This window comes from Terriglobus sp. 2YAB30_2, from assembly GCF_052114765.1.
GTDB lineage: Bacteria > Acidobacteriota > Terriglobia > Terriglobales > Acidobacteriaceae > Terriglobus.
On the sequence record NZ_JBFRFJ010000008.1, the window covers coordinates 57,027 to 401,506 of the forward strand.

The 344,480-nt window shown below is 58.2% G+C and carries 234 protein-coding genes, 4 tRNA genes and 2 pseudogenes (1 of these 240 only partly in view); 139 read left to right on the forward strand and 101 right to left on the reverse strand.

Annotated elements, in window-relative coordinates; all coding sequences use genetic code 11:
* From AB4Y89_RS13305 to bla, 4 genes are all read left to right on the forward strand, one after another.
* Positions 1–871, forward strand: the 3' portion of a protein-coding gene (locus tag AB4Y89_RS13305; RefSeq protein ID WP_442301417.1) for a pyridoxal-phosphate-dependent aminotransferase family protein. 311 nt of this gene lie to the left of the window's left edge; the window shows 871 of its 1,182 coding nt (coding positions 312–1,182); its start codon lies off the left edge, out of view; it ends in the stop codon at positions 869–871.
* 88 nt (positions 872–959) lie between these two features.
* A complete protein-coding gene (locus AB4Y89_RS13310; RefSeq protein WP_442301418.1) occupies positions 960–1,289 on the forward strand; it encodes a hypothetical protein in 330 nt (109 codons plus the stop codon).
* Positions 1,286–2,428 carry a glutathionylspermidine synthase family protein gene (locus tag AB4Y89_RS13315; protein WP_442301419.1) on the forward strand — a complete coding sequence of 381 codons (1,143 nt, stop codon included), beginning with the start codon at positions 1,286–1,288 and terminating at the stop codon, positions 2,426–2,428. The genes AB4Y89_RS13310 and AB4Y89_RS13315 overlap by 4 nt, the downstream gene beginning before the upstream one ends.
* Positions 2,429–2,614: 186 nt before the next feature.
* A complete protein-coding gene (gene bla, locus AB4Y89_RS13320) occupies positions 2,615–3,463 on the forward strand; it encodes a subclass B3 metallo-beta-lactamase (RefSeq protein WP_442301420.1) in 849 nt (282 codons plus the stop codon).
* 144 nt (positions 3,464–3,607) lie between these two features.
* Here the strand turns inward: bla and galU are convergent, their stop codons facing one another.
* From galU to mfd, 4 genes are all read right to left on the reverse strand, one after another.
* Positions 3,608–4,486, reverse strand: a complete 879-nt coding sequence (galU, locus tag AB4Y89_RS13325; protein WP_442301421.1) for a UTP--glucose-1-phosphate uridylyltransferase GalU — start codon at positions 4,484–4,486, stop codon at positions 3,608–3,610.
* A gap of 76 nt (positions 4,487–4,562) precedes the next feature.
* Positions 4,563–5,168 (reverse strand): AAA family ATPase, encoded by a 606-nt coding sequence (locus tag AB4Y89_RS13330; protein WP_442301422.1) that lies wholly within the window; start codon positions 5,166–5,168, stop codon positions 4,563–4,565.
* 244 nt (positions 5,169–5,412) lie between these two features.
* Positions 5,413–7,167, reverse strand: coding sequence for a DUF885 domain-containing protein (locus AB4Y89_RS13335; RefSeq protein ID WP_442301423.1), 1,755 nt, complete (start codon positions 7,165–7,167; stop codon positions 5,413–5,415).
* 392 nt (positions 7,168–7,559) lie between these two features.
* Positions 7,560–11,180 (reverse strand): transcription-repair coupling factor, encoded by a 3,621-nt coding sequence (gene mfd, locus AB4Y89_RS13340; RefSeq protein ID WP_442301424.1) that lies wholly within the window; start codon positions 11,178–11,180, stop codon positions 7,560–7,562.
* Between the two features lie 162 nt (positions 11,181–11,342).
* Between mfd and AB4Y89_RS13345 the strand changes: the two genes are divergently transcribed.
* Genes AB4Y89_RS13345 through AB4Y89_RS13360 form a run of 4 tightly spaced genes read left to right on the forward strand, consistent with a single transcriptional unit; the run spans position 11,343 to position 15,157 of the window.
* Positions 11,343–11,798, forward strand: a complete 456-nt coding sequence (locus AB4Y89_RS13345) for a hypothetical protein (RefSeq protein ID WP_442301425.1) — start codon at positions 11,343–11,345, stop codon at positions 11,796–11,798.
* Between the two features lie 20 nt (positions 11,799–11,818).
* On the forward strand, positions 11,819–13,297 hold the full coding sequence (gatB, locus tag AB4Y89_RS13350) for an Asp-tRNA(Asn)/Glu-tRNA(Gln) amidotransferase subunit GatB (protein ID WP_442301426.1): 1,479 nt from the start codon (positions 11,819–11,821) through the stop codon (positions 13,295–13,297).
* 19 nt (positions 13,298–13,316) lie between these two features.
* Positions 13,317–14,786, forward strand: coding sequence for a hypothetical protein (locus tag AB4Y89_RS13355; RefSeq protein WP_442301427.1), 1,470 nt, complete (start codon positions 13,317–13,319; stop codon positions 14,784–14,786).
* 56 nt (positions 14,787–14,842) lie between these two features.
* Positions 14,843–15,157, forward strand: a complete 315-nt coding sequence (locus AB4Y89_RS13360) for a DUF6496 domain-containing protein (RefSeq protein ID WP_442301428.1) — start codon at positions 14,843–14,845, stop codon at positions 15,155–15,157.
* 44 nt (positions 15,158–15,201) lie between these two features.
* Here AB4Y89_RS13360 and AB4Y89_RS13365 read toward each other — a convergent pair whose 3' ends face one another.
* Positions 15,202–15,489 (reverse strand): FmdB family zinc ribbon protein, encoded by a 288-nt coding sequence (locus tag AB4Y89_RS13365; RefSeq protein ID WP_442301429.1) that lies wholly within the window; start codon positions 15,487–15,489, stop codon positions 15,202–15,204.
* A gap of 2 nt (positions 15,490–15,491) precedes the next feature.
* Positions 15,492–17,099: a phosphoglycerate dehydrogenase gene (serA, locus tag AB4Y89_RS13370; RefSeq protein WP_442301430.1), complete on the reverse strand. Its 1,608-nt coding sequence runs from the start codon at positions 17,097–17,099 to the stop codon at positions 15,492–15,494.
* 72 nt (positions 17,100–17,171) lie between these two features.
* Between serA and AB4Y89_RS13375 the strand changes: the two genes are divergently transcribed.
* The gene (locus tag AB4Y89_RS13375; RefSeq protein WP_442301431.1) at positions 17,172–19,181 is read left to right on the forward strand and encodes a spermidine synthase; all 2,010 of its coding nucleotides are present in this window, start codon (positions 17,172–17,174) and stop codon (positions 19,179–19,181) included.
* Positions 19,182–19,426: 245 nt separating this feature from the next.
* Here AB4Y89_RS13375 and purN read toward each other — a convergent pair whose 3' ends face one another.
* From purN to AB4Y89_RS13390, 3 genes are all read right to left on the reverse strand, one after another.
* A complete protein-coding gene (gene purN, locus AB4Y89_RS13380) occupies positions 19,427–20,029 on the reverse strand; it encodes a phosphoribosylglycinamide formyltransferase (protein WP_442301432.1) in 603 nt (200 codons plus the stop codon).
* 16 nt (positions 20,030–20,045) lie between these two features.
* Positions 20,046–21,101: a phosphoribosylformylglycinamidine cyclo-ligase gene (purM, locus tag AB4Y89_RS13385; protein WP_442301433.1), complete on the reverse strand. Its 1,056-nt coding sequence runs from the start codon at positions 21,099–21,101 to the stop codon at positions 20,046–20,048.
* A 144-nt stretch (positions 21,102–21,245) separates the two neighbouring features.
* Positions 21,246–21,698, reverse strand: coding sequence for a thiol-disulfide oxidoreductase DCC family protein (locus AB4Y89_RS13390; RefSeq protein WP_442301434.1), 453 nt, complete (start codon positions 21,696–21,698; stop codon positions 21,246–21,248).
* Positions 21,699–21,735: 37 nt separating this feature from the next.
* On the opposite strand from AB4Y89_RS13390, the gene hemL reads away from it, so the two are divergent.
* Positions 21,736–23,031: a glutamate-1-semialdehyde 2,1-aminomutase gene (gene hemL, locus AB4Y89_RS13395; protein ID WP_442301435.1), complete on the forward strand. Its 1,296-nt coding sequence runs from the start codon at positions 21,736–21,738 to the stop codon at positions 23,029–23,031.
* Between the two features lie 321 nt (positions 23,032–23,352).
* Here hemL and AB4Y89_RS13400 read toward each other — a convergent pair whose 3' ends face one another.
* Both AB4Y89_RS13400 and AB4Y89_RS13405 read right to left on the reverse strand, forming a co-directional pair.
* The gene (locus AB4Y89_RS13400) at positions 23,353–24,630 is read right to left on the reverse strand and encodes an MFS transporter (protein WP_442301436.1); all 1,278 of its coding nucleotides are present in this window, start codon (positions 24,628–24,630) and stop codon (positions 23,353–23,355) included.
* 171 nt (positions 24,631–24,801) lie between these two features.
* On the reverse strand, positions 24,802–25,515 hold the full coding sequence (locus AB4Y89_RS13405) for a polysaccharide deacetylase family protein (RefSeq protein WP_442301437.1): 714 nt from the start codon (positions 25,513–25,515) through the stop codon (positions 24,802–24,804).
* A gap of 186 nt (positions 25,516–25,701) precedes the next feature.
* On the opposite strand from AB4Y89_RS13405, the gene AB4Y89_RS13410 reads away from it, so the two are divergent.
* Entirely contained in the window at positions 25,702–26,349 is a 648-nt protein-coding gene (locus tag AB4Y89_RS13410; RefSeq protein ID WP_442301438.1) for a deoxynucleoside kinase, read from the forward strand.
* Between the two features lie 100 nt (positions 26,350–26,449).
* Entirely contained in the window at positions 26,450–26,995 is a 546-nt protein-coding gene (locus AB4Y89_RS13415) for a hypothetical protein (RefSeq protein ID WP_442301439.1), read from the forward strand.
* Positions 26,996–27,182: 187 nt separating this feature from the next.
* Here AB4Y89_RS13415 and bcp read toward each other — a convergent pair whose 3' ends face one another.
* Positions 27,183–27,650 (reverse strand): thioredoxin-dependent thiol peroxidase, encoded by a 468-nt coding sequence (gene bcp, locus AB4Y89_RS13420; RefSeq protein WP_442301440.1) that lies wholly within the window; start codon positions 27,648–27,650, stop codon positions 27,183–27,185.
* Positions 27,651–27,738: 88 nt separating this feature from the next.
* On the opposite strand from bcp, the gene AB4Y89_RS13425 reads away from it, so the two are divergent.
* A complete protein-coding gene (locus tag AB4Y89_RS13425) occupies positions 27,739–29,091 on the forward strand; it encodes a hypothetical protein (RefSeq protein WP_442301441.1) in 1,353 nt (450 codons plus the stop codon).
* Between the two features lie 361 nt (positions 29,092–29,452).
* On the opposite strand, the gene AB4Y89_RS13430 is transcribed toward AB4Y89_RS13425, so the two are convergent.
* The 3 genes from AB4Y89_RS13430 to AB4Y89_RS13440 all read right to left on the reverse strand — a co-directional run bounded on the left by AB4Y89_RS13430 (position 29,453) and on the right by AB4Y89_RS13440 (position 32,244).
* On the reverse strand, positions 29,453–30,643 hold the full coding sequence (locus tag AB4Y89_RS13430) for a S1C family serine protease (RefSeq protein ID WP_442301442.1): 1,191 nt from the start codon (positions 30,641–30,643) through the stop codon (positions 29,453–29,455).
* 66 nt (positions 30,644–30,709) lie between these two features.
* Complete coding sequence (coaE, locus tag AB4Y89_RS13435; RefSeq protein WP_442301443.1) at positions 30,710–31,327, reverse strand: dephospho-CoA kinase; 618 nt, start codon at positions 31,325–31,327, stop codon at positions 30,710–30,712.
* 2 nt (positions 31,328–31,329) lie between these two features.
* Entirely contained in the window at positions 31,330–32,244 is a 915-nt protein-coding gene (locus AB4Y89_RS13440) for a bifunctional 5,10-methylenetetrahydrofolate dehydrogenase/5,10-methenyltetrahydrofolate cyclohydrolase (protein ID WP_442301444.1), read from the reverse strand.
* Positions 32,245–32,415: 171 nt separating this feature from the next.
* On the opposite strand from AB4Y89_RS13440, the gene AB4Y89_RS13445 reads away from it, so the two are divergent.
* Entirely contained in the window at positions 32,416–32,664 is a 249-nt protein-coding gene (locus AB4Y89_RS13445) for a hypothetical protein (RefSeq protein WP_442301445.1), read from the forward strand.
* 72 nt (positions 32,665–32,736) lie between these two features.
* Here AB4Y89_RS13445 and AB4Y89_RS13450 read toward each other — a convergent pair whose 3' ends face one another.
* Positions 32,737–34,029, reverse strand: a complete 1,293-nt coding sequence (locus AB4Y89_RS13450) for an ABC transporter permease (RefSeq protein WP_442301446.1) — start codon at positions 34,027–34,029, stop codon at positions 32,737–32,739.
* 113 nt (positions 34,030–34,142) lie between these two features.
* Here AB4Y89_RS13450 and AB4Y89_RS13455 point away from each other — a divergent pair.
* The 3 genes from AB4Y89_RS13455 to AB4Y89_RS13465 all read left to right on the forward strand — a co-directional run bounded on the left by AB4Y89_RS13455 (position 34,143) and on the right by AB4Y89_RS13465 (position 35,990).
* Positions 34,143–34,232: transfer RNA gene (locus tag AB4Y89_RS13455), tRNA-Ser, on the forward strand.
* A 78-nt stretch (positions 34,233–34,310) separates the two neighbouring features.
* A complete protein-coding gene (locus tag AB4Y89_RS13460) occupies positions 34,311–35,402 on the forward strand; it encodes a 3-deoxy-7-phosphoheptulonate synthase (protein WP_442301447.1) in 1,092 nt (363 codons plus the stop codon).
* 156 nt (positions 35,403–35,558) lie between these two features.
* On the forward strand, positions 35,559–35,990 hold the full coding sequence (locus AB4Y89_RS13465; RefSeq protein WP_442301448.1) for a RidA family protein: 432 nt from the start codon (positions 35,559–35,561) through the stop codon (positions 35,988–35,990).
* Between the two features lie 274 nt (positions 35,991–36,264).
* On the opposite strand, the gene AB4Y89_RS13470 is transcribed toward AB4Y89_RS13465, so the two are convergent.
* From AB4Y89_RS13470 to AB4Y89_RS13485, 4 genes are all read right to left on the reverse strand, one after another.
* Entirely contained in the window at positions 36,265–37,797 is a 1,533-nt protein-coding gene (locus tag AB4Y89_RS13470) for a protein adenylyltransferase SelO (protein WP_442301449.1), read from the reverse strand.
* Positions 37,798–38,007: 210 nt separating this feature from the next.
* Positions 38,008–38,631, reverse strand: a complete 624-nt coding sequence (locus AB4Y89_RS13475) for a response regulator (protein WP_442301450.1) — start codon at positions 38,629–38,631, stop codon at positions 38,008–38,010.
* Positions 38,628–41,651 (reverse strand): two-component regulator propeller domain-containing protein, encoded by a 3,024-nt coding sequence (locus tag AB4Y89_RS13480; protein ID WP_442301451.1) that lies wholly within the window; start codon positions 41,649–41,651, stop codon positions 38,628–38,630. The genes AB4Y89_RS13475 and AB4Y89_RS13480 overlap by 4 nt, the downstream gene beginning before the upstream one ends.
* 54 nt (positions 41,652–41,705) lie before the next feature.
* Positions 41,706–43,067 carry an MFS transporter gene (locus AB4Y89_RS13485; protein WP_442301452.1) on the reverse strand — a complete coding sequence of 454 codons (1,362 nt, stop codon included), beginning with the start codon at positions 43,065–43,067 and terminating at the stop codon, positions 41,706–41,708.
* 94 nt (positions 43,068–43,161) lie between these two features.
* On the opposite strand from AB4Y89_RS13485, the gene AB4Y89_RS13490 reads away from it, so the two are divergent.
* The 6 genes from AB4Y89_RS13490 (at position 43,162) to AB4Y89_RS13515 (ending at position 52,373) form a co-directional block, all read left to right on the forward strand.
* Positions 43,162–44,502 (forward strand): amidohydrolase/deacetylase family metallohydrolase, encoded by a 1,341-nt coding sequence (locus AB4Y89_RS13490; protein WP_442301453.1) that lies wholly within the window; start codon positions 43,162–43,164, stop codon positions 44,500–44,502.
* Positions 44,503–44,706: 204 nt separating this feature from the next.
* Positions 44,707–47,985: a carboxypeptidase regulatory-like domain-containing protein gene (locus AB4Y89_RS13495; RefSeq protein ID WP_442301454.1), complete on the forward strand. Its 3,279-nt coding sequence runs from the start codon at positions 44,707–44,709 to the stop codon at positions 47,983–47,985.
* Between the two features lie 87 nt (positions 47,986–48,072).
* The gene (locus tag AB4Y89_RS13500) at positions 48,073–48,834 is read left to right on the forward strand and encodes an RraA family protein (protein ID WP_442301455.1); all 762 of its coding nucleotides are present in this window, start codon (positions 48,073–48,075) and stop codon (positions 48,832–48,834) included.
* Positions 48,835–48,948: 114 nt separating this feature from the next.
* Positions 48,949–50,220, forward strand: coding sequence for an aminotransferase class V-fold PLP-dependent enzyme (locus AB4Y89_RS13505; RefSeq protein ID WP_442301456.1), 1,272 nt, complete (start codon positions 48,949–48,951; stop codon positions 50,218–50,220).
* Positions 50,221–50,246: 26 nt separating this feature from the next.
* Positions 50,247–50,723, forward strand: a complete 477-nt coding sequence (locus AB4Y89_RS13510; protein ID WP_442301457.1) for a RidA family protein — start codon at positions 50,247–50,249, stop codon at positions 50,721–50,723.
* Between the two features lie 36 nt (positions 50,724–50,759).
* A complete protein-coding gene (locus AB4Y89_RS13515) occupies positions 50,760–52,373 on the forward strand; it encodes a PLP-dependent transferase (protein WP_442301458.1) in 1,614 nt (537 codons plus the stop codon).
* A 335-nt stretch (positions 52,374–52,708) separates the two neighbouring features.
* Here AB4Y89_RS13515 and AB4Y89_RS13520 read toward each other — a convergent pair whose 3' ends face one another.
* The 5 genes from AB4Y89_RS13520 to AB4Y89_RS13540 all read right to left on the reverse strand — a co-directional run bounded on the left by AB4Y89_RS13520 (position 52,709) and on the right by AB4Y89_RS13540 (position 59,269).
* Entirely contained in the window at positions 52,709–54,085 is a 1,377-nt protein-coding gene (locus AB4Y89_RS13520; RefSeq protein ID WP_442301459.1) for an alpha-L-fucosidase, read from the reverse strand.
* 3 nt (positions 54,086–54,088) lie between these two features.
* Complete coding sequence (locus tag AB4Y89_RS13525; RefSeq protein WP_442301460.1) at positions 54,089–54,688, reverse strand: beta-propeller fold lactonase family protein; 600 nt, start codon at positions 54,686–54,688, stop codon at positions 54,089–54,091.
* Entirely contained in the window at positions 54,685–56,241 is a 1,557-nt protein-coding gene (locus tag AB4Y89_RS13530) for an FAD-dependent oxidoreductase (protein WP_442301461.1), read from the reverse strand. Before AB4Y89_RS13530 ends, AB4Y89_RS13525 begins: the two co-directional genes overlap by 4 nt.
* 7 nt (positions 56,242–56,248) lie before the next feature.
* The gene (locus AB4Y89_RS13535; protein ID WP_442301462.1) at positions 56,249–57,412 is read right to left on the reverse strand and encodes a lactonase family protein; all 1,164 of its coding nucleotides are present in this window, start codon (positions 57,410–57,412) and stop codon (positions 56,249–56,251) included.
* A gap of 219 nt (positions 57,413–57,631) precedes the next feature.
* On the reverse strand, positions 57,632–59,269 hold the full coding sequence (locus AB4Y89_RS13540; protein WP_442301463.1) for a uroporphyrinogen-III synthase: 1,638 nt from the start codon (positions 59,267–59,269) through the stop codon (positions 57,632–57,634).
* Between the two features lie 724 nt (positions 59,270–59,993).
* Here AB4Y89_RS13540 and AB4Y89_RS13545 point away from each other — a divergent pair.
* The 10 genes from AB4Y89_RS13545 (at position 59,994) to manD (ending at position 78,100) form a co-directional block, all read left to right on the forward strand.
* On the forward strand, positions 59,994–61,787 hold the full coding sequence (locus AB4Y89_RS13545) for a NirA family protein (RefSeq protein WP_442301464.1): 1,794 nt from the start codon (positions 59,994–59,996) through the stop codon (positions 61,785–61,787).
* A complete protein-coding gene (locus AB4Y89_RS13550; protein ID WP_442301465.1) occupies positions 61,784–63,562 on the forward strand; it encodes a diflavin oxidoreductase in 1,779 nt (592 codons plus the stop codon). The genes AB4Y89_RS13545 and AB4Y89_RS13550 overlap by 4 nt, the downstream gene beginning before the upstream one ends.
* 32 nt (positions 63,563–63,594) lie before the next feature.
* A complete protein-coding gene (locus AB4Y89_RS13555) occupies positions 63,595–65,190 on the forward strand; it encodes a DmsC/YnfH family molybdoenzyme membrane anchor subunit (RefSeq protein WP_442301466.1) in 1,596 nt (531 codons plus the stop codon).
* Entirely contained in the window at positions 65,187–67,424 is a 2,238-nt protein-coding gene (locus tag AB4Y89_RS13560) for a molybdopterin oxidoreductase family protein (RefSeq protein ID WP_442301467.1), read from the forward strand. The genes AB4Y89_RS13555 and AB4Y89_RS13560 overlap by 4 nt, the downstream gene beginning before the upstream one ends.
* 138 nt (positions 67,425–67,562) lie before the next feature.
* Complete coding sequence (locus tag AB4Y89_RS13565) at positions 67,563–68,819, forward strand: nitrate/nitrite transporter (RefSeq protein ID WP_442301468.1); 1,257 nt, start codon at positions 67,563–67,565, stop codon at positions 68,817–68,819.
* 104 nt (positions 68,820–68,923) lie between these two features.
* Positions 68,924–70,396, forward strand: a complete 1,473-nt coding sequence (locus AB4Y89_RS13570) for an alginate export family protein (RefSeq protein ID WP_442301469.1) — start codon at positions 68,924–68,926, stop codon at positions 70,394–70,396.
* A gap of 258 nt (positions 70,397–70,654) precedes the next feature.
* The gene (locus AB4Y89_RS13575; protein ID WP_442301470.1) at positions 70,655–73,327 is read left to right on the forward strand and encodes a glycoside hydrolase family 3 C-terminal domain-containing protein; all 2,673 of its coding nucleotides are present in this window, start codon (positions 70,655–70,657) and stop codon (positions 73,325–73,327) included.
* Positions 73,328–73,351: 24 nt separating this feature from the next.
* On the forward strand, positions 73,352–75,955 hold the full coding sequence (locus AB4Y89_RS13580; RefSeq protein ID WP_442301471.1) for an alpha-glucuronidase family glycosyl hydrolase: 2,604 nt from the start codon (positions 73,352–73,354) through the stop codon (positions 75,953–75,955).
* A gap of 151 nt (positions 75,956–76,106) precedes the next feature.
* Entirely contained in the window at positions 76,107–76,865 is a 759-nt protein-coding gene (locus AB4Y89_RS13585; protein WP_442301472.1) for an SDR family NAD(P)-dependent oxidoreductase, read from the forward strand.
* Positions 76,866–76,891: 26 nt separating this feature from the next.
* Positions 76,892–78,100: a D-mannonate dehydratase ManD gene (gene manD, locus AB4Y89_RS13590; protein ID WP_442301473.1), complete on the forward strand. Its 1,209-nt coding sequence runs from the start codon at positions 76,892–76,894 to the stop codon at positions 78,098–78,100.
* Positions 78,101–78,338: 238 nt separating this feature from the next.
* Here manD and AB4Y89_RS13595 read toward each other — a convergent pair whose 3' ends face one another.
* Positions 78,339–80,747 (reverse strand): glycoside hydrolase family 31 protein, encoded by a 2,409-nt coding sequence (locus AB4Y89_RS13595; protein WP_442301474.1) that lies wholly within the window; start codon positions 80,745–80,747, stop codon positions 78,339–78,341.
* A gap of 121 nt (positions 80,748–80,868) precedes the next feature.
* Entirely contained in the window at positions 80,869–83,049 is a 2,181-nt protein-coding gene (locus tag AB4Y89_RS13600) for a winged helix-turn-helix domain-containing protein (protein ID WP_442301475.1), read from the reverse strand.
* 260 nt (positions 83,050–83,309) lie between these two features.
* Here AB4Y89_RS13600 and AB4Y89_RS13605 point away from each other — a divergent pair, with 260 nt between their 5' ends.
* From AB4Y89_RS13605 to AB4Y89_RS13620, 4 genes are all read left to right on the forward strand, one after another.
* Positions 83,310–86,717, forward strand: coding sequence for a carboxypeptidase regulatory-like domain-containing protein (locus AB4Y89_RS13605; RefSeq protein WP_442301476.1), 3,408 nt, complete (start codon positions 83,310–83,312; stop codon positions 86,715–86,717).
* A 73-nt stretch (positions 86,718–86,790) separates the two neighbouring features.
* A complete protein-coding gene (locus AB4Y89_RS13610) occupies positions 86,791–88,635 on the forward strand; it encodes an alpha-amylase family glycosyl hydrolase (protein WP_442301477.1) in 1,845 nt (614 codons plus the stop codon).
* Between the two features lie 199 nt (positions 88,636–88,834).
* A complete protein-coding gene (locus tag AB4Y89_RS13615) occupies positions 88,835–89,659 on the forward strand; it encodes a glycoside hydrolase family 16 protein (protein ID WP_442301478.1) in 825 nt (274 codons plus the stop codon).
* 154 nt (positions 89,660–89,813) lie between these two features.
* Positions 89,814–91,271 carry a GH1 family beta-glucosidase gene (locus AB4Y89_RS13620; protein ID WP_442301479.1) on the forward strand — a complete coding sequence of 486 codons (1,458 nt, stop codon included), beginning with the start codon at positions 89,814–89,816 and terminating at the stop codon, positions 91,269–91,271.
* Between the two features lie 147 nt (positions 91,272–91,418).
* On the opposite strand, the gene AB4Y89_RS13625 is transcribed toward AB4Y89_RS13620, so the two are convergent.
* Complete coding sequence (locus tag AB4Y89_RS13625) at positions 91,419–93,707, reverse strand: GH92 family glycosyl hydrolase (RefSeq protein WP_442301480.1); 2,289 nt, start codon at positions 93,705–93,707, stop codon at positions 91,419–91,421.
* Positions 93,708–93,802: 95 nt separating this feature from the next.
* Positions 93,803–95,122, reverse strand: a complete 1,320-nt coding sequence (locus AB4Y89_RS13630; protein WP_442301481.1) for an aminotransferase class V-fold PLP-dependent enzyme — start codon at positions 95,120–95,122, stop codon at positions 93,803–93,805.
* A 317-nt stretch (positions 95,123–95,439) separates the two neighbouring features.
* Between AB4Y89_RS13630 and AB4Y89_RS13635 the strand changes: the two genes are divergently transcribed.
* Positions 95,440–96,831, forward strand: a complete 1,392-nt coding sequence (locus AB4Y89_RS13635; RefSeq protein WP_442301482.1) for a Gfo/Idh/MocA family oxidoreductase — start codon at positions 95,440–95,442, stop codon at positions 96,829–96,831.
* 121 nt (positions 96,832–96,952) lie between these two features.
* Here AB4Y89_RS13635 and AB4Y89_RS13640 read toward each other — a convergent pair whose 3' ends face one another.
* Positions 96,953–98,137, reverse strand: a complete 1,185-nt coding sequence (locus AB4Y89_RS13640; protein WP_442301483.1) for an ROK family transcriptional regulator — start codon at positions 98,135–98,137, stop codon at positions 96,953–96,955.
* Positions 98,138–98,476: 339 nt separating this feature from the next.
* On the opposite strand from AB4Y89_RS13640, the gene AB4Y89_RS13645 reads away from it, so the two are divergent.
* From AB4Y89_RS13645 to AB4Y89_RS13665, 5 genes and pseudogenes are all read left to right on the forward strand, one after another.
* Entirely contained in the window at positions 98,477–101,782 is a 3,306-nt protein-coding gene (locus AB4Y89_RS13645) for a carboxypeptidase regulatory-like domain-containing protein (protein WP_442301484.1), read from the forward strand.
* A 54-nt stretch (positions 101,783–101,836) separates the two neighbouring features.
* A pseudogene (locus AB4Y89_RS13650) lies at positions 101,837–102,400 on the forward strand (GDSL-type esterase/lipase family protein); the annotation flags it as partial.
* A 59-nt stretch (positions 102,401–102,459) separates the two neighbouring features.
* A complete protein-coding gene (locus AB4Y89_RS13655; protein ID WP_442301485.1) occupies positions 102,460–103,743 on the forward strand; it encodes a helix-turn-helix domain-containing protein in 1,284 nt (427 codons plus the stop codon).
* 62 nt (positions 103,744–103,805) lie between these two features.
* Positions 103,806–105,419 (forward strand): FAD-dependent oxidoreductase, encoded by a 1,614-nt coding sequence (locus AB4Y89_RS13660; RefSeq protein WP_442301486.1) that lies wholly within the window; start codon positions 103,806–103,808, stop codon positions 105,417–105,419.
* Positions 105,420–105,605: 186 nt separating this feature from the next.
* Positions 105,606–109,163 carry a carboxypeptidase regulatory-like domain-containing protein gene (locus AB4Y89_RS13665; RefSeq protein WP_442301487.1) on the forward strand — a complete coding sequence of 1,186 codons (3,558 nt, stop codon included), beginning with the start codon at positions 105,606–105,608 and terminating at the stop codon, positions 109,161–109,163.
* 81 nt (positions 109,164–109,244) lie between these two features.
* On the opposite strand, the gene AB4Y89_RS13670 is transcribed toward AB4Y89_RS13665, so the two are convergent.
* The 6 genes from AB4Y89_RS13670 to AB4Y89_RS13695 all read right to left on the reverse strand — a co-directional run bounded on the left by AB4Y89_RS13670 (position 109,245) and on the right by AB4Y89_RS13695 (position 118,211).
* Complete coding sequence (locus AB4Y89_RS13670) at positions 109,245–111,365, reverse strand: VWA domain-containing protein (protein WP_442301488.1); 2,121 nt, start codon at positions 111,363–111,365, stop codon at positions 109,245–109,247.
* Positions 111,365–114,415, reverse strand: coding sequence for a carboxypeptidase regulatory-like domain-containing protein (locus AB4Y89_RS13675; RefSeq protein WP_442301489.1), 3,051 nt, complete (start codon positions 114,413–114,415; stop codon positions 111,365–111,367). Before AB4Y89_RS13675 ends, AB4Y89_RS13670 begins: the two co-directional genes overlap by 1 nt.
* A 32-nt stretch (positions 114,416–114,447) precedes the next feature.
* Positions 114,448–115,296, reverse strand: coding sequence for a TIGR03435 family protein (locus tag AB4Y89_RS13680; RefSeq protein WP_442301490.1), 849 nt, complete (start codon positions 115,294–115,296; stop codon positions 114,448–114,450).
* Positions 115,297–115,301: 5 nt separating this feature from the next.
* Positions 115,302–116,180 (reverse strand): TIGR03435 family protein, encoded by an 879-nt coding sequence (locus tag AB4Y89_RS13685; protein ID WP_442301491.1) that lies wholly within the window; start codon positions 116,178–116,180, stop codon positions 115,302–115,304.
* A gap of 27 nt (positions 116,181–116,207) precedes the next feature.
* A complete protein-coding gene (locus AB4Y89_RS13690; RefSeq protein ID WP_442301492.1) occupies positions 116,208–117,122 on the reverse strand; it encodes a TIGR03435 family protein in 915 nt (304 codons plus the stop codon).
* Between the two features lie 189 nt (positions 117,123–117,311).
* Positions 117,312–118,211, reverse strand: coding sequence for an Fpg/Nei family DNA glycosylase (locus tag AB4Y89_RS13695; protein WP_442301493.1), 900 nt, complete (start codon positions 118,209–118,211; stop codon positions 117,312–117,314).
* 87 nt (positions 118,212–118,298) lie between these two features.
* Here AB4Y89_RS13695 and AB4Y89_RS13700 point away from each other — a divergent pair, with 87 nt between their 5' ends.
* The 17 genes from AB4Y89_RS13700 (at position 118,299) to AB4Y89_RS13780 (ending at position 139,486) form a co-directional block, all read left to right on the forward strand.
* Positions 118,299–119,057 carry a TIGR00266 family protein gene (locus tag AB4Y89_RS13700; RefSeq protein WP_442301494.1) on the forward strand — a complete coding sequence of 253 codons (759 nt, stop codon included), beginning with the start codon at positions 118,299–118,301 and terminating at the stop codon, positions 119,055–119,057.
* A gap of 346 nt (positions 119,058–119,403) precedes the next feature.
* Positions 119,404–122,571: a hypothetical protein gene (locus AB4Y89_RS13705; RefSeq protein WP_442301495.1), complete on the forward strand. Its 3,168-nt coding sequence runs from the start codon at positions 119,404–119,406 to the stop codon at positions 122,569–122,571.
* Positions 122,572–122,677: 106 nt separating this feature from the next.
* Entirely contained in the window at positions 122,678–124,045 is a 1,368-nt protein-coding gene (locus AB4Y89_RS13710) for a polymorphic toxin type 44 domain-containing protein (RefSeq protein ID WP_442301496.1), read from the forward strand.
* An 826-nt stretch (positions 124,046–124,871) separates the two neighbouring features.
* Positions 124,872–127,691 carry a PIG-L family deacetylase gene (locus AB4Y89_RS13715; RefSeq protein ID WP_442301497.1) on the forward strand — a complete coding sequence of 940 codons (2,820 nt, stop codon included), beginning with the start codon at positions 124,872–124,874 and terminating at the stop codon, positions 127,689–127,691.
* A gap of 689 nt (positions 127,692–128,380) precedes the next feature.
* Positions 128,381–130,843: a right-handed parallel beta-helix repeat-containing protein gene (locus AB4Y89_RS13720; protein WP_442301498.1), complete on the forward strand. Its 2,463-nt coding sequence runs from the start codon at positions 128,381–128,383 to the stop codon at positions 130,841–130,843.
* 818 nt (positions 130,844–131,661) lie between these two features.
* Complete coding sequence (locus AB4Y89_RS13725) at positions 131,662–132,348, forward strand: hypothetical protein (RefSeq protein WP_442301499.1); 687 nt, start codon at positions 131,662–131,664, stop codon at positions 132,346–132,348.
* Positions 132,349–132,417: 69 nt separating this feature from the next.
* Positions 132,418–133,362: a 4-(cytidine 5'-diphospho)-2-C-methyl-D-erythritol kinase gene (gene ispE / locus AB4Y89_RS13730; RefSeq protein ID WP_442301500.1), complete on the forward strand. Its 945-nt coding sequence runs from the start codon at positions 132,418–132,420 to the stop codon at positions 133,360–133,362.
* Positions 133,363–133,373: 11 nt separating this feature from the next.
* Positions 133,374–133,447, forward strand: a tRNA-Gln gene (locus tag AB4Y89_RS13735).
* A 124-nt stretch (positions 133,448–133,571) separates the two neighbouring features.
* Positions 133,572–134,609 carry a ribose-phosphate diphosphokinase gene (locus tag AB4Y89_RS13740; protein WP_442301501.1) on the forward strand — a complete coding sequence of 346 codons (1,038 nt, stop codon included), beginning with the start codon at positions 133,572–133,574 and terminating at the stop codon, positions 134,607–134,609.
* A gap of 102 nt (positions 134,610–134,711) precedes the next feature.
* Positions 134,712–135,365, forward strand: a complete 654-nt coding sequence (locus tag AB4Y89_RS13745; protein WP_442301502.1) for a 50S ribosomal protein L25 — start codon at positions 134,712–134,714, stop codon at positions 135,363–135,365.
* Positions 135,366–135,431: 66 nt separating this feature from the next.
* Complete coding sequence (gene pth / locus AB4Y89_RS13750) at positions 135,432–136,022, forward strand: aminoacyl-tRNA hydrolase (protein ID WP_442301503.1); 591 nt, start codon at positions 135,432–135,434, stop codon at positions 136,020–136,022.
* 101 nt (positions 136,023–136,123) lie between these two features.
* Entirely contained in the window at positions 136,124–136,579 is a 456-nt protein-coding gene (gene rpsF / locus AB4Y89_RS13755) for a 30S ribosomal protein S6 (protein ID WP_442301504.1), read from the forward strand.
* A 126-nt stretch (positions 136,580–136,705) separates the two neighbouring features.
* Entirely contained in the window at positions 136,706–137,053 is a 348-nt protein-coding gene (gene rpsR / locus AB4Y89_RS13760) for a 30S ribosomal protein S18 (RefSeq protein WP_442301505.1), read from the forward strand.
* A gap of 24 nt (positions 137,054–137,077) precedes the next feature.
* Positions 137,078–137,584, forward strand: coding sequence for a 50S ribosomal protein L9 (gene rplI / locus AB4Y89_RS13765; protein ID WP_442301506.1), 507 nt, complete (start codon positions 137,078–137,080; stop codon positions 137,582–137,584).
* 284 nt (positions 137,585–137,868) lie between these two features.
* Complete coding sequence (locus AB4Y89_RS13770; RefSeq protein WP_442301507.1) at positions 137,869–138,399, forward strand: RNA polymerase sigma factor; 531 nt, start codon at positions 137,869–137,871, stop codon at positions 138,397–138,399.
* Positions 138,396–138,923: a hypothetical protein gene (locus AB4Y89_RS13775; RefSeq protein WP_442301508.1), complete on the forward strand. Its 528-nt coding sequence runs from the start codon at positions 138,396–138,398 to the stop codon at positions 138,921–138,923. The genes AB4Y89_RS13770 and AB4Y89_RS13775 overlap by 4 nt, the downstream gene beginning before the upstream one ends.
* Entirely contained in the window at positions 138,920–139,486 is a 567-nt protein-coding gene (locus AB4Y89_RS13780) for a hypothetical protein (RefSeq protein WP_442301509.1), read from the forward strand. Before AB4Y89_RS13775 ends, AB4Y89_RS13780 begins: the two co-directional genes overlap by 4 nt.
* Positions 139,487–139,592: 106 nt before the next feature.
* On the opposite strand, the gene AB4Y89_RS13785 is transcribed toward AB4Y89_RS13780, so the two are convergent.
* Positions 139,593–139,964, reverse strand: a complete 372-nt coding sequence (locus AB4Y89_RS13785; protein WP_442301510.1) for a hypothetical protein — start codon at positions 139,962–139,964, stop codon at positions 139,593–139,595.
* A 52-nt stretch (positions 139,965–140,016) separates the two neighbouring features.
* Positions 140,017–142,755 carry a valine--tRNA ligase gene (locus tag AB4Y89_RS13790; protein ID WP_442301511.1) on the reverse strand — a complete coding sequence of 913 codons (2,739 nt, stop codon included), beginning with the start codon at positions 142,753–142,755 and terminating at the stop codon, positions 140,017–140,019.
* Positions 142,756–142,877: 122 nt separating this feature from the next.
* On the opposite strand from AB4Y89_RS13790, the gene AB4Y89_RS13795 reads away from it, so the two are divergent.
* The gene (locus AB4Y89_RS13795) at positions 142,878–143,378 is read left to right on the forward strand and encodes a hypothetical protein (RefSeq protein WP_442301512.1); all 501 of its coding nucleotides are present in this window, start codon (positions 142,878–142,880) and stop codon (positions 143,376–143,378) included.
* On the opposite strand, the gene hslU is transcribed toward AB4Y89_RS13795, so the two are convergent.
* The 3 genes from hslU to hslV all read right to left on the reverse strand — a co-directional run bounded on the left by hslU (position 143,366) and on the right by hslV (position 146,104).
* A complete protein-coding gene (hslU, locus tag AB4Y89_RS13800; RefSeq protein WP_442301513.1) occupies positions 143,366–144,856 on the reverse strand; it encodes an ATP-dependent protease ATPase subunit HslU in 1,491 nt (496 codons plus the stop codon). The genes AB4Y89_RS13795 and hslU overlap by 13 nt on opposite strands.
* A 5-nt stretch (positions 144,857–144,861) precedes the next feature.
* Complete coding sequence (locus AB4Y89_RS13805; protein WP_442301514.1) at positions 144,862–145,332, reverse strand: DUF6036 family nucleotidyltransferase; 471 nt, start codon at positions 145,330–145,332, stop codon at positions 144,862–144,864.
* A 157-nt stretch (positions 145,333–145,489) separates the two neighbouring features.
* Positions 145,490–146,104, reverse strand: a complete 615-nt coding sequence (gene hslV, locus AB4Y89_RS13810) for an ATP-dependent protease subunit HslV (RefSeq protein WP_442301515.1) — start codon at positions 146,102–146,104, stop codon at positions 145,490–145,492.
* 137 nt (positions 146,105–146,241) lie between these two features.
* Here hslV and AB4Y89_RS13815 point away from each other — a divergent pair, with 137 nt between their 5' ends.
* Together AB4Y89_RS13815 and AB4Y89_RS13820 are read left to right on the forward strand one after the other, a co-directional pair.
* Positions 146,242–146,679, forward strand: coding sequence for a hypothetical protein (locus tag AB4Y89_RS13815; RefSeq protein WP_442301516.1), 438 nt, complete (start codon positions 146,242–146,244; stop codon positions 146,677–146,679).
* A 3-nt stretch (positions 146,680–146,682) separates the two neighbouring features.
* Positions 146,683–147,621: a cation diffusion facilitator family transporter gene (locus tag AB4Y89_RS13820; RefSeq protein ID WP_442301517.1), complete on the forward strand. Its 939-nt coding sequence runs from the start codon at positions 146,683–146,685 to the stop codon at positions 147,619–147,621.
* Between the two features lie 312 nt (positions 147,622–147,933).
* Here the strand turns inward: AB4Y89_RS13820 and AB4Y89_RS13825 are convergent, their stop codons facing one another.
* A complete protein-coding gene (locus AB4Y89_RS13825) occupies positions 147,934–148,545 on the reverse strand; it encodes an FmdE family protein (protein WP_442301518.1) in 612 nt (203 codons plus the stop codon).
* 235 nt (positions 148,546–148,780) lie between these two features.
* Here AB4Y89_RS13825 and AB4Y89_RS13830 point away from each other — a divergent pair, with 235 nt between their 5' ends.
* Positions 148,781–149,305, forward strand: a complete 525-nt coding sequence (locus AB4Y89_RS13830; RefSeq protein WP_442301519.1) for a bactofilin family protein — start codon at positions 148,781–148,783, stop codon at positions 149,303–149,305.
* An 82-nt stretch (positions 149,306–149,387) separates the two neighbouring features.
* Here the strand turns inward: AB4Y89_RS13830 and AB4Y89_RS13835 are convergent, their stop codons facing one another.
* The 4 genes from AB4Y89_RS13835 to pheT all read right to left on the reverse strand — a co-directional run bounded on the left by AB4Y89_RS13835 (position 149,388) and on the right by pheT (position 153,381).
* The gene (locus AB4Y89_RS13835; protein WP_442301520.1) at positions 149,388–150,431 is read right to left on the reverse strand and encodes a redoxin family protein; all 1,044 of its coding nucleotides are present in this window, start codon (positions 150,429–150,431) and stop codon (positions 149,388–149,390) included.
* A 126-nt stretch (positions 150,432–150,557) separates the two neighbouring features.
* Positions 150,558–150,881, reverse strand: a complete 324-nt coding sequence (locus AB4Y89_RS13840; RefSeq protein WP_442301521.1) for a cell division protein ZapA — start codon at positions 150,879–150,881, stop codon at positions 150,558–150,560.
* An 8-nt stretch (positions 150,882–150,889) separates the two neighbouring features.
* Positions 150,890–151,171, reverse strand: a complete 282-nt coding sequence (locus AB4Y89_RS13845; RefSeq protein ID WP_442301522.1) for a hypothetical protein — start codon at positions 151,169–151,171, stop codon at positions 150,890–150,892.
* Between the two features lie 137 nt (positions 151,172–151,308).
* On the reverse strand, positions 151,309–153,381 hold the full coding sequence (pheT, locus tag AB4Y89_RS13850; protein WP_442301523.1) for a phenylalanine--tRNA ligase subunit beta: 2,073 nt from the start codon (positions 153,379–153,381) through the stop codon (positions 151,309–151,311).
* Between the two features lie 603 nt (positions 153,382–153,984).
* Between pheT and AB4Y89_RS13855 the strand changes: the two genes are divergently transcribed.
* Positions 153,985–154,419, forward strand: a complete 435-nt coding sequence (locus AB4Y89_RS13855) for an OsmC family protein (RefSeq protein WP_442301524.1) — start codon at positions 153,985–153,987, stop codon at positions 154,417–154,419.
* Positions 154,420–154,592: 173 nt separating this feature from the next.
* Here the strand turns inward: AB4Y89_RS13855 and AB4Y89_RS13860 are convergent, their stop codons facing one another.
* The 3 genes from AB4Y89_RS13860 to AB4Y89_RS13870 all read right to left on the reverse strand — a co-directional run bounded on the left by AB4Y89_RS13860 (position 154,593) and on the right by AB4Y89_RS13870 (position 159,122).
* A complete protein-coding gene (locus tag AB4Y89_RS13860) occupies positions 154,593–154,913 on the reverse strand; it encodes a hypothetical protein (RefSeq protein ID WP_442301525.1) in 321 nt (106 codons plus the stop codon).
* 159 nt (positions 154,914–155,072) lie between these two features.
* On the reverse strand, positions 155,073–155,423 hold the full coding sequence (locus AB4Y89_RS13865) for a hypothetical protein (RefSeq protein ID WP_442301526.1): 351 nt from the start codon (positions 155,421–155,423) through the stop codon (positions 155,073–155,075).
* Between the two features lie 159 nt (positions 155,424–155,582).
* Positions 155,583–159,122 carry a carboxypeptidase regulatory-like domain-containing protein gene (locus tag AB4Y89_RS13870; RefSeq protein WP_442301527.1) on the reverse strand — a complete coding sequence of 1,180 codons (3,540 nt, stop codon included), beginning with the start codon at positions 159,120–159,122 and terminating at the stop codon, positions 155,583–155,585.
* 225 nt (positions 159,123–159,347) lie between these two features.
* Here AB4Y89_RS13870 and AB4Y89_RS13875 point away from each other — a divergent pair, with 225 nt between their 5' ends.
* Together AB4Y89_RS13875 and AB4Y89_RS13880 are read left to right on the forward strand one after the other, a co-directional pair.
* Positions 159,348–160,592, forward strand: coding sequence for a hypothetical protein (locus AB4Y89_RS13875; RefSeq protein WP_442301528.1), 1,245 nt, complete (start codon positions 159,348–159,350; stop codon positions 160,590–160,592).
* A 52-nt stretch (positions 160,593–160,644) separates the two neighbouring features.
* Positions 160,645–162,795 (forward strand): dipeptidyl-peptidase 5, encoded by a 2,151-nt coding sequence (locus tag AB4Y89_RS13880; protein ID WP_442301529.1) that lies wholly within the window; start codon positions 160,645–160,647, stop codon positions 162,793–162,795.
* Between the two features lie 188 nt (positions 162,796–162,983).
* On the opposite strand, the gene AB4Y89_RS13885 is transcribed toward AB4Y89_RS13880, so the two are convergent.
* From AB4Y89_RS13885 to AB4Y89_RS13920, 8 genes are all read right to left on the reverse strand, one after another.
* Complete coding sequence (locus AB4Y89_RS13885; RefSeq protein WP_442301530.1) at positions 162,984–167,324, reverse strand: beta strand repeat-containing protein; 4,341 nt, start codon at positions 167,322–167,324, stop codon at positions 162,984–162,986.
* Between the two features lie 147 nt (positions 167,325–167,471).
* Positions 167,472–168,611 carry an FG-GAP repeat domain-containing protein gene (locus AB4Y89_RS13890; protein WP_442301531.1) on the reverse strand — a complete coding sequence of 380 codons (1,140 nt, stop codon included), beginning with the start codon at positions 168,609–168,611 and terminating at the stop codon, positions 167,472–167,474.
* Between the two features lie 196 nt (positions 168,612–168,807).
* A complete protein-coding gene (locus tag AB4Y89_RS13895) occupies positions 168,808–174,003 on the reverse strand; it encodes a beta strand repeat-containing protein (protein ID WP_442301532.1) in 5,196 nt (1,731 codons plus the stop codon).
* A gap of 88 nt (positions 174,004–174,091) precedes the next feature.
* Positions 174,092–174,880 carry a signal peptidase I gene (gene lepB, locus AB4Y89_RS13900; protein ID WP_442301533.1) on the reverse strand — a complete coding sequence of 263 codons (789 nt, stop codon included), beginning with the start codon at positions 174,878–174,880 and terminating at the stop codon, positions 174,092–174,094.
* Entirely contained in the window at positions 174,873–175,634 is a 762-nt protein-coding gene (gene rnc, locus AB4Y89_RS13905; RefSeq protein ID WP_442301534.1) for a ribonuclease III, read from the reverse strand. The genes lepB and rnc overlap by 8 nt, the downstream gene beginning before the upstream one ends.
* A 27-nt stretch (positions 175,635–175,661) precedes the next feature.
* Positions 175,662–177,422, reverse strand: coding sequence for a tetratricopeptide repeat protein (locus tag AB4Y89_RS13910; protein ID WP_442301535.1), 1,761 nt, complete (start codon positions 177,420–177,422; stop codon positions 175,662–175,664).
* Positions 177,423–177,485: 63 nt separating this feature from the next.
* The gene (locus AB4Y89_RS13915; protein WP_442301536.1) at positions 177,486–178,166 is read right to left on the reverse strand and encodes an anti-sigma factor family protein; all 681 of its coding nucleotides are present in this window, start codon (positions 178,164–178,166) and stop codon (positions 177,486–177,488) included.
* Positions 178,163–178,864 (reverse strand): RNA polymerase sigma factor, encoded by a 702-nt coding sequence (locus AB4Y89_RS13920; protein WP_442301537.1) that lies wholly within the window; start codon positions 178,862–178,864, stop codon positions 178,163–178,165. The genes AB4Y89_RS13915 and AB4Y89_RS13920 overlap by 4 nt, the downstream gene beginning before the upstream one ends.
* A 263-nt stretch (positions 178,865–179,127) precedes the next feature.
* On the opposite strand from AB4Y89_RS13920, the gene AB4Y89_RS13925 reads away from it, so the two are divergent.
* Positions 179,128–179,430 carry a YXWGXW repeat-containing protein gene (locus tag AB4Y89_RS13925; RefSeq protein WP_442301538.1) on the forward strand — a complete coding sequence of 101 codons (303 nt, stop codon included), beginning with the start codon at positions 179,128–179,130 and terminating at the stop codon, positions 179,428–179,430.
* A 113-nt stretch (positions 179,431–179,543) separates the two neighbouring features.
* A tRNA-Ala gene (locus tag AB4Y89_RS13930) sits at positions 179,544–179,619 on the forward strand.
* A gap of 268 nt (positions 179,620–179,887) precedes the next feature.
* Here the strand turns inward: AB4Y89_RS13930 and AB4Y89_RS13935 are convergent.
* On the reverse strand, positions 179,888–180,664 hold the full coding sequence (locus AB4Y89_RS13935; protein WP_442301539.1) for a TetR/AcrR family transcriptional regulator: 777 nt from the start codon (positions 180,662–180,664) through the stop codon (positions 179,888–179,890).
* On the opposite strand from AB4Y89_RS13935, the gene AB4Y89_RS13940 reads away from it, so the two are divergent.
* The 3 genes from AB4Y89_RS13940 to AB4Y89_RS13950 are packed head-to-tail and all read left to right on the forward strand — an operon-like array spanning position 180,663 to position 186,489.
* Positions 180,663–181,865: an efflux RND transporter periplasmic adaptor subunit gene (locus AB4Y89_RS13940; protein WP_442301540.1), complete on the forward strand. Its 1,203-nt coding sequence runs from the start codon at positions 180,663–180,665 to the stop codon at positions 181,863–181,865. The two genes, AB4Y89_RS13935 and AB4Y89_RS13940, sit on opposite strands and share 2 nt — an antisense overlap.
* Before the next feature lie 12 nt (positions 181,866–181,877).
* Positions 181,878–185,057, forward strand: coding sequence for an efflux RND transporter permease subunit (locus AB4Y89_RS13945; RefSeq protein WP_442301541.1), 3,180 nt, complete (start codon positions 181,878–181,880; stop codon positions 185,055–185,057).
* Positions 185,050–186,489: an efflux transporter outer membrane subunit gene (locus AB4Y89_RS13950; RefSeq protein ID WP_442301542.1), complete on the forward strand. Its 1,440-nt coding sequence runs from the start codon at positions 185,050–185,052 to the stop codon at positions 186,487–186,489. Before AB4Y89_RS13945 ends, AB4Y89_RS13950 begins: the two co-directional genes overlap by 8 nt.
* A gap of 480 nt (positions 186,490–186,969) precedes the next feature.
* Here the strand turns inward: AB4Y89_RS13950 and AB4Y89_RS13955 are convergent, their stop codons facing one another.
* Entirely contained in the window at positions 186,970–188,208 is a 1,239-nt protein-coding gene (locus AB4Y89_RS13955; RefSeq protein ID WP_442301543.1) for a hypothetical protein, read from the reverse strand.
* Between the two features lie 368 nt (positions 188,209–188,576).
* Between AB4Y89_RS13955 and AB4Y89_RS13960 the strand changes: the two genes are divergently transcribed.
* The 6 genes and pseudogenes from AB4Y89_RS13960 (at position 188,577) to AB4Y89_RS13985 (ending at position 200,049) form a co-directional block, all read left to right on the forward strand.
* Positions 188,577–188,825, forward strand: a complete 249-nt coding sequence (locus AB4Y89_RS13960) for a hypothetical protein (RefSeq protein WP_442301544.1) — start codon at positions 188,577–188,579, stop codon at positions 188,823–188,825.
* Positions 188,826–188,915: 90 nt separating this feature from the next.
* Positions 188,916–191,795, forward strand: a complete 2,880-nt coding sequence (locus AB4Y89_RS13965; protein ID WP_442301545.1) for a CARDB domain-containing protein — start codon at positions 188,916–188,918, stop codon at positions 191,793–191,795.
* Positions 191,796–192,521: 726 nt separating this feature from the next.
* Positions 192,522–192,818, forward strand: a pseudogene (locus AB4Y89_RS13970) (carboxypeptidase-like regulatory domain-containing protein); the annotation flags it as partial.
* Between the two features lie 318 nt (positions 192,819–193,136).
* Positions 193,137–196,037: a TonB-dependent receptor domain-containing protein gene (locus AB4Y89_RS13975; RefSeq protein WP_442301650.1), complete on the forward strand. Its 2,901-nt coding sequence runs from the start codon at positions 193,137–193,139 to the stop codon at positions 196,035–196,037.
* Positions 196,038–196,347: 310 nt separating this feature from the next.
* Entirely contained in the window at positions 196,348–197,745 is a 1,398-nt protein-coding gene (locus tag AB4Y89_RS13980) for a helix-turn-helix domain-containing protein (protein WP_442301546.1), read from the forward strand.
* A gap of 138 nt (positions 197,746–197,883) precedes the next feature.
* Positions 197,884–200,049: an FAD-dependent oxidoreductase gene (locus AB4Y89_RS13985; RefSeq protein ID WP_442301547.1), complete on the forward strand. Its 2,166-nt coding sequence runs from the start codon at positions 197,884–197,886 to the stop codon at positions 200,047–200,049.
* Here AB4Y89_RS13985 and AB4Y89_RS13990 read toward each other — a convergent pair.
* The gene (locus AB4Y89_RS13990) at positions 199,988–200,221 is read right to left on the reverse strand and encodes a DUF3738 domain-containing protein (RefSeq protein ID WP_442301548.1); all 234 of its coding nucleotides are present in this window, start codon (positions 200,219–200,221) and stop codon (positions 199,988–199,990) included. The genes AB4Y89_RS13985 and AB4Y89_RS13990 overlap by 62 nt on opposite strands.
* A 19-nt stretch (positions 200,222–200,240) precedes the next feature.
* Entirely contained in the window at positions 200,241–204,059 is a 3,819-nt protein-coding gene (locus AB4Y89_RS13995) for a carboxypeptidase regulatory-like domain-containing protein (protein WP_442301549.1), read from the reverse strand.
* A 457-nt stretch (positions 204,060–204,516) separates the two neighbouring features.
* On the opposite strand from AB4Y89_RS13995, the gene AB4Y89_RS14000 reads away from it, so the two are divergent.
* Positions 204,517–205,914: a hypothetical protein gene (locus tag AB4Y89_RS14000; protein WP_442301550.1), complete on the forward strand. Its 1,398-nt coding sequence runs from the start codon at positions 204,517–204,519 to the stop codon at positions 205,912–205,914.
* 788 nt (positions 205,915–206,702) lie between these two features.
* The gene (locus AB4Y89_RS14005; RefSeq protein WP_442301551.1) at positions 206,703–210,812 is read left to right on the forward strand and encodes a chemotaxis protein CheB; all 4,110 of its coding nucleotides are present in this window, start codon (positions 206,703–206,705) and stop codon (positions 210,810–210,812) included.
* 94 nt (positions 210,813–210,906) lie between these two features.
* On the opposite strand, the gene AB4Y89_RS14010 is transcribed toward AB4Y89_RS14005, so the two are convergent.
* Positions 210,907–211,428: a DUF1003 domain-containing protein gene (locus AB4Y89_RS14010; RefSeq protein WP_442301552.1), complete on the reverse strand. Its 522-nt coding sequence runs from the start codon at positions 211,426–211,428 to the stop codon at positions 210,907–210,909.
* A 292-nt stretch (positions 211,429–211,720) separates the two neighbouring features.
* On the opposite strand from AB4Y89_RS14010, the gene AB4Y89_RS14015 reads away from it, so the two are divergent.
* The 3 genes from AB4Y89_RS14015 to AB4Y89_RS14025 are packed head-to-tail and all read left to right on the forward strand — an operon-like array spanning position 211,721 to position 215,853.
* Positions 211,721–212,485, forward strand: a complete 765-nt coding sequence (locus AB4Y89_RS14015) for an electron transfer flavoprotein subunit beta/FixA family protein (RefSeq protein ID WP_442301553.1) — start codon at positions 211,721–211,723, stop codon at positions 212,483–212,485.
* Positions 212,482–213,429 carry an electron transfer flavoprotein subunit alpha/FixB family protein gene (locus tag AB4Y89_RS14020; RefSeq protein WP_442301554.1) on the forward strand — a complete coding sequence of 316 codons (948 nt, stop codon included), beginning with the start codon at positions 212,482–212,484 and terminating at the stop codon, positions 213,427–213,429. The genes AB4Y89_RS14015 and AB4Y89_RS14020 overlap by 4 nt, the downstream gene beginning before the upstream one ends.
* A gap of 57 nt (positions 213,430–213,486) precedes the next feature.
* The gene (locus tag AB4Y89_RS14025; RefSeq protein WP_442301555.1) at positions 213,487–215,853 is read left to right on the forward strand and encodes a heterodisulfide reductase-related iron-sulfur binding cluster; all 2,367 of its coding nucleotides are present in this window, start codon (positions 213,487–213,489) and stop codon (positions 215,851–215,853) included.
* 11 nt (positions 215,854–215,864) lie between these two features.
* On the opposite strand, the gene AB4Y89_RS14030 is transcribed toward AB4Y89_RS14025, so the two are convergent.
* Genes AB4Y89_RS14030 through AB4Y89_RS14040 form a run of 3 tightly spaced genes read right to left on the reverse strand, consistent with a single transcriptional unit; the run spans position 215,865 to position 218,430 of the window.
* Complete coding sequence (locus AB4Y89_RS14030; RefSeq protein WP_442301556.1) at positions 215,865–217,043, reverse strand: acetyl-CoA C-acetyltransferase; 1,179 nt, start codon at positions 217,041–217,043, stop codon at positions 215,865–215,867.
* A 47-nt stretch (positions 217,044–217,090) separates the two neighbouring features.
* Positions 217,091–217,729: a CoA transferase subunit B gene (locus AB4Y89_RS14035; protein ID WP_442301557.1), complete on the reverse strand. Its 639-nt coding sequence runs from the start codon at positions 217,727–217,729 to the stop codon at positions 217,091–217,093.
* 2 nt (positions 217,730–217,731) lie between these two features.
* Positions 217,732–218,430: a CoA transferase subunit A gene (locus tag AB4Y89_RS14040; protein WP_442301558.1), complete on the reverse strand. Its 699-nt coding sequence runs from the start codon at positions 218,428–218,430 to the stop codon at positions 217,732–217,734.
* 465 nt (positions 218,431–218,895) lie between these two features.
* Here AB4Y89_RS14040 and AB4Y89_RS14045 point away from each other — a divergent pair, with 465 nt between their 5' ends.
* The 19 genes from AB4Y89_RS14045 to AB4Y89_RS14135 all read left to right on the forward strand — a co-directional run bounded on the left by AB4Y89_RS14045 (position 218,896) and on the right by AB4Y89_RS14135 (position 249,122).
* Positions 218,896–220,062, forward strand: coding sequence for an acyl-CoA dehydrogenase (locus AB4Y89_RS14045; protein ID WP_442301559.1), 1,167 nt, complete (start codon positions 218,896–218,898; stop codon positions 220,060–220,062).
* Positions 220,063–220,094: 32 nt separating this feature from the next.
* Entirely contained in the window at positions 220,095–221,804 is a 1,710-nt protein-coding gene (locus AB4Y89_RS14050; protein ID WP_442301560.1) for an acyl-CoA carboxylase subunit beta, read from the forward strand.
* A 13-nt stretch (positions 221,805–221,817) separates the two neighbouring features.
* Positions 221,818–222,708 carry a hydroxymethylglutaryl-CoA lyase gene (locus AB4Y89_RS14055; RefSeq protein ID WP_442301561.1) on the forward strand — a complete coding sequence of 297 codons (891 nt, stop codon included), beginning with the start codon at positions 221,818–221,820 and terminating at the stop codon, positions 222,706–222,708.
* On the forward strand, positions 222,705–223,478 hold the full coding sequence (locus tag AB4Y89_RS14060; RefSeq protein WP_442301562.1) for an enoyl-CoA hydratase/isomerase family protein: 774 nt from the start codon (positions 222,705–222,707) through the stop codon (positions 223,476–223,478). Before AB4Y89_RS14055 ends, AB4Y89_RS14060 begins: the two co-directional genes overlap by 4 nt.
* A gap of 255 nt (positions 223,479–223,733) precedes the next feature.
* Entirely contained in the window at positions 223,734–224,879 is a 1,146-nt protein-coding gene (gene hppD / locus AB4Y89_RS14065) for a 4-hydroxyphenylpyruvate dioxygenase (protein ID WP_442301563.1), read from the forward strand.
* A 13-nt stretch (positions 224,880–224,892) separates the two neighbouring features.
* The gene (locus AB4Y89_RS14070) at positions 224,893–225,645 is read left to right on the forward strand and encodes a phenylalanine 4-monooxygenase (RefSeq protein WP_442301564.1); all 753 of its coding nucleotides are present in this window, start codon (positions 224,893–224,895) and stop codon (positions 225,643–225,645) included.
* Positions 225,646–225,657: 12 nt separating this feature from the next.
* Positions 225,658–227,010, forward strand: a complete 1,353-nt coding sequence (gene hmgA / locus AB4Y89_RS14075) for a homogentisate 1,2-dioxygenase (protein ID WP_442301565.1) — start codon at positions 225,658–225,660, stop codon at positions 227,008–227,010.
* Positions 227,007–227,861, forward strand: a complete 855-nt coding sequence (locus AB4Y89_RS14080) for a hypothetical protein (RefSeq protein WP_442301566.1) — start codon at positions 227,007–227,009, stop codon at positions 227,859–227,861. Before hmgA ends, AB4Y89_RS14080 begins: the two co-directional genes overlap by 4 nt.
* A complete protein-coding gene (gene fahA / locus AB4Y89_RS14085) occupies positions 227,852–229,138 on the forward strand; it encodes a fumarylacetoacetase (RefSeq protein WP_442301567.1) in 1,287 nt (428 codons plus the stop codon). The genes AB4Y89_RS14080 and fahA overlap by 10 nt, the downstream gene beginning before the upstream one ends.
* 356 nt (positions 229,139–229,494) lie before the next feature.
* The gene (locus AB4Y89_RS14090) at positions 229,495–231,606 is read left to right on the forward strand and encodes a PAS domain S-box protein (protein ID WP_442301568.1); all 2,112 of its coding nucleotides are present in this window, start codon (positions 229,495–229,497) and stop codon (positions 231,604–231,606) included.
* The gene (locus tag AB4Y89_RS14095; protein ID WP_442301569.1) at positions 231,581–232,255 is read left to right on the forward strand and encodes a response regulator; all 675 of its coding nucleotides are present in this window, start codon (positions 231,581–231,583) and stop codon (positions 232,253–232,255) included. Before AB4Y89_RS14090 ends, AB4Y89_RS14095 begins: the two co-directional genes overlap by 26 nt.
* Positions 232,256–232,412: 157 nt before the next feature.
* Positions 232,413–233,465 (forward strand): sugar phosphate nucleotidyltransferase, encoded by a 1,053-nt coding sequence (locus tag AB4Y89_RS14100; RefSeq protein WP_442301570.1) that lies wholly within the window; start codon positions 232,413–232,415, stop codon positions 233,463–233,465.
* A gap of 441 nt (positions 233,466–233,906) precedes the next feature.
* The gene (locus tag AB4Y89_RS14105; RefSeq protein ID WP_442301651.1) at positions 233,907–234,320 is read left to right on the forward strand and encodes a winged helix-turn-helix domain-containing protein; all 414 of its coding nucleotides are present in this window, start codon (positions 233,907–233,909) and stop codon (positions 234,318–234,320) included.
* 489 nt (positions 234,321–234,809) lie between these two features.
* Complete coding sequence (locus AB4Y89_RS14110) at positions 234,810–236,726, forward strand: IPT/TIG domain-containing protein (protein WP_442301571.1); 1,917 nt, start codon at positions 234,810–234,812, stop codon at positions 236,724–236,726.
* A gap of 201 nt (positions 236,727–236,927) precedes the next feature.
* A complete protein-coding gene (locus tag AB4Y89_RS14115; protein ID WP_442301572.1) occupies positions 236,928–239,318 on the forward strand; it encodes a beta-L-arabinofuranosidase domain-containing protein in 2,391 nt (796 codons plus the stop codon).
* An 86-nt stretch (positions 239,319–239,404) separates the two neighbouring features.
* Positions 239,405–241,135 carry a DUF885 family protein gene (locus AB4Y89_RS14120; RefSeq protein WP_442301573.1) on the forward strand — a complete coding sequence of 577 codons (1,731 nt, stop codon included), beginning with the start codon at positions 239,405–239,407 and terminating at the stop codon, positions 241,133–241,135.
* 32 nt (positions 241,136–241,167) lie between these two features.
* The gene (locus AB4Y89_RS14125; protein WP_442301574.1) at positions 241,168–243,429 is read left to right on the forward strand and encodes a prolyl oligopeptidase family serine peptidase; all 2,262 of its coding nucleotides are present in this window, start codon (positions 241,168–241,170) and stop codon (positions 243,427–243,429) included.
* A 217-nt stretch (positions 243,430–243,646) separates the two neighbouring features.
* Positions 243,647–247,462 (forward strand): carboxypeptidase-like regulatory domain-containing protein, encoded by a 3,816-nt coding sequence (locus AB4Y89_RS14130; RefSeq protein WP_442301575.1) that lies wholly within the window; start codon positions 243,647–243,649, stop codon positions 247,460–247,462.
* Between the two features lie 148 nt (positions 247,463–247,610).
* Positions 247,611–249,122, forward strand: a complete 1,512-nt coding sequence (locus AB4Y89_RS14135) for an APC family permease (protein WP_442301576.1) — start codon at positions 247,611–247,613, stop codon at positions 249,120–249,122.
* Between the two features lie 221 nt (positions 249,123–249,343).
* On the opposite strand, the gene AB4Y89_RS14140 is transcribed toward AB4Y89_RS14135, so the two are convergent.
* From AB4Y89_RS14140 to AB4Y89_RS14165, 6 genes are all read right to left on the reverse strand, one after another.
* Positions 249,344–252,076, reverse strand: coding sequence for a DUF5695 domain-containing protein (locus tag AB4Y89_RS14140; RefSeq protein ID WP_442301577.1), 2,733 nt, complete (start codon positions 252,074–252,076; stop codon positions 249,344–249,346).
* 86 nt (positions 252,077–252,162) lie between these two features.
* The gene (locus AB4Y89_RS14145; RefSeq protein WP_442301578.1) at positions 252,163–253,092 is read right to left on the reverse strand and encodes a dihydrodipicolinate synthase family protein; all 930 of its coding nucleotides are present in this window, start codon (positions 253,090–253,092) and stop codon (positions 252,163–252,165) included.
* Between the two features lie 9 nt (positions 253,093–253,101).
* Positions 253,102–254,382: an NAD(P)/FAD-dependent oxidoreductase gene (locus tag AB4Y89_RS14150; protein ID WP_442301579.1), complete on the reverse strand. Its 1,281-nt coding sequence runs from the start codon at positions 254,380–254,382 to the stop codon at positions 253,102–253,104.
* The gene (locus tag AB4Y89_RS14155; RefSeq protein ID WP_442301580.1) at positions 254,379–254,627 is read right to left on the reverse strand and encodes a (2Fe-2S)-binding protein; all 249 of its coding nucleotides are present in this window, start codon (positions 254,625–254,627) and stop codon (positions 254,379–254,381) included. The genes AB4Y89_RS14150 and AB4Y89_RS14155 overlap by 4 nt, the downstream gene beginning before the upstream one ends.
* On the reverse strand, positions 254,620–255,738 hold the full coding sequence (locus AB4Y89_RS14160; protein WP_442301581.1) for an NAD(P)/FAD-dependent oxidoreductase: 1,119 nt from the start codon (positions 255,736–255,738) through the stop codon (positions 254,620–254,622). Before AB4Y89_RS14160 ends, AB4Y89_RS14155 begins: the two co-directional genes overlap by 8 nt.
* Positions 255,738–256,691, reverse strand: a complete 954-nt coding sequence (locus AB4Y89_RS14165; RefSeq protein WP_442301582.1) for a proline racemase family protein — start codon at positions 256,689–256,691, stop codon at positions 255,738–255,740. Before AB4Y89_RS14165 ends, AB4Y89_RS14160 begins: the two co-directional genes overlap by 1 nt.
* Positions 256,692–256,790: 99 nt before the next feature.
* On the opposite strand from AB4Y89_RS14165, the gene AB4Y89_RS14170 reads away from it, so the two are divergent.
* On the forward strand, positions 256,791–257,558 hold the full coding sequence (locus AB4Y89_RS14170) for a GntR family transcriptional regulator (protein ID WP_442301583.1): 768 nt from the start codon (positions 256,791–256,793) through the stop codon (positions 257,556–257,558).
* 117 nt (positions 257,559–257,675) lie between these two features.
* On the opposite strand, the gene AB4Y89_RS14175 is transcribed toward AB4Y89_RS14170, so the two are convergent.
* The gene (locus tag AB4Y89_RS14175) at positions 257,676–258,698 is read right to left on the reverse strand and encodes an Ldh family oxidoreductase (RefSeq protein ID WP_442301584.1); all 1,023 of its coding nucleotides are present in this window, start codon (positions 258,696–258,698) and stop codon (positions 257,676–257,678) included.
* 59 nt (positions 258,699–258,757) lie between these two features.
* Between AB4Y89_RS14175 and AB4Y89_RS14180 the strand changes: the two genes are divergently transcribed.
* Positions 258,758–260,332 carry a family 43 glycosylhydrolase gene (locus AB4Y89_RS14180; protein WP_442301585.1) on the forward strand — a complete coding sequence of 525 codons (1,575 nt, stop codon included), beginning with the start codon at positions 258,758–258,760 and terminating at the stop codon, positions 260,330–260,332.
* Positions 260,333–260,643: 311 nt separating this feature from the next.
* On the opposite strand, the gene AB4Y89_RS14185 is transcribed toward AB4Y89_RS14180, so the two are convergent.
* Positions 260,644–262,122 carry a sulfatase-like hydrolase/transferase gene (locus AB4Y89_RS14185; protein WP_442301586.1) on the reverse strand — a complete coding sequence of 493 codons (1,479 nt, stop codon included), beginning with the start codon at positions 262,120–262,122 and terminating at the stop codon, positions 260,644–260,646.
* Positions 262,123–262,285: 163 nt separating this feature from the next.
* Entirely contained in the window at positions 262,286–263,284 is a 999-nt protein-coding gene (locus AB4Y89_RS14190; protein ID WP_442301587.1) for a formylglycine-generating enzyme family protein, read from the reverse strand.
* 394 nt (positions 263,285–263,678) lie between these two features.
* On the opposite strand from AB4Y89_RS14190, the gene AB4Y89_RS14195 reads away from it, so the two are divergent.
* Entirely contained in the window at positions 263,679–264,536 is an 858-nt protein-coding gene (locus AB4Y89_RS14195) for a hypothetical protein (protein WP_442301588.1), read from the forward strand.
* Between the two features lie 203 nt (positions 264,537–264,739).
* Here the strand turns inward: AB4Y89_RS14195 and AB4Y89_RS14200 are convergent, their stop codons facing one another.
* From AB4Y89_RS14200 to AB4Y89_RS14235, 8 genes are all read right to left on the reverse strand, one after another.
* Positions 264,740–267,232, reverse strand: coding sequence for a glycoside hydrolase family 95 protein (locus AB4Y89_RS14200; RefSeq protein ID WP_442301589.1), 2,493 nt, complete (start codon positions 267,230–267,232; stop codon positions 264,740–264,742).
* A gap of 69 nt (positions 267,233–267,301) precedes the next feature.
* Positions 267,302–268,330, reverse strand: coding sequence for a LacI family DNA-binding transcriptional regulator (locus tag AB4Y89_RS14205; RefSeq protein ID WP_442301590.1), 1,029 nt, complete (start codon positions 268,328–268,330; stop codon positions 267,302–267,304).
* A gap of 60 nt (positions 268,331–268,390) precedes the next feature.
* A complete protein-coding gene (locus tag AB4Y89_RS14210; protein ID WP_442301591.1) occupies positions 268,391–270,766 on the reverse strand; it encodes a sulfatase-like hydrolase/transferase in 2,376 nt (791 codons plus the stop codon).
* Positions 270,767–270,810: 44 nt separating this feature from the next.
* Positions 270,811–271,011, reverse strand: a complete 201-nt coding sequence (locus tag AB4Y89_RS14215) for a hypothetical protein (protein ID WP_442301592.1) — start codon at positions 271,009–271,011, stop codon at positions 270,811–270,813.
* A gap of 62 nt (positions 271,012–271,073) precedes the next feature.
* The gene (locus AB4Y89_RS14220; protein ID WP_442301593.1) at positions 271,074–271,223 is read right to left on the reverse strand and encodes a hypothetical protein; all 150 of its coding nucleotides are present in this window, start codon (positions 271,221–271,223) and stop codon (positions 271,074–271,076) included.
* A 33-nt stretch (positions 271,224–271,256) separates the two neighbouring features.
* Positions 271,257–273,581 carry a beta-glucosidase BglX gene (gene bglX, locus AB4Y89_RS14225; RefSeq protein ID WP_442301594.1) on the reverse strand — a complete coding sequence of 775 codons (2,325 nt, stop codon included), beginning with the start codon at positions 273,579–273,581 and terminating at the stop codon, positions 271,257–271,259.
* Positions 273,582–273,814: 233 nt separating this feature from the next.
* Positions 273,815–274,441 (reverse strand): NAD(P)-dependent oxidoreductase, encoded by a 627-nt coding sequence (locus AB4Y89_RS14230; RefSeq protein ID WP_442301595.1) that lies wholly within the window; start codon positions 274,439–274,441, stop codon positions 273,815–273,817.
* Positions 274,442–274,532: 91 nt separating this feature from the next.
* Positions 274,533–275,459, reverse strand: coding sequence for an RNA polymerase sigma-70 factor (locus tag AB4Y89_RS14235; RefSeq protein ID WP_442301596.1), 927 nt, complete (start codon positions 275,457–275,459; stop codon positions 274,533–274,535).
* Positions 275,460–275,781: 322 nt separating this feature from the next.
* Between AB4Y89_RS14235 and AB4Y89_RS14240 the strand changes: the two genes are divergently transcribed.
* The 4 genes from AB4Y89_RS14240 (at position 275,782) to AB4Y89_RS14255 (ending at position 281,076) form a co-directional block, all read left to right on the forward strand.
* The gene (locus tag AB4Y89_RS14240; protein ID WP_442301597.1) at positions 275,782–276,150 is read left to right on the forward strand and encodes a hypothetical protein; all 369 of its coding nucleotides are present in this window, start codon (positions 275,782–275,784) and stop codon (positions 276,148–276,150) included.
* Between the two features lie 368 nt (positions 276,151–276,518).
* The gene (locus AB4Y89_RS14245; RefSeq protein ID WP_442301598.1) at positions 276,519–279,092 is read left to right on the forward strand and encodes an ATP-binding protein; all 2,574 of its coding nucleotides are present in this window, start codon (positions 276,519–276,521) and stop codon (positions 279,090–279,092) included.
* A 333-nt stretch (positions 279,093–279,425) separates the two neighbouring features.
* On the forward strand, positions 279,426–280,277 hold the full coding sequence (locus tag AB4Y89_RS14250; RefSeq protein ID WP_442301599.1) for a DoxX family membrane protein: 852 nt from the start codon (positions 279,426–279,428) through the stop codon (positions 280,275–280,277).
* Positions 280,252–281,076: an alpha/beta fold hydrolase gene (locus AB4Y89_RS14255; RefSeq protein WP_442301600.1), complete on the forward strand. Its 825-nt coding sequence runs from the start codon at positions 280,252–280,254 to the stop codon at positions 281,074–281,076. Before AB4Y89_RS14250 ends, AB4Y89_RS14255 begins: the two co-directional genes overlap by 26 nt.
* A 78-nt stretch (positions 281,077–281,154) precedes the next feature.
* On the opposite strand, the gene AB4Y89_RS14260 is transcribed toward AB4Y89_RS14255, so the two are convergent.
* Together AB4Y89_RS14260 and AB4Y89_RS14265 are read right to left on the reverse strand one after the other, a co-directional pair.
* The gene (locus AB4Y89_RS14260) at positions 281,155–284,097 is read right to left on the reverse strand and encodes a glycosyl hydrolase (RefSeq protein ID WP_442301601.1); all 2,943 of its coding nucleotides are present in this window, start codon (positions 284,095–284,097) and stop codon (positions 281,155–281,157) included.
* Positions 284,098–284,212: 115 nt separating this feature from the next.
* Positions 284,213–287,722 carry a carboxypeptidase regulatory-like domain-containing protein gene (locus tag AB4Y89_RS14265; protein ID WP_442301602.1) on the reverse strand — a complete coding sequence of 1,170 codons (3,510 nt, stop codon included), beginning with the start codon at positions 287,720–287,722 and terminating at the stop codon, positions 284,213–284,215.
* Between the two features lie 210 nt (positions 287,723–287,932).
* Between AB4Y89_RS14265 and AB4Y89_RS14270 the strand changes: the two genes are divergently transcribed.
* The 3 genes from AB4Y89_RS14270 to AB4Y89_RS14280 all read left to right on the forward strand — a co-directional run bounded on the left by AB4Y89_RS14270 (position 287,933) and on the right by AB4Y89_RS14280 (position 293,742).
* Positions 287,933–289,261 (forward strand): hypothetical protein, encoded by a 1,329-nt coding sequence (locus AB4Y89_RS14270; RefSeq protein WP_442301603.1) that lies wholly within the window; start codon positions 287,933–287,935, stop codon positions 289,259–289,261.
* Positions 289,262–289,497: 236 nt separating this feature from the next.
* Positions 289,498–289,872 carry a VOC family protein gene (locus AB4Y89_RS14275; RefSeq protein WP_442301604.1) on the forward strand — a complete coding sequence of 125 codons (375 nt, stop codon included), beginning with the start codon at positions 289,498–289,500 and terminating at the stop codon, positions 289,870–289,872.
* A 429-nt stretch (positions 289,873–290,301) separates the two neighbouring features.
* Positions 290,302–293,742, forward strand: coding sequence for a carboxypeptidase regulatory-like domain-containing protein (locus AB4Y89_RS14280; RefSeq protein ID WP_442301605.1), 3,441 nt, complete (start codon positions 290,302–290,304; stop codon positions 293,740–293,742).
* Positions 293,743–294,101: 359 nt separating this feature from the next.
* Here the strand turns inward: AB4Y89_RS14280 and coaBC are convergent, their stop codons facing one another.
* From coaBC to panB, 3 genes are read right to left on the reverse strand one after another with little or no spacing between them, the layout of a single operon-like run.
* Positions 294,102–295,346, reverse strand: a complete 1,245-nt coding sequence (coaBC, locus tag AB4Y89_RS14285) for a bifunctional phosphopantothenoylcysteine decarboxylase/phosphopantothenate--cysteine ligase CoaBC (protein WP_442301606.1) — start codon at positions 295,344–295,346, stop codon at positions 294,102–294,104.
* Positions 295,347–295,348: 2 nt separating this feature from the next.
* A complete protein-coding gene (panC, locus tag AB4Y89_RS14290) occupies positions 295,349–296,197 on the reverse strand; it encodes a pantoate--beta-alanine ligase (RefSeq protein WP_442301652.1) in 849 nt (282 codons plus the stop codon).
* Between the two features lie 23 nt (positions 296,198–296,220).
* A complete protein-coding gene (panB, locus tag AB4Y89_RS14295) occupies positions 296,221–297,129 on the reverse strand; it encodes a 3-methyl-2-oxobutanoate hydroxymethyltransferase (RefSeq protein ID WP_442301607.1) in 909 nt (302 codons plus the stop codon).
* A 121-nt stretch (positions 297,130–297,250) separates the two neighbouring features.
* Here panB and AB4Y89_RS14300 point away from each other — a divergent pair, with 121 nt between their 5' ends.
* Both AB4Y89_RS14300 and AB4Y89_RS14305 read left to right on the forward strand, forming a co-directional pair.
* The gene (locus tag AB4Y89_RS14300; protein WP_442301608.1) at positions 297,251–298,915 is read left to right on the forward strand and encodes a rhamnogalacturonidase; all 1,665 of its coding nucleotides are present in this window, start codon (positions 297,251–297,253) and stop codon (positions 298,913–298,915) included.
* A gap of 22 nt (positions 298,916–298,937) precedes the next feature.
* Positions 298,938–300,029, forward strand: coding sequence for an FUSC family protein (locus AB4Y89_RS14305; RefSeq protein WP_442301609.1), 1,092 nt, complete (start codon positions 298,938–298,940; stop codon positions 300,027–300,029).
* A gap of 237 nt (positions 300,030–300,266) precedes the next feature.
* On the opposite strand, the gene AB4Y89_RS14310 is transcribed toward AB4Y89_RS14305, so the two are convergent.
* Positions 300,267–300,860 (reverse strand): KdsC family phosphatase, encoded by a 594-nt coding sequence (locus AB4Y89_RS14310; protein ID WP_442301610.1) that lies wholly within the window; start codon positions 300,858–300,860, stop codon positions 300,267–300,269.
* 115 nt (positions 300,861–300,975) lie between these two features.
* Here AB4Y89_RS14310 and AB4Y89_RS14315 point away from each other — a divergent pair, with 115 nt between their 5' ends.
* Together AB4Y89_RS14315 and AB4Y89_RS14320 are read left to right on the forward strand one after the other, a co-directional pair.
* Positions 300,976–305,361 (forward strand): DEAD/DEAH box helicase, encoded by a 4,386-nt coding sequence (locus AB4Y89_RS14315; protein WP_442301611.1) that lies wholly within the window; start codon positions 300,976–300,978, stop codon positions 305,359–305,361.
* Between the two features lie 279 nt (positions 305,362–305,640).
* Positions 305,641–305,805, forward strand: coding sequence for a DUF5522 domain-containing protein (locus AB4Y89_RS14320; protein WP_442301612.1), 165 nt, complete (start codon positions 305,641–305,643; stop codon positions 305,803–305,805).
* A 3-nt stretch (positions 305,806–305,808) separates the two neighbouring features.
* Here the strand turns inward: AB4Y89_RS14320 and AB4Y89_RS14325 are convergent, their stop codons facing one another.
* Both AB4Y89_RS14325 and AB4Y89_RS14330 read right to left on the reverse strand, forming a co-directional pair.
* The gene (locus tag AB4Y89_RS14325) at positions 305,809–306,711 is read right to left on the reverse strand and encodes a tetratricopeptide repeat protein (protein WP_442301613.1); all 903 of its coding nucleotides are present in this window, start codon (positions 306,709–306,711) and stop codon (positions 305,809–305,811) included.
* A 167-nt stretch (positions 306,712–306,878) separates the two neighbouring features.
* Entirely contained in the window at positions 306,879–307,211 is a 333-nt protein-coding gene (locus tag AB4Y89_RS14330) for a MarR family transcriptional regulator (RefSeq protein ID WP_442301614.1), read from the reverse strand.
* Positions 307,212–307,383: 172 nt separating this feature from the next.
* Between AB4Y89_RS14330 and AB4Y89_RS14335 the strand changes: the two genes are divergently transcribed.
* Both AB4Y89_RS14335 and AB4Y89_RS14340 read left to right on the forward strand, forming a co-directional pair.
* Positions 307,384–308,121 carry a DUF899 domain-containing protein gene (locus AB4Y89_RS14335; RefSeq protein ID WP_442301615.1) on the forward strand — a complete coding sequence of 246 codons (738 nt, stop codon included), beginning with the start codon at positions 307,384–307,386 and terminating at the stop codon, positions 308,119–308,121.
* 5 nt (positions 308,122–308,126) lie between these two features.
* On the forward strand, positions 308,127–308,534 hold the full coding sequence (locus AB4Y89_RS14340) for a VOC family protein (protein WP_442301616.1): 408 nt from the start codon (positions 308,127–308,129) through the stop codon (positions 308,532–308,534).
* A gap of 284 nt (positions 308,535–308,818) precedes the next feature.
* Here the strand turns inward: AB4Y89_RS14340 and AB4Y89_RS14345 are convergent, their stop codons facing one another.
* The 3 genes from AB4Y89_RS14345 to AB4Y89_RS14355 form a co-directional block, all read right to left on the reverse strand.
* Positions 308,819–311,035: a VWA domain-containing protein gene (locus tag AB4Y89_RS14345; protein WP_442301617.1), complete on the reverse strand. Its 2,217-nt coding sequence runs from the start codon at positions 311,033–311,035 to the stop codon at positions 308,819–308,821.
* Between the two features lie 13 nt (positions 311,036–311,048).
* Positions 311,049–314,588: a TonB-dependent receptor gene (locus AB4Y89_RS14350; RefSeq protein ID WP_442301618.1), complete on the reverse strand. Its 3,540-nt coding sequence runs from the start codon at positions 314,586–314,588 to the stop codon at positions 311,049–311,051.
* 96 nt (positions 314,589–314,684) lie between these two features.
* A complete protein-coding gene (locus tag AB4Y89_RS14355) occupies positions 314,685–315,476 on the reverse strand; it encodes a hypothetical protein (protein ID WP_442301619.1) in 792 nt (263 codons plus the stop codon).
* Positions 315,477–315,572: 96 nt separating this feature from the next.
* Here AB4Y89_RS14355 and AB4Y89_RS14360 point away from each other — a divergent pair, with 96 nt between their 5' ends.
* The 3 genes from AB4Y89_RS14360 to egtD all read left to right on the forward strand — a co-directional run bounded on the left by AB4Y89_RS14360 (position 315,573) and on the right by egtD (position 318,689).
* A complete protein-coding gene (locus tag AB4Y89_RS14360; RefSeq protein WP_442301620.1) occupies positions 315,573–316,274 on the forward strand; it encodes a VIT1/CCC1 transporter family protein in 702 nt (233 codons plus the stop codon).
* A 139-nt stretch (positions 316,275–316,413) separates the two neighbouring features.
* On the forward strand, positions 316,414–317,700 hold the full coding sequence (egtB, locus tag AB4Y89_RS14365) for an ergothioneine biosynthesis protein EgtB (RefSeq protein WP_442301621.1): 1,287 nt from the start codon (positions 316,414–316,416) through the stop codon (positions 317,698–317,700).
* Entirely contained in the window at positions 317,697–318,689 is a 993-nt protein-coding gene (gene egtD, locus AB4Y89_RS14370) for an L-histidine N(alpha)-methyltransferase (RefSeq protein ID WP_442301622.1), read from the forward strand. Before egtB ends, egtD begins: the two co-directional genes overlap by 4 nt.
* 337 nt (positions 318,690–319,026) lie before the next feature.
* Here egtD and AB4Y89_RS14375 read toward each other — a convergent pair whose 3' ends face one another.
* Both AB4Y89_RS14375 and AB4Y89_RS14380 read right to left on the reverse strand, forming a co-directional pair.
* The gene (locus tag AB4Y89_RS14375) at positions 319,027–320,199 is read right to left on the reverse strand and encodes a glycoside hydrolase family 27 protein (protein WP_442301623.1); all 1,173 of its coding nucleotides are present in this window, start codon (positions 320,197–320,199) and stop codon (positions 319,027–319,029) included.
* A 281-nt stretch (positions 320,200–320,480) separates the two neighbouring features.
* Positions 320,481–320,557 (reverse strand) — tRNA-Pro (locus AB4Y89_RS14380).
* A gap of 189 nt (positions 320,558–320,746) precedes the next feature.
* Here AB4Y89_RS14380 and AB4Y89_RS14385 point away from each other — a divergent pair.
* Positions 320,747–321,331, forward strand: a complete 585-nt coding sequence (locus tag AB4Y89_RS14385) for a TetR family transcriptional regulator C-terminal domain-containing protein (RefSeq protein ID WP_442301624.1) — start codon at positions 320,747–320,749, stop codon at positions 321,329–321,331.
* A 573-nt stretch (positions 321,332–321,904) separates the two neighbouring features.
* The gene (locus tag AB4Y89_RS14390) at positions 321,905–322,696 is read left to right on the forward strand and encodes an SDR family NAD(P)-dependent oxidoreductase (protein WP_442301625.1); all 792 of its coding nucleotides are present in this window, start codon (positions 321,905–321,907) and stop codon (positions 322,694–322,696) included.
* Positions 322,697–322,702: 6 nt separating this feature from the next.
* Here the strand turns inward: AB4Y89_RS14390 and AB4Y89_RS14395 are convergent, their stop codons facing one another.
* From AB4Y89_RS14395 to AB4Y89_RS14415, 5 genes are read right to left on the reverse strand one after another with little or no spacing between them, the layout of a single operon-like run.
* Positions 322,703–323,509, reverse strand: coding sequence for a DUF3108 domain-containing protein (locus tag AB4Y89_RS14395; RefSeq protein ID WP_442301626.1), 807 nt, complete (start codon positions 323,507–323,509; stop codon positions 322,703–322,705).
* Positions 323,510–323,540: 31 nt separating this feature from the next.
* A complete protein-coding gene (locus AB4Y89_RS14400) occupies positions 323,541–324,104 on the reverse strand; it encodes a methyltransferase family protein (RefSeq protein WP_442301627.1) in 564 nt (187 codons plus the stop codon).
* Positions 324,101–325,180, reverse strand: coding sequence for a glycosyltransferase family 9 protein (locus tag AB4Y89_RS14405; RefSeq protein WP_442301628.1), 1,080 nt, complete (start codon positions 325,178–325,180; stop codon positions 324,101–324,103). Before AB4Y89_RS14405 ends, AB4Y89_RS14400 begins: the two co-directional genes overlap by 4 nt.
* A 22-nt stretch (positions 325,181–325,202) precedes the next feature.
* Entirely contained in the window at positions 325,203–326,153 is a 951-nt protein-coding gene (gene lpxK / locus AB4Y89_RS14410) for a tetraacyldisaccharide 4'-kinase (RefSeq protein WP_442301629.1), read from the reverse strand.
* Entirely contained in the window at positions 326,153–327,424 is a 1,272-nt protein-coding gene (locus AB4Y89_RS14415; protein WP_442301630.1) for a 3-deoxy-D-manno-octulosonic acid transferase, read from the reverse strand. The genes lpxK and AB4Y89_RS14415 overlap by 1 nt, the downstream gene beginning before the upstream one ends.
* A gap of 50 nt (positions 327,425–327,474) precedes the next feature.
* Here AB4Y89_RS14415 and AB4Y89_RS14420 point away from each other — a divergent pair, with 50 nt between their 5' ends.
* The 6 genes from AB4Y89_RS14420 (at position 327,475) to AB4Y89_RS14445 (ending at position 332,967) form a co-directional block, all read left to right on the forward strand.
* Complete coding sequence (locus AB4Y89_RS14420; RefSeq protein ID WP_442301631.1) at positions 327,475–328,140, forward strand: hypothetical protein; 666 nt, start codon at positions 327,475–327,477, stop codon at positions 328,138–328,140.
* A 148-nt stretch (positions 328,141–328,288) separates the two neighbouring features.
* A complete protein-coding gene (locus AB4Y89_RS14425) occupies positions 328,289–328,897 on the forward strand; it encodes a hypothetical protein (protein ID WP_442301632.1) in 609 nt (202 codons plus the stop codon).
* Positions 328,898–328,914: 17 nt separating this feature from the next.
* The gene (locus tag AB4Y89_RS14430; protein WP_442301633.1) at positions 328,915–329,397 is read left to right on the forward strand and encodes a GNAT family N-acetyltransferase; all 483 of its coding nucleotides are present in this window, start codon (positions 328,915–328,917) and stop codon (positions 329,395–329,397) included.
* A complete protein-coding gene (trmFO, locus tag AB4Y89_RS14435) occupies positions 329,394–330,734 on the forward strand; it encodes a methylenetetrahydrofolate--tRNA-(uracil(54)-C(5))-methyltransferase (FADH(2)-oxidizing) TrmFO (protein ID WP_442301634.1) in 1,341 nt (446 codons plus the stop codon). Before AB4Y89_RS14430 ends, trmFO begins: the two co-directional genes overlap by 4 nt.
* A gap of 47 nt (positions 330,735–330,781) precedes the next feature.
* Positions 330,782–331,855 (forward strand): DUF7544 domain-containing protein, encoded by a 1,074-nt coding sequence (locus tag AB4Y89_RS14440; RefSeq protein WP_442301635.1) that lies wholly within the window; start codon positions 330,782–330,784, stop codon positions 331,853–331,855.
* 20 nt (positions 331,856–331,875) lie between these two features.
* Positions 331,876–332,967 (forward strand): DUF7544 domain-containing protein, encoded by a 1,092-nt coding sequence (locus tag AB4Y89_RS14445; RefSeq protein ID WP_442301636.1) that lies wholly within the window; start codon positions 331,876–331,878, stop codon positions 332,965–332,967.
* 172 nt (positions 332,968–333,139) lie between these two features.
* Here the strand turns inward: AB4Y89_RS14445 and der are convergent, their stop codons facing one another.
* Positions 333,140–334,930: a ribosome biogenesis GTPase Der gene (gene der, locus AB4Y89_RS14450; RefSeq protein ID WP_442301637.1), complete on the reverse strand. Its 1,791-nt coding sequence runs from the start codon at positions 334,928–334,930 to the stop codon at positions 333,140–333,142.
* Positions 334,931–335,111: 181 nt separating this feature from the next.
* On the opposite strand from der, the gene AB4Y89_RS14455 reads away from it, so the two are divergent.
* From AB4Y89_RS14455 to moaC, 10 genes are all read left to right on the forward strand, one after another.
* A complete protein-coding gene (locus AB4Y89_RS14455; protein ID WP_442301638.1) occupies positions 335,112–337,118 on the forward strand; it encodes an ATP-dependent DNA helicase in 2,007 nt (668 codons plus the stop codon).
* Positions 337,119–337,374: 256 nt separating this feature from the next.
* Positions 337,375–338,268 carry a GDSL-type esterase/lipase family protein gene (locus AB4Y89_RS14460; protein WP_442301639.1) on the forward strand — a complete coding sequence of 298 codons (894 nt, stop codon included), beginning with the start codon at positions 337,375–337,377 and terminating at the stop codon, positions 338,266–338,268.
* A 280-nt stretch (positions 338,269–338,548) separates the two neighbouring features.
* Positions 338,549–338,794 carry a hypothetical protein gene (locus AB4Y89_RS14465; protein WP_147646802.1) on the forward strand — a complete coding sequence of 82 codons (246 nt, stop codon included), beginning with the start codon at positions 338,549–338,551 and terminating at the stop codon, positions 338,792–338,794.
* Between the two features lie 167 nt (positions 338,795–338,961).
* On the forward strand, positions 338,962–339,339 hold the full coding sequence (gene queD, locus AB4Y89_RS14470; RefSeq protein WP_442301640.1) for a 6-carboxytetrahydropterin synthase QueD: 378 nt from the start codon (positions 338,962–338,964) through the stop codon (positions 339,337–339,339).
* 4 nt (positions 339,340–339,343) lie between these two features.
* The gene (locus tag AB4Y89_RS14475; protein WP_442301641.1) at positions 339,344–340,027 is read left to right on the forward strand and encodes a 7-carboxy-7-deazaguanine synthase QueE; all 684 of its coding nucleotides are present in this window, start codon (positions 339,344–339,346) and stop codon (positions 340,025–340,027) included.
* A 97-nt stretch (positions 340,028–340,124) separates the two neighbouring features.
* Entirely contained in the window at positions 340,125–340,394 is a 270-nt protein-coding gene (locus tag AB4Y89_RS14480; RefSeq protein ID WP_442301642.1) for a putative signal transducing protein, read from the forward strand.
* Positions 340,378–341,073: a 7-cyano-7-deazaguanine synthase QueC gene (gene queC, locus AB4Y89_RS14485; RefSeq protein WP_442301643.1), complete on the forward strand. Its 696-nt coding sequence runs from the start codon at positions 340,378–340,380 to the stop codon at positions 341,071–341,073. Before AB4Y89_RS14480 ends, queC begins: the two co-directional genes overlap by 17 nt.
* Positions 341,074–341,179: 106 nt before the next feature.
* Positions 341,180–342,358, forward strand: coding sequence for a tetratricopeptide repeat protein (locus AB4Y89_RS14490; RefSeq protein ID WP_442301644.1), 1,179 nt, complete (start codon positions 341,180–341,182; stop codon positions 342,356–342,358).
* A 160-nt stretch (positions 342,359–342,518) separates the two neighbouring features.
* Positions 342,519–343,724 carry a molybdopterin molybdotransferase MoeA gene (locus tag AB4Y89_RS14495; protein ID WP_442301645.1) on the forward strand — a complete coding sequence of 402 codons (1,206 nt, stop codon included), beginning with the start codon at positions 342,519–342,521 and terminating at the stop codon, positions 343,722–343,724.
* Positions 343,725–343,780: 56 nt separating this feature from the next.
* A complete protein-coding gene (gene moaC, locus AB4Y89_RS14500) occupies positions 343,781–344,245 on the forward strand; it encodes a cyclic pyranopterin monophosphate synthase MoaC (protein ID WP_442301646.1) in 465 nt (154 codons plus the stop codon).
* Positions 344,246–344,480 lie beyond the last annotated feature (235 nt).

Here is a 344,480-nt window from a genome sequence, read left to right on the forward strand (position 1 = left end):
GGATGTTGTCAGCGCCCCCTACGGCCAGACCGTCTCGCTGGATGCGGTGAAGGCTGCGCTGAAGCCGGATACCACCGCAGTATTTGTGCAGGCGACCGAGAGCTCCACGGGCGTGCGCCACGACGTGAAGGGAATTGCCGAGCTGCTGAAGGCGGAGAAGTCTGAGGCTGTGCTGATCGTCGATGCGATCACCGGTCTTGGCACCACGCATCTCGATATGGATGCATGGGGTGTGGATGTTCTGATCGGAGGCTCGCAGAAGGCTGTGATGATGCCTCCAGGCCTGAGCTACCTGGCGGTGAGCCAGCGTGCGTGGGATCGGATGGAGACCTCCAAGAATCCGCGTTACTACTTCGACCTGCGCAAGGAACGCAAGAACGCGGCCAAGGGCGAGTCTGCCTACACGCCACCGGTTTCGCTGATTGCTGCTCTGGGTGCTTCGCTGGACTACATCGCGGGTCAGGCTGATGGCGACCTGAAGGCCGGGCGCACCAAGCTAGTGGACAATGCCGAGACCTGCGCCGCGATGACGCGCGCCGCGGCTGAGGCTCTGGGGCTGAAGCTCTTCGCTCCCAAGGGTTACGAGGCTGCTGCCGCCACCGCGATTCTGCCTCCCGAGGGTGTTGATTCGGGTGTGATCGTGAAGGGGCTGAAGTCGAAGTTCGCGGCTATTGTCACCGACGGTCAGGGCGAGATGAAGGGTTCGCTCTTCCGCATCGCGCACATCGGCTTCTTCGACTACCTGGACACCATCGCCATCATCGGCGCTCTGGAGCAGGTTGCCGTTGCCGCCAAGCTGCCGGTGCCTGGCCTTGAGTTCGGTAAGGGACTCATTGCCGCGCAGAAGGTCTTTGCCGAGCGTGTGAAGTAACTCTCTGTCAGAAGCTTCCGCCGTGGGTATGTCTCACGGCGGAAGCTGTACTCTTCCATAAGCCACTGAAACACTTCGGCTCAAACCCATGAAACGCTCCGCGCACGTTACTGCACCACTTCTCGCTGCTACCGCGCTTGCTCTGCTCACTGCCTGCAAACAGAAAGAGATGCAGCGGTGCGTCGATGAAAGCGGCGTGGTTGTGGACAACAGCCTCTGCGGTTTGCCGCAGCAGCCGGTCTCTAATCAGCCCGGATATATCCCTCACATCTATCGCTATTACTACGGCGGTTGGGGTAACTACGCCCTCGGCACGCGTGTCGGCGGCGGCAGCTATGTTCCGCTTGCGGGGCACAGTTATGGCACCGTCAGCCGTGGTGGTTTCGGCAGCTCCTTTGGCCACGGAGGTGGCGAATGAAGCGTTCCAGCGTCTCTCCTCGCAGTGACTGGCAGCGGATCGTCGAAGAGCAGGGCCTCACCTTTCACACGCTGGAGGATGGCTCGCCGTACTGGGATGAGTCGGCCTGCTATGAGTTTTCGTCCGCCGAGGTCGACATGCTGGAGGCTGCGGCCAATGAGATGCAGCAGATGTGTCTCGCCGCCGCCCAGCATGTCATCGACAACCAGCGCTACGACGAGCTGGAGATCGCGGGCGAGGCTGTGCCAATGATTGAGTGGGCGTGGGAGCAGGAACCACCCGCGATCTATGGCCGTTTCGATTTCAGCTATGACGGTGTGACACCGCCAAAGCTATTGGAGTACAACGCAGACACGCCCACGGCATTGCTGGAGGCCGCAGTCATCCAGTGGACATGGATGGAGCAGGTGCGTCCGGGAACAGACCAGTTCAACTCGATCCATGACCGTCTGATTGCCAAGTGGAAGGACGTTGCTCCGTATCTTTCGAAGCCGGTGTATTTCGCAAGTGTCAACGCTCCGGAGGATCTGCTGACGGCGACGTATCTGCGGGATACGGCGGAGCAGGCGGGCATTCCCACCGGACAGTTGCTGATGGAAGAGATCGGATGGGACAGCGGCCGGCGCATTTTTGTCGATCTGGAAAACCGTCGCATCGACTCCATCTTCAAGCTCTATCCATGGGAGACGATGGTGGAGGAGGAGTTCGGCGCTTCGGCGCTGGAGATCTACCAGGAAGTGAAGTGGATGGAGCCCATCTGGAAGATGCTGCTCTCGAACAAAGGCATCCTGGCGATCTTGTGGGAGCTGTATCCGGATCATCCCAATCTATTGCCGGCATACTTCGCGGATCTGAGCGTGCCGCCTGCACCGGGAACGGTGCGTAAACCGATGCATTCGCGTGAGGGCGCAAATATCACGCTGGTGCGTGCGGACGGAACGGTCTACGCCACCGAGGGCGACTATACGGAGCGGTTGTGCGTGGATCAGGCGCTGGCGCCGCCGGCGGTCTTCGATGGACAGTATCCGGTGCTGGGGCTGTGGATGATCGATCAGGAGTGCGGCGGTATGGGGATTCGCGAGTCTTCTGAGCCGGTTACGGGGAATTTCAGCCGCTTCGTTCCACATTTTTTCCGCTAAGCATTTCCGTGCGGGCGTAGCGTAGGGCTTCCACATCTATGGGCGTTTTCCTCAATGAAAACGCCGCTGTACGCTCCTTTCGGGATACCCCGTAACAGGGAAATGCTTTAAATCCACAGATGTTATCCACCGGAGCATCAGCAGGGTTAATACAACCTTTGCTTGCAGCGGGCGTAGGCTAGGCGCATGATCCGTCGCCTCGCCCTTTTTGGCGCCCTGTTTGTGTGCTCGTTGTGCGCGCATGCCGCTGTGTATCCGAACTTTCCTCCGCACAAGATTGCGGGGAATCTCTATTACGTTGGCGACAGTTTTGAGGCGGCGTTTCTTATCGTGACGCCGCAAGGCAACATTCTGTTGAATGTCGGCGATCAGGACGAGATCAAGCTCGTGAAAGAGAACGTCGCTGCACTGGGCTTCAAGTGGACAGACACCAAGCTGTTGCTCTCAAGCCAGGCGCACTTCGACCATGTGGGAGCTGCGGCGCAGGTGGTGAAGGAGACAGGAGCGAAGTTCCTGGTGATGGATGGCGATGTGGATCTGGCTGAGTCGGGCGGTAAGAAGGACTTTGCTTACTCTGCTCCGAAGTACCAGTTTCCGCCGGCACATGTGGACAAGGTGCTGCATGACGGCGAGTTGGTGCAGTTAGGCGGAGTGAAGTTGGTGGCCCACAAGACTCCGGGACATACGCGCGGTTGCACTACCTTCACGATGCAGGTCAGTGAGGGCGGTAAGAACTACAACGTGGTGATTGTCGGCGCGGGTGGCGCCAACTTTGGCGATGCCGGGTATGAGCTGGTGGGCAACAAGGTGTATCCGCAGATCGTGAGCGATCTGCGTAAGAGTTATGCCGTGTTGCATTCGCTGCCCTGCGACATCTTTCTGGGAGCGCATGGCCAGTACTATGGGCTGGAAGAAAAGTACCCGCGTTCGAAGACGGAAGGTGTGAAGGCGTGGGTCGACTCGGCGGGGTATAAGGCGTATGTGGATGGGAAAGAGAAGGAATTTGAGAAGCAGTTGCTAGTTGCTGGTTCCTAGTTGCTAGTTTTCTACTCCCTGAAGTTCTCTGGCAGAGAAGCAGATTTCTCCGCTCCGCTACGAAATGACAAAAAAGGAAGAAGGGCGCGGCCATAAGCCGCGCCCTTCGTTTTCAACCAGCAACTAGCAACCAGGAACCAGCAACTAGATGGGGAACGTCTTCAGCCACTCGCGGAACTTCGGTCCGAGATCATCGTGCTTGAGGGCGAACTCTACGGTGGCCTTCAGGAAACCGAGCTTGTCGCCGGCATCGTGGCGCTTGCCTTCGTAGGTGAAGCCGTAGACCTTTTCGTACTGCAGCAGGGCCTTGATGCCGTCGGTGAGCTGCAGCTCGCCGCCCGCACCGGGGGTGATGGTCTCAAGCATCTCGAAGATGCGCGGTGTCAGGATGTAGCGGCCGATGATGGCGTTCTGGCTCGGCTGGGTGCCGGGCTTAGGCTTTTCGACCATGTCCTTTACAGCGAGCAGCTTCGGGTTATTTGCGTCGGGGGTGCAGTCCAGGCAACCGTAGGCAGAGATGGCATCACCCTCCACGATTTCGGAGCCCAGGATGGAGGCCTGTGTTTCGTTGAAGGCATCCACCATCTGCTTCATGCAGGCGACGTTGGCATCGACGATATCGTCGGGCAGGATGACCGCGAAGGGCTCATCTCCGACCAGTGCCTTGGCTTGGAGGACAGCGTGACCGAGGCCGAGGGCTTCAGCCTGACGGGTGTAGGTAATCTTTGCCAGCTTCGAGACGGAGCGGGCGACTTCGAGCAGAGCAGTCTTGCCGCGAGCTTCGAGAGAGGCTTCCAGCTCGGCAGACTTATCGAAGTGGTCTTCCATGGTGGTTTTGCCACGGCCGGTGACGATGATGATCTCTTCGCAACCGGCGGCGACGGCTTCTTCAACGCCGTACTGGATCAGTGGCTTGTCGACGAGCGGCAGCATCTCTTTGGGAGTGGCTTTGGTTGCAGGAAGGAAACGGGTGCCCATACCTGCGGCTGGAAAAACTGCTTTACGGACTTTCATGAATGCCATGAGCGAAAAAGTGTCCTTATCGTTACTTGAGTACCGTCATCGTACCAAATCAATTAGGCGTAGACGTTTATATCAATTACGATGCGTCCGGGCTGCATTGCCGTTTGTCCGCAGCGCGAGGATTTTCCGAGGTTTTTGAGCTACGTTGCAGCGTTTCGATCACGAAATCTGCACGTTCGCGGATGCCGACCTTCGGCAGCAGAATGACCTCGTAACCCAGGATTGGGTAAGTCTTAAGCAATCTGTCATATTCGGCTACCGCTTCGTCAAAGCTGTGGCGGCGCTCCGCATCGGTTCCGTAGATCTCCGGCCAGGGAGGCGCAAGAAACACCTGTGGATGGTAACGATGTTTCGGGCCGAGTTCTTCCAGGACAGGTTCGCCAGTGACATGCCGCAGCGCTGAGGCTGCGTCGATTAGTCCACGATCGAAGAAGACCCAATCCTGCGATGGGGCCGCGTCGCAATCAGCGAGAGAGATGGCGATTGCGCGGCGGAGGAACGCTGCCACGTCCATCCATGGCAACGTCAACCCTCCTTGTTCTGTCTCTTCCCGGACAATCCGGCGGCCGGGCTCTTCGACAACGCTGTAGCCTCTGCGCGCGAGCTCTTCGAGGAGCGACGATTTTCCTCCTCCTGAGCAGCCTGAGAGGATTACGAACCGGTACATAGGCAATATCGACATGGAAACGGCATAGTCTCCTTGCCCCATTCTTCGCGATCCTATTGCGAAAGGGTGGATCCCCGGCGAACTTGTTCGCTGGGTTTGGCGTGGGGTATCGCGCTTCGCGCGACCGTCTTTTCTTTTACTCCAACCGATCGTTCAGAAAGATCTATTTAAGTGCTCGGGAGAGTGAAGGCCGGGCCCATGTCCCTAAGGGGACATGGGGCACCCGGTGCATGGGTTATATCGAGTGCGTCGATGCAGCTTAGAGCACTGGAGAGTTGTCGTGGAGCATGCTCTTGCGGATGATCTTGATGGGCACCGGCCCCTGGCGCATCAGGTCGTCGTGGAACTTCTCCAGGCTGAAGGCAGCTCCCTGCTTCTTCTTCACGTCGTCGCGCAGCTTCAGAATCTCCAGCTTGCCCAGCGTGTAGTACATGTAGAGCGCATCCGCGGTGCCGCGCTTGGTCTCCACCATGGCGGAGGCGCGTGACTGGTAGCCCTCCTTCACGAAGAAGTCCACGCCCTGGTCGAAGGTCATCTGGCCGGTGTGCATCTTCAGGCCGACGATAAAGCGGGCGTTGCGGAGAAGGGCATCCTGCAACTGGCCGAGCCGGATGAGCTTCGCTTCGCGGTCATCCTTCGCGCCGGCACCGGGCTGACCGTAGCCTTCGTCCAGCATCATCTGCTCCGTGTAGTGAGCCCAACCTTCGACGTTGCTGGCAGACATGGTCAGCTTGCGGACCTTAGACGGGAACTGTGACTGCCACAGGAACTGCACGTAGTGGCCGGGATAGGCCTCATGCACAGCGGTAGAGATGATGGTGCCGATGTTGAAGCTGGCCATGTGTTCGGCAACGTGCGCGGCGGTCCAGTCTTTTTCAGGCAGGGTGACGTTGAAGTAAGCCTTGGTCGAGTTCTTCTCGTAGGCGCCGGGCGAGTCCATGCTGGCGAAGGTGGTGGCGCGCATGAAAGGCGGAGTCTCTTCCAGGGTGGGCTGAACATCGCTGGGAATGGTGATGATCTTCTTCGCGCGGGTGAAGCTGATCAGCGAGTTGAAGGTGTCCTGAAAGGCGTTCAGCAGCTTGTCCGGAGCCGGGTGAATGTTACCCAGTTCGGCAAGTACTTGCTCGGGTGTTTTGGCGGGATCGAGCTCTTTGGCGATGCGTGCGAACTCAGCCTGATTGGCGCGCATATTGGCCATGTCGATCTCGACCAGCTTGTCCAGCGGCAGGTCGACCATTTCATCCAGAGCCAGCTTCTTGCGGAAGGTCGCTTCACCAAAGCGGAAGTCGCCGTTGGAGCGGGGCAGCAGGTCGCTCTTCAGCCAGTCGCCGTAGCTCTTCAGGGCGTCGATAACAGCCTTGTTGGATTTGGCGAAGTCGGCCTTGGTCTCCGCGTTGGTAGCTTTGCTGAAGGCCAAGGGGACGTCGTTTTCGAAGAACGAGACGATGCCGGGGATCTGCTCGATGGCGATCTCGGTGTAGATCTTCGGAGGATTCTTCAGGTTCTTGCGTGCTTCCAGAAAGACCTGGGGCATCAGCTTCTCGCGCTCTACGGCGGCGCGAAGACGTGTGTCCACGGGAGCGAAGTCGCGACTCATCAGGACGAAGATGCTGTTGGTGATGCCGGAGGAGTAGTTGTCCGGGTTCTTCTCCCACATGCGGATGGTCTCGAGCGAGAGCAGGTTGGACTCGATGTTGTTCAGCAGGACCTGGCGATCGTCGGCGACAGAGCCATCGAGGCCGTCGGGGGGCACTGCTTCAAACTTCTTCTGCCACTCGCGCATGGATTTGATCTGCGTCTGAACAGCGGCGGCGGAGTAGTCTTCGAGGCGGCCGTCGTACTGGTGGAAGCCGGCCTGGGTGCCGTAGGTCGGCGTGAAGTTGAAGACGTCATCGAAGTACTGGTCGACGTAGAAACGGAAGGTCTGCTGCGCTCCGTCGGAGGAGATCTTCTGCGCGGGTGCGGCGGCGGTAGTCATAGCGGCTCCGAGAGCGAGGATGGCGAGTTTCTTCATCGGTAGAAGTCGTCCTGAGGGAGTGGTTCCTTGCTGCATTGCAGTTTACTGCGGGGAGGCAGTTGCTGGTTGCTAGTTCCTGGTTGCTGGTTGGGATCGCGCTTTGCGCGATCGGTTTTTATCCTTGCTGCACAAGGAAAAGTAAGGGTAGAGAAGCAGATTTCTCCGCTCCCGTTGATCGACCACCCCAACCAGCAAGCTGGTCGGGGACCCCGGCGCTACGAAATGACACACAAAAAGACGGATCGAGCTAACGCTCGATACTCCCACATAAGCTTCGCGTATGTGGGGCACCCGCCGATATCCCACCCATCGTTTAGCGCAATGGATGGGGCACCCAGTGTATGGGTTACAGATTTGTTGACACTCCCAGCTGCGGGTTTTGGTCGCTGCTACGCCGGGCGGAGGACCAGTTGTTCCAGCAGGGAGCGGGTTTCGGCCAGTACGTCTTCCGCTTTGGCGGAACTGAGCGGCCAGCGCAGAACGCCCTGGGGAGAGAACTGGGCTCCGCGTTTGGCGTAGCGGGCTACCAGCTTCATCAGCTCGCCTGGGTCGATCATGCTCTTCGGATCGAAGCGGACGTGCAGCATCTCTACGTTTTCCTTCTTCCTGGCGATCTCGATCTGCGTGCGCTTGCGGTCGATCTGGGAGACGCAGAGACGTTCCGCCGTCAGGCGCAGCTCAGCGGCGGAGAGCAGGTTGAGCACGGAGTCGGGCAGGGTGCCGTAGCGGTCGATCAGCTCGGCGCGGACGTCTGCGAGTTCAGCATCGTTGGCGGCCCCGGCGATGCGTTTGTACATGCGCAGGCGCTGATTCTCTTCTTCGATATAGTCGCTGTCGATGCGTAGCGAGATGCCGAGGTTGAGCTGGACGGGCTGACGTTCCTGCTTCTCCTCGCCCTTCATCTTGGCGACGGCTTCTTCGAGCATGGAGGTGTACATCTCGAAGCCGATGGCTTCGATGTGGCCGCTCTGCTCGCCGCCAAGCATGTTACCTGCGCCGCGCAGCTCCAGGTCGAGTGCGGCGATCTTGAAGCCTGCGCCGAGGTCGGAGAACTCTTTCAATGCGGCCAGACGGCGGCGGGCTACTTCGGTGAGCTCGGTCTCCGGTGGAATCAGGAGATAGGAGTAAGCGCGACGGTTCGAACGGCCTACACGGCCGCGGAGCTGGTAGAGCTCGCTGAGACCGTGACGGTCGGCACGATTGATCAGGATGGTGTTCGCCAGTGGGATATCGAGGCCGTTCTCGATGATGCTGGTGGCTACGAGTACGTCGTACTCGTGATGCATGAAGGCAAGCATCACGCGCTCAAGCTCGGCTTCGCCCATCTGTCCGTGAGCGACGACCACGCGTGCCTGCGGCGTCAGCTCGCGGATCCGCGAGGCGATATCGTAGATAGTTTCGACGCGGTTATGGACGAAGTAGACCTGGCCGCTACGCTCGAGCTCCATCTCGATGGCCGTGCGCACGATCTTCTCGTCGAACTTGGCGACGATGGTCTGGATGGCCATGCGGTCTTTGGGCGGCGTCTCGATGACGCTCATATCGCGCAGACCGACGAGCGACATGTGCAATGTGCGGGGGATAGGCGTGGCCGACATGGAGAGCACGTCAAGATGCGCGCGGAACTGCTTCATGCGTTCCTTGTGGCGCACGCCAAAGCGCTGTTCTTCATCGACGATCAGCAGACCGAGGTCCTGGAACGCCAGGTCCTTGGAGAGCAGGCGATGGGTGCCGATCAGGATGTCGATCTTGCCGGCGGCGGCGTCTTCCGCGATCTTCTTTTGTTCCTTTGCGGTGCGGAAGCGCGAGATCATCTCGACGGTGACGGGGAACTTGGCGAAGCGCTTCTTGAAGCTCTCGTAGTGCTGGAAGCTGAGCACGGTGGTGGGTGTGAGCACGGCCACCTGCTTCGAGTCCTGCACGGCCTTGAAGGCGGCGCGCATGGCGACTTCGGTCTTGCCGTAGCCGACGTCGCCGCAGAGCAGGCGATCCATGGGCTGGGTTGTCTCCATGTCGCGCTTGATGTCGGCGATGGCGGAGAGCTGATCGTCGGTCTCGTTGTAGTCGAAGGCGTCTTCGAACTCGCGCATGAGGTTGCTGTCCGGCGAGAAGGCGAAGCCCTGCGCGGCTTTGCGCTGCGCATAGAGCTTCAGCAGCTCGTCGGTCATGTCCTGCATGGCCTTCTTGACGCGCGCTTTGGTCTTGGCCCACTGCTGGCTGCCCAGGCGGTTGAGCTCGGGAGCCGGACCGGTATCAGTAGAGCGGTACTTCTGGATCAGGTCGAGCCGCGTGAGGGGGACGTAGAGCTTGGCTCCCTCGGCGAACTCAAGGATCATGAGCTCGAGCGGAATGCCATCCTGATCGATGGTGCGCAGGCCCTGGTACTGGGCGATGCCGTGCTCCACGTGGACGACGTAGTCGCCCATGGCGAGGTCGCGGAAGTCGGAGACGAAGGCGGAGGTCTTGGACTTTTTGAAGGTGCGCCGCGGAGCAATGTCGGCTTCGTCCTGCAGGTCCTGCGCTCCGTAGACGACGAGTTGGCGGGCGGTGGCCTGGTCGAGGTCGAGGACGTGAACGCCGTTCAGGATGGCGGCGCGGACGATGACCGGTGTGTTCGCGCTGCCGGAGAGGTAGGTGGTCTCGTCGTAGATGGTTGCCGAGCCGCTGCTGGTCTGTGTGCGCGAGCCGATGCGGTACGGGACCTTGTACTCCTGCAGCAGGCCGGCGAGGCGCTCGACTTCGCCCTGGTTGGGAGCGGTGAGAACGATGCGCGAGTCCTGGTTCATCAGGGAGCGAAGCTGTTCTACGAGAGCAGGAATCGAGCCGTGGAAGCGGGTTGTGGGCCGGGTGGGTATCTCGATGCCGCTAAGGGCGTCGACCTGTGTGTCCAGCACATCGACGGCGCCGAGCTGGTCGAGCTCGATGCCGGGCATGCGGCGGACGCGGTCTTCCAGGTCCCAGGGTGAGAGATAGATATCTTCGGCGCGGACCAGCGAGCCGATGGCAGCGCGGTCGTGTGCCTGCTCCAGCTTGTTCCACCAGCGCTCACCCTGGTTTTTGACCATGGCGGGCTCTTCGACGAAGACGCGCGTGGTGGGGCCGAGCAGGGCGAGGAGATCGCTGTTGGCTCCGGCGACCGGCGCGTAGAACTCCCATCCGGGGAAGACGGTGGCTTCGCCGTAGGTGGTGCGGAGCTCGCGGGGCTGCTCGCTGCCCTCCAGGGCTGCTCCGGCCTCGCCTGCGCGGGTGAGGCGGTTATTGATGGCGGTCAGGAGCTTCTCAGTAACCGGAGTTTCGGTAAGCGGCAGCAGCAGGGCTTCTTCGAGTGGAGTGGAACTGCGCTGGGTTTCCGGATCGAACTTGCGGATCGTCTCGATCTCGTCGCCGAAGAAGTCGATGCGGACGGGGCGATCCTGCTCGGGCGAATAGAGGTCGATGATGCCGCCGCGGTGCGTGACCTGGCCGGGCATCTCGACAACGTCGACGCGGGTGTAGCCGACGGAGAGCAGGTGTTCAAGCAGCATCTCTGGGATATGCTCTTCGCCGCGGCGCAGATGCAGGGCGAGGCCGGCATAGTGCTCGCGGGAGAAGAGGCGCATGCAGGCCGACTCCATGGGCGCGATGACCAGCTTTGCGGTGCCGCTGGCGATCTTCCAGAGGGTGGCGGCGCGCTGCTCCTGGATCTCGGCGTGCGGCGAGAGGTTCTCGAAGGGGAGTACGTCGTGCGAGGGCAGGCGGAGGACGGTTTTGGGGTCGAGTGCTCCGGTGAGCTCACAGGTCTCGATCAGGGCGCCGTGCAGGGCTTCGGCGGCCTTGTTGTCGGGGACGATGACGAGGCAGGGGGTGTGGCTCGCGCGGACGAAGTAGGGCAGATACAGGGCGCGAGCGGTAAAGGTGAGCCCAGAGACACGACGACGCCCCACACCGGCACTCAGGTGGCGGCGCACACGTTCGTACGGCTCAGTATGTTCCAGTTCCGCAAACAGCTCGCGGACAAATGGAAGAATCATCTCTTTCCAGTGTAATTCGCTCAGTGGTGATGTGCAGACGTTTGAAAATGAGCGATTTAGATAGATTGGCCGGTCGGCTAAACTCGGTCTATGGATCAGAGCTCTCCGGAAGAACAGTGGCCTGCCCTTCAAAGCGATGACAAGGATTTCTTAGCGGAGCTCATGAAGATCCTGACTGCTCGCGTTTCCGGTGATCCCTACAGCACTGATGGAAGTTTTGCTCAAAGTCTGGAGGCGCTTCCTGTTGGACTTAGAGCCATGGCCGCAACACATTGGCTTGATGTGAGCCTGACGCTCGACAGCATTACATGGCACTTCGGCAATTTCGGTGAACCCGGACTAGTGGCCCAGACGGAAGAGGGGCTGCTTGAACTAGGCCTGCCGGAGCTAGGGGCCTGTTTTCACGAAGCGGCTGAATTGATGATGCCTCTACTGCACCAGCGAATTTCGGAAGAAGATCCGAATGGACTATTGAAGCGGAAAGGTCTGCGGAAGGTGGCGGATAAGATCAACAAACGGGCGTGGGGGCTCGACTCCTCTGAACATGACAGGTCGGTAATCTATAGCGCCTGGGTTCGGTACGCCCGGACACATCCCGAGCGCGTCTTTGGCTCCTAAGTTGATAAAATTTGGTTCTGATGCCCACAGCTAGCGCGCTTTCGCCCGAGGTTCTCGCCAAGTACCAGCCCGTGATCGGGCTTGAGGTCCACGTCCAGCTTCTTACCAAGACGAAGGCATTCTGCGGCTGCGTCAATCTCTACGGTGGCGAGCCCAATACCCACGTCTGCCCGGTCTGCCTTGGCCTGCCCGGAGCTCTGCCTGTGTTGAATGAGCAGGCGGTAGAGTTTGCTGTCCTGACGGGAGCGGCACTGAACTGCAAGATCAACCCGGTCAGCATCTTCGCGCGGAAGAACTACTTCTATCCGGACTCGCCCAAGGGCTACCAGATCTCGCAGTACGATAAGCCGACCTGCGAGCACGGCTATCTCGATATTCCAGACGGCAACGGTGGCCTGAAGCGTATCGGGATCACCCGCGCGCATATGGAAGAGGACGCGGGCAAGAGCATCCATGATGGTTTTCCGGACTCGGTGACGCGCAGCTACATCGATCTGAATCGCTGCGGCACGCCGTTGATCGAGATCGTTTCGGAGCCGGATCTCCGTTCGCCGCAGGAAGCATTTGATTACCTCACGAAACTGAAGGAGATTCTGCTGTACGCCGGCGTCTCCGACTGCAACATGGAAGAGGGTTCGCTGCGTTGCGACGCTAACGTCTCGATCATGCTGAAGGGCGCAGACAAGTTTGGCACCAAGGCTGAGGTGAAGAACGTCAACTCGTTCCGCTTCATCCGCTCGGCGCTGGAGTATGAGATCGAGCGCCAGGTTGAGATTCTGGAGTCGGGTGGCAAGGTGGCGCAGGAGACGCGTCTGTACAACTCCGCTGAGGGCGTGACCTACTCCATGCGTTCGAAGGAGCAGGCGCATGACTACCGCTACTTCCCAGAGCCGGATCTGCCACCACTGCTCATCAGTGAGGAGTGGAAGAACGAGATTCTGAAGGGCCTGCCGGAACTGCCTGAGGCCAAGCGTACGCGTTTGATTGCGGAGTACGGCATTACGGAGAAGGATGCGGAGACGCTGACCGCTTCGGCGTCGTTCGCGGATCAGTTCGAGGCTGCGGCCAAGGCATCGAAGAGTCCCAAGCGTGTTGCCGCGTTGATTACCAGCGAACTTACTGGCCGTTTGAATGCCGCCGGTCTGGAGCTGGAGCAGTCGCCGGTCAGCATGAAGGGCCTGGCGATGGCGGCCGACCTGGCAGAGAGCGGTGAGCTTTCGAGCAAGATGCTCAAGCAGTTGCTCGATACAAGCTTTGAGAAGGGTGAGGATTTCCCGGTCGTCTACGAGCGTGAGAAGCCGCAGCAGATCTCCGATACGTCGGTCATCGAGAAGATGATCGATGAGGTCATCGCCGCCAATCCGAAGCAGGTGGAGCAGTTCAAGGGCGGCAAGACGACTGTTTCGGCCTTCTTCGTCGGTCAGGTAATGCGTTTGTCCAAGGGACAGGCGAATCCTGCGTTGCTGAATGAGCTGGTGATTAAGAAGCTCAACCAGTAGACGCGCATCCAAAGCAGGTATGCGGCGTATCTGTTGCAGTGTGGCTTTCTTACGCGGTGCGGCGTTTGCGGTTGTCTCGTGTACGCTGATGGCGGCTCAGACCATGGCTGCTCCTACATTGCCGAACACGGTGCCGCTCTCGCAGATGATGCGGGAGCTCTCCGCTCAGCCTGGCTTCACGGAGAAGCTGCTGGCTGCGATCAACGGCGGAGAGAAGGCGGGCGCGGTGCTGACGCCGAAGCTCTTCGATCTGCTGCGCAGCCTGATCCTGGGAAAAGACTGGAGCGGTCTTGACCGCTTTCCCGGATGGACGATTGGCCGTGTTAACGGCACCGTCGATCTGGGAACCCGGATCTTCGGTGAGAAGCTGAAACCTGCAACGCGAGCCCTTGCGCAGTGGGTCACGCTGGGACCGTACACCCTTGAGGCGGCGGAGACGGAAAACCTCGACAAGCCTTCTGACCGTGGTGAGTTGAAGGCGGAGGTCACCGACCTTGGTGCGGAGGTCACGCGGGGCGATGGGCCTGATCCGAAGCTTGCTCCTCTGCATGCTGAGAGCCAACGTCTGGCCGAGGTGTTGAATCGCCTATCTCTGAACCGCCTCGATGATGCGCAGAGTTTCAGAGCAACCTTCGGTGGACGCACTGCAGATACGCCGGAAGAGTTGATCGATGCGCTGGCTGCGAGCGGGTACCGGATTACTGTTTCGGACGTTCGTTACTTCGCCAACTTCGGACACTTCCATTACAAAGGCCAGGATGTGACGATGCCCTTCTTCCTGGACTCACAGCTTCTGGTTCCTGCCGATCACTGGTGGCAGCGAAGGCGGCATCTCCTGGTGCCGGTTGCGCATGCGGAGTACGAGTTGATGGTAGAAGGGCCGCGTCTGCATGCGGATGTGACCTTCTACTTCGGTATCGATGGCCGCGCGGAGTTTCGCACCAACGATCTGTTGAATCAGCCGTGGGTGATGGGCCGGCACGCGCATGAGTATGAGGGTGCACAGGCGCGCGAGGTAATCCGTCTGCTGGGCGGCTTCACGGCCGCGTATGCACGGCTGCATCTGGCGAATCCTCAGCTTCCTTTTGGTGGGTATTACACGCTGGGTGTCTGCCAGGATGCTGTTTCCGCGATTGAGTTGAAGATGACAGGAAAGACGACTCTCTTCCCGAATACGGCGCAGACAGAGTTCTTCAACGATGCGAAGGATGCGGAGGTGAATGTGTTGATGGCTGCCATTCCGAAAGACCGCGACGGTGTGGCGCCTTCACCCGAACGTGTCTTTGGATCGTTGCCAACGGCAGACTTCAGCATCATCACTGTTCCTGGCTTGCGGGAAGATGTGCAGCGCAGTTATGCGGCGCATCAGCGCGGTGAGCTCACGAGATCGCCTGGTGTGTGGCAGTGGGTTCTTGAAGGCATTGCCTTCATCGCGTCGATCATCCTGTCGCTGTGGGGATACAGAAGGTATCAGAAGATGCTGGAATGATGGACAACTCTCTTTCAGGTTGCCTGACTCTTATAGCGCGGGAGGATAGTTTCATTATGGCAACCAAGAAGGCAACGAAGAAAGCAGCGAAGAAGAGTACGAAGAAGGCCGCCAAGAAGAGCACCACACGGAAGAGCACGGTGAAGAAGGCCGCCAGAAAGGCAACTAAGAAGGCTGCAAAGAAGTCGTCTACGCGGAAGTACTCTCCTTCGGCGGGTAAGAATGTCGAGACCGAGATGCGCGCAATGAAGGCCGGCAAGCTGAAGAGTGGCCGCAGCGGCAAAAAGGTCACGAGCCGGAAGCAAGCCATCGCGATCGGACTTTCAGAAGCCCGCAAGGCGGGTAAGAAAGTTCCGAAGAAGCGTTCCTGAGTTCTGTCTTGCAAGAGAAAGCCCGCCGGTAAGGCGGGCTTTTCTTATTTCTTATCGGAGGTTGTTGTGGCAGCAGGCGCCGGCGTGGAAGAGGTCGAGTCGCTGCTGGTGGTGGTGCTGGACTCAGACTTCGCCGCACCGCCACTCTTCTTGGAGGAAGAGTAGAGATCCGCGTACCATCCGCCGCCCTTGAACTGCACCGCGGGCGCTGTGATGGTCTTCTCCAGACGGCCACCGCATTGCTGGCACTCGGTCAGCGGCGGGTCAGAGAACTTCTGGATCTTCTCAACGTACCGGCGGCATTGCTGGCACTCGTATTCGTATAGCGGCATAGTTAGATTTTACCCAGCTCCACCAGGCGAACGCTGACGATAGCCTCCACCTTGCGCAGTGCGGCCAGTGCGTCATTGGCGGCTGCGGCGGAGGGTACATCGATCTGCACCACGGCCAGGGCCTGACCCTGCGGAACGCTCTGCGAGCGGACGTTGCGGCCCAGGGCGAAGTTCGCGATGTTGATACGGTGTTCGCCGAGGATGGTGCCGATGCGGCCGATCACGCCCGGGACGTCGTGATTGCGGATGACGACGAGCGTGCCGGTGAGCGGAGCCTCGATGTCGATGCCGTCAAAGCTCAGCAGGCGCGGCGAGCTGCCATGCAGCACCGTTGCAGAGCCGGAGGAGACGCCACTGGCTGAGTGCAGCGTCAGCTTCAGCACTGAGCCTGCGCCGCCGGAGGCGAACTCTTTCTTCTCTTCCTGCAGGCGGATGCCCCGTTCCTGCGCGACCGCGGCCGCGTTGATGCGGTTCACGTTGTCGCTATCGGCAAGAATGCCGCTGATGGAGGCGTTGCGAACCAGCTCGGTCTTGCCCTGTGCCAGACGGCCGGCGTAGTTGATCTGGATGTTCTCCAGGTTCCCGGGGGTGGCGTGCGAAAGGAAGGCTCCCAGGCGCTCGGCCATCTCCACATAGGGAGCGACCTGCTGGTACTCCTCATGCGTGAGCGAGGGGAAGTTGACGGCGTTCTGCACGACGCCAAGCTTCAGGTAATCGCGTACCTGCTGCGCAAGCTGAATACCGATGGCTTCCTGGGCTTCATCAGTCGATCCGCCGATGTGGGGCGAGAGGATGACGTTCTCCAGGCCGTGATATGGAGACTCCTTCAACGGCTCCTGCGAGAAGACGTCGAGGGCAGCGCCGCCGATCTTGCCGGCTTGAATGGCTTCAGCCAGAGCGGCATCATTGATCAGCTCGCCGCGGGCGCAGTTCACAATGCGAACGCCCTTCTTCATGGTCGCCAGCGAAGTGGCATTGATCAGGCCTTCGGTCTGCGGTGTCAGACCTACGTGCAGCGTCAGGTAGTCGGCCTTGCGGAAGACTTCGTCCAGAGGAGCGAGGCCGACGCCGTTCTCGCGTGCGATGACGGGAGCAACGAAGGGATCGTAGCCGATCAGCTCCATGCCGAAGGAGCGGGCGCGGCGCGCCACTTCCTGGCCGATGCGGCCCAGGCCGATGATGCCGAGGGTCTTGCCGCGTAGTTCCTGGCCCTGCAGGGTCTTCTTGTCCCACTTGCCGGCGTGCATGGTGGCGTTAGCGCGAGGGATGAAGCGCGCCATGGTGATCATCAGGCCGATGGTCAGCTCTGCCACGGCGATGGCGTTGGCTCCGGGCGTATTCATTACTACGATGCCGCGATGGGTGGCGGCATCGGCGTCGATGTTGTCAACGCCCACACCGGCACGGCCGATGATGCGCAGCTTCGGAGCGGACTCCAGCAGCTTGGCGTCTGCCTGAACGGCGCTGCGGACGATGAGAGCATCAGCGTCCGCGAGCTCAGCGGCAAGGCCATTCTTGATCTGGTCCGGCGTTACGATCTGCCAGTTGGGCTCTTCTTGAAAAACAGCAAGGGTAGCAGGCGAGACTTTTTCGGCGAGGACTATCTTCATGACAGCTCTATTTTACTTGGCCGGCCGCCCGGACCCCGGATGATAGGCTGGGACACGCCATTTGCGCGTCCCATGACCAAGCGTCCGCTCTTTGCCCTGACCATCTTTCTCGGCGCCTTTCTGCTGTTTCTTGTAGAACCTCTGGCTGCCCGTCAACTGCTTCCTTCCCTTGGCGGAAGCTCTGCCGTCTGGATCACCTGCCTGGTCGTCTTTCAGCTTCTTCTGCTGTTCGGCTACAGCTATGCCCACTTGCTGACGCGGCTACGGATCCAGCGTGGCGTGCATCTTGGCCTGTTGGCGGCGGCGGTGCTGCTGGCCTTTGTCTCGACGGCTCCGGAGTCGCCGACGGCATTTTCGCACCCCATTACGACCATCTTCCTGGCGCTCGGCAGCAGCATCGGTCTGCCGTTTCTGCTGCTTTCGGCCACCAGTCCGCTGCTGCAGGTATGGCTGGCGAAGAGCGAAGGGGAAGGCGTGCGGTACCGGCTGTTTGCGCTTTCGAACGTCGGCAGCCTGCTGGCGCTGCTGGCATATCCCGTCCTGATTGAGCCGCATATGTCGCTGCACACGCAGCGTATCTCCTGGGCTGCGGGATTCGTTGTCTATGCCGCGCTCTGCGCGATGCTGGTTCCGGCGAGCGGTAGTGGTGTGGTTACGGAGGAAGCGGCCCAGCCGGTAGCCCGTCCGGCTACCGGAAAGCTTGTGCTCTGGTTCCTGTTGCCGTTTGCTGCCTCCATGCAGCTTGCGGCGGTGACGGCGCACCTCTCACAGGACATTGCACCGATTCCGTTGCTATGGATTCTCCCGCTCTCGGCCTATCTGCTCAGTTTCATTGTTGCGTTTGAATTCGGGCAGTTCTACCAACGTGGTCTGGTGATTCGTTTCCTGGTCGTCTTTCTGGCGGCGTTGGCATACACACTTACGAAAGAGGGAGCTACCTTTCCCATCTGGCTCAGCATCAGCTTCTACTTGATTGAGCTCTTCCTGGCCTGCTACTTCTGCCATGCCGAGCTTTATCTGCATCGTCCGGAAGACCCACAGCAGTCGACGATGTTCTACCTGATGCTCTCGGCCGGCGGAGCCGCGGGAACCTTCTTTATCGGCATTGTGAGTCCGCTGGTCTTTGCGGCGAACTACGATCTGGCGATCTCCTTCTTTGTCACTGCGGCGGTCGCCGTCATTGCGTTGTGGCAGGGGGGCTGGGCGCAACGCCTTCTGTGGGCGACGGCGTCGGTGCTGCTGCTCTTCCTTATCGGGAAGGAGTACCAGGCGTTCCAGGCAGGAAGCATGGCCCAGGTCCGCAACTTCTACGGTCCGTTGCGCGTGACGCAGGGAGCATTTCCTCCGGCGAGTGTACTTCGCACGCTCTACAACGGAACGATTAAGCACGGCACGCAGATCTTCACTCCCGATCATGCGCGGGTTCCGGTCAGCTACTATTCGCCCGATTCCGGCATCGGCCTGGCAATGCGCTACTGCTGCGTCGGCCGGCCGAAGTCAGTGGGTGTGATTGGGCTGGGTTCAGGTTCTCTGGCGGTGTATGCGCAGCCGGGTGACCGCTATCGCTTCTACGAGATCAATCCTGCGGTCGAGCCGATTGCTCGTAATCTCTTTACCTATCTCCGCGATGCTCCAATTCAGATTCCTATCGTTGCCGGAGATGCGCGGATCTCATTGCAGCACGAGGCGCCGAACAACTTCGACATCCTGGTGATCGATGCGTTCTCCGGCGATGCGATTCCGCTGCATCTGATCACGACGCAGGCACTTGGGTTGTACCGGAAGCATATGGCTCCGGGCGGCATTATCGCGTTTCATGTTTCGAACCAGTATCTGCATCTCGCACCGGAAGTAGCCGCGCTGGCGAAGACGGCTGGTCTGGATGCGGTGCTGATCAGCACTCCGAATGATGAGAAGAAGGGGTATTACAGCGCGACATGGGTACTGCTGACGAATCGCAAGGATTTTCAGCAGGAGACGGATGTGGTGATTGCGCGGTCGAGTTTTCCGGAGATCAAGGCAACTGCGTGGACGGATGATTATTCGAGCATTTTGCCTTTGATGAATTGGGGGAAGCGGTAAAGAGTGCCATACCCTGGGTGCCCCATATCTGCGAAGCAGATGTGGGCATTCGCGCTATGCGCGAACCGTTTTGCTGATTACGGTTGAGAAATCCCACTGGACAAACGGATCGAGCGGAGCTCGATACTCCCACATCTGCTTCGCAGATATGGGGCACCCAGGGTATGGGGAATTGGGCACCTGTGGCATCCTTGCCCACCCTAGCGTTGCGAGGGTGGGGCACCCGATTGATAGAAGGGGCTTGCTTACTTGCGGATGTAGCGGCGGCCTTCTATGCGGTACTCGCCGGAGAGGACTCGCTGCAGGGCTTCCGCGTAGGCCTGGTGTTCCTGTTCCAGAATGCGGGCTGCCAGTGTGTCGTGCGTATCGTCGTCGAGGACCGGCACGGTGCGCTGCACGATGATGGTGCCGTGGTCCACTTGCTCGTCCACGAAGTGGACGGTGCAGCCTGCGACTTTGGCACCGTACTCCAGCGCTTGTCCCWGTGCGTCCAGGCGCGGGAAGGCGGGCAGCAGTGAGGGGTGGATATTCAGAATGCGGTTCGGGAAGGCCGCGATGAACTCCGGCGAGATGATGCGCATGTAGCCGGCCAGGCAGATGAGGTCAACCTTGGCCTCCTGCAGCGCCGCGATCATCTGGCGATCATGCTCCTGACGCGGAATGCCTTTCGAGGGAATCGCATAGGCTTCCAGGCCCAGTTGGCGGGCGGCATCGATTCCAGGCGCGTCTGCTTTGTTCGAGAGCACGAGCACGATCTCACAGCCGTGCAGGGAGCCATTGTTAATGGCTTCCGCGATCGCGAGAAAGTTCGATCCCCGTCCGGAGAGAAGAACACCGAGTCTGGTCATCGAGGACGTACGGCTCTTAAGCGTAGCTAACCTTGCGGTCGCCGCGAACGACGCGGCCGATCACATGGAAGCGCTCATTGGCGCGGTTCAGAATGGCCTTGGCCTTCTTTACCTTGTCAGCGGGAACGACGCAGATAAGACCGATACCCATGTTGAAGGTGCGGAACATCTCATCCTGCTCGACCTGGCCCAGCTCCTGCAGGTGCGTGAACAGCGGCGGCACCTGCCATGAGGTGAGATCGATATGTGCTCCCATTCCCTTGGGCAGCACACGTGGAAGGTTCTCGGTAATACCACCGCCGGTAATGTGCGCCATGCCGGAGACACAGTCGGCCGCGTGCAGCTTCCTGATGATGCCGAGGTAGCTGCGGTGCGTCTTCATCAGGGCAGCGCCGGTCTTTTCCTTGATGGCGCCGACGTACTGATCGGCGGTGTATCCCGCGACTTCAAACAGCAGCTTCCGGGCCAGCGAATAGCCGTTGGTGTGCAGGCCGGTCGATGGGAGACCGAAGAGTACGTCACCGACTTGAGTCTTCTCACCGGTGATGATGCGGTCTTTGCTGACGGCGCCGACGATAAAGCCGGCCAGATCATAGTCGCCCGGCTGATAGAACCCCGGCATCTGGGCGGTTTCGCCACCGATGAGAGCGCATCCATTAGCCTTGCAGGCGTCGGAGAGACCGGTGACGATCTTCTCAACGACATTGCCTTCCAGCTTGCCCATCGCCAGGTAGTCCAGGAAGAACAGCGGTGTTGCGCCCTGTACAGCGATATCGTTTACGCAGTGATTGACCAGATCGCCGCCTACGGTGTGATGGATGCCGAGCTCGAAGGCGACTTTCAGCTTGGTGCCTACGCCGTCGGCGGAGGAGACCAGCACCGGATCCGGAAACTTGCTCAGGTCCAGGCCAAACAGGCCGCCAAACGAACCGATCTCTGACAGGACGTTCTTGTTGAAGGTCCGGCGCGCTAACAGCTTGATCTTATCTTTGGAGCGGTCTGCTGCGGAGATATCCACACCGGCATCGGCGTAGGAGATGGGGCCTGAGGACTTCGCGGGAATTGGAGCCAAAGATGCGCCTTCCAAATGGAAAATAAAACAGCAGGAAGTCTAGAGTTTATCAGGATTGATGGGGAACGGTGGCCAGGGAACAGACGCATTTTGCTGGGTTGATGTGTCTCATTCTGAGACATCCACTTCAATTTTCAGCTGATTTTACGTGTCTAGTCCGATGAAACGCTCACGGAGGCCCGGCTCCGGAAGAGGGCAGATTTCGTATCGCCCTGCGAGATGGTAACGAATCCGGGCGACCAACCGGTAGACCGGGTCGCCTAGCCACGACGGAATCGCCATCAGAAGGCGTCCAAGGATTCTCCAGGGTCGCGTCAGCCGCAGCATGACCTGTGCGACCGCCTTGGTGCGCAGGAAGATCCGCTCTTGCGGAGTGAGGGCATGTTCCAGCACGACGACGGAGTTCAGGGTCGCGGCGGTAATTCCGTACCGCACCAGCAGCTCCGCTCCCAAGGGGGAGCCAAGCGGTAGAAACAGGAGGCGGCCTGTGAGGTCGCGCTGCGCGGCAAAACGCACAACTCCGTTACAGAGGGCGCATACGCCGTCGTAGAGCAGGATGTCCCTGCCCGCGAGCCGTTGCTGTTCCTGTGCGGTCATCGTCCGAGCCTCCTTCCGCCTTTCTATACTGAATTAGATGACTCGAGTGCTGGAAATGTCCCGTTCGCTGCAGCGTCGTGCCGAAGGTCTCTTTCCCGGCGGTGTGAACTCGCCGGTGCGCGCCTTCCGTTCCGTGGGCGGCGATGCTCCCTTCCTGGAACGCGCCCAGGGTGCCTATCTGTATGACGCCGATGGCAATCGTTACATCGACTATTTCGGCTCCTGGGGACCGATGATCCTGGGCCATGCCGTGCCCGAGGTCGTGGATGCCATTCGTTATGCCTCCGGCCGCAGCGCCAGCTTTGGCGCCTCGCATGCCGGTGAGGCCGAGTTGGGTGAACTCATCCGCACGGCAGTTCCATCGATGGAGCGGATGCGCTTTGTCAGCTCCGGGACAGAAGCGACGATGTCGGCCATTCGTGTCGCCCGCGGTTTTACAAGGCGCCGCTACGTCATCAAATTCGAGGGCTGCTATCACGGCCACGCCGACGGTCTGCTGGTGAAAGCGGGTTCCGGCGTCGCTACCTTTGGCATCCCTGGAAGCGCCGGCGTTCCCGATGAGGTTGCACACTTCACGCTGGCGTTGCCGTACAACGACATCGCTGCCGTTGAGGCGGCGTTTGCGAAGCATAAGGGCGACATCGCGGCCATCATTCTGGAGCCGGTTGTCGGCAATGCCGGCACGCTGATCCCTAAGGCTAGGTATCTGGAAGCATTGCGGGCGCTCACTGAGGAAGAGGGCGCTCTGCTGATCTTTGACGAGGTGATGACCGGCTTCCGCCTGGCGCTCGGCGGAGCGCAGCAGCGCTTCGGCATCAAGCCCGATCTCACCACCATGGGCAAGATCGTCGGTGGAGGTCTGCCGGTCGGTGTCTTCGGCGGACGTGAGGATGTGATGAACATGCTCGCTCCGCTCGGTCCTGTCTACCAGGCAGGAACGCTGAGCGGCAATCCGCTGGCGATGGCTGCGGGATCGGCTACCGTGGGCCGTCTGATCCGCGAGGCGGGAACGATCTATCCGCAGATCGACGAGACGACGCGTCAGGTTGCTGAAGGCGTGGCACGGGTTGCTGCGGATGCCGGTGTCCGGCTGACGACGAATCGTGTGGGAAGCATGTGGACCTGGTTCTTCACTCCGGATGCGGTGGAGAATTTTGAGGATGCAGCGAAGAGCGATACGGCTGCATTTGGCCGGTTCCATCGCGCCATGATGGAGGAAGGTGTGTGGTTGCCGCCTTCGCAGTTTGAGGCTGCTTTTATTGGTTTGGCGCATGGTAAGGATGAGGTGGAGAAGACGGTTGCGGCGGCGCGGAAGGCGTTTGCTGGGGTTTGATGTGACCTACTTGCCTGGGTGCGACGGCCTCGCAACGCTAGGGTGGGCGGGAAGTCACGAATCTTAAAACAAGCTACCGCTCAAGCGCTGAAGGCGCGTTCTATACCAGCCTGGGGCAACGCCCCAGGTTCGCGATTGAAGAATCTGGAAGGGCTGAAAGCCCGCTCTATAGATTTTCATCTCAATGCGTGGGCATTCGAACCCGCCCTAGCGTTGCGAGGGCGGGGCACCCTGGCTAGATGAGAATCGCGAAAGACGGTTCGCGCGGAGCGCGAATGCCCAGGTCCCTAGGGGACCTGGGGCACCCGGTGTATGGGCACTTTATGCGGTTGTGGCCGCGGGTGTCTTTGGTTCCATGAAGAGTTTGCCGACTGCCATCAGGATCAGCAGAAGTATGGCGCAGAGTGTGAAGACCTGGCGGGTGCCGGTGTGTTGTGCCAGTAAGCCTGAGAGGATCAGGCCCAGAATCTGCGCGGTGAAGATCATCGACATCAGCGTGGAGCCGACCCGGCCCATCAGGTGGTGCGGCGTCTCCTGTTGAATCATCGTCTGTGCCGGAATGATGATGCCCGCTACCGACAGGCCGATCACCAGGTTGCCGAGGATGCATGTGGCCAGATAAGGAATACCGGCAAGGATCACCAGACCTATGGCAATTCCACTCAGGCCGGCGTAGACCAGCACCGTGTTCTTCATCTTCTTGCCGAAGGTATTCAGCAGGTTCATACCCAGCAGAATTCCGGCGCCGATGGAGGCGGAGGCCGCTCCGAAGGAGCGCGGGGTGGTGGCATGCAGCACGTCGCGCACGTAAACGGCGATGAGCGGACCGAAGCATCCCAGCACGAACATGCCGGAGGCCAGTGCAAGGATCACGAACAGCAGCGCCTTATGATGCACGATGAACTGGATGCCCTGCTGCATGTCATGCAGTACGCGTGCGACGCCGGTCTTGGTGGTCTGGTGTTCCGCCGCCACCGGCGGACGCTTGATGGTGATGCTGGCGATAAAGCCGGCGGAGACCACGAAGCTGATCGCATCCACGATGTAGCAGGCCTTGGCTCCCAGAGCCGTTACCAATACGCCAGCGGCCGCCGGACCGATGATGCGCATGACGAACATAACCTGCTGCATCAGTGCATTGGCGGAGCGCAGGCCGTGTATCGGCACGGCTGTGCGGAGAGTGACGCCCTGTGCCGGATTGAAGAAGCTGGAGACGATGGAGATGGTGGCGAGAATCAGGTAGAACTGCATCGTCGCCCCGGCCCAGATCAGCAACAGACACAGAACCGCGCGTGAAAGGTCGCTGGCGATGAGCGTTCCCTTGAGTGACCAGCGGTCGACGAAGACACCGGCCACGATACCCAGAAGGGCAATCGGCAACTGATAGGCGATCTGCACGCCGGTTACCTGTTGCGCCGTGGCATGCAGGTTGAAGGTCAGCACACTGATGACGGCGAACAGCGCAAGAAAATCGCCGAAGTTCGAGACCACCTGGGCGTACCAGAGCCGGCGCATAGTGTTGATCTTCAATACCTCACGCATCGACATCGGTTCCGGGTGAACGTGCGGAGGCGCCTGTGCCTGGGTCTGCGTGCTCATATGGGTCTTTCCTCTAAAGAGCGTTTTCCCTATTGCTGAGTATCCCGGAAGGGCTGTGCAGCGGCGTTTTCATTTCGGAAAACGCCCATAGATGTGGAAGCTCCACGTTACTCCTATAGGGAAAAATGCTCTAACGCTAGAACGTGGATGCCGTGAGGAAATTGTAGGAGCTTAAACCCAAATTTCGGGAGTGACAAATGTCAGGTTCCTGATATTTCTTTCCAGCAACAGAGAGGTAGCTTCCACGGTGGGCATGCGCTTGGCTCCCAGCCCAAGATGGCTGCCGTCATGCAGTAGAAGGTTGGAGGCGCGGCCTTTCTTCCGATTGGCGGCGATGCCCCTCTCCAGGCGCTCCAGAAGTTGCTGCGGCGATGCGGGATTCCAGTCCTGCGCGGCGACATTCCACTCCACGGGGATCAGACCGAGCTCGCGCGCAATGCGAAGCGTGGCGGGGCGGCGGGCTCCGAAGGGAGGACGGAAGAAGCGGATCTTCTGTCCCAGGGTTTGCTCCAGGATGTCGTTGGTCTCGGTGAGCTGACGCCGTGTCTCTCGCGATGAGGTGATGGCCAGGTTCGGGTGGGTGAGGGTGTGATTGCCGATCAGGTGTCCGGCAGCAGCGACGCGCCGCGCCAGCACCGCTTCTGCTTTCACAAAGCTGCCCACCATGAAGAAGGTCGCATGGACCTGGTGCTGCGCCAGGATGTCGAGCAGCCGCAGTGTTGCATCAGGATTGGGGCCATCGTCATAGGTGAGTGCGGCCTGTCCTGGGTCTGACCCGGCAATGAGAGTGGCGCCATAGAGCTGGGATTCCGGACGATAGGCTGCGTACACAGAAACACCGATGCCAGCGGCAACCGCCGCTCCGGCAAGTACAGGGGAAAGCATGCCTCTTAATAATGCTCTTTGGAGACGTAAGCGCGGTAGGGAACTGAGGTGAATCCAGTTACATCGGTTATTGGGATATGGATATATCGAAATGGAAGAGCCCTGCCATGTGCTTCGTTCGTTACTTGGCGCGGTATCCGGCGGGTGATATTTTGCTTTTTATTCGCCTTTCTGGAGGGTTTCGTCATGCTGTTCGATTTGCCCAGTTACATCGCCATTGAAGGTCCCATCCGTGTGGGGAAATCGACCCTGGCAGGCATGCTGGCTGAAAAGATGGAGGCGCATCGCGTTACCGAGCCCGAAGACAATCCTTTTCTCGACCGCTTTTACCGGCAGGAAGCGGGCATAGCCTTTGCCACCCAGATGTGGTTTCTCGAGGCTCGGTATAGCCAGTTACAGGCTGCGGAGCGGAAGGCCGGCGGTGGTCTTGTGCGCCAGAGCGTTGTTTCCGACTACATCTTCGAGAAAGACAAGCTCTTTGCCTGCTTGAACCTGGGGGACGATGAGCTGAAGCTCTATAACCGCTTTTACGAGCCCATGCGTTCTAACCTTTCGACGCCTGACCTGGTGATCTACCTGAAGGCGACGCCCGACGTGCTGCGTACGCGACTGAAACGAAAGGGCGTTCCTGGGGAACGTGCTGTCAGCGAGGAGTACCTGGAGACGGTGATCGAGGCGTATGAGCACTTCTTCTCCCGCTACACGGCCAGCGATCTGCTGGTGATCGATACCTCGCAGATCGATTTCGTGCACAATAATCGGGATCTGCAGGCTCTTTTCCGTCGCCTGGATGCTCCGGTAAAAGGGACGCAGCATTTTCTGATGGTGGGATAGGCGCGATTCCCTTACAACTTCCACCATGGGACAGTGGTCCTAGAGAATAGGGCTCAGTACTCCATCGGGAGTTTGTTCCCATCAGGAGTTCTCAAAAGACATGTTCGATCGGGTTTTGATCTTTCTGATGGGGATGCTTCTGTTCCTCGGCTCGAGTGCGGCGCAGCAATCACCGACACCCGATACTCCGGGCGCGAGCGAAAGTTCTGGAACGCTGCTGAAGGTTCAGATGCAGGAGCGTGTCAGCTCCGCGGATGCCCGGAACGGTCAGGTACTGCGCGGTCAGCTTACCGCGGCCGTTACTCTCGAGGGCCGGACCTTCGCTGTGGGAGCTCCGGTGACGGTTACGGTGGTTGCCGTTGCCAAGGCAGGGGAGATCGACAGCGCGGGAGAGCTTTCGCTGCAGGTGGAAGCGGTTGGGCAAGAGGAAGTGCTGAGCGATGTCATTGTGATCCTGGGCAAGAAAGGCACGAACGAGCTTGGGGACGCGCCAGCCAAGGGAACTGAGGCTGTGGTGGAGGCGAAATCCGTGCTGACGTTCCATGTTTTTCCGCTGGGGCTTGCGTATCGGGAGCGTCAGGCCGGGGCAGGGAAGAGGTTGGAGTTGGCGGGGGCGGTCGGTACAGGTCAGTTGTCCGTGGAGTAGATCCGGATCTCGCTTCGCGAGATATCCCGCCCATCGCTTTATCACCCAACGAAGTTCGTCGGGGACCCGAATATCCCACATCTCGGCAGAGCCGAGATATGGGATATTCGGCACCCGGATTTGTGGCGCTCTAAAAGCAGGTCCTTCGCCTGCGGCTCAGGATGACCGCTATAAAACGAAAAGGTTGCTACTTGTTGGCGTTTACGTAGGCGAGGACCTCTTCGGCGTGGCCTTCCGGCTTTACTTTGGGGAAGATGTGCAGCAGTTTGCGGCCGGGGCCGATCAGGTAGGTGGTACGTTCGATTCCGGTTACCGGCTTGCCGTACATGGTCTTTTGCTTGATGACGTCGAAGTAGTTGCAGATCTTCTGGTCGTGGTCGGCCAGGAGGGGGTAGTTCAGGTCGTATTTTTCGGCGAACTTCTTCTGTGCCTTCACGGTGTCGCGGGAGATGCCCAGAACGACCACGCCCGCCTTTTTCAGCTTGTCGATGGCGTCCCGGAAGCCGCAGGCTTCGATGGTGCAGCCAGGGGTATCTGCTTTGGGGTAAAAGAACAAAACGACAGGTTTGGGGTCAAAGCTGGAGAGGGTGACCGGGTTGCCGTCCTGATCGTTGAGAGTAAAGTCTTCGATAACGTCGCCTGCTTGTGGTGGCATGGATGCAAAGGTACAGCGCCTGCGGTCTGAGCCGCAAGGCAGGGCTGCAAGGTAGCGGAACCGCGAGATTGGCCGTCTTATGAGTGTGATGAAAGTTTCCAGAGGAATCGGATTCGCCGCCGTGGCGGCGATGGTGGCTGCGGCACCCGCCCAGATGCACCGTGTTGCTAAGAAAGACAATGTCACCCGTGCGATTGGCGTCTATGAGTGGACCGGCGACGATATCAAGAAACCGCTGGCGAGCCGCCTGGTCCCTGTCTCGCTCTTCGTCGACGGAGATTATCAGGATGCCGGCCTTTACCTGGCGCGGCCTGTCCCCCTGGCACTGAGCACGGACGTTGTGTATGAGCTGCAGGACTCCGGCGAGCCCAAGGGATTGCTCGACCTGGACTTCGCCCGCAACCTGAAGCCGGACGCTGCCGTCAGCAGCGTGTACGACCAGGGATGGATGGGATATGGCAAGTGGCAGCCTTTACCGGTGGACAAGCCGAAGGCTCCGCAGAAGGTTGTCCTGGAATCCACCGACAAGGATGACAGCCGTCCCAAGCTCGGCCGCAAGGATAAAGATAAGAAGGACAAATCGGACTCGAAGGATAAGAAGGACAGCAAGAACGGCAAAGATAAGGATCAGAGCGGTGTCACTGGCGTCGGGGACGATCCATCCGACGACGCCGATCGTCCGACGCTGAAGAAGCGCACGGAGAAGGAGAAGCGCGACGCGATCAAGAACGACACTGCCAACGTGCAGACGCTGGGGGATCTGAACGACGACCCTGATCGTCCGAAGATCATGCGCGGCAAGCCGGCGAAGCTGGCCGAGGCGCCGCAGCTGAGTGGCATGCCGGCCAACCTGCATCAGATCGTTGCCGTGAGCGATGCCGCGTCGCGCGAGATCCACGACTTCACCTATCGTTTCCGCGATCCTTCAGAGAAGACAGAGATTCAGACCAAGCTGGAGAAGGTGGCCATGTCGCTGGTCGCTCCGCCTCCGGCTGCTACTCCTGCGCCGATCAAGACTGGTGGTGTGAGCCGTTCGACCGGAGCGCGCAGCAAGCTGAAGGCGGCTCCGGTGGCTGAGGCTCCGGCTGTGAAACTCGCCGATGAGAAGTTTTCCGCCTTTGAGCTCAGCTATAACAGCGCACCGGTCTTTGTGCTGGAGGCTCATACGAATGGTGAGGGAGGGGCGCCGGTGAAGTATGTCACGGTGGTTGCGCAGAATGACAGCTTCGGCGAACCACAGGTGGCGATAAAGACGGTGACCGATGCGATCCACATGGATACAACGCCGCGGATGCATCTGGTTGGTGTTGTGGACGCGGAGGCATCCAATCGTGCCAGCCTGGTGATGGAACTGCGCGGAGAGCAGGCGCGATCGTTTGCGATGTATCGCGTGATCGGCGGGCAGGCGACGAAGTTCTTTGAGACTGGGGCTACGCAGTAAGGGTTGGCGTGAATAGAAAACGTTCCGCAGAAATGCGGAGCGTTTTTTTGTTTGTCATTTCGTAGCGAATGAAGAGAGCGGAGAAATCTGCTGTTCGACCGATGTCTGGTGGGAGCAGCGGGCTTCAGCCCGCTGATAAAGGCATAAAAATAAATGGGCTTTTTCCTGATTAACAGAGAAGGCCCAGGGCTAAAGCCCGTTTCTATATTGAGTTGATAGACCGTGGGCTGTAAAGCCCACGGCTCCCACCGGTTCGAGCTTCGCTCGAATAGTTCACCCGGCGAATCAAGTTCGCCAGAGTCCGCATTCCCACCCATCCTGCTACGCAGTTATGGATGGGGCGCCCAGATTGGTGGCGGTACTATGTCTGGCGCTCGCTGGCTTCGCTCAGGGTGACGCGCAGCTCGACTTTCTTGCGAGCGCGGAAGATGGTGACTGTCACCGTGTCGCCTGCTTTGTGGGAGTTCATCACGTCGGAGACGTCCTGCTGGCTGGTGATCTCCTGTCCGTCGATGGCGACGATGAGGTCACCGCCGATCATTACCGGAGTATTGCCCATGTAGGCGCGCTGTGAGCCGCCTTTCAGTCCGGCGCGTTCTGCCGCACCGCCGGGGAGCACCCGCTCCACCAGGACGCCGTAGTCGGCCGCGAGGCCAAGCTGGTCCGCGATGTCCGGGCCGATGGGCAACGTGACGACATCGAGCGCGGGGCGGCGAACGTGGCCGTAGCGGGCCAGGTCATCAACGAAGGCGCGGGCAGTATTGATGGGAATGGCGAAGCCGATACCTGCGCTCTGGTCGCTGCCGTTGGAGGCGATCATCGTGTTGATCCCGATGACCTCGCCGCGTGAGTTCAGCAGCGGTCCGCCGGAGTTACCGGGATTGATGGCGGCATCGGTCTGGATGGCGTTGTCGATCGCCGCTCCTGTCGGTCCACGGACGGAACGAAGGGCAGAGATGATGCCGCGCGTCATGGTTCCGTTCAGGCCAAAGGGATTGCCGATGGCGTAGACCTTCTGTCCAACGACGATGTTCTTGGAGTCGGCCAGGGTGACAGGAGCCAGGTTCGGCGCATTGATCTGCAGCAATGCGAGATCATGGCTCTTATCCACCTGAACTACGTTGGCCTTGTACTTGTGCTTGTCGCTCAGCGTGACTTCGATGCGCTGGCCATCCTGAATCACGTGGTTATTGGTGAGGATGTGGCCCTCTTTGTCGATGATGAAGCCCGTGCCCATGCCTTGCTGTGGGACCGGGCCGTAGAAGAAGTCGAAGGCCACGGTGGTGGAAGTAACGTTCACCACGCTGGGCAGCGTCCGCTTATAGACGTTGATATTGTTCTGCTCTTCGCTGTCGAACTCCGGCGCGGCGTTGGCGACGGTCATGTGAAAGTTACCCAGAGGGCCATTGACTGCAGTTGTTCCATTTCCCGGTAGCGACGGGAAGGCGCTCTTGACCCAGTTACCGATGGCTCCTGACGGGACCATGTAGTTGGTCAGCAGGTAGAAGCCGCCCACGAGAAGGAGCACGAGCAGTATGCGACGCATCTTCATATAACTTCCTTTACGTTTCCTTCGCCTGTGAAGTTCAGGCTTTAGAAGATTCTAGGCCCGGGAGAGCTATCCTCGCGAGGCTGTCTTGAGCGCCTCCCACACCTGGACGATCTGGCGGCGTAGACCTTCCAACGTGCCGTCGTTGCGGATCAGGAAGTGAGAGCGCTGCATCTTTTCAAAGTCTGACATCTGCGCATCCATGCGGCGGCGCGCATCGTCCACCGTCGCTCCCGGTTGCCGCGCCAGAAAACGTTCGATGCGGAGCTGTTCCGGCGCATAGACCAGCACAATCCGGTCGAAGCGATCGCGCAGGTTGCCGTGTTTCGTCTCGAAGAGCAACGCGGTTTCGACGACGCAGACGGCTTCAGGTTCGCGCTCACCGATCTCCGCCATCCATGCGGCCTGGGCTGCGATGGTTGCGGGATGGACGATGGCGTTCAGCTCTTCGACGCGGCCGTCGGCGAAGGCGATCTTTGCCAGCCGAGTGCGGTTCAGGGTGCCGTCGGCGGCGAGTACTTCCGCGCCGAAGTGTGCCACGATCTGGTCGAAGACGTTCTGACCAGGCTGCATCAGCCGGCGGCCGACCTCATCGGCCTGGATGACGTGTGCCCCGAGTTCGACAAGCATGGCGGCCACGGTGGATTTGCCACTACCGAGGCCGCCTGTAAGTCCGACACGAAGCATCGTTACACGCCCCGGCGCTGCCGGGCTGCGCGGACGGTATTCTTCATCAGCATGGCGATGGTCAATGCTCCTACGCCCCCGGGGACCGGAGTATAGGCTCCGCTCACGGCAAAGGCGCGAGGATCGACATCACCGACGACGGTATATCCTCGCTTGTCGAAGCCTGCGGCGCGAGTTGTGTCGTTGGGGAAGAAGTTCTCCATTTCGGCGCGATCGTTCACGCGGTTGATACCGACGTCGATGATGGTCGCGCCGGGCTTGACCATCTCTTCCGTGATGAAACCGGGGCGGCCGATGGCAGCAACCAGGATGTCAGCGTGGCGGGTGTAATTCACCAGGTTGGCAGTCTTCGAGTGGCAGACGCTGACTGTTGCGCTTGCGTTCAGCAGCATCATGGCAGCGGGCTTGCCGACGATATCGCTGCGTCCTACGACAACAGCGTTGGCTCCGGCGATTGCGATCTTGCTGCGCACAAGAATCTCAATGATGCCTGCAGGTGTGCAGGGAGCAAGTGCGGGTTGACCTGACTGGAGCCTGCCTGCGTTGACGGGGTGAAATCCGTCGACGTCTTTCTGTGGATCGATCGCTTCAAGCAGCTGTTTGGTGTCGACCTGCTTTGGTAGCGGAAGCTGAATCAGGATGCCGTCGACATCCGGACGCGCGTTCAGTTCCGCGACCAGAGCGAGCATCTCTTCGGTAGTCACGGTCTCAGGTGGCGTAATCATCTCACTGCCGATACCGAGTTCGCCGCAGGTCTTTACCTTGCTGCGGACGTAGATCTCAGAGGCAGCGACATGGCCGACCAGCACGACAACCAGTTTGGGGGTAATGCCGCGCGCAGCCAGTTCTTTGGCTTCAGCGGCAACTTCGTTCTTAATCTCGCCGGCAATGGCGACTCCATCCAACAGCTTGGCCACGTCTTTTTTGTCTCCATAACAATCGTACCGGGAACCGGGGTTGCCTGTTGTGCGTAAGAAAATGTCACAAAAGGGTTACAACTGGTTACTTCAGATGCTGCAACTCGATGGCTACAAAAGCGTCTAATCAAACAGGTGGGCAGGAAGATCACGAAAGGGGCGGAGAGGCAGATGGCACAGGAGATAGAAAAGGGCATCGAGAAGTTCACGGAACAGGACCTCGCAGGCCTGCGGAACGACCTGTTGCAATCAGGGCTGGATAGCTGGCAGGCAGGGGAGTTGATTTCCAATTTCCTAATGGGTCGCGGCTATGGCGTATCGAATCAGGCGGCACGGAATGCTGCCACACGCATTGAATCCGCTTCCTGTTCGATTGAGTGCATGCAGCGCGAGTTGGAGCGTGTTGCACTGGTGATGTAATTCAGGATTGATGTTATGAAGTAAAAGCCCGCGACTTCGCGGGCTTTTCTTCGTTTTGAGAAGAGAATCTTTTTATTCGTACTTCAGCGTGGTAACCGGGTCGAGTTCCGCAGCGCGGCGCGCAGGTAACGTGCCGAAGATTACGCCAACGATGACCGATGTCAGCAACGCAACCACGGCCGACATCCAGGAGTGAGGGACCTTGACGGGTGTCAGGAAGGTGACAGTGAATGGAATCGCCAGGCCGATAACGGTGCCGACGACACCGCCGGAGAGTGAGAGAAAGACGCTCTCGGTGAGGAACTGCATCAGGATCTCGCGCCGGGTGGCGCCGAGGGCTTTGCGAATGCCGATCTCACGAATACGCGCCTGCACATTGGCCAGCATGGAGTTCATAATGCCCACACCACTCACGATGAGCGTGATGGCAGCAGCTAATGTGAGTACGATCGTCAGCATGGTGGCGATCTGACCCATTACGTGCAGCACCTGCGTCAGGGTAAAGGCGGTATAGACGCTGGTGGGGCGATGGCGAGCCTTGATGATCTCCAGAATGCGCTTGGCGGCCGGCTCAACCTGGGAACTGTTGGCTACGGTAAAGAAGATCTGCTTTACGCTGTCCGTACCCTGGAAGTAGCGGGCGACTTGATAGGGGATCAGGATGGTCTGGTCGCTGATCTCTGATTGGCCGAAGGTCTCCACGCTTTCTTCGAAGACGCCGACGATCAGGAAAGGAATTCCGCTGACGGTCAGCGTGTTGCCGATAGCCCCTTCCGAGCCGCCGAAGAGAGAGAGCGCCAGGGACTTGACGATGACCGCTACTTTGGCGTGGGAGGTGGCGTCCTGATAGTCAAAGAAGCGACCGCGCAGCACCTTCAGATTGCGTACCTGTTTGTATTGCGGCGAGACGCCCAGCAGCATGGCGTCTTTGGTGAGGCCGCTGCCCATGCTGATGCGGTCGTGGAACTCCAGCATCGGCGAGGAGGCGATGATGCCGGGTACAGCGGCTTTCACCGCATCCATATCGGCATTAGTCATGAAATCCGGGGTGGAGGTATTGTCGGGCCCGGCGACGCTGCCGCCGTTGAACTGCATCTCGATCATGTTGGGGCCGATCGAGGAGATCAGGTTCAGGGCGTAGTCCTTGCCGGTAAGACCCAGGGTGACCACCAGGATGATGGAGGCGGACCCAATCACCATGCCCAGCATGGTGAGCAGAAAGCGGGCCTTGCTGGCTCTAAAGCTGTCAATGGCAAGGTTGAACGTCTCCGAGAACATCAGGGAGGTCTTGGCAGACTTCAGGGTGCTCTCAAAGGTTCTAGCCCGTTGCGCCGGGCGCGCCGGAGATGAAGCTACGGTGGCCATATCCTCTTCTCATTAGAGCACTTCTACCTGAAAAAGGAGCACGAAAAACGGGCGAAAATCGCACCCGGAGGGGCGGGCTTGGTATGCTAACCCTCAGCGCACCTGCCTCAAGCGGAGGGATGTGTGAGTGGTTGAAACAGGCGGTCTTGAAAACCGCTTTGGGCGAAAGTCCAACGGGGGTTCGAATCCCTCTCCCTCCGCCATAAGAAGCTTAAGTGCGTCCTGAGTTGCCCCGGGATTTCCGGAATTCTTCTCAGAAACCAACCTTTCCGGCGCGCGCTTTGCTTTACACGACCAACAATCTAAGAATTAAGTCGACCCGAGTTGTTCTACCTCCGGTCTTTCTGGAAGAAGAGATGCCCGTCACTGAGCGGGCCTCAGCTACCGTTTTTGACGCGCGTCGCCAGGTCGTCGAGGTTCTCGACGGCATCGACGATCGTCTTGTCGTGGTGGTCGGGCCTTGCTCGATTCACGACCCCGATGCCGCCCGTGAGTATGCCGGGCTGCTGCGCGAGGCGATTACGGAGCTCTCGGACGAGCTGATGATCGTAATGCGGCTCTACTTCGAGAAGCCGCGGACCACCGTCGGCTGGAAGGGCCTGATCAACGACCCGTACCTGGACGAGTCGTTCCGCATCAATGACGGCCTTCGCATCGCGCGCCGCCTGTTGCTCGATCTTGCGGAGATGGGCGTACCGGCAGGCACGGAGTTCCTGGATATGATCTCGCCGCAGTACGTGGCGGATCTTGTCACTTGGGGCGCGATCGGAGCTCGTACGACGGAGAGCCAGGTGCATCGCCAGCTCGCCTCCGGACTTTCCTGCCCGGTTGGCTTCAAGAACGGCACCTCGGGCAATGTGCAGATCGCGATCGATGCGATTCTTTCTGCGAATCATCCACATACGTTCCTGGGAACCTCGGATACGGGGCAGTCGGCGATTTTGCTGACCTCCGGAAATCCGGATTGCCACATCATCCTGCGCGGTGGCCGTCAGACGACGAACTTCGATGCTGCCTCGGTTGCTTCTACTGCTGAGCAGATGGAAAAGGCCTGGGTCAAGCCACGCATCATGATCGATTGCAGCCATGCGAACAGCGGCAAAGACCACCGCAAGCAGGGCGCCGTCTGCCGCGATGTTGCCGGACAGATTGCCGCGGGCGATAGCCGCATCATGGGTGTGATGATCGAGAGCAATCTCGTCGCCGGCACTCAGCCGCTCGTCAATGGCAAGGCGCAGGTGTACGGGCAGAGCATCACGGATGCGTGTATCGATTGGGCCGAAACGCAGGTCCTGCTGCGCGATCTCGCCGGAGCTGTGCGTGAGCGCCGAGTAAAGAAGGCCGCCGCCCAGCCGGTAGCGGCCGCCGAGTAAAGAGCGCCGAAGACGTCAATTCAGACCAATCATGGAGTCCTGATCTCATTGCAATAGAGATCAGGACTTCGTGTTCGCGTAGGTCTCTTTGCCTAGTCCGGCCTTCTTGATGAAGTGAAAGAATACCTCCATCTCACTTTGGAGGCATTCGAACCCGTGACCAAGAACCTTATGCGCGCCGCGCTGGCTTTGCTGCTGGCTGCACCTTTCACCGCTCACGCCCAGAACAAGGCGGTCGACTTCAATCCGAAGATGCCGTTCTCCGACGGCTTCATCGCAGGGAACACGCTGTATGTCGCCGGTCAGCAGGGACCGGACGATCATGGCAAGGTGACCGGCACCACCATTGAGTTCCAGACAGAGCGCACGATTGCCGCTATTCAGCGCGTTGTCGAGAAGGCCGGTTTCAAGATGACCGACCTGGTCAGTGTGACGGTGTATGTGACCGACCTCAATGACGTGCCCAAGATGAACGAGGTCTATAAGCGCCTGATGCCAAACCCGAAGCCAGCTCGTGCAACAGTGAAAGTTGCGGGTCTGATCGGCGATGCCAAGATTGAGATCTCGGCGATTGCTGTGAAGCAGTAGATTCCTAAGAGAATTCGATTTGATCAACGCGAGTGCAGGACTTGCTCTAGGGGGGGTATGCACTCGCGTTTCTACTCTTCGGCGATATAAATCCGTCGCCTTATCGAAATGGTCTTTAGCCCTGGGCTTCTCCTACCCATTCAAGTAAAAGCCCAGGGCTAAAGACCATTTGTTTTAGGGTGTCATATCAGCGGGCTGAAGCCCGCTGACCACTCCAGTCAGCAAAGCTGGCTGGGGACCCCGCTGCTCCCACCGGATGGTTTGAACCACCATGCTACGTGCCGCAGAAGGTTTTGCTGACGTACTCTTCGGGGCGGGCTGGTGTGGCGTAGCGTTCCAGGTCTGGCCGTTCGTCGTAGGGCTTCGCCAGAACCTGTAGTAGATCTTCGAAGGGTTGGAAGTCCTGCTTTTCGGTTGCTGCTTCCAGTGCCGCCTCTACCAGGTGATTACGCGGGATGTAGATAGGGTTGGTGCGGCGCATCTGTGCAGCGCGTTCTTCGGCTGAGAGATTCTCCTGCGTCAGGCGTTGGCGCCAGCGCGGTTCCCACTCATCGAATGCTGCCGGGTTGGTGAACAGGGCACGGACAGCGGCATTGCCTTCCGTGCTGGAGGCGGCATCGCAGAGACGGCGGAAGGTCAGTGTGTAGTCCGCGCGTTGTTCCATCATGCGATTGAGCAGGTCCTCGATCAGGATTGTGTCGCTCTCCTGCTCTGTCATCAGTCCTAATTTCTGCCGCATGCCTGTGTTGAGCGCGGCTTCATAGTGTTTGCCGAACTGTTCCAGCGATTCATATGCCGATGCGAGTCCGGCTTCATCGCCGCCCTCTTCTTCCACCATGAGGGGAAGGATCGTCTCTGCAAGACGCGCCAGGTTCCAGTGCATTGCGTTTGGCTGATTACTGTATGAGTAGCGGCCCTGGTGGTCGATGGAGCTGAAGACCGTGCGCGGATGATAGGCCTCCATGAAGGCGCAGGGGCCGTAGTCGATGGTCTCTCCGGAGATGGAGGTGTTGTCTGTATTCATCACGCCGTGAATGAAGCCGATCAGCATCCATTGTGCGACGAGCTTTGCCTGACGTGTGACGACTCCATCGAGGAATGCGCGATAGCGGCGTGTCGCGGTTGCCGCTTCAGGCGCGGCAGCCTCCTCCGAATAGTGGCGTTCGATGGCGTAATCGGCAAGTCTACGGAGGGCGGCAACATCTCCCTGTGCAAAGAAGTATTGAAAGGTGCCGACGCGAAGATGGCTTGCGGCAACGCGAGTCAGTACGGCTCCGGGGAGCGCGGTCTCGCGAAAGACTGCCTGGCCGGTGGTGACTGCGGCGAGCGATCGCGTTGTCGGCACACCCAGCGTGGCCATGGCTTCGCTGACGATGTATTCCCGCAGGACGGGTCCGACTGCCGCGCGTCCATCGCCATTGCGCGAGAAGGGAGTACGGCCCGAGCCTTTGAGCTGAATGTCATAGCGGATGCCATTCCGTCCCACGACCTCGCCGAGCAGGTTTGTCCGGCCATCGCCGAGCTGCCGCACGAAGTATCCGAACTGGTGGCCGGCATAGGCCATCGCGAGAGGTTCTGAGCCTTCGGCTACGCGACTGCCTGCAAGTACAGCGACGCCCTCCGGGCTGGCCAGGGCTTCGGCATCCAATCCCAGCAGATCGGCAAGCTGGAGGTTCAGCTTTACCAGCCTGGGTGTGGTGACCGGAGTGGGTGCAACTCGTGCGTAGAAATTCTCCGGCAGCCGGGCATAGCTGTTCGCAAAGGGAATGCGAAGGGGCTTCAGGTCGCGATCCTCGGTCAGGCTCATCGTTCTATTTTCCCTGATCTACGGTGGGCGTGTTTTATGGGCGTTGGTGCAATGCTTGGTTGGGGAAGCCGGGCCTTGGCGTACAGCAGGTTTCGCTGAAGAGTTATAGAGCGGGCCTTCAGCCCGCCTTCAGCCCTTTTTCGTCACTATGGCCTGGTACCTGGGGCGTTGCCCCAGGCTGGTATAGAACGCGCCTTCAGCGCGTAGAGCCTACTGCAGGTCGACTAAACCGCGCTGTAGTGCGTAGATGGTGGCCTGGGTGCGGTCGCGGGCGCCCATCTTTTCCAGGATGGAGCTGACGTGGATGCGGACGGTCTTTTCGGCGATTCCCAGCTCTTCGGCGATCTCGCGGTTGGAGAAGCCTTGTGTGATGCAGGTCAGCACTTCGCTTTCGCGTGGAGTGAGGTCGACCGAAGGCATGCGCTCGGCCAGGCGATGGAGAATCTCTTTGGGGATGTAGCGGAGGCCGCGGCTTACGGTGAGCACGGCATTGGTGACCTCTTCTCCGGAGGCGTCTTTGGTGAGGTAGCCCATGGCTCCGCCACGCACGGCGCGGTAGATGTCTTCGCTGCCGCGATAGGCGGAGAGCACGATACATCGGGCGGTGGGGAAGTCTTTACGGATATGCTGCAGCACCTCGAAGCCGCTCATGCGTGGCATTCGCAGATCGAGCAGAACGACGTCCGGCGTGAGCTGGTGGTAGAGGTCGATTCCCTGCTGACCGTCACTGGCCTCGCCCACCACTTTGATCTGAGGATGGGTTGAAAGCACAGAGTGCAGCGCCATCCTCGCGAGGAAGTGGTCTTCAATCAGGATGACGCGGATGGGGTTCATAGGCCGATCCACCGGATTACATCTGTGTCTGACAAGCGCCGCGATGGGTCAGGCGAGTCGTATGGCAACACGACGGAGACTTCAGTGCCTCGATTGAGCGCGCTCTCTACGTTGAAGCGTCCGCCGATTTTGCGCGCGCGCTCCTCCATCACCAGCAGGCCGAAATGCCCGCGCCGGGTCCCGGTGCGATCCTGGGAAAAACCAACGCCATCGTCGTGAATCACCATTTTTAGTGCGGATTCATCATACCGTAAATGCACAAGGATAGACTTCGGCTGGCCGTGCCTTAGCGCATTGGAGACGGCCTCCTGTCCAATGCAGACAAGGTGATGCACCGACGCCGGAGGCAGCAGAATCTCCCGCCCCTCGACTGCCATGCGAGTCTCCACATCGTCCTGCTTATAGTGCGAGCTGATGGCCTTCGACAGAGCCTGGGACAGGACTCCTGTGACCTCGTCGGTATCCCGCAGATCCCAGATAATGCGCCGTGCCTCTGCCTGGCAGTGCGAGACCATGCTGCGCGCCATGTCACAGGCGCTCTTCGCATCGGCGAGCTCATGGGCATCCCGGTCGAGAGTGCGCGAAGCCGTTTCGAGCTGCCATGAGATGGCGGCGAAGCCCGCCATCAGCGTGTCGTGACACTCGCGCGCGATGCGGTTGCGTTCCTGCAGCACGATGCCCATGTTTCCTTTCACACGGCGGATCCGGCGCGTGTACAGGTGTGCTCCGAGGAAGAAGACAAGCATGCCGACCAGCAGATAGAAGGTGTAGGTGGCGTAGAAGTGTGGCCGCTGGCGAACACTGATGGAGGCGACGGGAGTCATCCATGGATCGCCGCCGACGCGTGCCTGCACCTCAAAGGCGTAGGTGCCAGCCGGGATGCGGCGATAGCGTGCATAGCGGGAGTGGGTGGTCACCCAGCCCGAGTCATAGCCTGTCAGGCGATAACGGAACTCCGTCTGCGAGGGGTTGGAGAGGCGGCTGGCGTCGAAGCGGAAGTTGATCTCGCCCTCTGAGGGATCGATCACGACACGGTCGCCGGTCAACAACGATTCGGCGCGTGTGTCATTTCCGAAGGTCCAGCCGGTGATGCGGGCGGTTGGCGGAGCCATGGTCGCGGTTTCGGCGAACGGAGTTGTCCGCGCGAAGCCTTTGCTGGTGGCGAAGTACATTATTCCGTTGGGAAGGCGGGTTGCGGAGGGACGCGACGGGCCGCTGCAGTCGGAGGAGGGCATGCCGTCCTGCTTGATGAATAGCGTCGAAGAGATGCGCTGAAGTTTTCCGGTCGACAGATCGTTCAGGTCAGAGGCGAGAATTCTGACGACGCCCTGCGATGTGCCCAGCCAGAGATGTCCGTGTGCGTCTTCCAGCATGTTGTAGATGGGCATGGATGGAAGCCCGGCGTCGTTGGGCAGGGGGAATGCCCGGTCGCCCGCGATGCGGGAGAGTCCGCCGGTGCGCGAGCCGGCCCAGACGTTTCCGTGCGAGTCCAATGACAGCGAGAGCACATAAGGATGGGGCATCTCGCGAATTGTCTGGACTTGACCGTCGGCGATACGGAACAGACCGGTACTGGTCGCCGCCAGGATGGAGCCATCGGTATCTTCCAGCAGATCGGTGATGAGTTTTGAGGGAAGGTAGGTCTCGCCTCCGGTCGTTGCAGGAATGCCGCTGCGGAAGTAGTGAAGGCCGGTGTAGGTTCCAACCCATAAGCCTCCCAGGCGGTCGGAGTGCAGGACGCTTACAGCGTTGACGGGAGACTCAATCCCGAGCTGGTGGTGGCTCCAAGTCTCTCCGTTGAAGGAGTAGATGCCATCGAACCAGGTTCCCACCCAGATGCGGCCGTGCTTGTCTTCCGTAATGGTTCGGATCGGCGTCCTGACGGGCATTCCGGGAATGTGGACTGGGGCAATGACGCCGTTGTGCTGACGAAATACGCCTTGTCCCCAGGTGCCAAGCCACAGGTCTCCCTTGCTGTCGCCAAAGGCGACGGCAGAATAGGACGGCTTGAAATCCGGAGCCTGCAGCATGGCGAAGGGCGCGCGCCGCCATCGGCTAAGGCCTCCGGTCAGGCCGCCGATCCAGAGGTTGTCTTCGTCATCGACAAAGAGGGTGCGGACAGTGTCATCCGGCAGACCATCTGCCGTGGACCACCCCGATGCGCCTTCGCTATTCCAGCGAAAGAGGCCGCTGTTCTTGGTGCCGATCCAAAGGTTGTGTTGGCGATCGCTGACCAGGATGGTGACCTGGGTGTCAACCTGCATGCGCTGCGTGAATGTAGGTTCCTGGCCGGCGCGTTCCGTCGCATCGAGAACCGCATGCATGGTGCCGAGCCACAGATGGGAGGTTCGGTCGCGATACACGGAGGTGGGCTCGCCGAACTGGGCGGGAACTGGGACACGCGTTACACCGTGGCTGGTCCGGTGAAAGAGTCCTGACGAGGTCACGAAGTACATGCCGCCGTGCGTGTCTTCGGCGAAGACCGTTGTAATGTCGCCGCCGATAATGCCGACGTCGGGAACCGTCTCAAGTTGGTTATTGCGGTAGCGCAGAATGCCATACTGGGTCGCGATCCAGAGGGTTCCATCGTGGTCAAAGACCATCGTCCGGATGCGCTCATTCTCGTGGCCGGCGGCGCTGCTGATGTTTACGGCGCCGGTCGCCGTCTGATGGATTACGCCGGCGCCATCGGTGCCGATCCACAGGTCGTCTGCCAGGCCGGGGAGCACGGCGTTGACGGCATCGATGTTCATCGTTGCCGCATTCGGCATCGCGAGGCGCTGGAAGGTCTGGCCGTCGAAGGTGGAGACGCCGGAGAAGGTCGCCAGCAGCAGGGTGCCATCGGCCCGCTGCGCGATCATGCGCACATTGCTTTCAGGCAGGCCGTCCTCAACCTGCCATTCCTGTTTCTGGTATTCAGCAAGGCCAATCGGCGCAGTTGTGGGCGTCGCCTGTGGAAAGGCGCGGGCAGACAGGAGAACGAGGGTCAGAAGCAACCCAAAGGTACATCGACGAAACATGAATGATGCCTGTTACTACGGCAACATATCTTCGATCAGATCGCAAACAAATCTTTACGCGACGTTGACCCGAACTTCATCCTGCGGCAGAAGCAGGGGAACTTCGGGGTGGACAAAGAGCCAGCAGACGCCGCCAATCATGGCGAAACCGGCGGCGACGGCAAAGGAGACTGTCCAGCCGAAGTGCTGGGCGATCCACGGGGTCAGGGAGGCGGTGACGGCTCCGCCTAACTGCCCGCCCATGTTCACGATCGAGGAAAAGACAGCCGACCGGCGGCCGGCGATGTCATTGGAGGCCGACCAGAACGAGCTCTGCGAGATATAGAGAGCGCCGGCGCCGAAGGCAAGGATGATGCCGGCGACCAGGGGACTCTTTGCCCGCGAACCCAGCAGAAGGAAGACGCCCGTCAGGAACAGAGCTCCGGTTGCCAGGTAGCAGCGCCCGATGCGGAGTCCTTTGGTTCCCGAGAGCCAGTCGCTTGCTGCTCCGCCTGCAAGACAGCAGAGCGTCATCGACAGGAACGGAAGCATGGAGATCTGGGCGCTTGCCTTCAGATCGACTCCGCGTACCTTCGCCATATAGAGGAAGAACCAGCTGAAGTAGATCCAGGAGATATAGCCGAAGCAAAAGTAGCCCATCATCAATGCCGGAAGATCACGGCGGCCGAAGAGTTGGCGCCAGGAGAAGGAGATTGGCTGGCTGGTGCTGCTACCGTTTCCGTTGCCGTTGCGAAGATAACGGTCAGGGCGTGCCGAGAGGCCGACTTCAATCTCCTGCAGTTCGGTCATCGAGAGAGAGGGATGCTCATTCGGCGTGTCACGCGAGACAAACCACCAGACCAGGCCGATGCCTGTACCGAGCAGCGCGCTGAAATAGAAGGCGGCGCGCCAGCCGTCGTGGGCAATGATCCAGTTCAGGAGCGGAGGCGTGAGACCGCTGCCCGCGCCTACGCCGGCGAAGATCAGGCCATTGATGATGCCGCGCTCGCTGACCGGGATCCACTGGGCGACGAACTGGTTGGCTGCCGGGTAGACCACGGCTTCTCCGGCGCCCAGGATCAGGCGGATGGCGATCAGGAAGAAGACAGCTCCGGGCAGGCCGGTCGGCAGTACGGCCACCATTAAGGTGGCGACGCCCCACCATAAGGTGCCGATGGTCAGAACGCGGCGCGGGCCAAAGCGGGCGGCCAGCCATCCCGCGGGGATTTGAAATCCTGCATAGCCGATCAGAAAAGCGCTGAAAATGAGTCCTAGCCGCTGGTAACCGAGTCCGAACTCCTCGCTGATCTGAAGTCCGGCGATCGAGATATTGGTGCGGTCAAGGAAGGCAATCGCGCTCAGAGCGAACAGCAGAACTGCAAGAAAAAAGCGAATCTTATAGACCTTCCCAAAACTGACCATGTGGAGTAACAGCATACGAGCCTCTTGCAATGAACGAAATAGGTCCAATGTCTTACGTTAATGCGGGGCAAACCACCCATGACAATCACATGAAACGGAGAGAACAATCGTGGAATTCCATATACAGGCGGTAAAGGCTTTGCGGAACAAGTTTCTGATTCAATCGGTGCTTCTGCTGGCGTCCTGCATTACAGCGGCAAACGCTCAGCACTACGACCTCATTGTGCAGCACGGTCATGTCATCGATCCGAAGAACGGTATCGACGGAGTGATGGACGTTGCGGTGCTGGATGGAAAGATTGCCAAGGTAGCCAAATCCATCGCTGCCTCTGAAGCGGTAAAAGCCGTGGACGCCACGGGCCTTTACGTTACTCCCGGTCTGATCGATATCCACGCGCACGTGTATGCGGGCACCGGCGAGCGCAATTCGTATGCAGGCGACAACAGTCTCTATCCTGACGGCTACACCTTCCGCGTCGGCGTTACGACCGTCGTGGATGCGGGTGGATCTGGCTGGCGGAACTTTGAAGACTTCAAGGATCGCGTGATTGATCGTTCCCACACCCGCATCCTTGCCATGCTGAATATCGTCGGCAGCGGTATGCGCGGCGCCAAGTACGAGCAGAACCTCGACGATATGGATGGCGAGGCCACCGGAAAGATGGCTCAGAAGTACCCGGGCTTGGTCGTCGGAATTAAGAGCGCGCACTTTGAAGGCCCCGAATGGAAGCCGTATGAGCAGGCGGTGATTGCCGGCAATATCGCAAAAATTCCCGTGATGATCGACTACGGCGCCAACCGCAAGGAGCGGCCGTTGTACGATCTGCTTTCGAAGGTGCTGCGTCCGGGCGACATCTATACCCACATGTATTCGGGTTTGCGCGGTGAGCAGGATGCTACCACCGGCAAGACGAGCGAAGCCCTCAAGATCGGCCGCAAGCGTGGCATCTACTTCGACGTGGGTCACGGCGGCGGAAGCTTCAACTGGACGGTTGCGGTGCCGTTGGTGAAGGAAGGGTTCATTCCGGACTCCATCTCGACGGACATTCACATCACCAGCATGAACGCCGGCATGAAAGACCAGTTGAATGTTGCCAGCAAGATGATGACGCTGGGCCTCTCGTTGCAGGAGGTCGTCAAGGAGATGACCTCGAATCCTGCCAAGGAGATTCAGCACCCTGAGCTTGGCAATCTCACAGAAGGCTCGCCCGCCGATATCACGGTCCTGCGTTTGGAGACTGGGAAGTTCGGCTTTGTCGATATGAACAACACGGTCTATCCGGGCACGAAAAAACTTGCCTGCGAACTGACCGTTCGTGACGGCAAGGTTGTGTATGACCTGAACGGCATCTCGGCCGATCCATGGAATGGAAAAGTTGTCACTCCGGCGCAGGCGAAGCGCTTTACCACGATGCATGTTCGCCCGGAGAAGCCTTCCGTAGCCCACTGAGTATTTATGGGCAGTAGGTCAAACGTCCTAGCTATAGCCCTGTCATCAGGCTGATGACAGGGCTATAGCAAAAGGCACATTGTTGTTATCACAAATCTTTAAAAAGTAAGTAAAACCTGTCGGCAAGAGACGGGAACAAGCGAAGGGCCGATTTTTCGGGATTTGGTTTTTTGGATATGAAATTTAGCTTTCAGGAGGCACTGCGTGAGGAAGTCACTGTTGTTGCTTGTTGTTTTGCTGTTCGTGGGAAGTTTTGCGTCTGCACAGGTATCTAACAATACTCAACTTGTTGGTACCATCACGGACCCGAGCGGCGGAGTTGTTTCCGGCGCGAAGATCACTGCAACCAATACCGGCACCCAGGTCCAGTATGAAGGAACCACCAACGCGGAGGGTTATTACACCATTCCGTTCGTCGCTCCTGGAACCTATGACATTACCGTAGAGCAATCGGGCTTTGCGAAGACGGTCAGCAAGGGTGCGATCGTCATCCTGAACCAGTCCGCCCGTACGGACATTACGTTGAAGGTCGGCGATGTCGCGAGCGTGGTTCAGGTCACCGCCGACACGCCGGCACTCTCCACCGACGATGCGCTGATCGGTGACACCGTGGAGCGGGCAAAGGTAGAGAACCTGCCGATGAACACCCGCCGCGTAATGGACCTGGCGACGACGGCTTCGAACGTGATCATCGGACCGAAGACATCGTTTACCGGTGTGCCTCCGGGCGCTAATTACATCGGCGCCGGAACGCGTGAGGTGGCCAACTCGCTGACGCTCGACGGTATCACGATCATGAACTCGCTGATCTCGTCGTCTCCTGTGACACCGAATCCTGATGCTATCTCGGCGGTTCAGGTACAGAGCGGTAACTATACCGCGCAGTATGGCGCCTATATGGGCATCCACATCAACTCGGATACGAAGTCCGGTACAAATTCGATTCACGGCACGGTATATGACTATCTCCAGAACGACTACTTCAATGCAAAGCCCTGGCTTGCTGCGAAGGGATTGCGTACGCCGTTCATGCGCTTCAATCAGTTCGGTGGTGTGGTCAGCGGACCTGTGGTGATTCCGTTCCTCTACAACGGCCGCGATAAGACCTTCTTCACGGGGTCATATGAAGGCCTGCGTCAGTATCAGCAGATCTCCAGCGTTACAACGGTTCCCACACTGAAGATGCGCACGGGAGATTTTTCTGAGTTGCTTCCCAGCCTTCAGCTCTATAACCCGACGAACCGTACGACGCCTTACGCGAACAATCAGCTTCCCGTGTCTGCGGTTGCGGCAAAGCTGATGCAGTATTATCCGAATCCTACGAATTCGGCGCTCACCAACAACTTCAATAGCTATGTGCCTCTCACCATTGAGCAGAACCAGACGCTCAACCGTGTTGATCACAATATCGGCCAGAACGTCCGTCTGTTTGGCCGCTTCCTCTGGCAGAAGTTGACCTATGTCAATGGCAACGCCGTCGCCACTTCATCAGCCTACTCGCCGACGATGGACCGCAATGGTGTGATCGGTTACACGCACATCATTACGCCGACATTTATCAACGATCTGCGTGTTGGCTTCAATACGCTGACCAGCGATGTAAACAACCAATTCGCGCAGAGCGGACAGAAGAGCGCCGGTACGGCGCTTGGAATCCCTGGCTTCACGGCTGACGTCGATAACAATAACCCCGGTATTCCTACCGTCACGGTGACCGGCTATGCCGGCCTCGGTTCTTCCGGTTCCAACTGGAAGCAGGATGACCGTACCGTACATGCCTATGACCAGATCAGCTGGACCAAGGGTAGGCACACCATCATGGCCGGCGCCGATATCCGTCGCATGACGATCGGCCGTGCGGCGCAGAACGATCCTCGCGGCAACTTCACGTTCAGCGGCCGTTACAGCACGCAGTGTGTGGCGACAACAGATCCGACGAAACCGTGCGCGAACGCAGTTTCGGGCAATGGTCTAGCTGACATGGTGTTAGGCTACGCGGCGAGCATCGTTACACCCACGTTCCAGCTGAAGGGTTCGGTCGGTAGCTGGCGCAACGGCTACTTCGTTCAGGACAACTGGCAGGTCACCCCGAAGCTGACATTGCTCTACGGTATGCGTTACGAGCAGCCAACCATCCCCTACTCGCTGAATGGTTATGCCCGTATCCTGAACTCCACCTATACCGCGTTGATTCCATCCAGCACTGCAACCACTGGTACGGCCTTTACGCCGACGCCCGGCTTCCAGTTCACCAGCGCCAACAACAACCTATGGGCTCCGCGCCTTGGCTTTGCCTATCGCGCGAACGACAAGATTGTGGTGCGTGGTGGCGGCGGTATCTACTACAATCCGAATCACTTGAATGCGTTTACGCTGGCCAGCGGTAACTATCCTTTGGCGAACAGCACCACCTATACCGCGAATACCTACTTCTCGACCAATACCTTCACAAATCCCAGCGGTGGATCAGCCGGTGCAGGTGGCTGTAACCCCAATGTTGCGGGAACCTTCTGCAACGCGTTTACAGACGCCGCCAGCCTGCCGACGCCTCGTATGTACCAGTGGAATCTTGATTCTGGTGTCGAACTCTGGAAGGACGCAGCCTTCGAACTGCAGTATCTTGGCTCTCGTTCGATTCACCTGGACTACTCGTGGCAGCCGAATACGCCGACTCCTGGGGCAGGCACGATCAACTCGCGCCGTCCGTACCAGGGCTTCGGTGCTATCCGCCAGATCACCAATGGCGGATGGTCGACTTACAACGGCCTTACGTCGATCTTCCGTCAGCGTCTGAATCACGGGCTAACGGCGAATCTGTCGTATACCTGGGCTCACAATCTGGATACCTCCAACGATGCGAACGGTGGCGGTTATCTGATGAACCCGTACAACATCAAGGGTGACTACGGCAATTCGAACTGGGACATCCGTCACCGCTTCGTCGGCACGGTGCTGTATCAGTTCCCGAACTTCGCCGGCCACAGCTATGCGGTTCGTACGGCTCTTGGCGGATGGCAGGCAAACGCTATTGTTACCCTGCAGACCGGCATGCCGTTCAACGTTGGTCTGTCGTCTGACGTTGCGAACACCGGCACCAACGGTATTCAGCGTCCGAATTTTGTGAAGCGTGTAGCGAACACTTGCTCTGGTGACTTCGTGGTCAAGAACGGTACCAGTGCAAGCTGCCTCGATGCCACTGCGTACGCCACTCCGGCGTCCTTCACGTACGGCAATCTGCACCGCAACGATTCGAAGGGAGCTGGACGCGAGCTTGTGAACTTCTCGATGTTCAAGAACTTCCAGGTCTATGAGCGTCTGCAATTCCAGTTCCGTGCAGAAGCCTTCAACGTGTTAAACCACGCAAACCCCAGCAATCCGAATAGCTCGGGCAACCCTCAGCTTGGTACTGCGAGCTTCGGAACCATCACCAGCACCCAAACCGATCCGCGTGTGCTGCAACTGGTGGGCAAGATCAACTTCTAAATGTTGGAACTCCCTCTTCGAGGCCGCTGGTGCAAGCCCAGCGGCCTCATTTTTTCGTTTAGTGTTGTCGAACAGGAGTAAATCAGCATGCGTATGCGTAGAACGTTATTGTGGGCAGGAAATGCCTTTGTAATCGTGGCGGCGGTGGCGCTGCTGGCCATGAAGCAGGAGACCGTGGTTTCTCCGGAAGAGCTGCAGAAGAGCCCTGAGTTGGTTCTGGACGGCTATCGGCATGTGGAGGCCGCTTCCGTCTCTGACGCGGTCGAGCAGGTGCTGCATGAAAAGCGCTACATGTCGCACAAGATGCAGTCGATCTTCCCGACCAAGTTCGTCGGAACGGCATTGACGGTGCAGCTCCTCAAGCAGGAGAACAACGATCCGAATGCGTTACAGGGCATGCTGCAGGCGATCGACAGCGGCGGCAAGGACAGTGTCTATGTCATGCAGGTGCAGGACGGCGCGGATATCGCCGGCATGGGCGGCCTGATGGGTACGGCCATGTGGTCGCGCGGATTCTCCGGGGCGGTGATTGACGGTGGTGTGCGCGATCTGCCGCAGTTGAAGCGCATCGGTTTTCCCGTCTATGCCACTGGCGTAGTGCCTTCGACCTCAGTCAGCCATTACCGCTTCGGTGGGATGAATGTTCCGGTCGTCTGCGATGGCGTGAAGGTCAATCCAGGCGACATCATTTCCGCTGACCAGGACGGGGTAGTGGTGATTCCGAAGGACAAGGCGGTCGAGGTGCTGATCCGCGCGCAGAAGCTCGATCAGACCGAGCATGCCATGTATCCCTATATCGAAAAGCTGCACTCGATTGTGGCCGCAGTGAAGGAGTTCGGACGCATCTAAACAAGCGTCCAAACTCCCTAGGTCATCTGCCCGATGACATGATTTCCACTTGCCGTTTCAAATAGTTACACACCGAAGGTGACATGCCTGTTCGTGCTGGAAAGGGGACTTCCTTTGCCTCGCCGTGCTGATGATCGTTCGATAAGCCGCCGCCGCCTGTTGGGCGCTGCTGGCGCTACTGTGGCCGCCTCTCTGCTTCCACCCTCTGCCATCGCCGCTACTACGGTGGCGGAACCTGCGGTGGACTACTACGACAAGCTTGGCGTTGCGAAGATCATCAACGCCGCCGGCACCTATACCTATCTGACGGCCGCGGTGATGGCGCCTCCAGTACAGCGTGCTGTGGCCGCGGCGGCGCATCATCCCGTCCGTCTGAAAGATCTTCAGCGCGCCTCGGGTGAATACATCGCTAAGCGCCTGAAATGCGAGGGCGCGGTGGTGAGCTCCGGTGCGTCAGCAGCGCTTACGCTGGGCACCGCTGCGTGCGTCGCGGCCAAAGGAAATCTGAAGTCGAATGAGATTCCTCTGCAGGCGCGTGAGCGTGGTTACGAGGTCATCGTGCAGAAGAAGCATCGCTACGAGTATGACCATGCGATGCTGATCTGCGGTGTGACCATCCGCGAGGTAGGAAGCCTGGAAGAGTACAAGAGCGCGTTCAGTGAACGCACGGTGATGACCAACTACTTCAACTCCGCCGGACCGGAGTCGGAGCCCGGAATTATCGATCGCGAGACCTGGCTGCAGGTTGCGCATGAGCATGGTGTGCCGTGCCATTTGGATGCCGCCGCCGATGTTCCTCCGATTTCGAATCTGTGGAAGTACACGGAGATGGGCTTTGACCTGGTGTGCTTCTCTGGTGGCAAGGGACTGCGTGGTCCGCAGAACGCAGGCCTACTGCTTGGCAAGAGGCATCTCACTGATCTTGCTCTTGAGAATGACAGCCCCAACAGCGACGCTGTGGGCCGGGGCATGAAGGTTGCCAAGGAACAGATGGTCGGCATGGTTGCGGCTGTGGACTGGATCCTGGAGCAGAATGACGAGGCGATTCAAGCCGAGAGCATGCGCCGTATCCGCACCATCGAGGCGGCCATCAAAGGAATTCCCACGGTGACCACCGTGGTGAATGTACCGCCGGTCGCCAACCATGTGCCGCATCTGCTGATCAAGTACGATCCTGCGACGGTCGGTATCAAGCCGCTCGAGGTAGCAGCGAAGCTGCGTTCGCAAAAGCCGTCGATCGAACTAAGCCCGGCGACCGGTGTGCGTGGACGCATTGAAGGTGCGGATGAGAATACGATTGTCATCGGCGTATGGATGCTGCAGCCGGGCGAGGCCGAGGTTGTGGCCAGCAGCCTGAAGCAGGTCCTGAAATCCGCGAAAGCCTGAGTTTATCCCCAAGGAGAAAAACAGTTATGTCGACAAAGACCAGCCGCAGAAACCTGTTGAAGAATGCAGCCGCAGCCGCCGGAGCGATTGGCGGAGCCGCTGTTCTGACTGAGAGCGCGCATGCTGCGGCCCCTGAAGCTCAGCAGAAGAAGTCGTATGGCCAGCCGCCGAAGAACGGAGAGGCTCCGCTGTTCAGCAGTGTCGTCTCCTACGGCAACCTGGTCTTTCTTGCCGGTGTTGGCGCTCACTTCCAGGGAACGATTGAAGAGCACACCAAGCACGTTCTTGACGAGCTCGAGAAGAACCTCGCAAGCGCAGGCTCTTCCATGGAGAAGGTGCTGAAGGTGAACGTCTACCTGAACGACATCAAGGACTGGGAGCGCATGAACACGGTGTACAAGGGCCGCTGGGGGAAGATTCCTCCGGTACGCACGACCATTGCTCCGGCCGGCGGCATCCCTGGCAATTCGCTGGTCGAGATTGACCTCATCGCCTATATCTAACCAAATCGAACGAACCATCAGGAGAGGAAAAATCTTATGTGTGCGCTGCCGAAACTGCGTCCTACGCGACGCGATCTACTCAAGCAGACCGGAGCTCTGTCAGCCCTTGCCGCGGTATCGCCGCTGGTTGCCGCTGGAAGTGCCGAGGCCCAGGCAGCGCACTCCGCTCCTTCTCATGCTGTCACCTTCCAGCCCGGAACGCTGCAGGACAACGTTTTCACCAAACTGGGTGTGCGCCCCATCATCAACGCGCATGGCACGTTTACCATCATCACCGGCTCGCGCTCGCTGCCTGAAGTGAAGCAGGCCATGTTTGAGGCCTCGCACTACTACGTGCATCTGGATGAACTGATGCCGAAGGTTGGCGCCGAGATCGCGAAGCTTGTCGGCGCGGAGCATGCGGTGGTGACGACCGGCTGTGAAGCGGCGATTGCGCTGGCAACGGTCGCTTGCTTCTGCGGCACCGACCCGGAGCTCTCGCAGACCTTCCCGTACAAGCGCAAGAAGAGCCAGGTCATTATCCCCAAGCACTCCCGCAATCCATACGATTTCGGCGTCCGCATGACCGGTGCAGAGATTGTGGAAGTGGACTCGGCCGAGGAGCTGCAGGCAAAGCTCACCGACCAGGTGGCGATGATCTACATCCTCTCGGGCCCGGCGGCGGAGAAGGGGCCTCTCTCGATTCCTTCGATCTGCGCGATGGCAAAGGCGAAGAACGTTCCCGTCTTTGTCGATGCTGCGGCGGAAGAGCCGCTGGTTCCGAATATCCACCTGCAGCACGGCGCGACGCTGGTCGGCTACTCCGGCGGCAAGTGCATGCGCGGGCCGCAGGCTGCCGGCATGATGATCGGCCAGGCTGATCTGATTAAGGCAGCGTGGTTCCAGGCTTCGCCACACCATAACTACGGACGTGCTTACAAGGTCGGTAAGGAAGAGATCATGGGACTGCTGGCCGCGGTGCGCCAGTGGTATAAGCGTGACCACGATGCCGAGCAGAAAGCGTGGAAGAGCTGGCTCGATCAGATCGCGGACAAGATCAAGGGACTGCCGTCGGTTCGCGTTGAATATCTTGATCCGGAAGACCTTTCCAACCGTTCGCCCCGCCTTCGGGTTCACTGGGATGCGAACCAGGTGAAGATTACGGGCACCGAGCTGTTCAAGCGTCTCGACGAAGGCACGCCGCGCATCATGCTAGACGGCGGCACCGGCGTTCGCCCGGACAAGATGGAGAGCTCGTTCACCATCATGCCGTACATGCTTGAAGCCTGGGAGATTCCGATCATCGCTGATGCTATCCATGAGGCGATGACCAAGCCTGGTCATTATGAGAATCCGGTCATCCCGACCGGCGCTGCGCAGGTTGACGGTAAGTGGGCTGTTTCGCTGAAGTACACCCGCGGAACCGCGGAGCAGACCTTCGATCTGCAGCAGAGTGGCAGCGATCTTAAGGGTAAGCAGGTTGGCGCTATTTATCAGGCCGATGTGACGGGCAGCATTCATGGCAACGATCTGAAGCTGCATGCTCGTATGCCGGTGAGCGGTCATGAAGTGATCTGGGACTTTACCGGAACGGTGCAGGGAAATACTGCTTCGGGAACGGTGGCTCTGGGTGAGTACGGTATGGCGGAGTGGAAGGCTGTGCGCGCTTAGCAAGCCAACGATTTATCGGTTTCGAAAAGGATAGGGCCCATAAGGCCCTATCCTTTTTGTGGCGTATATCAGCGAGCGGCTAAGTCTCCAACCGAGCTTGACCTAGGGCGTATCGACAAGCGACCACTGTGGAGTTATAGAGCGGGCCTTCAGCCCTTACTTTTTCTATGGGGCAGCCTGGGGCGTTGCCCCAGGCTGGTATAGAACGCGCTTTCAGCGCTTTTTCTGCCGGGAGACCACCCTCGGGGCCCCCGACGAACTTTTTCGTTGGGGAACGTTCGCAACGCCAGGGTGGGCAAGGAACACCCATAAATTTCTAACAAACACAGAACGATCTAGTTCTCTGCGGCGAAGAGTTGGAACTCCCGGATGCGGGCGGTGCCGGCGGTGGACAGCAGATTCAGACGGAAGCGGCTTGTGGTGACGGTGGGGAAGCGATCGATCTTCTTATGACCGATTGCGTGGCCCGATAGGACTGGCTTCCAGGCTCCGTCGACCCAGGCTTCGATGCGATAGGTCTGCACCATTTGCCCGTCGGTCAGCCACTCCATCGTCAGGGCTCGGTCAACGCTTGTGGGTTTTGCAAGTCGCACCTCGAACGTGGCGCTGTGGGAACCTGCCGGCGCGCTCCAAAAGGTATCGGTGTCGTTGTCGAGGGCCTTGCGTGTCTCGGCGTCAGGCATAACGGCGCTTGCCGCCACATTCTTTGCCGCACCGTAGTGCTTCTGGATGGCTTCGCCGAGCTCCTTCAAGCGCGCGACATCGCTGTCCGGTAGAAGGCCGCGATTGTCCGGAGCTACGCCCAGCATCCACTGGCCGCCTTTGCCGACGGAGTGTTCGTAGCTGTCCATAAGATCATCGACAGACTTCAGCGAAGCTTCGTCGTTCGCATGCCAGAACCAGTGCAGCTTGCGAAGTGGTGTATCGACTTCAATCGGGCGCCAGCGCAGATATCCGTGGCGATCGACGACGTTCCAGTTCTCGTATTCGACCTTGCCGCTCTCGTCGCCGGCCCAACGTGCATCGCCGTACTCGAAGAGGCCGGTGTCGGCAAAGACGATGGTGTTCGGCTGATAGGTGCGCAGGGTTTCAATGATCTTCTTGAAGTCGTAGACGTGTCCGCCGCTGCCGGCTCCGTCGAGCCAGAACTCGACCAGGTCACCGTAGTGCGAGGCCAGTTCTTCCAGTTCCGCACGGTAGTAGGCATCGTAGGCAGCATTGTCTTTGTACTTCGGCTCGTGGCGATCCCAGGGAGAGAGATAGACGCCGAAGCGCAGACCCTCAGCGCGTGCGGCTTCCGCGGCTTCGCGGACGAGATCTCCCTTGCCGTCTTTCCAGGGGCTTGCCTTGATGCTGTAGTCCGTTTGACCCGTAGGCCACAGGCAGAAGCCATCGTGATGTTTGGCTACGAGCACGACGTACTTCGCGCCAGAGGCTCTGATCGCCTTCATCCATTGGCGAGTATCGAGCGATGTCGGATTAAAGGTGGAAGGCGATGCGGTGCCGTCACCCCATTCGCGATCGAGAAAAGTGTTGGTGCTGAAGTGAAGAATGACGCCGAACTCGAGATCCTGCCACGCTGTTTGCTGGGGCGTGGGCTTGATCTCGGTGAAGTTCTGGGGCCAGGTGATCGCGGGCAATAACAGTGTCAGGCCCAGGGCCATCCGGCGAAGTCCGCCAACGGCCATCGAGCGAATCGAAGATCGGTACAAGCGTCAGCCTCCGATGCGTGCAAGTCTTCCTTCGAGCATCGCATAGCGATGGCTGTCGACGCACAGGACTCCGTCGCGGTCAAAGAGAAACTCCTGTGGGATGCTTCCGCGCAGCTTGCGATGGACGGCGATTACCTCGCCTGCGGCGTTCTCTTCCGTAACCGAGAGCATGTTCAACACACGTCCTCCGGCGGCGGCAACGGCGAGCGAGCGGCCGTCGGGAGAGATGGCGATGTGGTGCGGAGACATTGCGGTAAGCGAGAGACCCTGTGTCGTCAGCCGCTGCAGGCAGCCACTCGGCTCGACACGATAGCTGGAGATAGCGCCCGCGGGCAGGCCGAGATAGGTCGTGTATCCGTGAGTCACGTGCAGTACCTGCTGGTCACTGGCATAGACCATGGCTGAGGGCAGGTCAGCCTTTTCGCTGTGTCTCCGCTCTCCGCGAACGATGCTATGGATCCAGCCGCCTTCGCGGTCGAGCTCGAAGGTGATGCCGTCGCCAATGGCGGCGAAGGCGCGTGTCATCGGGGCGGCGCAGATGGCGGCTCCAGCGATTCCCTGCAGTACAGCGCGGCGTGTTGGTTTGTACTCTTGCATCATCATGCCTTCGGTCGGATTGACATCGAGTGATGGAACAGGTTGTGGGGATCGTATTCCTTCTTCACCTGTTGCAGCAGGGGATAGAGATCGCCAGTACCGTAGTAGAGCGTGGTCCACTCCGGGCTTTCCAGCATATCGGCATCCGCATAGTTGATGTAGCAGCCCTCGAAGTTCTCGTTCGGATAGGGATAGCCCGGATACTTCGGGTCCGCCGAGGGGGTAGAGTACATGGCCTTATAGCACTGGCGAATTCCATTCAGACGGAAAGCATCATCTGCTTCGTTCAGCCAGTAACTCTGGTACTGCAGCTTCAGAATAGAGTTGCGCTGCGGTATCGCGGTATCGGCAATGCGGGCAGGGTTGTTCACCATGCCGCCGTAGGAGTCGATAGCCAGGATGAGACCGCGGGTTGCGTCACTCGTCATCTGGTCATAGAGCACGTTAGCTTCCGCCACGGTGAAGCCCTTCTTCATGTAGCAGGACTTGTACTTGGACCGGCGACGGTTTGAGCCGTAAAGGCCGCTGCCTCCCTGTCCGCTGACCGTTGCTTCCACCCAGTTCAACGCACGTACGGGATGCGTTCCATAGCAGACGGTGTCACCGACCAGTGGTCTCTGCTGCTGCTGGCCAAAATCCTGTTGCTGTTGCAGATAATCGGGGGGAGCATCCGCGGAAGGCCTGCATGTCTGGAAGAGATTCAGGTAATCCTGCACCCACGCTCTGCCTTCGTTTTCGTCGCCGGTCTGGGCGTAATGGAGACCGAGGCCTATGCGACCGGACTTGCTGTTACCCACAACGAGGTTGGTGAAGACGGGATATGTCGCGGGGTTCTTGTCGTTCTTGGCCCAGTAATCGCCATAGGTGGTGACGATACGAACGAACTTCTCGCGCGTCATCTCCTTCCAGTCCCAGGAGATATTGGCGGTGAGCACCTGCTTGGGCATTGGAGGAAGCTTGGCGAAGTGGAAGGCGGTGATCACACCGAAGTTCGAGCCTTGCCCACCGCGTAACGCGCGAAAGAGCGCGGGGTGATGTTGCGCGTCGGCGTAGATGAGCTCTGCTTTGCCGGCCTGGTTGACGATAACGATCTCAACACCGGTCAGCCAATCGACGGTAATGCCGTACATGCGTGCCAGGGTTCCATAGCCGCCTCCGGAGACGTGTCCGCCCGCGGTGACGGTATAGCAGGTACCGCCGGGAATTACCGCGCCGCCCAGCTTATAGAGCCGTTCGTAGACAACACCGAGCTTCGCTCCGGGCTGGATGACGTAGCTGCCCGGAGTTTCGCCGGTGGTGACACGGTCCATCATGCTGACGTCCAGCAGCACACCGCCCGGGTTGTTGACGACCCAGTCCTCGTAACAGTGGCCTGAAGAACGCACGGTCGGCCGCTGTCCGCGATCGATTGCCTGCTGCAGAGTGCGGACTACATCTTCCGCGCTGGTACAGTATTCAACCTGAGCAACGCGCTGACTGTCAGAGGCAGGGAAGCGTGCATTATTGCCGCGACTGCAAACATCAAAACGAACATCCTTGCGATCAACAACTGAGGCCATGCTCCTCCTAGATCCAGATGGCAAACATCGGTGTATCCAGTGGATACCGGTGTACCGGGCCGGAAAGTTCGCCCGTAGCAGGATTGCGTTGCAGGACAACCACCTCGCCGCTGTCCTGATTGCTGGCAATCATCCATTTGCCGGTGCGGTCCAGGGCGATGTGACGGGTGGTTTTGCCGCCGTTGGGTGCAAGCTGTTTGAGCTTCAGCTTGCCCGAGGCACGGTCGATATCGAAGACCGCGATGGTCTGGTCGGCGATGCGGTTGCCGACGTACACGTTTCGTCCGTCGGCGGAGGCCAGGATCTCGCCGGCAAAGGCGGTATGCGGGGGAAAGTCCGGCTTCAGAGTCGAGACGCGGTCGATGGGCGTGATGCGGCCGCGGGCAGCATCCCACGCAAGAATATCGATGGTCGAGTCGAGCTCATTCACGCTATAGAGCCACTTGCCATTCGGATGAAACGCGATGTGTCGAGGGCCGCTCGCGGGCTTTGCCTGCCAGACCGGAGGATCGTTGGGCGTGAGTGCAGCGGTTGCCGCATCAATGCGATAGATGCAGATCCGGTCGAGGCCGAGATCGTTCACCAGAAGGAAGCGGCCATCGGGGGAGACCTGCGCCGAGTGGGCATGGGACTTCGTCTGCCGTGAAGGATCAGGGCCGCCGCCTTCGTACTGAAAATGAGAGACAGCCTCGCTCAGCCTGCCGTCCGGCTTGACGTGGTAGGAAGCGATGCTGCCTCCGCCGTAGTTGGCGATAAAGACCGAGCGACCATCTGGCGAGAGGGAGAGATGCGTGGGGCCGCTGCCCACGGAAGAGACTTTATTCAGCAGGCGAAGCTCGCGAGAGCCGGGAACGGTCTCCAGGGCGTTTACGCCGGAGTCGTCTTTACCGTCCTCGCTGACGGCATAGATCCGTGTGAGCGAGCCGACGCGGCGGGTGGCGAGGAAACTCGGTGATACCAGGGTAGCCGCTAACGTAATGGCGCCGAGCTCGCCGGTGGCTGCGTTCCAGTCAGCGGTGTAGATCCCTTTGCTGACCTTGCCGGTGGTTCCCAGCAGTACGCGGGTTGGAGTAACCGTACCGGCGGCAAATGCGGAACGGATGGTGAACGCGGTCGCAAGACCGCCCCATGCAAACTCTCTACGGGACAGTCCGGGGGTATTGACGGGCATCACGTCGTCCTCAATCGTTTTTTCGATGCGCCAAGGGTAATTTGTGAGAACAGCAGATGAAATCGGGCAAAAGTCCTATGCCCTTGCAGCATCGTTATAGTCAGACTAGAGCGTTTTCCCTGTTGCTGGGTATTCCGGAAGAGATGCGCAGTGGCGTTTTCATTGCGGAAAACGCCCATAGATGCAGAAGCCCTACGCCGCACCCACAGGGAAAATGCTCTAACGATTTTCTGCGGGCTTGATCGCGAACCGCATGCTTTCGGAGAGCAGAATCGCGTCGGCGACCTCACGCATCGACTTCCGCCGTTGCCGGCTCTCTTTCTGCATCATGCGGTAGGCCTCATCTTCGGAGATCTTCAGGTCGCGCTGCAGAATGCCTTTGGCGCGATCGATTGTCTTGCGCGATTCGAGCCGGTCCGCAAGCTGAAGGTTCTCAGTCTCGAGGCGTGCACGCTCGATTTCAGCGCCTACCAGAACGCCGATCGTCGCCAACAGGCGGCGTTCAAGGTCGGTATGGAAGTAGGGCTGCTTGTGCTGCAGGTTCAAGACGCCCACCACACGGCCGGCACAGAGCACCGGAATGCAGAGCATGGCTTCGAAGGTGTCTTCGGGAAGATTGCGGAAGGCGCTGAAGCGAGGGTCTTCGCTGGCGCGCTCCGGAATGGAGACCGGCTCGCGATGTTCGGCGACCCATCCGGTGACGCCTTGTCCGACGGAGACCTTCAATTGATCGATTTCGGCGGCATGCGGATTCCGCGAAGCGCGGAGGACGAGCTTGTCCTCTTCCAGCGTGTAGATGAAGCAGGAATCGCACGGCACCATCGCGCAGACGCAGGCAACGATACGCGAAAGCACGACGTGCAGCGCGTCGGTTGAGGTGAGGCTGCTGCTTACCTGCTGCAGAATATCGAGCGGCGCCAGGCCATCACGGAAGCCAGCCATCGTCGAGGTGGAGGGAGCAACCTGCTGCACCGGCCATCCGGGCGGCTTCGAGACGATCGTCGCCGCCTCATCTTTCGGCTTGGCGCCGGCAAAGGCATCGGATGAACGCTTCTCTGCAAGCACTTTGCGGGCGTACTGTGCTGCTTCGTTCACCATGAAGCCCATGCGCGGCCGCGACGGCTCGAAGTCAGGCTTCAGACCGTAGTGCAGAATCTCTTCGGTTGTCGTCGGTCCAACCGAGATGATGGCGATGGACTCGAGGGCGCGCCGCATCTCATCAGCAACGCCCATATCGCTGGCCACATGGAAGAGATGAATTACCTGCACCGCGGTCATGAACAGGACGACGTCGATGGAGCCATCGATGATCTCGCGTATCGCTCCCTGCAGCGGTGCAATGTCGAGCGGGAGCCCCCACTGATAGACCGGAACCTTGGTGACAGAGGCGCAGCGATGGACCAGCTCGGCAATCAGCTCAGGGTTAGTGGCGCCATACTCCTGCACCGCGATGTTGTAGCGCGCGAGCTTATCGCCGTACTTCTTGTCCATCTGCGCCAGTACTTCACGCCATGTGCTCGGCTCTGCTGTAGTGACGGCGACCGGAACCTGTAACTCACGCAATGCGGCGACCGGCTTTACACCTCTGGCAACGATCTGCCGCTCGCGTAGCTGCTGCAATATTTTTTCGCGATCGAAGGAGGCGCTCAGGACCTCCATCATCTTCGCCACGCCCACACCTGTCATGAAGACGATGAGATCGATCTCCCCTGCGAGCAGGCGGCGGCCGAACTCCACACAGTCGGTATTCGAGCTGAGCGGAATCTCGCGCATGGAAGGAACCACGAGCGGGTCACCGTTGTAAGTGCGAATGAGCTTCTCCACCTCGCGCTCGCGGCGGGTCTCTAGAGATAACACTCGCAATCCTTCAAAGCTGGCGTGGGGCATGACTCTCCGAAAACGGGTTGAGCTGCGTTGATTCCGGGGGAAATTGATTAAAAGATAATCAATCTCATTCTAGAACTGTACGGTGATCAGGTGCGAAAACGCCAATTGATCGTTCTTAGAGCATTTTCCCCTGTTGCTGGGTATTCCAGAAGAGGAGTGCAGCGGCGTTTTCATTGCGGAAAACGCCCATAGAGATGAGGAAGCCCTACTCTACACCTACAGGGAAATGCTTTAGAGCATTTTCCCTGTTACTGGGTATCCCGGAAGGGGAGTGCGGCGGCGTTTTCATCGCGGAAAACGCCCATAGATGAGGAAGCCCTACTCTACACCTACAGGGAAATGCTCTAGGGTGAATGCGCAGAATTCCTTTTCTATCAGAGGATTGCGAGGAAATAGCGAATCCCCGATGAAAAGACCTTGCGCCTAATCCAGTATCGACCTATACTCCAACCATTGAACCCTTCGGCTATGGCAGCCTGAAGGTGTTATCTGAAGGTGCGGCCCCTTGATGCGTCCGCCTTCGCCAAACTGAGCATTTTCAAGATTAGTAAGCTGCTCCGCGACGAGCCTGAGTTCACCGCCGATGTGTGCGTGTGGGATTGCTGCGTTCGTTCCGGAGTTTTTCGCATTGCCGCACAGGTGATTCAGGCCGTCGTACATCATCCACCGATTGTTTTGCCGCGTGAGGATGTTTATGTCGACGATGCCACACAATTTCGTCTCGCCGCAGTCGGGCTTCTCCGATGAGCAGGCACAGTATCTCCGTGGATTCTTTGCGGGTGTGTTGCAGCGCCCGTATGTCGGGCACTCTGCATCCGGACAGATCACCTCTCAGCCTTCGGCCGGCAGTGCAAACTTCGCCGAGCCCGCCACGGAAGAGACCTTCTTCGGCACGCCAATCTCTGATCTCTGCGCAGAAGAGCTCTGGAAGTACGAGCGGAATCCACTGGATCTGTGGGATGAGCTGCTGCAGACTGCAGCCTCCAACGAGGCTCCTGATGCGGAGCGTCGCTATCGCTTCAAGTTCCACGGTTTGTTTCATGTAGCCCCCGCGCAGGACTCCTTCATGCTGCGCATGCGCGTTCCCGGCGGAGTGATGACCTCCGCGCAGATGCGTGGCGTCGCCACGATTGCTGAAAAGTTCGGCAACAGCCGCATCGATCTTACGACCCGCGCCAACATACAGCTTCGCGAGTGCGCACCGAAAGATGTCGTCAATGTGCTGAACGGCGTTCGCAAGCTCGGCATGAGTTCAGTCGGCTCCGGCGCGGACAACATTCGCAATATCACCGCATCGCCTATCTCCGGGTACGATCCGCAGGAGCTGATCGACGTACAGCCCTACGCCGATGCGCTGCAGAACTACATCACCAACTCGCGCGATATGTTCGGCCTGCCGCGCAAGTTCAATATCGCTTTCGATAACGGCGGCGCCATCAGCGCGCTGGCCGACACCAACGACATCGGTTTTGTTGCCGTTTCTGTCGGTGAAGGGAAGAGCGTGCCGGCGGGCGTCTACTTCCGCGTTCTGCTCTGCGGTATCACCGGGCATAAGCAGTTCGCTTCGGACTGCGGTTTGCTGTTGAGCCCTGACCAGCTTGTTGCTGTGGCTGCGGCGATGGTCCGCGTCTTTGCTGAGAACGGAGATCGTACCGATCGCAAGAAGGCCCGCCTGAAGTATCTCGTCGATCGCTGGGGTGTCGAGAAGTTCCTGGAAGAGACTGAGAAGAAGCTTGCGTTCCCGATCCTGCGCGTCGATGCCTCGGAGTGCGAATTACGCGGCCCGATCAATCGCGCTGGACATCTTGGTGTGCATGCCCAATCGCAGCCCGGCTTCTCTTACATCGGCGTCTGTGTTCCCGTGGGCTGGCTGCCTATCGTGCAGGCCCGCGTCATTGCGGATGTTGCCGAGCGCTTTGGCAGCGGCGAGCTTCGTCTGACGGTGTGGCAGAACCTGCTTATTCCGAACGTTCCCGAAGATCGTGTTGCAGAGGCATGTCGTGTGCTGCATCAGGCCGGGCTTGAGACCGCAGCCGGCCGCGTGCAGAGCGGTACCGTTGCCTGCACCGGCAATCGCGGCTGCAAGTTCGCTGCCGCCGATACCAAAGGGCATGCTCTGGAGATTGCGCGCGCGCTGGACAGCATGTTCGTGATTCACCAGCCGGTCAACCTACATGTGACTGGTTGCCCACACTCCTGCGCGCAGCACTACATCGGCGATATCGGCCTGATGGGCGTGAAGGTCGGTGGCGAAGAAGGCTATCAGGTGAACCTCGGCGGCGGAGCCGACAACGATCAGGCCATGGCGCGGCAGCTCTTTCCAGCGATGAAGTACAGCGAGGTGCTGCCTGCGCTGCAGGCGATCTTTACGGTTTACACGGCACAGTGCATGGAAGGTGAGAGTTTCCTCGCTTTCACGAACCGGCATAGTGTCGAGGAGTTACGCAGTATGTGTAGCAGCGATGTTCGTGCGGAGGTGATGGCGTGAGCGCACAGCCCGTCCCTTTTATTCCGCACGATGCTCCCTTCAACGCCGACCAGCGCGCGTGGCTTAATGGGTTTCTTGCGGGTCTCTACTCGAGTGCTCCCGCGCCGCAAGCTTTTGCTGTGCCCGTACCGGCTTCGGAGAATGTGGCTGTTTACTTCGCCACACAGAGCGGAACGGCTGAGCGCCTGGCGAAGAAGTTCGCCAAGGAACTGAAGACCGCGGGCCACAACGCGACGGTTACCTCGCTCACGGATGTGACGCCATCCCATCTCGCAGAGCAGACCAATGCCGTCTTCTTCGTCAGCACTTACGGCGATGGCGAGGCTCCGGATCATGCCAAGGCATTTCGCGATGCTCTGATGGGCGCGGACTCTCTCAGCCTGGCTTCGCTGCGGTACTCCGTATTCGGTCTCGGAGATAAGACTTACGAACAGTTCTGCCGCTTCGGCGTGGAGCTGGATGACCGCCTGGCGGACCTTGGTGCGCTGCGCATCACATCGCGCGTCGAGAGCGACGTAGATGTCGATGAACCCTTCGCCGCCTGGAAGGGAACGTGCGTTACGCAGATCGGCAAGAAGTCGAACGGTGCGAATGGGACGAAGCACGCTGAGGTGGCTACGGCCGCTGCGGCGGCTCAGCCGGTAAAGCAGTCGCTGTATTCGCGTGAGAATCCACTGCATGCAACCGTGGTCGATCGCCGCGCGCTGACCTCGAATATCTCGAGCAAGCTCACTATCCACCTGGGGCTTCAGCTGAACGAAGATCTGCCCTACCAGGCGGGCGATGCCTGCGGTGTTCTGGCGCAGAACGATGCTGTGCTGGTGGACGAAACGCTGTCGCTGCTGCCGTTTGGTGCAGACACGATGGTGGAGGTTCCCAAGGCAGGCGCCTGCAGCCTGCGTGAGGCTCTGCTGCATCACTACCAGCACACCCGTTTGAGCCGCAAGATGGTGCAGGCCTTTGCGGAGAAGACGAAGTGCAAGACTCTTTCGGCGCTGTTGCCGGCAGAGCAGGCCGCTCACCTGGATACGTTCCTGTATGACCGCGGCCTGATCGATCTGCTGCATGCGTATCCTGGCGCTATCGATGCACCGGAAGAGCTGCTTACGATGCTGCCGCGTCTGGCGCCGCGGCTCTACTCCATCTCTTCGAGCCCGGCGAAGCACGGCCTGGAGCTTCATTGCACCATCGGCGTAGTGCGCTATCGCTCGCACAACCGTGAACGCGGCGGTGTCGCTTCCACGATGCTTGCCGAGCGGGTCGACGTGGGCGAGACGGTGCCGGTCTATATCCAGCCGAACAAGAAGTTCCGCCTTCCCGTTGACAGCAATACGCCCATCATCATGATCGGGCCGGGCACGGGCATCGCTCCCTTCCGCGCGTTCCTGCATGAGCGCGAGGCACTTGGACAGAAGGGCCGCAACTGGCTCTTCTTCGGCGAGCGTAGTGCGCAGACCGACTATCTCTACAGCGAAGAACTGCGCTCCATGTCGGAGAGCGGCCATCTCACGCGGCTCGATACGGCCTTCTCGCGCGATCAGGCGCACAAGATCTACGTGCAGGACCGCATGATCGAGCACGGCGCGACCTTCTGGCAGTGGCTGCAGGAAGATGCCCGCGTTTATGTCTGTGGCGACGCCTCGCGTATGGCCAAAGATGTGGACTCGGCGCTGCACACACTGATTGAGAAGCACGGCGGTATGAGCAACGAAGCCGCCCGCGAGTATGTTTCGCAGATGCATGACGACGGCCGGTATCACCGGGACGTTTACTAAGCCGTGTACTAGGTAAGGAACGAGGGAGCAACGTGGCACTGCCGCTTCAAGAACGAGCGATGGAGACCGACAGCGCTGAGCTGGTGCGCCTCACCCTGGTCGAGGGTGGAGCGGCACCCTCGCTGGTAAATGCGCTGATTCCGTCGCGGCCGCTCGAGGCCGGAGAACAGTACCGCTTCCACTTCGATATGACGAAGTGCATCGGCTGCCGCTCCTGTGAGATTGCCTGCAATGAGCAGAACGGCAACCCGGCCGATATCAAGTGGCGCCGCGTTGGCGAGCTGGAAGGCGGCATCTATCCCAATGTGATGCGCACCTACCTCTCGATGGGGTGCAACCACTGTCTCACCGCCGATTGCCTGCGCGGATGTCCTGTCGATGCCTACAGCAAAGATCCGATTACAGGCATCGTGCTGCACTCTGCCGAAGCCTGCATCGGCTGCCAGTACTGCGTGTGGAACTGCCCTTACAGCGTCCCGCAGTTCAATCCAGAGCGTGGCGTCGTTGGCAAATGCGACATGTGCCGCGAGCGTCTGCTCGATAACCGCGAGCCTGCATGTGTGAATGCATGCCCGGAGAATGCGATCCAGATCGAGATCGTGAACAAGAACGAGTGGACGGCGGACCACTCCCTCGCCGATTCGCCGGGTATGCCTCCTTCTGGCCAGACGGTCTCTACCACGCGCATCACCCTGCCTGAGAAGAGCTCCGTCACCTGGCTCGATCGCGTCGATACCGGTTCCATCGCGCTTGAACATGCGCATCCTTCTCTTGTCGTGATGACCTCTGCCATGCAGGCAGCCTTTGGTTTGCTCTGCGGTCTATTGCTGGACCGCAACCTCGGAGCGGTGAGTCTGACGCTGCTGCTGCTGGTTACTGTCATCGCGATCAACATTTCCATCTTCCATCTCGGACGGCCTGCCTATGCGTGGCGCGCCCTGAAGATGTGGAAGCGTTCGTGGCTGAGCCGTGAGGTCCTATGCTTCACGCTCTTCCTGGTCACGCTGACAGTATCCACAGGCGTTGCGTGGGCGTCGCTGATGCGCCCTGTGCTGGAGCGCGCGGTGACTCCGCTGGCGCTTGTGGCGGCCATGATCGGACTTGCAGGAACGCTTGCCAGCGCGCGTATCTATCTGGTCAAGGCACGTCCAGCCTGGAACATGATGCATACACCGCTTGACTTCGTGCTCTCGGCCTTTCTGATGGCTGGGCCGGTGATGGCGGTGATGCAGGCGCCTGCGGTCTGGATTGCAACACGGCTGCAGGCAGTTGGTCTGACGGTAGCTCTTCCTCACGTCACGCCGCATCCCCGGGCTGTAGCCCTGGCTGCCGTCCTCTGGATCGCGAACCAGATCACGCGCATCGCCCGGCTTCGCGGCTCCGCGATCTTTGAGCGCCATGCCAGCTACAACCATCTGCGCGGCGAACAGCTCTGGTGGAAGGTGGCACTCTCCTGGATCTGCGCTATCCAGGCTGTGCTCTTCCTGCTGGCGCCGATGCCCTGGCTTTCACTTGCCGCGGCCTCTGCCGCTGTTCTTCTGAACCGCTATCTCTTTTTCGTCTCCGTTGTTCCGCTCAGCATGGGATTGACCTTCAGCAGCGGATCCCATGGAAAGGCGGCGGCATGAAGAAGCGGGTGACACAATACGCCAACGCTGTGGCGGAAGACCGCGCCAGGATGCAGCCGCTCACGTTTCTGCAGCGGATGCAGCGCTGGCTGGGCTTCGATATCGCGCGGACGCAGTATCGCTATGGCAAAGATGCACGCTTCGGCTACATCTCTGAGTCGCGTATCGCGGACACATGGACGAAGACGACCTGCGGTTACTGCTCCGTTGGCTGCGGGATGCTGGTCGGCACGCGCAACGGACGCCCTGTTGCCGCACGCGGAAACCCCGACCATCCGGTGAATCTGGGCAAGCTCTGCCCCAAGGGACTCAGTGAGCACCTGATGGTCGAGGCTGCCGGCCGCGCCACCACGCCGATGTTGCGCCGCGGCGGCCGCGGCACTCCGCTTGAGCCGATCTCCTGGGACGAAGCCCTCGAGGTGATGGTGACGCATATCGGGTCGATCCAGGAGCGTTTCGGCAATGACTCGCTGGGTGTGATCAGCACCGGCCAGTTGGTGACGGAGGAGTTTTATACCCTCGGCAAGCTGGTGCAGCTCGGCTTCCGCAGCCGCAACTACGACGGCAACACCACGCTGTGCATGGCCAGCGCGGTTTCAGGCTACAAGCTGAGCTTCGGTTCAGACGGACCTCCAGGGTCCTATGCCGATATGGAGACGGCGGATGTCGTACTGCTGATCGGCGCGAACATTGCGGACAATCATCCTATCCTGTGCAACCGCCTGCGCAAGAAGCCCGGGCAGGTGCTGGTTGTTGTGGATCCGCGTGTCACCAAGACTGCGATGATGGCCGATCTTCATCTACCGGTGAAGCCGCGCTCCGATATCTCGCTGATCAACGGTATTGCGCATATTCTGCTGCGGGATGGCCTGATCGATCGCGAGTACATCCGCGAGCATGTTGAAGGTCTGGAAGAATTCGTCGGCTTCGTCGCCGACTACACGCCGGAGGCGGTCAGCGCGACCACAGGGCTTACGGTCGAGACCATCGAGAAGGTGGCTCGTCTCTACGGAGAGGCGAAGTCGGCTTTCATTGGCTGGACGATGGGTGTGAACCACTCCACCCAGGGCGCGCATACGGTCGCGGCGATCAACAACCTCGCAATGATTACCGGCAATATCGGCCGCACAGGCGGGGCTCCTTTCTCCATCACCGGTCAATGCAACGCGATGGGATCGCGCGAGAGCAGCTTCACCACGGCTCTGCCGGGTTACCGGAAGTTCGATAACGCTGAAGATCGCAAGGCACTGGCAGCCATCTGGAATGTTGAAGAAGAGGAGCTGCCGACAGCACGCGGTCTTGCTTACCCGGACATCATCGAGGCCGCCGTCAAGGGGCAGGTCAAGGCGATCTGGATCATTGCCACGAATCCCGTGGTCTCCTTCCCGAACCTCAACCTGCTCAAGCAGGCCTTTGAGACGACGGAGTTTGTCGTGGTGCAGGATGGTTTCTATCCAACACCCACGATGGACTATGCCGACCTGGTTCTTCCCGCGGCCATCTGGGGAGAGAAGGAAGGGACGTATACGAATTCCGAGCGCCGCGTCAGCAAAGTGAATGCCTTTGCCACGCCGCCGGGCGAGTCTCGTTCTGACTTTGATATCTTCCTCGCGCTTGCAGACCGGCTGGGTGTACGGGACAGGCTCTTCCCGGGATGGAGCAGCACACATGATGCGTGGCTCGAGTGGCAGAAGGTCTCCGCGGGCCGCATGTGCGACTACAGCGGGTTCACCTGGCAGCAGCTCGAAGATGAAGGTGGCAGACAGTGGGGCGGGGAACGACTCTACGGCGATGGCCAGTTCCCCCGCGAGAACGGCCGTGCTCTGCTGCACTGTGTTCCGTGCCTGCCCTTCGTGGAGCAGCCGAACACCGAATTCGATTTGATTCTGAATACCGGACGCACCGTTGAGCACTGGCACACGCGCACCAAAACCGGCGCTGTTGCCATGCTTGACGCCATGTCTCCCAATGCATGGCTAGAGATGAATCCGGCAGATGCTGATAGGCTCTCGCTGCGCCAGCATGATCGTGTCACGGTCCGCTCCAGGCGTGCTTATGTTCGCGACGTTGAGTTGCGCATTACCGGGATTGTCGCTCCCGGACAGGTCTTCATGCCGTTCCACTTCGCTGAGCAGAATTCCAACCTCGTGACTCTGGGTGCTTTTGACCCCATCAGCCGCGAACCCAACTTCAAACAGTGCGCTGTATGTGTCGAGCGTTCCGCTCTGAAATAGCACTGTTCTGTATGTCTTTCTCGCGCCCATGGCCGCCGCGAGTGTGTACCGAGCCGAACCTGGAAGTTCGCTCCTGTCGTAGCAGTACCTTTCGTGCCGCATTACATTTCGACATTTCTAATCTCAGGAGCCTTTCAAATGGCCAACGTAAAGCACTTTCTAAAATCCGGTCATCCAGCGACGCTTTTCGCGTCGTTCCTCTACTTCGACTTCACCTTTGCTGTGTGGGTGCTGAACGGAGCAATGGGACCGTTCATCACCGAGCAGTTCCACCTCTCGCCGGCGCAGGTCGGCTTGATGGTGTCTTTGCCCACCCTGGCAGGTGCTCTCATGCGTTTTCCGCTCGGTGTGCTGAGCCAGTACATCGGCCGTAAGAGCGCGGCCATCGTGGAGATGAGCTGCATTATCGCGGCGCTGCTCTATGGCTACTTCTTTGTGCACTCGTTCTCGAACGTGCTGGCCATGGGCGTTCTGCTCGGCACCGCCGGCGCAAGCTTCGGTGTTGCGCTTTCGCTGGGAGCGGGCTGGTTCCCGAAACAGTACAAAGGCCTGGCCATGGGAATCGCCGGAGCCGGCAACAGCGGTACGGCTATCGCGGCCTTCTTCGCTCCGCGTCTGGCGAAGGCTTACGGATGGTCGCACGTCTATGGCTTCGCTGCGCTGTTCATGCTGCTTCCGCTGATCGTAATGATCATCTTCGCCAAGGAACCGCCCGACTCCGAACACCAGACACTGCGCCAGCATCTCAAGTGCCTGGTGGAGCGCGATGGCTGGTACTTCAATCTCGTCTACATCATTACCTTCGGTGGCTTCCTCGGTCTCGCGACCTTCCTACCCTCGCTCTTCGTCGCACAGTTCCACATCCCGAAGACGCAGGCGGGAACGCTCACCATGTGCGCCACGCTGCTTGGCAGCATGACCCGCGTTGTTGGTGGATGGTTTGCTGACCGGGTTGGCGGCGTCACGACGCTGAGTGTCGTCTTCCTGATTGCCATTGCCGGTATCTTCGGTCTGGTGACCTCGCCGTCCCTGGTAGTCACGACAGTGCTCTTCATGCTGTGCTTCGCCGCGCTGGGCGCCGGTAACGGAGCGACCTTCCAGCTGGTTCCGCTGCGCTGGCCGCTGGCAACCGCGGTTGCCGGCAGCATGGTGGGTGAGATCGGCGCACTGGGCGGCTCCATTCTGCCCAATGTGCTTGGCCAGTCCAAACAGCACACAGGATCATTTGCAACGGGCTTCGCGGCTTACGCCGTCTTCGCACTGCTGGTGCTGGTGATGCTGCGCATCGTTTCACGGAAGTGGACGCGTACCTGGGTTGGGGCGGGCGGCAGAGCCCTTGCTCCCGCGATGGCGGAGGTCGATACGGCCAGTGCTGAGGAAGTGCTCGCCGTATAACGGACGGCACTTCCTTGTTCATCGTCTGACCGGTTTCTCTTCGTCGCGTCTGCATGCTCTGACTGCGATCACAGCCGTGGTGTGTCTTGATAAGGAGATTTTTCGTGAAATCCGCTCTCTTCGTCCTCGTTTCGGTGGCATCTGTTGCGGCTTCGTTTGCCCAGTCGCCGGCCGCCCCGCCATCGTCTGCTGTAAATGTCACCGCTATCCTGCGTGAGCGTAGCAATGTCACGCAGTGGTTCGCGGCGACGCCAACCTCGGAACGCTATGCCCACCAGGACTCCCTGCTCCGGCTTGGCATCACGCAGCGCATTCGCCAGTGGGACTATCAACTCGAGATCGGTCAGAGCGCGGAGCTAGCGCTGCCGACCGATGCGGTCTCGCCGGTTGCTGCGCAAGGCCAGCTTGGCCTGGGTGGCACTTACTATGCCGCGAACAACAACAATAGCAATCCCGCCGCTGCTTCGTTCCGGCAGGGCTTCCTGCGTTATCACTTCCAGAAAGAGCCGAATACGTTGCGCATGGGCCGTTTTGAATTCTTTGACGGACAGGAGATCGTTCCCAAGAACAGCACGCTGCTCTGGGTACAGACCAACCGCGTGGGTCATCGCCTTATCGGCAACTTCGGCTTCTCAAACGGACAGCGTTCCTTTGATGGCATAGAGGGCAAGCTCGGCGGCAAGAGCTGGAACCTGACTGCGATGGGCGGCCGGGCGACGCAGGGCGTCTTCAACATGAATGCCAACCCTGAGCTGAATGTCGATGTCCAGTACGTGGCGTATACGCATGTGCTGGCGAAACAGCGTGTCATCGTTCGCGCTTTCGGTCTCGGCTATCACGATGGTCGTACCGGGCTGACCAAGACGGACAACCGCAGTGCGGCGGCACGCGCACTCGATCACAAGAACATCCGCATTGGCACCTTTGGCGGCAATCTGCTGGCAGCGGTGCCTGCGGGCCATACCACGGTCGACTTCCTGCTGTGGGGAGCAGGTCAGGTCGGGTCCTGGGGAGTGCAGGATCATTCTGCAGGGGCGATCGCGGTAGAGGGCGGTCTGCGCTTCGATAAGGTCAAGACGACACCATGGGTTCGTGGCGGCTATCTACGCTCCACCGGCGACAACAATGCAACGGATAACAAGCACAACACCTTCTTCCAGGTCTTGCCCACGCCGCGTATCTATGCGCGGTTCCCGTTCTACAACTCGATGAACTCCACGGACTCCTTTGTTCAGCTTATCGACAAGCCCAGCAAGAGAGTGGATCTGCGTTCCGATCTTCACTTCCTCAAGCTCACCTCGGCCTCGGACTTCTGGTACCAGGGTGGCGGAGCCTTCGATAACAAGGTCTTCGGTTATACGGGAAGGCCGGCGAACAGCCACAACAGCTTCAGCTCGCTGTATGACATCAGCGCCGACATTACGCTTACCAAGCAGTTATCGCTGGGAACGTACTACGCGCATGCCTTCGGGAAGTCGGTCGTCAGTGCGATCTATCCGACGGAGGGTGGAGCGAACTACGGCTACTTTGAGTTGAACTATCGCTTGCAGAAGGTCCTGGGCGGCCACAGCCACTAGGGCATCTCAAACACACTCCCGTTGCCCCATTCTTTGCGACTCAGAGTCCGCGGTCAGCGTTGCCGGCTGGAATGAGAAAGCAAAGAGTGGGGCACCGCTTTTTAGAGCAATTCCCCTAATACTGTAGCTTTGGATAAATCTTCGCGAATGCAGGCTGGACGACCGTCAGCAGTGAGCCTTGTGGCTCAGGTATCTTTGATGGCATCGTGGATTGCATTTGAATCCGCGGCCGCAATCGTTTTCGAAAGGTCTTCTGCCATGCGATTGACACATGTTCTCACCCTGTTCGCCGGCTTGCTGCCGACTGCCGCGCTTGCGCAGGCGAAGCTTCCGTATCAGGACACCTCGCTCACCCCGGAACAGCGTGCGCACGATCTGGTCTCGCGGTTGACGCTGGAGGAGAAGGCCGCACAGAGTGTCAACACCGCGCCTGCCATTCCCCGCCTGGGTGTGCCTGCCTATGATTACTGGAACGAGGGGCTGCACGGTATCGCGCGGTCCGGTCATTCGACGCTGTTTCCGCAGGCTATTGGTATGGCGGCGACCTGGGACGCGCCGCTCCTGCAGCAGATCGGAGATGTGGTCTCTACCGAGGCGCGCGCCAAGTACAACGATGCTGTCCGCAAAGACATTCACAGCATCTACTTCGGCCTGACCATCTGGTCGCCGAATATCAATATCTTCCGCGATCCGCGCTGGGGACGCGGGCAGGAGACCTACGGAGAAGATCCGTACCTGACCGGAAGTCTTGGCCTGTCGTTTGTTCGCGGCCTGCAGGGGCCAGATCCTCAGCATCCTCGCGCTATTGCTACGCCAAAACACTTCGCCGTGCACAGCGGTCCGGAGAATACGCGCCACAGTGCCAACATCGATCCTTCTGCGCATGATCTGTGGGAGACGTATTTGCCGCAGTTCCGTCGCACGATTGTTGAAGGTCAGGCCGGATCGATTATGTGCGCCTATAACGCCATCTACGGCAAGCCGGCATGCGCCAGCGATCTTCTGCTGAAGGAGATCCTGCGTGATGCCTGGAAGTTCAAGGGCTTTGTCACTTCTGATTGTGGGGCCATCGACGACTTCTACCAGAAGACGGCACATCGCTACTCGCCGGATAAGGAGCATGCTTCGGCCGCAGGTGTTCTCGCGGGCACGGATACCAACTGCGGCCGGACCTACCAGGTTCTGCCAGCGTCGGTCCGTGCAGGATTGCTGAAGGAGAGCGACCTCGATGCAACGCTGGAACGTCTGTTCACCGCACGCATGCGGCTCGGTCTCTTCGATCCTCCATCGAGCTCGCCTTATGCGCAGATCCCGTACAGCCAGGATCGCGCTCCGGCGCACCTGGCGCTTTCGGAGCGCGCTGCGAAAGAGTCCATGGTGTTGTTGAAGAACGACGGCATCCTGCCGTTGCAGCCGGCGAAATATAAGAAGGTTGCTGTCATCGGCCCCAACGCGGCGTCGCTTGCCGCTCTGGAGGGCAACTACAACGCTGTTCCGAAGGACCCCGAGATGCCGGTCGATACCCTGCGTAAGTCGCTTCGTGGAGCACAGGTTGTCTACGCAGAGGGCGCACCGTATGCCGATGGAGCTCCTCTGCCGGTTCCGTCGACCATGTTCCGCACAGCGGCAACGGGCGGCCGCAATGGTTTGAAGGCGGAGTACTTCAATGGCTCGGATGGGGATATCTTCGCAGGCAAGCCGACTACCGTGCGGCAGGACCCGCAGATTGATTTTGATTGGAACTCCGCCGCCCCCGTCGATGCGGTGAAGCAGGAGTTCTTCGGCGTTCGCTGGACTGGATATATTGCCGCTCCGCAGGCGGGCGACTTCGAGTTCAATATGCGGCTGGCGCACTGTTATCCATGCGGCGATGAAGAGCGCTACCGCGTGACCGTCGATGGACACGAGGTGGCAAACTTCTCGACCCCCGCGAAGGACTTCCGCGAGAGCACGACGCCGCGTTTCCATATTCGTTTTGAAGACACTAAGCCACATTCCATTGAAGTGACCTATGTGCACAAGGCTCCGCTTTTTGGTGGAGGTTTGACGATGGAGTGGGTGCCTCCGGCGGGCCTGCTGCAACAGCAGGCGGCAGAGGCAGCGCGTGATGCGGACATGGTGATTGCGATGATTGGTCTTTCGCCGGAGCTTGAAGGCGAAGAGATGAAGATCAAGGTGGAAGGCTTCGATGGGGGCGATCGCACCGACATCAAGCTGCCTGCAAGCCAGCAGCAGATGCTGGAGGCGGTTGCGCAGTCGGGCAAGCCGATGGTGGTGGTGCTGATGAACGGCTCCGCGCTTGCCGCACCCTGGGCGCAGGAGCATGCGAATGCGATTCTCGAGGCATGGTATCCGGGTGAGTTCGGCGGCAAGGCTATTGCCGATACGTTGCTCGGTGTTTACAACCCTGCTGGCCGTCTACCAGTGACCTTCTATCGGTCAGTCGGCGATCTGCCCGCCTTCGATGATTATTCGATGAAGAACCGGACTTATCGCTACTTCCAGGGCACGCCGCTCTATGGCTTTGGCTACGGTCTCAGCTATACGACCTTTACGTACTCCGGAGCGAAGGCAGCGACCAATGAGTTGCACGCCGGCGATCCGCTGAAGGTCGAGGTTACAGTCACAAACAGCGGCAAGCGCGCGGGAGAAGAGGTGGCGCAGCTCTATCTGCTTCCGCCGGCTGGAGGCAACGGTGGTCTGTCGCCGAAGCTGCAGCTTGAGGGCTTCGAGCGGGTTACGCTCAAACCGGGCGAGGCGCGCAAGCTGGCGTTTGAGCTTTCGGCGCGCGATCTCTCGCAGGTCGATGGCGACGGTAATCGTGTTGTTCTCCCGGGCGAGTACTCTATAGCCATCGGTGGGTCGCAGCCCGGTGCGCAATCGCAGACCGTGAGCTTCCGGATCAGCGGAAGCTACCCCGTTCCCCGGTAGCCCGAAAGACAGGAAAAAGAATCGATGATTTTGAAAAGGCACCATCTGCAGCCTGTTTCACTTTTCGCAAGCATGATTGCGCTATCGTCATTGCAGCCGATGCATGCAGAAGATGGTTCCGCTGCCTGGCTGCGCTATGCTCCGGTAGCAACAGCGCAGTATCGGGCTGTGCCGACACGTATCGTTCCTTCCTCTGACTCATCCATAGAACACGCGGCCGCCGAAGAGCTTCAGCGTGGTCTCAACAGCATGCTTGGTGTTCATGCGGAGATCGCTGCGCAGAGTGCATCGGCACAGCGCGGTGCGGTGATCCGCCTGGTGCTGACACCGGGGACGAGCCCGGAGGCGTTGGACAGCTACACCATCGACGCCTCGGCCAGCGGTATTCGTATTGCGGCGAATACGCCGCAGGCAGAGCTCTATGGTGTCTTTCACCTGTTGGAGCTGATCGGCTCGGAGCAGCTGTTGCCGAAGCACGAGCAGCAGACGGCGGCAGCCGGCATCCGTTGGACCGATGAATGGGACAACATGAACGGCACCATCGAGCGCGGCTACGCCGGGGCATCGATCTTTTTCGAGAATGGCCATGTCCGTGAGGACCTGACCCGAGCCGGGCAGTATGCCCGGTTGCTGGCCTCCATCGGAATCAATGGCTGCAACGTCAACAACGTGAATGCAGATCTCGATCTGCTGACGCCGGCTCATATCCGCGAGTTTGCGCGTCTTGCCGAGGTCTTTCGTCCCTGGGGTGTCAGGCTTGCGATGAGTATCGATCTCACGTCGCCGCAGACCGTGGGTGGTATGTCGACCTTCGATCCTCTCGATCCGTCTGTGGCAACGTGGTGGAAAGAGAAGGTCGATGAGATCTACCGCGCCATTCCGGATTTTGGCGGTTTTACGGTCAAAGCAGATTCGGAGGGGCGCAAGGGGCCATCGCAGTACGGGCGTTCGCCTGCAGATGCAGCCAACGTACTGGCACGTGCCCTGGCGCCGCATCATGGCGTGGTGCTCTATCGCGGCTTTGTCTATAACAACCATCTCGACTGGCAGGATCATAAGGCAGACCGTGCACGTGCCGGCGTGGATAACTTCGCGCGTTACGACGGTACGTTTGAAGACAACGTCATCATCCAGATCAAGGAAGGCCCCATCGATTTCCAGGCGCGTGAGCCTGTAAGTCCGCTCTTCGCCGCGCTGCGTCGCGCCAACGTCGCCATCGAGCTGCAGACCGCACAGGAGTACACCGGTCAGCAACGGCACATGGTCTGGCTGCCAAACATGTGGCACTGGGTGCTGGATACCGATCTGCATGCCGACGATCGCAGCACACCGGTCAAGCAGATCGTAACCGGTCACAGCTTTCCTCTTGCGAATGGCAAACCGCGCCGGGGCGGCTTCGTCTCCGTCACCAATGTCGGTATGGAGGCCAACTGGCTGCACCATCCGATGGCGATGGCCAACCTGTATGGTTTCGGTAAGCTGGCGTGGAACCCAGACCAGCTACCTGACCAGATCATCGATCGCTGGGCGCGTCTGACATGGGGAAATCGTCCTGAGGTGGTGAAGCTCATTACGACGCTGCAGCTTGAGAGCTGGCAGGTCTACGAGGGCTACACCGGTCCGAATGGCATAGGGACGCTCACCAATATTCTTGGCTATCACTTCGGCCCGGGCATCGAATCGGCGGAGCGCAATGGATGGGGCCAGTGGTTTCGCGGCGAGAAGGACGGCATCGGCATGGACCGCACTGCCAATGGAACCGGCTATATTCAGCAGTATCCGCCGCAGCTCGCGGCGAAGTACGAGTCGCTTGCCACCTGCCCTGAGGATCTGCTGCTCTTCTTCCACCACGTCCCTTACGACTACAAACTGCGTAACGGGAAGACGTTGGTGCAATCCATCTATGACACGCACTACAGTGCCTCAGCGCAGGCTGGAACCTACGTCACCCGCTGGCAGCAGCTTCATGGCATGGTCGATGACGAACGCTACGAGCAGGTGCTTCGCCTCTTCCGCTTCCAGGCAGGGCACGCCATTGTGTGGCGCGATGCCATCAATAACTGGTTCCAGCGCATCTCGCAGATTCCTGATGCACAGGGCAGGGTAGGCCACGACGCCGGACGGGTTGAGGCTGAGGCGGTCATCGGGTCCGGGTATGAACCGGTGGATGTCACTCCATGGGAGACGGCATCCGGCGGCAAAGCCGTGGTCTGCCACAAAGCCGAGGGTTGCACGCTCGCGTATACCTTCCAGCAGAGCTCGGGTACATATGACATCGCGGTGCAGTACTTCGATATCTGGCGCGGTGTCTCGCGGTATGAGCTGCAGCGCAATGGGGAAGCGATTGCTTCGTGGCAGGCGGACGATACGCTGCCTCCGGCACAGTTCGACGCCAATCCTGATGGGCAGACCTCAACCCGGTTCACGGCGAACAGAATCACACTGCAGCAGGGAGACAAGCTGGAGCTGCATGCGATTCCCGATCTGCGTTCAGAGCTGCAACCGGGTGCGGCGCACAAAGCGGCTCCGGGAGAGCTGGAATCGCAGTCCCGCATTCCGCGCGATTATCGCGAATATGCGCCGGTGGATTACATCGAAGTTACTCCCTCAGTGCGCAACATCAAGTAGTTTGGCTAGAGCATTTTCCCTGTTCCTGGGTATCCCGAAAGAGGTATACAGTAGCGTTTTCATTGCGGAAAACGCCCATAGATGCGGGAGCCCTAATCTACACCTACAGGGAAATGCTCTATGATCGAAGTCCTGAATCGAAAGAGCAATCATGAATCTCTCTGGAATGACCGCCGTCGTCGTCGGCGGGACCTCGGGTATCGGTAAGGCGCTTGCACTTGGACTTGCACGTCACGGAGCCAACATTGTCGCTACCTCGCGCTCGCAGCAGTCTGTCAACGAAATTGCACATGAGCTGCAGGCTCTCGGGACAAGACATCTTGCCATTGCCAGCGATGTCGCCAGCCGCGACTCCCTGGGGGCACTTCGTGATGCTGTGCTCGCGGAGTTTGGCTCTGTAGAAATCCTGGTGAATTCCGCCGGTATGACCAAGCGCATTCCTACGCTGGAGGTCGACGACGAGCTGTGGAATCAGATTCTCGACGTGAACCTCACCGGCACGCTACGAGCCTGCCAGGTTTTTGGGAAGGTCATGCTGGAGCAGCGGTTTGGCCGCATCATCAACATCGCATCGCTGGCCAGCTTCGCTGCGTTTCTCGAGGTTGCTCCGTATGGAGCGAGCAAGGCTGCCGTGGCTGCACTTACGCAGTCGTTGGCGGTGGAGTGGTCACGTTCCGGTGTGACGGTGAATGCTATCGCTCCCGGTATCTTCCCCACAGCGCTCAATCGCAAGATTATCGACAGTCCGCGCGGCCAGGAGCTTCTGATGCGCACGCCCATGGGGCGTTTTGGTGAAGCAGAAGAGCTGGTCTCGACCGCCGTCTATCTGGCGGCGCGTGAGACGACGTTCACCACCGGACAGATCATTGCGGTCGACGGCGGCTTCCTGGCAAGCGGCGTTAATCAGTAACCCGGCGGAGACTCTGGAGAAGGTTTATGAAGATTGAATCGGCAAAGCTCATCGTCTGCTCCCCGGATCGCAACTTCGTCACGTTGAAGATCGTGACGGATGAAGGCATCTACGGTCTTGGCGATGCGACGCTCAATGGCCGCGAGCTTGCGGTGGCATCGTATCTGACCGAGCATGTTCTTCCGTGCCTGATCGGCCGCGATCCCTTCCAAATCGAAGACATCTGGCAGTATCTCTATCGCGGAGCCTACTGGCGGCGCGGCCCTGTAACGATGAGCGCGATCGCTGCTGTCGATATGGCGCTGTGGGATATCAAGGGCAAGGCGCTGAATACGCCTGTCTATAACCTTCTGGGCGGAAAGAGCAGGGAGGGTGTCCTGGTTTACACCCACGCCAATGGGGCCGACATCGCTGAAGCGGTCGATTCTGTACAGCGTCATGCTGCCGAAGGCTATCTTGCAGTGCGTGCGCAGAGTGGTGTGCCAGGTGTTGCTTCCAGCTACGGAGTGCCGAAGTCCGGCAAACCCTATGAGCCCGCCGAGCGTGGTCTTCCCAGCGAGAGCCTGTGGTCGACGGAGAAGTATCTGAACTTCGTTCCCAAGTTGTTCGATGCCGTGCGCAATGCATGCGGGGAAGATCTGCATCTACTGCACGACGTTCATCACCGCCTTACTCCTATTGAAGCGGCACGTCTGGGCAAAGCGCTTGAGCCCTATCATCTCTACTGGATGGAAGATCCGACTCCTGCTGAAAACCAGGACGCCTTCCGTCTTATCCGCGAGCATACGGTGACGCCCATTGCCACCGGCGAGGTCTTCAACTCCTTCTGGGATGCGCATGACCTGATTCGCAACCAGTGGATCGACTATCTGCGCATGACCATCGTGCATGGCGGCGGCATCACGGCGCTGAAGAAGGCTGCCGATTTCGCTGCGGTATATCAGGTGCGTACGGGATTTCATGGAGCGACGGATCTGTCTCCAGTCACCATGGCGGCGGCGTTGCACTTTGGTTTGGCGATTCACAACTTCGGCATCCAGGAGCACATGCCACATACGAAGCTTACGGATGAGGTCTTCCCTCATGCGTATACCTTCAATGCCGGGTATATGCATCCGGGAGATGCTCCGGGGCTTGGTGTGGAGATTGATGAAGCGTTGGCGGCGAAGTATCCGTATCAGCGCGCGTATCTGCCGATTGCGCGGAAGCTGGATGGTACGTTGACGGACTGGTAGTAACTCTGTAACTCCGATGTATCCTGGTGCCCCAGATCCGGGGTCCACGGCGAACTTGTTCGCTGGGGTGGTGTCCCTCGGGGACCTGGGCATTCGCGTTACACGCGAACCGTTTTTGTTATCAATCCCACAATCAAGCGGTGAGTTTACTTCGATAAACGGCGGTTCGAGCTTCGCTCGAATATCCCACCCATCGCGTTGCGATGGATGGGGCCCCCAGTGTATGGGTTGTCGTGAACTACTGCACGACTACGTCCATGCCGCGGCCGGTGTCTTCGACGGTGCGTGTCTTTGTTGGGGTCGTGCCGTCGATGACTTCAACGTGGATCTCATGCCACCAAGGTCGGTAGTCTCCTTCGTGCCGGCCGATGTGAATGCGTACCTGGCCGTTACTCTGCTGTTCGCAGGTGAAGCTCATGCGCAGGGAGTGCCCATTGCGATAGGCGAAGCTTGTGCCGTCGTCCTGGTAGATCGATCCGTTGCAGTGCTCGCCCGGATAGACGCGTAGCGTCAGGGGTCCCTGTGGTTTCTCTTCGGTGCTTTGAGTGAGCGGAGCCAGTGGGAGGATTGATCCTTCACGAACATACACCGGAAGCTCTTCCAGCTTTGGTGTGATCATGATCGGTTTTACCGCTGCAGCAGCATCACGAATTTCCAGATCGCGCGCCCCTGTTTGGGTGCGCCGGTCGAGCTTTTCGCCGGTCCAATAGTCGTACCAGATGCCCGCAGGAAGATGCAGCTCGTAGGGAGCAACCTCCTCTGGAGAGGGGGATGGAGCGATCAGAAGGTTTGCACCGAACATGTACTCTCCACCGCCTGCGTCCAGGTCCATTGGATGTCCGTCTGTGGATGCGTGAGGGAACTCGAGGAAGAGCGGACGCATGATGGGCATGCCGTCGTGCGAGGTCTCCTCTGCTGCGGTGTAGAGATATGGCAGCAGACGGTACCGTTCTTCGATGTAGCGGCGGCGAATGGTCTCATGCTGCGGTCCATCGACCCATGGCTCGTGATCGCGTGTGCCTTTAGCGGCGTGGTCGCGATCGATTGGTTGAAAGGCTGCGAGCTGCAGCCAGCGTGTCAGCAGATCGGGAGAAGGCGAGCCGGCAAAGCCGCCTACATCGGCTCCACTCATGGAGAATCCGCTGAGTCCAAGGTTCAGCAGTTGTGGAACAGTCTGACGTAGATGATTCCAGGTGGAGCTGTTGTCTCCGGTCCAGGTTGCAGCGTAGCGTTGGCCTCCGGCATAGCTTGCGCGCGTCAGCACGAAGGGCCGCTGATTCGGCTGCAGCTTCAGCAGACCTTCATAGGTTGCCCGCGAGTTCTCCAGACCATAGATGTTGTGGATCTCGAGATGCGTCGCGGTGCGCTTCTGAAAGCCGGGCTCATCGATGCGATGCTGCACATCGCCGGGCATTGTCTTTGTCGGATAAGTGAAGACCGCGGGCTCATTCATGTCGTTCCAGAAGCCGGCGACTTTTTGTGAAGTAAATTCTTTGTATAGCCCGCCCCACCACTCGCGTGTGGTCTTTTGCGTGAACTCCGGAAAAACCGAAGGTCCCGGCCATACCGGTCCAACATAGGTCGAGCCATCCGGGTTCTTCACAAAATGGTCGCCGGCTGTGCCGCTGTCATAAGGGGAATAGCCTTCGTTCGGCGCTTTGGCGATGTGCAGGTCGGTGATGACCACCAGGTGAAACTGTTTACGCGCCAGTTCGCTGACCATGGAGCTGAAGTTCGGGAACTTGATCTGGTCGACGGTGAAGGGCCGGTTCTTCTGCTGGAAGTCGATGTCGAGGTAGAGGGCATCGGCGGGGATATGGTCAGTTCTCAACCGATCCGCAACCTCCATCAACCGAGACTCCGGCTCATAGCTATAGCGCGACTGCTGGAAGCCGAGGCTCCACAACGGCGGCAGCGGTGTCGGGCCGGTGAGCCAGGCATAGGCCTCCACCACCTTCTTCGGATCGGGACCATAGATCAGGTAGTAGTCGATCGGTCCGTTCGGCGCTCCAAAGGAGTACGCATCCGGCATCTCCCGCCCGAAGTCGAAGAAGCTCCGCCACGTATTGTCGAAAAGCACCCCCAGCGCGTTGCCCGACTGAAAGCTGATGAAGAAGGGAATGCTCTTGTAGATGGGGTCGGTCGATTCCTGCCAGCCGAAGTTGTCTGTGTTCCACATGGTGAACGCCTGTCCGGCGCGGTCCAGGGGGCCGGGTTTGTCTCCCAGGCCGAAGAAGTGTTCGTTGGGCCACTTCCGTTTGTAGATGCGGAAGCGGTCTCCCTGCCATTGCACTGGCTCGATGTCCTGCTGCAGCAGATGTCCCGCGCGATCGGTGACGGCCAGCCGCAGTTTGTCGTCGACGGTGACTTCAAGAGCGGAGGTCTCGAAACCGCCTACGGTGGGAGTGACGTTGACCTGTGCCGTTCGCGCCTCGGGAAGTACCGCCCACGAGGCATCCTCGGGTGCATGTCCACTTCGCCACATACGCACCCGCAAGACATCATCGCGCAGTGCGGTGACGCGCAGCGTGCTGTCCCCGGCCGTAAACTCTCCTCCGTTCGGCAGAGGTTTGCTCTGCGCGGGTTGGGAGAGGACCGGCAGACAGGAGAGAAGCAGGGCAACCAGGGACAGGAGACGCGTGCGCATGGTGGCAAGAAGACGGAAATCTCACGCTTCGCCGCAATGCTTCGCGAGCCAACTGTCCTTCATTTCTGCTTCACCCATTAACTCTTTTGGAATCAATGGAGAACGCGAGGAGATGAACCGATTATTTCCCGTCGAGATCGAGCATGTAGAGGTTTCCGGTCGCGGTGCGGGCACGCACGAGAGGCACGTTGTCCGGGGTAATGCCGGAGAAGAAGTAGTCAGCGATATCTCCCGTGCGGAAGCTGGTCAGGCTGGCAACCTCCTCCAGCTTTCCATCGGGGATGGAGACGCGATAGATCGGCTGGGTGTTTGCCATGAAGGCATGCAGGTAGATCGCCCGGCTGTCGGTCGACCACACCGGATCTGCCACGGAGGTCGTGGCCAGCGTCTTCCATGTCTTCGTTGCGACGTCATAGAGCACCAGCCTGCGCTGGTCCAGGCTGATAGCGGCGATGTAGCGGCCATCCGGAGACCAGCGTGGGCTGAAGTAGCCCTCCGAGTTCGGAATCGCTTCGGTCTTATGAGTCTCCAGATTCAGCAACTGCAGGTTGCGGGTGGTGCTCTCCATGCCCATCAGGTCGGTGACCCGCCCGAAGACCAGAGTCTTTCCGTCGGCAGACCAGGAGGGATCGCCGGCATTGCGATTCTCTTGCAGCAGGGCGGTTGGACTGCCTCCATCTGCCTGAATCGTATAGAGTTGCCACGCCTTTCCAGGTTGCCGCGCCATCAGGGCGAGCTGCTGGCCGTCGGGTGACCACTGGGCAAGGAAGACCTGCATCGACTCCGGGGTGAGCTGAATCTTCTCGGTTCCATCCCTGCGTGCGCGCCATAGCCGTCCTTGCGGATCGGTCCATGCCACCCATTGGGAATCTCGCGAGTAGGTGACCCGGCTAGCGTTGGCCAGGAAGGCTCGTTCGGGCAGAAACTCCCTGCGCGTGGCGTCAAAACGCTGCAACTCCGATCGGGAATCAAGGCCAAGGAAGAAGATGAGGTGGCCGTTGCGGGCAGCGACCGGAGCCTGGAAATCCAGCGGGCCGTTTGTGATCTTCGTTGGCGCCGAGCCTCCGTTGTACTGCCATAGGTCGGAGTTGCCGTCATGCGAGGACTGGAAGATGTAGTACTTGCCGTCTGCGGTCCATGTGCCGCAGCACTCGTTCGCCGGCTTTGACCAGTTGGCCAGGAGGGGTGTGGGCTTGCGTGACTTGGCATCCATCTCCCACAACGACTGAGTGTGGGCGATAGGATCCAGGATGGTGAACCGAAGCATCTTGCCATCGGGAGACCAGCGCAGCCAGAACGCCCGTCCGAATGGAAGCGTGGCGAACGGGGTTGAGGCGCCATCCTGCAGACGGGTGATGGAGAGCTGTGATCCGGCAGCGTACAGAATGCCGGAACCATCCGGCATCCAGGTCGCATCGTGTGCGTTGATATTCGCTACCCGTAAGGCTGACCCGCCGCCGGTCGGGACCACCCACAACGGCTGTTCGGATTCCGGAGACAAATGGCTACGCAGCAATAACTTGGATCCGTCGGGCGAAAGGTCGCCAAGCGATGGAGCAGCGATCTCGCTGGGCACTGGCAAAGGCATCGTCTCGCCGGTGTTCACGAAGACCTGCGACAGAATCGTGCGCCCATTCTCGATCTGCCCGGTGAAGATGCGCACCCCATCGGTAGCTGCCGAGGGAAAGCTCTCCATTGCAGGGGCTCCGGGGGAGATGCGACCGTGATGAGTCAATTGAGTAATGCGGTCGGGCTCCCCTCGTCCGTGAGACTGGCCTAGATAGAAGCCAACGCCCGCGGCTGCAAGAACCGCCATCAACCCCACCCCGAAGAGCACGAGACGAATGTTGGATGGAGAAAAGAATGTTCGTTTCCCGGGGATGATCTCCGCAGGCGCGGTAGAAGTTTGTGCCTCTGACGGTACGGTTGCCGGTGTCGCGGGAGCCTGTGCTACGGCTTGGGAAGGATAGGTAACCGGAGCGATAAACCTGTAGCCGCGGCGGGCCAGGGTCTCTACAAATCTTGGGTTATCGGCCGAGTCGCTCAGCGCTTCGCGGATCTTATTAATAGCTGTGCCCAGGGAGTGATCGAAGTCGACGATCGTGTCTTTGCCCCACAGGCGCTGCTGCAACTCTTCCCGGGACACAACCTCACCGGGGCGCTCGAGCAAAATGCTGAGCACTTTGAAGGGCTGACTCTGGATTTTGATTCGGTGGCCAGCCTTCCAGAGCTCGCCCGATTGCAAATCGGCCTCATAGAGCCCGAAGGATACCCGGGTTGGGCTCTGGACCGTGGATGCCATCGTACTTAACCTCGCGCCAATGACTGTATCACCGATGTGAAACCAGCGCGGTTCGAACCCCGACAGTCGTTGATCGCATCCATATAAGCGGCTCAGGAATAAAGAGTTATCTGATGAAGAAGAATTGAACGAAAAAAGGCGGAGCGTGGATTGCGATGAGTGGTGCGAAGGCGACATGGTTCGCATCGCAGCCTGAATTTCCCAGATTTTTGCGGACTCCGATCCGTTGAGGAACAGGCGGCCTTTTGGAGGCACGTTATATGAAGACGACACATAGCCCTGAGACAAGAAGAGGGTTCGCCGGAGTTTGGCTCGCCATGGCTCTCTGCCTGGCAATGCTGTTCCCCGGTTTGCTTCTGGCACAGTCCGACACAGGACGTGTGACCGGAACGGTAACCGACGCAACCGGAGCTGTGATTCCCGGGGCGACCGTAACGCTGGTCAACACCGACACCGGCGCGACACAGACGGCGACCACGAATGGAGAGGGCTTCTATAACTTCTCGGCCGTGGTTCGTGGCAACTACCGCGTCGATGCCACTATGACCGGTTTCGCCAAGAACACACAGACCTTCGTCCTGCAGGTCTCTCAGGTGGTGGCCGCCGACTTCCATCTCCCTCCCGGAGCGCAGAGCACCACGATCGATGTCACCTCGGCTGCTCCTGTTGTGAATCTCTCTACTTCTTCCACAGGAGCCGTAGTCGAAGGCCGCCAGGTGACCGAGCTTCCGATCAACGGACGCAACTTTACCCAGTTGGCCACACTGGTTCCGGGGGTGACGCGCGGTGCGTTCTCGAGCGATGCCTCCGGTCGTAACGGCAACTCTGAGACCTTCCGTTACAGCGACAGCGGCGGCGCCGCTATCTCTGCCAACGGCATGCGCCAACAGGCCAACAACTTCCTGCTCGACGGTACGGATAACAATGAGTCGCTGGTCAACGGCATCGTCTTCTTCACTCCGCCTGAGGCGATTCAGGAGTTTCGCGTTGATACTTCGGTAGCTCCTGCTGAGTTTGGCCGCGCCGGCGGCGCGATCATCAATACCTCGGTGAAGTCGGGTACCAATGCGATTCACGGATCTCTCTTTGGCTACTACCGCAGTGCTGCCTTCGATGCCAGTCCGAACTACTTCAACCCGACTGCGGTGAAGCCCTCTTTTCAGAGGAAGCAGCTCGGCTTTGCTGCCGGCGGACCGATCTGGAAGGACAAGATCTTCCTCTTTGGCGACTACCAGGCGCTTCGTTTGCGGCAGCCGCAGGATACCGGTTATCACACGGTGCCGACGGCGCGTATGCGTACCGGTGACTTTGGCGAGTTGCTGGGCCAGGATGTCACGACGACCCCGGATGCGACGCTTACCGGTTGCACCGCGGTAAAGGTCGTGGGCGCGATTTACGATCCGACCACTTGCCTTCCCTTTACAAACAACGTGATTCCAACAGCACGCCAGACGAAGGCTGCGACCAACTACCTGAATGCGTATCCGCTGCCTTCGCGCGGTGGCCTGATCAACAACTACTATGTGGTGCGCAATCAGATTCGCAACTTCAACGACTTTGACGGCCGCATCGACTTCCGCATCTCGCAGAAGGATTCGGTCTTTGCCCGTTACAGCTATGGGCAGGACAACTATGACGTCAACAGCGAGTTCACAAATCTGCCGGCCGGCTTTGCGTCAGGTGCGAACGTCAGCCATCCTCGTGGTGTCGCAGCAGGGTATACGCGCATCTTCACAGCGAACCTGGTGAATGAGTTCCGCTTCGGATATGTTCGCCCGCAGTTCGGCTACATTCCTCCAATGTTCGGAACGCCGGTCTCGCAGAACCTCGGCATTGTGAATGCGAACCGCAATGCGCTGCTGGGTGGCGGAGCTTTGATCGGCGGCAGCAATACGCAGATCGAGTACACCGGTGACGGTGGACCGTATAACGTTCCTGAGAAGACCTACCAGTATGCTGATTCGCTGAGCTGGACCCATGGCAATCACGCCTTCAAGTTCGGCGCGAACGTTATTCGCCGTCAGGTCGATTTCTTCCAGGGTAACGACGCCAAGGGCTACTTCATCATCGGCGGTGTGAACTATCCGGGAACGGGCCGCTTCACCGGCTATGAGACCAGCGAGCTGGTCGCCGGCTTTACTGATTACCGCATCGGTTCGGCCAGCACCTACTTCAAGACCTTCAGCTGGGAGACGGGTTACTTTGCCCAGGACGACTGGAAGGTGAACCGGCGTCTCACACTGAACCTTGGCCTTCGCTACGACCTCTATACCTATCCGTACGAGCAGGACAACAACCAGTCCAACTATGACGTCGCGGCGGGTATTCTGCGCGTGGCCGGAACCAACGGCAACTCGCGCAGCCTGATCGATACGGATAAGAACAACTTCGCTCCACGCTTCGGCTTTGCCTATGATCTCTTCGGCAATGGCCGCGCTTCGCTGCGTGGCGGTTACGGCATCTTCTACTTCGTCGATCGCGGCGGAGTCGGCAACCAGTTGAGCAACAATCCCGGCTACAACGGCTTTAGCGAATATCGTGCGACGGATGGATATCGCGTCACCTTCATGGGCCAGGGCGCACTGCGGGATAACAACAGCGCCCACGCCACCAATGCTTTGCCGCTGCCGCAGTTCGGTCCTGGCTCCGTGAATCTGAACAATCCAACCAACGTCGGTCTGATTGCACAGCCGAAGAACAGCCAGAACAGCATGGCGCAGAGCTGGAATCTGCAGATCCAGCAGCAGCTCGACCATACCACCAGCATCAACCTGGCGTATGTCGGTACCAAGAGCGATCACCTGATGACGTGGTTCAACCTGAACTCGCCTGTGATTGGCGGCACTGGAAATGGCTTGTATCCGACTCGCGGCACCATCACCTATGGCCTCGCGGGAGGTTCGAGTCACTATAACGGCATGCAGATCTTCGTGAATCGCCAGATGTCGGCTGGGCTGCTCGCGACTGTGGCTTACACCTGGTCCCACACCCTCGATAACTCAAACGGCGCGTTTGCGACGGGCACTTCCGGCGCTGGGTCGCGTGTCTTTATTACCTCCGGTGGTCCTAACCTGCGCGCTAATTACGGCAACAGTGATCAGGATCAGCGTCATGTCTTTACGGCGAGCGCTCTGTATCAGCTTCCGTTCGGACGTGGCCGCACCTTTGGCCGCAGCATGAACCGTGCGCTGGACGAAGTGATTGGCGGATGGCAGACCAACACGATTATGTCCTTTGCCAGCGGTACACCGATTGACCTCGATCTGACCGGCGGGACCATCGATATGCGTCCCGACCTCATCTCCTTCCAGAAGGTAGGCCGTTCGCGGATCACCGGTGCTACCAATACTGGCAACCAGACGTTCTTCAATGCGGTAGTGAAGGCGCCTCCGACCAATGCAGCCGGCATGTACACCCGCATCGGCACGCTGAGCCGTAACAAGTTTACCGGTCCTGGCTACAACAAGGTGGACTTCTCCGTCTTCAAGAACTTCTCCATTACGGAGCGGGTGAAGGCTGAGTTCCGGGCACAGGCGTACAACGTCTTCAATCATCCGCAGTTCAGCAATCCGCAGACGAATGCCTCGCAGGCCGACTTCGGAACCATCAATAGCATCCGCCAGTACTCCGAGCGTCAGTTCGAGCTCGCGGGACACATCAACTTCTAATCAACCCTGATGCAGCTGGAACGGCACCGCGAGAGGGCGGTGCCGTTCGTTTCTCTATGATATGGAGGCGGAAGTGAACTGGAAGATACGTGCATGGGCTGCGGGTGTCGCGTGGTGTGCGGCTGCGGCCTACGCGCAGAACGCACCGCAGAACGCACCTAAGATCGAAAAGATCGATCCACCCAACTGGTGGGCGAATATGTCCAAAGCCATGCTGCTGGTGAAGGGTGAGAATCTCAGCCACGCGACATTCACGCTGAGCGATGCACACCTACGCATTGCGCAAGTTAAGAGTTCGCCCAATGGTCACTGGGCGGAGTTGTGGCTGAGCGCTTCGCCACAGAAAGCAGAAGAGGTCACTATTTCGGCTCGCAATACGGCTGGAAAGGGAAGCGGTACATACAAGTTTCTTGCGCGGCGTAGTGCCTCTGATGGCTTCGCCGGATTCTCGTCGAAAGACGTGATGTATCTCATCATGACGGACCGCTTCGCCGATGGAGATATATCGAACGATACAGTGGGCGATCGTGAGAAGATTCGCGGATGGCATGGCGGCGATCTGCGTGGTGTGATGCAGCATCTTGACTACCTGCGGGAGCTTGGCATCACGACGCTTTGGCTGACGCCGGTCTATCAGAATCATGAGGCCGACAGTTATCACGGCTATGGCGCGACCGATATGTACGCCGTCGACGAGCACTATGGTTCGATGGACGATCTCAAGGCCCTCAGCGCTGCGCTGCATCAGCGTGGTATGAAGCTGGTGCTGGATACGGTGCCCAATCATGTCGGCCCGAAACATCCGTGGGTGGAGGATGAGCCCGAGCCGGACTGGTTTCACGGCACCCGTGCAAAGCACAGCGTGGCCCAGGGAGACTTCAAGCCGCTGACTGATCCGCATGCCTCCTGGCGCGACCAGAAGAATGTCACTGAGGGATGGTTTGCCGACATCCTGCCCGATATGAACCAGGAGAATCCTGTGGTCTCGCAGTACCTGACTCAGAACGCTGTCTGGTGGACGGAGATGACTGGAGCCGATGGACTTCGCCTCGACACCTTCCCGTATGTTGGCCGCAGCTTCTGGTATGGCTTTCACGCGCAGTTACACAGCTTGTATCCAAAGCTGACGACCCTGGGGGAGGTCTTCAATCCGGATGCAACGATCGTCTCGTCCTTTGCCGGAGGAGTGACGCGCAACGGCATCGATACCGGTCTCGATACGCCCTTTGACTTTCCCAGCTACTTCGCACTGCGGGACGTCTTTGTGAAGGGAGAGCCCATGACGAAGCTGGCGGAGATGCTACGCATGGATACTCTCTATCCACATCCTGAGCGTCTGACACCTTTCCTCGGTAATCACGACACAACACGGTTCCTCTGGGAGAAGGGCGCCATGCTGCCGCGGCTCAAGCTTGCCTTTGCGGTGTTGCTGACCATGCGGGGCATGCCGCAGATCTATTCCGGCGATGAGATCGCGATGACCGGTGGAGAAGACCCCGACAACCGCAGAGACTTTCCCGGTGGCTGGGCAGGCGATAGCCGGAACGCCTTTACCGCCGGCGGCCGGAGTGCGCAGCAGGCAGAGATGCATGACTGGGTGCGTGAGCTGGCAACACTTCGCAGCAGATGCGATGAGCTGCAGCGCGGGGAAGAGCAGGTCCTGCTCGCGGACAAAGACACGATGGTCTACGTTCGTGGCGATGCTCTCAATCTAGCAGCGGATGGCAAACGCAGAGTCGTAGTCGCGATCAATCGGTCGCAGGAGACCCGGTCGATCCAACTCGCAACGTCCGATACTAGTCTTGCCGGTGGCAAGACGATCGACATGCTGCTGGGGAATGGCACTGCTAACACTCCCGGCGAGCAGCTCGAGCTCAAACTTTCAGCGGAGTCGGTCACGATCTTCAGCATCCGCTAGCCACTGTTGTATCCCTCCCTTGCATCTCCCATGGGGAACGCTACGGCGTTCCCCATCTTTTTGAAACCCGCTGGAGCATTTTCCTGTGGGTGTAATGTAGGGCTTCCGCATCTATGGGCGGTTTCCGCAATGAAAACGCCGCTGCACACCCCTTCCGGGATACCCAGTAACAGGGAAAACGCTCTATAGTCAGGTACAAATGTCTCGCATCGGATCAGCCATCGTTGCCGGCGCGCTGCTGCTGTGTCTTGTCCTGCATGCCGCGCCCGCGTCTGCTCACACCCACTGGAAGCTCACCTGGAGCGATGAGTTCAACGGTGCTGATGGTGCGCCGCCGGATCCGACAAAGTGGTCAATCGTTACGGGTGGCCGTGGATTCGGCAACCATGAGCTGGAGCAGTACACCGACCGCAGTGAGAATGTTCACCAGGAACGTGGTCATCTGGTGATTATGGCCCGCAAAGAGGCATTCACCGGAACGGACGGCATCGCGCGTGAATACACCTCGGCTCGTCTGCAGACGAAAGGAAAGTTTGCACAGAAGTACGGCCGCTTCGAGGCTCGTATCCGCATTCCGAAGGGACAGGGGATGTGGCCGGCGTTCTGGCTTCTGGGCTCCGATATTGATGCGGCAGGTTGGCCGGCGTGCGGCGAGATTGACGTCATGGAGAATGTCGGCTTCGAACCCATGAAGGTGCATGGCACGTTGCACGGTCCACGCTACTCCGGCGACAGCCCGCTGACCGGGGCATATACGCTGCCTCGCGGAGCGTTCAGCGATGACTTTCATGTGTATGCGGTCGAGTGGGATGAGCACGAGATTCGTTTCTTTGTAGACGGCCACCTCTATGAGACCCAGACGACGGATAGTATTCCGGGAAACAAGCGCTGGGTCTTCGATCATCCCTTCTACCTGTTGCTGAATCTTGCGGTCGGTGGCGACTGGCCGAAGAGTCCGGATGCGACGACACAGTTTCCGCAACAGATGCTTGTGGACTACGTTCGCGTCTATCAGCCCCGGTAAGTCATACTGTTTGCGTAACCGCTGGAGCATTTTCCCTGTAGGTGTAGTGTAGAGATTCCGCATCTATGGGCGTTTTCCGCAATGAAAACGCCACGGCACGCCCATTCCGGGATACCCTGCAACAGGGAAAATGCTCTCAAAGGAGTTTGCTGAGATGTTGCTTTCTTTTTCCCGGCGCAGATTTGCGCAACTCTTGGGCGCCGCCACCGCGGCGCTTCCGTTCCGTGGAGTCGATGCACTCGCAGCAGCTCCTGGGGACGCTGCCGTCCGGCCATTGGCTTTCCCAAAGGGATTTCTCTGGGGCTCTGCGACCGCTTCCTACCAGGTAGAAGGCGCCGCGAAGGAAGATGGGCGAGGGCCATCGATCTGGGACACTTTCTCGCATACGCAGGGAAAGACGCATAACGGCGATACCGGTGACGTGGCCGACGACTACTATCACCGCTATCGCGATGACATCCGCCTGATGAAAGATCTCGGGCTTACTGTCTGCCGGTTTTCGGTGTCGTGGTCACGCATCTTCCCCAATGGCACGGGTTCGATAAACCAGCAGGGTGTTGATTTCTATAAGAAGATGGTCGATGCCATGCTGGAGGCTGGGATTCAGCCTTACTGCACGCTCTATCACTGGGATCTTCCGCAGGCGCTGCAGGACAAGGGGGGATGGGAGAACCGTGACACCGCGCAGGCATTCGCGGACTACGCAGGGTATGTGGCCTCCAAGCTCTCAGACCGCGTGAAGCATTTCATGACGACCAACGAAATTCGCAGTTTTGTCGAGCTCGGTTATCGTGAGGGAATTCATGCTCCGGGATTGCGCCTGGACCGCGCAAAGGTCGCGCAGATCGCGCATCATGCGGTGCTGGGGCATGGACTGGCTGTGCAAGCCATCCGCGCGAAGGCGGCGAGCGGTACGCGTGTCGGCCTGGCGGAGAATCCGACTGTCACCAATCCCGCGATCGAGACGGAAGAGCATATTGCAGCGGCACGTAAGGCCTTCCGCGAAGAGAATGCGATGTATCTCTCGGTCATCATGGAAGGTCGTTATACGGACCTGTATCTGAAGCAGCTCGGCGCCGATGCTCCGAAGTTTACGCCGGAGGAGCTGCGTACGATTGCGAGCCCGTTGGACTTCCTTGGCATTAACGTCTATGCGCCCACCTATGTCCGCGCCGATGCCGGTGAGCGGGGATATGTGATGATCACGCCGCCATCCTCGTTCCCGAAGATGGCCAGCCCGTGGCTGACCGTGGGGCCGGAGAGCTTGTACTGGGCTCCGAAGCTGATTCACGATCTCTGGAAGGTGAAGGAGATGTACATCACTGAGAACGGCGCGTCTTCGGATGATGTGGTTGCTGCGGATGGTCACGTTTACGATACCGACCGCGTGATGTATCTCCGCAACTATCTGACGCATCTACAGCGTGCCATCAGTCAGGGTGTTCCGGTAAAGGGATACTTCCTCTGGAGTTTGCTGGATAACTTCGAATGGGCGGATGGATACAGCAAGCGCTTTGGGATTGTGTATGTGGATTTCGCTACACAGAAGAGGATTCCAAAGTTGAGTTCGCAGTTTTATGCCGAGGTGATTCGGCGTAATGCGCTGGGGTAGAGATTAATAAAATCATTTTGTCTTTGACAGGAAACTTGGGGCAATCCCTGCCCACCCTAGCGTTGCGAGGGTGGGGCACCCTGCGGCGAAGCTGCTGACGCATGAAAGCCGTGGGCTGAATGCCCACGGCTTTCATGTAGCTCTACCTTATTGCGCGAGTTCGAAGCGTAAGGTTCCGCCCTGCTTCAGGGCGTCGTGCGTGAGTTGGGAGTCCGTGATCTTCTTGCCATTCCAGGTCACTTCGCGGACGGTGAACTTTCCGGCTTCGACGCCTTTCGCGATCACGTGCAGCTTCTGTCCGTTGGGTAAGGAGACAGTCGCATCGTCAAAGCGTGGAACGCCCAGCGTGTAGACCGGTACGCCGGGGCATACCTGGTAGAGGCCGAGTGCACTGAGTACGTACCACGCGCTCATCTGGCCCGCGTCGTCGTTGCCTGCAAGGCCGTCGGGGCCATCTTTGTACTGGCTGTCCAGAATGGCACGCACGTGTTGTTGTGTTTTTTCCGGGGCTCCGGCCAGCGCGTACAGATATGCGATGTGGTGGCTGGGTTCATTGCCGTGTTCGTAGTAGTTCTTCGCGAAGAGCTCATCGAGCTTGGCGACAAACTTTTCCCGGCCGCCAAGATACTCCACCAATCCAGGCACATTTTGCGGAACGAAGAAGGTGTACTGCCATGGCAGGCCCTCGGTGATCCACGAGACATGGACTGTTGGATCGAAGGGGGCGGCCCATGATCCATCGCTGTTGCGTCCGCGCGCGAAGCCTGTCTTCGGATCGATCACGTTCCGCCAATTCTCTCCGCGCTTTGCAAAGAGGGCTGCGTCTTCGGTATGTCCCAGGGCCTTAGCAAAGCGGGCCAGCATGGCGTCGTCGTAGGCATACTCCAGGGTGCGCGAGACCTGTTCGTTCTTATGGAAGGCGTCATCGATGTGATCTTCCAGCGGGATATAGCCGTACTTCAGATAGGAGTCCAGGCCGCGGCGGCCTTTGCCGTCGAGATACTCGGCGCGATCCTGCGGCATGGTCAGTGCGTTCTTACGCATCAGCTTGTAGGCGCTCTCGGTGTCGAAACCACGGATACCCTTCTGCCATGCATCGACGATCATGGAGATTGAGTGGTCGCCGACCATCTCGGAGGTGTAGCTGTTCCACGCCGGGAAGATGGGCAGATAACCGCCTTGCTCTCCCTTGGTAATGATCGACTGCAGCATCGAGGCTTCAAGCTTCGGATCGAGGATCATCATCAGCGGAGCCTGGGCGCGGAAGATATCCCACACCGAAAAGTCATCGAACTGTGTCTGGCCGGCAGCCACATGTTCCGGCGTTCCATGATCGTGGAAGCGGGGATACGTGCCGCTCACGTCACTGTATGTACGGGGCTGCAGCATGGCGTGATACAGCGAGGTATAGAAGACGGTCTTAGCCGGGTCGTTGCCGGCGATCTGGATGCGGCCCAGCGCATCGTGCCATGCCTTGTGCGCAACAGTCTCGATACGTTTGGCGTCCCAGTCGGCAATCTCTGCGTGAAGGTTGCGCCGCGCCTCCGCTTCAGAGACGAACGAGCTTCCCACGCGTACTGTAATGGTCTCTCCTTTATGGACGGCGCCGAAGTGCAGATATGCGCCGAAGCCGGGCCTAGGAGCCGAGACCGGATTCGTGGCAGCCGCAGCCGAAGCTCCACCGGTGGAGGTCATCATCTTCGAAACAACAACGACGCCTGCGGGCTTGCCGTCACCAACCTGCTTCGTAACGCCGTCATGCGCCTGGGCGCCGATATACGTTCCGGCCGAGGTGACCGGATGGTCGAACTCGGCAACATACCAGGCGCTATATCCAGCAGACTTACCGGAGCCGGCGTACTCGCGGCGGATCGGCACCTCTGCCGTTACTTCTTTTCCGGCCGCGCTTACATTCACCCAGCCCTCGCCGGCGCGGGCATTGTTCTCAAAGACCACCCATCCATCGGCCGCATCTTCAGTGAAGGTGAACCGAAGAATGCCCGCGCGCGAGGTGGCGGTGACGTACGCGGTTGCGTGAGCATCGGGCAGATCGACCGTGTAGACATAGGGAGTGGCATGTTCGCTACTGCGATCAAAGCTGGAAGAGCGTTCGACCGCGTCTGTCTTCAATGTGCCGGTGCCGGGCATCAGGGCCACGCTGCCGTAGTCAGGAACACAGCTCCCGCTCAGAAAGTGGGTGGCGCGAAGCCCCTGGATCCGTGTGTCGGGGAAGTAATACGGCGCGATGCACTTGATCTCTCCCGCACGCGTCTGCGGCGTCCAGTGGGTCATTGCGAAAGGGACGCCGACGGCAGGATAGGTCTGGCCTTCGTTCTGTGTCCCGGTGAGCGGATGCACCAGGTCTTCCGGCGTGGTCTGGGCGAAAGAGGGAAGGCTAAGCAGGGAGGCAACAACGAGTGGGATCAGTCGGGACATAGGTATCACAGTGGCTTCAGGATCGTGGAGCGGTGAGAGATGGCGCATGGCAAGGCAGGGCAGGCTATGAACCTGCCCTGCCCGATAGGAAACGTCTAAGCTTTTTTGCCGGCGGCGAGTTCGCCGATGGCATTGACGAAGCGGTCCAGATCCGCGAGCGTCGTGTAAACGTGGGGCGTGACGCGGATGCAGCGCACTCCCTCATAATCGATGCCGACCGTATGAATCTTGTAGCGGTCGAACAATGCGTTCATTAATTCTGCCGGTGTATAGCCCTCGACGCTGACGCCGCAGATGGCGCAGGAGAACCGTGGGTCCAGCGAGGTATGAAGCGTTACGCCCTTGATCTCGCGTACCCGGGTTGCCCAGTAGTTCTTCAGGTAGTGGATGCGCTCCTGCTTGCGGCGTGGACCGATGGCTTCGTGAAAGTTGATGGCCTCGCCGATACCCTGTTCAATCGGGAAGCTGCGCGTTCCCAGGGCTTCAAACTTGCGAATGTTAGGGCTATGAGGATCGCCGTAGCAGGTTAACGGCCACAGCTTGGCGATCTTTTCCTGCTTCACCCACATCATGCCTGACCCGATCGGCGCCGACAGGAACTTGTGCAGGCTGGTGCCGAAGTAGTCGCAGTGCAGGTCGGCGATTTTGAAGTCCAGCAGTCCGAAGGAGTGCGCTCCGTCGACGATGACTTCGGCGCCATGGGCACGCGCCATGTCGGCGATCTGCTGCACGGGCATGATCTGGCCCACCCAGTTGACGACGTGGGTAATGTGGACCAGTTTCGTGCGCGGAGTCATCGCCTGTTCGTAGGTCTTTACGACGGCGTCTACATCTTCTACCGGAAACTTGAAGGTGACCTGCTTGTAGACGATGCCGTCGCGTTCCGCCCGCTGCCGGTAGGCATTCATCATGTTCGGATAGTCGAACTTGCAGCCGACTACTTCGTCTCCGGCCTTGAGCGGCAGACCATAGATGATGGTGTTCAGCGCCTCGGTCGCATTCCGGTTGATGGCGATCTCTTCAGCGGAGGCGCCTGCAAGCCGGGCAAGCTTCTGACGGAGCGGCTCGCGGCCCTGGTCCAGGATCTGCCACATGAAGTACGAGGGCCCTTCGTTCGTCATCTGGTTATAGCGGGCGACTGCCTCCTGCACGACAATCGGGGCGGGAGAGACGCCACCATTATTAAGGTTCAGGATCAGCGGGCTGACCGAATAGCCGCGCTGGATCACGCCCCAGAAATCCTCGTTCTGCGCTACCGTTGCCGCATCGTGATCGTTAACCGCGCTGGCCGCCGCCTGCCATTCCTCCGCATGCGCCTGCTGAAAAAAACTGTTCGATGAAAATGCGCCGGCAAGGGCGGTCATCTTCAGGAAGGAGCGACGATCGTGCTGGGCCATACCAGCAATGTAGGGCATGCTCTTCTGTACGTAAACACGCTTTACCGTGAAGAGCCTTGCTGTTCACGGTGAAACCTTTGCAGACAGCGACGATTTACCGTGGGAATTCGCACTTGCAGCAGATTTAATTCAAATGACCATCATAAGTTCGCTAAACCATTGTTCCGTGAGGGAAACGGAAGGCGGGATGCCGAATTTCACCGGAAGTGTGTAAGATTGTCGCGCCTCTCAGGCCAGCCGGAATTCGTCGGCTTGAGGCCGGGTAATCGGCAATTGTTCCTTCCGCAAACGAATCAGGCCCGCTGGTGCGGGTTAACTAACAAGAGGGATGAGTCATGGAAACAGAGAAGAGCACGGAGAGCACGACCTACTCGCGCCGGCGGTTCCTGAAGACGTCAGCAGGCGCCGCGGTCGCAGCCGGATTCCCGGCGATTGTTCCGAGTTCCGTCTTCGGACAGAACGCCCCCTCGAACCGCATCAACATCGGCGCCATTGGCGTCGGCCGTATCTCCCGCACGCACGATCTTCCGAACCTCTGGAAGTACGACCAGGCGCGTATTCTCGCCGTCTGCGATCTGGATGCCGGCCGCGTTCAGGCAGGCAGGGAATTGATTGACGGCATCTATGCCAAAAAGACCGGCAAGCCCTATCAGGGGACATTGGGCTACAGCCACTATCACGAGCTGTTGGCCAACAAAGATATCGATGCGGTTGTGATCTCCACGCCCGATCATCAGCATGCCATTCTTGCCGTCTATGCCGTTCGTGCAGGCAAGGATGTCTATCTGCAAAAGCCTGCCTCGCTCACCATCGCGGAGGGCAGACGCATGGCAGACGAGGTCAAGAAGTCAGGCCGCATCCTGCAGATCGGTTCGCAGCAGCGGTCGTGGAAGCAATTCCGTCGCGCCTGTGAGTTGGTACGGAATGGACGCATCGGAGACATCAAGCACGTCGAGATCGGTCTGCCGGGCGATCCATCTGGAGGCAACCCGGCGCCGATGCCGGTGCCGGCGGGATTCAACTACGACGCCTGGCTTGGCTCTACGCCTGAGGTGCCATACACACTTGACCGCGTCATGCCCACCCATGGTTTCGATCGTCCGGGCTGGCTGCGCTGCGAACAATTCGGCGCCGGCATGATTACCGGCTGGGGCGCCCATCACGTCGACACCGCGCACTGGGGCATGAATACCGAACTTACCGGCCCGGTCGAGATCTGGGGAACGGCGGAGTTCCCGACCTCCGGATTGTGGGATGTCCATGGACCCTTCAAGACCAACGCCGTCTATGCGAATGGCGTGACCATGACCATCAGCGGAGAGTTCCAGAACGGCATTAAGTTTTATGGCACCAAGGGATGGATTTTTGTCTGCCGCGATGAACAGGCCTCGCCTACGGCTGCCGCGGGCGAGAAGGCAAAGATCGAGCCGCTGGTGGCGAGTGATCCGAAGATTCTCGATAGCGTTATCGGCCCGAATGAGACGCATCTCTACTACAGCGAAGATCAGCATGGAAACTGGCTCGACTGTATCCGCTCGCGTAAGGAGCCCATTGCTCCGGCTGAGATTGGACACCGTGCCTGCTCCACCTGCTTGCTGCACCACATTGCAATGAAGACAAAGCGTCGCCTGCACTGGGATCCGGCGAAAGAGCGCTTTGTGAAGGATGACGATGCCAACCGGTATCTCAGCCGCACGCAGCGAACGCCGTATACGTTGCCGGTGTAGAGGTGAATCCGGGTGCTTCAGGTCCCTTGGGGACCTGGGTATTCGAGCGAAGCTCGAACCGCTTTTATTTGTCATTTCTCCACTCCCTGCGGTCACTACGAAATGACAAACAAAAGAGCTCCTAGCGAAGTGCCGTCAACCGCTTGAAGCCCGTATGGCGTTGCAGCACGACTGCTGCGGCGCCGCGAAGACGAGCTGCTTCGCCATCGGCCAGCGCGATCAGCTTCGGCGGGCCTCCGGTCAACATGCGGGTGGAGAGTTCCGAGGCAACGATGGGTCCCACGGTGTCCCAGCGCAGCGTGATGTCGCCGGCAAAGAGAATCACCTCAGGATCGAAGGTCGCGGTCACGATGCGCAGTCCCCGGCCAATACCTCTGGCCTGCTTCTCCAGCGCGATCCGTGCTTTCTCGTTGCCGCTGGCTTCCATGTTGAGAAGCTGCTGAATGGTCGGTGTCTGGTTGGAGACAGCGCTTTCGTGGAAGTAGCGCAGCGCCGCCCTTGACGAGGCGAACATCTCCCAGCAGCCCACCTGTCCGCATGCGCATTGAGGACCGGAGTCGGCGATGGGAATATGTCCTAGTTCCCCCGCCATGCCGGTTGCGCCTTCGACGAGGTTGCCGTTTACCAGTAATGCTGCACCGACGCCTTCTGAGATGGTGACCAGCACTGCATTGCGAATGCCCTGAAGGCGTCCGAACCACTGTTCTGACAGCATGCAGGCATTGGCTGCGTTCTCCAGCTCTACCTGGAGTCCAAGCCGTTTCTGTAGTGCGCCGCGGATATCGAAGCCAACCCAGGGAAGGTTCGGCGCCAGGGCCAGCCGTTGCGATCGCTTGTCGACGCGGCCGGGGAGGCTGATGCCGACACCCTCGCATGTCTTGTCAGGGAACTGTGCCTGTAAACGCTTCATCCCTTCGGCAATGGCATCGACGCCTTGTTTGGCATTAGCGATCACGGGTACCAACGTGCGGTCGAGAAATCTTCCATTCAGATCGACAACGGCGAGAATGGTCTGCGTCGGGCGAACATCGGCGACCAGGATGACGAGATCGTCATTCATGGTCAGCATGGTCGGCCTGCGGCCCCGTGCTGTCTTGAGTATCTGTCCYTCGCGGATCCAGCGTTCTTCGATCAGGCCGTCGACGATGGCCGAGACAGTGGAGCGCTGCAGACCCGACCGTCGCGCGATATCGACACGGGAGATGGGTTGGTTGCAGCGCAAGACTTCCAGGACCAGATCGCGGTTGTGGTCACGAATCGGCGCAGCCGTGCGGGTGCTGGGAGCGGGAGATGGAGGACGTTTCATTCGAGCTGAAAAAAGTACCTCAATAAGAGCGCGTGTATTTATTTCACAAATCTCCCATAAATCACAAATTGTGGCTGATTTAGCTTGCCGTCGGAACCAAAGTTATTTCCGCGAACCAAATCGGGATTTCCTCAATTTTCTTCGGTTGTCGTAGAAAACACCCTCGATCAAATGCCTTGACACTCTTCCAAACGCAAACATATAGTTCGGTCCGCTTCCAAAAGATGCACTGGAGATGCACTGATGTCAAAAAAACGTAGCCTTCTTCTCTTGCAGTTCTTGTTGTGGGTCGGGTGTTTTTGGGGGTACCAAGCTTTCGGGCAGACACTCTATGGAACATTGACCGGTGTTGTTAGCGACGCGACCGGTTCCGTTCTTCCCAACGCACAGATAACCGCAACCAATCCATCCACCGGTCTTAGCCGCACCACCACGACGGACACCTCCGGCAACTATCAGTTCACTGATCTGCCGCCCGGAACCTACGACATCACCTTCTCCGCGCCTAACTTCACGCAGAGCGTAAGCAAAGGTGTCGCCGTCAGCGCCAACCAGACCCGCCGTATCGACACGACGATGTCGCTGGGCGCGGTCTCCGACAAGATTGAGGTCACCACGGCTCCGCCGGCATTGCAGACCGACCGTGCCGACGTGAACTACGAGATCACCAGCACTCAGGTGCAGGAGCTGCCGACGACCTCCACCGCCGGCCGTAACTTCCAGGGGCTCTATCGTCTGATTCCTGGTGTGCCGCCACCGACAGAGAACAACTCGCAGGCAGGTAACCCGGGCCGTACCCAGGCAGTGACGGCAAACGGAATTGCGAACACCATCAACTCCACCAAGATTGACGGCGCAGCTGTGGGATATCCGTGGCTTCAGTCCATCGTTGCGTATATTCCGCCGACGGACTCGATCGAGTCCGCCAACATTGTGACCAACAGCTTCAATGCTGAGCAGGGAGCTGCCGGCGGTATCGCGGCGAACCTGATCGTCAAGAGCGGTACGAACAACTTCCACGGCAGCGCCTGGGAGTACAACTCGATCTCGCAATTCAATGCACGTCAGTACTTCACGCGTGTTTCGACGACTCCGGTAACACCGAAGAACATCCTCAACGAGTACGGCGCGAACATCGGCGGCCCGATTATCAAAGACAAGCTCTTCTTCTTCTTCGGCTACAACAAAGTCTCCTTGCGCCAGTTCAAGACGGGCAATGCAATGAACGTGCCACTTGCTGCCATACGTGGAGGCAACTTCGCCGGTACTGGAGTTACGATTTACGATCCCACGACAGGCAATGCCGACGGCTCCGGCCGTACGGCGTTCTCGGGGAATGTGATTCCGAGTTCGCGTCTCAGCTCCGCTTCGCAGAAGATCCTTGCACTGTTGCCTACAGAAAAGATCAACGCTACCTCGAATAACTATCCGGGTGGGGCAATTCTGTCATTTGATCGCGCAGCCTATGACAGCAAGGTGACTTATAACCCAACGACGAAGATGACGGTCTTCGGCCGTTACTCCGTACAGCGCTCGCAGATCACTGATCCTCCGGCGCTTGGCAATGCGATCGGCAATACCTGGGATGGAGGTCAGCCTGGATCTGCACCTGGAACGATCCAGAACATCGGTATCGGCGCCTCGTATGTCGTTACGCCCAATTTTGTGATCGACGGGAACGTCGGTTTTGTACGCATCAATCTCGCTGCACGCGCTCCGGACTACGGAACCAATGTAGGTCTCGATACGCTGGGTATCTCCGGAACCAACGGTTCTACGCCGTTCCAGTCTGGTACGCCTGGTTTTATCGTCGCCAACAACTCAAGCTTCGGAAACTACATCCAATCCAATCCGTTCCAGTTCCGCGACATGCAGTATGTCAGCAACCTCAATGCCTCCTGGATCCGCGGACGCCACACGATGCGTTTCGGCGGTGAGTACGTACACTCCGCCATCAACCACCTCCAAGCAAACAATGCCGGTCCGCGTGGCCAGTTCACCTTCTCTGGTGGTGTGACCGGTAATAACAGTGGCGTTACCGCTGATGGCCCTACTTACTATCGTGCTGTGGCCGATCTTCTTCTCGGTATGCCGCAGGCGATCGGCAAGACAGTCCAGATGTTCCAGCCGAACGGCCCACGCTTCTCGAGCTTCAGCTTCTTCGCGCAGGACACCTGGAAGGCTACGTCAAACCTGACTATCAACTATGGCGTTCGCTATGAGTATTATCCCTTCGCGAACCGCGATCATACTGGCGTCTTCCGCTTCGATCCCTCAACCAGCAATGTGTTGATCGGTGGCCGTGGCAATGTACCGACTGACACTGGCGAAGACGTTGGACACGGCATGCTGGTGCCTCGTCTCGGAATCAATTACCGCATCAATGACAAGACAGTGATCCGCTCCGGCACGGGGCTAACGGTCGATCCGGAAAACTTCCGCTTCTTCCGCGACTCTTATCCGGCGCTGATTACGCTGAACAATACCGGCACCAATAACTATGTTCCCGCAGGTGCGCTTACAGCTGCGAACTCATCGGCGCCGAACATGAATACGCTGCCGAGCGGAACCCTGGCTGCGGGTGTTCCGACCGTAGGCGCGCCGGATATCTCGTCCGGTATTGTGCCGCTGCCGTACAACTACACGACACAGACCGCTCCGCAGAAGTGGCGCCGCGGTTATATCGAAACCTGGAACCTGTTTGTCGATCGTGACCTGTTCAAGGGGCTCGTCCTGAACATTGGCTATGTTGGCACGCATCACGTGCGTCAGGTCGTGGGTCTCGATATCAATGCCGGTGGCGTCAGCACTCTGGGCGCCAACAGTCGTCCACTCTTTGCCAATGCGAACGGCCCAGGTGGCGCGAAGCGCTACACCGGAACCATTCTGAATGTCCTTCCGTGGGCAGACGAAAAGTATTCCGGCCTGCAACTGCAGTTGAGCAATCGTAGCTCTGCGCAGTTGCAGTATGGCTATTCCTACACCTGGTCGCACTACATGAATAACTACGATGCGGACAGTACGCTCGGAGCCGTTGCCTTCAATACTCCGGCGTTGCAGAAGCGTAACTTCGCCAACTCGCAGTTCGACCGCAAACACCTCAATGTACTGTGGACCGTGTGGCAGATGCCGGTCGGTCGCGGACGTCGCTTCCTGAACCAGGGAATTGTCGGCAACCTCGTCGGTGGATGGGATATGAACACCATCATGACCTACTACAGCGGACGTCCGTTCCAGATTACGGATAACTCGCAGGCCGGTAACGGCGACACAGTTGTTCCGAACCAGGTGAGCCCGCTGCAACTCAGTGGAACGAAGTACACCAGCGGCTCCACTACGTATCCGTATTACTTCGTAAATAACGGCAACATCACCAAGCTGCCGAATGCGACTGCCAATGGAAACGTCGGCCGTAACTCTATCCGTGGCCCCGGCTACTTCAATCTGGATGTGGGACTCACGCGTAATATCCCCATCTGGAGAGAGATTGCTGTGGTTCTGAAGGCTGAGTCGTTCGACGTAACCAATACGCCGCAGTGGAGCAATCCCACGGCCAACGTGAATGACGCCGGCTTCGGCCAGATCACCAGCGTACTCTCCACCAGCAATCGTACCGTGCGCTTTAGCGGACGCATCAAGTTCTAACGAACACCTACCGAAGCGGGCCTCGTTCCTTCAGGACGAGCCGCCGAGCTCGAAAAACGTTTTGCGCAGGAGCTGGCGGAGGCCAAGCCTGCCTATGTCGTTCTCTTCGCCGGCACCAACGATGCATTGAACGACGCCAAGTTTCTCACTCCATTGCAGACCAGAGAGCACCTTACCGCGATGGTCCAGCAGGCCCAGGCTGCCGGAGCGGCCGTGGTTCTGGTGACCGTGCACGATCCGGATCTCACGCGGTTGCTGGAACGTCATCGGCCGGAGGCATATGGTATTTTGCCGCCGCTGGAGCGGGTGGCCCAGGTGAACGCCGTGATCGAAGAAGTAGCCCGGACCCACCATGCGGCCGTTGTCCCATTTCACGACATTCTGCAGCAGGCCGGCGGCGCCAGTGCCGAGCTCAGTACCGATGGAGTTCACCTCACAGCGAAAGGCTACGGCATGCTGGCGGCGGCGGTACGCTCGAAGCTTCCACCGCAGATCTCTCCGAACGTTTCGATTTTGTGCATGGGTGACAGCCTGACTTATGGCATCGGCGTCCGTCCTGATGGCACTCCAGAGAGCGCCGAAACCTACCCTGCGCAACTTCGCGCTCTGCTTCAGTGACGACAACGCTGGCGACAGGAGTTTGATGACACACCCTAGGCCTGCGTAGAATGCCCTGCATGGCAACGACTCTCCCGCCGCCGGTTCAGGAATCTTCGGAGACTTCCGGCGCCATCGAAGCGCATGTGCAGCGAGTGCTGCATAGTCCGCACTTCGCCCGGGCGGAAACGCAACGCAAGTTGTTGCAATACCTGTGGGAGCATCGCTTTGAGAGTGTGAGCGAGTATGCCATCGCCACAGAGGCGCTTGGCCGGCACAGCAACTTCGATTCCACGACGGACGCGTCGGTCCGCGTCCATATCTCCCGCCTGCGCCGCAAGCTGAAGGACTACTACCAGCAGGAGACCGATGAGCCTGAGCTCCTGGTCATCCCCACCGGCACCCATCAACTGATGGTGCTTGATCATCCGGCGCCTGCGATTGTGGCGCCCTTGCCGGAGCCGGATCTCGAACTCGTAGCCGTACCGGAGGTGAAGCGGTCGGCTGTACCGTTCCTGTGCGGAGCTATTGTTCTCCTGGTCATGGCTGTCGTTTGGCTGGCCTGGAGCAACCACGTTTTACGCGCGACCAATGATCACCGGGCGCCGAATGCGTTCTGGGCCTCGTTCCTGGAGGGTTCAGCCCCGATCCGCATCATTCTACCGACGCCGATCTTGTTTTCGTTTCCGAATGCCCCGACCTTCCGTTTCCGCTCCACGATGGTCAACGACTACAGCGATATTCCAAAGGACCCTCAGTTCGAGGCGTTGACGAAGGATCTGGGAAAGCCGTCGTTGGAGCAGCCCTACACCGTATCCTGGGACACCCTTGCTGCCATCGATATGGCGCGCTACCTGGACTCGGTCGGCGCCAAACAGCGCGTCTCGTTCGATGTGACCCGTGACCTGTCTCCGATGGTCCTGGAACAGGCGAATGTGATTACCCTCGGGACTCACCAGACGCTCCAGCCGCTCCACGACTATCTACAGGCGATGAACTTCACGCTGTCGCAGTCGGAGCTGCGGGTGACCAATGCTCATCCTGCCAAGGGAGAGCAGACATCTTACGAGATCATCCGTAAGTCGAGGGACCGTGAGGTGCGTCCCTCTATTATTTCCATTCTGCCAGGCCGTGCACCGGGACTCAAAGTCCTCCTGATGCAATCTCGAGACACAGGAGCTCTGGTTGCACTCATCTCGTCTTCGGCCGGCTCCAACTCCATTGAGGAGATGTGGAGGAAAAACGGTTCACCTAAATACTTTGAAATGGTGACTTATACCGAGGTGGAGAACAATCGGGCGCTACGTACATGGCCGGTGGCAATGCATGTCTTCACCGCGCAAGCCCCTGCAAATTCAATGTAACAGCGCGTAACATACGGCTCGAAACGTGTCAGCGACGCCACTGGGATGGCAGTATCCATTTCATGACTGGATTGCTGCATCGCATATTCCCCCTTACTGCTGCTCTTCTTCTTTTCGCCCCGCCAGCCATCTCGCAAAGCGCTCCGCCGTCCGTTGACCTGGTGGTCTACGGCGGCACGGCCTCTGGTGTCATGACCGCGTATGCTGCCGCAAAGGAAGGGCTGCATGTCGTCCTGCTCGAACCTGGCACGCACCTTGGCGGCATGGTGACCGGCGGGCTTTCGGCGACCGATGTCGCGCACTATCAGATCATTGGAGGCTACGCCCGCGAATTCTACCGTCAGGCCGCCGCTCACTACGGCGTGCGCACCCTGAACAAGCACGACGACTGGCTCTCGGAGCCAAAGGTGGGAGAGGCGATCTTCCAGCAGTGGCTCAAGCAGGCGGGCGTCGAAGTTCAGTTCCACGAGCGCCTGAAGGAGCACGGCGGCGTCTCAAAGTCGGGGACGATCGTTCTCTCCATCACCACAGAAGACGGCAGGGTGTGGAAGGCGAAGACCTTTGCCGACTGCTCCTATGAAGGCGACCTGATGGCGCAGGCGGGCGTGCACTATACCGTCGGCCGCGAGGGGATGGAGGTCTATCACGAAGATCTCGCTGGGGTTCGCGTCGACACGCCCAAACATCAATTCCTGTGGAAGATCTCGCCCCTTGATGAGAAGGGAAAGCTGATGCCCGAGGTCGATCCCAGTCCGATGGGGGAAAACGGCGCGGGGGATAAGAAGGTGCAGGCCTATAACTTCCGCATGATTCTGACCGACTCTCCGGACAACAAGCTGCCGTGGACGAAGCCGGAAGGGTATGACGCCTCCAACTTTGCGTTGCTGGCGAAGTACCTGGGCGAGTGGAAGCAGCACATCCATCGCGAACCGACCTTCCGCGACGTGATGAACCCGGTCATGATCCCCAACCATGAGGCGGACTTCAACAACAACGGCGCGTTCTCCAGCGACTACATCGGCAAGAGTTGGACCTACCCCGACGCCGGCTATGCCGAGCGTCAGAAGATCTGGGACGACCATCTGCTCTATACCAAGTCGTTCCTCTGGTTCCTGGCCTCTGACCCGCGGGTGCCGAAGCAGCTGCAGGCGGAGGTCAACAGTTGGGGCCGGGCGAAGGACGAGTTTCTCGATACGGATGGCTGGCCCAACCAACTCTACATCCGCGAAGGGCGCCGCATGGTCGGCATGTACGTCATGAAGCAGGCTGACCTGCAGACCGATCGCACCAAGCCTGACTCCATTGCCATGGGTTCCTATAACAGCGACTCGCACAACATTCAGCGCGTCGCCATGCCCGACGGCGGTGTCCGGAACGAAGGCGATGTGCAGGTTTCGGTGAAGCCTTATGAGATCGCCTTTGGAACGATTCTTCCCAAAAAGGAGGAGACGGCGAACCTGCTCGTTCCGGTCTGTCTCTCCGCATCGCATGTCGCCTACTCCTCCGTCCGGATGGAGCCGCAGTACATGATGCTCGGTCAGGCTGCGGGCGTGACGGCTGCGATGGCGGTTCAGGGCAAGACGGCAGTTCAGGAGATTGATGTGAAGGCTCTGCAAAAGCGCCTGCGCGAGCAGAAGGCCATCCTCCATATCGATCAGGAAGAGTCTGGCGAATAGCTCTGAATGCCGCTAACCCGCTGAAAACACGGATGCTGTTACGTAACGTAACAGCTTGGAACTTCACCGGCATCGACCCGGGAACGAATAGTTAGCAAGCCATGAGGGAGAACCGGCGATTCCTTTTCTTTGGGAATCGCCTCCCTTGGACTCAGGACAAATTGCAGTGCTTATGAGGCCTAACCTATGAAGCAAATTCTCAAGACGCAAGGTCGTTGCCTTGGCCTTCTCCTTGTACTTCTCCTTCTCGTTCCGTCTATGTTGCGGGCGCAGGTCGCGAACGGTGTCATCACCGGACGTCTGACGGACAGTACCGGCGCTGTGATTCCCAACGCCCAACTTACCCTTACTAAGACCGATACCGGTCTGACGTTGACGACGCAGAGCAACAGCGACGGTATCTACTCTTTCCTCTCGCTTCAGACGGGTCCCTACAAGGTGCAGGTCTCGCAGTCTGGCTTCAAGTCGGCGGAGACAACGCTGACTCTCAGCGTTGGTCAGACCGCCAACATCGATCTTGCGCTTGAGATCGGCTCCAGCACTGAGACCATCAATGTTGAGTCTGCCGGCATGGCCGATCTCGAGACCAGCGATGCGACCATCAGTTACACCGTCGGGACCCGGCAGGTCAGCGATCTTCCGCTGAACGGCCGTAACCCCTATGGTCTGGCGGCGCTTTCACCCGGTATCGCGCCCGGTGGTGGCTTCGGACAGGGTGTGAGCCAGACACGCGGCGCCGTGGTGGCCGCGGGTACGAACAACTTTGAATCCAACGGTGGCGCCGCCGGTTCGAACGAGATCTTCTTTGACGGCGTGCCAGTAACGGTCTGCTGCCAGGGCCAGCCCGCGCTTACCCCTTCGGTTGAGGTGGTCGATCAGTTCAAGGTCATCACCTCAGTGCCTTCGGCGCAGTTCGGGCGTTCTTCCGGCGGCATTCTGAATATCGTATCGAAGACCGGCACCAACCGGATCCACGGCACGGCCTATGACTACCTGCGCAATGAGAAGCTGGATGCGGCGCCATACTTCCTGAAGTACAACAACACACCGCCGATCCGTGGGCGTAACGACTTCCGCGCGCCGCACAAGTTCAATCAGTATGGCTTCTTCCTGAACGGTCCGGTATGGCTGCCGAAGATCTATAACGGCCGCGAGAAGACCTTCTTTACCTTCGGGTGGGAGGCAGCGCGTAACGTGCTGTATAACGCGGTGACGACAACTGTACCCACGGCGTTGCAGCGTCAGGGTGTGTTTAGTGAAGCCCCCGGAATGATCTACGATCCGTACAGCACCAGCGGAAACACACGTCAGCCTCTGCCTGCCGGTTGCAACTCGACCGGATGCTATGGCGCTGGCAAGCTGGTGCAGAACATCAATCCTGTCTCGCAGAAGCTGCTGCAGTTCCTGCCGCTACCTAACCTGTCGGGAACAAGCAACAACTATGTTTATGCCAACCGCACCAGCGACCAGGTAGATCAGTTCAACTTCCGCGTCGACCATAACTTTTCCCCATCGCAGCGCGTCTTCGTACGCGGTACGCGCGATACGAATACACACCACGAGAACGACCTCTTCAATCAAGCGAATGGTCCCAGTGGCATCAATCAGACCTTGCGCGCCTATTTGTTTGCGGTTGGTGATACCTGGACGATTACGCCGAACCTTCTGTTGCAGACCAACTATGGTTTTGCTTACCAGAAGAACTTCCAGATTCCTCAGAACTATACCGGCTACAAAGCATCTGACTACGGTTTTACAAACCTCGATTCGCAGCAGCAGCTTCCTGGTCTGCCATTTGTGGGCATCAGTGGCTATGCCAATATGTCACAAGCGGCTAACACTAACCGTTGGGAGCACTACAGCCACTTCCTCGAATCGACAGCAGTGTGGCAGCACGGCAAGCACACCCTGACCTTCGGTTACGATGGCCGTCTCATCCTTGAGCATCAGCAGAGCGCCGGCAACGGTCCAGGTTCTCTCTCGTTCGACACGACGCTCACGAATGGCCCCAATGTCACCAGCGCGGCGGCTTCTAATCAGGCGCAGTTCGACTCCTTCGCGGCCTTCCTGATGGGAACCTTCACCAGTGCCTCGATCGTTCGTCAGGTAAAACCGGCATATGACTCCTGGTATCACGCCATGTATGTGCAGGAAGACTGGCGTGCGACTTCGAAGCTGACGATGAACTTCGGTCTGCGTTATGACCTCGAGACCGGATATCGTGAGCGGCATAACCAGTGGGCTGACCTGGACTTGTCAGCATCGAACCCGCTTTCGAGCTCAGCGCTGCCGTTCACGGGCGGAGCGCGTTACCTCGGCAGCAATTTCCCCGACCGTACGTGGAAGACGTCCTACAACAAGTTCGCCCCCCGCATCGGCCTTGCCTTCCAGGCGACCAATAAGACGGTGTTGCGTGCAGGCTATGGCCTGATGTATCTGCCGACATCGCAGCGCTTCTATGGCACAGGTACGCTTGGCTACTCGCAGCAGACACAGACGAACTTCACCAGCACCAGCGTTCCTACGACCACAATTGCAAATCCATTCCCATCGGGTGTGTTGCTGCCTGCGGGACCGAGTGCCGGTGTGACTGCCGGAACGGGTACCTCTGTCAGCGGCGCAATTTATAACAATCCATTGCCGTACTTCCAGCAGTTCAACGCAGGTGTCGAGGAGCAGGTCGCCAATGGCGTCGTGGTTCACCTCAACTACGTCGGCAGCCACGGTGTGCACCTGCCCATCAACTACCGGCCTAACGATCTGCGCGATCAGTACTGGGGAGCTCCCGGTAGCCAGTCGCAGATTGACTACCTCAACGCATCGGTAACGAACCCGTTCTACGGCAACTCGCTGGCGGGGCCACTTGCGACTCCCGCAACGGTGCAGCGGGTGCAGTTGCTCTCGCTCTATCCGCAGTACACACCGAATACCGGGATGTCGAACGGTTCCATCACGGTTGCCCAGATGGGAATCGGCGCCTCCATCTTCCATGCGGTGCAGGCGTTTGTCACCATCCAGCGCTCGAAGAATCTTTCGGCTACCGTCAGTTACACCTTCTCGAAGTTGATGGGAAATACTTCACCCCTGCTAACGGGATTCCTCAACGCGAATGGAACGCCTGGTATCCAGAACAGCTATCACATTCAGGATAAGGAGTGGTCCGTGATGGCCACCGATATCCCGCATCGCATCGTTGCAAATGCCAATTACTCGCTGCCGTTCGGACGTGGGCAGGCATTCGGCGGCAATGTCAGCGGATGGCTGAACCAGGTGATCGGCGGATGGAAGCTCAACAGCATCGTCTCAGTGCAGTCGGGTTATGCGCTGGGTATCACGCAGACGGGCGGTCAGGCTTACTCTGGATCTCGTCCCTTCTTCGTCTCCGGCACTGATCCGCTTACCTCGGGCGATGTCCGTCAACGCCTTGGTGGTAATGGACAGACGCAGAGCTACTTCAACCCCAACGCCTTCCGCAAAGCAACTGCCTTCGAGCTGGGCAACGTACCTCGCACCTCCGGACGCATGCGCAGCCCAACCGGTTTCCAGGATGATCTGTCGCTGTTGAAGGACTTTACCATTCACGAGCGTCTCGGGCTGCAGTTCCGCTTTGAGGCCTTCAACCTGCTCAACAAGGTGCAGTTTGGCGTGCCAAATACTCAGGTCGGTTCGTCGACCTTCGGAAACATTACGTCACAGGCAAACTCTCCGAGGAATATACAGACGGCGTTGAAGCTGACGTTCTAAGCAGCCCGTGCATTCGTTGCCCCATTCTTTTGCGAAGCAAAAGAATGGGGCAACGGGAGTATCGGTTCCGAATTGTTTTAGTTACTGCACTTCAACCTTGGCTGACCAGAAGAAGCTCTTCTGATCGGTTGCGCCCAGGACAGTTATCTGGCATTGGTACTCGCCGGGTTCAAGCTGGTCCAGCGGAATCGTCATGGCGATTGGGGTCGTGTGCAGTTGTGTGCTTCCGGCGTTCGATGCAATGACCGTCGGTGTCTGCATGGCAACCTCCTGCTTCCCATCGTGAGTACGGAAGAAGGTGGCATAGGCCAGCAGGGGCTCTGGTGGAGTAGTGCCCTGCTGGTAAGCCTGCAGAAAGATGGTCGCCGGTCGCGCATGGTGGAAGACGCGCGTGACCGAAGGGATCAGCTTCTCTCCGCCCAGCATCAGCGGATTGACGGCATCGTTCTTTGCCTGCTGCTTCTGTTTTTCTACATTGAACAGAGCCTGTGAGGCTGCCACACGCTGGCTGCTCAGAACCACAGAGCTTATGGCAAGGCGTTCGACCTGCTTGTTGAGGTTCGGCACTGTGAAGTTGGCCTGGTAGGTTCCAATGCGTCCGGTCTCATTGTCGCGGGCGAGGAACTTGATCAGATATTTGCCGGGCAGCAGCGTGAAGCCGGCGTCGTATTGGATCGGGCGGCGAGCCAGCTCCTGTGCGGTGGAGTCCGAGAGCTTGATGTCGACAGAGTCACGCAGGTTCTGCACGGTGGAGCCGTAGCTGTCCTTTACTTCGCCGATGAAGTCAATCAGCGTATGCTGCGAGCCGCGCTTCTTAGCCAGCGCCAGCTCGCGTCCCGGGATTTTTACGGCGATGGGGACGAAGTATTCGGCACGGTTGAGCTGGAAGTAATTCACTTCCATCGCGATGGTGAGGTCCGTGACCGGGTCAGGCTGCATCAGCGCATCTTCAAGCTGGCGCTCTTTGTCTGCAGTATTGAACTTGGAGTAGTCCTTACCGGCATAGTAGCCCTGGCGGTATTCGAGGGTAGCTTCCTGTCCGTTGTTCAGCGTGATCTTGATGCGGCGGAACTTGCCGTCCTTCTCTCCATTGGTCGTGTAGTAACCGAGGAGATAGTAGCTGGACATGGCCTCCTGCGCGTTGCGGATGCCGCGGGTGAGATCGTTGTTATCCAGCAATGCCTTTCCGCCCGTGTCGGAGGCCAACGCATAGAGGGTGTCCTGCGACTGGACGCGCATATTGGTGACCGAAGTTGCGGATGCTCCGGTGTACATGGCCAGTCCGCCTGGTGAGCTTTGCGTGGCATCGCCCATGGGCGGAGTGGCGACCAGGCCGCGCGCATCGATCGGCCAGAAGGAGACCCCTGCACGGATGGCTGCGTTGGTGGTGGCATGCATCTGTGCCTGGTTGTTCAGGCCATTCAGGCTCAAGCCCGAACCGAAGTAGAGCAGCGACTTCTTCTCACTCAACCGTCCCAGCATCTCGGCGGCAGTCTGCAGAGCTGCGAGCTGGCGGTCGGTATTGAAGATGTTGAACTCGGCATCGTCCTGTCCGAAGGCTGCTCCGGGATCGGAGGTGTCGTCGCCGGAGTTATCGCCTGCCATGCCCTGACCCTCACCGACAATCATGGTGCTCAGGATGGAGAGGAGGCGGTTACGGTCAGCAGAGAAGTCCTGCAGTACATCCACGGAGCCGCCGCCGTAGCGCAGGAGCGCCACAAGATCCTCCGGAAGCATCTGTGTGCGAATGAATTTTTCGGCAGCCTGCAGGGCTCGCAACTGGTCAGGCGGCGACATCGATGTCATATCGAAGTACATCGCCAGCAGGCGATGATCGCGATACTTCGGTGTCCCAGCGGACTCGGCGGCGATCTGCGTGCGGCTGAGCTTGTCGTAGATCTTTATCTTCTCGTCGTTCTTCGCCGGTTCCAGTGGCACAACCGCGGATGGATCCGAGAGCTTCTGGAACTCGAAGAGGCGGATGCTTTGCTCCGCGCCATTCTCCGTGATGGTGAAGTCCTTCGCCGTCAGCCCGGGGATTGTGTTGCCCTTCTTATCTTTGACGGTCAAGGTCTCGACGACAAGGTTCGACGTCACCTTCATGGTGAAGACCTGGTCCTGCCCATCGACCTGCGGCTTGTTGGTGCCGGTCTGTTGGGCGGTGAGCGTCGTTGCGAGCAGCAGCGGCAGAAGTTTGCGCATTAGAAACGAAGCCTCGAGACGAATTGCACGGTACGCATATCATTGACGGCCGCGGGAAGGCCGAACTGGGTGGAGGTAAGCGTGGTGTTCCAGCGAGTAAAGGCAACGTGATTCAGAGCATTGGTCACATCAGCACGTATATCCAGGTTCATGTCGCTCTTCAGGCGGAAGGTGCGTGCGAGTGATGCATTCAGGCGAAACTGACCAGGGCCGGCAATGGAGTTACGGCCTGCATTGCCGAAGGTACCGGCGGCGGGCGTGGTAAATGCTGCGGGATTCAGATGCAGCCCTGCAGGCGCGGCGTAGACATCTGCACCTGTCAGTTGTGCGCGCAGGTTGTTGCTAACTCCGGTGCCGGGTGTAGCGACGGGATAGATTGGTGTCTGGGGCTGTCCGCTATTGAGCAGGATCTGACCAAGCACCGTCCACTCTTTGAGCGCCGTGCCTGCCTTGCCGCTCATCAGGGTGCCCCCCCCGATGCCCATGCCGGTGGTGTACTGCGCTGACAGCGAGAGCGTGTGCCGCTGATTGAAGGCCGAGCGTCCGCGTTCCGCTTGCAGGTCGCGCCAGTTCTGGGCAACAGTCGTGTCGTTCTTGGTTGTGGGAGCGGGTACGGCAAAGGGATTCTGCGAGGTGGCACCCGTGCCGGACGATGCGTTCTGTCCACCGAGGAAGGATGCATTGTCGATGGCGTTGGCGTAGGTGTAGTCCAGCGATGCGGTGAATCCGTTATGCAGACGGCGGCGAAGCTGTACCTGACCGGCATGACGTGTTGAATTGCCACCCGACGTCAGATAAGTGAAACCGTTCGGGCATGAAGGGCACAGATCCGTGCCGCCATAGGCGTAGGTGTTCGGCAGGATCTGTTGGGCCGCGTGCGTGCCTTTCAGGCCGTTGTAGGTGGCGGTCAACTGCAGCGAGAACGGCAGATCACGTTGAATGGCGAGCTGCCAATCCTGTACATAGCCAGCACGGAATCTCGGATCGACGGCGAAGGTGTTGGAGGTGATGCCAGCGCAGTTCTGAAAACCGTTGGCCAGGGTGATAGGGCAGGTGCTCGAACGTTGCACAGACAAGGAACGCGAGAGCGGCGCCTGCTGTGCCAGCTTCAGGGCAGTGGTCTGGTAGACAGAGCTGTCGAAGTAGATGCCATAGCCAGCGCGCACGACAACCGATGATGCAGGAATCGGCCGCCATGCGACCCCGATGCGTGGCTGGAAGCCTTTGCGGAAGGGGTGGATGAGCGAGTCAGGATAGTGTTGTCCTGTCAGGCTGCCGGTTGGGGAGGAGGCCAGCACCTGCGAGACAGCAGAGAAGTCCGGCAGGATGTCGAGATTTACCATGCGATCTTTCAGCTCAGTGATGGGCGCTCCGTACTCCCAGCGGACACCTGCCTGGACGGTGAAGGTCGGCGTCATGCGGAAGTCGTCCGTGGCATAAGCCATGATGACGTTCTGGCGGAAGTACTTATCGGGGTTGCCGGTAGCAAGGGTGCTGGTATCAGGCACGCCGATCAGAAAGCCTGCGAGATCGTTGCCGGTGGCCGTGCCGGTAAAGCTGAACGAGCCGCGCGGGTTCTCCTGCGTGAAGTAGTTGAACTGCTGACGCCGATACTCGCCGCCGAAGGTCACGTTGTGGCGTCCGCGATTCCACTGCATGGCGCCGGTGATGGTCTGCGTCTGGTTGCGGTTGTATGCGGGAATCCCATCGGTCAGGCCGGCGATACCGCTGGCGAAGGAAAGCGTCGGGGGGCCGTAGTTGAACGGATCCTGGTTATTGCCGGAGATGCCTGCATTGCCGGAGACGTTGGTGCGGTCCTGAAAGTTGGCAGAGGAGCGCTGTGTCTGCCGCGCGAACTTATAGCCGACATTGAAGGACCAGCGGCCGTTGATGCGGTGCGACCAGTTCACGCCTCCGGCTAGGCCGAAGCTCTTCTGGTGGTCAGTAAACTGGAAGAGCGTGTTCGACGAACTGCGGATCGACTGGAAGTTGAAACTACCGTAAACCTGGTTCTTTCGGCTGACTGTCTTGTCGACGCGCGCCTGCAGGGCATCCTGGTGTGAGCTGCTTAGCAGTGTCGTCTGATAGTTGTAGCGCGTGCTTCCGGAGAGATTCGGCAGCGGATAAAACTGCAGCAGCGATGTCGCCTGGGGCGAGACCGGGACCTGATTGTTGGTGTAAGGAAGTCCGGTTGCCGGATTGATGATGGATGTGGCGGCTGAAGATAAATCGCCATTGCGCTGTGCTTGCGTCGGCACCAGCGCAGAGGAAGAGCTGGCATTGCTGTTCCGTGTCCATTGGTACGCAAGAAAGAACGTAGGTGCATTGTTGCGGTTGGTCAGATGCGGAATACGCAATGGTCCACCGAGCGTGGCCAGGCCGGTGAAACGGTAGTAAGAAGGCTTGGGGACATCAAGACCCGTGATCGAGTACTGCTTCGCGTCGAGGATGGAACTGCCAACACTCATGATTCCGATACCGCCGTTGTAGAGCGAGCGGCGGTTGTTACGGCGATTGCCGATGGCGGCAAACTGCGCGAAAGGCGAAGATGCTCCGTTGTTCACGCTGCCATTGATCAGCAGACCATCGTTGTTACGTGCTTCCTGTGTCGCAGGAGGTGGCGGCGCGGCGGCGGCATCCTCTTTGGTATCGGGGCCCTTCTTTGCAGGCGTGGGCACGGCGGCAGTAATCACTGGAGCAATCGGCTGATCCGCGGGCTGTGCATGAATCTCCGCCAGAGGCAGTAGCTTCAGCTCGAACTTGGTCGCATCCGTCGCACTTGAGGTTACGTTCACCTCCTGCGTGACGGTAGTAAAGGCAGGCTTGCTGATACGGATCGACCACGCGCCGTCAGCGATGTTTGAGAGGGTATAAAAGCCCTGTTCGTCCGTGACTGCCGTGACAGTAGTGCCCGCATGAGTAGCGGTGATAACAGCGCCAGGAACGGGGAAGCCGCCATAGAGAACCTGCCCCCGCTGTTCAGCGGCGAAGGCGGCACAGGGCACGAGAACGTATGCGCAGAGAGAGCGGAGTGTGCGTATCAGAGTCATCCAATGGCTTTCTTGTGCTGCGGAACGTCAGGTTAGTTTTCTGTAGGACGTTCGATATGGTTGATCGCAACCGCTGCCACAGTACCTTTTTGTGATTCGAGCTTTAGACCGAGTTGTTCCTGCAATGCTGTGAACAGGGTTGGGCCTGTCTCGGCGGTGGTTGTGCCGGTTCCATCTGAGGCAGAGTTGGACTGCGGCGTCCAATGCAGCTTCCAGTCATACTCGCCAGGCATGTTTGTTTTATCGACGACCACACGCCCATCAGCCTCAGGCATGCGGGAGATCACACTGGCAACCAGCTCCATGGTGGCGGCCTGGGCCTCCACATCACCCGGCCCATGGCCCTGCCATCCACGGAACTTCCGTTGTTCTCCGGACGCCAGTGGCGGCGTGGGAGTGATCTTCGGTCCACCCTTTGTGACGACCAGCGCATAGATCGGTACTTCGGCTGTTTGCGGTGTGGCTTCTAGATGGAAGCGCTCTATCAGCATCTGTCGCATCATTGACCGCAGTGCTTCAAAACGGCCCTCGAATGCCATCTTCATCAGCGCGGCGCTCTCGGCCTCGTCTTCCTGAGCATCGATCTCATACCGGTCTGTCTTCACCCAGTCGGGAGCGTTCAAGAGTTGCGAGTCCGACTTCAGATCGTAGGCGAACTTGATCACATCCTTCAGCGGAATGTTATGTGCAACCATCTTGCCCTGATTGAAGTTCAGGGAGTTGCCAGTAGAGCCATGCGGTGTGGGCTTGATGACGACAACCTCAAACTTCGCACCGGTGGAGGGTTTTATCGACGCCACCTCGTAGACATAGCGGGTCTGCCCATAGCCTGCTATTGAACTGAATAGCAGGCAAGCCGTAAGAATGTGGCGTCGACTCATGGTGCTCAGTTCTCCGTCGGACGTTCCAGATCATCAATCACCAGCAGGTCTACCGGAGCCTTAGCCTGCTCCACTTTCAGACCGAGCTGTTCCTGCAATGCGGTAAAGAGAGTTGGTTTTGAGGTATCGGCTGTTGGAGCCGGCGCGGGATTGCCATCTGCTCCGTGAAAGCTATTTTGCTGTCTCTCGGGCGACCAGTCCAGTGTCCAGTCGAACCTGCCGGGAAGATTAGTCCGGTCCAGCACCACGCGGCTATCCATCTCGGTCATGTGCGAGAGCTGGTAGGCGAACATCTCCATGCTGCCGTTGGTCACAACCATGTGCCCGTTGTGTGTGCTTGAGCTGGTTCCACGGTCCTGGGGTTTAGCGTTAGGGTCGGCGCCTGGCGGCGGAGGGGGAGGAACGGTCGCTTTCAGCTTGCTGCCGCTTTTGGCAACCGTAAGGCTATAGACCGGTAGCTCTTTCTTCTCCCAATGGAACTTCAGGTGGAAGCGGTCTTCGAGCAGCGCCTGCATCATCTCCTGCTGCCACTTCTGACGTTCGTCGCGGGGGAGACTTTTCATCGCAGCGGCTGTCTCTTCATCCACCTTGGCATCGATATTGAACCGCTCTGATTTTGCCCAGTCGGGCATATTTTCGATCTGTGATTCAGACCGGATGTCGAAGCCCATCATCAGAACCTGCCGCACCAGAACGTTTTCGCACCGGATGCGATACGGTGTGGTGTTGACGCTCGTACTATCGTTTGCCGCGGCTGATGGCTTTACCGAAACAACTTCGAAGCTGTGCTTCTGCTGCCCAGCCTGAGGCGGACTCTGGGCATAGGTAGCCAGAGCGCTGCCCAGAACGCCGCCCAGCACGGCAGTTGCAAGAAGTCGATGCATGGCGATGGATACGCAGGCGGCCACGGTTTAGTTCGCTGTCGGGTGATCCAGATTTTCAACGCGGTAGCTCGTCACCAGGTCTTTGGCGGTCTCCAGTTTCAGGCCAAGCTGCTCCTCCAGGGCGGTAAAGAGCGTCGGACCGCTGGTGTCGGCCGCCGGCGGCGGAGGAGCTCCACCGTCTGCTCCACGGAAGGCGGGCGCCGGCATCTCCGGGGTCCACTTCAGCGTGAAGTCATAGTGTCCGGTCAGGCCGGTCTTGTCGACGACCACGCGTTCGCTGGCCTCAGGCATGTGAGAGATCACATTCGCAATCATGCCGGTTGTGGAGTCGGTTCCGGTCAACTCGCCCCGGCTGTTCATCATCATGCCCCGCCTCATGCGTTGAGGTCCTCCGGCGCCCGGCTCGGCAGCTGGTTTCGGGCCCGGCCCCGAATCAGGACCGGCATTCTCACCTGGCGGCGGAGCAGCCGATGGCTTCATCTTCAGTCCGCCCTTTGCCACCACCAGTGCGTAGACGGGCTGTTCTTTCTGTTCCTTGGCCAGCTTCAGGTGCAGCCTGTCTTCCAGCATCTTCTGCACCATGCGGCGCGTGGCATAGCCTCGCTCTTCCTCGGGCAGCTTTCGCAGGGCCCGGGCCTCTTCCTCGTCCTGCCTGGCCTCGATGTCATAGTGCTCCTGCTTTGCCCACTCCGGCAGGCCGCTTAACAAAGAGGGAGATTTGATCTCGTAGGCGAAGTTGATCAGCTCCACCAGGGGCATGTTCTTCGCATGCAGGACTCCATCGGACATCTGCATCATCATGCGCCGTTCTGCCGGATCGCTGGGCTTGATAGTGGCGACTTCAAAAGCTGGCTCGGGCCTGGCGGCCTGCTGTGCCGCAGCGATGCACGTAACCGTGACGCACGTAACCGTACAGAGGAAGAGAGCAGGAAGACGGTTCATGAGATTTCCTCGATGTGTTTCCTTGGACAGCGCCATCGGCGCATGGTTAGGTGCAAGGCCAAAATTTTCTCCGACTTAGAGCATTTTCCCTGTTGCTGGGTATCCCGGAAAGGGTGTGCAGCGGCGTTTTCATTGCGGAAAACGCCCATAGATACGGAAGCCCTACTCTACGCCTACAGAGAAAATGCTCTAGCGGCGTTTCAATGCATCCAGCTCGTCCAGGGTGCGTGGCCAATCCTTGCCGAGAAGGCGGGAAAGACTTCGGTCGGCCAGTACCCGGCCCTCGGTCTGACAGGTCGCGCAGTAGTTGGTCTCGTTATCCGCGTAGCGGATGCGCTGCACCGGCGACCCGCACCGCGGGCACGGTTTGCCGAAGCGGCCATGTACGGCCATCTCCGGGCGAAAGGCGGTGACCTTCTCCGGGAACTTTTCCTCGGCCTCTGCTTGCAGCCGGTCGATCCATTGTTGCAGCGCTGTGCGGGTTCCGTCATAGAGCCCCTGCCATTCCTCCTCGCTCAGCTTGCCGGTCTGGAGGATGGGTGAGAGCCGGGCCGTCCATAGAATTTCGTCAGAGTAGGCATTCCCGATGCCGCTCACAATCCGCGGATCGGTCAACGCGCGCTTGAGCGTCCGGTTCTCAACGCTCAGCGCGGCGCGGAACTCCTCCGGTGTCGCGGTCATTACGTCGATACCGCCGGGGTCCATCTCCAGCAGTGCGGCCTCGCTCCGCACCAGGTGCAGCGAGGCTCGCCTCTTGGTGCCGGCCTCCGTTAACAGGAGTGATCCATCCTCGAAGTCGAAGACGGCAAGATTGATCCTGCCACCGAGTTTGGCTCCCGCGGGCTTCCAGTGCAGACGGCCGGCGATCATCAGGTGCAGCACCAGGAAGAGGTCGTCCTCCAGAACGAAGACGATACGTTTGCCCACCCGCCGCAGTGCGAGGACTGTCTTGCCCTCGGCTTTATAGATGGGTGGGTCGGCTGTCCGCAGAAGGGATGGTCCCTGAATCCGTACCTGCAGCAGGCGCTTGCCCACGACCCGGGGAGTGAGGGCGTGGAGATAGGCAGCGATATCAGGCAGCTCCGGCATGGCACCAATATCTTATGGAAACGGGGAATTAGGGAACCGGCTTGAACGCTCCGGCGTAGAATCCACTCGAAGGAGCGACCCATCGCCATGCAAAGCCGTATTACCGGAACCACCATGCCCGTTCTCGAGTTCCTGCTCGAGCCCGGCGAAACCGTCATCTCTGAAGCTGGAGAACTCTCCTGGATGTCGCAAAGCATCCAGATGCAGACTCACACGCAGTTCGGGGGCGGAGGCGGTTTCTTCGGCGCGATCAAGCGTATGGCCGGCGGCGGATCGCTCTTCATGACCGAGTATCGGGCCCTCAACTATCCCGGCGAGGTGGCCTTTGCGACCAAGGTTCCGGGTCACATTGTTCCGGTGGAGGTCTCTCCCGGCCACGAGTACCTGATCCATCGGCACGGCTTCCTCTGTGCGACCTCGCAGATACAGCTTGGCGTCGGCTTCCAGCAGTCGCTTGGTGCCGGCATCTTTGGCGGCAGCGGCTTCATCCTGCAACGGGTGAGCGGTCAGGGCACGGCCTGGCTGGAGCTTTCGGGCGAGCTCGTCATCAAAGACCTTCAGCCCGGAGAGATCCTGCGCGTCCACCCCGGCCACGTCGGCGCCTTCCACGCAAATGTGAACTTCCAGATCACCACCGTCCCGGGCATCAAAAACATGCTCTTCGGCGGTGACGGCATCTTCCTGGCCCAGCTCACCGGTCCCGGACGTGTGTGGCTGCAGACACTACCGCTTCCGCGTCTGGCGCATGCGCTGCAGGAGTACATGACTGTGGAGCGTGCACGCGAGAGCGGCGAAGCCGGCGCGATTGGAGCGATTGTCGGTTCGGTGTTGAGAGATCGTTTCTAAGGTGGATGCGACCCACGCTCTGGGTGCCCCATCCATCGCTACTCACCCCAACGAACGAAGTTCGCCGGGACCCCTCCGCGCGTTCATAAGCTCGCATCAACTAAAGAAGGTCAATCCCACTCCATCCGTTGGGCCTTCGCCCCGTCGCTCTGCAAGGGCGGCTATGACTGAGAAGTGGAGTTGTTTTGGGAAAATGATCAATGCAGTTTGTTTCAGCCCTCTTCCGCAGATGCATATAAGTCTGATATTGATAGAGACGCAGTATGAGTCGATCCTAGAATCACAAAAGTAAGAAATTCGTAGTTTTTCTCCCTCTCTGTGCGCAATCGAAAGGTTGCTCCAGAAAATGAAGACTGTTGTTCGCATTGCGCTGTTTCTCTGCCTGTCCATATCAGTCGTCGCCCAGAATACCGGAACTGGTATTTATCCATTCGGGGCGTATGACGGGAATGGTCTTGACACCGTCAACATCGGAAATCTGAATGTTCATTTCGAACTTCCCGTTGTCAGCCGGCCGGGTCGCGGCCTCGCGTTCAATTACGCACTGAGATACGACGGTCTGATCTGGTCGCCTCTGGGAAATGCTTGGCAGCCGGACCACCAATGGGGATTTCACGGCAATGTCGGCGACGGCTTTATTGGCTTCCTCACCTACTCGACCTCGACCGCTTCTTGTGATTTATACGGCGGAGGCACCTATCCGGGAACCTACTATACGAACATTGCATATCATCAAGCGGAAGGAATCGTTCATCCATTTAATTATGAGTTGAAACAGTGCGGYGGCGGGGCTGCTTCAGTTGTAGATGGCGATGGGAAGGCCATCGACGGTTCCGGATATTCGCTAGACAACACTTTCGTTGTGCACACGCCTACCGGGAGCATTATCGATGCACCAATGAGCGCCGGCGGCTCGGGCTCAATTACAGACAGCAATGGCAATACAATTTCGGCCAATGGAGATGGAACATTCACAGATACGTTGGGCGTTACCGCACTAGCCGTCACAGGCAGTGGCAATGCTGGAAGCCCGCGTTACTTTACTTACCCCGTAACCCGCCAATCGGGGGGTGCGACATCGGCAAGCGTAAAAGTGACCTATCGCAGCTATACGGTCCAGACGAACTTTCAATGCGGGGGAATTAGCGAATATGGTCCGGCGACTGTTGACCTTGTAGACACGATCGAATATCCAGATTCTCCCTCCGACAAGTACTCCTTCCAATACGAAAACACGCCGGGGATTGGAGGATCCGTGACAGGACGATTAAAGTCCATCACGTTGCCAACAGGCGGCACGATAGATTACTCCTACAGTGGCGGCTGCAATGGAACAGGCATTTCTTCCGATGGCGCCCCCGTGGTTCTTACCAGAACCACTGTTTCCGGATCAAAGACTTTTACCCGAGCCATAACCGGCGCCGGAACTTCAAATACAGATGTTGTCGACGAGGCTAATAAGCTCCGGTCATTTGAGTTCTCAGCAAACGTTGAAAACAATCTTCCCTACGAGACCCGGCGGCGCATCTGGGACGGATCGACTAATACGACAACTCCCCTGATGGAGATGAACACTAGCTTTTTCTTCAACTACGCAGGGCCAGCACATACGCCATTACTCCGACGTGTGACGACAACCTCATACAACGGAGGCTCGCAGGTTTCCGTTCGCTACAACTACATAGGGCTTGGTGGGCTTGTCGGTAGTTGGTTCAGCTTCGATCCGCCGACTCCAAGCATTACGTTGGAGAGCTGGGGCGCCAGCCACGATATGTATGGGAATGTAATAAACGCAAGCTACTCCTCAGGAAGCAATATTCTGTCGCAGGTCATCAATGGATACAATGAGTCGTCTGTCGTCCCAACTTCAGGACTTCCCCAGCGCGGAACGTCTCAAATCGAACGGGGGAATTTGACATCTACATCCGTATGGGCAGGTGGTTCCACTTGGATCAGCACCACTTACACCAACTACGATACGGGCGCTCGCAAATCCGCCACGTTCAATAATCTGGAGACTGATTATTCCTATGACGCGACCCAAGCCTTCGTAACCGGACTCAGTACCCAGACGTCCGGCAACTCCGCCGTCAGTTCGCTGTCTACTTCCAGCACCTACGACGCTTCTTCGGCTGCGCAGCTCACGTCTACGGGGTACAACTCCGGGCAGACGACGGAAATAGTTCAATATGATCCGCTGATGCGTCCAAAGGACGTGACGACTCCGGGCGGTGGTGAGGTTCTATACACCTATACGCCAGGAAAAATTACGGTACAAACCAAGCTCAACAGTTCGGAGTGGTCCACGCAGGAGACCTTCTTTGACAACTACGGACGACGGGTACGCAACGCTGTGAGCAGTACTTCGTCAAACTGGTACCTGACTGATTCCTGCTACGACGCCACCGGTCACTTGCAGTCTACGAGCGCGGCCTACTCATCCTCCTCCGATACGGGAAGCTCACAATGTACCTCCAACAGCACTAGCTACACGTACGATGGCCTAGGTCGCGTGCTCACGATTTCCCGCCCGGACGGCTCCTCGGTTACGAACACCTACTGGTCCCGTGCAGTTAAAACACAATCTAATCCCGGAAAAGGGACTATCACCCAATACGACCTCATCGGGCGAATCAAGGAAGTGTGCGAACTCACAGGTACAACCTTTACGAACTCAGGCGCGCCCTCTGCTTGCCCAACCGACATCGCAGGAACCGGCTATAACTCGCACTACGACTACGATGATGTCAATCATAAGACGACGATTACGCAGGGTAGCCAAGCCCGCGTATTCCAAACGGATGCAGCAGGTCGAACGATTCACACCGAAGAACCAGAACGTGGGAATACAGACTACAGCTATTCCTACAATTCAATTGGTTTAGTGGTAACCCGTACCCGCCCTCGTGCGAATCAAACGGATCCAAATGTGAAGACCACGGCGACGATGCAGTACGACGCACTAGGGCGCCTGAATTCGCTCATCTATGATGACGGAAAGACCCCCACTAAGATCTATAGCTATGATCAAGCGACGGGATGGGGCGGAACGAACCTAGGTTCGTCGAAAGGGACGTTGACGAATGCACATGCTTCCATCGGCGCGATATGGATGGAGAGCGAATTCCTCTACGATTCCGCCAGCCGTATAAGTATCATCGGGCAATGCCTGCCTGACTGGTGCGGTAATCCAGCGCACGACGTGTGGCGGGCTTATTCGTATGACCTCGCTTCGCGACTGACCCAGGAATCATACACAACTTCTGTCGGCTATTTCCCGGTGCGCTACGGCTACAATCTCGCAGGCCAGTTGACTTCGATCAATGGGGGGCAGAACGACTCCACGAATGCTGACCTGATCTATAGCGCTGCTACCGTAAGTCCATTTGGCGTTTCGGCATCTGATTTCGGCAACGGCTTGAAAGGAGTCAATCACTTCGAGTCAAGCGGGCGGATAAGTGGGACATATGTCTGCGCAGGGAGCTATTCGGTCGACTGCGCGGGGGGGGAGTAGTGAACTGTACGGATTTTCATCCGGACCAGTTGGGGGACAAGTAAATTGGAGATGCGACACCATCGAAGGCAACTGTCTCGACTACACCTATGATGAGTTTGGGCGCTTGAAACACGGCAGTTCGTCAGGGACAGCCATCTCCGACTATTCCTATGATCGCTATGGCAATCGCTGGCAGCAGACTTCTTACAACGGTGGTTTGACAACGGCTTTGAGTTTCAACTCTGCCAACAATCAGATCAATAGTTCCGGCTATGTCTATGATGCTGCCGGAAATCTCACCCAGGACCCAAATCATAGCTATCAATATGATGATGACGGAAAACTGCTATCGGTTGATGACGGAGCAACCGCATCGTACATCTACGATGCATTCAATCAGCGGGTAAAGTTTGCGGACATAAGGGGGATCTATCGGTGCGGGTTCGATCTGTTCTCCCGGCGAGCTACGATTTGGTACGATAACGGCACCACCGCTCTGTCGCAATACTATGCAGGCGATTCCCCGATAGCGTATTGGTTGAACGGTGATATTTACTATCAACATCAGGACCTTGTGGGCACGGAGCGGGTGAGGACCAACAAATCCGGAACGGGTGCCGTAGCTCAATTCCAATCGGCTGAATTCGGGGACAACTATACGACACCGTCTTCAGATACCAACCTTCCTCATTTTGCCGGTACCGATCATGACTTGGGACAGGGAAATTTCACATTGGAACATGCTGCGTTTCGCGAATACGCTCCTTCCTACGGGCGCTGGATGAGTCCCGATCCCTACGATGGCAGCTACAACATCTTCGACCCCCAGAGCTTCAATCGTTACAGCTATGTGCAGAACAACCCTTTGGCACTTAATGATCCACTCGGTCTAGAGTCAGGCTGCGTTCGAAGCACGATCTCCTACTATGACGACAACGGGGTCGCTCACGCAATACCGGTGAACCCGGACCCTCGTTGCTTCAACTGGGACGACATGGGAGGAGGCGACAAATTGGGTCGCCCAAGCTGGCGTTTCGCTGATGGCATAATGGGTGGCTATTCCGTTGGTACTAACGTTTGTTCGGTACCGCTCGCGCCATCAAAAGTGTCAGTTAATACAAATATAAAGTTTGCGAATGTCCTTCACCTATTCGGCGTCGTAAACCTTCCCGTGTTTTATGAACTGGTACGAAACAAGGGTCCGATGGACTATAAACAAGGAACTTACTCTCTTTCCGACACCGGACAACTCGGACCGTCACCCTATGCTGATTTCGGGAATTTCAACTACGGTGCTCTCGGCGCCGCTTTTGGAATACCTCAAAACATCCTTTTGAGAGGTGCTGGATACGCACAAGGACAGGCAGGCACATCAACCCCCGAATGGGGTAATTGGAGAGGGGGACCACCCTATGGAGATGATCCAAATGACCAAGCCCAAATCATTGCTGGGTATAACTATTACAAATCTGGCTGCTATAAGAAAACCTAGCTTGATATTGCATGCGGCTTTGGCGGTGCTATGCCTCACGGGGTGCAACAATTGCGACAACACTGTGAAGTCTAAGGTGGTTTCGCCCGACGGTCGACTAATCGTTCGTACATGCGAACGTAACTGCGGTGCTACGACTGATTTCAGCTCTGTCGTGAATCTTCAGAGTGCATCGGCTAAGTACGATTCAAACGACGGAGTGTTGTTTATAGCAAAAGGGCGATACGATATATCGGTTAAGTGGATGGATTCAAAGAGCCTTCTCATCACTTGTACGGGCTGCTCCCGTCCAGATATTTTCCGTGAGGTCGGCGCCATCGGAGATATTGATGTGAGCTACCTGTTGAACCCCAAATAAAAAGCATCTACCCAGTCACCGTTCAAGGCTACTGAGGCAAGCGCCCGCAGACGAAATATGGACGTATGTTGTCGCGCAGGGTATGCAGGTGATGAAGGTCGTAATCAGTGTGACCCAAATGTGTCCATTCTCGGTCGCTTTCCGCGCCAGGACGGTGCTCCAAAGAGAGCGCCGTTCCACATGTTTAAAGCACTCTTAGTAGCATGCGATCAGAGCGGGATTGCGGTCCGAAAGGGCGCGAAACTGCACAGATGTCCTGCACAACATCTGCACAGCCAAAAAGCGCCTGCTTAAGTCACGCAGAAACAGTGATATACGGAAATCAACTCACACCTGCGGGATGACAAACAAAAGGTGTGCGACACGTCCTGGGGCGGGACCGGTAATCGAGGGTTGCGTTTCGTGGGTCCGGTCAGTAAGACTCAGGGTATAGCTCAAGCGCTCTACCTGAAAGGCCCTTCATCACTGATGCGACCGAACGCCCTGCTGCACCCTGCTTTGTCTTTGCTTCTCACCGCCACCCTGGTGGCGCAGAGTGCGCCGCCTCCGCTGGCCGGCACCGCTTTGCCTCCGGCTTCGGCGATGCCGTTGCCCTATGACCGCGGCTCGGCGGCCGTTTGGCAGGGCCTGCAGAAGCTGAGGACCCGCGCCAGCCTGCTGACCGTCAACGCCCATCCCGATGACGAGGACGGCGCCATGATGGCCTATGAGGCGCGCGGCAAGGGCGTCGATGCTTCGCTGTTTGTCCTGACGCGTGGCGAGGGTGGCCAGAATGTGATGTCCGGCGACTACTGGGATCAGCTCGGTCTGGTCCGGACGCAGGAGCTGCTCGCCAGCACCGGATACGAAGGCATTCATCTTTACTTTGGACGCTTTGCCGACTATGGCTTTTCCAAGACGCTGGAAGAGGCGCACAAGCAGTGGGGGCATGAGACCGTGCTGCGCGATGCTGTCCGCATCGTGCGTATCCTGCGGCCGATGGTGGTGACGTCAAGCTTCAACGGCAACTTCGCCGACGGACATGGACAGCACCAGGTCTCCGGAGAGATGGCACAGGAGGTCTTCAACGCCGCTGCCGATCCCAACATGTTCCCGGAGCAGATCAAGGAAGGTCTTCTTCCCTGGAAGGTGCAGAAGGTCTATGCGCGTGTCCCGTTTGCGCGCGTGACCGAGAAGGGCATCTTTGACTACGCCACCACCCGCTGGGAGCCGGTGGTCTTCCATAACTACGTCAATACTACGGATATCAAGACGCTGCCTTCGGTCACCGTACAGGTGCCGGTCGGCGACTACAGCTACGTGCTGGCCAACAACTATTCGGCGATCGCGCGTGAGGGACTGGCACAGCAGCGCTCGCAGAACGGTGGTATCGGTCCGGCTCTGCCCGCTCCGCAAAACTCGGCTTATCATCTGTGGGCCACGAGGGCTACGACGAGCATGCCGGAGAAGGAGAGCGATTTCTTCGAAGGCATCGATACCACTTTGCCGGCGATTGCCGATTATCTTCCGGCAGCGGAGCGCAACCCATGGCAGCAGCAACTGATACGCCTTGCCACGACGGTTGCGGATGCAGGCACGCACTTCGACCCGGCCGATCCCGGCAAGGTAGTGCCTATGCTTGCCAAGGGGTTGGAGCAAACGAACAAGCTGCTTGCCGATCTGGATGCGGCAAAGCTTCCCGAAGAAGCCGCGTACAACATGAAGCACGAGCTGCGGGTGAAGCAGCAGCAGTTCCAGACCACGCTGGCAGCCGCGCTCGGTATCTCGCTTACAGCGTTCACCGGCCGTCCGCCGGCGACTGGTCCCGCAGGCCCGGGTGGCCCTGCCGGTCCTTCGGACTTGTCGCAGACAGCCCTTCCCGGGCAGACGGTGCAGGTAAATCTGCACGTCGCCAACATGGGCTCGCAGGAGGTTGCGGTGCATGTTGCGCCGCTCAATATCTATGACGGTAAGACGGTGCGGGAGATTGGTGAGGGGGCCGCGGAGCTGGAGAAGCTCGCAGGCGGAAAGGTCATTGACCGTCCCATCAGCATTCAGGTGCCGGAGACTGAGCCCTACACCAAACCATACTTCACGCGCAGCAGCCTGGAGCAGACTGTCTACGATGTGCAGAATCCAGCCGCGCTCGCGATGCCGATCGAACCGTATCCGCTCAGCGCTGTGATTCACGTGCAGTACGACGGCGTCACCTTCCCGGTCGCGGCGACGGTGCAGACGCAGCATCGCTACCTCGGCTACGGCACTGTCTATGAGCCACTGCTGATTGCTCCCGCGATTTCGGTTACGGTCTCGCCGCATGCGGGTATTGTTCCTATGGCGGCTACCAGCTTTACGTTGAATGTGAACGTGCGCTCGAACGTGAAGGGACCGGCGAAGGGAGAGCTGATGCTCAACCTGCCTGCGGGCTGGACCTCCTCACCAGCGAAAGCCAGCTTCAGCGCCATGCGCGACGGCGATGAGCAGAGCATCAGCTTCCAGGTGACGCCGAAGTCGGTTGAGACAAAAGCGTATACGCTTACCGCGGTCGCAACCTATAACGGCAAGCAATATACGGATGGTTACGTCACGACCGGGTATACGGGGCTTCGCCCGTATCCGTCGTATCGCGATGCGGCATATCGGACGACGGGCACGGATGTGAAGATTGCGCCCGGCCTCAAGGTGGGGTATGTGACCGGCACTGGCGATGAGGTGCCGCAGACGCTGGCGGACTTCGGCATCCATCCCACATTTCTTTCCCCGCAGGACATCGCCAAGACCGATCTCTCGGCCTACGACGTCATTCTGCTGGGCATCCGTTCCTATGCGGCCCGGCCGGAACTGCGTACCTTCAACAATCGCCTGCTCGACTACGTACAGCAGGGTGGCGTGGTGATCTCGCAGTACCAGACCAACGAATACGACCATAACTTCGGTCCGTATCCCATCACGCTGGGCGGGGAAGGGGAGCGTGTGGTGGAAGAGGACTGCAAGGTGACCATCCTCGACGACAAAGACCCTGTCCTGAACTGGCCCAATAAGATCACGACGGCCGACTTTGATGGCTGGGTGGAAGAGCGCGGTCATGGCTTCCTGCAGAGCTGGGATGCGAAGTACACGGCGCCGACGGAGATGCACGATACCCAGATGGACCCGCAGAAGGGCGGCCTGATCTATGCCCGCTACGGTAAGGGTGTGTATGTGTATATGGCGTATGCATTCTTCCGCCAGATGCCGGATGGCGTTCCGGGAAGTTTCCGCATCATGGCGAATCTGTTGAGTGTGGGGAAGAATAAGAGTTTGAAATAGTTCTTGCTGTTATCCAGGTGAATCGGCTGTCCGAAGCGGGCAGCCGATTTTGTTTGCTCGCGTAATGGACGGATGTGGCGCTCAAGTTTTCGTACGCGATTTCAAGTGAAGCGTTACCTTTTGGCGCAGAACTGCTATCAGTCCCTCATCCATGTACTCATAGTTGTCAGGAATGCCAAGGACGATGAGCTTCCGCGTTCTCATAAGTGATGAGAATCTTTCGTTCAGTCTGCGCTTATGAACGGTCTCCATCGCGAAGATGATGTCTGCCCATTCAATCAAGTCAGCAGATACTACGGTCTCGGCATCCGGGCTGGTCCCAGCGGAGGCTGTTTCTATATCCGGCAGATCTGAGAACACGACCTCTGCAGTCGGACTGCGCAATCTATTTCTGCTGCAAACGAAAAGAACATTCACGGGGTACAGCATATCGAGATTGCAGCCCGCCTGGAGAAAAGACCGGGATAGGCATATCGCCAATAAATAACAATTTCAGCCAATGAAAATTAACTTGCACGGCCCCTGCGTGCATGTATAGAGTGACTGGCGGCCGATCTCACGCCGATTTTGAGATACACATCAGAGAGCGGCCTCGGATATCACGCGCATCCGCGCGAATGTATACGTGTACATTTTGCACTCGCAATGTTCCTCTCCCCTCCCCGGTTTCACCCCAAACGGAGACATGCATGCAAACCTCATCGCTGTATCGTTCTATGCACGGAGCTAAAACTGGACTGAAAGCTCTGGCCGTTCTTTTGTTTTCCCCAACCCTGATGCTTGCGCAGGGACCGCGTCATCCCGGCCTTTACCTTCCGCCGACCCCCAGTTACGTCGTAGCCCCATCGGAGACCGCCGTACAGCTTCAGTTCGGCACTGTGCCGTTGGCGACCGTGCAGACACAGCTCAATGCTGCGCGCGTTGCCAATCCTGATTCGCCTATTGTGCTTACGCTTACCGGAACGTATTGGGTGCGCTCAGCTCCGCTGGTGCTGCCATCGAAAACCTCTGTCGTTCTCTACGGCACAATCGCGGCATTCCCCGGCGCAACGGCGAGCAGCCTGATCTCCATTACGGGTCAGAGCAAGGTTGCAATCGCTGGCGGCGTGCTCGAAGGGAACTTCGCCAACCTCTCCGGCATCGATGCTGAGGCTTCCACAAAAGTCAATATCGACTCCGTCACCATCCGCAATACGGGCCGCGATGCCATCGTGCTCTCCGGCATTGGCAATACGGTCTTCGATAGTGGGTCGGCCATCACCCGCTGTGATATCGCCGGATCGGCGGCTAACGGTATTACGGTCGAGAACATTACCCAGGCGCTGTTGCTGGACAACTTCGTTCACGCCAACAGAGGAACCGGCGTGCAGTTGAGTGGAGCTCACTCGTCCGTGACCAACAACGAGATCAGCGGAAACAGGATTGGTGTCTTTGCTGACGCCAACAACAATCTCATCTCGGATAACGATCTGAGCGATAACTCTCAGTCGGGCGTGCAGCTGGCATCCCTCAGCTCCGCGACCTCGATCATGCGCAATGTGATTCGTCATAACGGAGTGAGCGGCATCGACTTCGACGGCACCGGCAACTTCATCTTTGACAACGTGCTTGCCAACCAGAACGATCTCACCGACCGCTCCTCGGCGAATTATGTCGTTGCTCATGGAGCTCCGCTGAACGCGCCGGCGAGCACCTACTTCTATCCGCCTACCATCGATAACCAGCACAACGACCCAGTCCTCAACGGCATCAGCCGTGCCGACATTACGGTCAATGGTGGAAACCTTAACGATGTGCAGACAGCCTACAACGCGGCGCTCGCGGCGAACCCAGGAAGCTATATCGTCCTGCACATGAATGGGACGTTTACCATGGACGGAACCTCGCCTCTCACGCTCAGCTCCAATACTGCGGTTCTGCTCAACGGCACCATCAACGTAACCTCGAAACCCGCTCAGGTCATTGCGGCCACCAATCCCGCGTCGTTCGTCTCGATCTCCGGCGGCACGATCGATATGAACGGTCAGGGTAAGATCACCGGAATCTTCTTTCCCTCAAGCACGAATGCAAACATCGATCACGTCACGGTGATCAACGGCGGCGTCCCGACGGTGCGTACCAGCGGCGGCATGATCCAGTTGCAGCGCGGCGGAGGCTACAACATCCTCTATCGCAACACGGTCAACATGAGCGGTGGACGCTGCATCTGGACCGAGCATTCGAATGCGCACTACGTGGTGATGGAAAACAAGGTGAGCAACTGCAACATGGATGGAGTCGACCTGGACGCTGCCACCTCCAACAGTTTCGCGATCGACAACAGCAACATCGACAACGTTCGCTATGGAGTCTTTATCGAGCAGTCTGACTCCTTCAACAAGATCTATGGCAACTACACCACGACTCGTGATTACGCTTCGCCTACCGGTCACGGAATCGGGGTGTATAACAATGCCACCGCCAGCTCAACGCGCGCAGTAACGGATGGCAATGTCGCCTTCAGCAATGTGAACGATGTCGTCAATAACGGCCTGCGCATCGGCTCCATCGCAACCGCCGCTGGCGGCGTTGCCGAGTCGGCGCACACCTTCTTCTTCAACAATGTCGCTACCAACAATGGCGGGAATGCCATTCTGTTCGACACGCAGTTCCCAGGAAGTGTCGAGAACTATCTCTCGCAGACGGTCCTGGCGGGGAACAAGAACAACCTCAGTCAGCAGAACACCAACGGAGCGGCGCCGCCGGATTTCTTCAATCCGACGTCCGCAATCGATCTGGCGCTCAGCCGGCCGGTAACGGTCTCTTCGACGGCGACCGGCTCTGACCCGGCAAATGCCGTCGACGGTTTGGCCTTTACCGGCTGGAAGGCAGGCGGCAGTTCAGAGGAATGGTTGACGGTGGACCTGGGCAGCTCAACCAGCTTCCAGCGGGTTGTCGTGAATCCATCGACGCTGTTGGGGTTGCTTCAGCCTATCCGGCTCCAGTCTTCGGATGACGGAGTGAACTTCTCCGATATCCGGAGCGTCGGGCTCCCCGGTTCCGTACGCACCTTCCTCTTCAATGCTGTCTCGGCGCGCTATCTGCGCGTGAACGTTCGGAGTATTCCGGGCGTCGAGATCAACCTGCGCGAGGTGGGCGTCTATCCGCAGTGAGTGGACAGCGAACCTGCGAGGGAAGGAGCAATCCTTCCCTCGCAGCATTGTTATCGCCGACAGTTTCAACTCGGAAGGAATATTGCTCGTTCTTTTCGACACCGGCGCAATTGACTCATCGCGGAATCATTTTGGGTTCCGTTGGTGTCTAAGCCCAGGTGCACAAGACTTCTTATAGAGCGTTATTACCGCTTGTCTTCGGAATCATCGCGATCGCGCTGATGGCTTGGGATATGCACGCAAAGTTGGAGTGTATCGGATATGACGCCGGCCGTCCCTTCTGGCCCTGTGAGGCGCCGTCCTTCGTTCTAACGGCACTTAACGTTCCACCAATTGCGATAGCACAGGTACTATCAAACACCTGGACTGGGGCTCCGGGTTACTTCCATGACGCAGTCGCGCTCCCCTGCATTTTGTGGTGGTGGTGGTTTGTGGGGACGCGCTTTGATTTTGGCCTCCTCGGTGTAGGTTCTTACGGACGTCGCCGAACATGGTTCGCCTTCATGATTGCTGCATTGGCGGCACTCGTCGGGCTGCTTACATGGTGTCTTTGGAGGGAGGTCGTTTTTTATCGGAGCCTTTCGTCCGAGACGCGCCCGAACATCTTCTGGTTCTTCTTTAGCTTCGGAGTGTTGTTCGGATATCTATGGTCTATTGTGTTGATCGTTTCGTTCGGTCTGGCAGCCTTCAGGCTCGCGCGAGGGCAAAGTGGCCAGACGCAGAAAAGGCTTGCAAGTGCACGAACGAAACGTACTTTCGCTCTTAGTGCTGTTATTTATTGCGTCGGCGTGGCCGGAGCTTGCCTATATACAAAAGCGATGGATCAACGAAGGCAAGAGGAGTATGACCGTCACAGTGTCATTCTCAAGGGAAAGGTCGTTGACGAACTTGGTATTCCCGTTCAGTGGATTGAGGTCGACCTTGTTCCACTTCTCGAAGATCGTAGTCTCCAGGCAATCCGGACTGTGAGGGAATGGACCAACAGTGATGGTGAGTACATCTTGCGACCTGAAAACACAGGCCTATTCTTCCTGGCGATTCCATGGAACTCTCCACCGAGCTCTAAACTTCCGTTTCTACCGCGGTACTACCCGGACTCTTCAGACGAGGCCCATGCGGAGATACTTGATCTAAGCGAGGCTCAACATTTGAGCCTGCCGCCGATCAAGCTTTCAAAGCTGCAGCTCACCAGAGTACCGGTGTCTGTCTCGTGGTCTAATGGCAGCCCGGAGCCCGAAGCGTATCTGCTCCTCAACAACACACGCTTTCCTGGGAGTGGTGTTGTGGGGAGCGAGGCTCTTCACCCTGACAAGGATGGCGCGATATCGGTTCCAGTGGGTTTCGAGTACCGTGCGATCGCACAAGTGGAATGTGACCGGGGACAGATGATCGGCAACGCTTACACGCCCGAAGTGACCTTCTCGACGGAGCAGACAGATCTCCCCATCAATCAATTGCAGTTCACGCTGCCTGGAGAGCCGTGCAGGGTCTGGCACCCGAAATAACAGATGTTGACTGCCAATCGTAATCTGCGCGGTCGCCGAAATCTCATCCACGTACAATCGAACCCGGGCATGACCACAGTTCGCTCCTACTCCAAGATCAATCTCGGCCTGCACATTGGCCCGCCGCGCCCGGACGGCTACCACCATCTGGCGACCATTTACCAGACCATCGAGCTCCATGACCTGGTGACCGTAACGGCGACGACGGCCGATGAGACCCGCATCACACTCCGCTGCCAGCACCCTGGCGTTCCCTGCGACGAACGCAATACGGCCTATAAGGCCGTGGTCATGGCTCTGGATGCTCTGGAGACCAAAGCCACAGTAGAGATCGTGATCGACAAGCGCCTGCCGGTGCAGGGAGGGATCGGCGCGGGGTCGGCTAACGCCGCCGCCGCCATTCTGGCTCTGGAGGCCGAGCTTGGCCACCGGCTGACCTCCAATGCCCAGCTGGCTCTGGCCGCGAAGGTGGGTTCTGACGTCCCGATGTTCCTCATCGGCGGAACGATGCTCGGCATCGAGCGTGGCGAGGAGACCTTTCCGTTACCGGATCTCCCTTCGTTTCATATGGTTACAGCGTTTCCCGAGGTGGGAGTGTCGACGCCGCAGGCCTTCCGTGACTGGGATATAAGATTGACCCAAAATGCTGAAAACGATAGACTAGGGGAGTTTCGTCGGCGTGTTGCTATGGCATTCGCCGGCCAACCTGGTGTCTCCGGCAAGGCTGGAGACCTGGCCGAGGAGCCTCTTCTCGCGCTTGTCCGCACCGGGCTTGAGAACGACTTTGAAACAGTCGTCTTTCCCCAGCAGCCATCGCTGCGTGCGCTCAAATCTGCGTTAGAAGAAGGTTCTTTATACTCGGCCCTGTCCGGCTCTGGTTCTTCTCTGTTCGGTTTGTACCGTACAGAAGAGGCCGCGCAAGCCGCACAGCAGAGAGTTCGTTCGCTTGGATGTGAGGCGCGACAAACACGCACCTTGCCTCGGAGCGAGTACTGGGCCACGATATTTGTATAGGCCGCAGTAGATGGGCGATCGACTAATGGTAGGTCAAGTGCCTTTGGAGCACTTTGTCTAGGTTCGAATCCTAGTCGCCCAGCCAAAATATGCCGTATGCCAACGGGCATACGTGAAGCGCAGTGTGCCGAACATGGCTCGCTGTATGACCAGATCGGACGGACGCAGCACCTCAAAGGGCAAACCTGCCCGGAAGGAAGCCACGAAGCATGACCGACGCCACCCTCTCGCAGAGCGAACTACACAGCATGCCATCCCCCGCGGTGAAACCCGCGGAGCGTAAGCGGGCCTCCCGCATCGCCGACGACAAGCGTTTCAAGATTTTTTGTGGTTCTGCCAACAAGCCGTTGTGTGAAGAGGTATGCAAGTTTCTGGGAGTCGCGATGGGCGAGACGCGTCTACAGCGCTTCTCGGATGGTGAGATTCACTTCCAGCTTCTTGAGAATGTGCGCGGCGCCGATGTCTTCCTGGTACAGCCCACCAGCTTTCCGGTCGATCAGCACCTGGTCGAGCTGCTCATCATGATCGATGCTCTGAAGCGCGCTTCCGCCGGCCGGATCACTGTGGTGATTCCGTACTACGGTTATGCCCGCCAGGACCGCAAGGATCGTCCGCGTGTGGCCATCAGCTCCAAGCTGGTTGCCGACCTGCTGCAGACCGCGGGAGCGAACCGCGCTCTGCTGGTCGATCTGCATGCGGCGCAGATTCAGGGCTTCTTCAATATTCCGGTCGATCATCTGTTCGCTTCGCCGGTTCTGGTCTCGCACTTCCGTGAGATGAATCTGCCCAACCTGACGGTGGTTTCGCCTGATGCCGGCGGTGTGGAGCGCGCCCGTTTCTTCGCGCAGAAGATCAATGCTCCGCTGGCCATCGTCGATAAGCGCCGTACCGATATCAATGTCACCGAGGTCATGAACGTGATCGGCGATGTGAAGGGCCGGACCTGCCTGGTGCTCGACGACATCATCGACACCGCCGGAACGCTGGTAAAGACAGCTGAAGCTCTTCTGGAGCAGGGAGCTGCTGATGTCTACGCCTGCGCTTCGCATGCTGTCCTCTCGGGCCCTGCTTCTGAGCGTATCGCGACCAGCCGCCTGAAGCAGGTGGTCGTCACCAACACCATCCCGCTGAATGAGGCAGCTCAGAAGCTGGGAGACAAGATTAAGGTTCTTTCGATCGCCGGTCTGCTGGGACGCGCCATCGAGAGTATTCACATGGAGACCAGCGTCAGTTCGCTGTTCTCTTAGCAGTTTGTAGTTGCAGTTCAACTTAACCGCGGTGATGAGCCGCAAAGGGAGCGGTTGGCGAGTTATATGCAGCAAGCCGGCGGTGCCCGAAAGGAAAACACAATGTCTGAAGTCGTTCTCGCAGCTGTTCGCGAAGGGAAGTTCAACAAGAATGCGGCTCGCCGCGTACGCGTCGCCGGTCAGATTCCGGCTGTGGTGTACGGCGCCGGACAGGATTCGCAGGCTATCGCCGTCGATCCGAAGGTCATCACCCGCATTCTGCACTCCGAGTCCGGTCACAACACGATCTTCGACCTCACCGTCGGATCGGCCGCTCCTATCAAGGCCATGATTGTTGACTGGCAGTACGAGCCCATCAAGGGCAAGCTGCTGCACATCGACCTGAAGCGTATTGCCATGGACAAGGCTATCCGCGTCAGCGTTCCGGTCATGCTGATTGGTACGGCCACCGGCGTGAAGAATCAGGGCGGCATTCTGGACCACATCCTGCGTGAGGTCGAGATCGAGTGCCTTCCGGGCGATATCCCCTCGCACATCGATGTCGATGTCAGCAACCTCGGCCTGCACCAGGCGGTCCACGTCTCTGACCTTCCGCACGCCGGCCAGGTCAAGTTCCTGGTGGACGAGGGTGCTGTTGTGGCTCACGTCACCATCGTGAAGGAAGAGGCTCCAGTGGAAGCTGTTGCCGCGGCCGAACCGGAAGTAGCCAAGAAGGGCAAGGAAGCTGCTCCTGCAGCTGACTCTGCCAAGAAGTAACTGCCTGACGGCGGCTGCCGGAGCGCAGCCTGGCAGCCGCTGCGGGATCTGTAAGGGATTTGGAACGTGAAGCTGATTGTCGGACTTGGAAATCCAGGAATCGAATATCAGTTCACGCCGCATAACGCGGGGTTTCTGGCCATTGACCGTATCGCGGACGACGCGGGAGCGGTGGTGGCCAACCGGAGAGGAAAAGCGCTCACCGGCAAGGCGATTCTGGCAGGACAGGAAGTTCTGCTGGCGAAGCCTGAGACCTTTATGAACCTGAGCGGGCTTTCCGTAGCTGCTCTGGTTCAGGAGCTCGGCATCGATCCGTCGAAGGACGTGATTGTGTTGTATGACGAGCTGGCGCTTCCGCTGGGCACCATCCGCATTCGCGAACGGGGCAGCGCCAACGGGCACAACGGGGTGAAGTCCATCACCGGGGTGCTCGGGACAGAAGATTGGATTCGTATCCGGATCGGGGTAGGCAAACCGCCTGCCGCCGACGGCCGCGAGATCAGGGCCGGTGGTTCGAACTACCTGCTCGCGCCCATGAAAAAGGCCGAGCTCACCGCGCTGGATGAAGTACTCGATCGTGTGAAGCTGGCGGTCGAGGCGGTGCTGACAGAAGGTGTCGGCCCCGCGATGAGCAAGTTCAATGCAGTACCCAAGTAAGGCAGGCAGCGGCGACGCAGCCTGGCAGTAAACGAAGTACCTAATTTCCATACCGCCTTAAACGGCGGTGCCCGGCAAAACCGGGCAGAAAGAAGAACCGAATGAATCGCACTTACGAAGTCATGTTTATCGTCCGTCCTGACGTGCAGGAAGAGGACCTGGACAAGCTGATCGAAGGCTTCTCCGGCACCGTCACCAGCAACGGCGGCGAGGTGAAGTCCGTGGAGAAGATGGGCCGCCGCCGTCTGGCGTACGTCGTCCGCAAGTTCCAGGATGGCCTGTACATTCTGATGAACGTCGCCGCCGATGGAAAGCTGATCGCCGAGCTGGAGCGCCGTCTCCGCGTTACCGAGCAGGTCATCAAGTTCATCACTGTCCGTACGGACGAGGAAGACAAGCGCCTCGCCAAGGTCAAGGCGATCCGCGACACCAAGGTCAAGCGCTCGGCGCAGAGCCCGATGCCGAGCCCGACGAGCCCCGAGGCTCCGGCTGTTGTTGCCGCTCCTGCCGTTGCCGCTCCTGCCGTTGCTGCTGAGCCCGAGGCTGCTACCGCCTAAGCCGGTTTTTCTGAGTACGAACAACGAAGAATGCGGTCCTGATCGCTTCCCGGCATAGCCGGTCCGGAGGTCTCCTCGCAGACCTGGGGCGACAAGCCGCCATAACCATCGAAAGGATAATCAGCAATGGCTGACGAGATTACGACAACGCAAGCAGCTCCCTCCGAACGTTCTTCCGAACGTCCCTCTGGCCCCCGTGGCCCACGTCCTGGCGGCCCCGGCGGTTCTGGTGGACCGGGTGGCCCTGGCGGCCGCAAGTTCTTCCGCCGCAAGAAAGTCTGCAAGTTCTGCACCGAGAAGATTGATGCCATCAGCTACCGCGATGTGCGTCTGCTGCAGGGCTTTGTCGCCGAGCGCGGAAAGATTGTTCCCCGCCGCCTGACGGGCGTTTGCACCACTCACCAGCGCAAGCTCAGCGCGGCCATCAAGCAGGCTCGTAACATCGCCCTGCTGCCGTTCGCGGCTCGCTACTAAGCAAAGAGATCAGGAGAGATTCAAATGGAAGTCATTCTGAAGGAAGATATCCTCAAGCTCGGCCACCGTGGCGACGTCGTGAAGGTTGCCGACGGCTATGGCCGTAACTATCTGCTGCCGCAGAAACTCGCGATCGAGGCGACTGCAGCGAACAAGGCCGTCATCGAGCAGATGAAGGGCTCGGCTCTGCGCAAGTCCGCGCGCGAGAAGGGCGATGCCGAGACGCAGGCCACCAGCCTCAACAACGCCGAGCTCGTCTTCGAGCGCAAGGTTGGCGAGGGCGACCACCTCTTCGGTTCGGTTACCTCCTCTGACATTGCCCAAGCTCTCGAAGCGCAGGGCTTTACCGTTGACCGCCGCAAGATCGCTCTGGACGAGCCGCTGAAGACCATCGGCGAGTTCCACGTGCCGATCAAGCTGCACCGGGAGGTTTCGGCTCACGTCAAGGTTGTCATCAAGAGCGACAAGCCGGAAGAGGTTATCTCCAGTGCCGCTCCTGCGGACGAGCCGGAGACGGTTGAGGCTGAGTAAGCCCTTCTGCACAGGCAAGACACGAAGGCCGCCCGACAGGGCGGCTTTTCTGTTTGTGTTGGTGAAATAGAGCATTTTCCCTGTAGGTGGGATGAAGGGCTTCCGCATCTATGAGCGTTTCCCGCTATGAAAGCGCCACTGCAGGCCCCGTTCGGGATACCCAGAAGGAGGGAAAATGCTTTAATCCGAACACTTCTTCTGTCTTCACGGTCTATGACTGTAGACCTTCAGGTCCATGACCGTAGAAAGGACAATGAATGGGTTCGCCTGCTTTGCAACTCGGAATGCGCCGCGAACTTATTGCCGACTTGATTCTGGTGCGCAAGAACGAATGGGATGCGGTCTTCGCCGGGCTTGTCCAGGAACATGCGCGGCTGTTGTATCGAATCGCCTATGCCGTGGTGAGAAATCAGCAGGATGCGGAAGACGCCGTGCAGGATGTCTTTCTCAAGGCCTATCGCGCACAGCCCAATCCGCAGGATGCACGTGCATATCTGGCGCGGGCGGCGTATCGGTCGGCTCTCGACCGGCTGCCGCGCAAGGATACGCGAGCTTTTGCCGAGCATGAGGACTTTCCCGCAGGAACGGCGTCTCAAGAAGATCTCGCCGCTGGATGGAGTGAACAGCAACGGCTGCATCGCCTGATCGATGGCTTGCCTGGAGAGCTGCGACAGCCTCTGTTGCTGACAGCGATTGAAGGCCTCACGTCGCGCGAGGTCGCAGCCATGTTGGGTATTCCCGAGGGCACGGTGAGAACGCGTACACAGCGGGCAAGGGAAGAGCTGCGGAGACGATTGGAAAGGAGGAAGGCGTGATGGAGGAGTTGGACGATCTGCTTCACCGTGAAGCGAATGCGGAACCGCTGCATGGATTCGAAGAACGCATCCTGCAGCGTGTTGCCTCGCAACGGGACCGCCGGTCCTTGTGGGTGTGGGCAGTTGGAGCGGCTGCGATCTGCGCCGCGGGCGTTGTGATCTGGACGGCGCGGTCTCCGAAGCCGCTTGAGCAGAAGCCTGCCATTGCAATCGTGCAATCGCCGAGGGCAGGCGCTCTTGCGTCTTTGCCGATGAAGTCTTTGCCATCACCGTCAGTGCCTTCCCGCCATGCCCGGAAAGACCGTCCCGCTGCTGAGGCTGTTCTCGCTACCCGTGGGGAAGAGAAGCTTCCCAAGCTTGATGTCTTTCCTTCGCCTGTCAGAGATACGACGGCGCATCGCGATGCTGTCGCCTTGTCCGATCCCCGGGTGGTGCAGGCCGCGGCCGAACTCAAACAACGGCAGGAAGAGCCGATCGAGATTGCTGAAATTCACATTGCACCGTTACCTGAGGAGACCCAATGATCCGCCGATTGAAATCATGCACCTTGTTCCTTCTTGTCGTTCTCACTCTCTGCTGTGCCGCACCTGCTCAAGAGGCAGCTGCCAAGGACACGGCTCCATCCGGACCAGCGACGCGCCATCTCTTGAAGTTTGTCGTGAAGGAGCTCGAGGGTGGAAAGGTGATCAACAGCCGTGAGTACTCGACGTATCTGGCCGGCGGTTCGAAGGAGACGGCGGGAACTTCATCGATCCGCACCGGCAGTAAGGTGCCAATTCCCTTCAGTTATGAGACGGCGAAGCCAAACACTACGCAGATCACGTACATCGACGTTGGCGTGAATATCGATATCCGGGAAGACCGCGTGGAAGATGGAAAACTTTATTGTTTCATCAAGGCTGAATTCACAAGCATCGATTCCAGCACGAACGCTGAAAACAGCGTTTTCCCCAGAATAGTCCGGCAGAATTCCTGGAGCTCTCCAATCTTTGCTCCCCTTGGCAAGCCCATCACACTCTTCTCGTCCGACGATGTCGCTTCCAAGCGCACGATGCAACTGGAGCTGACCGCGACCGAAGTCAAATAGGCAAAGTCGCAGCCGTCATCAGGAGAGCACCTCTGTTTAGAAGCGGCATTTCAATGCGAGTTGAATCTGCCGTTGCTGCGATCGGGTGCTCTGGTAATGGTTGATATCAGGCGCTCTTGCGGAAACGGTTGACTCCAGCCTGAGCATCTTCCCGCTTGTCGGCTACTTTATGCTGCCGTGCCGACTCCTCACTTACGGAGTGAGATGTGATTCCCTGCTTCTCACCTTCGGGTGTGCGCGTATTGAGCTTACCGACAGGCGCCTGTGAGCTCTGTGCTGAGTGGCGTTCAATCTGCCGCTGATCGGTGTACAGTGGCGCCCGGTCTTCGCCCATCTGAGCTCCGTCACGGTTGACATAAAGTCGTTCTTCTTCCGCACTTAGACCAAGATCTTCAATCGCTTGGTCTTCATCCAGATCGCTCTGCGCAATATCGACGTTCTGCTGTGTCTGGATGTGGGGTGTTTTACGAATTGCCATTGCGTCCTCCTTGGGCCTTGTAGGACGCCCAAGGAGGACGATTCGTTGTCGGTTATTTTGAAAGAGCTTCCAGGGCTGTTTTGGCTTTGTTGTAAAGCAGCTGGGTCTCAGCTTGCTGCTTCTTCAAGCCTTCCACTACATGCGCGGGCGCTTTGCCGACGAAGGCTTCGTTGCCAAGCTGCTTCGCGGCAGCTTCCAGCCCTTTGCCTAATTTTGCGATCTCCTTGGTCAGACGTTCGGTCTCCGCGGCCACATCGATCTGGCGCTCGTAGACTACCGCTACATCGAACTTCGGCGTGTTGCGAACGTTGGCTCCACTCAGCGCACCTTCCATGAAATCGACTGCGTCGACACGCGCGAGGCGCGAAAGCATCTCGCGGTTGGAATCGACCAGAGCGACGACATGGTTGTCGGCGAAGACGCGGATCGGTGCGAACTCCTTCTCGGGCACAGCAGCATCTTTGCGCAGGCCGCGGATGGAGACGATGAGATCCTGCAACAGTGCCATGTTTTCTTCCGCATCCTTGTAGGAGGGAAAGTCGCTCGCCTGCGGATAACGCGTCAGCGCAATCGATTTGGCGTACGGCTCGTTGTCGTACAGCGCATGCCACACCTCTTCCGTGAGGAAGGGCATGAACGGCGACAGCAGCCGCAGTGCGGCTTCGAAGACACCTACGAGCGAGGCCAGTGTAATCGCCGTCTCAGCGTTGCCCGGACGATCGAAGTTCAGCCGCAGCTTCACCAACTCCAGATACCAGTCGCAGAACTCGCCCCAGAAGAACTGGTAGACGGCCGCTGAGGCCTCATCGAAGCGGTAGCTGTTCAGTGCTGTCTCCACCTCGGCGCTTACAACGGAGAGACGAGCGAAGATCCAGCGTGTCTCCAGCGGAGTCTCTGCCGGCAGCACGGTCACAGGCAGGTTCTCGCCCAGACGGATCTTGTAGCCAGCTTCCTTTGCCTTTTCAATCTGCATGAAGAGGAAGCGGGCCGCATTCCAGATCTTGTTGGCGAAGGCGCGATATCCCTCGGTGCGCTGCTCGTTGAAGGCGATGTCGGTTCCGGGCGAGGCTTGGCTCGCCAGCGTGTAACGTACGGCATCGGTGCCAAAGCGCTCAATGATCTCGATCGGATTGATCACATTGCCCTTGGTCTTTGACATCTTCTGGCGATCGGCATCGCGCACCAGGCCGTGGATATAGACCTCTTTGAACGGCACTGCATCTTTCAGCGTGCGCTTGCTGCCGTCGGCCATGGGGACGTCGAGCATGAAGTGACATCCCAGCATGATCATGCGGGCCACCCAGAAGAAGAGGATGTCGAAGCCGGTGACCAGCAGTTCGGTGGGATAGAAAGCTTCCAGCGCCGCACCCGCCTCCGGCCATCCAAAAACGGTGAAGGGCAACAGGCCGGAGGAGAACCATGTGTCCAGCACATCAGTCTCCTGCTCCAGCTCATCGTTGCCGCATGCTGTGCAGGCAACCGGAGTCTCCCGCGCAACGGTGATGCCGGAGCACTTCGGGCAGTGCCATGCGGGAATGCGATGTCCCCACCAGAGCTGACGCGAGATGCACCAGTCGTGGATGTTGCGCATCCACTCGAAGTAGGTCTTCGCATACATCTCCGGCGTAAACCGGATGTGGCCTTCCTCGACGGCAGCAATGGCCTTGTCCGCGAGCGGCTGAATCTTGATGAACCACTGTTTCGAAAGACGCGGTTCCACGATCGCCTTGCAACGGTCGCAGCGGCCGATGGAGTTGGTGTGGTCCTTGATGGCGACCAGGTTCCCTTTGGCCTCCAGATCGGCGACGACCTGCTCGCGCGCGGCGTAGCGGTCCAGGCCGTTGTAGGGCGAGTCCGGCAGAAGGATGTGCGCGGTCTCGTCCATGATGTTCAGGTTCGGCAGGTTATGACGCTTGCCGATCTCGAAGTCATTGGGATCGTGTGCAGGCGTCACCTTTACCGCGCCTGTGCCAAACTCCGGATTTGCCCAGTCATCGGCGACTACCGGAATCTCACGGCCGACCAGCGGCAGCACCAACATCTTTCCGATCATCGCTTTGTAGCGTTCGTCGATCGGATTCACGGCGACAGCAACGTCACCCAACATCGTCTCCGGACGTGTGGTGGCAACGGTGATCGAGCCGGAGCCATCAGCCAGGTCATAGCGGATGTGATAGATCTTGCCGGCCTGCTCTTCGTGCACCACTTCCAGGTCGGAGACGGCGGTCTGCTGCTGCGGGCACCAGTTCACGATGTACGATCCGCGATAGATCAAGCCCTGTTCGTAGAGACGGACGAAGGCCTCCCGCACCGCAGTGGAGAGGTTTTCGTCCATGGTGAAATACTCGCGTGACCAGTCGACGGAAGCGCCAAGGCGCCGCATCTGTCCGGTGATGGCGCCACCGTACTCCTGTTTCCACTGCCAGACTCGCTTCTCAAAGGCTTCGCGCCCGAGCTGCTGGCGAGTCGTGTTCTCTGACGCAAGTTGGCGCTCCACCATCATCTGGGTGGCGATGCCGGCGTGATCGGTACCCGGAACCCATAGAGAACGCTCACCCTTCATGCGGTGCCAGCGGGCAAGGATGTCCATCTCCGTCTGATTAAGCATGTGGCCCATGTGCAGGCGGCCGGTGACGTTGGGCGGCGGTAGAAGCTGGACGAACTTTTTCTCGCCGACAGAGGTACCCGAAGGCGGGGTTGGTACGTCGAACAGACGTTCTTCAATCCAGTACCGGGCCCAGCGTTCTTCAATTGATGTCGGATCGTAAGCTTTTGCGAGTTCCTGCGGCATGTCTATGTCCGGCGTGGCGCATGTTTGTGTGCACCATGAAGCGCACAGGGCCAAAGTTCAATTTTAGTACGAGCCGCCGGTGCTCACGGTAGAATCGGGTGCACCGCGGAGGAGTAGGTTCCATGCGCCGTCTACCGATTCTTGCTGCTGTTTCGCTTCTATCCATCTCCGCTGTCGTGGCACATGCCCGCAGCTCTGAAGATCGTGCAGGAGTTGGAAACCAGATTGTTGTGGAAGAGAACCAGACCGTGGGCGATATCGCCTGTGCTTTCTGCGATGTTGTTGTGCATGGACGCGTCACCGGCGATGTCGCGATAGCCTTCGGCAAGCTGGAGGTCGATGGCGGCAGATCCATCTCCGGCGATGTAGCCGCATTTGCCACCCCCATCACGCTGGAGGAGGGGTCCAGCATCGGCGGCGATCTTGCGACGATTGGGGGAAGCTACACGGAAAAAGGCGCAACGGTGCACGGAGACCGTCTTATTTCGTCCAGCCCGCTCTGGATCTTGATTCCGTTGGCGCCAATCCTCTTCTTTGCCGCACTGATCTGGCTGCTGATCACCACCATCCGCAACCGGACTCCGATGCCGCCGCCTTATCCGGGGCGTTATCAGAGGATGTAGCGGCTCAGGTCCTCGTTCTTCACGATGCTGGCGACCTGCTCCTTCACGTACTCCGGCTTGATGACAATCACCTTCTCCACCGGACCGGCCTTGGTCTGGCGATCCTCAACAGGAATCGCGGGCTGACCATCGTCGATCTTCGGGCTCTTGAAGAGATCAGGAGCCTGGAAGCTGACCTCGTCCAGCACCCGTTCCATGATGGTGTGCAAACGGCGGGCGCCGATGTTCTCCGTCGTCTCATTCACGCGGAAGGCAAACTCCGCCATCTCGCGCAGCGACTCCGTAGTGAACTCCAGCTTTACGCCTTCGGTCTCCAGCAGTGCAGTGTATTGCTTGGTCAGCGACGACTTGGGCTCGGTCAGGATCTTGATGAAGTCTTCTACCGTGAGCGATTGCAGCTCCACCCGGATGGGGAAGCGCCCCTGCAGCTCGGGAATCAGATCTGAAGGCTTGGAGACATGGAAGGCGCCTGCGGCGATGAACAGGATATGGTCGGTTGAGACCATGCCGTACTTCGTGCTGACGGTGGTGCCTTCGACAATCGGCAGAATGTCGCGCTGTACGCCTTCGCGCGACACATCAGGGCCGTGGCCGCCTTCGCGTCCGGCGATCTTGTCGATTTCGTCCAGGAAGACGATGCCGGAGTCTTCAACGCGCTCGACTGCCTGACGCGTGACCTGGTCCAGGTCGATCAGCCGCTGCTCCTCTTCCTGCACCAGGTAATCGAAGGCCTCTGGCACCTTCATCTTGCGCTTCTTGGTGCGCGGAGCAAAGAGACCCGGAAGCATGTCCTTCAGGTTGACGTCCATCTCTTCCTGGCCCTGGCTGGTAATGATCTCGAACGACGGGCCATTCTTGTCGCGCACATCCAGCTCGACGGTGCGGTCGTCCAGCTTGCCCTCGCGGAACTGCTGGCGGAGTTTTTCGCGTGTCTTGTGTTCGCTGGCATGCGCGGCCTCAACATTGCCTTCGAGCAGCGGCTTGCCATCCTGGGTTGCCACCGGCGGTACAACGGGCGTGGGTGGCAGCAGTAGGTCCAGCAGACGCTCTTCGGCGTTCAGCTCGGCCTTGTCTTCAATCTCTTCCAGCTTCTCCTCGCGAACCATGTCGATGGAGATCTCGACGAGATCGCGCACAATCGATTCGACATCGCGGCCCACATAGCCGACCTCGGTGAACTTGCTGGCTTCGACCTTCAGGAAAGGCGAATTGGTCAGCTTGGCGAGCCGGCGGGCGATCTCGGTCTTGCCCACGCCGGTGGGCCCGATCATGATGATGTTCTTTGGCATGATCTCGTCGGCAAGCTCGGGAGAGAGCTTCTGACGGCGCATGCGGTTGCGCAGGGCGATGGCGACGGCGCGCTTAGCGGCCTTCTGGCCGACGACATACTTGTCGAGCTCGGCGACGATCTCGCGAGGCGTCAGCTCGTCGAGCGCGAGAGCTTGATCTTCGGCGGTGCCGGGGAGGTAGATGGCCATGAGAATTAGTCCTTCTTTTGGGCTTGCTTGGCGGCTTGTAGATCTTCAACGTCTGCCAGATCGCGGAGTCTGCCGCTCGCTGTCTTATTTCGTATCAAATCGTCGATCGACATATAGTTGACCGTCATCGGGTCGTCCGGATCGGTCTGTCCTAGGATGCGGCTTTCCCACGCGTCCTGAAACGCCACCCCGTCGATTTGTTGGATAATGTCCACTCTGTACGGTGCTACCCCGATCTGAAATGTCGTGGTCCCGTCCTCAAATACTTCTTTCGGAATCTCTGCCACTGGAGCGCCAAACTCACAGAGTGCTTGATAGACCGCAGTTGCATTCTGAGGAGTGGACTCAATAAAGATATCCAAATCCTTCGTGGCTCGGGGCTCCGAATGAAACGAGATGGCATATCCCCCGATGACGAGATAACGAACGCTATGGGCGTTGAGTACGGACAAGAGTTCTCTGAAGTCTTTGTCCATGGTTGGCCAGCCCTTTCAGCCTGTAGAAACGCAGACTCAGTTCCCACGTGGCGCGCATCCGTTCTCCGCTGGAGACACTCTGCCAATAGCGATAGGTATCAGCCTTTTGTTCTTCTGGATTCGCAACTCGAACGAGCGTCTTATCCATAGACATATTTTAAGCCTTCAACTCTTCAATCGTGAATGTCTGGTTCGTGTAGATGCAGATGTCGCCAGCGATCTTCATCGCCTTTTCGGCGATCTCGCGTGGGCCCATCTCCGTGTTCTGGTACAGCGCGCGGGCCGCGGCGAGGGCAAAGCTGCCGCCGGAGCCGATGGCGCAGATGCCTTCATCGGGATCGATCACGTCGCCCGTGCCGGAGAGCAGGAAGGTCTGGTTCAGGTCCGCTACGACGAGCAGGGCTTCCAGCTGGCGAAGCATCTTGTCCGTGCGCCAGTCCTTTGCCAGTTCGACCGCCGCGCGGCCGAGGTTTCCGGCGTACTGTTCCAGTTTCGACTCGAACCGTCCGAAGAGCGAAAACGCGTCTGCGGTCGAGCCCGCGAAGCCCGCCAGCACCTTGTCCTGGTACAGCCGGCGGATCTTCTTGGCCGAGTGTTTCAGAACGCTGGACCCCAGGGTGACCTGCCCGTCGGCGGCCATCACCACCTGGTTATTGCGCCGTACGCAGATGACCGTCGTCGACCGGATGCGGCCTGCGGAGAGGTCGATCGGATGCCCGATCTGGTGTCTGGTTTGGGCGGCATTTCCTTTGCTTGCAGCGGTTTTGCTCACACCTTATTGTACGCCGCCGGGCAGCGCTTCCAGACAGCGCCCACAGGCATCAAATAAGTGTCAGGCGGCGGGAAAACCGTCAGGACCGAGTGGTTGCGATGGCATACTAGCGGCAGCAAGTCTGAGGTACTTTCGCAATGCGTTTTGTTGGGCTTCCTTTGGTTCAAACCGTGATGCACCATCCGCAGGTGGCCATCGCGATCGGCGCCGGTTTTGTCGTTGCTGTGGCGGTTGCCGGGTGGCTGGCGCTTCGCCGCAAGCCTTCTCCGGAGGAGCTGGAACGCCGCCGCCGGCAGCACCTGGCCGAATCTGGAAGGTTGATCGACGGTACCATCGTGGAAGCTTCCGGTCCGGAAGAGCTTCCGGATGTGCTGGTATACAAATACGAGCTTGCCGGCGTCGAATACGAAGCCGCACAGGACGTTACCCCGCTTCGGGACCGTATCTCTAAAGTCCGCTGGGACCTGCCCGTGAGCATCAAGTACGATCCCCGCAATCCGGGAAACAGTATCGTGCTCGCCGAAAGCTGGAGCGGCCTGCGCGGCAGCGAACGCAATACCGCAGGAGTCGTCTGAGCAATGCATGTCCACGGCAGTCCGACCGGTAAGACACAGCGAGTGCTGCAGCTTTCTCTGCTGCTGACGGCGCTCTATGTGATCGCTACCCTGTGGTTCGGCATCCGTGCCCGATCTCTGGCTCTGGTCGGCGAGGCCGGCCACAATGCCAGCGACTTCTTCGCCATCCTGCTCAGTTTTGTGGCGGTCTACTTTCAGGCCAAACCGGCCACGGACGAAAAGACCTTCGGCTATCAGCGCGCCGGCGTTCTGGCCGCCTTCGTCAACGGCATCACCCTGATCGTGATCGCCATCTGGATCGGCCTTGCCGCTGTCGGCCGGCTCTACCGGCCCGTCGATGTGCAGCCGGGAATCATGATGGCGGTCGCCGCCTTCGGCGTGGTGATGAACGGTGTCATCGCTCTGCTGCTGTGGCGGGTCGGCCGCGATCTGAATCTGCACTCAGTCTTCCTGCACATGATGGGCGATGCGCTGTCTACGGCTGCCGTTATCGCTGGAGGCGCGGCGATTGCCTGGACAGGTCTGCGTTGGATCGATCCGGTGCTGTCGATCGGTATTGCCGCCATGATCCTGTGGTCGAGTATCGGGATCGTGCGCGAGACCCTGAATATCCTGCTGGAGGGCACACCGCGCAGTCTCTGCCTGGCTGATGTCCGCGAGGCGATGTGTGACATTCCTGGTGTACGCGACGTGCACGACCTGCACGTCTGGAGCCTGGGCTCACAGAGCTATGCCCTGGCCAGCCACGTTACGGTTGGCGATGTGCCGATGCAGGACCAGACCGGAATCCTCGATGGCATCCGGGCGGCCTTACGCCGCAACTTCCACATCACCCACACGACGATTCAGTTCGAGATGGAGTGCTGCCCGCGCTCGGAAGAGAACTGCTGCGCACCTCCAGAAGAAGCGCACCACGAGTGCGATCATACTCACGCGAATTAGGTCGATCCGCAGTTTTTACGCTGTCATCCTGAGCGAACGGGGTCCCCGGCGAACTTTTGTACGCTGGGGCAGGAAGCGAAGGACCTGCTTTGTTTGTCAGCGGGGTGTCCACTCTTTTTGTCATTTCGTAGCGAAGCGGAGAAATCTGCTTCTCCAGCATTCTTCCTTGGGCGACGAACGCTCTATCGCGCGTAGCGCGATGTTCATTCTTCGCCTTCGGCGAAGAATCAAGAAACAAGCAGGTCCTTCGCTACGCTCAGGATGACAAAACAAAGTAGGGCAACTAGCAACCAGGAACTAGCAAACCAGCAACTAGAGCGGCTGATAATACCGTTCTTTCGGAGAAGCGCAGGCGCGGCATAATATCTCGCCCTCACCTTCGCCAACCACGAAGCGGTCATAATTGATGCCTTCCCCGCATTGTGCGCAGGCGACGCGCTCCCCCTTGTATCCGGGAAACTCCTTTGGCGGCAGGTATACCGAGACCCACTCTTCGCTGAACAATTCCGCTTCCGGCATCTCGCGATAGGCCAGCATCTGCTGTGCATTCTTCGGCTCGACGTCAGGATAGAGCTCCTTTGCCCGCTGCTTGCTGCTCTCCAGGGCGCAGACGCGAATCGCTTTGTAGCGATCATCGCCGAGGGGCAGGGAGAGATCGGCAAAGGTTGCGGCCATCTTGCCGTAGTCCACTGGCTTGAGGGCTCGCTTGCCCAGCCGGCAGCCGGTGACGACACCGATCGCATCGGTAGCGCAACGGTCGATCTCGACCCAGGTCACCAGTCGCTTGCGGTCTTTGCCGCGTGGCTCGTCGATACCCAGACGGGCACAGGCCAGCATTGCCATACGCACACCGAGAATCTGCCCGGCACAAAGATGCCCGTGCGCGACCTCAGCCTCCTTGAGCAACTCATCCAGGGTCAGCATGGCTTAATGGTGCCGGGTTTCACCCGCAAAATACAAGGTCGTCCTTCTGGGAGTGAAGTCCTTTTTTCTCCGTATCTTCGCTGGTAGCAAGATAGGTCCCCTGTGGAAACCGTCCCTACTTTTCCGCAAACTTGGCGACTAGGGGATTAACCACGGAGTAATATCAACCCTATAAGGGCAGCGGACGCGAGCCGCAGTCAAACACGCGTACGAACGAAAGGAAACAGGATTCACCATGTGGAAACCGAACCAGCCCGGCAACGTGCCCACCTCAACCCCCGAACCAATTCGTCCGACCACGCCAGCGACCGGCTATGAACCGGCAGCGGCGCGGACACCTGCTTCTTCTTCTTCTCCTGCTGCCCCCAATACCGGCGAGCAGGCTACGATCGGCAAATCCCTCGTCGTCAAGGGTGAAGTCTCCGGCTCGGAGAGCTTGTTCATCGACGGCAAGGTGGAAGGTGCCATCAATCTGCCGGGGAACCGTGTAACGATTGGCCGTAACGGTCAGGTAGCCGCAAACATCAGCGCGCGCGAAATCGTCGTGCTGGGTAAGGTGCGGGGCAATTGTCAGGCCAGTGATCGCGTGGAGATCCGCAGCGAAGGTTCGCTGACCGGCGATGTGATCGCCGCCCGCATCAGCATCGAGGACGGCGCCTTCTTCAAAGGCGGCATCGACATCCGCAAGCCCGGCGGCCAGGATGCCAAGGGCAGCCCGGCGATCGTCGAGAAGGCCGAACCGGTCGCTGCAGAAGCCTAACCTGGATCGTTTCCCAGATCTGCACGGTTGCAACCCACAAGAAAGCCCCGCTCCCCGCGGGGCTTTTTCGTATCTGTCGTTTCTATTTAGCCGGTGTTGATGCCGGAGGCAGAATCTTCAGCAGTTTTGCCTGCAAGTCCTCGCGCGAACCTACGATGCGTTCACAGATGTTCGTATTCTCGTCCACCAGGACGTAGGTCGGAAATGCACCGATATTGAAGAGCTCGCGCATGTGCTTGTCGTTGTCCAGCACCTGCGGCCAGCGCATGCGATTCTCTTCGATGTAGTTCTTCCACTTCATCTCGCTCGAGTCGACGCTCACACTTACGACCGCAAGACCGTGGTCTTTGTAGCGGTTAGCCAGCATCTTCAGATAATCGGTATCTTCCACGCAGGCCGGGCACCACGTCGCCCAGAAGTCGAGCAGGACAGTCTTACCCGCGAGCTCATCCGACGTAAGTTTCTCGCCCGACAGTGTGGTCGCGCTAAACGACGGCATCGTCGGGTTGATTGCCCGGTCAGGATTGCTTGCCAGCCGATGTGCCCGCATCGCTGCGGCAGATCCGGCAGGTGCGTTGCGCTCCATCATGGCAAAGATCTCGCGCGCCTCGCCACCGTTGCCGAGCAACATGGCGGCGCGCCCTTCGACGTCATAAGCGGCGAAGTTTGTCTTGTCGTGTTGAATCGCGCCTTTCGCCAGGCGATAGGCTTCCTCGGCCTGCTCTTTGCTGGCGCGGCTCTTTTCCTCTCCCTGTTTGGGCGTCAATGCTCCGTTGGCTGCCATGACCTCGATCATTGAACGGGTCGCGTCATCCGGAGAAAGGGCCGCCAGTTTGGTTGCGGCAGTAACTGCCAATTTCGCCTGCTGCATCTTCAGGGCGCTGTCATATTCCCCAAACAGGGAACGCGAGCACTGACCCTTTGCCTGCTTGTCGGCTTTGGCATACGTATCCGCGGCAGAGTCGAGCTGCCGCCGCTCCGCAAACTGGGCGGCCTGTGCATTCAGTGCGGTGACTTTTGCATCGCTGCAGGCTGAGGTTGGAGGGAAGAGATCTTCCGCAGGTGAGGTGGAAACCAGAGCAGCAGTGAAGAAAAGAGCAGACGCAACACAGCTCAAGATGCGCACAAAAACTCCAGAAAAAGGGATGAGTGCATCATCCCTTCTCCTGGCTTAGATTTCAATGGGGAAGATGAGGGAAAAATCGGTGATAGGTTCAGGACACGCAATAGGAGGCGGAATGGAGCCGCCGCGTCAGCTGACGCGGCGTTCTTCCAGAATCGAATCGAGCAGACCTGCCAGCGAGTCGGCGCGGTTGCGCACCGTCGTGGAGGTCTCTTCCACGCTGCCCTCTAGCTCCGAGTAGCGTCCGCGCGCCTGCTCCAGCTCATCGGCAATATTCAGTGCGGCCAGAACAGCGACCCGCAGAGAATCTACAGTTGCGCCATGCGAGGCGACGGCGCGCATTTTTGCGTCGACCAATGCAGCCAGACGCTCGATATACTGCGTGTCGGTTCCGCGCAGGTTGTAGATCTGCCCGTAGATATCAACACTGACGGCCTGGGGGATTTCTGCCATCGTTCCTCCTACAGTGTCTCGAGCTGCTCGAGCAGCTTCTCCATACGTCCGCGCACGTTCTCGCGTTCGCCCTTCAGGCTATCGACCTGCGTCTGAACGTCCTGGGTTTCCATCTGCTGCAGCTCGAGCTGTTCGCGCAACGACTGTAGCTGCTGTGTGAGTTGCGCGACCTTCGCCTCGGCGGCGGCGCGCTCTTCCCGCTCCTTGCGGACAATCTCAACGGCACGAAGCACTTTCTGTTCAAGTGCCTGCAGTTCATCGACGGTTACGGTGGTTGCAGTGGTGCTCATAGCTGAAAATCTACCTCTTCTGGGCGAAGTATAGCCTTCGCGCGGGTGAATATGCGGCTGGAAATCCACAACCTGGGGAATCTGGCTTGGCACCTGTCTTCTCCCGGCGCTGACTGAAAGGAGTTGGATGACGCGCCCTACGCGCGCAGTTTCCCGCCAAGCCCTTCCAGCGTTTTGATGATCTCGGCCGACCAGCCCGTCAGCTCTTCGTCGCGCAGCGTGCGCTCTTGCGACTGGAAGACAACGCGCGTCAGCAGGGAGTAGTGTCCGGCAGGGACAGCCTTGCCCTTCGCGTCGCGGAAGATCTCCACCGGCGCCACCCGCAGCAGTTCGGCGTTTCCGAGCCCATGAATCGCGGCTTCCACTGCTGCCCATGTCACCGCATCCGGGAAGACAAACGAGAAGTCGCGCTCGACCGCCTGATAACGCGAGATTTCATGGGCCACCGGAGTGCGCAGCGGGAAGGCGAAGAGCTTCGCCAGATTCACCTCGGCCAGCCACACCGGCTGCCGCAGCTTGCGCTTGGCAGCTTCTGCCGAAGCCAGCTCACCCAGCACGGCCACGATCTGGCCTTCGATCGCGATGGTGGCTCCGCGGCCCGGCTCGATCCACGACGGCAGATTCATCTGCGCATATACCGGCGCTGTGACACGGAAGCGTGCGAACAGCTTTTCGAGTGCGCCTTTCAGCTCGTAGAAGAGGGCATCGGCCTCGCTGACCACTGCGGTGGCACGGGCTCCGCCGGTTGCTCCCAGAGAGAGCGACGGCTCTTCGACGACCTTTGCCGTCGATCCTGTGAACCGAGTGCCCATCTCATACAGCCGCACGTCGTTCACATCGCGGTTTAGATTTGTGGCCAGCATGGTCACCATACCGGGCAGCAGCGAAGGGCGCAGGTTACCGGCTTCCTCATTCAACGGATTGCCCATCGGCACACCGCTGCCGGCGAAGGTCTGCGAATCAGCTTCAGAGGCAAAGGTACTGGAGATCGCTTCCGTGAACCCCGCTGCAAGCAAAGTCGACCGCACCGCACGCTCCGGAGCCTCATAGGGCAGCTCCACCACTCCACCAGAGAACGACGGCAGCGTATTCTCGAAGCGGTTGTAGCCATACACGCGTGCGACCTCTTCAATCAAATCGATCTCGCGCTCAAGGTCGAGCCGCCACGAGGGCAGCGTCACCGCATAGGCGCTATCGCCGGCAGGAGCCAGCACGCAGCCCAGGGCACGCAGATACTGCTCAACGACACAGGCCGTAATGCCTTTGCCATCGGTTGTGGAGCCAAGCAGGCGCTGTACTTCACTCACGGCCAACGCAATGGGAGCGCGTTTCGTTGTCTTTGCTTCGATCTCCGGAATCAGAACATCGGTCATGGCTCCGGTCAGCGTGCCGCCGCAGAACTGTACAAGGAGCTTCGAGACCAGTGCATTGGCTGCCGGAGCTGCCGCGATATCCGCACCGCGCTCGAAACGATGTGAGGCATCCGTATGCAGACCGTGACGGCGCGAGCTTCGGCGAATGCTCGACGGATCGAACCAGGCAGCCTCCACCAGGATGTTCTTCGTCTCTTCCGTGACGCGCGAGTCCCAGCCACCCATCACGCCGGCAAGGCCAAGGGCCTTCTTCTCGTCAGCGACGACCAGATCATCGGCCTCAAGCACCTTATCGGTGCCGTCCAGTAGCTTGATGGTCTCGCCCTTACGGGCCGTGCGCACCACAATGGAGCCCTCAATTTTATCGAGGTCGAAGACGTGGGTCGGGTGACCCATCGCCAGCCAGGTGTAGTTGGTAATGTCGACCGCGTTCGAGATCAGCTTCTGCCCCAGTGCTGCAAAACGCGAGGCGATGTCGCCCTCGGTAGCCTTGACGGTGACGCCGCGAATCACCTGGGCTGTGAAGCGTCCGCACAGGTCTTTGGCTTCAATACGCACCGGGTGAGACTCTCCTGCGGCGGGAGCAGGCAACGCCGGATCCAGCGGCTGCAGCGGAACGTCATAGATGGCTGCTGCTTCACGGGCTACGCCGTAGTGGTTCATCGCATCCACGCGGTTGGTGGTGATGTCCATTTCGAACAGAGAGCCGTTGCCGTCGTTCAACTCGAAGACACCCTCGACGGCGATGCCACGCAGGGTCAGGTCATCGGCCAGTTGACGGTCAGAGACAGTGAGCGCAGGAAGGTAGGAGCGGAGCCAGTTGGAGAGGATCTTCATTGCCAAGGTACTGGCAATAGTCTATCGAACCCGCGGCTGTGACCGTCTGGGAGCAGGGCGTATCGATAAATTCGGTTGAGCCATTACCTTCGTTGCCCCATTCTTCGCGGCTTTTTGCGAGGGGCGGGGGTCCCCGGCGAACTTGTTCGCTGGGGCTTAGCGTGGGGTATCGCGCTTTGCGCGACCGTGTTTCTATCTTTCCAACGACAGTTCGGAAAAGGTTGATACGAGTGCTTGGGATGGTGAAGGCCGGGCCCATGTCCCCGAGGGCCACCACCCCAACGAACAAAGGTCGTTGGGGGCCCGGACATGGGGCACCTGGTGCATGGGTTCTATCCAATTTGTCGATTACACCCTAGTAATAGTCCGCGCACGACATGTAATACCCGCACTGGTCACAGATCAGCTTGCATCGGCGGCTGGTAAGGCGCGCCGAGCACGTCGGACAGTACACTTGGTGGTGTTCGCCGGGCAGCGGGCAGCTTTCCGTATCCTCGGCGGCCGCCTCAACCGTTTGTTCAGGTTGCGTCTGCATGGCAGGAGCATACACCTGCAACGCGAAAAAAATCGCAGCATCTAACCCGGTACAAGGAGAAAGAATCGATGGCTATCGCAGATCGCACCGCAACCGCGGTATGGAAGGGTGGACTGAAGGACGGAAGCGGCGTTATCTCGACGCAGAGCGGCGTTCTGAAGGATCAGGAGTACTCGTTCGTCACACGCTTTGAGAACACGCCGGGCACGAACCCCGAAGAACTGATCGCTGCCGCCCACGCCGGCTGTTACTCCATGGCCCTCTCGGCCGAGCTGACCAAGAACAACACTCCGCCGGCTTCCATCGATACCACCGCCAAGGTCACCCTCGACATGGTCAACGGTGCGCCTACCGTCAACAAGATCCTGCTCACCGTTAAGGCAAGCGTTCCCGGTCTTGATGCCGCGAAGTTCCACGAGATCGCGGACGGCGCCAAGAAGAACTGCCCCATCTCGCGTCTTCTCGCTGCTGCTGAAATCACCCTCGACGCCACTCTTTTGTAAATCAGGCTTAAACAAAAATCCCCGCTCCTATTGGAGCGGGGATTTTTATACGTTGTTCCTTAGGAGCATTTTCCCTGTTGCTGGGTATCCCGGAAGGGTGTGCAGCGGCGTTTTCATTGCGGAAAACGCCCATGGATACGGAAGCCCTGCACTACACCTACAGGGAAAATGCTCTAGCGAATACGGACTCCGAAGCTGAGGCCCGGGCGATAGTAGTAGGGCGGCGGTACCGGCCGCACATACACCGGACGCGGAGCGTAGTAGACAGGTCTCGGTCCGTAGTAGCCATAAGGCCGGTAGCCATAGGGGCGGTAGTAGCCGCCATAGTACGGCCGATAATAGGGCGGCGGAACCGGACGAGCCACGACTACCGGGCCGCCAACCTGAACACCAACCGCAACCTGGGCCTCGCTCTTCTGCGGAGCGGCGATAAACATCGCACCGGCCAGTGCAGCACCTGCAATCCACCTGGAAATCGTCTTCAGAGCATTCATCGCATTTGCCTCCTGCGTACATCAGGTTGAACGGGGAACTTCGCTTTGTGTTGCGCGCAACCTTTCAAAAATCCCGGGTCGCTGCTGTAACCTGCTGATTTCAAATAAGAAAAATGCGGGGCGGGAAGGTGCGCCCGCCCCGGGTGGAAGATCTTTTAATTAGCGGCGTCCGTAGCCGTACCCATAGCCGTGGTCACGGTCATAGCCGCGTCCGCGATCATGGTCGTAGTCCCGACGGTAGTCGCGGTCATAGCGGTGTTCGCGCTCCCAACGCTCGTGCTCCCAGTACTGGTGACGGCGCCAGTCGTCACGGCCGTAGTAGCCGTTGTAATAACCACCGTTGTAGGCATAGGCATACGGATATGCAGGCTCCGCTACAACGACTGGGCCTCCGACCTGCACGCCAAACGAGACATGCTGCGCCTCAGCTTTGTGTGAGAGACCGAAGAACATCACGGCAGCCATTGCCGCTCCACCCATCCACTTCGTTGCCGACTTGATCGTATTCATATGCGGTAACCTCCGCCTTACGTTCTGCTCAAACGCGCTTTATCGCGCGTTGTTTCGCGCAACAAACATCCCTGCAACGGGTTGCGAGGCGGTAATGTTAGCCGGGTAACAAAAAAGGGAGCCCGAAGGCTCCCTTTTTTGTTATCGGTTTGTGCTTCGTTAGAAGAGAACTCGTCCGCCGACCTGGATGACGCGGACGCCGCCACCGCTGCCGGTGATCTGGCCGAAGTTCGATGCGGACATCGACGCCGAAGGTCCACCCAGGTTGACCAGGTTGAAGACGTTCTGGAATTCGCCGCGAAGCTGGAACTTCACTTCTTCGTAGACATTGAAGCTGCGGAAGAGCGAAGCATCGACATTGCGGTAGCCAGGGACGTCGAGCGTCGCAGGACGCGTGTTGCCCAGCAGACCTCCAGGACCGACACCCGGGCAGCCGGCGTCCGTACCCGGACGGCAGTACACGGAGGTATCGAACCACTGCTTCATTTCGGCCACGCGCGAGCTCTGCGGCAGCGTATGGGCAACGGCGCCAGGCTTCAGGCTCGGACGGTTGTTGCCCAGGCCGGAGAAGTAGTTGTCGTTACCGGTGGTGACGGTGAAGGGCTGGCCGCTGTTCGCAGTCCAGATACCCGTGACGGTCCAGCCATTCAGGGCCGTACGCACAAGACGGTTGTACTGCGTGAAGTAGTCGGGCTTCCAGACGAAGGACATCGTCATCATGTGACGGCGGTCCTGGTCAGAACGCTGACGGTACTCCAGTTCGGGGTAGTTGGCATCGACGAAGGTGCCGTTCAGGCCGCTTGTGGAGTCCAGTGAGTTGCTCTGCAGCGTCTTGCTCCAGGTGTAATAACCGCTGGCGCTGACGTGATGCGTCAGGCGCTGCTCGATCTTCACCTGCAGACCGTTGTAGTTCGAGTTCTGGTTCGAGCGGATGATCCAGACGTTGCTGTAGGTTGGGTTCGCCGCCGAAAGGCCGAACTGCGCGTTCAGAGGGCGCCGATTGTTGATCGTTGCGCTCGTATTCGCGTAACCGCAGGCCTTGGTGGTATCCGGGATCTTGTGAGCGGTATCTGTAAAGCAGGAAGGACCGGAGAGTCCAGTGTCCGGGTTGATGTTGAAGATTGGTCCGTTGATGTCGTTGTACAGCGGCGATTTGCGATTGAGCGAACCCACGTAGTTTGCGCTCAGGGCGAGGCCGTTGCCGAACTGCTGCTGGAAGCCGAAGTTGATCTGGATCGAGTACGGCCAGCGGTAGTTCGGATCCATCGCTACGAGCTGGTTGAACGGAAGGAAAGATGCTGTGCCCGTCTTGTAGTCGAACTGGAGAGATGGATAGGGGTTCGTGCCCGTTGGGAACTCCGTCGGGTCACCCTGGTACGGATGCGTGAGCGACGCCACTTTGGTGTAGCCGCTGTTACGCACGGCGTACGGAGCGTAGTTTGACGGGAACTCCCACTGGTTGCCGGAGATGCCGCCGAAGAACAGCCCGGCCGCTCCATGGAACACAGTCTTGCCTTTGCCGTCCGGGTCCCAGTTGAAGCCGAAACGGGGCGAGACATGGTTGAGCGGAGTGAACGCACCGCCATTTGGAACGCCAGGATCACCCGGGAACTGCATACCGAGCGGAGCCAGCTTCTGCGTCGTCCCGATGATCGATACGTTCTGGAATGCATGTGACTGCGCACCCGGAACGAAGTTGGAGTTCATGTGGCGGCTGTCGGTCGGCGCCAATTGGATGTCGTAGCGCACACCGGTGTTCAACGTCAGGTTCGGAAGGATGCGCCAGTCGTCCTGGGCAAACATGCCGTAGCTGAACCAGTTCGCGTTTGCGTACAGGCCGGTGTCCTGGCCCATGCTCGAAGGGCGTCCCGAGAGAAAATCAGCCAGAGCGTTGGTCGTGCGGGCAAAGGTGCTGCCGGTCGTGCTCGAGAAGCTGAACGATCCATAGTTGTTCAGCGAGGTCAATTGGAAGTCCTTCTCCAGGCCGGCTTCGCCACCGAGGTACAGTGAGTGATTGCCACGGGTCGTCGAAAGAACGTCGCGGACAGCATAGACGTTTGCCCCTGCCTTTGGTCCGGTGATGGCCTGGGTCAGCGTGAAGCCCTCCACGCCGCCAATCGAGATCTGCGCCAGTGAGGGAGTGCCCACCACACCCAGGTCGGAGCCGAAGTCCGCCAGTGTCTGCTTCGATGGATCTCCCGAGACTGCATTCCGTCCGCCGTTCTGCCGCGTGTAGCTCAGCCAGAACTGGTTGACGGTGCGGCCGCTGACCGTCCATATATCGCTGATGTTTGCATTCTGCTGCTTGTTCTTGTAGTCAGAGGACGACCACTGCTGTGTAAAGCCGCCCAGATTGACGTGTAGCTTGTAGTTCAACAGGAAGTAGTTCAGGGTCACCCGGTGTGCCGGCGTGATCTGGTGATCCGTCTTGATCAGATACTCCTCGTTCTGTTCCGGTGCGGGTTCGCGTACGCGATAGGTATATTGCGTATCCCCTGTCTGGAATGGAAGCTTCGGTTGCTTCGTGATCGCGCTGCGAATGTAAGTCAGTATGTTGACGGCTGTCGGGTCACGGAACTTCAGCTTGTTGCCCGGCAATGGTTGCTTGTAGGTCGGGCTGTTGGGATCAGGATCGCAGACCAGGAACTTCTGGTTCGCATTGTCGAGGGATGTGGGGGTGTCGCTGCACTTGGTGATGTCCGAGGGCATGTTCTCGGAGAAGTCGCCGTTGAGCTGCGCCACACTCGGCAGGCTGCCGCTGTTGGTTGCTGTTGTCCGAAAACGATACACACCGAAGCTGCCGAAGAAGAAGTCCTTGTTCCGGCGGATCGGCCCGCCAAACGTCGCGCCAAAACGATGCTGGTTGTAGTCGCCCTTGGTGCTGGAGTTATGAGCGACAGAGTTGAAGTTCTTATCGCGGAAGAATTCGAAGACCGATCCGTGGAAACTGTTTGAGCCGCTTTTGGTCACAACGCTGACCACAGCCGAGGAGTAACGCCCCAGTTGCGCGCTGTAGTTGTTGGTTACGACGTTGAACTGGCTTACCGCGTCGGGATTCGGCACCTGGTTACCCGAGTTGCGGAGGCCGGTCATGTTCAGCCCGCCGTCCAGATAGTAAGAGACTTGGCCGACGAAGCCGTCTGTCGATCCGTTCACCAGGACCTTGATCTCCTGGTAGCCCAGGTTGTTGACCGTGTTCACCGACTGTACGCCGGGTACAAGCTGCAGCAGACGGTCAACGTTACGGTTTACCAGCGGCAGGTTGTCGATCTGCCGGTTGTCCACCGTCGAGCCCAGCGTCGCGGATCCCAGGTTTACCAGCGGGATATCAGCCGTCACGTTGACGGTTTCAGCCGTGGCTCCGATCTCCATCTCCAGCGTCAGGCCGGCGCTCTGCATCACGGAAAGCTCGATGCCCAACCGCTCCAGCGTCTTGAAGCCGTCGGCCGTCACTGTAATCCTGTATGGGCCAATGGGAAGGAATTCTTCGCGGAAGGAACCATCTTCCTTGGTTTTGCCGACGCGGATGAAGTTGGTCTGCGTTTGCGTGAAGGTAACGGTGGCGTTTGGGACCACCGCACCGGTTTTGTCGGTCACCGTTCCGAACATCGTCGCCGTGCTCAACTGGGCGAAGGCAGTCGTCAATCCGGTGCAGAGTAATAGCGCGATGATTAACGCGCAACTACGAACTATTCGCATTCTCTAGCTCTCCCTATGAAAGGTGATCCAGGTCATTCCTCGGGATCACCCACAACGCCTCAGGAGCTCTTTTGGGGCTTCCTTAAGGCCAAAAGCCACGCTCGTCTCTCAAGTCACAACTTGCAAGTGACTCACTGTTTGAAACAGAGTGTTCGCTCCCGGTACTGAAGAAAAACGTTTGTCTCAAACATGGGACAAACAATTGGTGGATGACCGGAAGTGCTGATGTGCGCTATGATTGCGGCTTATCAGCAAATGTCCACGGTTGGTCTAGAGCGGGTCTTATGGACGCCTGTCACAGAGGCGGACCGGGAAGAGGTGCGCGCCTCGCTGCAGAAGGTGCTAAGGAGTCCGCAGTTCTCCAGCAGCAAGCGCTACCCGGCCCTGCTGAAATATCTGGTCGAGAAGACGCTCGAAGGCCAGGGCGATCAGCTCAAAGAGCGGACCATCGGTGTCGAAGTCTTTGGCCGCCCGGTGGACTACGATACCAATACCGATACTGCTGTCCGTTATTCCGCGGGCGAAGTGCGAAAGAGACTTGCTCTTTATCATCACGCCCGCGAAGCTGACCCAATCCACATCGTCTTATCAACGCGGTCGTATGTGCCGGAGTTTCAACGGCTTGAGGCGACAGAGAGCGGAGTGGTGCAGGTAAGCCCAGCTCCCGTGGACGATCGGGCCTTTGCCGGACTGATAGCAGAGTTGCGATCTGCCGAAAAGTGGAAGCGGACCGCGCTGGCATCCATCTCTTTGCTGTGCCTCCTTATATTAGGAGCGGGCTTTTTATGGGTGCGCGGCTTTCTACACAGGGATGCGTTGGCCGGCTTCTGGCGTCCTGTACTCGAAACGAAGCAGCCGGCTTTGATTTGCCCAGGCGGTGTAGTGTTCTCCGCGGCCTCGCCATCGGGGACAAAGGTAGCCGATCAGTCCATCCCAGATCCGTTTCTCTCCTTCGGAAGTACTCTGGCAGTGGGGCGGGTAGCGGTGGTTTTAAACGGTCACGCCGGTCAGTATCGAGTCCAATCGGCTGCAACGACGACGCTGGCCCAGATCTCAGATGGTCCCGTCATCTTTATTGGTGCGTACAACAACCAGTGGGCTCAGCGTTTTCTCGAGCCGCTTCGTTTCCACTTCCAGCCGAAACCCGACGAAGCGATCCTGGATCATGCAAATCCAGGAAGGATCTGGAGACGGGATCCTTCAAAACCTTTCGATCAGAAGCCTGATTACGCCATCGTCGCTCGCTTCCGGGAGGCGTCAACGGCGAACACAATCGTCGTGATCGCAGGACTGCAGCGATTTGGGACAGATGCCGCATCGCAGTTCGCGGTGAATCCGGAGCTGCTGGCACAGCTCGATCGTCGCTTAGGACCGGACTGGATCCATAAGAACATCGAAGTGGTGCTGAAGGTAGATGTTGTTGATGGACGAATCGGCGCACCGCAGATCGAGGACGCCGCTATCATCTAGGCGCCGAGGTGGCTCAGAACGTTTGTGAGGACGGGCGTAGACTAATCTCCTCATGCGATCCCTTGTTCTCTTCAGCGCAATCACCGTCGGCGCGGTCGTAGCCGCTTCCGGGCAGGCAAAACGCCCGATGACCTTTGAAGACCTGCAACAGATCAAGCGCGTTACCGACCCGCAGATTTCGCCATCAGGAAAATGGGTAATGTTCTCGGTCACTTCCGTGGATCTGGCTACTAATAAAAAGACCATGCACCTCTATACCGTTCCCGTCGACGGCAGCGCGAAGGAGAAGGCTATCACTGCGGGCAAGGACGGAGAGACTGCAGGCCGCTTCTCTCCTGATGGCAAACAGGTGCTCTTCCTCTCCAGTAATGAGGGTAGCCAGCAGATCTATCTCGCGCCCTGGGATGAGCAGCAGGGAATCGTTGGCCCCTCGCAGAAGCTTACGAGTATCTCGACCGAAGCTGATGGAGCCATCTGGTCTCCAAAGGGCGATTGGATCGCGTTCGTCAGCGAGGTCTATCCGGAGTGCGCGACTGAAGGTGCTGTAGACGATGCCTGCAACAAGGCAAAGGACGATGCCGCAGCAAAGAGCCCGGTAAAGGCTCAGATCTGGGATGGTCTTCTCTATCGCCATTGGGATCACTACCAGGGATCGAAGCGAAGCCACGTTCTGTTGGTCAGTGCCGATGGCAAGCAGATGCACGATGTGACACCCACACGCGATATCAAAGACCACATCGCTCCTACCTTCTCGCTCGGCGGACCCGTGGGCTATGCGTTCTCGCCCGACGAGAAAGAGCTGGCCTACGTGGTGAATATGGACGAGGTTCCGGCGGCCAGCACCAATAACGATATCTACACGGTGGACCTTACTGCTCCGAGTGCAAAACCGGTCAAGCTTACGACCTCACCCGGCAGTGATGATGGTCCGGCGTATTCGCCTGATGGGAAGTACCTTGCCTTCCGTTCGCAGGCGCGAGCCGGATATGAGTCAGACCGCTTCCGGTTGATGTTGTATGACCGGGAAAAGAAGACGACCAGAGAGGCAGTCAGAAAATTCGACAACTGGGTGGATGAGTTTACCTGGTCGCCTGATTCGAAGCATATCTACTTCGCTTCGGGTTCGGAGGGGCAGGAGCCTGTACTTGCTGTTGAGATTGATGGTCAGGCTGCCGGGGAAGCAAAAGACGTCGTGCATGGAGCGGAGTTCAGTTCTCTAGCTCTGGCGCCTGACGGCAAGACATTGATTGCGGCTGCGATGAAGGTAGACCGCCCGGCAAGTATCGTCTCGGTGGCAACGGCAGGCCCGTCGGATCATTACGCGGAGTTGCTAAAAGGGAATGATGACCTGATCCATCAGCTTGAGCTTCCGGCGATGGAGTCCTTCAAGTTCCCAGGCGCCGGTGGCACTTCCGTGCAGGGCTTCATCATCCGCCCGCCGAACTTTGATTCGCAGAAGAAGTATCCGCTGAAGTTCCTCATTCACGGCGGCCCCCAAGGCGCCTGGGGCGACGCATGGAGCTATCGCTGGAACCCCGAGCTCTTCGCCGCTAACGGCTATGTCGTTGTGATGATTAACCCGCGTGGATCCACGGGGTATGGCCAGGCTTTCATCGATGGTGTGAATGGAGACTGGGGTGGTAAGTCATACATCGATCTGATGAAGGGCCTCGACTATGCCGAAGCGCATTATCCATTCATTGATAAAGACCGTGAGTGTGCTCTCGGAGCGAGTTATGGCGGTTTCATGGCCAACTGGATTCTGACGCATAGTCATCGCTTCAAGTGCATTGTGACGCACGACGGCATGTACAACCCGCAGTCGGCCTACGGCTCTACAGAAGAGATGTGGTTTAACGAGTGGGAGTTCCGTCGTGCCGGTGACAAGGAACCTGGCCAGCCGTGGCGTTACGCGTCCTTATCCGCCGCGCAGGATCCCTTCCGCAAGTGGTCGCCCATGCTGAATATCAAAAACGCAAAGACACCCACGCTGGTTGTTCATAGTCAGAGAGACTACCGTCTCGATGTCAGTGAAGGCTTCCAGCTCTTTACCGCGCTGCAGCGGCTTCACATACCCAGCAAGATGCTGTACTTCCCGGATGAGGGCCACTGGGTGCTGAAGCCGCAGAATTCGCGGCTGTGGTATCAGACGGTCAATGACTGGTGCGACCGTTGGACTCATAGCAACGCTTACGCAAAGTAGCGCTGAAGGCGCGTTCTATACCAGCCTGGGGCAACGCCCCAGGTCTCGGATGCTCACAAAAAGTTAAAGGGCTGAAGGCCCGCTCTATAACTCTGCAGTGAATCGAATTTGCCGCTATGTCGTAGTTAAACGAAGAGGGGATTCAGCCACGCTGAATCCCCCTTTCACGTTGATGCTGCCGGCCAGGCCTACGGCTCAATGACGATGGAGAAGTTGAAGGACTGCGTCGATCCTCCATTTGCTGTGGTCTGAGCATTGATGGTGACCGTCTGCTGCCCAGTCGGAGCGCTCGACGTTATGGTTGGGCTTCCGCCGCATCCGCTCACCGGCAGTAGCAACATTGCTGCGAACAGCACCAACAAACCACGCTGCAGCATGCGGCGTCGACGTAAACCGAATGCCAGAAGTGGCATCGCAAAAAGCGATGCCAAACGCAAGCTTGAACTCGTCATAAGAGCGGCCGAACTCGTGCGTGTGCTGACTGTAATCGTCGTCGACTGCGGCTGATTGTCTCCATTGAAGGTCAACGTCGCCGGAGCGAAGCTGCAGGAGACGCTGGAGGGCAGGTTGCCGCAGGAGAAGGTTAGCGTGCCGATGTAGTTGCCGGTCGGTGTTGCGGTGATCGTCGCTGTGCCACTCTGCCCCTGTTTGATCGTTAGGGTGGTTGGATTGGCCGCAAGACCGATACCGAAGAGCACGACGGTCTCATTGAAAGAAGCGGATGTGACGGAACTGAAGTTCGTATCGCCGGTGTACAGCGCCGTGATGGTGTGGACTCCAGTGGTGGAGAAAGTAGTGGTGACGCTGGCCGCACCGCTGATCAGGGGAACACTCCCCAGCAGAGTTGTGCCCTCATAGAAGCCCACGGTGCCCGTCGGTGTTCCGTAGGAGGCGGCAAGCGCGGCGCGGAAGGTCGTGGCGACACCGGTGCCAACGCCGATCGTAATCGGTGAGGTCTGGGTGACGGTGATCGAAGGCGTCGCTTTATTGACCACCAGAGTTGTAGAACCGTTGGCACTGCTGTAGTTTGCCGTATCGGCGGGAGTGAAGATGGTCGCGAGTGTCTGCGATCCTGCGCCGAGCACTGTTCCTGAAGCTGGAGCGTAGGCGAAGGTGCCGGCTACAGAGCCGGTTGCATTCAACTGCGTTGCAGACAGCGCTGTTCCATAGGTAATCGCGGATGGGGCCGCCCATGTGATCGTCGGCGTTGCTTTGTTTACTACCAAAGTCGTCGTTGCCGTGGCGCTGTTATACGATGTCGCATCGGTAGGGGTAAATGTCACTGAGAGCGTTTGTGTGCCGGGCGCCAGCACTGTACCCGGCCCGGGTGAATAAACAAAGGTTCCAGCCACACCGCTGGTTGCGTTCAATTGCGTTGCCGATAGCGCCGTGCCGTAGGTGATGGGGGCCGGTGTCGACCACGTAATCGAAGGCGTTGCCTTGTTCACTGTCAATGTCGTCGTGGCAGTGATGCTGTTGTAGTTCGTTGTGTCCGTGGGAGTAAATGTTACTGAAAGGGTTTGCGGACCAACCCCCAGGACTGCACCTGCTGCGGGGGTGTAGGCGAAGGTGCCCGCTACCGCGCTGGTCGCATTCAACTGTGTTGCAGAAAGCGCGGTTCCATAACTGACCGCGGCAGGTGCTGCCCACGTAATCGAGGGTGTGGCTTTGTTGACTACCAGGGTCACGGTCGCCGTTGCGTTGCTGTAGGTCGTAGTGTCCGTAGGAATAAATGTTACCGAAAGCGTCTGTGATCCTCCTGCAAGAACCACTCCTGCGGCGGGGGAATAAACGAAAGCTCCTGCTATGGAGCTGGTTGCATTCAGCTGAGTTGCGGAGAGCGCCGCTCCGTATGTAATAGCTGCGGGTGTGGGCCAGGTAATGGTGGGCGTAAGCTTCGAGACAACTTCGCTGAAGCCTGCCGACGTAACGGTATTGAAGTTGGTGTTGCCAGAGTACCCCGCGGTGATTGTGTGTGTACCCGCCGTGGTAAATGTTGTTGTGATGCTGACCGTGTTGCCACTCAGTGTTCCTGCACCGATCGAGGTGGCGCCGTCATAAAACGTAACGGTGCCGGTAGGTGTCCCGTAGCCTGCGGCGAGTGTGGCCAGTAATGTTGTGGCCGTGCCCACGTTGGTACCTGGGGTCGTGGGTGAGGTCTGCGTCACCGAGATTGAGGGCGTGGCTTTATTTACGACCAGCGTTGTCGTTGCGGTTGTGGTGCTATATGTCACCGTATCGGTTGGCGTGAAGGTTGCCGACAGCGTTTGCGTTCCGGGCGCAAGCACCGTTCCTGCCACGGGCGAATAGGCAAAGCTGCCCGCAATCGCTGTACTCGCATTGAGCTGCGTTGAAGAAAGAGCCGTGCCGTAGGTGATCGCGGCTGGCGGAGGCCAGATGATGTTCACGGCCGTGGGGCCGACTTGCATCGAGAGGGGCGTGCTGGAGGCTTGCCCGAAGAAACCGCTGCCAGGAAATTGCGCGACGATGCTATGCGATCCTGCGGAGAGCGATGACGTCGTAAACTGCGCTACACCATTGTTTAAAGTGCCGGTGCCAAGGATCGTCGATCCCTCCGAAAAGTTGATCGTTCCACCTGCCGTTTGATTCCCTTCGTTGAACGGAGACAGTGTTGCGGTAAATGTCACCTGCTGGCCGGTATTAATGGGATTGCGGTTGACCGCCAGCGTTACTGTGACCGGAATCGGCGCGATAATCGTGGCGGTGTTGGAAGTCTCATCCAGATAGTTGGTATCTCCTGGATACGTGGCCTGAATGGAATGGTAGCCATACGGAGGGCCGTTCACTGTAATCCCTGTCGCGTTGGCAGTGTAGACCGTAGGCGCGGTGTACAGGGTTATCGCGATACTTAGGGGGGGCCCAATATATGCCTGGGTATATACGGGGATGTCGGAGGTGGTATCTCCATTGAAATCCGGCAGATAGGTCGGTATAGCAGGTAATTCAAAATCCTGGTTCGAGAATCCGCGAGTTGATGTTTTGTTCCCGAAAGCGCCTGTGCCATCGCCAAAGGTTACGGACACGAAGTAATAGCCCGGCACGTGGTAACCCCCGGCGTAAGCCGTGGCCATCCCGAGATCGGCTTTGCCGTCTCCATTGAAGTCACCTGTGAAATAGATTCCGTTCGAATACCCATACGGGTCAGAAAGATCGACAGCAATGGGAGCCTGGAAGGTGCCGTCTCCGTTGCCCAGGACCACGGCGTCACCCGTAAAAAGATCCGGATTGCCATCGTGGTTGAAGTCGGCGATGAGTGCTGTGTAATAAGTCGGAGCAGGTATGGCTGTAAATGTTCCATCCGACTGTCCCAGATAAAGGGTCCCGTAAGCAAACAGATCCGTCCGCCCATCATGGTTGAAATCGGCAGCTAATTGTCCGGAAACTCCAGTGGCAATTACCCTCTGGAAGGTCCCGTCGCCATTGCCGAGGAAGAGGGTTTCGCGGTTGTAAATATCTTGTTTGCCATCACCATTGAAATCACCTACGAAAATACTGGAATATGATGTGTCGCCACTGGCGATGGTGGTAGCGGTCGCGAAGGTCCCATCCCCGTTTCCCCGCAGCAGAGATAGACCAGAGGTTCCCGTCAAAACGACATCCAGCTTGCCGTCATGATCGAAGTCGGCGACTGCGAAAGATAGGCTGAATCCATCGGCAGTTGGCGTTCCTGAAAATGTCCCGTCGCCGTTTCCGTGCAGAAAAGCTATGGAATTCCCTCCCACCGGATACACCGGATAAATGAGGTCAGCCTTGCCGTCGTTGTCAAAGTCTGCGGCATAGAGAGCGCCAGGCAAGTGGGTCATGCTGGTGTACTTCGTCGGTTGCAATACTGGTGTTGGAGGACCAAACCTAGCAGTCGCGAGCGAGCTGTTGTTTGCTGTGAGGTCGACGAACGAGACGCTGCCCGTCGGAGCGATCTCTTGGGCCGGTGTGGTGAGCTGTGCGCTAAGTGTGTAGGTACTACCGACCTGCTGGGGATCAGCCAGGGTGAGGGTGCTCACAATGCCGAGCGGCGGTCCTACGGTCAATGTCACCGCATTACTGGTGGCGGAGGACAGATTGGTGTTGCCGCGAATTCGGGCCGTGATCACATGTGTTCCCTGACTGAAGTTCCTCCAGATCACATGAGCCACGCCGCCGGACGGATAACCGCTGGTCACCGCGGTCGATCCGTCATAGATATCGACCCAGTTGCTGTCGCAGGAGTAGCTGCCGACCGTGCAAGGAGTCACCGTGACGGTCATGTCGGCCCTAGCCCCATAAGTCGACGGATTTGGGCTAATGGCCAACGAGAGCGTCGCCTGCGAAGTGCTTCCGGTAATCGCCTGGGTTGTAGAGATAGCGGCACCGTAATTTGCATCGCCGGCGTAATGTGCCCGCACCTGATGGGTGCCACCCGGCGACACGATCACGTTGGTCGCGGTCGCAGTGAAGGTATTGGTCGCTGTATATCTGCGTACACCTGCAAACTGCGTCGAGTCATCAGCGCCTGGATAGAATTCGAGCAATGTATCGATGCCGCTTCCGGCTAGATCAACCGATAGGAAAGGGTGGCGATAATAGGCTATAAAACTGATATCTGTAAAAGTCTGTGGAGAAGAAAAGCTGCCATCCGAGCGTCCAAAGAGAACGGTTAATATGCTGAACGGCGAATATTAATTCTGTATCGGGTAGTTTCCGAGAAACGCCAGGTCAGGCACTCCATCCCCATTGAAATCTCCGCTCGCGATCGACGAGTAGGTAAATTGGTAGGGACTCCCGTACCAGTTGATGGGGCCGGGGCCAGGATCAATACTGTACGTCGATACAGCCTGGAACGTGCCATCGCCATTTCCGAGAGCGACCATAGCATTCCCACCGCTGAATCCCGCTACATCAAGCTTTCCGTCATGATTGAAGTCTGCGACGGTTACTTGGGTGCCGATGGGTCCGGAGGTGTGATTGACGGTCTGGAAAGTTCCGTTGCTCAACCCCAGCAGGGTGAAATTGTCTCCGTAGATGTCAGCGCGGCCGTCATTGTTAAAATCCCCGACGGGACCGATGGCTGCATTGGTGTTTACGGCCGCCGCAAACGTGCCGTCACCATTTCCAAGATAGAGATGGCTCGGGTAGTAACCTGTACTGAATAGATCCAGTTTTCCATCGCCATTGAAATCGCCGCTTTGCAGTGAGGTATGGCTATATTGGGGTATAGTCTCCGTGAATTGCGTGGGGGCCTGGAAGGTTCCGTCGCCGTTCCCCCGGCGTATCATGGTCGTTGCGTTAGCAGGACCTGAACTCGTATCGGCGAGTGCTCCAGATGAAGCGGCAATATCAAGTTTACCGTCTCCATCCCAGTCGCCCACTGCCAGCGAGGTGGTCTGCATCGTGACCAAACTGTCGGCGATGCCGGCCTGAAAGGTGCCGTCTCCATTCCCTTTGAAAAAGGTCAGGTAGTAGTTGTTGTCGACAAACAGAAGGTCGGCTTTACCGTCTCCATCGAAGTCACGAGCAAGAACGTTGGACGTGTATCCGTATAACGAGGTGAACGACTGGGATCCATTTTGCACGATCGAAGAAGTCAGGGAAGAGGAAAACGGCGCTGAGCCAAGAACCGCATTCGAATACGTTGTATCTTCGAATGTCACATTTCCTGTGGGCGGGTGAACCTGCGCCAGTGCCGTGTATTGACCGGCGAGCGTGTATACGCCGGCGGTTCCAGTTGGAGTAACCGTAATAGTAGGCGTCTGGGCTGACAAGCCTATAGAAAACGCAAGGCAAACTGCGATGCGACCAACGGCAGCGAGGCGGTTCATAAATTGTCCTGAGAAAAAAGGGAATCGTGCAGTTCCAAGTAAAGCGCGACTCCGACGTCAGGTCAACCGTTTTAGCCCTTTGTGGTTTTTTCATCACTGATGCTGTTCCACGACTATCAATATCGCGTAAAGAAAAACGCGCACGTCCCTTTCGGAAGCGTGCGCGTTTCAATAGCGAATAGTTGTCAGTGGTTATCTACGGCTCAATGACGATGGAGAAGTTGAAGGACTGCGTCGATCCTCCATTTGCAGTTGTTTGAGCATTGATGGTAACGGTCTGCTGTCCTGTCGCCGCAGAGCTGGAGGTGGTGGTTGGGCTGCCACCGCATCCGGTTGTTGGCAGCAGAAGCATTGCGGCGAACAGCACCAGCAATCCGCGCTGTAGCATGCGGCGTCGACGTAAGCCGAAGGCGAGCAAGGGCAACGCGAGGATCGAAGCCAGACGCACGTTCGAAGTGCTCATAAGAGCGGCTGAGGTCGTGCGTGTGATCACCGTAATGGTACTGGTCTGCGGCTGGTCGTCTCCGTTGAAGGTCAGCGTCGCCGGGGCAAAGCCGCAGGAGACGCTGGAGGGCAGGTTGCCGCAGGAGAAGGTTAACGTGCCGGTGTAATTGCCGGTCGGTGTTGCGATAATCGTCGCTGTGCCACTCTGCCCCTGTTTGATCGTCAGGGTGGTTGGATTGGCAGCAAGGCCAATCCCGAAGAGTACGACCGTCTCGTTGAAGGCTGGGGACGTGACGGTGTTGAAGCTCGCATCGCCGCTATAAAGCGCGGTGATGGTATGAACTCCCGTCGTGGAGAAGGTAGTGGTGACGCCGGAGTCTCCGTTGATCAGGGGGGCACTGCCGAGTAGCGTGGTGCCCTCATAGAAACCCACGACACCCGTTGGTGTTCCGTATGACGCGGCAAGCGCTGCGCGGAAGGTCGTGGCTACACCGGTTCCAACGCCGATCGTAATCGGTGAAGTCTGAGTTACGGTGATCGAAGGTGTCGCCTTGTTCACGGCCAGCGTTGTCGAACTGCTGGCGCCGTTGTAGTTTGCCGTATCGGTCGGAGTGAAGGCCGCGGAGAGCACCTGCGACCCGACTCCCAGAACCGTTCCACTAACCGGCGAATAGACGAAAGACCCGGCGACTGTAGTGGTTGCATTCAACTGGGTCGCAGAGAGTGCCGTCCCGTAAGTAATTGCTGCAGGTGTTGCCCATGTGATCGAGGGCGTTGTCTTGTTCACCACCAAAGTCGTTGTGGCCGTGGCGCCGTTATATGTCGTTGTGTCGGTGGGAGTAAATGTTACTGAAAGCGTTTGGGTACCGGCTCCGAGAACAGCGCCTGCAGCAGGAGAATAAGTAAAGCTGCCAGCCACGGTGGAGGTTGCGTTCAATTGGGTCGCCGAGAGCGCAGTTCCGTAGTTGATGGCCGAAGGTGTCGACCAGATAATCAAAGGGGTAGTCTTTGACACCACTTCATTGAAAGCAGGCGATGTGACTGTGTTGAAGTTGTTGTCTCCGCTATAAATTGCGGTAATGACATGCGTGCCTTCAGACGAGAAGGTTGTAGTCAGTGTTGCGGCTGCAGCACTGACCGGTGCCGTTCCAATCGCTATCGAGCCATCGTAGAAGGTTATAGTTCCGGTCGGCCATCCATAGATGATGGCCGTAAGACCAGCACGTAGGACTGTGGCTGTTCCAACATGTGTGCCTGTTGTCGTGGGTGAGGTCTGCGTGACCGCGATGGAAGGCGTTGCCTTATTCACAACCAGTGTCGTGGTTGCGGTCGCATTGCTGTATGTCCCCGGATCGGTGGGCGTGAAGGTTGTCGATAATGTTTGCGACCCAGTGCTGAGTACAGTGCCTACCCCCGGCGAATAGGCAAAGCTGCCTGGGACAGTGGTACTTGCATTCAACTGCGCTTGGGTAAGCGTCGTGCCATAGGTAATTGCCGGGGGCGTGGGCCAGGTGATGTTCACTGGACGATGGTTCACCTGCACGGAGATCGGTGCGCTGGTCGCAAGCGAGAACTCCGGGTCTCCAGCAAAACTTGCCGTGATGCTATACGAGCCAGGAGCCAGCGCGGTCGAGACTTGTGCGACTCCATTGTTCAAATTGCCGGATCCCAGAAGCCTCGTTCCCTCCCGGAAATAGATGAGTTCGCCGTTTGTGGAGGCATTGATGTCGCTGAATGGAGAGAGTGTCCCGGTAAATGTTAGGTTTTGGAAGGCAAGTACTGGATTGGGAGCAACGGCAAGCGTCAATGTGACTGGTGTTCGTGCAAACACGCTGACAGTATCGGAAGTCGCGTCCAGGTAATTGACATCTCCTGGGTATTGCGCCTGAATGGAATGATTGGCTGGTGGTGCGAACAGCGTAACGCCCGTTGCCGTGGCGGTATACACCGTTGGGGTAGTAAATACTGTCAGCCAGTTGCTTGCATCGAATCGCTGACCGTACACGGCGATGTCAGAGGCAGCATCTCCGTTGAAGTCCGGCAGATATGACGGAACAGTTTCCAGTATGCGGTCAGACGTGTTGTATGTAGTTTTGTTTGTGAAAGCGCCTGTTCCGTCTCCAAAGGTGGCCACCATGACGTAGGCGGTTGAATTACCGGGGGGAACGTTATAGTACGTCGCCAGCAGGCCAACATCGGCTTTGCCGTCTCCATTGAAGTCGCCGGTAAAGTACTTGACGAATATTAGTGACCCTGAGTTCTCCAGTCCCGTAGCTAGATCGATAGCTTTCGCTGTCTGGAAGCTGCCGTCTCCGTTGCCCAGCAAAAGCGTGTTGTCCGCCGTAAAGACATCCAGCTTTCCGTCATGGTTGAAGTCGAAGACGAGGACAGCCTTGGAATAGGCGGATGGGGCAGGCACGGTGACGAATGTTCCATCCGTCTGCCCCAAGTGGACGCCATCGGTAGCAAACAGGTCTGTTCGCCCATCCTGGTTGAAGTCACCGGCGAGTTGTGCGGTGATATTTGTAGTCGAGGCACCCTGAAAGGTTCCGTCGCCATTTCCGAGAAAGAGATGTTTCGAGGTGATGTTGTAAACGTCCTGTTTCCCGTCGCCATTGAAATCACCGGCGAGCGGAGAGGCATCAAAATCGTTGAGGTCATAGATAGAGATTCCAGGCGTGAAGGTGCCGTCTCCGTTGCCTTTGGATAGAGCTATGTTGTATCCATTAGGCTGAATAACATCCAGTTTGCCGTCATTATTGAAGTCTGCGATGGCAGCCGAGCCACCCCCGCCGTTAATTTCGGTTCCCGAAAATGTTCCATCACCGTTTCCGTGCAGAAAGCCTATAGTAGCCCCTCCCGACGGATAGATGAGGTCAGCCTTTCCGTCGTTGTCGAAGTCCCCGGCATAGAGGGAGGTTGTGTTGTAGTTCTCGTTCATAACTGTCTGGTCGGTCTTGAACACGGGAGCCGGAGAACCAAGGGTGGCGGTTGCGAGAACATTATTATTCGCCGCGAGATCGAGGAACGAGACGCTGCCGGTTGGGGCGGGGGTAAGAACAGGAGAAGTAAACTGCGCTGTCAGCGTATGCGAATCCTCGGATTCCAACGCGTCGGTGAGTTTGAGTGCACCGACGATACCGGCAGGCGGGCCTACCGTCAGTGTCACTGGGTTGCTGGTAGCCGAGGAAAGATGTGAGTTGCCGGCGAAGTTGGCCGTAAGCACATGTGTCCCTTGGGCGAAGCTCCGATAGGTCATGTGAGCCACACCGCCGGACGGATGCGCTCTTATCACCGCGGTCGATCCGTCATAGATCGTTACGAAATCAGTGTCGCAGGAGTAACTGCCAACCGTGCAGGGAGCCACCGTGACGGTCATATCGACCGTTGCCAGATAGGTCGATGAATTTGGGGTGACGGCCAAGGATAGTGTCGCGTGTGCATCACTTCCCGTAAGGGCCTGGGGTGTCGTCGCGACTGCGGCATAGTTTGCATCGCCGGCGTAGTGTGCTCGCACCTGATGGGTGCCGCCCGGCGACACCGCAACATTGGTCGCGGTTGCCGTAAAGGTATTCATCAAGACGGGCGCAGTAACTACTGCGCCATAGTTCTGATAAAACGCGAGTGCTTCCTGGAGACCGTCTCCGTTCGTATCCGCTGATAGAAGCTGGCCAGGGTTCTCTCCTCCCCAAGAAAGGTCATAGAGCTGTTTTGGCGAAAAGGTCCCATCGGAGTGTCCAAATAGAATGGCGAACATACCGTATACCGTGTAGTCATAATGTGCGCGATAGGACCACCCGAGAAAGGCCAGATCGGGTACACCATCCCCGTTGAAATCCCCGCTTATGGCAGAGGTGTAGGTCCAATAGTAGTACTGCGGATCAACGTCATAAGTCGAGGCCGTTTGGAACGTGCCATCTCCATTGCCGAGAGAGACCACTGCCGCACTCGATCCATACACTCCAACCCCCTGCGTTCCACTGAGGTTTGCCACATCAAGCTTGCCGTCACCGTTGAAGTCTGCAACGGTTGAAAACCCGGGGCCGACGGAGGAACCATTGACCGCCTGAAAGGTTCCACTGCTCAATCCGAGCAGGGTGGCATAGCCTCCGTGACCATCAGGGGCTCCATAGATATCGGTGCGGCCATCGTTGTTGAAGTCCGCAGCCGGACCAACGGCGCCAATCGTAGCCACAGCAGTAGCAAAGGTGCCATCCCCATTTCCGAGATAGAGATGGCCCGAAGGATTTCCGCTGTAGTTTGTAGAGGCTGCGGCGCTGTATAGATCCAGCTTTCCATCGCCGTTGAAATCGCCGCTTTGCAAAGAAGCTTGTTGATAGTTTTGGGCTATGGTCTCTGTGAGTTGCACGGGGGTCTGGAAGGTGCCGTCTCCGTTTCCCTGGCGTACCTGAATGGCCGCGGTGGCGGGACCCGAACTCGAATTGACTTGTGTCCCAGAGGCAGCGATATCAAGTTTGCCATCCCCGTTCCAGTCACCCGCTGTCAGGAAAGTGGTCTGCATTGAGACGGAACTGTCAGCAACACCGTTCTGAAAGGTTCCGTCTCCATTCCCTTTCAGAAACATCAGGTGGTAACTGCCGTCAACGAGCAGAAAGTCGACTTTGCCGTCCCCATCAAAGTCGCGAGCCAGCACATTGGAGTAATAGCCAGATACCGATTGGAGCCCCTGTCCTTGGTGGGAATAGACTGCGGACGCTGTCAAGGACAGCGGCGCCGAGGCAAGAACCGCATTGGAATAGGTCGTGTCTTCAAACGCCACATTGCCTGTAGGCAGATGGGCCTTCGCCTGCGCAGCATACTGGGCGGTGAGCGTGTAGTTCCCGTTGCTTCCGGTAGGAGTGAACGTAATAGTAGGCGTCTGGGCTGACAAGCCTATAGAAAACGCAAGGCAAACTGCGATGCGACCAACGGCAGCGAGGGCGTTCATAAATTGTCCTGAGAAAAAAGGGGATCGTGCAGTTCCAAGTAAAGCGCGACTTTACTGGTTGGTCAACCGTTTGAGTGTTACCGCTCAGTTAACGGGGAATGGTAAACATCCGACTCCAGCGAGCCAGTCCATGGATACCGCGCTGCTGTTCCTCCGGCGCAGGCACAGAGAAATACACCAGCATTGGCATGCCTTCGGCGAACTCCCGCGGCATGAATCCCCAGTAGCGGCTGTCGCGGCTGTTGTTGCGGTTGTCGCCCATCATGAAGTAATTGCCTGTTGGAAGAATAAGATCGCCGTTGTCGATCAGCGTGCGCATCTGCATCCACCACTGTGCATCGATCTCCGGATCGGCATCATGCAGCGTGGGAAAGTTATCGCGGAAGTGGTCCGGTCGTGACGGGATGTAGATCGCATACGGCTCTTCGATCGGCTGGCTGTTGATCAGCACACGTCCGCCCCGCAGGCGAATGCGCTCTCCCGGCTGCGCGATGGTTCGTTTCACCAGGTGATCATTTGCATCCAGCGGATTATGGAAGACAATGATGTCGCCGCGACGTGGATTGCGATAGGGCATCAGCCAGCGCCATGCTCCACCGGGAGCATAGATCTGCTTATTCACTAATAGAAAGTCGCCGACGAGAAGCGTGTTCTCCATCGAGCCGGAAGGAATCCGGTAAGGCTGCGCTAAGAAGGTGATGATGAAAATCGCTACCGTAATAATCGGCAGCAGGCTGGTGAATGCCTCGAGTGGGCCGTTCGCCTGCACCTCTCGCCGGGTGACGATGACCGTCTCCCGCACAACCGTCTCTTCCGGCGTCCGCACGACGACGACTTCGGCAGTGGCTTCGACGATCTCATCCTTCTGGTCAGACATCAGCGGCCAGCAATCTCTCATAGGCTACCCGTGCGGCAGCCTGCTGTGCTTCCTTTTTCGTGCGCCCTTCGGCCTCGGCAGGAGCTTCAGTCTGTTCCCGTAGCTGCACCTGCACACGAAAACGCTTCTTATGATCGGGTCCGCTCTCTTCTACGACCGTGTACTTTGGCTGGCCTTTGCCTCGCGCCTGCAGAAACTCCTGCAATGCACTCTTATAGTCCCCGATCGCCCCACCGAAACGCGCGCCCTCGGTGACAGCGATACTCAGCTCTTCAATCTTCGGAGCAATGACATGCTGTTCGACGAACGCTCGTGCCGGCGGCAATCCGCCGTCCAGATACATAGCGGCAATTACTGCCTCCAGTGCATTCGAGAGCAGTGCACGCTTCTGGCGGCCGCCACTCTGTTCTTCACCTCGCCCCAGACGAAGATAGTTGCCAAGAGTTAAGGTTTCGGCCACTTCACCCAGATGCGAACGGCTTACCAGCAGAGCCCGCATGCGCGTCAGCTCACCCTCCGTCAATGCAGGGAAACGTATATACAGGGCTTCAGCGACAAGCAGACCCAGCACGGCATCGCCTACAAACTCAAGCTGCTCATTGTCTCTGCCGGCGGTTGCGCCACTGGAGCTTTCGGCAGCTAGTGAGCTGTGTGTCAGTGCCGTTTCCAGCAGATTCGGACGTTGGAACTTGTGGCCCAGGGTCATCAGCAGGGAATCGAGCTCCGCCGGGCCGTTTTGTTTTTTCGCTCGCATTCAGGGACCTGGTCTCGCTCGCCGCTCTTACTTTGGCCGGTAAGCCTCTTTTTCCTTCTTACCGGTGGGATCAATCGGCTCGTTATCTTCTTCGTCGCTGGTGGCGTGCTCCCGCTTCGGCGCTGCGAAGGGCTTTTTCAGTCCAGCTTCAGCCGCAAGCTTGGTGTCCGGACGAGCATCGCGGACCGCGAGAGCTGCCTTGTACTCGCTGATGGCGCGAGGACGGTCCGGCTCACGCTGTGTGTCATACATGCGTCCCAGGTAGATATGCGTCCAGGCCAGCGTGCGTGGATCCTTGGAAAGCTTTAGCACCTGGTTGAACTCGTCGAGCGCCGAGTCCGGATCATTGTCCAGCACTGCGATGCGTGCCTTCAGATAGTGCGCCTGCGGGTCGTTCGGATTCACCGCCAGCGCCTTCTGCGCCATCTCGTCGGCGCCTGCGCGATCACCCTTCATCAGCTTGATCTCAGCGAGATCAAGTCCCTTCGGCTGGCGTACCGGCGTACGGCCTACGAACTCACGCGTGCCTTCAGGAAAGAACTGGATATTCTTCGCCACGCTGACCTGGTGCTGCACGTCCATGCCGTAGACGATCTCACCAATGCTGTCTTTGAGCGCCTCGTTGGTGTGCTCCAGTTGAACCAGCTTGCCATAGAGATAATCGGTCAACACATAGCCGAGACGCATATCGCGATCTACCAGGCGCTGGCGTACGACCTCTGCCCGGCGGTCATAGTCGGTAAGGTCTGCTTCATACTTTTCCATGTCGCTGCGCTGTTTGACCTGAGACGGCTTCTTTGGCTTCGGGAAGCCAACGTCCATCACCCGCGCTTCGATTGCCTTGATCATGCACTCGGTCGTCAGCGCCACCATGTCGTTCTTGTAGATGAACTCCAGTGGAGCGTCCTGCACCGTCTTCAAAAGCGGAGTCAGCCGGTCGATCGACTGCGGCCGGGCATAGATCATCGGCTCTACCAGGTAGTGCAGATACATGTGCCGAACGTCATCCAGCCGTACCTCTGCACCCTGTGTGGGAGAGAACACCACCACATAGTCCAGGCCGTAGACGCGCGCATTCACCGCCGCCGGAGCGAACATCGGCTCCATGAAGACCAGGAAGCGGCGGCCATCGTAGCTCGAAACCGGCTGGTGCAGATAGATGTTCGAATCCAGAATGGCCTTGGTCATCGGATCGTGGATGCGGGCGATGAGTTCTTCGTACTCCGGACGGTTGCGCACCCAGATCAGGTGGAGCTGCGTCGTCTCGGCAAAGGTTCGCAGAAGCGGCAGGATTTCGACCACCTGTGCGGCATCCGGTGGCAACTCGGTCAGATCGGTAATCGGCGTCAGATCCGGTGGAGGGTTGAGATAGATGCCAAGTGATGCGAACTGCGAGAGATTCCGCGTCGAATCGCCCAGGTCGTGGGCGGCAATGTAGGCGCAAACTTTGTCGCGGGCATCGCGAGCTTCGGCGCTGTCCTGCAGAGCAGCATTGAGGTCGTCGCGAACCTTCTGGCGCACTGGAGAAGAGTTGGTAAGGTCTGCGTCGTAGCCGCAGGCATTCAACGCCGCTCCAATATCGAAGAGCGACTCGCTCGGTTCCAGTTGGATTCCGGAGCCGGCTCGCTCGACGCCACCCAGCCGCAAGGGGCCGGTCTGAGCCGGTTGTTGCGAGGCGGAATCCGACGGAGCCTGGGACGAAGACGAGCTGGAAGACGATTGTTGTGCGGCTGCCGCCAGGGGCAGGGCGAAGAGCAATCCGAGCGAAATGATGCGGTTTAAATACACGGCTGATCAGTCTGACGTACCGGAATAGTCTACGTCAGCGGACCCTGCACTGAAGAGAGGGGATCAGCCTCGAACCGAGATACCGGAGAAGGTAAGGATAATGCGGCTCCGCACCGGGGTTCCAAAGACCTTGGCCGGTTCGTAGACGCTTACCAGCAGCCGCTGCTCCAGGTTGTGGCGGGCGTCGGCCGAAAGCGTTCCGGAGACGATGCTGTAGTCATAGATCTGCCCACGGGCGTTCAGCAGGGCTTCGACGACGACGGGATTGTCCGCATCCACCAACACGGCATCCATATTGGCAGCCGAATACTTATAGTGGGGCTGAGTGTAAGCGCCCAGGTCGTCATCGGCCATGACCGACTGCGCCGCAGGAGTCACCGCGGTTAGCATGCCCAGCATGCCACCGACGATGATGGTGGCGGAGGCCAGGCCGGCAGCGGTACGAAGCACGACCGGACGGAGGGTGTTGGCCCAGGCCAGCTCCAGACGATCCTTCCAGGTCGTGTTGCTCTTAACTTTTTCGTGCGAGATGGCCAGCCGCAGCTTCAGGCCCAGGTTCTCCGGAGCCTTGGCCGTACCGATCATGGCGAGGCTGTGCTGCACACTGCGCCAGCCGGCGAACTCCGCCTTGCAGGCTTTGCAGCTCTCAAGATGCGAGCTGACATCCATCATCTCGTGGCCGGTAAGAGCTCCGTCGAGATAGTCCGAGAAGAGGGAGCGCACCTGTTCACAGTTCGTATTCATCGTGCAGCCTCCATCCACTTCTCCGTTGCTCGTTTGGATGCGGCGGCTCTCTGTTCGGATTCGAGAGCTTCGCGCGCTTCCAGTGCCTGCCGCATCGCTGCGCGTCCGCGCATCAACCGACTCTTTACCGTGCCCATGTTGATGTCGAGAATCTCGGCGATCTCGTCATAGGCGAATCCTTCAATCTCGCGCAGGATCAGCACCGTCCGGAACGACTCCGGCACCTCATGCAGTGCTGCCTCCACCCGGGCGCGCATCTCGCTCTGGATGGCCATATCGAACGGCGATCCAGCTTGCGAAGCCAGCGTATCCCGCAGGTAGAAGGTCTCTCCGGGGTCGTCCGATTCGAACTCCCCATCGATGGTGACTTCCTGCTTCTTATGTCGCTTCCACCAGCGGCGCTGATTGCTTGCTTCATGCAGCGCAATCCGGTAGACCCAGGTTCTCAGCGAAGAGTCTCCATGAAAGCTTCCAATATTGCGGAAGACTTTAATAAAGACGTCCTGGGTGATGTCGGCGGCGTCAGCCGGATCCTGCAGGCTGCGGGCAATCAGAGAATAGATGGGCTGCGAGTACTGCCCGATCAGTTGCGCGAAGGCTTCTTCCGAGCCTGCCTTCAGCTCGGCCACCAAGACGGCATCCTCCGCACGAATTCCGATCGCACTTACCAGGTTCCCCATCGTCGTTCCAGCCTGCATCGGGAGTGTCCTTTAAGGTACGACGTCCGGGATTTCCAAAGCAAATCGCTCCATCCCGGAGAATGAGCAAAAACTGCGCCGCCGGCGGCCGAGTGCTCGCTCACTCTAGAGAGATAGACACCGAAGGTTGCCTGAAATGTTCCCGTAACTGCAACTATTTTTGAGCCTTGCCGGCCAAAGCCGGCCCTCCGAGACCACGACTTTTCTGCCCGAGAGCCATTTAAATCGATATCGGGCCAAACGAGAGCCCGGAGGAGATGTCGATGAACAGAAAACTCATGCTCGCACTTTTAGGCGCCGCTCTTACCCTGTCCGCAGCCGCGGCAGAGGCGCAAGTCTATGTCCGTATTGGGCCTCCCCCACCCGTGCGTGAGGTCGTTCCCGTCCGTCCGGTCGGCCATCCGAACTGGATTTGGCAACCTGGTTATCACCGCTGGGACGGAGGCCGTTACGTCTGGGTTCCCGGAGCCTATGCCGCTCCGCCGCGCCCGCACGCGCGCTGGGTACCTGGCCACTGGGCTCGCCGCCCAGGCGGCTGGTACTGGATCGACGGCCACTGGAGATAAAGTCAACGCGGGCTGAAGGCGCTTCCTCGTCCTTCAGCCCGTCTGCCTTTGCCCACGCCGGGTTTGACTTGGTCCGCAAAGCAGGAGAAAATAAAGAAGTCCTTCCCGAGAGTGGGCCTGTGGCGCAGCTGGGAGCGCGCTTCCATGGCATGGAAGAGGTCATCGGTTCGATCCCGATCAGGTCCACCAAATAACCCCTTATAAATCAAGCAGATACCGAAAGTGGGCATTTCCGCTCGTCCATGGCTTTGTGTCATCTTGTGTCACTCGCGCAGAGCCTGCGCCGATTCCTGGCGCCCGTACCAACATTACCAATCGGGTTAAACGAGATGAGACCTTGATCTTGGAGTTCGATCCAAAGTCAGCGCGCGATTCTTGCGGGCATCAGCACGATTCAGAGACAGGCACCTTTTCGAAAAATGGCTCTCGCCGGCTGCGCGCGTCATACAGAGGAACGCTATCCGTTCCGCAAGGACTGCTTGCTGGGCCAGACCTGAAGCGCGAGCGTCCCGATCTTCAAAAGGGTTTCTTTGCTCGCACCCGCACGGGCTTGCAGCGACATCCCTAAGAGGGTCGTTCTGAAGAACGAGACCAGCAGACGAAGGTCTGTCGATTTTGGAATCTCTTTATCCCGCACTGCCTTCTCCAGCCGTTTCAACAAAACCATGTCGGAGAGTGCGCGAAGCCGATCCAACTCTTGTTGCAAGTGGTCGTACTTTGGAGAGCATGTTGGAAGAGCGAGGCAAAGCATGCAGCCACTTGGCTGATCTTTGCGAGTCAATTCGGCAGCAGTGATGCGAAACAGCTTCTCAAAACCCTCTTTCGCCGTTTTGCCTTCGATGACAGCAGCGTCAAAGACACTGCCTCTTCCTGTCCGGTAGTGGTTTACGGCCTCGAGAAATAGCGTCTCTTTATCACCGAACGATGAATAGAGGCTCGAGGTTTGGATGCCCATTGCGCTGGCGAGATCGTCAACGCTGGTCTGTTCGAATCCGCGGTTCCAAAACAGCAGCATGGCCGCGTCTAAGGCGACCTCTCTGTCGAACGTCTTTGGCCGTCCACGTTGACTCATGCCCGTGCCCCTTTTCATTGGAGCACACGTTTCAGAAAAAGTTGCAGCCTTCTGAATCCTCCGCGAGCCGCACACATCTATTTCTGAAACGACCGTTCTATAAAATGCCGCCAAGCCAGGCGAGACGCGAGAACGAGGCGACACGATTTTAGGAGACAACATGCAAGGCATTCTCAAAAGGGGATCATCGCTGGCGCGCACAGGGATGTGGTTGATCGCTTTGTCCGCTATCACCGTTGCTGCTGCCGGCTGCAAGCAGGCAGTACCTGAAACGAAGCCGAAACTAGCGGCGGCCCCGGTCGATGCGGCGCAAGTCATCACCAGGGATGTTCGCGTCTCCGATGAATTTAATGGCCGCGTATGGGCGACGAACTCCGTAGAGATCCGGCCGCGAGTCACGGGCTACATCGACCGCATTGCCTTCCGGGAAGGACAGGTGGTCCATAAGGGCGACCTGCTTTATGTCATCGATCCCCGGCCCTACAAGGATGCGGCAGATAGCGCCAAGGCTGGATTGGATAGGGAGCACGCGGCGGCAGACTTCGCGAAGATCCAGGCGGAGCGTGCGCAGCGGCTCAAGCAGCAGGACGCCGTCTCCCAGGAGGAATTACAGAACCGCAGCTCTGACCTGCTGCAGAGCGGAGCGCGGGTTAAAGCAGCGGAGGCAGCCGTGGCTTCCGCGGAGCTGAACCTCTCTTATACCGAAGTGCGCTCGCCGATCGATGGCCGCATCAGCCGAACACTGCTGACGTTGGGAAATCTTGCGCAGGCGGATCAAACCGTGCTGACATCGGTCGTTTCGGTGGACCCGGTTTATGTCTACTTCGACTGTGATGAACAAAGCTATCTTCGCTTCCAGCAAAGCTCGCATCGCGGAAGCGGGGTCGGCGCTGAGAATCCAGTCCGGGTTGCCTTGGCGAATGAGGCAGGTTTTCCGCATACGGGCCACATTGACTTCGTTGATAACCAGCTCAATCCGACCACCGGCACCATTCGAGCCCGTGTCGTGCTCGCAAATCCTGACCAGACATTGACACCCGGTTTATTTGCTCGTGTTCAGTTGCAGAGCGCCGCGCCTGCACAGGCGATCTTGATCGACGATAAGGCTGTTTTGACAGATCAAGACCGCAAGTATGTCTATGTCGTGGGAGAAGGGAACGTCGCGCAACGTAAGGACATCGTCCTGGGTGGCATGAGCGATGGACTACGGATTGTGAAATCTGGCTTGACGCCTCAAGACCGTGTAGTCGTGGGAGGTCTGCAACTGATTTATTTTCCAGGCGCCCCGATCACGCCAAAGGATACCGGCATGGAAGTCTCGACAGCGGGCCTGAACAATATCGCCTCTGCGGGAAAGAAATAAGAGGTCACGGCAATGAACATCTCGAAATTCTTCATCGACCGCCCCATCTTCGCGATTGTTCTTTCCATCATCATCTTTTGCCTTGGACTCATCGCGATCCCAATTCTTCCGTCGGGGCAATATCCTGAAGTCGTTCCGCCCAGCGTAGTCGTCCGTACGAACTATCCCGGCGCCAACCCCAAGGCGATCGCCGAGACAGTTGCCGAACCGCTCGAAGAAGCCATCAATGGCGTTGAAGGCATCATGTACATGAAGTCTGTTGCCGGCTCGGACGGCAGCCTTCAGGTCATCGTGACGTTTCGTCCAGGTGTCGATCCGGATACCGCGGCCGTTCGTGTACAGAACCGTGTCAGCCAGGCCCTGTCGCGTCTCCCAGACGAAGTTCGCCAGTTCGGCGTGACCACTCAGAAGCAGTCGCCGACACCATTGATGTATGTCGGCCTGCTCTCGAAGAAAGGTCACCACGATGCGCTATACCTTCGGAACTATGGCGTCCTTCATGTGAAGGATGAGTTGTCGCGGCTGAATGGCATTGGCGATGTTCAATTGCTGGGTTCCGGCGATTATTCCATGCGGGTATGGCTCGATCCGAACCGCCTGGCATCGCGCGGTATCACATCGGACGACGTTGTAAATGCCATCCGGGAACAGAACGTGCAGGTGTCCGCAGGCCAGCTTGGTGCTGAACCTTCGCCAAAGAAGCCTGACTTTCTCACCTCGATCAACGTTCGCGGGCGACTCACAACGCCGGAAGAGTTCAGCAATATTGTGCTGAAGTCCGGCTCAAACGGGCAGGTGGTTCACCTGTCAGACGTCGCACGCGTAGAGCTCGGGTCAAGTGACTACACACTCCACACCTACCTCGATACTCAGGACACCGCTATCGTCGGTATCTTCCTGACGCCTGGGGCGAACGCGCTCGGTGTTGCAAAAGAGGTCTATGCCAAGCTGAAGGAGTTGTCGAAGGCATTCCCGGACGATATGGACTATAAAGTCATCTGGGACCCGACGGAATTCATTCGGGATTCGATTGATGCGGTGCAGCACACACTGATCGAAGCTGTATTCCTGGTAGTTCTCGTTGTCATCGTATTTCTGCAAACATGGAGGGCTTCGATCATCCCGTTGATCGCAGTCCCCGTTTCCATCGTCGGCACCTTCGCGTGGCTCTATATCCTGGGCTACTCGATTAACACTTTGACCCTCTTCGGCATGGTCCTGGCGATCGGGATTGTGGTGGACGACGCAATCGTCGTAGTCGAGAATGTTGAGCGGTTCATCGAACATGGGCTCACTCCACGAGAGGCTGCTCATCAGGCGATGAAGGAAGTTTCGGGGCCTATCATCGCGATTGCTCTCGTCCTGTGCGCAGTGTTCGTTCCGATGGCTTTCCTTACCGGAATCACGGGCCAGTTCTACAAGCAGTTCGCTGTGACCATTGCGATCTCAACGGTCATCTCCGCAATCAATTCACTCACCCTTTCTCCGGCCCTTGCGGCGAAACTTCTACATACACCGGGCGCTCAAAAAGACTGGCTGGCGCGCGCTATCGATGCTGCTTTCGGCTGGTTCTTCCGCCCCTTCAACCGGCTCTTCAAGAGCAGTTCTGAAGCGTATCAAGGTGCTGTTGGGCGGAGTTTCCGCTTCCGTGGCGGTGTCTTTCTGATCTACTTCGTGTTGATCGGCTCGATCTACCTGTTGTTCAACAACGTGCCCGGCGGCTTCATTCCGACCCAGGACGAACTGTATCTCTTCGGCGGAGCGAAGTTGCCCGAGGGGGCATCGCTGGCACGTACGGATGATGTCCTCAAGCAGATGGTGAAGGCGGCGCATGAAGTCAATGGTGTCGAAATGCTGCCGGCGATGTCTGGCTTCAACGCGCTGCAAAGCGCAAATACACCAAACCTGGCAACCTCTTACATTCGCCTCAAAGACTTCAAAGACCGTCACGAGACGGCTCAGCAGATCCTGGTTGAGCTCAATCAGAAATATTCCCGCATTCCAGGTGCGATCGCGTTTGCCCTGATGCCGCCACCGATCCAGGGACTCGGCAATGGATCCGGGTACTCGCTCTATATCGAGGATCGCGCCGGACTTGGTTATGGTGCTCTGCAGAGTGGGTTGGCAGCATTTCAGGCTGCAGTCTCGCAGACTCCGGGCATGACCTATCCGGTCTCTTCCTATCAATCGAATATTCCGCAATTGGAAGTTCAGGTCGATCGGGAGAAAGCGAAGACGCAAGGTATTTCGCTCTCCGATGTCTTCAACACGCTCCAGAGCTATCTCGGTTCCATCTACGTGAACGACTTCAATACCTTCGGTCGCGTGTATCGCGTGATGGTGCAGGCGGACGCTCAATTCCGCCAGCGGCCTGAAGACATCACAAATCTTCGAGTGCGGAATGGAACCGGGGAAATGGTTCCGATTGGCTCGATCGCGACCATCACACAGACATTTGGCCCGGATCCCGTCATGCGCTACAACGGCTATCCCGCTGCCGATCTCATCGGCGACGCCGATCCGCGTGTGCTGTCATCGGGTCAGGTCATCGAGAAGCTCAACGAGATTGCGAAGAAGACACTGCCTCCGGGCATGGTGCTGGAATATACGGACTTGAGCTATCAGCAAACGACGCAAAGCCATTCTGCCGCGATCGTATTCCCGTTGGCGATTCTTCTCGTCTTTCTCGTTCTGGCTGCGCTGTACGAGAGCTGGACACTGCCGCTCGCCGTTATCCTTATCGTCCCCGTGTGCATCTTTGCAGCTCTCTTCGGTGTGTGGCTCACGGGAGGCGACAACAACATCTTCGTCCAGGTTGGTCTCGTGGTGCTGATGGGCCTCGCCTGCAAGAATGCGATCCTGATCGTCGAATTCGCTCGCGAACTCGAGATGCAGGGCATGACGACGATAGAGGCTGCGCTCGAGGCCTGCCATCTGCGTCTCCGCCCCATCATCATGACCTCCATCGCATTCATTGCTGGTTCGGTTCCATTGCTTCTCAGTCACGGTGCAGGCAGTGAGGTCAGAAAAGTAACCGGCATCACCGTGTTCTCAGGAATGCTCGGAGTCACGTTGTTCGGACTGTTCCTAACGCCAGTCTTCTACGTGGTGCTGCGGAAATTGAGCGGGCAAAGGCTCCACAGTCATAACGAAGAGAGCTTTGAAGAAGAGGTAGAGGTAAGCCATGTCTAAAGTCCTGTTTGCAGCACTCGTGCTTTTCGGGACTCTCGGTTGCTCTGTCGGTCCGCGCTATAAGCAACCGAGTGTTTCTCTTCCGAGTCAATTTACTGCTCCGTCGACGGCTGGTTCGGCCGACACAAGCGTCAAGGCGGAGCCATCTGACCCGGAGTTCTGGCACAGTTTTCATGACCAGGAACTGACGAACCTCATCGAACGGTCGCTCTCGGCTAATAACGATCTCCGTTCGGCTCTCGCCCACTATGACGCTGCGTCCGCTCTTTTACGCCTCAGCAAGTTCGACAAGTATCCGACAGTTACTGCCAGTGAGGATGTTGGACGCCAAAAGCTCGCCGCCAATCAGGCGTTTGGATATCCGCGCAACTATCGCTATTCCACCTCGTCGATCAATGCCAGTTGGGAACTCGATTTCTATGGCCGTATTCGCCATAACGTCGAGGCCCAGCGTCAGCAATTCCTTGCGAGCGGGAATGACCTTGCTGCAATGCAGGTTGCCATCGCGGGAGAGGTGGCGACAACTTACATCGACCTTCGCGGCCAGCAGGAGCGCCTCCGTGTGGCTCGACAGAACGCCGCCAATCAGGAGCGAACCGTAAAGCTGGTAGAGGCGACTTTCACCGCCGGCCGCGGAACTCAATTCGATACGGCCAGAGCTCGTGCGTTGTATGAAAGTACGACCTCTCGCATTCCGGCGCTTCAATCCGCGATTGCGGTCGATGAGCATCGCCTCGCCGTCCTGTGCGGTCAGTCGCCTGATGCTCTCGTCAGTGAGCTTGAGATTGAAAAAACACTTCCGGATCTGCCCGAGAGCATCGATCCAGGAACTCCGGCGGATCTCGTGCGTCGTCGTCCTGACATCAATGCCTCCGAGCAACGGCTCCATGCGGCAACCGAGCAGATTGGCGTCAACACCGCCGACCTGTTTCCTCGCGTGAACTTCGGCGGTCTGCTGGGTCTGATGCAATATCACTCCGACACAGCTTTCGACGGCGTTAGTCCAACGAATCTCGCGGGACTCAGCATCGACTGGTCCTTTCTGGATCGAGGCAGGGTGAAGGCCCGCATTGCAGCCAGCCGTGCAGATGGAGATGCCCAGCTGGCCCAGTATCAACAAGCGGTCTTGTTGGCGCTTGAAGATGTTGAGAACGCACTTGTGAGATACGCGCGCTCGCGTGAGCAGGATGCCGCACTCCGGCAGGCTGCTCTCGACAGTAAGCGGGCTGCGGATCTGGCAAATGTCCGGTACAAGGAGGGCGCGACCGGTCTTCTCGACCTGCTGGATGCACAACGTGTGCAGCTACAGGATGAGGACGCGTATGCAACGAGTCATTTGGAGAGCGCATCCGACGCCGTCAGCCTCTACAAGTCATTAGCTGGTGGCTGGCCTCAACGGCAGCCGCAGCCCATACGATCCGGAAGGCCATAAAACGGATCTGAATCGCCTTCTTATAGATGCCTCTTTCTTTCCCTACAGTACACCTACAGGGAAAAGGCTCGGGCATTCGAAATGCGACACCGCGAAGACTGGCGGGATGGATGCATCAGCGTAAGAGTCGGAGCTAATTGGGATGACCGTAGAACGGCTCTGGAGTCCCCGGTAGGATGAGGAAGCGAAGGCCCCCGATCTTTTGGGGGCCTCGAATGGAAGGATTGATTGTGCAGATATTGTGGAGTTCAGGTCGTAGCCGGTAACCTGAACTTTGTCGCACGACAACACTACATGAAATCCATACGATTCGGAAAAGTTTCGGATGAGCGTATGGCTTTTCTTGGCAGCGAACGAGAGGCAGTCAGCGTGAACCTGGCCCTTGCGTGCACAGCCTAAACAACCAGAGCATTTTCCCTGTTGCTGTGTGGCCCGGAAGAGGCGTGCAGTGGCCTGATTCGACTGGGATCTGCCAGAGTATTACCAAGAATAACTGGCTTCAATTCGGGGCTGACCGGAATGGTTGTTTACTGTTTTTGCGCTAAGAACGGCTTCAAAGTTCTTATCCCCCTTCTTCGCGTTGGAGGAACCGAATAGCTGAGACAGGAAAGCAGGATCGGTCAGAACTTGAGCGGCGTTGATGTTGTTTCCGCCGGCGATGCCTGAGACGATCACCACCGGTTGACCCAAGTTGGGATCCCTGTACCGGCCGACGATCGCATAGTCCACAAAATCATTGGTTGCCAACTGCTTTTGTCGATTGACAACCCATTTCGACTCCGACCTCGACTCACCATCCTCAATCCAATAGCTCGTCATGTCAGGATCGTTGCCGAAATGGAATCGGAGTGGCTTAAGCAGTCGCAGTGCCCACGAATTGCAAAAGGCGCCGATTACTACGACAGGGCCGTTCCGAAGATCCGTGATCGTGACCTGACTTTCATCGCGCACGACGTAAGGAACGTGATGCGCGTGGAGATAGCCCGTGACGATAATCAGCGACTCCATGTCGTCAAACGTCACCGTGTTGATGCCTTGTTCCTGCGACATGTCCAAGGTCGATTCCCGCGCGGGATTTTCGGCGTCTCGGATGTACATCGTCGAATATGGATGACCGGCAACGAGTACGACGACCGGCGTGCTGGTATGCAGCAGAGGTTCCCAAAAAGAATCAACAGCTGCTTCTCCAGAGGATCTGCGGCTCAGCAGAAAGACGGATGCGAAGATGACCACGACCAAAGCTGGAAATCCTGCCCACAGCCAAAAAGTGTAACGGGGGCGAGCCGTAACCTGCTGAGGCGTCTCCGGTAGGGTGCCGGCGGAAGGCGCTTCCGCAGATGCTGCCGGCGTCTCGGACGCGGGCTTAGGCTCCTCTGTGGATGGCCAATGGAAGGCCGGAGTGTATGCGCCCACGGGAAGTGTGAAGCGTAGTTCTCGCGCGTGCTCAGGTTCCTGGTAGTAGAGCGCGAGCCGCTTTCTGAGTTCCGAAGCGGCCACGCGGACCGTCGAGTCAGTCGCAGGATCGTAGCGCCTTCCTTTCCCGAAGACCTCCGTGCCCACATTTCTTTCTTTTAGCTGGTCGCCTTCGCCCCGCACCGTCTTCTCGACGATGTGCTTCAGGAAAAGCACGAGCCGTGGACTTTGCCGCAGGAAGCGATGGCTTACCAGGCGTTGCAATTCTTCGTTGATCGCGGCCGAATCTGGGATGGTGTTGTCCATAACGTCTCTCAGTACCCACACCGAAGGCCCTCAAGAAGTTGAAGGGCAACGAGCAGTTATTCCCTAACAATCAACAACTTACGCCTCATATTTAACGGTTAGCGATCGTGTGGCTAGCAGTATACAGCTTACGGATTTAGGGCGACAACGCGTCGAATGGCCCGCGACAAAAAAAGAGACACTCTTGGAGCACCGAAAGAACTTTGAAGTTGCAAGTCGATTAGACATCCACCGTCGACGTTCTTCATCGCGTCACCAGTTTGACAACTCGTTCTACCGCGTCCAGCGGGGTATTTCCCCGAACACTGTGGGACAAAGCTCAGAAAGATCCGAAGGAGGCTCAGGTGCGGGGGAGGCGGATAGCAATCATGGGTAGGAAGGCATCAGTAATTTTGATTTTCATGCTGGCCTTGTCGGAAAGCACGGTCTTTGCGAAAGGCCCCGGCGCCTCGGTTTCGATTCTGCGTATGACCCATCCGGTTCTCACGCAAAGGAGCGTTCCTTCGACGATGGTGCAATATGGCCCGGTTACAGACGTGACGACACGATTGACACCGAAGGCGTCAATGAAACTCGATCTTCCGAATCATCCGATTCTTATCCTGATTTCCCCCTAGCTGGCGAAGCGAAGCAGCGCATATTCGCGCGATAGGCTCTTGTCGTTTCGTAAACGAACTCAGATAGCAGCTGTGCATCGAGGAATAAATATGAAAGTAATATGGCAGATTATCGATATCCCGGGAAAAAGCCCCAATCATGGAGCGTCGCGGAACAGCTTTCTTAATCTCATCCAACTTGCGGTATGTCTATTCTTCCTAGTGGGTCCGTCACAGGCGATATGCCAAAGCCTCCCCGACCTGGTTCTCACGTCGGCCTCTTATGATCCTTCCACCGGCCTTTACAGCGCCGTCATCAAGAATCAAGGCACGGCGGCGACGCCGTCGGCTACGGCAATTCCAGTCTCGTTCCTGGTAGACGGAACGGGCCGGACCTGGGCCGGAGGATGGGGGCCGCTCGCTGCTGGAGCCACGCAGACGGTAAGCTCAGCCGCTGGCTCCAGCGGCGGTGGACCCTACAACATCCCAGGTGGCAGCACCCACACAGTTACAGCTATAGTCAACCGCGCCGCCAGTATCACCGAGTCTGATACTTCCAACAATAGCTTTTCGTTCACTGCTGGTCCTGACTTGGTGGTCACTGCGGTCACCTATAACGGCTCAACCGGAATCTTCGGCGCAACCATCAAGAATCAGGGTGCGTTGGCTACTCCGTCCACTGGAACGATTCAGGTTTCGTTCCTGGTGGATGGGACCTCGCAGACGTGGGCCAGCGCCACAAATCCTCTTGCGGCGGGAGCGAGCGCAACTGTTAGCTCGATAGCCGGTTCCAGTGGCGGCGGTCCCTACAGCATTCCCGCGGGTACACATACGGTCAGCGCCGATGTCAATGCTTCCGCGGCTTTCCCAGAGACGGACACGACAAACAACACGTTGGCGCAATCCGTCACCCTCGCACCGGACATGGTGATCAAAACCGTTTCCTACAACAGTTTCACCGGGAACTTCAGCAGCACGATCACGAATAACGGTACGGCCCCAACGCCCAGCGGTACCGACGTCAATATTAATTATTCGGTAGACGGAACTTATGAGACGTGGGCGGGCGTTGTTGGCCCTATACCAGCATGCACCTCGCTCCTCTTGAATACGGCGTCGAAGGGCGGCCCATACACTATTTCCGTCGGCACGCATTCAATCCTTGCAGACGTCAATCCGGCTAATCTTTTCGCCGAATCCAATACGACGAATAACAACTTTACACAGAGCGTTACCGTGAATGCAGCATCCACTCCATTACCTGACGTGATCGTGACGTCTTTATCCTATGACACATCCACAGGCCTGTTCACTGCAGTCATTAAGAACCGCGGATCTGTTGCGACGCCGTCTAGCACGGCCATCGCAGTGTCTTTCCTGGTGGATGGTACAGGGCGCACATGGGCGAGTGGTTGGGGGCCTCTCGCCGCAGGAGCATCGCAAGCTGTAAGCTCTGCACCAGGCGCAAGCGGTGGAGGCCCGTACACAATCTCCACAGGTACGCATACCATCTCTGCCATCGTCAATCGCGCGGGCGCCTTGTCGGAGTCCAATACGACGAATAACACTCTCGCGCAGGCGCTTACGGTCGGCCAGACACCTAGCATTAGTTCGTTTACAGACTCAATTGGCGTTAACATCCACATCCACAACGACTGGGGAGGGGATGCGTATACAAGTGTTCCGAACATAGAGTCTGCGCTCTCTTATGCGAGCCTTCGGCATATTCGCGACGTTATGCATGCCTCGATCGACGTCGGAAAGCTGCAGCAGATCAGCGCCAACAATGGCGCCACTTACGACGTGTTCGTGAATGCTGATCTGGCGGCTGACTACGGCTATATCTCAAGTAACTCAAGCATTGTGGAAGCTGTTGAGGGTTTCAACGAACCTGAAAACTTCTCGCAGACGTATGGCGGTCACACCGGCATCGCTGCCTCGGTATCAGGACAGCAAGATCTTTGGGCGGATATGCAGTCCGCTAGCAACACGCAGAACATCATCGTCAACAGCATGGCGCTCGGGAATCCGCTGGATGCGTCGGGAGTCGGTGACATCTCCTCCTACACGAATCAGATTTCTTCGCATGTGTACCCGGCTTTCTACGGCACCTCAGGAGAGTCGACCTTCAATACGATGCAGACCATTCTTTCGGAGAGTATGCCCATCGCGCCAAATCACCCAGCGGTAATCACGGAGGCCGGCTGGTGGACTGCTCCTGGGGTGAGAGGCACAACAGAAGCAGCCCAGGCGAAGCTCACCCTGTCCTTTTTATTGGACGCCTCTCTGCAAGGTGTAACGCGGAGTTATCTGTATGAACTCCTGGATGAACATGTGCCGATGCCCAGCAGTACAACCGCCAGCATGGCGTCGGTAGGCAGTGTATTCGGTCCCATCCAACTGGCAACAGGACTACCGAACATGGCCCCTGGCACCACCATCGCTATCTCCCACGATGGCTCGAACTACATGTGGGGTACGGTGTACAGCTATAACAGCTGCACGGGCGACACCGCCATCACGGTCACGAAAGAGGTCGGCAGCGGAACGTACTCGTCTTGGAGCGCTACAAACAGCGAAGATACCTTTGGTCTCTTCCACTTTGATGGCACGAATGTTTCCCCAAAGCAATCAGCCACTGCCCTTCATAACCTGGCGACAATTCTGGCCGATCCAAACGGTTCCCCGGGCACGTTGTCAGGGACAAAAGTGTTCACTCTCTCAGGAATGCCGGCGTTGGGCAAGAGCCTTGTCTTTGAGCGCAGCGATGGAGCATTCATCGTTGCCTTGTGGCGGGACGACCCTATTTGGGACAACAACGGAAATGAAATTACTGTGACACCCGCGACCGTCACTCTAAGTCCGAGTGTAGCGCCAAGCTCCATGTCCATTTTCGATGCGACAGTGGGTACGGCAGCCACCTCGACCACGACGGCGACTTCCATATCCGTCAGTCTCGGAGACACACCGCAGTTTGTACTGATCCAGTGAAACCGGAAGCAACTTACAGCGACCGCGCAACGGATCAAACAGATCGTTGAACTGCTGCAGGGAGGCAGCTTTGATGCGCAGCCAAAGTCTTCCGCCTCGACGGAGGAAACGTGAGCTACTGCGCGATGAGCAATGTACTGCGGCCAGCGGCGGCTACTGGGTGTATCACGGTGCCGCCGTCCCTCCGGTTCAAGAGGCGGATGTAACCTTTTGTTACCTGGTGTTTTATTGGACTATAGACGTCTTGGTTGGGGGGCGACGGTGGGGGAAACAATGCGAGGCTTTTACCATAGGTGAATACGCCTAAGGCTTACCTCTGCAGCCGTTCAGGCGGCTTAAATGTAGCGACCCGGCGCCGTGTTCCCTCATCCAACTTGACTTGCTAACGCCCATCTCAGGCATCTTTTCCGTTCAGAGGATTCTCGCTGTGCCTCGCCCGGCTTTGTTGGCCCATGGTTTGAAGCGTCAGATCCGGATCGATTTTGTCCGCCTTTGAGCTCAGAATCGAGACCGGACAAGCCATGATGATTTCGTTACTTGTAACAGTAACGACCGGTTACTAGACGGACGTAATTCGAGCCGACCAGACTGTCATGCTGTACCGGAATCCCGATTTTTTCTGAGTTCAAAAGAGCGCTGATGGATTCCGGAATCTGCACTATTTGAGAGGCAATGATGAACAGATTTTCTCTACGCTTTTTCGGCGTGGTTCTCTCCCTTGTCTGCATGGTGTCATCCATCCGAACGCTTCATGCTCAGGTCGCCACGGGTAGCATCAGTGGCAGGCTTACAGACAGCACCGGAGCTCTTGTCCCTAATGCGAACGTTACGGTAGTTCGGGTTGATTCGAATCTGACCATTCACGGCAAGAGCAACGCAGAAGGAATTTATAGCATTTCTTCACTGCAAACTGGCGATTATCGCGTCATGGTGGAGCGCTCGGGTTTCAAAACGGCGGAGACGGCGATCACCTTGGCCGTTGGGCAGAACGTTCAGGCCGACCTCAAACTCGAAGTAGGGACCGTAAGCGAGACCGTCGTAATTTCGAGTGTGACCAGTAATGAGGTCAACACGCAGAACGCGACGTTAGCGTTCACCGTGGGAGAACGTGAGATGGAGGATCTCCCCATGAATGGGCGGAATCCGTACTCTCTGGCCGCTCTCAGCCCTGGCATCACTCCAGGAGGCAGCTTCGGTGCTGGTGTGAGCAGTGCACGAGGCGCCCTTGTCGCGGCAGCCACGAACAATTTTCAAGCGAATGGAGGTATTGGCGGGTCCAATGAGATTTATCTGGATGGCATTCCGATTACGGTCTGCTGCCAGGGACAGCCGGCCGTTACCGTGACCGCGGAAACCGTCAATCAGTTCAAGGTGATTACTTCTAGTCCAGGTGCTCAGTTCGGCCGCTCCAGCGGCGGATTTCTGAATATCGTAAGTAAGCAGGGTGGGAATAAGTTTCACGGCGACATCTATGAGTTCTTTCGGAATGACCAGATGAATGCGGCCGATTTTTTTCAGAAGAGGTCAGGCACAGTTCCCTTCGTCGGTCGCAACGACTTCAGGCCGCCGCTTCGTTTCAATCAGTTCGGAGGTTTTGTCAGCGGACCTGTGATGATCCCTGGAATTCACCATGGAGATCCGGCGACGTTTTTTACCTTTGGATATGAAGGGATTCGCAAAATCGCATATGCACGATGGGTACTCACGGTTCCTACAGTGCTCATGCGGCAAGGAATCCTTACCGAGAACACGGATGTCGTTTACGACCCCTATAGCACACACCTTGTAGGGACCACCTATACGCGCACTCCACTGCCTGCAGGGTGCAATGCTGGTGGATGCTTTGCTGCCGGCAAAGGAGTGGTCAACATCAATCCCGTTGCCAAGGCACTTCTCGACTTCTATCCGCTGCCAACGAAGAGCGGGATCGCCAGTAACTATTCCCACGTACAAAGGCAGACCGACGTTGACGATCAGTACAACTTTCGTATTGATCACAATTTCTCAGAACGGCAACGAGTGTTCGCGCGTGGAACATACAGCGTCAATAAGCACCGCGAGAACGACTGGTTCGACAAACCAACAGGTTCCAATGCTGTGTACCAGCCAATCAGTGCATATCTCTTCGCCTTGGGCGATACGTGGACATTCTCGCCAAATATGTTGTTGCAAGTGACGTACGGGTTTGCAAATCAAAGGAACCAGCAGATCTCTGGGAGCTATGGCATCGATCCGAGGCCCTACGGATTCTCAAGTAACTTCTTGAGCGAGCAACAGACGCCAGGCATTCCTTATCTCATCATGACGAGTTTCTCCACATTGGGATATCTCGCGGGCTCCAATCGATGGGACCACTACACGCACTCTTTGGCGCCATTGCTTACCTGGCAAAAGGGCACTCACACCCTGAATGTTGGCTATGATGGCCGGTTGATCTATGAGAACGAGCCTTCATTCGCCAATCCGCTCGGTACGTTCACCTTCAGCAATCTATTAACGCGGGGCCCAAATGCATTCAACGCGCCTGCCGCTAACCCAAGTCAGTTCGATGCCTTTGCCTCCTTCCTGCTTGGCGTTCCCTCGGATACCCACTTGGTCCGTAATGCCGAGTTTGCAATGCACCAGTGGTATAACTCGGTGTTTATTCAAGACGATTGGCGACTTGCCCGGAATCTTACTTTGAATCTGGGAGTGAGATATGAGCACGAGGGTGCGATGCGTGAGCGGCATAACCAATGGGCGTCGATTGATTTGAACGCGACCAACCCGTTCTCGACCTCCTCGTTTCCATTTACCGGAGGTGCGCAATACGTTGGAGCAAATGGCAATTCCGCGGGCTTTTGGCAGGACTACAACAGGGTGAGCCCTCGTGTGGGTTTGGCTTTTAGCCCCTACACCGGTACTGCTGTGCGTGCCGGATATAACATGCTTTTCCTACCGACGTCACAGCGTATATATAGCTCTGCAACGATGGGGTATACGCAAGATACGGCCAAAACGTACGCTTTCAGCGACGTCCCAACAACTACGATGGACAACCCTTTGCCCAATGGCGTCGCCTTACCGGCCGGAGCTTCCGCAGGCGTTCAGGTCAGCACGGGTAATTCCGTGTCGGGACTCCTCTATCACAATCCGCAGGCCTATATTCAGCAGTGGAATTTTGGTGTGGAACAAGAGCTGGCGACAGGTCTCGTCCTTCACTTGAACTACGCGGGATCGAAAGGCACGCACCTGCCGATCAACTCGAACCCGAACGATCTGCAGCCGAAAGACTGGGGTGCGGTTGGAGATCCTGGAGGAACTCAAGCCGCATATCTCGCCGCTGCAGTTCCCAATCCATTTTATGGCAAGGCGGCCGCCTCATCGCAGCTAAATACCGCAACGGTCCGACGCCAGCAACTCCTCGCTGCCTATCCGCAATATGCACTGAACACAGGTTTGACGAATAACACACTGGCTCTATTTCAGAACGATATTGGAACCACGTCGTACAACGCGTTCCAGGCCTACCTCACAGTTCGTCGGGTAAAAAATCTGGTAGCAACGGTGGCTCTAACCTGGTCTAAGCTTCTCGGCAATGTTTCTGATTACACGACGGGTGGATTCAATCAAAACGGAATTCCCGCCTACCAAAACTACTATCGTATGGATATTGAACGTTCTTATCTCCCTACAGATGTCCCGCAACGTTTCGTAGCGACTGGGAACTACACTCTTCCATTCGGACGAGGACAACGATTTGGGAGCAACGTCCGGCCTTGGGTGAACGAGTTCCTTGGAGGTTGGAAACTGAACACCATCGTCTTCATCCAATCGGGGTTCCCATTAGACCTCACTGAGACAGGTGGTGCTGCGTATTCTGGTAGCCGCCCCAGCTTTGTTCCAGGAGTGAATCCATTAACGCAAGGCCCAGTCAAGAATAGGTTGGGTGGCGGTACAGAGGTGGGGTATTTCAACCCAAATGCCTTCCGCCCCACCAGGGCTTTCGAGCTTGGAGATGTTCCTCGCGCGTCGGGGTTGATGCGCAGCCCCTTCCATTTCCAGGACGATCTGTCATTCATAAAGGAATTCCGCTTCCGGGAAAGATATGGAGTTCAATTTCGGTTTGAGGCCTACAACTTCTTGAACAAGGTCCAGTTTGGCCAGCCGACAGTAACCTATGGCTCAACGACGTTCGGACAAATCTCGTCGCAATCGAACCAGCCACGAAGTCTACAACTTGCCCTAAAGCTTTCCTTCTAAGCCGGCAAGCCCTTGTCCAGAACGAAAGCTCTGGACAAGGGTTCCTCACGAATGTTTCTTCAGCGCTCATAGCTGGAGCTTGCTGGCCGTCTGTTTCTCAAGCAAGCGAAACATGACGGCCAAGTCTCTCGAATCGAAGCGCCCTCTTCATCGACAACGTTTTCGAGATACCTCGACTTCACGACAGCAGAACCACACAACAGAGCGATCATCGCTCAAGTGGGAAAGCCACAAAACAGAAAACGTTCGACATCTTCATGGACGGATTGGGTTGAAGTTCGATGCAAGTTACGTGGTCTTAACGAGGTGAATGAGCGTCCTTGAAGCTAGTAAGCTGATCGATTGTCAATCCTCCATGGAGATGCTAGAGTTCCGAGCAGTGCAAACGGAACCCACCGCGATTGCTGAAATGCGCGAAGACGAACGTCTTCTCGATCAAGTTTTGCAGAGTCGCACCTTCGTCCGCAGCATTACTCTCAAGAAGCTGCTCCTTTACCTCTGGGAAAACCGCGATCACGAACTGAACGAGTACGCCATTGCAACGGACGCTCTCGGGCGACGACCGGACTTCGACTCCAAGATCGATGCGACTGTCCGAGTGCAGATTGGAAGATTGCGCAAATCGCTTGAAAAGTTTTACGCGGAAGAGGGCGCAGATCATTCCCGGCGAATTGCGATCCCGGTCGGATCTCATCAGCTGCTCTTCGTGGCGGCGGACGAGGCAGAGCCCTTCGTAGAAGCGGAACCCGAAGGCCGGAAAGCCTTTGCCATTGGCGAAGATGCAAGTGCCCCGCCTCCAACTATCGCGGTAACCCCTGAGCCGCCCAGTCGGCCCATCATCGCAACGCCCTTCGCGGTTGCGATCCTTCTCTTGTTGGCAGTCTGTACGGCGCTCCTGTTTAAGGTTGTCCTTACCAAGAGGAATGTCGCTGGCGCACCCCATCGCGATCTGCCTTTGTTTTGGAGCCGAGTTCTCGAAAACGGCAAGCCAATGCGAATGGTACTGCCGGCGCCGGTCTTCTTTTCTTTCCCGGCGCCGAACGGCGGAAGGCTGATTGTTCGCGACATATTGATCAACACCCCCAGCCAGTGGCGAGAGTCTGCGGCGATCAGCCAGCTCGTCACCAGTCACACTGACCCTACCGCGTGGCAGGGCTACACTGTCGCTTCCGATACGTTTGCCTCTCTTGAGCTAGCGCGTTATATGGATGGATACGGTGTCCGGTCCAATTTTTCCAGTTCGGCGAATACCCCGCAGCAAATCGTGGACCACGAGAATATCGTGGCCCTCGGAACCAAGAGATCTTTAGCGACCTACCAAACGGAATTGGATCAGCTCGGCTTCCAGATGGAGGACTACGAGACCCGCGTCGTCGATCGGCTGAGTTCTCCCACGAACCCTCGGGATTTCCCTCTGGTATCCGAGCCCGGCTCCCGTCAAGTCACCCCGGGCATTGTGGCTTTACTCCCGCATGGCAATGACGGCGCCCGAATCCTGCTGGTTCAGGGAGCCCAGACGACTGCCCTAATCACCTACTTAACTTCCGAAGACGGCCTTCGGGAGATCAATGACGCACTGCAAAAAATGAATACCCCGTACTTCGAGGCGGTCATTTTTTGTGAGGTCAACCAAGGGGCACCGATTCAAGCCAGGCTGGGTGCGATACGACCCTTCAATGCTCATCCCATCGTTCCGAGCAAGCCGTAAATAGCAGAAACAGGTACGTAACAATAGTTACATTTACGACGTGGAACTGGTCAATGGTTCCACCGCGGTGGAATTCTTTCATGGGTTCTGCGCGAGTCGTCAGGCTCGTTCTTAGATCGCAAGGGAGATGCCGCCGAGATGACCCCAGGGACTGTCCACAGACTCTTCCAGCCAATAGTATTTCGCGTCGCGATGCTGTTCGCGTGCTGCCTGCCGTCTTTCATTGGAATTGCACTTCTTCTGCCTGGCGTAGGTGCTGTAGCGCAAGGCAGCTCGAAGAGCTATGACGTTGTCGTTGCAGGGGCTGGTACTGGAGGATTCTCGGCAGCGATTCAGGCAGCCCGGCTTGGCGCGCGCGTAGCGCTGCTGGAGGAGACGGACTGGATCGGCGGTCAAATGGCCGCGGCTGCAGTCAGCACCATGGATGAAGGCAACAATCTCACGCCTCCATCGGGTATCTATCGTGAGTTCCTGACACGCATGGGGGCTTACTACCTGGCTCGCGGAAAGTCCGTCGGGACCTGCTATTGGTCTTCCGGCGGCCACTGCTTTGAGCCATCAGCGATTCGGAAAATCCTGAACGGGATGATTACCGAGGTGAACAATACTCCCGACGGCAGGGGACACATTGACCTCATCCTGGAAGATCGTGTGGCGCGGGTCACCACGACGGGGAAGACCGTTACTGGAGTGATCACCGCGCATGGACGTACCTTGCAAAGCAAAGTCCTGATCGATGCCACTGAATTCGGAGACGTAATCCCGTTGACGCCGGCCAGGTTCCGTAGCGGACGTTCGGTAGGACCTGATAATGGGAAGTCCTGTACGCAGGATCTCACCTACACCATGGTCATCAAGAAGTATCCGAACGGTGTGTCGCAGGAACTCCGGATGCAGCACACTCCGCCGGAATACGAAAAATGGCTGCCACTCCTTCAGGCCAAGTGGCAGGTTGACGGTAACCCATGGGTCGATGCCGTGCCCGTCAATTTCGCGAACCACAACGCCTATCGCGGTCTCCCCGATTCCTCCAATCCTGATTCGTATGTGTCGGCAGAAACTCGCAAGATCACGCGCACGGTTCTGAACTGGTTCAACGACCTTCCAACTCACACCGATATCTTCGATCGAGATGCACGAAAGAAAATTCTCTGCGAAGCAAAGCTGAAGACGTTGGCAAACCTGTATTACCTGCAACACGAGTTGCACGAGCCGCTCTGGTCGGTTGCAAATGATGAGGGCTACGATACACCGTTCAATCGCACAGAGAATTCGTGCCCAAATATTCCCGAAGAATTCAAGGTGATCGAAGCGAACATGCCGGCGCTACCGTATATTCGCGAGAGCCAGAGGGTCATCGGAGAATACACGTTGACCGCAGGCGATATCCGACGCGAGCGTCAGGGGGGTATATCCGTCGTCGGATTCGCCGACTCGATTGCGGTTGGCGATTATCCGGATGACTTACATGCCTGCGATGCGGAAAGCGATCTGGAGGAGCAACTGGAACACTTGTCGGATCGTCCCCGGGGATTCCGCTCAGGCCCCTTCGAGGTTCCGCTGCGCTCGCTGATCGCGCAGGAAGTCGATGGTTTTCTGGTGGCGGAGAAGAATATTTCACAATCGCGCTTGGCCAACAGTGCAACGCGTCTTCAACCGATCACCATGCTGACTGGTCAGGCTGCGGGGACATTAGCGGCGTTAGCTGTCCGTGAAGGCATACAGCCAGCGGCGGTACCTACCGGGCAGGTGCAAACCGTCTTACTGCAATCGGGAAGCATCATTGCCAGGTCACCGATGCCCGATATGACGATGGGTACACGGTCGTGGCAGGCAGCTCAATTCGCAGTCGCTCACAAATGGATGGACCTGAAGGCAGCGGGGTTTGCTCCTCAGGACGGCCTTACTCGCGGTGAAGCTGCGGAGATTCTGGATCGTGCATTTCAGTTGAGCGGGGGAGGAGCAACCAGCCCAGCCACAATATGCCGGAAGTTATCCTGCACCAAAGCCAGCTATACCGATCTGCCGCTCTATTCCAATTTTTCGGCCGCGGTGGAAGCCTGGCACGCCCTAAGTCCAGTTCCCCCGTGCAAGCAATCACCGGCATTGTTCTGTCCTAATGCTTCCCTCACGGCGAAAGAGTTCGTCGATTCATTGGTCGCAATCGGGAAGATCAAAAGAAACGTGAACTATGATCGTGCCGCCTTGCTGAAGGATATAGACGGCAAAGAAGATGATCCAATCAGACGAGCGGATGTCGCTCTGGTTCTCTACAACAGCCAGCAACAACTGTCATTCCATTAGATCCCGCACATCGTTTCGGTGTGCGGATTCTGCGTGTTCGTATGTAACTTCTGCTATCGCGATATTGGAGACGATCAAGAGGCGAGTCCGGCTCGCCCATGTCAAGATGCATATCGTAGATCCCGGTTAGACCAGTCTTGTCAACGACAGGTCGGCCCGCGGGTCCGGACAAGATTGTTATTGATGAAAGATCAAAACTCGATTCTGCCCGCGACTTGCAGCACGCGCGATTGGGTCAGCGTAGAACTGGCGTTCCCAAATGACGCGGGTTGATTCATGTTGGCACTCACCGAGTGCGGGTCAAATCGCACGCTATTCGTGACATTGAACGCCTCACCCCGGAGTTGCAGTTTAAGGCGTTCGGTTAATGTGAAGGCCTTGTTCAGACCCGTATCCCAACTGAAATATCCGTCTCCAAGCAGAGGATTGCGTGTGCCCGATTCGCCGGGATAGGCCAAGCGGAAGCTGTTGAAGACGGCCCCCGGATCGGCGAAACGCTGCGCGCCTTTACCACGCTTGAGAGCCGCGGCAGGGATTTTGGATGAAAGGGTAGCGAAGCCTTCGATGTCCCAGTTCGTCGGCCAGTTGGAGCCATCGTCCACGCCGAAGGGCAGACCGCTTGTCCAGCGCACGATTCCAGTCGTCTGCCAGCCCCCGATCAGTGCATCGACAATACGGTTGGTCCCTCCGAGGAAGGTCTTGCCTCTTCCAACAGGAAGGTCCCAGAGGTAGTTGCCGTTGATCTGGTGAGTCATATTGAAATCGGCACGGCCACGAAGCTGATCCGGCACCCAGGTGTTGATGATCTGCGCATTGTTCACACTGCCGGAGTTGCCGAGACGCTCAGCCTGTGAGTTCCAGTCAATCGCGCGCGAGTAGGTGTAGTTCAAGCCGGCCTGCAGGCCATGGGAGGAATGATGTTGCAACACCACCTGCAGAGCGTTGTAGTACGACATGCCGATGGAGCGCCAGCCATAAAGCGCGGAGTATTGGCTGTGAAAGAACCGATAGGCAGGATAGAGGGTCCCTGCTCCAAGTCCGCCGGACGGCTCGTCAAGCAGGTTAAGAGCAGCCGTCTCATTGCCCAGATTTTGCTGGAACAGAGCGTAGACGTTTTGCGTGGCGGTGAGAGTGCCATTCCCGATGTCCTTCCCCTCGAGCGCCCCGAAGAGCGTTTGCCAGTAGGGAATATGCTGTACGGCGGTGACGGGAACATTGGCGTTGGCCATCTTTGAAAGGTCGGCCGCTGCAGCGAAGTAGTCGCTACCGTTGCCGCTGAGATTCAGAGGCATGGCAACGTCCATCTGCTCCATCAACCGATGCGCAATACGGCCAACGTAGCTGATCTCAAAGGTGTTGGAGCCGATCTCGCGCTGGATGGAGAGATCGAAGAGATGCGAATAGGGTGTCTTGATCTTGCTATCCAGACCCCAGCTGATGTTGAAGCCTTCGGGATCGGGAGTAGCCGGGAAGCCACCTGCAGGCGCTGATGGTAGAAGACCTGAGGGAAATGAAGTGACTCCTTGATAGCGCGGGGCAGTGGTTGTGGTGAGGACACCGGGAGGATTGGAGATCTTACTGGTAAGTCCGTAGGAGCCTGTGGTGTCGTAGTTGTTTACGATGCCCGCCCCAAAGTGGTCATAAACCAGCGTGTAGCCCCCTCGGATAGAGGTTTTTCCCTGCTGACCAAAGATACTGCGCCACATCCCTTCGTTAGCGTGGGGAGCCCACGCGAATGCGAAGCGCGGCGCGATGTCGGATTTATCCCAGTTCCAGAAATCAGCACGGCCATTGGATCTTCCGTTGAGATCAAAGGAGAGATTAGGCACCTTGCTGGCCGTTCCCCCGGTAACGCCCTGACGTGCGCTCTGGTTGTAAAACTCAGTGAGTGAGAAGGGAGTGCAGGCGTTACTGGTCAGGACACATGTGCTTACCTGGGTGCCGCTGGTCTCGGTTGGCGGCTGCAAGAGTGAGTAGCGGAGACCGAACGTCAGTGTGAGATCGGGACGTACCTTCCAGCTATCCTGCGCATAGAGTTCATACTCGCTCCAGCGATAGTCGCGCTTGACGGGTACTCCAAGCGGAAGAGCATTGCCGGTCTTGTCGTAGTTATAAACAGCGTTGCCCTCGGTAACCAGGCCGACGGCATCGGCGATCGCATTGTTGTAATAGCTGGCATAGCTGGTGGCGACAGCGGGATAACCGGCGGCCGCCGGATCGAGCGGAACCCCGCGATTCGCAATTCCCGAAGGCAGGAGCCAACCGATCGTGGTGCCTGCGCTGGGGAAGGAGTTGCCGGTGCTGGCGAGCTGGTCGTCGATGATGCGGATATTCGCGCCAAACTGGAAGCTATGCCGGTCTTTGATCCAGGAGAGATCGTCGACCAGATTGTGCACGGGAATGATATAGCTGCTGGTCCGCGAAAAGGCTGTGGGCAAATCCACTCCGGCTAAGCCTACGCTGGGTTGATTGGATATGCCGGATGTCGATGAGCCTTGCCGTGTCAGACCCCAGCGAAAGTTATTGACCAGGTTAGCCCGTAGAACAGCCGTGTAACCAAGGGCAAAGCCTTTGCTGTTGGTCAAAGCGCGTGTAGAAGCGGGCTGACCAGGAAACTGCGGCGTTCCCGGCTCCGAATCGTTCACCAGATTGCCGCGCCAGAAGAGGGTGTGGTTCGGCGTGATGGTCCAATCCAACCGCCCGATATAGGTGTTGTAAGAGCGGCGCACGGTGTTAACGAAGCGAAAGCCAGAGAAGTTCAGGCCGTCTCCCACGGACAGATCGTTCGGCAGAGGATAGCTGTTCAGGGTTGCAAGCACGGCCTGATTGACACCAACGTGTTGAGGGTCCATGTTCTTGATCTGAGCCGGTGTCAGAGTCTGAGCCTGGCCTCCTTTCGCGACATATTGGACGATCCCCTGTCGCAGGCTCGCTGTAGGTACGTTCCTTGGTCCTACATCGGCTCCCTGTGAGTCCCGGCGGCCTTCGTAGTTCAGAAAGAAAAAGAGCTTGTCTCTTTTGATAGGCCCGCCGATGGCTGCGCCGAAGATGTTGCGGACGAGGGCAGGCGGTCGATTCGATTGTCCGTTCGCGAGCTGAGTCCGCTTATTGAACCAATCATTGGCCGTGAACGAGGCGTTGCGGTTGTACTCGTAGACGCTGCCGTGAAGGCGGTTGGTTCCACTCTTGGTGATGAGCGTGATCTGCGCGCCCGAGCTTCGTCCCGCCTCGGCGTTGGGATTGCTGGTGGTTACGCGAAACTCCGCGACTGAGTCCTGCGTCATGCGGAGCACGCTGTCGAAGGCGTAGCCATAGTTCTCATCATTGACATCGACGCCGTCGAGCGTGACGTTGGACTGGTCGGAGCGCGCTCCATTCACCGCGCCACTGCGGGAGTCACTGCTGGTGTTGCCTCCGCTGGTACCGGACGAAGAACCGTCGCTGCGGCCTAAGAAGGTGACGCCGGGCTGCAGGCTGAGCAGATCCACTACATTGCGCCCCTGGATGGGAAGGGTTGAGACCTGCTGGCTGTTCAGGACATTGCCCAGCGTGGCGTCCGTCGTATTGATGGTGGTCTGAGCCTCAGTCGTGACTTCTACCGCCTGACTGGTCGAGCCGACCCGCATGACGATGTTGACCGTGGCAGGGAGGGCGACCTGCAGCTCGATATTCTCCTTCCTGATCGGGCCAAAGGAGGGAGCATCCACTTCGAGTGCGTATATCCCTGGCTGGAGTTGCTGAAACTGGTAGGCTCCGCTGGCGTCAGTTACACCCGCGCGAATGGCTCCGGTGATTGCGGAAATCAGCTTGATGCCGGCTCCAGGGATGACGGCTCCGCTGGGATCGGTAACCGTGCCACGCAGAGACGTTACTGCCTGCCCAAAGAGATTGGAAGTCACCAGCAACAGAAGCCAGAGCGCGAACAACCCATGAGAAAGGTTTCGCCGCCTTGGTTGAGATTTAGCGCTTACGTGGGAGTCAGGCAGGGGTGTGCTGTACTTCTGGCGCATTTGTCTTCTCCGGAGTGGACTAGTCCTAAGAGGGCTGGTTAGATGCTCATCTTGGCACCCGAAAGACCACTCCGGAAGGGGTTTGCACGGTATAAAGGCCCGGCGCTCACTGTCTATGCAGGGGCAGCAACTATATACTTTTCAGATAGTTGAGCTGGGCTACTCTATTTTTGCGCCGGGAGTGAGTGTTGGCTCTCTTCTGAATGAGTTGAACGACAGAGGCGCCGGCGTTTCACGCCACATTTACCCTCCTTTTATAGGCTAAGGGTCTTGGCGCGAAGGCGGTCGATTGCGGTTTGGGATAATTCCGAGGAGCGATCAGCGGTAGAGCATCTTTTCCTGTTGCTGGGTATCCCGGAAGAAGCCGTGCAGTGGCGTTTTCTTTGCGGAAAACGCGCATAGATACGGAAGCCCTACACTACACCTGCAGGAAAAATGCTCCAGCGTGGACGGAACTATGAAAAATGGGTTGACTGAAGACGCGATCCAGGAGATTCCGGTTCCTGAGTCACTCGAGGACGATGCCCGGTGGAAGCTGGCACAGAGAGTTGCCGCAAGTAAGGGACTGACCTCCTCCGTCCTGCTCTCAAAGTTCTTACTTTACGTCTGCGACCGTCAGCTACGAGGCAGAGTTGCGGAGATTACCGAGTATCAGATCGGGGTGCAGGTTTTCGGCAGGCGCACCAGCTACAACCCGAACGACGACAACATTGTTCGACAGTATGCCCGTCTTCTTCGCAAACGTCTGGACAATTATTTTGATGGCGAAGGATGTCATGAGCCTATCCGGATCAATATCCCACGGGGAGGGTATGTTCCCGTATTTCATCCGCGGACTCCGGCCAAGGATCCCATTACGGCATCAACGGAAGATGCCTCTCTCCATATAGAGGGCGCGGCCAAGCAGGAGCAAAAGGATACGCTCTCGAAAGTGGCGGTAATCCACGACACTGCAATTTTTGAGGCTCGTTCGAGGCGGGAAGCAAGTATGCCCTGGGTGCGTGCGATCTCTCGCCGCTTTTGGTGGATGACTGCCTGCATTGTCATACTTGGCGCCACTGCTCTGTACTTTTCGGGATGGCTCGGCTTCATGCGGCCGCGTGGTGGTTCTCATTTGCTCTGGAGCCAACTCTTCAGCAAGAGCAAGGAGACGTTTGTAGTTCCCGCTGACAGCGGGCTTGTCTTCCTCGAGGATATTGCCGGCCGGCCGCTGTCTTTAAAGGAGTATGAGAACCGGCAATATCTCTACAATCTGTCTCTGCCGGCGGGCATCGATCAAGACACCAGAAATGACCTCAACTCTGCGCGCTATACCAGCGTTTCAGATCTAAATATCGTATCGAGACTCTCGCGGCTCCCGGAGATGGTTCCGGACCGCTTCGTCATCCGTTATGCACGAGAGCTGCATATGGATGACATCAAGCATTCGAATGTGATTCTTATAGGGTCTGTCTATTCGAATCCCTGGGTAGAACTGTTTGAGGACAAGCTGAACTTCCAGTTCGACTACAAGAGTTATTCGGCGTTTGACGCCATCGTGAACAAACATCCACTCGCCGGAGAGCCGGCGCTATTCCATAACAATTCGAGTGGAAACTCGAGCAAGACCTATGCTGTGATGGCGTTTCTGCCGAGCCTTGATGGGAATGGGAGAGTGCTTATCCTGGAGGGTCTGACGATGGCAGGTACCGAGGCCGCGCAAGACCTGCTGTTTGATGAGAATGCGATGGCACCAATTCTGGAGAAGGGGCGCGCAGCCGATGGTTCCCTAAAGCCGTTCGAGCTCCTCATCGAGACATCCGGTATTACAGCAGATGCGCCGACCGCGCGTGTCATCGCCAGCCGCTATTACTGAAGGAATGCAAGTACGGCGGAAACGTCCTATCGCGGTTGCTTGATCCTGGGTTGTATCATCTGCTGAACTTCATCGCAAGCCAGGCATTTTCCCGGGACGCTGGTACTCGTCGGTTATATTTCAGGCGCCGAAATCCAACGGGAAACCACTTCTTGACATCCGACTTATCTGGCATCGATTCGATCAATCTTTGCCCACGTGTTGGACCAATGGTTTTCCAGCCCATCTGTTCCTGGTTGCTGGCATGAAAATGGGGAGGGATGGCTATCCTGGTGGCGGGATAAGATCGATCCGCGAAGGTTCTGATCCTGCCGCTAAATGTGATCTAAACAGAGTCGTACCTAGAGATCGGAAGGTGCCCATGGCCTATCCACGTTGTCCCGAACGGGACATTTTGTCTAACCGGCTAATCGAAGCATATCGGGATCTGAACTTTAGTGACTCAACTGCGACCGAAAGCAGAGCGATCACTTTGAATGCGTCGATAGTCGCACTTCAAGCTGCGATACAAGAGCACAGAGATAAATGCATTCTTTGTCAGAAGATCGCTTCGGCTCCGCGCATTCCAGTCAAAGAGGGAAAGGTGGCGTGACTCAGAAGCCCTTAGCCGCAATCCTTGCTATTGGCCTGCGCTGTTTCATACTCCCCGCAGGGTGCTGAGAACGCGTGGATCACCCCGGCCCTGGTACGGGGTGACATGATGCTTTGGGCTTTTATAAAATGCTTCTGTACTTGAATGTCTCCCATGCGTGGGTAACGCTTCGTTGGCTGACCGAATCAAAGACAGAATGAAGTCGAGCAGCGCCAAGCCTGGAGTTGTGCCCGCTAGCTTCTCTGAAACGGATAATACTGCCGGGCTCCCTAAGGTCTTTCCCCTGGTCGCCATCGGGGCCTCCGCTGGAGGACTCGATGCATACAAAGAGCTATTTCATGCCTTACCCTCCGCTGCGGGCATGGCATTCATTCTGCTCCGTCACTTCGATCCGAATCAACATAGCCATCTGGTCGAGATCCTGTCCGAGGAGACAGATCTTCCGGTCTACGAGATCGAGCAGGATACGAGGATAGAACCGGGCCATGTCTACGTAACTCCGCCAGGCATGCTTTCCACAGTTTCTGCCGGCAGATTCATCCTTACGCCACAACCGTCCGGACCGGGTAAGCACCTGCCGATCGATCATCTCATGCGCTCATTAGCTGAAGAGCTAAAGGAACATGCCATCGGCATTATCCTTTCCGGAGCCGGTGCTGACGGAACAATGGGTCTAACCAGCATTAGGGCCGAAGGCGGAATTACGTTCGCGCAAGCTCCCGAGACGGCCGAATATCCCGCGATGCCAAGCAGCGCCATCGAGTCAGGATGTGTCGATTTTGTATTACCGCCCCAAGAGATTGCAAAAGAACTGCTACGCATTCAGGGACCTGCTTATCAGGAGTACGAAGATGCGGTTGTGAATGCAGTACCTGAAGAAGATACCTTGCCTGGTTCCGCACACCAGAGCGACGAATTCGCAACCATTATTGAAGAGTTGCAGAAGGTCACCGCAGTCAATTTTAGTGAGTATAAGCCCAGCACAATCTGGAGGCGGGCTTTACGCCGTGCTGCCATCCTGAGGCTGAACTCTATAAGCGAATACGCGAAACATCTCACGGAGCATCCGGAAGAATGCGTAACACTTTACGACGATGTCCTGATTCCGGTGACAAGCTTCTTTCGGGATCCCGAAGTCTTCGAAGCCCTTAAGACTGAGGTCTTTCCTGCCATTCTTAGGGACGTTCCACGTAAGGGATCCATTCGGATTTGGGTATCGGGATGTTCCACTGGAGAGGAAACCTACTCTCTGGCGATGGCTCTCTGCGAGTTCTTAGGGGAAAGAGCTGCGAGATATCAGGTTCAGATCTTCGGAACCGATCTGAACGAAAAAGGAATACAGAAAGCACGTGCAGGTCTGTACCGGCAAAATATCGCAGAGCAGATGTCGCCTGATCGCTTGCGCCGCTTTTTCGTCAAGGTAGAAGGCGGCTATCGTGTCGATAAATCCGTGCGGGACATGTGCGTGTTCGCACGGCATAACCTGGCAGCAGATCCTCCTTTTTCGCAGATGAATATGGTCACCTGCCGGAATCTACTCATTTATCTGCAGCCGGTCCTACAAAAGAAGATCATTCCCTGGCTGCATTATGCACTGCAGCCAACGGGATTTCTGGTGCTTGGAGGTTCCGAGAGCGCTGCTGGGTTTCCAGAGCTATTCTCAGTCTTTGATAAGAAAAATAAGATCTATATCAAGAAGGCAGCAGCATCCAAGCTCAGTTTCGATTTCATTCAAACCTACCATCCTGCTCGGATCAACCAGAAAATCTTCGGAGGACATCAGGATGTCGCGAAGAGTGAATCCGAAGCGTTGATGGAAGCAGACCGTGTGGTTCTTGAAAACCACGCCCCGCTCGGGGCTGTGATTAACTCCGCGATGGAAGTCATTCAGTTTCGAGGGCGGTCGACTCCCTACCTTGAACCAGGACCCGGTAAACCGACACTGAACGTGTTGAAACTTGCCCGGAATGGACTGTCCCTCGAATTACGTACTTTGATCGGCAAAGCCAGGAAGCAGTGGGAGACGGCTCGAAAGGATGGAGTGCCCTTCGATGATGGTGGCCATAAGAGAGTGCTGAACATCACGGTCTCACCATTAGGCGAGAGAGGTTCCAGTGAGCCACCTTATTTCCTGATCTTGTTTGAGGACGTTACTCCGAGCTGGACTGCAGATAAAAGCAGTTTGAGGAGCCCAGCAAGGAAGGCAGCGCTCGAGAGCCTCGAAGTGAAACGCCTGAGGCGTGAACTCGATGATGCGCAAAGCGCTCTGCAGTCGGCAATAGAATCAGAGGACTCACTCAAGGAAGCTTTTCAGTCAGCAAACGAAGAAATACTGTCGGCAAACGAAGAACTGCAGAGCACAAACGAGGAACTAGAGACTTCGAAAGAGGAGCTTCAGTCGGCTAATGAAGAACTGAACACACTCAATGCGGAGCTACGCGAGAAAAATAATGATCTTCAGGAATTGAGCAGCGACATTTCGAATCTGTTGCACAGCACCCGGATTCCCGTGCTCATGCTGGACCGTGAACTGCGGATACGCCGAGTCACACCGATGGCCGACAAACTGCTCAAAGTCGTCGCTTCCGACATTGGCCGGCAAATCGCAGACATTCGCCTCAATATCGAGGTGCCCGATCTGGATGCGATCGTTGCAAATGTTCTCGAGAGTCTGCTGCCGATGGAGCGAGAGGTACGGGACGGCGATGGGCGATGGCACAGTCTCGCCATCCTGCCGTATCGGACTCAGGATGACAAGATCGATGGCGTAGTGCTCGCGCTCTATGATGTCGATACGATTAAGCGGGCTAACGAGCAGTTGAGAAAATCGACGGAGTTCTTTCGAGCAGTGATGGACACCGTCATCCAACCCCTGCTGGTATTGGATGCCAACCTTCGGGTGGTTGCAGGGAACCAACGCTTTTTCAGCTGCTTTGAGGTCGGCTCAGAAGAGACCTTGAATCATTTCTTCTATCGTCTCGGCGGCGGAGCGTGGAACATTTCGGAATTACGGCCCCAACTTGAGGGTGTTCTCTCCGCGGGCCGGATTATTCGGGATTTCACTGTAGAACATGACTTTGAAAACATCGGTCATAAGAGCATGCTACTCAATGCCCACCTGCTTCCGTCGACTCCTGATACTCCTCCCAATATTCTGATCGCGCTAGAGGACATCACTGAACGCAAACGTGCCGAGCAAGACATGGCGAGGCTGGCCGCCATTGTTGAAGCCTCAGACGATGCCATCATCAGGAAGAATCTGGGCGGGGTGATTGAGACCTGGAACCGTGGAGCGGAGCGCATCTTCGGATATACAGCAGAAGAAGCCATAGGACAGCCTATTACGCTACTTATTCCACGGAACCGGATCGATGAAGAGCCAGAGATTCTGGAGCGAATCCGTCAAGGAGAGCACGTGGATCATTATGAATCGATCCGACGTCGCAAAGACGGTAGTCTGCTCCAGGTCTCGCTGTCGATTTCTCCGATTTTTGATAAGGATGGGAGAGTTATCGCGGCGTCAAAGATTGCGCGGGATATTACCGGACGGAAACTCTCTGAGCTGGCGTTGATGAAAGCGGAGAAGTTGGCAGCTGCCGGACGTCTGGCAGCCACTATGGCTCATGAAATCAACAACCCATTGCAAGCTGTTGTAAACCTGATCGATCTCCTTGCAAAATCGCCCCATCTGGATCCGAACGAGCGTTCCTACACGAAGATCGCCGCTGACGAACTCGAACGCATAACGCATCTGACGCGCCAATCGTTGAGCTTCTATAGAGAAAGTACCTTGCCGTCTCAGGTAAATCTGGAGGAAACGATCGAAGGCCTGCTGGATCTATATACAAAAAGAATCGATGCAAAAGCAATTTCGATCACAAAGAAGTATGCCTTGGATGGCCTTTCGATCTACAGCTACCCGGGAGAGATTCGTCAGGTCTTAACAACTCTGCTCATGAATGCAATTGAAGCAATTTCGGACAACGGAAAGATCACAATATCCCTGCGAAAATCATTCGATTGGAGTACTCGCCCCAGACCTGGTGTTCGTATTGCTATCGTCGATAATGGCTGCGGCATTTCGAAGGAGAATGCGGGCCGGATCTTTGATCCGTTCTTCACCACCAAAGGTGAACAAGGGGTAGGTCTTGGTCTGTGGGTAGCTGATGGGATTATCTCTCGTTTAGGCGGCTCGATCAGGATGCGCAGCCGAACCGATGGCCAGCAGCCTGGGACTTGCTTCGCGATCTTCCTCCCCACACAAATACCCAAAGCTTCGCCCGAACCTCGGAAACTTTTGGTCTAACATCATTGCGAATCCCGCGCTGAAGGAGAGGCAGAAAAATACAATGCGGACCGACCGTACGCTGTCCCTCCCTGTTGTGCTTCGCGTGAGTGCTTTAGGAGCGCTCTGAAATCTCATTAGAGAGTTTCTCTTGTATAGTCTGCGCAACCTGATCAACCGAGGTCGGAGTTCCCATTTCTTTTATCTCTTCGTCTTGTGAGATCTCTTGAAGCCCTATGTGGGCAGCTATTCTCTGGTTCATGCGAACGATTGCGGATGTTTCTTTTTCGGTAATAAGCAAAATCTGCAACATCAAATGTTCTCGTTCATCACCCCGCCTCGCCAAGCTCGTTTGTCGCATGAGAATGAAGCTTGCCAGCAATATGGCTTCGAGGGCGACCAGCGTGTCGAAAAGCGGATATGGAAATGGATCGAAATGCCAATGGGTTGTGTGAGAAGAATTCCAGAGAGTCCAGCCCGCGAACCAGAGAAGATGGACCGCAACAAAGGAAATGCGACCGGCGAAGCCGGCGACCCGGTCCGCGAACCGTTCAGGCAGACTGCGGCTCGCAAGGAACTCTTGTTCATGTTTAGCGATCGTCTCGACATGCTCGGCGATTTGGCTAGGGATTTCCATAAGGTGCTCCTGAGAAAATGCCGGTGGATGGACTGGCGTAGTCCCTCCTGCCACCATGAGATGCGGGGAATTAGAAGGGAGAATTGAAATCCGGAAAACGCCCGTAGTCGCGGAAGCTCTACACCACACCACAGGGAAGATCATCTAAAGTCGGATGAACGCATCGTGGAGGTTCCTCCTCGTGGAATCCCTTCATCAAAGGGGATTCCACCTGTAGAATTCTTGGGCTCTACCAGGTATGCAGATTGCCGGGTTCTGAGAATGCAATTGGTTGAGAGAAGAGGGAGCATCTATGGGATTGCGCGTCTTGTCGGTGATTCGCCAGGTTCTTGATGCTGAGGAGAGCGTCAAGATCAAAGATGGCGTGGTGGATCTGAGCAGTAGCAAGCTTGTACTGGACACCATGGACGAGTATGGCCTGGAAGAGGCCCTGCGAATACGGGATGTCCTGCCGGAGACGGAAGTGGTTGCCCTGGCTGTCGGTCCTGCCCGGTGCGAAGAGGCTCTGCGTACCGCGCTCGCCATCGGCGCCGACCGTGCCATTCTGGTGGAGACTTCCGAGCCATTAGATGTCATTACCGTCGGCAATGTGGTGGCACAGGTGGCACGGAAGGAGCAGAGCGACCTGATCTTCTGCGGTGGGCAGGAAGCGGATTGGGATAGCCAGGCATTAGGCGCCTCGATTGCCGAATATCTGAAGTGGCCGCAGCTCACCTGGACGACAGCCCTGAACCTGGAGGGCCGGACGCTCACCGGAACGCATGATGTCGAGGAAGGAACCGAGTCCTTCAAGGTGGAGCTGCCGGCGATCGTCACCACACAGCAAGGGTTGTGCGAGCCGCGGTATCCCACCCTGCCGAACATCATGAAGGCCAAGAAGAAGGATCTGCGACGGGACTCCTTCGAGAGTTTCGGCGTTCGCTCTAAGTTGAAATTCATCCGCAGCGAGATTCAGGTGAAGGAACGGATGCGCAGGATTCTCGACGGTAAGGATGGAAGTGCAGCAGCACAACAGTTGGTGGAATTCCTTCGGAACGAAACAAGGGTGATTGGATGATCCTGATCGTTGCAGAACACTCGAATGGCAAGCTGAATAAAAGCACCTATGAGATGACACAGGCGGCTCGTGACCTGGGCCGCGACGGGCCGGTTACGCTGCTTGCTCTGGGCAGTGGTTTGGCCACCGTTGCGACGCAGGCCGCTCAGCTCGCAGACCAGGTCCTCGTCGCCGATCTCCCAGTGTTGAGCACATACGATCCGGATGTTTGGGCGCAGGCAACCGCACAGATTGCCAAGGAGGGGGAGGCTCATACCGTCTTGATCGGCGGCAGCCGCAGCGGACGGGAATATAGCCCGCGTGTCGCCGTGAAACTGGACGCTCCTTTGGTGGAAGCCGCCATCAGCCTGAAATTTTCAGACGGAACGACCGTGGCCGAACATTACACGCTGCTCGCGAGAGTCGTAGAGCGTGTTGAAGCCCAGGCTTCAGCAGTGGTCGTGAGCATTCATCCGGGGGCGTTTCCGCCTGCGCCGGCAAGGCCGGAAGCTGCCGAGCAATACGACGTGGATCTCGAGTTGTCTGAACCACGCGTGGTTGTGATCGAAAGAAACACGATCAAAAGCAAACGGGTTGCTTTGCAGGACGCCGATGTTGTCGTCGCAGGCGGACGCGGGTTGGGAAGCGCGGAGGCCTATGCTCAACTGGTCGAAGGCCTGGCAGACCAACTGGGAGCGGCAGTTGGTGCGACACGGGCGGTCGTGGATGCGGGTTGGCGGCCTTATTCGGAACAGGTCGGTCAGACGGGAAAAACGGTACAACCGAAGCTGTATTTAGCACTAGGAATCTCTGGAGCGGTCCAGCACCTGTCTGGGATGAACAAAAGTAAATTGGTGATTGCGATCAATCGAGATAGGGAAGCTCCTATTTTCAAGATCGCCGACTATGGGATTGTGGGTGACGTGAAAGAGATTGTTCCAGCGGTCATCGAGAAGCTGAAATGAAGGGCTGAGATCGGAGGGGTAAGAGTATGATGCCACGATAGAAGTTTGAGGGCCGGCATGCTTCCACCGATACAGAAGCTCGCATTTCTGCTCTTCGCTGTTCTTACAGCAGGGATTGGGCTGCACGGCTTTTATCGCGTCTATCGTCGCATTGCCACAGGCCGCAAGGACACAGAGCCGCGCTTCGATCATCTGCTGCAACGTATCCGCTATGCGCTAGTTACCACGCTCACGCAGCGGCGCACCTTTCGGAAACGGCCATCCGTCAGTCTCTTCCACTCTTTTATCTTTTACGGATTTGTCTTCTATCTAGCCGTCAATCTGGTCGATCTCGCCGGTGGCTTCATCCCCTTCGATATCTCCTCGGCCACTCTGGTGGGCGGGTTCTATAACCTGCTTGCCGATAGCTTGAGCACGCTTATTCTGATAGGCGTCGTTGCCCTGGTGATACGCAGGTTTCTGCTTCCGAGCCGCCGGGATTTCAGCTTCAATGAACGAACGTTACTTCACCGTTCTGTGCGGCAGCGATCGATCACTCTCGATTCCATCCTGGTCTCTGCTTTCATCCTGTTTCACGTAGGTAGCCGGGCAATCGGGGCCGGAGCGAAGGTGGCCGGCAACGGGGCTGATCGTTTTCAGCCCTTTGCATCATTGCTGTCGCATCTGTTTTCTTCGCAGAATGCCGAGTCCTGGAGGATCTTCGGTTACTGGGGATCGCTGGGGAGCGTTCTCCTCTTCTGGATGTACTTTCCTCGCACGAAGCACATTCATATCTTTATGGCTCCGGTGAAGTATTTTGCCGCTCGAACGTCGAGCTCCGGAATACTTCCCGCTGTGGAGATAAGCGCTGAGCAGGGAAGTGCTGAGACGGACGAATTCGTCGTTGGCGCAAATAAGCTGGAGGATCTCGCCTGGCCTCGCCTGCTCGATGCCTATGCATGCATTCAGTGCAATCGCTGCCAGGATGTATGCCCGGCGACGGCCACCGGCAAAGCCTTGAGCCCGTCGGCGCTCGAGATCAACAAACGCATGGAGCTGAATGAACTGGCCAGGAATCAACCGAATTTTGAAAAGGGAGAGCCGAGCCCGAAGCCTCTACTGACCTTTGCTCTCTCTCCTGAAGCTGCCTGGGCATGTACGACCTGCGGAGCCTGCATGGAAGTATGCCCCGTGCAGGATGAGCCGATGCTGGATATCATCGACGTTCGCCGACATCAGGTCATGATGGCAGGTGAATTTCCCAGGCAGTTGCAGTCAGCTTTTCGGGGAATGGAACGGGCGAAGAACCCCTGGGGCATCGGCCAGGAGAAACGACTGGATTGGGCCGAAGGCCTTGCTATTAAAACCATCGACGAAAACCCAGAGCCTGATGTGCTTTTCTGGGTTGGCTGTGCAGCAAGCTATGATCCTCAGGCGCAAAAGACCGCGCGAGCCTTTGTGCAGTTGCTGCGATATGCCGGAATTAACTTCGCGGTCCTGGGCAAACGGGAATGCTGTACGGGCGATAGTGCCCGGCGGGCGGGGAACGAATACCTCTATCGCCAACTCGCCGAGCAGAACATTTCCAACTTGAAAGCCTGCAAGCCCAAACTGATTGTGGCAACCTGTCCGCATTGCCTGAACGCACTTGGCGGCGAGTATCGCCAGTTAGGCGGCGACTTCAAGGTGATGCATCACTCTGAATATCTCGCCATGCTTGTTAGCGAGGGAAAACTGGCTGCTGCGGCCACTCTGGACAAGATCACCTATCACGATCCCTGCTATCTAGGCCGCCACAATGGCATTTATGACGCGCCTCGCAACTTGCTGAAGATTCTCGGTAACGGGTTCGTAGAGCTCGAACGCAGCAGAGAGAATTCGTTCTGTTGCGGCGCTGGTGGGGCGCAGTTCTGGAAGGAAGAGGAGCCAGGCACGCAGAGTGTCTCCGAGAATCGATATAACGAGGTCACACGAGTTCTTGCAGGATCAGAGCAGTCCGCATTAGCTGTCGGGTGTCCCTTCTGCAAAAGCATGTTGGGAAGCACGCCGGGGGGCGCCGATCATTCCATTGAGATCAAAGACATCGCCGAGCTCTTACTGGCGGGTGTTGAGAAAGCGTTCGGAATCTCGCACGTTGGTGTCGCAGTGGAATCGGCAGTGATGGAGCCGGCTATACCAGTAACAGAGAAGGCTCATGTTCTTCCTCCAGCAGTCCCAGCTAACGCTGAAGGCTCATTGCAGACGGCTGCCGCGGAGGCAAAACCAGAAAGCCCAAAACGTCCGAAATGGAATCCAAAGGCGAAGGCTCTTCCCAATGCGCCTCCTGTTGTCAATGCATCTCAGGTAGAGAGCAGCCCAGAGCCGATGTTCTCAGAGCGTCCTCAGGTCAGTCCTGAAGCCGTCCAAACTCAGGTGCGGAAGAAATGGACACCAAAAAAGAGCTAAGGAATCGCGCGTTAGCGCTCAACTGCGAGGGCCACGGAATTTCCTCCGCCGAGGCATAAGGCTGCAACGCCTTTCGTTACATCTCTGCGGATCATCTCGTGCAGCAGGGTGACGAGAATCCGAGCGCCGCTTGCGCCAATCGGATGGCCCATCGCAACGGCTCCTCCATTCACATTCACATTGGAGAGATCCAGGTCGAGCTCTTTGGTCACACCGAGAGCCTGAACGCTAAACGCCTCATTGAGTTCATACAGATCGACCTCGTCTTTTTTCCAGGCTGCCTTTTCCAGCACCCTGGTCACCCCGATGACTGGAGCAAGCATGACCCATCGCGGCGCAACACCGCTCTGCGCCTGGGCTCGGATGCGCGCCATGGGCGTGAGCCCTAACTTTGCAGCGCGATGTGAGGTCATCAGGAGCACTGCCGCCGCAGCGTCATTAAGTCCCGGTGCGTTTCCGGCAGTGACCGTGCCGTCTTTTTTAAACACGGGACGCAATGTAGACAGTGCCTGCAGCGAAGCATCCTCGCGAATGCTCTCATCCGACTCGAAGAGGGTAATTGTTCCTTTCTTATCCGGAATCTGCACGGGGACAATCTCGTCTTTGAATCTGCCCTCACGTCGGGCCGAAGCCGCTCTTCTGTGTGATTCGAGGGCATAGGCATCCTGTTGTTCCCGGGTCAGACGGTGCTTTTCCGCAACCAGTTCCGCGGTGAGACCCATGTGCTGGTTGTCGCAGGCGCACCACAGGCCGTCCTTAATCACAGAATCGACCATGCTGCCGTCGCCCATACGCAGCCCCTTACGGGCCTGTGGCACCAGATAAGGAGAGTTCGACATCGACTCCATCCCGCCTGCGACGACAATCTCCGCATCGCCGAGCATGATTGCCTGTGCTCCCAGCCCAACTGCTTTCAATCCGCTGCCGCAAACCATGTTGACGGTGAGGGCGGCGACGGTGTCGGCAAGTCCACCGCCCAACGCTGCCTGGCGCGCGGGATTCTGGCCGAGGCCGGCCGGCAACACGCAGCCCATGATGCACTCATCCACAGAGTCTGGCGCAATTCCTGCACGGCTTACCGCCTCGCGCACAACGACCGAGCCGAGCTGGGTTGCGGCAACCTCGCTCAGTCCACCGAGAAACTTACCAACCGCTGTCCGAACCGCCGATACGATGACTACATCTCGCATTGTTACCACTCCCATCAGGTTGTTCTCACAAAGGGATCGATACGGGCTCAGTGAAGTTGAAAGTGCACAGAGACACCGGAGCGCCTGGCAACCTCTTCAGAGGTTACCCCGTCGGCTAATTCAATGACCACAACTCCATCCGACGTAATATCCATGACGCACAGATCCGTGATGATACGGTTTACGACTCCTGCTCCGGTTAGCGGAAGAGTGCATTGAGGAAGCAGCTTTGGCGAACCATCCTGGGCATTATGCTCCATCATGATCACCACCTGCCGCACGCCGGAGACAATATCCATGGCTCCTCCCATTCCTTTGACGCGCTTACCGGGAATCATCCAGTTCGCCAGATCGCCTTTTTCAGAGACCTGCATGGCTCCAAGGATGGCAAGATCGACGTGGCCTCCGCGAATCATGGCGAATGAGTCGGCGCTTGAGAAGATCGATGCTCCGGGAAGTAAGGTGACGGTTTCCTTGCCGGCATTGATCAGGTCCGGATCGACATCACTGTCCAGGGGAAAGGGACCCATGCCGAGAAGGCCATTTTCTGACTGCAGAATTACGGTCATACCCGCAGGAATGAAGTTGGCGACGAGGGTCGGCATACCGATGCCGAGGTTGACGTAATATCCATCCTTCAATTCAGCCGCTGCACGCTGAGCCATCTGGTGACGTGTCCATGGCATGGTCAGATCATCCTCGTTGTCTTGCGTTCGATTCGTTTTTCGGGAGAGGGATTGTGGATGACCCGCTGCACGAATATGCCGGGAGTGTGTATCTCATCGGGGTCGAGCTCTCCCGCAGCGACGATGATCTCTGCTTCAGCCACGGTGATTTTGCCGCAGGTTGCGGCCAGCGGATTGAAGTTGCGGGCTGTGCGTCGAAAGACCAGGTTCCCGTGCGGGTCGGCCTTCCATGCCTTTACCAGGGCAAGGTCAGCTTGAAGACCACGTTCGAGGATGTAGGTTGTCCCATCGAACTCTTTGTGTTCCTTGCCTTCGGCTACGATGGTTCCGACTCCGGTGCGCGTGTAGAAACCGGGGATTCCTGCGCCTCCGGCGCGCATGCGTTCCGCCAGCGTGCCTTGAGGAACGAACTCGACTTCGAGTTCTCCCTGGAGAAACTGGCGTTCGAACTCAGCGTTCTCTCCCACATAGCTGGAGATCATCTTTCGGATCTGCCGGCTTTCGAGCAGCAGGCCCAGCCCCCAGCCGTCCACTCCCGCGTTATTGCTTGCTACGGTAAGGTCCCGGACACCAGAATCGCGCAGAGCCAGAATCAATGCTTCCGGGATGCCGCATAATCCGAATCCGCCGATGGCCAGGAGCATGCCATCTTTTACGATTCCCTCGAGTACAGCCGCTGCACTTGGCCAGAGTTTGTCCATTATCCGTGCCTGTTTAGAGCCGTCCGCTATCGAACGGCCGATACGGCGATTCGATAGCGGCGAACGCTCGTTCTCCACAACATCGAAGGACGATAGCACCTTTGCCCGGGAAAGAAAAATCAAATGCGCCCGGCTCTGATGGGATTGTCTTTCTCATCTGGCGGTGCCATACTCCCTGTCGAACGATGGATGAGCTGATTGGCGATTCCCAATGGGCGCCGCCTGCACGTGGAGCAAAGGTGAAGGTACAAAAACTGAGCAGCATCAAACGTTGCGATCCGGCTAGCTCCAATGCGATATCACGGGCTGAAGAAGGATTCGGGGTCATCCATCGGCCATTGCAGCCATCGTTCCCCTCTCACAACCCTTTGGAAGCCCTTACAGGCCTCCCCAACTTTATTTCAGCCTGCTGTTTCGCAGGCCCAAACCGCAACATGGGCAGATAGCTGCTCATGGGAGCGATTTATGACGGGAAAAACTGAAACAGGAAGAACTGGCTTTGAACTAACGGAAGAACAGGAAGAATTGCAGCGAGTGATTCGCCGCTTTGCGCAGACTGAGATCGCTCCACACGTTCGCGAGTGGGATGATATGTGCACCTTTCCCAGCGAGGTTGTACGGCAGTTAGGCCAGATGGGGCTGCTGGGCGTTATCTTTCCTCCGGAACTGGGCGGGAGCGGGATGGGCTATGTGGAGTACGTGCTGGCCATCGAGGAGCTGTCCAGAGTGGACGGTTCGGTCGGAATCATCGTGGCCGCGCACAATTCGCTGTGCACGAACCATATCTATCTTGCAGGCAATCCAGAACAACATCGCCGATGGGTAACGCCGCTGGCCTCTGGGGAATGGCTTGGATGCTGGGGGCTCACTGAGCCCGGCTCTGGTTCTGATGCACTTGGAGCGCGTACCACGGCGGTACGTTCTGATCGCGGTTGGGTACTGAATGGCAGCAAGACCTTTATTACGAATGGCAGCCACGCGGAGTGTGCCGTTGTTATTGCTGTAACCGACCGGACAAAAGGAAGTCATGGGATGACGGCCTTTGTCGTGGAGAAAGATACCCCCGGCTTTCGTCCGGGCAAGAAAGAAGACAAGCTGGGGTTGCGTGCTTCCGATACTTCGGAATTGATCTTCGAAGACTGCCTGATTCCTGATGAAAACCGTTTAGGCGTGGAAGGGGAAGGCTTCGTCGATGCGATGCGAGTGCTCGATGGCGGACGAATCTCCATCGCCGCCCTGGCGCTTGGAATCGGCCGGGGTGCATATGATGCCGCGCTGAAGTATGCCAAGGAGCGGCACCAGTTTGGCAAGTCAATAAGCCAGTTCCAGGCAATCCAATTCAAGCTGGCGGATATGGCGACAAATCTGGAGGCCGCAAAGTTGCTGACACTCAACGCAGCTCGCATGAAGAATGCTGGCCGCAAGACCACCTTGGAGTCATCAATGGCGAAACTCTTTGCAGGTGAGGCTGCCGTCCGTATCTGCGATGAATGCGTGCAGATTCATGGCGGCTATGGTTTCATCAAGGACTACCCGGCAGAGAAGTTCTATCGGGACGTAAAATTGTGCACAATCGGCGAGGGGACCAGCGAGATTCAGCGCATGGTAATTGCACGCGAGATTTTGAAGTAGAAATTCGCATTCCGACGAATACCGGGGAGTCGATGTCAGAGGCCGCCAGCAAGAACACGTTGCCGACAAAACTGGATGGCACTGCTCCGCGTGTCCGCAACAACCATCAGGCGCTGCTTACGTTGCTTGCGGCAATGCGCGAGGAGCAGGCAACGATTCGCCTGGGCGGCGGAGCCAAAGCCATTGACGCACAGCACGCCAAGAAGAGATTGACAGCACGGGAGCGCCTGGAACTTCTGCTCGATCCCGGCACTTCGCTTCTGGAGCTTGGTCTCTACGCCGCCCATGGCATGTATGAGGAGTGGGGCGGAGCTCCCGCCGCGGGAGTTGTCACCGGCTTAGGGCGGGTTTGCGGAAGGCTGGTCATGGTCGTCGCCAATGATGCAACCGTGAAAGCCGGCGCCTTCTTTCCGCTGACGGCGAAGAAGGTGATTCGTGCGCAGACGATTGCTCTCGATAACCGCATTCCTACACTCTATCTGGTCGATTCCTCCGGAGTCTTCCTGCCGCTGCAGGAGGATGTATTTCCCGATCAGGATGACTTCGGCCGCGTCTTCCGCAACAACGCTGTGATGTCAGCACGAAACATTCCCCAGATCACCGCAATTATGGGCATGTGCGTAGCGGGCGGAGCCTATCTTCCCGTCATGACCGATACCGTACTGATGACCGAAGGCAGCGGGCTTTTTCTTGCTGGTCCCGCTCTTGTCCAAGCGGCCATCGGGCAAAAGGTTGGTGCCGAGGAGTTAGGTGGGGCGACCATGCACGCGGAGATCTCCGGCACGGTCGACTTCAAAGAGTCCGATGACCACGCCTGTCTTGCAAGGGTTCGTTCTCTTGTCGGAAAGCTGGGACATCGAAATCGTGCGCCGTTCGATGCCATTCCCTTCGATCCGGAAAAGGATGCTCCCCTCTATCCTGCGGACGAACTCTATGGGTTGATTGATCCCGATCCAGTACGCGCGGCCACGAATACCTATGACGTGCATGAGGTGATAGCGCGCATTGTCGATCAGTCGGCGTTCGACGAATACCGTCCTGACTATGGACGCACTCTGGTTTGCGGTTACGCGCGGATCGGCGGATATGCTGTAGGGATTGTTGCGAATCAAAAGCAGCACCAGAACATGGTGATGCCAGGCGGCGAACGTCGCACGGAGTTTGGTGGCGTCATCTATACCGAAAGTGCAGAGAAGGCCGCCAGATTTATTCTCGACTGTAACCAGAGCCTGATTCCCCTGGTCTTCCTCCACGACGTCAATGGATTTATGGTTGGCCGTGACGCCGAGCAGAACGGCATCATTCGTGCAGGGGCGAAGATGGTCACGGCGGTTTCCAATTCCGTTGTGCCCAAGATCTCTGTGATCCTTGGCGGTAGTTTCGGAGCGGGCCACTATGCGATGTGCGGCAAAGCCTATGATCCACGTTTCATCTTTGCCTGGCCCACGGCGCGTTATGCCGTGATGAGTGGGGCGTCTGCTGCGAATACGCTAGTAGAGGTGCGCGTTAAGCAACTCGAGCGCAAAGGCCATGCGATCACAGAAGAAGAGCGAAAGCAGATCTTCGATGAGATCAAGAACACCTACGATGCGCAAGCCGACCCGCGCTATGGCGCCGCTCGCTTATGGATTGATGCGATCATCGATCCCACGGAGACGCGTACAGTATTGATCAGCGCGCTTGAAGCCGTCAGCCTCAACCCTGACGTTGAGAAGTTCAATCCAGGCGTGATTCAAACGTAGCGTTTGCAAAAAGATGATGAATACGGTCAAGTTGATTGAGTGTCCCCGCGATGCCTGGCAAGGGCTCTCCAGGATTATTCCTGCCGAGGTCAAAGCCGATTACCTTCGCATGCTGATCGCTGCCGGGTTTCGGCATATCGATGCGGCCAGCTTTGTCTCTCCCAAAGCCGTTCCGCAGATGGCTGATTCGGAGAAGGCCCTCGCGTTCGTTGATCCGCCGGGAGATGTTGAGATCATCGGAATCGTGGTCAACGCAAAAGGAGCGGAGCGGGCAATTAAGACGGAGGTGGTAACGACACTCGGTTTCCCCTACTCCATCTCGCCGGAGTTTCTACACAGAAACCAGAATCAGACGGCGGAGCAGGCGTTGGATGAACTCGAAACCATAGGTGAGATGGCTTATAAAGCAGGCTTGAATATAGTGGCCTATGTATCAATGGCCTTTGGCAATCCATACGGCGATCCGTGGAGCATCAACGAAGTTACCGCCGCTTGTGAACTACTCGTTGAGAGCGGTGTCAGGCAGATCTCCATCGCAGATACGGTCGGCTTGGCTACCGCGGAACAGATCGGCGAAGTCTTTTCGGCAGCGCGTGAGTCGGTGGATAGCGAGATTGAAGTCGGACTCCACCTGCATTCGAAGCCAGGAGATGCGGCAGCAAAGGTTCGCGCGGCCTATCTCGCGGGCTGCCGTCGTTTCGATACGGCCATTGCCGGTCTCGGCGGATGTCCCTTTGCACAGGATGACCTGGTCGGAAATATGCCAACCGAGGCGGTTATGGCTGAGCTTGCCGGCATGGGAGTCCCCCCGCCGGAGATTTCTCCGCTAGAGACATTGATCGCGCTGAATCGAGAGTTTTCCAGGCGCTATGGGCAATTGGAAACACAGAGGACGGCTCCGTGAATACGCTGCTGACAGATCTGGAAGAAGGCATTCTGACGATCACGCTGAACCGCCCGGAGCGGCGCAATGCATTGACTCCTGAGATGCAGGAGGAGCTGATCGCAGCCTTTGAGGCGGCCAAAAAAGGTGCTGCCAAGGTACTCATCTTGACTGGTGCCGGTACGGCTTTCTGTTCCGGGCTGGATCTGGCTGTGCTGGAGTCAATGTTTGCGCAAACAGTTGAGGAGCAGAAGGCGGATGCGCGACGTACCGCGCAACTCTTTCGTGAGCTGTATGCCCTTCCCATACCAACTATTGCGGCGGTCAATGGCCACGCCATCGCCGGGGGGACGGGGTTGGCTACCCTCTGTGACTTCACCTTTGCCGTTCCAGGGGCAAAGTTCGGATATACGGAAGTGAAGATCGGTTTCATCCCGGCGCTGGTCTCCGTCTTTCTCGGTCTGCAACTCGGCGAGAAACAGGCGAGAAACCTTTTGCTGACCGGGCAGCTTTTTGACGCACAGCAAGCGCACGAACTCGGGTTGGTGAACGAGATTGTTGAGGGCGAGACGTTGTTGGAGCGGGTGCACCTCTTCGCGCACGAACTCCTCCAGAACAGCCCGGCTGCAATGCGAAAAACAAAAGAGCTGCTGATCGCTCAGACTGCTTCGGAGCTGGACGCAAGAATTGAACGGGCCGTGAGTGCCAGTCTCCACGCCAGGCAACAGCCTGACTTCCAGGAGGGCGTAACGGCGTTTCTGAACAAGCGGAAGCCTCGCTGGCAAGACTAGGCCCCAATTCGGACAGCCCATACTCTGGGTGCCCCATTCTTCGCTGTGAAACCGCAAAGGGTGGGTATCGGGCTTTAGCGCGACCCTCTCTGATGTTTGAAGTGCCTCCGCAACTGCTTGAAAAGACGGTGTTAAACACTCCTTCCATTAAATTCTGACGGTTTCTCTTCAATCGGTATTCCCAAAGCACAAGCGGAGGCCTATGCTGTTCGGTTGCCGGGAGGCGACGGCGCCTTGCGGCAGAGACGGAGCTCTATGTCAGCTACGAAGAGCATTCTTTCCCAACCAGTCCAGGCGACTCCAACAACGAACGCTGATTTTCTTCCACTCAAGGGCATCGATCACCTGGAGTTCTACGTGGGCAATGCCCGGCAGGCCGCGTATTTTTACCGGACAGCTTTTGGCATGTCTCTGGTGGCTTATGCAGGACCTGAGACTGGGCAACGAGATCGAGCCTCGTATGTTGTTCAACAGGGCAAGATTCGCTTTGTGCTGACGACGGTCCTTCGCCCAGCTCATGCGATCGCGGAACATGTGCAGCGGCACGGCGATGGCGTCCATGGCGTGGCGCTATGGGTAGACGATGCTCGCCAGTCGTGGCATGAGACGGTCAACCGCGGCGCTGTCAGCGTTGCCGAGCCCTATGTCGTGTCGGACGATCACGGCCAGGCCGTACTGGCAAGCATTTGCGCCTATGGAGATACCATCCATACCTTTGTTCAGCGTGGAGACTATCAGGGGCCGTTTCTTCCCGGTTTTCGCGCCATAGAGGAAGACCGGGTCGCTCGCCCTGTGGGCCTGTTGCACATTGATCATGTTGTGGGCAACGTCGGCTGGCATGAGATGAATACCTGGGTTGATTTTTACGCCAAGGTGATGGGATTCAGTCTCTATCAAAGCTTCGATGACAAAGATATTTCGACCGAATACTCCGCGCTCATGTCCAAGGTGATGTCCAACGGCAACGGGTATGTGAAGTTTCCCATCAATGAGCCGGCCGAGGGGAAACGAAAATCCCAGATCGAAGAGTATCTGGACTTCTATGGCGGCCCGGGAGTGCAGCACATTGCTTTGGCGACCAAGGACATTCTGCATACGGTCAACAAACTCCATGAGCAGGGCGTGGAGTTTCTACGGGTTCCACATACGTATTATTCCGAGCTGCAGCAGCGCGTCGGCCGGATTGATGAACCTCTGGATGAACTCGAACGGCTCGGCATCCTGGTGGATCGCGACGATGAAGGTTATATGCTGCAGATCTTTACCCGCCCTGTAGAAGATCGCCCCACTCTGTTCTTTGAGATCATTCAGCGCAAAGGAAGCCGTAGCTTCGGCAAAGGCAACTTCAAAGCGCTCTTTGAAGCTATCGAAAGGGAGCAGCAGGCTCGCGGCAATCTGTAAGAGGAGAACGACCATGGCAACTGCAACACTTTCTGCGGCGGCACCCTACCTCATCCAACAGGACTATTCGTCCTATACCGAGGAGCAGCACGGTATCTGGGCCGACCTTGTCGGACGTGTCTTTCCCGAACTGGAGAAGCATGCTGCTCAGGAGTATCTCGATGGCTTTCAGACCATCGGCCTGAAGCGCGATCGGTTACCCAATCTTGCAGAGGTGAGCGCACGACTGGAGCCCAGAACCGGATGGAACTCCACTGCGGTGAGCGGATTTCTACCTTCGCAGGCATTCTTTGAGATGCTGGCTGCTCGCAAATTCCCAACGACGGTTTGGCTGCGAAGCCGTGAATCCATGGAATACACACCTGAGCCAGATATCTTTCACGATGTCGTCGGTCATGTGCCGATGCATGCGCATCCGGTTTTTGCAGACTTCCTGGAGCACTATGGCCGTGTCTGTGTCGCTACTCCGGAAGAGCCAATTCGTGAAAAGCTTTCTCGCCTCTTCTGGTACACAGTCGAGTTCGGATTGATTCGCCAGCAAGGCGAGATCAAAGTGTATGGCAGCGGCCTCATCAGCTCGCATGGAGAATGCTTGAATGTCATGAGTGGTCATTGTGCCATCGAGGAATTCTCGCTGAGTGAAGTGGTGAATACGCCGGTCAAGATCGACGAGCTTCACAAGTTGCTCTTTGTCGTAGACAGTTTCGATCAACTCTACGAAGTTATGCATGAAGCAGAGCGGCTCGCTGCGAGCGGCCGCCTGTAGAGAGGGTTATCCATGACGGTTGGCGTCCTGTATCAGTCCGGGTTCGGCAATGAATTCGTGTCAGAGGCCGTTCCCGGAGCGTTGCCCATTGGCCAGAATGCTCCGCAGAAACATCCGTTAGGTCTCTATACGGAGCAGCTCAGCGGAACGTCTTTTACCGCGCCGCGATCTCAGAATCGCCGTACCTGGACCTATCGCATTCGTCCCTCAGTGACTCACCGGCCCTATGAAGAGATTCCCTCGCGACTCATCAGGAGTGGCCCGTTTACTGAGACTCCGACCCCACCCAATCAACTACGGTGGGACCCATTGCCAATCCCTGAGGAGCCCACAGATTTTGTCGACGGCATCGTTACGCTCGGCGGGAATGGTGATCCTGCCATGCAGACCGGTGTCGCCATTCATCTCTATGCCGCCAATCGATCGATGAACGATCGGTTCTTCTATAGTGCCGATGGAGAGTTTCTTGTCGTCCCCCAGTTAGGCACACTTCATCTCCACACCGAGTTGGGAGTTTTAGAAACGGCGCCTGGTGAGATCTGCGTGATCCCTCGCGGAATCAAATTCCGTGTTGAGTTGATCGACGGACAGGCACGAGGGTATCTCTGTGAAAACTACGGCCAGACCTTTCGTCTGCCAGACCTTGGGCCTATCGGAGCGAATGGATTAGCAAACCCGCGAGATTTCCAGGCGCCGACAGCAGCCTTTGAGAACCTCGATGGAGAATTTCACATCACGGCGAAATTCCTCGGCCGGCTCTGGTCCGCACAGATCGACCACTCGCCCTTGGATGTCGTTGCCTGGCACGGTAACTATGCGCCGTACAAATATGATCTTGCGCGCTTCAATTGCATCAACACGGTTTCGTTTGACCATCCCGATCCTTCGATCTATACCGTCTTGAGTTCTCCGTCCGCGATACCTGGTACCGCAAACTGTGACTTCGCTATCTTCCCTCCGCGCTGGATCGTGGCGGAGCACAGCTTCCGACCGCCCTGGTTCCATCGAAACTTCATGAATGAATTCATGGGCCTGATCGTGGGAGCCTATGATGCCAAGGCGGAAGGTTTTCTGCCGGGTGGCGCCAGCTTGCACAACTGTATGGCCGGTCATGGGCCCGATGCCGAAACCTTCGAGCGGGCCAGCTCGGCGGAGCTGAAGCCACAGTATCTCGACAATACTCTGGCCTTTATGTTCGAGACGCAACTGGTCGTGCGTCCTACTGAGTTCGCCATGCATACTCGCATCCTGCAGCATGAATATTTCGAATGCTGGCAGGGTCTCAAAAAGCATTTCCAGGCTGAAGTCTCGCCGAATGGAAGGCAGAAGTCCTCCGGCGAGAAGCTGAAGTTCACGACCCGATGAACGCGATCGATAGCCTCCTCTCTGGCCTGATCGATTACGCAGGCTTGTATGCGCCTGCCCGTCTGGATATGCAGGCGGCTGCCAGAAACTATCTCGCGTACAGGCGCAATCGGCGTTCGGAGTTGCTAGGTCGTTTTATTGTCGATTGGAAGCGTCTGTCCGAGCTTCGCGAGACTGCGAGTGACTCGCTTGCTCATCTTCCTCTGAGCGTCATCGCATCTTCCGCGGCGGAGGTGAGCAACATCGCACAACTCCGCGAGGATGGGTTCCGCATCGAGTCTGTTGAGATCAAACCCGACAAACTGGATGAGATAGATCACAAGGCTGCCCGGACACTGGCGGAGACGATCATCTATTTCGAAGTTCCCATTACGCCTTTAAAAACGGAGGTGCTGGATTCCATACGGCTGGCGGGTGCACGCGTCAAAATACGTACGGGTGGTGTAACCGCTACGGCATTTCCCTCATCGGAGTCAATTGCTGCAATGTTGATTGCGATTGCCGACCGGGGCCTGGCATTCAAGGCGACAGCGGGATTGCATCATCCAATCCGTGGATATCACCCTTTCACCTATGAACCCGATAGTGAAACAGGAATCATGCATGGCTTTCTCAACCTGTTTCTCGCGGCAGCGCTCGTCTACAGCGGTGGAACGGAAGACCAGGCACAGCAACTACTGAATGATCAGGATGTCGACGCTTTTCGCATGACTGCGGATACGATTGGATGGCGATCATTGCAGTGGAGCGCAGAGCAACTCCGTACTGTTCGCAGAGAGTTTGCAATGAGCTTTGGTTCTTGCTCTTTTGTGGAGCCAATTCAGGACCTGGAGAGAATGGGATGGCTATAGCAAGCAGGAGTTGGGTGATTTCGGCCAATGACCCTGAGTCAGATTTCCCCATCCAGAACTTGCCCTACGGCGTGTTTCTTTATCGAGAGACTGCTCATATCGGCGTTGCTATTGGAGACCAGATCCTTGATCTTTATGCCTGTGCCGATCAAGGTTTCCTTTCCATTCTCTCAAAGGAAGTAGTCGGCGCTTGTAAGGCCCGTACCTTGAATCCATTGATGTCCCTCGGGCCGGAGGCGTGGTCCGCACTTAGGCGACAACTCATGACATTGCTCGATGGGGGCTACGAGATGAAAAGAGATGTCGAGCCGTTGCTCATTCCAATGAAGGATGCGGTCATGCGGCCGCCGGCGGATATCGGAGACTATACGGACTTCTACGCATCGATTTATCACGCTACCCGTGTGGGACGTCTCTTCCGCCCGGATAATCCATTACTGCTGAACTACAAGTACGTTCCGATCGGTTATCACGGCCGCGTGTCTTCCATCGTGATCAGCGGCGCGGATATTCGCCGTCCGTGTGGACAGACGAAGGCTCCAACGGCCGAAGCGCCAGTCTTTGGACCATCAAAGTCCCTCGATTACGAACTGGAAGTTGGCATCCTGGTGGGTACTGGGAATTCACTGGGTCACAGTGTTCCGATCGATAAAGCCGAAGAGCACATCTTTGGTCTATGCCTGGTCAACGATTGGTCGGCGCGCGATATCCAGGCCTGGGAGTATCAGCCCCTGGGCCCATTTCTCGCCAAGAACTTTGCGACGACGATTTCTCCGTGGATTGTGCCTCTTGAAGCCCTCTCCCCGTATCGCGTTCCTGCGTTCGAGCGTCCGGCGGAGGATCCGGCTCCGCTGCCCTATCTCGCCTCATCGTCTCGAGACAGAGACGGCATCGATCTGACGCTGGAGGTCTATCTCCAATCCGAAGCGATGCGGCAGCAACAGATGCCGGCCATGATGCTCAGCCGCGGTAATTTGCGTGACCTTTACTGGACCATCGGTCAACTGGTGACGCATCACACCTGCAACGGCTGCAATCTACGTCCGGGTGACCTGCTTGCCACGGGAACCATCTCCGGGGCGGCTACAGGTTCAGAAGGGTGCCTGTTAGAAAAGAAGCATCTCCCGGAGCCACTATGCCTGCCTTCGGGAGAAACGCGAACCTTCCTTGAGGATGATGATGAGATTACCTTCCGGGCCTATGCGCAGAGACCAGGGCTGCCAAGAATTGGCTTTGGCGAATGCACAGGCAGGGTAGTCGCTTGTGAAGCTTGTTAGTACACCACCGCAATCAGCAGCCATCAATCGCGGTTAGGCTTTTCGTCGCGACAAATGGGTAAACGGAACGAAGCTTCCCGTGTTTCAGGGCGTCGTTCTTCGGAATATCCGAGCGACAGGTGGAACGCGCCTGGTCCCGCCAGCGGCCTCTATCCTCGCGGAAAGGCCAGATTTGGTGGGGAGGGGTAGGTATTCCACTTGCCGGTTGACCGGAGACCTGCCTTCCGCGCAGAATTGTCATCCTCGCGGGCCCGGTAGGATCTGGAGAAGGTCTACGTGTCTGCAATCGAGCCCGTATGCCGGCCCAGAATCGACGAGCAGTTCACGTTCAGGCGTTTAGTCGTTTAGCGCTCTTGTTGGCGATTCCGATTGCCATCGGAATCGTGATGTGGCTCGTTGCCCGGTTTGCGGATCGCCGGGCTCAGTTGGTCGAACACACGCTCCAGGTAGAGGCCTCGCTTGAGAGACTGGCTTCCGCAATCGATACGGCAGAAACAAGCGGGCGTGGATACCTGCTCACAGGCGAAGACAGATTCCTCGAAGACTACAACGTGGATTTGGATGAACTACGGAAAGAGATCTCTACCATTGCTGATCTCACTGCCGATAATCCCTCGCAACAGAAGAACGTTTTGAAGCTTCGGGAGGAACTTGAAGCCCGGATCTCGACCTACCAATCCTCGATTGACGAGTACCTGAAGCGGAGAAGCGATCCCTCATCCATAAAATCGCAGATCGATCAGCAGCGTGAACCGCTGGCGACGAGCAAAGGCGTGATCCGGGAGATGGAGCGTGAGGAACAGCGCTTGCTCGGCTCTCGGGAAAGTGCGCTCACAAAGGCGCGCTCTGACTTTCTCAGCATTCTGGTGATTGGGTATGCCGTCATTGTGTTGATCGTCACTTCGTTGTACTTCAGCGTCAGGCGGCATAGCCTGCAATCGGCAGTAGCCGAGGCGCGGCTCTTCCGGCTTAATGCTGGACTTGATGATCGGGTGCGGGAGAGGACCGCTCTTCTGAAGACGCGTGAGGATCTGCTCAACACCTTCGTACGTTACGTTCCCGCGGCGGTTGCAATGCTCGATCGAGATATGCGGTATGTGCAGGTCAGCGATCGATGGGCATTGGAGTACGGGATGGACCGGTCACAATTCGAGGGAAGCTTGCATTACGACTTATTCCCCGAAATTCCCGATCGCTGGAAAGAGATCCATCGCCGTTGTCTAGCAGGCGAAACCATGCGTTCTGAGGAGGAGCGATGGGTCCGTCAAGATGGACGAGTCAACTGGTTGCGATGGGAGATTCGGCCCTGGGGAGGTCAGGATCATAAACCCGCCGGAATTCTGATTTTTACGGAAGACATCACAGCGCGCAAAGAGCTCGAAGAGTCCTTGCGCGAGAGCGAAGAGACCGTCCGAACCCTGCTGGACACAGCGGCGCAGGCCATTATTGCTATCGATAGTGACGGCACAATCGTGCTTGCCAATCGCCAGGCGGGCAAGATGTTTGGCTATGAGCAGGGGGAGTTGATCGGCCGGCCACTTGAAACCCTGGTACCCACGAGGCTCCGCCATCTGCATCAATCACGTCGGCAGGACTTCAATCTGTATCCCAAGAGTCGTACCATAGGGTCCGACCAGGACCTCCTGGGATTACGCAAAGATGGCGCGGAGTTTCCCATCGAGGTGAGTCTCAGCGGTGTCCACACCAAGCGAGGATTGCTCGCCGTAAGCTTCATCACTGATATCACCGCGCGTAAGACTGCCGAAGCTGCGTTGCGGGAGAGCGAGCAACGACTGCGGGCACTGGCGGCACGCCTCCTCTCCGCCCAGGAAGAAGAGCGTCGAAACTTGGCGCGAGAACTTCATGACGACATTACCCAGCAACTGGCATTTCTCTCCATCGAACTGGGACGCTTAGGAACCGAGTTTCCTGAGGAAGCGTTACAGCGCAAGCGGATCGAAGCGCTACAGCAGCAGGCTGCACGTGTCTCCTCCGAAGTGCGCCGGATCTCACACGGACTTCATCCTTCTGTCATTACCGATTTCGGCCTCAGCATTGCGCTCGAGGAGTTTTGCGGTGAATTCGAGAGAGGACACGGAATTACGGTAGTTCTCGACGGCCTGGTGGAAGACTCCTGCCTGACCGACACAGAAGCAGCGTGTCTCTATCGCGTCGCTCAGGAGAGTCTCCGCAATGCGCTCATACATGGACATGCAAAAAAGATCCGCGTTACGTTGCGGAGCGCCGGCGACATGTTTGAGCTCAAAGTGCAAGACAACGGCGTTGGCTTCTCGGTGGAGTCCCCGCGAAGCAGGACCGGCCTGGGGATTCTGGGCATGACCGAGCGCATTCGCCTGGTCAACGGAACACTCGATATTACTTCCACGCCGGGGCATGGAACCTCTGTCACGGCCGCAGTACCTTTGCATGGAGAGTGGCGCCATGAAAGCCAGAATTCTTCTTGCTGATGATCATTCGCTGGTTCTTGATGGCATTCGACGACTGCTGGAGAATCAGCACCATGTAATAGGTTCCGCAGTCGATGGGCAGAGCCTCGTCCGGGAAGCTCTGCGGCTTCGGCCAGAGATGGTGATTCTGGATGTAACCATGCCGGTGCTGAATGGCATCGATGCCGCACGGGAGATACGAAAGGCTCTTCCAAAGACAAAGCTGGTTTTTATCAGCATGCACTCCAATCCGGTCTATGTGCGCAAGGCAATCGAAGCGGGTGGAGTGGCGTATGTCTTAAAATCCGGCGCTTCAGAGGAACTTCTTAACGCGATCCAGATTGCGCGAAGCGGAGGTCGGTACTTTTCTCCGGCTTTGGATCAGAGCCTTGTTACGGAGGTGACGGAACGCCCCTATCAAGTTTCACAAACGGTTTTGGAGCTTACGGGCAGGCAACGCCAGATCCTTCAGCTCATCGTAGAAGGCAAACAAAATAAAGAGATTGCAGACGCCCTCTATATCTCTGTAAGAACGGTTGAATTCCATCGTGCGCGCCTGATGTCTCGCCTTGGGGCGCGGAGTGTTGCCGACCTGACACGGTTTGCGGTGCAGGAGGGCATTATTGCTCCGCCTGATGGTTTGTCTTCGGGCAAACAAAATCCCAATTGAAAAACTAGTAGTTGTACGAGATGCCTGTCGATTCGATTTGATGCCATTATTGGTTCACTCTCGTCGGTCTGGTTTGTGCTCCTCTCCTCCATCACAGAACCCTCTGTGTCTTTCTGGACAAAACGGGAAAATCCAAAAGTATGGAGAGAGAGAAAGAGTGACGAATCATGGATTGCACCTCGTAGAACATAAGGATCGCAACTTGCCGGCTTCGGCCCAAAACCGCTGGGGACTTGTTCTGGCCGGCGGAGACGGCACACGTCTGCAGTGCCTGACGCGTGTCATCTATGGCGACGATCGGCCAAAGCAGTTCTGCGGCCTTCTGAGTCAGGAGACCCTGCTTCGCCAGACTCGCGACCGCGCGGCAAGAAGCATCCCCGAAAATCAGACAATCTACGCGGTGACCGAAGGGCACCGCCTGTACTTTCAGGAAGACCTCGCCGGCACTTCGTCGTACAAGCTGGTGCAGCCATTCAATCGTGGCACGGCGCCCGCAATTCTTCTCAGCCTCTTCCACATTGCGGAGGAGCAGCCGAATGCCCTGGTCGCGGTCTTGCCTTGCGATCACTACTACTCCAACGAACTATCATTCACTGCGGCGATTGAATCTGCATTCGAGACGGCGGCTCAGCATCGCGATTGCGTCATGCTGCTTGGAGCGCACCCCTCAGGACCTGAGGTTGAGTTTGGCTGGATTGTGCCAGGTCCCGCAGTCGGCGAGAACCTGTTTCAAGTGCGGAGCTTTGAAGAAAAGCCCAGCCTGCCCGTCGCGGAACGGCTTCTGACGAATGGAGGACTATGGAATACATTCGTCATGGTCGGCTCTGTCCAGACTTTGCTGAGCATATGCTTCGAAGCGCTTCCGGATCTGGCGGTTCTTAAGCGCGTCCATGCGGTAGCGAATGACCGGCGGGAGCTTCGCATTGCGACGTTCGTGTATGACAACATTCCCACCATCGATTTCTCTCGTCAGATTCTTTCTCCAAATGCAAGCCGGCTCCTGGTTTCAGAGCTCACTGGGCTGGATTGGCATGATCTTGGTCAAGCCGAACGAGTGCTATCGGTACTGCGATCTCGTGATGCCGAGATGCCGTACTGGTTGCGGCAGTGGGAGACAGCGCGGCGGCCAGTACAGCGCTTGCACCATCGCGATCCGGGAGCTGTCCCGCTGCGGAGCTCACTACGGTTCGAGCAGCCGCCGGGCGCTTAGTGGGTTTTTCCCTGTGGGTGTAGTGGAGGGCTTGCCCATTTATGGGAGTTTTCAGTAATGAAAAGGCCCCGGCACGACTCGTCCGGGAAGCCCGGCAACAGGGAAAACGCTTTCGTGACGTAGGCTCGATGCAGTGCTTTCCCAATGCATCGAGTCGATGTGAATATCGAGATCCTTGAAATTGTGTTGCGTGAACATGGTGTTGCTCCCCTTCCAAAAATGAGCGTTGCGATAGACGAATTTCTCCTGAGTCAGCAACTTGATTGAGACGTACAAATCAGCTTTGGATTAAGGAACAGCAGAACAAAAAACAAACAGAGCATTTCCCTGTAGGTGTCGTGTAGGGGTTTGTTGCATCTATGGCGTTTTCCTCAATGAAAACGCCGCTGCAGGTTCCCCATGGAATTAACCGGCAACAGGGAAAATGCTCTTAAACAATGGATGGAGTGCGTAGTGGGCTGTGTCTATTTCTTCGATGGGTTTACGTTCGAAAAGGGTCCTAACAGCCTGAGCCGGGGAATACAAAAAATCCCAATCCCTGCGAAACAACTTGATCTGCTTTGCGCCCTGGTACAAGCACAGGGTAAGCCAGTCCGAAAAGATACGTTATTGCGTGAGGTATGGCCGAATACCAACGTTGAATGCCATACCCTCACTCAAACTGTGTATCTCCTGAGGCTGTCACTAGGCAAGATGGCTGACGGACAGGAATACATCCAGACCGTGAATGGTTACGGATATCGATTGGCGGCTCATATCACGACATCAGACTTGAGTTCATCCAGAGTCTCGCAGCGGCACGGCATTCGGAGGTCACTTACAGATCTCTGGCATCGATTGCGTCTCTTCTCTTGAACATATGTTGTATTGCCTCTCAAGCCTCGGTCAACGAACATCTATGCATAGCATGAGATAAGTTGAGAGCGGCATTCTATATGAGAACTCTGGCGAAGTTACTCCGATTTTGCGTAAAAGTTATTTCGTGCGAGAGATATTGGAACCGGAATCGACCAAGCTGATGTGACATTGCTTCAAAGCAGTGATTTCACAAGAAGAGCAGAGTCAAAAGGTGAACTGTGGAAAACCGCGAGTTGGTTGACGCGGAAACCCGCCCTCCATGCGCTCTCTGAGCTGATAGGGAAGTTTTGTCCCTTCATCGGGAGAATATTTACCCTTACGACATCGGTAAATCTCCATTTTTTACCCATAGCAACCTGTTTTCAGAATCATCGAATTCCCGCATAGTTGGCCACCAACTTGCATGAAGCCCCGCAGCTTCGATCCCCAAGGGAGTTTTTTGATTTGAATCAGTCCATAATTCGTCTCCTCATCGTAGGGAGCAGTGTGTCCATACTCGCCGCAGGCTCATCCGCACACGGTCAGTACTACAGGCACAGACATCGTTCAGGGTCCACTACGACTACGTTATCGGCTTCCATCAACGCTTCGCCAACTTCTATTACGGCGGGGAACCAATCAACCATCTCGTGGAGTACTTCCGGCGCAACTTCAGTGACGATTAACGGCAGTGCAGTTGCTGCTTCAGGAAGTGCAGTCGTCACTCCAACACAGTCGACCGGTTACAACCTGGTCGCAAGTAACAGCTCAACCAGCCAGACGGCATCGACCGCCATCACGGTAACTGCAGCTTCTACAACACCGACAACACCGACAACTCCTACAACTCCTACATCACCTACCTCACCCACAACCAATCCGTCTTCGGGCAGCACAACGTCCGGCGCTCCGCATATCAACTTCACTGATCTGAATGTTGGTGCAGGCACCGGCGGCGACAACGGTAATGGTGTGTATGTACGCATCTTCGGTAGCAACTTTGGCTCATCGCAGGGCTCAAGCACACTGACACTTGGTGGATCGCTTGTAACGAATTGCAGCCTGTGCTCGTGGACCAACACGCAGATCATTGCTCAGCTCGGTCCGTCCGCAACCACGGGAAATATCGTCGTGAATGTGAACGGTCTGGCATCCAATGGCGTGCCGTTCACTGTCACTCCGACCAACATTGTCTTCGTCTCTCCCAACGGCGTAGACACGAACCCKGGAACCTACGCGCAGCCCTTTAAGACCTGGCGTGCGGCGTTCAATTCGGTAACGTCAAATGACAGCAGCTCACCATCCAAGAACACGGTCATCTATCTGATGCCTGGTACTGACGTCAGCTTCAATGACGGCCGTGGCTACAATGCTGCGGTCTCAACCGATATCGGTGGATCATCGCCGACCAGCCAGTTGTCTATCGTTGGGTTCCCAGGTGGAACTGTCAATGTGGGCAGCACCAGCGTTCCAAACGGTGTGAAGGGATGGGGTAAGAACATCACCATCGCCAACCTCAATATTGTTGGTCAGGTTTCGGCCATCGATGCGGAGGCGGGCAACGCGCGCATCATCAACAACAGCATCTCCTGCCCAGCGCCGCCCAGCGGCGTTAGCGGCACGGCATGTGTTTTAGGAGAGACGGAAAGTCCTGCCGACACGTGGGCATTCCAGGGCAACAACGTACACGATACCGGCGGCAACGTGGATAAGACCTATCACGCTGTTTACTTCTCCACCGGTGTCAACCACGCGGACGCGGGTTGGAACAGCATTGGCCAGAACTTCAAGGGCTACTGCCGCAGCATCATGTTCCATGCGACCACTGGTGGAAACCTGTATGACATTCACGTGCACGACAATGTCATCACCGGCGGATACTGCGACGGTATAAGTCTGGCCTCTGTCGATCCATCGCAGGGCACGGTCGAGGTGTACAACAATGTGATTTCTCACGTTGCAACTGCGTCGAACCCCTATGGCGTGGCGAACGAAGCTGGTATCGCCATCAACTCTGATCCTCCGGCTGCTACCAGCGGTACTGTGCAGGTGTACAACAACACCATCGTGGATGCCGGCGGTTACGTGACCGGCAACCAGAACGGCTGCTTCGGCATTGTGTTTGCCGGAGCGGGAATGAACCTGACGAACAATATCTGTGTTCAGCCCAGCGCCGCTCAACCATACATCGAGTCAGGCACTACAAATGTGACTGGCTCCAACAACCTCTGGTCCGGCGCCGGCGCTGCTCCCTCCTGGGATTCGGCTCCTCTGACGTCGGCTCCGAGCTTTGCCTCAAGCACTAACTTTGCGCTGCAGTCGAGCTCGGCTGGCAGGGATGCCGGAACATCAGCTAAGACTTCGTCGGTCGACATCGTTGGAACGCAGCGCGGCAGCACGCCGTCGATGGGTGCCTATCAGTAAACCCTCTAACCAACCGAAGAATACGGCAGGGGACAGCAGATCGCTGTCCCTTGCTGTTTTTAGAGCATTTTCCCTGTTGATACGGAGGCCCTACTTTACACCTACAGGGAACATGCTCTAAGGCCATGAAGATGGAGAGGTTTACCCTGTCCGGGCTAAGGCGGGCCGTCCGGAATGAATACATTATGGTATACATTCTGCATGCTTTTCATTGAGCCTCAGATCACCCGCCGCGGTTTTTTGTATGGCCTGGCAGCTTCCGTTGCCGCCAGTAACGCAGGCGCCATCGCTGTTTCTCCACCGCTGCTTCCGGCTAACGCCAGGCCTCTGCCGCTGTCGTCAGTCCGTCTGCTGCCTTCGGCGTATGCAAATGCAGTGGAGGTAAATCGCGGTTATCTTCTGGGGCTGAGCGCGGATCGATTCCTGCATAATTTTCTCCAGTACGCAGGGCTGCCACCGAAGGCTCCTATTTATGGAGGATGGGAGAGCGATACGATCGCGGGACACTCACTCGGTCACTACCTCACAGCATTGGTGAGGACCTACGAGCAGACCGGGGATGTCGCATGCCGCGAGCGCGCGAACTACATCGTGGATGAGCTGGCAAGGGCGCAGACGGCGCGCGGAACAGGCTACGTCGGAGCGTTGGGGCGGAAGCGTAAAGATGGAACTATCGTTGATGGAGAAGAGATCTTCCGCGAGGTAAAGCAAGGCGAGATCCGGTCCGGCGGATTCGATCTGAATGGTTCCTGGTCTCCGCTTTACACCGTGCACAAGGTCTTCGCGGGTCTGCTGGATGTTTATGAGAGCTGGGGTGATCCCACTGCGCTCAAAGTGGCAACCGGACTGGCCGGGTATTTCGCGGACGTCTTCGATGCGCTGAACGACGAGCAGATGCAGAAGCTGCTGGCCTGCGAGTATGGCGGCCTGAACGAAAGCTACGCGGAGCTCTATGCCATCACTCACGATAAGCGTTGGCTTGCCGTCTCAGAGCGGTTGTATGACCGCCGTGTACTGGATCCGCTGGAAGCCGGCGAAGATAAGTTGGCAAACTTCCACGCGAATACGCAGGTGCCGAAGCTGATTGGTCTTGCCCGACTTCACGAACTTACCAACAAGCCCGAACCAGGACGTGCAGCGGAGTTCTTCTGGGAGGCGGTGACGAAGCACCACAGCTATGTCATCGGTGGAAACGCAGACCGTGAGTATTTCTCAGCTCCCGACACGATCGCTGCCCACATTACCGAGCAGACCTGTGAGCACTGCAATACGTACAACATGCTGAAGCTGACACGGCATTTGTATGCCTGGCATCCAGATGGAACCTACTTCGACTACTACGAGCGGGCGCACCTGAATCACGTGATGGCGGCACAGAATCCGAAAGACGGCGGCTTTACCTATATGACCCCGCTGATGTCCGGAGCGGAGCGCGGCTATTCCACTCCAAAGGAAGACGCCTTCTGGTGTTGCGTGGGCACCGGTATGGAGAGTCACGCCAAGCATGGTGAGTCGATCTTCTGGGAAGGTGACGGAGCGTTGCTGGTGAATCTCTATATTTCTGCCGAAGCCGATTGGCCAGGTAGAAAGGCGAAGCTCAGGCTCGAGACCAACTATCCGTTCGCGCCGGAATCGCGACTGACGTTGACGGCTCTACCGCAACGGCAAAGCTTTGCGATTGGTCTCCGCTCTCCAGGATGGGCTGGAGAGAAGGCGAAGGTCACGGTGAATGGAAAAGCAGTCGATGTTGAACTGGTACGTGGATACCTGTTGGTAAAGCGAATGTGGAAGCAGGGAGACGTGTTGGCAATCACTCTGCCGCTCGATCTGCGGCTGGAGCCCGCACCCGGTGACAACGATACGGTCGCATTGCTTCGCGGCCCCATGGTTATGAGCGCTGATCTTGGTCCGGTATCGGAGAAATGGGACAATCCCGATCCGTCGCTGGTAGGCGAGAACCTGCTGTCGGGCTTTTCGGCCGTCTCGTCCGAGAAGGCGATCTATGCGTCGAAGGGCATCGTACGGCCGGCGGACCTGAAGTTCGTTCCGTTCTATAGTCAGTACGATCGCCGCAGCGCCGTCTACTTCAAGCGGTTCACCGAAGCAGCATGGAAAATGGAAGAGAGTAACTTCCTGGCAGAGCAGGCAAAGGCGCGGGATATCGCTGCACGGTCTGTCGATGTGATGCATCTGGGCGAGATGCAGCCTGAGAGGGACCATAAGCTGGTTTCGGAGATCTCATATCCGGTGTCGTATCGCGGGCGGAATGGACGTGACGCTCGTTCCGGTGGATACTTCGAGTTCACGCTGAAGTGCAAACCCGTGGAGATGGTGCTGCAGGCTACCTACTGGGGTGATGAGCGCGAACGAAGCTTCGACATCCTGGTGGACAATGTGAAGGTCGCCACCCAGACGCTGAAGCAGGATCGTCCCGGAAAGTTCTTCGATGTGGAATATCCGTTGAGCACTGACCTGACAAAGGGCAAAGAGAGCATCCGGGTGCGCTTTATTCCACATGACCGGTCGACAGTAGGACCGGTATTCGGTGTCCGCTTGTTTACTGCTAAGAAAGACGCAAACGTTTCGTCGTAAGCAAGAGCCGCCGTGAGCGGCTTTTGTTCTGCCTTGAGGAGAAGAATAACATCGTGGATAGAACGAACAAATTTTCAACATGTCTTGTGCCGACCATCGCAGTCGTTGTCTTCTCCTGTTTTTGCCTTCAGACGCGGGCCGCAACCCCGCAAGCTGCAGAGCCGAAGCTGCCATCGATGATCCAGCAGTTCAGCGCCGATCGCAGAGCGCTGGAGGCGGCATACGTTATTTCTTTCTCAGCGAGCCGCCTGGACAGGATGGAGGCGTTCTATCAACAGAAACAGAAAGAGCTTGCTGCGGTTGACTTCAAGACGTTGGCAGAAGACGAAAAGCTGGATTACCTGCTGCTTCAGAACCAGCTCCGAGGCGAGCTGTACGAGCTCGGCCTGCAGCGCGAGAAGGCAACGGCCATGAGACCGCTGCTTCCTTTTGCCGGAACGATTGAAGACCTGGAGGATAAGCACCGGCGCATGGTGCGGCCGGATGCTGAGAAGACGGCCGCGACGCTGATGGCCATGGTCCGGGCCATTGAGAACGCGAAACACGCGCTCGATCCGGCGAAGAGCGAAGGCAAACCGAAGTTCGATGCTGTCGTTGCTAACCGCGCAGTTGCCGCGACAGAGCAGCTAAAGAAGGTCCTTCATAACTGGTATGGGCAATACAGCGGCTATGACCCAGGCTTCACCTGGTGGGTGGAGCAGCCCTATCGCGATGCAGATAAGGCGCTGGAAGAATATGAGGCATTCCTTCGGGAGAAGCTGGTTGGGATCGCCGCTGACGACAAGAAGACCATCATCGGAGATCCGGTAGGCCATGAGGCGTTGATGCGCGAGCTGTCAGCCGACCTTATTCCATACACCCCTGAAGAGCTGACAGCCATCGCGCAGACCGAATACGACTGGTGCATGAAGGAGATGCTGCGGGCATCGCATGAGATGGGGTATGGCGATGACTGGCACGCGGCGGTAGAGAAGGTCAAAACGATGCACGTGCCTCCGGGTGATCAGCCGGAGCTGATTCGCAAACTAGTGGTGGAGGGCATTGAGTTCGTCAAGAAAAACGATCTGGTGACGGTACCGCCAACGGCCGAAGAGACGTGGCGCATGATCATGATGACGCCCGAACGCCAGTTGGTGAACCCGTTCTTCACCGGAGGGGACGAGATCAGCGTCTCGTATCCGACGAACACCATGACCTTCGAGCAGCGTGAGATGAGCATGCGCGGCAATAATATTCCGTTTGCCCGTGCGACCGCATTTCACGAGATGATTCCCGGGCACTTTCTGCAGTTTTATATGGCAGCGCGTTACCGGCCGTATCGCGACCCCTTTCAGACGCCCTTCTGGTACGAGGGGAATTCATTGTGGTGGGAGATGTTGTTCTGGGACCGTGGCTTCGACCGGACTCCGGAGGAGCGCGTCGGTGCGCTGGTATGGCGCATGCATCGTTCGGCGCGCGTCATCTTCACGATGAACTTTCATCTCGGTAAGTGGACACCGCAACAGTGTGTGCAGTTCCTGATCGACAACGTCGGCTTCGAACCGGAGAATGCGACGGCCGAAGTGAGACGGTCCTTCGATGGATCGGTTGGTCCGCTGTACCAGAGCGCCTATCTGATGGGCGCCTTGCAGTTCCGCGCGCTGCATAAGGAGCTGACTGGAAGCGGCAAGATGACCGAGCGTGAGTTCCACGATGCGGTGCTTCATGAGAATGCGATGCCGATCGCGCTGCTGCGAGCCTACCTGGAACACGAGACGCTGAAGCGTGACTTTGTCCCGCAGTGGAAGTTTTACGGCGAGCATCCCACCCATCCGTGAGCCTGTGAGCCGGCAGTACTGAGGAGTGATGCATGAAATACGCTGCCTGTGCAGTGCTTGCCTTCATCTGTGCGCAAACCAGTTTTTCGGCCGTCACACCTGAAGACTACGAGCGCGCCGCGAAGTTGAATGAGAGGTACGGAGACCTGACGGAGAAGGTGGTCCGCGGCGCCCATTGGGTCCAGGGCGAACATGTGCTGCTGTATGACAAGACGGTAGCAGGCGGCGGTCACCAGTTCTTTCTCGCGGATGTGGAAACAGGGAAGAAGGAGTTGGCCTTCGACCATGAGCGGATGGCCACAGCGCTGAGCGCTGCTACACACGAAGAGGTGAAGCCGGGGCAGCTTCCACTACGCGATGCCAGGCTGGAAGGTCATCGAAGCAGCCTGGCGTTCCGCATCGGCTATACGCCGTGGCGATGCGATCTGAAGAGTTATGCATGCAGGCGGGACGAAGATGGCGCTGATGGCGGTAGAGAGTCCCCTCGCAGTCCCGAGAATCGCAGTATCCCATCACCCGATAGGAAGTGGGAGGCTTTGGTCGTGAACTTCAATCTCATGGTCCGCAGTGCTGATGGTAAACAGCGCCTGGCCCTGAGCACAGATGGGTCAGAAGGAAATTACTACGATCTGGATACCATCTCCTGGTCCCCCGACTCATCGAAGCTGGTGGTTTACCGCATTCGTCCCGGTTATCACCGCACCATCCGATTTGTGCAATCGTCGCCCGCGACGCAACTGCAGCCTCTCTATCCGGAGATTCCGTATGCCAAGCCGGGCGATGTGCTGGATCTCCAGCAGCCAGTGTTATTCGACGTAAGCACAGAGAAACAGATCGCTATCGCGAACGATCTATTCCCGAATCCGTATGAGCTTTCGCAGGCACGGTGGTGGCAGGACTGCCGTGGATTCACCTTCGAGTACAACCAGCGGGGACATCAGGTCTATCGCGTGATCGAGGTGGATGCCGCTACCGGAGCTGCCCGGACGCTTGTGAACGAGACCAGCGAGACCTTCGTGGACTATCGTTCACTGATCCCGGAGCAGCAGGACACAGGCAAGGAGTATCGCCGCGATCTCGCTGACGGGAAAGAGATCCTTTGGGCATCGGAGCGGGACGGATGGGAGCATCTGTACCTGTTGGACGGCCGGACCGGAAGCGTGAAGAACCAGATCACGCGGGGCGATTGGGTTGTCCGGTCTGTCGATCGCATAGATGAAGAGAAACGCACGATCTGGTTTTCAGCAAGCGGAATGAACGCGGGGGAAGACCCTTATTTCGTGCATGCCTATCGCATTGGCTTTGACGGAACGGGCCTGACATCGCTTACACCCTCCGCTGGCAATCACAAGGTCGCGTACTCAGAGGACGGAACACTGTATTTCGACCTGGTAAGTACAGTGGAAGATCCTCCGGTGCTTACCRTTCATCGCACAAGTGATTGTTCTCTGGTGTCAGAGCTGGAACGGGGGACTCTCGACAAGCTTAAGGCCGCCGGATGGCATGCGCCAGAACCATTTCATGCGCTGGGACGGGACGGCAAGACAGAGATCTGGGGCGTGGTGTGGAAGCCGGCGAACTTCGATCCGAAGAAGCGATATCCCGTGGTGGAGAACATCTATGCAGGGCCGCAGGGATCATTTGTGCCTAAGATATTCTCCACCCACGCGGAGCCGTTGACTGAGCTGGGATTCGTTGTGGTGCAGATCGATGGCATGGGCACTAACAATCGATCGAAAGCCTTTCATAACGTGGCCTGGAAGAACCTGAAGGATGCGGGCTTTGAGGATCGCATCCTGTGGCACAAAGCGTATGCGAGCAGCCATCCCTGGTACGACATCACCCGCATGGGAATCTTCGGGACCTCGGCCGGCGGGCAGAGTGCGATGGGCGCTCTGTTGTTTCATCCGGAGTTCTACAAGGCCGCGGTCGCCAACAGCGGATGTCATGACAACCGCATGGACAAGATCTGGTGGAACGAACAGTGGATGGGGTGGCCTATTGGTCCGGAGTATTCTGCCTCGTCGAATGTAGACAACGCCTGGCGCCTGAAAGGGAGGCTGATGCTGGTGGTCGGTGAGATGGACGATAACGTCGACCCCGCCTCAACATTCCAGGTGGCAGACCGTCTGGAGATGGCCAATAAGGTATTTGACCTGCTGTATGTACCCGGCGGGAAACATGGCGCCGGGGGAGCCTATGGGCAGCGCAAGCTTGAGGACTTCTTTGTGCAGGCGCTCTATGGTGACCGTACTCCGGAATGGAATGCGATGGAAAAACCGGCGAAGCCATGAGTGGGCCGAGGGGGTGGTCTCGCCCTCCAAGAATGGGACTCAAAATCGTCTAAATTTTTGTATTGAGTTTTGTACACAATTAACGACATAATCGGGTCACGTTGTTAACAAAGCTGTCATACCGCCGCTAAGCGGTGTTGTCTGTTTCTGGTCTCTCCCCCCATCCCTGTCTCGGGTTCGCAGAATACGCAGTCTCGCTGTTTCTGAAGGAGGTCGTATGTTGATACGAATTTCAGGGAAACGTTTTCCCGAAGCCTTTCTGGCTGTTCTTCTCTTCTTGTGTTGCAGGCTGCATGGACAGTCTGGAACGCAGGGCACTGTCTCGGTAACCGTTGCGGACGCTACCGGTGGCGTTGTTCCCGCAGCCAGCCTGGAACTGACGGCGCTTGACACCAATATCACTCGTAAAGCGGCAACGGAAGGCACAGGAGCCTTCAGCTTCGTCAACCTGCCGATCGGAACCTATCGCCTGAATGTCTCCTCACCTGGGTTCTCTACGACTCGGGTCGACACCGTCATCGTGCATGCATCGCAGGTCACACCGGTTGCGGTGGTGTTGCAGATCGGTAGCACGAACGACACGGTGAATGTGAGCGCGGTGGCGACCCCGCTGCTCGATGTGAGCTCGAACTCGCTCGGCGCGGTGATTGATCTGAAGGCAATCGAAGTTCTGCCAATCGTTGGCCGCGACCTGACGTCGCTGGCGCGGCTCACGGCAGGCTATGCCGGATCGCAGGACACCAACGGCAGCCAGATCGGCGTGTGGAACGGCCAGCCTTTGACGAACCAGGGTGTGAACATCGATGGTGTCGTCGGCGCGGCCTCGCGCGGCAAGTACAACGGCAATGTGCAGGCGGCGGCCTCGCCCCGCGTGGAGAATATCGCGGAGATGTCCGTTCAGAGCGATCAGATCGATCTGGACCAGGGCTTCGGCCGCTCAACCATGCAGTTGAGTTATGTCACGCGCTCTGGAACCAACGCGTTTCACGGCAGAGTGTACGTAGACACACGCAACTCCGGTCTGTTCGCCAATACCTATGCCAACAATGCCGCCGGCGTCCGTAGAGCCAAGGTCATCTATAACGACTTTGGCGGCAGTCTAGGCGGACCAATCCTCAAGGACAAGCTGTTCTTCTTCGGTAGTTTCTCGACGCGCCGGCAGCCATATAACCAGACGAACAGCAACTCGTTCCTAACCTCGACGGCACAGAATGGCAACTTCACCTATACCGGTACGGACGGCAACATCTACACGCGTAACCTGTTCACGCTGGCGAAGAATTACAGTGCAGCGCTTCCGACGTCGGTAAACTCGGTGATTGCAGGCCAACTTTCGGCGATCAATAGCTCGCTCTCGTCCGGCAGCACCATTGGAACCAGCGACGCGAACATACGCTCGATTCTCTGGAATTCTCCAGCGCCCTATATCTACTACTACCCCACAGTGCGTCTGGACTATGCAAGGTCCGAGAAGACGCACATGTATCTCACCTGGAATATGTCGCAGGTGAAGCAGGCGGGCTCATACGCACCTCCATTCCCGGGTAGCTCATTTCAAAATCAGAACTCCGGATATCAGAATCGTTCCTTCACCGTCGGATATGGCCTGGACTATCAGATCAGTCCTCGGATGATGAATCAGTTGAAGCTGGGCTATCTCTATACGGTCAACCGCTATGCGCAGGATGCACCGTCACTCTACGCAACCAACCCGACGATCTACTGGGGGCTGGATAACTGGGGCAGCGGCAGCATGTCAGGGCAGACCTACACGTTGCCGACCTCAAACTTCTATCCGGTACTGAACGCCTCCGATTCGATCAGTTGGCAGAAGGGATCACACTCCATCAAGTTCGGCGGCATGTGGAACCGCGAGCAGGATCACTACTGGAATCCGCCGGCCGGCTTTGACAACATCAACCTGGGCCTTGCAGCCGGTGACCCAGCGAACAACGCCTTTTCCAGCTCGAGCCTGCCGAACGCCAGCCCGGACAATCTGAACGAAGCGCAGCAGATCTATGCTGTCCTGACGGGCCGCATCAACTATGTCAACGGCAGCTACTCGTATTCGCAGAAGACGGGCGACTATCTCAAGGCTGTCGGTGCCTACAACCTGAACGAATTGCAGACGGCCTGGGGATTGTTCGCGCAAGACTCCTGGCGCATCTTCCCGACCCTGACGCTGAACTACGGTATGCGCTGGGACTTTACCGGCGACAACCACGACCTTACCGGCGCCTATCACTCGTTGACCGAGGCGTCGGTGTACGGTCCCTCCGGCGTTGGCAACCTCTTCCGTCCAGGATCGCTGCAGGGAACCAGCAACCCTCAGTTTGAGACACGGCCGCATTCCTATGCTCCCTGGAATGTTTCGCCTCAGCCGCAGGTTGGCTTTGCCTGGAATCCGCGAAACCAGGAAGGCTTCCTTGGAAAGCTCTTTGGTCAGGGAGATACGGTGATCCGCGGTGGCTACGGTCTACGGCGCTTCACTATGCCGCAGCAGTACTACTGGAACAACTCCTCGTCCTACGGAGCGTTCTTCTATCAGAGCTTCTATCTGAATCCAAATACCTCGGGGCAGACAGGCACCTTTGCACCCGGTTCTCTTTCCCTGGGGAATACCCTACCGGCACGCGGCCTTTCACCTGCAAGCTATCTGCGTACAGAGCCGTTGGCCGACTTCACCTTCCTGAACTCGATCTCGGCTGCGGGCATGGATTACAACATCAAGCAGCCATATACGCAGAGCTGGAATTTTGGTTTTGAGCGGAAGTTTGGAAACCGCGCCGTCGAGGTACGATACGACGGAAATCGGACGCTGCACCAATGGTTGGCGATCAATCCCAACGAAGTGAATGTCTTCGAGAACGGCTTCCTGGCGGAGTTCCAGCGGGCGCAGGCAAACTACGCTGCGAGTGGTGGCACAACCTTCCATGGCAGTAACAAGACCTCAATCTTTGAGGCCGCCTTCGCCGGTGAGCCCTCCGGAACCTATGGAGGCGCGGTCGACTACGAGAACGCCGATTATCTGAACTACGTCAAAACGGGGCAGGTCGGCGCGTTGGCCAATGTGCTGAGCGGCATCTCGGGAACGACGACCTACTTCTGCAATCTGGTAGGATCTTCCTTCTCGCCCTGCGCCAACAACGCCGGATACACCGGCGCCGGCGCGGGCTATCCGATCAACTTCTTCCAGGCGAATCCATATGCCGCGGGCACCAGCACCAGCCTGATGAAGGCTGTGGGATATTCGAACTATCACTCGCTGCAGCTGGACTTCCGTCAGCAGAACTGGCATGGCTGGGTCTTTGATGCGAACTATACCTTTGGCAAGGCGCTAGGGATCGGTTCGACGCAGAACTATACTGCGGGCGCAGACAACCTGTTGACTTTGCGCGACCTCAGCAAAGGATACGGACCAACGCCGTACGACATTCGTCATGTCGTGCACCTTACGTCGTCGTATGATCTGCCGTTTGGAAAAGGAAAGACGTTCCTCAGCTCGAACAACCTGGTCAGCCGTCTTGCAGGCAACTGGACCCTCGGATCGATCATGATTATCCAGACCGGCGCTGCGCAGCAGATATTCGGCGGTAACGCGACGTATAACGACTATGCCGACGGCGGCATACGGCTGGTCGGTGTTACTGCGAAGGATCTGCAGCGTGCGGTTGGAGTTCACCGTGTGCCGGGTAAGACCTACGCCCGGCTGCTGGATCCGAAGTATCTGTCTGCCGGCGGAGCCAACCAGAGCTACATTCAACCGAACACTACGCCGGGCACCATCGGTGAAAGGCTCTATCTATATGGTCCACGTGCGTTCTATCACGACATGTCCGTCTCCAAGAGCTTCCCGGTCCATGAACGTATTCAGGTGAAGCTGCAGAGTGAGTTCCTGAATATCTGGAATCACCCTGTCTTTGGAAGTACACCTAACTCGTTCGGCAGCAGTGTGCAGAGCACGAACTTTGCCAACAGCGGAGTCACCAACCATCCTCGCTGGATCGAACTACGCGGCAACATCGAGTTCTAATCGAGCAACAACAAAGTTGCCCGGCACGCCAGGCGTAGAGCCTCCGTGCCGGGCATTCCTCTTCTTTCAACACAGTCGACGAATCACGAACAGGCTGCCGTGGTATCAAAGAGTACGTCATACAACGCGGTTGCACAGAGGGCAGTGAATGGAGCAGCAGCATCTGAAGCGGGAGAGCGAAGGCGCCGAGTTCCGCAAGGCATTAGGTCTGTTCGACTCTGTAATGATCGTGGCCGGGGTCATGGTGGGCTCCGGTATCTTCATCGTCAGCGCGGAGATCACGCGGCAGTTGGGCTCAGCCGGCTGGCTGATGGTGGCGTGGTTGATCACCGGAGTGCTGACCATCGCCGGGGCTCTCAGCTATGGAGAGCTGGCGGCCATGATGCCATCAGCCGGTGGCATGTATGTCTACCTGCGGGAGGCGTTCTCACCGATCTTCGGGTTCCTGTATGGCTGGACCCTGGTGACAGTGATTCAGACCGGCACCATCGCTGCCGTAGCTATTGCGTTCGCGCGCTTCAGCGGAGGGATCTTTCCTGCCATCTCTGAGAAGCAATATCTGATCGCACCGATCCATCTGGGATCGTCGTATGCACTTTCGCTCTCGACAGCACAGGCGTTAGCGCTCGTGATCATTCTTCTCATCGCGTTGATCAACACCTATGGGGTCGAGTGGGGCAAGCTGATCCAGAATGTTTTTACTGTGGCGAAGCTCACAGGCATGGTGGCGCTGCTGGGCCTGGCGGCATACGCGTTCCTGCGGAACCCGCAGATCTTCCATGCGAATTTTGCGCGAGCATGGACTCCAATCCATGTCACCGCCATCGGCAGTACGGAGATTGCTACGGCGTGGGGCATGCTGGTGGCGCTGTGTGTCTCGCAGACCGGTTCGCTCTTCTCGGCGGACTCCTGGCACGACATCACTTTCGTCGCAGGAGAGGTGCGTAACCCGAAGAGGAATCTTCCACTGTCGCTGGCGATTGGAACCTCGCTCGTCATTGGGCTTTATCTGCTGTGTAATCTTTGTTACCTCGCAGTGCTCCCTGTCGAAGGGATTCAGACCGCATCGCAGGATCGTGTAGCGACACTCGTGGTGGATACTGTTCTGCCTGGAATCGGCAAGCTGGCCATGAGCCTGCTGATCATGGTCTCGACCTTCGGCACAGTCAATGCGCTAACCCTCGCAGGAGGTCGTGCCTATTACGCAATGGCGCAGGACGGATTGTTCTTCCGGCGCGCCGGTGTCCTGAACCGGGCGCGGGTCCCGGGATGGGCTCTCGGATTACAGTGCCTATGGTCGCTCCTGCTGGTACTGCCACGGACCTACAACGCAGCTACGGGAGAGTATGGCAACCTCTACAGCAACCTGCTGGATTACGTAATCTCGGCGGCGCTGCTGTTCTATATCCTTACCGTCGCCGGACTCTTCCGTTTGCGAGCGACGAAGCCGGATGCAGTACGGCCCTATCGCTGCTGGGGATATCCATGGCTGCCGGCATTGTATCTGGTAGGAGCGGCGATCGTGCTGGCAGTGCTCTTCTGCTATCGCACATCAACCACATGGCCTGGCCTGATCATCATTTTGAGTGGCATCCCGGTGTATGCACTGCTGCAGCGCAATGCTTCGAGGCGTAACCTCGGTGAGGCTGTTACGGAGTAGTCTGTGGGTACCTCAGCGGCTAAAGCCGCATACTTCGCGGCTTGCGCGCGGCATGGCTGAAGCCATGCCCTTAAGCAAAACAAAAGAGGCAAAGGCATAAGCTTGTTTATTGTTCGCGCAACGCGCGAATGCCTTGCTTAAGGGGACGGCTTCAGCCGTCCCATATAGAACCCGAAACACATGCGGCTTTAGCCGCTGAGGTACCCCGTCGGCTGGCGCAATCAGCGTGGCGTCGTCAACGATATCGTAGTTTCGTCCGACGAAAGGGAAACAGTGCGTACTTCCTCAGGCTTCTCCGTCGCCTGAGTAGAGATGTGCAGCTTCACTTCTTTGACATAAGCGGTCGCAGACGCTAGGTGAACCGTGACCTGATGCGTCGAGGTGTCATACTCCACCGCCGTAAATGCTCCGCCGTCAAGAGTGAGCCACTGACCGGTTGGAGCAAGAAAAACACGCTGTCGCGCTGAGTCAAGCACAGCAAGCCGGACGATGTTCCCGTGGATCGTCACGTTGCCGCCGAAAGCAAGCCAGCCCAGCGAGGGATTCTGCATGAGATATGCACCGGTGTTGAGCGCATGGCCGAGGAAGTTCGGACCGTAGTCGCCGGTATATGGGTCGTACTGCATGCGATCGGGATATGAGTGAAACGCCGCAGAGCCGAAGCCCTTCTCATCGATGTTCGCAAGCGGACCCATGACGCCGCCGTAACCCGCGCGCAGCAGATAGAGATCGCCAGGATGGACGCGATACTCGCTGAGCAGCGGAATTGCATTCAAGCCTGATCCGTAGTGATGTAGCTGACGCTCGATGCGCGGATACTTCCCGCCATAGAGAAAGTCCCAGTAACGGCGGGCGCTGCCGTTATATCCCCAGGAGGGTACGACCGGCGTATAGGCGAGGATGGCATTGAGCGTAAGGTCGGCCTTTTCTTTGTAGCCGAAGTAGCGTGTCCAGGCGTAGACCTCTTCCTGCCCGGTCGAATCCCATGGCATTTCGCTGCCGAAGGGATACGGCTCGTGACTCCACTGTTGTGCGCGTTCGCGCATCCAGCCTTCCAGCGTAGAGGCTTGTTCGGTCCAGCCTTCCATCTTCAGATCGTGGAGCAGCAACGTGAAGACGGTGCCTTCCATCTGGCCGAACTGCGTGTAGTACGGCGCCTGCGACCGCATGGCCATGGTGGTCTCATATGCGTGATCGAGATACCACTTCCAGTCCTGCTTTGACGTAAGGCCAGAGGTATTACGCGCGATGCGGTAGAGGGACCAGTATGCAGCGACGACATGCGGATAGTTGAATGAGCGGCCCACGTCGGCAGCATCCTTGCGATTCCAGCTGGTCCACGTGCCCCAGTTCATCGACGTGTCGTAGTACCCGGCGGGCATCGCGTCCGGCTGGTAGTAGAAGAGGCTCTTGTGAACACCGAACTTCTGTGGGCCTTCGCTCTCCTGCAGGTGACCCCAGACGGTTTGATTCACAAAGGCCTCGAGTTTACGAACCTCCTCCGGATCGGGTGCAATGGCTTCCTTCATCGCTGCCGCCAGCCACGACCCTGCTCCGCCTTCATCGCTCAGTCCAGCGATCCATACGCGAGACTCCTGAGAGAGCTGTTTGCCGGCATCGTTGTCGTAGCTGATGACGGAGGGCGAGCGATGGAATGGATCATCGGGCTGCTCAAACCACTGCTCGTGAAAGAGAAAGCGGCCGAGATCGGCGACCGTCTGTGTCTCCGGCTTGATGGTGCGATAGGCGATGGTCTGTACATTGCCATCCCCATAGGTGATGCGTAGTCGAACTCGTCCCCAACGAAGACCACGAACGGTGTAGGCCTGCGTCTTGCCGTCGGGCGCCAGGCCATCGTGATGGAGAGAGAGTGCGCCTTCCGGCTCGCTGACGATGCTGGTGACTGGACTCGCCGAACGAAGGAAGAGCCGGCCATCCGTATCCTGCGGCAGGATGTATCCGGGAATGCCGATGGCGACCGGACGTCCGTGAGCTGTGAGCGTCGCTTCAATCTCGCGCAGCGATGGAGCGACGAACAGATGCAGCGTATAGGTGACACTCTTACCCGGCTGAAGCACAGCTTCCGTCGGTTGGTTCCACTGCTCGGCGCCCTTCCAGTCGGTGTCGGCGAAGCCCGCGGAGTGGATCATCCACTCATACGAACCTTCGAAGGTCATACCGCGTTGCGTAGGATCGTTGAGGAGCAGGCCTTCACCACCACGGGTGACACGCTTATCGAGGATTGGCCTCCAGGCTTCCAGTGGCGCATGGCCCTCGGGCGCGATCAGAAGCGCGGGGCCTTTGCCGGAGAGACGTGCAACCTGAACATAGCCGGCATCCCGACCGATGTAGGGGTCATAGAAGGAGCAGGTCGTGTAGCTCTGTTCGAGCGTGCGACCGTTCATGATGTTGTTGAAGACCATCGGAACGCCAGTGCCGCCAAGGTGAACAACTTTGTGCGTGCGATTGGTGAGCGTGTAGCTGAGATAAATCTCGCCATTCCGAATGGACCACTCCCGTACGATACGAAGCGGAATCTCTGCCGGAAGCGTTGCTGCAAGGTCAGCGCGGAACACCGCTGGTGTGCTGGCGAGAACCTGAACAGGCTTGCGGCGGTAGGCGGTCGAGTAGTCCTTCCATTCGGTAGAGGCATCATCGCGAAGCCGCAGATCGAGGTCGCCCAGATGGTAGAAGGTATCCGCCGAGCGAGACGTGAGCAGGTCGCCGGGAGTGTAGTCCAGCATCGGATCTGCCGCGGGCCTCAGCTGTGCCACGGTGCCGGAGTAGGCAAGCAGCTCCAACGTGAGATCTTTCGCTTTCAGCACCACGCGGCCGCCATCGAGCATGGGGCCAGGCGGAAGAGGCTTGGGAGGCTGTGACCAACTCAGGGTGCTGCTTACGAGCGAGGACAACAGGACAGCACGAGACAGGCGGAACAACGGAGAGAACCTCACTGCGACTCCTGAAGCTGTATTCAAAGGGGGAGGGCTAACCTTGCGGGGGCGGCTGCATGGAGGGGATGCAGCCGCCGTCTGCTGACTTACGCCTGCTGCAGAACAGGGAACGGAGTGGATTTGACCGAAGGACGGTTGGCCATTGCCGTTGCCAGCACTGCCTTCACCTCTTCAAGCTCTGCGCCAACGATCTCGAGCCGCGGCGGCCGGACCCTGGCTGTGCCAGTGCCGGTCTGCTCCTGAACCCACTTGATGAGCTGGACGAACTTCGGCACGGTGTCGAGGCGGAGCAAAGGCAGGAACCAGCGATAGAGCTCGAAGGCCTCCTGATGTTTTCCCGCCATTGCAAGCTCGTAAAGCGCGACGGACTCAGCGGGGAAGGCGTTGACCAGACCTGCGATCCAGGCACTGGATCCGGCCGCAATCGCTTCGACGATTGCGTCATCAACACCGGTGCAGATGGTAAGGCGATCATCAAGGATGGCGCGGATCGCGGTCACGCGGCGCACATCAGTGCTCGATTCCTTGATGGCGTGCAGGTTGGGGAACTCCTGCGCCAGCTCTTTCAGCTGCTCCGGAATGTAGTCGGTCTTATAGGCAACCGGGTTGTTGTAGAGCATGCAGGAGAGCTTCGTTGCCCGGATGATCGCCGCGATGTGAGCCTTCATCTCGCGCCAGTCGGTGCTATAGACGTAGGGCGGAAGCACCATCAGGCCAGCGCAGCCGAGGTCTTCTGCTTCCTTTGCCAGACGAACGGCGGCTGCCGTCGAGAGAGAGGAGATGCCGGCGACCACAGGAGTTCCGGTCTTCTCTGAAGCGCGAAGCGCCGTCTCAAGAATGGCCACCTTCTCGTTATGTTCCAGCGTTGCGCCCTCTCCGAGAGAGCCAAGCATGACCAGGCCGGTGCATCCGTTTTTCAGCATCCACGATGTGTGCTGGAAGAGCAGTTTGTGGTTGACGGCGAGGGAGGGTTCAAACGGCGTGGTGACTGCGGGAATCACTCCGGTCCACTTCATAGAGATCTCCTAACGGGCTGATGGTGCGTTGAGCGAAGAGGTTTCGTCGCAGAAGGCAGCGACAGGAATCGGAAAAAGAGGTGTGCGGACAGAGGTTGGCTGCCAGCCGAAGAGCGCCTCTGTTGCGGGGCCGCAGATGCGGCCCTGGCATGGACCCATGCCGCACCGGGTATGGAGTTTGGCGTCTGTCCAGTTGGAACGCGTCTGCAGTTGGCCGAAGGTGACATCTTCACAACGGCAGACGATCGTCTCCTGCGAAGCGAGCCTGAGCACTTCAGAACGAAGCCGGAAGGCGTGCGTCAGACGGCGGCCAAACGCAGCTTCCTTTGCGCGGCGAGTGAGCAGGCGCATCGGGAGGGGACTGCAATCTGCGGCTGCAAGTCCTGCGATCTCCCCTTGAACCTGTGCGGCATCAACACCCGCGATGCCAGTGGGTTCACCCGCACAGTAAATGCCGGCGACCGAAGTTTGCTGTTGCGAGTCGACCTGGACAAAGCTGCTTTGAAGTGTGCATCCCAGCAGTTGAGCGAGCTCGGTATTCGGTACAAGATGAAAGCCGCAGGCAAGCAGGTCGCACTCAACCGTCCATGTCCGCCGGCCGTTAGTCAGTGTGACGGAGCGCAACACCTCACCGCCCTGCGCCGCGACCGGCCAGCAGGCTGTCTGGTACGGAGTGATACCAAGAGTCTTGCGGTAGCTTGCACCCTGCAGCAGCTTACTCGGACTGCGCAAGAGCGATGCTGCAAAGGGCAACATCTGGAAGAACGACGCCTGTTCGGCGACGGTGACGATCGAGGCCCCATATTCCCGCAGATGAGCAGCGACAGCGAGTAGCAATGGACCTGTTCCCGCGACAACGATCCGCTTTCCTGCAACTGGATATCCGCCTTTGACGAGAGCCTGCAGACCCCCAGCACCGAAGACTCCCGGCAGGGTCCATCCAGGAAAAGGGAGAAAGCGTTCTCGCGCACCGGTAGCGAGGATCAGGCGATCCCAACGATAGGTCTCAAAATGGCCTCCGGCCTCGGCCAGCAATGTGGATGGCGAAGGTACATCGACGATACGGCGGCCGGGAAGCAGAGCGGCTCCGGAGGTGTGAAAGGCTGCTATCGCGTCGCCACGCGCGGGGTCCTCGTGGTGGGGCCGCGTGATATCCGCACGCCAGATCTGTCCGCCGGCTGCGGGGTTGTCGTCGAGAACGGCAACACGGCAGCCATTGCGCGAAGCCGCGGTTGCCGCGGCAAGGCCGGCGGGACCGGCTCCGATGACCAGAACATCTGCCGGCTTCATGGCTGGGTCTCCACGCGCATGCCTTCCTGGCATACGGTCTGGCAGGTGCGAGTATGCGGAACTCCGTTGACGACGGCGCGGCACTCAAGACAGATTCCCATGCCGCAGAGTGCGGTGCGGGGCTCGCCCGTAATTGAAATACGGCAGGGCGCAGATGCCATCAACAATGCCGAGCTCAGCATAGAGCCGGCAGGCACAGAGATAGGCGATCCATTCACATGAATGACGACCTGCTGATCAGGCATGAACCGCCTCCTGCTGGATACGCGACGGTAGATACGCCGCAGCATCGATGACCGATGCTCGGCCAAGAAGAGCATCAATGGCAAGTACGGCTGCTCCGGGCGCATTGGTGATACCAAGTCCCTCGAAGCCCATGGCAAGAAACAGCGTAGGATCCGCCGTTGGTCCAATGAGCGGAAGCTTATCCGCCGTCGCAGCGCGATGGCCGGTCCACACGCGAATCCCCGAAAGCCCTTTCAGGCAAGGCATGTATTCGATGGCGCGTTCGAGCATGCTCCGAAGTATGGCGTGGTTGATCTCGCGGCTCTCGTCGCCGTACTGACGCGACGAGCCGATCAGCAACTGGCCGGTAAGCCGGGGCTGGATGTTGAATGCCACTGAGTCGGCCGTGAGCTTATGCGCGCTCTTCAGATAGCCGAGCTCAACCAACTGATGGCTCACCACGCCGGGGTATCGGTCGGTGATGAGCAGATGGCCCTTTCGTTTTTGGATAGGCAGCGACGGCAGCAGATCGATAGAAGCACCGCTGGCAAGGAGAATCCGCTCCGCTTCGATGGAGGTGCCGTTCGCAAACTGAACACGCCCTTTGCCGCAACGCACAACCTCATGGTCGGAGAGAAACACAACGCCCAAACGCCGTGCTTCGGAGAGGAAGTATTCCGTGGCTACCGGAGGATAGAGCACTCCATCGTCAGGAACCAGCAAAGCGCCGGCGAGCCCGGAGCGAAGATATGGCTCAGCCTCGGCCAGTTCACGAGGATCGAGAACCTGTGAGGCGATGCCGGCGCAGGCGTAGGTCGTCTGTTTCGAGAAGACCTCGGCCATCTCTTCGTCATCGGCCGCGATCCACAACGTGCCTCGTGACTCATACTCCACACCTGCGGGAAGTTCCGGAGCCATGGTTCGCCACAAGGATCGTGAGTAAGCCGTGAGTGCAAGTTGGGCCGGGGAGTCGTCCATCACGACAACGTGGCCCATGCCGGCCGCAGTTGTTCCTCCACCGACGACGCCGCGTTCGACGATGACCACCCGCAGGCCGGCGCGTGCAGCTTCCAGTGCGCACGCGCAGCCGACGATACCGGCGCCGACGATGACGAGATCAAAACCAGGCATTAGAACGCGATTCCTTTACCGAAGGGATCGCTGGAATCGAAATAAAGCTTCGACTCCGCCGTAATCCACGCGCGTCCGCTGATGGTCGGAATAACCTGATCGCCGTGTGAAACAACGGAGCCGGTAAATACCGTCCCAAGAATACCTTCTTGTTTCCACTGCTGCCCTTCTGAAAGTTTGCCTTCCGCGTGCAGGCAGGCTAGCTTCGCGCTCGTGCCCGTGCCGCAAGGGGAGCGGTCAAACGAAGCGCCCGGGCAGAGGACGAAGTTGCGGCCGGAGTTCGCTGGGTCTTCCGGTGCGGAGACCAACTCGATGTGATCAATCAGTGCGCCATCGGCTCCGGTGATACCGTTCGCGATCAAAGCTTCGCGTATTGCTGTGGTGAGTGTGACCAGGGGACTGCGGTTGGCGGCGATGAGATCCTGACCGTGATCGGCGACGAGGAAGAACCAGTTCCCGCCCCAGGCGATGTCGCCGGTGAAGGTGCCGTAGCCGGGAACATCGACACGGACTGCTTCGCGATACCGATATGCGGGCACGTTGCGCACAGAGACGCTGCCATCTGCATGCAGTTCAGTGTGAACATCTCCAACGGGAGTCTCGATCAGGTGCTTACCCGGGCCAATGCGCCCGAGATGAGCCAGCGTGATAACAAGACCAATCGTGCCGTGACCGCACATGCCCAGATAACCGACATCGTTGAAGAAGATGACCCCGGCCGCGGCATCAGGATTGACGGGCTTACAGAGCAATGCTCCGACCACGACTTCGGAGCCGCGGGGCTCACAGACGACGCCGCTGCGGAAATGATCATGCTCAGCCTGAAACCGCGCCCGGCGTTCGGTCAGCGGTCCGGAGCCCAGGTCTGGTCCACCTTCAATGACAACACGGGTCGGTTCCCCGGCCGTGTGTGAGTCCACGACGGAGACGAAGACAGGCAGTGGCGATGGCATGCCTGAATTGTAGACGAAGTTGGATACAAATACGCCTTTTTCATTCAGGGATGCCCGCCCGGCCATCGTGCGCTACAGTAAGGATTGAGAGAAAGATACGTGAAGAAAACCGCTGCTGGGCCAACAAAAACCAAGACTACCGCGGTGCGGACGGTATCTCCAACAGGCGAGCGAGAGAAAGCCGAGCACGGCACCAGTCTGCTGACTGCGTTCCAGGAGATTCGTGAGCTGATTGTTCACGGCAAGATGTCGCCCGGGACGTGGATTGTGGAAGCGGACCTGGCGGAGCGTCTGGGCATGAGCCGTACGCCGGTACGGGCGGCGATCCACTGGCTGCAGCGCGAAGGCTATGTGCTGGAGCAGCGGAACGTAAGCAAGTCCAGGATGATCGTCTCTCCGCTGACGAAGGAAGATGCCAACGAGCTCTACTTGATTATCGGCAGGCTGGAAGGACTTGCGGGTCGCGGCGCGGCGCAGGCTTCGGCGGAAGACCGGGAGAAGCTGGCGGATACGCTGGAGAATCTCAACCACAAACTGGCCGCAATCTCCAAGGGCAAGGGACGTACGGCAGATATCTTCGACGTGGACCGCGACTTCCATCGCGCCATTGTGCACGCCGGCGCAGGTCCGCGGCTTGCTACACTGCACGGCGCGGTGGAGCCGCAGGCGGAACGTTACTGGCGCCTGTATGCCAGCTCCATCATCACCGATCTGCATATGTCGGTTCGCGAACATGCCGCCATCATCGCGGCGGTGCGTCGCGGCGATGCCGATGGTGTAGAGGCCGCGTTGCAGAACAACTGGATCAAGGGCGCGGACCGGCTCGGGCACGTCATCGACATCTTTGGAGAGCGCGGTAGCTGGTAACTCTAGAGCATTTTCCCTGTTGGGTGGGTCGCCCGACAAGGGTGTGCAGTGGCGTTTTCATTGCGGAAAACGCCCATAGATGCGGAAACCCTACTCTACACCTACAGGAAAAATGCTCTATCGACCCAGGCCTGCGAGTTCCTCATAGAGCGCAGCCGGAATGTGCACGCCTTCCACAAGGCTCCTTTTGCGGGCGATATAGCGTCTCTGTGATGGCAGCCGCGCGCCCTGCCCGACAATCTGCTGAAACAGCGCCTCCGCCTGATCGGCTGAGGCAGGGGTGTCGCTGAATCTGGAGCCGTCAATTGCCAGGATGAGTTCGCCTCCAATCGGCGCTGCACCCGCACCGTCATCCATCAGGAGAGACTCTTTGCTGGTGAGGTCTCCGATGAGAGGACCGGCGAGCAGTTCCACCATCAGCGCCAGGGAAGAACCTTTGTGACCTCCAAACGGCAGCATGGCTCCGGCGGCAATCGCAGCGGGGTCGGTGGTAGGGTTTCCATCGCGATCAATGCCGCAACCGGGAGGGAGCTGTCTGCCTCCGCGGCGATGAAGTTCCAGCTCTCCGCGCGCGATGGCGCTGGTCGCGAAGTCGAAGACGAAAGGATCTTGCCCCGGCCGAGGCCATCCAAAGGCAAGAGGATTGGTACCGAACAGCGGCTGTGTACCACCGGCGGGCGCCACCCAGGCATGGTTGGAGGTCATTGCAATCGCGACCAGATTTTCGCTGGCAATGGCTTCCACCTCCGGCCAGAGGGCGGCAAAGTGGGCACACCGGTTGAGCGCCAGCGCCGCGATGCCACAGCGGCGAGCCTTCTCGATTAGCAGCGGGCGACCGGCTTCGAAGGCGAGCTGTGCGAAGCCGCCATCGCCATCCACGCGGACAAGTGACAGCCCCGGCTCCGTGACGGTGGGTTTCGCATGCCGGTTGATCTTCCCAAGCTGCATACTGCGGACCACGGAGAGCAGCCGGTAGATGCCATGCGCACCACAACCATCGCGTTCTCCCGCAACCAGCGTCTCCGTAACTCCAGGAACCTGCGCGGCGGAAAGACCGTTCTCAAGCAGGATTCTGCTGGCGAAATCTCTCAGCTCGTCGAGGGACATGTGAATCGTAGCTTTGTCAGTTGTCTGGTTCATCCGCGAAGCCTTTTAGAAAAACAAAATCGTATACAAAACGATAGAATCATTGTATCGCTATGAAGCACGTGGCCTGCTGCCTCACCCTTGCCCTTCTCGGTGGTTGCGTTGCATTGCGGCCGCAAACGGTTCGTGTGATCCATAGCAAAGGCAATCCTATCCTTGCGGATGGTCAGTATTACTCAGCCGACCCGGCGCCGCTGGTAGCAGGTGACACGCTCTACATTCTTGCAGGCCGCGATGAGGCGCCTGCCGATGTGAATGACTTTGTGATGCGGGAGTGGCAGCTGCTGTCGACGAAGAGCGTCTCATCCGGTGCTTGGATGCACTATCCGGCCATCCTGCGGCCCGAGACGGTGTTCTCATGGGCAGAGGCCGGGCATGCCTATGCCGGTCAGATCATTGCTGGAAGAGATGGCCGTTTCTATCTCTACGCGCCGGTACAGCAGGCACACAGCAGCAACCAGGATCCCTTTGCCATCGGTGTCGCAGTTGCCGACAGTCCTCTTGGACCTTGGAAGGACGCGCATCCCTCGGGCCCTATCGTCTCGCAGTCGATACCGGAGCCGAACACGATCCAGAACATTGATCCAACCGTGATGGTCGATGACGATGGCCGCGTCTTTCTCTATTGGGGCACCTTTGGCAGGTTGCGTGGTATGGAGCTCGAGCAAGATATGGTGACGCCGAAGGGACCGGAGATTTCGGTTACGGCTCTCAAGGGTTTCTTTGAAGCTCCGTGGCTGTTTCGACGCGGTGATACCTATTACATGATCTATGCGGCGAATAATGCCGGCCCTGATTCCAACTGCACCCGTGCGATCTATCACGCATGCATTGCCTATGGGACAGCAAGCAATCCTCTGGGCCCATGGACCTATCGCGGCGTGCTCCTCGATCCGGTCTCGAGTACTACTTCGCATCCGGGCGCGATTGCCTTCCAGGGGAAGTGGTACCTCGTGTATCACACCGCAGATGCAAAGGGCGGCGGGCATTTCCGTCGTAGTATCGCAATCGACGAGATGCGATGGGATGACAGCTCCAACCCGGCCCGTATCGTAAAGGTGAAACCGACGCGCGCTCCTGGCCCACCGCCTGTTGTTACCAGAAATATCGCTCCCGTGGCAGAGGCACATGCCTCCAACGAACCGATCCCGTTGCAGTATGCGCTCGCAGCATTGAACGATGGCCTCGTCCGTAAGAATCCTTTACCGCCGGATATATGGGCATCGTGGTCTCTGCACAACCCACCAACGCAGTGGATCGAATATGACTGGCCTCACCCGGTGCAATTAAACGGATCGCGAATCTGGTTCTGGAACGATCAGCCTGCCGGATCGAAAGTCGGTGTCGCACCGCCCGAATCCTGGCATCTTGAGTATTGGACAGGGAATCACTGGCAGCCCGTTGAGGATGCCACCGCTTACGGAACGAAAGCCGATGCTGTGAATGAAGTGAGTTTCCGAACCATCAAGACGCGATGCCTGCGTAGCATCTTCCATGCATCGGGCGAAGGCGAAACCTATGCCGCTGTGGCCATACAGGAGTGGGAGGCACTGGCGCCGCATGCGGCAATGCCGCAAAAACAGATATCAGCATCTCCCTCTCCGATCAGCCGTTGTTCTAAGGAATAACTACTGTAGAGAAGTTGGCTGACGCCTGGTTCGTTATGGATGACAAATTTTTTGCCAGGACATATTCACAAATTCGATTTCACTGCGGAGTTATAGAGCGGGCCTTCAGCCCTTTAACACCTCGGGGCCGGAGACCTGGGGCGTTGCCCCAGGCTGGTATAGAACGCGCCTTCAGCGCTTATACACCGGGGTCTCTCACTCGTTCATCTCAGTGAACGTGTTCGCTGGGATGAACGCTCACAGTCGGGTGGGAAAGGAATTCCCTAAGACTCTGCTGGCTAGGATGGTGAAGTGAAGAGCTCGCCTCGCCCCTATCGCCGCTCAGGTGGTTCCCACGCCCAATCCGGCAACGGACCATGCTGGATTCTCGGCGCGGCTCCCGGAGGCGTGATCCTGCTTGCGGGCCGGCTGCGAAGCTCGGCATACTGCGTGCGAGTCGTATCCGGGAACGATTCAAGCTGCCGGTCGATCTCGGCGAGCAGACGCTGCACAACATCACTATGACGATCGGCAATATCGAAACCCTCCATCGGATCTGATTCGAGGTTGTACAGCTCCGGTTGCGGCAAAAGATAATGCTCCCGGCCCATTCCCTGATCGTTGATGTAGATCTCGCCGGTACCCTGCGCAACGCGGAGCTTCCACGGCCCGGATCTGATTCCATGCACCATCTCTCGTCCACCCGCAGGCGAGAAGTACAGCACAGATCTCTCCTCCATGGTCTTCTGGTGCAGGAAAGCGGCAGAAACATCGCTGCCATCGATAGGAAGTCGAGGCGTGTCCAGGCTGCACCATTTGGCGAGTGTCGGTAAGACATCAAGGTGGCTAGTCCATGCCTCGCATGTCACTCCCGCAGGGACGTGCTTTGGCCATCGAACAAGAAAGGGGACACGCACGCCACCTTCGAAGGTAGAGCCCTTGCGCCCGCGAGTATTGCCCGGCGAACCCTGAAACCACGGCCCGTGATCGCTGGTGAAGAGCACGATCGTGTCGTCGTGCTGTCCACCTCGCTTGAGAGCGTCCATCAGTCGGCCGACACTCCAGTCAATCTCTTCGACAGCATCTCCATAGGCGCCGAATGCCGAGCGTCCTCGAAAGGCCTTCGATCCTCGCGCCGGGTCATGCGGATAGGAGTAGGCAAGATAAAGAAAGAATGGTTCGGATGCCCGCTGTGTAAGTAGCTTGAGTGCCTCTTCTGTGTAGCGTGGCGTGAGCTCATCACGATCCGTGTCGCTCTCCAGCGTGTCGCCGTTTCGCATCAGCGGGAGCGGCTGCATATCGTCGCTATAGGGAACGCCATAGAAGGAGTCAAAGCCTCGATCTGTCGGGAGATATCCGGCTTCATCGCCCAGATGCCATTTGCCAATGGCGTGCGTACGATAGCCCTTAGCCTTGAACAGGTTCGCAAGTGTCTGCTCCTCCCGTGCCATGGCAACTTTGGCATGTGGAAACAGAGCGCCCGGCGTGTGGCTGCGAGCCGCATAGCGGCCAGTAAGCAGCGCAGCTCGCGATGCCGAACAGATTGGATGCGCTGCATTATGCCGGGCGCATCGAACTCCTTCCTCCGCCAGATGGTCCAGGGTTGGAGTCGGGAGCTTCGATCCGTATGACCCGAGGTCTCCATATCCCAGGTCATCGCAGATCATGAGAAGGACGTTTGGCTGCTTCCTCTGTGGGGTCGCAGTGCTGTGGAGTCGTTGCGATGCACTTGCCTCAGCCTCTACTGATACCGCGGGTGCGAGGATTGAGGCCGTTAGCGATTTCAGGAAATCTCGTCTGTTATTGCTCATGTCTTCCACAGGGAATTTTAGAAGTGGAGTCTGGGGCGTGCTGCCGGACAACCTCTGTGTGAGTTGCTCAGAACCGCCCGGGTGCCCAACCCTCGCAACGCTAGGGTTGGTTAGGAACACCCCAAGTCTCGAACAAACGCAAAACGAATATCTCGATACATCGCTAGATATTCCGGGCACACCGGAAGCTCATATGTGAAGTTGAGCTATCTGGCGTATTCGAACTGCGTGCAGCGACGCGGTATCGATTGCAATAGGACTTGTGGCACAGGAAAGATCCGCCCTTCATCACCTTGTTCTCCCCGCTTTCAGGTCCTTTCGGATTGATGAGGCTGCCGGTGAGATGAAAGTCGGTGCTGAACCAGTCAGCACACCACTCCCAGGTGTTACCTGTTGCTGAGTAGAGGCCGTATCCATTGGGCGGGAATGCGTCGACCGGGCATGTCCCCGTATACCCATCGTCTCCCGTGTCATGACGGGGGAACTCTCCCTGCCAGATATTGCAGCGATGCTCTCCGTCGGGCCGGAGCTTATCGCCCCAGGGATAGAGTTTCTGTACCAGGCCGCCACGGGCGGAGTACTCCCACTCGGCTTCCGTCGGAAGCCGTTGCCCAGACCATTCGCAGAAGCTCAAAGCGTCGTTCCATGAGACATGAACGACAGGGTGATTGCTTCTGCTTTTGATCGCGGAGTCCGGTCCTTCCGGGTTTCGCCAGCTTGCGCCAGGAACCTTGCACCACCACGGAGCCGCGGCGACCGTATCGACCACAAGTTCGTAAAACCGCTCTTTTGGAATGTGTGCCCAGAAGACAAAAGACCATCCGAAGCGTTCGGCCTCGGTTCGATATCCCGTCTCATCGATAAACCTGGAGAACAGTTCATTGGTCACCGGATACCGATCAATCCAGAATGGATCGAGAGTCACTTCCCGAACCGGCCCTTCGCCGTCGTCAGGAAAGGCTTCGGCATAATCGGTTCCCATCAGGAAGGTTCCTCCCTGCATCGCGATCATCCGGTCTCGGGGATCGCTACCGGAACGGAGTTCCGAGCGCTCTTCAGCCACTACCGGCCGTGCCTCCGCCGAAGGCGCGCAGCAACCCTTCTTGGAGGCGGGCGCCTCACCGTCCGTTACTTTGGATGGCTGGGGAATGATGCAGCTCATAGAAACCTCTGTCGGGCAAGCTTACACGGTTTGAAAGAAGAAGATCACGCTGGTTAATCGTCTAATTTTGGACCGGTTTGGCGTCTCCGATGGACCTCTGGAAGACGCGATAACAGGTGCATCGGAACATTTATGTTGACGGTGGAAAGAAAGCTGATGGAACTTTTCGACCGGAAGGAATTACGTCTTTCCGGCAGAGAATTCGGGGTGCGTCGGTTCAGATCGATACTTCCCCAAGACAGCGTTGGGTTGAATCCACTCTATCCACGGCTTTTGATGGAGGGTATGCGGGAATGCCGTGTTTGGCACCACGGTTGCAACAGCACACGGACTTCGTGTCCCGCTGAGATCGTGAAGGTGCGGAAACGTGAGTAGCAATCGACGGAGGATTTTCATGAATACACGCACGACGCTCGTCACGACCCTACTCGCCATGGCTAGCTTTACGCTCGTGGCTCAGCAATCACCCTCAACCAGCCAGCCCGACCAGCAATCAGATGGCCCACCCACCCGGCAGAATCCTGCCAGTACAGCACCGGCATCTCCTGATAGTCAGGACGCCAATACTGCTGCAGCATCGAGTGCACCGCTGAGCCCAGTGAATGGCGAGCTCGTCAGCAAGCTGGACTCAAAGACCGCTAAGAATGGCGACAGCGTCGTAATCCAGACCAGGACACCAGCCAAGACCGCGGACGGAGCTGATATTCCCAAAGGGTCGAAGCTCGTCGGTCATGTACTCGGCGTAAAGGCGAGTGAAGGAGGACAGAACTCCCAGGTTGTACTTCAGTTTGACCATCTCGAACTGAAGGGCGGTCAGAGTGTCCCGATCCATTCGCAAATTCAGTCCATCACTCCAGCGGGCGGTGCAGCATCGGCCGGCAGGTCAAGCGCGATGAGCGCGCCACCGGCGAGTGGTACATCCAGCCCAGGCGCTAATGCAGCAAGTGGTGACAGCAGCGCAGGCGCCGCGCCGCAAAGCCCAAGCTCCAATGCGGCGGCGGCTTCCGGAGGGGACAGTCCTGCAGCAGGTAGCCCCGCGCCCGGAACAGTCGTAGCCAAAACCGGTAACATCGCCATCAGCACCACCTCGGTTCCCGGTGTGTTGCTGGCGAACAACGCGCCCGGCCAACAAGATCCTCGAATGGCTCAGGCTTCCAGCATCCTGCTTGGCGCAAAACAGGATATCCAGTTGGATAGCGGCACACAGGTGGTGGTGGGCATCTCTTCTACCGCCGGTGGTGGAACACAGTAACAACGGCGCTGTCGAGGGAAAGATAGTTCGTTTTGTGCATGGAAACTCCTGTGCAGTTGAATGGAGCCAGTTCGGCTCTACTCAACTGCACAGGACCAACTTTGTTTGTTATTTCGCAGCGGCCGCATGCCCATGTACCGTGTGCCCCGTGTCCCTCGGGGACATGGGCCCGGCTTCTCGCCGGTGATGCGCTCGAGGTTTAGCTAGGCATGAAAGACAAAACGATAACGCCCCGACGCTGGAAACTTAACTTCGATCCCTGTATCGCGATCAGTCACGATCGCCGATCCCTTCGCACCCGGAATGCTGCGAATCTTTTTCGCCCTCGCAGGAAGCACAATCCGATGAGTGCCTGGCTGTTGCACCAGCATTGAGAGCTTCGCAATAGCTCCGTTGTTCCAGGCAATGTCGACCGTTACTCCTCCACGAGCTCTTAGTCCCGCAATGCTTCCATTTGGCCATGCTTGTGGCAGCGCGGGCAGAATCCGGATCACACCGTTATGGCTCTGAAGCAGCATCTCTGCTATCGCGGAGGTCGTGCCAAAATTTCCGTCAATCTGAAAGATCGCGCCATTCCCGGATGGATGTGTATCGAAGAAGTTGCCGGCGGTACTCACCTTCATATGCATCTGAAGCGAGGTCCAGGCCTGCCCTCCATCTCCAAGGCGAGCCCAAAGATTAGACGCCCATGCGCGGCTCCATCCCGTATACGCTCCGCCATTAGCCAGCCGTCGTTCCAATGAGACGCGGCCTGCCGCCATCCACTTCGGAGCGCTCTCCATGTCGAACTCATTACCAGGGTAGAGCGGATAGAGGTGAGACATGTGCCGTTGCCCTGGCGTGGACTCAGCAAAATCGACAGACCACTCCTGTAACTGGCCGTACTTTCCGACCGCATAGGGAATCATGCCGTCACGTCGATGGCCAAGATGTGCTGCCCACTCCGTATCGATCCCGAGAACTCTGGACGCTTCGATGCAGTTCTTAAAGAGCTCACGGACGAGTGCGATATCCATCGTGCAGCCGGCGCTGACATTTGCCTTCTTCCCATCCGGAGCCATGAAGTCATTCTCGGTAGAAACGGATGGACAGGTTGTGAGTCTTCCTTTTCCATCTGAAACCAGCCAGGCGGAGCAGAATTCCGCCGCACCCTTCATCAGGGGATACGCCTGTGATTCGAGAAATCCCTTGTCGCCGGTAAACAGGTAGTGCTCCCACAAATGAGCACACAGCCATGGAGCACTCATCGCGAAGTTTGCCCATGTGGGATCACCTTTGCCTTCACCTACCGGGCTGGAGAGACACCATCCATCAATGTTGTGATGAGAGACCCAGCCGGGCATGCCATAGTTCACTTCAGCGGTCTTCGCGCCGTTCTTCGCGAGCGTCTGCAGCATCTCGAATAACGGCTGATGGAACTCGGTGAGATTGCAGGTCTCCGCCAGCCAGTAATTCATCTGCACATTGATGTTCGAAGTCCAGTTAGAGCTCCACGGCGGGCGAAGCTCATTGTTCCAGATGCCCTGCAGGTTTGCCGGAAGTGTGCCCGGGCGAGAGCTGCTGATCAGAAGGTAGCGGCCAAAGTGGAAGTAAAGCGCCAGCAGAGACGGATCCGGCTTCTTCTCAAACTCTGCCACACGCTCTGCCGTGGAGCGGGTTCGATCCTGTTCTCCGAGATCGAGGGCGACGCGGCGAAAATACTTCTGATGCGCGGCGATGTGACGGTCGCGTAGAAGCTGGAGCGGCTTGGCCGCTGCTTTGTTCAATGTGGCCCGCACGCCGGCATGAATTTCGCTCGTGGGGCGATCCGGAACCTTGTCATAACTACGAAAACCCGTGCCGGCAGCGAAGAGTATGTGAGCCGACCGTACCTTCTCGATCTGCAGCACATTATTTGCAGCGTGTGCCCTTCCATCGTTTGAAAGGATGCGAGCTTCACTAACGAAGTACATGCCTTTGCCGGGCTCGTCTGAATACTGAATCGGATTGTCAGTCTTCAGGTAATTCGGTCTGCTGACCACCGGAGCCTTTCCCCGAATCACAAAGGCAGCATCGTTGACGTCGGCCACGTGTTGAAGCTGGCTGTCCAGACGCACCGTGACGGTGACCGGTTCCGATGCCTCGATCGACATCACCAGCACATTGTCAGGATAGGAGACAAAGCACCGCTTGGTAACATTCACGTTCCCCAATCGAAACGTGGTCTGTGCAATCGCTGTATCGAGATTCAGCTCGCGGCGGTACTCTCTTACCTCTTCATGGCTCTCTGCATCGCCAAACAGAGTGACATATAGGTCACCGAGAGGCTGATACGCCTCCCCATAGGGGCCCTGCATCTCTTTACAGATCTGGTCGGCAAGATGATAGTTCTCATCTTCCAGGACTGCCTTCCTGACAGCCGCCAGCTTGCTCTTCGCCCCGGGATTATTGCCGTCCCTGGGATGTCCCGAGTACAGCGTGTCTTCATTCAGAGAGACTCGGTCTTGCGTGGCACCGCCAAAGACCATTCCGCCTAATCTTCCATTTCCAATCGGAAGCGCATCGATCCAATTCGATGCAGGTGAGCGAAACCACATCGTGTAATTCGCATCATGATTGTTTTCGCTATGGTGAGATGCTGATCGCGCGACCTGCGAGATGGCGCGAGGAGCAACTGCGGTGAAGGGAAGAAATGCCCGGCGAGTCAGATGGCGCACTACGAGGTCCTCTGAGTGAAGTTAAAGCAGGATGTTCCCTGAATCCAGCGATACACCGCGATGAGAGTACTACGAACGCCGGGTCGATTCGCGGATAACAATCTGTGCCGGCTCAATGGCACGACGAATAGCCGGCTTTTCCGGTGGTGCAGCTTTGGAATCCAGGATAGAGAGCAGCATCTTCGCCGCGCGGACACCGATCCGCGTGCTTCCCTGGTCCACGCTTGTCAGCGGGACGCGAAGGTGCTCGTCGTAGTGGAGATTGCCGCATCCAATAACCGCGATGTCTTCGGGAACGCGAAGACCGGCTTCAAGAATCGCATCCATGGCGCCGATCGCAATAGGGTCGCTGTAGCAGAAGACCCCATCGGGCCGCGGTTTCAGCGCCAACAGGCGCTTCATTGCATCACGGCCCTGCACCGTACTATCCACGTCCACGGTAGAGGTTCCCACAACATATTTGGGATTTGGCTCCAGCCCTTCTTCTTCGAAGGCTTTGAGGTAGCCTTCGTAACGTCCGCGGCCGATGGAGTTCTCCGGTCCCCGGATATGCGCAATCCGTTTGCGTTTGAGAGAGAAGAGGTGCTGCGTCGCGAGATATCCCATCTGCGAGTTATCCGAACCGATGAAGTTGCAACGGAAGCCATTAAAGGAACGGTCCAGAAGGACAAGCGGCGTCCCCTGGTCCTGAATATCACTGAAGAGTTTGGGTACGGTTGGAGCACAGGAGGCAACAACCAAGGCATCAAGCCGCAGCGCCAGAAGATGTTCCACCTCCTGCTCTTCCATGCGCGGGTCTTCCTCCGAGGAAGAAAGCATCAGATAGTAGCCGTTCTTTCGCAGCGTGGCGGCCAGCGACTTCGCAATCTCGACAAAGTAGGGATGCAGCAGATCGGGCACCACCAGGCCAACGATAGAGCTCTTGCCGGTGACCAGAGAACGCGCTGCCAGATTCGGGCGGAAGTTGAGCTCCTTCGCCTTGTCGAGCACCTTCTGCCGGGTCTCCGGACCGATATCTCCGTGGCCACGCATGACCTTTGAGACCGTAACAATAGAGACCCCGACTGCTTCCGCGATGTCCTTCTGCGTAGCGCGCATGAGGGAAGCTTATCGTACCCGCGAGATGGGCAACGCCATATTGCCCGGTCTCGAACGCTGCTATGGCGTAGCGCCCGCATTGGATGATGCTGGTTCGATATCCAGATCGATATGCTGAATCGTCCCGTTGAACGGGAACGGGCTCTCATAGTTGCCCGCAGGGGATGCGCTATCTTCGCCGATATCGAAGGTGTCTTCAAATGCGAACGCCATACGTACCGTCTCCGGCAGCCGCTGTTTCGCGACAGGCTTGTCGTTCACCAGCAGCGTGATGTTTGCCCCTTTCCCAATGCCTCCGCCTTCGTAGTTGAACTCCAGCGTAATCTTGGCCGGTCCAGCAGGCAGGGGAGCAGGTGAGGCGATCGTGGTGATGCGGCGCTTGAAGTAGTTGTAGGTGTACGTAGGCCGTCCATCCTTCAGATAGAGGCTGAAGCCGCCACCCTCGCCGCCGTCCGCCATCAGTACTCCATTGGTTTTGCCATTGGGAACCGTCACGTACGCCGTAATCTTGTGCGACTTGTTTTCATAAGCGGGCGTCAGCGAGAGATACAGATGTCCAGTGCCGGTGTAGTACCTGAAGTGGTTGCCCTCCGGCCGCGCCTGCCGTCCTCCGAAGCGTGGGTCTAGCGGGTAAACACGATTCTGTTTTGCTTCCGCATCGAAGAGGACGGCCAATTCCGCGACTTTGTCAGGATTTTTGGCGGCTACGTCATCCGCTTCGGAGTAGTCCTCGCTCAGGTGATACAGCTCCCAAGGCTGGCGATTCGGGTCCGGAGGCGGCTGAGTGGTGTATACCCAGGGAAGCAGGCCGCTACGTGATGCCGCCATCCAGCCGTCGTGATAGATGGCCCGGTTACCCAGCATCTCAAAGTATTGGGTTGTGCGCAGGCTCGGCACACTGGCTGAGGAGAAGGTCGCCAGCATGCTCATGCCGTCCATGCGCTGTTGCTTCACGCCATTCACTTCAATGGGCACCGGGATATGTGCCGCCTCCAGAACGGTGGGAGCAATATCGGTCACGTCCTCAAACTGTTCCCGCAAGGCTCCGCCATCATGGATTCCTTTTGGCCAACAGACCACCAGAGGATCACGGGTTCCACCCAGGTGTGAGGCGATGCGCTTGCCCCACCGAAATGGAGTGTCTCCGGCCCACGCCCAGCCCACCGGATAGTGAGGCGTCGTCTCCGGCCCGCCAAGCTTATCGAGGATCTTGAGCATCTCAGCCGTGGACTCCCGCTCGCCGTTGATCGCCGCCATGATGTTGCCCGTGCCTTGCAAGCCGCCTTCCAGGCTGGCGCCATTGTCTCCGGCAATAAAGAGAACCATCGTGTTGTCCAACTGGCCGGTATCGCGAATCGCGTCGATCACGCGCCCGATCTCGTGATCGGTCTGTGCCATAAATCCGGCAAAGACCTCCATCAGGCGTGAGGCGACCTTCTTTTCGTCCGGCGAGAGCGAATCCCATGCAGGAATCTCCTTGGGGCGAGGCGTCAGCTTCGCATCCTTCGGGACCACACCGAGCTTCTTCTGGCGCTCAAAGACAATCTCACGATACTTGTCCCAGCCCATATCGAACTGGCCGCGGAACTTGTCGATCCAGGGCTTGGGAGCCTGCAGCGGGGTATGCGTTGCTCCGGGAGCAAAGTAGACGAAGAAAGGCTTCTCAGGAGACAGCGACTTCTCCGATTTGATCCAGCGAATCGCATGATCGGCCAGATCTTCGTTCAGCGTGAAGTCGGCCTTGCGTCCAGCTGGCGCCGACATCTCGACCGGCTGTGTCCCAGAGGTAAGCTCCGGATACCACTGGTCTGTTTCACCATTCAGGAAACCATAGAACTCATCGAACCCCTGATGTGTTGGCCAGTGATCGAATGGGCCGGAGATCTTGTCTTCGCTTTCCGGAATCAGATGCCACTTGCCGTAGGCGGCCGTTGCGTATCCGTTCATCTGCAGCACTTGCGGTAACAGTGCCGCGCTCTTCGGGATCGACGCGTTATAGCCGGGGAAGTCGGTTGCCAGATTGGTGATTGTCCCCATCCCGACAGCATGATTGTTCCTGCCCGTCAGCAATGCCGCGCGTGTGGGCGAGCAGAGGGCTGTGACATGGAAGCGGTTGTAACGCAATCCCTTCGCTGCGAGGGAGTCAAGCGTCGGTGTCGGGACCAGACCTCCAAATGTGCCGGATTGGCCATACCCGGCATCGTCGATCAACACCAGCAATACGTTCGGAGCGCCCGCTGGGGCTCGCAACGGTGGTGTCGGAGCCGCCGTTGAGTTCGCGAAACTGGAGCCAACGGTCCCCGTAAAAGGGGGAGGCGCTATCGGAAGCACCGTCCTGTCCTGTGCCTGCGCATACATCGCAGTCGCCACGCAGGCAGCCGTAAGGGTGCAGAGCAGCGGAGAAAGAGGGCGCCTCAGATTCCGTTTGCTGACCATAGAAGCAGTTACTCCATTTCGCGAGCGAGCATTGAACTACAGTCCTAACACAGGTCTTCTGTGCGGTCACCCTCAGTCAGAATCCTGGCCTGCCAGTCAGCGGCCGGAAGGTCAGTACGTGTCGGATAAAAAGGCGGAGAGTCGCGTGGGTCCTTATCCATGGGAGCAATGCCCGTGGTATTGATGAACTGCTTGAGCAGCTTCATCGTGAGTTCGGCTTCGACTGCCGACGACCCGATCGCCATACAGATTGCGTTCTTCGCGCGGGTCCTCGCGATAGCTATAGAGCTCCGATTGTCCCTGCGGCCTAAGGGTTCGGCCGCTTCATCGACGCTCCTGAAGCCGCTTGGCCACCCTCGCCTACTGCCTCGGCGGACGCATTCGTGCTGGCGGCCGCCTGCAGGATGCTCCCCATCACTGTCCCACCGGAAAGACCCACAAACTGTCTGCGATTCAAGATGCGCTCCGTTCTTCTTTCATGGCTAAGGGATTACTGCACGACGGAAAACGTGTCATGCAGCGACGCTGTCGAGCTGTCTCCGGCCCATACATCGAACTCCGACGAGTCGAGTGTCCAGCCATGGGAAGCGGAAGACCAGTAGGTCCGCTCCGGCGCCCCCACAACAAAGCTGACATCGCGCGATTCACCCGGTGCCAGCGTGATGCGCTGGAATCCCTTCAGCTCCCGTACCGGACGTGACGCGCTTCCAGACTTCTGATGGAGATAAAGCTGAACGACCTCGTCCGCCTTCACCTTGCCGGTGTTTTTTACGGTTACCACAGCCGTTACCGGGTCCTTAGTATGGACCTCTTTCTTGCTCAGCCGGAGGTTGGAGATCTCAAAGCTCGCATAACTCAAACCGAACCCGAAGGGATACAGCGGCTCCGTCTGAAGATCCCAGTAGCGTGAGGTGAAATCAGGAGCGCCATATGGTTTGTGAGAGAGGTTGTGGGCGTAGTAGATCGGAATCTGGCCGGCACTGCGTGGCCAGGTCACAGGCAGCTTGCCCGCAGGCGAGACATCGCCAAAGAGAAGGTCGGCGACAGCGTTCCCTGTCTCCGTCCCTCCGAAGTAGCAGTCCATGATTGCGGAGACATGCTGCGAAGCCCATGTCACATCGAGTGGCCGCGTGCTGAAGAGCAGCAGAACGACCGGCTTCCCAGTTGCAACGACCTTCTCCAGCAACTCCTGCTGACGTCCCGGCAATGCCAGCGAGGATCGCGAGGCGTACTCGAAGTCCATCAGAGCTGACTCTCCCAGAGCGAGCACAACAACGTCCGAATCGTTGGCCAGTGAGACAGCGTCGTTCATCGTTGCCTCGGCCTTACTTGCATCCCACTCCGCCTCTGGCTTTGGTCCGATAAGGCCGTCGAACATCGAAGGGAACTGCTTGCGCAACTGAGCTCCCTGGGCAAAGCGCACGTCGGTACCCGGTAGCTTGTTCCGGATGCCCGCCACGATCGTGACCGTATCGGCGGGCTTCGCGGTCAGGCTCCACGGACCGTTCATGTCATACTGCGAATCCCCAAGCGGGCCAATGACGGCAACGCGACGTACCGTCTTCGCGAGAGGAAGAACGCCACCTTCATTGCGCAGCAGAACAGCGCTCTTCGCCTCTGCCTCTCGTGCAAGATCACGATGCTTTGCCAACATGGCCGCGTGCGTGGATTCATTGCCATCCGCGTAAGGGCTATCAAACAGTCCCAAAGCGTACTTCGTTGCAAGGATCGGGCGCACCAGATCGTCAAGCATCGTCGCCGAGACCTTTCCCTCCGCAACAAGCTGCTTCAGGTTCATGAGATACGTGCCGCTTCCCATATCCATATTCACGCCGGCGGTTGCTGCACGGAACGCGGCATCCTTGGCATCGCTGCTGAAGCCATGGGTATAGAGGTCGCCGACAGCGTTCGCATCGCTAACAACAAACCCGTTGAACTTCATCTGGTCACGGAGGATCTCGCGCAGTAGATGCGTATTCCCGGTCGCCGGAACATCGTTGAGGTCCATATACGCGCTCATCACGCTCTTCGCGCCGGCCTCGACTCCCGCCTGGAAGGGACGCAGATAGACGTTCTGCAGCAGCTCTTCCGGAATATAGGAGGCATCGTAGTCGCGCCCGCCCTCCGCGGCTCCGTACCCGGCAAAGTGTTTCAGCGTGGCCGCAAAGCGAAGAGGTTGGCCCGGCTCTCCCTGGAATCCCTTCACCTGTGCGCGTGCCATTGCGGCTCCGAGATACGGGTCCTCTCCTGCTCCTTCCGAGATCCGGCCCCAGCGCGGATCGCGCGCGATATCGAGCATGGGGGCAAAGGTCCACCGCACTCCCGCGTGTACCGCCTCTTCTGCTGCAATCGACTGAGCCCTGCGCGCCATCTCCGGATCCCAGGAGGCAGCCATGCCCACTGGAACCGGAAACTCGGTGTCGAAGCCATGAATCACGTCGAAGCCGAAGAGGATCGGAATATGCGCCCCCTCCGACACGGCGATCTTCTGCAGTGCATTGATGCGTTTTGGATCAGTGACGAAAAGAATTGAGCCAATCTGTCCCTGGCGAACCTGATCTTCCAGCTTCTGCGCTGGTGCAGGCATCCCCGGCAGTCCTGAAAAATCGAAGACCTGGTTCAGCTGGCCAATCTTCTCCACAACCGACATCTTGGAGAGAAGAAGATTGGCCCGCTGTTCCGGTGTCGTGGATGTCTGGCCGTAAAGCGGCAGCGACGACGCCAGCAAAGCTGCTGCAAGCAAAGGTCGAATCGTCTGGTATTTCACCATTGAATAGCCACTGGTGCCTTTTGCTGATCGGTGAGCGAATTCCATGATGGATCACCGGCCTCTCTTGGCGGCAACTTCACATCCGCTGGAATAATACCTATCTTCTTCTGCCGCGCGAAACGCTCTTCGCGAATCGCATTCCCACCCTTCTGATATATCTCCTTGTAGCGAATCGATGTACTCAAAACAGGCGCCGAAAGGTTGGGAACCTGATCGAAACCAGCCCTGGTGGAAGGGAAGGATGACAACATTTACGGCAAGAACCTAGAGTCAGGACACTAGTTGCTGATCCCCACCACTGTCCGCACAAGCGATTCCTTCGGCAGGGCTTTCACAAAATAGTCGGCAACATCCGCCCGCGATATCTTGAAGCCGAATCTTGGCAGATGGCCGATCCGCTCCCGATATCTTCCCGTCCTGGGACGGTCAGTAAGCTGCGGTGGCCGTACGATCGTCCAGTCGAGTCCACTGCCCTGAACAATCGACTCCAGTTCGGCAGAATCTTTTACCACCGATGGAAAGAGCATCCTGCCGAGCAGATAGGTGGGCGGAAAGACCGAATCTTTGAACAGGAATGCGGTCGAGATCAGCACAGCCCGCCGTACACCGCTTTGTTGCATTGCTCCAGTTAATACGGTCGCGAAGTCTCGGAGGAGATGTTCGTCCGACTTCGCAATCGGCACGCGAGGCCCAAAGCCGGAGAGAACGGCATCGTGTCCTTCGAGTACGCGGGCCATGGTCTCCTGGTGCAGCAGGTCCCCGGTGCGAAGATCGATCCGTCCATAGAACGTTTTGAGGGATTCGGGTTTGCGGACGAACGCTGTTACGGCATGGCCCGCTGCCAGCGATTGCCTGATCAGCTCCATACCTGTGCCGCCTGTGGCGCCTAGAATGACAACTCTCACTGTCTCAAATCTCCTGTCGGTACTGCTGCTATGCGCAGATACGCCCTGCACGATAAGACCGGCGAGCACCGCGGCGCGTGACAGCCAGCCTCTACTTCAGCGGCGGCAGATGTTTGAGCTTGTCAGGATTGGTGATGACGTAGATCGACGAAATCAGGTTGTCGCGCACTTCGATGGTCACCACGGAATATGGTTCTCCATTGAAATACGTCACCAGTCCGGGTTCGCCATTGATGCGGGCAAGCCGCTGAACCAGGGTCTTTGGGACAAAGCGTTGCATGCCGCCCAGAATGCCTCTGCCAACCTTGTCGGCGCCGTGGACTGCATTGGGAACAGCTGCCGCTTTGCCTCCGCCATCCGACCGCAGGACTACATCTTCTGTCAGCAAGCCGAGCAGGTCAGTCATCTCCCCGGTCCCGACTGCCTTCAGAAAGCTTTCCAGCAAAGCGTCATGGTCGGGCCGTGCGGCTTTGAAGCGAGGTCGCAGTGTCGCAACATGCTGCTTTGCCCGTTTCAAAATCTGCCGGCAGTTGACCTCACTCTGACCGACGATCGATGCGATCTCGCCGTGCTCGTACTCGAAGACCTCTTTCAGAAGAAAGACGGCACGCTCAATCGGTGTGAGACGTTCCAGTAAGACCAGGAAGGCCATCGAGAGTGACTCATCCACGCGGATCAGGTGGAAGGGATCGCCGCCCGGATCGGTGACGATCGGTTCCGGGAGCCACATACCCGTGTACTCCTCCCGCTGTACCTTTGCCGATTGCAGATGATTGATGCAGAGCCGGCTCAGAATGGTGACAAGGTAAGCCCGCGGCGAGCGGATCTCCTCTTCGCCGGCGGCATGCCATCGCAGGAACGTCTCCTGCAGCATGTCTTCCGCATCAGCAACACTTCCCAGCATGCGATAGGCGATGGAGAAGAGAAGGCTGCGGTACTGATCGAACATTCCGAGCCGTATGGAGTCCTCAACATCACTCAGCGATTCTTCTGGTCCTGGTGTCTGATGGCTGCTCATGGCTCCGCTCCTTCCACTGATTCTCTGGCTCGAAGGCCGGTCTCCTTCGGCGGTGATCGTCTCTACATACAAGACAAACGGGCGGGTTGCGGCGTGACACGGAGGCGCGCCTTAGCAGCATTCTCCCTGTTGCTGGGTATCCCGGAAGGGATGTGCAGTGGCGTTTTCATTGCGAAAAATGCCCATAGATGCGGAAGCCCTACACCACAGCACAGGGAAAATGCTCTAGCACCGAATCGGTCTCTGTCACATTCTATGTTTCTCGCCGGTCTTCCCTGCAGCAGGTGCCGCAAAGGCACTTGTTCTGGAGGAGCGACAAGAGATGATGGCGACGAGATTGCTGCGTTTCATCCTGGCGGTAAGCGCAATCACCATGCTGGTTCAGGCGGCGTTTGCGGGCAGAATGTTGGCGGGCGATGTTAAATCCGCGGTCCTTCATGCCTTTACCGCGAAGGTCCTGGTGCTGTTAGGCGGCAGCCAGGTATTGGCCGCCCTTGTCCTGTTCCTGCAAAGGCGGTGTCCCCTCTGGGTTCCTGTGGCCGCTCTTGGCTTGGTGAGTGCCGAGGTCGTGGAGTTCGCCGCAGGGCATCTCCATCATGTGGCCATCCATGTGCCTTTGGGACTTGCCATCTTCGGAGGAGCGATCCGACAGTTGCTCTGGGCGATTGGTGGCATGGCCCCGGCGAAGTAGAGCATTTTCCCTGTTGCTGGGTATCCCGGAAGGGCGTGCCGCGGCGTTTCATGACGGAAAACGCCCATCGATATGGAAGCCCTGAACTGCACCTACGGGGGAAAATGCTCTAGCGCGATCCACATCTTCGGCTGACCCCAAACCGGACGCCAGTCATGCTGGAGGCGCCTGCCATTGAGGCTCTCTCCCTTCCCACGAAAGCGATTTATGAATGGGAAGTTTCGTTCTGTTAACGATTAGAGTTATAGTTTCACTTTCGATCTGTGGCCGGTCATGAGTGCGCTAGGGATTTGGGATATTCTTACGGGCAATAGCCCCATTTTTAGCGAGGTTCACCCTGCAGTTGTCCAACTCCGGAAGGGCAGTCGATGAGCAAAGCTGAGGTCCCTCGCTGGCCGCAACGCATTCATCAAACCGCCGCCGGTCTTCTTGCGCTCGTTGCTGTGGCGGTACTTTGGGGATGGGCAGCGAACAACGCTCGGCTTAAGAGTGTGGTTATTGGTTGGCCGCGTATGGTGGTCCCCACCGCGGTTTGCTTCCTGCTCGCCGGCATTGCTCTCGGGCTGCTCACATTCGTAAGGGACTCCAGGTCGGTGCGAAGACGTGCGGTTTCCTTCTGGATATCGCAGGGTCTCTCTCTCCTGATCGTCCTGATCGGGCTCATCCGGCTCTTGTCCGCTGTTTTAGGGCGAAATTCGAAGATTGACCATCTCTTCTACATGCGCTCCGGAGCGATGGCGCCGGCAACGGCGATCAACTTTACCCTCCTTGGCAGCGCATTATTTCTTGCAGGTAGGCGTCGTGCCTTTTCATCCTTCCAGACGATGGCGCTGCTGGCCAGCCTGATCGCATGGCTGGCCTTCAGCCGTTTTCTCTATGGAGGCGCACCTCTCATTCCCCAGGACACGTTGGCCGTGCATACCTCGCTGCTGTTTTTTGCGTGGAGTATCGGCCTGTTGTGTTCATGGCCGGAAGACGGATTGATGAGTCTGCTGGTCAGTGACAGCGCCGGCGGTGTGATCGCCAGAAAGCTCCTGATCCCGGCCATGGTCCTCCCCATTGCAGTGGGATGGCTGCAGCTACAGGGACAGCGTGCCGGATGGTACGGCACAGAGGCAGGGCTCTCGCTCTTTGCCTTGTCCAGCGCTGTGACCTTCGGCGCCTTGGTATGGATGACGGCAGCCGCTCTGCATCGTTCTGACCTCAGCCGCAGGAACGGTGAGTGGAAGCTCCTGGAGCAGCTGGCAAGGTTGGACCTGCTCCGCCAGATTACGCAGGCCATCGGGGAGCGCCAGGATATGCAGAGCATCTTTCAAGTCGTGCTTCGCAGCCTGGAAGATAACCTTCCTATCGACTTTGGATGCATTGCTCTTTATGACCGGGCCGGTATGGTGCTGACGGTCGCCAATGTAAGCGTTCGTCAGACAGTGCTTTCAGACCTGAAACATGCCACCATTGGGATTGATGAAAACGGATTCGCACGCAGTCTCGGCGGCCAACTGATCTATGAGCCGGATCTGGATCGACTGACCACACCGTTTCCCCGGCAACTGGTTCAGGGTGGGCTCCACTCCGGCGTAATCGTGCCGTTGATGGTTGAAAATGGGCTCTTTGGCATCCTTATTGCCGCCAGGCGGGAGCCGGAAGGATTCAGCAGCAGTGACTGCGAATTCCTCAAGCACCTTGGAGAACTGATGGCGCTGGCTGCACACCAGGCGCAGATGTACGGCTCGCTGCAACATGCCTATGACGATCTACAGGCGACGCGGCAGACGGTTATGCAACAGGAGCGTCTCCGTGCCTTTGGACAAATGGCCAGCGGCATCGCACATGACATCAACAACACCATCTCGCCGGCGGCGCTCTATACCGAGTCTCTGCTGGAGACGGAGACCGGCCTGGGCCGCCAGGCTCGCCGCACTCTCCAGACCATTCAGCGGGCGTTGAATGATGTCTCAAACACGCTTACCCGGCTCACGGATCTGTATCGGCAGAGGGAGCCTCAGGTTGTCTCCGCGCCGATTGACCTGAATCAACTTGTGCGCCAGACCATCGAGCTGACCAATGCCCGCTGGTCTGCCATGCCGCAGCAAAACGGAATTGTGGTCCGCATGGTTACAGACCTGGCGTATGGGATTCCGCCGATCCGAGGGCTTGAAAACGAACTCCGGGAAGTGCTCGTCAACCTCATCTTCAACGCCGTCGATGCCATGGCGAATGGCGGTACGTTAACGCTGCGGACTGGTATTGCGAAGACCAGTTGTTCAGAGGGAGGACCTACCGAGATTCGTGGCGTGTATCTGGAAGTGGTCGACACCGGTGTTGGTATGGACGAAGAAGCCAGGCGGCGGTGCATGGAGCCCTTCTTCACCACCAAGGGGGATCGCGGCACCGGACTTGGCCTTGTCATGGTGCAGGGTGTCATGGAGCGCCACAGTGGTGAGTTGGAGATTGACAGTGCCGTCGGTAAAGGGACGACGGTGCGTCTGACCTTTACCGCAACAGAAGCCGCGGTAAGTAGACCTGCTCCCACTGCGCCTGCCGGTACCGTATCGAAGCCGGTGAGGATTCTGCTCGTAGACGACGATCCTCTCCTGTTGAAGCCATTGCGCGAGGTGCTGGAACTGGACGGCCACGACGTGGTTACGGCAAACGGCGGTCAGTCAGGAATCGATGCGTTTCATGCGGCGCTTTCTCAGAACAAACCCTTTTCTATCGTCTTCACAGACCTGGGAATGCCCTATGTCGACGGCAAAAAAGTAGCACTCTCCGTTAAGGAAGCCGCAGCCGCTACACCTGTGATCCTGCTGACCGGTTGGGGATACCGCTCAGGCAACGAAGATGAGACGCCGGCTAACGTAGACCTGGTTCTGAGCAAGCCGACAAAACGCGGAGACCTGCGCTCTGCAGTCGAGCGCTTCTCCGGAAACGAGCCCAACTAAGTCGTAGTTACAATTCGACAGGCCATACTCTGGGTGCCCATTCACCGGGTCCCCAACGAACTTGTTCGTTGGGGTGGTCACGCGTAGCGTGAGTGGGAGATTCGAGCGAAGCCTCGCCATTGGTAGATCCCGGCGTAGAGAATAATCACTCACGTCAGGGGCGGCTTTCTACTGTGATGACACGATCGCTAAGAAAATTATGTGAACAAAATTTCAGTGGGCTGTCGATTCCTGCACTTCGTACACGACTATCTGATGAACAGATCCCTACTGGAAGACGCTGAAACGGAATGATCGGGCCCTTCAGAAGTACCTTGGAAAGGACTGCAAGGCATGATTCGTGAGCAGCAACCCGCACTCTCTCTCTTCTCTATCGGAATGATCGCACTTGGGACTCTCTCGGTGATCTACCGTGACTTTGCCTACAACTGGCAGCCAGTCCCTCCATTTCACCCCGGCCGCGAAGCGCTCGCCGTAGCCTGCGGTCTCTTCATGGTCATAGCCGGCGTGGCTCTGCTCTTTCGTCCAACCGTGGCGATTGCTTCGCGTGCCGTCCTTCTGTTCCTTCTGGCCTGGCTTTGCCTTAAGATTCCGGCGCTGATCGTCGCTCCGCAGATCGAGGGCGTCTGGCTCGGGCTTGGCGAAATTGCCATGTTGTTTGCCGGCGGCCTGGTGGTCTTTGCCCGTTTCTCCGGCCTGGAGCAGGCATCCTTCTTCAAGCGCTTCACTGGCACGAGTGGGCTGCAGATCGCACGCATTCTCTTCGGGCTCGCGGTGATTCCTGTCGGCCTCAGTCATCTCTTTTATGTGAAGATCACGGCCGGCCTTGTTCCTTCCTGGTTGCCCTTCCGCGTCGGCTTCGCCTATCTGACCGGCGTAGGGCAGATTGCCTGCGGCCTGGGGCTACTGTTTATGGTCCTGCCACGTCTGGCTGCGTATATCGAAACCGCGATGCTGGCAATCTTCGCTTTCCTGGTCTGGGGACCCAACACCTGGTTTGCCTCTGCGCCAAAGATGTCCGGCTCCCCGGTGGGGCCGCGTTTCCCGCTGACAGCGTTCTTCATCACCTGGATCATCGCCGCAGCGTCGCTGCTGCTGGCAGACAGTCTCACAGACGAAAGATCAGATTCCGACAAGCTGTCTAAACAGAGGACTACGAATGATAGTGCAGGACGATACGCTTGAGAGCTTTCAGGCTCACGGAGCCCCAGCTCTGCCTCCGGGTGAGAGCGGCCATGTGACCCATGAAGGCGCCCGCATCTGGTACTGCAGGCTTGGCTCAGGTTCTCCCGTCATCCTGTTGCATGGCGGATTGGGCCACAGCGGCAACTGGGGCTATCAGGTTCCATTCCTCATCGAGAATGGATTTCAGGCTGTTCTGATTGACAGCCGCGGGCAGGGAAGAAGTACGCGCGACCAGCGTCCCTACTCGTACGATCTGATGGCCTCCGATGTTGTCGCGGTCATGGATGCACTGCAGATCGAGAAGGCTGCCCTTGTTGGCTGGAGTGATGGCGCATGTACTGCGATGGTCCTGGCTGCGGCGCATCCTACACGTGTCTCCGGAGTCTTCTTCTTCGCCTGCAATATGGATCCAAGCGGAGTAAAGCCCTTCGAGACGACGCCTGTTCTCGACCGCTGCTTCTCTCGCCACACAAGGGATTACGCCGCGCTGTCATCAACACCGGATCAGTTTCAGCAACTCGTCGCCGATCTCTCACTCATGCAACGGACACAACCCAATTACACCGCCGAAGATCTCGGAAAGATCAGCGTGCCCGTCACTATCGTGCAGAGCAGTTCCGACGAATTCATCCGTACAGAACATGCAGAATACCTAGCGAGGTCGATCCCCAACGCCAGGCTGGTCCTGCTCGAAGGTGTCACCCATTTCGCGCCACTCCAGCGCCCCGGGTACTTCAATGAGGTAGTACGTGGCTTCTGCTCCGTTTGTACGGCGCATGAGCTAGGTCATCTCGAATAACTAACCACAGAGCCGGGTGCCCCATCCATCGCATCGCGATGGGTGGGATCGTCCGAGCGAAGCTCGAATCGGGTTGCATCATGGCTGTCCCCGATAAATATGCCACTCCAACCCTCCTGTAAGCCCCGAAGGCAGCAGAGGCTCATCCGGCGAAGGCAACGTAATATTGCTCTTCGTCTGCTTTGTTGCAGGATCAACAGCATCGCCAACACGACGGTTGTGCCACAGGTTCGTCACCGCAACCTCAAGCACTCCACTCTCTGGCAGTGGCCCATGCAGACACGCTTCATAGGGTGGGGCCCATGTAGTTGCCACCGATTTGCCTGCAAAGGTCACTCGTGCGATCTCATGCACTGCTTCGAAGCGCAGGCAAGCGGTCTCACCGGCTGAGAGCTTCGGTGTCTTGAGGCTGGTGCTGTACACCCCTGTTCCCGAGAAGTATTTACTGCCATCAATCTCTGTCCAGCTCTTCAACTCCGTCAGCCGCACAGATTCTCGTCCTGGAATAGCCAGAGACCAATCTGCCTTGACCGGTTCGGTGTGTACCAGTTGCGGAAGATCTCCCGACGCGCTGTGTTGCAGAAAGACAATCGCAACCGAACCATACGCCGGCAGCATGATGGAAACGTTACTGCGCCCATCAGGCATCCGCTCAATCCGAGTGCGATGTGCCGAACCCGTTACCGGATCCCAGATCTCGGCGTCACCTGTGGCACGCAAAGCAATCGTGAAGTTCTTCTCTGTCGCGTAGCTGCTGCGCAGGTAGTAGATCTGTGTCCCCGCGACCTGCCGATGAATGGCATCGACGCTATCCGTGCTCACCGGCGCAAGGCGCACATCACCCGAAGTGATTGTGACGTCGGCAGGCACGCGCATCCGTTGCAAAGCCTCATGCGCGTTGTCCGTACAGAAGACCGTTCCCGCTCCATACCGATGGGACAGTCCCTCCTCGCATCCCTTCCATATCTGTGCAATTAGCTCATCAAGCTTTCTCTTCTGCACATCAGGCAGATTGCCCGTACTCGACACCGGCGGCAGGGAGATCACGGTCCCTCCTGCGCGCAGATAGCGCTCGACCATCTGCAATGCCGCTAGTGAGATCCTCCGCGTGCGTGGCAGCACCAGAGCACGCCAGTGCACACCGCTTGGTCCCACCAGCTCATGTCCTGCAATGTGGATCGTGCGCAGCAGCGCATCTTCGTTGGTGACGTCATAGTCGTATCCAGGCAGTACATGCGCCGGGTCGTCCGCCTTCAGGCGCACGAAGTTCGGAATATGGTCGCCATAAAAGTACAGGACGTCGTTCACCGCCGTGCCCTGCTGCATCAGGAACTGAACGCGATTCAGATAGCTGAAGAATGGTCCACCGTCGTTCCACCACGTCACCTTTGGGTTGAGGTGGGTTCCTGCAAAGTACTCTTGCCCTGGCACGCCAGACTCTGCCGGGCTCGAAGTGAACTCATGCCACACAAGGCGATTCATCCCCTCGGTGATCGCCATATCGAAGCTGGGCTTCAGATCCGTTGCCAGAGACTCTGACCACTGCGGTCCGATCGCGGTCTCGCCCTCCTGCGCTACGTAATGCTGGCCGTAGATATTCGCCGCGGACGCTGCCTGCTTGGTAAAGAAACGCTCGTTATCCCCATGCCGGTGAGGATTTTGCGACCAGAACTCTGTCTGAGGGACTGCGGCATGACGGAATGTCTCCAACGCATCGATGGGAGCTCCATGCGGCCCGCCGCTCTCCGCCTGCACTCCCAGGCCATGTTGTCCGGCCATCTGTGCGAAGACGTCATAATGATTCGCCACGATCAGGTCGGCGACCGTGCGCCGCAGATCCGTAAGAAAGCGTGTCGTTATTGAGCGACCTCCCAGAATCCGGCCGGCGAGCACCGGCAGATAAGGAATCGGATCATACCCCCGGCGCTGCCGGAACTCTTTGTCGAATCCATCCGTCCAGTTCGTTCCACCTAACTCCCAGCTATCCGTCGCCAGGTACTTCAAGCTGTGAAAGGGCTTCGCCGCGACGAGCAGTGGATCTACATTTGTCTCCCAATAGTGTTGAAAGGCGCTGCGGCTCATGTGGTCGATCGCGAGGCCCTTCCACGTATCGCTTGAGGTCGAGACCTGTGCCCCAGTGTTCGCGTATCCCACCGTGAAGATCTCCCATTCGCCCGCGGGAAGATCCAGATGTAGCTTGCCATCAGCAGCGGGTTGCACCCGCCGCACCTCGGCAAGAGAGGCATCGGCATATCTAGCCTCATCGCGGAAGGTTGTATCGAGCCCGTCGTCCAACATCGCCGAGCTGTCGTTCATGCTGAAGCCGCTCTCCGCTGCGGCTGCGCGAAACCGAATGCTGCTGGAATACCCGTCGGCCACGTGCTGCTCCGCTGCCGTATGGTGATCTCCCTGGCCGTCCTCCAACTCAGGAGCCTTTTCCTGACCATGATGAAGCGGATATGCCAGCACGGCGATCTGGCGATAGAACATTCCCTGCGTGTGCTGTGGCTGCGGAACGTCCACCTCCTGTGCTGTCCCACCCTTCACCCCCGTTGTGGCGAAGGTCAGCGCCTTCGATGCATCTTCCGGTGTTACGGTCGGCCCGCCCAGGTTCCAGCCGCTCATAATGTTCAGCGTGATCTCGAGTTCCAGTCTGTCGGCCTCGCGCAACGCATGCGTATAGAGCGCAACCCATGCGGCTGAACCGAACTTCGGCCCGGCTGGAACAGGGGCGTGACCGTTCTGCGTCGCTCCGCCGGCGTCCACCAGCAACGCTCCTCCAAATCCTTTGGCCTTCATCTCCGTCAGGTCGCGCGTAATGGTGGCCTTATCAGTGTTGCCATTCAGCCACCACCAGTAGCAGCGCAATCGTGCCTGCGGAGGAGGTGTTTTAAATCCGGCGCGCAATGTGGCAATCGAGCTTGTCTGGGTCGCACTACCCGGTGGCGTAGCGCTTTGGGTATAACCGAGCGTCGAGGTTGCAGCGAAGACAAGACCGGCCAGCGCAGTTGAAACATGCATGCAGAGAGAGCCCTTGAATCGAAGTGTACTGAAGTTATGTGATGCGCAAAAAACGCGTGTGCGCAAGAAAGCCGCGGCCGTGAATCTGGCCGCGGCTTTGCGGAAGGTACTACGGTTAGAAGTTGATACGCGCCGTCAATTGCCCGATACGCGGATCGTTTGCCTGCGTGAGTGTCACCACACCAAAGGTCGAGCTGCCCAGACCGGTTCCCGGACCACTGAAGTTCGGCGTGTTGAAGACGTTGAAGAACTCGCCACGGATCTCAAAGCTGGTTCCCTCACGAATCTGGAACGTCTTGAAGAGCGAGGCATCCACCAGAGGATGAATCCTCTGCCGAATGTTCAGCACCGACGAGTTATGCTGCGTGGTGTATGCCAGCCGCTGGCGATATGCCGGGACAGGCGAGAGCGAATCGCATGCCGGAGCCGAAGACGTGGACTGCACATTCACCCCCGACGTGTTCTGGTAGCAGGTATTGAAGTAACGTCCATACGAGGCATTCGCTTGGGTCACCGGCCCAATAATGTCCACGTTCGAAGGCGCCGAAATCAGTCCTCCGTTCTGCGCGCGCATCACACTGTTCAGCTTCCATCCGCCCAGCAGCAGACGCTCGGCATAGTTCATTCGCGAGAACTTCGGAAGTTCCAGCGTTCCAAAGACGTTCGCCGCCAATGTTGCATTTCCATCCTGAATCGACGCCAGCTTGGTGTCGAACGAATTCAGATAGCTGGTGTGCAGCATCGTCTTCGCCCAGGTGAAGTTGCCCTGAAGCGAGAAGTGGTTCTTCATCGGCCGCTGCACCTGGATCTGTAGTGCGTTATAAGGCGCGCTTCCCACGGAGGTGTACTGCGCCGTCACCGATCCGAACTCCGGATAGGGCAGCAGCAACAGGTTACGCGCGATGGTGGCGTTGTTCAGCGTGGTCGTGCCGCTGAACTTCCCCGCCATCGGGTTGGTCACGGCGGTGTTCAGGTAGGTCACGCCGGCCGTGCCCTGGTCGTAGTACTGCTGCGGCAGGTAGTTGATGTTCCGGTTGACTTCAAGCCGGGTCGGACGTGCACCGACATACGCTACCTGCAGCACGGTGTTGCCCACCAGTTGCTGCTGTACGCTGGCTGACCACTGCGCGCTCTTCGGTTGCACGTGGTTCTGGTCGACATAGCTGACGCTCTGTCCAAGCGAGGTTGCAAGTCCAAGCGAGCTTCCGGTCGGCAGCGTTACGCCTGAAGGAAACGGATTGCTCAGCGAATTCAGCGGAGCGCTGGTGCTGTAGTTGTTGTAGCTGGTCGTCTGGCTGAAGCCGGTGCCGACCGGCGACTCCAGTGTGTTGAAGTAGATGATGCCGAAGCCTCCGCGCACCACCGTTGCATTGGTTGCCTGATAGGCCAGACCCACGCGGGGCTGGAAGTTATTCCAGTCACGAGGATAGGGGAAGCGGTTGTTGCTGCTGGTGTACTGCAGACCGCCATTCAGCGTCAGACCCGTGACGGACGCCTGCAGCGGATTCTGGCAGGTGGTGCAGAAGCCGGTCACCATCTTGTTGTAGCGCTCCGTGAACGGCGACTCATAATCCCAACGCGCGCCCAGATTCAGCGTCAGCTTCGGAGTGATGCGCCAATCGTCCTGCACAAACGGAGCGATATAAATCTGCTGCAGGGCGAATGCTGCCTGGATGTTGTAGCTCACCGAAGAATGCGCTCCCAGCAGGAACGACGCAAATGGGTCGCCAGAGCTTGCGTCCGATCCGACGTTCACGCTGACTGAGTTCTTCTGTGTGAAGCGGCGGTCGAAGTTGAATGCCCCCAATCCGCTTTGCGGGTTCTGGACGTTGTAACGGATCAGGTTGCCGTCGAAGCCAATTCGCAGCGTATGACGGCCCACGCTCTTGGTCAGGACCTCGGCCCACGCCGCCGTCATGTTCGTGCTCACCTGGCCACCTGCACCGGCTGCCAGACCGGCATAGCTGTCAGAACTGAAGCTGATGCCGGGAAACGAGGTGTACGGCAGACCTGTGCTCGAGACTCCAATCGACGAAAGATCGAAGTTCTGGTTACCCGGATACGTCAAGCCGAATGGATGCCACAGGACACCGATGCGGGAGTCCAGTACCAGCGTCGGAGAGAACTGGTGCACATCGTCGAGGCTTCCGCCACGGTTGTTGCGATACACGCTGTACCCATAGCCCGTTGGTCCGATCCCCTTCGGGAAGCCCTGCATCGGGTAGTTCTGCGTCAATCCGGAGCGGAACAGAATTGCCGACAGCTTGTTCCTGCTTCCAATTGCCTGATCGAAGCGGACGATGAACGACGGATAGGTGCTCGGATAAGAGGTCTGCGTCGAGATGTAGTTCGGAATTGTCAGCGCGGTCGCGCCGGCCACGTTCGGAGTGGGAAAGTATGAGGCGATCGTCGATGAGGCGGAGTTGATGCGCGATGCGATGTTGTTATTGGCAAAGTAAACAGTGCGGTTGCCGCTGGAGTCGACCGGTGAATTCGGATCGTAAAGCTGCACACCCGACTGGCACAGGCCGCTGGTGTTGAAGCCGCCGGTGCACAGGGCTGAGAAGTCGCCCGCACGCTCCGCGGTGGTTGGTACACGCGACGTGTAGTTGATCGCCGTATGTGAGGCATAGCGTTCAAATGCAACCAGGAAAAAGCTCTTGTCCTGGCCGTTGTACAGGAACGGAATCCGAACCGGTCCATCGAAGACAAGGCCCGTCTGGCTCAACTGGTCGTTATTGCGGGCTGCCTTGTTCGGAGCCTTCTCGTAGGTGTTCGCATTCAGATAGGTGTTCTGGAAGGAGTAATAGGCGGCGCCATGGTAGGCGTTGGTTCCGTTGCGGACAACCGTGTTGGTCACGGTTCCGTTGCCGTGGCCGATCTGTGCGTCGAAGATGGAGGTCTGCACCTTCACCTCCTGCACTGCTTCGGGTGACGGAACAAAGCCGGTGTACGAAGCGCCCGAAAGGCGTTCGGCCGGGTCATCAGGAATGCCGTTTAGCGTCAGGCGGTTGTGGCCGCCGCTGCCGTTGGTCGTGACCTGTACCGCAACGCCTGAGAAGGGGTTGGTGAACTGGCTGGACTTGCCCTGGAAGTAGCCGCCCGATCCGGTATTGATCACGCCCGCCGCCAGGGTCGCCAGCACAAAGGGATTGCGGCCCACGTTCGGCAGGTCGGTAACCTCCTGCGTGCTCAGGGTTGTCGCAATGTTCGGCGAGCCCGCATCCAGAAGAGTATTGGAGCTTGCCGCAACATTGACCGTTTCCGTTGCGGCTCCCGGCTCGATCTGGAAGTCGATCTGCTGCAGGTTGCCGGCGGTCAGAATCACACCGGTATGGCTCGTGGACTTGAAGCCACCAGCCGTGGTGGTTACTGTGTAGGTTCCTGGGTTAAGCGAGGCAAACGTATACGCGCCGGCTCCGTTTGTTTTGGCCAGCGTCTTGAAATGGGTGGACGTCTCTTCCGCGACCACTTCGGCTCCAGGAATGACGGCTCCGGTCGAGTCGGTGACCTGTCCCTGGATTGACCCCAGGTAGCGTTGCGCATACCCCAGGGGAACGGCAAGGAGAAGAATCAGGAGCAGGGCAGGGAATCGCCTTCTCCCAAAGATGGGTTGGTTCTGCATGAACTGCCTCCAAAAAGTGTTTCTTTGAATGGCAGCCATCCTCTTTTTTTGCGAAAACGACAGACAAGTTAATTTACCGGAAGACCACAGGTAAACCTAACCTGTTAAGACTCGTCCATTGCCTTTGGAATCAGTGAGTTAAAGATAAAGTGTTTGAATGCGGACACCTGGTGCTATGCTCGTGAAACACACCCCGTTTTAGGTAGCAGAATGGCAGCAAGGTCGGAGATCGTAGTAGATGAAGAGGAGGCAAAAGCCCCTCTCCCGGAGCTCTCTGTCCGCCGCGCTCTCATCGATCGCGTCGCCGCCAGCTCCTACTTCGCTCGGGCGGCTCGTCTCCGCGACTTCCTTCTTTATGTCGGTCACGAGTCCCTGAAACCCAATGCTCCCGAGATCCACGAGCAGGAGATCGGCGTCCAGGTCTTCGGCCGCTCCGCCAGTTACGACCGCAGCCAGGACAATATCGTCCGCGTCAACGCGACCGAGCTCCGCCGCCGCATCGAGACCTACTTCGCGACCGAGGGTGCGACCGAGCCTCTGGTCTTTTCCATTCCGCGTGGAGGCTACCTCCCGGTCTTCCGCTGGCGGACAGCTCCCGCGGAGAATACGTTTCATTCCTCGCCGGAGCAGCCGGAGCTTCCTCCATCCGCTCTGCCGGTGGAGGCTCTTCCCGCTTCGCGCATCTGGCTCTGGGTCAGCCTCTGCGGTGTGCTTGCCATAGCCTGCGGCATTCTGCTCTGGCAAAACTACGGCCTGCGGAAGAAGACCGACCCATGGGCAGAGCGTCCTGCCACGGCCGCTTTCTGGACCACGTTCTCGCAAGCTGCTACACAGACCGACATCGTCCTTCCCGATGCCTCTGTCAGCATGAGCGAAGAGATGCGCGGCAAGCCCCTTACGCTCAGCGACTATCTCGACCGCAACTACATCCATCGCTCCGAGGAGATGACTCCCGAACGCCGGCAGGATCTGGAGACCATCTTCAACCACAACCTGGTGACGCTGGGGGACTTCCACGCAGCCCAACAGATCCTGAACCTCGCGCCCATCGCACCTCGCCTCCGCCTTACCCTGGCGCGCTTTTACGAAGCCGACTCCATCAAACGCGACAACGTCATTCTGATCGGCGGCAAGAAGGCTAATCCCTGGGTCCGCCTCTTTGATGAACAGTTGAACTTCAGTCTGGAGTACGACGGCGCGCACAACCAGGCCTATGTGAAAAACCGCAGTCCGATCGCAGGCGAAGACACCCAATACGCTCCGGTAATGGATCGCAACGCTATTACGGCCTACTGCGTCGTTGACTACCTTCCCAACCCAGGCCGTACCGGTAAAGCCATCATGCTCGCCGGCACCGACTCGGATGCCACGGCTGCCGCAGCCGAATTCCTCACCTCGGAAAAGGGCATCCTCAGCCTGCGAGCTCGGACCGGATCGAGGGAGATCCCATACTTCGAAGCGGTCCTAAAGACCTCGCGCCTCAGCGGAACCTCTTTCAACGCCGAACTGCTTGCCATCCGATCTTTCAACGATCGCTAGGCGTATCGACAAATTCGCCTTCGCTGAAAGTTACAGGTGGTTTGTTTGTCCTCCCGGTGCTCCATCTCGCAACGCTGGAGCATTTCTCCTGAAGGCGTAGAGCGAAGCTTTGACTGTTTGCGCCGTTTTCCTTCGAAGAAAACGGCATTCGCAGATTTAGACTCTGGACTCCGTCAATCATCTTTTGCCTCTTCACACCACTTGCCCTATGCTGATAGGCCAAGAGGCACCCTGCCATGCTCGGTTCACAACCTGTCATCGCCTTTGTTCCCACGAAAGACTTCAGAAAAGCCCGTAGCTTCTACGAGCAGACACTCGGTCTGCGTTTTGTATCGGACGACGGATTCGCCCTCGTCTTCGATGCCAATGGCGTCATGCTTCGTATTGCCAAAGCGTCGGAGTTCAAGCCGCAGCCTTTTACCATCCTGGGCTGGAAGGTCGATGACATCGGTGACTTCGCAGGCCAACTCTCCGCGAAAGGCATCACCTTTGAGCGGTACAGCTTTCTTCAGCAGGATGGCATTGGGATATGGAGCTCTCCCGATGGAGCGAAGGTCGCCTGGTTTAAAGATCCCGACGGCAATCTCCTCTCCATCTCGCAGCACTCGTAGACGGTCTCGTTAGTACGGCTTCATGCCGAGCCTGCGAGTGTATATGTCGGAATGGCCGTGGGAATCGCGCAATCATCCAGCATTCTGGATTTCCGCCTAAATCTCCACACATTGCGTAGCGATTTAACGATCTTTTCTCTCTCCTTTCTCAGAACATGCAGAGGCCGCGAATAGCGTAACCCCTACCGCATCCGTAACTTCCCCCAGGAAGCAGCAATCCTGCTGCATAACGGATGACACTGCATGTTCACAACTTGGAGAGCTATGACGATGGAGTATTTTCCTTGTAGGTATAGCGTAGGGCTTCCACATCTATGGGCGTTTTCCGCAATGAAAACGCCGCTGCACTCCTTTTTCGAGCTGCCCAGCAACAGGGAAAATGCTCTAAAACGGTTCGGCTTCGTTTTTCTTCTTCTTGCATGCGTTTGCATGATGTGCCCGTTGAGCTGGGCGCAATCCACACAAGGCACCATTCTCGGCATGGTGAAAGATGGCAGTGGCGCTTCCATTGCGAACGCAACCGTTAAGCTCACCGGCGTCGATACCGGCGTGGTGAAGACCGCACAGGCGGATTCCTCCGGCACCTACCAGTTCCTGAATCTGAACGCCGGTAACTATCAGGTCGAGATCACGGCCGATGGCTTCAATGCTCAAGTGCTGCGCAATCTCAGCCTCTCCGCGCGGCAGGAGCTTCGCGCCGACGCGGTACTCTCCGTTGGAACCATTGCGCAGGAAGCGTCCGTGGATGCAGCCGCTGCCGGCGTGATTGAAACAGACAATCCTTCGATCGACGCTACGCTCTCCTCGACGGCTGTCCGCGATCTCCCCGCAAACTACCGCGCCAGTGCCAACGGCACCAGCCCGCTGACTGTGATCCAAACGCTGCCGGGTGTACAGACCGACTCCGGCGGAAACTTCTCTGTGCAGGGCGGCTTGCCCTTCCAGACCGATGTCACGGTCGATGGCATCACCACGCGTAGCGCTACCGGCGGTAATTCGCCCATCCAGAACGCCTTTCCTTCCGGCGACTCCATCTCTGAGATGCGGGTTGATGGTGTGCTCAACCCCGCGGAGTTCGGACAACCCGGTGAAGTCACCACCACGACCAAGAGCGGTACCAATCAGTTGCACGGCGCTATCTTCTGGTATCACCAGGACTCCGGTCTGAACGCTAAACCCTGGGGATCAACCCAAAAGCCCAAGCTTGTGACCAACGACTACGGTGCAACCATTGGCGGCCCGGTTGTTCTGCCCCATCTTTACAACGGCCACGACAAGACCTTCTTCTTCGGAACGTATGAGGGCTATCGCAGTCCGCGCACCAGCCCCTATACCGCCGTCGTTCCTACGGCCGCGATGAAGCGTGGTGACTTCTCCAAGGTCAAAGGTCTCACGACACTGAAGAATCCTTACGGCGGTACTTACCCGCTGAATGCAGTTCCCATCAATGCGGTGGCGCAGAAGTTCCTCTCCTTCTTCCCCGATCCCAACATCGGTGACACCAGTACCTATGTGCCTGGAGCGGTCAACTACAGCACCAACAAGGGCACGTCGCTCTTCTCCAATCAGTTCGATATCCGCGGAGATCAGTACGTCGGTCAGAAGGCGCTCGTCTTCGCTCGTTTCACCTGGAAGAACTACAACCAGGACGCTCAGCAACCCCTTGGCGTCCCTTCCAGCACCAAGTCATTTCAGGACCGCATTTTCCTGATTGCCGGCAACTATAACTTCACGCCGAGCTTGATCAACGAGTTTCGTTATGGCTTTACCTTTGACACCAACGGCAACGTGAATCCCTTCGATGGCAAGGGCTTCACCACCAACTCCGGGCTGCAGGGCTTGCAGAACCTCTTCTACAACGGCATTCCCGAGTTGGACTTCGGCGACCTCACCACTCTTGATGCCGACCGTCTTACCTCCATCAACAAGTCGCGCACGCACGTCTTTACCGACAATGTCACCTGGGTCAAGGGTCGGCATAGCATGAAGTTCGGTTTCGATATCCGCAGACTGCAGGCGATCACGCCGCTTGGCTTCAATGGCGCTGACAACTATGGCACCTTCGATTATTCCTCTGCCAGCTTTACTGGTCAGGAATTCGCCGACTTCCTTATCGGCGCTCCGAACACCACCTTCTATGACGTGGTGCAGTCTGACAACGACGGCCGCTCGATGCACTACCACTTCTTTGCGCAGGACCAATGGCGTGTCTCTAACAGCCTGACGCTCAGCTACGGCCTGCGTTACGAGTACCATCCGGCGTATCACGATCCGAGCGGCAACATCGGTAACTTCGATCCCTCGGTCGCCAAGTCGGGTCAGGTGATCTTCCCGGCAGGGAAGGGGAGCCTGGTCTCACAACCGTACCTGGCCAGCTTCAACTCGTGCGGTCTTGGTCAGACCTCCGGCAAGCCTGCGGTTAACGGAGCTGCCTGCACACCGACCATCGACAACAACCAGGCCGGTCTGCCCGATGGTCTTCGCACCGCCGTCAAGCTCCGCTTCGCTCCGCGTTTTGGCTTCGCGTGGCGTCCGTTCGGAGATAACCGTACTGTCCTCCGCGGTGGATATGGCCTCTACAACATCACGCTGCTGGGCTCCAACTTCTACTCCCTCACTGGTACGCTGCAGGCCAATACCGTGCAGTACACCAACTCGCAGACCACCAGCGGTCCTTCGTATGTCTGGCCGCAGATCTATACCGCTTCCGGAGCCAGCTCTGGTTCTGCCGGTTATGGACAGGCATACTTCGGAACGGCGAACGATATCCACTGGAACGATCCGTACTCGCATCAGTTCTCGCTCTCGGTCGATCGCGACCTTGGCCGCGGCTATGGCCTTCGCGTCTCCTACATCGGCATGACGACGAAGCACCTCGTCTGGGCGCCGAACCTCAATGACCTGCCGTACTCCCGCACGACCTCGGCGTACAACCAGCCTCTCTCCGCTCGTCCTTTCCCCAACTGGGGCACCATCAATAGTCGCTCTACCGGCGGTTCCGCAGCCTATCACTCGGGCCAGGTTGATTTCCGTCACTCCCTCACCTCGGGTCTGACCTTCGACACGACCTATACCTTCGCTAAGAACCTCACCAATAACCAGGGACCGAACAGCACCTCCTTTGCGGGTGAGAGCGGCGGTTCCCGTGCCTCGTTCGGCCGCGATCCTGATGTCGATTTTGGCCAGGCGTCAGGCACACGCCGCCATCGCTGGAACACCACGCTGCTTTATGCCTTGCCCGTCGGCCGCGGAAAGCAGTTCGGTGGCAACATGAGCCGTTGGACTGATCTCGCTGTTGGCGGATGGCAGTTGAGCAGCATCTTCGTTGTGCAGAGCGGTCCTCTGCTTGCGCCGTACTTCCCCGGCGGTCAGGGCGACCCCTCAGGAACCGGCGCAGGTCTGAACGGTGATATCAACGGGGGCGCTCTGCCTGGACGCAGCCAGAAAGTGGACCGCGTTGTCGGTGTCAGTGAGGTTCCCACCAATCGCAGTGCTGCCCGCTGGTTCAACCCCGCGGCCTTTACCTGCCCGGGCACGCCGACCTGGACTCCGGGCTCGCAGTGCCACACCGGTCGTGGTCTCACCGGCGATCCTCTGCCTATCGGCCGCTTCGGCAATATGCAGAACAACTCCATCGTCGGCCCCGGAACAGTGAACCTCTCTGCTGGTCTCAGCAAGAGCTTCGCCATCACCGAGCGTGTCTCACTGCGCGCGGAAGGCACCTTCACCAACATCCTTAACAAGGCGAACCTGGGGACTCCGAATATGAATCTCTCCAGCGGCGCCTTCGGCACCATCACCTCTGCCAATGACAAGGCCGACTTTAGTGGTGCACGCACAGGACAGATCTCTGCCCGCCTGCAGTTCTAGCAGCCGGAACGTCCATCAATCGGGTAGCCAGCGAAGCCTCGCTGGCTACTCTTGCTTAAGGCTGAATCTCTTCGGAAAGACCCTCATGAAGACACGACATGTATTTCGACGGTCCAGCACAGTCCCCGTTGCCCCATTCTTTGTCGAAGACAAGGGTGGGGTATCGCGCTGTGCGCGACGCTTTTTGTTTGTCATTTCGTAGCGACCAAAGGGAGCGGAGAAATCTGTTTCTCTACCCATACTTTCTTTCGGTGTCCATAGTTCCCGCCCATCGCGTTGTCACCCCAACGAACAAGTTCGTCGGGGACCCCGATATGCGATGGATGGGGTACCCAGTTCAGTGGTTATTGGCCGATAACCTAATACCCCGGCGCAAGCTCGACTTCCGAGCGATCATTCAGAACCCGCAGCCGATGCACTTCATCGAGAATCCGTTCCGCCATCGCGCGCTTCGACGACAGCTCCAACCGCACCTCGCGATCCGCAAACAACATCACGCCCGCATTGTGATCAGCTCCGATGCCCGCATCGGAGCCGGAGACATCGTTGGCAACGATGGCATCGACGCCCTTCTCGCGCAGCTTGCGCCGGCCTTCCTCTACAACGCGTTCCGTCTCCGCGGCGAAGCCGATGATCAGCGTTCCGGAAAGACGCAGGCGCGCAGCCTCCGCCAGAATATCCGGCGTCCGCTCCAGCTCCAGCGTCAACTTCTCGCTGCTCTTCTTGATCTTCTGCGCAGCAGGATTGCTCGCGCGATAATCCGCCACAGCCGCGGCCATAATCAATGCCGTGGCTGCCGGAAGGCAGTCAAGCACAGCCGCCCGCATCTCCTCCGCCGACTCGACCAGCACTCGTGCGCAACCTGGCGAGACAGGATGGTTAGCCGTCGTGATCAACGTAACCTTCGCTCCGCGCTTCAATGCCGCTTCCGCAAGGGCAACTCCCATTTTGCCGCTTGAGCGATTTCCAAGGAAGCGCACCGGATCAACCGCCTCCCGTGTGCCTCCGGCGGTGATGAGCAGATGTTCGTCTGCGAGGTCGCGAATCGGATTGGCCGCATGCAGCGTCGCGGATACGATCTCCGGAATCTCAGCGAGACGGCCTTCACCCACCATGCCGCAGGCAAGCTCTCCGCTCGCCGGCTCGACGATGGTTACGCCGCGTCCGCGCAAGGTTTCGAGGTTTTCCCGGGTTGCAGGATGCCGCCACATGTTCACATTCATCGCCGGAGCCACAACCACTGGCGCCGTCGCTGCCAGCGCAATTGTGCTTAGCAGATCATCGGCCATGCCGTGCGCCAGCTTTGCCAATGCATGCGCCGTTGCCGGAGCAATGACCAGCACATCGGCCCACTGTGCGATATCGATGTGTTCAATCCCAAACGCTTGTGGCTGCTCGCCTGCAATTTCACTTACTGCCGGAGTCCATAATGAGGTCAACACCTGACGTCCGCTCAGTGCAGCAAAGGTGAGCGGTGTCACGAACTTCTCTGCTCCCTGCGTCAGTATGACCTGTACCTCTGCGCCTTGCCGCTGCAGTTCACGCAGCAACTCTGCTGCTTTATAAGCAGCAATGCCTCCGCAGACACCCAGCAATACCTTCATGGCTACACCTCTCGCGCGGGAAGCAACAGGTTGTCGATCAACCGTGTGCTGCCCACCCACGCCGCCACTGCCAACAACGCACCGCGTGACAGATCGCTCACGTCCAGCAATGTATCCGGATCGACGACGGTAACGTAGTCCACACGTACTCCGTCGGTGCCTTCGAACTCACTCAACATCGCATCGCGCAATGTCGCCGGTGTTCCCATCTCTGCCAGTGCCTCTGCTTTGCGAAGAGCTCGTGACAGCACTAGCGCACGGCTGCGTTCTTCCTCGCTCAGATATCGATTGCGCGAGCTCAACGCCAGGCCATCGGCCTCGCGTACAGTCGGACACACAACCATCTCCAGCGGAAAGTTCAGATCCCGCACCATGCGCCGTAAGACAGCCACCTGTGCGGCATCTTTCTGTCCGAAGAAGGCCAGGTCCGGCTGCGTGATGTGAAACAGTTTGCTCACGACAGTTGCAACGCCGCGAAAGTGTCCGGGCCGGGATGCTCCATCGAGCCGCGCGCCCAACTCCGGCACGTCGACTGTCGTCTGCGCGCCCTGGGGATACATCTCCTCCGCGCTCGGCGCAAACAGCCAGTCCACACCTTCGCTGGTCAGCAGTTCGACATCGCGTTCGAAGGTGCGTGGATAGCGGGAGAAGTCCTCATTCGGACCGAACTGCAGCGGGTTTACGAAGATGGTCGCAATCACATGCGTACATCGCGCCCGTGCCGTCCGCACCAGCGACAGATGTCCCTCATGCAGCGCGCCCATGGTTGGCACCAGGCCAATTGTGCCCGAGCCTCTTCTGGCCGCGCGCACAATCTCCTGCATCTCGCGGATGGTTGTTACTGTCTGCATCTCTGTAGCAGTTTGCATTGTGACTACTCGCTCCAGACAGAGAGTTCGGGCTCCTCCGTCTCGGGTAGGTGTACATTGGCCGGCAGGTGATAGCTCTCCTCGTCGCGTGGGAAGCTTCGTTCGCTAACGGCGATACGATACTCCTCCAGCCCCTTGCGCATCAGCGCTGCGGCATCTTCGAACTGCCGCACGAACTTGGGAGCATTGCGGAAGCTTAGGCCGAAGACATCGTGCCACACCAGGATCTGGCCATCGCACTTCGGCCCCGCTCCAATACCGATCGTCGGTATATGAAGCCGTGCCGTAATCAGTGCGGCCAGTTCCCGCGGAATGCCTTCCAGCACAATCGCAATCGCTCCTGCATCTTCCAGTGCCAGAGCGTCATCCAGCAGAGTCATCGCTTCGATCTCACTGCGGCCCTGCACGCGATAGCCACCCATACGATTGACCGACTGCGGCGTCAGGCCAATATGTGCGACGACAGGAATCTCCGCCGCGGTCAGCGCACGAACACGTGAGGCCATCGCCGCGCCGCCCTCCAGCTTTACTGCGTTGGCGCCCGCCTCCTTCACCATACGCAGACTGTTGCGCAGGGTATCTTCCACGGAGATCTGATAGCTGCCATAAGGCAGATCGACAACCAACAAGGCACGCTGCGTCGCCCGGCGCACGGCACGGGCATGATGCAGCATCTCGTCCATGGTGACGGCCAGCGTATCTTCATGGCCCAGAACGGCCATCGCCAATGAATCGCCTACCAGCAGCATGTCAATACCGGCCTCATCAGCCAGTCGTGCTGTGGGATAGTCGTACGCGGTGAGAGCGGTGATAGGTGCCCCTGAGCGCTTTAGCGCCAGCAGGCTCGCGGGTGTGACGGCGGTAGCCACGCCCAAAGGGCGCGCGGCCGCGTCCCGGAATCCGGTCAGACTCATAGTTCACTCCAGTGCCGCTCCTCCCATGATGACAGAGGATGCAACCCGAATGCCTCCAGTATAGTCCTTTCTCCTTCCTTTCATTGAAACGTTTCGCTCGCGGGCTGTATGCTGGTCGCGCATGCAACGTCGCGATCTTATTAAGCTCTCTCCGCTAGCGCTCGCCGGCGCCGTAGGCCATGTCTCCATGGCCGAAGCCCAAACCGAAGTCCAGACCGAAACGCAAAACGTCCAGGCTCTGTACAACGTGCGCACCTTCGGCGCTACCGGCGACGGCAAGACCGTGGACACGCCCGCCATTAACAAAGCCATTGAGGAGTTAGCCAGATCCGGCGGAGGCACGCTCTATTTCCCGGCGGGCACCTACATGTGCTTCACCATCCGGCTCAAATCGAAGGTCGACCTCTATCTCTCGCAGGGATGCACCATCCAGGCGGCGGACTCACCCAAGGTAGGCGAGACGACCGGTTACCGCGGCGGAACCTACGATGCCGCCGAGCCCAATGATCCGTGGACGCCTTACCAGGACTACGGGCATAACCACTGGAAGAACTCGCTCTTCTACGCCGAAAACGAGCATGACTTCTCCGTCTCCGGCCCGGGATTGATCTTCGGTAAAGGTCTCTCACACGGCATCGCAACCGCAGTTCGCGGTGGCTACCAGCCCTTCAAGGCGGAGCAGCCCGGCGTCGGGAATAAGACCTTCGCTCTCAAGAATTGCCGCAACGTCATCCTGCGCGATTTTCGCCTGCTGAAAGGCGGCCACTTCGGTCTGCTGGCAACCGGTGTGGACAATCTCACGCTCGACAACCTGCTGGTCGATACCGACCGTGATGGCTTCGACATCGACTGCTGCCGTAATGTGCGGGTCTCCAACTGCACCGTCAACTCGCCCTGGGACGACGCCATCTGCCCCAAGTCGAGCTACGCGCTCGGCTATGCCCGTTCGACCGACAACGTCACCATCGCCAATAACTTCGTCTCGGGATACTACGAGTTGGGCAGCGTGCTTGCCGGCACCTGGAAGAAGTTTGCCGACGATGCCAAGGTCTCACGCAACGGCCGCATCAAGTGCGGAACTGAGTCCAACGGCGGCTTCCGCAACATCACCATCAGCGGCAACGTGATCGAGGGCAGCAAGGGCATCTCGCTCGAAACCTCCGACGGCGCCTATCTGGAAGACATCTCCATCACCGGGAATACGATGCGTGACACCATCGACGCTCCGCTCTTCCTTCGTTTGAATCGCCGTAATCGCAATCCGAAGGAGACCCTGCGCAAGGGCACTCTGCGCCGCATCCTCATCTCCAATCTCGTCAGCTATAACTCGGCGGCATCGACCGCATGTCTCTTCTCCGGTATCCCCGAGAACCTGATCGAGGACGTGAAGCTCTCCAACTGCTACTTCGGACACGAGGGCCTGCCCAAGCAGATGCGTGTAGGTTGGGGCGACGATCGCCAGCCCATGACCGACTGGCGCACCCTGAAGGTCCCCGAGAAGGAAGAGGATTATCCCGAACTACTGCGCTTCGGCCCGACGCCCTCGCACGGCTTCTTTCTGCGTCACCTGCGCAACCTCGAGATGTCACATATCGAGATCGCTCCGGCGACGGCCGATCCGCGTCCTGCCATGTGGTTTGAAGATGTGCATCGTGCCGACCTCTTTGCCATCACCGCGCCTGCGCAGGAGAACTTCTCATTGCACAGCGTGACGGACTTCAGGCTGATGTGGTCACGTGCGGCAAAAGACACGACGCTGGGAAATGCGGATAACCAGGTGGTTTAAACTCCGCATACAATCAAATGCCGTGGCTAACGAAGAAGTCATCAGAATCTCCCGCTTCGCCTGGGGCGAAGCCGAACCGCTCCACGCGCTGATCTGTCTGCCGGTCATCCTGCTTGTCATGGCGGCCGGCATTCTGTTCGATCAGCAGAGTTGGGCCGCCATGGCGGTTGGCGGAGCGATGTGTGTCGGCTTCGGATCGTTCCAGCAGCCCATCTTCTATCGCTATGGCCCCATGCTGGCCGCGGCCTTCGGCATCACCGTCTCCACATTTTTAGGAGCGCTCTTCGCCGTTGACAGCCTTGCTCTCGGCTGCGTCTGCGTTCTGTGGGCTTTTATCTATGGCCTGATGCAGGCGCAGGGAACCGCTGCCTCCTGGGTTGGCGTGCAGTGCTGCGTTTACCTCATCATCTCTTCTGCCGCGCCTGACACGCACGGACGTCTGCTCGGCACCTTCCACCAGGCAGCACTGCGTGGTGTCGCCACGGCAGTCGGAGCCGCACTGGAGTTCTTCGCCATTCTTTACTTCTGGCGGTTCGTTCCCCGGATTCGCGCCAACCTTACCGATCCGCATTTTGACCCGCGGAAGTTTCGCGTGAACTATCTGCTCTCGCACATCACGCCCCGCAGCATCTACTTCCACTTCGCGGTACGCCTTGCGGTCACCACTGCGATTGCAGTCATGCTCTATCGCGTCTGGTGGCCGCTGCCCAATGGCTACTGGATCGCAATGACTGCCATCCTTGTGGTGAAGCCGGAGTTCTATCTGACGACGGAGCGCACGGTCCTTCGCCTGCTCGGCACCTACCTCGGCGCAGGCGTGGCCACCGTGGTCGCCACACTGCTGAGGCCAAACCTATGGGTGCTGGTTGTCCTGGTGCTGGTCTATCTGTGGGTATCCTACGTTTTTATGAACGTGAACTATGGCGTCTTCTCCATAGCGATCACCGGCTACATCGCCTTCCTGCTGGCCTTCAATCATCTGCCGGAAGAGTATGTGCTTCACAACCGCATTCTTGCGACAACGATAGGTGGCCTGCTGGCGCTTGCAATCCACGCCATCTTCCATCTGTTTCGCCGAGCCTGGCCGGCTCCCGAGGATGAACCTGCAGTTTAGTTGGTGAATACACTCGTTGCCCCATTCTTTGCGCAGCAAAGGGTGGGGTATCGCGCTACGCGCGACCGTCTTTACCTTATGGCTACGAGCGGTATCGGTAGAGCAACAGATTTCTCCGCTACGCTACGAAATGACAAATCCGAACGATCCTGACAGGAGCGACACACAACAAGGGCAGGCAAAAATCTTTGCCTGCCCACTACAGTACGTCTACAACTTTCAACTTTTAACTCTTCCTTACATCCCACCCTGGCCGATATCCGCGATCTTGCCCTCATTGGCTTCATCCAGATAGTTCGCCATCGCCGGAGCAAGCTTACCCTGTGCCTCCAGGATGAACTCGATGGCATCGCGTCCCGCGCCGTGGCCGGGAAGGTTCGTTGTCGTCCAGTGCGCCATCTGCTTGACCTGCGGACGCGCATTAGCGACCGCAATCGCCAGGCCGACATGGTTCATGACCGGCAGGTCGATCACGTCGTCACCGACGTACGCTACTTCATCGAGGGTGATGCCTTCTTTCGTGCAGATCTCCTGCACGGCACGCATCTTGTAATGCTGGCCTTGGTAGACGTAGTCGACCTTCAGATCGCGCATGCGGACGGCAACCGTGTCTGACTGCCGCTTGGTCACAATGGCTGTCTTCAGCCCGGCCATGCGTCCGATGGCGATGCCCAGGCCGTCATGGGCGGAGAAGCCCTTGGTCTCCACTGCCACCGGCTGGCCATTGGCGTCTTTGCCGGTGGGGATAAACCAGAGGGTTCCGTCAGTCAGGACACCGTCGACGTCGAAGACAAGGAGCTTGATGCGGGAGGCGCGTTCTGTGGCAGTCATCAGAACTGAGGGTATCAGCAGGGTCATGAAAACCCGGAAAACATGGTGCTGGAAGGGAAGGGTTGGTGGAAATCTACAAGGCGAAGGAATTGCGAAGAAAGAGCTAGAATGATGCATGGCCACCGCGACCCTGCTGCCCGAGGAGACCTTTGCCGATCCGGCCATGGAATGGGCGCATCCAGTTGTACGCGAGTGGTTCCTGCGCAGGTTCGGTTCACCCACTGGACCGCAGATCGCCGGTTGGCCCGCAATCGTTCGCGGCGAGCCTGTCCTGATCTCTGCTCCCACCGGCTCCGGCAAGACACTGGCAGCTTTTCTCGTCTGCATCGATGCTTTGCTGCGGCAGGCCATCGAGGGTCGCCTCGATGCCTCGACCCATGTCGTTTATGTCTCGCCATTGAAGGCGCTTTCCAACGACGTGCAGAAGAACCTCGAGGGTCCGTTGCGCGAGATCCAGGCGCTCGCTCTCGAGCGCGGCTATCTCTGCCCTGAGATCCGTACCGGCGTCCGCACCGGTGATACGCCGGCAAAGGATCGCGCCGCCATGCTCAAACGGCCGCCACACATTCTGGTCACCACGCCGGAGAGCCTGTACATGATGCTCACCGCGCTTAAGGCGCGTGAAAACCTGCGCCGCGTGCGCACCGTCATCGTCGACGAAATTCACGCTGTCGCCGACGACAAGCGTGGATCGCACCTCACCCTCACGCTCGAACGCCTTGACGCTCTGGTGCGCGGAGAAAACCGCCTCACCGCCGGCGGCATGTTGACCGGTCTTAGTGAGGCTCCGCAGCGCATCGGCCTCAGCGCCACGCAGAATCCTATTGAGCTGGTCGGTAACTTCCTGGTCGGCGCGGGCGAGCGTGCGGTCACCATCGTGCAGGTCGGGCAACGGCGTCATCTCGATCTCGCTATCGAAGTACCGAGCGAAGAACTCGGCTCCGTCACCTCAAACCGTATGTGGGATGAGATGTATGACAAGCTTGCCGCACTGACCGAGACTCATCGTTCTACGCTGGTCTTCGTCAACACGCGCCGTCTGGTCGAGCGTTTGGCCTTCAATCTCGCCGAGCGTCTTGGGGCTGAGAATGTTGCTGCTCATCACGGCTCTCTCTCGCGCGCCCTGCGGCTCGACGCCGAACAGAAACTCAAGAACGGCGAGATCAAGATTCTCATTGCCACGGCATCGCTCGAGCTCGGCATCGACATTGGCGACGTCGATCTTGTCTGCCAGATTGCGACGACACGTGCCGTCGCCGTTGCAATGCAGCGCGTCGGCCGTGCCGGTCACTGGCGCGGAGCCATTCCCAAGGGACGGTTCTTCGCCACCACTCGCGACGACATGATGGAGCAGGCAGCGCTCATCCGCGCCATGCGCTCCGGCGATCTCGATAAACTGGAGGTTCCGCCGGCTCCAAAAGATGTGCTCATGCAGCAGATCGTCGCCGCCGTCGGCGCCGAGCCCTGGCGTGAAGACGATCTTTTCGCTATCTTCAAGCGCGCCTGGCCCTACCGTGATCTCGATCGCGCCACCTTCGACGAACTGATCGCATTGCTGCACCAGGGCATCGAGTCCTCACGCGGGCGCTACGGTGCTTACGTCATGCGCGACGGTGTCCGTGGAGAGCTCCACGCCCGCCGCGGCGCCCGTATGATCGCCATCGGCAACGGCGGAGCCATCCCTGATGTTGCGCAGTACGCCGTCATGCTGCAGCCGGAGAATGTGCAGATCGCCACGCTCGACGAGCACTTCGCTGTCGACTCCGGTCCCGGCGATGTCGTGCTGCTCGGCAACACAAGCTGGCGTATTCAGCGTGTCGAGGCCGAAGGCCGCGTCCTTGTCGAAGATGCGCAAGGGGCTCCACCAACGCTGCCCTTCTGGGAAGGCGAAGCTCCGCAACGTACCGATCTCCTCAGCGAAGGCGTCGGCAGACTCCGCCAGGAGATCGCCGAGCTTGTGCCCGATGTTCTTCCCGGTCTCGCCGTTGGCTCGCATCCGCAGGCCATGGCTGCCGCCGAGTGGCTGCAGCAGGAGTGCGGCCTCTGCCCCGGCGGAGCCGCACAGCTCGTGCGCTACGTCGTCGAAGGCAAGGCTGTCCTCGGCGCCGTTCCCACGCGGCAGACCATCATCGCGGAGCGCTTCTTTGATGAGGGCGGAGGCATGCAGCTCATCCTGCACGCTCCCTTCGGCGGACGCATCAATAAGGCATGGGGTCTGGCTCTGCGCAAACGCTTCTGCCGCGGCTTCAACTTCGAGCTGCAGGCAGCCGCCACCGATAACGGCATCAACATCTGCCTCGCCGAGCAGCACAGCTTCCCGCTCGCCGATGTCTTCCACTTCCTCACCGTCGAGACCGCAAAGGAGCTTCTCGAACAGGCGTCACTTGCTTCACCTATCTTCAAAGCGCGCTGGCGCTGGGCTGCGAGCCGCTCGCTGCAACTGCTGCGGTTTGTAAAAGGGAAGCGGGTCGCTCCGCAGATTCAGCGCACACGCTCGGAAGATCTGCTCGCCAGTGTCTTCCCGCAGGCCGCTGCGTGCTTCGAAAACATCGAAGGCGATATTCAGATTCCCAATCATCCTCTCGTGGGTGAAGTGATGCAGGACGTACTGCATGAGGCTATGGACCTCGACGGGCTGGTGCAGGTTTTGCAAGGTATCGCCAACGGCAGCATCCAGTGCCTTGCCGTTGATACGCCTGTGCCCTCACAGTTCGCGCATGAGCTGATCAACGCCATGCCCTATGCCTTCCTCGATGAGGCCGGTCTGGAAGAGCGCCGTGCCCGCGCCGTCTCACTGCGCCGCGGCATCCCCAATGCGGTGCTCGCCGAAGAGGGCAAGCTCGATCCCGCCGCTATCGCCGAAGTCCGCAAAGAGTGCTGGCCCGACATTCGCGACTCGCACGAGCTGCACGACCTTCTCTTCGCTCTCATCGCTCTTCCCGTCGATGCCATGGCCGCATGGGATGCGCGCCACTGGCCCGGCTTCTTCGACACTCTGGCGATGCAGGGCCGCGTCAAACAGCTTCGTCTCGCAGACCGCGAGTGCTGGATTGCGGTCGAACGTCTGCCCATGGTCGAAGCTCTCTGGTCCTCTATGCAGCCTGCAGAAGCCGCCGATGCATTGAAGTTGTTGCTGCAGGGCTGGATGCAGATTCTCGGCCCAGCCACGGCACGCAACATTGCCGAGACCTTCGGCCTCGACGCCAATGCCGTCTTCGCGCAGATGGTGCTGATTGAGTCCCAAGGCGTCATCCTGCGTGGTGTCTTCGAGAATGGGCGCTCCGTACAGAGCGATCTCGATATCGAATGGTGCGAGCGCCGCCTGCTGCAGCGCATCCATCGCAATACCGTCGGTTCACTGCGCCGCGCCGTCGAGCCGGTCAGCCAGGCGGTCTACATGCGCTGGCTTCTCGAATGGCAGCACCTCACCGGAACCAAACTCGCTGGGGAAGAAGGACTGCTTTCGGCACTCGAACAGCTCGAAGGTTTTGAAGCTCCAGCCATCGAGTGGGAGCGCACACTGCTGCCTGCGCGTGTCGCCAACTACGATCCCCGTTGGCTCGATCATCTGTGTCTTTCCGGAGTCGTCGGCTGGGGCCGCGTTTCGCCGCACCCGGCATGGGCCGATGGAACGGCGCCACGTCGTGTCATCCCTACCAACATGGCGCCCATCACGTTCTATCTGCGAGAGACCGCCGACTGGCTGGGATGGGCCCTGGAGCAGAAGCAGGTCGATGAACCCAAGCTTGCCGTAGCTCTCAGCGAAGAGGCTAATCGTGTACGCAACCTTCTGCGCGAGCGTGGCGCCTGCTTCGCCGCAGATATCCAGCGCATCCTTCTGCTGAGTAAACAGCAGACGCAGATGGCCTTGTGGGAGCTGGCGACCGCCGGCCTCGCCTCCGCCGACGGATGGGACCAGCTCCGCGTCATGATGGATCCGAAGAAGAAGCCCGCCGTCTTGGAGCCGGGACGCCGCGGCGTTCGCTCGCATGCCGGCCGCTGGAGTCTTCTGGTCGAAGACTCCTCCGCGATTCCCGAGACCGCCATCGAGCGCGCCCGCCGCCTCGATGCGGCTCACGAGTCCGCCGCACGCATGCTGCTGGCGCGCTATGGCGTCGTCTTCCGCGAACTCCTCACCCGCGAATCCAATGCTCCCAAGTGGCGCGATCTCGTCGGCATGCTGCGCCGCATGGAAGCCCGTGGAGAGATCCGCGGCGGCCGTTTCGTCATCGGAGTCGGCGGCGAACAGTTCGCTCTTCCTGAAGCCGTTGACTCGCTGCGGCAGATGAAGAACCGCCCCGCCGACGATCGCGAGGTCGTTGTAGCCGGTGCAGATCCCATGAATCTTGTCGGCGTCGTTCTCCCCGGCGCGCGCATTGCCGCCATGCCGCGCAACGTCGTCCGCTATCGTAACGGCCTCTGTGAACATCCAGAGGAGATCGCTGCCCCGATCACGGAAGCTACGGTCCAGGTTGCAGCTCCGCCGGCCGGTCTGTTTTAGAAAGCATGGGCTGGAGCATTTTCCCTGTTGGTGGGTAGCCCGAAAAGAGTGTGCAGCGGCGTTTTCATTGCGGAAAACGCGCATAGATGCCAAGGCCCTACACTACACCTGCAGGGAAAATGCTCTATCTTTTTGACGGCTGATTTGCGGCGATGGCCAAGTGTGGCGTTTTCTTCGTCGCCTATCTGCTCGCCCCGATTCTCGAGCATCTTGATCGTTAACTATCGAAAGCGATGGAGTGTCCATCGCCTTCCTCAACTCGCTATAATCGCCCGCGCAATGGATACGCCACAACCCTCTCCGCCACAAGAACTGCAGCCCGGTGACTTTTATTACGAGGGCGAATATCTCGTCTTCACGGCGCAGTATCTGCTACGCCGTGGCTACTGTTGTAACAACGGCTGCAGGCACTGCCCGTATCGAGAGAACGACTACGAAGACTAGTGCTTAGTGCGTCGGTGGCTGCGGCGGAATCGCGGACGCCGGAGTCGGAACCGAGGCCGGGCTCTCGATTGCCATCAGGAAGGCGCGCGTGTCGCGAATCAGCAGTGCTAGCTGCGGATCCTTTTGGTACTTGCGGAACACCGGGTCATCTTTGACAGCGTTGCTCACATCCATGCCGCCTTCGGCCGCCTTCGCCAGGTAACGGTACATCGTCTGGGTCTCGCCGCTACGGGCGTAGACACGCGCCAGCTCAAAGCAGAAGCGGGCACGATCGTTGGCCGAGATCACATGAGTTGCAATGCCGCCGGAAGCGCGATGCTCGTACATCTGCGGGTCCAGCGTCAGCGCGGTCTGGAACTCCTTCTGTGCCGACTCCATATCCTTCTGGCTGAAGTAGGACGCTGCCAGGTTGGCATGGAAGACGGCGGACTTTTTATCGAGCTTGATCGCCTTCTTATACTCGCCGATCGAGTTGCCGAAGTGCTGCTCCAGGTAATCCACCGTGCCCAGGTTGTTCCAGGCCTCGGCATACTTCTTATTGATCTTCGTTGACATTATGAAGCTCTGACGTGCGGAGCGGTTGTCGTTCATCTCCAACTGGATCAGTCCGATCTTGTTGGTCAGTCTTGCCTTGTCACCGCCGCGCTCCAGCGCATAGCGGTAGTAGTCCATGGCATCCAGCGGATACCGGCGCGCACGCAGAATATCGCCGGCAACCTCCAGCTTTTCATGGGGGGCGAGCTTCGGGTCGGGCAGATGTAGCGAGATCTGGTGCCACTCTTCGGTCTCATGCATCCGTACATCGGTGGCCACCCGGCCGTCTGGGTTAGAAGCACGCTGGGCCGTGACCGCGCATGGGGCGGTGAGGCACAGCATCATCAGAAATGAAACAGAGTGTACGCGCATAGGCGCACCTCCCAATCTTGTGCCTGCGATTATTGCGCGCAGGTACAGGCGCGTCAATCAAGCAATGAAAAAGTTACAAACCGATAAATGTTCCAGTGCCGCTTTGGAAAACAAGGATTTTCCTGCTGCCGGCTGCTTTCGGCAGGCCGGTCCAGACTCCGGTTCATTCACCGCGAAAGCGCCATCAAGCCGCTCCGCAAATCCGTTGCCGACTCAACAGCCTTATCCAACTCCGCATGCGCCCGCGTCCATAAGGGAAGCGCGGCCTGGAGCGCGGCATGCCCCTCCGCCGTCAGGCTCAACATGCGTGACCTTCGGTCGTTCGGGTTGGCCTCATTGCGCAGCAACTCCCGGCGTTCCAGCGGCTTCAACGCTGCCGTCAACGTAGTTCGGTCCATGGCTAACAGGTTTGCGACCGAGGCCATCGGCGCCGGCTCTGGCCGATTCAACGACATCAGGATCGAGAACTGTCCGTTGGTCAGTCCGGAAGGTTTCAGCACGGCGTCAAACCGTCGGGCCAGCGCTCGTGCTGCTCGCTGAACGTGCAGGCACAGACAGGTATCTCGGACGTGAATCGTCGTTTCGAAGGGCACCGCGCATGAGGCCGAAGTTGACACTGTCACTATTATGTTGATATCAACGTATCGAAGTCAAGAAGGAGATTTCCCCATCATGCCAGATCATGCCGTCGTCTCTCCTGAAGCCTGGCTCGAAGCCCGGAAAGCCTTCCTCCAGCGTGAAAAAGAGCTCACCCACCTCCGCGATGCCATTAACCGCGAGCGTTTGGCGCTGCCCTGGGTGAGGGTCGAGAAAGAGTATGTTTTCGACACGGAACAGGGGCCAAAAAACCTCGCCAGCCTCTTCCAGGGACGTAGCCAGCTCATCGTCTATCACTTCATGCTCGGTCCCGGATGGGAGGCAGGCTGCCCCGGCTGCTCGTTCTTGGTCGACCACGTCGATGGAGCCCTGCCGCACGTCAACCACCACGATGTCACCTTTACGGCCGTCTCCCGCGCTCCGCTGCCGGAAATCCAGGCCTACAAGCGGCGCATGGAGTGGAAGTTCCCGTGGGTCTCGTCCTTCGGCAGCGATTTCAATTTCGACTTCAACGTCTCGTTTACAAAGCAGCAAATTGCCGAGGGTATTACCTACAACTATGAGCTGCATCCGGGCCGCGACGGAGGAGAGACCGAACTGCCCGGCATGAGCGCCTTCTTCCGTGACGCTGATGGAACTGTCTTCCACACCTTCTCCAGTTATGCGCGCGGCATCGAAGACTGGATCGGTACGCTGATGATCTTTGACCGGGCCCCGCTTGGCCGCAATGAGAGCAGGACGATGAGCTTTCTCAAGCGGCACGACGAATACGAAACCAAACCGAAGGCAGCCGTATGCTGCCATGGAGAGTAACTCTGATGAAACTGAATGCGTACCTCAACTTCGGCGGCAACTGTCGCCAGGCCTTCGAGTACTACGAGCAGCACCTCGGCGCGAAGATCGTAATGTCGATGACCTTCAACCAGTCGCCCGATCAGAGCAATGTTCCTCCCGGAGCCGGCGACCAGATTCTGTACGCGAATCTCTCCATCGCCGACACGCAGATCATGGGCAGCGACACTCCGAACTACGAGCCCATCCGCAGTTCGTATCTCACGCTCTCCGTGCCCGAGGCCGAAGTCTTCGACAAATCATGGAAGGCACTCGCGGACGGCGGCGAGATACTGATGCCGCGCACCGAGACCTTCTTCGCCTACGAGTTCGGCATCCTGCGCGACAAGTTCAACGTGCTCTGGATGCTGATCCGCGAAAAGCCCATGCAGTAAGCCACTGAATCGATAGTTGAGGAGCCACTACACCCGTTGCCCCATTCTTCGCGGCTTCACCGCGAAGGGTGGGGTATCGCGCTACGCGCGACCGTTTTTCATTTCGTACCGGCGAAACGCGGATCTCGCTTCGCTCGACACCCCACCCTTTCGCTTTGCGAAAGAATGGGGCAACGAATTCGTTGCCTTATTAGGTATGTCAGCCCGCTCAGGGAAAGCCGGGTGCCCACATACGCGAAGCTTATGTGGGTGTATCGATCAGAGCTCGATCCGTTGTTCCCAACCTACTCTCCCGGCTTAGCGGCAGCTGTCGGCGTCGCCACCGGAACAGCCGGCGCCGCCACCGGAGCCGTAATCATCATCGCCATCCGCGGAAACGTAAACGTCCCACCCGCGTCGTCAATCACATTCACCTGGCAGATATAGCTTCCCGGTGCAAGCTGCGCCAGCGGCACATCGAACTGGAAGCCGACGGCATTGCGGTCCGGAATATTCACCGCGTTCGCCTCTATCAGTGGCGTCTCGAAGACCTTGCTTCCCGCCGCATTCAGGAACTCAATCGATGTCAGCACATGCGCTGCCGGATCGGGCCTGCGCTGCATGCCCGCAGGTGTCGGTGGAGGTGTGGCCGCCGCCGCACTGCTCGCAGGCTTGGCGGGGTCATAAACCTCGTACAGGAAGTAGAGGTGCTGATCCTGACGGAAGACGTGCGGAATATTCGGCACATACTGCTGCCCATCCCGCACCAACAGGCTTTGGTTCCGCGGATTGTTATTCGGTGTCCGCTGATTCGCTACCAGCACCGACGAAAGCTTCAGCGGAACTTTCTTCATATCAGGAACGTTGATATCGGTCTCGAACGATCCCATGTTGCCGCTCTGGTTCTCGCGCACCACAAACTTCAGGTGATACCGTCCGGGAGCCAGCGAGAAGCCGGTCGAGTACTGGATGTTCTTCCGCTGTACCTGCTGGTTGGCGTCAAGCTGCAGCTTCACCGTCTCACGCGCGGAGCCGACGACGATCTGCTGCGCGTTCTTCACGTTTCCGATAATGTCGATCGTCGCCTTCGACTGATCCTTTACCTCGGTGAAGGGAATCTGCGAGCCTGGCACAATCAGCGATACCGGAACGAAGAAGTGGTTATCGTTCTGTCGGAAGTACAGGGCCTGCAGGTAAACGGCAACATCCACCGCCGGTGCATCCGAGCGGAGCTGCTCATTCAGTGCCAGTTCGCGGTCTTCGTTCTTCTGGTGCTGGAAGTCGGCAGGCGCATAGTAGCCCGGCCGATAGTCAAGCTTGATGTCAGGACGATTGATCTTGACCTGCAGCTTGCGGAAGCTGCCGTCGCGCCGTTGATCCGTAGAGCGGAAGCCGATGATGTAGTAGGCCTCGGTATCGTGCTGGATCGCCTGGAACGCCGGACCGAAGTCATTCGAGTCGAAAAATGCCTTGCCGCCCGTATCCGAGGAGAGGGAAGCCAGGGTCTCCTGCGAGCTGAAGTTCGAATCCAGACGCGACTGCATCGCCGCTCCGTTATAAGCCGACGTCCCGCGCGTCGATCCGGTTGAGGCATCGCCTACCGGCGGCAGCGCCTGCAAGCCGCGCGTATCGACCGAGTAGATACTCATATTGGCCTTGGTCGCGGCATTCGTAGCCGCCCGCAGCGAGGCCTGGTTCTCGATCCCGTTGCGTGTCAGGCCGCCGGAGAAGTACAGCAGCGACTTGCGCTGATCGACACGTTCCAGCGACTTCGCGACCTGCAGAATGGCATACAGAGAGCGATCGGTATTCAGCGCGTTGTATTCGGAGTCGTCCGCGACAAACGAAGAGGCGTCGTCTGCCGTACCCTCGGAATCGCCATTACCGCCACTGGCAAAGCCCTGTCCTTCGGTGCCGTTGAAGCTGCCCACGGCACGCAGCAGTGACTGCCGTTCGGCGGTGAAGTCCTGCACAAGCTTCAGGGAAGTATCCATTGAGACCACGGCGACCAGGTCCGCCGGAGCCATCTTCTTGTTGATGTACTCCTTCGCCGAGTCCACGCCGCGGTCGATATCAGATTGCTGCATCGACGAAAGGTCGAAGAAGATCACGATCAGGCGGTGATCGCGCAGTGCCTGTTTGTCCTCACCGATCGAGCGTTCAAGCATCTTGGCGATGCTCGTGGTTCCGGCCACCGTTGTCTGCTCCTTCAGCGCGGCGGCCAAATCGACATTCTGAAAGTCGAAGGTCGAGACTTTCTGCGGCTTGCCGTTTTCGAAGACGGTGAAGTCAGTCGCCTTCAGGTCCTTCACCACATTGCCTTGTTTGTCGCGTGCCACCACATTCGTCAGCACGATCTCTGACCGTACAGAGATGGTAAAGACCGGCGCCTGGCCAGGCTGCTGATTCGGAACCTGGCTTGCCGTCTGTGCAACCGTGCTCGCACCCAGCAGCATGGGCAGGGTAAGGGCCGCTGTAAGCTTCATCGATCCGGAATATCTCTTCATCGTCTCTGTCTTCATCCGCGACTCTTGTCTAGAACCGGTACCGTGCCAGGAAGGTGATGCGCCGCATCGCGGCCACACTTGTTACCTGGCCGAAGGTGGGTGAGTTCACCGTGCTGTTAATGCCGGAGTACTGCACGGTGTTGAAGATGTTCGTCGCCGAGAACCTCGTCTCCAGCCCGCGTGTATCGCCGAAGCTGAAGTTACGCGCCAACGCTATATCGTTGGAAACCGTCCCGGGACCGCGGATCGAATTGCGTGAAGAGTTGCCGAAGTGCGTAGGGTTCGATTCGGTGAGGAACGCCACCGTATTGAACCAGCGTCCTACGCTTCCCTGACCGGCAATCGACTGCGAGAAGTCTCGATCGGGGCGCAGCGTGTAGTTGCCGCCCGTCGCCGTCTGCGCGGTGGTTCCCACATACTGCGGTGTGAAGTAACCGCCTGTAGCAAAGGTGAAGTTGCCCGAGATATTCCAGTTATTCAGGATGTGTGACCACGCTCCGCCGCTTGCCAGGAAGGCGCGGTTCGGTCCGAAGGGAAGCTCGAAAACATAGTTGCCCGTTACCTTATGCCGCACATCGAAGCTGGAGTTGCCCTCTTCGAGATCAAGTCTCTGATCGTTCTGCGCGACCGTGGCTGAGCTTCCGCCGATCGAACTGGCATTGTCGATGGAGTGGCCGTACTGATAGGTCGCTCCCATGCTGATGCCCTTCTGCATGCGCTTGCGCAGGTTTACGCTCAGGGCGTTGAAGCGCGAGTAACCCGAGGAGTCTTCATAGGTAAACGCCTGCGCTCCAGTGGTGGTCAGGCCGGTTGCTGTGCGGTTCGGAGCTCGGCGCATATCCAGGTCGCCGGCAGTGGTCCCGTTGTAGCCGACATTCATCACGATGCCCAGGCCGAAGGTGTGTTGAATATCGAGGTTCCAGATATTCACCCGCGCCAGCCGGTAGTCGCGGTTGACGGCGAAGTTGTTCTGCACCGCCGCCGTCGAACAGTTGAAGGCGCTCGCCAGTTGTAGCACGCCGCATCCCTGCTGGTTGGCGATATTGGTCTGGGTGACAGCGAAGGGCTGCTGGTTCGACAGCGAGCCGGCAAAGCTGCCGAACTGCGTCGTGTTGTAGTTCATGCCGTATCCGGTACGAACCACGGTCTGCTTGATGAACTTCGGGCGCCACGCAAGGCCCACCCGCGGAGCAAACATGCCGCGATACGGATTCACCAGCGACCGCGGGAAGCTGCCGGTATAGGGCCCGTTGGCGCCGGGCTGAACAACCGACACTGCGGTGAAGTCGGCGTTGTGGTCGAGGTTTACCAGGTGGTTGTACTTCTCCACGTACGGAGAGAAGTACTCATAGCGCAGGCCGTAGTTCAGCGTCAGGCCCGAGGCAACACGATAGTCATCCTGCGCATACCCGTCATAGACCCATTCACGCAGATAGTTCTTGTACAGGGCCGCCTGAATGCGTGACTGTTGCGGCAGACCGAGCAGGAAGTCCGCAAAGCCCGCGCCCGACCCGTTGGTGCTGCCAGGCGCCTGTGTCGCATACCCGGAGAAGGTAAATGCACCGACCGTGTTGTTGCCGCCGATCGAGTCACTATGCACGCGCCGCAGATCGAAGCCGAAGCGGAAGTTGTGCTTGCCGTGGTTCCATCCTACGAAGTCCGAGAACGAGAGGGTCTGGCCAACGCGGTTCGACGGCGAGCTGCTCGAAAAGCCGGTGAAGTTCGTGATCGAAAGCGATGGCAGGCCGTAGTAGAAGGGATTCGCCTGCGTCGCTGCTGTTCCCACCAGGATGCCGGCAGCCAATGCCGGGTTCGACTGGTTGGTGTACAGGTTGGTCGTGATCGAGTTACTGCGGTTCCAGTTCAGCGTGGCGTTATTGTTCAGCCGCCCTTTACCGATAGTGTAGCCAAGGTTGAAACCATATCCGGTTGAGGTTCCCGAGGTATTCAGGGCAGAGAAGATATTCGGCGTGGCGGAGTCAGAGTTCGAGTAATTGAAACCGATATTGATGTTCTGCCGCAGGGCCTGCTGCTGTTGCCGGCGGCTGGTTGCATTGCCTCCGCCCTGTCTCCCTCCACCTCCGCCGCCACCGCCAAAGCGTCCACCGAAAGGGCCGCTCGCCTGTCCGAAGTTACGAATGAAGCGTGTATTGATATTCCATTGATTGCTCTGCGAGGTCGCGATCGTCTGGTAGTTATATCCCTGCGAGTTCGACGTCGACAGGTTTGGCGCAGGATAGTAGTTCAGCAGCGCAGCAGCCTGCGAGGTGATGCGGTTTGCGCAGATCACATTCGTCTGGCCGTTGCAGGCGAACTGCGCTCCCGTCCGAGGGTCGTAGATCGGTACGATCGCAGTCGATCTGGCGGGACGGTACTGCGAGAAATCACCGGTGCGCTGCGCCAGTGTCGGCACCGTACCGTAAAGGTTCGTCGGTGTCGTGCTCAGCGTGCCCTGTGCATTCAGGAAGAAGAACTGCTTGGTGTTCGGCTTGAACAGACCGGGGATATACGGTGAGCCGGTGAGTGAAAGACCGAAGGTGCTGTTGGAGTAGTCCGGCTTATTGGGATTGCCGGTCAGCGAATAGCTGGTGGCGTCCAATGCTCCGTTGCCTCCGCGGAAGTACAGCGAGCCGTGGAACTGGGTCGGGTTGAAGTTGCGGAAACCGCCGCGCCCCATGCCGCCGCCGGCGATCATGAAGCCGCCACCCCCACCCGGACCACCGAAGCCTCCACCACCGCCGCCCGGGCCTCCACCTCCTGGACCACCCCCCGGCCCTCCGCCCGTCAACATGCCGCCGATCATGTTCACCACTGCATTGATCTGGTCGCCCTGTCCACCGCCCTGCAGCCGTGCCTGCGCCATGGCGTCGTCAATACGGTTGCGAATCTCTTCCTCGTTGAAGTTCGCCAGACCGTTCGTCTGACCCATCTGCCCGGTTACAGCCACGGATTCGGTAGCGGAGTTATCTCCCATACCGCTCATCGTGGGCATGCTTACGCCGGTATTGGCCGTTCCGGTTGAGGCATCGGACGTATTCGCATCGCCCAACCCGGCCATCGCAAGCGACTGCATGCCGTTCTGGATGCGCGAGGCGGCGGTTGTCTGCTGCTGTTCAGCGGCGGCCGCGCGGCTGGCGAGCTGCAGACCGAAGGCTGCGGTCGCTTCTCGCGGAGAGGCCGCGTTGAACAGCACTTCTTTGGTGTCCAGGGCAAAAGCCGCCAGCTCCGCCTTGACCACGTAACGGCCGTTCTTCGGAATCGCCATCTGGAAGGCGCCGGTAATGTCCGTGCTGGTCGTGTACTTCTTGCCGGTCAGCGTATTGGTGGCCGTAATCGCAACACCCGGAAGAGGAGTATTGCCGGTCTTCACCGTACCGCGAATAATGCCGCCTTGTACTTCTGCTGTTGCCGCGGGGGCGCCGGGGGCGTCTTGCATTGCACCTTGTGGCGAGGTCTGCGGAGCGCTTTGGGGCGCAGTCTGAGGCGCGGCCGCCGCAGGGGTAGCTTCCTGAGCGATTGCCGGGGAAAGCAGCGCCAGAGACACCATGGCAATGTATGCCGTTTGCACGATATCGATCTCCAAACGTCAAATGCGGCTTTTAGATACACTTCGTCGGCCCGCGGTTAGCAGCCGGCAGCCGCGAAAAGCTAAGGGCCAATGATGTTACTGCTGTGGCGGCTGGTTCTGCTCGCCGCCGGGCCTTGGTCCACGTTGGCCACGCTGCGGCAGCACATTCAGCGTCTTGGGAACGAAGGTGTTGCCCTTCAACGCTCCCTCCGCCCGGATGTTGTCGCCTACCTTAATGTCGGCCAAGGTAATGGCCTCTCCCTCTGACGGCGGCGGTCCCTGTTGGTTCTGCCCATCCTGGTTGCGGCGCATACCCATGCCACCGCCCATACCGCCTCCAGGCCCCATGCCCATCATGGCCCCCCGGCCTCCGCGATGCATTGAGGTGTTCTCATCCACCTCAATCACCTGCGATACTTTGTCCGGCCGCTCGATGGTCAGTTTGGTCTCATCCATCGCCGTGATCTTTCCCATGATCCAGGTCTTGCCCAGGCTTGCCTGCAGCTCGGCGGCGCGCGCCTTCATCTGCTCCGCCTGCTCGGCGGACATCACCATCACCACGCCGGCGTGGACTTCTTTGGTCGCCTCGTCGGCCTGACCCATCGCGACAACGTATTCGCCGGGCTTTATGTCGGCGGCCTTTACCGGCTCGCGCTGCTGCATGATCCGGGTATTCACCGTGACTACGACCTTATAGCTGGCGCCATCGTCGCCTTTGATGGCAATGCTGTCTGCAGTGGCTGAGGTAACCGTGCCTCGAACCGCCTGTCCGCCTCCGGGACCCATCGGGCCGCCACCCATCATCTGAGCCGTTACCGGAGCGGCAGGGACGGCGAGAACTCCAAGCAGAGATGCGAATCGGATTGCCAGATGTGTCATGGTGGTCATACCTCTTACGGGAATGTCTAATGCAAGAGACGGCTTCCCCTGCCGAAAGACGCGTTTTGCAAGAGGAAATTTTGTCATGGCGATACACTCCAAAGGATGAATCCCGCAGTGCACGATGAGCGGCACTTTCTGTCCGGGGATACGGTCCGCGATGTCGTCATTGGACTTTCCGACGGACTCACCGTCCCCTTCGCCCTGGCCGCTGGTCTCAGCGGAGCCGTCGCCAACACTCACCTGGTAGTACTAGCCGGTCTGGCTGAGATCGCGGCCGGCTCTCTGGCCATGGGGCTGGGCGGCTACCTGGCCGCTCGCGGTGACGCCGAACACTATACCTCTGAGCGCAAGCGTGAGCAAAGCGAGATCGTCACCCACACCCGCGACGAGGAAGAGGAGATCTACGAGATCTTTCAGCAGTACGGCGTCACCCGGCAGGAGAGCGAGCCGGTACTGCTGGCGCTGAAGCGTGACCCCAAAGCATGGGTCGATTTCATGATGCGTTTCGAGCTCGGCCTCGACGAACCCGATCCTCGCCGGGCCACCGTCAGCGCAGCCACCATCGCCTTTTCGTACGTCGCCGGCGGTCTTGTTCCTCTTATGCCGTATATCGTGCTCTCGAGTGCCACCCAAGCGCTGCAGCTCTCGGTGGTCATTACTCTGCTGGCTCTGGCGCTTTTTGGCGCGGTCAAGGGTCGGTTTCTGGGGACACACTGGCTGCGCAGCGCCGCACAGACGGTTCTGGTCGGCGGCCTGGCAGCGACCGCGGCCTATGGTCTGGCAAAACTCTTCAGCACGGTGTAACAGAGATCGTGGCAAACTTAGTTCCGAGTTAAAAAGTCGTCCTACTTTCTTCCTTAACTTGTTGCATTGAATCCGCAAACTAAAAAGAGCAACAACCCCGCACTCTGTGGCATCTGATCCCTTACGCGAGGAACAACGAATGCCGATTGAAGATGCCGCAGGACAGCAGACCAATGCGGGCCTCATGCGTATGCGCTTCCGTGAAACACGGAGCGCGACGGAGGAACTCTGTCGTAGCCTGACTGCCGAAGACATGATGGTGCAGTCCTGCCCGGAGGCGAGCCCCACCAAATGGCACCTGGCTCATACGAGCTGGTTCTTCGAGACCTTTATCCTCCGCGAGTTCGTCCCGGGCTATCGTCCCTTCGACGACCGGTTCCTCTGGCTCTTTAATAGTTATTACAAGTCGCTCGGAGAGATGCCGGAGAAGAAGCTCCGTGCCTCGTTCTCCCGTCCCGGCCTCGACGAGATTCTCGCCTTCCGCCGTCATGTCAACGAGGCCATGGATCGTCTCCTTGAGACCGGCGCTCCCGAAGCCGCGCTCAGCCGTCTCCTCCTCGGTCTGCATCACGAGCAGCAGCATCTGGAACTCATCGCAACCGACATCAAGCACGCCTTCTTCACTAATCCACTGCACCCGGCCTTTGTCGCAGGCGCTCTGCCGGTTGCCGAGATTCCCGCGCCTCCCATCGCTTGGGTCGGCTGCGAGGGTGGTCTGGTGGAGATCGGCGATGCGGGCAGCGAGTTCAGCTTCGACAACGAGACACCGCGCCATCGCGTCTTCCTTGAGCCTTATCGGCTTGCCTCCCGTCTGACGAGCTGTGCCGAGTACCTCGCCTTCATGGAAGACGCAGGCTATCAACGCCCCGAGCTCTGGCTTAGCGAAGGTTGGGATACCCTCGAGCGTGAAGGGTGGCGCGCTCCGCTCTACTGGCGCCGCGATGAAGCAGGTAAGTGGCAGATCTTTACGCTGCGCGGCTGGCAGTCCCTGGAAAATCTCTCAGAGACTCCTGTCTGTCATGTCAGCTTCTTCGAAGCCGATGCCTTTGCCCGTTGGGCCGGAAAACGTCTCGCCACGGAGTTCGAATGGGAGCATGCCGCCGCTCAGCGTCCCATCTCAGGCAATCTCTTTGAGAGCGGTCTGCTTCATCCTTCTTCGGCGTCGATCACACCGGGCCTCACCCAGATCTTCGGGGATGTGTGGGAGTGGACTGCCAGCGCCTACTCCGGCTACCCCGGTTACAAGCCTCTGCCGGGTGCGTTGGGTGAATACAACGGTAAGTTCATGTCCTCGCAGATGGTGCTGCGCGGCGGCTCCTGCGTCACGCCGGTCAGCCATCTTCGCGTCAGTTATCGCAACTTCTTCCAGCCGGCTACGCGCTGGCAATTCTCCGGTATCCGCCTTGCCGATGGAGCCAACGCATGAGCGCTGCAGTCCCGATGCTTCCAGCTTGTATCTCGCCTGAACTGCAGTACGCCATCTCCTGCGAGGTCCGCAACGGACTCTTCTGCGAGGGACAGAAAACACTCTCGCCCTGGCTCTTCTACGACGAAGATGGCTCGGCTCTCTTTGAGCGAATCACCGAACTGCCCGAATACTATCCCACGCGCACCGAACGCGCTCTCTTTGAGCGGCACGGTGCGGCGATCATCGCCGCGGCGGCAGGGAAGCAGCGCCTGTCGGTTCTTGAGCTGGGAGCAGGTACTGCAACCAAGACCGGCATCCTTCTCGAAGACGTCGTCCGAAGGCAGGGAGGTGTTCGTTACATCCCGGTCGATGTCTCTGCCAGCGCGCTCGATGAGGCTCGCATCTCGCTCGAACGCCGCCTGCCTGGCGTGCATGTCCATCCGATGGTCCGCAATTATGTGCTCGATCCCTTGGATCGCCCGATGGTGGATGGTCGTCTTTTAGCGCTCTATATCGGTTCTTCGGTCGGCAACTTTTCGCCCGAAGAGGCCCGCTCCATTCTGCGCAACCTCGCTTCTATCCTTCGTCCCGGCGATGCGCTGCTGCTCGGCACCGACATGATCAAAGACGAGGAGACGCTGCTGGCTGCCTACAACGACGCCGCCGGCGTTACCGCCGAGTTCAACCGCAATGTACTTCGCCGCCTGAATCGGGAGATGGGCGCAGACTTCGATCTCTCGGCCTTCCGCCACATCGCCACCTGGAATCCGCATGAGAGCCGCATCGAAATGCACCTGCAGGCCCTCCGGCGGCAGGCGATCCACTTCCCCTCACTGGGAACCATCGAGTGTGAAGCCGGCGAAACCCTCCACACGGAGAACAGCTACAAGTTCACCACACAGAGCCTGCGGGATCTCTTCGCCGACACCGGCTTCCGCGCAGAAAAACAATGGCGCGACGACCGCAACTGGTTCTCCGTCACCCTTGCTCGCCTGCTACCGGATTAGTACAAGAGATGGATCGAGCTTCGCTCGATCCATCTTGTTTGTCAGTCTGAGTGAACGCGATGGATCTGCTTTTCCGCTGCACTTCGTGCAGCAAGTTCGAACCAAAGGTGCGAATGTTTTGCTTAAGGGCACGGCTTTCAGCCGTGCCGAAACAAAGCGAGAAGATATGCGGCTAAAGCCGCAATCTTGTAAGGCCTCAATATGGGACGACTGAAGCCGTCCCCTTAAGCAAGACATTCGAGCTACGCTCGAACACTTTGTCATCCCGAAGGGATCTGCTTTCATCTTAAAAACAAACCGGGCCCGCACCGCGGGGCCCGGTTCTCCTTACATTCCTCTACTCCAAAATCAACAACACCACACCATGCGGCGCCACATTGGCTGTATAAGAACCCTGCTTCGTGCCCAGATCCTTACCCGCCCACACATCACGTACCTTAGCCGAGCTCTTCGCCCCCGCATCCGCAAAGCGGACACTCACCGGCGCCGCCTCAAGACTGCGATTGAACAGACCCACCGCAACTTTGCCGTTGCTCAATGGCTTCGCCCATACCTCCAGCGCACCCTTCGCCCAGACACGGTCACCCTGTTTCCCCAGCGCATCCTGGTCGATCGCGATCGCCTCTTTGTTCAGCAAAATCGACTTGGTCTCATCACTCATCTTGCTCAGGTCATTGCCGGCAAGCAGCGGAGCGGCCAGTAGAGACCACAGGCTCATGTGAGTGCGGTACTCCTCAGCAGTCATGCGGCCGTTGCCGACCTCCAGCATGTCAGGGTCATTCCAGTGTCCCGGCCCGGCATACTTCGAGAGGCCAGCCTGCGAGAAACCGATCTGCGACATCGAGAGATAGCTGTCACTGATATCGCCGGTGGTCCGCCACAGGTTGCCGCCCAGGGCCGGCGCCCACGTCCACACCTCGTCCCAGCCATACTGACAAAGTGAGAGCACCATCGGGCGGCCAGTCTTGCGGATGGCGTCGGAGATTTTCTGATACGCCTGCCGCATCAGGTCCGACTGGATCTTCTCGCCGTTGGCAGGATCCTTGGCTGCGGCTTCACGCATGATGGTGCGATAGCTGCAGAGGTCGTACTTGATGTAATCGACACCCCACTCAGCCCAGGTCTTCGCATCCTGTTCTTCATGCTGATAGCTGCCCTCGAAGCGAGCGCAGGTCTGCGGTCCGGGCGAAGAGTAGATGCCGAACTTCAGGCCCTTGGAGTGGATGTAATCTCCCAGCGCCTTCATATCCGGGAACTTTTCGTTCGTATGGAGGACACCGCTGGCATCGCGCTTGCCTTCCCACGTGTCATCGATATTCACGTAGATGTAGCCGGCATCTTTCATGCCGCTGGAGACGATGGCATCGGCCGCGGCGCGGACATCGGCATCCGTAACGCGTCCCGCGAAGTGATTCCAGCTGTTCCAGCCCATGGGCGGTGTGAGGGCAACGCGCTGCTGCGCGGCAAGCGGCAACGCGACTACGAAGGGGAGCAAACGTAGAAATTTCATGCGACGCCATCCTAGAGCATTTTCCCTGTTGTTGGGTATCCCGGAGCGGGGGTGCAGCGGCGTTTTCATTACGGAAAACGCCCATCGACGCGGGAGCCCTACACGACACCTACAGGGAAAATGCTCTAGCCGGTTTCCGCCAAATCGCGCCAGTCAAACGTTTCATTCCGGCTTTCACTAAGGGGTATCTCGAAATTTGTCGAAACACCAACTAGCAACAAGGAACTAGCAACAAGGAACTAGCAACTGCTGGGCGTCTACCTAAAAATTGTCTGTATGAATGGTCGGGGAGAGAGGATTCGAACCTCCGACCCCCTGCTCCCGAAGCAGGTGCTCTACCAGGCTGAGCCACTCCCCGATTCTTGATTGTGAGGATGCCGGCTGCAACAACGGCGGGCCTGGAACACGCGCACGAGCCAACTTGTTAAGCATACCAGAGGATCGTCCGTCGCGCCCGCTCCCCTCCTTCGAATCGAAGTTTCCTGGAAATTCATCGAAAGATTAGACTGGTTGGTCTAACTAGTTGGTCTAGGGGGAGAGTCAGTTCATGGCGGAAGGGACACGGGAACGTCTGTTGGAGGTTGGCCTGAAGCAGATGCGGTCCGTCGGCTATGGCGCCGCCGGGATGAAAGAGCTGCTGGATGAGGCCGGCATCCCCAAGGGCTCGTTCTATCACTACTTTCCCAGTAAGGAAGCCTTTGGCAAGGCCGTGCTCGAAAGTTACAGCGCCGGCGAATTGGCTCGCTGGCAACGTGTCGTTGTGGAAGCGAAGGGAGCTCCCCTCAAACGCCTTCGCCGCTACTTCGAAGAGCTGATCGCGACCTACGGTCCGCAGAATAAGATCAGCGGCTGCCTCGTGGGAGGCATGAGCCTTGAGATCGCCGACCACAGCGACATCATTCAAGCTTCCCTGAAGCAGGCTTTTGCCGGATGGCGGCAGGGCCTCGCGTCTCTCCTCGAAGAGGCGATGGAACGGGGCGACCTCGCCCGTACAGCAAAGCCAGAGGAACTCGCCGGACTACTGCTGGATGCGTATGAAGGCGCCTTGATGCGAGCCAAAGGAGAACGTTCCAACGCTCCGTTGGATAACTTCCTTAAGCTTGCCTTTGGGACTCTGCTTGCTAAACCCTGACAACGCACAAATCGGGTGCCCCGGGTCCCTTTAAGGGACCTGGGCATCGAGCGAAGCTCGACCGTCTTTTTGTTTGTCATTTCGCAGCGACCAGGGTCCCCGGCCAGTTTGCTGGCTGGGGTGGGTCGACCAACGGGCGTGGAGAAATCTGCTTCTCTACCTCGTATTTGAACGACCCGTGCGGCAGTTCGAATCCATTACTGGAGGACTATAGAGCGGGCCTTCAGCCCTTCACCCTTTCATGTGCTCGGAGACCTGGGGCTTCACCCCAGGCTGATATAGAACGCGCCTTCAGCGCTTAGAGCATTTTTCCTGTTGCTGGGTATCCCGGGAGGAGCGTGCAGCGGCGTTTTCATTGCGGAAAACGCCCATAGATGCATAAGCCCCGGGCTACACCTACAGGAAAAATGCTCTAGGCTTTTCTGGCAATTAAACGTATGGGTGGAAAAGCAGATTTCTCCGCTCCCGTTGGTCACTGCGAAATGACAAAAAAACCAAATTTCCTGAATCATTAGACCGACCGGTCTACTCTATTGCTTTAGATCGATCAACGATCGCGATAGGAGAAACACAATGAGCAAGGGAATCGCACTCATCACCGGAGCATCCACAGGTATCGGAGCCGTCTACGCCGACCGCCTCGCCAAACAAGGCTATGACCTCATCCTCGTCGCCCGCGACGCCGCCAAACTCCAACAGCATGCCCAGCACATCGCCGGCGAGACCGGCCGCAAGATCGAAACTGTCACCGCCGACCTCGCTAACAAGAGCGACCTCGCACGTATCGAAGAGATTCTTCGCAACAACCAGAAGATCACGGTTCTCGTGAACAACGCCGGTCTCGGCGCCACCGGCAAACTCATTGACTCGCCAGCCGACGAGATGGAGCACATGATCACCCTGAACGTGACCGCTCTCACACGTTTGACACAGGCGGTTCTTCCCGGTTTTGCCGATCGCAAGCAGGGCACACTGATCAACATCGCCTCGATCGTCGCCGTCGCTCCCGACCTGCTCAATGGCGTCTATGGCGGTACCAAGGCCTTCGTTCTCGCACTTACGCAATCGCTTTACAACGAGCTCAAGGACAAGGGCATCCGCGTCCAGGCCGTGCTTCCCGGAGCCATCGATACGCCCTTCTGGGATAAAGCAAAGCTCCCCGTCCACAACCTTCCCGCTGAAATAGTTATGACGCCGGAGAACCTCGTCGACGCAGCGCTCAAGGGCCTCGAAATCGGTGAGCTTGTCACCATTCCATCTCTGCCCGATGTCGCCGACTGGGAGAAGGCCGATAACGCCCGCAAGGCTCTCGCCCCAAATCTCTCGAAGCAGTACCCGGCTACGCGCTACGGTATCTCTGCCTGAAAGAAGTTATTTCGACTCCACCGACTGTAGATGGAAAGTAATGGTCCCAAAGACCAATGGAAGATGCGCGCGAATCTGTACCGGCAGATGGCGCGCATCGTCCGTGTACCAGATCCAGATATTGCCGCGATTCTTCACGATGCCCGCATCGGCCGTCGGCTGCACGCGGATGGTTTGAAAGGTTCCTGCCGGAGTCTTAATCTCTTCCTTTGCCTCGGCCTTCATCGTCACCGGCACCACGCGCATCGAGTCAGCCAGCAGCAGCGTTATGTTCTGTCCCACCACAATCGGCTGTGATGCCGCATAGAAGATCGCCGAGAGGGAATCGGTGACGCATGCCGGAATCGGAGCTTCCTGTTGCTTGGTGTTGCCCTTGATCAGGTTGCGCTCGAAGAGCATCTGCTTCCCGGCGGCGTAGTTGAAGGTCAGGTCGGTATTGACCTTACGACGGCCTTCCTGAATCTGCTTCGAGAAGCTCGCAGAGCATCCCGTACCTGCATCGAAGCTCGCCTGATACTTGTCCGACACCGGGTAGAGCATGTTCACCGCGCCCAGTGTGTCCGCCGTTGCCGTGACCTTCATCTGTCCGTTGACGTTTTCCAGATGAAACACCGCCTGCCCTGCGGTAAAGACACGCCAGTCGACCGTAAATGTAAGAGTCTGCGGGCTTGCGAAGGTATAACCAGCCTGGGGCGCGGCCATTGCCGGAGCGGCGGCAGGCGCCGCCGATTGTGGCTGTTGTGTGTTGCCGGCGGCAGAGAGCGCAAGGGTAGCGGCGACGGCGAAAAATCGTCTGGTCAATCGTCTGGTCAAATGCAAACTGCTGCCCATTCTCTCAGGAAGATCAGCGAGGCCAAAACAGCAGCCGCGCTACCAGGGCCGCATAAATCGCCGACGCACCCATAAGGGCATTGTACTCGCGGTGACGCAGGTAAAGCTCCCGCGAGAAGCTCCCCTTCGTCGCTGTCGTACGCGCAGGTGTCAGCCTCGGCAACAGCCGCGGAACACGCTTTGCATACTCGTCGAAGTCAGAAAAGTGCGCGCGTAGATACTCTTCCTCCGACCGGATCGTCGGCAGGTAGATCGCCAGAAACATCGCCACCAGCACTACGGCCATCGGCCAGCTCCGTGCCGCAACTGCAAATCCCACCGCAATCAGAATCGACCCCAGGTACAGGGGATTCCTCGTGTGCGCATAGGGTCCCGTCTGTGTCAGCTCCGCATTCTTCTTCACGTACCCCGCGGCATATCCACGCAGCCACAGCCCACAGCCTACGATCGGAATACTCGCCAGCAGTGTGATCACGCTGGGTCTTGCCACATATAGAAAGATCGCTGCGCAGACAAATCCCAGCGGCACGCGGATGCGGCGGGCAATCTTCTGCCATCGTGTGCGTTGAGCACTCATGCATTGTTCTCCAGAAGTTCAAGTGCGGCCGTCTCAACCTGGTCGACCGAAATACGCAACAGCCCGGCCTCGGGCGCGGCATGCCGCCGATGATCACGCACGCTGCCGGCATCGCGAAGCACGCGGCCGCGCGTCCCATACGGTCCATTGCGCGCGGGATCCGTCGGACCAAAGATACCCACCACGGGCGCCTGCAGCGCCGCAGCCAGATGGAGCGGCCCCGTATCCCCCGCAACCACCAGCCTTATCCGCCGCGTCAGCGCAATCAACTGGGCGATACTGGCAACCACGGGCTTTGCTGTAGCTTCGCTGGCGTGGACCACAATAGCCGCTAGCGGGTCTTGTTCATGAACGGCGTTCACCAGGACAGAGTATCCCTTCCTGCTAAGCCGCAGCGCCAGTTCCCCATATCGCTCCGCCGGCCACTGCTTCGCTCCCCATCCCGCCGATGGAGCCAGCAGTACGGTGTGCTCCTTAGCCTGTAGGTCGATCTGCGTCTCCGCCCATCGTTCCGCCTCAGGATCGATGGGAAGCGAAACCTGTGCGGGGAGCAGCCGAACATCACTGAGCGCGCTCGCAATCTCACAGCCCTGCTCAATCACGTGCTCTGCTTGCGTCACTACCTTCGTTCCGTACATCCAACGCGCCTGCTTCTCGCGCGGTTCCGCAGGACCGACAATCTGTTTCGCTCCACTCAGCTTCGCGATGATTGCCGAGCGAATCGAACCTTGCAGATCGATCGCAATCTCATACCGCCGAGCCCGCAGCTCCCGGCGCAACTGCTGGATGCTCTGCAGCGTCGTTATCGAAGCCGGATGTTTGCTCCATGCCCGTGTCTCGGCGAAGTGCACCTGATCCACCAGAGGCCGTTCTGTCGAACGTGGCTTTGCTGTTATCGATGTTTCAAGTAACGGCGCCCAGTGCGGTTCTACGACCCATCCGATCTCGGAGTGGGGAAACGCCTGACGAAGCGCTGCGATCGCCGGCATGCCATGCAGGATGTCTCCCATGGCGCCGGTGCGCACCACCAGAATGCGGGGAGCGGAGCCAGGCTTGCGATGAAGATCGGAGGTCAAACTTCGATTGTCGCAGAAGCGGTCAGTGCAGCGGCAGCATCTGTTGCAGATCAGCCCACACGGTGGCCGGATCGGTAAACACGGCATCCAGATATGCAACCCGCATTCCCGGCATCGGCCTAGGCAGCTTTACGGCATCTTTCTCAGTCGTAATCACCGCATCGCAAAGCATCTGCTGCGCCCGTTCACTGATCGATGCAATCTCTGCCGCGGTATAAGCATGGTGATCGGGAAATGCCTGCTGCGACACCAGGGGAATACCAGCACGCTTCAGCGTCGTGAAAAAGTCCAGGGGCCGAGCAACGCCGCAGAAGGCCAGGGCGCGTTCGGGTCGTGGTTCCTCCAGCCGCAGCGAGCGCTGGATAATCCATCGCCGCGCCATCGGAGCATAGTGGTGTACCGCCAGCGAAAGCTGCGAGGCTTCCTCTTCGCGCAACACTACCACCTGCGCGCGGCGTAGATTCTCGAGCGGCTCACGCAGGTTGCCGGCCGGCAACAGCAGATCGTTGACGTCCTCTCGCGTCAGCAGGGCAATCTCCAGGTCGCGATGCAACTGGCGATGCTGCATGCCATCGTCCAGAAGGTGCAGCGCCGCACTGTTCTTCACCTCGGCCAGTAGCCCGGCATCATAGCGCTGCGGAGCAACGAAGACCTCCCAGCCTCTGCGGGCCATCATCAGGGTCTCATCGCCAAACTCCGCCGCGGCTCCTTTTGCATCGACGGGTATCGCCTGGGCCAGCTTTCTTCCATATCCGCGCGAAAGCACATCTGCCATCACGCCATGCTGTTGCAGCAGTTCCAGCAGCGCCAGCACGACCGGCGTCTTGCCTGCTCCACCAGTGGACAGGCTTCCGACAGAGATCACCGGCCGGCTCAACTTGCGTACCTGGCTCAGTTTGCGGTCAAAGCGCGAGTTTTTCCAGGCCAGGCCAGCGGCATATAGAGGTACGAATGGTTTAAGCAATTGTCTCATTACAGGCGTTCCATCATACGGACAATTGCTGACACCGTGCGTGCGGTTGCCCCTGCCTGTGCATCAAAGACGTCCCTCGCTCGTCTTCCCATGGCTTCGGCATGTGTGGCATCGAACAATAGCTCGCTGATCCCGGCACACAGGCGATCTACTGTCACCAGCTCGATCGCGTCTGCGGCCCGAAGCGCATCCACTGGACCGCGAAAGTTTTCATACGACATTCCCTGCACGACGGGCACACTCCACTGCGCCGGCTCCAGCGGATTATGTCCCCCGGCGCCAAATAGACTTCCTCCCACAAAGGCCACCCTCGCCAGCGAGTAGACCGAGGCCAGCTCCCCAATCGAGTCCAGCAACAGCACCGTACCTGGAGCGATCGGTTGCGGCGCTTGCCTCCACACGCTCAGCCGCATCCATTTGAGGCCGCTCTGATCCAGCAGCGTCGCCACCCCATCAAATCGCTCGGGATGCCGCACCGCCAGAATCATCACCGCACCCTGCACCTGCTTCCAGCACGCGATGAGCTTTTCTTCTTCACCCGCGAGTGTGCTGCCGGCTACCAGCAACGGCAAACCCTGCGGGAGATGGGTACGCAACAGAGTCGTGATCGGCGTCTCTGTTCCCACTCGGATGTCGTACTTCAGGTTGCCCGTTGTCTGTACCTGGTCCGGGCGTGCTCCCAGAGCGCGCAGGCGTCGAGCGTCTTCATCACTCTGCGCCAGCAGCAGGCCAACGCTGCCGGTCATCCACTGCCACAGCTTGCGGACCGGCTGTGTCCGCCGGAACGATCGGTCCGACACCCGCGTATTGGCGACCACCACCGGCACGCCCGCGCGGCGGCATTCTTCCAGATGGCACGGCCACAGTTCGCTCTCCATCAGCACCATCAATCTGGGTCGAAGAGCCTCGAGATAACGCCGTACCGCGAAACGAAGATCGAGCGGGAAGTAAAAGACGCGGTCTTCGCCGAACCGCTGCTTTGCGAGTGCCTGCCCAGTCGCGGTCGTGGTGGAGATCACTACCGTGTACCCCGGTAAGGCACGTTCCAGTTCCTCGACCAGCCGCGTCGCCGCCAGCGTCTCGCCAACACTTACGGCGTGCAGCCAGACGATATTCCCGCGTTTTGCCGTGTGCCGCAGATGTTCCGGCACAGCGCCCAGCCTCTGCCGTAGACTCAGGGCATATTTTCGCTGCATCAGCATGCGCACCAGCCAGTACGGTGCGCTCAGCAGCAGCGCTGCCACATAAGCCAGTCTGTAGAGGGTCATCATTCGCGGGTCTTGTTCGTCTAACAGCGAAGATGATAAAGGTTTGGGAACCGATGATGCGTCACCGCCGCCTGTTAGCCGTTGCTCTTCTATATGCCCTGCCTGCCGTTGCCGCGGACAAAAAACCGCCCGCAGCCGATCCTGCCACCAGTTATCCGGCCAAAGATGTGCACGATGCAGAGAAGGTAGCCATCGCCGCCGACGTCTGCGACACCGACCAGAAGTGTCCGTTTTTTCGCATCAAATACCTCGAGAATGACCTTCTGCCCATCCGCGTCATCGTGACCAATAATTCTGACAACCTGGTCTCGCTCGACGACGCCCGTATGCAGATGATGACCAGCGACAACGACAAGATCCCCGCGGCCATCGAAGAAGAGGTCAATCGCCGTCTCTTCACCTACAAGAACGCCAAGGGCACCAAGATTCCGCTGCCGGGGCCGCTTCCTCCCATGACCATTCATCATCCGGTCGACAAGAAGATCACCCAGGATTTCAACGACTTTAGCTTTCCCAGCACAGTCGTCAAGCCGCATACTACCGTCTCCGGCTATCTCTTCTACGACATCCGTGGGGTGAAAGATCCGATCGAGGGTAGCGAGCTCTACATTCGCCAGGTAAAGAGCCGTGCTCCACAGGAGACGGAAAACCAGGAGCTCTTCGCCTTCCAGATCGCACTGAAGAAGAGCTACCGCTCTGTCAAGTCAGAAAAACCATAGCCTTATGACCTTGGAGCATTTTTCCTGTGGGTGTGATGTAGGGTTTCCGCATCTATGGGCGTCTTCCGCGATGAAAACGCCGCTGCACGCCCTTCCGGGATACCCAGCAACAGGGGAAATGCTCTAAAAGCCATATAGCCTAAAGGCAATGTTCCGTTTTTTTCTGCTGAGTTTTTGGGGAATCACTTCCACTGCCTTTGCCGCTGACCGTATCGCACCACCTGCCCAGGAAGCCAGGGCGTATGCCGCGGTCGACATTCATGCCGAAGAGAAGGTCGCTATCGCGGCTGAGCCTTGCGACACGGTGCAGCGTTGCCCCTTCTTTCGCGAGCATTATCAGGAAAAAGAGTTCTTTCCCATCCGCATTATCATCACGAACGATTCTGACCGTACGCTGACGCTGGATGAGGTGCGAGTCCATTTCATCTCCAGCAATAACGACCGTATTCCAGCCGCGACGGAGATGGAGGTCTACCGTCGTCTTACGGTCTACCGCCGGAGTTACCGCGTCGTTGAGTCGAATATCGCTCTCGACTTCGACCAGTTCGGGTTTCGTTCCACATTGATAGCGCCGCACAGCACCGTTTCCGGTTATCTGATCTATGACCTTGAGGGAGTCAAGCAGCCCTTCAGCACCGGTCAGATTTATGTGAAGCAGGTCATGGTCTTCGATAAAAAGGGCAATCGCGAGCTATTTGCCTTTGAAATTCCGCTCGCGAAGGACGTGCCTCCTGTGTCCAGCACGCGGAAGCCGTAAACTGGTTCCTGCGCAGTATGTTAACCATCCGTGAAGCCACGCCCGCCGATGTCCCGGAGATGCTCGCCTTCATTCGCGAGCTCGCCGAGTACGAACGCGAACCCCACGCTGCCATTGCCACCGCCGAAGACCTGCTTCGCGACGGTTTTGGCGACCGTCCCGTCTTTCAATGCCTGATCGCCGAGTGGGAGGGAAGACCCGCCGGTATGGCCCTGTATTTCCCCTTCTATTCCACCTGGCGCGGCAATGCCGGCATCCATCTCGAAGACCTCTTCGTGCGCCCTCAGTACCGCCGTCACGGCATCGGCAAGGCGCTCATCTCCCAGGTTGCCTCCATTGCCGCTGAACGGGGCGACCGCTTCCAGTGGCATGTGCTGGACTGGAACGAGCCCGCCATCAAGTTCTATGAGTCCATTGGGGCAAAGATGCTCCATCCGTGGCGCATCATGCGCGTCGACGGCGACGAGCTGCCGGCGCTGGCAAAGAAGTTTTCCGTATGAAGAAGGTTCACGTTATCGGCGGCGGTCTTGCCGGGCCGGAAGCGGCATTACAGGCCGCATCCCTCGGCTGCGAGGTGACGCTTTTCGAGATGCGGCCGCACCGCTCGACTGAGGCGCATCAGACCAGCGACTTCGCCGAGCTCGTCTGCTCCAACTCTCTGAAGAGTGAGAGTGAGAACACCGCTCCCTGGCTCCTCAAGCAGGAGATGCGTCGTGCCGGCTCCTTCCTGTTGAAGGATGCCGATGCTACCGCCGTTCCCGCCGGTCATGCCCTTGCCGTTGACCGCATTGAGTTCTCGCGTCGCGTCGCTGATGCCATCGCCGCGCACCCAGGCATTACGGTCGTCCGCGAAGAGGTCACCACTCTTGCCGAGGATGCGGACCACATCACCGTACTCGCGACCGGGCCTCTGACCTCGCCCGCTCTCGCCGGCGAGCTGCAGCGGCTCACCGGCAGTGACCAGCTCGCCTTCTACGACTCCATCGCGCCGATCGTTGATGCTTCGACGATCGACATGGAGAAGGTCTACTTCGCAGCTCGCTGGGACAAGGGAACCGCCGACTACATCAATTGCCCCTTCACGAAAGAAGAGTACGAGGCCTTTCTTGAGGCCCTGCTTGCTGCCGAGAAGGTAGCGAGCAAAGACTGGGAGAAGCCGCAGTACTTCGAGGCCTGCCTTCCTATCGATGAGCTCGCACGCCGCGGCCGCGACACGCTTCGTTTCGGTCCGATGAAGCCAGCAGGCCTTACCAATCCCAAGACCGGCCGCTGGCCTTACGCGTGCGTGCAGTTACGGCAGGAGAACCTGCGGGCCGACAGCTACAACCTCGTCGGCTTCCAGAACCACATGAAGTATGGCGATCAGGCCAAGGTATTGCGTATGATCCCCGGCCTCGAAAACGCAAAGTTTCTGCGCTACGGCCAGATCCACCGCAATACGTACATCAATTCGCCGGCCGTGCTGAACAACACACTGCAGTTGAAGACGCACCCGTCCATCCTCATCGCCGGGCAGCTCTCCGGGGTCGAAGGCTACACGGAGTCCATTGCGGGTGGTCTTCTCGCCGGCCGCTTTGCCGCCATGCTCGCCAGGGGAGAGCAACCGGTTACGCCGCCTCGCCAGACGGCGCATGGATCGCTCCTGCACTACATCACGCACTCTGAGGCAAAAGGCTTCCAGCCGGCCAATATCACGTTTGACCTTCTGCCACCGCTCGAAGAAGAGCTCCGGAAGAAGATCCGTGACAAGAAAGAGCGCCACCGCATTCAGTGCGAACGTGCCCTTGATGCATGGGCGGAGTGGCTGGCTGCGGAAAAGTCATTGCTCCCGGCGTAGGGCTGCGATACTCTCAGCCCCAACAGGCAAAAGGGGCCGCAGTCGCCATGAATACCCTCTCCGCGTCCGAGTGCATCGGTCCCGCATGGGAGCGCACCAAGCAGATCCTCTTCGAACGGCGCAAGTTCGGTCTCTACTTTAAGCTGGCTCTCTGCGCTCTTCTGGCAGAAGCGGGTAGCCTGCTGTCCCTGCCAAACTTCACCGGCCTACGTTCCGGCGCATCACATCCAGCCGCGGCGAAATCCGCCTTGGCCATGGCCGCGGTCTCCGGCATCTTTATCTTCGCCGTCTTTATCGTCACGACCGTCCTCTTTCTTGTCGGTTCTCGCATGCAGTTGGTGATGGTGGATGTGGTCGCTACCAAACAGACTGAGATCCTGCCTCTGTGGCGGAAACATGGCGCACCCGTCTGGCGTTGGATGGGGCTGAAGCTCCTGCCCAGCCTCCTCTTTTACGTGCTTGTTGTCATCGCGACACTGCGTTACACCGGGGGCATCGCGGCACGCATGCGGCCGACAGTTCCAGGACAACTCCCGCCCGGGTTCTTCCCCGCATTTCTCCAGTTCTTTCTGGTGATCAGTTTCGTCAGCCTGTGTGTCTTCGCGATCTACTGGCTGCTGCGTGATTTTGTCATGCCGTTCATCGCGCTTGAGAATGCATCGCTCGCTACGGCGCTGGAGCGCGGCATGGCGGTGGTGAGGGATGAACCCGGCCAGGTAGTGCTCTATATGCTGCTCCGGGTGGCGCTGTTTATTGTTTTCGGCATCGGCGGCTACATCATTTATTTCGTTGCCGCGTTCCTCGGCCTGGTGCCCATGGGACTGCTCGGCGCCATCTTCTATCTGCTTGTGCACAAGTCGCCGATAGTCAGTGTGCTGATGGGGATCGGCCTGTTTGTCGGTTTGTTCGTGCTGGCTGTCTGGATACTCTTTGTCATGGTGCTGGTCGCCGGTTTCATGTTTACCTTCTTCCAGGCATATGCGCTGTACTTCCTTGGCGGCCGTTATCCACTTCTGGGGGAGATCCTGGAACCGGTTGGGCAAAGCTGGTGGAATCTGCACCCCTCTGTGCCGTTTGACCCTCCGCCCGCCGCTCCCGGAAACGCAGAGGAGCAACTGTAGAGCAAGAACTGTCAGGACGCATGAAACGACTTACTCCGTCTGAAGCCATCGGACCCGCCTTCAATCGAACCCGTGAGATTCTCTTTCAGCCCTTTCACTTCGGCCGAAGCTGGAAGCTCGCCGCTTCTACGTACGTCGCGATCATGGGAACCGCGTACATACCGTTTTGCACCCTCGGCATGATCTGTTTCATGTTCTGGAGGCCAAAGCTGTATGGTCCCATCAGGCTTGGGCACGCCTTTCTGGGGATCCTCGGCGCCCTTGTGTTTGATGCTCTTTCGTTCTGGATTTTTACCCTGGCGTCGCGGATGCAGTTGGTCTCCTTCGACATCGCGGTGGAGCGCGCTCAGTCTGTCGCTCCCGCCTGGCGGAAATATCATCCATTGCGTTGGCGCTGGGCGAAGCTGAAGCTCGCTATCACAACACCTCTTGCTTTAATAGCGTGGCTACCCGGTATCGTCATTATTCGTTGGATTCTTAGGTCAGGATTTGTTTTCAACGCAGCCCAACAGAACCCGTTTCAGATCGTCGCATCTCTCATGCTGGGATACGCCTGTTTCTTCGCGGGTCTGTCTCTCGTCGTTGTTGCCGGGGGTCTGCTGACAGATTTTGTCCTGCCCTCCCTCGCGCTCGAAGAGATTACCTCGGGTGATGCTCTGCGCCGCTTCCAGGCACACTTCCAGCAGGAGCCGGGAAGCATTTGCGGTTATGCCGCGCTGAAAATCGTTCTGGCGACCGCCGGGTTCATCGCGCACTACACCGTAAGTTCGATCGTGATGCTGTTCTTTTACTTCCTGATCATGATCCCGGCGATCATCGGCGGCCTCGCGCTCCCTCACCTGGCCATGACAGGTCGTGTTCTTGGCGGGGCGGGCGTCGCTGTCTTCCTGTTGTGCTTCTTTGCGATTGCCCTGTACGTGCAGCTTCTCACCATTGGCACGGTGACACTCTTCCTGCGCTGCTATGCGGCCTATTATCTCGGCGGACGCTACCCACGGCTCGGCGAGCTTCTCGAACCACCCGGCCAAAGCTGGTGGAATCTACAGCCGACGCCTCCGCCGGCACCGCAAGATCCTGAGCCACCCGCGATCGCAGGTGAGCCCGCAAGCTAAGACGTACAAGCAGTAAGCGCTGAAGGCCGGGGTCCCCGACGAACTTGGTTCGGTGGGGGTGAAACCCGCGTTCTATATCAGCCTGGGGCAACGGCCCAGGTATGATCAGCCTGGGGCAACGGCCCAGGTATGTGGCTCCATGCGCAACGAGCCAAACCATTCAACTATTCAACTATTCTTCTACCTTCTTATTCCGCCCCTTGGTCTTAAACCAGATCGGCGTTCCCACAAACCCGAAGCTCTCGCGGATCTGGTTCTCCAGGAAGCGTTCAAAACTGAAGTGCAGCTTTACATCTTTATCCGTGAACAGCACGAACGTCGGCGGAGCCACCGCGGCCTGTGTCATGAAGTAGATCCTCACCCGTCTGGACATCGGCACCGAGGCGCGCTGGAAGTCCACGCGCTTCAGGAAGCGGTTCATCTCACCTGTGGTCACGCGCTTACGGCGCTCTTTAGCGACTCGTGCCACTTCGCGGAAGACCGCCGGTACATTCATTGACTTCTGCGCCGAGATAAAGACCAGCGGCGCGTAGTCCAGATATTTCAAGTGCTCACGCACCTGCTCCGCATATACCTTCTGATCGGCGGAGGGCTGGCTCTTATCCTCGCGGTTCGAGGTGACGGCGTCCCACTTGTTCACCACGATGACGACGCTGCGCCCGCTCTCGTGAGCATATCCACCGATGTTGGCATCCAGGGCGGTCACACCCTCGGTGGCATCGATGATAAGCAGCGCAACGTCGCTGGCTTCCAGATGTTTGCGCGCCATGATGACCGAGAGCTTCTCGGCCATTGCGGTGGTCTTGCCCTTGCGGCGAATGCCGGCTGTATCCACAAAGCGGAAGTCATGTCCGCCGCGTGTAACAACTTCGTCGACAGCATCGCGTGTCGTTCCCGCAATCGGAGAGACGATGGCGCGCTTGGTTCCGGTCAGCGCGTTCAGCAGCGTGGACTTGCCGACGTTCGGCCGCCCGATGATAGCGATCTTCGTCTCGTGGAGATCGTACTCGCCGTGCGTGCGGTGCAGCTTGGGCTCGTCCTCAATCGTGGCTTCGTCGTCCGCCGCCTCTTCCGCTTCCGTTGTCGTTTCGGAGGCAGGCAGCACGTCATAGATAGCATCCAGCAGATCGCCCACGCCCGTGCCATGTTCGGCGCTGATGGGGAAGACCTCCTTGAAGCCCAGCGTGCGAAAGTTGTCAGCCTCCATAGCGACGGCCGCGCTTTCCATCTTGTTGACAGCCAGAAAGATCGATTTGCCGCTGCGTACGAGCAGGCGGGCCATCTCTAGATCCGGAGCGGTAATCTCGCTCCGTCCGTCCACCACCATCACGATGGCGTCGGCTTCATCGAGTGCGACCTGCGCCTGGCGGAAAATCTCGCTCGGAATCAGAGCTTCATCATCGGGAACCACGCCGCCGGTATCCACCAGGCGCGCCTTGTGGCCCTGCCACTCCACCTCCCCGTAGATGCGGTCACGGGTAATGCCGGGCTCATCGCCGACGATGGAGCGACGAGTTCCGGTAAGCCGGTTGAAGAGCGTCGATTTGCCCACGTTGGGCCGGCCGCAGATCGCGATCAGCGGCTCGGAGGCTGGATGCTGTGCATCTTCGATGAGCGAACCGCCCAGTTCGACCTGCGTCGCCGGGCGATCGCCGATGCGTACCTTCTCCGGCGGAGCAACATAGCGCTCGCGCTTCGGCAGCGGAACATTGGGGACGATGGTTTCTTTGCGCTCGAACTCCGGGGAACGGCGCGGTGTGCGTGCCTTCTCAACAGCGGCGCGCTTTTTAGCGGCAATCTTCTTGCGCCCCTTCGGCGACGCGTCAGAAACCCGTCCAGCTCCGGTGTTCGCTGCACGTGGGCTCTTGCCCTGTTTGGGCCGCGTCGATGCCTGCCGGTGCTTCTTTCCTAATCTCTTCTGAATCTTCCCGGCCACTCTCGCCTGCTTTCTCTCAGATTTCATTATAGAAAGTGATATGGCTGCACTATCGCGCGGCTTCCACAAGATCGGGTGCCCCTATGTGCCKGGGTCCCCAACGAACTTGTTTCGTTGGGGTGGTGTCTCTCGGGGACATGGGTATTCGAGCTACGCTCGAACCGTCTTTTTCTTATTTCCCGCGATATCATGAGGTGAGACTTTCACCTTGTCTTCACCTCCCACCATCTCGGAGAACCTCCCCACGCTGCACGAGTTCTTCGCGCCCGGCGGAGTGCTGGCCCAGTCCTCGCTCACCTACGAGCACCGACGCGGCCAGTTCGAGATGGCAAAAGCTGTCGAGAGCGCCCTCGACAACGGCCGTCACTTGGTCGTCGAGGCTGGCACCGGCACCGGCAAGACCCTCGCTTATCTTCTTCCCGCCCTGCGTTTCGCCCGCGAGCGGGGACAGCGCGTCATCGTCTCCACCGGTACTAAAAACCTCCAGGAACAGCTCTTCTTCAAAGACATCCCGTTCCTGGAGTCACTGCTCGGCCCCTTGCGCGTTACCTACATGAAGGGTCGCGCCAACTACATCTGCCGGCAGAAGCTCTACGCCCTGCGCGACCAGCCCATTCTCAACGGTCTGGAAGAGATCAACCAGTATCGCGAGATCGCCGAATGGGAACAGACCACCGAGACCGGCGACCGTGCCGAGCTGACCGTTCTGCCGGAGTCGTCCGCGCTCTGGTCCAAGCTCGATGCCCGCACTGAGGCGTGCCTGGGCCAGACCTGCCCTAACTTCGAGCGCTGCTTCATCACGGAGATGCGCCGCCGGGCCGCCGAGAGCGACCTTATCATCGTCAATCACCATCTCTTCTTCGCCGATCTCTCCATCAAACAGGAGGCGGCAGGCGCCCCGGACGCAGGCGTTCTTCCGGAAGCCGCAGCGGTCATCTTCGACGAGGCGCACGAGCTGGAAGATGTCGCCAGCGCCTACTTCGGTATCTCACTCTCCACCGGCCGTTTCGATGAACTGGCACGCGATACCGAGTTGCTGCTGCGTGCCCGTCAGGTCGTAGTGGCCGGTGTCGACTCCGCCATCGCCACACTCAAAGATCGCGCGCGTCTGTTCTTTTCGACGCTGCCCCATGCCAACTCGCCGGGCCGCATGCCGTTCACCGGTCGTACGGACTTCCTCGAACTCAATGGCGAGGCCTATCTTTCGTTACTCGCAGCCCTCGAGCGTTTCTTTGGCGAGCTCGATCGTGTGAAAGATGTGGACGAGGTGCAGGGCCTGAAGAAACGCTGCAACGACATCCGTGCCCATCTCCGCTTTCTGATGGAGACCGAAGATCCAAACACCGTCTTCTGGATTGAGCGCCGACCCATCGGCGGTGTTCGCAACGCTGCCCGGCGCGATGCCGCGCCCGCACTGCACACGCAACTGCAGGCCACGCCCATCGATGTCTCGGAGCTGCTGGTCGCGACGCTGTGGGAGAAGTTCAGCTCCGTCATCCTCACCTCGGCCACACTCACCGTACAGGCTGGTTTCGAACACATCCGCAAGCGCCTGGGCATGACCAGCGCACGCGAGCTGATCGTGCCCTCGCACTTCCAGTACGGCAAGCAGGCCTTGCTCTATCTGCCCCAAGGCATGCCCGATCCGCGCGACCCGGCTTTCATGAAGCACGCCACAGAACGCACCCGCCGCGTGCTTGAGATTACCGCCGGCCGTGCCTTCTGCCTCTTCACCAGCTACCAGCAGATGCGCGAGCTCTACGAGCGCATGCTGGTCGAGGTCCCCTTCCCACTCTTCCTGCAGGGACAGGCGCCACGCAAGGCACTTCTTGATGAGTTCCGTGCAACCCCAAACGCGGTGCTCTTCGGTACCAGCAGCTTCTGGCAGGGCGTTGACGTACAGGGAGAGCAGCTTAGCTGTGTGATCGTCGATCGCCTCCCCTTCGCTGTGCCCTCTGACCCGGTCATTCAAGCCCGCATGGAGGCCATCACCGCCACCGGCGGTCAGCCCTTCTTCGATCTCCAGGTGCCGCAGGCAGTCATCGCGCTGAAACAGGGCTTCGGCCGTCTGATCCGCAGCATCAACGATCGCGGCGTCCTCATGCTTCTGGATCCACGCATTCAGCGGCAGAGGTACGGTCGCATCTTTCTGGAGAGCCTGCCTTCCTATCGCCTCACCGACGACATCACCGAAGTCGAAAACTTCTTTGCATAAAGCGTGTAGATCAGCGACGGTCCTTTCCTCATCTGTGGGTTATATCGACATATTCGAGACAGCCCATGCACCGGGTGCCCCATGTCCCGTGGGGACATGGGCCCGGCCTTCACTATCCTGAGCACTGAGCTCAGATTTCCCACCAGACTCTGCTCTTGTTCAAGAAACCCAGCCTCGCTTCGCGATGTAGGCACGAAGAATGGTGCAAGAAGCACTGGGTCCACCGAATATGTCGAAACCCCCTAAGATAGTTGCCATGCGGAACCTCCTTCGCCTTGGCCTATGCTGCGCTCTGCTCGCTCTTTCGCTGCACGCACAAACTCCCGACGACAATCCCAACGGTAACCAGTGGACCGATCCGGCCCTCGACAACGCCAAGGCCGAAGCCGCCTTCAGGCCCATCGCGCATCCCGGCCTTCCGACTCTCTGGCTGATCGGTGACTCGACGGTGCGCAACGGAGACGGGCAGGGAAAAGGCGGCCAGTGGGGATGGGGTGATGAGCTCGATCCGTTCTTCCAGACCGACAAGATGAACGTCGTCAATCGTGCTCTCGGCGGGCGTAGCTCGCGCACCTATTACCGCGATCACTGGAGCCGCGTCCTCGCGCAGGTACAGAAGGGCGACGTTATCCTCATGCAGTTCGGTCACAACGACAGCGGCCCGCTCGACGACAAAGCACGTGCCCGCGGGACATTGAAGGGGACCGGTGACGAGACTCAGGAGATCGACAATCCCATTACCCGCAAGCATGAGGTCGTGCACAGCTACGGCTGGTATCTCCGGCAGTTTGTGCGCGAGGCGGAGGCCAAAGGAGCGATTCCGGTCATCTGTTCTCCGATCCCACGCAAGACCTGGGAGGAAACCACCGGCAAAATCCACCGCGATCAGTACGGCACGTGGGCTCATGAAGTCGCCGTGCAGGAACGTGTCGCCTTCCTCGATCTGAATGAGGCCATCGCCCGTGCCTACGACGCGATATCGCGCGAAGACGTCGAAAAGCTCTTCGCCGACCCGCATACCCACACCTCGCTTGAAGGCGCTCAGCTCAACGCCCGCACCGTCGTCTCCACGCTGCGTGCTCTGAATCCCGATCCGGTGCGCACGTGGCTCTCCAAAGAGGGCGATAGCATTCCAACCTACCTCCCTTAGGTGGATCGAACTACAGAGTGAAAGCACGATCTTCGTTGCCCCATTCTTCGCGGTTTCATCGCGAAGGGTGGGGTCCCCGGCGAACTCGTTCGCCGGGGCTTAGCGTGGGGTATTCGAGCGTCGGGGTCCCCAGCCAGCTTGCTGGTTGGGGTGAAAGCGAAGCTCGAACGTCTTTTTTGTCATCCCGTAGAGATCTGCTTTTCTGCCGTTTTACCGAAACGGCAATGGCGCTACGTCCGATCGCTCCCGTGGTCAGAGCAAATCGCGTTTAATAGAAAGCGTGGGACGAAATCTCTTCATTCTTGCCGGCACGCTCTTATTGTTCTCTCTGATCTCTTGCGGTCTGGCCTATACGAACATTGCCCGGGAGCCCGGCTCACCCGGGGACGTCTCGCTGTGGCGCACCATGGGCCTCATCCTGCTTGTGATCTCGCTCATTGTTGCTCTCAGCGGTGTGCTTTCTACCCTGTTCGAGCAGGCTGAGCGCCGCGCTGAGGATCAGCGCCGCAACCGCCGTAACTCATAGAAAAGGCAGGGCATTTGACGCGCTCTGAGCGGCCTTTTTATTCAATCCTTCAATCCTTCAATTCTTCAATTTGCTGTGGCTGTCGAGCAATCAGCAACCAGGAACGAGCAATCGGCCACTAGCTAGTAAACTGAATACTGAAGCATTTTTAGAAAGCAGACCGTGTCATGTTTGAAATCACCGTAGAGGCGACCTTCTCCTCAGGCCACTACCTCCGCAACTATCACGGCAAGTGCGAGAACCCGCACGGGCACAACTACCGTGTGCTGGTTACCTTGCAGGGCAAGGAACTGGACGGCAGCGGTCTGCTGCTGGATTTCAAGCTGCTGAAGCAGGTCATGCGTCCCGTGGTCAACTACCTCGACCACCAGATGATTAACGATCTCAAGCCCTTCGACGAGGTGAACCCGTCGGCCGAAAACCTGGCTCGCTACTTCTACCAGGAGACCAGCAAGCAGATGCTGGAGATGACCAACGGCCGTGTCTCGGTGAAGGACTGCGTCATGTACGAGACCGACACCTCCATGGCCCGCTACTTCGAGTAACTCCGTGCACCTTATCGAACTCTACAAATCGGTACAGGGCGAGTCCTCTTTCGCCGGCATGCCGTGCATCTTCGTCCGGCTGGCGGGCTGCAACCTGCGCTGCTCCTGGTGCGACTCCGAGTACACCTTTACCGGTGGCAAGCCCTACACGCTCGAACAGATCGAAGACGAACTTGCCGCTCTCTTCCCCTGCACCCTGGTGGAGTTCACCGGTGGCGAACCCATGCTGCAGGCGCGCGAGCTGCTTCCGCTGATGGATCGGCTCCTGGCGAAAGGCTTCACGCTCATGATGGAGACCAGCGGCGAGCGCCCCCTGGCCGCCGTTCCCCGGGCTGTGCATAAGATCGTAGACGTGAAGTGTCCCGGCGCCGGTTCGGCCGCCAATAGCTTCCACTTGGCCAACCTCGACGCGCTCACCGGCAACGACGAAGTAAAGTTCGTCATCAGTGACCGGGCTGACTATGAGTTTGCCCGTGGCTTCATCCGGGAACATGGGCTCGCGGCAAGGTGTGGCCATGTCCTGCTGTCTCCGGCATTCCAGAAGACGCCCTCTCCCGTGCGTACGGCAGACAATGCAACCCTCGATCCCCGTCTCCTCGTGGAGTGGATGCTGGCCGACGGCCTGCCCGCCCGCCTCAGCCTCCAGATCCACAAATTCATCTGGGAACCTCAGAAAAAAGGCGTCTAACTCAGGCGCAGCCAATCCTGCGCTGCCCCTTTCACCAACCGGCAACCAGGAACTAGCATCTAGCAACTAGCAACTGTTTTGCAGGAAGGGACCCGCAATGAGCTCGACCAGCAAGAACCCTGACGACCTGGTGACTGTCGCCCGTTTTTCCAATCCTGCCGAGGCTGATCTGGCCAGCAGTATTCTCGAGTCGGCCGGCATCGAATTCTTTCTCTCCGGCGATGAGGCCAGCCATGTGATTCCTGCGGGAGTCGGATCTCGCCTTGAAGTACGCCGTGCCGATGAAGAGACGGCTCTGGAACTCCTGAACAATCCACCCGCACCCGCAGAAGGAGCGCCGCTCGCAGACGATGGCAACGACCTCTAACCGGCCTCGTGCCGTAGTCTCGCTCTCCGGCGGCATGGACTCCGTTGTCTGTGCTGCTCTGGCCACACGTGATTTCGACGCCTATGCCGTCCACTTCTCCTATGGGCAGCGGACGGAAGCGCGTGAGCTTCTCTCTGCCCGCCAGGCTGCCGAAATCCTTGGCTTCAAAGACTTCCTGCACCTGAAGATCGATCTCTTCCGGAAGATCGGCGGCTCTGCTCTGACCGACGAGTCCATCGCCGTCCCCGACGCTCCGGAAGAGGAAGCCTCTATCGGCCAGCAGGTGCCTGTCACCTACGTTCCGTTCCGCAATGCACACTTTCTCTCCGCCGCTGTCTCCTGGGCCGAGGTGCTGGGCGCGAAGACGGTCTTTATCGGAGCCGTCGAGCAGGACTCCTCCGGCTACCCCGACTGCCGGCCGGCGTACTATCAGGCCTTCAATCAGCTCATCCAGACCGGAACGAAAGAGGGCGATATTCGCATCGTGACGCCTCTGATTCACTTGAAAAAGTCCGAGATCGTCCGGCTGGGAGTTGAACTCGGTGCTCCGTTCCATGTAAGTTGGTCATGCTATTCCGGGCAGGACGCCGCCTGTGGAACCTGCGAAAGCTGCGTCCTACGGTTAAGGGCGTTCCGCGAGGCAGGAGCGGCCGATCCCATACCCTACGCGGCGCGCTGAAGCCAGGCCTGCCGCAGACAACGAACGCCAGATTTCAGGGTTTAAAATTTCAAGCAGACACGGCGCCTGCTCAGCTAGCGCGCCCCAGGAGAAGAAGAAAATCACTATGATCACCTTCCGTAACTCGATGGGCGCGGCCTTTGTCGCGCTCGCGCTCTCCGCTCCGGTCGCCATTGTGGCGCAGCAGGCCCCGGCCAGCATCCACGGCCATGTTCAGAATCCCGCCGGTCAGGCCATGACCTCCGGCTCCGTCAAGCTGACAAAGGACCGCAGCGCTGACGAGAAGAGCCGCAAGTATGCCTACACCTTCCAGGTTGACGGCACCGGTAATTACAAGGGAAGCGATGTCGCGCCTGATACCTACGTCGCAATCTACTTCTCCGCCGACGGTCGCAGCATCGACTTTGTCGACAACGTGACCCTCACCTCCGGTCAGGACAAGGTCGTCGACATCGATATGACCCGTAAGGAATTTACGGACAAGATGACGCCGGAAGAGAAGAAGCAGCTCGAGGAGTTCAAGAAGCAGAACGCTGCTGCGACTGCCGCAAACGCCAAAGTCGCCAATCTGAACCAGTCCCTGAGTGCCGCCCGCGCCTCCATGTCCAGCAAAAACTACGACGAAGCCGCCAACACCATGAAGGCTGCTGTCGACGCCAAGCCCGACGAGCCGATTCTCTGGTTCGAGTACGGCAATGCTCTGCTTGGCCAGGCTGATACCGCCGCCGCGAACGACAAAAAGGCCGGTAAGCCCTCCGCCACCGATCCCGACGTCCAGGCCAAGTACGCCGCGGCCGCCGATGCCTACAAGAAGGTCAAGGATCTGAACGCTACCGCCAAGAAGCCGAACCCCGAGATCGCGGGCGAAGCCTTGAGCAACCTGGGCGCAGCTCTCGCCAAGTCAGGCAAGGTTGACGAAGCCAACGCAGCATACGAAGACGCCGCCAAGACCAACCCGGCCAAGGCCAAGACCTACTACTTCAACGCCGCAGCCACCTTCTACAACGGCCAGCAGCTCGAAGCTGCCGCCGCCGCTGCTGACAAGTCCATCGCCGCCGATCCTAACCAGGCCATGGCCTACTACATCAAGGGTCAAGCCCTGATTCCCAAGGCGACGGTCGATTCGAAGACCAACAAGATCACCGCCCCTCCGGGAACGGTCGAAGCCTACCAGCAGTACCTGGAGCTTGACCCCAACGGCGCTCACGCCGAAGAGGTCAAGGGAATCCTCACCGGCATCGGTGCTGAGATCAAGTCCAGCTACAAGGCCGGCAAGAAGAAGTAAGCCGCTTGTGATCTACCTGAAGGCCCCACGTTCTGTGGGGCCTTCGCATTTTCCACGGCTCGGAGCTGTTTTTACAAAACGATATCTCTACAACCAGGGTGTCCCACCCTCACGGAGTTAGGGTGGGCCGGGAATACCCAGAAACTTTCGGGAGCCTCTCTTGCTCACCTTCACACAAGCCCTCGATCTCGTCCTCGAACACGCGCGAAGCCTCCCCATTCCACCTGTCGAGTCCATCTCTCTGGAACATGCCCTGGGCCGCACCCTGGCAGCTCCACTGCTCGCCGACCGCGACCAGCCGCCCTTCCATCGCTCCACCCGCGATGGTTACGCCGTCGATACCGCAAGTTTCAGCCACGACCGGACGGCGAAGGTGACCGGTTTCCTTCCTGCCGGAAAGGCCTGGGAGGGAAGTGCGATTGCCCCTGGAGAGTCGATCGAGATCATGACCGGCGCCCCTGTCCCGGCAGGCGCCGACGCCGTGGTGATGCTCGAACATGTCGAGCGCTCCGGCGATCGCATCTCACTCTCTTCAGATCGCACCCTTAGCCCTGGAGAGAACGTCGTCCCTACGGGTTCTGAGGCCGCTGCAGGTCAGAGCATCCTACCCGCCGGAGCTCGCCTGGGTGCTGCCGAGATCGGTTTGGCGGCTAGTGTCGGCGGCAGCCAACTCTGGGTATACGCACAACCCGCGGTCGCCATCCTCGCTACCGGTGACGAGCTGGTGACGGTTGAAGAGACTCCGCTTCCACACCAGATCCGCAACTCCAACACGCATACCCTCGCGGCGCTCGTCCGCGAGTCAGGCGGTATCCCTTCGGCATTGCCCATCGCCGCTGACACTCGCGAATCTCTTCGCGATCTTTTACTCCAGGCCCGCTCCTACGATCTGATCCTGCTCTCGGGAGGAGTCTCTGCCGGAAAGCACGACCTCGTCGAGGACGTGCTCGCTGAGCTTGGAGCCGAGTTCTACTTCACCGGCACGGCAATCCAGCCTGGCAAACCCGCTGTCTTTGGCCGTCTGCACAATGGCCCGTACTTCTTCGGGCATCCCGGCAATCCCGTCTCTACGCAGGTCACCTTCCTGCTCTTTGCCGCGCCCATGCTTCGCGCTCTCGGCGGACAGGCGAATCTCTCACCGCTCTTTGCACAGGCGGCTGCTGCGGAGCCGCTGCAGCACAAACCCGGCCTCACCCGCTTCCTGCCGGCTCACCTCGATTCCTCACTTACGCCAACGGTCCGTCTCGTGCCATGGCAGGGCTCCGGAGACCTCGCGGCAAACGCCCGCGCCAACTGCTATGCCGTTCTCCCCGCAGACCGCGAGAGCATTCCTGCGGGCGACCCAGTCACGCTCCTGCTACGCTAAGCGTGTCCGTAAATTCTTTCCTCAAAGAAAGAAATTATGGACGTCCAAGCACTGTCATGAACAAACTCTCTCACTACGACGACGCCGGGCAGGCCCATATGGTGGACGTCTCCGCCAAGTCTCAGACCCGCCGCGAAGCGGTCGCGGAGGCCTTCGTCGAGCTCTCCGCCCAGACGCTGGCCGCACTGCCGCAGAACCCCAAGGGCAATCCCCTCGAAGTAGCTCGCTTCGCCGGCATCCAGGCCGCCAAGCAGACTTCGACATTAATCCCGATGTGTCATCCGCTGCCCCTCAGCTACGTCGACATCGCAACTGAGATTGAGCCGGAAGGCATCCGTGTCCGCGCAACAGCAGCAACCGTCGCCGGCACCGGCGTCGAGATGGAAGCCATGACCGCCGCCTCCATCGCCGCACTCACCATCTACGACATGACCAAAGCCCTCGACAAAGGCATCCGCATCCGCCACGTCCAACTCATCGCCAAGTCCGGCGGCAAAAGCGGCAGCTGGCGCCGGGAGTAAGAACACCATTTCTTGCTTGTCATCCTGAGCAGAGCGAAGGACCCGCTTCACAGGTGTGGCTCAATTCTTCCTCTAAAACCATTACACTGGGTGCCTGTGATGTTTCAAGAGGTTGTTGTCCATCCGTTTGTATCTGGAGATTCTGTTTGTGACGAGCAAATAGAAGTTTCCGGAGGAACGGATGGACTATCACTATCATGCCCGATTGACGGTRCATGGTCGAAGAGCGATGTGT

Coding starts and splice junctions, on each gene's coding strand:
- lpxK (WP_442301629.1), bottom strand. CDS start 326,153: ATGAGACAATTGCTTAAACCATTCGTACCTCTATATGCCGCTGGCCTG.
- AB4Y89_RS14375 (WP_442301623.1), bottom strand. CDS start 320,199: ATGAAATTTCTACGTTTGCTCCCCTTCGTAGTCGCGTTGCCGCTTGCC.
- AB4Y89_RS13345 (WP_442301425.1), top strand. CDS start 11,343: ATGAAGATCCTGACTGCTCGCGTTTCCGGTGATCCCTACAGCACTGAT.
- AB4Y89_RS14325 (WP_442301613.1), bottom strand. CDS start 306,711: ATGCGCGTACACTCTGTTTCATTTCTGATGATGCTGTGCCTCACCGCC.
- AB4Y89_RS13925 (WP_442301538.1), top strand. CDS start 179,128: ATGAACAGAAAACTCATGCTCGCACTTTTAGGCGCCGCTCTTACCCTG.
- serA (WP_442301430.1), bottom strand. CDS start 17,099: ATGAAGATAGTCCTCGCCGAAAAAGTCTCGCCTGCTACCCTTGCTGTT.
- AB4Y89_RS14035 (WP_442301557.1), bottom strand. CDS start 217,729: ATGCCATGGACACGTCACCAGATGGCTCAGCGTGCAGCGGCTGAATTG.
- rpsF (WP_442301504.1), top strand. CDS start 136,124: ATGAATCGCACTTACGAAGTCATGTTTATCGTCCGTCCTGACGTGCAG.
- hppD (WP_442301563.1), top strand. CDS start 223,734: ATGTCAGCTACGAAGAGCATTCTTTCCCAACCAGTCCAGGCGACTCCA.
- AB4Y89_RS13965 (WP_442301545.1), top strand. CDS start 188,916: ATGAAAGTAATATGGCAGATTATCGATATCCCGGGAAAAAGCCCCAAT.
- AB4Y89_RS13700 (WP_442301494.1), top strand. CDS start 118,299: ATGCAAAGCCGTATTACCGGAACCACCATGCCCGTTCTCGAGTTCCTG.
- AB4Y89_RS13785 (WP_442301510.1), bottom strand. CDS start 139,964: ATGGCAATTCGTAAAACACCCCACATCCAGACACAGCAGAACGTCGAT.
- AB4Y89_RS14015 (WP_442301553.1), top strand. CDS start 211,721: ATGGGATTGCGCGTCTTGTCGGTGATTCGCCAGGTTCTTGATGCTGAG.
- AB4Y89_RS13360 (WP_442301428.1), top strand. CDS start 14,843: ATGGCAACCAAGAAGGCAACGAAGAAAGCAGCGAAGAAGAGTACGAAG.
- AB4Y89_RS13855 (WP_442301524.1), top strand. CDS start 153,985: ATGGCTATCGCAGATCGCACCGCAACCGCGGTATGGAAGGGTGGACTG.
- AB4Y89_RS13995 (WP_442301549.1), bottom strand. CDS start 204,059: ATGCGCCAGAAGTACAGCACACCCCTGCCTGACTCCCACGTAAGCGCT.
- AB4Y89_RS14430 (WP_442301633.1), top strand. CDS start 328,915: ATGTTAACCATCCGTGAAGCCACGCCCGCCGATGTCCCGGAGATGCTC.
- AB4Y89_RS14000 (WP_442301550.1), top strand. CDS start 204,517: ATGAAAAATGGGTTGACTGAAGACGCGATCCAGGAGATTCCGGTTCCT.
- AB4Y89_RS13425 (WP_442301441.1), top strand. CDS start 27,739: ATGAAAGTTTCCAGAGGAATCGGATTCGCCGCCGTGGCGGCGATGGTG.
- AB4Y89_RS13890 (WP_442301531.1), bottom strand. CDS start 168,611: ATGAACCGCCTCGCTGCCGTTGGTCGCATCGCAGTTTGCCTTGCGTTT.
- AB4Y89_RS13655 (WP_442301485.1), top strand. CDS start 102,460: ATGGCAACGACTCTCCCGCCGCCGGTTCAGGAATCTTCGGAGACTTCC.
- egtB (WP_442301621.1), top strand. CDS start 316,414: ATGCCGATTGAAGATGCCGCAGGACAGCAGACCAATGCGGGCCTCATG.
- queC (WP_442301643.1), top strand. CDS start 340,378: ATGGCAACGACCTCTAACCGGCCTCGTGCCGTAGTCTCGCTCTCCGGC.
- AB4Y89_RS14240 (WP_442301597.1), top strand. CDS start 275,782: ATGATGGCGACGAGATTGCTGCGTTTCATCCTGGCGGTAAGCGCAATC.
- AB4Y89_RS14115 (WP_442301572.1), top strand. CDS start 236,928: ATGCTTTTCATTGAGCCTCAGATCACCCGCCGCGGTTTTTTGTATGGC.
- bglX (WP_442301594.1), bottom strand. CDS start 273,581: ATGGAATTCGCTCACCGATCAGCAAAAGGCACCAGTGGCTATTCAATG.
- AB4Y89_RS13530 (WP_442301461.1), bottom strand. CDS start 56,241: ATGGCCTCAGTTGTTGATCGCAAGGATGTTCGTTTTGATGTTTGCAGT.
- AB4Y89_RS13940 (WP_442301540.1), top strand. CDS start 180,663: ATGCAAGGCATTCTCAAAAGGGGATCATCGCTGGCGCGCACAGGGATG.
- AB4Y89_RS13685 (WP_442301491.1), bottom strand. CDS start 116,180: ATGCATCGACTTCTTGCAACTGCCGTGCTGGGCGGCGTTCTGGGCAGC.
- AB4Y89_RS13880 (WP_442301529.1), top strand. CDS start 160,645: ATGCGATCCCTTGTTCTCTTCAGCGCAATCACCGTCGGCGCGGTCGTA.
- hemL (WP_442301435.1), top strand. CDS start 21,736: ATGACTCGAGTGCTGGAAATGTCCCGTTCGCTGCAGCGTCGTGCCGAA.
- AB4Y89_RS14390 (WP_442301625.1), top strand. CDS start 321,905: ATGAGCAAGGGAATCGCACTCATCACCGGAGCATCCACAGGTATCGGA.
- AB4Y89_RS14490 (WP_442301644.1), top strand. CDS start 341,180: ATGATCACCTTCCGTAACTCGATGGGCGCGGCCTTTGTCGCGCTCGCG.
- AB4Y89_RS14445 (WP_442301636.1), top strand. CDS start 331,876: ATGAAACGACTTACTCCGTCTGAAGCCATCGGACCCGCCTTCAATCGA.
- AB4Y89_RS13480 (WP_442301451.1), bottom strand. CDS start 41,651: ATGTTTCGTCGATGTACCTTTGGGTTGCTTCTGACCCTCGTTCTCCTG.
- AB4Y89_RS14185 (WP_442301586.1), bottom strand. CDS start 262,122: ATGAGCAATAACAGACGAGATTTCCTGAAATCGCTAACGGCCTCAATC.
- AB4Y89_RS14425 (WP_442301632.1), top strand. CDS start 328,289: ATGTTCCGTTTTTTTCTGCTGAGTTTTTGGGGAATCACTTCCACTGCC.
- AB4Y89_RS14415 (WP_442301630.1), bottom strand. CDS start 327,424: ATGATGACCCTCTACAGACTGGCTTATGTGGCAGCGCTGCTGCTGAGC.
- AB4Y89_RS14300 (WP_442301608.1), top strand. CDS start 297,251: ATGCAACGTCGCGATCTTATTAAGCTCTCTCCGCTAGCGCTCGCCGGC.
- AB4Y89_RS13935 (WP_442301539.1), bottom strand. CDS start 180,664: ATGTTGTCTCCTAAAATCGTGTCGCCTCGTTCTCGCGTCTCGCCTGGC.
- AB4Y89_RS14040 (WP_442301558.1), bottom strand. CDS start 218,430: ATGGACAAACTCTGGCCAAGTGCAGCGGCTGTACTCGAGGGAATCGTA.
- AB4Y89_RS13675 (WP_442301489.1), bottom strand. CDS start 114,415: ATGACTCTGATACGCACACTCCGCTCTCTCTGCGCATACGTTCTCGTG.
- AB4Y89_RS13840 (WP_442301521.1), bottom strand. CDS start 150,881: ATGGCAGAAATCCCCCAGGCCGTCAGTGTTGATATCTACGGGCAGATC.
- AB4Y89_RS13475 (WP_442301450.1), bottom strand. CDS start 38,631: ATGAACCCCATCCGCGTCATCCTGATTGAAGACCACTTCCTCGCGAGG.
- AB4Y89_RS13500 (WP_442301455.1), top strand. CDS start 48,073: ATGCGTATGCGTAGAACGTTATTGTGGGCAGGAAATGCCTTTGTAATC.
- AB4Y89_RS14420 (WP_442301631.1), top strand. CDS start 327,475: ATGATGCGTCACCGCCGCCTGTTAGCCGTTGCTCTTCTATATGCCCTG.
- AB4Y89_RS14150 (WP_442301579.1), bottom strand. CDS start 254,382: ATGAAGCCGGCAGATGTTCTGGTCATCGGAGCCGGTCCCGCCGGCCTT.
- AB4Y89_RS13740 (WP_442301501.1), top strand. CDS start 133,572: ATGACCGACGCCACCCTCTCGCAGAGCGAACTACACAGCATGCCATCC.
- panB (WP_442301607.1), bottom strand. CDS start 297,129: ATGAGTCTGACCGGATTCCGGGACGCGGCCGCGCGCCCTTTGGGCGTG.
- AB4Y89_RS14025 (WP_442301555.1), top strand. CDS start 213,487: ATGCTTCCACCGATACAGAAGCTCGCATTTCTGCTCTTCGCTGTTCTT.
- AB4Y89_RS13660 (WP_442301486.1), top strand. CDS start 103,806: ATGACTGGATTGCTGCATCGCATATTCCCCCTTACTGCTGCTCTTCTT.
- AB4Y89_RS14355 (WP_442301619.1), bottom strand. CDS start 315,476: ATGACCACCATGACACATCTGGCAATCCGATTCGCATCTCTGCTTGGA.
- AB4Y89_RS14275 (WP_442301604.1), top strand. CDS start 289,498: ATGCTCGGTTCACAACCTGTCATCGCCTTTGTTCCCACGAAAGACTTC.
- AB4Y89_RS14145 (WP_442301578.1), bottom strand. CDS start 253,092: ATGAAGTGGACCGGAGTGATTCCCGCAGTCACCACGCCGTTTGAACCC.
- AB4Y89_RS13845 (WP_442301522.1), bottom strand. CDS start 151,171: ATGAGCACCACTGCAACCACCGTAACCGTCGATGAACTGCAGGCACTT.
- AB4Y89_RS14210 (WP_442301591.1), bottom strand. CDS start 270,766: ATGGTCAGCAAACGGAATCTGAGGCGCCCTCTTTCTCCGCTGCTCTGC.
- manD (WP_442301473.1), top strand. CDS start 76,892: ATGAAGATTGAATCGGCAAAGCTCATCGTCTGCTCCCCGGATCGCAAC.
- AB4Y89_RS14440 (WP_442301635.1), top strand. CDS start 330,782: ATGAATACCCTCTCCGCGTCCGAGTGCATCGGTCCCGCATGGGAGCGC.
- AB4Y89_RS14135 (WP_442301576.1), top strand. CDS start 247,611: ATGGAGCAGCAGCATCTGAAGCGGGAGAGCGAAGGCGCCGAGTTCCGC.
- rnc (WP_442301534.1), bottom strand. CDS start 175,634: ATGCGAGCGAAAAAACAAAACGGCCCGGCGGAGCTCGATTCCCTGCTG.
- gatB (WP_442301426.1), top strand. CDS start 11,819: ATGCCCACAGCTAGCGCGCTTTCGCCCGAGGTTCTCGCCAAGTACCAG.
- AB4Y89_RS13945 (WP_442301541.1), top strand. CDS start 181,878: ATGAACATCTCGAAATTCTTCATCGACCGCCCCATCTTCGCGATTGTT.
- AB4Y89_RS13805 (WP_442301514.1), bottom strand. CDS start 145,332: ATGGACAAAGACTTCAGAGAACTCTTGTCCGTACTCAACGCCCATAGC.
- AB4Y89_RS13830 (WP_442301519.1), top strand. CDS start 148,781: ATGTGGAAACCGAACCAGCCCGGCAACGTGCCCACCTCAACCCCCGAA.
- panC (WP_442301652.1), bottom strand. CDS start 296,197: ATGCAGACAGTAACAACCATCCGCGAGATGCAGGAGATTGTGCGCGCG.
- bla (WP_442301420.1), top strand. CDS start 2,615: ATGATCCGTCGCCTCGCCCTTTTTGGCGCCCTGTTTGTGTGCTCGTTG.
- AB4Y89_RS14050 (WP_442301560.1), top strand. CDS start 220,095: ATGTCAGAGGCCGCCAGCAAGAACACGTTGCCGACAAAACTGGATGGC.
- AB4Y89_RS14480 (WP_442301642.1), top strand. CDS start 340,125: ATGAGCTCGACCAGCAAGAACCCTGACGACCTGGTGACTGTCGCCCGT.
- AB4Y89_RS14215 (WP_442301592.1), bottom strand. CDS start 271,011: ATGGCGATCGGGTCGTCGGCAGTCGAAGCCGAACTCACGATGAAGCTG.
- AB4Y89_RS13820 (WP_442301517.1), top strand. CDS start 146,683: ATGCATGTCCACGGCAGTCCGACCGGTAAGACACAGCGAGTGCTGCAG.
- AB4Y89_RS14045 (WP_442301559.1), top strand. CDS start 218,896: ATGACGGGAAAAACTGAAACAGGAAGAACTGGCTTTGAACTAACGGAA.
- AB4Y89_RS13895 (WP_442301532.1), bottom strand. CDS start 174,003: ATGAACGCCCTCGCTGCCGTTGGTCGCATCGCAGTTTGCCTTGCGTTT.
- AB4Y89_RS13955 (WP_442301543.1), bottom strand. CDS start 188,208: ATGGACAACACCATCCCAGATTCGGCCGCGATCAACGAAGAATTGCAA.
- AB4Y89_RS13960 (WP_442301544.1), top strand. CDS start 188,577: ATGGGTAGGAAGGCATCAGTAATTTTGATTTTCATGCTGGCCTTGTCG.
- AB4Y89_RS13400 (WP_442301436.1), bottom strand. CDS start 24,630: ATGAGCACGCAGACCCAGGCACAGGCGCCTCCGCACGTTCACCCGGAA.
- AB4Y89_RS14195 (WP_442301588.1), top strand. CDS start 263,679: ATGAATACACGCACGACGCTCGTCACGACCCTACTCGCCATGGCTAGC.
- AB4Y89_RS13790 (WP_442301511.1), bottom strand. CDS start 142,755: ATGCCGCAGGAACTCGCAAAAGCTTACGATCCGACATCAATTGAAGAA.
- AB4Y89_RS13330 (WP_442301422.1), bottom strand. CDS start 5,168: ATGTCGATATTGCCTATGTACCGGTTCGTAATCCTCTCAGGCTGCTCA.
- AB4Y89_RS13670 (WP_442301488.1), bottom strand. CDS start 111,365: ATGCGCAAACTTCTGCCGCTGCTGCTCGCAACGACGCTCACCGCCCAA.
- AB4Y89_RS14005 (WP_442301551.1), top strand. CDS start 206,703: ATGAAGTCGAGCAGCGCCAAGCCTGGAGTTGTGCCCGCTAGCTTCTCT.
- AB4Y89_RS13865 (WP_442301526.1), bottom strand. CDS start 155,423: ATGAATACGATCAAGTCGGCAACGAAGTGGATGGGTGGAGCGGCAATG.
- AB4Y89_RS13625 (WP_442301480.1), bottom strand. CDS start 93,707: ATGTCCCGACTGATCCCACTCGTTGTTGCCTCCCTGCTTAGCCTTCCC.
- AB4Y89_RS14165 (WP_442301582.1), bottom strand. CDS start 256,691: ATGCCATCGCCACTGCCTGTCTTCGTCTCCGTCGTGGACTCACACACG.
- fahA (WP_442301567.1), top strand. CDS start 227,852: ATGGCTATAGCAAGCAGGAGTTGGGTGATTTCGGCCAATGACCCTGAG.
- AB4Y89_RS14400 (WP_442301627.1), bottom strand. CDS start 324,104: ATGAGTGCTCAACGCACACGATGGCAGAAGATTGCCCGCCGCATCCGC.
- queD (WP_442301640.1), top strand. CDS start 338,962: ATGTTTGAAATCACCGTAGAGGCGACCTTCTCCTCAGGCCACTACCTC.
- AB4Y89_RS14205 (WP_442301590.1), bottom strand. CDS start 268,330: ATGCGCGCTACGCAGAAGGACATCGCGGAAGCAGTCGGGGTCTCTATT.
- AB4Y89_RS13915 (WP_442301536.1), bottom strand. CDS start 178,166: ATGAATACGAACTGTGAACAGGTGCGCTCCCTCTTCTCGGACTATCTC.
- AB4Y89_RS13875 (WP_442301528.1), top strand. CDS start 159,348: ATGTGCGCTATGATTGCGGCTTATCAGCAAATGTCCACGGTTGGTCTA.
- AB4Y89_RS14315 (WP_442301611.1), top strand. CDS start 300,976: ATGGCCACCGCGACCCTGCTGCCCGAGGAGACCTTTGCCGATCCGGCC.
- coaE (WP_442301443.1), bottom strand. CDS start 31,327: ATGCTTCGTGTCGGACTTACAGGCGGCCTCGGTAGTGGCAAATCCACC.
- AB4Y89_RS13410 (WP_442301438.1), top strand. CDS start 25,702: ATGCTGTTCGATTTGCCCAGTTACATCGCCATTGAAGGTCCCATCCGT.
- AB4Y89_RS14345 (WP_442301617.1), bottom strand. CDS start 311,035: ATGAAGACAGAGACGATGAAGAGATATTCCGGATCGATGAAGCTTACA.
- AB4Y89_RS13450 (WP_442301446.1), bottom strand. CDS start 34,029: ATGGCCACCGTAGCTTCATCTCCGGCGCGCCCGGCGCAACGGGCTAGA.
- hmgA (WP_442301565.1), top strand. CDS start 225,658: ATGACGGTTGGCGTCCTGTATCAGTCCGGGTTCGGCAATGAATTCGTG.
- AB4Y89_RS13335 (WP_442301423.1), bottom strand. CDS start 7,167: ATGAAGAAACTCGCCATCCTCGCTCTCGGAGCCGCTATGACTACCGCC.
- AB4Y89_RS13535 (WP_442301462.1), bottom strand. CDS start 57,412: ATGCCCGTCAATACCCCCGGACTGTCCCGTAGAGAGTTTGCATGGGGC.
- AB4Y89_RS13950 (WP_442301542.1), top strand. CDS start 185,050: ATGTCTAAAGTCCTGTTTGCAGCACTCGTGCTTTTCGGGACTCTCGGT.
- AB4Y89_RS13695 (WP_442301493.1), bottom strand. CDS start 118,211: ATGCCGGAGCTGCCTGATATCGCTGCCTATCTCCACGCCCTCACTCCC.
- AB4Y89_RS13615 (WP_442301478.1), top strand. CDS start 88,835: ATGTCTCGCATCGGATCAGCCATCGTTGCCGGCGCGCTGCTGCTGTGT.
- AB4Y89_RS14245 (WP_442301598.1), top strand. CDS start 276,519: ATGAGCAAAGCTGAGGTCCCTCGCTGGCCGCAACGCATTCATCAAACC.
- AB4Y89_RS14260 (WP_442301601.1), bottom strand. CDS start 284,097: ATGCATGTTTCAACTGCGCTGGCCGGTCTTGTCTTCGCTGCAACCTCG.
- AB4Y89_RS13595 (WP_442301474.1), bottom strand. CDS start 80,747: ATGCGCACGCGTCTCCTGTCCCTGGTTGCCCTGCTTCTCTCCTGTCTG.
- AB4Y89_RS13565 (WP_442301468.1), top strand. CDS start 67,563: ATGGCCAACGTAAAGCACTTTCTAAAATCCGGTCATCCAGCGACGCTT.
- AB4Y89_RS13725 (WP_442301499.1), top strand. CDS start 131,662: ATGGATCAACGAAGGCAAGAGGAGTATGACCGTCACAGTGTCATTCTC.
- AB4Y89_RS14385 (WP_442301624.1), top strand. CDS start 320,747: ATGGCGGAAGGGACACGGGAACGTCTGTTGGAGGTTGGCCTGAAGCAG.
- AB4Y89_RS14080 (WP_442301566.1), top strand. CDS start 227,007: ATGAACGCGATCGATAGCCTCCTCTCTGGCCTGATCGATTACGCAGGC.
- AB4Y89_RS14250 (WP_442301599.1), top strand. CDS start 279,426: ATGATTCGTGAGCAGCAACCCGCACTCTCTCTCTTCTCTATCGGAATG.
- hslU (WP_442301513.1), bottom strand. CDS start 144,856: ATGGCCATCTACCTCCCCGGCACCGCCGAAGATCAAGCTCTCGCGCTC.
- AB4Y89_RS13815 (WP_442301516.1), top strand. CDS start 146,242: ATGCGTTTTGTTGGGCTTCCTTTGGTTCAAACCGTGATGCACCATCCG.
- moaC (WP_442301646.1), top strand. CDS start 343,781: ATGAACAAACTCTCTCACTACGACGACGCCGGGCAGGCCCATATGGTG.
- AB4Y89_RS13745 (WP_442301502.1), top strand. CDS start 134,712: ATGTCTGAAGTCGTTCTCGCAGCTGTTCGCGAAGGGAAGTTCAACAAG.
- AB4Y89_RS14190 (WP_442301587.1), bottom strand. CDS start 263,284: ATGAGCTGCATCATTCCCCAGCCATCCAAAGTAACGGACGGTGAGGCG.
- AB4Y89_RS13720 (WP_442301498.1), top strand. CDS start 128,381: ATGCAAACCTCATCGCTGTATCGTTCTATGCACGGAGCTAAAACTGGA.
- pheT (WP_442301523.1), bottom strand. CDS start 153,381: ATGAAGATCCTCTCCAACTGGCTCCGCTCCTACCTTCCTGCGCTCACT.
- AB4Y89_RS13470 (WP_442301449.1), bottom strand. CDS start 37,797: ATGAGCCTGACCGAGGATCGCGACCTGAAGCCCCTTCGCATTCCCTTT.
- AB4Y89_RS13680 (WP_442301490.1), bottom strand. CDS start 115,296: ATGAGTCGACGCCACATTCTTACGGCTTGCCTGCTATTCAGTTCAATA.
- AB4Y89_RS13310 (WP_442301418.1), top strand. CDS start 960: ATGAAACGCTCCGCGCACGTTACTGCACCACTTCTCGCTGCTACCGCG.
- AB4Y89_RS14340 (WP_442301616.1), top strand. CDS start 308,127: ATGAAACTGAATGCGTACCTCAACTTCGGCGGCAACTGTCGCCAGGCC.
- AB4Y89_RS13575 (WP_442301470.1), top strand. CDS start 70,655: ATGCGATTGACACATGTTCTCACCCTGTTCGCCGGCTTGCTGCCGACT.
- AB4Y89_RS13635 (WP_442301482.1), top strand. CDS start 95,440: ATGGAAACAGAGAAGAGCACGGAGAGCACGACCTACTCGCGCCGGCGG.
- AB4Y89_RS14265 (WP_442301602.1), bottom strand. CDS start 287,722: ATGCAGAACCAACCCATCTTTGGGAGAAGGCGATTCCCTGCCCTGCTC.
- AB4Y89_RS13485 (WP_442301452.1), bottom strand. CDS start 43,067: ATGCTGTTACTCCACATGGTCAGTTTTGGGAAGGTCTATAAGATTCGC.
- AB4Y89_RS14280 (WP_442301605.1), top strand. CDS start 290,302: ATGATGTGCCCGTTGAGCTGGGCGCAATCCACACAAGGCACCATTCTC.
- AB4Y89_RS14095 (WP_442301569.1), top strand. CDS start 231,581: ATGAAAGCCAGAATTCTTCTTGCTGATGATCATTCGCTGGTTCTTGAT.
- AB4Y89_RS14180 (WP_442301585.1), top strand. CDS start 258,758: ATGAAGCACGTGGCCTGCTGCCTCACCCTTGCCCTTCTCGGTGGTTGC.
- trmFO (WP_442301634.1), top strand. CDS start 329,394: ATGAAGAAGGTTCACGTTATCGGCGGCGGTCTTGCCGGGCCGGAAGCG.
- AB4Y89_RS14155 (WP_442301580.1), bottom strand. CDS start 254,627: ATGCCTGATCAGCAGGTCGTCATTCATGTGAATGGATCGCCTATCTCT.
- rpsR (WP_442301505.1), top strand. CDS start 136,706: ATGGCTGACGAGATTACGACAACGCAAGCAGCTCCCTCCGAACGTTCT.
- AB4Y89_RS14255 (WP_442301600.1), top strand. CDS start 280,252: ATGATAGTGCAGGACGATACGCTTGAGAGCTTTCAGGCTCACGGAGCC.
- AB4Y89_RS14070 (WP_442301564.1), top strand. CDS start 224,893: ATGGCAACTGCAACACTTTCTGCGGCGGCACCCTACCTCATCCAACAG.
- AB4Y89_RS13825 (WP_442301518.1), bottom strand. CDS start 148,545: ATGCTGACCCTGGATGAGTTGCTCAAGGAGGCTGAGGTCGCGCACGGG.
- rplI (WP_442301506.1), top strand. CDS start 137,078: ATGGAAGTCATTCTGAAGGAAGATATCCTCAAGCTCGGCCACCGTGGC.
- bcp (WP_442301440.1), bottom strand. CDS start 27,650: ATGCCACCACAAGCAGGCGACGTTATCGAAGACTTTACTCTCAACGAT.
- AB4Y89_RS14335 (WP_442301615.1), top strand. CDS start 307,384: ATGCCAGATCATGCCGTCGTCTCTCCTGAAGCCTGGCTCGAAGCCCGG.
- AB4Y89_RS13600 (WP_442301475.1), bottom strand. CDS start 83,049: ATGGCATCCACGGTCCAGAGCCCAACCCGGGTATCCTTCGGGCTCTAT.
- AB4Y89_RS14160 (WP_442301581.1), bottom strand. CDS start 255,738: ATGCCTGGTTTTGATCTCGTCATCGTCGGCGCCGGTATCGTCGGCTGC.
- egtD (WP_442301622.1), top strand. CDS start 317,697: ATGAGCGCTGCAGTCCCGATGCTTCCAGCTTGTATCTCGCCTGAACTG.
- galU (WP_442301421.1), bottom strand. CDS start 4,486: ATGGCATTCATGAAAGTCCGTAAAGCAGTTTTTCCAGCCGCAGGTATG.
- AB4Y89_RS13510 (WP_442301457.1), top strand. CDS start 50,247: ATGTCGACAAAGACCAGCCGCAGAAACCTGTTGAAGAATGCAGCCGCA.
- AB4Y89_RS13390 (WP_442301434.1), bottom strand. CDS start 21,698: ATGACCGCACAGGAACAGCAACGGCTCGCGGGCAGGGACATCCTGCTC.
- AB4Y89_RS13430 (WP_442301442.1), bottom strand. CDS start 30,643: ATGAAGATGCGTCGCATACTGCTCGTGCTCCTTCTCGTGGGCGGCTTC.
- AB4Y89_RS13355 (WP_442301427.1), top strand. CDS start 13,317: ATGCGGCGTATCTGTTGCAGTGTGGCTTTCTTACGCGGTGCGGCGTTT.
- AB4Y89_RS13445 (WP_442301445.1), top strand. CDS start 32,416: ATGGCACAGGAGATAGAAAAGGGCATCGAGAAGTTCACGGAACAGGAC.
- AB4Y89_RS13545 (WP_442301464.1), top strand. CDS start 59,994: ATGTCGACGATGCCACACAATTTCGTCTCGCCGCAGTCGGGCTTCTCC.
- AB4Y89_RS13780 (WP_442301509.1), top strand. CDS start 138,920: ATGATCCGCCGATTGAAATCATGCACCTTGTTCCTTCTTGTCGTTCTC.
- der (WP_442301637.1), bottom strand. CDS start 334,930: ATGAAATCTGAGAGAAAGCAGGCGAGAGTGGCCGGGAAGATTCAGAAG.
- AB4Y89_RS14175 (WP_442301584.1), bottom strand. CDS start 258,698: ATGAACCAGACAACTGACAAAGCTACGATTCACATGTCCCTCGACGAG.
- AB4Y89_RS14105 (WP_442301651.1), top strand. CDS start 233,907: ATGGAGTGCGTAGTGGGCTGTGTCTATTTCTTCGATGGGTTTACGTTC.
- AB4Y89_RS14235 (WP_442301596.1), bottom strand. CDS start 275,459: ATGAGCAGCCATCAGACACCAGGACCAGAAGAATCGCTGAGTGATGTT.
- AB4Y89_RS13860 (WP_442301525.1), bottom strand. CDS start 154,913: ATGAATGCTCTGAAGACGATTTCCAGGTGGATTGCAGGTGCTGCACTG.
- AB4Y89_RS13585 (WP_442301472.1), top strand. CDS start 76,107: ATGAATCTCTCTGGAATGACCGCCGTCGTCGTCGGCGGGACCTCGGGT.
- AB4Y89_RS13405 (WP_442301437.1), bottom strand. CDS start 25,515: ATGCTTTCCCCTGTACTTGCCGGAGCGGCGGTTGCCGCTGGCATCGGT.
- AB4Y89_RS13870 (WP_442301527.1), bottom strand. CDS start 159,122: ATGCGAATAGTTCGTAGTTGCGCGTTAATCATCGCGCTATTACTCTGC.
- AB4Y89_RS14010 (WP_442301552.1), bottom strand. CDS start 211,428: ATGGAAATCCCTAGCCAAATCGCCGAGCATGTCGAGACGATCGCTAAA.
- AB4Y89_RS14030 (WP_442301556.1), bottom strand. CDS start 217,043: ATGCGAGATGTAGTCATCGTATCGGCGGTTCGGACAGCGGTTGGTAAG.
- AB4Y89_RS13980 (WP_442301546.1), top strand. CDS start 196,348: ATGAGCGTCCTTGAAGCTAGTAAGCTGATCGATTGTCAATCCTCCATG.
- AB4Y89_RS13620 (WP_442301479.1), top strand. CDS start 89,814: ATGTTGCTTTCTTTTTCCCGGCGCAGATTTGCGCAACTCTTGGGCGCC.
- coaBC (WP_442301606.1), bottom strand. CDS start 295,346: ATGAAGGTATTGCTGGGTGTCTGCGGAGGCATTGCTGCTTATAAAGCA.
- AB4Y89_RS14360 (WP_442301620.1), top strand. CDS start 315,573: ATGAATCCCGCAGTGCACGATGAGCGGCACTTTCTGTCCGGGGATACG.
- ispE (WP_442301500.1), top strand. CDS start 132,418: ATGACCACAGTTCGCTCCTACTCCAAGATCAATCTCGGCCTGCACATT.
- AB4Y89_RS13580 (WP_442301471.1), top strand. CDS start 73,352: ATGATTTTGAAAAGGCACCATCTGCAGCCTGTTTCACTTTTCGCAAGC.
- AB4Y89_RS13665 (WP_442301487.1), top strand. CDS start 105,606: ATGAAGCAAATTCTCAAGACGCAAGGTCGTTGCCTTGGCCTTCTCCTT.
- AB4Y89_RS14270 (WP_442301603.1), top strand. CDS start 287,933: ATGGCAGCAAGGTCGGAGATCGTAGTAGATGAAGAGGAGGCAAAAGCC.
- AB4Y89_RS13920 (WP_442301537.1), bottom strand. CDS start 178,864: ATGCAGGCTGGAACGACGATGGGGAACCTGGTAAGTGCGATCGGAATT.
- AB4Y89_RS13795 (WP_442301512.1), top strand. CDS start 142,878: ATGCGCCGTCTACCGATTCTTGCTGCTGTTTCGCTTCTATCCATCTCC.
- lepB (WP_442301533.1), bottom strand. CDS start 174,880: ATGTCTGACCAGAAGGATGAGATCGTCGAAGCCACTGCCGAAGTCGTC.
- AB4Y89_RS13415 (WP_442301439.1), top strand. CDS start 26,450: ATGTTCGATCGGGTTTTGATCTTTCTGATGGGGATGCTTCTGTTCCTC.
- AB4Y89_RS14460 (WP_442301639.1), top strand. CDS start 337,375: ATGCGGAACCTCCTTCGCCTTGGCCTATGCTGCGCTCTGCTCGCTCTT.
- AB4Y89_RS13525 (WP_442301460.1), bottom strand. CDS start 54,688: ATGATGATGCAAGAGTACAAACCAACACGCCGCGCTGTACTGCAGGGA.
- AB4Y89_RS13375 (WP_442301431.1), top strand. CDS start 17,172: ATGACCAAGCGTCCGCTCTTTGCCCTGACCATCTTTCTCGGCGCCTTT.
- AB4Y89_RS14320 (WP_442301612.1), top strand. CDS start 305,641: ATGGATACGCCACAACCCTCTCCGCCACAAGAACTGCAGCCCGGTGAC.
- AB4Y89_RS13715 (WP_442301497.1), top strand. CDS start 124,872: ATGCGACCGAACGCCCTGCTGCACCCTGCTTTGTCTTTGCTTCTCACC.
- AB4Y89_RS13315 (WP_442301419.1), top strand. CDS start 1,286: ATGAAGCGTTCCAGCGTCTCTCCTCGCAGTGACTGGCAGCGGATCGTC.
- AB4Y89_RS13560 (WP_442301467.1), top strand. CDS start 65,187: ATGAAGAAGCGGGTGACACAATACGCCAACGCTGTGGCGGAAGACCGC.
- AB4Y89_RS13985 (WP_442301547.1), top strand. CDS start 197,884: ATGACCCCAGGGACTGTCCACAGACTCTTCCAGCCAATAGTATTTCGC.
- AB4Y89_RS14130 (WP_442301575.1), top strand. CDS start 243,647: ATGTTGATACGAATTTCAGGGAAACGTTTTCCCGAAGCCTTTCTGGCT.
- AB4Y89_RS13515 (WP_442301458.1), top strand. CDS start 50,760: ATGTGTGCGCTGCCGAAACTGCGTCCTACGCGACGCGATCTACTCAAG.
- AB4Y89_RS14020 (WP_442301554.1), top strand. CDS start 212,482: ATGATCCTGATCGTTGCAGAACACTCGAATGGCAAGCTGAATAAAAGC.
- AB4Y89_RS13365 (WP_442301429.1), bottom strand. CDS start 15,489: ATGCCGCTATACGAATACGAGTGCCAGCAATGCCGCCGGTACGTTGAG.
- AB4Y89_RS13770 (WP_442301507.1), top strand. CDS start 137,869: ATGCGCCGCGAACTTATTGCCGACTTGATTCTGGTGCGCAAGAACGAA.
- AB4Y89_RS13605 (WP_442301476.1), top strand. CDS start 83,310: ATGAAGACGACACATAGCCCTGAGACAAGAAGAGGGTTCGCCGGAGTT.
- AB4Y89_RS13690 (WP_442301492.1), bottom strand. CDS start 117,122: ATGAACCGTCTTCCTGCTCTCTTCCTCTGTACGGTTACGTGCGTCACG.
- AB4Y89_RS14055 (WP_442301561.1), top strand. CDS start 221,818: ATGATGAATACGGTCAAGTTGATTGAGTGTCCCCGCGATGCCTGGCAA.
- AB4Y89_RS13630 (WP_442301481.1), bottom strand. CDS start 95,122: ATGCCCTACATTGCTGGTATGGCCCAGCACGATCGTCGCTCCTTCCTG.
- mfd (WP_442301424.1), bottom strand. CDS start 11,180: ATGATTCTTCCATTTGTCCGCGAGCTGTTTGCGGAACTGGAACATACT.
- AB4Y89_RS14310 (WP_442301610.1), bottom strand. CDS start 300,860: ATGACTGCCACAGAACGCGCCTCCCGCATCAAGCTCCTTGTCTTCGAC.